Origin of the sequence: Hyphomicrobium sp. (assembly GCF_047600905.1) — a bacterium.
GTDB lineage: Bacteria > Pseudomonadota > Alphaproteobacteria > Rhizobiales > Hyphomicrobiaceae > Hyphomicrobium_B.
In genome coordinates, this window is record NZ_JASGKD010000001.1 from 447,850 (window position 1) to 902,031 (window position 454,182).

444 protein-coding genes, 8 tRNA genes, 4 pseudogenes and 1 riboswitch (2 of these 457 cut by a window edge) are annotated in these 454,182 nt (G+C 59.9%); of the genes and pseudogenes, 239 read left to right on the forward strand and 217 right to left on the reverse strand.

Annotation, left to right across the window (positions count from 1 at the left end; genetic code table 11):
- From dprA to ruvX, 5 genes are all read right to left on the reverse strand, one after another.
- Positions 1-568, reverse strand: the beginning of a protein-coding gene (dprA, locus tag QM780_RS02265) for a DNA-processing protein DprA (protein WP_415068860.1). Its footprint begins 617 nt before the window's first position; only the first 568 of its 1,185 coding nucleotides appear in the window; the start codon lies at positions 566-568; the stop codon falls past the left edge of the window.
- The gene (gene plsY, locus QM780_RS02270; RefSeq protein WP_415068861.1) at positions 552-1,184 is read right to left on the reverse strand and encodes a glycerol-3-phosphate 1-O-acyltransferase PlsY; all 633 of its coding nucleotides are present in this window, start codon (positions 1,182-1,184) and stop codon (positions 552-554) included. The genes dprA and plsY overlap by 17 nt, the downstream gene beginning before the upstream one ends.
- A 48-nt stretch (positions 1,185-1,232) precedes the next feature.
- Positions 1,233-2,564 (reverse strand): dihydroorotase, encoded by a 1,332-nt coding sequence (locus QM780_RS02275; protein WP_415068862.1) that lies wholly within the window; start codon positions 2,562-2,564, stop codon positions 1,233-1,235.
- Positions 2,561-3,535 carry an aspartate carbamoyltransferase catalytic subunit gene (locus QM780_RS02280; RefSeq protein ID WP_415068863.1) on the reverse strand — a complete coding sequence of 325 codons (975 nt, stop codon included), beginning with the start codon at positions 3,533-3,535 and terminating at the stop codon, positions 2,561-2,563. The genes QM780_RS02275 and QM780_RS02280 overlap by 4 nt, the downstream gene beginning before the upstream one ends.
- Before the next feature lie 278 nt (positions 3,536-3,813).
- Complete coding sequence (gene ruvX / locus QM780_RS02285; RefSeq protein WP_415068864.1) at positions 3,814-4,314, reverse strand: Holliday junction resolvase RuvX; 501 nt, start codon at positions 4,312-4,314, stop codon at positions 3,814-3,816.
- A 206-nt stretch (positions 4,315-4,520) separates the two neighbouring features.
- Here ruvX and gatC point away from each other — a divergent pair, with 206 nt between their 5' ends.
- From gatC to gatB, 5 genes are read left to right on the forward strand one after another with little or no spacing between them, the layout of a single operon-like run.
- Positions 4,521-4,808 (forward strand): Asp-tRNA(Asn)/Glu-tRNA(Gln) amidotransferase subunit GatC, encoded by a 288-nt coding sequence (gatC, locus tag QM780_RS02290; RefSeq protein WP_415068865.1) that lies wholly within the window; start codon positions 4,521-4,523, stop codon positions 4,806-4,808.
- A gap of 3 nt (positions 4,809-4,811) precedes the next feature.
- Complete coding sequence (gene gatA, locus QM780_RS02295; RefSeq protein ID WP_415068866.1) at positions 4,812-6,311, forward strand: Asp-tRNA(Asn)/Glu-tRNA(Gln) amidotransferase subunit GatA; 1,500 nt, start codon at positions 4,812-4,814, stop codon at positions 6,309-6,311.
- A gap of 37 nt (positions 6,312-6,348) precedes the next feature.
- Complete coding sequence (locus QM780_RS02300) at positions 6,349-6,666, forward strand: chorismate mutase (RefSeq protein ID WP_415068867.1); 318 nt, start codon at positions 6,349-6,351, stop codon at positions 6,664-6,666.
- Entirely contained in the window at positions 6,656-6,967 is a 312-nt protein-coding gene (locus tag QM780_RS02305) for a hypothetical protein (protein ID WP_415068868.1), read from the forward strand. The genes QM780_RS02300 and QM780_RS02305 overlap by 11 nt, the downstream gene beginning before the upstream one ends.
- The gene (gene gatB, locus QM780_RS02310) at positions 6,964-8,445 is read left to right on the forward strand and encodes an Asp-tRNA(Asn)/Glu-tRNA(Gln) amidotransferase subunit GatB (RefSeq protein ID WP_415068869.1); all 1,482 of its coding nucleotides are present in this window, start codon (positions 6,964-6,966) and stop codon (positions 8,443-8,445) included. Before QM780_RS02305 ends, gatB begins: the two co-directional genes overlap by 4 nt.
- A 319-nt stretch (positions 8,446-8,764) precedes the next feature.
- On the opposite strand, the gene QM780_RS02315 is transcribed toward gatB, so the two are convergent.
- The 4 genes from QM780_RS02315 to QM780_RS02330 form a co-directional block, all read right to left on the reverse strand.
- The gene (locus QM780_RS02315) at positions 8,765-10,129 is read right to left on the reverse strand and encodes a cytochrome P450 (protein ID WP_415068870.1); all 1,365 of its coding nucleotides are present in this window, start codon (positions 10,127-10,129) and stop codon (positions 8,765-8,767) included.
- Between the two features lie 72 nt (positions 10,130-10,201).
- Positions 10,202-10,363 (reverse strand): hypothetical protein, encoded by a 162-nt coding sequence (locus QM780_RS02320; RefSeq protein ID WP_415068871.1) that lies wholly within the window; start codon positions 10,361-10,363, stop codon positions 10,202-10,204.
- Between the two features lie 118 nt (positions 10,364-10,481).
- Positions 10,482-11,027, reverse strand: coding sequence for a DedA family protein (locus QM780_RS02325; RefSeq protein WP_415068872.1), 546 nt, complete (start codon positions 11,025-11,027; stop codon positions 10,482-10,484).
- Positions 11,028-11,126: 99 nt separating this feature from the next.
- Positions 11,127-11,582, reverse strand: coding sequence for a hypothetical protein (locus tag QM780_RS02330; RefSeq protein ID WP_415068873.1), 456 nt, complete (start codon positions 11,580-11,582; stop codon positions 11,127-11,129).
- Between the two features lie 158 nt (positions 11,583-11,740).
- Between QM780_RS02330 and QM780_RS02335 the strand changes: the two genes are divergently transcribed.
- Positions 11,741-12,709 carry a quinone oxidoreductase family protein gene (locus QM780_RS02335; RefSeq protein ID WP_415068874.1) on the forward strand — a complete coding sequence of 323 codons (969 nt, stop codon included), beginning with the start codon at positions 11,741-11,743 and terminating at the stop codon, positions 12,707-12,709.
- 8 nt (positions 12,710-12,717) lie between these two features.
- The gene (locus QM780_RS02340) at positions 12,718-13,380 is read left to right on the forward strand and encodes a glutathione S-transferase N-terminal domain-containing protein (protein WP_415068875.1); all 663 of its coding nucleotides are present in this window, start codon (positions 12,718-12,720) and stop codon (positions 13,378-13,380) included.
- Positions 13,381-13,385: 5 nt separating this feature from the next.
- Here QM780_RS02340 and QM780_RS02345 read toward each other — a convergent pair whose 3' ends face one another.
- On the reverse strand, positions 13,386-13,661 hold the full coding sequence (locus QM780_RS02345) for a hypothetical protein (RefSeq protein WP_415068876.1): 276 nt from the start codon (positions 13,659-13,661) through the stop codon (positions 13,386-13,388).
- A gap of 422 nt (positions 13,662-14,083) precedes the next feature.
- Between QM780_RS02345 and QM780_RS02350 the strand changes: the two genes are divergently transcribed.
- A complete protein-coding gene (locus QM780_RS02350) occupies positions 14,084-14,356 on the forward strand; it encodes a sel1 repeat family protein (RefSeq protein ID WP_415068877.1) in 273 nt (90 codons plus the stop codon).
- Positions 14,357-14,400: 44 nt separating this feature from the next.
- Here the strand turns inward: QM780_RS02350 and QM780_RS02355 are convergent, their stop codons facing one another.
- Entirely contained in the window at positions 14,401-15,015 is a 615-nt protein-coding gene (locus QM780_RS02355) for a hypothetical protein (RefSeq protein ID WP_415068878.1), read from the reverse strand.
- 169 nt (positions 15,016-15,184) lie between these two features.
- Here QM780_RS02355 and QM780_RS02360 point away from each other — a divergent pair.
- A tRNA-Ser gene (locus tag QM780_RS02360) sits at positions 15,185-15,277 on the forward strand.
- 73 nt (positions 15,278-15,350) lie between these two features.
- On the opposite strand, the gene QM780_RS02365 is transcribed toward QM780_RS02360, so the two are convergent.
- The 4 genes from QM780_RS02365 to QM780_RS02380 form a co-directional block, all read right to left on the reverse strand.
- A complete protein-coding gene (locus tag QM780_RS02365; RefSeq protein ID WP_415068879.1) occupies positions 15,351-16,007 on the reverse strand; it encodes a response regulator transcription factor in 657 nt (218 codons plus the stop codon).
- Entirely contained in the window at positions 16,004-17,443 is a 1,440-nt protein-coding gene (locus QM780_RS02370) for a two-component system sensor histidine kinase NtrB (RefSeq protein ID WP_415068880.1), read from the reverse strand. The genes QM780_RS02365 and QM780_RS02370 overlap by 4 nt, the downstream gene beginning before the upstream one ends.
- Before the next feature lie 210 nt (positions 17,444-17,653).
- Positions 17,654-19,114, reverse strand: coding sequence for a phenylacetate--CoA ligase family protein (locus QM780_RS02375; protein WP_415068881.1), 1,461 nt, complete (start codon positions 19,112-19,114; stop codon positions 17,654-17,656).
- A gap of 235 nt (positions 19,115-19,349) precedes the next feature.
- A complete protein-coding gene (locus tag QM780_RS02380; protein ID WP_415068882.1) occupies positions 19,350-20,000 on the reverse strand; it encodes a DedA family protein in 651 nt (216 codons plus the stop codon).
- A gap of 257 nt (positions 20,001-20,257) precedes the next feature.
- On the opposite strand from QM780_RS02380, the gene QM780_RS02385 reads away from it, so the two are divergent.
- The 7 genes and pseudogenes from QM780_RS02385 to QM780_RS02415 all read left to right on the forward strand — a co-directional run bounded on the left by QM780_RS02385 (position 20,258) and on the right by QM780_RS02415 (position 30,860).
- Positions 20,258-21,145 (forward strand): alpha/beta hydrolase, encoded by an 888-nt coding sequence (locus tag QM780_RS02385; protein ID WP_415068883.1) that lies wholly within the window; start codon positions 20,258-20,260, stop codon positions 21,143-21,145.
- A gap of 186 nt (positions 21,146-21,331) precedes the next feature.
- On the forward strand, positions 21,332-21,784 hold the full coding sequence (locus tag QM780_RS02390; RefSeq protein ID WP_415068884.1) for a (2Fe-2S)-binding protein: 453 nt from the start codon (positions 21,332-21,334) through the stop codon (positions 21,782-21,784).
- Between the two features lie 11 nt (positions 21,785-21,795).
- A pseudogene (locus QM780_RS02395) lies at positions 21,796-23,947 on the forward strand (molybdopterin cofactor-binding domain-containing protein).
- Between the two features lie 188 nt (positions 23,948-24,135).
- A pseudogene (locus QM780_RS02400) lies at positions 24,136-25,281 on the forward strand (cytochrome c); the annotation flags it as partial.
- A 90-nt stretch (positions 25,282-25,371) separates the two neighbouring features.
- Complete coding sequence (locus QM780_RS02405) at positions 25,372-26,412, forward strand: siroheme synthase (protein WP_415068885.1); 1,041 nt, start codon at positions 25,372-25,374, stop codon at positions 26,410-26,412.
- 390 nt (positions 26,413-26,802) lie between these two features.
- Positions 26,803-28,899, forward strand: a complete 2,097-nt coding sequence (locus tag QM780_RS02410) for an OmpA family protein (protein ID WP_415068886.1) — start codon at positions 26,803-26,805, stop codon at positions 28,897-28,899.
- Positions 28,900-29,069: 170 nt separating this feature from the next.
- The gene (locus tag QM780_RS02415; protein ID WP_415068887.1) at positions 29,070-30,860 is read left to right on the forward strand and encodes a hypothetical protein; all 1,791 of its coding nucleotides are present in this window, start codon (positions 29,070-29,072) and stop codon (positions 30,858-30,860) included.
- Here QM780_RS02415 and QM780_RS02420 read toward each other — a convergent pair.
- Together QM780_RS02420 and QM780_RS02425 are read right to left on the reverse strand one after the other, a co-directional pair.
- Positions 30,800-31,765, reverse strand: coding sequence for an alpha/beta fold hydrolase (locus QM780_RS02420; RefSeq protein ID WP_415068888.1), 966 nt, complete (start codon positions 31,763-31,765; stop codon positions 30,800-30,802). The two genes, QM780_RS02415 and QM780_RS02420, sit on opposite strands and share 61 nt — an antisense overlap.
- A 23-nt stretch (positions 31,766-31,788) precedes the next feature.
- Positions 31,789-33,921: a lytic transglycosylase domain-containing protein gene (locus QM780_RS02425; RefSeq protein ID WP_415068889.1), complete on the reverse strand. Its 2,133-nt coding sequence runs from the start codon at positions 33,919-33,921 to the stop codon at positions 31,789-31,791.
- Between the two features lie 367 nt (positions 33,922-34,288).
- Between QM780_RS02425 and dapA the strand changes: the two genes are divergently transcribed.
- Genes dapA through QM780_RS02440 form a run of 3 tightly spaced genes read left to right on the forward strand, consistent with a single transcriptional unit; the run spans position 34,289 to position 36,270 of the window.
- Positions 34,289-35,179 carry a 4-hydroxy-tetrahydrodipicolinate synthase gene (dapA, locus tag QM780_RS02430; protein WP_415068890.1) on the forward strand — a complete coding sequence of 297 codons (891 nt, stop codon included), beginning with the start codon at positions 34,289-34,291 and terminating at the stop codon, positions 35,177-35,179.
- A gap of 23 nt (positions 35,180-35,202) precedes the next feature.
- Positions 35,203-35,676 carry an SsrA-binding protein SmpB gene (gene smpB, locus QM780_RS02435; protein WP_415068891.1) on the forward strand — a complete coding sequence of 158 codons (474 nt, stop codon included), beginning with the start codon at positions 35,203-35,205 and terminating at the stop codon, positions 35,674-35,676.
- 42 nt (positions 35,677-35,718) lie between these two features.
- Positions 35,719-36,270, forward strand: a complete 552-nt coding sequence (locus QM780_RS02440) for a peroxiredoxin (protein WP_415068892.1) — start codon at positions 35,719-35,721, stop codon at positions 36,268-36,270.
- Here the strand turns inward: QM780_RS02440 and QM780_RS02445 are convergent.
- Together QM780_RS02445 and QM780_RS02450 are read right to left on the reverse strand one after the other, a co-directional pair.
- Positions 36,251-36,910, reverse strand: coding sequence for a uracil-DNA glycosylase (locus tag QM780_RS02445; protein ID WP_415068893.1), 660 nt, complete (start codon positions 36,908-36,910; stop codon positions 36,251-36,253). The genes QM780_RS02440 and QM780_RS02445 overlap by 20 nt on opposite strands.
- A 23-nt stretch (positions 36,911-36,933) precedes the next feature.
- On the reverse strand, positions 36,934-37,590 hold the full coding sequence (locus QM780_RS02450; RefSeq protein WP_415068894.1) for an NYN domain-containing protein: 657 nt from the start codon (positions 37,588-37,590) through the stop codon (positions 36,934-36,936).
- Positions 37,591-37,979: 389 nt separating this feature from the next.
- On the opposite strand from QM780_RS02450, the gene rpoZ reads away from it, so the two are divergent.
- The 11 genes from rpoZ to QM780_RS02505 all read left to right on the forward strand — a co-directional run bounded on the left by rpoZ (position 37,980) and on the right by QM780_RS02505 (position 49,829).
- On the forward strand, positions 37,980-38,438 hold the full coding sequence (gene rpoZ, locus QM780_RS02455; protein WP_415068895.1) for a DNA-directed RNA polymerase subunit omega: 459 nt from the start codon (positions 37,980-37,982) through the stop codon (positions 38,436-38,438).
- Positions 38,439-38,542: 104 nt separating this feature from the next.
- Positions 38,543-40,765 (forward strand): RelA/SpoT family protein, encoded by a 2,223-nt coding sequence (locus QM780_RS02460; protein WP_415068896.1) that lies wholly within the window; start codon positions 38,543-38,545, stop codon positions 40,763-40,765.
- Between the two features lie 63 nt (positions 40,766-40,828).
- The gene (locus tag QM780_RS02465) at positions 40,829-41,383 is read left to right on the forward strand and encodes a DUF2062 domain-containing protein (RefSeq protein ID WP_415068897.1); all 555 of its coding nucleotides are present in this window, start codon (positions 40,829-40,831) and stop codon (positions 41,381-41,383) included.
- A gap of 106 nt (positions 41,384-41,489) precedes the next feature.
- Positions 41,490-42,266, forward strand: a complete 777-nt coding sequence (locus QM780_RS02470) for a pyridoxine 5'-phosphate synthase (RefSeq protein ID WP_415071960.1) — start codon at positions 41,490-41,492, stop codon at positions 42,264-42,266.
- Positions 42,263-42,679, forward strand: coding sequence for a holo-ACP synthase (acpS, locus tag QM780_RS02475; RefSeq protein WP_415068898.1), 417 nt, complete (start codon positions 42,263-42,265; stop codon positions 42,677-42,679). The genes QM780_RS02470 and acpS overlap by 4 nt, the downstream gene beginning before the upstream one ends.
- A gap of 191 nt (positions 42,680-42,870) precedes the next feature.
- Positions 42,871-43,629: a signal peptidase I gene (gene lepB / locus QM780_RS02480; RefSeq protein WP_415068899.1), complete on the forward strand. Its 759-nt coding sequence runs from the start codon at positions 42,871-42,873 to the stop codon at positions 43,627-43,629.
- A 21-nt stretch (positions 43,630-43,650) separates the two neighbouring features.
- On the forward strand, positions 43,651-44,358 hold the full coding sequence (gene rnc / locus QM780_RS02485) for a ribonuclease III (RefSeq protein ID WP_415068900.1): 708 nt from the start codon (positions 43,651-43,653) through the stop codon (positions 44,356-44,358).
- Positions 44,351-45,289, forward strand: coding sequence for a GTPase Era (gene era, locus QM780_RS02490; protein ID WP_415068901.1), 939 nt, complete (start codon positions 44,351-44,353; stop codon positions 45,287-45,289). The genes rnc and era overlap by 8 nt, the downstream gene beginning before the upstream one ends.
- 21 nt (positions 45,290-45,310) lie before the next feature.
- Entirely contained in the window at positions 45,311-46,030 is a 720-nt protein-coding gene (gene recO / locus QM780_RS02495) for a DNA repair protein RecO (RefSeq protein WP_415068902.1), read from the forward strand.
- Between the two features lie 561 nt (positions 46,031-46,591).
- A complete protein-coding gene (locus tag QM780_RS02500) occupies positions 46,592-47,605 on the forward strand; it encodes a hypothetical protein (RefSeq protein ID WP_415068903.1) in 1,014 nt (337 codons plus the stop codon).
- Between the two features lie 205 nt (positions 47,606-47,810).
- Positions 47,811-49,829, forward strand: coding sequence for an acetyl-CoA carboxylase biotin carboxylase subunit (locus QM780_RS02505; protein ID WP_415068904.1), 2,019 nt, complete (start codon positions 47,811-47,813; stop codon positions 49,827-49,829).
- Between the two features lie 52 nt (positions 49,830-49,881).
- Here QM780_RS02505 and QM780_RS02510 read toward each other — a convergent pair whose 3' ends face one another.
- Positions 49,882-50,730 carry a LysR family transcriptional regulator gene (locus QM780_RS02510; protein WP_415068905.1) on the reverse strand — a complete coding sequence of 283 codons (849 nt, stop codon included), beginning with the start codon at positions 50,728-50,730 and terminating at the stop codon, positions 49,882-49,884.
- Positions 50,731-50,973: 243 nt separating this feature from the next.
- On the opposite strand from QM780_RS02510, the gene QM780_RS02515 reads away from it, so the two are divergent.
- Positions 50,974-51,345, forward strand: a complete 372-nt coding sequence (locus QM780_RS02515; RefSeq protein ID WP_415068906.1) for a hypothetical protein — start codon at positions 50,974-50,976, stop codon at positions 51,343-51,345.
- Between the two features lie 81 nt (positions 51,346-51,426).
- On the opposite strand, the gene lipB is transcribed toward QM780_RS02515, so the two are convergent.
- The gene (gene lipB, locus QM780_RS02520) at positions 51,427-52,161 is read right to left on the reverse strand and encodes a lipoyl(octanoyl) transferase LipB (protein ID WP_415068907.1); all 735 of its coding nucleotides are present in this window, start codon (positions 52,159-52,161) and stop codon (positions 51,427-51,429) included.
- A gap of 243 nt (positions 52,162-52,404) precedes the next feature.
- Between lipB and QM780_RS02525 the strand changes: the two genes are divergently transcribed.
- Positions 52,405-52,491 (forward strand) — tRNA-Leu (locus tag QM780_RS02525).
- A gap of 168 nt (positions 52,492-52,659) precedes the next feature.
- Here QM780_RS02525 and QM780_RS02530 read toward each other — a convergent pair.
- Positions 52,660-53,259 (reverse strand): helix-turn-helix domain-containing protein, encoded by a 600-nt coding sequence (locus QM780_RS02530; protein ID WP_415068908.1) that lies wholly within the window; start codon positions 53,257-53,259, stop codon positions 52,660-52,662.
- Positions 53,260-53,572: 313 nt separating this feature from the next.
- Here QM780_RS02530 and QM780_RS02535 point away from each other — a divergent pair, with 313 nt between their 5' ends.
- Positions 53,573-53,962 carry a response regulator transcription factor gene (locus QM780_RS02535; protein ID WP_415068909.1) on the forward strand — a complete coding sequence of 130 codons (390 nt, stop codon included), beginning with the start codon at positions 53,573-53,575 and terminating at the stop codon, positions 53,960-53,962.
- A gap of 97 nt (positions 53,963-54,059) precedes the next feature.
- On the opposite strand, the gene QM780_RS02540 is transcribed toward QM780_RS02535, so the two are convergent.
- A complete protein-coding gene (locus QM780_RS02540; RefSeq protein WP_415068910.1) occupies positions 54,060-55,583 on the reverse strand; it encodes a Do family serine endopeptidase in 1,524 nt (507 codons plus the stop codon).
- A 290-nt stretch (positions 55,584-55,873) separates the two neighbouring features.
- On the opposite strand from QM780_RS02540, the gene QM780_RS02545 reads away from it, so the two are divergent.
- Both QM780_RS02545 and QM780_RS02550 read left to right on the forward strand, forming a co-directional pair.
- On the forward strand, positions 55,874-56,164 hold the full coding sequence (locus QM780_RS02545; RefSeq protein WP_415068911.1) for a hypothetical protein: 291 nt from the start codon (positions 55,874-55,876) through the stop codon (positions 56,162-56,164).
- A gap of 150 nt (positions 56,165-56,314) precedes the next feature.
- Entirely contained in the window at positions 56,315-56,833 is a 519-nt protein-coding gene (locus QM780_RS02550; protein ID WP_415068912.1) for a DUF1269 domain-containing protein, read from the forward strand.
- A 78-nt stretch (positions 56,834-56,911) separates the two neighbouring features.
- Here the strand turns inward: QM780_RS02550 and QM780_RS02555 are convergent, their stop codons facing one another.
- Positions 56,912-58,012 (reverse strand): polysaccharide deacetylase family protein, encoded by a 1,101-nt coding sequence (locus QM780_RS02555; protein ID WP_415068913.1) that lies wholly within the window; start codon positions 58,010-58,012, stop codon positions 56,912-56,914.
- A 276-nt stretch (positions 58,013-58,288) separates the two neighbouring features.
- Between QM780_RS02555 and QM780_RS02560 the strand changes: the two genes are divergently transcribed.
- Complete coding sequence (locus QM780_RS02560; protein ID WP_415068914.1) at positions 58,289-58,726, forward strand: GNAT family N-acetyltransferase; 438 nt, start codon at positions 58,289-58,291, stop codon at positions 58,724-58,726.
- A gap of 7 nt (positions 58,727-58,733) precedes the next feature.
- Here QM780_RS02560 and QM780_RS02565 read toward each other — a convergent pair whose 3' ends face one another.
- The 5 genes from QM780_RS02565 to QM780_RS02585 all read right to left on the reverse strand — a co-directional run bounded on the left by QM780_RS02565 (position 58,734) and on the right by QM780_RS02585 (position 62,934).
- A complete protein-coding gene (locus QM780_RS02565) occupies positions 58,734-59,705 on the reverse strand; it encodes a DUF6232 family protein (protein WP_415068915.1) in 972 nt (323 codons plus the stop codon).
- Positions 59,706-59,802: 97 nt separating this feature from the next.
- Positions 59,803-61,149, reverse strand: coding sequence for a hypothetical protein (locus QM780_RS02570; RefSeq protein ID WP_415068916.1), 1,347 nt, complete (start codon positions 61,147-61,149; stop codon positions 59,803-59,805).
- A 102-nt stretch (positions 61,150-61,251) separates the two neighbouring features.
- Entirely contained in the window at positions 61,252-61,929 is a 678-nt protein-coding gene (locus QM780_RS02575) for a hypothetical protein (RefSeq protein ID WP_415068917.1), read from the reverse strand.
- 12 nt (positions 61,930-61,941) lie between these two features.
- Positions 61,942-62,406, reverse strand: coding sequence for a methyltransferase family protein (locus QM780_RS02580; protein WP_415068918.1), 465 nt, complete (start codon positions 62,404-62,406; stop codon positions 61,942-61,944).
- Positions 62,407-62,502: 96 nt separating this feature from the next.
- Positions 62,503-62,934, reverse strand: a complete 432-nt coding sequence (locus QM780_RS02585; protein WP_415068919.1) for a hypothetical protein — start codon at positions 62,932-62,934, stop codon at positions 62,503-62,505.
- A 174-nt stretch (positions 62,935-63,108) separates the two neighbouring features.
- On the opposite strand from QM780_RS02585, the gene QM780_RS02590 reads away from it, so the two are divergent.
- From QM780_RS02590 to QM780_RS02600, 3 genes are read left to right on the forward strand one after another with little or no spacing between them, the layout of a single operon-like run.
- A complete protein-coding gene (locus QM780_RS02590; RefSeq protein WP_415068920.1) occupies positions 63,109-63,540 on the forward strand; it encodes a hypothetical protein in 432 nt (143 codons plus the stop codon).
- A gap of 52 nt (positions 63,541-63,592) precedes the next feature.
- Positions 63,593-64,030, forward strand: coding sequence for a DUF1489 family protein (locus QM780_RS02595; RefSeq protein WP_415068921.1), 438 nt, complete (start codon positions 63,593-63,595; stop codon positions 64,028-64,030).
- A gap of 24 nt (positions 64,031-64,054) precedes the next feature.
- Entirely contained in the window at positions 64,055-65,161 is a 1,107-nt protein-coding gene (locus QM780_RS02600; RefSeq protein WP_415068922.1) for a pyridoxal phosphate-dependent aminotransferase, read from the forward strand.
- A gap of 21 nt (positions 65,162-65,182) precedes the next feature.
- On the opposite strand, the gene QM780_RS02605 is transcribed toward QM780_RS02600, so the two are convergent.
- Positions 65,183-65,896: a TetR/AcrR family transcriptional regulator gene (locus tag QM780_RS02605; protein ID WP_415068923.1), complete on the reverse strand. Its 714-nt coding sequence runs from the start codon at positions 65,894-65,896 to the stop codon at positions 65,183-65,185.
- 35 nt (positions 65,897-65,931) lie between these two features.
- On the opposite strand from QM780_RS02605, the gene QM780_RS02610 reads away from it, so the two are divergent.
- Positions 65,932-67,119: an MFS transporter gene (locus QM780_RS02610; protein WP_415068924.1), complete on the forward strand. Its 1,188-nt coding sequence runs from the start codon at positions 65,932-65,934 to the stop codon at positions 67,117-67,119.
- Positions 67,120-67,212: 93 nt separating this feature from the next.
- The gene (locus QM780_RS02615) at positions 67,213-67,521 is read left to right on the forward strand and encodes a hypothetical protein (protein ID WP_415068925.1); all 309 of its coding nucleotides are present in this window, start codon (positions 67,213-67,215) and stop codon (positions 67,519-67,521) included.
- A gap of 62 nt (positions 67,522-67,583) precedes the next feature.
- Here the strand turns inward: QM780_RS02615 and glnA are convergent, their stop codons facing one another.
- Together glnA and QM780_RS02625 are read right to left on the reverse strand one after the other, a co-directional pair.
- Positions 67,584-68,993, reverse strand: coding sequence for a type I glutamate--ammonia ligase (gene glnA, locus QM780_RS02620; RefSeq protein ID WP_415068926.1), 1,410 nt, complete (start codon positions 68,991-68,993; stop codon positions 67,584-67,586).
- A gap of 100 nt (positions 68,994-69,093) precedes the next feature.
- Positions 69,094-69,432, reverse strand: a complete 339-nt coding sequence (locus QM780_RS02625) for a P-II family nitrogen regulator (RefSeq protein WP_290978897.1) — start codon at positions 69,430-69,432, stop codon at positions 69,094-69,096.
- A 302-nt stretch (positions 69,433-69,734) separates the two neighbouring features.
- Here QM780_RS02625 and QM780_RS02630 point away from each other — a divergent pair, with 302 nt between their 5' ends.
- Entirely contained in the window at positions 69,735-71,285 is a 1,551-nt protein-coding gene (locus tag QM780_RS02630) for an NAD(P)H-hydrate dehydratase (RefSeq protein ID WP_415068927.1), read from the forward strand.
- A 10-nt stretch (positions 71,286-71,295) separates the two neighbouring features.
- Here the strand turns inward: QM780_RS02630 and QM780_RS02635 are convergent, their stop codons facing one another.
- Positions 71,296-71,865 (reverse strand): thioesterase family protein, encoded by a 570-nt coding sequence (locus QM780_RS02635; protein ID WP_415068928.1) that lies wholly within the window; start codon positions 71,863-71,865, stop codon positions 71,296-71,298.
- A gap of 148 nt (positions 71,866-72,013) precedes the next feature.
- Here QM780_RS02635 and QM780_RS02640 point away from each other — a divergent pair, with 148 nt between their 5' ends.
- From QM780_RS02640 to QM780_RS02655, 4 genes are all read left to right on the forward strand, one after another.
- Positions 72,014-73,093, forward strand: a complete 1,080-nt coding sequence (locus QM780_RS02640; RefSeq protein WP_415068929.1) for a tetratricopeptide repeat protein — start codon at positions 72,014-72,016, stop codon at positions 73,091-73,093.
- Entirely contained in the window at positions 73,053-73,721 is a 669-nt protein-coding gene (locus QM780_RS02645; RefSeq protein WP_415068930.1) for a tetratricopeptide repeat protein, read from the forward strand. The genes QM780_RS02640 and QM780_RS02645 overlap by 41 nt, the downstream gene beginning before the upstream one ends.
- 48 nt (positions 73,722-73,769) lie before the next feature.
- Positions 73,770-75,221, forward strand: coding sequence for a cryptochrome/photolyase family protein (locus QM780_RS02650; protein WP_415068931.1), 1,452 nt, complete (start codon positions 73,770-73,772; stop codon positions 75,219-75,221).
- Positions 75,222-75,443: 222 nt separating this feature from the next.
- Positions 75,444-76,268, forward strand: a complete 825-nt coding sequence (locus tag QM780_RS02655) for a L,D-transpeptidase (RefSeq protein ID WP_415068932.1) — start codon at positions 75,444-75,446, stop codon at positions 76,266-76,268.
- Positions 76,269-76,327: 59 nt separating this feature from the next.
- Here QM780_RS02655 and QM780_RS02660 read toward each other — a convergent pair whose 3' ends face one another.
- Positions 76,328-77,494 carry a DUF1134 domain-containing protein gene (locus tag QM780_RS02660; RefSeq protein ID WP_415068933.1) on the reverse strand — a complete coding sequence of 389 codons (1,167 nt, stop codon included), beginning with the start codon at positions 77,492-77,494 and terminating at the stop codon, positions 76,328-76,330.
- Positions 77,495-77,570: 76 nt separating this feature from the next.
- The gene (locus QM780_RS02665) at positions 77,571-77,981 is read right to left on the reverse strand and encodes a thioesterase family protein (RefSeq protein WP_415068934.1); all 411 of its coding nucleotides are present in this window, start codon (positions 77,979-77,981) and stop codon (positions 77,571-77,573) included.
- A 186-nt stretch (positions 77,982-78,167) separates the two neighbouring features.
- Here QM780_RS02665 and QM780_RS02670 point away from each other — a divergent pair, with 186 nt between their 5' ends.
- Positions 78,168-78,473, forward strand: a complete 306-nt coding sequence (locus QM780_RS02670; RefSeq protein ID WP_415068935.1) for a hypothetical protein — start codon at positions 78,168-78,170, stop codon at positions 78,471-78,473.
- A 1-nt stretch (position 78,474) separates the two neighbouring features.
- Here the strand turns inward: QM780_RS02670 and QM780_RS02675 are convergent, their stop codons facing one another.
- Positions 78,475-78,924 (reverse strand): hypothetical protein, encoded by a 450-nt coding sequence (locus QM780_RS02675; RefSeq protein WP_415068936.1) that lies wholly within the window; start codon positions 78,922-78,924, stop codon positions 78,475-78,477.
- A 298-nt stretch (positions 78,925-79,222) separates the two neighbouring features.
- Between QM780_RS02675 and QM780_RS02680 the strand changes: the two genes are divergently transcribed.
- On the forward strand, positions 79,223-79,642 hold the full coding sequence (locus tag QM780_RS02680) for a hypothetical protein (RefSeq protein ID WP_415068937.1): 420 nt from the start codon (positions 79,223-79,225) through the stop codon (positions 79,640-79,642).
- 81 nt (positions 79,643-79,723) lie between these two features.
- Here QM780_RS02680 and QM780_RS02685 read toward each other — a convergent pair whose 3' ends face one another.
- Positions 79,724-80,008: a hypothetical protein gene (locus QM780_RS02685; protein ID WP_415068938.1), complete on the reverse strand. Its 285-nt coding sequence runs from the start codon at positions 80,006-80,008 to the stop codon at positions 79,724-79,726.
- A gap of 325 nt (positions 80,009-80,333) precedes the next feature.
- Here QM780_RS02685 and QM780_RS02690 point away from each other — a divergent pair, with 325 nt between their 5' ends.
- The 3 genes from QM780_RS02690 (at position 80,334) to msrB (ending at position 81,538) form a co-directional block, all read left to right on the forward strand.
- A complete protein-coding gene (locus QM780_RS02690; RefSeq protein WP_415068939.1) occupies positions 80,334-80,738 on the forward strand; it encodes a hypothetical protein in 405 nt (134 codons plus the stop codon).
- A 69-nt stretch (positions 80,739-80,807) separates the two neighbouring features.
- Positions 80,808-81,074 (forward strand): hypothetical protein, encoded by a 267-nt coding sequence (locus QM780_RS02695; RefSeq protein ID WP_415068940.1) that lies wholly within the window; start codon positions 80,808-80,810, stop codon positions 81,072-81,074.
- Between the two features lie 59 nt (positions 81,075-81,133).
- Positions 81,134-81,538 carry a peptide-methionine (R)-S-oxide reductase MsrB gene (msrB, locus tag QM780_RS02700; RefSeq protein WP_415068941.1) on the forward strand — a complete coding sequence of 135 codons (405 nt, stop codon included), beginning with the start codon at positions 81,134-81,136 and terminating at the stop codon, positions 81,536-81,538.
- A gap of 37 nt (positions 81,539-81,575) precedes the next feature.
- Here msrB and QM780_RS02705 read toward each other — a convergent pair whose 3' ends face one another.
- On the reverse strand, positions 81,576-82,412 hold the full coding sequence (locus tag QM780_RS02705) for a DUF72 domain-containing protein (RefSeq protein WP_415068942.1): 837 nt from the start codon (positions 82,410-82,412) through the stop codon (positions 81,576-81,578).
- A 212-nt stretch (positions 82,413-82,624) separates the two neighbouring features.
- Between QM780_RS02705 and QM780_RS02710 the strand changes: the two genes are divergently transcribed.
- On the forward strand, positions 82,625-83,689 hold the full coding sequence (locus QM780_RS02710) for an energy transducer TonB family protein (RefSeq protein ID WP_415068943.1): 1,065 nt from the start codon (positions 82,625-82,627) through the stop codon (positions 83,687-83,689).
- A gap of 22 nt (positions 83,690-83,711) precedes the next feature.
- Here QM780_RS02710 and QM780_RS02715 read toward each other — a convergent pair whose 3' ends face one another.
- Complete coding sequence (locus QM780_RS02715; protein WP_415068944.1) at positions 83,712-83,834, reverse strand: hypothetical protein; 123 nt, start codon at positions 83,832-83,834, stop codon at positions 83,712-83,714.
- A 287-nt stretch (positions 83,835-84,121) separates the two neighbouring features.
- On the opposite strand from QM780_RS02715, the gene QM780_RS02720 reads away from it, so the two are divergent.
- The 3 genes from QM780_RS02720 to QM780_RS02730 all read left to right on the forward strand — a co-directional run bounded on the left by QM780_RS02720 (position 84,122) and on the right by QM780_RS02730 (position 87,411).
- Positions 84,122-85,354 (forward strand): MFS transporter, encoded by a 1,233-nt coding sequence (locus QM780_RS02720; protein WP_415068945.1) that lies wholly within the window; start codon positions 84,122-84,124, stop codon positions 85,352-85,354.
- A gap of 335 nt (positions 85,355-85,689) precedes the next feature.
- The gene (locus QM780_RS02725; protein WP_415068946.1) at positions 85,690-86,931 is read left to right on the forward strand and encodes a diguanylate cyclase; all 1,242 of its coding nucleotides are present in this window, start codon (positions 85,690-85,692) and stop codon (positions 86,929-86,931) included.
- Positions 86,932-87,147: 216 nt separating this feature from the next.
- Positions 87,148-87,411, forward strand: a complete 264-nt coding sequence (locus QM780_RS02730) for a hypothetical protein (protein ID WP_415068947.1) — start codon at positions 87,148-87,150, stop codon at positions 87,409-87,411.
- Positions 87,412-87,507: 96 nt separating this feature from the next.
- Here QM780_RS02730 and QM780_RS02735 read toward each other — a convergent pair whose 3' ends face one another.
- The 3 genes from QM780_RS02735 to QM780_RS02745 form a co-directional block, all read right to left on the reverse strand.
- The gene (locus tag QM780_RS02735) at positions 87,508-88,353 is read right to left on the reverse strand and encodes an SDR family NAD(P)-dependent oxidoreductase (protein WP_415068948.1); all 846 of its coding nucleotides are present in this window, start codon (positions 88,351-88,353) and stop codon (positions 87,508-87,510) included.
- A gap of 234 nt (positions 88,354-88,587) precedes the next feature.
- A complete protein-coding gene (locus QM780_RS02740) occupies positions 88,588-89,319 on the reverse strand; it encodes a carbonic anhydrase family protein (protein ID WP_415068949.1) in 732 nt (243 codons plus the stop codon).
- 60 nt (positions 89,320-89,379) lie between these two features.
- Positions 89,380-89,736: a bactofilin family protein gene (locus tag QM780_RS02745; RefSeq protein WP_415068950.1), complete on the reverse strand. Its 357-nt coding sequence runs from the start codon at positions 89,734-89,736 to the stop codon at positions 89,380-89,382.
- A 203-nt stretch (positions 89,737-89,939) separates the two neighbouring features.
- On the opposite strand from QM780_RS02745, the gene QM780_RS02750 reads away from it, so the two are divergent.
- A complete protein-coding gene (locus QM780_RS02750) occupies positions 89,940-90,227 on the forward strand; it encodes a hypothetical protein (RefSeq protein WP_415068951.1) in 288 nt (95 codons plus the stop codon).
- 25 nt (positions 90,228-90,252) lie between these two features.
- Here the strand turns inward: QM780_RS02750 and QM780_RS02755 are convergent, their stop codons facing one another.
- Together QM780_RS02755 and QM780_RS02760 are read right to left on the reverse strand one after the other, a co-directional pair.
- Positions 90,253-90,444: a hypothetical protein gene (locus QM780_RS02755; protein WP_415068952.1), complete on the reverse strand. Its 192-nt coding sequence runs from the start codon at positions 90,442-90,444 to the stop codon at positions 90,253-90,255.
- Between the two features lie 24 nt (positions 90,445-90,468).
- Complete coding sequence (locus QM780_RS02760; RefSeq protein WP_415068953.1) at positions 90,469-91,629, reverse strand: serine hydrolase domain-containing protein; 1,161 nt, start codon at positions 91,627-91,629, stop codon at positions 90,469-90,471.
- A gap of 174 nt (positions 91,630-91,803) precedes the next feature.
- Here QM780_RS02760 and QM780_RS02765 point away from each other — a divergent pair, with 174 nt between their 5' ends.
- Positions 91,804-92,151: a hypothetical protein gene (locus tag QM780_RS02765; RefSeq protein WP_415068954.1), complete on the forward strand. Its 348-nt coding sequence runs from the start codon at positions 91,804-91,806 to the stop codon at positions 92,149-92,151.
- A 21-nt stretch (positions 92,152-92,172) separates the two neighbouring features.
- Here the strand turns inward: QM780_RS02765 and QM780_RS02770 are convergent, their stop codons facing one another.
- Both QM780_RS02770 and QM780_RS02775 read right to left on the reverse strand, forming a co-directional pair.
- Positions 92,173-92,526 (reverse strand): c-type cytochrome, encoded by a 354-nt coding sequence (locus tag QM780_RS02770; protein ID WP_415068955.1) that lies wholly within the window; start codon positions 92,524-92,526, stop codon positions 92,173-92,175.
- Positions 92,527-92,546: 20 nt separating this feature from the next.
- Positions 92,547-92,975 carry a hypothetical protein gene (locus tag QM780_RS02775; protein WP_415068956.1) on the reverse strand — a complete coding sequence of 143 codons (429 nt, stop codon included), beginning with the start codon at positions 92,973-92,975 and terminating at the stop codon, positions 92,547-92,549.
- A 102-nt stretch (positions 92,976-93,077) separates the two neighbouring features.
- Here QM780_RS02775 and QM780_RS02780 point away from each other — a divergent pair, with 102 nt between their 5' ends.
- From QM780_RS02780 to QM780_RS02790, 3 genes are all read left to right on the forward strand, one after another.
- Positions 93,078-93,434: a c-type cytochrome gene (locus QM780_RS02780; RefSeq protein WP_415068957.1), complete on the forward strand. Its 357-nt coding sequence runs from the start codon at positions 93,078-93,080 to the stop codon at positions 93,432-93,434.
- Positions 93,435-93,568: 134 nt separating this feature from the next.
- On the forward strand, positions 93,569-93,874 hold the full coding sequence (locus QM780_RS02785; RefSeq protein WP_415068958.1) for a hypothetical protein: 306 nt from the start codon (positions 93,569-93,571) through the stop codon (positions 93,872-93,874).
- A 242-nt stretch (positions 93,875-94,116) separates the two neighbouring features.
- Entirely contained in the window at positions 94,117-94,422 is a 306-nt protein-coding gene (locus QM780_RS02790; protein WP_415068959.1) for a hypothetical protein, read from the forward strand.
- 130 nt (positions 94,423-94,552) lie between these two features.
- Here the strand turns inward: QM780_RS02790 and QM780_RS02795 are convergent, their stop codons facing one another.
- From QM780_RS02795 to ybaL, 8 genes are all read right to left on the reverse strand, one after another.
- Complete coding sequence (locus QM780_RS02795; RefSeq protein ID WP_415068960.1) at positions 94,553-95,275, reverse strand: hypothetical protein; 723 nt, start codon at positions 95,273-95,275, stop codon at positions 94,553-94,555.
- A gap of 35 nt (positions 95,276-95,310) precedes the next feature.
- On the reverse strand, positions 95,311-95,784 hold the full coding sequence (locus QM780_RS02800) for a VOC family protein (protein WP_415068961.1): 474 nt from the start codon (positions 95,782-95,784) through the stop codon (positions 95,311-95,313).
- A 1,302-nt stretch (positions 95,785-97,086) separates the two neighbouring features.
- Positions 97,087-97,383, reverse strand: coding sequence for a hypothetical protein (locus tag QM780_RS02805; RefSeq protein WP_415068962.1), 297 nt, complete (start codon positions 97,381-97,383; stop codon positions 97,087-97,089).
- Between the two features lie 326 nt (positions 97,384-97,709).
- A complete protein-coding gene (locus tag QM780_RS02810; RefSeq protein WP_415068963.1) occupies positions 97,710-98,501 on the reverse strand; it encodes a hypothetical protein in 792 nt (263 codons plus the stop codon).
- Positions 98,467-98,991, reverse strand: a complete 525-nt coding sequence (locus QM780_RS02815) for a hypothetical protein (RefSeq protein WP_415068964.1) — start codon at positions 98,989-98,991, stop codon at positions 98,467-98,469. The genes QM780_RS02810 and QM780_RS02815 overlap by 35 nt, the downstream gene beginning before the upstream one ends.
- Before the next feature lie 16 nt (positions 98,992-99,007).
- Entirely contained in the window at positions 99,008-99,478 is a 471-nt protein-coding gene (locus QM780_RS02820; protein WP_415068965.1) for a hypothetical protein, read from the reverse strand.
- 540 nt (positions 99,479-100,018) lie between these two features.
- On the reverse strand, positions 100,019-103,075 hold the full coding sequence (gene uvrA / locus QM780_RS02825; protein ID WP_415068966.1) for an excinuclease ABC subunit UvrA: 3,057 nt from the start codon (positions 103,073-103,075) through the stop codon (positions 100,019-100,021).
- Positions 103,076-103,190: 115 nt separating this feature from the next.
- Positions 103,191-104,906, reverse strand: a complete 1,716-nt coding sequence (gene ybaL, locus QM780_RS02830) for a YbaL family putative K(+) efflux transporter (protein ID WP_415068967.1) — start codon at positions 104,904-104,906, stop codon at positions 103,191-103,193.
- Positions 104,907-105,302: 396 nt separating this feature from the next.
- Between ybaL and QM780_RS02835 the strand changes: the two genes are divergently transcribed.
- Complete coding sequence (locus tag QM780_RS02835; RefSeq protein ID WP_415068968.1) at positions 105,303-105,914, forward strand: hypothetical protein; 612 nt, start codon at positions 105,303-105,305, stop codon at positions 105,912-105,914.
- Positions 105,915-106,095: 181 nt separating this feature from the next.
- Here QM780_RS02835 and QM780_RS02840 read toward each other — a convergent pair whose 3' ends face one another.
- The 3 genes from QM780_RS02840 to QM780_RS02850 form a co-directional block, all read right to left on the reverse strand.
- Positions 106,096-106,488: a GFA family protein gene (locus QM780_RS02840; protein WP_415068969.1), complete on the reverse strand. Its 393-nt coding sequence runs from the start codon at positions 106,486-106,488 to the stop codon at positions 106,096-106,098.
- Positions 106,489-107,175: 687 nt separating this feature from the next.
- On the reverse strand, positions 107,176-107,613 hold the full coding sequence (locus QM780_RS02845; RefSeq protein ID WP_415068970.1) for a tautomerase family protein: 438 nt from the start codon (positions 107,611-107,613) through the stop codon (positions 107,176-107,178).
- 62 nt (positions 107,614-107,675) lie between these two features.
- Positions 107,676-108,044, reverse strand: a complete 369-nt coding sequence (locus tag QM780_RS02850) for a YkgJ family cysteine cluster protein (RefSeq protein WP_415068971.1) — start codon at positions 108,042-108,044, stop codon at positions 107,676-107,678.
- A gap of 399 nt (positions 108,045-108,443) precedes the next feature.
- On the opposite strand from QM780_RS02850, the gene QM780_RS02855 reads away from it, so the two are divergent.
- Complete coding sequence (locus QM780_RS02855) at positions 108,444-108,956, forward strand: single-stranded DNA-binding protein (RefSeq protein WP_415068972.1); 513 nt, start codon at positions 108,444-108,446, stop codon at positions 108,954-108,956.
- Between the two features lie 375 nt (positions 108,957-109,331).
- Here the strand turns inward: QM780_RS02855 and QM780_RS02860 are convergent, their stop codons facing one another.
- Together QM780_RS02860 and QM780_RS02865 are read right to left on the reverse strand one after the other, a co-directional pair.
- The gene (locus QM780_RS02860; RefSeq protein ID WP_415068973.1) at positions 109,332-110,321 is read right to left on the reverse strand and encodes a cation diffusion facilitator family transporter; all 990 of its coding nucleotides are present in this window, start codon (positions 110,319-110,321) and stop codon (positions 109,332-109,334) included.
- A gap of 168 nt (positions 110,322-110,489) precedes the next feature.
- A complete protein-coding gene (locus tag QM780_RS02865; RefSeq protein ID WP_415068974.1) occupies positions 110,490-111,179 on the reverse strand; it encodes an OmpW/AlkL family protein in 690 nt (229 codons plus the stop codon).
- Between the two features lie 273 nt (positions 111,180-111,452).
- Between QM780_RS02865 and QM780_RS02870 the strand changes: the two genes are divergently transcribed.
- On the forward strand, positions 111,453-112,202 hold the full coding sequence (locus QM780_RS02870) for a Crp/Fnr family transcriptional regulator (protein ID WP_415068975.1): 750 nt from the start codon (positions 111,453-111,455) through the stop codon (positions 112,200-112,202).
- A 302-nt stretch (positions 112,203-112,504) separates the two neighbouring features.
- On the opposite strand, the gene gyrA is transcribed toward QM780_RS02870, so the two are convergent.
- Positions 112,505-115,249: a DNA gyrase subunit A gene (gene gyrA / locus QM780_RS02875; protein ID WP_415068976.1), complete on the reverse strand. Its 2,745-nt coding sequence runs from the start codon at positions 115,247-115,249 to the stop codon at positions 112,505-112,507.
- A 397-nt stretch (positions 115,250-115,646) separates the two neighbouring features.
- Between gyrA and QM780_RS02880 the strand changes: the two genes are divergently transcribed.
- Complete coding sequence (locus QM780_RS02880; protein WP_415068977.1) at positions 115,647-116,024, forward strand: c-type cytochrome; 378 nt, start codon at positions 115,647-115,649, stop codon at positions 116,022-116,024.
- Positions 116,025-116,384: 360 nt separating this feature from the next.
- The gene (coaD, locus tag QM780_RS02885; protein WP_415068978.1) at positions 116,385-116,888 is read left to right on the forward strand and encodes a pantetheine-phosphate adenylyltransferase; all 504 of its coding nucleotides are present in this window, start codon (positions 116,385-116,387) and stop codon (positions 116,886-116,888) included.
- A 45-nt stretch (positions 116,889-116,933) separates the two neighbouring features.
- Here the strand turns inward: coaD and QM780_RS02890 are convergent, their stop codons facing one another.
- Positions 116,934-117,404 (reverse strand): hypothetical protein, encoded by a 471-nt coding sequence (locus tag QM780_RS02890; RefSeq protein ID WP_415068979.1) that lies wholly within the window; start codon positions 117,402-117,404, stop codon positions 116,934-116,936.
- 235 nt (positions 117,405-117,639) lie between these two features.
- On the opposite strand from QM780_RS02890, the gene QM780_RS02895 reads away from it, so the two are divergent.
- The 7 genes from QM780_RS02895 to tgt all read left to right on the forward strand — a co-directional run bounded on the left by QM780_RS02895 (position 117,640) and on the right by tgt (position 124,933).
- Entirely contained in the window at positions 117,640-119,448 is a 1,809-nt protein-coding gene (locus tag QM780_RS02895) for a tetratricopeptide repeat protein (protein WP_415068980.1), read from the forward strand.
- Between the two features lie 164 nt (positions 119,449-119,612).
- On the forward strand, positions 119,613-120,152 hold the full coding sequence (locus tag QM780_RS02900) for a peptidylprolyl isomerase (RefSeq protein WP_415068981.1): 540 nt from the start codon (positions 119,613-119,615) through the stop codon (positions 120,150-120,152).
- A gap of 134 nt (positions 120,153-120,286) precedes the next feature.
- On the forward strand, positions 120,287-120,763 hold the full coding sequence (locus QM780_RS02905) for a peptidylprolyl isomerase (protein ID WP_415068982.1): 477 nt from the start codon (positions 120,287-120,289) through the stop codon (positions 120,761-120,763).
- Positions 120,763-121,167, forward strand: coding sequence for a DUF423 domain-containing protein (locus QM780_RS02910; protein ID WP_415068983.1), 405 nt, complete (start codon positions 120,763-120,765; stop codon positions 121,165-121,167). Before QM780_RS02905 ends, QM780_RS02910 begins: the two co-directional genes overlap by 1 nt.
- A 124-nt stretch (positions 121,168-121,291) precedes the next feature.
- On the forward strand, positions 121,292-122,407 hold the full coding sequence (queA, locus tag QM780_RS02915) for a tRNA preQ1(34) S-adenosylmethionine ribosyltransferase-isomerase QueA (protein ID WP_415071961.1): 1,116 nt from the start codon (positions 121,292-121,294) through the stop codon (positions 122,405-122,407).
- A complete protein-coding gene (locus tag QM780_RS02920; RefSeq protein ID WP_415068984.1) occupies positions 122,404-123,678 on the forward strand; it encodes an alpha/beta fold hydrolase in 1,275 nt (424 codons plus the stop codon). The genes queA and QM780_RS02920 overlap by 4 nt, the downstream gene beginning before the upstream one ends.
- Before the next feature lie 61 nt (positions 123,679-123,739).
- Positions 123,740-124,933, forward strand: coding sequence for a tRNA guanosine(34) transglycosylase Tgt (gene tgt, locus QM780_RS02925; protein ID WP_415068985.1), 1,194 nt, complete (start codon positions 123,740-123,742; stop codon positions 124,931-124,933).
- Here the strand turns inward: tgt and QM780_RS02930 are convergent.
- Together QM780_RS02930 and QM780_RS02935 are read right to left on the reverse strand one after the other, a co-directional pair.
- Entirely contained in the window at positions 124,899-125,804 is a 906-nt protein-coding gene (locus QM780_RS02930) for a DMT family transporter (RefSeq protein WP_415068986.1), read from the reverse strand. The genes tgt and QM780_RS02930 overlap by 35 nt on opposite strands.
- Positions 125,805-125,935: 131 nt before the next feature.
- Complete coding sequence (locus QM780_RS02935) at positions 125,936-126,130, reverse strand: hypothetical protein (RefSeq protein ID WP_415068987.1); 195 nt, start codon at positions 126,128-126,130, stop codon at positions 125,936-125,938.
- A gap of 284 nt (positions 126,131-126,414) precedes the next feature.
- On the opposite strand from QM780_RS02935, the gene QM780_RS02940 reads away from it, so the two are divergent.
- Together QM780_RS02940 and QM780_RS02945 are read left to right on the forward strand one after the other, a co-directional pair.
- Positions 126,415-126,489: transfer RNA gene (locus QM780_RS02940), tRNA-Lys, on the forward strand.
- A gap of 1,024 nt (positions 126,490-127,513) precedes the next feature.
- Entirely contained in the window at positions 127,514-127,915 is a 402-nt protein-coding gene (locus tag QM780_RS02945) for a DoxX family protein (protein ID WP_415068988.1), read from the forward strand.
- A gap of 94 nt (positions 127,916-128,009) precedes the next feature.
- Here QM780_RS02945 and QM780_RS02950 read toward each other — a convergent pair whose 3' ends face one another.
- Positions 128,010-129,797, reverse strand: coding sequence for an esterase/lipase family protein (locus tag QM780_RS02950; RefSeq protein ID WP_415068989.1), 1,788 nt, complete (start codon positions 129,795-129,797; stop codon positions 128,010-128,012).
- Between the two features lie 269 nt (positions 129,798-130,066).
- Between QM780_RS02950 and QM780_RS02955 the strand changes: the two genes are divergently transcribed.
- The gene (locus QM780_RS02955) at positions 130,067-130,612 is read left to right on the forward strand and encodes a hypothetical protein (protein WP_415068990.1); all 546 of its coding nucleotides are present in this window, start codon (positions 130,067-130,069) and stop codon (positions 130,610-130,612) included.
- 25 nt (positions 130,613-130,637) lie between these two features.
- Here QM780_RS02955 and QM780_RS02960 read toward each other — a convergent pair whose 3' ends face one another.
- A complete protein-coding gene (locus QM780_RS02960; RefSeq protein WP_415068991.1) occupies positions 130,638-131,129 on the reverse strand; it encodes a hypothetical protein in 492 nt (163 codons plus the stop codon).
- Positions 131,130-131,353: 224 nt separating this feature from the next.
- Between QM780_RS02960 and QM780_RS02965 the strand changes: the two genes are divergently transcribed.
- Positions 131,354-131,560: a ChaB family protein gene (locus QM780_RS02965; RefSeq protein WP_415068992.1), complete on the forward strand. Its 207-nt coding sequence runs from the start codon at positions 131,354-131,356 to the stop codon at positions 131,558-131,560.
- A gap of 15 nt (positions 131,561-131,575) precedes the next feature.
- Here the strand turns inward: QM780_RS02965 and QM780_RS02970 are convergent, their stop codons facing one another.
- The 9 genes from QM780_RS02970 to ccoN are packed head-to-tail and all read right to left on the reverse strand — an operon-like array spanning position 131,576 to position 140,148.
- Positions 131,576-132,268 carry a sulfite exporter TauE/SafE family protein gene (locus QM780_RS02970; RefSeq protein WP_415068993.1) on the reverse strand — a complete coding sequence of 231 codons (693 nt, stop codon included), beginning with the start codon at positions 132,266-132,268 and terminating at the stop codon, positions 131,576-131,578.
- 5 nt (positions 132,269-132,273) lie between these two features.
- Positions 132,274-132,444 carry a cbb3-type cytochrome oxidase assembly protein CcoS gene (ccoS, locus tag QM780_RS02975; protein WP_415068994.1) on the reverse strand — a complete coding sequence of 57 codons (171 nt, stop codon included), beginning with the start codon at positions 132,442-132,444 and terminating at the stop codon, positions 132,274-132,276.
- Complete coding sequence (locus tag QM780_RS02980) at positions 132,441-134,672, reverse strand: heavy metal translocating P-type ATPase (protein WP_415068995.1); 2,232 nt, start codon at positions 134,670-134,672, stop codon at positions 132,441-132,443. The genes ccoS and QM780_RS02980 overlap by 4 nt, the downstream gene beginning before the upstream one ends.
- Complete coding sequence (locus tag QM780_RS02985; protein ID WP_415068996.1) at positions 134,657-135,160, reverse strand: FixH family protein; 504 nt, start codon at positions 135,158-135,160, stop codon at positions 134,657-134,659. The genes QM780_RS02980 and QM780_RS02985 overlap by 16 nt, the downstream gene beginning before the upstream one ends.
- Complete coding sequence (ccoG, locus tag QM780_RS02990) at positions 135,157-136,635, reverse strand: cytochrome c oxidase accessory protein CcoG (RefSeq protein WP_415068997.1); 1,479 nt, start codon at positions 136,633-136,635, stop codon at positions 135,157-135,159. The genes QM780_RS02985 and ccoG overlap by 4 nt, the downstream gene beginning before the upstream one ends.
- The gene (gene ccoP, locus QM780_RS02995; protein WP_415068998.1) at positions 136,632-137,585 is read right to left on the reverse strand and encodes a cytochrome-c oxidase, cbb3-type subunit III; all 954 of its coding nucleotides are present in this window, start codon (positions 137,583-137,585) and stop codon (positions 136,632-136,634) included. The genes ccoG and ccoP overlap by 4 nt, the downstream gene beginning before the upstream one ends.
- A gap of 5 nt (positions 137,586-137,590) precedes the next feature.
- Positions 137,591-137,758, reverse strand: coding sequence for a cbb3-type cytochrome c oxidase subunit 3 (locus QM780_RS03000; protein ID WP_415068999.1), 168 nt, complete (start codon positions 137,756-137,758; stop codon positions 137,591-137,593).
- Positions 137,759-137,767: 9 nt separating this feature from the next.
- A complete protein-coding gene (gene ccoO / locus QM780_RS03005) occupies positions 137,768-138,502 on the reverse strand; it encodes a cytochrome-c oxidase, cbb3-type subunit II (protein WP_415069000.1) in 735 nt (244 codons plus the stop codon).
- Positions 138,503-138,513: 11 nt separating this feature from the next.
- On the reverse strand, positions 138,514-140,148 hold the full coding sequence (gene ccoN, locus QM780_RS03010) for a cytochrome-c oxidase, cbb3-type subunit I (RefSeq protein WP_415069001.1): 1,635 nt from the start codon (positions 140,146-140,148) through the stop codon (positions 138,514-138,516).
- 336 nt (positions 140,149-140,484) lie between these two features.
- On the opposite strand from ccoN, the gene QM780_RS03015 reads away from it, so the two are divergent.
- The 3 genes from QM780_RS03015 to QM780_RS03025 all read left to right on the forward strand — a co-directional run bounded on the left by QM780_RS03015 (position 140,485) and on the right by QM780_RS03025 (position 141,862).
- Positions 140,485-140,910 (forward strand): GFA family protein, encoded by a 426-nt coding sequence (locus QM780_RS03015; protein WP_415069002.1) that lies wholly within the window; start codon positions 140,485-140,487, stop codon positions 140,908-140,910.
- Positions 140,911-141,020: 110 nt separating this feature from the next.
- Complete coding sequence (locus QM780_RS03020) at positions 141,021-141,296, forward strand: hypothetical protein (protein ID WP_415069003.1); 276 nt, start codon at positions 141,021-141,023, stop codon at positions 141,294-141,296.
- A gap of 203 nt (positions 141,297-141,499) precedes the next feature.
- Positions 141,500-141,862 carry a hypothetical protein gene (locus tag QM780_RS03025; protein WP_415069004.1) on the forward strand — a complete coding sequence of 121 codons (363 nt, stop codon included), beginning with the start codon at positions 141,500-141,502 and terminating at the stop codon, positions 141,860-141,862.
- A gap of 37 nt (positions 141,863-141,899) precedes the next feature.
- On the opposite strand, the gene QM780_RS03030 is transcribed toward QM780_RS03025, so the two are convergent.
- Together QM780_RS03030 and QM780_RS03035 are read right to left on the reverse strand one after the other, a co-directional pair.
- Positions 141,900-142,952: a hypothetical protein gene (locus QM780_RS03030; protein ID WP_415069005.1), complete on the reverse strand. Its 1,053-nt coding sequence runs from the start codon at positions 142,950-142,952 to the stop codon at positions 141,900-141,902.
- A gap of 230 nt (positions 142,953-143,182) precedes the next feature.
- A complete protein-coding gene (locus QM780_RS03035) occupies positions 143,183-146,227 on the reverse strand; it encodes an EAL domain-containing protein (RefSeq protein WP_415069006.1) in 3,045 nt (1,014 codons plus the stop codon).
- A 431-nt stretch (positions 146,228-146,658) separates the two neighbouring features.
- Here QM780_RS03035 and QM780_RS03040 point away from each other — a divergent pair, with 431 nt between their 5' ends.
- Positions 146,659-147,930: an MFS transporter gene (locus tag QM780_RS03040; protein WP_415069007.1), complete on the forward strand. Its 1,272-nt coding sequence runs from the start codon at positions 146,659-146,661 to the stop codon at positions 147,928-147,930.
- A gap of 165 nt (positions 147,931-148,095) precedes the next feature.
- On the opposite strand, the gene QM780_RS03045 is transcribed toward QM780_RS03040, so the two are convergent.
- From QM780_RS03045 to QM780_RS03065, 5 genes are all read right to left on the reverse strand, one after another.
- On the reverse strand, positions 148,096-148,872 hold the full coding sequence (locus QM780_RS03045; RefSeq protein ID WP_415069008.1) for a 3-hydroxybutyrate dehydrogenase: 777 nt from the start codon (positions 148,870-148,872) through the stop codon (positions 148,096-148,098).
- A gap of 14 nt (positions 148,873-148,886) precedes the next feature.
- Complete coding sequence (locus QM780_RS03050) at positions 148,887-149,630, reverse strand: acetoacetate decarboxylase (protein ID WP_415069009.1); 744 nt, start codon at positions 149,628-149,630, stop codon at positions 148,887-148,889.
- Positions 149,627-150,787: a DUF3734 domain-containing protein gene (locus QM780_RS03055; RefSeq protein WP_415069010.1), complete on the reverse strand. Its 1,161-nt coding sequence runs from the start codon at positions 150,785-150,787 to the stop codon at positions 149,627-149,629. The genes QM780_RS03050 and QM780_RS03055 overlap by 4 nt, the downstream gene beginning before the upstream one ends.
- A gap of 171 nt (positions 150,788-150,958) precedes the next feature.
- On the reverse strand, positions 150,959-152,545 hold the full coding sequence (locus QM780_RS03060) for a DHA2 family efflux MFS transporter permease subunit (RefSeq protein ID WP_415069011.1): 1,587 nt from the start codon (positions 152,543-152,545) through the stop codon (positions 150,959-150,961).
- A 44-nt stretch (positions 152,546-152,589) separates the two neighbouring features.
- A complete protein-coding gene (locus QM780_RS03065; RefSeq protein ID WP_415069012.1) occupies positions 152,590-153,816 on the reverse strand; it encodes an HlyD family secretion protein in 1,227 nt (408 codons plus the stop codon).
- Positions 153,817-154,079: 263 nt separating this feature from the next.
- Here QM780_RS03065 and QM780_RS03070 point away from each other — a divergent pair, with 263 nt between their 5' ends.
- A complete protein-coding gene (locus tag QM780_RS03070; RefSeq protein ID WP_415069013.1) occupies positions 154,080-154,751 on the forward strand; it encodes a TetR/AcrR family transcriptional regulator in 672 nt (223 codons plus the stop codon).
- A 60-nt stretch (positions 154,752-154,811) separates the two neighbouring features.
- On the opposite strand, the gene asnB is transcribed toward QM780_RS03070, so the two are convergent.
- Complete coding sequence (gene asnB / locus QM780_RS03075; RefSeq protein WP_415069014.1) at positions 154,812-156,854, reverse strand: asparagine synthase (glutamine-hydrolyzing); 2,043 nt, start codon at positions 156,852-156,854, stop codon at positions 154,812-154,814.
- A 360-nt stretch (positions 156,855-157,214) separates the two neighbouring features.
- The gene (locus QM780_RS03080) at positions 157,215-158,060 is read right to left on the reverse strand and encodes an AAA family ATPase (protein WP_415069015.1); all 846 of its coding nucleotides are present in this window, start codon (positions 158,058-158,060) and stop codon (positions 157,215-157,217) included.
- A 289-nt stretch (positions 158,061-158,349) separates the two neighbouring features.
- On the opposite strand from QM780_RS03080, the gene dksA reads away from it, so the two are divergent.
- Positions 158,350-159,105, forward strand: coding sequence for an RNA polymerase-binding protein DksA (gene dksA, locus QM780_RS03085; RefSeq protein ID WP_415069016.1), 756 nt, complete (start codon positions 158,350-158,352; stop codon positions 159,103-159,105).
- A gap of 117 nt (positions 159,106-159,222) precedes the next feature.
- On the forward strand, positions 159,223-159,483 hold the full coding sequence (locus tag QM780_RS03090; protein ID WP_415069017.1) for a hypothetical protein: 261 nt from the start codon (positions 159,223-159,225) through the stop codon (positions 159,481-159,483).
- A 12-nt stretch (positions 159,484-159,495) separates the two neighbouring features.
- Here the strand turns inward: QM780_RS03090 and QM780_RS03095 are convergent, their stop codons facing one another.
- Positions 159,496-159,891, reverse strand: a complete 396-nt coding sequence (locus tag QM780_RS03095; protein ID WP_415069018.1) for a hypothetical protein — start codon at positions 159,889-159,891, stop codon at positions 159,496-159,498.
- A gap of 223 nt (positions 159,892-160,114) precedes the next feature.
- On the opposite strand from QM780_RS03095, the gene QM780_RS03100 reads away from it, so the two are divergent.
- Positions 160,115-162,673: a response regulator gene (locus tag QM780_RS03100; RefSeq protein ID WP_415069019.1), complete on the forward strand. Its 2,559-nt coding sequence runs from the start codon at positions 160,115-160,117 to the stop codon at positions 162,671-162,673.
- A gap of 333 nt (positions 162,674-163,006) precedes the next feature.
- Here QM780_RS03100 and QM780_RS03105 read toward each other — a convergent pair whose 3' ends face one another.
- The 4 genes from QM780_RS03105 to QM780_RS03120 form a co-directional block, all read right to left on the reverse strand.
- Positions 163,007-163,549, reverse strand: a complete 543-nt coding sequence (locus QM780_RS03105) for a hypothetical protein (RefSeq protein ID WP_415069020.1) — start codon at positions 163,547-163,549, stop codon at positions 163,007-163,009.
- A gap of 167 nt (positions 163,550-163,716) precedes the next feature.
- The gene (locus QM780_RS03110) at positions 163,717-164,283 is read right to left on the reverse strand and encodes a formaldehyde-activating enzyme (protein WP_415069021.1); all 567 of its coding nucleotides are present in this window, start codon (positions 164,281-164,283) and stop codon (positions 163,717-163,719) included.
- A 128-nt stretch (positions 164,284-164,411) separates the two neighbouring features.
- On the reverse strand, positions 164,412-164,993 hold the full coding sequence (locus tag QM780_RS03115) for a hypothetical protein (RefSeq protein WP_415069022.1): 582 nt from the start codon (positions 164,991-164,993) through the stop codon (positions 164,412-164,414).
- Between the two features lie 172 nt (positions 164,994-165,165).
- On the reverse strand, positions 165,166-165,723 hold the full coding sequence (locus tag QM780_RS03120) for a hypothetical protein (protein ID WP_415069023.1): 558 nt from the start codon (positions 165,721-165,723) through the stop codon (positions 165,166-165,168).
- A 228-nt stretch (positions 165,724-165,951) separates the two neighbouring features.
- Here QM780_RS03120 and recA point away from each other — a divergent pair.
- From recA to QM780_RS03140, 4 genes and pseudogenes are all read left to right on the forward strand, one after another.
- Positions 165,952-167,086: pseudogene (recA, locus tag QM780_RS03125) on the forward strand (recombinase RecA).
- A gap of 257 nt (positions 167,087-167,343) precedes the next feature.
- A complete protein-coding gene (gene alaS, locus QM780_RS03130; RefSeq protein WP_415069024.1) occupies positions 167,344-170,049 on the forward strand; it encodes an alanine--tRNA ligase in 2,706 nt (901 codons plus the stop codon).
- Positions 170,050-170,103: 54 nt separating this feature from the next.
- The gene (locus tag QM780_RS03135; protein ID WP_415069025.1) at positions 170,104-170,487 is read left to right on the forward strand and encodes a hypothetical protein; all 384 of its coding nucleotides are present in this window, start codon (positions 170,104-170,106) and stop codon (positions 170,485-170,487) included.
- A gap of 408 nt (positions 170,488-170,895) precedes the next feature.
- Positions 170,896-171,369, forward strand: coding sequence for a hypothetical protein (locus QM780_RS03140; protein WP_415069026.1), 474 nt, complete (start codon positions 170,896-170,898; stop codon positions 171,367-171,369).
- A gap of 163 nt (positions 171,370-171,532) precedes the next feature.
- On the opposite strand, the gene QM780_RS03145 is transcribed toward QM780_RS03140, so the two are convergent.
- Together QM780_RS03145 and QM780_RS03150 are read right to left on the reverse strand one after the other, a co-directional pair.
- A complete protein-coding gene (locus QM780_RS03145) occupies positions 171,533-172,753 on the reverse strand; it encodes an NADP-dependent isocitrate dehydrogenase (RefSeq protein WP_415069027.1) in 1,221 nt (406 codons plus the stop codon).
- Between the two features lie 59 nt (positions 172,754-172,812).
- Positions 172,813-174,126: a glycosyltransferase family 87 protein gene (locus QM780_RS03150; RefSeq protein ID WP_415069028.1), complete on the reverse strand. Its 1,314-nt coding sequence runs from the start codon at positions 174,124-174,126 to the stop codon at positions 172,813-172,815.
- A 164-nt stretch (positions 174,127-174,290) separates the two neighbouring features.
- Between QM780_RS03150 and QM780_RS03155 the strand changes: the two genes are divergently transcribed.
- The 3 genes from QM780_RS03155 (at position 174,291) to rpsD (ending at position 177,198) form a co-directional block, all read left to right on the forward strand.
- Positions 174,291-175,571: an RNA methyltransferase gene (locus QM780_RS03155; protein ID WP_415069029.1), complete on the forward strand. Its 1,281-nt coding sequence runs from the start codon at positions 174,291-174,293 to the stop codon at positions 175,569-175,571.
- 152 nt (positions 175,572-175,723) lie between these two features.
- Positions 175,724-176,368: a hypothetical protein gene (locus tag QM780_RS03160; RefSeq protein WP_415069030.1), complete on the forward strand. Its 645-nt coding sequence runs from the start codon at positions 175,724-175,726 to the stop codon at positions 176,366-176,368.
- A 212-nt stretch (positions 176,369-176,580) separates the two neighbouring features.
- Positions 176,581-177,198 carry a 30S ribosomal protein S4 gene (gene rpsD / locus QM780_RS03165; protein ID WP_415069031.1) on the forward strand — a complete coding sequence of 206 codons (618 nt, stop codon included), beginning with the start codon at positions 176,581-176,583 and terminating at the stop codon, positions 177,196-177,198.
- Between the two features lie 201 nt (positions 177,199-177,399).
- Here rpsD and QM780_RS03170 read toward each other — a convergent pair whose 3' ends face one another.
- Positions 177,400-178,509, reverse strand: coding sequence for a paraquat-inducible protein A (locus QM780_RS03170; protein WP_415069032.1), 1,110 nt, complete (start codon positions 178,507-178,509; stop codon positions 177,400-177,402).
- 145 nt (positions 178,510-178,654) lie between these two features.
- On the opposite strand from QM780_RS03170, the gene QM780_RS03175 reads away from it, so the two are divergent.
- Positions 178,655-179,752, forward strand: coding sequence for a P1 family peptidase (locus tag QM780_RS03175; RefSeq protein ID WP_415069033.1), 1,098 nt, complete (start codon positions 178,655-178,657; stop codon positions 179,750-179,752).
- Positions 179,749-180,201: an MEKHLA domain-containing protein gene (locus QM780_RS03180; RefSeq protein ID WP_415069034.1), complete on the forward strand. Its 453-nt coding sequence runs from the start codon at positions 179,749-179,751 to the stop codon at positions 180,199-180,201. Before QM780_RS03175 ends, QM780_RS03180 begins: the two co-directional genes overlap by 4 nt.
- 246 nt (positions 180,202-180,447) lie before the next feature.
- On the opposite strand, the gene grxD is transcribed toward QM780_RS03180, so the two are convergent.
- Together grxD and QM780_RS03190 are read right to left on the reverse strand one after the other, a co-directional pair.
- The gene (gene grxD / locus QM780_RS03185) at positions 180,448-180,798 is read right to left on the reverse strand and encodes a Grx4 family monothiol glutaredoxin (RefSeq protein WP_415069035.1); all 351 of its coding nucleotides are present in this window, start codon (positions 180,796-180,798) and stop codon (positions 180,448-180,450) included.
- A 78-nt stretch (positions 180,799-180,876) separates the two neighbouring features.
- Positions 180,877-181,113 (reverse strand): BolA/IbaG family iron-sulfur metabolism protein, encoded by a 237-nt coding sequence (locus QM780_RS03190; protein WP_415069036.1) that lies wholly within the window; start codon positions 181,111-181,113, stop codon positions 180,877-180,879.
- Between the two features lie 199 nt (positions 181,114-181,312).
- On the opposite strand from QM780_RS03190, the gene pqqA (QM780_RS03195) reads away from it, so the two are divergent.
- On the forward strand, positions 181,313-181,402 hold the full coding sequence (pqqA, locus tag QM780_RS03195) for a pyrroloquinoline quinone precursor peptide PqqA (RefSeq protein ID WP_013947273.1): 90 nt from the start codon (positions 181,313-181,315) through the stop codon (positions 181,400-181,402).
- A 157-nt stretch (positions 181,403-181,559) separates the two neighbouring features.
- On the opposite strand, the gene QM780_RS03200 is transcribed toward pqqA (QM780_RS03195), so the two are convergent.
- Positions 181,560-182,492 carry a DUF2147 domain-containing protein gene (locus QM780_RS03200; protein WP_415069037.1) on the reverse strand — a complete coding sequence of 311 codons (933 nt, stop codon included), beginning with the start codon at positions 182,490-182,492 and terminating at the stop codon, positions 181,560-181,562.
- A 191-nt stretch (positions 182,493-182,683) separates the two neighbouring features.
- Here QM780_RS03200 and QM780_RS03205 point away from each other — a divergent pair, with 191 nt between their 5' ends.
- The 5 genes from QM780_RS03205 to QM780_RS03225 all read left to right on the forward strand — a co-directional run bounded on the left by QM780_RS03205 (position 182,684) and on the right by QM780_RS03225 (position 185,680).
- Complete coding sequence (locus QM780_RS03205) at positions 182,684-182,983, forward strand: hypothetical protein (RefSeq protein WP_415069038.1); 300 nt, start codon at positions 182,684-182,686, stop codon at positions 182,981-182,983.
- A 195-nt stretch (positions 182,984-183,178) separates the two neighbouring features.
- Entirely contained in the window at positions 183,179-184,096 is a 918-nt protein-coding gene (locus QM780_RS03210; RefSeq protein WP_415069039.1) for a hypothetical protein, read from the forward strand.
- Between the two features lie 118 nt (positions 184,097-184,214).
- On the forward strand, positions 184,215-184,427 hold the full coding sequence (locus tag QM780_RS03215) for a hypothetical protein (protein ID WP_415069040.1): 213 nt from the start codon (positions 184,215-184,217) through the stop codon (positions 184,425-184,427).
- Between the two features lie 20 nt (positions 184,428-184,447).
- The gene (locus QM780_RS03220) at positions 184,448-184,723 is read left to right on the forward strand and encodes a hypothetical protein (RefSeq protein ID WP_415069041.1); all 276 of its coding nucleotides are present in this window, start codon (positions 184,448-184,450) and stop codon (positions 184,721-184,723) included.
- Between the two features lie 153 nt (positions 184,724-184,876).
- The gene (locus QM780_RS03225) at positions 184,877-185,680 is read left to right on the forward strand and encodes a glycosyltransferase family 2 protein (protein ID WP_415069042.1); all 804 of its coding nucleotides are present in this window, start codon (positions 184,877-184,879) and stop codon (positions 185,678-185,680) included.
- Positions 185,681-185,684: 4 nt separating this feature from the next.
- Here the strand turns inward: QM780_RS03225 and QM780_RS03230 are convergent, their stop codons facing one another.
- From QM780_RS03230 to QM780_RS03250, 5 genes are all read right to left on the reverse strand, one after another.
- Positions 185,685-186,143 (reverse strand): FKBP-type peptidyl-prolyl cis-trans isomerase, encoded by a 459-nt coding sequence (locus QM780_RS03230; RefSeq protein ID WP_415069043.1) that lies wholly within the window; start codon positions 186,141-186,143, stop codon positions 185,685-185,687.
- Positions 186,144-186,338: 195 nt separating this feature from the next.
- Entirely contained in the window at positions 186,339-186,554 is a 216-nt protein-coding gene (locus QM780_RS03235) for a hypothetical protein (RefSeq protein WP_415069044.1), read from the reverse strand.
- Positions 186,555-186,619: 65 nt separating this feature from the next.
- Entirely contained in the window at positions 186,620-187,345 is a 726-nt protein-coding gene (locus tag QM780_RS03240) for a hypothetical protein (RefSeq protein WP_415069045.1), read from the reverse strand.
- Between the two features lie 6 nt (positions 187,346-187,351).
- Positions 187,352-189,598, reverse strand: a complete 2,247-nt coding sequence (purL, locus tag QM780_RS03245; RefSeq protein ID WP_415069046.1) for a phosphoribosylformylglycinamidine synthase subunit PurL — start codon at positions 189,596-189,598, stop codon at positions 187,352-187,354.
- A gap of 259 nt (positions 189,599-189,857) precedes the next feature.
- Positions 189,858-190,247 carry a DUF305 domain-containing protein gene (locus QM780_RS03250; protein ID WP_415069047.1) on the reverse strand — a complete coding sequence of 130 codons (390 nt, stop codon included), beginning with the start codon at positions 190,245-190,247 and terminating at the stop codon, positions 189,858-189,860.
- 309 nt (positions 190,248-190,556) lie between these two features.
- Between QM780_RS03250 and QM780_RS03255 the strand changes: the two genes are divergently transcribed.
- Positions 190,557-190,790 carry a hypothetical protein gene (locus tag QM780_RS03255; protein ID WP_415069048.1) on the forward strand — a complete coding sequence of 78 codons (234 nt, stop codon included), beginning with the start codon at positions 190,557-190,559 and terminating at the stop codon, positions 190,788-190,790.
- A gap of 761 nt (positions 190,791-191,551) precedes the next feature.
- Here QM780_RS03255 and QM780_RS03260 read toward each other — a convergent pair.
- The gene (locus QM780_RS03260) at positions 191,552-191,803 is read right to left on the reverse strand and encodes a hypothetical protein (RefSeq protein WP_415069049.1); all 252 of its coding nucleotides are present in this window, start codon (positions 191,801-191,803) and stop codon (positions 191,552-191,554) included.
- A gap of 306 nt (positions 191,804-192,109) precedes the next feature.
- Between QM780_RS03260 and QM780_RS03265 the strand changes: the two genes are divergently transcribed.
- Together QM780_RS03265 and QM780_RS03270 are read left to right on the forward strand one after the other, a co-directional pair.
- Positions 192,110-193,057 (forward strand): AEC family transporter, encoded by a 948-nt coding sequence (locus QM780_RS03265; RefSeq protein ID WP_415069050.1) that lies wholly within the window; start codon positions 192,110-192,112, stop codon positions 193,055-193,057.
- Between the two features lie 139 nt (positions 193,058-193,196).
- On the forward strand, positions 193,197-193,490 hold the full coding sequence (locus tag QM780_RS03270; RefSeq protein ID WP_415069051.1) for a hypothetical protein: 294 nt from the start codon (positions 193,197-193,199) through the stop codon (positions 193,488-193,490).
- Between the two features lie 210 nt (positions 193,491-193,700).
- Here QM780_RS03270 and purQ read toward each other — a convergent pair whose 3' ends face one another.
- Positions 193,701-194,402 (reverse strand): phosphoribosylformylglycinamidine synthase subunit PurQ, encoded by a 702-nt coding sequence (purQ, locus tag QM780_RS03275; RefSeq protein WP_415069052.1) that lies wholly within the window; start codon positions 194,400-194,402, stop codon positions 193,701-193,703.
- Between the two features lie 65 nt (positions 194,403-194,467).
- Here purQ and QM780_RS03280 point away from each other — a divergent pair, with 65 nt between their 5' ends.
- A complete protein-coding gene (locus QM780_RS03280; RefSeq protein WP_415069053.1) occupies positions 194,468-194,689 on the forward strand; it encodes a hypothetical protein in 222 nt (73 codons plus the stop codon).
- A gap of 7 nt (positions 194,690-194,696) precedes the next feature.
- Here the strand turns inward: QM780_RS03280 and QM780_RS03285 are convergent, their stop codons facing one another.
- The 3 genes from QM780_RS03285 to purC form a co-directional block, all read right to left on the reverse strand.
- Entirely contained in the window at positions 194,697-195,137 is a 441-nt protein-coding gene (locus QM780_RS03285; RefSeq protein WP_415069055.1) for a hypothetical protein, read from the reverse strand.
- Between the two features lie 3 nt (positions 195,138-195,140).
- Positions 195,141-195,380: a phosphoribosylformylglycinamidine synthase subunit PurS gene (gene purS / locus QM780_RS03290; protein WP_415069056.1), complete on the reverse strand. Its 240-nt coding sequence runs from the start codon at positions 195,378-195,380 to the stop codon at positions 195,141-195,143.
- Positions 195,381-195,520: 140 nt separating this feature from the next.
- Positions 195,521-196,336 (reverse strand): phosphoribosylaminoimidazolesuccinocarboxamide synthase, encoded by an 816-nt coding sequence (gene purC, locus QM780_RS03295; RefSeq protein WP_415069057.1) that lies wholly within the window; start codon positions 196,334-196,336, stop codon positions 195,521-195,523.
- 386 nt (positions 196,337-196,722) lie between these two features.
- On the opposite strand from purC, the gene QM780_RS03300 reads away from it, so the two are divergent.
- The gene (locus QM780_RS03300; RefSeq protein WP_415069058.1) at positions 196,723-197,049 is read left to right on the forward strand and encodes a DUF1476 domain-containing protein; all 327 of its coding nucleotides are present in this window, start codon (positions 196,723-196,725) and stop codon (positions 197,047-197,049) included.
- A gap of 209 nt (positions 197,050-197,258) precedes the next feature.
- Positions 197,259-198,233, forward strand: a complete 975-nt coding sequence (locus tag QM780_RS03305) for an NAD(P)H-binding protein (protein WP_415069059.1) — start codon at positions 197,259-197,261, stop codon at positions 198,231-198,233.
- Positions 198,234-198,295: 62 nt separating this feature from the next.
- Here the strand turns inward: QM780_RS03305 and QM780_RS03310 are convergent, their stop codons facing one another.
- Positions 198,296-198,880, reverse strand: coding sequence for an RBBP9/YdeN family alpha/beta hydrolase (locus tag QM780_RS03310; RefSeq protein WP_415069060.1), 585 nt, complete (start codon positions 198,878-198,880; stop codon positions 198,296-198,298).
- Between the two features lie 151 nt (positions 198,881-199,031).
- On the opposite strand from QM780_RS03310, the gene QM780_RS03315 reads away from it, so the two are divergent.
- Positions 199,032-199,520, forward strand: a complete 489-nt coding sequence (locus QM780_RS03315; RefSeq protein WP_415069061.1) for a ferritin-like domain-containing protein — start codon at positions 199,032-199,034, stop codon at positions 199,518-199,520.
- Positions 199,521-199,703: 183 nt separating this feature from the next.
- The gene (locus QM780_RS03320) at positions 199,704-200,210 is read left to right on the forward strand and encodes a hypothetical protein (protein WP_415069062.1); all 507 of its coding nucleotides are present in this window, start codon (positions 199,704-199,706) and stop codon (positions 200,208-200,210) included.
- A 4-nt stretch (positions 200,211-200,214) separates the two neighbouring features.
- Here QM780_RS03320 and QM780_RS03325 read toward each other — a convergent pair whose 3' ends face one another.
- The 4 genes from QM780_RS03325 to purB form a co-directional block, all read right to left on the reverse strand.
- Entirely contained in the window at positions 200,215-201,741 is a 1,527-nt protein-coding gene (locus QM780_RS03325; RefSeq protein ID WP_415069063.1) for a glycosyltransferase family 39 protein, read from the reverse strand.
- A complete protein-coding gene (locus QM780_RS03330) occupies positions 201,741-202,532 on the reverse strand; it encodes a phosphatase PAP2 family protein (protein ID WP_415069064.1) in 792 nt (263 codons plus the stop codon). The genes QM780_RS03325 and QM780_RS03330 overlap by 1 nt, the downstream gene beginning before the upstream one ends.
- A gap of 81 nt (positions 202,533-202,613) precedes the next feature.
- On the reverse strand, positions 202,614-203,387 hold the full coding sequence (locus tag QM780_RS03335; RefSeq protein WP_415069065.1) for a phosphatase PAP2 family protein: 774 nt from the start codon (positions 203,385-203,387) through the stop codon (positions 202,614-202,616).
- Positions 203,388-203,569: 182 nt separating this feature from the next.
- The gene (gene purB, locus QM780_RS03340) at positions 203,570-204,877 is read right to left on the reverse strand and encodes an adenylosuccinate lyase (protein WP_415069066.1); all 1,308 of its coding nucleotides are present in this window, start codon (positions 204,875-204,877) and stop codon (positions 203,570-203,572) included.
- 425 nt (positions 204,878-205,302) lie between these two features.
- On the opposite strand from purB, the gene QM780_RS03345 reads away from it, so the two are divergent.
- Entirely contained in the window at positions 205,303-205,506 is a 204-nt protein-coding gene (locus QM780_RS03345; protein ID WP_415069067.1) for a hypothetical protein, read from the forward strand.
- A gap of 180 nt (positions 205,507-205,686) precedes the next feature.
- Here QM780_RS03345 and QM780_RS03350 read toward each other — a convergent pair whose 3' ends face one another.
- Positions 205,687-205,935: a CDGSH iron-sulfur domain-containing protein gene (locus tag QM780_RS03350; protein ID WP_415069069.1), complete on the reverse strand. Its 249-nt coding sequence runs from the start codon at positions 205,933-205,935 to the stop codon at positions 205,687-205,689.
- 315 nt (positions 205,936-206,250) lie between these two features.
- Between QM780_RS03350 and QM780_RS03355 the strand changes: the two genes are divergently transcribed.
- Both QM780_RS03355 and corA read left to right on the forward strand, forming a co-directional pair.
- On the forward strand, positions 206,251-207,651 hold the full coding sequence (locus tag QM780_RS03355) for an APC family permease (protein WP_415069070.1): 1,401 nt from the start codon (positions 206,251-206,253) through the stop codon (positions 207,649-207,651).
- A 244-nt stretch (positions 207,652-207,895) separates the two neighbouring features.
- A complete protein-coding gene (gene corA, locus QM780_RS03360) occupies positions 207,896-208,894 on the forward strand; it encodes a magnesium/cobalt transporter CorA (protein ID WP_415069071.1) in 999 nt (332 codons plus the stop codon).
- On the opposite strand, the gene QM780_RS03365 is transcribed toward corA, so the two are convergent.
- From QM780_RS03365 to QM780_RS03380, 4 genes are all read right to left on the reverse strand, one after another.
- Positions 208,872-209,012 (reverse strand): hypothetical protein, encoded by a 141-nt coding sequence (locus QM780_RS03365; protein ID WP_415069072.1) that lies wholly within the window; start codon positions 209,010-209,012, stop codon positions 208,872-208,874. The genes corA and QM780_RS03365 overlap by 23 nt on opposite strands.
- Before the next feature lie 93 nt (positions 209,013-209,105).
- Positions 209,106-210,083 (reverse strand): methylmalonyl Co-A mutase-associated GTPase MeaB, encoded by a 978-nt coding sequence (gene meaB / locus QM780_RS03370; RefSeq protein WP_415069073.1) that lies wholly within the window; start codon positions 210,081-210,083, stop codon positions 209,106-209,108.
- 92 nt (positions 210,084-210,175) lie between these two features.
- On the reverse strand, positions 210,176-210,841 hold the full coding sequence (locus QM780_RS03375) for a hypothetical protein (RefSeq protein WP_415069074.1): 666 nt from the start codon (positions 210,839-210,841) through the stop codon (positions 210,176-210,178).
- 29 nt (positions 210,842-210,870) lie between these two features.
- Complete coding sequence (locus tag QM780_RS03380) at positions 210,871-211,542, reverse strand: TIGR00730 family Rossman fold protein (protein WP_415069076.1); 672 nt, start codon at positions 211,540-211,542, stop codon at positions 210,871-210,873.
- A 211-nt stretch (positions 211,543-211,753) separates the two neighbouring features.
- Between QM780_RS03380 and QM780_RS03385 the strand changes: the two genes are divergently transcribed.
- Positions 211,754-213,445 (forward strand): LysM peptidoglycan-binding domain-containing protein, encoded by a 1,692-nt coding sequence (locus QM780_RS03385; protein WP_415069077.1) that lies wholly within the window; start codon positions 211,754-211,756, stop codon positions 213,443-213,445.
- 4 nt (positions 213,446-213,449) lie between these two features.
- On the opposite strand, the gene QM780_RS03390 is transcribed toward QM780_RS03385, so the two are convergent.
- Complete coding sequence (locus QM780_RS03390; protein WP_415069078.1) at positions 213,450-215,099, reverse strand: hypothetical protein; 1,650 nt, start codon at positions 215,097-215,099, stop codon at positions 213,450-213,452.
- A 124-nt stretch (positions 215,100-215,223) separates the two neighbouring features.
- Between QM780_RS03390 and QM780_RS03395 the strand changes: the two genes are divergently transcribed.
- Complete coding sequence (locus QM780_RS03395) at positions 215,224-217,170, forward strand: ABCB family ABC transporter ATP-binding protein/permease (RefSeq protein WP_415069079.1); 1,947 nt, start codon at positions 215,224-215,226, stop codon at positions 217,168-217,170.
- A gap of 39 nt (positions 217,171-217,209) precedes the next feature.
- Here QM780_RS03395 and QM780_RS03400 read toward each other — a convergent pair whose 3' ends face one another.
- Together QM780_RS03400 and QM780_RS03405 are read right to left on the reverse strand one after the other, a co-directional pair.
- The gene (locus QM780_RS03400; RefSeq protein ID WP_415069080.1) at positions 217,210-217,395 is read right to left on the reverse strand and encodes a hypothetical protein; all 186 of its coding nucleotides are present in this window, start codon (positions 217,393-217,395) and stop codon (positions 217,210-217,212) included.
- Positions 217,396-217,600: 205 nt separating this feature from the next.
- Entirely contained in the window at positions 217,601-218,053 is a 453-nt protein-coding gene (locus QM780_RS03405; RefSeq protein ID WP_415069081.1) for a pseudoazurin, read from the reverse strand.
- 205 nt (positions 218,054-218,258) lie between these two features.
- On the opposite strand from QM780_RS03405, the gene QM780_RS03410 reads away from it, so the two are divergent.
- From QM780_RS03410 to ilvC, 9 genes are all read left to right on the forward strand, one after another.
- Entirely contained in the window at positions 218,259-218,948 is a 690-nt protein-coding gene (locus tag QM780_RS03410; RefSeq protein WP_415069082.1) for a hypothetical protein, read from the forward strand.
- A gap of 315 nt (positions 218,949-219,263) precedes the next feature.
- Positions 219,264-220,532, forward strand: a complete 1,269-nt coding sequence (locus tag QM780_RS03415) for a carbohydrate porin (protein ID WP_415069084.1) — start codon at positions 219,264-219,266, stop codon at positions 220,530-220,532.
- A gap of 74 nt (positions 220,533-220,606) precedes the next feature.
- Positions 220,607-221,545, forward strand: coding sequence for a tRNA (adenosine(37)-N6)-dimethylallyltransferase MiaA (gene miaA / locus QM780_RS03420; RefSeq protein ID WP_415069086.1), 939 nt, complete (start codon positions 220,607-220,609; stop codon positions 221,543-221,545).
- 84 nt (positions 221,546-221,629) lie between these two features.
- Positions 221,630-223,396 (forward strand): acetolactate synthase 3 large subunit, encoded by a 1,767-nt coding sequence (locus QM780_RS03425; protein ID WP_415069087.1) that lies wholly within the window; start codon positions 221,630-221,632, stop codon positions 223,394-223,396.
- Complete coding sequence (locus QM780_RS03430) at positions 223,393-223,959, forward strand: hypothetical protein (protein ID WP_415069089.1); 567 nt, start codon at positions 223,393-223,395, stop codon at positions 223,957-223,959. The genes QM780_RS03425 and QM780_RS03430 overlap by 4 nt, the downstream gene beginning before the upstream one ends.
- A gap of 2 nt (positions 223,960-223,961) precedes the next feature.
- Positions 223,962-224,636 carry a glutathione S-transferase family protein gene (locus QM780_RS03435; protein WP_415069090.1) on the forward strand — a complete coding sequence of 225 codons (675 nt, stop codon included), beginning with the start codon at positions 223,962-223,964 and terminating at the stop codon, positions 224,634-224,636.
- Between the two features lie 16 nt (positions 224,637-224,652).
- Positions 224,653-225,198: an acetolactate synthase small subunit gene (ilvN, locus tag QM780_RS03440; RefSeq protein ID WP_415069091.1), complete on the forward strand. Its 546-nt coding sequence runs from the start codon at positions 224,653-224,655 to the stop codon at positions 225,196-225,198.
- 70 nt (positions 225,199-225,268) lie between these two features.
- Positions 225,269-225,874, forward strand: coding sequence for a LysE family translocator (locus QM780_RS03445; protein WP_415069092.1), 606 nt, complete (start codon positions 225,269-225,271; stop codon positions 225,872-225,874).
- A gap of 230 nt (positions 225,875-226,104) precedes the next feature.
- A complete protein-coding gene (gene ilvC, locus QM780_RS03450; RefSeq protein ID WP_415069093.1) occupies positions 226,105-227,124 on the forward strand; it encodes a ketol-acid reductoisomerase in 1,020 nt (339 codons plus the stop codon).
- Between the two features lie 218 nt (positions 227,125-227,342).
- On the opposite strand, the gene QM780_RS03455 is transcribed toward ilvC, so the two are convergent.
- Positions 227,343-227,660, reverse strand: a complete 318-nt coding sequence (locus QM780_RS03455) for a GIY-YIG nuclease family protein (protein WP_415069094.1) — start codon at positions 227,658-227,660, stop codon at positions 227,343-227,345.
- 796 nt (positions 227,661-228,456) lie between these two features.
- Between QM780_RS03455 and QM780_RS03460 the strand changes: the two genes are divergently transcribed.
- The gene (locus QM780_RS03460; RefSeq protein WP_415069095.1) at positions 228,457-229,194 is read left to right on the forward strand and encodes an NUDIX hydrolase; all 738 of its coding nucleotides are present in this window, start codon (positions 228,457-228,459) and stop codon (positions 229,192-229,194) included.
- 108 nt (positions 229,195-229,302) lie between these two features.
- The gene (locus QM780_RS03465) at positions 229,303-230,214 is read left to right on the forward strand and encodes a PhzF family phenazine biosynthesis protein (protein WP_415069096.1); all 912 of its coding nucleotides are present in this window, start codon (positions 229,303-229,305) and stop codon (positions 230,212-230,214) included.
- 55 nt (positions 230,215-230,269) lie between these two features.
- On the opposite strand, the gene QM780_RS03470 is transcribed toward QM780_RS03465, so the two are convergent.
- On the reverse strand, positions 230,270-230,836 hold the full coding sequence (locus QM780_RS03470) for a cytochrome b (RefSeq protein ID WP_415069097.1): 567 nt from the start codon (positions 230,834-230,836) through the stop codon (positions 230,270-230,272).
- Between the two features lie 468 nt (positions 230,837-231,304).
- Here QM780_RS03470 and QM780_RS03475 point away from each other — a divergent pair, with 468 nt between their 5' ends.
- From QM780_RS03475 to QM780_RS03505, 7 genes are all read left to right on the forward strand, one after another.
- Complete coding sequence (locus QM780_RS03475) at positions 231,305-232,885, forward strand: 2-isopropylmalate synthase (protein ID WP_415069098.1); 1,581 nt, start codon at positions 231,305-231,307, stop codon at positions 232,883-232,885.
- Positions 232,886-233,086: 201 nt separating this feature from the next.
- Positions 233,087-234,127 (forward strand): rod shape-determining protein, encoded by a 1,041-nt coding sequence (locus tag QM780_RS03480; RefSeq protein WP_415069099.1) that lies wholly within the window; start codon positions 233,087-233,089, stop codon positions 234,125-234,127.
- A gap of 40 nt (positions 234,128-234,167) precedes the next feature.
- A complete protein-coding gene (gene mreC / locus QM780_RS03485) occupies positions 234,168-235,088 on the forward strand; it encodes a rod shape-determining protein MreC (RefSeq protein ID WP_415069100.1) in 921 nt (306 codons plus the stop codon).
- The gene (mreD, locus tag QM780_RS03490) at positions 235,085-235,588 is read left to right on the forward strand and encodes a rod shape-determining protein MreD (RefSeq protein WP_415069101.1); all 504 of its coding nucleotides are present in this window, start codon (positions 235,085-235,087) and stop codon (positions 235,586-235,588) included. The genes mreC and mreD overlap by 4 nt, the downstream gene beginning before the upstream one ends.
- Positions 235,588-237,462: a penicillin-binding protein 2 gene (mrdA, locus tag QM780_RS03495; protein ID WP_415069102.1), complete on the forward strand. Its 1,875-nt coding sequence runs from the start codon at positions 235,588-235,590 to the stop codon at positions 237,460-237,462. The genes mreD and mrdA overlap by 1 nt, the downstream gene beginning before the upstream one ends.
- Before the next feature lie 5 nt (positions 237,463-237,467).
- Positions 237,468-238,595 (forward strand): rod shape-determining protein RodA, encoded by a 1,128-nt coding sequence (gene rodA / locus QM780_RS03500; RefSeq protein WP_415069103.1) that lies wholly within the window; start codon positions 237,468-237,470, stop codon positions 238,593-238,595.
- 192 nt (positions 238,596-238,787) lie between these two features.
- Positions 238,788-238,863: transfer RNA gene (locus QM780_RS03505), tRNA-Lys, on the forward strand.
- Between the two features lie 407 nt (positions 238,864-239,270).
- On the opposite strand, the gene fabI is transcribed toward QM780_RS03505, so the two are convergent.
- From fabI to QM780_RS03530, 5 genes are read right to left on the reverse strand one after another with little or no spacing between them, the layout of a single operon-like run.
- Positions 239,271-240,053: an enoyl-ACP reductase FabI gene (gene fabI, locus QM780_RS03510; protein WP_415069104.1), complete on the reverse strand. Its 783-nt coding sequence runs from the start codon at positions 240,051-240,053 to the stop codon at positions 239,271-239,273.
- Positions 240,050-241,264 (reverse strand): acetate/propionate family kinase, encoded by a 1,215-nt coding sequence (locus QM780_RS03515; protein WP_415069106.1) that lies wholly within the window; start codon positions 241,262-241,264, stop codon positions 240,050-240,052. Before QM780_RS03515 ends, fabI begins: the two co-directional genes overlap by 4 nt.
- A gap of 3 nt (positions 241,265-241,267) precedes the next feature.
- Positions 241,268-242,227, reverse strand: coding sequence for a phosphate acetyltransferase (locus QM780_RS03520; protein WP_415069107.1), 960 nt, complete (start codon positions 242,225-242,227; stop codon positions 241,268-241,270).
- 21 nt (positions 242,228-242,248) lie between these two features.
- Positions 242,249-242,683 carry a hypothetical protein gene (locus QM780_RS03525; protein WP_415069108.1) on the reverse strand — a complete coding sequence of 145 codons (435 nt, stop codon included), beginning with the start codon at positions 242,681-242,683 and terminating at the stop codon, positions 242,249-242,251.
- Between the two features lie 37 nt (positions 242,684-242,720).
- Entirely contained in the window at positions 242,721-244,979 is a 2,259-nt protein-coding gene (locus QM780_RS03530) for a DUF3141 domain-containing protein (RefSeq protein ID WP_415069109.1), read from the reverse strand.
- A 240-nt stretch (positions 244,980-245,219) separates the two neighbouring features.
- Here QM780_RS03530 and QM780_RS03535 point away from each other — a divergent pair, with 240 nt between their 5' ends.
- From QM780_RS03535 to QM780_RS03560, 6 genes are all read left to right on the forward strand, one after another.
- The gene (locus QM780_RS03535; protein WP_415069110.1) at positions 245,220-247,007 is read left to right on the forward strand and encodes a SulP family inorganic anion transporter; all 1,788 of its coding nucleotides are present in this window, start codon (positions 245,220-245,222) and stop codon (positions 247,005-247,007) included.
- 24 nt (positions 247,008-247,031) lie between these two features.
- Complete coding sequence (gene cax, locus QM780_RS03540) at positions 247,032-248,093, forward strand: calcium/proton exchanger (RefSeq protein ID WP_415069111.1); 1,062 nt, start codon at positions 247,032-247,034, stop codon at positions 248,091-248,093.
- A gap of 134 nt (positions 248,094-248,227) precedes the next feature.
- A complete protein-coding gene (gene ppk2, locus QM780_RS03545; RefSeq protein WP_415069112.1) occupies positions 248,228-249,061 on the forward strand; it encodes a polyphosphate kinase 2 in 834 nt (277 codons plus the stop codon).
- A 4-nt stretch (positions 249,062-249,065) separates the two neighbouring features.
- Complete coding sequence (locus QM780_RS03550; protein WP_415069113.1) at positions 249,066-250,130, forward strand: AI-2E family transporter; 1,065 nt, start codon at positions 249,066-249,068, stop codon at positions 250,128-250,130.
- Between the two features lie 174 nt (positions 250,131-250,304).
- Positions 250,305-251,411 (forward strand): efflux RND transporter periplasmic adaptor subunit, encoded by a 1,107-nt coding sequence (locus QM780_RS03555; protein WP_415069114.1) that lies wholly within the window; start codon positions 250,305-250,307, stop codon positions 251,409-251,411.
- A gap of 3 nt (positions 251,412-251,414) precedes the next feature.
- The gene (locus QM780_RS03560) at positions 251,415-254,582 is read left to right on the forward strand and encodes an efflux RND transporter permease subunit (RefSeq protein WP_415069115.1); all 3,168 of its coding nucleotides are present in this window, start codon (positions 251,415-251,417) and stop codon (positions 254,580-254,582) included.
- 333 nt (positions 254,583-254,915) lie between these two features.
- Here the strand turns inward: QM780_RS03560 and QM780_RS03565 are convergent, their stop codons facing one another.
- Positions 254,916-255,980 (reverse strand): AI-2E family transporter, encoded by a 1,065-nt coding sequence (locus QM780_RS03565; RefSeq protein WP_415069116.1) that lies wholly within the window; start codon positions 255,978-255,980, stop codon positions 254,916-254,918.
- A gap of 620 nt (positions 255,981-256,600) precedes the next feature.
- Between QM780_RS03565 and QM780_RS03570 the strand changes: the two genes are divergently transcribed.
- The 3 genes from QM780_RS03570 (at position 256,601) to QM780_RS03580 (ending at position 261,237) form a co-directional block, all read left to right on the forward strand.
- Complete coding sequence (locus tag QM780_RS03570) at positions 256,601-256,897, forward strand: hypothetical protein (protein ID WP_415069117.1); 297 nt, start codon at positions 256,601-256,603, stop codon at positions 256,895-256,897.
- 198 nt (positions 256,898-257,095) lie between these two features.
- Positions 257,096-258,187: an efflux RND transporter periplasmic adaptor subunit gene (locus QM780_RS03575; RefSeq protein WP_415071962.1), complete on the forward strand. Its 1,092-nt coding sequence runs from the start codon at positions 257,096-257,098 to the stop codon at positions 258,185-258,187.
- Complete coding sequence (locus tag QM780_RS03580) at positions 258,184-261,237, forward strand: efflux RND transporter permease subunit (protein WP_415069118.1); 3,054 nt, start codon at positions 258,184-258,186, stop codon at positions 261,235-261,237. Before QM780_RS03575 ends, QM780_RS03580 begins: the two co-directional genes overlap by 4 nt.
- Here the strand turns inward: QM780_RS03580 and QM780_RS03585 are convergent.
- The 11 genes from QM780_RS03585 to QM780_RS03635 form a co-directional block, all read right to left on the reverse strand.
- Positions 261,234-262,685, reverse strand: a complete 1,452-nt coding sequence (locus QM780_RS03585) for a GntP family permease (RefSeq protein WP_415069119.1) — start codon at positions 262,683-262,685, stop codon at positions 261,234-261,236. The two genes, QM780_RS03580 and QM780_RS03585, sit on opposite strands and share 4 nt — an antisense overlap.
- 3 nt (positions 262,686-262,688) lie before the next feature.
- Complete coding sequence (locus tag QM780_RS03590) at positions 262,689-263,726, reverse strand: patatin-like phospholipase family protein (RefSeq protein ID WP_415069120.1); 1,038 nt, start codon at positions 263,724-263,726, stop codon at positions 262,689-262,691.
- Positions 263,727-263,792: 66 nt separating this feature from the next.
- Complete coding sequence (locus QM780_RS03595; RefSeq protein ID WP_415069121.1) at positions 263,793-265,436, reverse strand: complex I subunit 5 family protein; 1,644 nt, start codon at positions 265,434-265,436, stop codon at positions 263,793-263,795.
- A complete protein-coding gene (locus QM780_RS03600; protein ID WP_415069122.1) occupies positions 265,433-266,947 on the reverse strand; it encodes a complex I subunit 5 family protein in 1,515 nt (504 codons plus the stop codon). The genes QM780_RS03595 and QM780_RS03600 overlap by 4 nt, the downstream gene beginning before the upstream one ends.
- Positions 266,947-267,288 (reverse strand): NADH-quinone oxidoreductase subunit K, encoded by a 342-nt coding sequence (locus QM780_RS03605; RefSeq protein ID WP_415069123.1) that lies wholly within the window; start codon positions 267,286-267,288, stop codon positions 266,947-266,949. The genes QM780_RS03600 and QM780_RS03605 overlap by 1 nt, the downstream gene beginning before the upstream one ends.
- Positions 267,285-268,232, reverse strand: coding sequence for a hydrogenase subunit MbhD domain-containing protein (locus QM780_RS03610; protein WP_415069124.1), 948 nt, complete (start codon positions 268,230-268,232; stop codon positions 267,285-267,287). Before QM780_RS03610 ends, QM780_RS03605 begins: the two co-directional genes overlap by 4 nt.
- The gene (locus tag QM780_RS03615; protein WP_415069125.1) at positions 268,229-268,522 is read right to left on the reverse strand and encodes a monovalent cation/H(+) antiporter subunit G; all 294 of its coding nucleotides are present in this window, start codon (positions 268,520-268,522) and stop codon (positions 268,229-268,231) included. Before QM780_RS03615 ends, QM780_RS03610 begins: the two co-directional genes overlap by 4 nt.
- Positions 268,519-268,812 (reverse strand): multiple resistance and pH regulation protein F, encoded by a 294-nt coding sequence (locus tag QM780_RS03620; RefSeq protein WP_415069126.1) that lies wholly within the window; start codon positions 268,810-268,812, stop codon positions 268,519-268,521. The genes QM780_RS03615 and QM780_RS03620 overlap by 4 nt, the downstream gene beginning before the upstream one ends.
- Entirely contained in the window at positions 268,805-269,308 is a 504-nt protein-coding gene (locus QM780_RS03625) for a Na+/H+ antiporter subunit E (protein ID WP_415069127.1), read from the reverse strand. The genes QM780_RS03620 and QM780_RS03625 overlap by 8 nt, the downstream gene beginning before the upstream one ends.
- 353 nt (positions 269,309-269,661) lie before the next feature.
- Positions 269,662-270,258 (reverse strand): hypothetical protein, encoded by a 597-nt coding sequence (locus tag QM780_RS03630; protein WP_415069128.1) that lies wholly within the window; start codon positions 270,256-270,258, stop codon positions 269,662-269,664.
- 233 nt (positions 270,259-270,491) lie between these two features.
- The gene (locus tag QM780_RS03635; protein WP_415069129.1) at positions 270,492-271,373 is read right to left on the reverse strand and encodes a transglutaminase family protein; all 882 of its coding nucleotides are present in this window, start codon (positions 271,371-271,373) and stop codon (positions 270,492-270,494) included.
- Positions 271,374-271,468: 95 nt separating this feature from the next.
- Between QM780_RS03635 and QM780_RS03640 the strand changes: the two genes are divergently transcribed.
- Positions 271,469-273,304: an SLC13 family permease gene (locus tag QM780_RS03640; RefSeq protein ID WP_415069130.1), complete on the forward strand. Its 1,836-nt coding sequence runs from the start codon at positions 271,469-271,471 to the stop codon at positions 273,302-273,304.
- 227 nt (positions 273,305-273,531) lie between these two features.
- Here QM780_RS03640 and QM780_RS03645 read toward each other — a convergent pair whose 3' ends face one another.
- Complete coding sequence (locus QM780_RS03645) at positions 273,532-274,464, reverse strand: CysB family HTH-type transcriptional regulator (RefSeq protein WP_415069131.1); 933 nt, start codon at positions 274,462-274,464, stop codon at positions 273,532-273,534.
- A gap of 228 nt (positions 274,465-274,692) precedes the next feature.
- Here QM780_RS03645 and QM780_RS03650 point away from each other — a divergent pair, with 228 nt between their 5' ends.
- The 4 genes from QM780_RS03650 to QM780_RS03665 all read left to right on the forward strand — a co-directional run bounded on the left by QM780_RS03650 (position 274,693) and on the right by QM780_RS03665 (position 279,915).
- Entirely contained in the window at positions 274,693-275,697 is a 1,005-nt protein-coding gene (locus QM780_RS03650; RefSeq protein WP_415069132.1) for a sulfate ABC transporter substrate-binding protein, read from the forward strand.
- A 59-nt stretch (positions 275,698-275,756) separates the two neighbouring features.
- The gene (epsC, locus tag QM780_RS03655; RefSeq protein ID WP_415071963.1) at positions 275,757-276,701 is read left to right on the forward strand and encodes a serine O-acetyltransferase EpsC; all 945 of its coding nucleotides are present in this window, start codon (positions 275,757-275,759) and stop codon (positions 276,699-276,701) included.
- Positions 276,702-276,794: 93 nt separating this feature from the next.
- A complete protein-coding gene (locus tag QM780_RS03660; protein ID WP_415069133.1) occupies positions 276,795-277,706 on the forward strand; it encodes a family 2A encapsulin nanocompartment shell protein in 912 nt (303 codons plus the stop codon).
- On the forward strand, positions 277,693-279,915 hold the full coding sequence (locus QM780_RS03665) for a family 2A encapsulin nanocompartment cargo protein cysteine desulfurase (RefSeq protein WP_415069134.1): 2,223 nt from the start codon (positions 277,693-277,695) through the stop codon (positions 279,913-279,915). Before QM780_RS03660 ends, QM780_RS03665 begins: the two co-directional genes overlap by 14 nt.
- A 182-nt stretch (positions 279,916-280,097) precedes the next feature.
- On the opposite strand, the gene QM780_RS03670 is transcribed toward QM780_RS03665, so the two are convergent.
- Both QM780_RS03670 and mprF read right to left on the reverse strand, forming a co-directional pair.
- Entirely contained in the window at positions 280,098-281,396 is a 1,299-nt protein-coding gene (locus tag QM780_RS03670) for a virulence factor family protein (RefSeq protein WP_415069135.1), read from the reverse strand.
- 89 nt (positions 281,397-281,485) lie between these two features.
- The gene (mprF, locus tag QM780_RS03675) at positions 281,486-284,104 is read right to left on the reverse strand and encodes a bifunctional lysylphosphatidylglycerol flippase/synthetase MprF (RefSeq protein WP_415069136.1); all 2,619 of its coding nucleotides are present in this window, start codon (positions 284,102-284,104) and stop codon (positions 281,486-281,488) included.
- 426 nt (positions 284,105-284,530) lie between these two features.
- On the opposite strand from mprF, the gene QM780_RS03680 reads away from it, so the two are divergent.
- From QM780_RS03680 to QM780_RS03725, 10 genes are read left to right on the forward strand one after another with little or no spacing between them, the layout of a single operon-like run.
- Complete coding sequence (locus tag QM780_RS03680; RefSeq protein WP_415069137.1) at positions 284,531-285,610, forward strand: alpha/beta fold hydrolase; 1,080 nt, start codon at positions 284,531-284,533, stop codon at positions 285,608-285,610.
- Positions 285,611-285,622: 12 nt separating this feature from the next.
- Positions 285,623-287,032, forward strand: coding sequence for a F0F1 ATP synthase subunit beta (gene atpD / locus QM780_RS03685; protein ID WP_415069138.1), 1,410 nt, complete (start codon positions 285,623-285,625; stop codon positions 287,030-287,032).
- A complete protein-coding gene (locus tag QM780_RS03690; protein WP_415069139.1) occupies positions 287,029-287,442 on the forward strand; it encodes a F0F1 ATP synthase subunit epsilon in 414 nt (137 codons plus the stop codon). Before atpD ends, QM780_RS03690 begins: the two co-directional genes overlap by 4 nt.
- Positions 287,439-287,726 carry an AtpZ/AtpI family protein gene (locus tag QM780_RS03695; protein WP_415069140.1) on the forward strand — a complete coding sequence of 96 codons (288 nt, stop codon included), beginning with the start codon at positions 287,439-287,441 and terminating at the stop codon, positions 287,724-287,726. The genes QM780_RS03690 and QM780_RS03695 overlap by 4 nt, the downstream gene beginning before the upstream one ends.
- The gene (locus tag QM780_RS03700; RefSeq protein ID WP_415069141.1) at positions 287,702-288,004 is read left to right on the forward strand and encodes an ATP synthase subunit I; all 303 of its coding nucleotides are present in this window, start codon (positions 287,702-287,704) and stop codon (positions 288,002-288,004) included. The genes QM780_RS03695 and QM780_RS03700 overlap by 25 nt, the downstream gene beginning before the upstream one ends.
- Positions 288,001-288,696: a F0F1 ATP synthase subunit A gene (locus QM780_RS03705; protein WP_415069142.1), complete on the forward strand. Its 696-nt coding sequence runs from the start codon at positions 288,001-288,003 to the stop codon at positions 288,694-288,696. The genes QM780_RS03700 and QM780_RS03705 overlap by 4 nt, the downstream gene beginning before the upstream one ends.
- Entirely contained in the window at positions 288,693-288,938 is a 246-nt protein-coding gene (locus tag QM780_RS03710) for a F0F1 ATP synthase subunit C (RefSeq protein WP_013948059.1), read from the forward strand. Before QM780_RS03705 ends, QM780_RS03710 begins: the two co-directional genes overlap by 4 nt.
- On the forward strand, positions 288,935-289,663 hold the full coding sequence (locus tag QM780_RS03715; protein WP_415069143.1) for a F0F1 ATP synthase subunit delta: 729 nt from the start codon (positions 288,935-288,937) through the stop codon (positions 289,661-289,663). Before QM780_RS03710 ends, QM780_RS03715 begins: the two co-directional genes overlap by 4 nt.
- Positions 289,656-291,149 (forward strand): F0F1 ATP synthase subunit alpha, encoded by a 1,494-nt coding sequence (locus QM780_RS03720; RefSeq protein WP_415069144.1) that lies wholly within the window; start codon positions 289,656-289,658, stop codon positions 291,147-291,149. Before QM780_RS03715 ends, QM780_RS03720 begins: the two co-directional genes overlap by 8 nt.
- Positions 291,146-291,982, forward strand: a complete 837-nt coding sequence (locus tag QM780_RS03725) for a F0F1 ATP synthase subunit gamma (protein WP_415069145.1) — start codon at positions 291,146-291,148, stop codon at positions 291,980-291,982. The genes QM780_RS03720 and QM780_RS03725 overlap by 4 nt, the downstream gene beginning before the upstream one ends.
- Before the next feature lie 72 nt (positions 291,983-292,054).
- Here QM780_RS03725 and QM780_RS03730 read toward each other — a convergent pair whose 3' ends face one another.
- The 4 genes from QM780_RS03730 to QM780_RS03745 form a co-directional block, all read right to left on the reverse strand.
- Positions 292,055-292,978 carry an acetamidase/formamidase family protein gene (locus QM780_RS03730; RefSeq protein WP_415069146.1) on the reverse strand — a complete coding sequence of 308 codons (924 nt, stop codon included), beginning with the start codon at positions 292,976-292,978 and terminating at the stop codon, positions 292,055-292,057.
- Positions 292,979-293,015: 37 nt separating this feature from the next.
- Positions 293,016-293,996, reverse strand: coding sequence for an ABC transporter substrate-binding protein (locus QM780_RS03735; protein ID WP_415069148.1), 981 nt, complete (start codon positions 293,994-293,996; stop codon positions 293,016-293,018).
- A gap of 155 nt (positions 293,997-294,151) precedes the next feature.
- Positions 294,152-295,012 carry a helix-turn-helix domain-containing protein gene (locus QM780_RS03740; RefSeq protein WP_415069150.1) on the reverse strand — a complete coding sequence of 287 codons (861 nt, stop codon included), beginning with the start codon at positions 295,010-295,012 and terminating at the stop codon, positions 294,152-294,154.
- 120 nt (positions 295,013-295,132) lie between these two features.
- A complete protein-coding gene (locus QM780_RS03745) occupies positions 295,133-296,527 on the reverse strand; it encodes a PLP-dependent aminotransferase family protein (RefSeq protein WP_415069151.1) in 1,395 nt (464 codons plus the stop codon).
- A gap of 262 nt (positions 296,528-296,789) precedes the next feature.
- On the opposite strand from QM780_RS03745, the gene QM780_RS03750 reads away from it, so the two are divergent.
- The 9 genes from QM780_RS03750 to QM780_RS03790 all read left to right on the forward strand — a co-directional run bounded on the left by QM780_RS03750 (position 296,790) and on the right by QM780_RS03790 (position 308,121).
- Entirely contained in the window at positions 296,790-297,221 is a 432-nt protein-coding gene (locus tag QM780_RS03750; protein WP_415069152.1) for a RidA family protein, read from the forward strand.
- A 7-nt stretch (positions 297,222-297,228) separates the two neighbouring features.
- Positions 297,229-298,035 carry an ABC transporter permease gene (locus tag QM780_RS03755; RefSeq protein ID WP_415069153.1) on the forward strand — a complete coding sequence of 269 codons (807 nt, stop codon included), beginning with the start codon at positions 297,229-297,231 and terminating at the stop codon, positions 298,033-298,035.
- The gene (locus QM780_RS03760; protein ID WP_415069154.1) at positions 298,032-298,901 is read left to right on the forward strand and encodes an ABC transporter ATP-binding protein; all 870 of its coding nucleotides are present in this window, start codon (positions 298,032-298,034) and stop codon (positions 298,899-298,901) included. Before QM780_RS03755 ends, QM780_RS03760 begins: the two co-directional genes overlap by 4 nt.
- Entirely contained in the window at positions 298,898-299,866 is a 969-nt protein-coding gene (locus QM780_RS03765; RefSeq protein WP_415069155.1) for an aliphatic sulfonate ABC transporter substrate-binding protein, read from the forward strand. The genes QM780_RS03760 and QM780_RS03765 overlap by 4 nt, the downstream gene beginning before the upstream one ends.
- Before the next feature lie 3 nt (positions 299,867-299,869).
- A complete protein-coding gene (locus QM780_RS03770) occupies positions 299,870-300,526 on the forward strand; it encodes a cysteine hydrolase family protein (RefSeq protein WP_415069156.1) in 657 nt (218 codons plus the stop codon).
- Positions 300,513-302,138, forward strand: a complete 1,626-nt coding sequence (locus QM780_RS03775; RefSeq protein ID WP_415069157.1) for a gamma-glutamyltransferase family protein — start codon at positions 300,513-300,515, stop codon at positions 302,136-302,138. The genes QM780_RS03770 and QM780_RS03775 overlap by 14 nt, the downstream gene beginning before the upstream one ends.
- A 61-nt stretch (positions 302,139-302,199) precedes the next feature.
- The gene (locus QM780_RS03780) at positions 302,200-302,886 is read left to right on the forward strand and encodes a cysteine hydrolase family protein (RefSeq protein ID WP_415069158.1); all 687 of its coding nucleotides are present in this window, start codon (positions 302,200-302,202) and stop codon (positions 302,884-302,886) included.
- 415 nt (positions 302,887-303,301) lie between these two features.
- On the forward strand, positions 303,302-304,687 hold the full coding sequence (locus QM780_RS03785) for an aminotransferase class I/II-fold pyridoxal phosphate-dependent enzyme (protein ID WP_415069159.1): 1,386 nt from the start codon (positions 303,302-303,304) through the stop codon (positions 304,685-304,687).
- A gap of 569 nt (positions 304,688-305,256) precedes the next feature.
- Positions 305,257-308,121, forward strand: coding sequence for an autotransporter domain-containing protein (locus QM780_RS03790; RefSeq protein WP_415069160.1), 2,865 nt, complete (start codon positions 305,257-305,259; stop codon positions 308,119-308,121).
- 96 nt (positions 308,122-308,217) lie between these two features.
- Here QM780_RS03790 and QM780_RS03795 read toward each other — a convergent pair whose 3' ends face one another.
- Positions 308,218-308,424 (reverse strand): hypothetical protein, encoded by a 207-nt coding sequence (locus QM780_RS03795; protein WP_415069161.1) that lies wholly within the window; start codon positions 308,422-308,424, stop codon positions 308,218-308,220.
- Positions 308,425-308,769: 345 nt separating this feature from the next.
- Here QM780_RS03795 and QM780_RS03800 point away from each other — a divergent pair, with 345 nt between their 5' ends.
- A complete protein-coding gene (locus QM780_RS03800; protein ID WP_415069162.1) occupies positions 308,770-310,206 on the forward strand; it encodes a hypothetical protein in 1,437 nt (478 codons plus the stop codon).
- 13 nt (positions 310,207-310,219) lie between these two features.
- Here QM780_RS03800 and QM780_RS03805 read toward each other — a convergent pair whose 3' ends face one another.
- Complete coding sequence (locus tag QM780_RS03805; protein ID WP_415069163.1) at positions 310,220-312,958, reverse strand: CHAT domain-containing tetratricopeptide repeat protein; 2,739 nt, start codon at positions 312,956-312,958, stop codon at positions 310,220-310,222.
- Positions 312,959-313,162: 204 nt separating this feature from the next.
- Between QM780_RS03805 and QM780_RS03810 the strand changes: the two genes are divergently transcribed.
- A complete protein-coding gene (locus tag QM780_RS03810; protein WP_415069164.1) occupies positions 313,163-313,783 on the forward strand; it encodes an OmpA family protein in 621 nt (206 codons plus the stop codon).
- An 18-nt stretch (positions 313,784-313,801) separates the two neighbouring features.
- Here QM780_RS03810 and QM780_RS03815 read toward each other — a convergent pair whose 3' ends face one another.
- Positions 313,802-315,256: a tetratricopeptide repeat protein gene (locus QM780_RS03815; protein WP_415069165.1), complete on the reverse strand. Its 1,455-nt coding sequence runs from the start codon at positions 315,254-315,256 to the stop codon at positions 313,802-313,804.
- A 114-nt stretch (positions 315,257-315,370) separates the two neighbouring features.
- Here QM780_RS03815 and QM780_RS03820 point away from each other — a divergent pair, with 114 nt between their 5' ends.
- The 3 genes from QM780_RS03820 (at position 315,371) to crcB (ending at position 317,347) form a co-directional block, all read left to right on the forward strand.
- Positions 315,371-315,574, forward strand: coding sequence for a hypothetical protein (locus QM780_RS03820; protein ID WP_415069166.1), 204 nt, complete (start codon positions 315,371-315,373; stop codon positions 315,572-315,574).
- Between the two features lie 514 nt (positions 315,575-316,088).
- Complete coding sequence (locus QM780_RS03825) at positions 316,089-316,304, forward strand: hypothetical protein (RefSeq protein ID WP_415069167.1); 216 nt, start codon at positions 316,089-316,091, stop codon at positions 316,302-316,304.
- A gap of 498 nt (positions 316,305-316,802) precedes the next feature.
- A riboswitch (Fluoride riboswitch) is annotated at positions 316,803-316,865 on the forward strand.
- Between the two features lie 50 nt (positions 316,866-316,915).
- Positions 316,916-317,347 carry a fluoride efflux transporter CrcB gene (gene crcB / locus QM780_RS03830; RefSeq protein ID WP_415069168.1) on the forward strand — a complete coding sequence of 144 codons (432 nt, stop codon included), beginning with the start codon at positions 316,916-316,918 and terminating at the stop codon, positions 317,345-317,347.
- A gap of 30 nt (positions 317,348-317,377) precedes the next feature.
- Here crcB and QM780_RS03835 read toward each other — a convergent pair whose 3' ends face one another.
- Together QM780_RS03835 and QM780_RS03840 are read right to left on the reverse strand one after the other, a co-directional pair.
- The gene (locus QM780_RS03835; RefSeq protein ID WP_415069169.1) at positions 317,378-319,348 is read right to left on the reverse strand and encodes a glycosyltransferase; all 1,971 of its coding nucleotides are present in this window, start codon (positions 319,346-319,348) and stop codon (positions 317,378-317,380) included.
- Positions 319,349-319,358: 10 nt separating this feature from the next.
- On the reverse strand, positions 319,359-320,768 hold the full coding sequence (locus QM780_RS03840) for an HlyD family secretion protein (RefSeq protein WP_415069170.1): 1,410 nt from the start codon (positions 320,766-320,768) through the stop codon (positions 319,359-319,361).
- A 262-nt stretch (positions 320,769-321,030) separates the two neighbouring features.
- Here QM780_RS03840 and QM780_RS03845 point away from each other — a divergent pair, with 262 nt between their 5' ends.
- The 7 genes from QM780_RS03845 (at position 321,031) to QM780_RS03875 (ending at position 328,479) form a co-directional block, all read left to right on the forward strand.
- Positions 321,031-321,528, forward strand: a complete 498-nt coding sequence (locus QM780_RS03845; RefSeq protein ID WP_415069171.1) for a DUF2165 family protein — start codon at positions 321,031-321,033, stop codon at positions 321,526-321,528.
- 163 nt (positions 321,529-321,691) lie between these two features.
- Entirely contained in the window at positions 321,692-322,741 is a 1,050-nt protein-coding gene (locus tag QM780_RS03850) for a catalase family peroxidase (protein ID WP_415069172.1), read from the forward strand.
- A complete protein-coding gene (locus QM780_RS03855; protein ID WP_415069173.1) occupies positions 322,738-323,301 on the forward strand; it encodes a cytochrome b in 564 nt (187 codons plus the stop codon). Before QM780_RS03850 ends, QM780_RS03855 begins: the two co-directional genes overlap by 4 nt.
- 116 nt (positions 323,302-323,417) lie before the next feature.
- Positions 323,418-323,780 (forward strand): hypothetical protein, encoded by a 363-nt coding sequence (locus tag QM780_RS03860; protein ID WP_415069174.1) that lies wholly within the window; start codon positions 323,418-323,420, stop codon positions 323,778-323,780.
- A 319-nt stretch (positions 323,781-324,099) separates the two neighbouring features.
- Positions 324,100-326,706 carry a TonB-dependent receptor gene (locus tag QM780_RS03865; protein WP_415069175.1) on the forward strand — a complete coding sequence of 869 codons (2,607 nt, stop codon included), beginning with the start codon at positions 324,100-324,102 and terminating at the stop codon, positions 326,704-326,706.
- A gap of 542 nt (positions 326,707-327,248) precedes the next feature.
- Positions 327,249-327,929: a DUF2076 domain-containing protein gene (locus tag QM780_RS03870; RefSeq protein ID WP_415069176.1), complete on the forward strand. Its 681-nt coding sequence runs from the start codon at positions 327,249-327,251 to the stop codon at positions 327,927-327,929.
- A gap of 316 nt (positions 327,930-328,245) precedes the next feature.
- A complete protein-coding gene (locus QM780_RS03875) occupies positions 328,246-328,479 on the forward strand; it encodes a KGG domain-containing protein (RefSeq protein WP_415071964.1) in 234 nt (77 codons plus the stop codon).
- A 28-nt stretch (positions 328,480-328,507) separates the two neighbouring features.
- Here the strand turns inward: QM780_RS03875 and QM780_RS03880 are convergent, their stop codons facing one another.
- Both QM780_RS03880 and QM780_RS03885 read right to left on the reverse strand, forming a co-directional pair.
- On the reverse strand, positions 328,508-328,921 hold the full coding sequence (locus QM780_RS03880) for a diacylglycerol kinase (protein WP_415069177.1): 414 nt from the start codon (positions 328,919-328,921) through the stop codon (positions 328,508-328,510).
- A 119-nt stretch (positions 328,922-329,040) separates the two neighbouring features.
- A complete protein-coding gene (locus tag QM780_RS03885) occupies positions 329,041-330,459 on the reverse strand; it encodes a coniferyl aldehyde dehydrogenase (protein WP_415069178.1) in 1,419 nt (472 codons plus the stop codon).
- Between the two features lie 169 nt (positions 330,460-330,628).
- Between QM780_RS03885 and QM780_RS03890 the strand changes: the two are divergent.
- Positions 330,629-330,736, forward strand: a pseudogene (locus QM780_RS03890) (TetR/AcrR family transcriptional regulator); the annotation flags it as partial.
- A 45-nt stretch (positions 330,737-330,781) separates the two neighbouring features.
- The gene (locus QM780_RS03895) at positions 330,782-331,159 is read left to right on the forward strand and encodes a TetR-like C-terminal domain-containing protein (RefSeq protein ID WP_415071965.1); all 378 of its coding nucleotides are present in this window, start codon (positions 330,782-330,784) and stop codon (positions 331,157-331,159) included.
- Between the two features lie 21 nt (positions 331,160-331,180).
- Here QM780_RS03895 and QM780_RS03900 read toward each other — a convergent pair whose 3' ends face one another.
- The 6 genes from QM780_RS03900 to QM780_RS03925 all read right to left on the reverse strand — a co-directional run bounded on the left by QM780_RS03900 (position 331,181) and on the right by QM780_RS03925 (position 339,546).
- On the reverse strand, positions 331,181-331,705 hold the full coding sequence (locus QM780_RS03900; RefSeq protein WP_415069179.1) for a hypothetical protein: 525 nt from the start codon (positions 331,703-331,705) through the stop codon (positions 331,181-331,183).
- Positions 331,677-332,435: a response regulator gene (locus QM780_RS03905; RefSeq protein WP_415069180.1), complete on the reverse strand. Its 759-nt coding sequence runs from the start codon at positions 332,433-332,435 to the stop codon at positions 331,677-331,679. The genes QM780_RS03900 and QM780_RS03905 overlap by 29 nt, the downstream gene beginning before the upstream one ends.
- Positions 332,416-335,067, reverse strand: a complete 2,652-nt coding sequence (locus tag QM780_RS03910) for an ATP-binding protein (RefSeq protein WP_415069181.1) — start codon at positions 335,065-335,067, stop codon at positions 332,416-332,418. The genes QM780_RS03905 and QM780_RS03910 overlap by 20 nt, the downstream gene beginning before the upstream one ends.
- A 4-nt stretch (positions 335,068-335,071) precedes the next feature.
- Positions 335,072-336,469 carry a class I SAM-dependent methyltransferase gene (locus QM780_RS03915; protein WP_415069182.1) on the reverse strand — a complete coding sequence of 466 codons (1,398 nt, stop codon included), beginning with the start codon at positions 336,467-336,469 and terminating at the stop codon, positions 335,072-335,074.
- Positions 336,470-336,613: 144 nt separating this feature from the next.
- On the reverse strand, positions 336,614-337,747 hold the full coding sequence (locus QM780_RS03920) for a response regulator (RefSeq protein WP_415069183.1): 1,134 nt from the start codon (positions 337,745-337,747) through the stop codon (positions 336,614-336,616).
- A gap of 398 nt (positions 337,748-338,145) precedes the next feature.
- Positions 338,146-339,546 carry a glutamine synthetase family protein gene (locus QM780_RS03925; RefSeq protein WP_415069184.1) on the reverse strand — a complete coding sequence of 467 codons (1,401 nt, stop codon included), beginning with the start codon at positions 339,544-339,546 and terminating at the stop codon, positions 338,146-338,148.
- A 474-nt stretch (positions 339,547-340,020) separates the two neighbouring features.
- On the opposite strand from QM780_RS03925, the gene QM780_RS03930 reads away from it, so the two are divergent.
- The 5 genes from QM780_RS03930 to QM780_RS03950 all read left to right on the forward strand — a co-directional run bounded on the left by QM780_RS03930 (position 340,021) and on the right by QM780_RS03950 (position 345,494).
- On the forward strand, positions 340,021-341,139 hold the full coding sequence (locus QM780_RS03930) for a polyamine ABC transporter substrate-binding protein (protein WP_415069185.1): 1,119 nt from the start codon (positions 340,021-340,023) through the stop codon (positions 341,137-341,139).
- A gap of 96 nt (positions 341,140-341,235) precedes the next feature.
- Positions 341,236-342,429 (forward strand): ABC transporter ATP-binding protein, encoded by a 1,194-nt coding sequence (locus tag QM780_RS03935; RefSeq protein WP_415069186.1) that lies wholly within the window; start codon positions 341,236-341,238, stop codon positions 342,427-342,429.
- An 8-nt stretch (positions 342,430-342,437) separates the two neighbouring features.
- Positions 342,438-343,340 carry an ABC transporter permease gene (locus QM780_RS03940; protein ID WP_415069187.1) on the forward strand — a complete coding sequence of 301 codons (903 nt, stop codon included), beginning with the start codon at positions 342,438-342,440 and terminating at the stop codon, positions 343,338-343,340.
- The gene (locus tag QM780_RS03945; protein ID WP_415069188.1) at positions 343,337-344,161 is read left to right on the forward strand and encodes an ABC transporter permease subunit; all 825 of its coding nucleotides are present in this window, start codon (positions 343,337-343,339) and stop codon (positions 344,159-344,161) included. Before QM780_RS03940 ends, QM780_RS03945 begins: the two co-directional genes overlap by 4 nt.
- Before the next feature lie 55 nt (positions 344,162-344,216).
- Positions 344,217-345,494, forward strand: coding sequence for an NAD(P)/FAD-dependent oxidoreductase (locus tag QM780_RS03950; protein ID WP_415069189.1), 1,278 nt, complete (start codon positions 344,217-344,219; stop codon positions 345,492-345,494).
- 7 nt (positions 345,495-345,501) lie between these two features.
- On the opposite strand, the gene QM780_RS03955 is transcribed toward QM780_RS03950, so the two are convergent.
- The 4 genes from QM780_RS03955 to QM780_RS03970 all read right to left on the reverse strand — a co-directional run bounded on the left by QM780_RS03955 (position 345,502) and on the right by QM780_RS03970 (position 349,560).
- Positions 345,502-346,143 (reverse strand): NrsF family protein, encoded by a 642-nt coding sequence (locus QM780_RS03955; protein ID WP_415069190.1) that lies wholly within the window; start codon positions 346,141-346,143, stop codon positions 345,502-345,504.
- On the reverse strand, positions 346,140-346,697 hold the full coding sequence (locus QM780_RS03960; RefSeq protein WP_415069191.1) for a sigma-70 family RNA polymerase sigma factor: 558 nt from the start codon (positions 346,695-346,697) through the stop codon (positions 346,140-346,142). Before QM780_RS03960 ends, QM780_RS03955 begins: the two co-directional genes overlap by 4 nt.
- 160 nt (positions 346,698-346,857) lie before the next feature.
- Positions 346,858-347,244: a DUF3307 domain-containing protein gene (locus QM780_RS03965; protein ID WP_415069192.1), complete on the reverse strand. Its 387-nt coding sequence runs from the start codon at positions 347,242-347,244 to the stop codon at positions 346,858-346,860.
- A gap of 183 nt (positions 347,245-347,427) precedes the next feature.
- On the reverse strand, positions 347,428-349,560 hold the full coding sequence (locus QM780_RS03970; RefSeq protein ID WP_415069193.1) for a molybdopterin-containing oxidoreductase family protein: 2,133 nt from the start codon (positions 349,558-349,560) through the stop codon (positions 347,428-347,430).
- Positions 349,561-349,818: 258 nt separating this feature from the next.
- Between QM780_RS03970 and QM780_RS03975 the strand changes: the two genes are divergently transcribed.
- The gene (locus tag QM780_RS03975; RefSeq protein ID WP_415069194.1) at positions 349,819-350,193 is read left to right on the forward strand and encodes a DUF6980 family protein; all 375 of its coding nucleotides are present in this window, start codon (positions 349,819-349,821) and stop codon (positions 350,191-350,193) included.
- Here QM780_RS03975 and QM780_RS03980 read toward each other — a convergent pair whose 3' ends face one another.
- From QM780_RS03980 to epmA, 3 genes are all read right to left on the reverse strand, one after another.
- Positions 350,194-351,264, reverse strand: coding sequence for a lysine-2,3-aminomutase-like protein (locus QM780_RS03980; RefSeq protein WP_415069195.1), 1,071 nt, complete (start codon positions 351,262-351,264; stop codon positions 350,194-350,196). It lies immediately after the preceding gene.
- Positions 351,261-351,734 (reverse strand): GFA family protein, encoded by a 474-nt coding sequence (locus tag QM780_RS03985; RefSeq protein WP_415069196.1) that lies wholly within the window; start codon positions 351,732-351,734, stop codon positions 351,261-351,263. Before QM780_RS03985 ends, QM780_RS03980 begins: the two co-directional genes overlap by 4 nt.
- Positions 351,735-351,881: 147 nt before the next feature.
- Positions 351,882-352,931 carry an EF-P lysine aminoacylase EpmA gene (epmA, locus tag QM780_RS03990; RefSeq protein WP_415069197.1) on the reverse strand — a complete coding sequence of 350 codons (1,050 nt, stop codon included), beginning with the start codon at positions 352,929-352,931 and terminating at the stop codon, positions 351,882-351,884.
- A 153-nt stretch (positions 352,932-353,084) separates the two neighbouring features.
- Between epmA and efp the strand changes: the two genes are divergently transcribed.
- A complete protein-coding gene (efp, locus tag QM780_RS03995) occupies positions 353,085-353,654 on the forward strand; it encodes an elongation factor P (RefSeq protein ID WP_290986594.1) in 570 nt (189 codons plus the stop codon).
- A gap of 58 nt (positions 353,655-353,712) precedes the next feature.
- On the opposite strand, the gene QM780_RS04000 is transcribed toward efp, so the two are convergent.
- The 7 genes from QM780_RS04000 to QM780_RS04030 all read right to left on the reverse strand — a co-directional run bounded on the left by QM780_RS04000 (position 353,713) and on the right by QM780_RS04030 (position 359,549).
- Positions 353,713-354,552, reverse strand: a complete 840-nt coding sequence (locus QM780_RS04000; RefSeq protein WP_415069198.1) for a transglutaminase-like domain-containing protein — start codon at positions 354,550-354,552, stop codon at positions 353,713-353,715.
- Between the two features lie 199 nt (positions 354,553-354,751).
- Positions 354,752-355,963: a gephyrin-like molybdotransferase Glp gene (gene glp, locus QM780_RS04005; RefSeq protein ID WP_415069199.1), complete on the reverse strand. Its 1,212-nt coding sequence runs from the start codon at positions 355,961-355,963 to the stop codon at positions 354,752-354,754.
- Positions 355,964-355,966: 3 nt separating this feature from the next.
- Positions 355,967-356,461, reverse strand: a complete 495-nt coding sequence (gene moaC, locus QM780_RS04010; RefSeq protein WP_415069200.1) for a cyclic pyranopterin monophosphate synthase MoaC — start codon at positions 356,459-356,461, stop codon at positions 355,967-355,969.
- Positions 356,458-357,255: an indole-3-glycerol phosphate synthase TrpC gene (gene trpC, locus QM780_RS04015; RefSeq protein WP_415069201.1), complete on the reverse strand. Its 798-nt coding sequence runs from the start codon at positions 357,253-357,255 to the stop codon at positions 356,458-356,460. The genes moaC and trpC overlap by 4 nt, the downstream gene beginning before the upstream one ends.
- A 3-nt stretch (positions 357,256-357,258) precedes the next feature.
- Positions 357,259-358,257: an anthranilate phosphoribosyltransferase gene (gene trpD / locus QM780_RS04020; RefSeq protein ID WP_415071966.1), complete on the reverse strand. Its 999-nt coding sequence runs from the start codon at positions 358,255-358,257 to the stop codon at positions 357,259-357,261.
- A gap of 54 nt (positions 358,258-358,311) precedes the next feature.
- Positions 358,312-358,908 carry an anthranilate synthase component II gene (locus QM780_RS04025; RefSeq protein WP_415071967.1) on the reverse strand — a complete coding sequence of 199 codons (597 nt, stop codon included), beginning with the start codon at positions 358,906-358,908 and terminating at the stop codon, positions 358,312-358,314.
- A 128-nt stretch (positions 358,909-359,036) separates the two neighbouring features.
- The gene (locus tag QM780_RS04030; protein WP_415069202.1) at positions 359,037-359,549 is read right to left on the reverse strand and encodes a SixA phosphatase family protein; all 513 of its coding nucleotides are present in this window, start codon (positions 359,547-359,549) and stop codon (positions 359,037-359,039) included.
- Between the two features lie 110 nt (positions 359,550-359,659).
- Here QM780_RS04030 and QM780_RS04035 point away from each other — a divergent pair, with 110 nt between their 5' ends.
- A complete protein-coding gene (locus QM780_RS04035) occupies positions 359,660-360,052 on the forward strand; it encodes a hypothetical protein (RefSeq protein WP_415069203.1) in 393 nt (130 codons plus the stop codon).
- 18 nt (positions 360,053-360,070) lie between these two features.
- Here the strand turns inward: QM780_RS04035 and trpE are convergent, their stop codons facing one another.
- Both trpE and QM780_RS04045 read right to left on the reverse strand, forming a co-directional pair.
- Complete coding sequence (trpE, locus tag QM780_RS04040; RefSeq protein ID WP_415069204.1) at positions 360,071-361,612, reverse strand: anthranilate synthase component I; 1,542 nt, start codon at positions 361,610-361,612, stop codon at positions 360,071-360,073.
- 25 nt (positions 361,613-361,637) lie between these two features.
- Positions 361,638-363,527 (reverse strand): SurA N-terminal domain-containing protein, encoded by a 1,890-nt coding sequence (locus tag QM780_RS04045; RefSeq protein ID WP_415069205.1) that lies wholly within the window; start codon positions 363,525-363,527, stop codon positions 361,638-361,640.
- A 218-nt stretch (positions 363,528-363,745) separates the two neighbouring features.
- Here QM780_RS04045 and tpiA point away from each other — a divergent pair, with 218 nt between their 5' ends.
- From tpiA to QM780_RS04070, 5 genes are all read left to right on the forward strand, one after another.
- Positions 363,746-364,522, forward strand: a complete 777-nt coding sequence (gene tpiA / locus QM780_RS04050) for a triose-phosphate isomerase (protein ID WP_415069206.1) — start codon at positions 363,746-363,748, stop codon at positions 364,520-364,522.
- Positions 364,522-365,154, forward strand: a complete 633-nt coding sequence (locus QM780_RS04055) for a hypothetical protein (protein WP_415071968.1) — start codon at positions 364,522-364,524, stop codon at positions 365,152-365,154. The genes tpiA and QM780_RS04055 overlap by 1 nt, the downstream gene beginning before the upstream one ends.
- A gap of 140 nt (positions 365,155-365,294) precedes the next feature.
- Entirely contained in the window at positions 365,295-365,684 is a 390-nt protein-coding gene (gene secG, locus QM780_RS04060) for a preprotein translocase subunit SecG (RefSeq protein WP_415069207.1), read from the forward strand.
- A gap of 110 nt (positions 365,685-365,794) precedes the next feature.
- Positions 365,795-366,364, forward strand: a complete 570-nt coding sequence (locus QM780_RS04065; protein WP_415069208.1) for a hypothetical protein — start codon at positions 365,795-365,797, stop codon at positions 366,362-366,364.
- Between the two features lie 100 nt (positions 366,365-366,464).
- Positions 366,465-368,093, forward strand: a complete 1,629-nt coding sequence (locus QM780_RS04070; RefSeq protein WP_415069209.1) for a CTP synthase — start codon at positions 366,465-366,467, stop codon at positions 368,091-368,093.
- A 152-nt stretch (positions 368,094-368,245) separates the two neighbouring features.
- Here QM780_RS04070 and QM780_RS04075 read toward each other — a convergent pair whose 3' ends face one another.
- A complete protein-coding gene (locus QM780_RS04075) occupies positions 368,246-369,418 on the reverse strand; it encodes a hypothetical protein (RefSeq protein WP_415069210.1) in 1,173 nt (390 codons plus the stop codon).
- A gap of 213 nt (positions 369,419-369,631) precedes the next feature.
- Here QM780_RS04075 and QM780_RS04080 point away from each other — a divergent pair, with 213 nt between their 5' ends.
- A complete protein-coding gene (locus QM780_RS04080) occupies positions 369,632-370,033 on the forward strand; it encodes a bactofilin family protein (RefSeq protein ID WP_415069211.1) in 402 nt (133 codons plus the stop codon).
- An 89-nt stretch (positions 370,034-370,122) separates the two neighbouring features.
- On the opposite strand, the gene QM780_RS04085 is transcribed toward QM780_RS04080, so the two are convergent.
- A complete protein-coding gene (locus QM780_RS04085) occupies positions 370,123-370,371 on the reverse strand; it encodes a hypothetical protein (RefSeq protein WP_415069212.1) in 249 nt (82 codons plus the stop codon).
- Between the two features lie 417 nt (positions 370,372-370,788).
- Here QM780_RS04085 and pqqA (QM780_RS04090) point away from each other — a divergent pair, with 417 nt between their 5' ends.
- Both pqqA (QM780_RS04090) and kdsA read left to right on the forward strand, forming a co-directional pair.
- A complete protein-coding gene (gene pqqA / locus QM780_RS04090) occupies positions 370,789-370,878 on the forward strand; it encodes a pyrroloquinoline quinone precursor peptide PqqA (protein ID WP_415069213.1) in 90 nt (29 codons plus the stop codon).
- A 106-nt stretch (positions 370,879-370,984) separates the two neighbouring features.
- Positions 370,985-371,851 carry a 3-deoxy-8-phosphooctulonate synthase gene (kdsA, locus tag QM780_RS04095; protein ID WP_415069214.1) on the forward strand — a complete coding sequence of 289 codons (867 nt, stop codon included), beginning with the start codon at positions 370,985-370,987 and terminating at the stop codon, positions 371,849-371,851.
- 258 nt (positions 371,852-372,109) lie between these two features.
- On the opposite strand, the gene QM780_RS04100 is transcribed toward kdsA, so the two are convergent.
- The 6 genes from QM780_RS04100 to QM780_RS04125 all read right to left on the reverse strand — a co-directional run bounded on the left by QM780_RS04100 (position 372,110) and on the right by QM780_RS04125 (position 377,401).
- Entirely contained in the window at positions 372,110-372,346 is a 237-nt protein-coding gene (locus QM780_RS04100) for a hypothetical protein (RefSeq protein WP_415069215.1), read from the reverse strand.
- Between the two features lie 210 nt (positions 372,347-372,556).
- The gene (locus tag QM780_RS04105; protein WP_415069216.1) at positions 372,557-373,234 is read right to left on the reverse strand and encodes a hypothetical protein; all 678 of its coding nucleotides are present in this window, start codon (positions 373,232-373,234) and stop codon (positions 372,557-372,559) included.
- Between the two features lie 9 nt (positions 373,235-373,243).
- The gene (locus QM780_RS04110) at positions 373,244-374,263 is read right to left on the reverse strand and encodes an ABC transporter permease (RefSeq protein ID WP_415069217.1); all 1,020 of its coding nucleotides are present in this window, start codon (positions 374,261-374,263) and stop codon (positions 373,244-373,246) included.
- A complete protein-coding gene (locus QM780_RS04115; protein WP_415069218.1) occupies positions 374,263-375,042 on the reverse strand; it encodes an ABC transporter ATP-binding protein in 780 nt (259 codons plus the stop codon). Before QM780_RS04115 ends, QM780_RS04110 begins: the two co-directional genes overlap by 1 nt.
- 23 nt (positions 375,043-375,065) lie before the next feature.
- Positions 375,066-376,049: a YVTN family beta-propeller repeat protein gene (locus tag QM780_RS04120; protein ID WP_415069219.1), complete on the reverse strand. Its 984-nt coding sequence runs from the start codon at positions 376,047-376,049 to the stop codon at positions 375,066-375,068.
- 56 nt (positions 376,050-376,105) lie between these two features.
- Complete coding sequence (locus QM780_RS04125) at positions 376,106-377,401, reverse strand: ABC transporter substrate-binding protein (protein WP_415069220.1); 1,296 nt, start codon at positions 377,399-377,401, stop codon at positions 376,106-376,108.
- 266 nt (positions 377,402-377,667) lie between these two features.
- Here QM780_RS04125 and QM780_RS04130 point away from each other — a divergent pair, with 266 nt between their 5' ends.
- From QM780_RS04130 to QM780_RS04175, 10 genes are all read left to right on the forward strand, one after another.
- A complete protein-coding gene (locus tag QM780_RS04130; protein ID WP_415069221.1) occupies positions 377,668-378,180 on the forward strand; it encodes a DUF3280 domain-containing protein in 513 nt (170 codons plus the stop codon).
- Entirely contained in the window at positions 378,177-379,157 is a 981-nt protein-coding gene (locus QM780_RS04135; protein WP_415069222.1) for an ABC transporter substrate-binding protein, read from the forward strand. Before QM780_RS04130 ends, QM780_RS04135 begins: the two co-directional genes overlap by 4 nt.
- Positions 379,120-379,932, forward strand: a complete 813-nt coding sequence (locus QM780_RS04140; RefSeq protein WP_415069223.1) for an ABC transporter permease — start codon at positions 379,120-379,122, stop codon at positions 379,930-379,932. Before QM780_RS04135 ends, QM780_RS04140 begins: the two co-directional genes overlap by 38 nt.
- A complete protein-coding gene (locus QM780_RS04145) occupies positions 379,920-380,660 on the forward strand; it encodes an ABC transporter ATP-binding protein (protein ID WP_415069224.1) in 741 nt (246 codons plus the stop codon). Before QM780_RS04140 ends, QM780_RS04145 begins: the two co-directional genes overlap by 13 nt.
- A 33-nt stretch (positions 380,661-380,693) precedes the next feature.
- Entirely contained in the window at positions 380,694-381,428 is a 735-nt protein-coding gene (locus tag QM780_RS04150) for a (5-formylfuran-3-yl)methyl phosphate synthase (protein WP_415069225.1), read from the forward strand.
- Positions 381,425-381,889, forward strand: coding sequence for a dihydroneopterin aldolase (locus QM780_RS04155; protein ID WP_415069226.1), 465 nt, complete (start codon positions 381,425-381,427; stop codon positions 381,887-381,889). Before QM780_RS04150 ends, QM780_RS04155 begins: the two co-directional genes overlap by 4 nt.
- Positions 381,882-382,493 carry a uridylate kinase gene (locus QM780_RS04160; RefSeq protein WP_415069227.1) on the forward strand — a complete coding sequence of 204 codons (612 nt, stop codon included), beginning with the start codon at positions 381,882-381,884 and terminating at the stop codon, positions 382,491-382,493. The genes QM780_RS04155 and QM780_RS04160 overlap by 8 nt, the downstream gene beginning before the upstream one ends.
- A complete protein-coding gene (locus QM780_RS04165) occupies positions 382,493-383,071 on the forward strand; it encodes a DUF447 domain-containing protein (protein WP_415069228.1) in 579 nt (192 codons plus the stop codon). Before QM780_RS04160 ends, QM780_RS04165 begins: the two co-directional genes overlap by 1 nt.
- Complete coding sequence (locus tag QM780_RS04170; protein ID WP_415069229.1) at positions 383,071-384,258, forward strand: class I SAM-dependent methyltransferase; 1,188 nt, start codon at positions 383,071-383,073, stop codon at positions 384,256-384,258. The genes QM780_RS04165 and QM780_RS04170 overlap by 1 nt, the downstream gene beginning before the upstream one ends.
- 129 nt (positions 384,259-384,387) lie before the next feature.
- On the forward strand, positions 384,388-384,669 hold the full coding sequence (locus QM780_RS04175; RefSeq protein ID WP_415069230.1) for a hypothetical protein: 282 nt from the start codon (positions 384,388-384,390) through the stop codon (positions 384,667-384,669).
- Between the two features lie 62 nt (positions 384,670-384,731).
- Here the strand turns inward: QM780_RS04175 and QM780_RS04180 are convergent, their stop codons facing one another.
- On the reverse strand, positions 384,732-385,742 hold the full coding sequence (locus QM780_RS04180) for a hydantoinase/oxoprolinase family protein (protein WP_415069231.1): 1,011 nt from the start codon (positions 385,740-385,742) through the stop codon (positions 384,732-384,734).
- 47 nt (positions 385,743-385,789) lie between these two features.
- Here QM780_RS04180 and QM780_RS04185 point away from each other — a divergent pair, with 47 nt between their 5' ends.
- A complete protein-coding gene (locus QM780_RS04185) occupies positions 385,790-386,509 on the forward strand; it encodes a HisA/HisF-related TIM barrel protein (protein ID WP_415069232.1) in 720 nt (239 codons plus the stop codon).
- Positions 386,510-386,698: 189 nt separating this feature from the next.
- Here the strand turns inward: QM780_RS04185 and fae are convergent, their stop codons facing one another.
- From fae to QM780_RS04220, 7 genes are all read right to left on the reverse strand, one after another.
- A complete protein-coding gene (fae, locus tag QM780_RS04190; RefSeq protein WP_013215501.1) occupies positions 386,699-387,211 on the reverse strand; it encodes a formaldehyde-activating enzyme in 513 nt (170 codons plus the stop codon).
- 229 nt (positions 387,212-387,440) lie between these two features.
- Positions 387,441-388,304 (reverse strand): triphosphoribosyl-dephospho-CoA synthase, encoded by an 864-nt coding sequence (locus QM780_RS04195; RefSeq protein WP_415069233.1) that lies wholly within the window; start codon positions 388,302-388,304, stop codon positions 387,441-387,443.
- A complete protein-coding gene (locus QM780_RS04200) occupies positions 388,301-389,269 on the reverse strand; it encodes an ATP-grasp domain-containing protein (protein WP_415069234.1) in 969 nt (322 codons plus the stop codon). Before QM780_RS04200 ends, QM780_RS04195 begins: the two co-directional genes overlap by 4 nt.
- Positions 389,253-390,212, reverse strand: coding sequence for a methenyltetrahydromethanopterin cyclohydrolase (gene mch / locus QM780_RS04205; protein WP_415069235.1), 960 nt, complete (start codon positions 390,210-390,212; stop codon positions 389,253-389,255). Before mch ends, QM780_RS04200 begins: the two co-directional genes overlap by 17 nt.
- A gap of 19 nt (positions 390,213-390,231) precedes the next feature.
- Entirely contained in the window at positions 390,232-391,371 is a 1,140-nt protein-coding gene (locus QM780_RS04210) for an ATP-grasp domain-containing protein (protein WP_415069236.1), read from the reverse strand.
- Between the two features lie 2 nt (positions 391,372-391,373).
- A complete protein-coding gene (locus tag QM780_RS04215) occupies positions 391,374-392,279 on the reverse strand; it encodes an NAD(P)-dependent methylenetetrahydromethanopterin dehydrogenase (protein WP_415069237.1) in 906 nt (301 codons plus the stop codon).
- 20 nt (positions 392,280-392,299) lie between these two features.
- Positions 392,300-393,277, reverse strand: a complete 978-nt coding sequence (locus QM780_RS04220) for a beta-ribofuranosylaminobenzene 5'-phosphate synthase family protein (RefSeq protein ID WP_415069238.1) — start codon at positions 393,275-393,277, stop codon at positions 392,300-392,302.
- Positions 393,278-393,390: 113 nt separating this feature from the next.
- Between QM780_RS04220 and QM780_RS04225 the strand changes: the two genes are divergently transcribed.
- Together QM780_RS04225 and folK are read left to right on the forward strand one after the other, a co-directional pair.
- Positions 393,391-393,768 carry a 4a-hydroxytetrahydrobiopterin dehydratase gene (locus QM780_RS04225; RefSeq protein WP_415069239.1) on the forward strand — a complete coding sequence of 126 codons (378 nt, stop codon included), beginning with the start codon at positions 393,391-393,393 and terminating at the stop codon, positions 393,766-393,768.
- A 23-nt stretch (positions 393,769-393,791) separates the two neighbouring features.
- A complete protein-coding gene (gene folK, locus QM780_RS04230) occupies positions 393,792-394,313 on the forward strand; it encodes a 2-amino-4-hydroxy-6-hydroxymethyldihydropteridine diphosphokinase (RefSeq protein WP_415069240.1) in 522 nt (173 codons plus the stop codon).
- Between the two features lie 65 nt (positions 394,314-394,378).
- Here folK and QM780_RS04235 read toward each other — a convergent pair whose 3' ends face one another.
- The 6 genes from QM780_RS04235 to pqqA (QM780_RS04260) all read right to left on the reverse strand — a co-directional run bounded on the left by QM780_RS04235 (position 394,379) and on the right by pqqA (QM780_RS04260) (position 398,369).
- Positions 394,379-394,735: a c-type cytochrome gene (locus tag QM780_RS04235; RefSeq protein WP_415069241.1), complete on the reverse strand. Its 357-nt coding sequence runs from the start codon at positions 394,733-394,735 to the stop codon at positions 394,379-394,381.
- Positions 394,736-394,929: 194 nt separating this feature from the next.
- Complete coding sequence (gene pqqE / locus QM780_RS04240) at positions 394,930-396,090, reverse strand: pyrroloquinoline quinone biosynthesis protein PqqE (RefSeq protein ID WP_415069242.1); 1,161 nt, start codon at positions 396,088-396,090, stop codon at positions 394,930-394,932.
- A gap of 30 nt (positions 396,091-396,120) precedes the next feature.
- The gene (gene pqqD, locus QM780_RS04245) at positions 396,121-396,426 is read right to left on the reverse strand and encodes a pyrroloquinoline quinone biosynthesis peptide chaperone PqqD (RefSeq protein WP_415069243.1); all 306 of its coding nucleotides are present in this window, start codon (positions 396,424-396,426) and stop codon (positions 396,121-396,123) included.
- Between the two features lie 3 nt (positions 396,427-396,429).
- Positions 396,430-397,206 (reverse strand): pyrroloquinoline-quinone synthase PqqC, encoded by a 777-nt coding sequence (gene pqqC / locus QM780_RS04250; protein ID WP_415069244.1) that lies wholly within the window; start codon positions 397,204-397,206, stop codon positions 396,430-396,432.
- A complete protein-coding gene (pqqB, locus tag QM780_RS04255; protein WP_415069245.1) occupies positions 397,203-398,135 on the reverse strand; it encodes a pyrroloquinoline quinone biosynthesis protein PqqB in 933 nt (310 codons plus the stop codon). The genes pqqC and pqqB overlap by 4 nt, the downstream gene beginning before the upstream one ends.
- 144 nt (positions 398,136-398,279) lie before the next feature.
- Complete coding sequence (gene pqqA / locus QM780_RS04260; RefSeq protein WP_013947273.1) at positions 398,280-398,369, reverse strand: pyrroloquinoline quinone precursor peptide PqqA; 90 nt, start codon at positions 398,367-398,369, stop codon at positions 398,280-398,282.
- A 585-nt stretch (positions 398,370-398,954) separates the two neighbouring features.
- Between pqqA (QM780_RS04260) and QM780_RS04265 the strand changes: the two genes are divergently transcribed.
- Positions 398,955-400,736 (forward strand): sulfite reductase flavoprotein subunit alpha, encoded by a 1,782-nt coding sequence (locus QM780_RS04265; protein ID WP_415069246.1) that lies wholly within the window; start codon positions 398,955-398,957, stop codon positions 400,734-400,736.
- A gap of 67 nt (positions 400,737-400,803) precedes the next feature.
- A complete protein-coding gene (locus QM780_RS04270; RefSeq protein ID WP_415069247.1) occupies positions 400,804-402,537 on the forward strand; it encodes an NADPH-dependent assimilatory sulfite reductase hemoprotein subunit in 1,734 nt (577 codons plus the stop codon).
- A 15-nt stretch (positions 402,538-402,552) separates the two neighbouring features.
- Here QM780_RS04270 and QM780_RS04275 read toward each other — a convergent pair whose 3' ends face one another.
- The 6 genes from QM780_RS04275 to QM780_RS04300 form a co-directional block, all read right to left on the reverse strand.
- Complete coding sequence (locus QM780_RS04275) at positions 402,553-403,353, reverse strand: sulfite exporter TauE/SafE family protein (RefSeq protein WP_415069248.1); 801 nt, start codon at positions 403,351-403,353, stop codon at positions 402,553-402,555.
- 132 nt (positions 403,354-403,485) lie between these two features.
- A complete protein-coding gene (locus tag QM780_RS04280) occupies positions 403,486-405,021 on the reverse strand; it encodes a GTP-binding protein (protein WP_415069249.1) in 1,536 nt (511 codons plus the stop codon).
- The gene (gene cysD / locus QM780_RS04285) at positions 405,021-405,926 is read right to left on the reverse strand and encodes a sulfate adenylyltransferase subunit CysD (RefSeq protein WP_415069250.1); all 906 of its coding nucleotides are present in this window, start codon (positions 405,924-405,926) and stop codon (positions 405,021-405,023) included. The genes QM780_RS04280 and cysD overlap by 1 nt, the downstream gene beginning before the upstream one ends.
- Positions 405,923-406,732 carry a phosphoadenylyl-sulfate reductase gene (locus QM780_RS04290; RefSeq protein WP_415069251.1) on the reverse strand — a complete coding sequence of 270 codons (810 nt, stop codon included), beginning with the start codon at positions 406,730-406,732 and terminating at the stop codon, positions 405,923-405,925. The genes cysD and QM780_RS04290 overlap by 4 nt, the downstream gene beginning before the upstream one ends.
- A gap of 174 nt (positions 406,733-406,906) precedes the next feature.
- Complete coding sequence (locus tag QM780_RS04295) at positions 406,907-408,127, reverse strand: TIGR03862 family flavoprotein (protein WP_415069252.1); 1,221 nt, start codon at positions 408,125-408,127, stop codon at positions 406,907-406,909.
- Entirely contained in the window at positions 408,121-408,561 is a 441-nt protein-coding gene (locus QM780_RS04300) for a VOC family protein (protein WP_415069253.1), read from the reverse strand. The genes QM780_RS04295 and QM780_RS04300 overlap by 7 nt, the downstream gene beginning before the upstream one ends.
- A gap of 592 nt (positions 408,562-409,153) precedes the next feature.
- Here QM780_RS04300 and QM780_RS04305 point away from each other — a divergent pair.
- From QM780_RS04305 to QM780_RS04330, 6 genes are all read left to right on the forward strand, one after another.
- Positions 409,154-409,753: a cold-shock protein gene (locus tag QM780_RS04305; RefSeq protein ID WP_415069254.1), complete on the forward strand. Its 600-nt coding sequence runs from the start codon at positions 409,154-409,156 to the stop codon at positions 409,751-409,753.
- Between the two features lie 22 nt (positions 409,754-409,775).
- The gene (locus tag QM780_RS04310; RefSeq protein WP_415069255.1) at positions 409,776-409,943 is read left to right on the forward strand and encodes a hypothetical protein; all 168 of its coding nucleotides are present in this window, start codon (positions 409,776-409,778) and stop codon (positions 409,941-409,943) included.
- Positions 409,915-410,286, forward strand: a complete 372-nt coding sequence (locus tag QM780_RS04315; protein WP_415069256.1) for a DUF192 domain-containing protein — start codon at positions 409,915-409,917, stop codon at positions 410,284-410,286. Before QM780_RS04310 ends, QM780_RS04315 begins: the two co-directional genes overlap by 29 nt.
- Positions 410,287-410,368: 82 nt before the next feature.
- Positions 410,369-410,445 (forward strand) — tRNA-Pro (locus tag QM780_RS04320).
- A gap of 35 nt (positions 410,446-410,480) precedes the next feature.
- Positions 410,481-410,786 (forward strand): ETC complex I subunit, encoded by a 306-nt coding sequence (locus QM780_RS04325; protein ID WP_415069257.1) that lies wholly within the window; start codon positions 410,481-410,483, stop codon positions 410,784-410,786.
- 72 nt (positions 410,787-410,858) lie between these two features.
- Positions 410,859-411,521: a peptidase gene (locus QM780_RS04330; protein ID WP_415069258.1), complete on the forward strand. Its 663-nt coding sequence runs from the start codon at positions 410,859-410,861 to the stop codon at positions 411,519-411,521.
- A gap of 84 nt (positions 411,522-411,605) precedes the next feature.
- Here QM780_RS04330 and QM780_RS04335 read toward each other — a convergent pair whose 3' ends face one another.
- Positions 411,606-413,252 (reverse strand): OFA family MFS transporter, encoded by a 1,647-nt coding sequence (locus QM780_RS04335; RefSeq protein ID WP_415069259.1) that lies wholly within the window; start codon positions 413,250-413,252, stop codon positions 411,606-411,608.
- A 240-nt stretch (positions 413,253-413,492) separates the two neighbouring features.
- On the opposite strand from QM780_RS04335, the gene QM780_RS04340 reads away from it, so the two are divergent.
- Positions 413,493-413,566 (forward strand) — tRNA-Gly (locus QM780_RS04340).
- A 29-nt stretch (positions 413,567-413,595) separates the two neighbouring features.
- Here QM780_RS04340 and QM780_RS04345 read toward each other — a convergent pair.
- Positions 413,596-414,231: an NrsF family protein gene (locus QM780_RS04345; RefSeq protein WP_415069260.1), complete on the reverse strand. Its 636-nt coding sequence runs from the start codon at positions 414,229-414,231 to the stop codon at positions 413,596-413,598.
- 475 nt (positions 414,232-414,706) lie between these two features.
- On the opposite strand from QM780_RS04345, the gene QM780_RS04350 reads away from it, so the two are divergent.
- The 3 genes from QM780_RS04350 to QM780_RS04360 all read left to right on the forward strand — a co-directional run bounded on the left by QM780_RS04350 (position 414,707) and on the right by QM780_RS04360 (position 419,486).
- Positions 414,707-415,834: an efflux RND transporter periplasmic adaptor subunit gene (locus QM780_RS04350; RefSeq protein ID WP_415069261.1), complete on the forward strand. Its 1,128-nt coding sequence runs from the start codon at positions 414,707-414,709 to the stop codon at positions 415,832-415,834.
- Positions 415,831-418,989, forward strand: a complete 3,159-nt coding sequence (locus tag QM780_RS04355; protein WP_415069262.1) for an efflux RND transporter permease subunit — start codon at positions 415,831-415,833, stop codon at positions 418,987-418,989. The genes QM780_RS04350 and QM780_RS04355 overlap by 4 nt, the downstream gene beginning before the upstream one ends.
- Before the next feature lie 194 nt (positions 418,990-419,183).
- A complete protein-coding gene (locus QM780_RS04360; RefSeq protein ID WP_415069263.1) occupies positions 419,184-419,486 on the forward strand; it encodes a hypothetical protein in 303 nt (100 codons plus the stop codon).
- Positions 419,487-419,514: 28 nt separating this feature from the next.
- On the opposite strand, the gene QM780_RS04365 is transcribed toward QM780_RS04360, so the two are convergent.
- A complete protein-coding gene (locus QM780_RS04365) occupies positions 419,515-419,679 on the reverse strand; it encodes a hypothetical protein (RefSeq protein ID WP_415069264.1) in 165 nt (54 codons plus the stop codon).
- A gap of 418 nt (positions 419,680-420,097) precedes the next feature.
- On the opposite strand from QM780_RS04365, the gene QM780_RS04370 reads away from it, so the two are divergent.
- The 7 genes from QM780_RS04370 to QM780_RS04400 all read left to right on the forward strand — a co-directional run bounded on the left by QM780_RS04370 (position 420,098) and on the right by QM780_RS04400 (position 426,445).
- On the forward strand, positions 420,098-421,003 hold the full coding sequence (locus tag QM780_RS04370; RefSeq protein WP_415069265.1) for an MBL fold metallo-hydrolase: 906 nt from the start codon (positions 420,098-420,100) through the stop codon (positions 421,001-421,003).
- Between the two features lie 321 nt (positions 421,004-421,324).
- Positions 421,325-422,626 (forward strand): ergothioneine biosynthesis protein EgtB, encoded by a 1,302-nt coding sequence (egtB, locus tag QM780_RS04375; RefSeq protein WP_415069266.1) that lies wholly within the window; start codon positions 421,325-421,327, stop codon positions 422,624-422,626.
- On the forward strand, positions 422,626-423,591 hold the full coding sequence (gene egtD, locus QM780_RS04380; protein WP_415069267.1) for an L-histidine N(alpha)-methyltransferase: 966 nt from the start codon (positions 422,626-422,628) through the stop codon (positions 423,589-423,591). The genes egtB and egtD overlap by 1 nt, the downstream gene beginning before the upstream one ends.
- 102 nt (positions 423,592-423,693) lie before the next feature.
- A complete protein-coding gene (locus QM780_RS04385; protein WP_415069268.1) occupies positions 423,694-424,365 on the forward strand; it encodes a hypothetical protein in 672 nt (223 codons plus the stop codon).
- Between the two features lie 109 nt (positions 424,366-424,474).
- Complete coding sequence (locus QM780_RS04390) at positions 424,475-424,834, forward strand: hypothetical protein (protein WP_415069269.1); 360 nt, start codon at positions 424,475-424,477, stop codon at positions 424,832-424,834.
- 145 nt (positions 424,835-424,979) lie between these two features.
- Positions 424,980-425,498 carry a copper chaperone PCu(A)C gene (locus QM780_RS04395; protein ID WP_415069270.1) on the forward strand — a complete coding sequence of 173 codons (519 nt, stop codon included), beginning with the start codon at positions 424,980-424,982 and terminating at the stop codon, positions 425,496-425,498.
- A 206-nt stretch (positions 425,499-425,704) separates the two neighbouring features.
- Positions 425,705-426,445 carry a superoxide dismutase gene (locus tag QM780_RS04400; RefSeq protein ID WP_415069271.1) on the forward strand — a complete coding sequence of 247 codons (741 nt, stop codon included), beginning with the start codon at positions 425,705-425,707 and terminating at the stop codon, positions 426,443-426,445.
- A 33-nt stretch (positions 426,446-426,478) separates the two neighbouring features.
- On the opposite strand, the gene QM780_RS04405 is transcribed toward QM780_RS04400, so the two are convergent.
- Positions 426,479-426,553 (reverse strand) — tRNA-Thr (locus QM780_RS04405).
- Between the two features lie 344 nt (positions 426,554-426,897).
- Here QM780_RS04405 and QM780_RS04410 point away from each other — a divergent pair.
- Positions 426,898-427,230, forward strand: a complete 333-nt coding sequence (locus QM780_RS04410) for a hypothetical protein (RefSeq protein WP_415069272.1) — start codon at positions 426,898-426,900, stop codon at positions 427,228-427,230.
- A gap of 70 nt (positions 427,231-427,300) precedes the next feature.
- Here QM780_RS04410 and rlmB read toward each other — a convergent pair whose 3' ends face one another.
- Positions 427,301-428,242 carry a 23S rRNA (guanosine(2251)-2'-O)-methyltransferase RlmB gene (rlmB, locus tag QM780_RS04415; RefSeq protein WP_415069273.1) on the reverse strand — a complete coding sequence of 314 codons (942 nt, stop codon included), beginning with the start codon at positions 428,240-428,242 and terminating at the stop codon, positions 427,301-427,303.
- A gap of 109 nt (positions 428,243-428,351) precedes the next feature.
- On the opposite strand from rlmB, the gene QM780_RS04420 reads away from it, so the two are divergent.
- A tRNA-Tyr gene (locus tag QM780_RS04420) sits at positions 428,352-428,436 on the forward strand.
- 293 nt (positions 428,437-428,729) lie between these two features.
- On the opposite strand, the gene QM780_RS04425 is transcribed toward QM780_RS04420, so the two are convergent.
- From QM780_RS04425 to QM780_RS04470, 10 genes are all read right to left on the reverse strand, one after another.
- Positions 428,730-429,461 carry a type 1 glutamine amidotransferase gene (locus QM780_RS04425; protein ID WP_415069274.1) on the reverse strand — a complete coding sequence of 244 codons (732 nt, stop codon included), beginning with the start codon at positions 429,459-429,461 and terminating at the stop codon, positions 428,730-428,732.
- A 52-nt stretch (positions 429,462-429,513) separates the two neighbouring features.
- The gene (locus QM780_RS04430; protein ID WP_415069275.1) at positions 429,514-430,287 is read right to left on the reverse strand and encodes a FadR/GntR family transcriptional regulator; all 774 of its coding nucleotides are present in this window, start codon (positions 430,285-430,287) and stop codon (positions 429,514-429,516) included.
- A 117-nt stretch (positions 430,288-430,404) separates the two neighbouring features.
- Positions 430,405-431,349 (reverse strand): alpha/beta hydrolase, encoded by a 945-nt coding sequence (locus QM780_RS04435; protein ID WP_415069276.1) that lies wholly within the window; start codon positions 431,347-431,349, stop codon positions 430,405-430,407.
- A 36-nt stretch (positions 431,350-431,385) separates the two neighbouring features.
- Complete coding sequence (locus QM780_RS04440; RefSeq protein WP_415069277.1) at positions 431,386-432,747, reverse strand: glutamine synthetase family protein; 1,362 nt, start codon at positions 432,745-432,747, stop codon at positions 431,386-431,388.
- A 14-nt stretch (positions 432,748-432,761) separates the two neighbouring features.
- Positions 432,762-433,853: a hypothetical protein gene (locus QM780_RS04445; protein WP_415069278.1), complete on the reverse strand. Its 1,092-nt coding sequence runs from the start codon at positions 433,851-433,853 to the stop codon at positions 432,762-432,764.
- Complete coding sequence (locus QM780_RS04450; protein WP_415069279.1) at positions 433,850-434,917, reverse strand: branched-chain amino acid ABC transporter permease; 1,068 nt, start codon at positions 434,915-434,917, stop codon at positions 433,850-433,852. The genes QM780_RS04445 and QM780_RS04450 overlap by 4 nt, the downstream gene beginning before the upstream one ends.
- The gene (locus tag QM780_RS04455) at positions 434,914-435,813 is read right to left on the reverse strand and encodes a branched-chain amino acid ABC transporter permease (RefSeq protein WP_415069280.1); all 900 of its coding nucleotides are present in this window, start codon (positions 435,811-435,813) and stop codon (positions 434,914-434,916) included. The genes QM780_RS04450 and QM780_RS04455 overlap by 4 nt, the downstream gene beginning before the upstream one ends.
- A 2-nt stretch (positions 435,814-435,815) precedes the next feature.
- Complete coding sequence (locus tag QM780_RS04460) at positions 435,816-436,529, reverse strand: ABC transporter ATP-binding protein (protein ID WP_415069281.1); 714 nt, start codon at positions 436,527-436,529, stop codon at positions 435,816-435,818.
- Positions 436,529-437,677: an ABC transporter substrate-binding protein gene (locus QM780_RS04465; protein WP_415069282.1), complete on the reverse strand. Its 1,149-nt coding sequence runs from the start codon at positions 437,675-437,677 to the stop codon at positions 436,529-436,531. The genes QM780_RS04460 and QM780_RS04465 overlap by 1 nt, the downstream gene beginning before the upstream one ends.
- Before the next feature lie 10 nt (positions 437,678-437,687).
- Positions 437,688-438,482, reverse strand: coding sequence for an ABC transporter ATP-binding protein (locus QM780_RS04470; RefSeq protein WP_415069283.1), 795 nt, complete (start codon positions 438,480-438,482; stop codon positions 437,688-437,690).
- Positions 438,483-438,659: 177 nt separating this feature from the next.
- Here QM780_RS04470 and QM780_RS04475 point away from each other — a divergent pair, with 177 nt between their 5' ends.
- The 5 genes from QM780_RS04475 (at position 438,660) to QM780_RS04495 (ending at position 443,274) form a co-directional block, all read left to right on the forward strand.
- The gene (locus QM780_RS04475) at positions 438,660-439,427 is read left to right on the forward strand and encodes an SDR family NAD(P)-dependent oxidoreductase (protein WP_415069284.1); all 768 of its coding nucleotides are present in this window, start codon (positions 438,660-438,662) and stop codon (positions 439,425-439,427) included.
- Positions 439,428-439,493: 66 nt separating this feature from the next.
- Positions 439,494-440,279 (forward strand): SDR family NAD(P)-dependent oxidoreductase, encoded by a 786-nt coding sequence (locus QM780_RS04480; RefSeq protein WP_415069285.1) that lies wholly within the window; start codon positions 439,494-439,496, stop codon positions 440,277-440,279.
- A 52-nt stretch (positions 440,280-440,331) separates the two neighbouring features.
- Positions 440,332-441,708, forward strand: a complete 1,377-nt coding sequence (locus QM780_RS04485; RefSeq protein ID WP_415069286.1) for a glutamine synthetase family protein — start codon at positions 440,332-440,334, stop codon at positions 441,706-441,708.
- A 45-nt stretch (positions 441,709-441,753) separates the two neighbouring features.
- The gene (locus QM780_RS04490) at positions 441,754-442,515 is read left to right on the forward strand and encodes an SDR family NAD(P)-dependent oxidoreductase (RefSeq protein ID WP_415069287.1); all 762 of its coding nucleotides are present in this window, start codon (positions 441,754-441,756) and stop codon (positions 442,513-442,515) included.
- Positions 442,516-442,527: 12 nt separating this feature from the next.
- Positions 442,528-443,274: a creatininase family protein gene (locus QM780_RS04495; RefSeq protein WP_415069288.1), complete on the forward strand. Its 747-nt coding sequence runs from the start codon at positions 442,528-442,530 to the stop codon at positions 443,272-443,274.
- Between the two features lie 3 nt (positions 443,275-443,277).
- Here the strand turns inward: QM780_RS04495 and QM780_RS04500 are convergent, their stop codons facing one another.
- The gene (locus tag QM780_RS04500) at positions 443,278-444,750 is read right to left on the reverse strand and encodes a flavin-containing monooxygenase (RefSeq protein ID WP_415069289.1); all 1,473 of its coding nucleotides are present in this window, start codon (positions 444,748-444,750) and stop codon (positions 443,278-443,280) included.
- Positions 444,751-445,030: 280 nt separating this feature from the next.
- Here QM780_RS04500 and QM780_RS04505 point away from each other — a divergent pair, with 280 nt between their 5' ends.
- The 4 genes from QM780_RS04505 (at position 445,031) to ada (ending at position 449,627) form a co-directional block, all read left to right on the forward strand.
- On the forward strand, positions 445,031-446,410 hold the full coding sequence (locus tag QM780_RS04505) for an ATP-binding protein (RefSeq protein WP_415069290.1): 1,380 nt from the start codon (positions 445,031-445,033) through the stop codon (positions 446,408-446,410).
- Positions 446,407-447,069, forward strand: a complete 663-nt coding sequence (locus QM780_RS04510; protein WP_415069291.1) for a response regulator — start codon at positions 446,407-446,409, stop codon at positions 447,067-447,069. The genes QM780_RS04505 and QM780_RS04510 overlap by 4 nt, the downstream gene beginning before the upstream one ends.
- Positions 447,070-447,469: 400 nt before the next feature.
- Positions 447,470-448,345, forward strand: coding sequence for a phenylacetaldoxime dehydratase family protein (locus QM780_RS04515; RefSeq protein ID WP_415069292.1), 876 nt, complete (start codon positions 447,470-447,472; stop codon positions 448,343-448,345).
- Positions 448,346-448,547: 202 nt separating this feature from the next.
- The gene (gene ada, locus QM780_RS04520; protein ID WP_415069293.1) at positions 448,548-449,627 is read left to right on the forward strand and encodes a bifunctional DNA-binding transcriptional regulator/O6-methylguanine-DNA methyltransferase Ada; all 1,080 of its coding nucleotides are present in this window, start codon (positions 448,548-448,550) and stop codon (positions 449,625-449,627) included.
- A 34-nt stretch (positions 449,628-449,661) separates the two neighbouring features.
- On the opposite strand, the gene QM780_RS04525 is transcribed toward ada, so the two are convergent.
- A complete protein-coding gene (locus tag QM780_RS04525) occupies positions 449,662-451,548 on the reverse strand; it encodes a putative bifunctional diguanylate cyclase/phosphodiesterase (protein ID WP_415069294.1) in 1,887 nt (628 codons plus the stop codon).
- A 477-nt stretch (positions 451,549-452,025) separates the two neighbouring features.
- Between QM780_RS04525 and QM780_RS04530 the strand changes: the two genes are divergently transcribed.
- The 3 genes from QM780_RS04530 to QM780_RS04540 form a co-directional block, all read left to right on the forward strand.
- The gene (locus tag QM780_RS04530; protein ID WP_415069295.1) at positions 452,026-452,508 is read left to right on the forward strand and encodes a hypothetical protein; all 483 of its coding nucleotides are present in this window, start codon (positions 452,026-452,028) and stop codon (positions 452,506-452,508) included.
- Positions 452,509-452,713: 205 nt separating this feature from the next.
- Positions 452,714-453,967, forward strand: coding sequence for a sarcosine oxidase subunit beta family protein (locus tag QM780_RS04535; protein WP_415069296.1), 1,254 nt, complete (start codon positions 452,714-452,716; stop codon positions 453,965-453,967).
- A gap of 14 nt (positions 453,968-453,981) precedes the next feature.
- A protein-coding gene (locus tag QM780_RS04540) for a sarcosine oxidase subunit delta (RefSeq protein ID WP_415069297.1) crosses the window boundary here: on the forward strand, positions 453,982-454,182 show its 5' portion. The gene runs 99 nt beyond the window's last position; the window shows 201 of its 300 coding nt (coding positions 1-201); the start codon lies at positions 453,982-453,984; its stop codon lies beyond the right edge, outside the window.

The following is a 454,182-nucleotide window of genomic DNA, read 5'->3' on the forward strand; positions in this document are numbered from 1 at the left end:
TGCCGCCGCCCAGGACGGCGACTGTGCCGCCTCTGATCGAGGCCTCGTGTGCGGCCCGGTCGATGCCGCGGGCGAGACCCGATACGACCACGAAGCCCGTGTCGGAGAGTTCGCTTGCAAACTGTTTCGTCAATTGCGTGCCGGCGGCCGAGCACTGGCGGGAGCCGACGATCGCAATTGCGGGCTCGTTCAGAAGGTCTCGGCGGCCTTTGAGGTAGAGCATCGGCGGTGGCGCATCGATACGCGCCAAAACGGGCGGGTAGTCGCGTTCGACTGCGAAAACCGGAACGGCGCCGATGCGTTCGGCGGTAGCGAGTTCGCGCTCGGCGTCTGATTTGGGGCAGATGCGGATCGGTCGGCCAGCGCCGCCACGGCGGGAAAGGGTCGGCAGGATTTCGAGCGCCTTTGTGGCGCCGCCGTAATAGGAGATGAGATCTCGAAACGTCACCGGCCCGACGTTTTCGGATCGGATCAGCCGCAGACAGGCGAGACGCTCTTCCTGGGAGAGTTTGGCAATTGGTCCGGGCGACGTGCCGAATAGCTCGGCTTGATCAGGTTTTGGAGCCAATGGTGGGCTCCTCTCCGGAGATCAGGCGTCCGATATTGGCGCGGTGCTTCACGACGATGATCGCGCTCATGATGCTCGTTACGAGTGCCAGATCTCGGTCGCCCCAGAGCCAGGAAGCAACGACGACGCCGATGGTTGCAACGAGGGCTGCGAGTGATGAAATCCGGCTGAGCTTGGCGACGATGAGCCAGAGCACGGCAAAAACAAGTGCCAACTGCCACGCAAGCGCGATCAGTACGCCAAGATACGTTGCGACGCCCTTACCGCCCTTAAAGCCCAGCCAGACCGGATAAATGTGCCCGAGGAAGGCGGCGAGGCCGGCCAGCATTGCAGGCCCTTCGCCCAGGGCGTACCTGGCGATTACCACAGCGACGGCCCCCTTGGTCGCATCGAGCAGAAGTGTCGCCGCGGCCAGCTTTTTATTGCCGGTTCGCAGAACATTGGTGGCGCCGATGTTGCCCGATCCAATGCTGCGGATGTCGCCGAGGCCGGCAGCCTGCGTTAGCAGCAAGCCGAATGGGATCGAGCCAAGGAGATAGCCGAGAACGAGGCTCGCGACGACCGTCAGCCACGAGCCGTCGTCCGTCAGCAAAGCCAAGGGTGGCAACGAACTCATGAAGGGATCTCTCGCGAGGCCGGTTGGAGCGTCGACGAGAGGTAAAGCCTAGGTGCGCTCGACGCCAGCGTATTCATAAACCGTTTCGCCGGCGACGACGGTTCTGAGAACACGGCCTTGCATCTTGGCTTCATCGAACGGCGTGTTCTTGGAGCGTGACCGCAACAGGTCCTTGTTGACGACCCACGGCTCGCCCGGGTCGAAGAGGACGAGATCGGCGATGGCGCCTTTCGCCAAGCGTCCGGAATGGAGCCCCAAGAGGCGGGCGGGGTTGATTGTCAGGGCCCTGAGAACGCCGGGCAAGGTGATGTCGCCGGAATGGACGAGCCGAAGAGCCGCGGACAGGAGCGTTTCGAGCCCGACGGCGCCGTCGGCGGCTTCCGCGAAGGGGCGGCGCTTGGTATCTGCGTCCTGCGGGTCGTGGCTCGAAACGATGATGTCGATATCGCCGTTGGCGACGGCCTGAACCATGGCGACGCGATCTTCCTCGCGCCGAAGCGGTGGTCTCACCTTGAAGAAGGTGCGATAGGAGCCGATGTCGTTCTCGTTGAGCGTCAGGTGATTGATCGAGACGCCGCAGCTGACGGGTAGCTTTTTGGCTTTGGCGCCTTTGACGACATCGAGGCTGTCCTGGCAGCTTATCGTTGCGGCGTGATAACGACCGCCGGTCAATTCGACGAGACGGACGTCGCGTTCGAGCACGATCGTTTCGGCGATTTTGGAAACACCCGAAAGGCCGAGCCGGGCCGCGACCTCGCCGGAGTTCATCGCGCCGCTCGAGAGATATGGATCTTCCGTGTGGTGGACGACGAGAGCTCCGAAATCCTTGGCGTAGCTCAGCACGTTGCGCATGACGCGCGTGTTGACGACGCTTGCCTTGCCGTTCGAGAAGGCAACGGCGCCAGCGCGCTTCAGGAGACCGATTTCGGTCATCTCCTCGCCCTGCAGACCTTTCGTCATTGCGGCCATGGTGTGGACGTGGACAAGGGCGTTGTCGCGGGCGCGGCGCTGGATGAAATCGACGAGCGCGACCTGGTCGATCACCGGGTTGGTGTCCGGCATCACGACGATGGTGGTGACGCCGCCGGCGGCAGCAGCGTGACTTGCGGTTTTGAGCGTTTCGCGGTGCTCGTATCCCGGTTCGCCGGTGAAGACCTGTGCATCGATCAGGCCTGGGGCAAGCACGTTGCCTTTGCAGTCGATAACCGTTGCGCCCTCCGGCGCATTTCGGCGGAGGTGGCCGCCGAGATCGGCTATCAGGCCGTCTTTGACGAGCAAGCCGCCGGGTTCGTCCCTGTTCGATGCAGGGTCAATGATGCGGGCGTTGATGAAGACGGTCGCATTGCCGACGGTCTTGGGCTTTTCGATCGGCTTCCTCATGGCGCGTCCTCGGCGAAGCCCGGCAGGTGGGCCGACAGGGCTTCGAGAACGGCCATTCGTACTGCAACGCCCATTTCTACCTGTTCGCGGATCACGCTTCGGGAGTGGTCAGCGACGGTCGAGGCGATCTCGACGCCGCGGTTCATCGGGCCTGGATGCATCACGAGCGCATCGGGCTTGGCGCGGGCGAGCTTTTCCTGATCGAGGCCGAAGAAATGGAAGAACTCGCGGCTTGACGGCACATAGGAGGCGTCCATGCGCTCGCGCTGCAGACGCAGCATCATGACGATGTCGACGCCTTCGATGCCTTTCCACATATCGGTGAAGACTTCACAACCAAGCCGCTCCGGTGACGACGGTAGAAGCGTTGTCGGCGCGATGATGCGGACGCGAGCGCCAAGGGCGTTCAAAACATTGATATTGGACCGGGCGACGCGCGAATGAAGAACGTCTCCGCAGATCGCGACAGTGAGACCCGCGATGCGGCCTTTGGCACGCCGGATCGTCAATGCGTCAAGCAGGGCTTGGGTCGGATGCTGATGGGCGCCGTCGCCGGCATTGATGACTGAGCAATCGACCTTCTGCGAGAGGAGCTCGACGGCACCGGCTGCATGGTGGCGCACGACGATGATGTCGGGCCGCATGGCGTTCAGCGTCACGGCGGTGTCGATTAGGGTTTCGCCCTTGGTGACCGACGAAGTCGCGACGTTCATGTTCATGACGTCGGCGCTGAGGCGCTTGCCCGCCATCTCGAACGACGATTGCGTGCGCGTGGATGATTCAAAGAAGAGATTGATCAGCGTTCGGCCAGCGAGAACTTGGCGTTTTCGGCCGTTATTTCTGATGTGATCGGCATTGCGATCGGCGAGGTCGAGAAGAAAATTGATCTCATTCGCCGACAGACCTTCGCAAGTCAGCAAATGGCGGCGCGGAAAGACTTTCAGCGCGTTGGAATTCGATTTCGTTGTCATTAAAGGCGCTTCTATAGGGGGAGTCTGGCGGGGCTGCAAGCTCGGGGCGCGACATCAATCGCAAAGCCCTTAACGGAGCCTGAAATGCAACGGTCTGTACGGCGTCGGCGCGAAATTATTTCAAAGATGCAAGGTTTGGCTTAGCCCGGTCGCGCCAATGTCGGCACAGATCCAGTCATCCTCGAGCTTGTCCTGAGGATCCACCGGACCGGAGTGCCTGTAGGGCGATGGTTCCTCGGCATAAAGCCGAGGATAACACGGGTGAGGGAAGAACCGTGTCAGTTTCCTTGTTTCAAGCGGTCAAGGGCGCTTTGCAGAATGATCGTGGCGGCGAGTTTGTCGATCACCTCGGCGCGGCGCTTGCGGGTCTGATCGGCGTCGATGAGCATGCGTTCGGCTTCGACGGTCGTCAGGCGCTCGTCCCACAGCAAGATCGGCAGCGGCGACAATTTATTAAGATTGCGGGCAAGCGCACGCGTCGCCTGGGCACGCGGTCCTTCGGTTCCGTCCAGGTTTCGCGGCAGGCCGAGCACCAACCCCGCGACGCCGTGCTCGGCGGTAAGAGCGAACAGCCTTTCGGCGTCGGCGGTGAACTTCGTCCTGCGGATCGTCTCGAGGGCTGAGGCGATCGTGCGGCGCACATCGGACAGCGCAAGGCCCAGTGTCTTGGTGCCGGCATCGATGCCGATCAGGCGGCCGGAGCCTGCGGCGGCGGCTGTGAATTGGGCAGGATCCTCGGTGGTCACTCCGAGAGGCGCTGGGTTGAGTGGTCGGGTCACGAAGAAGCCTATTCGAAGCCGGGAAGCGTTTTCGCCCTGGCTCTAGCAGCTTCGGCGACAAATTGGCATCGGAAGTGGGGCGGTTTCGGCTCTCGCGGCCATTTGCAGGACTTAACCGCGTGAGGACTGCCGCCGCTGGTTGCATTGGGGGCGCTTGCCCGGTTATGAGTGCGGCGCAATCCCCCGATTTCTTGAAGGGAATTTTCATGCAGGTCGACGAAGCGACCGTTCGCCGTATCGCGCGCCTCGCCCGGCTCAAGGTGAGCGACGAAGAGGCAAAGGGTCTCGAAAAGGAGCTTTCGGGCATTCTCGACTGGGTCAAGCAACTCGACGAAGTCGATACGTCGGCGGTCGAGCCGATGACGCGCGTCGTCGATCAGAAGCTCAAGATGCGCGACGACGTCGTGACTGACGGCGAGATTGCCGATCAGGTGACGGCGAACGCGCCGATGTCGGAAGACAATTTCTTCGTCGTGCCGAAAGTCGTGGAGTAAGCGGTGACCGATCTTACCAAACTCACCCTGGCCGAAGCGCGCGATGGACTGTCGAAGAAATCCTTCACGTCGACCGAGTTGACGGACGCGTTTCTCTCCGCGATCGAGAAGGGCAACGGGGCTCTCAACGCGTATGTCCTGCCGACGCCGGAGCACGCGCGCGCGCAAGCGAAGGAAAGCGACAAGAGGATTGCCGAGGGCAACGCCCGTCCGCTCGAAGGCCTGCCGATCGGCAACAAGGATCTGTTTTGCACCAACGGCATTCGCACGACTGCCTGCTCGAAAATTCTCGATGACTTCAAGCCGACCTATGAATCGACGGTCGGGCAGAACTTGTGGGACGCCGGGGCGGTGATGCTCGGCAAGCTCAACAACGACGAATTCGCAATGGGTTCCTCGAACGAGACGAGCGCATTCGGGAATGTCGTGAGCCCATGGCGGCGAAAGGGCAAGGACGGCAAGGCTTCGACGGACAAGCTCGTGCCGGGCGGGTCTTCGGGCGGCTCATCCTCGGCGGTTGCCGCCAACCTCTGCCTGGCCGCGACGGCAACGGACACCGGCGGTTCGATCCGCCAGCCTGCGGCGCTAACGGGCACTGTCGGCATCAAGCCGACGTACGGGCGCTGCTCGCGCTGGGGCATCGTGGCGTTTGCGTCGTCGCTCGATCAGGCGGGGCCGATCGCCAAGACGGTGCGCGACAGCGCGATCATGCTGAAGGCGATGGCAAGCCACGATCCGAAGGATACGACGTCGGTCGACGCGCCGGTGCCAGATTACGAGGCGACGCTCGGCAAAGGTATCAAAGGCCTGCGCGTCGGAATACCAAAAGAATATCGCGTCGACGGCATGTCGCCGGAAATCCAGAAGCTGTGGGATGACGGCATCGCGTGGCTGAAATCGGCCGGCGCGACGATCCACGAAATCTCGCTGCCGCATACGAAATATGCGCTGCCTGCCTATTATATCGTGGCACCCGCCGAGTGCTCATCGAACCTCGCACGTTACGACGGCATGCGTTATGGCCTGCGCGTCAACGGCGATAATCTGATCGATACGTATGAGAAAACGCGTGCGGCCGGTTTCGGCAAGGAAGTGCGCCGCCGGATTTTGATCGGTACGTATGTGCTTTCTGCGGGCTATTACGACGCCTATTATCTCAAAGCGCAGAAAGTCCGCACGCTTATAAAGAAGGATTTCGATGAGGCGTGGAGCAAGGTCGATGTGGTTCTCACACCGACGACGCCGTCACCGGCCTTTGCGTTCGGCGAAAAGTCCGGCGATCCTCTGGCCATGTATCTGGAGGACATCTTTACCGTGACGGTGAACATGGCGGGGCTTCCGGGCATGTCCATTCCGGGTGGGCTGTCTTCGCAGGGAACGCCGCTCGGTCTGCAGTTGATCGGCAAGCCGTTCGACGAGGAAACGCTGTTTCGGACTGCTCAGGTGATTGAAGATTCCGCCGGCCGTTTTCCTGTGCCGGACGCGTGGTGGATGAAGGGCTGAAGTCATGGACCCAAAACGTCCGTGGGAATGCGCAGACATGTCCCAGGTGCGAAGCGAGATCGATCGGATCGACGCGGCGTTGGTTGATCTGATTGCAGAGCGCTATGGTTATGTCGATCGAGCCTGGCAGCTTAAAATGACGACGCGGGAAGGCGCCGTCGTGCAATGGCGCATTCAGCAGGTCATCGACCGGGTGAAGGGGCGCGCGTCGGAAAAAGGTATGCCGGCTGAGATGGTCGAGATGGTCGGCGCACAGTGGCGCAATATGATCGGCTGGTTCGTGCAGTACGAAGAAGAAAAGCTGCGCCAGGCGCAAGAGGCTCACGAGAAGCCGGGAGCGAACGGTGGGACCTGATTTTCAGCCGGATGTACCGTTGGGCGAAGTGCTGCTCTACGGCATCTTCAATCCGGCGACGATTATCGTCGCATATTTGCTCGGTCAGCGCGCCGACGACAAAGCCAAGATCCTGATCGCGGGGTTTGGCGGCGCGGTCGCAGGGGCCGCGCTCCTTTATATCGTGACGTTGCTGCGGATCTGGGATGCGCCGACGCTGGGGCGGGCGGTCGCCGGCGTGTTCATCGTGTCGCTGATTGCGGGCTTCATCTACGCGGCTATCGGGTTTGCCATGAAGGGTCGGGCCGGAGGCAGAAAATGAGTTCTCAGAAAATCGCTGAAAAGCCGAAATCAAAGAACCTCATCTCGGGGGCGACGGGCGATTGGGAGATCGTGATCGGCATGGAGGTGCATGCCCAGGTCGCCTCGAAGTCGAAACTCTTTTCCGGCGCATCGACCGGATTCGGCGCGGAACCCAACAGCCATGTATCGCTGGTCGATGCGGCGATGCCCGGCATGCTGCCGGTCATCAATCGCGAGTGCGTGGCGCAGGCGATCCGCACCGGGCTTGGACTCAAGGCGGAAATCAATCTGAAGAGCGTCTTCGACCGGAAGAACTATTTCTATCCGGACCTGCCACAGGGCTATCAGATCTCGCAGTACAAGCAGCCGATCGTCGGCGAGGGCGAAATCGAGATCGAGGTCGATGGCGAAACGCTGAAGATCGGCGTCGAGCGGCTTCACCTGGAACAGGACGCGGGGAAGTCGCTGCACGACCAGCACCCCGACTATTCATACGTCGACCTCAATCGCTCCGGCGTGGCGCTGATGGAGATCGTGTCGCGGCCGGACCTTAGGTCGTCGAAGCAGGCGCAGGCCTATATCACCAAGCTGCGCACGATCCTGCGTTATCTCGGGACCTCCGACGGCGATATGGAGAAGGGGAACCTTCGTGCCGACGTCAACGTCTCGGTGCGCAAACCCGGAGACAAGTTCGGCACACGTTGCGAAATCAAGAACGTCAATTCGATCCGATTCATCGGCCAAGCCATCGAGTATGAGGCGCGCCGGCAGATCGATATCATCGAGGGCGGCGGCACCATCGATCAGGAAACGCGGTTGTTCGATTCCGGCAAGGGCGAGACGCGTTCGATGCGGTCGAAGGAAGAAGCGCACGATTATCGCTATTTCCCTGATCCGGATCTTCTGCCGCTGGAATTCTCGCAGCGCTACGTCGAGGAACTGAAGTCCGATTTGCCCGAGCTTCCGGATGAAAAGCGCGCGCGCTTCATGAAGAGCTTCGGCTTGTCGGGCTACGACGCGGACGTGCTCGTCGCCGAGCGGTCCTCAGCCGATTACTTCGAGACGGTTGCCAAGGGCCGCGATGGCAAACTTGCCGCCAACTGGGTCATCAACGAATTGTTTGGTCGGTTGAACAAGGAAGGCCAATCGATCGAGGACAGCCCCGTTTCCGCTGCACAACTCGGCGGCATCGTGGATCTCATCGGATCGAATGCCATCTCGGGCAAGATCGCCAAGGATCTTTTCGAGATCTTGTGGACCGAGGGCGGCGACCCGGCGGACATCGTCGAAAAGCGCGGCATGAAGCAGGTGACGGACACCGGCGCCATCGAAAAGGCCGTCGATGCCATCATTGCCGCCAATCCGGAAAAGGTCGAGCAGGCGAAGGCGAAGCCATCGATGCTCGGCTGGTTCGTCGGTCAGGTGATGAAATCGACCGGCGGCAAGGCGAACCCGGCCGCCGTGAACGATATCCTGAAAGCTAAGCTCGGGCTCTAACGGGCTGCTTTGCCGGCACTGTCTGGAGGGCCAGTTGTCTGGCCCTTCTGTCTTTGAGGCCCGTCAGTGCAACGTGGGCGATGCCGATGCATGCGAGCAGGACCAAGCCTCCCGGCGCGATCGCTGCAATCAGGTAGATGATTTTTGTCGTTGTCATTGGCCTCTCCTTTGGAGGCGTTTTTTCTATTGCGACAAATCATAGCACCGACAGTTTGCAGCCACGCTCACGCGCCGCGTAAAAATGCGAAAGCGAAGTTTGGACTTCGCTAACCTCCGTTAATGATTTGCTAGCTTAGCGCCACCAACGGCGAAGACCGCTTCACAACGGCCGGACGATGAGTGGCATCCCGCCTTTCGGCCGGAGAGTGACGCGGCTGACGGGCTCCGGCGCGAGCTTGCCGTCCCATTCGAAGCGCGCATTCCGGAGGAGAGTTGCCAGAATGGCGGTGGCTTCCAGGATCGCGAACGAGGAACCGATGCAGATCCGCTGACCGTAGCCGAACGGCATGAATTGCGTGCGCGGATAGCGTGCTTCCTTCTCCGGCAGGAAGCGATCCGGATCGAAGCGGTTGGGATCTTCCCACAGGGCACGATGGCGATGGATGATGAAGATCGGCATGACGATCAGCGTCGAATTCTGAAGCTCCTTGCCGCCGATCTCGATGCCATCGGCGTTGACGCGCGTCATGACGGGCGCCGGAGGATAGAGGCGCATAACCTCTTTCAGCACGCGCGACAAAGTCGGGAGCTTGTTGATCGTCTCGGCCGTGATTGGGCCATTTCCGACCGTTGCCGTGATTTCGTCGCGAAGACGTTCCTGCCATTCCGGCGCACGCGCAAGAATGTAGAGCGCCCAGGTCAGCGCTTTGGCGGTGGTCTCATGCCCGGCGAATAAGAACGTCGCGAGATTGTCGGCGATGATTTCATCGGACATCGGTTGCCCGGTCTCGGGGTCCTTGGCTGCGAGCATTCGCGCGACGAGGTCGTTGCTTTCGGATTGATCGCGATGGCGTCTGGCGACCAGTCCTTTGACGATGGCCCGCAGTTCGGCGGCGGACCGCTTCATCCGAGTTTTGCCAGGATGCCAGTAGGTCTCGGGGTATTGCAGTAGAGCGGCCGCGACTTCCCACGATATCGGATCGAGATAAGCGCGGCCCGAGCGTTTAATGGTATCGCCATCGGCTTCGCTGATTCCGGCCAAGATCGTTCGCGCGACGACGTTGAACGTCGCTTCGGTCATGTCGGCTTCGACATCGGTCGTGAACGCTGCGCCGGGGCGTCGCCGCCATTGCATGACACATCGGTCGGCAGCGTCGACCATGGCGGGAACGTAAGAGAGCAGCTCGGAATGCCTGAACGGCGGGCTTGCGATTTTCCGCTGCCAGCGCCAGCTGTCGCCTTGGGCCGTTAAAAGTCCGTCGCCGACGACGGGCCGAAGCACGCGCCGGTCGAGGCGCGTTTTCGGAAATCGGTCTGCGTTCTTGACTAGGATGTTTTCGACCAGCGCAGGATCGGTCACCCAGGCGACAAGCGTGCGCTTCTTGCCATAGGTGACGATTGGCTCGTCATAGACCGCTTGCGGGATTGCCCGCAGCGGATTGCGAACGAACCGGCCCAGAAACGGCAGCAGCGGCAGCGGACGCGATGCTGGCGTGACTGTCGGCGGATAGAGCGCGGATGTCATCGGTCTTGTTGCTCACGTCGTCACGATGCGCCGGCGCTTGACGGAGTTTGGCAATGAAAGCGTCCGCGCCCCTTAGGCGGACGCCTTTTTTGCGCGTGCGAGGCCGGAAAGCTTCTTGAGGCGCTTGCGAGCCGCGGCCGTGTTGCCCTGAATGCGGGTCTGAGTCGGGCGGTCGATGGTGCGACGGGCCTTCTTCTTCTGCTTCTGAATATTCTTCAACGACGTCTTAGACATGGGAAAACAGCCTCGATAAGTGGAATTTCAATGCGATGCCCGGGCACTCGGCGCGGTATTGGAGCGTTCATCTACGGGATCAGGCCCATTCGCGCAAGCTCAGGCTTGCCGGAGCGCGTCAGGGGGCGGCGCTTGAACCGAGAAGATAGCCAAAACCGAAGTAGGACGGGGCTATTATGCCTGCCGCCCAAATGAAGGCCGATGCGATATTGGCGAGCTGAAACTGCCACTGTGGCAAAGCGTACATGCCAGCGACAACCGGAATGACGGCGCGGATCGGACCGAAGAAATGGCCGAAGAAAACGCTGAGGGCGCCCCATTTATCAAAGAAGGCCTGTCCGCTATCGACCATCTGAGGGTTGCGGTTGAAAGGCCAAAGCTCGCGAATGCCGTTCTTGTAATAGAGGCCGATCCAGTACGACAGCGCGTAGCCGACCGAACCGCCGACGCCGGCCGCAACGATCGCGGGCCACAAGACGCTCAGCTCGACACCGCTCTTGGCAAGAAGTGCGGAAATGCCGACCAGAATAGCGGTGCCCGGCCACAGGATCGAGAGAAAGCAGAAGCTTTCGAGAAAGGCGACAAGGAACGCGACGGGGACGGCCCAATTTTCGTTCGCTCTGACGAAAGTTACGATCGCGTCGACGAATTCCTGCACGCTCATTCTGATGCTTTCGGATTAGACGTTTTTATTTGCATTTCCGGCGTGCGCGGAGAAAAAGCCATCTGCGCAAAATAGGAAGTCCGCGTTTCGCTTCAAGTCTTACCGGCACCTGCGCGCGATTTCCTGCGCAAGCTCACGCGAGACTTCGCGCGAAAGCATGGCGCCGCGGGCAACTTGAGCCGATGTGAGTCCGACATAGGCGCCGCCGGTCAGCACTGCTGGACCGCGATCGGCTTCTTCTTTGCCGTGCGCCAACTCCGCACACGTCAGTTCCTTGCGCTTTTTGCTCAGTGCCATCAGGCGCACGCCCGACGCATATTCGTGAGGTCCAGCCGGTTGTTTCACCCAGGCGCGGGATGAATCCGCCATATAGGAATCGTAGACCATCTTGCGCTGGCTAATGCAGACATGACTGTCGTCGACGCATTTGAGACCGTGGGCGGGATCGCCGAGCGCTGCCTGGTTGCCCGAGCAGCCACCGACGGCGAACAGCACGAAGGCCAGCGACGCGACGGCTTTCGGCTTTGCTCGGGGCGTGATCCTGGGGCTATGCAAGACGGGTTCCGTTATTGTTTCACACTGGCGGTAGAAAGCCAGCGTGGCGGGCTCGTGGCAGAGTGCGGCCCAAGATGTGACGCTTGCCTTAGCCACTAGCGAGATTCGCGGCGAAACGGCATCTTTGGTCCACAAGATCGTTCAAGAAGAGAATTCCAATGGCTTATTCCATTCGCGTGCACGTTCCCGGCGGTCCCGAAGCCCTGGTTCTGGAGGAAGTGCCAATGCCTGTTCCAGGGCAAGGCGAGGTCCTTCTTCGCCAGCATGCGATTGGGGTCAACTATATCGATATCTATCACCGGTCTGGGCTTTATAAGCTGCCCGGCTATCCCGCCACGATCGGGTCGGAAGGTGCGGGAGAGATCATCGCCGTCGGACCGGGCGTCGAACGATTGAAGGTCGGCGACCGCGTCGCTTATGCTGGGCCGCTCGGTGCCTACGCCGATATCCGAACGGTCTCGGAAAATCGTCTGGTGAAGCTGCCGGATGGGATCGACTACGAGCTTGCGGCGTCGATGCTGCTCAGGGGCATGACCGTCCGGAGTCTGCTGCGAGAAGTTTATCGCGTCGATAAAGGCACGACATTGCTGTTTCACGCAGCGGCTGGAGGTGTGGGCCTCATTGCCTGCCAGTGGGTGCGCGCGCTCGGCGCAACGATGATCGGGACCGTGAGTTCCGATGCGAAAGCCAACCTCGCGCGCGAAAATGGCTGCACACACGTCATTAACACAACGCGTGAGGATTTCGTCGAACGCACGCGCGCGCTGACTGGAGGGAAGGGGTGTGACGTCGTCTACGACTCGGTCGGCAAGGACACGTTTCCAAAATCGCTCGATTGTCTGAAGCCGAAGGGGCTCTGGGTTTCGTTCGGCAATTCTTCCGGGCCGGTTCCGCCTTTCGAGCTAACGGCGCTCAAAGGCTCACTTTTCGCCACGCGCCCGTCGATTTTAGCTTATACGGCCACAACCCAGGAGCTCGAAGAGAATGCGGCAGACCTCTTCGAGATGGTGTTGAGCAAGAAAATTCGGATCACGAGCAACCATCGATATCCGTTGGCCAGGGCGGCCGATGCGCATCGTGATCTGGAGACCCGTAGAACGACGGGTTCGGTTATTCTCGTTCCCTGAGGAGCCAAATGCTGGACGACTTGGAAGAGGAGCCGATCACCCTCTATTTCTGGACGACGCCGAACGGGTTCAAGATTTCCATCATGCTCGAAGAGCTTGGTGTTCCCTACGAGGTGAAGTTCGTGGATCTTGGAAAGGGTGAGCAATTTGCGCCGGAATTCCTCGCCATCTCGCCAAATAACAAAATCCCGGCGATCGTCGATCCTGACGGTCCGGACGGGCGGCCGCTTGCGATCTTCGAGTCAGGAGCGATCCTGCTTTACTTGGCGCGCAAATATGGAGCGTTCTATCCGACCAATGAACGTCTCAAAGCCGATGTCGACCAGTGGCTTTTCTGGCAGGCCGGTGGGCTCGGACCGATCGCCGGGCAGCGCAATCATTTCGTCAATTCGGCACCAGAAAAGATTCCTTACGCGATCGATCGCTACAGCAAGGAAATCGAGCGTCTGTTCGGCGTTTTGGAGAAGCGCTTGAGCGCGCGGCCCTATCTCGGGGGCGCCTATTCGATTGCCGATATCGCCAGCTTCCCGTGGGTTCGAACCTGGAAAACGCTTGGGCAGGACATAGCGAAGTATCCGAATATCGCACGATGGCTTGGCGATATCGGCGCGCGACCCGCGGTGGCGAAGGGGCTCGCGCTGAAGAGACCGCAGGCGACAGTGCAGGATTAGCCCGGCTATTCGTTGTCGTGGCCAACCAGGCTGTCGGGATCGACCGTCTGGCCTGTCGTCCTTTGGAATGCCATCGCGCCGAGGACTTTATTCGATTGAATGTGACGAAGGACGTCCGGCGTGTCGTCGGTCTCGGCGGCTTGCGCGGATGCTGCCGGATTGATGTCGCCCAGATCCGACAGACCGATGTAAGCGGGATGAGTGCCGCCTTCCTGGGCACAACCTGCAAGCGCCAGAATTCCCGCAGCCGCAAGCGAGCGGCAGACCGTCGCGTGAACCATCGTCCCTCATCAAGCCACGTTGGCGGCTTGAACCCTTCTCGCAATCGAGGCATTCCTCGACCGACAATGTTATGGTTACCAGCGCTTGGCTGAACCTTGGCTGAACACCGTTGAGCCCTGTCGCTCCGGCGAGCTGCCAGCACGCATTTTTGAAGCATGGTTAGCAAACCCTGACAACCCGAGTTAAGAGGCTGTCACCAAGCGTTTTGTTGTGGAAAAAGCTGATCGATCCTGGGCGGCCGGAAATCCAAAATAAAGCAAGTTTGCTCGGAAATTACCGCAATTTTGCTCGGGTTTTTACGAGATTTCATCCAAGGACTGAGATTGTTCGGGTGTGCTTCTCGTCACCATGAGAAGCGCATGGCAGGGCCGCCGCCCGACAACGCGCACGCAGCGGCAGCTCAATATCGGAGTATGCAGAAATGGCACGTGTGGACGTGTTGTCCCGTCAAACGCTCGAGTACGCCGCGCAGGGAGAGCAATCGGATGCCCTCTTCGAACTCGGCCTCAGCTATTGCACCGGACGTGATGGAACGGTCGATCTCGTTCAGGCTCACAAGTGGTTCAACATCGCAGCGATGAGGGGCAACTGCGAGGCGAAGCGCTATCGTTCAGAACTCGCGAACGACATGAGCAAGGCCGAAATCGTTCAGGCGCAACGTCTGGCGCGCGAATGGCTGGCGTCGGTTCACTGAATTCACAGTGCTGATCGCAATCGACTCTGCACGAGCCGATCGTTTCAGCAGTTCGAAAAGAATGACGACAGACATTTCCATGAGCTCTTGGCCGCACCGCCGACGGCAGAACCGGCTTTCTCAAGCGCTGTGCTCGCCGATTTGGCTGCATCACCCGCTGACTTTTGCGTCTGGCTGAGACCGGCCCCCGCCGATTTGGCGCTTTTCTCTACCATTTCCTCGACTGTTTTCGGAGGCGGCTCGCTCGCGGGCGGCTCTACCGCTGCGTTTTGAGGCGGAGCGGGCGGGCCTGGTTGAGGTGGAAGCTCAGTCGGTGGCCCCGCGTCATTTCCGTGCGGCTTCGGTTCGGAGGGAGCCTCATTCGGTTGGCCATCGCCAGCCGGATTGTTGAGGAACGCCGGTATCGGCAGTTCGCGGCGTTCGCCGGGACAGGGTGGATTGAAGCTTCGATCGATAGAGCAGCTGGCGTGCTGTCCGGCTTTGGCCAGTGTCGTGATGCAGTAGAACTTGGAGACGGTGTCGAGCGTAGAGTTCGAGCCGCTTCCGACGACGCAGGCATAGCTGGCGTCAGGCCCGGTGCATTTCACGCATAATTCGGTCGCGCAGGCCGGCGCTGCGGCAAGAAGCGCCAAGCCACCGGCACCAAACAAAAATTGCATGCGATGAGCCAAGTTTCGACCCGTTTCCATGGTGGGTTATCGCTTTCCGGACACTAGGGCGACTTTGAGGCGCCCGCCATACAGTAGCGGCAGGTTGCGCGGTGTTTTCCATGGCGTCTTGCATTGCCCGGGGCTGCCCTCTATAGGGGGCCACTGCCTAGTGATTTGGGGAGACGTGGCCGAGTGGCTGAAGGCAACGGTTTGCTAAATCGTCATACGCTTTAAAGGCGTATCGAGGGTTCGAATCCCTCCGTCTCCGCCAGCGCCTCTCATAACACATTGAAATCATTGAATAATTTCCGATCCGTATACGGTTCCGGTATAAGATCGGCAGACTAGGCGCCGATGCCGGAGAGCCCTAGCTTTTCGGCGGCGCGGACGAGGTCCGCCAGCGAACGGACCTCCATTTTGCGCATGACGTGGCCGCGATGAATTTTGACGGTGATTTCGCTGAGGCCCAGCTCACCGGCAATCTGTTTGTTCATCAGCCCCTTCGTCACGTAGGCCATGACTTCTTTTTCGCGCGCGGTCAGGCTTTCGTAGTGCGCGACCAGCTCGGCGATGCCGTGGTCCGATTCCAGCTGTTTGCGGTCGGTCTCGATGGCGGAGAAGACGGCATCGAGCATGTCCTGATCGCGGAACGGCTTGGTCAGAAAATCGACGGCGCCGGCTTTCATGGCGCGGACCGACATCGGGATATCTCCATGTCCGGTCATGAAAATAACCGGCATGCGGATTCCAGCCTTCGCAAGCTGGGTCTGGAAGTCGAGCCCGCTTACGCCGGGAAGGCGAATGTCGAGGACAAGGCAGCTTGGAATGTGGGGCAGTTTCTTTTGCAGGAACTCCGCAGCGGAGCCGAAGACGTTCACTTGCAGCCCCACTGATCTGAAGAGACTGCTGAGAGCGTCGCGGATGGCGGTGTCGTCGTCGACGACATACACACACGATGAGCGCGCCTCGTTGGAACGATCAGCGGCGGGATTGGTCTTCACGCTGCTTCCTCCCTGGCAGGCAAGTGAACGGTGAACGTAGCACCCTGGCCCAGCTCGGACGAGGCGATGATCCTGCCGCCATGGCTTTCGACAATGGAACGGCAAATGGATAGACCCATCCCCATCCCTTCCGACTTGGTCGTATAGAATGCCGTGAACAGTTTGTTAATGACAGAAGGTTCGATGCCCGGACCGTTATCGCTGATCTCGATGACGACGAGAGGTGCTTCGGTCTGCTCGCTTCGGGTGGCGATCCGCAACGTCCGCCTGCGATCGGCAATCGCAGACATGGCCTGAATTGCGTTTACGGCGAGATTGATGACGGCCTGCTGCAGCTGGACCCGATCGCCAAGCAACGGCAGCGGGGCGTTTGCGAGGTTGAGGTTCAGCGCCACGTCGCGGGCTATCAGCTCGCGCTCGATGAGGAGCAAAACATCGTCCAACAACTCGTTGGCATCGAGCGGGGTGCGAATGAGATCGGTTTTCCGTGTCAGTGCGCGCAACCTTGCGATGACGTCGCTCGCCCTGCGGCCGTTGCTGATCATGCGCTCGAGCGAGCTATGGACTTCGTTGAGATCCGGAACATCGCGCTGAAGCCAGCGTAAGGCGGCCTCGCCATTCGTCACGACGGCCGCGAGCGGCTGATTGACCTCATGCGCGATCGAGGCCATCAGTTCTCCGAGCGTCGTCAATCGCGTGACATGGGCGAGTTCCGCCTGGGCCGTATGTAAGGCGTCTTCGGCGCGCTGCTGCTCGGTGATGTCGTTGTTCGTTATCATAGTAGCGACGGGCCGGCCCTTGTCATCCCGCTGTAATGACCACCGGCTGGCGACGATCACCTCCGTACCGTCGCGCTTGGTGTGCGTGATCTCGCCCTGCCAACGGCCGACTTCGCTAAGTTCCGCCGCGATTTCTTCAATGGGTTTTGGAAACTTGCATTTCAACAGATCGACGGTGCTGCGGCCAACCGCTTCTTCGCGCCGCCATCCGTAGAGTTGTTCGGCGCCGGTGTTCCAATAGGTGATCACGTCCTTGTCGTTGCGGACGTAAATCGCGTCGTGCGTCAGGTCGAGCAGCGCGGCCTGATCCCGCAGGTCGTGGGTCGCCCGGTTGTTTTTGAGTGCCAAGAGCGTTGTGACGGCGATGGCGCTGAGGCTTACCAGGCAACGGATGGCCGCACTGCTTTCAACATCGTTCCAATGTACGGTCACGAAACTCGCGAACGTGAGAAACGCGCAGATTGCTGCGATTGCCAGCAGACCCGCGCGGCTCAGGAATGACGCCGACAAAACGATGACGGCGACGTAGAGGACGGCAATGGCGCTTTCGAGCGGGGTAAACGTGTCGATCAAGAAAATTGCGACGGCGCCGAGCAGCGCAAGCGCGGGGTAGGAATAGGTATTCGATTTCGAACTTGGAAGCGCTTCTTCCAACATCCCATTCGCACCTTGTTTGGGGCGTCAAAGCGGGTCTCGTTCAACGCCGCGCCGGGGTTCGGCGTCTTATAGTGAGGCCCGGAGTTGCGAGTGGCAAGCACGCGCTCGAGCGCGTGCACGATAGTTCGTCGGCACGCAAATTGATTTCGTAAAATAATGAAATAGCGAGAATAGGCTTAATTCGCGTTCGGTCTCGACGTGAATCGTCCGTCAGCCTCCGTCGGCGAGGGCGTGCGATTGGCCGGAGGAGACCGCGGGGGGAGGTCCGAAGACGTTCTTTGCGCGGCGGATTTTTCCCGACTCTTCAGGCAGAATCTGATCGACGATTTCGATCTCGACGCGAATGACTTTGGCGAAGCCTTCCGATTTGATGGATTGGTCGATGAGTTGGCGGAGCTTGTCAGCGTCCAATGCACGTCCGGGCAAAGCGGAGGCCCTGAGGACGAACTGGTTGACGCCCGTCTGCAGGAACTGATGCTCGGCGAGATTGGTCTCGGTATGGAGTGCGAGCAGGAAGACATAGTAGGGCAGATCGCGAATCTGGCCGTCGACATCGACCCAGAACTGATCTTTCGTCCGGCCTTCGACGGCTTTCACGAGAGGCAGAAGGCTGCCGCATTGGCAGGGTTCTGGGCTTATGGTGACGATGTCGTCGATCTCGTAGCGGATGATCGGTTGCGCCAGATTGTAAAGATTGGTCAGCAAGACCTTGCTTCCTGCCGTGCCGTTGGGAACGGGGCGGTTGTTTGAATCGACCACCTCCAGATATGCGAGTTCGTCGTTCAAGTGGCTGCCGTGTGTCGCCTGGCAGCCGCATGTCAGCGCCATGCATTCGGCCATGCTGTAAATGTTGGTGATATGCACGCCGAACGCCTTCTCGACGCGCTGTGCGATCGCTTCGGGCAAGGGCTCGCTGATATTCGTCATTTGCTCGAGATCGCCGTTGAGTTTCAGGCGACCGGCCTGAAGCTCACGAGTGATCGTTTCCAGCGCGCTCGTATAGCCGGTGATGAAGTTCGGCTGGAAGCTATTCAGCTTCTCGACGAGCACGTCGGGCGGGTCGAAGACCGAAAGACGCTGCAGCTTGAGGAAGCGGCGGGCGCGCTCCGGGAAATAATTGAAGAAGGTGCTGCTCGGATAAAATCCCGGCTTCTGGGTGATGATCGAAAAGCGCGCCGGCTTGAAAAGCCGTTGAAGGTGAGGAAGGAACCGGCGGGAAAGCGGCTTGCCGCGAGCGAACTGGGCTGCAAAGGTCGTCAGGATGGCGGGCTTATCCTGAACAATGATTGCGGGCTGGCCCTGGCTGCCGGATGTATGGCAGACGGCGTAGTTGTCTTTGTAATAGAGCCCGATGTTGGACGGATCGGACATGAACCGTTCGAGGTCGTCACGACGAAGAGCGCGGTCGGTGAGAATATCGTCGAGGTTCGCCATCATCTCGGATTTGTTTTGCGTCGGGAGATCGGTGATGGCGCACGTCGCGAGGTCAATGCCCTGAAAGCGCTTGCGGTAGTACGGAGAATTTTCGTTGGCGTAGCGCAGGAGATTGCGGAAGCGCGCATCGCGGGCTTCAGCGCGTGCCTTCATATCTTCCGGGCGAGGCGGCAGCAGCGAGCGGATTGCAAGCGCAAGCTTCAGTTGATCCGAGACTGCCCGGAGTAATCCTCTCATCTAATATAAACCTTTGAGAAGCGATGATGATTTTCGACGGGAGGGCTAAACGTTCCGGCCGCTTTTTGCATGACGGCGCTCCACGCGGCCTAAATATGGCAACGGTCGATAAATGTCAGCGAAAACTGTGCTCGGGAAAGTTTTCCATCGCTTGAATCCCTCCTGCGAGAGCATTGTTTAGTGGTGAGATGCGTCGCCACTATCGGCCCGGCGTTCGCGTAGCACGAAGTCCGGTTCAATCATGACGTTCGAAGCCCGGCAAAGGCCCTGGTAGAGAAGCCTCGGCGCGAGCCTGAAGTTCCGCCTCGTGGCGTCGCAGGTAGATAGTGATGGCGACGATAGTCCCCAAGGCCACGGCCACCCCCACAGTGGCGATCGGCCCCCTCAGCTCATGGATCCCACGCCCGAGCGTATAAGCGGATATTCCGACGATGCTCGCCCAGACCAGGGCCCCTAGGGCGTTCGCAACGAGAAACCGGCGCCATGCCAATTGGTTGACGCCGGCAAGGAACGCCGCAAGAAAACGCAGGAGCGCGAAAAAGCGTCCGAAGAATACGACGGCGCTGCCGTACTGCTGGAAAAGATATTGGCCGAGTTTGATCCGGCCTTCGGTCAATCCGAGATAAGAGCCGAATTTGAGAACGAGCCGGTATCCGAATTCGCGGCCGATCAGGTAACCGAAATTGTCGCCGACGATCGCGCCGATGGTGGCGGCAGCGATGACCATCGCGATATTTCCATCGTGCGTGGAGGCGTAGATGGAGGCGGCGACGAGAACGGCTTCGCCTGGCAAAGGGATGCCCAGGCTTTCGAGCCCAACGATCAAAGCGACGGTCCAGATTCCATACGTTTGGAACAGATGATGCAGTTGTTCGGGTGCAATCAAAAGGAGTTCCTCTTTGTATAGGATCGGGCGAAGCCGAGCGTGAAGAGTTGCTGTAATAGGCTGGCGAATTTCGTGTCAATCACATGAAGCGATGGAAGCCTCACGAATTTGATCGCTTGGGGCATCAGTGAACGCGCGGTTTAGCGAACGATGTCCTGCAACGCGCGATGTCCGATCGCAATGGAAATTGTCAACCATTTCCCCAACTCGAACAAAACGCGCCTTGCGAATTGAAAGTCGAAAACCAAAAATGCGACATGATTTGGATTCCGAAAACCGTCTGGGCTGATCAAAGCCTGTCGGGATTGCCCGTCGGCATTGCCGGCGACACGGCATTGAGAATTTTTTGCACTCCGGAATTATCGCAATATCGAGCCCCCAATCATCGACTGCTTGTAGAGCGAGCACGATTTCACTTGCGCAATGCAAATTGGAAGCGAATTCCGACTCCCGTTGGCGAGATACAGACATATACGTTTGAGCCCGACCGCGGCGAAGTTTTGGGCACGATTTTGGTGTCGCATGGTTGGACGGGCGAGGCGTCTTTTATGACGGCCATCGCTGAGCCGATCCGCCGGGCCGGATTTCGTGTCGTGCTGTTCGATTTTCCAGCACACGGATTGAGCAGCGAGAACTCTACCAATCTGATCGATTGTGCGCGGGCTACTGCTTTCGTCGGGCATGAATACGGGCCTCTTTACGCTATTGTCGCGCATTCGTTCGGCGGCTTGGTGTCGCTTGTCGCTTCGGAAGGAGCCGCGCCGATATCCCGAGGCCTCAATGTGCGGCGGGCGGTCTTCGTTGCGAGCCCAAATCGCCTCTCACAGGTTACCGCGGATTTTTCCAGGCACTGGGGGCTCTCGGCTGCTGGTCAGCAAGCGTTCGAGCAGCGGTTGGAGCGGGTCGGCGGACGGCCGATCGAGTGCTTCAGTATCGCGAGGCTTCTCAACGCTACCGGCTGCGAGGCGCTCGTCATCCATGACCGCGATGACAGTGATGTGTCATTTCGAAGCGCAGAAGAGATCGTGGAGGACGTCGAAGCTGCAGAGCTGATCGCTTTCCAAGGATTTGGTCATCGCAACATTCTTTTCGCGCCGCCGGTGATGCGGATGATCGTTTCATATCTCGTTCGCGCGCATGCATGACGCTGCGCGAAGTCGTTTCACGCAATTCGATATCGTCATTCAACTATATCGAATGTCGGAAATAGCGGAATTATGGACCTTCCCGCGACGTTGAATAAAGAGATGATAGCAGTAATATAAGAGACATCGAAGACTGCGATCCATGTGTCGTCGGTCGGGCTGATCATTTCGTGCCGGGAGCTCTCGATGATCACTCTCCAAGTCAACGGTCAATCTCATAGTGTCGACGTCTCGCCCGAGACGCCGCTACTGTGGGCGCTGCGCGATGTGCTCGGCATGACTGGAACAAAATTCGGATGCGGTATCGCCCAGTGCGGTGCCTGCACGGTGCATCTTGACGGACAAGCGGTTCGTTCATGCCAGCTATCCGTCGGCGCGGTCGGCAATCGCCCGATCACGACGATCGAGGGCGTGGGCGCGACCGATGCCGGCGCAAAAGTGCAGAAGGCGTGGCTCGATCTCGAAGTTATTCAGTGCGGCTACTGCCAATCCGGGCAGATCATGTCCGCTGCCGCTCTTTTAGCGCACACTCCAAACCCGAGCGATGATGACATCGATGCGGCTATGGCGGGCAATATCTGCCGCTGCGGCACGTACGTTCGCATCCGGGCGGCGATCAAAAAAGCCGCCGCTGCGTAATGGAGGCAAGAATGCGAGCAAATTCTATTGCCGAATCGCGCGGCCTTTCGCGGCGTGATCTTTTGAAGGCCGGCGCGGCGGGTGTTCTGCTTTACAGCTTCAGACTGCCGGTCGCGCGTGCCGCAAGCGATACGTTCGCGCCCAACGCGTTCATTCGCGTCGGCGACGACGATGTCATTACGCTGGTCATGCCGCAGGTCGAGATGGGGCAAGGCATTTACACGACCATCGGAATGATCCTGGCCGACGAACTTGATGCGGATTTTGCCAAGGTTGTGCTGCAGCACGCGCCGCCGGGCAAGGAGTATATCAATCCGATCTTCGGCGTGCAGGCGACCGGAGGTTCGACGTCAGTCCGGGCATTCTGGGATCCTCTGCGCAAGGCGGGGGCGTCGGCACGTGCGATGCTCGTCGAGGCTGCCGCTCAGCAATGGAGCGTCGAGCCGTCGACTTGCCGAACATCGAACAGCGAAGTGATCCACGATGCGAGTGGTCGCAAGGTCGGATACGGTGCGATCGCGTCGCTTGCGGCAACGATGAAGCCCGTCGCCAATCCGAAGCTCAAGGAGGCGAAGGATTACACGCTCATCGGCAAGCCGGTGAAGCGCAAGGATACGCCGGACAAGACAAACGGGAAATCACAGTACGGCATCGACGCCATGCCGACGGGCGTGAAGTTCGCTGCGATTGCGCAGTGTCCGGTATTCGGCGGCAAGGTCGGACACGTCGATGACACCAATGCGAAGACCATCAAAGGGTATGAGAAATTCGTCGCACATGACGATTTCGTCGCAGTGATCGGCGACACGACGTGGACCGCGATGCGCGGCCTCGCCGCGCTCAATATCACCTGGGATGAAGGTCCGAATGCCAGCGTCAATTCAGCCCAGATTTGGGATGAGTTGCGCGCCGCGAGCAAGGGACAGGCTGCGGTCGCAAAGCAGGTGGGAGACGTCAAAGCCGCGTTCGCGGATGGCACGCGGTACGAGGGCGTTTATGAGCTTCCACTGCTTGCACACGCGACGATGGAGCCGCTGAATTGCACGGTTCACTACACCAAAGACGCGTGTGAAGTCTGGATCGGGACGCAGGTCGTCGGGCGCGTGCAAGAGGATGTGGCGAAGACCGTCGGTTTGCCGGTCGAGAAGGTAACAGTTCACAATTTCTACATCGGCGGCGGCTTCGGACGTCGTCTCGACCAGGATATGGCGGTCAGGGCGGCGCTGGTTGCAATGCAGGTCGACGCGCCCGTCAAAGTGACATGGCGGCGAGAAGAAGACACGCAGCACGATGTCTATCGTCCCGTGTATCACAACACCGTCTCGGCCAGCGTGAAGGATGGCAAGATCGTCGGCTGGTCGCATCGCATTACCGGATCGGCCGTCATCGCCCGGTGGCTGCCTCCAGCTTACAAGAACAACATCGACATCGATGCCGTCGATGCGGCCATCGATCAGCCGTACGGCTTTGCGAACCAGGAAATCGATTATGTTCGCGCCGAGCCGCCCGCGGTCCCAACCGGCTTTTGGCGGGGTGTAGGTCCGAACAACAACGTCTTTACGATCGAGAATTTCATCGACGATATCGCGCATCGCGAGAAGGTCGATCCGGTTGCGTTCCGGTTGAAGCATCTCGATGGCAATCCGCGCCTCAAGGCCGCGATTCAGCTGGCTGCTGAAAAAGGTAACTGGGGTGCACCGCTTTCGCCCCGCATGGGGCGCGGAATCTCGGCGCAAAATGCCTGGGGAACCTTCCTTTCGACGGTATGCGAGGCAGAGGTCGACGAAAGCGGAGAGATCCGCATTCATCGTTTGGTGACGGCGCTCGATACCGGAATTCCTGTCAATCCCGACACGATCGTCGCGCAAGTTCAGGGGGCGCTGATCTTCGGTTTAACCGCCGCGCTGTTCGGCGAAATCACCATCGAAAAAGGCCGGGTGCAGCAAGGCAACTTCAATGACTATCGCATGCTGCGCATCAATGAAGCGCCGAAGATCGAGGTGCATCTGATACCGAGCACTGAGCATCCGGGCGGAATTGGCGAGGTCGGAACGGCGTCAGCGCCTCCCGCCCTTACAAATGCACTTTTCGCGGCGACAGGAGTCCGCTTGAACTCGGCTTCCTATCGATCGCAACTCGCTCGCCGGGAGAAAGCCGGCATGAAGCGCGCTGTCTGGATTCTTGTGGCGCTCGCTGCCGTCGCCTGCGTTATCGCGGGCTGGATCATCTACGTACCTGGTGCGACGGCGTTCGTCGGCGGAGGGACGGTCGCGCTTGCTGATTACAAGGAGGGCAGTCCGACCGGCGTGCCGGCAAGTCTCGCCAGTGCGGATGTGGTCACTCGTGGCGAGTATCTGACTCGGGCGGCAGACTGCGAAGCCTGTCATACGGCGAAAGGCGGGGTGCCTTATGCTGGAGGGTTGGCGTTCAAGCTGCCGTTCGGCACGATGTATTCTCCCAACATCACGCCCGACAAGGAAACCGGCATCGGGAACTGGACGGATGCCGATTTTCTCAATGCAATTCACAAAGGGATCGCGCCGGATGGGTCCAGGTTTTATCCGGCGTTTCCGTATCCATCCTATACGCTGCTGACGGACGATGATGCGCTCGCGATCAAAGCATACCTGTTCAGCCTGAAGCCGGTGCGCCAGGAAACGCCGGTGAATACGCTGGCATTCCCCTTCAATCAGCGTTGGCTGATGGCATTCTGGTCGTTCTTCTACAATAGCAACGAACGATATCGCCCCAATCCGAACCAGAGTGCCGAGTGGAACCGCGGCGCCTACCTTGCCGAAGCGCTAGGCCACTGCGGTGAATGCCACACGCCGCGCAATCTGCTGCAAGCGGTGAACAACAAAAAGAAATTTGCTGGTGCAGTGACTGCGGGATGGCGTTCCTACAACATAACTCAGGACGGCGTGTCCGGCATCGGCAGCTGGGATGCGGAGACCACAGCCAAGTTCCTCGCCCATGGACACGTCGAGGGCTTGGGAACCGCTTCGGGTCCGATGGGCGAAGCGATCGATATGAGTCTTCGTCATATGACGTCCGACGATATCAATGCGCTGGTCAGCTATCTGAAGACGATCCCGGCGATCGCCGATACGTCTCTACCTTTGCCGAAGACGATGCTGGCATCGTCGTTCCCGAGCGGCCATGAGATCGACGAGAATGCCCGCGGCGCCAAGATCTTCGCGGGGGCGTGCGCGGCGTGTCATGGCTGGTCCGGCAAAAGCCCTATCCTTACGTATGCCGATTTTGTCGGGGGCCGGACGGTTAACGATCCAACCGCGCGCAACGTTGCCCAGGCGATCATTTGGGGCGTGACGCGGCACACCCCGAACGGCGTCGTGACCATGCCCGGGTTCGGGGGCGCATACTCGGACGAAGAGATCGCGGCTGTCGCCAATTACGTCACCGCGAGATTTGGTGCCGCGAAGTCCAACATCACCGCGGGCGAGATCAAGACCATCGGCAAGCAGGCATCGCAGTAGGCCGACGAATAATCTTGTTCTGCCGGGATTTGGTGGCTAGGAACCTCGAAGCATTGCAGCTTGACGCTGCGGGTAAAGCTTTGAGTTTCCATGTCGGACAGTGAGCAAACGGCAGCGCCGCAGAGTTTGGGTTCGCGCATCGGGCCGCTTGCCAATCTGCCCGTCTTCTTCAAGCTCGATGGCAAGCGGGTGGTCCTCGTTGGGGGGAGCGAGCCGGCGCTTTGGAAGGCGGATCTTCTGTCGGCAGCCGGGGCATTGGTCGAGGTCTTCGCCGAGACTTTCGCGCAAGAATTCTTTCAATTGTCGGGGATACCCGCGAACGGCGAGATCGTCCTCTCCAATCGGTGTTGGCAGCCGGAAGATCTGCGGAACGCGGCGCTTGCGGTGGGCTCATTCGCGGACGAAAGGGAAGCGGCGGCATTCGCGGATGCGGCGCGGGCTGCGGGCGTGCCGGTGAACGTCGTCGACCGGCCGGCATTGTGCGATTTCCAGTTTGGCGCGATCGTCAATCGCTCGCCCCTGATCGTCGGCATATCGACCGATGGCGCCGCGCCGGTCTTTGGGCAGGCCATTCGATCGTCGATTGAAAGTTTGCTGCCCGAGACTTTCCGACTTTGGGCGGTGGCGGCTCGCGATTTGAGGAGGCGGGGGAGTTCGTCCGTTGAGGCGCCGGGCGAGAAACGGCGCTTCTGGCAGCGTTTCAGCGAACTTGCGCTTCGTAACGCCGAACGGAGCCCCTCCGAGCGCGATATAGAAGCGTTGTTCGTCAATAGTCCTGCCAACGGTGCGGTGGAACCAGTCGTGATCATCGACATCGGCGACGATGCCGACGCTCTGACTCTCGGGGCCGTACGAGCGCTGCGCTCAGCCGACGATATCTTTTTTGATGAGGGCGTGTCGGCCGAAGTGATGGATTTCGCTCGCCGGGAAGCGCGACGGCATCCTGTTTCTCGCGGCGAGGAAGGTTTGTCGGCTGCCATCCTTCATTTGATCGAGGCGCAGACCGGAGGGCGCCGCTGCGTGCGCCTCAGGCTTTTGGTGGACGGCGTCATGCAACCGGACAGGGAAGCGGATGCCTTGCGTTCTGCGGGCGTTTCGGTCGCCGTTCGTTCGTCGCGTCCCAATAGCTGACCGGTCCGGAAGCGTGATCCCGAGCACAATTCGCATTATCCGCCATCGCCTTGCCGTGAAGAGATGCGAGCAACCGCTTTGCGCGGCCCTGAAGCCACACGGTGTGGTCGGTTCGACTAAGATCGAATAAAACAGTTTCTTATCAGCAACTTATATGGATATGCCGGCGCTCTCCTTGGCTTGGAATGGCCAGTCCTCTTGTCTATACTTGAAGTTCGGGGGTCCGCTCGGATCAGAGTTTTGCCATGCTGGGCGGGTTAGCGCATTGCTTCCCCAAAGGTTGAGTTTTGGTCGTTCCGCGGCAGCGAGACGTCGGTAGGAATTCGGAGTTGCGTGCGTATGCGCTGCAATCCATCATATTGGCTTTTGGGACTCGTCCCGATTGCAATTTTGAGCTGGGTTGCGGTTCAGTTCGAGCAAGGTCCGATCGAGTTCGACCTGACGAACAGGGCCAGGGATGCGCTTCACCGATCCGGGCTCGGATGGGCTAATCTGCATTTCGTCGGTCGCGACGCGGTCGTGACGGGCCGGGCGCCGGAAGAACGCGATCCGGCGGCGGCATTGGCGCGCATTGAGAAGGTCTGGGGCGTCCGCGTCGTCGGCGACCGGTCGGAGCTTCTGGAAAGTGTCGCCAACTACCGATGGTCAGTGATGGCCGACAGCGGCCGGGTGCAGTTGGCTGGCGACGTGCCCTCCGAGGATGCACGGCGAGCGCTTCTTGCGGCCACCCAAAATGCATTTCGCGGAGCGAGCATCTCCGACGGCATGAGCCTGGCGCGCGGTTCGATCGATCGCAACGCCTGGCTCGCGAGTGCGATCTTCAGCGTGCAAAACCTGTCGGAACTCAAACGCGGGCGGGCTGACCTCGCCATGCTCGATCTGTCGATTTCGGGAGAGGCAAAGACGCCGGATGCCTATCGCGATGTGCGGGAAGCGCTGTCTGAACGGCGGCCGGCAGGTCTTCGCTTGGTGCGCTCGGATATTACGCCGCCGTTGGTCAAGCCGTTCGTTTGGGGCGTAAAAAAGAGCGGAGCGGGAATCGCGATTACGGGCTTTTCCCCGGCGGATGACGATCGCGAACGCACGCACGCGCGTGCGAAAGCGCTGTTTCGCGGCATGACGATCACCGACAATTCCGACATTGGAGCCGGGGCACCGGAAGGTTGGCTCAAGGCCACGTCCGTGGCGCTTGATCAACTGGCGCAACTGCGGTCCGGCGATGTGGCGATTACGGATCGCGACATGGCGTTCTCGGGTGAGGCGCCCGACGAACAGACGGCAGCGACCGTCAAAAGGACGCTGAAGCTCGAGGTGCCGCAGAATTTCCGTATCAGCGAGCGTATCAGCTTTCCGAGACCGGACCTTTCGCTTCCGAGCGGCGGTTACGTTATGGGTATCGTGAACGATGGGACGTCTCTCGACCTCGTCGGCATGGTACCGAGCGAAGCGGTGCGGGGTGCGCTTATCGATGCGATCGGCGCGCGCTTTCCCGGGCGCCGCGTCAACGACAAAACGCAGGTCGCGCCGGGTGCGCCCGACGGCTGGCAGCAATGCGTCGTCGCCGGTCTTTCGTCTCTACCTCGCCTCAAGAAAGGCAAGTCGATCTTGACCGATCGGGTCTTGGAGGTATTGGGCAGCACGGATGATTATGCAGCGTCGCAATCGGTTCCCGGCGACGTCAAGGCGGCCGCGGGCCAGACGTGCGAAACGCGAACAAACATTACCTTCACCGGGCAGATGAAAACCGATCTCGATTGGAAGGCGATGCGTGAACCGAACGGTATGGTGACGATCGGCGGCGAAGCACCGGATGATGCCTCTCGTCTGCGCCTGGTCGAAATTGCGCAACAGATCTTCGCCGGCTCGAGCGTAACGGACAACATGAAGATCGTCGGGGCTTCCTCGGAACCGTGGTCGTCGGCGGCACATCTCGGCTTGCAGGAGATGGCTCGGCTGAAAAACGGCGAAGTGTCGATCGCCGGCAAGGAATTGGTGATCAAGGGGGCGGCCGAGAGCGATCGGGTCGCGAACGATATCCGCAGCGTTCTTTCGACCGACCTGCCACCGGGATTCAAGAGCCGCGATGAGATCACGGTGATGTCGGCCGAGGAAAAGGCCGCCGATTCCTGTCAGACGCTCATGCGTCAGGCGTCGGCGAAAGGGACGATCAACTTCGACCGCGCCAAAGCCGACCTGACGTCGGACAGCACGCAGACGCTTCGGGATCTTGCTCAGATTGCGAACGAATGCCCGAGCTTTAAAATCGAGATCGAGGGCCACACCGATTCCGAGGGAACGGATGAGCGCAACCAGCGGCTCTCCGATCGGCGTGCGCGAGCGGTCGCCGATTTCCTGGCGCAGAACGGTGTCGACCCGAGACGGCTGTCGGCAATCGGATACGGCGCCACGCGGCCGATTGCCGATAACTCGACACAGGAAGGCCGGGCAAAGAACCGGCGTATTGAATTCACCGTCAGGGTCAATTGAGGAGCGGGGATCAAACGATGGACTATCTGTTCGTGAAGTTGATCTGGTGGATCGCGCTCGCGTTCGCGCTCGGGCTTGCGACCGGCTGGATATCGTGCAGGGAAAATTAGGGATTTCTCGCGGCCTGCTGCTTTCGAGGTCGTGACACGTGGAATTTCATTAGGGCCGATATGACGTATCTGTTGCTGCAAACATTCCTGTTGTTGCTTGCGTCGTATTTTTTGGGCGCGTTTGTCGCTTGCGTCGTGAAACGTGCATTCTTCGGCACGCATGACGAGGTGCCGGCGCACGCGATGGCCCCGGGCCAAGTCGATGTTCCTCCGGTCGTCGTTCCGCCGCAACCTATTCATCCGCGCGTGATGCAGCCTTCCCTTCAACAGGTCGCGCCGCGGGCAATCGATCCCGTGCAGCCGAAGATCGAAGTGTTGCGCCGTCCGGAACCGCGCCCGCTGCCGGCCGTGCTCGATCCGTCGCGGTTCGAGCGGGCTCTGCTTGGGCCCAGTCCGAACGAAGGCGTACCCAGGATCGCGATCGCAGAAATCCGGCCTTCAGTTCTGCCTCCCGTGACCGATATCTACGTGCCGCCGCCGCCTGAGCCGCCGCCTCCGGTCGAGGAAATTCAGGAAGAACCTGCTGCTGCGGCAGACATTCCAGATTTGGAAGAGCCTGAAGTCGAGCCCGCGCCGGAGCCGGAACCACGCAAAGGCGGCTTGGCGGCAAGATTGCGCGATGCGACGACGGCTGCGGCGGCAGGTGCGGTCGCGGCAGCCAAAGCTGCTGCTGCGGCGTCGGTCGGCATGCCCGGAATTGGATCGCTGCGGCGCTCGCCTGTCAAAGAGAGCGACGAGGAAACGCCGACGAGCGAGCCAGAAGACATTCCGTCGGAAGGTTCAGCCCATGCCGACGAGCCCAAGTTCCTCGATGAGACGACCGAGGATGTTTTCGGACATGCGACGGACGATACACCGGAGGAACCTGCCCAGTCCGAGCCCCCGCAGGTGATCGAGCCGGAACCCGCGCGCGAATCCAAGCCCGTGGTCCAAGCGCCTGTTGTCCCGGCGGCATTGATCGAAGGCGGCGACGACTTTCAACGCATCCGCGCCATCGATAGTGACATAGAGCAGAAGCTCAAGGCGCGCGGCGTGACGTACTTCGAGCACATCGCCGGTTGGGGCGCGTCAGACATCAAGCGCATCGGTCAGGAACTCGAGATTCCCGGACGGATCGACAGGGAACAATGGGTCGAGCAAGCGCAGATTTTGGCGAAAGGCGGCGAAACCTACTATTCGCGGAACCGCAAGGCGATGCTCAGTACACGCGCGGCACCGTTGGATGCGGAGAAGAGCGCAAGCGCCGATCAGACGAAACCGTCCGTCGCCCAGGAAAGCAAAGCGCAACCGTCGTCCGCGCCCGCAACGGGAACAGCGCTTCAGACGGAGGAACCGTCCGGTGTCGCGGCTGCCAGCCAAGGCAGGTCAGTCGCGGAAATGGCGGCGGCGGCCGCTGCTGCAATCGCGGCGGCATCGGCGAGCGTCACACGCGGATTAAAGCCGATCGAGCCGATTTCGCCGCTTTCGAAGGTCGATCCGAAAATCTCGATGCCGGCGCGGATCACCGATGCCATCCGAGAAAAGGAAATGGCAACCGCGACGGTTGAGATTGCGAAGGAAAATCCTGCCCCGGAGACGGGCGGAGACGGCCCGTCCGACGACTTGAAGCGCATCCGCGGGATCGGCGTGCTCATCGAGAAACGCCTCAATGCCATGGGCATTCGCCGTTACGAGCAAATCGCAAATTGGACCAGCGGCGACATCGATCGCGTCAGCCGGATGCTGGAATTCAAAGGCCGCATCGAACGCGAGAGCTGGGTGGAGCAAGCGCGAATTCTCGCGAGCGGCGGTCAGACCGAGTTTTCCCGGCGCGTCGACAGAGGCGAAGTCGATACGAGCCGAGAAAGTTGAGCGGGCACGCTGCGAAATCCGTCGGTCGGCTCATCCGTTTCGGCGAAGAATGAAGTAACCGCCGAGATTGTCGGTTCGTCACGCAATAGCGGCGCGTGGCCTTCCGCCGGAACCGTATGCGACGATAGCCTGGGATGGCGCTGGCGCATTTCTTCGACGGTTTTGTCGGACAGAAGATCAGAGTTTGCACCATGCAGAACGAGAACGGGGATGCGTTTCATCGCCTCGAACTGAGGCCATAGCTTCGGTATCGGGCCATCGAGCGCGGAGAGACATTTTGCAAGCTTCGGGTCGTAGCCGCTGACGGGTTTGCCATCTTTGTCATTGAAGAGTTGGCGCGCGATCGCCTCGCAATCGGCATCGGATACGTCGGGAAAATCGCGGCGAAAAAGATCGCCGACGATGCGCGCGGCATCGGCCCAGTTCTTCGGAAGGGGAATGCGGCCGACGTACCCGGCGATGCGCGCGAGCCCCTCGGGATCGATGACGGGGCCGATGTCATTCAGGACGACCGCGCCGACGAGTGAAGGCTGAGCCGCAGCGAGCACCATGGTGATAAGGCCGCCGCGCGAGGTTCCGATGATGCCGGCGTTACGAAGGCCGAGCATCATCATGAAATCGATGACGTCCTGCATTTCGATCGGAACTGCGTAGTTTTTCCAATCGCGGTCATATTCCGAATGGCCTCGCCCGCGTGTATCGAGGGTGAAGACGTCACGCGGCTTGGGCCCCTTGGTCAGCGCCAAGGCGATATCGTGGAAATCGCGACTGTTGCGGGTCAACCCGGCGAGGCAGACGACGGGCCGGGCGCCGGATGCGACCTCTGGTCGGTAATGGCGGCCATAAAGGCGCAAACCGTCGAAGCCCGTGAAGTAGATATCTTCGAATTCCTGCACTGTCGCCATGATGCCGTGCCTCGCTTCTCGGATCAGCCGTCGCTATTGGATTCGGCGACGCCTTCGCCCTGATCGTTATCGTTTGGAACTTTGGAATCGCCGCGATCGCGCACAATGTCCTGCTGCAGGCGAAGAGGATTCTTCATGCCGAGGCGCGCGCGATAGATCTGAATGTTGGCCAGAACCTTGGTGACGTACTCGCGCGTTTCGGTGATCGGAATGCGTTCGATCCAGTCGATCGGATCGACGTTCGCATCGCGCGGGTCTCCGAACTCCCTGATCCATTGGCGCGCCCGGCCGGGCCCTGCGTTATAACCTGCAAGCCCCAGCACGTAGGATCCGCCGAATTCATCCATCCGATCACCGATATAGGCCGACGAAATCATGACGTTATATTGGGTGTCCGACAGAAGCCGTGGGATCTGGCATTTGATTTTGTAATCCTTGCAGACGTGACGTGCCGTCATCGGCATGACCTGCAGGAGGCCGCGGGCACCGGCGCCGGAGACGATCTGGGAATTGAATTCGGTTTCCTGGCGCGCGATGCCGAGAAGGAACGGCAATTCCGGAGGTGCGCGCAGAGGCGCATAGCCGGGGAAGGATTTAAGCGGATAACCGTAGGTCAGCAGGTTCTGGCCTTTTCCGATGGCGATCTTTGCGATCCGAAGCGACATCTGCTGATCGCCGAGTTCTTGCGCGAGATAGGCCACCATGCCGACCTCGGCTTCGGTCGGCGATGCATTGCGCAATCCGGCGAGGAACGTGCGGGTGATTTCGCGCGAGAGACCGGCCTTCTGCGCGAGCACAAGGGCTTTGGCGATATCGGATGAGGTCAGCGCGCGAATTTGGGCGGCGGTCGGATAAGCGGGCGGTGTGATTTCTAAGCGTGTTCGTCCCGGATCGAGCATCTGCATTGCGAGCAGGCCGTGGAACGTATCGGGGTTCTTGGCTGCGATGCGATACTGTTCGGAGGCGGCGGCCTTGTTGCCTAGCGCGGCTTCGACACGGCCAAGCCAATAGGCAGCCTTGGCGCGGCTCAAGGGCCCGTCAGCGGCGGCGGACATGTCCTTGAAATGCCGGGCGCCAAGCGCGGGCTTCTTCAGATAGCGAAATGCGATCCATCCGGCCAGGAAGGTTTGCTCTTTGCGCGGATTGACCGTCAGCGGGCCGGCGTCCTTGACGAGATCATAGGCAAGTTTTGGATTGCCCAGCTTCAATGCGCCGTAGGCGAGTTCGCGCCGCTCAGCCCACCATTCGTCGAGGGCGGCAATCTTCTTTGGGTTGGGGGGAATGGAAAGGATGATGTCGGCGGCTTCCTCGATCTTTCCGGCTTTGCGCAGCAACTGCTCTTTATGGAAAGCAAGGCCGGCATCGTCCCGGCTTCCCGCCGGCAACGCGTTCATCAAAGCCTGGGCATTCGGTGCTTTGTTGAAGACGGCGAGACGCGCGGCCGCCTTTTTCTGCTCGCCGGTGGGAAGCAGAGGGATCAGGCGCTTTGCAAGTGCGGCGCGATCCTTGCGGTTTCCGGCATAGCGCACATCATCGGTCACGAGGCGATCGAAGCGCCATTTGTGGTCGGCGGGGGAGAGAAGGCTTCCGAAGCGATCGAGAAAACCGTTTTCCAGTTCCGGCGGAAGGTCCATTTCCCGCCAAGCCGTGGATGCGAGCCTACGCGCTTCCTGGGTGTTTCCGTCAGCCAGATTTGCGGAGGCGAGAGCGGCATATCCGGCGCCCGTGTCGGGTTTTCCGTTTGCAAAATACGATTTGATTTTTGCGGCGTTGCCGCCGCGCCGGAATACGGCTTCCTCGAAGCCTTCGGTGATGGTCGAGCGATCGGGCCAGGACGGGTGGTCGCGGAGGAATGCGCGGAACTCGTCAGGCTCGCCGAGGCCCGCGCGCAGACGCATCCAGTCGGCGAGGATACGGCCGACGGGATCGCCGATCTTCTTCTTTGCATCGGCGAAAGCGTCGAGATCCTTGGAGCGGACAGCCGAGGCGGCGTCACGGAGCGCTGCGAGGTCGCCCGGGTCGGCCGAAAGAGAGAGCAGCGGCCCGAGTGCCGAATTCGAGCTTGGCGGCCTGATCTCTCTCGGCGGCTTGGGGCTGGGGAGCCGGGACGCGCCCCATCGCAGATTCGGCTTCGCAAGGGGTCGTGACGAGGGCACAGCCGATCAGGGCGAGCAGCGCGGCCAATCGGCAGCGGGCGCTGGGAAGAGAGCGAATTCGCGTTCTGGAATTGAGGCTTAGTCGCATTGCTCCCCATTGGGTAAAACGCCCTACTCGCCCCGACCTTGCGGCAAGCTTTACGAGCGCCTAATGTTATGGCGCTTGCGTCGCTCGCAACGATACCCTGCATTAAGCGGAATTATGCATGTTGAGGCAAGCGGTTCGGGCCGGACGATTGGCAGATGCGTGCGGCAAGACCGTGGCCCATCGCCCTTTGGCGTGAGCCCTTCGACGTTGATTTCCCGATCGAGCAGGGGTGCCGCATCCAGTGATGCTGTCCCGGCCGATTCAGTTTAAGGCGAACGCATGTTCAGAGGTTCAATTACGGCACTTGTTACGCCGTTCCGCAATGGCAAGGTCGATGAAGCGGCTTTCACGCGCTTTGTCGAATGGCAGATTTCCGAGGGTACGCACGGGCTGGTGCCTGTGGGGACGACAGGAGAAAGCCCGACGCTCGACCATGACGAGCACAAGCGGGTGATAGAACTCGCCGTCAGCACGGCGAAAAAGCGTGTCCCAGTCCTGGCGGGAACCGGTTCAAACTCGACCGATGAAGCCGTCGAGCTGTCGCAATATGCCGAAAAGATCGGCGCCGACGCGGTTCTGATCGTTACGCCCTACTACAACAAGCCGAGCCAGGAAGGGCTTTATCAGCACTTCAAGGCCATCAACGATGCGATCAACATTCCGATCATCATCTACAACATTCCAGGTCGCTCGGTCGTCGACATGTCGGTCGCCACGATGGCGCGCTGCTACGAATTGAAGAACATCGTCGGCGTCAAGGATGCGACGGCCAATCTCGCGCGGCCGGCGCAGACGCGGGCGCTGCTGGGCACCGAGTTCTGCCAGCTTTCGGGTGAAGATGCGACGGCACTGGGCTTCATGGCGCACGGCGGTGCCGGATGCATCTCGGTTGCCTCGAATGTGGCGCCACGTCTGTGCTCCGATTTCCAGAATGCCTGCATGGCAGGGGATTTCAAAAAGGCGCTGGCCCTCCACGACCGGCTCATGCCGCTCTTTGAGGTGATGTTCATTGAGACCAATCCGGCCCCTGCGAAATATGCCGTTTCGCGACTGGGATTTGGAACGGCAGACATGCGCCTGCCGATGGTGCCACTCACCGAGGCGTCGCGACGCGCGATCGACAAGGTTTTGAGCGACCTCGACCTCGTGAGCGCCAAAGCGGCCGAGTGACGATTGGCGGAAAGCACTGAGTCATGGCCTCCAAACGCGACGACGGCAGTACGCTTGTCGCCGAGAACCGCAAGGCGCGGCATGAATACTTCATCAAGGACAGCTGGGAAGCGGGGATAGAACTTCTCGGGTCCGAGGTGAAGTCGCTGCGCCGCGGCCAGTCGAACATCGCGGAGAGCTATGCTTCGGTCGAGGATGGGGGTGTCTGGCTGATCAACAGCTACATCGCTGAGTATCCCGGCGCCGCGATGTTTCCGCACGAGCCCCGCCGCAAGCGACGGCTTTTGATGCACGCGAGCGAGATCCACAAAATCGGTATCGCGGTCGAGCGTAAGGGCATGACGCTGGTGCCATTGGAGCTCTATTTCAACGCGAAGGGCCGCGCCAAGGTCAAGCTCGGCCTCGCCGAAGGCAAGAGCCACGGCGACAAGCGGCAGGACGCGGCTAAGCGCGATTGGAACCGGCAAAAGGCGCGTCTCATGCGCGAGAAAGGTTGAAGCGCCTGAAGCGCCGCTTCAACGACGACAGGAGGCTTCGGCATGGTTGCGACTTCCACTTGGCCGTCTCAGGTGAATGATGGCGCCGCGGAGCATTTGATCTCGGGTACGCGGCTGCCGGATGTGGCCCTTCCCGCTACTCGCGGTGCGCCGGTGAACCTTTCCCGCTATCAGGAACGGGCGGTTGTTTTCGTCTATCCGATGACTGGAACACCGGGTGTTCCCAATCCACCGGGTTGGGACGACATCCCAGGCGCGCATGGATCTACGCCGGAAGCCGAAGGCTTTCGCGATGCCTATGCCGAGTTCGAGGTGATGGGCTACGAAGTATTCGGACTGAGCGGGCAATCACCAGAAGCCCAGCATGCTTTTGCACTGCGCGCCGGCATTCCGTATTTGCTTTTGAGCGATGAAACGTTGGCGTTCGCCGATGCGCTGAAGCTGCCGCGATTTGAAACGGGCGGCGTCGGTTATCTGTCTCGTCTCACGATGATTATCCGGAACGGCATCATTTATCGGGTCATCTATCCGGTCGATGCGCCGGGCGGGCACGCGCGCGCGTTGCTGGAATCTCTCAGGGCAACTCGTTCTTGATCGCCTCGAAGACGGACCGGAACATCTCCGTCGTCAGCCGTCCGGTATTGGTATTGTAGCGCGAGCAGTGGAAGCTATCGAAAAGCACGAGGCCAGGTGAGAGTTCGTGCCGGGCTCCGTGCGCGAAAGGGAACAGGACTTTCCGTTTTGCCAGCGCCGCGAGCGTCTGGTCATGTGCGATTTTGCCGAGGGCGAGAATGATCTTCAGCTTCGGAAGGTTTGCGAGCCGCGCTTCGAAGAACGGCCTGCAGTTGGCGATTTCTTTCGGTTCGGGCTTGTTTTCCGGTGGCACGCAGCGCACGGCATTGGTGATCATGCAATTGCGCAGCCGCAGCCCATCATCAGGGCGGGCGTGATATTCACCGGTGGCGAAGCCATACCGGATGAGCGTGCCGTAAAGCAGTTCGCCGGCGTAGTCGCCTGTGAACGGCCGTCCGGTACGGTTGGCACCGTTGCGACCGGGGGCGAGGCCTACGATCAAAAAGTTTGTTGTTGGATCCCCGAATGACGGTACGGCGCCGTTGAACCATTTTGGCTCGATGCGCTCGTTCTCAGCACGGTAGGCAACAAGCCTCGGACAGCGCGTACATTTCGGCGGGGCTTCGGGGCCGAATGCCAACTCGCCTATGGCCGTAGCCATGCGCCAACGCTCTTCTCGGCGGTTCAGATTTCCTCTTCGACGAAATCATCGTCGCCGAGGTAATTGGTGTCACGTGCGCCAGCCGGCTGACGGGCGGAGACATTGCGTCCGCCTTCGCGTGGGGTCCGGCCGCCATTGGTGCTGCCACCGCCCTGCGTACGTCCGACCTGATCTTCGAGGTCGGCCAGATCAATGAACTGGTCCGCCTGGCGGCGGAGTTCATCGGCGACCATGGGAGGCTGAGTTTGAAGGGTTGAAACGACGCTGACGCGTTTGCCCTTCTGCTGGAGCGCGGCGACGAGACTGCGGAAATCACCGTCGCCCGAGAAGATGACGATGTGGTCCAGGTTGTCGGAAAGGCGCATCGCATCGACGGCGAGTTCGATGTCCATGTTGCCTTTGACTTTGCGACGGCCTGTTGCGTCGGTGAATTCTTTGGTCGGCTTTGTCACCATCGAGAAGCCGTTATAGTCCAGCCAATCGATGAGGGGACGGATGGACGAATACTCCTGCTCCTCGGCCAGAGCCGTATAATAAAGTGCACGTACAAGCTGGCCTTTTTGCCGGAACAATCCGAGTAGACGCTTGTAATCGATGTCGAACCCCAAAGATTTCGCTGTGGCGTACAGATTGGCGCCATCGATGAAGAGGGCGATGCGTTCCGTGGGGTAAAAATGCATTGGCGTTCCCTAAGTAGAATTCTCGCTAAACAGCGTCCAAAAACCTTGCCGCGAAGATCGTCGAGAAACCTACTTTGCTAATGGCCACATGGACTTAGGTAAATCGGAGATCGTCTACAGATAATCTACAGCGTAGAACACTGTGTTTGCAACAAATAATAAAATTTGAGTGCTAGTCAAGAATTGTGACAATTAGTCTGTCGATAATAGTCCCTTGGTGGGCGATGATCCAGGATCTGCCGGATATTTCGTGACTTGACGGCTTGATTAATCCGGGCCGGCGTGGCACTGAAACGGCAGCGTGGCGCCGGACGGCCGTCTCGAACGGTAGTGTGCGCCCTTAAACGGCGAACAATTAGCGCCTAGTTCCTCCAAGAGAAGGTCCACTCATGGCTCGCGTAACTGTCGAAGATTGCGTCGACAAGATTCCGAATCGATTTGAGCTGGTATTGCTTGCTGCTCACCGGGCGCGCGCGATCACGAACGGCAGCGCCATTACCATCACACCGGACGATGACAAGAACCCGGTCATCGCGCTCCGCGAGATCGCAGAACGCACGCTTTCGCCGGACGACATGCGCGAAACGCTTATTTCATCCATTCAGAAGAACACGGAAGTCGACGAGCCGGAGGCCGTTGCAGCGCCGCTGCTGCCGCCGGAGCGCCGCGCTCCGATGCTCGGACGCGACGATCTTTCTTCGGACACGCAAGTCGATGTCATGACGGAAGAGCAGCTTCTGCGCGGGCTCGAGAGCATGACGCCGTTGGAGCCTTCGGCGAACATCGGTTCGGGTTCCGGTTCAGGCCCGCGTGAGCGGGATCGCGACCCTCGCGACAGGTCCCGCTAAGACAACCGGGGAATACCTGTTCGCGACATCAGGCTCAGTCCGTTCCGCTTTAACCTGACCTGCCTCTTCGGTTACGCTTGCGCCCAGAAGGAGTGCGGCGGGTCATGATGCGGCAATACGAACTCGTGGAGCGAGTTCTCAAATACGATCCCAAGGCTGACGAGGCGCTGCTCAATCGCGCCTACGTCTATGCCATGAAGGCGCATGGCAATCAGAAGCGCGCGTCGGGCGCTCCGTATTTCTCGCATCCCCTCGAAGTCGCCGCCATCCTGACGGATCTCAAGCTCGACGATGCGACGATCGCGACGGCGCTTCTGCATGACGTGATCGAGGACACGGACGCCACCCGCTCGGAAATCGATCAGATGTTCGGGCCCGAGATCGGTGGGCTTGTCGATGGTCTGACCAAGATCAAGCGGCTCGACCTCGTTTCGAAAAAGGCCGAGCAGGCAGAAAACTTCCGCAAGCTGCTCATCGCGATTTCGAGCGATATTCGCGTTCTGCTCGTGAAGCTCGCTGATCGCCTGCACAATATGCGTACGCTTGAGCACATGAAGCCCGAGAGCCGACGGCGGAACTCGGAAGAGACCCTCGATATTTACGCGCCGCTCGCCGGCATGATGGGCATGCAGGCGCTTCGTGAGGAACTGGAAGATCACGCGTTTCGTTGGCTGCACCCCGAAGCTTACGAGGCTCTGCGGGAACGGCTCGCGGATATGCGCGAGCGTAACGGCGGCCTCGTCGAGGAAATTCGGTTGGCCATCGCACGCAAGTGTGTAGAAGCCGGCATAAAGGCTGAAGCGTATGGGCGCGAGAAGAAGCCCTACTCCGTCTGGAGCAAGATGGAGCATAAGCAGATCAGTCTCGAACAGCTTTCCGACATCTATGCGTTTCGGGTGATCGTCGATTCCATCGAGGACTGCTATCGGGTTCTCGGCATCGTTCATACGACGTGGAGCACCGTTCCCGGCCGTTTCAAGGACTACATCTCGGCGCCCAAGCGGAACAACTATCAGTCAATTCACACGACGGTTTATGGCCCTCGGCATCAGCGGGTCGAGCTCCAGATACGCACGCGCCAGATGCAGCACATCGCCGAATACGGCATCGCCGCGCATGCTCTTTATAAGGATCAGCAGCAGGGGCTGACGAACGGCCATGATGCTGAAGCGGAGGAGGAGGGCGACGATAGTCCATACGGTCGTCTCCGCACGATGATCGCATCGCTTCTCGAAGCAGCGAATCCGGAAGAGTTCCTTGAGCACACGAAGCTTGAGCTGTTCCACGACCAAGTGTTCTGCTTCACACCCAAAGGTCGTCTTATTGCGCTACCTCGAGGCGCGACGCCGCTCGATTTTGCCTATGCGGTTCATACCGACATCGGCAACGAAGCCATCGCGGCCTACATCAATGGGCGGCACGTTCCGATCGATACCCACCTGCGCAACGGCGACGAGGTGGTCATTGAAACTTCGAAGGGCCATGTCCGGCCGGCCGCGTGGGAAGCGTTCGCCGTTACGGGTCGTGCGCGTGCGGCGATCCGGCGGGCAGCACGTGAAGCGGAGCGCAAGCGTTTCATCGAGCTGGGGCGGCAGCTGCTGCAATCAACGCTCGCGGGGATCGAGGTCGATTATTCGGAAGAGAAAGTCAGGGCTGCGGCGCCGAAAATCGGGTTCAAGACGGCCGACGATCTTCTGGCGGCGGTCGGCCGCAACGATGTGCAGCTTGCAGACGTGCTCGGCGCAATCCTTCCGCACGGCCAAGCCATCGACGAAGCCTATAAGCCGACCCGCCGGTTCGGGCGAGCGCGCGAGCAGGACGGCTGGTTCAATATCGACAAGGTCAACAGCCTGAAGTTTCGGACATCCGAGATCGACAGCATGACGGCTGTGTCGATCGGCGGTCCGAAACAAGATTTGCCGGTAGCGTTCGAGCCCGGAGGGGCGGTGCCGGGCGATCGGATCGTCGGCGTGATGGCTCCGGGAGAGGGTATCCGGGTGTTCCAGATCCATTCGCCGCGTCTCAAGGAATACGAAGAGGAACATTGGATCGACGTGACGTGGGACGTCGACCCCGAAAGACCGCAGCGTTTTCCGGCCAGAATCAGCGTTACGGCGGTCAATGCTCCTGGGTCACTTGCCGAGATTGCCAAGGTGATCGGTGAGACGGGCGGCAATATCGACAATATTAAAATGGCCCGGCGTGCGGCAGATTTCACAATAATGCATATTGAGCTCGAGGTTTTTGACTTGGTGCATTTGAACCACATCATCGCCGGACTCCGAGCAAAGTCGTCGGTTGCGAAGGTGGAACGTTTATTTGAGTAGGCTATGGTGCGCCGGCGTGCCGGCCGCGAGGCTGGCCGTTTAGTGCTGTCGGGATTGTTGTCGTTGGACGAGAAGCATTCAGCGCTGGTCGATTTTTCACTTGGCTGGCCAGTCAATATGGCCCGCGTGCGGGCTCGGCTGCGCTATTTCTGGCGGCAGGTTCTGCGCGTGCGCGCTACACCGCATGCGGTGGCATTCGGTTTTGCGATCGGCGTATTCACCGCCTGCACGCCATTTCTCGGTGTCCAAACCATTCTCGCGTTCGCTTTGGCGTTCCTGTTCAGGGTCAGCATGCCGGCTGCGCTGCTTGGCACATTCGTCGGCAATCCCCTGAGTTGGCCGGCGATTTGGAGCGCATCCTATGTGTCGGGCGCGCTTCTCCTGGGTCAGGACCCGACATATGCGACCGATCATCTGGGTGAGACGGCTAACGTGCTTGGTGCCACTCTCTCGGCGCCTTCACCCGAAACGTTAGGCGCTGCCGTCGATAATCTTTCTCCGATTGCCGAGCCTATGTTGGTTGGAGGTCTTCTCGTCGGCTTGATAGCGGCTATCTTCGCCTATTATCCTACGCGAAGGGCGGTACGGGTATTCCAACGTCACCGTAAACTCATATAGCGTCGCAATCGGGTCCCCCTCGCGGAACTCAGTTAAAAATTCCAACGATCGGTAACAGCAGAACGTGGCCAACATCCGCAAGCCGTCTGAAGGCAACCCGGCAGCGATGCCTGTTCGCGCATTGCGGCTCGGCGTCAACATCGACCATGTGGCGACGCTCAGAAATGCGCGTGGGGGAATGCATCCCGATCCGCTTCGCGCCGCCCATCTTGCGATCGAGGGCGGTGCGGATGGCATTACCGCGCACTTGCGCGAGGATCGCCGGCACATTTCCGACGCTGATATCACGCGTCTCAAGAACGAGTTGACGCGGCCGCTCAATCTCGAGATGGCGACGACGAAGGAGATGCAGCAGATCGCGCTCCGGCATGTGCCGAACGCGTGCTGCCTAGTGCCGGAACGACGGCAAGAACGCACGACCGAGGGCGGTCTCGATGTCCTCGCCGCCGTGAAAACATTGAAGCCGTTTGTCGCCAAGTTGAAAGACGCCGGCATTCGGGTTTCGCTTTTCATCGAACCCGATCTGAAGACGATCGATGCGGCAGCGGCCGTCGGTGCGGACATCGTCGAACTTCATACCGGCCGCTACTGTAATCTTGCACTCGAACATGACGCGGCCGGGGTAGCGCGTGAATTGGAACGCCATAAGAAAGCGGCGTCGGCGGCGGCAGCGGCAGGCCTCGAGGTGCATGCCGGACATGGCCTGACCTACAACACCGTGAAGCCGATCGCGGCAATCCCGGAGATTGTCGAACTCAATATCGGACACTTCCTGATCGGCGAAGCGATTTTCGGCGGACTTTCAATGGCGGTCCGGCGTATGCGTGTGCTCATGGATGAAGCGCGCGACAGCATTCCGGCGGCAGCGCGATCAGCAAAATGATCCTCGGCATCGGCAACGATCTTTGCGATATCCGGCGGATCGAAAAAACGATGGCGCGTTTCGGAGATCGCTTCCTGGAGCGCGTGTTCACTGCCGAGGAGCGGCGCAAGGCATTCTCAAGGGCCCATGCCGCACGCACGTTCGCGAAGCGTTTCGCGGCGAAAGAAGCGGCCAGCAAAGCTCTTGGCACCGGATTCAGGGCTGGCGTATATCTCAAGGATATCGGAGTCGTGAATGCGCCGTCGGGCCGTCCGACCCTGGCATTGACTGGCGGAGCGGCGCGCCGGCTCGACCGGTTGGTGCCTGCAGGCTTCAAGGCTCGAATTGATGTCACAATTACCGACGAATATCCAATCGCTGCAGCCTTCGTGATCATATCGGCGGTGCCGGAAGAGACCGTAGCTTCCGGCTGAATTTTTAGTGCGGCAAATCTTTCATCGGTTTCGGAGTGCAGGGCGGCCAATGCCGCTGAGTCCCTGTTTTCCTTACCTTTTAGTCAGGTTCATAGCCGTCATTGCGGCCTTAGGCCAAACTCGCTATAGCGGACCGCTGAATGAAGCGAGCCCGGCCAATGCCGTTTGGCGGCGCAGAGGAGCCCCCTTGAATGAGCGTTGGGATTAAGGCGTCGAGATCGAGTTGGTCTGAGACCCTCATCATCGTCGTCGAAGCACTCGCTATTGCGATGTTCGTGCGGGTCTTCTTTTACCAGCCCTTCAACATCCCGTCGGGATCGATGAAGGAAACTCTGCTGATCGGGGATTATCTGTTCGTCTCGAAGCTATCTTATGGCTATAGCCGGTTTTCGTTTCCCTTCAGTCCAAATTTGTTCTCCGGACGCCTTTTCGGCGCGGAGCCTAAGCGCGGCGATGTCGCGGTATTCAAGCTTCCGCGCGATAACTCGGTTGATTACATCAAGCGCGTCATCGGACTTCCCGGCGACGAAATCCAAATGAAGAACGGCCAGCTGTTCATCAACGGGCAGGGCGTGCCGAAGGTGTCGGCGGGCGAATTTACGACCTGGGAAGACGGCCGCGAACGCACGATTCCCGTGTTCGAGGAGACGCTCCCGAACGGCGTGAAATACAAGGTTCTCGATAGTGATCCCAACGGACCCTACGATAACACGGGCATCTACAAGGTTCCGCCGGGCCATTTCTTCATGATGGGCGATAACCGCGACAACTCGACGGACAGCCGGGTCCAGAGTGTCGTCGGCTACGTTCCTTATGAGAATTTCATCGGGCGCGCGGAGATCATCTTCTTTTCCGCAAAGGTCGACGGCCCTGACGCCACCCATTGGTATACCCCTTGGACTTGGCCGTTTGACATTCGATGGAACAGGTTCTTCACTCTGGTGAGGTGACCGTAAAGCGGCCTCTGCGCCATGTTGAGACCACGCAAATTCAAAGAGCTTGAGACGAAGCTGGGTTATAAGTTCAAGAACCCCAGCCTTCTTGAGCGTGCGCTGACGCACGCCAGCGTTCGCGGCGGCAAGGTCGTCCGGTCCGACAACGAGAGATTAGAATTCATCGGCGATCGGGTGCTCGGCCTGGCGATAGCGGAAGCTTTGAACAAGCAATATCCCGAAGCAAACGAAGGCGAACTCGCGAGGCGCTATAACCGGCTCGTGCGGGGAGAGGCCTGCGCGAAGGTCGCTCGCAACATCGGGCTCGGCGACCATCTCATTCTTTCCGAAAGCGAGGCCGATAGCGGCGGGCGCAATAAGACAACCATCCTGGCGGATGCAGCGGAAGCACTCCTGGGCGCCGTCTTTATCGATGGCGGATTCGAAAAGGCGCGCGCTGTCGTTAACAGGCTATGGCAGGATCAATCCGAGCCGGTGCCCGAAGTGACGGTCGACGCGAAGTCCGCGTTGCAGGAGTGGGCGCAGGGACAAGGGCTCGCCCTTCCGCGCTACACGGTCGTCGCGCGCAACGGGCCGGATCATGCGCCTCGGTTCACGGCCGAGGTTTTGATTGCGGGCCGTCCGCCGGCTCAGGGGGAAGGGGCCTCAAAGCGTATTGCCGAGCAAGCGGCAGCAAGTGCCCTTCTCACGCGAGAAGGCGTTGGAGCACGACACGCCAATGGCTGACACAGACGTCAAACCCGAGATTGGCCCTGACGCCGAGCGGCGGTGCGGGTTTGTCGCCGTCATTGGCCCGACCAATGCCGGCAAATCGACGCTCGTCAACGCATTGGTCGGCGCCAAGGTCGCGATCGTTTCGCATAAGGTGCAGACGACCCGGGCGCCGATCCGCGGCATTGCGATCGAGGGCAACAGCCAGATCGTTTTCATCGATACCGCGGGCATCTTCAATCCGAAGCGCCGGCTCGACCGTGCCATGGTCGATGCCGCCTGGGGCGGGCTCGAGGATGCCGATGCGGTCCTTCTGGTGCTCGATGCCGCGGCAAACATTGGCGAGGACGTTGCCGGCATCATCGAGCGGCTCAAGGGGGCTCGAATGCCCAAGATCGCGGTTCTGAATAAGATCGATCGCGTCGAAGACAAGCCAAAGCTTCTGGAGTTCGCCAAAACGATCGACCAAAGCCTACGACCCGACCGCATTTTCATGATCTCGGCGCTCGAAGGACAAGGCATCAGGGATCTGCTGACGTATCTCGCCGCTCTCGTTCCTAAAGGGCCCTGGCACTACGGCGAAGACGATGTGACGGATGTGCCGATGCGGGCACAAGCGGCGGAGCTGACGCGCGAGAGCATCTATCGCTTTCTGCATCAGGAACTGCCGTACACGACAACTGTTGAAACCACGGACTGGAAAACCTTGAAGGACGGTTCGGCGCGGGTCGAGCAGACGATCTACGTCGAGCGGGACGGACAGAAGAAGATCGTGCTCGGCAAAGGCGGCGAGACGATCAAGAAGATTTCGAGTTCCGCGCGGCATGCGATCGAGGAAATGGCGGGCCATCGGATCCACCTGTTCCTGTTCGTCAAAGTGCGGGAGAACTGGGAAAGCGACCCCGAGCGGTATCGGGAAATGGGCCTGCCTTTTCCGAAATCCTGAATTGCCTGCTATTAAATCCCCATGCAGTGGACGGATGAAGGAATCGTTCTTTCGGTGAGGCCGCACGGCGAGACGGCGGCGGTCGTCGACCTGTGGACACGTGCCCATGGCCGGCACATGGGGCTCGTCCATGGCGGCCGATCGCGACGGTTGCGTCCGATCCTTCAGGCCGGAAACCATGTCGATGCGGTCTGGAAGGCGAGGCTTGCCGACCAGCTCGGCTCAATGAGCGTCGAGATGCGGCGCGCCTTCGCAGCCGAGACGCTGGACGATCCGCAGGCGCTGATGGCGCTATCCTCCGTAACCACTTTGACCGGACTGCTTCCCGAGCGCGACCCCCATCCCAATCTCTATGAGATCACGCTTTTCGTGCTTGGATTTCTGAACGACGTCACCGTTTGGCCGGCGCTTCTGGTCAGGTGGGAACTTGCCCTGCTCGACGAACTCGGCTTCGGGCTCGATCTCAGCCAGTGCGCGGCGACAGGGGCGAACGATCAGCTCATATATGTTTCGCCGAAATCGGGCCGCGCCGTTTCGGCATCGGCTGGAGAGCCCTATCGGGACAAGCTTTTGGCGCTCCCGCCATTTCTGACCAAACAAAGGTCGGCAACCGTGACGACCGAGGACATCAATCGCGGCTTTGCCCTGACCGGACATTTCATCGAGAAGCATCTGCTGACGCCACGCGGGCAGACCCTGCCGGCGTCGCGGATGCGGCTGGTGTCGCAGCTCGCAGCGTAGCTTTGCCGAAGCCTTCCATTTTTTAATGCTGATTTTTGTAAGCCGGCGACGGATTTGCGACCGGTCCGGCGTTCTCTCTTACGACTATGGGCAATCGGCGTTCTTGCGTTCGGCTCATGGCCAATGAATGCGTTGCCGGATCTCCTTCTCCCTTTGTCGGTCCGGCGGCTTGAAACTGACCTCGCGCAGCGACCCACACCGCCCCGCCGGGTCAGTAAATCGCCCGTTCGGATCCCCCCTCCGAACGGGCTTTTCCTTAATCGATGCGGAAAAGTTTCTGTTTTCGCGCTTTCGGGAGGAAGCAGCTCTCCCTTCAGCAACCGTTCATGCTGATGCGCACACAACTACCGTGGTGATTATTCTATTCCGTCCATGCATGCGGGAGCATGGCGGGACAACGGGGTCGTGGCGATGAGCTGCGACCCCGCAATATTGTGGCACCTCGTGGCCACCTCCTGGAAAACAAAGGCTTTCCACTTCATTTTCCGACAGCCTTTAAGAGCCGATTAAGCATCGGCGCTTACCCTCTACGGGCATTCTATTGTGGCGTGGGGGCTATCGATGAGTGGGTTTGCGTCACTGCCGATTGAGCACATTTTCGAGCGGCAAACGATCGAGTTCGACGACGTTCTTTTCTTCAAACGTGCGTTTTATGAAGATGGTCTGGCGTCTTTGGATGAAGCAGATCTCCTGATCTCGATTCATCAGGCGTGCTCAATCCGTCATGCCGATTGGCCCGAATTCTTCGTCGAGACGATTACCGATTATCTGGTGTTCCAGGAGCCGCCCCGCGGCTATCTGACGGCGGCGAACGCGAACTGGCTGATCGAGCGCCTTTCGAGAGAGGGCAAGATCAAGTCGAAAGCGGAAATCGATCTCGTTCTGAATGTGCTCGATAAAGCGCGCTGGGCGCCCGCGAGCCTGTCGAAATTCGCGCTCGAACAGGTGAAGCAGGCGGTAGTCTCCGGCCAAGGTCCGCTGCGACAAGGCAAGCTCCTGCCGGCTGGGCGCATCAGTGACGCCGAGGTCGATCTCTTGCGGCGCATCCTCTATGCCTTCGGCGGCGACGGGCAGGTGCCCATGACACGCAGCGAAGCCGACGTTCTGTTCGACATCGACGAAGCCGTGGCAGGATCGCCGCCCAATGCGGTCTGGACCGACCTCTTCGTCAAGGCCATCGCCAATGTGATGATGTCGGCCTCGGGCTATTCCGTGCCGTCGCGGGAAGAGGCTCTCCGGCAGGAGGCCGATCTGGATAAGGACGATGACGAGCAGACGTCGATCCTGTTCTCTCTTCTATCCATGGTGCACGCCAACCTGTCGTCCATGCAGGACGCCTACCACGATCAGACCGTAGAGGAGCGGGCGCTCGCCCGGCTCGAGCACCAGCGGATCGAGATCATCACCAATGAGAACATCGCCGATGCCGATCCGTCCTGGCTGGTCAGCCGGCTGGGACGCGGCGGCCGGTTGACGGCAAGCGAGAGGGCGCTCGTCTCCTACCTCAATCACGAGAGCCCGCGCATCCATCCGACGCTGACCGAAGCGGTCTGCCGGCTGGGTCAGGCGGCCTAGCCCCCCAATTCGATGGTTACTTTCGAGCCGCCGGCGAGCCCCACTCGCCGGCGGCTCTCGTTATGCGGCAGCTGATCGCAGAGGCCCCGGTGCGCGTGGTGCCAACGGCGTGTTTACGCGGCCCTACGCACGCTCTAGAACGGCGTGTTGCCTTGCGACAAGCTGAGGCAGAAAGAACATTTACGGGAAGGACCGGGACGCGCCGATGTTCAAAAAAATACTCATTGCCAACCGCGGAGAAATCGCGTGCCGCGTCATGAAGACCGCCCGGAAGATGGGCATCAAGACGGTTGCGGTCTATTCGGACGCTGATCGGGACGCGCTCCATGTCGAGATGGCGGATGAGGCCGTCTACATCGGACCGTCGCCCGCGGCTGAATCTTACCTTGTGATGGATAAGATCATCGAGGCCTGCAAGGCGACCGGAGCCGAGGCGGTTCATCCGGGTTACGGCTTTCTGTCCGAGCGCGAGGCTTTTCCACTGGCGCTGCAGAAGAACGGCATCGTCTTCATCGGACCGAACGCCAAGGCAATCGCCGCCATGGGCGATAAGATCGAAAGCAAAAAGGCGGCGGCGGCGGCCAAGGTCTCGACCGTTCCGGGATACATGGGCGAAATCAGCGACGCCAAGCATGCGGTCAAGATCGCCGACGAGATCGGCTACCCCGTCATGATCAAGGCGTCGGCCGGCGGCGGCGGCAAGGGCATGCGCATCGCCTACAACGCCAAAGAGGCGGCTGAAGGTTTCGAGCTTGCCCGTTCCGAAGCCAAGTCATCGTTCGGTGACGATCGTTGTTTCGTCGAAAAGTTCATCGAGAATCCCCGGCATATCGAAATCCAAGTTTTGGGCGATAAGCACGGCAACGTCGTTTATCTCGGCGAGCGCGAGTGCTCCATTCAGCGCCGTAACCAGAAAGTCCTCGAGGAAGCGCCGTCGCCCCTGCTCGACGAAAAGACCCGCAAAGCCATGGGCGAGCAGTCCGTCGCACTGGCAAAGGCCGTCGGTTATGACAGCGCAGGCACGGTCGAGTTCGTCGCTGGTCAGGATCGCTCTTTCTATTTCCTCGAAATGAACACCCGCCTACAGGTCGAACACCCGGTGACGGAGCTCGTGACGGGAATCGACCTCGTCGAGCAGATGATCCGCGTCGCGGCCGGCGAGAAGCTGCCGTTCAAGCAGTCCGACATAAAGCTCAAGGGGTGGGCGGTCGAAAGCCGCGTCTACGCCGAAGATCCGTTCCGGAACTTCCTGCCGTCGATCGGCCGGTTGGTAAAATACCGGCCGCCGGCCGAGGGCACCAAGGATGGTGTGACCGTTCGCAACGATACGGGCGTGTTCGAGGGCGGCGAGATCTCGATGTATTACGATCCGATGATCGCCAAGCTCGTCACCCATGCGCCGAGTCGGTTGGAAGCGATCGACGCGCAGTCGATTGCGCTCGATGCCTTTTATATCGATGGCATTCAGCACAATGTGCCCTTCGTTTCGGCTGTCATGCAGCATCCCCGCTGGCGCGAGGGCAATCTTTCGACCGGCTTCATCAAAGAAGAGTTCCCCGACGGGTTCGTTCCACGGGAGCCACAAGGCGAGCATTTGATCACTTTGGCGGCGGTGGCAGGCGCCATCGACCATCTCAGCAATTCGCGCCGGCGTGATATTACGCATCAGATGTCGGGGCATGGCGTCAGCTTTGCCAAGCGCCGTGTGGTCAAGATCGGCTCGGCGACCGTCGAGATCGAAGCTCTCGGCGCCATCCCAGGGCCGTATTACGTGTCGATTCTCGATAAGGACGGCCATCCGAGCAAGACGATGGAGATCACCTCGGAGTGGTGGCCGGGCGAGCCGGTTTGGATCGGAACCGTCGATGCCGCCGACGTCGCCGTCCAAGTTCGCCCGATTCCGAATGGAATGACGCTGTCTTACCGCGGCATTCAGGCGCCGACCTACGTTTATACGCAGCGCGAGGCTGAACTTGCGGCGCTTATGCCCGTGAAAGTCCCCGCAGATATGTCGAAATTCCTGCTTTGCCCCATGCCCGGGCTCGTCAAGGCGGTAAACGTCAGCGAGGGTCAGGACGTCAAGGCGGGTGACAACCTGGCCGTAGTCGAAGCCATGAAGATGGAAAATATCCTGAAGGCGGAGCGCGACGGCAAGGTAAAGAAGGTTGCCGCGAAACCTGGCGACAGCCTCGCCGTCGACGCCGTGATCATCGAATTCGCTTGAGAAGAAGGCTGCGAGCGGCGCTTGAATAAGGCGCCCCGGTTTTGAATCGGCTTCAGCCGAGCTTCGCCGCCGCTCGCATCAGACCTCGAAGAATCGGTTCATAAGCCTCTTCGTTCCGGGTCTCCGGATAGACCATATAGACCGGATACACGAATTTCCGGGCGCGTTTTGGCTCTCTCACCCGCCCTCTGCTGATCAATCCCCGAACCATGCGCGCTGGAAAATATCCGGAGCATTCGTTCGCGAGAAGATAATCGAGCCCCATTGGACCAAGATCGAGACTGAGCGCGGGGTTTGCGTGCTCGGGAAATGCGGCAGCGTGGTCCTGGATGAAATCGGCTCCCCAATCGACCAAGAGATAATCGTTAACTCCGCGTCGTGCCGTCGGCTTCGCCGAGGAGACAAGCACGAACTCTTCATCAAAAAGGTGCTCGATCGTGAGGCCGGGCGGCGGTGAAGGACGATACATTATGGCGAGATCGAGCGTTCCTTCGATGAGTCGCTGGTTCAATACATTCGAGCTTCCGGCGGTCGCAGACACGGCGATTCCCGGGATCTGCAGCCTCAATCCGGCCGCCCATTTCAGCAAAAATCCGCTCCACATGCTCAGCGGCGCGCCGACCGAGATGTGCTCGGGGTGCTGATCGGCGAGGGAAACCTGCAGCTGGGCTTGCTGCCAGACGCGAACCATCGCGAGAGCATGCTTTTGAAAGAGCTCGCCGGCACCGGTCAACTCGGCGCCCGCCTTCGATCGCGTAAAGAGCGGGCGTCCCAGGAGATCTTCGAGGCCCTTGATGCGTGCCGAAACGGTCGATTGGGTGATGTTGAGCTTGCGAGCGGTGTCGACGAAGCTACCCGTCTCAGCGACGACGAGGAATGTCCGAGCGAGATTGACGTCCATCCGTTGAGATCCTCATCGACGACGTGAATACTCATCTATCGAAATTTTCGATATCACCAAACATCAAATTTCGTTTGTGCATCGACTTGAATTTCATCAATGTCGCAAATGACCCGACTTCGAGTCAGGTCGACAGACGTGTTCTGTCAACGATCAAACGGAAGGACGATCTAAAATGGCTAAAGCTGCAAAGAAAGCCGCCAAGAAGGCTCCTGCCAAGAAGGCAGCGAAGAAGAAGAAGTAATGACTTTCTGCCGCGATCGCAGGAGCGGCCGTTTCGACCTTCGGGTTATGGCGGCTGGCGCGATCGCAGTTCTTCTTACGACCTCGGCGGCTTCGGCTGCCACGATTACCAACCGCGGTGACAAAGAGGTCAAGCTCACCATCACCGAGGACACGTCCGTCCAGGATGAGGTTCTCCCAGTAGGTAAGGTGATTGGCGGGGTCTGTCAGAAGAGCTGTATCATCCGCCTCAGCGACAATGCGAGTGACGAGTACGAACTTGATGGTTCGGACAGCGTCTCTGTCGAAGGGGGTTTTCTCTACTACGATTCGCCCGTGAATGGGGGTGCGCCGCCGGTTGGCAGCACCTCAGAAGAGCGGGAAAGACATTGAGGTAGAGAGAAGATTGCGGCATCGGTAATCAGGCGTCTGCATCCCAACAGGATGCGGGCGCCTTTTCTTTTTGGCGTGCTTTCAGCGCTGGTCGGTCCCTGCCTCGAGGCCCAGGGACTGGGCATCGATCTGTCTTGTGGGTCCGAAAATCTGTTGAAAACTAGAGCGGAGCGCGACGTCGACGTCATACATCGACACCGGCAAGCCCAAGTCGGCCAAGCTCGTCACCCCGTGATCCCGAATCCCACAGGGCACGATGCCCTGGAACTGAGAAAGGTCCGGATCGACGTTGAGGGCAACGCCGTGACTGGACACCCAGCGACTGACGCGGAGGCCGATGGCCGCGATCTTGTCCTCGACGTCGTTGCCTCTCGACGAGCGTCGAACCCAGATGCCCACGCGATCTTTGCGGATTTCGCCTTTGACGTTGAATTCCGAGAGAGCCTTGATCAGCCACAATTCGAGCCGGGTGATGAAGTCGCGAATGTCCCGGCCGCGCGCTTCCAAATCGAGCATCACATAGGCAACGCGCTGCCCGGGCCCATGAAAGGTAAACTGGCCGCCGCGTGCGGTGCGAAACACGGGCAGGCCATTCGGATTGAAAAGGTCCTCATTTTTAGCGCTCGTACCGGCGGTATAGAGCGGAGGGTGCTCCAACAGCCAGACGAGCTCGCGGGCGCTTCCCTCGCGAATCGCGAGGGTGCGGCGCTTCATGACTTCCAGCGCCAGGTCGTAATCTACGTATTCGTTACTGATGGCCCAATCGACAGGGGTCTGCGCGGCGACGATCGGTGTTTTGGATGGCTGCGCTGTCACTTTTGATCATCTTCGAATTGAGAATGGCGCATCTATCGGCGGGTCGGCCGGAGGTATCCGTGACCTTGCGACATCTTATGCGCCCTGGGCCATATATAGAGCGAGTCCCGCCGTTTGCGGCTCGCAACGAGGACCGGCCAAACTGCCGCTTGCGTTCGGGGAAGGGCTCTGATACGTCGGCGTCTTCGCGGATTTGGGCAGCGCCAAGCGCCCCCGTGATCTCCAGATCTTAGGGTCTGAACTGCGGTTGTGGCGGAATTGGTAGACGCACTACCTTGAGGTGGTAGCGCTGGAAACGGCGTGGAGGTTCGAGTCCTCTCAACCGCACCACTCGAAATCGCTCGCTGAGCGTCTCCATTGCTTTGGAGGCCGGCGCGGCTGACGAGACAAGCCATCGTTTCGGACCGAGCGCGTACGGACGGATATCATCCTCCGGCGCCCCGGTCGTCGAACGGAGCGCAGTCGCAAGGGAACGCGACCGGCCTAGTTGGACGTGGCTCAGGTTCGCTGTTCCTGCCGCCAGCGAAGCGGCGTGTTCCCAGAGATCTTTTTGAAGATAGTCGTGAAATGCGCCTGCGTCTGGAAGCCGACGCTGAGCGCGATTTCAACCAGCGGCTCCGCCGTCGTCAGCAGCAGGTGCTGGGCATGTTCGATGCGTTTATGTAGCACGTATTCGTGCGGGCGCATGGATGTCGCCACCTTGAACTGGCTCGCAAAATACATCCGGCTCATGCCCGCGGCGGCGGCGAGGTCGGACAGGGTCAGAGGTTCCGCGATGTTGGCGTCAACATATTCTACGACGCGCTTCAGACGCCATTTCGGAAGCGCCGAGGGCGGTTTGCGCTCGGTCTGCTTGGGCTTTGCCTCGGCGGTGACCGGCAGTCCGAAGAGGTTCGCCACGATTGCGAGCCGCCTTTCACCCTCCGCATGGCGATCCAGTTTCTCCGGGTTGACGCCCGCTTCGACGAGCGCTTTGGCCAGACGCTCCAACACGCCCGATTGAGCGGCTCGACGGCTGCCGACATGTTCGAGAGACACATCGACGTGCGGATAGGACGCCGTGCTGGTCTGGACGTTTTCGGCCAATTGGAGCGACATCGCGGAGACCTTCCCAGTTCTTGGAGCCTAAGACCGCGCCGGTGATTTCGATCAATGCGATCGGTGGCTGTCGGCGTTGATTGGGAAGGTATGGAAGCGAGCCGCGGTGCTCCATTCTACGAGCGGTTTCGGAGCTACTGCATCAGATTGGTCAGGACATACTTTAGTATGGTCGCACCGGGGGGCGGGCTTCGCAGCGCGCAAAGCGGCGCATTACAAACCAGCGTATAATTTAAAACTGCGGTGAGAAGCGGCAATTGTACTTCGGGCTTCGGGTTCAATCGGAGCTGAAATCCGGGAAGGACCGCCGAAGGTGTCGCGAAATCTGACCATCAGCATCATCGATGACGATGAGCCGGTTCGAGCGGCGATCGAAAATCTCGTCAGGTCTCTCGGATTTGGGGCGACGACCTTTGCTTCAGCGGAGGAGTTTTTGAACTCTTCGGGAATGAAAGAAACGTCGTGCGTCATTACGGACGTCAACATGCCGGGCATGACCGGGATCGAATTGCAATCGCATTTGATAGCGCACGGTTTCGATCTGCCGATGATTTTCATTACAGCATATCCAGAAGAGCGGACCCGTCAGCGGGTCGATGCTGCCGGTGCGGTCGGCTTTCTGAGCAAACCGTTCGATGGAGGGGCCATGGTCCGATGCATCGATAAAGCCCTTCGACGATCGGATGATCCGGCTGAGCGCTAACCGGTTTCGCTGCCATCTCAAACCACCGTGAAATGTAAAAAACGGCAGCAGATCCTTGCGATCCGCTGCCGTTCGCGCATTGCGCCCTGAATTCCGATCAGCCTTGGCTGGTCGGAACGGCGACGAAACGATCGCCCTGGGCGGTCTTCAGCTGCATCAAGACTGCGCGTTTGCTGGCCTTCTTCGCATCCTTCAGAGCCTGCTTCACGTCGGCCGGGCCGGAGACGGACTTGCCGCCGACCGAGAGGATGACGTCGCCCTGCTGAATGCCCTTCTCGGCCGCGGCGCCTTCGGGGTCGACATTCATGACGACGGCGCCGTGCGTGCCCGCGCCTTCAACCTGATCGGCGGGTGCCAACGTCATTCCAAGCTTGAAATCGCTCTCGGCGTTGTCGTTGTTCGACGCCATCTTGCCGTCAGGGTAGCGTCCGACGTCGAGATCAAGACTGCGCCGTTCGCCATTTCGGATATAGGCGATCTTGATCTGCTGACCCGGAGCGATTGCGGCAATCGTGCGGGCGAGATCGCGGCCGTCTTTGATCTCATGATCATTGACGGAGACAATCACGTCTTGCGACTTCAGACCTGCCGCTGCGGCTGGCCCGCCGTCCTGCGGCTCGTCGACGAGGGCACCCTTTGCCTCCTTGAGGCCGAGGCTATCGGCGATATCGGCGGTCACGGGCTGGATCGAAACGCCAATCCAGCCGCGGGTGACGTGACCCGAATCCCGAAGCTGATTAGAGACGTAACGCACCGTTTCGGCTGGAATATCGAAGGCAATGCCGACGGATCCACCCGACGGCGAGAAGATCGCGGTGTTCACGCCGACGACTTCGCCGTTCTGGTTGAAGGTCGGGCCGCCGGAGTTGCCCTTGTTGATGGGCGCGTCGATCTGGATGAAGTCGTCATAGGGGCCTGAGCCGATATCGCGGCCGTTCGCCGAAACGATACCCGCAGTGACGGTGCCGCCGAGGCCGAACGGATTGCCCATCGCCACGACCCAGTCGCCGATGCGAGGCGATTTCTCGGCCAGGCGGACGAACGGGAAATCGCTCGAACCTTCGACCTTCAGGAGGGCCAGATCGGTTTTTGGGTCGGTGCCGGCGACCTTTGCCTTATAGCGCTTGCCGTCGGTGGTCATGATCTCGACGCTCTTGGCGTGATCGACGACGTGATTGTTCGTGATCAGGTAGCCGTCGGCCGAAATAAAGAAGCCCGAACCCTGCGCTTGCATCAGATGCGGCTGTTGGTGACCACCCTGATCCTGCGACTGCGGTCCGAATTGGAAGGGCAGGCCTTGGAACGGATTTGCGCCCTGCTCCTGGGAATCGGCGACCTCGTCGACCTGCTCGGCCTTCACGAACACAGACACAACTGCCGGCTTCACGCGCTCCACCAGACCGGCGAAGCTCGGTACCGCCTGCTGCGGTGCGTCGGACGTGCTAAGGTCGGCCACCCGATTCATTAGAGAGTTGGCCGTGGGTTTGTCGTTTGCCAAAACCGCGCCGGCGCTAAGGACAGCGATAATTGCGGCGTAGGCGGCCAATTTGGCCTTGTGGTTAGCAATCACGCGTCCGCCACTCGAATATTGCAGCGCGTTCATCTTGGTCTCGTCCATCATTTTGTTCCTGAGTCTTCGGTGCAGGACAGTGCATTGCACAGCGCCACACCCGGCTGGGGGTGATGGCAATTTGCCGAAGCCAAGCTTTCCGGAATCCGTCCAACGGCTTAAAAAATAGAAAGCAAAAGTCCTAATTCATTTGTCGCGATTGTCCGCCCCGGATGCACTGTCTATCGTGCGATTGGAAAATTCGGGTATCGTTTGAGAAAGAAAACGATCCACGAAGGCCACTAGCCTCAGACGAATATAGGCACTGTCCGGCACAAGCGGACGCTTCAGGAGTGATGGCCATGGGACAACGTTTCTATTCGCGAAATGCGTCCGACGCCGAGATCACCCGACCGGCGTATATGGATGTCGACGACGCAGCCGCGGTCTATCCGGACCACGACATCGTTACGCGACACTTCGAAGGGGCGTTGACGATCGGCGATTTCGTCAGCGCCTTGGCGGAGGGCGCCGAAGGCCACGGCGGCTTGCCCACGTATCTACGGATTACAATGCGCGGAGATGCGACCAAGCTGAGGAAGTTGATGGCCGACAAAATCTCGCGGCGGCAATCGAAACAGACGGCGCATTGAATGGCCGGTTGCAGCCGGAACGGGGTCTAAGCGGACGTTTACCGCGTTCCTGCATCGGCTGGCGGTTTATTCGCCAATTTGATCTATTTCATCGGCGCAGATGTTGCGGAGCCCGATAAAGGGCATGATCAACCCGGTGGAGTGAGCCCAATGTCCGATCTCGTTGTCATCGTTTATCCGAGTGAGGCGAAAGCCGAGGAAATGCGCACGAAGCTGTTTCAGCTTCAAAAAGAGTATCTGATCGAAATCGGCGATGCCGTGATCGCGGTCAAGCACGAAGACGGCAAGGTGAAGCTTAATCAGCTCCTCAACACGACGGCGGCCGGTGCGATCTCCGGAGGGTTCTGGGGCACGCTCGTCGGCATGATATTCCTGATGCCGCTTCTGGGAGCGGCGGTCGGTGCCGCCTCGGGTGCGCTCGGAGGCGCGCTGGCAGACTACGGCATCAACGACGATTTCATGAAGGATCTGTCGTCGAGCCTGCAGCCAGGAAGCGCGGCACTGTTCGTCGAAATCAAAAAGATGACGGAAGACAAGGTGCTCGAAGCGATCAAGGGGACGGGTGGCGTCGTCCTCAAAACATCTCTCGATCATACGAAAGAGCAGGCACTCCGCGATGCGATTGCTATCCATGCGCCATCTGTGACAGCGCCGACGCCGGCCTCTTGAATTTCTTCTTGAATGCAAAAGCGCCGTCGGGAGGATTTCCGACGGCGCTGTTTTTTCCGTTGAGCGATGGACGCGCGCCTAGTTGAAGATGCTCCAGGGCGATGTGTCTTGTTTCGCCTTCGTGCCTTTCCGTGCCTTCGTTTCAGGAACTTTCACCGGCGCACCATCATCGGAAACACCATCGACTATCGTCGGCTTCGTCGCGACCTTCCTGTAGTGAACGCCGGTCTTGCGGCGGGTTCCGGTCGGAGACGTGGAAGCAAGTTCAGGGCCTGGAGCGGACGCCATGGGCCAAACGATTGAGCGCGACACTATCGGGTTTGCCGCTTTGGCCGCAGCCTTGGCGGCAAGCGCCTTCTCTGCCGCTGCATCGTAAGAGGCCAGCGTTTCGACAGACGTCTTGGGCACGAAGTGGACGACCTTGTAGTTGCGGTCGTGAAGTTCCTTCAGCAGGTCGGCGAGCTGCGCTGCGGTCCAGGAGTGAATGTCGTGCATCAGGATGATGCCCTTCTTCTGCCTGGAGAGCTGGGAGAGAATGTTCTGCTCGACCACTTTGGGGCTGCGTGTCCGGTAATCCTTGGAGTCGATATCGATCCAGATCGCGCCGATGTTGCGGGATTTCAGATACGCTTCCGTCTGCTTGGTCGCGTTGAGGTAGGGAAAGCGGAAAAAAGGTGCGACGGGCGTGCCTTTGGCTTTCGAGACCGTCGAAACCGCGGCTTCGATTTCCTGCTGCGCTTTCTGCAGCGAGATGGCATGAATGTTCTTGTGCGACCATGTGTGCGTTCCGACGGTGTGACCGGCGGCCGCGACTTCTTTCACGAGATCGGGATCGGCGAGCGCCATCTGACCGACCATGAAGAACGTCGCCTTCGTGCATTGGTCGGCGAGGGCCTTGAGAATAGGTCTTGTAACCGATTTCATCGGGCCGTCGTCGAAGGTCAAAACGACTTCGCCATCGTTGAGCAAGTGTTTGGCGCTGGCACCTTCGCCGCCAACTTCGACGCCGCCGGTGGTGTCGATTTCGACGACACGCGATACGCCGAGCTTTGTGCTGTCGCCATCGCAGGCGTCCGCTTTAACGGCGGCGCCGGGCTCGATTTCGGCGACAACCGGATCACGCGATGCGAGCGCCAGAAGCGACGCAACAGCCAGGATATAAACGGAAACGTGCCGCATCTTTCTCACTTCGTGCCGGGAGCCGAGCCGGACTTTTACGGACGCGAACATGAATGATCAAGCAACGGCGATTTTGGCCGACAGATCCTTTCCGCGCTGTTACTGAAGTGCCGCGTTCCGCTTACCCTTTCGTAAGATGAAATATGAAGCAATGATTACAGATGCGACGACCGGGAGTCCGCTATTGCTCGGCATGAGTTCGTTTTCGCGATCGCGGGTGCGGCGAGTTGTGCATCGGGCGGCGGTCGAAGCGTGAAATTCGGAGGTCTATGATCGATGGTTAGCGTCAGGCCGGTCGCGGCGGACGACAAGGAAGCATGGCTGAAGCTCTTCCGGGATTATGTCGCCTTCTATAAGGCGAGCGTTCCGGAAGAGGTCATCGGGCAGACGTGGCATCGCCTTCTCAACGGAGATGACAATATGCGGGCGCTGATCGCCGTTGACGATAGCGGAAAGGCTGTCGGGATCGCAGCACTCGTGTTCCATCGCTCAACGTGGTCGCCGACTTGGTATTGCTATCTCGAGGATCTGTTCGTTGCGGGCGAGGCGCGGGGGCATGGCGTCGGCAAGGCGCTGATCGAGGCGACATATGCGGAGGCCGATCGGCGTGGCGCGACCCGGACATACTGGGCAACGCAAGAGAGCAACGCGACGGCGCGCGAACTCTATGATCGGATCGGGACGCTGACGGATTTCCTACAGTATCGCCGCTGACACCTCGTCAGGCGAGATTGGTGATGTGGTCGAAAAGCTCGACCGCTTGCGGGTAGGCTCCCAAGATCTGAGACATCTCACCCGACAATTCGCGAAGGCGCGTCTTTTGAGAAATCGTCGGAGTTCCCGCGCGCATCAACAACTCAAGCTCCGAGAGTCGTTGTTCGAGATGCTGCGTGCCCGTTTGGCGCGCATAGAAACGGTGCATCTCGACAATGGCTGGCAGCACGCCGCTGTAATCGACAAAGCTTTCAGGCTGCGCCGGGTTAGGGGCGGCATTGCCATTCAGAGACGAGGACAACGTCGGCTGAACGCGTTGTCCCGGACGTGAGGGCGGATTGGTACTTTCTCCGGCCATCGGCCGCGGCCGGCCCGCGGACATTTGGCCTCCACGTTCGGAGGCCCCGGTTCCTGGACGGTTCGTTTGGTTCGGGAGTTGCTGGCCATGATCGGGACCGGGGGAAGGAAGCGCTGCCGGAGGTCCGGAGCCGGCGAGATTTTCGATCTGACCGCGATCAAAGTTGATGTTGAAGGTCATCGAGTCGTCGCCGCGGTTGATTTTCTCCGTCAGCAGCGTGCGAACTTCTTCGAGGATCGTGCGATCCGGCGCAGTGAAGCGTGACAGCACGCCATCGGAAGATGAGATCAAAAGGTAATGGGTTTTATCGTCTGGCCGCAGCGCGAGACCGGCGAAAACGACAGCGAGAAAGCCAAGCACGACGGTGGCGCCCGTCGGGGCCAACGGGCCCCAGGTAAAGTCGGGCCGCATCGATCCAAGAGCCATCAGAACAAAGAGAAGCGTCAGGAGCCAATAGATCGCGGTCGGCCTGTGAGCGACGTGCGTGCCGGTGCTGACGGTTGCTATGTTAGCAATCGCAATCGTGCGTGTCGGCGTCGAAAGTACCCGCCGATCGATGCGAAGCGAACCGAAGGTTTTGGTGGCCGCCGCGCTTTCTTTGATCCGTCCTGAAAACACCATCTAGAACCCGCTTGTAGGACTACGGAAATAGTCCGAGCGGAAACATAATGGATGCAGCAAGGAAACAGAAGCCTTGCGCGAAAGTCACACACGCCTATCAGCTGGCGGGGACATCAAGCTTTTTTGTCAAATCTTCGAATTCCCTACGCAACTCGTCATTTTTGAAGAGCTGGTCGAAGCTCGGCGCTTCGAGCTTCTGGATGGCCTCGAACGAGGTCGAGCTTTCGCGAATCAAATTGCGGAGCTGCACGCTGGCTTCGACGGTTTCGTAGGTGTTGTCGGCGATCTTCAGGTCATGCGTCGCCTTGAGGCGCGCGTTGGCGATCTGCTCGCGCTGCTGCTGCAGATACCGGCGATACGCCTTCGCGGCTTCGTCGGCGACTTTCTGACTGTCGCGATTGGATTCAAGGGCGCGCTGTTGGTCAGGGCGATTGTTGGCCTTGAGCAGATCGGCAGTGCGTCCGCGTGCGGCGGCGATATCGGCGATGATGGCATCGAGCTTCGGGAGATATTGCGTATCGATCTTGGCGATGGTCGCGTCCTGAGCCTGGACCAGCATCGCGAACAGCGCGGCGTGCATCGCGAAGTAACGACGAGCGGCTTCCATGTTGTCGCCGGTCGCGCCGATCAGCTTGGCAAGCTGGCCATCGATCAGCTTCGCGGCATTGAAAACGGCGACGAGGCGGACGAGATCGCCGGAAAGCACGCTGTCGAGCAGGAGATCGACCTGCTCCTGGGAAAGTTCGACGCCCGCCGCTTTCAACGACGCGGCAATCTCGGCTTTCGAGCTTTTGATTTCCGCCTGGTTGGCCGCGATGCGCTTGTTGTTTTCGTTAATCTGATCCTGAAGCGATGAGATCGTATCAGTCAAAATGCCCGGGAACGTCGCGTCCTTCGGCGCAAGGAGTTGTTTCTCCTTCAGCTTGACGTTGGCGTCATCGAGGTCGTGGATGTTGTGGCGAAGAAGTTCGACCCGCTTCTGGACTTCCACGACGGGAGAGTTCGTGACGATGCCGAGGGCGGCGTCGAGAAGGTTGCGCACCTTGACGTTGCGATCTTCGCGCGTCTCCTTCCAGAAAGGAGGGATGATGTAATCGTCGCGACTCGGCAGCTTTTCCGAGCCGGCGCGCGTGTCGGCTGCGTCGCGCAAGATCGTATCGATAGCGGCCATCAGCGATTTGGCCTGCTCGTATTGAGGGTCGCCGTCGCGCGGATCGGCGATCGCCGCCTTGGCCGCTTTCTCCTCGGGGGTCGGCTCGGCAGGCTTCTTGGTCGGGTCGAGCGCATTCGCGTTGCCTGTTTCGGCTGTCTTGCCCTCGACCGATTTCAGCCAATCGGCGATGGCGTCGCGCTTCGAGGCTTGCGCATGGGCGCCGCCGGAAAATCCGATCAGTATAAGAAGTGCAAGGTACAGGGCCGCTGTGGGCCGCCGCTCAACCGACATGGGCGCCTCCGGCGCGACAATGGCGATGAAAAATCCGGCAAATCAATGGTGCGATCGTGTCGTGGCCTATGCAATCTATGGCCAGGACAGGTTATCGTGAGGTTAGCGAGCGGCTGCGGCGCGGATCAGGCGGCGAAAGTCTTCGTCGATGCTTCGGACGTCATCGAGGACGAGCATTTCCGCGAACGGCGGCGCGTTTTTGTTGACGGCTTCGGCCGGTAGGCTCCGCTTGGAGCCGGCGAGTCCGAAGTTGGCGAAAAGTCGTAGTTTTTTAGGTCCCGGATGGAGTGCTGCGAACGGCTTCGGCGCCGACATCGTCACGAGTGCGCCGGTGGCCGCAAACTCGGTTGCCGGGACGGCACGGCCGACTTCGCGCAGGATGTGCTCGGCCAAGGGTCGCAAACCTTTGGCTTCGGTCAGAAGAGTTTGGATATCGCCGCTCGTCTGCGGTTTGGCGCTCTGTGAAGCTTTAATGAGTGGCCGCATACGAGCGGGTGGCTCTTCGTCGATGTCTGCCGGTCTTCTTGGACGGTTCGGTGCACGTGGATCGCTGCGGGTGTCGTCGGCGTAGATGAGACGACCGCCATTATGGTGGATGCGCTCGAGCCAGGACGCCCAGGCGAACTGAAAGCCCTGATGGCGCAGCCAGTCGATGATGTCGTTGCGCTCCGTATGGCCGCTGTCAGCGATCGCCGTCATCCATTGTGCGAGGTCGCGGCCGGTGTCTTCGGCGAGACCGGCAACAAATTCGCGTTCTTTTTCGGCATAAGCGGAGTTCATGGCGATCTGATATCAGATCCAGCGCCGCGAGCGAGCCTTGTAAGCCAGATATTCCTCGCCGAATGCCGCTTCGAGATGGCGTTCTTCGGGAATGATCTGCAGGACCGAGACGAGGATGCCAAAGAGAAGGGCGGCCGCCACGAACCAAACCGATTTGGTGATCTCTGCTCCGAAGAGGAGCAAAAGCGCCTCGCCCAGATAAATTGGATTTCTGAAACGGATGTACGGCCCGGTCGTGACCAGCTTCGTTGACGCCCTGTGCGGCAGGTAGGTTGTTCGATTGCCGACGAGCGTGGCGAAACCGGAGACGATCAACGCAAGTCCGAGAATGCCGAATGCGATGCCAATCCAATGGGCCGGACCGTCGTCGAGGCCGGGCCATGGAAGCGGGAGGAAGACGGTCAGTCCCCACGCAATCGCGAGGGTTGAAACAAACAGGACCGGCGGCCAGGGAAAGGAGGCTGCTGGTGGGGTCAAGGGTTCGGAAGTCTCGTCGGTCATCGGGCGATATTATAGCCAAACGCTCCAATGGTCAGCCGCGAGGCCTAGGCCGTGGCGATCTGCGCGCCAAGTTTAGTGGGCTGGCGAGGTGGCCGAAACTTTGGGCTTTTTGGGTGCCGGCACGGTCGGAGCCGGTGTGTCGTCGACGCCCTTCTTCTGGAGTTCAGCGTCGAGATCGTAGCTTTTGCAGCCTTTGGCGACGAGCATTTGATTGTAATCATGAAGCTTCTTGATATCGGCTTCGTAATCACCTTGCGGGTCGACGCCGTGCGACAGATTCCCGAATGTCGCTGCGAGGCCGGTCTGAAGTCCTCGTGACAATAGGGTTGATTGGCCGCGCTCGTTGAATCCGCGAAGTTCCATGATACTGATCTGCATGCGGCCCGAGATCTGCTTGCAGGACAGTTTGTTATCGGGGGTGTCCGGCTTCTTTTTCTTGGCTTCTGCGGCCGACGGCAGCGCGACCGTCAGACAAACAAGAAAAGATAGTACAGCAGTTCGCATGACAACTCGCTAAACGGGTTGAGCTTGAACCCGATATCATTTCCGGGGCGGTCTCAAGGCAAACTCCAGGTACTTGGGGGTTGCGCCTTGGCGTTGACGAACTTTCACTTGTCGTGTTGCTTCGCAGCCCGATTTTCGCTCTTCTTGCCGCTTCATCAAAGACGGGTCGCTCAGATGTCATATTTGCTAAGGGGACTTGCGTTTCTCGCTGCCTTGATCGCGAGCGGGGCGGCATCGGCGCAAGAGGACTTTCCAAAGCACTTTGTCTGCGATTTCAACCAGGGCTATGCGTGGACCTATGACGCCGGGAAATATAAAGCGGCGCCGCCTGCTGATCTTGCGTTCGAAATTTCGGCCATTGATCTCGACCGGCAAACGGCATCTCTCATTCTGGAGGGAAAGCCTGCCAATGGCCTCAAGATCGTGCGAGCCATCAATGCCAACCACTTTATCGAAGTGGTCAACGAGGGATTTTTGAACCTCACCACGATCTATGATCGGGATCCGGCGACCGGCAAATATCCCGCTGTGCATTCGCGGCATTTCGGACTCTTCGGACAGCCGGTTTTTGCGCAATATGCCGGAACGTGCGTTCCTAAATCCTGAGGTGTGGATGGCCGAGTTGCGCGCGCTGCGGCGCTGAGGCAAAACGCTCATTATGACATTGCATCTCGTCAAGCTCTGTGTCGGTGTGTCGGCGGTCGATGAACTCGCGGCCTGGCAAACAGAGCACCGACGGCGCAAGAGCCGAGACGGCATCGATTGTGCCTATCACCGGACCTTTCAAACGCCAAAACGACAGGCCGAGCTTCTGGACGGAGGCTCGATCTATTGGGTCATCCGCGGCGTCATCCTCGTTCGGCAGAAGCTTATCGGATTTGAAGAGGGTGCAAGGGACGATGGTTCGGCCTGTTGTAACCTTATGTTCGATCCCGCTTTGGTCTTGGTTCGGCCGACACCGAGGCGCGCGTTCCAGGGGTGGCGGTATCTCGACGCGGCCGATGCGCCACCGGATCTAAAATCGGGTAAGAAGGGCCAGGTCGCCGCGATGCCTGCCGCGATGCGCAAAAAGCTCGCCGACCTTGGATTGATTTGAACGCGAACTCGCCCGAGCGCCTGCATGTCCCGCCCACCCTTTACGCCAACGATCGCGGCTTTGCCGAAAATCGTACCTTTTGTCGGTCCTGAAGCCATGGAGCGGGCGCGGGGTCGGCCGTTTCGTGCCCGCCTCGGGGCCAATGAAAGTGTTTTCGGAGCGTCGCCTAAAGCCGTCGCCGTGATGCGTGATGCGGCGGCGGAAAACTGGAAATACTCGGACCCCGAAAATCACGATCTGCGCGAGGCAATTGCCGCGCACCATGGCGTACCGGCCGACTGCGTCGTCGTCGGCGAAGGGATCGATGGATTGCTCGGTCTGACGTGCACGCTGTTTCTCACACCAGGCAGCGAGGTTGTGACGACCGACGGCGCTTATCCAACCTTCAACTTTCACGTCATGGCGCATGGTGGCCGACTGCATGCTATCCCTATGCGCGATTTCCGCGAAGACATTCCGCGCCTGATTGATACTGCTGCCGCGACCTCAGCGAGGCTCGTCTACGTTTCAAATCCGAACAGCCCGATGGGAACGTGGTGGACGGGAGAGCAGATCAACGAATTCATAGCGGCGCTGCCATCCGAAACGTTGCTGATCCTCGATGAAGCCTATTGCGAAACTGCTCCCGCCGGGACGGCTCCCGCAATCGATGTTTCCAATCCGCAGGTCGTCCGGTATCGGACTTTTTCGAAAGCCTATGGTCTTGCCGGAGCCCGCATCGGTTATGCGATCGGCGAACGCGGTACGATCGAGGCGTTCGATAAGATCCGCAATCACTACGGGATCAATCGAGTCGGCCAGCTCGGGGCCCGGGCGGCTCTCCTCGATCGAGACTATCTGAGACAAGCCGTTTCGCAAATTTCGGCATCGAGGCATCGAATTGCAGCGATCGCAGCGGAAAATGGCCTTAAACCCCTACCGTCGGCTGCAAGTTTCGTTGCCATCGATTGCGGTGCCGACGGGGCCTTTGCCTCGAACGTTCTGCAAGGCTTACTCGAGCGAGATGTTTTCGTGCGCAAACCGGTTGCAAAGGGCTTGGAGCAATTTATTCGGGTATCATGCGGACGAGATCAGGATCTCGATATTTTCGCCGAAGCGCTGGCGGACGTGCTGGCGCGCGTCCAGGCATGACGAGTTCCAGCACAGCTTAAGTCAGCTTCCGTTGCGAGGACTTTTCTTCGCCGGCTTAGGCTTCTTGGCGGCCTCTGCCTGGATTCCTGAGACGATGTTCGTGATGGCGGCGTCGAACACGTCCTCATCGCGGAGGCGCGTCAAAATCGGCAGAAGCTTTTTGGTGAGAGGCAAACCTTCCTGCCGTTCGATATTGCCGATATCGTCAGCAGTTGGCTTGCTCAGTAAACCGCCGATTTCTCCCGAGCACACGCCGAGGATGGCAGCGTAGGTCGCAAAACCCAATGCCGGGATGTCGTTTTCCGGTACGCCTGCATCGTAGAGCGCCTGATGCCATTCCTCGGCCACCTGCAGGTCCCTTGGTCCGGTCGTCCAGAAACGCAACAGCAGCGCGAATGCGTTTGGATAGCGCTTCGCGATTTTTCGGTAGCTGTTCGCCATCGCGATGAAGCGATCCTGCCAAGGAAGGCTTCGCTTCGGAGCCTCAACCTCGTCTTGGAGGCGATCCGCGATTGCGCGCTCCAGACCCTCCTTCGAGCCGAAACGATAGCTCAGGGTGGCGACATCGCAGCCGATCGCCCGTGCGGCACAACGAAGACTGAAGCCCTCCAAGCCAGCGCGCTCGATTTCAAAGAGCGCCGCCTGAACGAGTTCGGCCGGGATGAGGCCTCTTTGTCCTCGAGTGTGTCGTGTTTCCATCAGTGTTGAAATGTCGCTTGCGGCTGGCGAAGTCAAGCGATATTCCAACGGTGTTGAAATAAGGGAAACACATGGCCGCCGTTGCAGAACGAGAGTTCAGCGCCCGCGATAGGTTCTTAAGCCTCGCCGCGATCATGTCGACGGCGTTCGGTGTCGGCATTTCATTCGGCATCGGCTTTCCGCTGACGGCGCTGACCTTCGAAATGTGGGACCAGCCGAAGTGGATGATCGGTTTGGCCGGAGCGGTTCCGGGCCTAGCAGTTCTGTTGACGTTGCCGATCGCGCCGCGTGTGATTGCTTGGTGCGGGCCGGTCGCGGCGATCATGTCGGGCTGTATGATCGGGTCGCTTGGCTTTCTGGCGCTTGGAATTTTTCAGTCGCCGTGGGCGTGGATTGCCATTCGGCTTTTGATGAGCGCCGGATTTGCAGTTCCCTGGCTGGCGGGTGAAACCTGGATCAACTCGGTTTCGTTGCACGAGACGCGCGGCAGAGTCATTGCAATTTATGCCATTTCGTTTTTTTCCGGCTATGCGATCGGTCCAGTCTTTCTTCAAGTTCTCGGGCTTGTGGGGTCGGCGCCGTTCCTTGCCGGCGCCTTGCTGACCGCAGCGTCTGGATTGCCGATCATCTTCGGCCGCCGGCTTGCGCCCCCCTTTACTCATACCGGAGGGGCAGACCGGATCCTGTCGGCATTCGCTATCGTGCCATCGGCAATGGTTTCGGCGTTTATCGGCGGCTTTTCCGAAATCACGATCCTATCGCTCATTCCCAACGTGGCTCTTGCGGCAGGCTGGTCGGAGACGCCGGCACTTGGACTTCTGACGATCACGACCATCGGCGGCGTCGTGCTCCAGTTTCCGCTCGGCTGGCTGTCCGACAAAATGTCCAGGTTTGTTTTGACGACCAGTTCGATAGGCCTGTTCATGCTGCTCGCCCTGGCATTGCCGTGGGTCTTGGAAAGCACGGTCGCGTCGGTGGTGACGTGTTTTCTCATTGGCGGCGTTATTTTGGGATTTTATTCGTTGGGGCTTGCGGACGTCGGGCAGCGCGTCAAGGCGGGCGATCTGGCAGCCGTTAACGCCGCCTATATCATCATGTACCAGGGGGGATCTCTGGTGGGTCCGGCCTGCGCCGGGATCGCGATGACCGACCGCCCGGTGCAAGGCTTCGTGGCAATCGTCATCATCACGATGGCACTTGCGGCACTGGCCCTAGCTTGGATCGAAATCCGGGCCCGCCGGCGCGCTATGGGGGATTGAGGGCGGCGCTCCCGAGCATGGTTAATCGTTTATTTGCGTCCCGGCGCTAGCCTCATGCAAGCTTCGGTGCTGTTGCCATGCGGGTTCGCTTCGATGTTCGTGCGATCAGTTCTGTCCTTTTTCTCCGTTCTTGCTTTTGGGATCATGGCTGCGGCCGCGGCTTTCGCGCTGACGCCATGGCTATCGCAGCACGTTCCCGACAGCGTTCGCTCGTTGACCGAAGGCCTGCAATTTGAATCCTTGGCGATCGGCCTGGGGCTCGGCCTGACGCTCGGCGCCGTCGGCCGCTGCAACTGGTCGGACATTCCGCGCCGGATCGTGACGTGGTTCCTCGTTCGCGAGCAGAAGTTCTTCTATTACTCGCTGATCGCGGTGTGCGCTGGCGTATTGGTCTTCTATTGATGCCCAAATAAATAGAGGCGGCCATGGGCCGCCTCCGATCATCGTCAAGCCGAGCTTCGCCCTTAGACCGAGTAGTACATGTCATACTCGATCGGGTGCGGGGTCATCTCGTAGCGCATGTTTTCTTCCATGCGCAGCGCGATGTAGGCGTCGATCATGTCGTCATTCATGACGCCGCCGGCCTTCAGGAAGTCGCGGTCCTTGTCGAGGCTGTCGAGGGCCTCGCGGAGAGAGCCGGAAACCGTCGGGATCTGCGCCAACTCGGCCGGCGGCAGATCATAAAGGTTCTTGTCCATGGCAGGGCCGGGATCGATCTTGTTCTGAATGCCGTCGAGGCCCGCCATCAGCATCGCGGTGAAGGCGAAGTAAGGATTGGCGCCGGGATCCGGGAAGCGGATCTCGATGCGCTTGGCCTTGGGGCTCGTCACGTGCGGGATACGGCACGAGGCGGAGCGGTTGCGCGCCGAGTAGGCGAGCAGCACGGGCGCCTCAAAGCCCGGCACCAAGCGCTTGTAGGAGTTCGTCAGCGGATTGGTGAAGGCATTGATGGCTTTCGCGTGCTTGAGAATTCCGCCGATGTAGTTGAGGCACATCTGCGAAAGGTCGGCATACTTGTCACCCGCGAACATCGGCTGGCCACCCTTCCAGATCGACTGGTGGACGTGCATGCCCGAGCCGTTATCGCCGAAGATCGGTTTCGGCATGAACGTCGCCGTTTTGCCGTACGCCTGCGCCACGTTGTGCACCACATACTTATAGATCTGCATGTGGTCGGCCATCGTGATCATCGGGCCGAATTTGACGCCGAGTTCGTGCTGGGCTGCGGCGACTTCGTGATGGTGCTTTTCGACGGTGACGCCCATTTCCGAGAGAACGGACAGCATCTCCGATCGAATATCCTGCGCGCTGTCGACCGGCGGCACAGGAAAGTAGCCGCCCTTGACGCGCGGCCGGTGGCCGAGGTTGCCCGATTCCACGATCGAGCCCGAGTTCGAGGGCAACTCGCTCGAATCGACCTGATAGCCGACCGAGTACATGTCGGCCGTGAAGCGGACGTCATCGAAAATGAAGAATTCGGCTTCCGGTCCGAAGTAGACTTTGTCGCCGATGCCGAGTGACATCATGTAGGCTTCGGCCTTCTTGGCGATCGAGCGGGGATCGCGCTCGTAGGGCTGGCCGGTCGATGGCTCGAGAACATCGCAGAAAATGGCGACGGTCGTCTGTGCGAAGAACGGATCGACATGGGCCGTCGACGGATCCGGCATCAGTGTCATGTCGGAAGCTTCGATCGATTTCCACCCGGCGATCGAAGAACCGTCGAAGGCATAGCCATCAGCGAATACGCCTTCGTCAACGCAGCTGACGTCGGCCGTCACATGCTGCATCTTGCCTTTCGTGTCCGTGAAACGGAAATCCACGAACTTGGCTTCCTTGTCCTTGATGAACTTCAGGACGTCATGTGCATTTTTCATAGACACTCCCATGTCTAGGCATTGTTGGATTTCACGCGTGCCGGTTCGTTGAGCTCAAAGGCCCGGATTGGCGTGTTTGTGTTTTTAGTTCGTTTTTTTGTCAGATAGCATCGCGCCCGGATTCACCGGTGCGGATCCGAATAGCGTCTTCGATCGACGAGATAAAGATCTTGCCGTCACCGATCCGACCGGTTTTCGCGGCCTTTTGGATGGACTCGATTGCTTTGTCGAGCATGTCGTCGCTCAAAACGACTTCAATCTTCACCTTGGGCAGGAAGTCGACCACGTACTCCGCCCCCCGATAAAGCTCGGTGTGGCCTTTCTGGCGGCCGAAACCCTTGGCCTCGATAACAGTGATGCCTTGCAAGCCGATTTCTTGTAGCGCTTCTTTTACTTCATCGAGCTTGAAGGGCTTTATAATCGCTTCAATCTTTTTCATTTTCGCCCCTTGAATCTTGGACAGCATGACGGTCGTTAGTTCACGCGTGCCCAGTGGCCCAAAGGCTAGCAGAGGCCGTGCCACCTGCGGCATTTGGGAGAAACACACGGTATGTCATTGGCTTAGCGTGTTGCGCCGGATTTTTGAACAGCCATGAGCCGACATTTAAGCCCTAAAAATATGCGACATGCATATTTTTTATGCCGATTTCCTCGGTGTTGGTGAACAGCTTTTGGGCGATGAATTTCTAGGCAGTCGAGGCTCCGATAAATCACGTGGAAGGGACGGCATAGGTCACGATCATGAATGAACTGCTTACGACCGCAGAAGCTGGCGAGGCGGATCGCCTCGCTGCTCAGGCCGGGGTGCCTTCTCTCGAACTAATGGAGAAGGCCGGTAAGGCGGTCGCTGCGGCGGCCGTCGATATGGTTTGGGGGCCGGACCGCCGTGTCGTGGTGCTGTGCGGACCGGGGAATAATGGCGGCGACGGATTTGTTGCGGCACGCCATCTGCGCGACAAGGGTTATGACGTTCGTCTTTTTCTGCTCGGAGACAAGGCGGCGCTCAAGGGCGATGCCGCCGAGATGGCGCGGCGATGGCCGCTGCCGATACGGCACGCGAGCCCCGATGCTCTCCAGAGCATGCACCTGGTGATCGATGCGCTCTTTGGTGCCGGGCTGTCGCGTCCGCTCGAAGGCGACGCGGCGGAGTTGGTGCAGGCGGTCAACGACAGCGGTTTGCCGGTTTTAGCGATCGACGTTCCAAGCGGTCTCGACGGCACGAGCGGTGAGGTTCGCGGCGTTGCGATCAAGGCGCGCAAGACAGTCACGTTTTTTCGAAAGAAGCCAGGGCATGTGTTGATGCCGGGCAGGCATCTATGCGGCGAGGTCGTCGTTGCCGATATCGGAATTCCGGAACGGGTCCTCGAGACATTGAAGCCGTCGCTGCATGAGAACGGCTTGCCGCTTTGGCGCGACCACTTCAACTGGCCGGAGGACGGCGGTCATAAGTATGACCGCGGTCACGCGGTCGTGGTGTCCGGACCGGCACTGCAAACGGGGGCGGCGCGGCTCGGAGCGCGCGGCGCTCTGCGCGTTGGAGCAGGGCTGGTGACGCTCGTCGGCAACGCGGCGGCGACCGCAATTATTGCGACGCAGGTCACGTCGATCATGGTGCGCTCGGTTTCGGGGGCGGCGGCACTGTCCATGTTTCTTCGCGATACGCGGCGGAATGCGGTGCTGATAGGGCCAGGTGCGTCCGTTGGCCCGGAAACGGCCGACGACGTATTGGCGATTCTCAAATCGTCGGCGGCCGTCGTGCTCGACGCGGATGCGCTGACATCGTTTTCTGACGCGGGCGACAAGCCGCGTGGTGATGCCGGGATGGGCTTTCTCGCGCGCAACGGGGACGGTCCGCATCGGCGCGAGACGCTGTTTGCGGCGATAAGGGATCGGAAAGCGCCTGTCGTTCTCACGCCTCACGAGGGAGAATTCAAACGCTTATTCGGCGAACTCGCGGGTTCGAAGGTCGATCGGACCCGCGAAGCCGCGAAGATGTCGGGTGCAATCGTCATCCTGAAAGGCACCGATACGGTGATTGCTGCGCCAGACGGACGCGCCGCGATCAATTCAAACGCGCCGCCTTGGCTGGCGACGGCCGGATCCGGCGACGTTCTCGGTGGTCTCGTCACAGGACTTCTGGCTCAACACATGCTGCCCTTCGAGGCTGCTGCGGCGGCCGTCTGGCTACATGGCGAAGCGGCGAACACGTTCGGCGTCGGCCTTATCGCCGAGGATCTTCCGGATGTCCTACCGACGGTGCTTCAGCGGCTTTTTTCGGAGAAGTTTCGATAAGGAGCAGCGGTCAGGCGCCGAGAGGATTGCCTCTTCCGGCCTGCTTCAGCCGATCGTCGGTGTGCAGAAATGCTTCGACTTCCGGCGTCGCCGGTGGACTGATTTCCGACACGCCGATGAGGGACATCAGCCGGGCGATTTCCACGAATTTCTTTTCCTTGCGATCGTAGAGGCCGCCCTTGAAGAGCGCGCGCGCCGCAGCCTGCCCATCGCGCGGTCCGCCGTCGAGGACGAAAATCTGTTCCATGACGACCAGGGTTTCGTCCCAACAGAGCAGACGGGTCTCGAGCCGAAATCTCTGCAACAGACGCAGCTCGCGCTGAAAGCGGACAGTGATGGCGCTGGCTATCGGCGTCCAGTGATGGCGGAAAACCTCGCGCCACAGGCCTGAGCGAACCATGACGTCGAGGCGGCCGAGATCCATCAGCGTCAGATAGCGGCCGTTGTTCATATGGACTGAGAGGTCAAGATCATGGGGCCAGACGCGAAACGCCAGCCTCGAGACATCGGTTGGCAACGCGAGAGCACCGCGGCGACGCGCCGTCAGGAGCACCCAAAGCAATCTGAACCAAAGGTTCATGTGCAATTTCCCGGTCGAGTTGGGCCAGCCGTATGGCAGGTTTACGTATAGGTCAACTCTATCCTCGGTTGCTACCGGATTTGTCGGTTGCTCCACCAGTGCCCACAATGGCACCGTATTACTGCGAGGATATCGAATCGCGTCTCGAATGACGTCCGGGCGAACGGAAGAGGATTTGGCGGAAGTTATGAGAGGCTTTCGGGCAAAGCTGGTTTGTGTGGTCGTCGGGTTGCTCGGGGCCATGCCAGTCCATGCTGCGGACGCTATTTCTACGCCCTCGCCGGCGGAAGAGGGAGCGGCCCATCTCATCCGCGGAGACGTTACGAAAGCGGTCGAGATTTATTCCGCGGCTTTGAAGGACACGGGACTTCCCAATGACCGGCGCGCGACAATCCTGAACGATCGCGCCGTCGCCAATGTTCGTCTTGGGGAAACCAAAGCCGCACTTGAAGACTACAACCACGCCGTCGAGCTTTTTCCGGAATATCCCGTTGCTTACAACAACCGGGGCAATCTGCTTCTGGCGCTGGGGCAGCTTGGTGAGGCAACCAAGGATTTCGATCGAGCGCTCATGCTGGCGCCTGGATACGCCGCTGCCTATTCGAACCGCGGCAACGCCGAGATGAAGCTCGGCAAACCAGAGGCGGCGGTCGCCGATTTCACCAAAGCGATCGAACTTCTGCCTGCGAGTGCGCCTCCACTTTCAGGGCGCGGCCTCGCCTATCTCGCGATCGGAAAGCCGCACGCGGCCATTCGCGATTTTTCCCGGGCAGTGAGCGCGGATGCTCGTTTCGCGTCTGCCTATCGCAATCGGGCTGAGGCGAGGGTTGCGATCGGTCAGGGCGATGACGCCATCGAAGATCTTTCCAGAGCGATCGCCTTCGATGCCGATAATGGCGAGCTCTATGTCGTTCGCGGCTATGCCTATCTGCTGAATGGAAATACGGCGTCGGCAATCAAAGACTTTTCGCGTGCCATTGAACTCGATCCCAAATCGAGAGAGGGCTACGAAGGTCGCGGCATCGCCAACGGCGTCGCAGAAGCGTTCGATGATGCCTACGCAGACCTCAACCGGGCGATCGAACTGGATCCTCGTTCTCCCGTTGCGTTTGCGTTCCGAGCGTTCATCTACAAGCAAAACGGGCAGTCGGACATCGGCGCCAAGGACGTCGAGACGGCGATCAAGCTTGATCCCGAACTCGCCGGAAGCGTTGTGGGCGCGCGGTGAGATCGAGGAAGCCAACGGCCAGGCGGACAGTGCGATTGGCGACCTCAGGCGCGCATTGCAGCTGCGGCCGAGCTGGAAGTTTGCGAGCGATGCCCTTCAGCGTCTCGGGGCGGCAGCTGACGACGTCGAGGACAAACCGATGCCGTCGCTCGATATTGCGAAGTGGAATGTCGTCCTGCATGGAAAAGACTATTTCGCAAAAAGCAGCGACTATCCTCAGGTTCGTGTCCCGCTGGAAATGATGGGCGAGGGCGTGCCTAAACTGCTGGCGTGGGACATCCAGAACTCGCCCTATGCGGGCTATGGCATTTTGCGATTTTCCGGAGGCAGCATTCGCGGCAAGAACGGCCCGGAAGATACCGAGCTTGCAGCGATTATCGATATCAGCGGAGGAAAGGTGCTCGCGATCGAGCCGCATCGCCAGGGCGCGCGCGTTGCTCAATGGACGTGGGATGGCGATCGCCTGCAGATCGCGAGCGTCGATGGAGTGACGGACGAGTATCAACTGCATCCGGTCAATGTCGCGGTCGTCGGCAATCGTGATCAGGCCTACAGCGCGGATCGATCCGACCGGCAGCAACGGCGATATAAGCCCAAGTCATTTTTCGAATTCCTGTTCGGTAACTGAAGTCGGCGGAGATGCCGCGTCGGCCAGGTGTGCGTTTCGGGCGGGTTCATGAGCGGCGGGCCTATCATCGTCTGGTTTCGAAACGATCTGCGGCTGCATGATCATCCGGCGCTGACGGCGGCCGTGAAATCGGGGGCGAAGATCATCCCCCTCTATATTCTCGACGAGACCTCGCGAGATCATTGGACGCTCGGCGCGGCTTCGAAATGGTGGTTGGCGAAAAGCCTGGCGTCGCTGGCGCGTGATATCAAGCGCCGCGGGAATGAGCTGATTTTACGTCGAGGAGATCCGGCGCACGAACTCATGCGTCTTGTCGCGGAGACAGATGCGGTTGCTGTGCACGTCACGCGCGGGTACGAGCCCCGCTCGGTCATGCTCGAAGAAAAGCTTCATGCATCGTTGGGCAAATCGGGTGTCGCCTTCAAACGGTTCGGCGGCCGCTTGCTGAGAGAGCCGGAAGACGTGAGGACGTCATCGGGCGGTTCCTATCAGGTCTTCACGCCATTCTGGCGGGCATTTCGCAAAGACTTCAACCTGCCAAAGGCATTGCCTGCGCCGCAACGCATCGACGCGATCCGCAAGGCTGTCGCGTCCGACAATATTTCGCTCTGGGCATTGTCGCCGACTTCGCCGGACTGGTCGGGCGGAATGTCTGCAACGTGGCAACCTGGAGAAGATGGCGCGCGACAGCGTCTCGATCATTTCATTGCGAAGGACCTTGCGGGCTATTCCGAGCGACGCGACCGACTTGCCGATCTTGGAACATCGCGGCTTTCACCGCATCTTGCGTTCGGTGAAATTTCGCCGTCGGCGTGCTGGCGTGCGGCAGCAAACGCGTCGGGCAAAACCGGCACGAGCGATCAGTCGATCGAGATTTTTCTGAAAGAGCTGGTCTGGCGCGAGTTCAGTCACTCGCTTCTCTTGCATTTTCCGAATATGCCCGATGAGCCGCTGCGCAAAGAATTCTCGGCATTCGCTTGGAATAAATCGTCGGCGGATCTCAAGGCTTGGCAGAAGGGTCTTACTGGCTATCCGATCGTCGATGCGGGCATGCGTGAACTCTGGGCCACCGGCTATATGCACAACCGGGCTCGCATGATCACAGCGTCATTCTTGACGAAGCATCTCTTGCATCCGTGGACGACCGGAGAGGCATGGTTCTGGGATACTCTTGTCGATGCCGATCTTGCGAACAATGCTGCGAATTGGCAGTGGGTTGCTGGCTGCGGCGCCGATGCAGCGCCATATTTCCGCATCTTCAATCCGATCTTGCAGGGACAGAAGTTCGACCCGGACGGAGACTATGTGCGGTGCTGGATCCCTGAGCTTGCGCGCTTGTCACCGCCCGATATCCATTCTCCATGGGCCGCATCTGCCGGAGAGTTGAAGCGCGCCAATGTTGTCATCGGGAAGGACTATCCATTTCCGATTGTGGATCATAAAACGGCGCGCGGCCGGGCTCTGGCGGCGTATGAAAATTTGAAATCGTTCAAACGGTGAGCATTGCAACCATTGGCCGCGTCGGTTCACACGTGAAAAAGGTATGTTTTGCAAAGAGCTTGATATGAAGCCACTGTTCTGATTGAGCGAGATGCGAAACCGTTTCGTAAGCTAGTTGAGCTGTTCAACTGTACCTTCGACGATTTATCGGTAATTTCCATTAACGTTCCGACTGCGGAAGCCGTAAGATACGGGCCAAGAAGTATTGCGTAGGGAGTAGCCATGTTGCGTACCACATTGTTAGCGGCGATTTTTCTCGCCGCTGCTCCGTCATTCTCGGCTTTTGCCGATCCGAGCGGGGCGCCCACCACCACAGAAACGCAATCTGGCACGACGACCTTCTTTGGGAAGGCACCTGAATCGAAGGAACCCGCGACGGCTGCTGCCGCAGAGGGCAAGCCGGTCGTAAAGCCGCGGCCTCTTCCTCCGACGTTGACTGCGTCCATCGACCTTTCGCGGCAGACCATGACGGTTTCAGTCAATGGTGAGCCGCGCTATCGCTGGGCCATTTCATCGGGAACGCAGCAATATGCGACGCCGACGGGCAACTTCCGCCCGCAGTGGACGTCGGCCATGTGGTATTCGAAGAAATACGACAACGCGCCGATGCCGAACGCTGTTTTCATCAACGGCGGTGTCGCGGTTCACGGCACCTATCATCAGAAGTCACTGGGCATGCCGGCTTCGCACGGTTGCATCCGGCTGTCGCTCGCAAATGCAAAGACCTTCTACAATCTCGTGCAGCGACACGGTATGGACCGAACGCGTGTGAGCGTGCATGGACGGCCGAATTGGCGCGATACGCAGATGGCGCGCCGCGATTCAAACCGCGACGAGTATGCGAGCGGCGGAGGCGGCTGGTTCTGGGGCGGCAGCTCAAACAATGATGACGAGCGTATCGCGCGCAAAAAGGACCGCAAGGATCGCTACGTCTATATCGACGGCGTTCGCGTCAAATTGAAAAAGGGAAAAAACGGCGAGTACGTTTATAAGAACAGACCAAAGCGCCTTCGTTATTCGGGCAGCTACGCTTATGAAGCGAACTGAGACAGACCCTCCAGAATGCTATCGAGAAAAGCCCGGGTTGCCGGGCTTTTTTATTGAGATCAGAACGGATTCCAGGTCGGCCGTTCGGTGAAGCGCACATAGCCGATATTTGCGCCGAGGCGCATGCCGACGCCCGATCGAATGGGAGCCATGATGACGGGGCCGCCCTTGAGCAGCGTTACGCCGACGCCGCCGACGAAATAGGCTGAACCATCAATGCCGGTGAAGTTGCGGTAAAGATCCTCGGGCTTGTTCATGCGGTAGATGAGAAACAGCGTACGCGATCCGGAGGCGCCGAGGTCGGTTCCGACGGACGGTCCGTGCCAGTAAACGTCGCGTGTGCCCGGTTGCGAGCGCATGAACAGCGTGCCTTTGCCGAAACGAAGCCCAGCGAGAAAGGCGCCTCCGCCCTCGACGCCGAGGACGTAGGCGGTCGGGCGTCCGGACTGCTTGAACGCGTGTTCGATGACGGCTGCCAAGTTCGTCGAGATGGTGCCAAAGAAGCCGCGTGTGACGTCGCGGATTTCTTCAATCGTATAGCCGTCCTGCTCCGGCGGCGGCAGCGCTGGCATAGGTTCCGGCTCTTTCATCGCGACCACAGGAGGCGGGCTCGTCTCGTCGGGCTTGGTATGCGTTGCCCAGCCTTTCGTTGAATCGGAGGCAGGTTTGGACGCCGGCTTTTTGGTGGCGATCTCGGCTGGCTTTTTCGCCGGCTGAGCTGTGTCCTCGCCGGACTTTGACGGAGGAGCAGGAACTGCGGCAGCCGCCGAGGGCCGATTGCGTTCCGCTTCGGCGATTTTTTCGTCGAGGCGCTTCAGCATGTAATCGGATTTCGCCTTGATTACGGTGTTGAGCTGCGCGGCGGCGGCTTTCAGTTGTTCGAGCTTGGCACAGTCTGGTTCCGTGCCGTCCGGCACGCGGCCAAGGGAATCGACGGTCAGCAATAGCTCGCCGCTTTTTTTATCGAAGTCGTCCAGCGTCGCGTCCTGAGTGGCATCCAATACGGAACCTTCATAGTCGGCGGCGGGAAGCTTTAACGCTTCCTTGTAGCGTTTGAGGCGCTCCTGCAATTTGGGCTGGACTTCAATGGTCATCGCTCGAAGGCTTGCACCGGATTGGTCGACGGCCGCCGCGAAATCGTTAGCTGTGCACGGTGCAGCCACCGCGGCAGGCACGGTCCAGAAAAGCGCGATCGCCAAGGCGAGAAGGGCAGCTGTCGATCGCATGGCAGTTAAGCTCCAATGTGAGTAGCCGGCGATCTTGGACTCGATCTCCAGGGACGCCAATGGTCTAAGCCTTTGCCTAATGCCGTGGCAGAGATTTGGCGGCAATGCGCGCCATGAAGCGCGGCGTGTCGACGATGATTCTGGTGTGTACGCCGGATCCGATGCGGTCGATGCCATCTGTCGCCGAGACGTCGAAGGTAATTTTCCGCCCGTCGACTGCTTTGACGGTGGCCGTGGCAGTTACCGTCAGGCCAATCGGCGTGGGTGCGGAATGGGTCACGTCCAGATGGACGCCGAGGCTCTGGTGTTCGGCCGGCATATAGCCGTCGAGACAATCGACGGCCGCCGCTTCCATCACCGCAATCAGCATGGGACTCGCGAAGACCGGTACATTGCCACTTCCGACATGCGTGGCGAGGCGCTCTTCGGTGACGAGCATGCTCGCCGTTCCCACGAGGCCTATGCGCAGTTGTGAAAGGTCGGCCATTCGCCAGTGCTCCTTTTGGCAGAGAGGCCCATAAGGCGCGCTGCCGCATTGATCAACAGGATTTAGACGAGGGGCATAGAGGTCGGCGTTAACCTACTTCGCGCAGCGCTCTGCCCAAAACGATGTTCGCGGGTCTAGTTGGCGGCTTCCATTACGCGTAACGCGACAGATGTTGCAGGAGGTTGCGTGCTGTACCGCTTCCGCTGGTTCATGATCGCCTTCTCGACGGTACTCGCTCTCGCGCCATTTTCGGGTATTGCTGCTGCGGCGCTCTTGGCGGCCGCGCTTGGGTGCACGATCAACGACGCGGCGGCAGAACCGTGTCGCATGCGTGGCATCGATTTGGGTCCGGTGTTGTCCGATCTCACGGTGACAGCCGGTCTTGGCGAAGTCGTGTTCGTTGTTCTCGCTGTGGTGCTGGTCACGTGGATGGCGGCCGAAGGCGTCGCGTTCGTGCTGAGGCGGTGGCGGCGAGACGGGGCGGCTTCTTGAATTAGGGCCGCGAGATTTCGAGCAGACCCGGCAACGCCGTGCCGGAAGGGCCGATTTCGGACAGGGCCGCCGCGCAACTTTCGTCGATGATGAGTTTGCATTGGTTTTGCGGCTCATCCGGAACGCAATGTTTCACGCGCATCCACGCATCGTAGATTTTTTTCTGTTGCGCGGCGAAAGTTTCAAGATTGGTTCCCGTGTAGAGCAGGGCGAGAATGGAGCCCTTGGCGGTTATTGTTCCGCCGGGACACGTCTCGGAGGCACCAAGGGCCTGGGCGTATCGGGAGCCGATATCGTAGGGCGTCAGGTTGGTGGCGGCGATGGCGGCCCTTGTCGATGCCAGAAGATCCTTAGGCGGATCGGCAGCCCACGCTGCTCCGCAGCAGGTCGCTGACATGGCCGCGATCAGAAATGGCAGAACAGAATGGATTCCCGGCGCCCGGAAAATCATCCGCGGCCTATTTCGGCCCGTTGATTGCATGAACAACACTATCCCGACGCAGCCTACTGACGATCATTCGGAAGCACCCCTCGCTGTCTGCGCGCAGGGCAGCAAATCCTGTCTAAAGCTTATACTTTTTTGTAAGTAGAAACGATTTGCATTTCGGCAAATCCGGCAACCTCATATACCGTACCAGCGCAATTGGCGATCGAAGACATCAGTCTGTCTTTGAGCTTGCCCGCGGGCGACGGTATCATTCCTGCTATGGGCTGAACCGGCGCGTGCGCCGTCCTAGGAGAGATCTCACATGACCTCACGCATTGCTTTCTGTGCGGCGGCGTTCGCCGCTTTTGCAGTAATGGGCGCCGGCCCAAGTTTTGCTCTTTCGACCAAGGAATGCAGCGTCAAGTATCAAGCTGCTAAATCGGCCGGGACCCTCAATGGCGAGACCTGGAACGAATTCCGCAAGAAGGAATGTGCCGGAGCCGAAGCTGCGCCGGAAGAAAAGCCGGCCGCGAAGGTCGAGACGACGAAATCTACAGGCGCAGCCGTTTTCCCGAACGCAATCGATTCCAAATACTCCAAGGAAAGTGCGGGCCGGGCCCGGATGCACACCTGCCTCGATCAATACCGGGCAAACAAAGCGAACGGCGGCAACGGCAGCCTCAAATGGATTCAGAAGGGCGGCGGCTATTACAGCCAGTGCAACGCGGCCTTAAAGAAGTAATCTCCGGTCGAAGCATACCCCGACGTGGCGACGGCGAGATTTTCATCTCGCCGTTTTTGCTTGGCGCCGTCCTCGGCAAGCTCAGCGCTTGATTTCGCGATCACGCTGCCAGGATAGGAAAATCACGGTAACGAGTGACGTCAACAGCATCGTTCCAAGGATGGCAGGCTGGCGCATCAACGACTGCCACACGTAAAATCCTTCGATCCATCCGCCCCGGTTTGTCAGCACGTTATTCAGGGCGAGGATGACGAATGCGACGAGCGACGTCAGCGCCGTGGCAATCACAGCCTCGACCAAGCGTTTTGTCAGCCGCGGCACCGATATCGAATTTCGGCCAATGGCGAGTTGCGTCCGGTCCGACATGATGCGCTCCATCAAGGTTTGGTCGAGGGCGCAATCGATAAGGTGCGCCCCGGGATTTATTCTCCGTGTTTACCAGATTCGCACGGTCATCGTGGCGAACGCGAGGCACTCTTTCCGGTCGGAACCGGGAGCCGGCTTATGCAATTCCAGAGCTTTTCGGCCCGATCCGAGCGCTTTCAAAGGAAGTTGATCACTATGTTTTCAGGTCCGGTAACACGGTTCAATCAAGGCGGGATATAAGTGTTCAAGCCCTCGGAGCCGGCGCTTTCGTTGGCGAGGAGAGGGGTTGGTCGTTTCCGGCGCGGCTTCAGATCGGAGAGTATCCATGTTCCGCTTGGGTCGTCTGTTCGTCGGCGGGTTATTGCTTGCCTGGATGGGAATTTGCGAGCCGTCCAACGCGGCCCCGGCAGGCTTGGGCAGCGCTGCTTCTCGGGCTCCAGGGCCTATCGTCCTTACCCATGGCCACTGGGGTGGCGGCGGCCATTGGGGCGGTGGAGGGCATTGGGGCGGCGGTGGTCGATGGGGTGGAGGCGGTTACTGGGGCGGACGGCCTTGGGGCGGTCCCGGCTATGGATACCGCCATTTCCGACGCGGGTATTTCTATGGCGGATATCCATATTTCTACGGATACCCGTACTTCGACGACTACTATTACGACGGCTACTATCCGGCATACCCTTACTGCTATTACAGCCACAGGTACCGGGCCCGCATCTGCCCAGATTACTAGGTGATCGGCGGTCATCGGAAAGTGTCGGCGGCAGGCTTGCCGCTGACGGCGACAACGGACGGACGTGATATGAAACTTGCTGCGCTTGCTATCGCTATTGCCTTGCCATCTTTTGCTTTTCTCGCAACGGACAGCAACGCTCAGTCGATTTTCGACGTTGAGCACGCTCGTGCGATGTATCGGGCGGGCGTTGCGAGCCGGTACGACATCGACCAGCTGAGGCGATATGGGCGCCCGAGCGGCTATTATCCTCAGTACGGACCGCCGCCGCCGCGTCGCATCGATCTCAGGCGGTTGTGGTGGCGCGAGCGCTACGGAGACCGCTACTACGATTGAGCTCCGCTCTTGAATGGCGGATGTTCTTGGCCGATATATGCGCCATGGACAAAAAATCGATGCCTAGCGATGAGGCTGGCTGGCGAAAACTCCTCACGCCGGAGCAGTATCGGATCCTTCGCGAAAAGGGTACCGAACCGCCGTTTACCGGCGAATTCCTGCACGCCGAGAGCGATGGCACGTTTACGTGTGCCGCATGCGGAAATCCGCTCTTCTCTTCCGATGCAAAGTTTGATTCCGGGACGGGCTGGCCATCCTTCGATGAAGCCCTCCCTGGTGCCGTCGAATATCACGCCGACACCTCGCACGGCATGGTTCGGACCGAAATCACCTGCGCGCGGTGCGGATCGCACCTTGGTCATGTGTTTGATGATGGACCGACGGCAAGCGGCAAGCGCTATTGCATCAACTCGGTCTGCCTCAATCTCGAGGACGAGGCGGATAAGGCAACGTCGAAGACGTAATTTCGGCCGCCTCGGACAGGCGCGGCGTCCGATAGTTTCATGGTTTAGAATTGGGTGTCACGCGCTTTTGAAACGCCATCGCGGCCGCGGGCGCGCGGATCTTTCCTTCGTGAATGAAATAGACGAACACGTCGCGCGGCGTGTACCGCGGTTTTCGGTCGGCATCGACAATCGGCAGATCGTCCGGAACGCTTCCCGTCGCCCAGATTTTCGCGCGCTCGGCCCATTGGTCGAGCGCTTGCGGTTTGTATGCCGTCGGAATGGAGTCCTGCCCGGTCTGTAGCCGGGCATAGACAAAATCGGATGTCACGTCGGCAATCGCGGGATAGGTCGCATGGTCGGCGAAGACGACGGCAACCGACTTCTCACGCGCAAGCGCGATGAATGCGGGTGTGCAGAACGATGCGTTGCGGACTTCGACGGCATGCTTCAACGGACGCTTGCCGATTTTCCTAGGCAGCAAGTCGAGGAAAGCACCAAAGTCAGCTTCGTCGAATTTTTTGGTGGGTGCGAACTGCCATAGAAGCGGGCCAAGCTTATCGCCGAGTTCGGCCATACCGGAATCGATGAAGCGCGAGATCGAATCTCCTGCCTCGGCGAGTATGCGGCGGTTGGTGGCATAGCGGGGGCCTTTCAGCGCAAAGATGAAAGCCGATGGCGTTTCCTTCGCCCACTTGGCAAAGGTCGCCGGTTTCTGCGTGCTGTAGTAGGTGCCGTTGACCTCGATCGTCGTGAGTTGGCTGCTTGCGAACTCGAGTTCTTTGGTATGAGGCAAACCGTCTGGGTAAAAAGTGCCGCGCCAGGGCTCGAACGTCCAGCCGCCGATCCCCGCGCGAATAGCGCCTTTCTGGCCTTTTTCCGACTTAGCGACCATGAGAAGTCCCGGGCATCTGAGAGCGAACAATGCTTGGGTTCAGCGAATCGCCATAATTCTGGGCAAGTTCATGTTTTTCCCGCGACCTCGGGGCGCATGCAGGGGAAACGCGGGTTACGGCATCTCGGCCTTTTTTTGCCGGTCAATTATCATTTGTGGCAGCGCTTGGGGCAAGCGTTGTAAACTTATGCCGTTGGGGTCAAGCAAGGCACATGACTGCCGAAAACGTGGGGCAAACGGCCGGTCTTTCCATTGCAGGCTTCGCGCCTTGGGGCGCGGGCACGTCGAAGCGCGAGCGTAATTTCTACATTGCATTGGCGTGCGCTTTCATTCTTCACGCGTCGTTTCTGGTCAGCGCCGCGCAGAACGGCGGCGCAAAAAGGCTCGGCGCCGAGAACGGTGCGGACGATGCGATCAGCGTATCGCTGGTGACAGAACAGGATTTGCAGAGCCGCGCCACCGTCGCGGACGAGGTTTCGCCGCCGCCGGGCCCAATCGCGCCGACACAGGAACAACAGCAAGCAAAGCCACAGCCTCAGCAGCCGAAGGAGCAGCAGCCCACGCCGCCGCAGCCCGAGCAGGCGAAGCAAGAGCCTCAACCGCCCGAGCCTCAACAGCCACCGCCGGAACCGCAAGCGCAGGAAACGCCGCAACCTCAAGACACCGCGCAGCCCGACGTTCCGCAGGACAGCGATCCGGCGAAGCCGGAGCCTGAAAAGGTTGCCAAGCAAGAGGATACGTCACCGGATAGCCAGGCGCCCGATCTCTTCTCTCTCGACGATCTCGATCCGTCGAAGATGCAAAGCGAGAAAGAGCCGAAAGCGAAGCCGAAATCTGAGCCCAAACCGGAAGCCAAAAAGCCAACGACAAGCAAGTCAGCGAAGAAGTCATCTTCGAAGGCTCAGAAGAAAGTGGCCGCGCTCGATTTATCAACTCAGGCACTGGCGCCGAGCTTAAGCGGAGGCGGTGGCGCGGCGGCGTTTCAACGGCCGCCTGGTATTACGCGCTCGGGCCTCAACGATGCGTTCGCGCGGGCGGTGATCCGGGCGCTGCAGCAGACGATGCCGCAGCTGACGAATACACTCGGACGGGTGACAGTTAGAATCTTTCTGTCCGAGAACGGCAACGTCGTCGATGTGAAGCTGCTTGCGGGTTCCAAGGACCCGTCGCTCAATCAGGATGTCGTATTTGCCGCCAAGCAGACGAGTTATCCGATCCCGCCTGCCGGGTCCAATGAGGCCGATCGTACGTTCATGGTGACGTACATCTACGATTGATCGGCGGCGATAAGGGCGTTATTCACCGCATCGATAGCATCGAAGCAAGCATCTCTTCGGCGTGGCTTGCCGAGGATGCGACCAAGCCGACGATCGTGACGATGAGAAGGGCGAGGAAAAACGTAAGATCTGTCTTTTCGCTCATAGTCGCTCCAAAACGGTTCACTCAGCGGCGGAACGTCCACCGTGCGGTCGTCTTGGGCGCGTGATCCCGAAAAGTTTCTTGTCTACGTTGGCCAGAGCGTAAATTCAACTCGGGGTCAGTCACAATAGCCAAAATGAAGCAGCGGCGTTGATGCTCGTGAGGGCGTGGCAGCGGCGCTGCAGAGCAGCAATCGACCGTTCAGAAAATGGCGTGCGATCGAGAATTGCTAACCGTGTCATACCCAGCTACTTCCGCTCAGCCGGGTGGGAGAGGCAGGGGCAGAGGATATGACGGCTAGCGCGACACGCGCCGCGTGGACCATCGTCGGCCTGCTGTGGGTGGTTGCCCTCATCAATTATCTCGACCGGCAGCTCGTCGTTACGATGCCGGGTCCGATCAAAGCCGATCTCAACCTTGGAGACGAAAAGTTCGGGCTGCTTTCGTCGGTATTTCTCTGGATTTACGGTTTTTGCTCGCCGATCGCGGGATATGTCGCGGATCGCATCGGCAAACGACGCGTGATCTTGTCGAGCCTGTTGATCTGGTCGGCTGCGACGTTCGCCAGCGGTCTCGTGACGACGTTCGGTGGCATGCTGGCGGCGCGCGCGGCGCTGGGGGTGAGCGAAGCTTTTTATATGCCGGCAGCCGTGGCGTTGATCGTCGATTACCACCGCGGACCAACGCGAAGCCGGGCAACAGGGCTACATTTGAGTGGCGTCTATGCGGGCTCCGTCATCGGGGGGCTCGGCGGTTTTTTGGCTGAAGCCTTTGGCTGGCGGAACGTATTTCTCATGATCGGCGGCATCGGGGTCGCATACGCCGTGGTGCTCGCGGCGCTATTTCCGGCCCCTCCCGAAAATGGCTACACAGCCACGCAGGAAGATGTGGTGATCGACACGCAAGGGCGGCCCGCTTTCCTGTCGTTGCTGTCGAGCCGAGGGTTTCTGTTGCTCCTCGCAATGAACATGCTCGACGGCGCCGCCTATTGGCCGGTGCGCAATTGGCTCGCCGAGTTTTTTCGCGGCGAGCTCGGCGTTTCGTCGGCCTGGGCTGGAGTGTACGGTCCCATGGCGTTCAATGGAGCGGCATTCGTCGGGATGCTGATCGCCAGCAACCTGTCGGATTGGTGGGCGGTACGGACGCCCAGAGCGCGCGCCCTGGTTCCCGCTATCGGCTTCATGATGGCGGCCCCTTGTCTGGTGTTGATGGGCGCGGTCGACGAGATTCCGATTGTGCTTTCCTGCGTATTCGTGGCGGGGATGTCCCAGGGCTTTCTCGACGCCAATCTGATGCCGGCGGCGTGCACGGTCGTGGACCTTCGACATCGCGCGACGGCCTACGGGCTGCTGAATTTCGCGGGTACCACTGCTGGCGGCGCGATGACCTATATCGGCGGATACCTCAAGGAGCAGCAGGTACCGTTCGGAGCCCTCTTTCAGCTGGCCGGCGGAATGATCTTCTTGGCTGCCGTGCTTCTGGTCTTCGTTCGTCCGATTGTGGCGAAACCCGCCGAAGTCTGACGCACGCCTGGTGGGACGCCGGCATCTTGCAAATCTTTAATCTTCCGGGACAGGATTTTTTCGATCGTCAGAAAGTATGACGTCGGCAAATTCGAGCCATTGATTTTTTTGAGCTGAGCGGAAAGAGATTTCGCGTAAGGTTCGGAAAATGTTCGATGATTCTGATCTTCTCTTGTCTTTAAACTGATCGCCCGGCGCCGCTGCACGGCGTTCATGTTTTCCGGCCGGGAACAATTGTTTCGATCTTCCCGAATTCTGTGTACCTCGCATTAACGAGCCATCGATACCGTCTTCGTCGTCACCTGCGCTCATGATGAGCGGGGAAAGTGCTTGTGATGGAACGAGTGACGGGCGAATCGATTCCTGCCGGTATCGATCTTTCGGTAATCGAAAAAGCGATTGCTTCCGGCTTTCCGCTGCTGAAATTTCCTCGGCAGCTTGAAACTGCATTCGAAGAAGAGGTGGAGGCGGGCCGTTGTCGGCAGCTCGCGCTCGGGGGCCTGTTCGGAATTCTGCTGTACGATCTTTTTCTCATTCCAGACTGGATGACGTCGCCGGAGACGTTCGTCACGGCGGTGTGGGTTCGGCTCGGCATCGTTACGCCCATCGGGCTGCTGATGATCGCATCGCTGTATCTGAGGCCGCCGGTGGCGTTGCGGGAGTTCATGGTCGCGACCGGCGGGGCTGTGCTCGGCGCTGGCAGCATTCTTTATCTGATGCTCGTGAGCCGGAGCATGGATCAGGATGCGCTGCATCAATCCATTATTCTCATTATCCTGTTCGTGACCATGGTCCAGCGCGTTCGCTTTTGGTGGGCGGTGGCGGCCTGCCTTGCCTGCCTCATCATGCATGCAGTGGGATTGAGGATGTTACCTTCGTATGCGTTCGAGTTTCAGGTCTCGGCCAATACCGTGTTTGCCTGCGCCGTCGTTCTGACGCTCTTTGCGTCTTACGTGCTCGAGCGCGAAACCCGCATGAACTATCTTTTGGCGCTGAAGGGCCGTCTGCAGCGGCGGGACCTCGATGCCAAGACCCGTCGGGATCCCCTTACGGGACTGCGGAACCGCCGCTCGCTCGACGAAGCGATCGAGATGTGCGACCGGGCCGAGTTGATCGGCAGCGAGCTTGCGGTCATTTTGCTCGACATCGATCATTTCAAGGCATTCAACGATACGGCGGGGCATCAAGCCGGCGATGTCTGCCTGAAACGGGTTGCGGGAATCATTCAAAGCGAGTTGCGCGACTATGCCGACGACGTGTTCCGCTTCGGAGGCGAAGAATTCATTGTTTTATTGCGTGGAATTGGTCTGCCGACGGCGATCCGCATCGCCGAGCGCATTCGTCGAGCCGTTGAAGATGCGTCCATTCCGCACCCGGCGCTGAGGCGAGACGAAGTCGTCACCGTGAGCATGGGCGTGGCGTCGGCGGTCATCGGCCGGGAGATTCGAGTCGGGCTGGTGATCTCGGCTGCGGATGCGGCGCTTTACTCGGCGAAGGGCAACGGACGAAATCAGGTCGCGCCGCGGCTGGGGCCCACCGAAATCATCGAGACGATGGAACGAAAACTTCTGGCGTGACGGCATGCTTCTCGGAGCGTGCTTTGCGACCTCAAGGAAGCAGCCTCTTTCCTTATCTCTGCTCATGCGCGAGCTGCATGCCGATATGCAGGTTTGACGACCTCCATTTGCAACATCGCTCTTGCCATGTTGCGTTTTAGTTTGACGCTCTTGACCTCGGAACATTGCCGCTGCATTTGCGTTGAGCTGTGGGACTTGCCGAGAAGGAACGAAACTATGAAACGGGTCGCGATTTTGGGGGCAGTTGTGCTTGCCCTTTCATCGGGTGGAGCGTTTGCAGTCAGTCAGGCCGTAAAGGATGCCTGTAGCGCGGATTACGCGGCCTATTGCAGCCAGCACAAGGTCGGTACGGAAGCCGCAAGGGCATGCATGCGCGAACATCGCAAGATGCTCACCGACTCATGTGTTAAGGCGCTGGGACATTCGAACGAGGTTACGCAGGCCGACATCGAACAGTACAAGCGCGAGCACAACAAGTAATTCGCGGGCGCAACGCTCGCGCCGTCGCACATTTTTCGAGCCCCCTGCTGCCATTTCCGCGGCGGGGGCTTTGCTTTTTGCAGCCCCCAGCCTGGGCTACCAGCGAACGCGTTGAAGGGCGAGATAGCGGCCGATCATCTTGCGGACAAGCGTGCTCGGCACTTTCCCGCGGGCGAAGTGGTTGAATTTGGCCGTCGGCCCGACCGGATAACGGAAGCGAGGACGGCGGGCGCCCAGGGCTTTCGCCACTGCCTTACCGACATCCGCCGGGTCGCCAGCGGTTTTGGCGACGAGGGCATCCACGGTTGCATCGAGATGCCTCAGAAGCGGCAGATAAGCGCTGTCTTTCGGGAGGATGCGGGGTGAGTTGTCCCAGATGCTCGTGCGGTAAGGACCAGGCTCGACCAGGATGATTTCAATGCCAAAGTGCTCGACTTCATAGGCAAGCGCTTCGGCCCAACCCTCGACCGCCCATTTCGAGGCACAGTACGGCGAGTTTGCCGGCTGCCCGGCAAAGGCGGATTCGCTCGATATGATCACGATGCGACCGCGGCGCTGGGCGCGGAAGGTCGGCAACAGACGCTTCGTCAGCGCCAGGACTCCGAAGTAATTGACCTCCATGATGCGGCGGACATTGGCTTCATCGAGGTCTTCGAAGGCCCCTCCTGCTGCCACGCCGGCATTGTGGACGACAGCGCCGAGGGAACGGTTGGCCAAGTCGAGGTCGGCGACGGCGCGATCGATCGACTGTGGGTCGGTCACATCGAGCTGGCTTATGCTCACATTTTTGCTCACCCCCGCCGCTTTCACGGCTCGGTCGAGTTCGGCGCGCTTTGTCAGATCCCGCATCGTCGCAACAACGTCCCAGCCGTGCTTGGCGAGTTCGACGGTTATGCTCAGCCCGAAGCCGGACGATGTCCCGGTAATTAGAACTCTCGGCATGGGTTGGATGCACCTCCACGGACTGTGATTCCAGGAGTTCTACGCCACAACCCTTTGGAGAGCGAGGCCGTGCTGTTCCCCAGGGAACAGCACAAGGCTCATGATCCGAATAACGTGTATTTTGCGGCGATGCCTCGCGGTGTCGGCTGCGAAGCGTCTAATGTGTGTCCCCGCCGGCTCACACGCGCGGCGCGTTGCAGCCGACTCCACGGGACGCCGCGCTATTTAAGCGGGCTATTGGAAGGTGACCTGACCGGTGGTGATGTCGTGCATCGCCGAAACAATTTTCAGTTGCTTTGTTTCTACCAGTTCGCGAAGCACGCTGCTCAACGCCGTCAGCTTCTGGGCTCCGAGTTCGGCATTCACGGTCGCGACTTTCTGAACGAAATCCTTATTCTTTGAGGTGCGTTCTCCGGACCAGTCCTTGCTGGCTTCCTCGACGGCGGGTTTGATTCTGGCCAGCAAGCCAGTCAGCATGCCGAATTCGACGTCGTCTACAGCTCCCTTGATGGCGCCGCACTCGCTGTGGCCCAGCACCACGATGAGCTTGGCACCCGACAGTTTCGTTGCGAATTCGCTGCTGCCGACGATGTCGTCGTTGATGATGTTGCCGGCGATGCGGGCGCTGAAAATGTCACCGATGCGTTGGTCGAACACAAGCTCGGGCGGAACACGGGAGTCGATGCACCCGATGATCATTGCCGAGGGAAATTGTCCGCTTGCCGTCGCGCGGACCTGGGCGAGGAGATCGCAGTTTCGCATGGTCTTGGAGACGAAGCGTTCGTTGCCGGCCTTGAGCTTGGCAAGGGCGTCTTCAGGGGTGAGCGCCGCCTGCCCCTCCGGGGTGAGCACGGTACATTGATCGGCCGACGCCCGGCCAATGGTGAGCAAACTCGCCATCAAGGCTCCGCTGCAGCAAAAATGTCGTCTTGAAAGCATGGGGAGTCCTCCGCGGTACGCGATCAAATCCCCAAAGCTTTAATGAAGCCTGGCAATAAGCAAGAAAATTGATTGGGTTTGCGGGATTCAGGCGAGCTGCAGCGGCGTCGCGTGGCGACGCGACTTGCCCTCGAAAAACGAGCCGGTTTCGAGTGATAGCTTCTTGTGCACGATATCGGCGTTGACCAGACAGTCGGCCTTCAATGTCAGCTCTTCGGCGAATATTTCGCCGGTCACCTCGCCGATAACGGTCACGCTTTCGGATTTGATCGTGCCTTCGACCACGCCATGTTGGGCGACGACGAGCGACAGGCAGTTGACGTCGCCCAGAACGGTGCCCTCGATGACGAGGGGGCCTGGGTAGTCGATCCCGCCTTCAATGGTTGCTGTGCGCGGAATTGATAGAGTGCGGCCGATACTCGACGCCGACTTCAGCTCACGCATGAAACGCCTTACCCTCGACTGCCGTCACCAGAACTCCCGCGCCTTGGGACAGTGGCATGTGTTTTCGGCGAATTTCGGGCTTTGCGCCCCAGGCGCTGTGGAAAGGGTGTCGCATCGACACGGCCGTGCGAGGTCCCTTGCGCTCGCGGCGGCGGGGTATTAGCAAACGGCCCTAAGCACGTCGCTGGAAGGGAGATTTAGGCATGGCGGACACGACCGACACGAACGCGGCAATCGCCGAGCTGAAACGAGAAATCGCCGAACTTTCGGGTTTGTCGCTGGCCACCGGCGTCATTCTCACACAGTTGCTGCAGAAGATCGTCAGCCGGGAGATGAGCCCGCAGAATTCCGCTACGCAGATCGTCAACAATGCGCGCGATGCAATCGAGGCTTTTACGTCGCAAGTGAAGGTCGATCCGGTCATGAAGGCGCGCGCGCTGACGGCGGTAAAGCAGTACGAAGATCAAATCCGGTCCGTTCTGCCCATCTGACCCGGCCGACGGCGCGGCAGCTCCGTCAGCTTCCGCTTGGCCGGATTCGCTTCAAAAGGTCCCAAAGCGGAAGAGCCGCCAATCCTCCTACGACGCCGCCGACATAGCTCGGCAACGGGAAATTGAAGATCGCGTGCCAAATGACGCCCGCGATCCAACTTGCCGCGAACATGACGGCGACGGTGATGAGCAGGCGTTGCCAGAATGGGAGGAACATGTGCGTTTGCCAGCTGGACCGGGGTTATTTTACATAAGTCTCATACAGCGTTTTCATGACTTCAAGTGAGGCCTTGTCGGCATTGGGGCCCGCGATATTGATCAAGACCACCAGTGCCAAGTCGTGATCGGGATCGACCTCGACGGACGCGAAGTTCATGCCGTTCGAGCCATTGTGAGTGAGAATGGGCTTTTCCGTCCAGTCGAATTTCGATAGTCCCCAACCGAGGGCATAGGCTCCAGATTTGGGCGTGCCGGGCTTGGGGTCCTTGATCTGCATTTCGACGACCGGCGTGTGGAGCAGCTTCAGCGTTTCGGGTCGCACGAGTGCGGGACCACGTTTGCCTTCGCCGGCATTCCAGGCGGCCCAGGCCGCGAAATCCTTGACGCTCATGTGCGCCAATCCTGCCGGACCGAGAGAGGCAGGAAGGTCGGCCGGCTCGCCCCAGGGCTGCGGCGTTACCTTACCTTTGTCGTCTGTACGGTGTCCGACGGGCGCGTCGTAGAGGCCGAATGTCGCCTGAGCGCCGATGCCTGCGGTCGACAGGCCGAGAGGGGCATAGATGCGCTCATAAATTAATCGCTCCCACGGCTTTCCCGAGACCTTCTCGATCATGGCGCCGGCGGTGATGTAGCCGAGGTTCGCGTATTGGAACTTGCCTGCCGCAGGGAAGCTCGGATCGTGCTTGGAGCCCCAAGCTCCGATCATCCGAAGTCGCCATTGCGTCAAGGAATACTCGTAGGCGTCGGCGCTGAAATAGAGCTTTCCGATCTCGTCGTTGTCAGGCGAGATGCCGCTGGTGTGGGAGAGAAGTTGCGCGAGCGTGATCGCTGCAAATTTTGGCCGGAGGGCGGGGAGATCTTGGCCAAGAACCTCTCCGATGGTCGAATTCCAGCGCAGCTTGCCTTCTTCTACCATCATGCCGGCGAGAGTTGCGGTCATCGCCTTGGTATCGGAGCCGAGGTGGAAACGGTCTTCGATGGTGGCGGCGATGTCGGTGTCGACGACGCGAACCCCGACGACGCCCACGGCCAAGAGTTTTCCTTCCTTGACGACGGCTGCTGCAATGGCGGGAAGCGCGTATTTCGCACGGACGGGATCGAGCACGCCATCCAGTGAAGCCTGGGCGTTAGCGGCGCCGGTCAGCAAAAGGAATGCAACGACAGAAAACAGCGACGCTCGCATCAAACACCCGTATCTCGCCGGGAAGTTTAGCGCGGATCATGGTGCGTGTCTCAAGGCGCCGCGCGGTGATCGCATATTTGGTTTCGTCGACGTTAAAGATCGGCTTCGGATGTGCGAGGAAACGCGAGAAGGCCTCACGCCGAAGACGCGATCGGCCTTGGAACGGATATCAGATTGTTCGATCGCTTATATTTGAACAGGCATTTTCTTAAAAATCAGCGCGGGGAAATCGTCTTCTATCCTTTCGGGCGCAGGCGGCGCGGATATTTTCTGCCTGCGGACAAAGAAAGCGATATGAAGCAGGCGATGCGCTTGCAGGTCATTGCGTTCATCATCGCGATCCTGGCGCTGACTTTTCTCAGCATCCGGTTGGCCGTCAAAGGCTTTGGCGTCTCCTGGTTAGATGAATTTGGGCTTGGCGCGTGGTTTGCGCTCATCCTGTGCCTAGTCGCCTATTCGCGTATCCGGCTCGTCCACGGCCTCATACCGGCTTCGACGGATACGGCGCGTGAGGAACAGTAATATCGTGTTCCTCGCTCGGTCTCATTTGGGCGCGGGAACGTCCTTGAGCGACATGATATAGGCCACGACGTCGTCCCGGTCCGAAGTGCGCAGCACGAAATTGGGCATGGTCGGATGCGTGCTGTCGAGCCAAACGGCAAGCGCGCGCCCTGTCATTCCTGAACTCTTGGCGACCGAGGTGAAGCTCGGCGCTTTTGGATTGGGCGAATTCAAATTGTTCGGATCGATAGCGTGGCATTCGGTGCAATGCGCCGAGGCGAACACATAACCATGGCGCGGGTCGCCGATCTCCTGGCTGCTTGCATGCAGTGGGGCCCCGCAAATCATGAGCGCAAAAGCGGCGGTGCGCGCCAGTTTGCCGATTAATCCACGCATGCTTCAGTTCCTCGCCATCGTTATTCTTTGCGCAGTGACAGGATATAGCCGGTCAAATCGCGGATCTCCATGCGCGTCAGATTGAGATTGGGCATCGGAGGGTGTGGACGCGTCAGCCATGTTGCGATGTGATCGCTGGTCTGGCCGGGGCGATTGGCGATGCTTGCAAACGTCGGAACATCGCTCGGCACCGGAGTCGTTGCGGGCTCGCCGATGAGATGGCACGATGTGCAAAGTGTCCGCGCGATTTTTTGTCCGTTGTCGATATCGGGCTTTTTCGATTCAGCCTTGCCGGGCTCGTCCTTGATCGTGGGCGGCGCATCCATCTGCTGAGCGAAAGCCAATCCGGACGATGCAGCAAGAAGGAAGGCCGCGAGGGCTTGAAATACCAGCGTGTTGGCGTTTGTGGCCGAAGCCTTTCTCAAGCCCTTCCAATGAACCATCATCATTTCCGCCCCCGCACGACCGTTGTTCGAAGTCAACGCTTCTGTGACATGGCCATGCGAAGTGAAAATTGATGAAGCGCAACTTTCGGACATGGACGGGCAGGCATGAACGTGCCGACAACAATTCTCTACTTTCTTTTTCTTTTCCTTGTTGCCGGGGTCGCGCCGAACCGCGCCGATGCGATGACGGATGAGGAAAGGGCTGCGCAAGGTTTCGCCCTTCTCAAGAAAAATTGTTCGCGTTGTCATGCGATTGAACTGACCGGCGCGAGCCCTCATCCGCAGGCCCCGCCGTTTCGGGATGTGGTCAAGCGCTATCCGGTCGAAGATCTCGAAGAGTCGTTGGCGGAGGGAATCATGTCGGGGCATCCCGATATGCCGGAGTTTACGTTCGAAGCGGATCAGATCGATGCGATCGTTGCTTACCTGAACAGCCTCAAGGCCAGCGAAAACGCCAAGTAGCGCAGGCAAAATCTTGGTGTGTCCTTGCGCCGCCCTCGGATCGGGAACAGGGGGCGGGTGGGGGCGTTGCCCTCCCAGATGATGCGCTCGCGGATGATATCACATCTGTGGCGCGGAACCTATGGAGGACAGCGATGAAAAGGACGTTAGCCGCTATGATCGGCGCGGTTTCGATCGCGGCGTTCGCGATTCCGGTCGTCGTTCCGGTGGCGTATGCGGATTCGATCAGCGGCGTCGAGGGTGCACGCGCGAAGGAGCGGCAGGGCCGCTATCTCAATCGGGGCGACCGAGAGCATCTGCGCCGCTACGGCGGCAACGACGATTATGGGTGGCGCGGCCGCTACCGCGGATATGACTACGACGACGGCTATTACGATGATGGGCCCGGCGGTGTGAGCGTTTACGTCGGTCCGGGTGGTGTCGGCGTTTACGGCTATTAGCCAATGCCGCGAATGCCCCGAAAAGCGATAAGATGACCGCAGCCGCGCAATAAGCCCGGCTGCGGTTTTCTTTTGCGCAGCGCACACAGCAACCGCACTTGCCAACTCTCCCAGCCAGAATTGCCAGCCGTGCCATTGCCCGCGTGGATTGGTCGCGTGTTGCTTATGTCCGCCGTCGGCCGCGTTCAAGCCGCCGAGCAACATGAGCTCATAGAGCCGATAAATATTGGGAGAAAACCAAAATGCTCAAGAGATTAGCGGTCCTCACGGCCGCATTCGTCGTCGCCGGTTCGGCCTACGCGCTGGCGGACGAATGGGCCGAGAAGTTCACTCTCATCGACGCGGACGGCAGCGGCACGGTCGGACGCGCGGAGTGGGATGCGAACTGGCAGAAGCTGAAGCTCGACCCGGCGCCGGAATTCACGGCAATCGACACGGACAATAATAACAGCATCGACAAGGACGAATGGGCAGCGGCACAGAAGGTGACGCAGAACTATTCGGTGTCGTGCAAGTCGTCGACCGAGTCGTGGTGCCCTAAGAAGTAAGCTCGTTATCGCTTTGCACACGGCGACGGGCGTTCGCGCGCCGGCTGCCGTGTGCTCTCGTTCGTTCGGACGTGCAGCGTGGGTGCGTAGCCGGCCGGCCCAGCGAGGGGCGGCCGGTGAGCGTGCGCGTTCATTTGGTGACGAGCCATGCCCGGCTCCAGATGCGATAGACGCCGAGATAGCCGTTCTCGACCATGAAGCCGAAGCAGAGATCCTCCTTCGCCCAGTCGCCGTCGCCGCCGAACATGCCGTACATCGCGGGGGAGAAGGCGCCGCCGCCATCCCACTTGTCACGCTGCTCGGCGAGAAATTGCTGGATGTAATCGCCGACGGTTGCGGTCTGCGGCTGCAGCGCACCGACCTCGTCGCGCACGCCGTAAAGATGCGCCAGCGTCGAGCGGCGAATGATGCGCGCCTGGTCGGCGTAGCGCTGCTCTTCCGGTTCAGCCGCGCTGGCGAAGAAGACAGCGAAATCTTTCTCGAGCAGATGCACGCCCATCAGCATCAGTGCGGCCGACAGCGTCTGCCATTCGTCGCCGGCGTCGAAATAGATGACGCCGCCGCGCGCGTCGTAGTGCGGCGCTGCACGGACGGGATCGGTCTCGCGGGCGGCGAGGCCGTAGTGGCCCTGGGCGCGGACGGCGCCTTCGAGGCTGTCCCACGGCCGCACGACAAGGGGGACGCTGAGGCCCATGCCGTCGGGAGCGTAGTGGGAGAAGTCGCCGGGCATCACCGGCAGCGGACGGCCGGGCCAGTCCGGGCCAAGGGGAGTGACCTTCTCGGGCATGCGCGGCGCGACCTCCGTGTCGAAGCTCTCCACACGGATATTAGCTTTTTCGGCGCTTTGCGACATGCGTTCCGCGAGCCGGCCGCAAGGCGCGGATGGGGTCAGCCCCGTCTCGCTTTTTCGATCGCGGCGACGTCGATCTTGCGCATCGTCATCATCGCTTCGAAGGCGCGACGGCCTTCATCGCCGCCGGCTGCGAGCGCTTCCATCAGCACGCGCGGCGTGATCTGCCAGTTGATGCCCCATTTGTCCTTGCACCAACCGCACTCGCTTTCCCGGCCGCCGTTGCCGACGATGGCATTCCAGTAGCGGTCGGTTTCCACCTGATCGTCGGTCGCGATCTGGAATGAGAAGGCTTCGCTGTGCTTGATCGCCGGTCCGCCGTTGAGGCCGATGCAGGGGATGCCCGCGACGGTGAAGTTGACCACCAGCGCGTCGCCCTTTTTGCCCGACGGGAAGTCGCTCGGCGCGTAGTGGACGGGGCCGACGGTGCTGTCGGGGAACGTCTCGGCGTAGAAGCGGGCGGCGGCTTCGGCGTCCTTGTCGTACCAGATGCAGACCGTGTTCTTGGGCATCGACTGTCCTTCCCTGAGTGCTGGTTGTCTTTTTTGCGTGGGGCGTCGATTTGAAGACGATTGCGGCGGCCGCATTCCGACAGGGGGAATTTGGTTTTTGTTTGCGGGCGAAGCACGCAGCACATGCTCCTACGGCCGGCTCCCGGAACGGGAGCGAAGAACGATGACACAAGCGTGCGCAACCGGCCGGCTCTCCGAACGAGAGTCGGTTGCGCCAACCAAAAAGCACGAAGCGGACGGGTTCCGCGGCGTCGGGTCTTCGCTTTTGAGCAGTCTCGGAACCGGTCCGCTCCGTGACAGCCAAAGAACAGGGTTCTAGGCAGGTCACTTAATGAAGCGGGATGTTCCGCACACGGGTTTCTCACCCCGTGCGGGCCTGCCTTCCGCCTTGTCCGCATCGCGCGCGTGAGGCGAGCGGGTGAGGCTGCCCCATCCGAGCGCCGCGCGACGCCTCGCGCGATGCCCTTGCCGGATGGGTATCACGGATTATGCGGGAGGCTTGGAGGGCGGGGATAAGTTTTTTTGGGGGGCGCTTCAGAGACAACGTCCCCGTCGCGGGCATCCCCTGAAATGCTGCACCGTTTCCCTGATGTGCGGTTTCGTTATAGATATTGAAGGCCTTCATTGGCTCGGCCTCCATGGTTGGGCGCATACACGCAAGGGCAGCTGCACCGCTCATGGCCGCTGCTTTTCAAGATGGAGTTGTGGCCGTGTTGAAATATATCGCTGCCGTTTCGCTCACTGTTGCCGCGTGGACGCCGGCAGCTTTTGCAGGCGATCTTGAAGACACAATATCCGCCCGAGCCAATGCCCGGGCAGGCGGCGCCGTCAGCGAAAGAGACAAAGAATTGCTGGAACGTTATGGATGCGAGAGCGGCACGCCAAGCTGCCAAAACGGGCAGCGGGCGAAGCACAAAGCGCAGCCGCGTAGCTATGAAACTGAACGGGCACTAAGGGAAAAAGCGGGAGAAAGAGCACGAGCGCAAGCGCAGGCGGCTGCCGCAGCGAGGGCGAAGTTGCAGGCTACGCAGCCGAACAATTCGGGCGGCGGACCAATCAAGCCGGCAATCGCAACCGGACCGGCGGCGGCGGCGCCGAAAGAAGACCTCCAACAAACAACAGTCGTCACAAAATCTCCGAGCGCGCCCGCGCAAGACGCTCCGGCGGCGGCGACGTGCCGTAAATACTCGCCAGTGGTCGGAGGTATGGTCGACGTGCCCTGCTAAATGCGCCTTTAGCGTACCGGCGAGCTTCGCGCGCGCCAAGACCAGCTTCGAAACGAGGGCACGTCTCGGCCTGAGTTCAGAAGCAGAGCCAGGGGCCCAAGCAGGCCGCGGGCGTCCCGCCCTCGCAGGCCGTTTGCGAGGAGTAACACTCGATCATGCCCTCGCCTTTGCAGGTGGTTTTCACTGGGCCCTTCGGTATAAGCCCTTTCCCGGCGATCGTATTCTTGAGCGCGTTGTGGGAGAACAGCACCGCCAAATCGTGGGTGAAATTATCGCCAATGGCTGCGACTTTCTCACATTTGGCCGCCTGAGCCGTCGCCGAAAGTGCGCACACCATCATCGCGGCCACGAAGCCTGACTTGAAAACCTGCATTGCAACCCCCCGGTGCGGACAAAGCTAAGCGAACGCTAGTCGAGTGCTTGGCCGTTGCCAAGTAAAGGACCGTTGCTGTCACAGATATTTTCCGCGATGCGATTTTTGAGGCGCACCCCGCACGGCGTGGCCATCGATGTGGGTCGGAGAAGGGGCAGAAGCGGACAAGGAAGGGTTTGCGCGCGGGTGAGGCTGCGTCACCCGAGCGCCGCGCAAGCGCGGATGGGTGAGGGGATTATGGGGTGTGCTGAGGGCGGGGATAAGTTTTTTTGGGGCATCACTAGGAAGTTGAAGCTCATTGCCGAACAAACGTACTGCCGCAACTTTCAGAATCTTGAAAACACGTTTTTGATTAGCTTTTCAATGTGGGCGGCCACGCTATTCTCTGCGATGGACACAGAGTTTGGATGTCCGCATGCGTTGCGAAGCATTAGACATTCGTTCTGCAAAATCTGTTTAACGTTTTTTCCTAAAACTCCGATGGCCTCGCAGACATCAAGAAAATCGTGCTCCTTCATTCTTCCTAGATCGTCTTGCTGCTTTGCGCCTCGCCATTTTGCATCTCTGCGAACCGCCTCAGCATTGAACTCTACCAGCTTGTTTGAGAAGACATGACGATGAAGCAGCGCCACGGCCCCAGCCCAGGAGAAGACGACAGCAGCTCGATGCTGCTGCGCCTCAAAGCACGTTATAGCCTCCATGACGAACGATTGTGTCAAAGTGTCTGCGATTGATTCTGCATGGCCGCGGAGTGATTGGCTGGAGTGCGTAATTACTAAGTTTACATTAGCAGCTTGCGCAATTTCCCGAACTCGCAGCATTCCTGGCTGTTGAAGTTCCCAGCCTTGCGGCGTCCGCGCGACAGCGCCAGTCGCTGAACTCAAAATATCTGAAACATTCATTTTCGTTAGGCGTGGAAGGCCCACCGCCGCGCATCGCTCCTTAATCTTCTGAACGGCTAGGGCCTCAAGCGGCTTGATTGAGAGAACGACAAAGAGTTGATCTTTGGTCCCCAGCTTTGGTCCGTGCAGAATTCGCTTTGCGTCGTCGAGCGTTAGCATACCGCTGCCATCAGCTTTGAGATTAAGGAGCTTTTGCCTTCTTACCCGGACGAACACCCCATCTTTCGCCAAACTCCAAACCGCCAGCTGCGGTGGGCTTAAGCGAGCCCTTGCCAGTGCTTTGGAATAGTTTTTTGCCCTTTTTTGTTGCTTGGGAGAAAGTCATGTCGAGCCGATCGGGGATGACGACACCGGCGTCTGCCGCGATAGCGCGTATCTCTATGAAAGAAAAAGGTACCCCTCCGAATTGGGAGAAGTGATAGGCGGCGCACAAGTATGCGTAGTCAGCAGGCTTCATTTCGCCGTCACGGTTAAAAAAGGATGCTAAGTCGTGACTGTCGCCACTGCCATCTTCTTTTGTGTAATGAGGTGGTCCAACGTTTGGTTGGACAGGAGCGTCGCCAAGAAGCGTCATCGCTGCTTGCACTGCCCGTTGGCGGGTAATCAAATCCTCATTTATCAGTATACTGACTATCTGTTGAGCCAGTTTGCCAGCCTTGGCGGGATCCGGAGAAGTGTCGACCGTATCATGCGCGTTTGTGCTCATGTATTGACCTCGTACATTATAATTTTGCTTCGATGTTTCTTAGTTCCTCGTCCTGGACGCTAAAGACGTCCTTGGCAGTCTCATTTACGAATCCTGCATTGAGCATCCGGCCGATTGCTGTCGCGGTTTGCACCGAATAATCCACCTTCCACTGCTTCGCGTCTTTTGCGCAGGCTACCCAATCCGCGCGAGAAAACTTCTCCTTCCCTTGGTAAAGGCTGAGGTGGGTGGCGGCTGCAACTAACAGATCGCGGCACGACTTGACGTTCAATCGCGCAGCAACAGTTGTGATAGTGCCTTCCCGAGCCGATCCTTTGGACTCTCTTCCTTGAACCGCTATTGCGGGAAGCGTTGTTGCGCCGACACCAAGCCTGGCTGCTACCCACGCAAGGACTCTTGCCTGCATTTCCTTGTCTTCAAGTGCACTCAACTTTGCCAGGACAGATGACATCGCATCCAATTCTGGGTCCGTGTCCGTTTCATCCATTGACGCCTCGATAAAATCGGAATTAAGTCATAACGCTTTGTATACCACAGAAGTTGGCGCAAAACCAGAACATGAAGGCAGTATCTACCCAAGAACATAACAAAAACGTTGGTTTTGATAATTGATTTAGCTTGTGTTGACCCGGAACTCTCATTTAATATGTTGATATATATTGTGTTTTTTAAAACAGTCGGACGCCTGTTGATAACGGAAATAATTCACTGCGCTTTCGTGTTTTATCGCCTATTGCGGGCATTTTATCCACAAAATAAACAATGCTGCTTCTTCTGTGATTTTCAGTGGATGACTCGCGCCTTTGCGAACGCAAGTCCGGAATCGGATGCGGTGTCATCTGTCCTGACAAAGTTCGGATTGGGAAAAGTCTAGGCCCTGCCGGCGGGAGCGTTTGCAAGGAGAGTGCTGGGAGGTGGGTTTGGGGAGGACCGCGCTGCGCGCTGTTCTTCGCCGCGGGCAGGCGGAGGGGAATCGCGGGAATGCTTCCCTCATCCAACCCTCTCCCCGAGGGGAGAGGGAGAGAGGTTACTCTGCTGCGGCTTTCTTAGATGTGGGTTTGGGCTTTCTCGCCAGCACCGGCTTCAGGTACTGCCCCGTATAACTCTCTTTCACCTTCACCACGTCCTCGGGCGTGCCGGCGGCTACGATCGTGCCGCCGCCGTCGCCGCCTTCGGGGCCGAGGTCGATGATCCAGTCGGCGGTCTTGATGACTTCGAGATTGTGCTCGATGACGACGACGGTGTTGCCCGCGTCCGCCAGCTCGTGCAGCACCTCCAAGAGCTTGGCAACGTCGTGGAAGTGCAGACCCGTCGTCGGCTCATCCAGGATGTAGAGCGTGCGGCCCGTCGCGCGGCGTGACAATTCCTTCGACAGCTTGATGCGCTGCGCCTCGCCGCCCGAGAGCGTCGTCGCCTGCTGGCCGATATGAATGTAGCCCAAGCCGACGCGCGCCAGCGTTTCGAGCTTGTCGCGGATCGACGGCACGGCCTTGAAGAACTCGGCGCCTTCCTCGACCGTCATGTCGAGCACGTCGGCGATCGACTTCTCCTTGAAGGTGACGGCGAGCGTCTCGCGATTGTAGCGCTTGCCCTTGCATTCCTCGCAGGTGACGTAGACGTCGGGCAGGAAGTGCATCTCGATCTTGATGACGCCGTCGCCCTGGCAGACCTCGCAGCGGCCGCCCTTGACGTTGAACGAGAAGCGGCCCGGCTCGTAGCCGCGCGTTTTGGCTTCCGGCAGGCCTGCGAACCATTCGCGGATCGGCGTGAAGGCGCCGGTGTAGGTCGCGGGGTTGGAGCGCGGCGTGCGGCCGATCGGCGACTGGTCGATGTCGATGATCTTGTCGAAGTGCTCGATGCCGGTGATCTTGTCGTGCTCGCCGGGGTGGTCTTTGGCGTTGTTGAGCTTGCGGGCGACGGCCTTGAAGAGCGTGTCGATCAGCAGCGTCGATTTTCCGCCGCCCGAGACGCCGGTGATGCAGGTGAAGAGGCCGACGGGGACGGACGCGGTGACGTTCTTCAGGTTGTTCTCGCGCGCGCCGGTGACGGTGAGCATGCGTTTCGGGTCGGGTGGCCGCCGTGTTTTGGGCGTGGGCACGAAGCGGACGCCGGAGAGGTATTCGCCGGTGATGCTTTGCGGGCTGTCCATGATGTCCTGCGGCGTGCCTTGCGCGATGACCTTGCCGCCGTGGACGCCCGCGCCGGGGCCGATGTCGACGACGTGGTCGGCGGTCATGATCGCGTCCTCGTCGTGCTCGACGACGATGACGGTGTTGCCGATGTCGCGCAGGTGCTTGAGCGTGTCGAGCAGGCGGTCGTTGTCTTTCTGGTGCAGGCCGATGGAGGGCTCGTCGAGGACGTAGAGCACGCCGGTCAGACCCGAGCCGATTTGCGAGGCTAAGCGGATGCGTTGCGATTCACCGCCGCTCAGCGTGCCGGACGAGCGCGAGAGCGTGAGGTAGGTCAGGCCGACGTCGTTGAGGAACTTCAGGCGGTCGCGGATTTCCTTCAGGATGCGGGTTGCGATTTCGGACTGCTGCTTGGTGAAGGTTTTCGGGATGTCCTCGAACCAGGTGTTGGCGGCCTTGATCGACAGGTCGCAGACCTCGCCGATGTGCTTGCCGCCGATTTTCACGGCGAGGGCTTGCGGTTTGAGGCGGTAGCCGCCGCAGGCTTCGCACGGGTGGGCTGCCTGATAGCGCGAGAGTTCCTCGCGGACCCAGTCCGAATCCGTTTCCTTGAAGCGGCGGGCGATGTTGCCGATGACGCCTTCGAACGGTTTTTCGGTGGTGTAGTTGCGCGTGCCGTCCCAGTAGGTGAACGTCACGTCCTCATCGCCCGAGCCGTAGAGGATCGCGAGCTGGACGTGTTTCGGCAGCTTCTCCCACGGGGTTTTTATCGATACTTTGTAGTGTTTCGCCAGGCTTTCCTGGGTTTGCTCGTAGTAGGGCGAGGTGGCGCCGGTCTTGGACCAGGCAAAGATCGCGCCTTTTTCGAGTGAGAGAGACGGATCGGGGACGACGAGGTCGGGTTCGAAGCGGAGCTCGGAGCCGAGGCCGTCGCAGACCGGGCAGGCGCCCGCAGGGGCGTTGAACGAAAAGAGGCGCGGCTCGATTTCGTCGATGGTGAAGCCGGAGACCGGGCAGGCGAAGCGCGCGGAGAACGTGATGCGTTCGTGGGTTTCGTTTTTGTTTTTGAGGATTTCCCTCTCCCCGCTTGCGGGGAGAGGGTTAGGGTGAGGGGCTGCCTCTTGTTCGGCTTTCTGCCGCCCCTCACTCCGACCCTCTCCCCGTGAAGGACGGGGCGAGGGAGAGTTGAGAGGCTTGTCGACGTATTCGGCGATGGCGAGACCGTCGGAGAGCTTCAGCGCCTGCTCGAATGAATCCGCGAGGCGGGTGCCGAGGTCCTTCTTCACGACGATGCGGTCGATGACGACGTCGATGTCGTGCTTGTATTTCTTGTCGAGCTTCGGTGCGTCACCGATGTCGTAGACGGTGCCGTTGATCTTGACGCGCTGGTAGCCCTTCTTCTGCCACTCGGCGATTTCTTTTTTGTATTCGCCTTTGCGGCCGCGCACGACGGGCGCGAGCAGGAGAAGCCGCGTGCCTTCGGGCAGTGCCAGCACGCGGTCGACCATTTGGCTGACGGTCTGGCTTTCGATCGGCAGGCCGGTTGCGGGCGAATAGGGAACGCCGACGCGGGCAAAGAGCAGGCGCAGATAGTCGTAGATCTCCGTCACCGTGCCGACCGTCGAGCGCGGGTTCTTGCTCGTCGTCTTCTGCTCGATGGAGATGGCGGGCGACAGACCGTCGATGTGATCGACGTCCGGCTTCTGCATCATCTCGAGGAACTGGCGGGCATAGGCCGAGAGGCTTTCGACGTAGCGGCGCTGGCCCTCCGCGTAGATCGTATCGAAGGCGAGCGAGGATTTGCCCGAGCCCGACAGCCCGGTGAAGACGACGAGTGCGTCGCGCGGGATTTCGAGATCGACGTTTTTCAGGTTGTGTTCGCGCGCACCCCGGACGTGGATGGTCTTCATCAGTTCGGAGGCGGGGCGGGAATTCGGTTTTGTCGATTTGGCCATGGCATCCGTCTAGCCGAGGGGCTGCCGGACTGGCAATGCAACCAGGCGGCGCGGGCGCACAATATGGGCGGCTGGGAGGGGATAAACCAGGGCCGAGCGGGGGTTGCGGGCCGTGTCAGGTTGCCCCGGAAGCGCTCCCTGCGGGGTCCGCATCGAGCGCGGCGATCATGGCGGCGGCCGTCTCACGGGAGCCCTGGACGACGTCGGAGGCCCCATAGTCCTTGAGGTACTTGGCCTCGGCGTCGGAATGGGCACGGGCGACGATTTTCAGGCCAGGGTTCGCTACCCGAGCCTGGGCGACGATCTGGCCAGCTTCGAAGCAATCCGGGATCGCGACGACGAGGCGCTTGGCCGCCTTGATGTTGGCGGACGCGAGGTCGGTGACGGCGTTGGCGCCAACGGCATCGACGCCACGGGATTTGAGCGCGGCGGCGGTCTCGTCGCGATCGTCCATGACGAAAAGGGGCGTGCCCTCGGCGATCAGGCGTTCGCCGACGATGCCGCCGACCCGGCCGAAGCCGATCAGGACGGTGTGATCGGTCTTGGGGGTGACGTAGGCGATTTCCGAGCGAGACTTGGCCGTCGCTAACGGAGGGTTCGTGCCGGCGGCCGCATCGGGCGCGGCGGCCACCTTGTCGTTGTATTTTTCGACCAGCAGGAACAGCAGCGGATTGAGCATGATCGAGATCAGCGCGCCCGCGAGGATCAACTCGCGCCCTTCAACGGGCAGCAGCTTCAGCGTGACGCCGAGCCCTGCGAGGATGAACGAGAACTCGCCGATCTGGGCGAGGCTTGCGGCAATCAGGAGCGCGGTGCGCATGCCGTGGCCGAACGCGAGGACGATCAGCCACGCGGCAAGCGACTTGCCGAGAATGATGATCGCGACAGTGGCCAGCACGCGTAGCGGGTTTTCGACGACAATGTAGGGATAGAACAGCATCCCGACAGAGACGAAGAACAGCACGGCGAAGGCGTCGCGCAGCGGCAGGGATTCGTTGGCGGCCTGTTGGCTCAACGGGGATTCGCTCAGGATCATGCCTGCGAAGAAGGCGCCGAGCGCGAACGAGACGCCGAACAGCTTGGCGGCGATGAACGCGACGCCAAGTGCGATCGTCAGCACGCCGAGGCGGAAGAGTTCACGCGAACCGGTGTGAGCGATGTGGTGCAGGATCGCCGGAATGAGCTTGCGGCCGAACAGCAGCATCACGGCGATGAAGGCGACGACCTTCAGCAGCGTGATGGCGAGGGCGAGCGCGAGGCCGCCGGGTTGGGCGCTTGCCGCCGCTGCTTCGGAGCTTTGCGATCCGAGCAACGGCGCGATCGCCGGAAGGATCACCAGCGTCAGGACCATGACGAGGTCTTCGACGATCAGCCAGCCGACGGCGATGCGGCCCTGATCGGATTTGACGAGACGACGCTCCTGCAAGGCGCGCAACAGCACGACGGTGCTCGCGACGGAAAGCGCCAATCCGAAGACGACACCGGCGCCGACTGACCAGCCGAAGCCTGCGGCGAGCACGAGGCCCATCACGGTGGCAGACGCGATCTGCACGATGGCGCCCGGCACGGCAATCGTGCGGACGGCGAGAAGCTCGGACATCGAGAAATGCAGGCCGACGCCGAACATCAGCAGAATGATGCCGATTTCGGCGAGTTCGTTGGCGAGGCCCTGATCGGCAACGAAGCCGGGTGTGAAGGGGCCGATCGCGACGCCTGCGAGCAGATAGCCGACGATGGGCGAGATGCGAAGCCTCTGGGCGATCGTGCCAAAGAGGAAGGCCAATGACAGGCCGACGACGATCGTAGCAATCAGTGGGGTATCGTGCGCCATACCTGATGCGGCACCTCCGGAGGCCGTGAGAGCAGTCTGCATTGTGCACGGCGAAACAATCAAGCTCGGGATGAGGTTTGGGGATCAGGGCTTTGGGATGACGGGTGTCGTGGTGGCATTGTTCAAGCTTCGTCATGCCGACGCAGGCCGGCACCCAGACAGGCATTGATTTTGGAGGTGCTGCGCTCTGACTGGATCCCCGGCCTGCGCCGGGATGACGGTGGTTTGTCGATTGGCCGCCGCTAAAGCGAAGAGGAAAAGTTTTTTGCGGGGAGAAACGGCGTTCAGACGTGGCGTTCACGCGAGAGTCAGCAACTGGTCCGCATTCGGCCTTGACGGTTCGGTATCCGTCACGGAAATGAACCGGAGATCATCTTAAAGATGAGGGCAACAACCATGAGCGACGCTCCGTCCCTGCTCAATATCTCGCATCCGGCGCATCCGGTGAACCGAACGATGTCGGTGATCAAGCTCCTGGTGCTTGCGGTGTCGGTCGCGGCGGCGGTGCCGACGGCGCGCAATCTCTATTTCTCGTGGAAGAACGACGTGCCGTTCAATCAGGTCGATCACCGGTTGGCGCAGGCGGATCTGTTCGAGAAGAATTTCGACTGCAAGATCGATTACCGGTCGCTCGCGATCACGGGTGCCGAAAAGATCGACGTCGGCACGTGCAAGAAAACCGGCGACATCTCCATTCGCGTCAGCGGCAACGGCCAGACCAATTACGAGTGGATCGCGTTTGATCGGTTGCCGAAGCCGAAGACGAAGACGGCGGGGCTTATCGATTTCATCGTGTCGCGGGCGTTGGCGGACGAAGCGGTTCGCACTGATGTGCCGTTCGAAGTGGCGCAGGATTCGACCGTCCTTTGCCAGGCCAAGTCGGGCGACAACATCATCCGCGTCGTGCAAACGGGCGGACAATGCGTGCAGGAGACGGTGTCGATGTTTCGCGGTTCTGTCGATAAGAGCCAGCCGGTGCCGTGCGACAAGGCATGTCCTATAAGGTAGAAGTCTTCAGGTGGGCGAAGGCGACTTGCTTTCGTACAGGCTTTCGACTCCGCGTCGCGATGGATCCTCGGGATGAGCCCGAGGACGACATTTGTGGGATGGAGCGTGGTCGTGGATCGCCGCCTTCGTGGCCATGACGAAGGGTGGCGATGGCAGTTGGATTTGCAATGACCGGCGCGTTTCACCACTCTTGTTTTTGCGGCAGGCCGTCAGTGATGTCGTAGTAGTCCGACTTGGAGCCGACGAAGATGTGTTCGGCGATCTTGACGCCGGTCGGCTTATCGAGCGTTCCGGCGGTGATGTAGATGTCGGCCGCGCCCTCTTGTTTCCAGAACAGATTTCCTCCGCAACGCGCGCAGAATCCGCGCCGGCCAAGCTCGGATGATCGATACCAGCGCAACGTTTCGTCGTTGAGGATTTTGAGATCCGCGGCGGCGCAGCGCGTCATGGCCGCGAAGTTGCCGCTCGTCTTGGCGCATTGCGAGCAATGGCAAGCGAGGATGGGATGAAGCTCGCCGGTGACTTCGAAGGTCACACCCTGGCACAGGCAGCTTCCGGTCGCGTGAACGGTCATAAGTTTTGAATTTCCCTGCGATGTGCGCGCCGCTTTGCAAGTGGCGGTCTGTAAATATATTGCGCGGATTTTGATAAATCGCAGGAATAATTGTGATCGCTTCCGCCGAGATGACGTCTTGACGACATGGGATTTGAGGCACACATTTCCTTTTGTGACGGTGCCGCTCTCGCTAGCTGTTCCGGTAAGTGCATCTCGGCCGAGGGGTCGATGAGCTGCGGAATGGAAACGCGAGGCGCCAGAGTTTCATGCGGCGTGTAGGGTCCATGGGATTTGGCGAACGACGGCAGGCGTGACGACGCAACTTTCGAGGAGAGGAGATGACTCCACCGGGTTATCGCACAGGACCTCGAGAACTCGATCGCGGGGTCAACAGCTTGACAGGCATTCTCGAGATAGTGGCCACGGTCTGTTCGGCTGGTATCGCTACAATTTGGATATCTCATACGAGGGCGGCGGTCCGTGTGGCTGCCAGAGCCTCGCGTTCAAAGGCCCGGTTTTAGTCTGGGCATTCCATCGAAGGTAAAACGACCCCGCGCGCATCCGAGGATGCGGCGGGGTTTCGCTTTTGAAGGGTGCGTGCACGATTCCGCCGTTGCGATCCGTCCGCATCCGCAGCAATCGTCGAAGCTCTCGGCGACGAGTGCCGACTTGCTTTCGAGCGCGGGCGATCTCATTCCAGCGACTTCAGGCCAGCGACTTCAGGCGATCACGAAGCTCGGCGGGAAGTTTGCTGAACCAATCCTCCTCGCCACCCGGCGGCGGGAGGACGTGGCCAAATTCGAGGACGCTTGGCCCTGGAATGTCGGAGATATAAATCCAGACCTTGTCTTTCGATACTCCCGCAATCTGCGCCGTCTCATCCGCGATGCGGTTGAGCAGTTGCTCTTTTTGCTCTTGCGTCCGCCCTCCTCGGATGTCTGCGCGAATCCAGATGTGTCCAGATGGGGCGTCACGGCCTCCGATGAAGTGAGATCCAGGCGCGATGTCGGCGAATATCACTTGCACGAAGTATCGCGGCGCGCGTCCCACCTCGTGATGCGCATCCGTGATGCTGCGGGCAATTGCGGTGCGTTGGCCGGCCGACAATTGCCCCGTCTGCGTCCAGCACAAATACGTCGGCATGTCGCGTTTCCTTCAGTGAAAGCGGGTAGCAACTTCAGCCGGCGGGGGCCGTCGCCTGAACGTCAATCCTTATGATTGGTTATGGCGACGAAGGTGTCGTCGTTCTGGCAGCGGCGCTCGTGCATCAGGAAGTCGTAGTAGCCGCAGCGGCCCGAGCCCGGATAGTCGCGGCAGGCGAAGGGGCGCGCCTTGTAGATCGTGCAGCGGCGCAGCTTGGTATCGAAGAACTGGCAGATGCGGCCGTAGTGCTTGTCGCCCTTGCGGCGCATCAGATACTTGTGGCCGTGGCCCTCACGCGTGAAGCGGCGCTTGGCGGTCTCGTATTTCAGGTTGAAGTGCTTGGCGAGGCGTTCGACGTCGCGCTTGTTCAACGCGATGACCGGATACGAGCAGCAGTATCCCGGGCAATTCAAACAATTGTACTGAGCCATCGAGGCTTTGGTGCTCCCGCCTACGCACGCCATTCCCGACAACGGCCATAGATCATGCGTTGCGTCAGTCAAGGAGACATTGTCGGTGCGTGCGGCAGCGGAGCTTTCGGGGTCACAGTGCGGAAACTCCTTGCATGGCCGGGCGGCCTCGCTATATATAGAACAATTAGAGAACATTTGGTTTGCCGTCCGGGATCGAAAGGTCGTGGACAACGGCAAATCTGAGGAAGAAGGCGCGACCGCCAGCCTTTAAGGTCAGGGTGAGATTCCGCTCTTTCCCGAGTGGCGTGTCGATGCAACTCTATAGGTCCGGCTGGCAGTCGCCGCCGGTTTCGCGAGGCGGATGCCATGGCGTGAGAGCCGTGGTCGCGCTCGCGGTCAGTCAAGGAGACGAGCGAAATGGCAGGATCGGTCAACAAGGTCATTCTGGTGGGCAATGTCGGCAAGGATCCGGAGATCCGCCGCACGCAGGATGGCCGTCCGATCGCGAACCTCTCGATCGCGACGAGCGATACGTGGCGTGACAAGCAGACGGGCGAGCGCAAGGAAAAGACCGAGTGGCATCGCGTCGTCGTGTTTAGCGAGCCGCTGTGCAAAATCATCGAACAGTACGTGAAGAAGGGCGCGAAGCTCTACATTGAGGGCGCCTTGCAGACGCGCAAGTGGACGGATCAGAGCGGCGCCGAGAAGTATTCGACCGAAGTCGTGATCCAGGGCTACAACGGCACGCTGACGATGCTTGATGGCGCGGGCGGCGGGCGCGGTGCTTCGGTCGGCATGCAGGAGAGCGGTCCGGATTACGCGTCCGACGGCGGCTTCGGTTCGAGTGCCGGCGAGACGCGGCGCGTGGCCAAAAGCGGCGGCTCGAAGGGCGGCTTCGACAAGGCCATCGACGACGAGATTCCTTTCTGATTGCGCGGGCGAGTCGCGTTCCGCGAGCCGACTCCCAGGCACGATGTGTTCGGCGCGCTCACCGCGCGATGGAATAGAGGGACCGGTCGTTGGCGGTAACGCCGGTGTTCCGCGTTTTTTATGAGCGGGGCTGCCAACGACGCGGAGCGTAAACCTCCGATGTCACCTTTCGGTTTTATGCCGAGGACCTATCGGGCAGCATTCTCCGCTAACACTGATGAATGGGATTCTCGCGATGAGCCCGAGCATGAAATTGGGGGCAAAGCGGTCGCCGTGGATGACCGCCTTCGCGGCCATGACGGAAGCGATGGTCCGGTCGCGTTTGTGCTTCGCTGAGCTCGTCCGAGGATGACGAGGACGCGGGGCCGACGGAGCTTAATGTACTGAAGCGGCGCTCGTTGCGGCGCGAGCGGAAGCCGCGGCCTTATTGGCCTGGAAAGCCTTGTCGGATTGCACTTCGATGAAAAGGTGCTGCACTTCCGGATAGCGGGCCTTGATGGCGCGCTGCAGGCGGGCAGTCACCTCTTCGACGGTCCGTGCGCTCACCCAATCCTCGAAATCGACGCTGGCGGTGACCAGAATATCCTGCGGCGCGAGATGCATGGTGCGGATCTCGTTGATGACGCGGATCGGCTTCTCGGGCCCGACATCGGCTGAAATGATGTCGCGAATGCCGTCCTGAACCGAGCGCGACGCGGCCTCGCCGACAATCAGCGAGCGGATTTCGACCGACATGAAGATCGCCACGAAGGCGAGAACGCAGCCAATGAGGATCGAAGCGTAGCCGTCGGCCTGCTCGTAGCCGCCTAAGTCGGCGATCATGGTGCCAACGAAGGCAATGACGAGGCCAGCGAGCGCCGCGGCGTCCTCGAGCACGATCGCAAACAGCGAGGGATCCTTGGACGCGCGCAGCGCCGCGACGAAACTCAGCCCGGACGGCCGGCGCCGGACATTGAATTCGCCGAGCGCCTTCAGCATCGAATAGCCTTCGAGCGCCAGCGCGACGCCAAGGACGATATAGAGCACGTAAGTGTCGCGGAGCGGATGCGGGTTCAGGACCTTCTCGATGCCTTCATAAATCGCGACGCCTGCGCCGAGCGAAAACAGCACCATCGCGACGATGAAGCTCCAGAAGTACATCTCCTTGCCGTATCCGAACGGATGCTGGGCATCCGCTGGTCGGGCGGCGCGGTGGATGCCGAAGAGAAGAAGAAGCTGGTTGGAAGTATCGACGAGCGAGTGGATCGCTTCCGACAGCATGGCCGACGATTGGGTCCAACCCGCCGCCACGAACTTCGTCAGGGCGATGCCGAGATTGCAGGCAAAGGCCACGATGATTACGGATTTCGATCCGCCGGTATCCACGTTCGCGAGCCTCCTGTGCAGCCGCATCAATCCGTAGCCGATGCGCTAGGAAGGCGTCCAGGGCGGAGTACGTCGCGGGGTACGGCGCGCCGGAGCACATCCTTAAAACAGAAGAGGCCAGGAGCGAACTCCTGGCCTCGGGAAGTGGTCGGCGGGTTTGGGTAGAATTTATTTCAGTGGCACGGGCGCCGACCGGCCGGCGAGCAGGTCGGAGAGATTGAAGCGATAGCCGATGCCGGCCGAGACGATCAGCGGATCGACATCGACTTTGGCGGTGACGCCGCTGCCCTTCCAGTTGGCATCGGTATCGAGCCAGACCTTCTTGATGTCGGCGTTGAGATACCAGCCGTTGCCGATTTCGTAATCGAGGCCGCCCTGCAGCGCGAAGCCCCAGGAATCGTCCAGGCTGATCCGCGGGCCGAGATCGCTGTGGCTGCCGGCAAAATAATGGATGTATTGCACGCCGGCGCCGACGTAGGGCTTGAAGCCGCCGACGGTGTCGAAGTGGTACTGCAGCGTCAAGATCGGCGGGAATGCCCAGAAGTTTCCGAGGTCGAGGCCGTTGATGTCTTTCTTGCCGGTGGCGTCGAAGTTCGCGAAGCAGCAGAAGAGTTCGGCGGCAATGTTCTTCGTGAAGAAGTGCGTGATCGTCAGCGTCGGGATGGCTTCGGTGCTGACTTCGGCATCGTAGCCGGGGACACGGGTGCCCGAGGAATAGACCTTGGCGCTCGAGTCCGGGACCACCGCCGTTCCCTGAAGGCGGATCAGCGTGTCGCCGCTGTAATCACCAGCGTATGCCGGCGCCGTCGCAGGCACCAACGCAAGTGCCCATAGCGTTGCAAGTGCAGCCAAACGCATCGTCTCAAATCCCCCTGCTTTCAATCCAATGTTCAAAGCCGCGCGCGGCGACTCAATTGGAAGTCCTGGACATCGTTATCGGTGCGTTGCGAGTGGACGCCCAGGATGCTGTGGCGCTTGCTTCTGACGGGGGTCAGAGCCGCGCGGTGATCTCTGCGCCTGTGACACGGGCGACACGGCATTTATTGATTCACGTCAAATGCTCGGGCTCCCGACGGTCGGATAACTTTTGGCAACCGGCCGAACGTTCCGGCGCAGGGAGCCATTACGTCCATGACGACAATCGAAGCAGCAGCCGCACACCTCAGCGCACGGAACGAAGAGCGTGTTCCGTCGGATCCGGGCCTCGTCGGTTTTTCCCGGCTTCGAGCACGCGCGCAGTTCATTCGCCTGGGCAATCGATATGCGCTTTCCTCGCTCGGGTGCGGGCATGTCTTCATCGCGGTCAAGGGCGTGGTCGGATTGGAGTCGGGTGTGCCGGGTTCCGATATCCGCGTCGTCACCAATCTTCTTTATCCGGGCGACATTCTGGTGCCCGAGCTGCAGGCGCCGCTGCCGAGCTTGTCGCTGATCTCGCAGAGGCCAGCGGAATTCTGGAAGCTGCAGGCATCCGCCGTCGCCGAAGAGGTTTCGCGCGACAGTCATCTCTGGCACGCGATGTTCACGCGGCTCAACGATCAGAACGCGCGCTCGCAACTGCATGCGGCAGAGATGTCGATTCTGAATTCGGAAGAGCGGGTGGCGGCCTTCCTGATCGAAGCGGGAACGCGGCTCGGCATCGCTTCTGGTGGGTTGGTCGCGTTCGAATTGCCACTGTCGCGCTACAGCATCGCCGATTATCTGTCGCTCAACGCCGATACGATCTCGCGGACGTTTTCGGCGTTCGGTTCGTCGCGGATTATCGAGCGGCGGGGGCGGTTCCAGATCGTGGTGCGCGACTGGCCGGCGCTGCTTGAGAAATGCCCGATGAGCGACGCCATCGTCGCCGCACACGGGGCAGGGCGTCCGCAGCTCGTCCGCTGAAAAAAGCTGTCATGGCCGCGGAGACGGCCATCTTTGACAAGGCTTCAGCATCTCGAGTGGAGCGGATGTAGATGCTTGCGTGGATCCCGGCCTTCGCCGGGATGACGGGAAGCGATCATCCGGCTCACTCTCCCAACGCCGTCATGCAACGAAGGTCGGCACCCAGACAATCCTAGGCAGATGCGATGCGTTTGGTCGGATCCCGGCCTTCGCCGGGATGACGTTTTGGGGGATGGGCTGACTCGCGGTCGCCCTGTCATGCTCGGGACAAGCCCGAGCATGACAGATGGGGTGTGAAGCGATTATTCGCTGACGGCTTCCTGGGACTCGTCGGCTTCTTCCTCGGTGATGCGCTCGACCGAGACGACCTTTTCTTCCGCGTCGGTCTTGAAGATGCGCACCCCTTGGGTGTTGCGGCCGGCGATGCGGATGTCGTGCACGGGGCAACGGATGAGCTGACCGCCGTCGGTCACCAGCATGATCTGGTCGTTCTCGCCGATCGGGAACGACGCGAGAAGGCGGCCGTTCCGGTCGTTGGCAACCATCGCGACGATGCCTTTGCCGCCGCGGCCCGAGGTGCGGAACTCATAAGACGACGAACGTTTGCCGAAACCCTTGCTTGAAACGGTCAGCACGAACTGCTCGGCGGCCTGCATCTCGGCGAAGCGTTCGGCGCTGATGCTGACGTCGCCTGAGACTTCCTCAGCATCGGCTTCGGCGGTGGCTTCGCCTTCTTCCGCATCCTCCGAGCGGCGAAGGGCGCCAGCCTGCTTCAGGTAGGCGGCGCGCTCATCGGCTTCGGCCGCGAAGTGATCGAGGATCGCCATCGAGATCACCTCGTCGTTGTCGTCGAGGCGGATGCCGCGCACGCCGGTCGAGTCGCGGCCCTTGAAGAGACGGATCTCGTCGCCGATCAGGAAGCGGATGCACTGGCCTTCGGCGCTCGTCAGCAGCACGTCCTGATTGGGCGTCGCGATCGCGACCTGGACGATGCGGTCGCCTTCGTCGAGCTTCATCGCAATCTTGCCGTTGCGGTTGATGCTTTCAAAGTCGGCCAGCGCGTTGCGGCGGACATTGCCGGAGCGGGTGGCGAAGATCAGCTCGAGATCGCCCCAGGTGGAGGAATCTTCTGGCAGCGGCAGGATCGAGGTGATGACCTCGCCTTCTTCCAGCGGCAACAGGTTGACGAGGGCCTTGCCGGGCGACTGCGGCGATGCCGATGGCAGGCGCCAGACCTTCATGCGGTAGCACATCCCGCGCGAGGAAAAGAACAGCACGGGCGTGTGCGTCGAGGTCACGAACAACTGCGTGACGAAGTCTTCATCTCGCGTCGACATGCCGGAACGGCCCTTGCCGCCGCGCTTTTGCGCGCGATAGGCGGCCAGCGGCACGCGTTTGATGTAGCCCTTGTGGCTGACGGTGACGACGCAGTCCTCGCGCTGGATGAGGTCTTCGTCCTCGACCTCGCCTTCGATATCGACGATTTCGGTTTTGCGCGGGGTTGCGAACTCGTTCTTGATCGCCTGCAGCTCGCCCTTGACGATATCGACGACGCGGGCGCGCGAGGCGAGGATGGCGAGATATTCTTTGATCTCCGTCGCGATCTTGTTCAACTCGTCGGAAATTTCATCGCGGCCGAGAGCGGTGAGACGGGCCAAGCGCAGTTCGAGGATGGCTTTTGCCTGCTCTTCGGACAGGCGATAGGTGCCGGCTTCGGAAACCTTGTGTCGTGGATCGGCGATGAGCTCGATCAGCGGCGTCATGTCCTTGGCGGGCCAGTCGCGCGCCATCAGCTGCTCTTTGGCTTCGGCGGGCGAGGCCGAGGTGCGAATGAGCTTGATGACTTCATCGATGTTGGCAACGGCGATTGCCAAGCCGACGAGGACGTGAGCGCGGTCACGGGCCTTGTTCAACAGGTGCTTGATGCGCCGGGTGACGACTTCCTGGCGGAAGCTGGTGAAGGCCGAGATGAAGTCCTTGAGGTTCAGGCTTTCCGGGCGGCCGCCGTTGATCGCCAGCATATTGGCGCCGAACGTCGTCTGTAGGTCGGAGTATTTGTAGAGGTTGTTCAAGACCACATCGGCGACGGCGTCGCGCTTCAATTCGATGACGATGCGGATGCCTTCGCGGTTCGATTCATCCCACAGGTCCGAGATGCCTTCGATCTTCTTGTCACGCACAAGGTCGGCGATCTTTTCGATCAGCGTGCGCTTGTTCACCTGATAGGGGATCTCGGTGACGATCAGCGCTTCGCGATCCTTGCGGATGTTCTCGACCTTGACGCGGGCGCGCATGATGATCGAGCCGCGGCCCTTGTGATAGGCGGAGAGAATGCCGCCGCGGCCGAGGATGATGCCGGCCGTCGGGAAGTCGGGTCCTTGGATGATTTGCGTCAGATCGTCGATGCCGATTTCGGGATTGTCGAGGTCGGCGATGCAGGCGTCGATGACTTCGCCGAGGTTGTGCGGCGGAATGTTGGTCGCCATGCCGACTGCGATGCCGCCGGCGCCATTGACGAGCAGATTCGGGAATTTCGCGGGCAGGACCGACGGCTCTTGAATGGTGCCATCATAGTTTTCGCGAAAATCGACGGTGTCGTTGTCGAGATCGTCGAGCAGGAAGCTCGCGACCTTGGCGAGACGCGATTCCGTGTAGCGCTCGGCAGCGGGCGGATCGCCGTCGATCGAGCCGAAGTTGCCCTGGCCATCGACGAGCGGCACGCGCATGGAAAAATCCTGCGCGAGGCGGACGAGGGCATCGTAGATCGCGAGGTTGCCGTGCGGGTGATACTTGCCCATCACCTCGCCGACGATGCGCGCCGACTTGACGTATTTTTTGTTCCAGTCGAGCCCAAGCTCGTTCATCGCGAAGAGGATGCGGCGGTGCACGGGCTTCAAACCGTCGCGCACGTCGGGCAGCGCGCGCGAAATGATGACGCTCATCGCGTAGTCGAGGTATGAGCGTTTCATCTCGTCCGAGATCGAGATCGGGCGAATGTCGCTCGGCTCGCGGCCAGCCGGTTTGTCGTCGTCGTTATTGTCGGTCAAAGGCAGCTCTTTCCGGGATGAGGAGCGGCGGGCGCAAAGCACCGGCAGCCGCTCGGAAAAGGGAAGCTATAGACTAGCAGAAATGAATTCTGAAAGCCACTTGCGCGGCTTCGTGACACGGCTCCACAACCTTCAATAAAATCGTTTGATATCATTGGTTTGCGGGAGCGCATCCGTGCGGGATTACAGCATGAGGATGAGTTCGGGGGATCGGCGCGGGAAATCCGGCGATCGGATGGCGAGGACGCCATAGATTCGCGGCCGGATCGGGCGTTGAGCGATATCTCGAGGACCTCGGCATGACAGGGGGAACAGCACCCCGTTCATGGCGTTCGCAAGCCAGGAACATTTAGCAAAAGCCAATGTCCGGCGCGGGTTCGCCGGGCGGGAGGAAGTTATGCGCGCTGCTGCTGCCGTTGCGACGGCGATCGTCCTTCACGTGCTCCTTCCGGGACCGCTTCTCGCGGCCGATGAGAAGGGCCAGGAGGCATTCAACAACAACTGTCGGACCTGCCATTCGTGGAAGGAGGGCGACAACCGGCTCGGCCCGAGCCTGCATGGCGTTGTCGGCCGCAAAGCCGGGACGGCGCCCGGGTTCGGCTTTTCGGGAGCGATGAAATCATCGGGCATCACGTGGGATGATGCATCGCTCGATAAGTTCGTCACCAATCCGAATGGGCTTGTTCCCAACAACAACATGAAGCCGTTCGGCGGCATCGCCGATGCGGCGACGCGCAAGCAGATTATCGACTTTCTGAAGTCCAATCCCGGTTGAGTGTTGCCTCGCGTCACTCTCTACTTCACCGTCATGCCGACGAAGGTCGGCACCCAGGCAAGTATCATCATCTGTCAGTCGAGATTTGAGTGGATCCGGCCTCCGCCGGGATGACGTTCTGTGTTCGATTGTCATCCCGGCCGAAGCGAAGCGGAGAGCCGGGACCCAGGGCGACGAGCGGGATGCGGACGACAGATCTGGGTCCCGGGTCTCGCAAAAGGGGCTCGCCCGGGATGACAGTTAGGCGAAGCAGAGAATTTTCATCGTATTTGGCGATGTGTGGTCTCGCCCTCTGGGCAAGGGGAGGGGCAGCGGCTATTCAGATGTTCGCTAAATCCCGAAGGAATCACGAAGGCGCCCATGACCCGCATCGGCTTTTATTCTGGCTCTTTCGATCCCGTGACGCTCGGACATACTGACGTGATCCGGCGGGCGACCGGGCTTCTCGACAAGCTGGTGATCGGCATCGGCGTCAATCCCGGCAAGGCGCCGCTGTTCGATGATGCCGAGCGGGTGGCGATGCTGAAGGAGGAAGTCCTGGCCATCACCGCGGCGACGAAGACCAAGATCGAGGTCGTGACGTTCTCGGGGCTCGCGGTCGATGCGGCGCGCGCCAACAAGGCGTCGATCATCATTCGCGGGCTGCGGGACGGAACCGACTTCGACTACGAAATGCAGATGGCCGGCATGAACGGCGAGATGGCGCCCGAGATTCAAACGGTCTACGTCGCGGCATCGCCGGCGGTGCGCCATATTGCGGCCAATCTCGTGCGCGCGGTGGCGATGATGGGCGGCGATCCTTCGCCCTTCGTTTCGGCGAGCGTGCTGAAGCGACTGAAGGCGAAGGCCCGCAAACAATCGTGAGGCGCGGCCGGAGAACCGCCCGCGCCATTTACCCCGCTGCAGTGCCTATTCGGACTTGTCTTTATATGTGCCGGAGAAAACCGTTTCGGTGATCGGGACGTAGAAGTATGTGCCGCCGCCCTTGGCATTCTGGAATTTTCCTGTGCCGCCCGTGTTCGTGTAGCGATATTCCTTCAAGTCGGAGCCTTCGTCCCAGGTGAAGGTTCGCGTATCGCCGCTCTTGAAGTGGTCAGTGCCGGTACCGACACCCTTCCAGGTGCCGTCTGGCATATACTCGTATTTGCCGATGCAGTCGGAGACGATGGTTTCGCGCGCCGTGTCATGGGGAACGGTGATGCAGCGGCCGGTGTAGTCGGCGATCTTGTGCCCCTTGGCGACTTCTTTCTCGTCCCACTTATCCGTCATGCAGACGATGACGCCCGTTTCCTGCCCAGTTGCGGCCGTCGTCGGGGACGCCAGCGCGGATATAAGGACTGAAGAGAGGACGAAAGATAGCTTCATCAGAACACTGTTCATATTTGATCCTCCGCTTTCGTTTTGCAAAATTATTCAGCAGGCGCCGTGCGTGCGTTCAGCGCGTCCGGCGTTCGGAATACTCATTATTGATTTCATGTCGTGAGGGCCGCAGAACCCGCGCTCCCTCGACGCCGAGACTGGCCGATCGCGGGTGTTCGGCGAAGTGTGTTACCGTGTCAAACAGCCGGCCTGAGCAGCAGGATTGTGCTGTTCACGCGCTTTCTGGAGCGTATGCGTGACGGAAATTCAGCCTCGTTGCTGGAGCGAATCCGAGCGGGCCGCGATCCGCGAGCAGCTGGCGCGCATCGTCACAAGTCAGATATTCCAGCAATCCCGCCGGCGGGTACGGTTTCTCGAATACATCGTCGATGAGACGCTTGCCGGTCGGGGCGACAGGATCAAGGGGTATACGATTGCGCGCGAGGTTTTCGACCGCGGCGACGGGTTCGACCCCAATGTCGATCCGGTCGTGCGCATCGAGGCGGGAAGGGTTCGCGACCGGCTGCGCGAATATTATGAGACCGTCGCCGGAGGCGATCCGATCCGGATCGAGCTGCCGAAGGGGACTTATACCCCGACGATCGAATTCCGGAATGCTGTCGCACCGCGCGACACCGAGGCAAAAGTATCCGATCAGTCGTCGCTGCAATCGGAGAAGGCTTTGGAAAGGGCGTTTAAAGGTTTGCTAGCGCCGACCATGCGGCCGCAGTTGGTGCTTTTGGCGTTTGCGGCTGCCGCCGCCTTGGTGATCGCCGGTGCACTCGTCTATCGCTCGTTGGATGTGTCCGCGCCCCGAACGACGGACGCGCATGTAACGGCCGACTTTGAAAGCGTTCCGGCGATTGCGGTTCTGCCGTTCACAAATCTGTCGGGCGATCCAAAGGAGGATTATTTCAGCGACGGATTGACGGAAGATATCCTGACGGCATTGGCCCGCTCACGAGATCTTCGCGTCGTCGCCCGCAACACGACATTCCAATACAAGGGCCAGCCCGTCGACGTCCAGAAACTCGGACGGGACCTGAAAGTCCGCTACGTGCTGCAAGGCAGTGCGCGGCGCGTCGATAATCGCGTCCGCATCACGGCGCAGCTGCTTGATGCGGAAACGAGTTCGCATGTCTGGGCGGAAAAGTACGATCGCGAAATGGCGGACGTTCTGCTCGTGCAGGATGAGGTCGTCAATCAGATCGTCGGCAAAGTCGCCGGCAGCTACGGCGCAATCGAGAGCACGGAAACAAAGTCGGCGCTTCGCAAGAGCCCCGAACAGGTTCAGTCCTATGATCTCGTTCTGCGGGCACGGGAAATTTTGCAGTGGAATTGGACACCGGAGATTTTTCACGCGGCGCGAGACTTCCTTAACAAGGCTGTGGCACTTGATCCGTCGAATTCGCGAGCACGGCGGGAGCTTGCATGGATTGCGGTGATGGGCTGGGTCTTCCGTCTCGATGAAAAGCCGGTGCCCCCGGCTGAGATCGTCGAGCTGGCGACGAATGCGGTCGTGCTCGACCCCGCGGATGCCCGCGCACGCATGACCGCGGCGTCCGCCTATTTCTTCACCAAGCAACTCGACCGCTTCGGACACGAGGCGGATCAGGCGCTCAACCTTGCGCCTTACGATGCCGAGATCATGGCCACACTTGGATGCATGATCTCAGCCGCCGGAGATCATCAGCGCGGGGTCGCGCTCGCGAAAAGAGGAAATGCGATCAACAGCGACGCCGCGATCGGCTGGTATCATTCGACCGTCTATACGGCGCTTTATCTCGCAGGCGATTACTCCCAGGCTCTCGAGATCGCCAAGCAAGGTATTCAGGAGATGTTTTACGTCTATCTCGAAATCATTCCGATCTATGGGCAGCTTGGAATGAAGCGAGAGGCCGCCGAAGCCTGGCGCAGCATGCAGAAGCTTTATCCGGGAGCGACCGCGCAGAGTTTCGCGGATTGGTGGCGGCTATGGAACATCCACGAGGATGAGGTCGGGCGACTGATGGACGGGGTCTATAAGTCCGGCATTTTCGGGCCCGCCGCCAAGGCCGGGCAATGACCCTGGGGCGCGGTGTCGCCCCGTCGGCCGCGGGGGGGCCTTCGAGCCTTGCGGTCAGGCCGTCAAATCGCCATAAGGGCGGCAACACTGCCCGCCGCAACGCCAAGGGGCGGGGCCGGAGCGCACAAAACGCCGGCGAAATGATCAATCCACGAGGAAGCGCCATGGTTCGATTTCTATCGTTCGTCTTTGCATCGCTGCTGGCGATGGGCATGTTTCTGGGTCAGCCGGCGCGTGCCGACGGCGACAAGCTCGTCATCGAATTGAAGAACGGCAAGGTCGTCATTCAGCTGCGGCCCGATCTGGCGCCGAAGACCGTCGCGCAGATCAAGGCGCTCGCCAGTCAGGGCTTCTATAACGGCATCAAGTTCCATCGCGTGATCGACGACTTCATGGCGCAAACAGGTGATCCGACAGGCACGGGCATGGGCGGCTCGAAGCTGCCGGATCTTCCGGCGGAATTCTCGGATGTGGAATTCAAGCGCGGCACTGTGGCGATGGCGCGGACGTCGGACCCGAATTCGGCAAACAGTCAGTTCTTCATCTGCTTCAACAGCATCGGCTGCGCCGGTCTCAAGGGCCAATACACCGTCTTCGGAGAGGTGATCGACGGCATGCAGTACGTCGACATGATCAAGCGCGGCGAGCCGGGCTCGGGAACGGTTACGAACCCGGACGTGATGCAAAAGGTCTACGTGCAGTAATTGAAACTCCATCTTCCTATCGCCAAGTGGCGCTGGGAAAACATGCTGCGGCTCGACCGTCTTGCGGCCGCCCCTCACCCTCGCCCTCTCCCCGCAAGCGGGGCGAGGGGAAGACCCTAGAAAGGACTTTTGGAATGGCCGACTACAAAGATCCCGAGAACACGCTGCTGATCGAGACGAGCAAGGGGCCCGTAGTGATCGAGTTGCGCCCCGATCTCGCGCCGAAGCATGTCGAGCGCATCAAGCAGCTGGCGCGCGAAGGCTTTTACGACGGCATCGTCTTTCACCGCGTAATCGACGGCTTCATGGCGCAGACGGGATGTCCGCAAGGTCGCGGCACCGGCGGTTCGTCCCATGGCAACTTGCCTGCCGAATTCAACGCCGAGCCGCATGTGCGCGGCGTCTGCTCGATGGCGCGGGCGTCCAATCCGAACTCGGCCAACAGCCAGTTCTTCATTGTGTTCGATGACGCGCGCTTTCTCGACAAGCAGTACACGGTCTGGGGCAAGGTGATCGAGGGGATGGACAACGTCGACAAGATCAACAAGGGCGAGCCGCCGAAGAGCCCGGACAAGATGATCAAGGTCCGCGTCGCGGCGGACGCTGCGTGATGGCGGCGCCGGGCAACACTTGCGAAGGCGCGCGGTGCAGCGCGCCTTTTCTCATTCTGGTCTGGGCCGGTCTTGCGGGTGCGGCGGGTGTCGCACTGTCAGCGGCGACCGCGCATAAGGTCGACAGTCCGGCGCTGGCGACGGCCGCGAACATCCTGACGCTGCACGCCGCGGCTGCAGTCGGCATTTTCGCCGTGGCGTTGCGCAGCATGCGGCCGAAGCTCTGGGGTTTGGCGGCGGTGCTGATGCTTTTCGCCGCCTCGCTGTTCTCGGGCGAGATTGCTTTTCACACTTTCACCGGCAATGCGTCGTTGCGATTCCTGGCGCCGGTCGGCGGCTCGGGCATGATCCTGAGCTGGCTGCTGGTTGCGGTGGCAGGACTCTTCAGCGCGCGGGGCAAGTGAGCTGGAGCTCCGAACGCGCTTGCGATGCTCGCTGCGTTCGGGGATAACGGAGTGTGTGAGCTGGCGTTAAGGGTCGCGGTCTTCCGGTCTTCCTTTGACGCGGATCATCGTTTATGCCGCGCCGATGCGTACCGATCTCTTCGATTTCGAACTGCCCGACAGCGCGATCTCGCTTTATCCGGCCGAGCCGCGGGATAGCGCGCGGCTTCTGGTCGTGTATCCGGTCAAGGGCGGTTGCGCGCGCGATGACGCCGACCTTGAAGACAAGATCGTGCGCGATCTGCCGAGCCTGCTCCGTCCCGGCGATGCGCTGGTGTTCAACGACACCAAAGTCATTCCCGCAGCGCTGGCAGGCGTTCGCGTGCGCGGCGAGACGCTAGCGAACGTCGATTTCAATCTGACGAAGCGGGTGAGCGATAACACCTGGCGTGCGTTTGCGCGGCCGGCTAAGCGGCTCGAAGCGGGCGATCGCGTGCGCTTTGGTCATTCGGGCGAAGTCTGTCTGCAGGGCAGGCTCGATGCGACGGTCGCGGCAAAGGGCGAGGCAGGCGAGGTCGAATTGGCGTTCGATCTGTCGGGTCCGGCACTCGATGAAGCCGTGGCGTCAATCGGGTTGATGCCGCTGCCGCCCTACATCGCGCTGAAGCGTGTGCCCGATGCGCGCGATCGCGAAACATATCAGACGATTTATGCCGAGAAGGACGGCGCGGTGGCGGCGCCGACGGCGGGTCTGCACTTCACGCCCGAGCTGTTCGCGGCTTTGGACGCACGTGGCGTCTCGCGCCACTTCGTGACGCTTCACGTCGGGCCGGGGACATTCCTGCCGGTGAAAGCCGAGGACACCGACGAGCACAAGATGCATTCCGAGTGGGGCGAGGTTTCAGCCGAGACCGCGGCGGCGCTGTATGAGGTCAAGGCGCGTGGCGGGCGTATCGTGGCTGTCGGCACGACGTCGCTGCGATTGCTCGAAAGTGCGGCGCGAGACGACGGCACCATCATGCCATGGTCGGGCGAAACAGCGATCTTCATCACGCCGGGATATAGGTTCAAAGCCATCGATGTGCTGATGACAAACTTCCATCTGCCGCGTTCGACGCTTTTCATGCTGGTCGCGGCGTTTTCAGGTCTCGGCACGATGCGGGCGGCTTATGGTCATGCGATCCGGTCCGGCTACCGTTTCTATTCCTATGGCGACGCCAGCTTACTCATGCGCGCCGACGACGGCAGCGAACGATCATGAAAAACGGCCCGGCTTCTCTTTCGCAGGGTCGATTGGTATGGTCGCCCGATGATCGCATTCACGTCAGTGTCCGCATCCAGTCCGGTGAAAGTTCCATGACATTGAGCAATCTGATCGCTTCCCTTCGGCCGAGCGCACTTGCGCTGATGACGGCCGCATTCGTCTTTGGCGCCAGCGCGCCGGCGTCCGCCGAGGCGGCGTGCACGTCGGTCGATACACCGCGGTGCATGGTGAAACTGCCGACCGGCATCGACATGGCCTACATCGAAGTCGGCCCGGCAGACGGCAAGCCGGTGCTTTTGATCCATGGGCTGACCGACAGCGTGCGGTCGTGGTCTTTGGCGATGGATGCGCTGCATAAGATCGATCCGAGCCTGCACATTCTCGCCGTCGATTTGCGCGGGCACGGCCAGAGCAGCATGCCGGATGCCAAGGCGTGTGCCTCAGCGCCCGAGACCTGCTACCGCATCTCGGATCTTGCCGGCGACGTCGTCGCGTTCATGCAGGCGAAGGGGATTTCGAAAGCCGATCTCGCCGGGCATTCGATGGGATCGTTCGTCGTGCAGGAGATCGCGATTACGCATCCGGAGATGGTCGGGCATGCCGTTCTCGACGCAACAGGTGCGAAGAGTGTCGGCAACGCGGCGCTCGGCGATTTCGTTTTGAAGCAGACGATAGAAGGCGCGTGGAAACCGGCGCTGGAGGCCAAGGGCCTGGCTTATCCGTCGGGCGTTTATGAGCTGACGCCGCTCGATGCCGATCCGAAGGCGATGGAATGGATCGCGGCCAACTGGACGCTCGATCCGGCCGCCGAGCCGTCGTTTCTCACGCCATACACGCCGGAGACGGCGAAGGTTCGGCTCGGCACCTGGATCGGGGCGACGAAAGGGCTATTGGCGCAGGACAACACCGAGCGCCTTAAAACTCTGAAGGTTCCGGCGCTGGTGATGTGGGCGACGCAGGACAGCATTTACCTTGCGAAGGATCAGGACGAGATCAAAGCGTCGCTGAAGGAAGCGGCTGCGAAAGCGGGAACGACGTTCTATTGGAAGGAATACGGCAAGAAGCCGCTTCCTGCTTCCGGTGCGCAGGAAAGCGACATCGGCCATAACATCCAATGGTCGGCGGCGGAGACGGTCGCGAAGGACATTCACTCATTCATCACGACCGGCGCGCCAACGCTCGATCTCGTCTACAGCGATGAAGCACCGAACGTCACCAAGCTGATCGTCGAGCCCGGCAAAGCCGTGGTCGAGAAGATCTCGAACTGAAGACTGAAACGGCGCTGTCTGTCCAATTCGCGGACGGCGCCATTACGATTGACCGCAAGGCATGAACATCGAGATACCGGCTTCCGCCGCTCCGACGGCCAACCCCGCATTCGCCTACCGGCTTCTGAAACAGGACGGCAAGGCGCGTCTCGGTGAGATCGTGACGCCGCGCGGGATCATCCGCACGCCCGCTTTCATGCCGGTCGGCACGGTCGCGACCGTCAAGGCGCTCTATCCCGAACAGGTGCGCGACGCGGGCGCCGACATTCTGCTCGGCAATACCTATCATCTGATGCTGAGGCCCGGTGCAGAACGCATCGCAAAGCTCGGCGGCCTGCACAAGTTCATGCGTTGGGACAAGCCGATCCTGACGGACTCGGGCGGTTTTCAGGTGATGAGCCTCGGCAAGATCCGCAAGATCACGGAAGAGGGCGTCACGTTCCAGTCGCATCTCGACGGCTCGCGGCACATGCTGTCGCCGGAGCGCTCGATCGAGATTCAATGCCTGCTCGGTGCGGATATCCAGATGCAGTTCGACGAATGCATCGAGCTGCCGGCCGAGCGCAAGGAGGTCGAGCGGGCGATGGAATTGTCGTTGCGCTGGGCCGAACGGTCGAAACGGGCGTTCGAGATGCAACTTTCGTCAGGCGGTGCGCAGCCAGGGCAGGCGCTGTTCGCGATCGTGCAGGGCGGGACCGATATCGAGCTTCGCCATCGCTCGGCCGACGCGCTCGTGCAGATGGATTTTCCGGGTTACGCGGTCGGCGGCCTAGCGGTCGGCGAGGGGCACGAGGCGATGATCGCGACGCTCGGCGAGACCTTGCCGCATCTGCCGTCGGACAAGCCGCGCTATCTGATGGGCGTCGGCACGCCGCTCGACCTGATCGAGAGCGTGCGCCTCGGCGTCGATATGTTCGATTGCGTGATGCCGACACGGAACGGCAGGCACGGTTACGCTTTCACATGGAGCGGGCCGCTCAACATGCGGAACGCAAAGTATGCCGAGGACAGCGCGCCGCTCGATGTGGAGAGTTCGTGTCCGGCGGCGCGGGATTATTCGCGCGCCTATATCCATCATCTGATCAAGTCGGGCGAGTATCTCGGCGCGATGATCCTGTCGTGGGTCAACACCGTGTTCTATCAGGATCTGATGGCGGCGATGCGGGCGGCGATCGCCGAGGGCCGCTTCGACGATTGGGCCACGGAAACGAAGGCGCGAATTACTCCTTCTCCTCAATCGGCTCCATCGCCATGAGGCTTTCGCGGTGGGCGACGCGCTCGCGATGGATCAGATAGAGGCCGGACGCGACGATCACGAGCGAGCCGATGAAGCTCCAATGGTCCGGCCGGTCGCCGAACACGGCATAGCTTAGCGCGAGCATGCTGATCAGCTCGATGTAGATGAAGGGCGTGACGGTCGATACCGGTGCGATGCCATAGGCCTTGATGATGAGGAAATGGCCGCCGCCGCCGAGGGCGCCGAGCAGAAGCAGCAGCGCCCAGGCCTTGGGGTCGGAGAACCAAACCCACTCGGGAATTGCAAACGGGGCGGCGCCGACCGCGCCGATGAAGGCGCCGTAGCTCAGCGTGACAAGCGGTGCGTCGAAAACCGACAGCTTACGCGTGACGATCATCATCAGCGAGTAGGCGAGCATCGAGCCGAATGCGAATACGAACGCGGGGTCCAACGCGGTAAATCCCGGACGCACGACGACGAGGACGCCGATGAAGCCGACGATAATCGCAGAGATGCGGTGCCAGCCGACGTGCTCGCCAAGGAACGGCACAGCGAGAGCAGCGACGACGAGCGGCGTCAGGAAAGTGATCGACAGGGTCTGGTCGAGGCGCAGATATTTCACGGCGAGGAAATTCAGGATCGTGGTCGAGACGAGCAACGCCGAACGCACGAGTTGAAGTTTCAGGTTGTGCGTTATCAGAAGCTTCGGCATCGCCGCCGGTCCGACGACCACGGCGGTCCAGAAGATCTGGCCGAGAAACCGGATCCAGACGATTTGCGCGATCGGCGCGTTGAGCCGCGTTTCGAGATACTTCGCCGTCGTGTCGAGCGCCGCGAACAGCGTGACGGCGATGCACGTCAGGAGGATAGCCTTCAGGCGATCGGGCATTTCGCAACGCTTTCGCGAAGGGACATGAGGCTCGCCGCACGGGCGCGCAGCGAGCTTGGCCAATCGGCGTATCGGGTAATTGGTCGGCCGGCCGGTTCGTCGGAAGCGCCAGCCGGAAAGGATCTGCTTTGTTACTTCTTGAGGAGTGCGTCGCGCTCTTTCACCAGGGCGTCAAGTTTGGCTTGCTGGTCGGCGATGCGGTCGGCGTTGCGTTCCTCGTCCTCGGCGCCTGAATAGCCAGCGGCCTGTTCGACGAGCTGGCGAAGATTGTCGCGAAGGATGGCGATGCGCTGTTCGATCTCGGCGAGAGCTTCAGTGTCGGCCATAATCATTCCTATTCGTTTCGGGGCGCGCGCGCTCTCGAGCCGGAGGCGGCGCGTTCGGGCGTCATATAGCGCGCCAAAAGATCGGGGACCACCGGCGTTTGTAGCGGGGCTGCGACCATCGGTCAGAAGGGCAGACGGAATGAGGGTTGCGGGTTCCATGCCCCGTTTCTATAAGCACGCTTCGGCGCGCGGCGTGCCCAGTCCCTCGGATCGAGGCGGCGGCGGTCTGGGCCGGGATCGTGATTGGCGGCATGTCCGCCTAAGTCATTGATTTGGTGTGATAAGGGCCCGTAGCTCAGCGGTAGAGCATCTGACTTTTAATCAGAGGGTCGTTGGTTCGATCCCAACCGGGCTCACCACCAGATCAGTGTGTTGCGACAGGCATCAACGTTCCGTACGGCGCGGCCAATTCGAAATTCTCGAGCAGCGACGGGGTGCCAAAGCTGCGAAATTTTGGGTGAGCGCGCGTCCCCGCGTCGCCGCCATTATGGTTGTTGACGCAATTCGACAACTCGCGTGATCGAACATCCGTATAGGGACCGTCAGCAGCGCGTCCCTTTCCCTCGGACGCGAAGACTGGTTTGCATTCCCCCCATGCACCAGTTCTCAGGGCGTCGGTCATCACCCCCCCCCAAGAAAAGCCGACGCCCCCACTTTCCCTTAACTTGTGCAAGTCAACTGATTACCGCGAGCGCTACAGGGCGCTGGGCGGTTTCCCGACCTGGTAGCTGCGAGGTTGAGCAATTCCTTTGACAGCATCAGACGATTGGAAGATCGTTATGAAGCGCTGGACGGGGCCGGACGATGTCTGGAGTGTCCCATGCGTACAGGAACTTTTGCACCGACCTTGTTTGCTTTTGCGCTTTGCTCTTTCGTGAATTCAGCTTCCGTTGGTTCGGCGGACGCAGCGAACTTCGCGGCGCCAATGCTGAAGCACCAGAGCGCTGTGGTGAAAGTTCATCATCATCGCTACTGGTATCCCGGATACTACGCACCATACCCGGCCTATGGTCCATATTACTATGGGCCGCCAGCAGTCGTGTATGCGCCCCCACCGCCTGTCGTGTACTACCCCGGCCCTCGCTACTACCCCGGACCCGCCGTATATGCTCCATACAGCGACTTCGTGGTTGAACGTCCGTACGGTTCTTACTACGTGGGCTGGTAAAGCAGTTGAGGCTCCGCCTTCGCCCAGTCATACTGAAAGTCGTCTGGGGCCGTGGTTGAGCAAATGTGCGGAAGTTCACACAAGTGGCATCATGGCGAGACGTGCATGCGTTCTCGCAGCGTTTGGTCGTGACCTATAACGAAGTCATTTCCACGAATAGACGTGCCTGCAGCGATATGTGCCGACAAACGCGGATACAATTTAGGTGAACTGCAATGAATTCAGAATTCCTCGATCGGTGGGCTCCTTACGTTCTGAGCATTTTGCGGATTGTTGCCGCGATACTGTTCTTCGAACACGGACTGCAAAAACTTTTCGGCATCCCAGAACGCATGGGCGGCGCATCCGGGCCTGAGCTGTTCTCGCTGATGGGCGCGGCGGGCGTGCTGGAACTTGCCGGTGGCGCTCTGTTGGCTGTCGGGTTCTTCACTCGGCCGATCGCGTTTCTACTTTCAGGTGAAATGGCCTTCGCCTATTGGATGGCGCATGCTCCCAAGAGTTTCATTCCGCTGTTGAATGGAGGCGACGCGGCGATCCTTTATTGCTTCGTGTTCCTTTATCTTGTCTTCGCGGGGCCAGGGCCGTGGAGCATCGACGCAAAGACGCATCGCGATTGAGCGCGGCGAAGCGCGGCTGATCGAGGCAAGACGTCATCGTTATTTCGGGCGGCGTTGCGATTGGCGATGACGCGTCTGTGCACTGCTGCGCGGATTAGCGCGTTTGGGGCATTGCTTCCGTATCGGTTGGAGCTTTGGCGATCCAATCGGCGATGCGGGCGATGACGTCGTCGTCGGTGTAGTAGACGCCGTGGACGAGCTGGGCGTCGGTCTCGATCATGCGCTGCAGGAAGGAAATGTCGGAAGCGGTCAGCACCATCTTCGACAGGGTCTCCGTAAGGTCGCCGAAATTGCGCACGAACCAGTTCGAGCGATTGTTGAGCGCGCGCTCGGTGGCGTCGGAGTCCAGTTCCTCAAATCGCATGAACTCGGCGGGCACGCGTGTCGGCATCTGCTCCGGCGGCGGAATGCGATAGGCATAGCCTTCCAGGCCGAATGCCAATTGCTGGATGACGTTCCAGCCTCGTTCACGAACGATGTAGTTGGCTGCGAGGCTCGGAAGGGTGAAGAGCGAACGCAGGGTCCTCAAGACAGCGCGAACCGGCGAAAACAGTGCGGAGAAATAGGCGCCTCCGCCAATGGGCGCGAGAAGCGCCGCGAACAGATACATCAGCCCGATGAAAAAGATACTGGTTGTCAGCAGCGTGGAGGCGAGAGCGGATCGTGATGTCGCGACATAGGCCTGGAAGAGTTTCTGACCTTCGGGACTTTCGACCCAAGCGCGGAAAGAAGGATCGACGGGGCCCTGGGGGGTGGGGAATAAAATGGAATCGAAAGATTGGTTGACGCAAAGTTCGGGAGGCATTGGCGGCAAATTCGTTTTTTGCGGTGCGCAGAAGGCGGCCGCGCGAGAAGCGGCAAAGCGGGCAATCATTTCGTCCTTGTCGCCCAGCCGATGCAGAGTCGTGAATCCCATATAGGTGCTGCTGGCAAACAGCCATGTCGTGAGCGCGTAGATGATCGCGACCATGATTTTTCCGCGCCGGGGAAGCATTCCGAAGGTGGCTTTGCCGTGAAGTTTTTCGACGGTCTTGAGTCGCGAAATGAAGCGCTTGCGGCCGTCGTCGAGAAAACCGGTCCAGCCGCTTTTCGGCTTCAGAGGGTTGGCGGTCGCGTGGAGGTGGTGCAGGAGCTGCCAAGCTTCATCGAATTTGCTGGTGAGGACGAGAAAGAAGGGTGAGCGAACCTTGGTGGCTTCCCAGAAGCCGGGCCGACGCCGCGTGAAGAATGCCCGGTATATCGTCCATCCTGTAAGGGGCAGCAGGATAAGAGCGGAGACGTCGATGGGGAGCGCCATGACGTTGGCTGGCTCTCCGTTAGGCCGCGGCATGAAGACGAGATCTTTCCAAATGCCCTTGTCATTGTCGACGGCGCCAAAAAAGAGCAGAGCCCATACGGCCCAAACGAGGAACAGGGCGAAGATGGTGCGGCCGGCGCCGATGAGCGAACGGCGCCGTCTCTTGCGCTCGAAGGGTGAAAGTGTGTCGAGGAACGGTGTTCCTAACGTTGTGACGGTGCCGTTGATGCCGCCGGGATGACCTGTCTGGCGGTAAATCGTTGGAAGGGCGTCGGTGACGATATTGCCGCCGTGGCTGTGGGCGACGACATGACAGGTCCAGCCGGCGTGCTGCAGATCACTGACATATTGGGCAAAGTCGGTGGCGCTTTCGACGCGATCGGCCCACTGGTTTCTGCCGCTCCAGCTGAAAGGCCCCGCGGTGGGATCGGCGTGCGCCCAGCAGCGGGCCGATGATCCGCGCGCTTCGAGGGCGGCGTTCAGTTTGGTGCAGAACGTTTCACCGCGGTCGTACCATTGGGCAATGCCATCGCGCGGACCGGAAAACGTTCCGTGCACAAGAACGACCGTTTCTCGATCGGCCATGACCGCCCCGCACCCACACGATCCTCTGTATAGCGATCATAGTTTCGCGCGTCGATGACGAACCGCGGCGGCTGGTTCCCCGAAAGACCGATTTCAATTCGCCTTCAATAATTGAATGTTGCGAAAGAATTTTGAGAAATTAATCGAAATGCTCTGTCCGGTCATTCTTTTGTCCCAAATTCTGAATTACTGAAGCAATCGCGGGAATTCGAAAATGCTTCACGTCGGTGTTCCAATCACACCGCGTTCGAGCGCATCCGGGGCCCGCCATGCCATTGCGTACAAACTCGCAAACTCCCTTCCTTGATCTCGAATATGACGCCGAGCAGACGCTGTGGCGAAAGGCCGACAGCGATCGGGGCACTGAGCTGCTTCGGATCCTGAGCGGCGAATTCAAAAGCGCGCTGCGCGAGATGCATCGTCACGTCATGCTGCGTAACGTGCTGCGACGGTCGCAGAATCTCGCGCAGATTCAGCTTTTTGTCGGGTTCGGAGGCGGGTATTCGGAGATTCTTCCGATCGACGACATCCTGGCCGAAATCGTCAAGGAGGGGGCGGCGGGTGACGGCGATCTGCAAATTCTCTGTCGGTGGAGCGTCGATCGAAACGGAAAGCCGGTCTTTCCGCATCAGCCCGGCCGGACGATGGAAGCGCGGCGGACCATCAAACTGGAAGAGCTCAGGATGCAGTCGGAGAACCTGATCGCCTGGGCGGACGACTGTGCTGCCGAGGCCGATATGAAAGGCGGCACCTGGCTCAAACGGCGATCCGAAGATCCGGCATGGAGCCAGCAGCTGCTGAAAGCGTACCGCTGAGCGCGGACGCTTTGCGTCGCTGTGATCAGTTGCAGTTGATATTGTAAGCGGCGATGCCTGCCTGATTTTCCGGATCGTTCGGCTTGATCAGGTAGACCATCTCTTTGTCGCCGACGAATTTCATCTCGCCGGCATAGCCGCCATAGGAATTGGTGCCGTTGATATAGCCACAGACGGCGCGCGTTTTGCGGTCGATCGTTACTTCTCTGAAACGTGCGGATTCGGGATTTTTCAACATTCCCGCTGCGGTCTCCTTCACGGAAGCAATCCTGGCCTGTAACGCCAACTCTTGGAGGCGCGAGGCCTCGGCGATTGCGGCCTGGATTTTGAGACGGCTGTTTTCTTCGGCACGCCGCGCGATGTAGTTGGAGACGGGGAAATAGAGAGCGCCGATGATCAAGGGTGCCAGAAGAAGCAAAAGGATCATCCAGGTGTTGGAACCGGTGATCGCGGGCTTTGCGGCTGGGACTGCTTCTTCGCTGCCTTTCCAGCGGCGACGGCCAAATTCATTCGACATGTGCGAGAGACGATTTGAAAGTTAATCGGCTGATCGGATCGTATTGTTTCGCCCCAATAAAATATGAGGAACGGGGCATAGCTCTTTTGGCATAGGCCCTCTTAACGGGCGGCTAAAAGGTTCGATACAACCTGCCGACGGCAGCGGGCCGTGCATTGTCATCCGCTGCCATTTTTGGAAAAAGCTTGCCATCCGTTCGAGATTGAAACGCCAGGGGATTTGCCATGCCTTACGTTTCGAATGCCGATTTGCCGCCGTCGGTTCGCAACCATCTGCCGCCGCACGCGCAGGACATTTATCGGGCGGCTTTCAACAATGCTTACGACGAACACGAAGGCGATCCGCGCCAGGAGGAAGCCTCGCATCGGATTGCGTGGGCCGCAGTCAAGCGGTCTTACCGCAAAGAAGGCGACGCGTGGGTGCCGCGATAGCGAAGCACCCGGCAGCTAGCGTGTGAGGCAGAGGCCGGGGATTACCGCGCCGGTGAGATAGACGCTTGCAAACCCGGTGAGCGCGATGGCGGATCCGGTCGCCCATCGGAGCGATGGTCTGGCGTTGATCGTTCGCAGGAAGGTCAAGCCATTGGCGGCGGCGAAGACGGCGGGGACGGTGCCCACGCCAAAGCCCGCCATGAACAGAAAGCCGTTCAACGCTGAGCCGGTCAGCGAAGAGAAAAACACCGCGCCATAGAGCATCGGGCAGGCGTTGAGCCCCCAGGCGACGCCAAGCGCCAATGGTCCCACCGTCGGCCTTTTGCGAAGCGGCAGCGCCGCGGTTTCGAGGGCGCCGCCGACATAGGAAATACCACGGTCGAGAAACGCAAGACGCGGCATCGCGCCGGCGATGACAAGGCCCATCCAGATCAACGTGGCGGCCGCGGCCCATTGCATGATCTGAAAACTGATGCCGCCGTGGGCCGCCGCGAAGCTGCCACCGATCGCACCGGCGACCGCGCCCATCGTCGCGTAGGTCGCCACGCGGCCCGCCTGCATCAAGGCGAGCTGCCGGTTGCGCTGTCGCGGAGTCGATGGATCGAGCAGCAATAGAGCACCGCAGGCAATGCCGCCGCACATCGCGGCACAATGGAGTGCGCTCGCGAGCCCGAAACCCAACCCGGAGAGGGCAACAGAAAACGGCATGGCGCTCACCGCTCGCTCTTACGGTCCGGCGTTGGCGGATCACCGTCCTCGATCGCGCGCCAGCTTGCACCTTCCAGATCTTCGAATTGATTGTTTCTCAGCGCCCACAAGAAACCGGCGAGGCCCATGAGGCCGAGCGCCAGGGCGGCGGGAATGAGCCATGCGAGAGAGGTCATGCGTGTCTCCCGACCGGATGAAGCCGAAGCTTTTTCGTCCTGAGGCGGATGGCGTTCGCCGTCACCACGATCGACGAGGTCGACATCGCAATCGCGGCGACGAGCGGCGTGACGTGTCCCATCATCGCGAGCGGGACGAAAATAACATTATAGGCGATGGCAATGGAGAAATTCTGCAGCGCCATGCGGTGGGCCGCCTGCGCGACTTTTATGGCTTCGACCACTGATCCGAGACGATCGCCTTGGAAGACGGCATCGGCGGCGGCTTGGCTGATGTCGGCGGCGGAGGCGGGCGATATCGAGGCGTGACCGGCGGCGAGGGCCGGGGCATCGTTCAGGCCGTCGCCGACCATCAAGGTATGCAAGCCGCGCGCTTTCAACTCGCCGAGGTGGTGCAGTTTCTCGGAGGGGCGGAGCGCGGCATGCCAATGCGATATTCCGGCGGCGGCTGCAGCCTGCGCCACGGCTTTCGGCCGGTCTCCGGACAGCACCTCGATTTGAAAACCGGCGCGCACCAATTCATCGACTGTTGCGCGCGCGTCGGGGCGAAGTCGGTCGATGAAGCGGAAGCCTGTTATCTCGCCGTCGGGGGAGCGATACCAGAGAGAGCCATCGGTATGACGGTCCGGCGACACGCCGACCCATTGCGCCGATCCGAGCCGCTCTTCGCGTCCGTCGTGGGCAAAGGATAGTCCGGAGCCTGGAACTTCTTGCACGGCATCCAGCGCGTTGATCGGCAGCGTGCGATTGCGGGCGGCCCGAACGATGGCTTGCGCATAGGGATGGCGGCTTCCGGCCGCAAGCGAGGCGACGCGCGTCAGCAGGGCATCGGAAATCATCTCGTCGTCGGCAAGCTCGATGCGTTCGAGGGTCAGCGTGCCGGTTTTGTCGAAAACGATGCTGTCGAGTTCGGCCATGCGCTCGAGGCCGTCGGCGGATTTGACAATGACGCCGCGATCGAACAGGCGGCTGATGGCGGCAACCTGGACGGCGGGAACGGCGAGAGCGAGGGCGCACGGGCAGGTGATGATCAGCACCGAAATCGCGTGCGTGAGCGACAGTTCCCAGCCGCTGCCTGCGAGCATCCAGCCGATGAACGTCAGCAGTCCGGCGATATGGACGGCGGGCGCGTAGATCTGTGCCGCCCGATCCGCGAGGCGGACATAGCGGCCGCGGCTTTGCTCGGCGGCGATCATCAGCCGCCCGATCTCGGCGAGAAGCGTGTTTTCGTCGGATGAGGTGATGGCGACGTGCAGCACGCCGCCGCCATTGACGGTTCCGGCGCTGACGTGATCGCCGGGATTAACAGAGCGCGGCACGGTCTCGCCGGTGATCAGGCTTTCGTCGATGTCGCTCGTGCCGGAGACGACGGTGCCGTCGCCGGGAATGCGTTCGCCGGCGGTGACGACGACACGCATTCCGGGGGCAAGATCGCGGGCGGCAATCGCGCGGACGGAGCCGTCGGCGTTGACGACAGTCGCGGCGAGTGCGCGCAGGCTGAGAAGATTTTCGGCGGCGCCTTTGGCGCGAACGCGAACGTTTTCATCGAGCACGCGGCCGATGAGAAGAAAGAAGACAAGCGTGACAGCGGCGTCGAAATAGACCTGGTCGGAACCCCTGATGGTCTGGAAGACGCTCATGCCCGCCGCGAGCAGGATGCCGAGCGAAATCGGCACGTCCATGTTGAGGCGCCGGGCGGAAAGGGCTGCAATGGCGGACCGGAAAAACGGCTGCCCGGCGTACGCGATCGCGGGCAGTGCGATCAGCGCCGAAAGCCAATGGAAGAGATCGCGGATTGAGCCGTCCATGTCGGAGGCTTCGCCCGACCACACCGATACCGACAGCAGCATGATGTTAGCTGCGGCGAAGCCGGCGACGCCGAGGCGTGGAATAAGATCGCCGGCGCGGCTGCGCGAGGCGGCCGTTTCCGGGCCTTCGACGAGTTCGGCGGCGCAATAGCCGACGGCGCTCAGTGCGGCTACGAGTTCTTTGGGGCCGATGCCGTTATCGTTGGCGGTCTGGTCGAGGGTGACGGTGATCCGGCGGGCGGAGAGATTGGCGCGCGCGGCGACGACGCCTCGGACCTCGCACAAGGCGTTTTCCACGGTGCGAATGCAGCGCCCGCAGACGATGTCCGGCGCCGAAAGCGTGATCGTCGAAAGGTTCGTGCGATCGTTCAGGTCCGCTTCGCGTTCAAGCCTGGCGGAAGCATTCAGGGCTGCTTCCATAGGTGGACCTTCGAGCGGTAAAGGATTTCGCTTTTGGGATCGCTGGTGCGGGCGGCTTGCAACGAAATTTCCCAATTGCCTTCCGCGAGGCCGGCAACGGCAAGCGAATAGGTGCCTTGCCCGATGTCGGTCAAAGTGACGGCGCGGTCGGCGATGTCGGTTGCGGGACGGCCGAGCGTTCCAATAATTTTCAGGCCTTCGACGCCATTGCCCTGGCGATCGGTGAGGGTGAATTTAAAATTGCCGGATGAGCTGTCGAATTTCGTCGTTTCCGTCCAGCCCAACTCATCCTGGCGGCGTTCCTCGGCGATCCGATCGTTATAGTCGAGGCCTTCGCGGTAGGCATCGGGTGTATCGCCGGCGAAGGTCGAAAGGGCCTTGTAGATCATCAAACTATCGACGGCGGTGACGGCGATGAAAAATCCGACCATGCCAAACAGCACGTGCCATCCGTTGATGCCGCCGCGTGTGCCGACTGCTTGCTTCATGGCGATGGTCCGCTGAAGGTTGTGACGCGCGAGGCGGTTTTTTCGTTCTTGGTGTCGGTGACCGTGATGGTCAGTGGCATGGCATCGCTTTTCAATTCTTTTCGTGCCGACGGGGGCAAGGAAACGAATAGCTTCACGGCACGAACTTCTGCAGGCGCAACGACGATCGTCGGATCGGAGCCGTCGAATTCGACGAAACTTACCTTGGCTTCCGGCAGTCCCGAGACGGTGATCTTGAATTGCTCGGCGTTCTGCAGCTTGTTCGTTATTTTGACGGTATAGCCGTTGCGAAGGCCGCCGTCGCTCAACACGACGTAGAGGGGGTTGCGGTCCGGAAGGACGTTGACCTGCAACTCGGCTCGATTCATCAGCGACCACGTCATCAGGCCGCCGATCGCGGAAATGAGAATGCTGTAGAGAATGGTGCGCGGCCGTATGATGCGCCATCCCTCGCGCGGTCCCTTGGTGGCGCTCTCAAGATTGCGCACGGTCGTATAGGCGATCAATTCCCGCGGGCGACCGACCCGATCCATGATTTCGTTGCAGGCATCGATGCAGAGCGCGCACTGAATGCATGCGAGCTGGGCGCCGTCGCGGATGTCGATTCCCATCGGGCAGACGGTCACGCATGCCTTGCAATCGATGCAATCGCCGCGACCTTCCCAGCTTTGGTCGCGTTTGTGCGCGCCGCGCGGCTCGCCGCGAATGTCGCGGTACGAAATGAAGAGGGAGTCTTTGTCCAACATCGCGCCTTGGATGCGCGGCCATGGGCACATGTAGATACAGACCTGCTCGCGGGCGAGGCCGCCGAGCAGATAGGTCGTCATCGTGAAGATGCCGAGGAACGCATAAGCGACATAGGGCGCGGTTCCGGTGGCCAGTTCGCCCGCAAGCGTTGGGGCATCGCGGAAATAGAAGATCAACGCGCCGCCGGTGAGCACCGAGATCAGCAGCCACGACACGTGCGTGGCGAACTTTTTCCAGAGCTTTTCAAGCGACCAGGGCTGTTGATCGAGGCGCAGACGGGCATTGCGATCGCCTTGCCAGAAACGCTCGACCGCAATCATCAGATCGGTCCAAACGGTCTGCGGGCAGGCATAGCCGCACCACATGCGGCCGGCGACTGCGGTCACGAGAAACAACGCCAGCGCCGAGACGACCAGCGCGCCGGTGACGTAATAGAATTCCTGCGCCCAGATCTGGATCGGTCCGAGCAGCAAGCGCTGGTTGGCAAAATCGAGAAGAAACGCCTGATTGGGAAGGCCGGGCCCGCGGTCCCACCGCAGCCAGGGCAGGATGTAATAGATGCCGAGCGTGACGACGAGCACCGTCCACTTGACGTTGCGGAACGTGCCGTGCGCTTCCTTCGGATAGATCTTCTGGTGAGACACGTAGGTGGGCGGCGGCTTGCCCTCTCCCGATTGCGCGGGAGATGACTCGGTGATGAACTTGTTGTGGCCGCCCATCATGGTCATTTAGGTGCCTCGGACTTCTCGTCTTTATGGTCTTGCGGTTCTTTTTCTTGAGCCTTGCCGTCTTCGGCATTGCTCGGCTCGGGTTTGCCGCCGCCGAGCGAATGAACGTAGACAGCGACCATCTCGATCGAAACGGGATCGAGGCGGCCGGTCCAGGCCGGCATGACGCCGCCGCGTCCGGTTTCGATGCTGCGCATCACGGCTTGCTGGCTGCTGCCGTAAAGCCAGATGGCATCCGTCAAATTCGGTGCGCCGATGTCGGGATTGCCCTTGGCGTCGTCGCCGTGACACGCGGCGCAGTTGTCAGCGAAAATCTGCTTGCCGCGAGCCGCTGCGGCCGCGTCGACGTCGAGATGAGACAGCGAGCGGACGTAATTGGCAACATCCTTGATTTGCGCCGGCTCCAGGATCTTGTCGAGGCCGAAGCGCGGCATCGCAGTATCGTGCGTGTCGGGGTTTCCGGCGCGCGCACCGTAGGTGATCGTCTTCTGGATCTGCTCGAGATCGCCGCCCCAGAGCCAATCGTCATCGTTAAGGTTGGGATAGCCGACCGCGCCTTGCGCGCCACGGCCATGACATGGCGCGCAGTTGTCGCCGAAGACGGCGGCTCCGCCGTCACGGGCAAATTCAAAAAGCTCCGGGTTCTTCTTTATCTCAGCGATCGGCGTGGCGGCAATTTCGGCGCGATATTTTTCCTGCTCGGCGGTCGCGGCTGCGACGTCGCTTGTCGCTTCGGCGCGCTGGCTGTGGCCGATGACGCCTTGGGTATAGCCCGTGAGCATCGGCCATGCCGGATAGACGATCCAATACCCGAATGCCCACACGATGCAGGCGTAGAACGTATAGAGCCACCACTTCGGAAGCGGTTTGTTGAGCTCCATGATGTCGCCGTCCCAGACGTGTCCCGTCGTCTCGGCTCCGGTCGTTTTGTCGATATGCTTGTCGCCCATGAGCCTCACCGCTTCTCGGTATCGTCGTTCAGGCCGATCGCCGACTTGGCCACGTGATCGAACGCTTTCTTGTTGGAAGAGCGGAAGGCATAAATGAATGCCCCGATCATCAGGCCCATGAAGATTGCCATCGAGGCAAGCTGCGTAACGACTTGGATTTCGTCATAGGTCATCGCTGCACCTCACCGGAGATTGGGGCCGCTGGCGTCGAACTTTGTAAAGTCGACGAGCGTGCCGAGCATTTGCAGATAGGCGACCACTGCATCGAGTTCGGTGGGCTGCAGGTTGTCGCCCTGCTCGCCGTCGAATTTGCGGATCTGCGCTTTCGGATAGCGTTTCGACAGTGCCTTTGCCTCGGGCGAGTCGGGCCTGATTTGCGCCAAGACGTCCGTCTTTGCGTCGGTGATCATCTCGTTCGTGTAGGGAACGCCGATGTCCTGCATCGTTTTCATTTTTTCGGCGATGTTGCCGTAGTCGAGCGGCGTCTTCTCGAGGAACGGATAGCCGGGCATGATCGACGTCGGGACGACCGAGCGCGGATCACGCAGATGCTCGACATGCCAAGCGTCGGAATATTTGCCGCCGACGCGCGCCAGGTCGGGGCCGGTGCGCTTCGATCCCCATTGGAACGGATGGTCGTACATGCTCTCGGCAGCGAGCGAATAATGGCCGTAGCGCTCGATCTCGTCGCGCAGCGAACGGATCATCTGGCTGTGGCAATTGTAGCAGCCTTCGCGGACGTAGATATCGCGCCCGGCAAGCTCAAGCGGCGAATAGGGCCGCATGCCTTCGACTTTCTCGATCGTCGATTTCAGCCAGAACAGGGGTGCGATCTCGATGATGCCGCCGATGGAGACGACGATCAGCACGGCGATCAACAGGATGAGCGAGTTCTTTTCAAAGACTTCGTGTTTCATGGCCCGTCCTCTTATTCTGCCGGAGCGGCAAGAGCGCCGGGACGGAATTCAGGTGCTGCAGCGACGCCGGGCTGATCCTTCAGATCGACGGGCTGATCGCCTCTGATCGTACGCCAGACGTTGTAGGCCATGATGATGCCGCCGAGCAGGAACAGCACGCCGCCGGTGGCGCGGATGACGTATGGCCAATGAAGCGCCTCGACCGTTTCGATGAAGGAGTATTTGAGGAAGCCGAGGTGGTCGTAGGCGCGCCACATCAGGCCCTGCGTGATGCCGGCGACCCACATCGAGGTGATGTAGAGAACGATGCCGATGGTCGCGAGCCAGAAATGCCATTCGACGAGGCGCATGGAATAGAGCCCTTGCCGCTTCCACAGCCACGGCACCATGCAATAGATGGCGCCAAACGAGATCATGCCGACCCACCCGAGCGCGCCGGAATGAACGTGGCCGATGGTCCAGTCCGTATAATGCGACAGCGAGTTGACGGCCTTGATCGACATCAGCGGGCCTTCGAACGTCGACATGCCGTAGAACGCGACGGAGACGACGAGGAGACGGATAACGGGGTCGGTTCTGAGGCGGTCCCAGGCGCCCGACAGTGTCATCAGGCCATTGATCATTCCGCCCCATGACGGCATCCACAGCATGATCGAGAACGTCATGCCGAGCGTCTGGGCCCACTCGGGCAGCGCCGTATAATGAAGGTGATGCGGTCCGGCCCAGATATAGAGGAAGATCAGCGACCAGAAGTGCACGATCGACAGGCGGTAGGAATAGATCGGCCGCTCGGCGCGCTTGGGGATGAAGTAATACATGATGCCGAGGAAGCCCGCGGTCAGCAGGAAGCCGACAGCGTTATGTCCGTACCACCATTGCGTCATCGCGCCTTGGACGCCGGGGAAAAGCGGGTAGCTCTCGGTTCCCAGCCACGATACCGGCAGCGCAAGATTGTTGACGATGTGAAGCATCGCAATCGTCACGATGAAGGCGAGGTAAAACCAGTTCGCGACGTAGATGTGCGGCTCGTCGCGCCTGGCGAGCGTGCCCAGAAAAATCAAAAGATATGCGACCCAGACGATCGTCAGCCAAAGGTCGGCGTACCACTCGGGCTCGGCGTATTCCTTGCCTTGGGTTATTCCAAGAACATAGCCCGACGCTGCGATGACGATGAAAAGCTGATAGCCCCAGACGACGAACAACGGCACCCAACGGCCGGGAAGGCGGGCCCGGCAGGTTCGCTGCACGACGTAAAGCGAGGTTGCGATCAGGGCATTGCCGCCGAACGCGAAAATGACGGCCGAGGTGTGAACGGGCCGCAGGCGTCCGAAATTGGTCCAGGGCAGATCGAAGTTCAGCGCTGGGAAGGCCAACTGCCAAGCAATGATATCGCCGACGAGAAAACCGACGACACCCCAGAATACGCAAGCGATCGTGGCGACGCGGACGGGGGCATCGAAATAGCCTTCTGCCTTCTGCGCCTGCGGGTTGGTCGGATGCGAGAGAATATAGAAGAGGGAGGCGACACTGGCCGCGAGAAGGAACAGACCGTGCAGCCGCATGCCGCCGTCCGTGCCGGCGAAGGACAGGATCAGGCCGATGATGGCGAATAACAGCGCACTGCCCATCGCCAGCATATCATTCATGCCGGCCCATTCTGCGGACGTGTCTCGCACCGTTTCCTCCCCGAGGCTGCGTCATTGCGACGTCATTGTTGCTTCGGTCTGGATCGGTCGATTGCAAATGAGCGGCCTTGACCTTCATCAAAGAGGAGGCGCGAGTGACGCTGTTGCGCAGGCAGCGGGCCCATCCGGGGTGGCGTGAGGCCGGGCAGCGAGGCCGGGCGCGGCGGGGATCATTGCGAAAATCCTTGGTTCGCTAAGATCCGATCGGAAGCGGATATTCCCGGCGGCTCGGCTCGTTACCTGGGAGGAATATCTATATAAAAGCTCGTTGTTCAGAAATCCCAACGAGGTGAGGAAATGCCGACCTATAAAGGCGAATGCTTCTGCGGAACGGTCAAGCTCGAAGCGACGGGCGCGCCCGAAGCGAGCGGATATTGTCATTGTAACTCATGCCGTTCGTGGTCGGCATCGCCCGTCAATGCCTTTACGCTCTGGAAGCCTGAAGCGGTGCGCGTGACGGGCGGCGCCGAATTCATCGCGACATATCAAAAGACGCCAGTCAGCGAGCGGAAGTACTGCACGAAGTGCGGCGGCCACGTCATGACGAACCATCCGCCGCTTGGAATGGTTGACGTCTTTTCGGCGATGCTGCCGACGTTGCCGTTCCAGCCGACCGTGCACGTCAACTATGCCGAGACCGTGCTGCCGATGAAGGACGGCCTGCCGAAGCTCAAGGATTTTCCGGCGGAGTTCGGCGGCTCGGGCGAATTTGTTCCGGAGTAACTCGAGAAATTCCGGGATGCGGTCAGGCGGCGCGCATGAAACAAAGCCGGGGCTTCCTGCGTTCTATCCGACATCGATGCGGTGGGCCTCGTCCCGCCAAGGAGGATAGAATGAGAAAATACATCGGCCTCGCGGCCGCAGTTGCCGCTGCTCTGCCGCTCGCGACATTTGCGACGACCGCGGATGCACGACATTTCCGGGGTGGGCATGCCTGGCATGGCCATCATTATAGCCATGGGTACGGGCACGGCTGGCACCGTGGTCGCGGGTATTGGCATAACGGGCGCTGGATCGCGCTCGGCGTGGGCGCCGCAATTGTTGGCGCTGCCGCTGCCAATAGCTATCGCGATTGCTATTGGCGTAACGGCTATCGCTATTGCGACTAACGAACTAGCGGCGCTCAGCCCAGAGTTATACCAAGTCCCGGTCTTAGCGGACCGGGGCTTTTTTGCGCGAACGCGCGGGGACCATGCCACTTTTTGCACAACAGCCTGTGCATTACTCGTTTTGTGTGGACTTCGTTCTCGCTTGGGATTGGCCCATCAGAATCACTCGTGTTGACTGAATTTCGGTAGCGAGGGGTTGCGTCATGTTCAGCACAACAGTTCCGAAGTTGGCTGCTTCTGCCTTTGTCGTTCTTGCATCGGCGAGCGGGGTGGCAGGCATCGCGAAGACGACATCGGTCTCAGGCGATGCGCAAGGCATATCCATCGGTCTCGATGACAATTCGTTGCTGGTTGCGACCTTAGCCAACGGCGAGGTCGAGACGCATTGGATGACGCGCGCGGGCTGCGAGCGTGTGGCGTCGGCGGTCGGGGCGGGACAAACGGTTTCCGGTGTGCGTGCCGACGGCGTCCGGATATCGATTACCGAAGCCAATTGCAGCACGCGGCGCGTCCAGATCATCAATCCGGACCGGACCTTGCTGAGTTCGGCGCAGGCGAGAAACTAAAGCCAACCCACATTCATCGAAGGCTGCGGTCAGGCGCTCAGGTGCGTTGCAATGCGGCCGGGCGAGATTTGCTTGGGGCAAAGGCTGCGCCATAGTCGACCGCCGCGAGCCGCCGATATTCCGAGGCTGTCAGCGGTCCGCCGCGCGCCGCCGCTTCCGTGCATGATAAGCATTCGGCGGCCGGGCCGGACGCGCGAGCGATGACTGCAACCCGGGCCGATGGCGGTGCGGAGATCGGCAACTGAATTCGCTTGTCGATGCGGACGATCCATAGTGCCAGCGATCTGGCGCCAGCCCCTTTCACGAAGATCGGTCCGGTGACGCGCGAGGCGGCGCTCGCCGACGTTTTCCCTGCGTTGGCGATCGCTCTGCGCAGCCGATCATGGCAATCGGAATCGCGGGCGGCGAGTTCGTCCTCGAGGCAGAGAAGGGCGCAGCCGTCGAGTATCCGTTCGCCCGCTGCGTTGGCGTGCAGAATTTTACCGGCGGCGTCGGTGAGTATGATGCCGACTTCGCTGCCGTCGAAGCTTGCTGCACTGCCGTTGCGCGCAAGGGGCACCGCTCCGAGGAGTTTCGACGTCGTCGCGGCGGTATGGAAGTAGGGCGACAGAGCGGACAGCTTGGCAGTGTCCTCGGGCAGGAACATGCCGGTGTCGGCGGATCGCATGATCATAACGGCCGAGAATGTGTCGGCGGATTTCATCAGCGGGATTACTGCCATATCCTTCAGTCCTTGGGGCTGCAACGTGCGCCGGTACCAGAAAGAGTTGGACAGCTCGGACTCGTTGAAAAGCGATCCGGTCGTGAAGGTCTTGTCGATGCCGAGCAACCAGATCGCGGGAACGGTCGGACTGTAAGGTGCCGTCTCGACGAGAGCCCGCTCGAACTTGGAGTTGATGTTCCAGCTTGCTTCGATGCGAGCGACGTCTTCACCCGGAGTTTGAGCGATGATTGCGGCAGCGCATCCCTTGATCAGGTTTGCGGTGCCGCGAAGGACCGACTTCCAGCGGCCGGGGTCGACGGCGCAATCGCAAAGATCGGCGATCAAATTGAACGGGGCACAACGCGCAGCGTGGTCGACCTCTGCCAATGACGCCTCTCCGCACACAACATAACTTTATAAAATCATCGGTTAGGTGAGCTATTTCTCGGCGGTCGGCAAGCCCGTCAGCATCATCCGTTTGGGGTAGGCGAGCGAAAGCTTGTCGTACCGTTGCGGCGAAACTGCGGATTTGATCCGTATGCATCCCTCTTTGGATTAGGGGCTGCCGAGATTTTAATCGGTGTTCAGATCATTCCACTGCGCCGATCCAGCCTGCGTCAGGCGGCGTCGCGGCCGGCTTCATCTCCGGCGTGCAGGATTTTGCGAATGACGTCAGCCGGTTCGGGGCGGTTGAAGAGGAAGCCCTGTACTAAAGTGCAACCGTATTCCTTGACGGTATTGAGCTGCTCGATCGTTTCGACGCCTTCGGCCGTAGTGCGCATTCCGAGGGTGCGGGCAAGATCGACGATGGTTGCCAGAATGGCGCGCGCTTCCATCGAAACGGCAAGGTCCCGCACGAACGAGCGATCTATCTTGATCTTCTGGAACGGCACCTTCGTCAGCGAACTCAAAGACGAATAGCCGGTGCCGAAATCATCCATTGCGATCTCGACGCCGAGTTCGCAGATCTGGTTGAGCGTATTGGTCGCCAGCTGGATGTCCTTCATGATCATCAACTCGGTGACTTCGATCGTCAGACGGTGGCTCGGCAGTCCGGATTCGGCGAGAGCCGCCTTGACGGTATCGACGAAGCTTTCCGTCTCGAGTTCGATGGCGCTGATGTTGACGGAAACGCTAGTGTGCTCGGGCCATGACATGGCTTCCAGGCAGGCCGCGCGGATGACTTTGGCGCCAAGATCGGCGATCATGCCGATCTCCTCGGCGATCGGGATGAAGTCGGCGGGTGATGCAAGTCCGAGGCGCGGGTGCCGCCAGCGCAGCAGGGCTTCAGCGCCGACCGGCGTCATGGTCTTCAGGCTGAAGATCGGCTGGTAGTGCAGTTCGAAATCGTTGTTGTTGATGGCTTCACGCACTTCGGATTCGAGCAGATTGCGGGCCTTGACCTTGGCATCGAGCTCGCGCTCGAAAAGCCGGAAGGTTCCGCGCTGATCCTCCTTGGCGGCGTAGAGCGCAAGGTCGGCGAGGCGGAAAAGCTCGTTTGGATCGCAGCTGTCGTCGGGCGCCATGGCGATGCCGATGCTGCCGCCGCAGACGACATCCTTCTGGCCGATGCGGATCGGTTCGTTGAGGATGCCGATGAGGCGCTGGGCGAGCTCGGCTGCGTTCGAGGGGTGATCGAGGTCGATGATCAGCACGGCGAACTCGTCGCCGCCGAGGCGGGCGACGGTATCGGTTTCGCGCAGCGACGACCTCAGCCGGTCGGCGACGATCTGCAAGAGTTCGTCTCCGGCGGCGTGGCCGAGGGTGTCGTTGACGACCTTGAAGTCGTCGAGATCGAGCAGCAGGAGGGCCATGCGGTCGCCGCGTTTGGCGCGCGCCATCGCAAGCTGCATTCGCTCGGCCAGCAGATGCCGGTTTGGCAGCGACGTCAGCGCGTCGTGACGCGCCATGTAGGCGGCCTTGCGATCGGCCTTGCGCCGCTCGGTGACGTCGATGGCGGCGATCAGCAACGCGTTCTGGCCCTCATGCACCAGCGGGCGAACGTAGACTTCGACTTCGATCGAGCGGCCGTCGCGGCGATAATGTTTGAAGAGCTGCGCTTCCTCGGTCGGCAGCAGCCGGTTCGTGCTGCTGTCGAACGGCAGAATGAGTTCGCCGGTTTGAATGTCGCGCAGCGAAAGACGCGAGAAATCCTTGCGCGAGTAGCCGTAGTGAGAGACGGCTGCGGTGTTGACGGCGAGGATGTTCAGACGTTCGCGGCCGACGACGAACATCGGCAGCGGGTTGTTCTCGAACAGCAGCCGGATCGAGGCCTCGCGCTGCTTCATCTCGGTGATGTCGATGCGCAAACTGATCAAGCCGCCTTCGCTGGTGCGGCACTCTTCGATCAGGTAACAGCGGCCGTTGTCGAGAAGCTGCTCGTGGGGAGCGGCGGGGGTGCGCAAGGTCTTGATGCGTTCGGCGAGCCAGGCTTCCTCTCTGCCGAATGCTTCGGGATACATCTGCCGCTCTAGGCCGATGCGAACGGCGTCTTCGAGGCTGCCGCCGACGTAGATGGTGTCGAGGGCGCGGTGGTAGATCTGAGCGTAGCGCTTGTTCCAGGCGACGTAGCGATTGTCGGCGTCGAGAATGACGATGCCTTCGGGGAGGATCTCGATGGCTTCCTTCAGGCGGCTATGGGCCTTTTCGAGTTCGGCCTTCTGTTCCGACATCGCCTGTTCTTGGGCTTTGAGATGTTCGTTCAACTCATCGCGCAACGCGATTTCGGATGACAGCCGCTCCTGCAGGCGGCCCTGGGAGTCCGTCGTTTCGGCCAGCAGCATGACGATGAGAAAGACGGTCAGAAACCGCAGCTGCATCAGCTGGATATCGGTCAGCCACGATATGGCGGAGGACTCGAAATCGGTGTGAAATCCGGCGGCGGTGAAAGTCAGGAAGATGGCCGACATCATCAACGTGGCGGCCGAGGTTGCGTTCGGTCCAAGCCTGCATGCGATCAGGACGAGGATCGGCAGGACGATGAAGCCGAGCGGCGTCTGCGGGACGCTGACCACGAGCGTCATCGCCAGCGTGAGCGCTGCAAACAGTGCGTAGGTTTCCCACGGGGCTGCGGAAGCCGCGTGAAACCGTCGTTCCTGGCGCAGCCGGACGAGCGCCGGCGTGACCGTCAGCAGTCCGAGCAGATCGGCGAACAGCCAGGAGGAAAATACGCGCCAGGTGACAGATTCCAAGGTCAGCGCCGCGACCACGGCAGCAGCGATGGAGGCAATGGCGCAGCCCACGACGGCGGCGATCAGGAACGACGTCACAAAGTGGAGGCTGCGAAATTCGAACGGCTGCAGTTCCCGCATCTTGAGAATGCGGAAGGCGATGTAGACTTCAAGGCCGTTCGTGAGGGCGAAGCCGACGTTGGCCAGCGGCACGCGATGGGCGAACACGTTCGCAATGACATTGGCGATGAACGCGAGCGCGAAGATCTGATGACGTCGCCACGGGCGGTTGGCCAACATGACCGCGGCCAGCAAAATGCCGTTCGCAGGCCAGATCGTTGCGATGCCGTCGGCATCCTGGGTGAATGCGCCGCAGACATAGGCGGTCAATCCGAAAGCCGCAGCGACGAAGATGGCGTTGGTCAGGCCTTCCGTGTCTTCAGCGTACACAGTGCGCGGTCGAGCGAGATTGCGGACCCTCGTAACTGCCATGACTTACGCTTTCGTCCCCGATCGGGCGGCGGCCCGACTACTCCCGTTTCAGCCTTCAATTCCGGGACGTGCGAGACCGGGAATTGCTAAGAAAATCAGCTACCTTTCGGATTTCCATCGGACCAAGCTGAAGCGTTTTCATTAATTTTGGGTCAAAAGTCGGGGGCGGAAACATCTCGCCCGGAGCATTTTGATTGCGTCAAAACACGCAAGGCCGTTTTTCGGTGTGCTGGCCTGGACGCGAAGCGCAAATCTAAAGGGTTTATTGACGAACCGTACCGATCGGGGGCTGGAAGCGCGAAGCCATGAGCGTGCGACAGTTCGCAGTTGCAAAATCGGGCAGCTCGCGGCCTCGACTTGGAACCGCTTCTATAACATATGCAGTTGTTTAGACAGCCGAAGTTCGCTTGCGCGGTGCAGCGAAACTCAGCATGGGGCAAGCGAGCATGGACGCGCGAACCGAGCATTTCGACACCGCCGTCGCGGCGTCGTCGAAGGCATTGAGCCCGGGCCAGATCCGTCTCGTCCTGATCGCGCTGGCGATGGGCGGGTTCGCTATCGGAACTTCCGAGTTCGCGGCCATGAGCCTGTTGCCGTACTTCGCGGCGACGTTCGGGATCACGGAGCCCACCGCGGGACACGCGATCAGCGCCTACGCCTTGGGCGTGGTCGTCGGTGCGCCGGTGATTGCGGTGCTCGCCGCCAAGTGGCCGCGGCGAAAACTGCTTCTGGCGCTGATGGCCTGCTTTGCGGTCGCCAACGTGCTGACGGCGTGCTCGCCGACGTACGGGATGATGGTCGCGTTTCGCTTCTTGAGTGGCCTGCCGCATGGCGCCTACTTCGGCGTGGCGATGCTGGTCGCGGCCTCGCTGGTGCCGCCCAATGCGCGCGCGCAGGCGGCTTCGCGCGTATTGATCGGCCTTACGATCGCGACGATCATCGGTGTGCCCGCGGCGACGTGGATGGGACAGGTGCTCGGCTGGCGCGTCGGCTTCGGGATCGTCGGGCTGCTGGCATCGCTGACGATATTCCTGGTCTGGACGTTCGTGCCGGCAGACCGGCCCGTCGAAGGCGCCAGCATGATGCGGGAACTCGGCGCGCTCAAACGTCCGCAGGTGTGGCTGACACTTGCCATCGGCGCGATCGGTTTCGGCGGAATGTTTGCCGTCTATTCGTATCTGGCATCGACGCTGATGGAAGTGACGCACGTCGAGCCTTATGTCGTGCCGATCGTGCTGGTGTTCTTCGGGCTCGGCATGACGATCGGGACATTCGTCTGCGCCTGGCTGGCGGACCGAGCGCTGATGGCGACGGCGGGCGGGCTTTTAGTCTGGAGCGCGATCTGGCTGACCGTCTATCCGTTTGCGACCGGAAACATCTATGCGGTAACTGCGGTCGTATTCATGATCGGATGCGGCGGCGGGCTCGGTGTGGCGCTGCAGACGCGGCTGATGGATGTCGCCGAAGACGCGCAGACGCTCGCGGCATCGCTCAATCACAGTGCCTTCAATACGGCAAACGCCATCGGCCCGTGGCTCGGTGGGCTTGCAATCGCGCACGGCTTTGGCTGGAGTTCGACGGGTTTCGTCGGCGCCGCACTGGCAATCGGAGGCTTGCTGTTCTGGGCAATCTCGCTGGCGACGGACTCAAACACGCGAGAGGCTGCCTCGGAGCTCCGTTCGCAACCTGCGCCGGGCGAATAATTTTTTCCGTCATGCCGACGAAGAGCCTGCCCCGGCGAAGGCCGGGGTCGGCACCCAGACAATCCTCAACGCTACGAATGGCCAAACGTGACTGGATCCCGGCCTTCGCCGGGATGACGGAATGTGAAGCGCCGTTCGCCACAGGTCGGTGATCGGCGCTTTCAATCAGTTCATATGCCAGCCGTGGCTGACGATGATGCTTTCGCCGGTCAGCGCGGTGGTCGGGAACGCGGCGAGGAAGAGGGCGACCTCGGCGATATCGGTCACCATCGTGAATTGCTTGTCGACGGTCTCGCCGAGCATCACTTCCTTGATGACGCGCTCTTCGGTGATGCCGAGTTCGTGCGCCTGCTCGGGGATTTGCTTGTCGACGAGCGGCGTGCGCACGAAGCCGGGGCAGATGACGTTGGAGCGGACGCCGTATTTCGCGCCTTCCTTCGACATCACGCGGCCAAGGCCGAGGATTGCGTGCTTGGCGGCGACGTAGGCCGACTTCAGGGGCGAGGCTTCGTGGCTGTGCACGGAGCCCATGTAGATCAAAGCGCCGGACTTCTGCGGATACATATATTTGACGCACGCCTTGGTGGTGAGAAAGGCGCCGTCGACGTGGATCGCCATGATCTTCTTCCAATCGGAATAGGGAAAATCCTCGATCGGATGGACGATCTGGATGCCGGCGTTAGAGACGAGAATATCGATCGTGCCGAAAGCCTTGGCTGTCGCGTCGGCGCCGGCGTTGACCTGTTCTTCATTCGAGACGTCCATGGCGACGGCGATGGCTTCCTTCTCGCCGCCGAGTTCCTTGGCGGCCGCCTTTGCGGCGTCGAGGTTCAGGTCGGCGATGGCAACGCGTCCGCCAGCTTCGACGTAGCGGCGCGCGATCTGGTGGCCGATGCCGCTTGCCGCGCCCGTGATCAGTGCAACCTTGCCGTCGAGTTTCATGGGGCGTCTCCTTGCTATTTCGTATCGAGATAATCGTAGACGACCTTGCCGAGGCCCAAAGTGAGATCAGCAAGAATATGCGTGGCCGAGATGATTTCACGGACGGGGAGATCCGCGACAGGCGCAAGCGCATGGGGCCGCAAATCGAGCGCGCCGGGACCGGTCCATGCACCCTTGATGTTGACGTCTTCGAGCCTGTAGTCGACGAGTTCCAGAATGCGCGGGCTGCCGTCGACGTGCGGGATGATCTTCAGGAGGTAGTTCGGCACCGCGAGCGATTTGGCGACGGCGGCGGTATCAATGGCCTTGTGCTTGAAGCCCATCGTGCCGGTCGCGATGCGGACGCTGCCGTAATCGAGCGTGCCGACGAGCGTATCGATGTCGGGGCCGAGCTTGGGCGTCGCGTATTTCTTAGGGAAACCCCAAAGCTCGCGGCCACCGAAGATCGGCGGCCCGTCGTTCAAAAACATCGCATGCGTATAGCCGCCCTCGATGCCGTTGAACTTGACGGGAATGACCTGGCCGGATTCGGTGTAATCGCCAAAGCCGGTTGAATCCGGCATGCGGATGAATTCGTATTTGACGATCGGGTCGTCGAAGGTGAGCGGTTCGGGAACGACCTTTTCGAGGGCTTCGCGGTCGGTGCGGTAGGCGATGATGAGATATTCGCGATTGACGAAACGATAGGGACCAGGAGGGAAGGCGGGACTCGTGAGCGGCATCGCGAAGGCGCGTTTCTTGACGTCCGCAATTTTCATGGGTGTTTCTCCGGGGGTGTGTGCGGCATCAGCTCTTTCGTCAGGTCGAGCACCAGCAGTCCGTCTTCCGGCGTTTGGCGATTGATCCAGGCGGGGTTGCTTAGGGAGCGTTCAACGTCATCGCTGCCCGCGCGCCAATGTTCGTTGATGGTGTAGCGGGAGAACTCGTAATCGTTCGACTGCGTGGAATAGACGGCGCGACGATGGATCAGATGAACGATCGTGATCGCCGCGTTGCAGCTGTGCGATGCCAGCAGCTTCCAGTCGAACGTCGATTTGATCTCTTCGGACAGGATGGTGTCGAGGCGCCGGACAGCGCGGCGCAACGACTGGATGAGCTTGGAGTAATCGGTGTTGAGCCGCGTCCGGCTGGAATAGCGGATTTCCTTTTCGCGCGTCTGCACGTCGAAAAGCGTTTCAGGGATTGTGCCCATCGCGCTGAAAAGATCGACCTGGAAAATGACCATGTCGGTGCGCGGGATGCCGCCATCGAGGACATATTGCAGTGGCGTGTTCGAGACGATGCCGCCATCCCAGTAGAGATTGCCGCCGATTTCGACGGGCGGAAAGCCGGGCGGCAGGGCGCCGCTCGCCATGATGTGTTCCGGGATGATCCGTTCATTGCCGCTGTCGAAATAGACCTGGTTTCCGGTGGCGACTTCGACGGCGCCGACGCTGAAGCGCATTTTTCCCGAATTGAGCAGGTCGAAATCGACAAGCTCGAGAAGGGTCTTCTTCAGAGGGCTGGTGTCGTAGATGCTGATGGCTTGCATCGTTCCCGGCGGCATGATGACGGCGGGCGGATAGCGCGGGTCGAAGAAGCCGGGCGCTCCGGTCGAGGCGACGAGAGCGGCGCTCGCCTCATTGAAGATTTTGCGCGAGGCATTGTCCGTCGCAATTGGCGGCAGAAGCAAATGGCTCGAGACGCGATCCCAGAATTCACGCAGGCGCTTCACGCGCCGCTCGGGCGGATTGCCGGCAATGAGCGCGGAATTGATGGCGCCGATCGAAATGCCCGCGATCCATTCCGGTTCGTGGCCGGCGGCAGCGAGCGCTTCATAGGCTCCGGCCTGATAGGCACCGAGCGCGCCGCCGCCTTGCAGGACGAGAACGGTTTTCTCGCTGCTCTTTGCCGCGCTGCCGTTTGGCTGGGCCATTGTCTATCTACCAAGCTGGGGGTGGCTATGGTGACGTGGAGGCACCGGGGCCTCGTGTGTTTGCAGGCACTGCTGCAATGCAGCAGATCGCGATCGAGCGCAAGAGGGCGAATTTCCGGCTTTGCTAAACGTCTCGTAACCGAGTGCACGAAATTTGATGAAAGAATTGCGTCAGTGGCCGCCGGCACCGGCGGGAACGGCTGCCGGTTTGCGCATCAGCAGCGTGCAGAATCCGGCGACGGCAAAGAGCACTGTCAGCGCCAGAAAGAGATCGGCGAACGAAAGCACGTTCGCCTGATTGCGAACGATCATCGCGAGCTTCTTCAGCGCCGCCATATCGCCATCGGCCTGCATGGCTTGGGTGAAGCTCTGCTGCATCGTGGCGAGACGTTCTTCGGCAATGGGATGGCCCCACGAGACCTGCTCGTGCAAGCGTGCGAGATGCAAGTCGAGCCGCTTGTTCAGAAGCGTGTTGATGATTGCGAGGCCGACGGCGCCGCCGAGGTTTCGTGTGAGATTGAAAAGTCCCGAGGCGTTCTTGATCTGCTCGGGTGGCAGCGTGCCGAGCGACAGGTTCGTGATCGGGACCATGCACAGCATCAGCGACGATCCGCGCAGGATTTGAGGGATCAGAAGCTCCCAGAAATCCCAATCGGATGTGATGAACGACGCGATGTAAGTGCCAAGCGCGAAGCCGATGAAGCCGATGAACATCATGATGCGTGGATCGACTTTGCCCGCGAGGCGGCCGCTGATCGGGGCGGTGAGGAACATGGCGGCGCCGGTGACGAACATCGTCTGGCCGATCATCAGCGAGTCGTAGCCGCGCACCTGTCCGAGAAAGACGGGGTAGACGTAGGTCAGGCCGTAAAGGCCGATACCCATCGTGAAGCTGAACGCCGAGCCGAAGGCGAAGTTGCGATCTTTGAATGCACGGAGCTGGACGATCGGCTCTGCTGCGGTGAAGGCCCGCCAGAAGAAAACGACGGCGCCGACGACGGTCAGCACGGCGAACGTGGCGATCGTCTGATCGTCGAGCCAGTCGTAGCGGGGGCCTTCCTCAAGCACGTATTCGAGCGAACCCAAAAACATCGCCATGCCGATCAGGCCGACATAGTCGAAGCGGTCGAGCAGGGCGTAATTCGGCTTGTCGAAATCGACCAGGATGAAAACAGCGGCGGCGACGAGAATTCCCGGCACGACGTTGATGAGAAAGAGCCAGTGCCAGGAGTAGGTGTCGGTCAGATAGCCGCCGACGGTCGGCCCGATGGTCGGGGCGAGCGTCGCGACGAGTCCGATGATAGGGGAGACGATGTTCTGCTTGGAGCGGGGAAACAGCGTGAAGGCGACCGCAAAGACGCTCGGGATCATGCCGCCGCCGATGAATCCCTGAATGGCGCGGTAGATGATCATCTCGTTGATGGAGGTCGCGGTGGCGCAAAGCGCGCTCGCTGCGGTGAAGCCTATCGCGGCGGTGGTGAAGAGAGCGCGAGTCGAGAATACGCGTGAGAGGAACCCGGACAGCGGAATCATCACGACTTCGGCGATGAGGTAGGAGGTCTGAACCCACGCAATTTCGTCGGCGCTGGCGGAAATGCCGGCTTGGATTTCCTGCAGCGATGCCGACACGATCTGGATGTCGAGGATCGCCATGAACATGCCGAAGACCATGGCGAGGAAGCCCGCGAGCTGGCGCGGCGTGACGCCGATCCATTCGAGCTTCCTCGGTTCATCCGAAAATGTCGTCGTAATCGTCATGGCGGTTCGCCAGGATTTTCCCGAATGCAGGTTGTTCTGCCGAGCTAGTCTTTCGCGGCTTGGCCGGAGGCGGCGTGGGTCTCAGGCGTCGTGCGCGTGTCGATGCTGACGACGACCGAAAGGCCCGGACGCAGACTGCCGTTCGATTGCGAGGCCGGGATGGCGATGCGGACCGGCACGCGCTGCACGATCTTGGTGAAGTTGCCCGTCGCGTTCTCCGGGGGGAGCAGCGAGAATTGCGAGCCTGATGCGGGTGAAACGCTTTCGACGGTGCCTTGCAACGTTTTGCCATCGAGGGCGTCGACCTTCACAGTCGCGGTCTGGCCGGCGGCGATCGGCGGAAGCTGCGTTTCCTTGAAGTTCGCGTCGACGAAGACCTTGTCGAGCGGCACGACAGCCATCAGACGCTTGCCGGGCGTGACATAGTCTCCGACCTGAACGCCGCCGCGGTTGCCGACGACGCCGTCGAAGGGCGCACGGATGGTGGTGAAGGACAAATCACGCTCGGCCTGACTGACAGCGACGCGCAATTCGTTGGCAAGCTTCTCGGCCTGATCACGCTGGGCGTGGAGCATCGCGATGTTGGCGTCGGCAGACTGAATGGCTGCTTCGTTTGCTCTCACCTGGGCGGTGGCCGAGTCGCGGGCGGCAATGGCGGCGTCGAGCGTGGATTTCGACGCGTAGTCCTTGGCGGTCAAGGCGTCCGTACGCTCGAAGTCGGCCTGCGTCTTGACGACGTTCGCCTTCGCGGCATCGAGCTGGGCGCGTGCCTGCGCAGCGGCGGCTTCGGCCGATTTGATCTGCGCATCAAAAGTCTTGATGACGGCCATCTGCGTCGCAAGCTTCGACTGCGCCTGATCGAGCGCGAGCTGGTAGTCACCCTTGTCGAGCTGAACGAGAACCTGATCCTGCTTGACGGCCTGGTTGTCGACGACGGGGACGTCGGTGACGATGGCCGAAACCTTCGGCGAAATGATCGACATGTATGCGCCGACATAGGCGTCGTCGGTCGAGACCATGAAGCGGCCAACGGTGATATAATTGTAAGCAAAGTACGCGGCGGCCATCAGTGCCAGCGCGCCGATGCCCATGAAGATCGATTTACGGCGTGAACCGATCTGCGCCGGAGTCGTCTTGGCGGGCGCTTCTGAGCCGCGCTCGCGTGCCGTTGCGGGAGAAGCAGCAGGCTTGAACTCCGGCGACTCGGCTTTCGGCGTCGCGTCACCCGTCGTTCCCGGCTGCTTTTCCAGAACGGTTCTGACGGCAGACATCGGCGCGCGCCTGTCGTCGCTGATGGAGGGATCAACATCAGCCGCAGTATTCGGCCGGAATTTAGGAACGGTGTTCAAATTATTTTTGCCCATCACGCCCACCTCGTACAGGAGTTAACAGCGCTGAACTGAACCGTATAGTTCAATTTAAGCTTGACATACAGCGTTCAAAAGGGGATATCAAGTGGAAACTGAACTGTTCGGTTCATTTTTACAAGGTATTAAGCTGAACCCGGGGTTTGAATCGGGTAAGGATGGACGTCATGGAAGGTTCTCAATTCACGCGCCCAAAGCGGAAAGAGGATCGGCGCGGCGGTCGGCCGGCAGCCGGGACCGATCCCGCCAAGCGGCGGCAGATTCTGGAAGGCGCAGGGCGCATCTTCTCCGAGCTCGGCTTCGATGCCACGAGCATGAGCGATGTGGCGCGCACGGCGCAGGTGTCGAAAGCGACGCTTTACGTCTACTTCCAGGATAAAGAGCATCTTTTCACGGCGATCTGCGCTGAGCAGCGCGACCGAAAAGTTGCCGAGAAGATCGCGTTGCTCGATATCAATCTACCCATTGCGGACGTATTGATGCGCTTTGGCGCGGAAATGATGACCACGATGTCTCAGCCGTTCGTCGTGTCGGCGCATCGCATCGTCATCGGCGTTGCCGAGCGAATGCCGGAAATCGGATCGGAGTTCTACGAGGCCGGACCGGTCCGCGTGATCGGGGCGGTCGCGAATTTTCTCGACCATCATGTTCAGGCGGGACGACTGAACATTCCCGATACGCGTCTGGCGGCGGCGCAGTTCCTGGAAGTGATCCAGGGCGGCAGCTTCAAAGCGCGCCTCTATGGCGTCCTGAAAGAACCGCTGTCGCCGGAGGAGATCGAAAAGATCGTGGGCTCCGGCGTGAGGCTGTTCATGAAGGGATATGCGACCGCGGGCTGATACCGCGGCGACGTCCTTGCTCGTCCTCGGGACAAGCCCGAGAATGACATTCGCCACCGATCAGGCGACGCTTTCTTCCGCTCCCCTCTCGGCGAAATCGAGATCGCTCCACTCGGTCGGGACACCGGCGATGGCGCGCCAGTCCGGCAAGTTGGCGAGTGTCGGATCGATATAGGTGTGGTGCCAGAGCTGGGTTGCGAGCACCGCGACAAGGCCAAGCTCACCCGATTGGCGCTGATACCCCCACCACGAGAGATCCTTATATTCGGCGCGCCACTTGGCAACCGCCTTGGCGTCGAAGTAGCCCGCCTTCTTGATCAACTCTTCGCTCAAGAGTTCGTCGACGTAAGGCAGGCGCTGGTCGAGGAAGAAGCCGTCGAGCGGCGCGCGGAACATGCCCTTGGGCCGCCAGGCGACGGACTTCGGCAGCCACTTCTCGGCGACGCGACGGAGCAGATACTTTTCCGTCAATCCATGCAGCTTCCACTTCGGGTCGATGCCGGCGAGGAAGTCGAAGACGTTGTTGTCGAGGAACGGATAGCGCATCTCGACCGACTGGCTCATCGCGATGCGATCGCCTTTGAGGCTCAAGAGCTGGCCGGGCAGGTGAATCTTTCCAGCCCAGAACACGGCGCGGTTCACCGGGTGCCATTTGGCCGCCCTGGTGCAGTCGGGATCGATTGCGAGATAGGGCGAATATTCGCTGCCGAAGCTCGCGCGCATCGCAGGGCTATAGAAGCGGGAACGCGAGGCGCCGAGAAGATCGTAGAACCGCTGGAACGCGTGCATTCCGCCTGAAGTTTTGGCGCAATTGTCGAGATAGGCATCGGCCTCGTCGTCGCAACCGAGCCAGTGATGGAAGAAGCGCGTCATCTTCGGAGGCAGCGTGCCGGCCGAACCTTTGCCGATCCACTCGATCAAGCGTTGGAATTTGTACCAGGGGTAGCCCGCGAGCCATTCGTCGGAGCCTTCGCCCGTCAGCGCGACCTTAAAGCCTTTTTCGTGCACCTTACCGGCGAGCATCATCAAGGCGGTGCAGGAGGTGTCCGTCACCGGGGCTTCGGTCGCCACGAGGAGGCGCTGATAGTTCGAGACGATCTCTTCCGATCCGCAGGCGACGACATAGGGGTCGGCGGACAGGTGTTTTGAAATGACTGCCGCCTGCTCGGTTTCGTCGAGCTTGGGATCGCGGATCTTGACGGTGAAAGTCGCGGGGGCGGCGCCGAGAATATCTTTCGCCATGGCGACGACAGTGCTGGAATCCACGCCGCCGGAAAGATAGGAGGCGACCGGCACGTCGGCACGCAGACGGCGCTTTACGGAATCGTAGAGAACGCGTTCGAAATCGTTGACGAGCTTTTCCTCATCGGCAAAGCGCGTTTCCTTCCCCATGTCGGGGAAATCCATCTGCCAATAGGTGCGCTCGTCGATGGTCGCGTCTTCGCCGATGCGGCCACGCGAAATCGTCAGGAACTTGCCGGGCGGCAGACTATTGATGCCTTCAAAACAGCTCGCCGGACCCGGGATGGCGAGGAAGTTGAAGAGCGCATCGATACCGCGGCGGTCGGGCTTTGGCTCGACGAGGCCGGTGGCGAGAATGGTCTTGATCTCGGAACCGAAGATCAGCCAATCGGTGCCGAAGCGGGTGGTGCGCGTCCAGTACAGCGGACAGATGCCGAAGCGGTCGCGTGCAAGCACGAATTTCTGGCTGCGCTCATCGAAGAGGGCAACGGCGAACTGGCCGTTGAACTTCTCGAACATGTCGTTGCCGTACTGCTCCCACATGTGCGGGAAGAGTTCGGTGTCGCAATGGGTCGTCAGCGTGTGGCCGAGGCCGCGAAGGTGCTCGCGCCAATCCCCGTGGTCGAAGATCTCGCCGTTGAAGATGGCGGTGATGGATTTGTCTTCGTTGAACACCGGCTGCTGACCGTCGGCGAGACCGACGATGCTCAAGCGGCGCGAAGCGAACCCGAAGCCGGGGCGCTGAAGATAGCCGTCTTCATCCGGGCCGCGATGCAGCATCGCGTCGGCGGCGCGCTTCAAAACAGACAACGGAACCGCGCGCCGGCCCTTGAGATCGATAATTCCGAAAATGCCACACATACGTTCGTCCAATAGCTCGGCGGATGGTCAGCGGCTCTTGGCCGTCAGCCAGATATAGGGAACCAAGCGACAACTCAAACCGCCGGACGGGAGAGCTTGCCTTGATCCCGGTCGTGCGTACGACCTCAATCAGTTGCCGTGGATGATCCTATATTGCCAGTCCGGTCCGCATTGGTGGTTACCATTCGCGACAAAATCGCACGGCGCTAAAAACGGCTTTAGGCCAAGCAGCCTAAGAGAAATTCCAACTGTCGGCCGTTCAGCCGAGCCCGATGATCGCGATTCACTTTTTCGCCCGCCAAGGCCGGAAAGATGCCCCGGCACGGGGGAGAAAATTTCTTATTATTTTTTTGCGACCGCTCATTCACCACGACGCCTCGACATGAACGCGAGGCGTTCAAGAAGATGGGCGTCCTGCTCGTTCTTGATCAAAGCACCGGCAAGCGGCGGCACCAGCTTTCTGGGATCGCTTTCGCGCAGAAGCGCAGGGTCTATGTCTTCGTGCAAAAGCAACTTCAGCCAATCGAGAAGTTCGGATGTCGACGGCTTTTTCTTCAGCCCCGGAACGTCGCGGAGTTCGTAGAAGACGCGCAGCGCGTCGCTGACGAGGCGATTTTTCAAGCCGGGGAAATGCACCTCGACGATCTGGCGCATCGTTTCGGCATCGGGAAACTTGATGAAATGGAAGAAGCAGCGGCGCAGGAAGGCGTCGGGTAGCTCCTTTTCGTTGTTCGACGTGATGAGAACGATCGGGCGGGTTTCGGCTTTGATCGTCTGGCCCGTCTCGTAGACGAAGAATTCCATGCGATCGAGTTCCTGCAGCAGATCATTCGGGAACTCGATGTCGGCCTTGTCGATTTCATCGATCAGCAGCACGGAGCGTTTCGGGGCGACGAAGGCGTCCCAGAGCTTGCCGCGCTTGATGTAATTGGCGATGTCCTTGACGCGCTCGTCGCCGAGCTGGCCGTCGCGAAGGCGCGAGACGGCGTCATATTCGTAAAGACCCTGCTGCGCCTTGGTCGTCGATTTGATGTGCCATTCGATCAGCGGCGCATCGAGGGCTCTTGCAACTTCGGCCGCGAGCACCGATTTGCCGGTGCCCGGTTCTCCCTTGATCAGGAGCGGGCGCTCGAGGCGGATGGCGGCGTTGACCGCGACCTTGAGGTCGGGCGTTGCGACGTATGCCGAGGTTCCTTCGAAGTTCATGGCGTGTGTCTTGGAAGGCTTCGGGCGGGCGAGCAAGGTGACCTAAGCGCACCCCCGGCTGGCGGAGTGTCGGAGCGGGAGGCAGGCGCCGGTGATCGATTGTTCGTGTATGTGATTGTTTTCAATATGAAAAACGACATGATGTGGAATTTAACATGGCTTCGTCTCGCGCTTGACTCGGAGGCCGTCGCGCATAGATAAGGGGCGGCCGAATGAGGGCCGACTTGCGGTAGGATTTTCGGCGGAGGATGACCGGATCTAGCGAACTCAGCCTCTGGAGAGGCGGACGATGAGCAAGGCGACCGAAACGAAGGCTGCGAAATCAAAAGCGGCTTCTAAAAAGCCCGCTCCGAAAGCCGGCGGCCCCAAGAACGGGGTCAAGGTCGGTGCGTCGTCGGCCGGGGCGGCCAAGACCGGCAAAGCCACAAAGGTGGCGGCAGCGAACATCAAGGTGGCGAAGACCGCCGTAAAGACAGCGACGGGGAAGAGCGCTTCGGGCGTTAGCAAGGCACCTGTTGCCAGCGCAAGTCCGGCGAAGGCCGCGGCGCGAACACTTGCTGTCGCCAAGCCGACAGCTTCGAAAAAGTCAGAGGGTACGAATAAGAAGATGGCAGCTCGCGTAAAGATTGCCGATATCGTTCTTCCGCCGGGCTACAAGCCCTCGGAAGGCGAGCCGTTCATGAACGACATGCACAAGGCTTACTTCCGCAAGCGTCTTCTGGAGTGGAAGGACGAGATTCTGCGCCAGACGCGCGAGACGCTGGCCATTCTGCACGAAGATTCCGCGCAGCATGCCGATCTTGCAGACCGCGCGACGTCGGAAACGGATCGGGCGACGGAACTCAGGACGCGGGACCGGCAACGCAAGCTGATCGCCAAGATCGATGCGGCGCTCGGCCGGATCGAGGACGGCTCTTACGGCTATTGCGAAGATACCGGCGAGCCGATCGGCCTCAAGCGTCTCGATGCGCGTCCGATAGCGACGCTGTCGGTGGAAGCGCAGGAGCGGCACGAGCGCCGCGAACGCGTCTATCGCGAAGAGTAGCAATCTCCGGGGCCACGTCCGTGTCCCGGTCCGGAACGTGTTTTCACGGCTCGTTAATGGATTTGCCCGACACTCGTCGGCGCTCCTGTTAGAGGGGTGCGCAGATGGGGCGTTGTCATGGTTCGTAAGCAGATGCTGGCGGCCTTATTGGCCGGGATCGCAGCCGTCACGGCGCAGGAAGCTTGCGCTGAACAGCTTGGCGCGAAGACCAGTGTCGTTTCCGGACCCAAGGTCGATCGCGCGGGCATGATGAAATCGGCAACTGCCCGTTTTTCCGATCTACAAGGCGGCCGGGCGCAGGTTGCGAGCGCGACACGCCGGCTCGATCTCAGCAAGCTGACGATGGCCGATTTCGGCGACGTCGAGCCGGGGCGCTGACGGTCTATCGGATCAGCGTTCGCGCGTGCCGATCAACGGCGCGGGCTCACTGACATTGCCACTTACATTGCTGAACAGCGGGGCGCGACGCACCGGCGGAACATCATTCGGCGTAACGGCTGCCGGTACGGGGCGCGCCATTGTAGCTATGCCGGTTTCGACGACGACGTCGACGGGACCACCCGTCAGCAGCAGATGTTCGACATCATCACGGCGGATCAGGATCAGTTTGCGCCGTCCGTCGATATTGGCGTGATCGATGACTTCCAGGCGACGTTCGCCTTTGGGCCGGAAGAAAAGCGCGGCCGGTGACGTTCCCGTCAGATAGGCGCGCGCGAATACCGTTCCGCCGGCGACGAGCACCGCCAGAACTCCGAGCAGGGCCGTCCAGAAAAAATAGTTTTCCATTTGCTTTGCCTCGCCGCGCTGGGTTCGCCGGGATGTGCCGATATCGTTCGCCCGTCAATGGTTCGATAGCGCCTAGTTGACCCCATGTTAACCCTCTTGAGTGAAGTGTTAGCCAATCGAGTCCCGCCGCACCGTTGCGGCACAGTTGCAGTTGCGTTTGAGTTCCATATCCATGCCCCAATCCGACGCTTCGATTTTCGAGAATCAGCTAGATTCTCGGCCCATGAAGGATCGCGAGGCGTTGAGGATCGATACCGCCCCGATCGATCCGCTGAACTCAGCGGAAGGGTTCGGCGGTCTCCTCCCCATGATCATTATCGCGGCTGCGGGCGGCGCAGTTTTGTTCGGGCTGCTGGCCAGCGGTTCCGGCGAACCGCTGCTTTTGACGGTCATCGCGCTGCTGGCGATGTTCGGCACCTTTATGCTCTTTGCGATTGCTGCCGGGCACGTCCGCTTCGGCGCTCGCGTGGTGGCGGGCGATCTGCTCAAGGCGGCGACGGATGCCGGCGAAGAGCCGCAGATCATCGCGGAAGCCGACGGCACCGTTCTTTACGTCAACGACGCGGCGGAAAAAGTTCTCGGGCGGCACGAGGCGGGGCCGTTCTCGGCACTCGAAGCTGCGCTTTCAGGTGATGCAGAGGGCATGCAGGCCTTCTTCCGGCTGACGCGTGCCGCCGGTCGCGGCGAGGCGCTGCGCGAAGACGTGCGCTTGCGGCTCGGCACCGGGCGCGAACTGACGTGGGCGCGCATCACGGTTCAGCCGTTCTCGCCGCCTGACGAAATTTCGGATTTCGGGTCCCGCCGCCAACGCCTCGTGTCGTGGCAGATCAACGACGTGACGGCGGAGAAGAGCGGCGAAGCCGAACGCATCGACAAGCTCGAATCCGATATCGCCGCGTTCGACGCCATGCCCGCCGGATTCATGTGGGTTGCCGCCGATGGTGCGATCGTCCACGTCAACGCCGCATTCGAGCGGTGGCTGGGCTATCCGACCGGAGGCCTGCGCTCGCGCGCTCTCGGTCTTGCTTCGCTCGCGGGAGTGGAAGGGCTTCGCTTGCTCAAGCACATGGCGACCATTCCGGAGGCCGATCAGCGCATCATCGATCTCGATCTGACGCGTCACGACAGCCGCATCGTCGCTTTGACGTTGCTCGTCGAGCCGATCGGGGCGCAGGCGGACCAAGGCTTCACGATCACGGCGATCAACCGGCAGACGACAGGGCTTGTCGATCGCGGCCAGCAGGACGTGCGTGCTTCGCAATTCTTCCAGTCGGCGCCGTTCGGGATCGCGGCGCTCGATGCCGAGGGCCGCATCGCCAACTGCAACACCGCGTTCATGCAGATGGTGCTCGACGGCAAACCGGCCCAAGACGTGCTCGCCGCCGAGGCGCTGAGCCGGACAGCGGAGCCCGAAGAGCGCGTGCAGATCGATGCCGGACTGGCCGAAGTTTTGGCGGGGCGCGGCAACATCCAGCCAATCGAAATCACGGCAGGCGAAAACAGGCAGTTCACGCGCCGGATCTACATGTCGCCGCTCGCCGCCGTTCAGGGCGGGGCCGCCGCGGCGCTCTACGTCATGGACGCGACCGAGCAGAAGACGCTCGAGAGCCGCGTGGCGCAGGCGCAAAAAATGGAAGCGGTCGGTAATCTTGCGGGCGGCATAGCGCACGACTTCAACAACGTGCTGACGGCCATCATCGGCTTCTCCGATCTCTTGCTGCAGACGCACCGTCCGAGCGACCCGGCCTATCGCGACATCAAGAACATCCAGTCGGCGGCCAATCGGGCGGCGGCGCTGGTGAAGGGCCTTCTGGGCTTTTCGCGTAAGCAGACGCAGCAGGTGTCGGTATTCAATCTCGGCGACCTGACGTCCGACATGCTGCCGGTGCTGAAGACGCAATGCGGCGAGAAGATCGAGCTCAAGATCCATTCCGAGCGCGACCTCTGGTACGTGAAGGCCGACAGCGATCAGCTGTATCAGGTGATCCTCAATCTGGTTCGCAATGCCCGCGACGCGATGCCGGGCGGCGGCAAGCTTTCGATCCAGACCCGCAACGTGACCGAGCGCGAGAGCCAGAAGATGCGCGACGTCGTTGGCTTCACGCCGGGCGAATACGTGCTGGTCGAGGTCGCCGATACCGGAACGGGCATGAGCCCGGACGTGATGGCGAAGATCTTCGAGCCGTTCTTCACCACCAAGGGCGTCGGCAAGGGAACGGGTCTCGGTCTCGCGTCGGTCTACGGCATCATCAAGCAGTCGGGCGGTTTCATCCTGCCGGAGAGTGAGATCGGCAAGGGCACGAGTTTCAAGATCTTCCTGCCGCGCCATTACATCGAGGAGGGCGCCGAGGTCGATACGGCGCTGCCGCAGACGATCGCTGCCGCAAAGAAGCAGCTGACGGCAACCGATCTCACCGGCACCGGTCGCGTGCTGCTGGTCGAGGACGAAGTCGAGGTTCGGCAGTTCGCGGTTCGGGCGCTGAAGAGGCAGGGCTATCAGGTACTGGAAGCGGCCGACGGCGTCGAAGCGCTCGAGATCATGGCCGAGAATGAAGGCGAGATCGATATCGTCGTGTCGGACGTCGTCATGCCGGAGATGGATGGGCCGTCGCTGTTCAAGGAATTGCGGAAGCGCAATCCGTCGCTGAAAGTGATTTTCGTGTCGGGCTATCCGAACGAAGCTTTCCGCGAGTCGATGGGCTCGGACGATTTCGCGTTCCTGCCGAAGCCGTTCTCGCTGCCGCAGCTCGCCGCGAAGGTGAAGGAAGAGCTGGCGAAGTAGGGCTTTTTTGATGGCGCTAGGCGGCTCCTCCGAGCCCGGGCCGCTGGCTTGATCGTTTCGTCATCCCCGGCCTTCGACACAGCTCCGCCGCGCTCGGCCGGGGATGACGGTTCCGCCTTTCGCTCCGTCATGCCGACGAAGGTCGGCACCCAGACCACGAGCCGCAATCTCAATGTCGAGGCTTGGCTGGATCCCGGTCTGCGCCGGGACGACGGTGGGTCGAGACAGCACCAACTCGGTTGGAAGAGCGGAGACGCGCCATAGTTCTGGGTATGGCGCGTCTCACAGACGCGAGCCTGCCGGGGGCTTGGCCGCTCGCGATTCCATCAGCGGTTATTGGCAGGGGACGTCGATCAGGCCGTCGGCGGCGGCAGAAAATTTGTGGCAAAGCTCCGGTTGCGAAGCGACCGTGACGGTCTTCGCAGCTGTGGCGGCCGGCGGGCTGGACGTGGCCTTGGCGGGCGACGAAGCGTTTGTCGTCGGCAGCAGATCGGCTTTCTTTGCGACGTGTGCGGCTTCGGCCGATGCAGCCTGTCGCGCAGCGGCAGCCCGCTTGGCCGCTGCGGCCTTCGCTTCCGCCTGAGCTTCGGCAGCCTGCTGACGCCGTAAAGCCACCGCGCGTGCACGCTTCGCGGCTGCTGCCTTTTGTGCCGCTAGTGCGGCTTGCTCGGCCTGCGCTTCGGCAAGCTCGCGCTGCTGTTCGATTTCGAAAGCGCGTTCTCCGTGATCGCAATGATGATGATACGGCGGCTCCATCGGGCCCATGTCGTGAAAGTCATTGCGGAAGAAAGGGGAGTGGTCGTGCGCTTCGGCGGCCGAGGCAAAACCGGCGGCGACGAGCACGACGGCGGCGAAAAGTGCGGGCATCTTGGACACGGGCGTTTTCTCCAACTGCGAGGTCGGGGAAAACATCGATGAAAAGCGGCGGCGGCGCTGTAACGGGCGTGACATTCCTTGCGGTCGCCGTCGTCATTTGCGCCAAGCCGCTCGTTACCCTAACCCACCCCCCCCATCCTTCAATGGGGAGAGGGAAACGGCGGAATTTACACTTCGCCCTTGAGGCCCTTCTCGAAATACTTGTGAATGATCTTGTCCTGGTTCTCGAGCAGCCAGTCGATCGAGGGCTCGAAGTTCATCGCCTTATGGATGGCCTGCGCCGTCGCCTTGCGATGGATGTCGAACAGGATCTTGTGATCGAGCTTGTCGATGGTCGAGACGACCGGGTTCAGCCACACCGAAACAATGATGCCGAGGTCGTTGACTTTGTCTTTCGGCAGGTCGCCGGCGCGGACCGCATCGAGCACGCCCATCGCGGTTGCGTACTGAACCGTTCCCATCAGGATATTGGTGTAGCGCTCGTTGTCAACGGTCACCTTGCTGACGCAGATCGTCGGCGGCCTGACCATGACGTCGGTGTTCAAGAGCGACAGAACGCGGCTGTGGCCTTTGACCTGATCGCCAAGGAGCGTCGCGAAAGCGGTGCCGAAAGGTCCGTCCATTTCGCCGATTGCGACTTCGGGCTCCGCTGCCGTTCCCGGCGGGCCGCCCGCGACGAGGGCTTCGCCGACGCGGATGCCGAAACGCCCTGACGGGCGCGATGTACTGCTCATGTCTTTCCACCTTGCGCTCTGGTTGTCGTTCGGACGCCGAAGCCGGCGCACGACGATGCGATAAACCAGGGCAAAGGAAAACGCGCCATAAGTTCTGGTTATGGCGCGTCTCAGGGTCGCGAGGGGTGTTATTTGCAGGGCACTTCGACGAGGCCGTCGGCGACCGGCGAATATTTGCGGCAGACGTTAGGCGTGTCGGTAGCGGCCGTCTTCGTGGCGGTGACCGGCGGCTGATCGGCATCGGCGGTTTTGGTCGGCGTTGACGTGGTTGTCGTGGCCGGCGCCGTCGAGGATGCGACGGGAAGCAGATCGCCTTTGGGGGCGGCTGCAGTCGTCTTCGCAGCTTGTGCCTCGGCCGCGGCGTGAGCATCAGCTTCAGCCTGCGCAGCGGCAATCAATTTTGCGGCCGCCGCCTTCTTCTGCATAGCGAGAAGCCGCGCGCGCTTGGCTGCTGCTGCTTCTTCCGCCGCTTCCGCAGCAGCCTCGGCGGCTTGTCTGGCGCGCAAGGCTTCGAGCCTGCGGTCGCGCGAGGGTCTGGCGTAGCTTTCAACGCGGGGTGCGTTCCATTGTTCGGTGGGTGCTGCCGGCTTTCGGCCCTGGTTGCGGAAGAATGGGCTTGTATAGAAAGTACTCATCCCGGCTGCTTCGGCGTTCGAAGCGAAGGCGCTGGCTGCGATGAGAGCGGCGATAAGCGTTGTAATCTTGAGCACGGCTGCCTCCTTGGCTTGGCGATGCGAGGATCATGCGCGAAGGAAGCGGCTGGCGCTGTTTCGGGCGGAACAGGCCAGCGGTCGGTACGATATTGAGAGAAAAAAACATTGCGGCCCGCCTGTTCGAGTTGCTCGATAGCGGGCCGGGGAGCCGTTCAGTTATTTGCCATGCTTACTGGCAGGGGACGTCGATGAGGCCGTCGGCGGCGGCGGAATATCGGCGGCAGGTTTCAGTCGAGGCGGTGTCCGTGGCCGGGGTCGTCGACGAGGTTTCGATTTTGGACGTGTCGGCCGGCGCCTTTTCGACGGTCGTGGTCTGGGTCGCATCGGCCGGGGCCGAGGATGCATCCTGAGCCGACGGCAGACGGTCGCCCTTCTTCAGGACCAGCGCATCGTTGGCCTGGGTGGTAGTGGTGGCCGACTGCTGCGCGGCTTCGGCGGCGGCGATCTCCGCGGCCTTACGCTGCTGAATGGCGATCTGGCGAGCCCGTTCACGCCTTGCTGCTGCTGCGGCGGCGGCCCTCTGCTTGGCGATCATCATCTGGCGGGCCCGCTCTCTCTCGTAGGCTTCCTGGCGGCGGCGCTCTTCGGCGGCGTGAGCCATCATCGACATGGCCGCCATGCCGCCGAGGAAAAATCCCATGCGGCGGCCGGGGAATGCTTCGGCTGCGGACGTGAATGAGGTGGCGATGACGGCGATGGATATCAGAACGGCGAGGAACTTGGACACTGGAGCCTCCTTCGGCTTGGGTTGTCCGAAGATTGCCGTTTCGAGCACAAGCGCGCTGTCCCCGAGGAAACAGGCGTTGATAAGAGCATCCAGGGTCTGTTCGGATGCGTTTTCTGTGATAGGGCAAATGAAGAACAAAACGTGATTGACAGATTCGGAACAAATGGAGTACGCTTATCCTTAATTGATGGCGCGAGGCGCTTGCCATAAGGGATTGAGGGTGACGACATGGAACGGCCGGACTTGACTGTGCTCGAAGGGGGCAAAATGGATAAGAAGCAGGCGCTGGAGCAGGCACTCGCGCAGATCGACAAGACCTTCGGCAAGGGGTCGATCATGCGGCTTGGCGCCAACGAGAAGCTCGATATCGAAGCGATCTCGACCGGCTCGCTGGGGCTCGATATCGCGCTTGGCATTGGTGGTCTGCCGAAGGGGCGCATCATCGAAATCTATGGACCTGAATCGTCGGGCAAGACGACATTGGCGCTGCAAGTCGTGGCCGAAGCTCAGAAGAAGGGCGGCATCTGTGCATTCGTCGATGCCGAGCATGCGATCGATCCGGGCTACGCCAAGAAGCTCGGCGTCAGGGTCGAAGACCTGCTGATCTCGCAGCCGGATACAGGCGAGCAGGCTTTGGAAATTGCCGATACGCTGGTGCGCTCGGGCGCCGTCGATGTGCTGGTCGTCGAATTCGGTCGCGGCGCTGACGCCGAAGGCCGAACTCGAAGGCGAGATGGGCGACAGCCTGCCGGGACTGCAGGCGCGTCTGATGAGCCAGGCGCTCAGGAAGCTCACGGGTTCGATCTCGAAGTCGAACACGATGGTGATTTTCATCAACCAGATCCGCATGAAGATCGGCATCATGTTCGGCAATCCGGAGACGACGACGGGCGGCAATGCGCTGAAATTCTACGCCTCGGTGCGGCTCGACATCCGGCGCATCGGGCAGATCAAGGAGCGCGAGGAAACCGTCGGCAACCAGACGCGCGTCAAGGTCGTCAAGAACAAGGTGGCGCCGCCGTTCAAGCAGGTCGAATTCGACATCATGTACGGTGAAGGCATCTCGAAGGTCGGCGAGCTGATCGATCTCGGCGTCAAGGCCGGGCTGGTCGAGAAGTCGGGCGCGTGGCTGTCGTACAATGGCGACCGCATCGGCCAGGGCCGCGAAAACGCCAAGGCGTATTTGAAGGAAAATCCGAAGGTCGCGAACGAGCTCGAACGTGCCATCCGGGCCAACGCCGGGCTCATCGTCGAGAAGATGTTGGCGAACCCGGAATCGGGCGAAGACGACGGCGAAGAGCCCGATGAGGACGGCGTGCTGCCGGACGATTCGAGCAAGAAGGTCGCCAAGGCGAAGCGGTAAGATGGATGTCGTCCTCGGGCTGGTTCCGAGGATCCATTTTCCAACCGATGGACCCGGCCCAATGGATCCCCGGCATAAAGCCGAGGATGACATTTCGGGGCAGTTTGAGGCTGCGCTTCCGCCGCAGCCTGGGTGCCCGCGGAGCATACCGCCATTCCTGGACACATTCAGAGGCCGCCGCTACAACGGCGGCCTCAAGCCGTTCCGGGATTTCGTCCCGGGGCAGACGAACCTCAAGATCAGGCCCGAAAGCACCTATGGCTGGCGTCAGCGAAATCCGCGCTTCGTTTCTCGACTTCTTCGGCAAGAACGGCCACGAGATCGTGCCGTCGTCGCCGCTCGTTCCGCGCAACGACCCGACGCTGATGTTCACGAATGCGGGCATGGTGCAATTCAAGAACGTCTTCACGGGCCAGGAGACGCGCGCCATCCCGCGGGCGACGACGTCGCAGAAGTGCGTGCGCGCGGGCGGCAAGCACAACGACCTCGACAACGTCGGCTATACGGCGCGGCATCACACGTTCTTCGAGATGCTCGGCAACTTCTCGTTCGGCGACTACTTCAAGGAACGCGCCATCGAGCTTGCGTGGACCCTGCTGACGAAAGACTTCGGACTCAAAAAAGATAAGCTGCTCGTCACTGTCTATCACACCGACGATGAAGCGTTCGGAATCTGGAAGAAAGTCGCCGGGCTGCCGGACAGCCGCATCATTCGGATCGCGACCAACGACAACTTCTGGCAGATGGGCGATACGGGACCGTGCGGTCCGTGCTCGGAAATCTTCTTCGATCATGGCGACAAGATTCCCGGTGGGCCTCCGGGTTCGGCTGACGAGGACGGCGATCGTTTCATCGAGATCTGGAACCTCGTGTTCATGCAATTTGAGCAGATCGCTCCGGGCAATCGCATCGATCTTCCGCGGCCGTCGATCGATACCGGCATGGGGCTCGAGCGCATCGCGGCGGTGCTGCAGGGCAAGCACGACAACTACGACATCGACCTCTTTCAGCATCTGATCCAGGCGATCCGCCAGGAATCGGCAAAGGTCGGCGCCAAGGACAGCAAGGCTTCCGCCGACTTCGATCATGTCGCGCAGCGTGTTATCGCCGATCATTTGCGTTCAACGAGCTTCCTGATCGCCGACGGCGTGCTGCCGTCGAACGAGGGGCGCGGCTATGTGCTTCGCCGCATCATGCGCCGCGCGATGCGTTATGCGCACCAGATGGGTTGCAGCGAGCCGCTGATGTATCATCTGGTTCCCGCGCTCGTGCGCGAGATGGGCGATGCTTACCCGGAACTCGTGCGCGCACAGCCGCTCATCAGCGAGACGCTGAAGCTCGAAGAGACGAAGTTCAAGCGCACGCTCGACAACGGTCTGAAGCTTTTGGGCGAGAGTTCCGCCAACCTGAAAAAGGGCGCGGTGTTTTCGGGCGACGTGGCGTTCAAGCTCTACGACACCTACGGCTTTCCGCTCGATCTCACCGAGGACGCGCTGAAGCCGCGCGGCATCACGGTCGACACCAAGGCGTTCGATGCCGCGATGTCGAAACAGAAGGACGCCGCGCGGGCCGCATGGAAAGGCTCGGGCGAGGCGGCGACCGAAAGCCTGTGGTTCGAGATCAAGGACCGGACCGGCGCGACCGAGTTCATCGGCTACGATACGACGTCGGCGGAAGGGACCATTCTCGCCATCGTCGCCGACGGCAAAGAGACGAATGAAGCGGGCAAGCCCGGGCAATATGCGGTCATCGTCAATCAGACGCCCTTCTATGGGGAATCGGGCGGCCAGGTCGGCGATATTGGCATCATCGAGGGCCTCGAGGGCTCCGGCGCGCCGTTCCATTTCGAAGTCAAGGATACGCAGAAGAAGCTCGGCAATCTGTTCGTACACACCGGCGAACTGACGAAGGGCGCGATGGCGGTCGGACGTCATGTCCGGCTTCAGGTCGATGACGCCAAACGCGACAGGACGCGCGCCAACCATTCGGCGACGCACCTCCTGCATGAAGCGCTGCGGCAGGTGCTCGGCACGCACGTGGCGCAGAAGGGTTCGCTCGTTTCGCCGGAGCGTCTGCGCTTCGACTTCTCGCATACGAAGCCGATGTCGGCGGAAGAGATCAGCCAAGTCGAAGACATGGCGAACGCCGTGCTGCTCGAAAACACACCAGTCGTGACGCGGCTGATGGCGCTCGATGATGCGCGCGCCACCGGCGCGATGGCGCTGTTCGGCGAGAAATACGGCGAAGAGGTGCGCGTCGTATCGATGGGCTCGACGCGGCCCGGCGCCAACAAGGCGTGGTCGGTCGAGCTGTGCGGCGGCACGCATGTGTCGCGCACGGGCGATATCGGCTTGATCCGGGTCGTTGCGGAAAGCGGCAGCTCTGCGGGCGTCCGGCGCATCGAGGCGCTGACCGGCGAAGGCGCGCGCGCCTATCTCGACGAACAGGATACGCGCGTGAAGGAGGCGGCGAGCCTGCTCAAGACGCGGCCTGAGGATCTCATCGAGCGGCTGAAGCATTTGGTCGAGGAACGCAGGAACCTCGAAAAGCAATTGGCAGATGCCAAGCGGCAGATTGCGCTCGGCGGTGGCAGTGCAGGAGCGGGCGCGGCGTCGAACGGCGAAGCGATCCGCAGCGTCGGCAATGTGAAGCTGCTGGCGCGTACGGTGCAGGGCCTCAATCCGAAGGATCTGCGCGGACTGATCGACGACGGCAAGAAGCAGGTTGGTTCGGGCATCGTCGCAGTGGTCGGCGTAACGGAAGATGGCAAGGCCGGTCTCGCCGTCGGCGTGACGGATGATCTCGTCAAGACGTGGAGCGCCGTCGATCTGGTCAAGGCCGGCGCGGAGGCGCTGGGCGGCAAGGGCGGCGGCGGCCGTCCCGACATGGCGCAAGCGGGCGGACCGGATGGCGCGAAAGCCGGCGATGCGCTGAAGGCGATCGAAGCGCGGCTGGCGAGTTGAACGCGCACTTGAGTAAATTCAATCTTGATGGCGGCGGGAGCAGGAGAAGCCAATTTGGCCAATTCCCAAATCTTCTCGGCCGCTCTTCGAATTAGCGATACCGCGGTCGCTCGGCCAGCATTAGAGGCGGCGCTCGGCACTACACTGGCGCGGTATGAGCCAGCCCGCACGGGCTCGTTATATTACGCTCAGGTCGACTTACCGATAGAAGAGGAAGTTTGGGGCGCGATCGCCCGATGGGTCAAACGATTGGGGCCTCAGCTATCGAAGCTGCGGCAGGAACGTCTCATCGGATCGACAAGCCTTGATCTGGCCGCCTCCTTTGTCGACGGCCAAATGAGCCTCTCGGTCGTGGTGCCAAGTTTTGCTGCCGAGATCATTAGCAGCTACGGTGTGGACATCGCATTCTCTGTCTATGCGGTGAGCGATTTCGAATAGCGTATCGGCTCTGACGTCATTGAGAAGCCTGAAGCGCGGCTCGCGAGCTGAGGTCTTCAACTTCATCGTCGGCTTGAGTCTGGCTGAGCCTTGTCGTGGATGGCCGCCTCCGCGGCCATGACGTTGGTCCGGAAGCACTTTGCAAACAGCACCGTCATCCCGGCGCAGGCCGGGATCCAGGCAATATCGACAGGTACATGCCGATCGTTGTCTGGGTGCCGACCCGGGCCTTCGCCGGGGCAGGCTCTTCGTCGGCATGACGGAGTTGGGGTTCAACGCGAGCGAGCAATACAATCATCAATGCTGCGTTGCGGAAGGCTTTTCTCGTTACCTTGCAGGCATTTCACTAATGACCCTCGGGAAAAACCGGTATATAGGCGCCGCTTTCGTTTACCCGAGGAAATCGCAATGTCCCGCAAGCGCCTGTTGAGTTTCGCCGCCCTCGTTTTCGCCGCGTCGCCGGCGCTGGCTGACGACGCCATCGTCAAGCTTCCGAAAACGCCGATGCCGACGGCCGGTCCGACGACAGCGGCGGCAGAAGAGTTTTGCGGGGCGCCTGTCGGCAAGGCCGAAGACCTTATCGCGACCTATTCGTCGAAGGCCGGGCTGCAGAAGGTCTACGAGAGTGACAAGTACATCGCCTATTCGGATGATCCGAAGAACGCGACGGTGATGTACACGTTCACGACCAAGAAAAATCCGGCGCATCCGGCAGCGGTGTGCCGCAAGGTCGTGCGCAAGGGCGACGTGCTGACGATCGATATGAAGGTCGTTTGCGACGGCGAGCAGGTGGCGTGCGCAAGCCTGCAGAACGACTTCAACGTCATGAACGCGCAGATGCAGGCGCAGGTCAATCAGCAGATCGCCGGGCAGAAGAAGTAGTTGGCGTATGCGGATGGCCGCCTTCGCGGCCATGACGGGCACGGGTTCGACGTCCGCAACGATGTGTTGTTTTCGGCTTATGCGATTTAAGGTGCTTACCGCCAAATAGATCCTCGGGCCAAGCCCGAGGATCACATATCGGAATAAGCGAGGTTGACGAGGATTACGCCGGCTTCGCCATCGCCTTCTTGAGGTTCTCGTCGATCTTTTCGAGGAAGCCGGTCGACGACAGCCAGTTCTGGCCGGGGCCGACGAGCAGCGCCAGGTCTTTCGTCATAAAGCCCGACTCGACCGTTGCGACGCAGACTTTCTCAAGCGTCTTGGCAAACTTCATCAGTTCGTCGTTGCCGTCGAGCTTGGCGCGGTGCGCGAGCCCGCTGGTCCAGGCGAAGATCGAGGCGATCGGATTGGTCGACGTCACGTTGCCCTTCTGATGCTCGCGGTAATGGCGGGTGACGGTGCCGTGCGCGGCCTCGGTCTCGACCGTCTTGCCGTCGGGCGTCATCAGCACGCTCGTCATCAGGCCGAGCGAGCCGAAGCCCTGGGCGACGATGTCCGACTGCACGTCGCCGTCGTAGTTCTTGCAGGCCCAGACATAGCCGCCTGACCAGCGCAGCGCACAGGCGACCATGTCGTCGATGAGACGGTGTTCGTAGGTCAGCTTGCGTTTGGCAAATTCTTCCTTGAACTCGGCATCGAAGATTTCCTGGAAGATATCCTTGAAGCGGCCGTCGTAGGCTTTGAGAATCGTATTCTTGGTCGAGAGAAAGACCGGATAATTGCGCGCGAGGCCGTAGTTCAGCGACGCGCGGGCGAAATCGCGTATCGAGTCATCGAGATTGTGCATGCCGAGCGTTACGCCGGCGCTCGGGGCATTGATGACGTCCTTCTCAATGACGGTGCCATCTTCGCCGACAAACTTGAGCGTGATCTTGCCCTTGCCGGGGAAGCGGAAATCGGTGGCGCGGTAGACGTCGCCGTAGGCGTGGCGGCCGACGACGATCGGTTGCGTCCAGCCCGGAACGAGGCGCGGCACGTTCTTGCAGATGATCGGCTCGCGGAAAATGACGCCGCCGAGGATGTTGCGGATCGTGCCGTTCGGCGACTTCCACATCTCCTTCAGATTGAATTCTTTGACGCGCGCCTCATCGGGGGTGATGGTAGCGCATTTGATGCCGACGCCATATTTCTTGATGGCGTTGCCGGCGTCGATCGTGATCTGGTCGTTGGTCTTGTCGCGGTTCTCGATGCTCAGATCGTAATACTCAAGATTGACGTCGAGGTAGGGGTGGATGAGCTTGTCCTTGATCATCTTCCAGATGATGCGGGTCATCTCGTCGCCGTCGATCTCAACGACGGTGCCTTCAACCTTGATTTTCTGCATGGGGGTCTCGCGCGATAATTTGGAAGCGGATCATGGCCCGGGACACGGGCGCGCAAAGCTTAACGGCTCATAACGCAGTTGCGAAGAGAACCATCGACGTAGTCGTGCTTCAGATCGTGAAAGGTTTCAAGCCTTGCCGGCGCCAAGTGCGGACGCCAGGGCTGCGCCGGGCATTTTTTCGGTTGTGGAAGGGACTTGCGGGCTCGGCGCTGCTCTATCAGGACACGCCGTAAAATGACGCCCAGGACGATTGCGCTGCCGCATACGGCGAGCGGAACGGGTGGGAAGCTCGCAAATGCCAGGACGAGGACGTTCGCCAGGACAAGGGCATAGACCTCGCCTTTCGTAGCCGTTCCTTCGTTGAGCTGAAGATGACGCAGGAAAAAGGCCTGTGCGATGGTCAGTACGGGAAGGTCGTAGGCGAACAGGTAGGGGCTCGCGAGGGTCGTCGCTGCGGCCAGCGCCGCACATTTCAAGGGAAGGCCGACGTCGCGACGCCGCCAAAGCCAGGCTATGACTGCGGCGATCGACAGCGTCAGGATCGCCTGGAGGGTCATGGCGCCTGCGGATGGAATGCCGAGGCTTCGCGCGAAGCCGAACAGGCTCTGGATCTTTTCGGTCTCGGAGGCCATGCCGACAAGCGGCCCGACGCGGCTCATCTGTGCCGGCCACGCGATCCACGGCACCGTGCCGAAGGCCGCAAGGGTCGCGAGGGCAAACGCGATCGTGGTCACGGCGGCGGAGAAAAAGGCGCGATAATATCGTCCGGCGAGCAACGCCACCGGGATGAGCAGACCGAGGTGCGGTTTGATCGAGAGAAGCCCGAACGCGAGGCCCGCCAATATCGGACGCTCGGCAAGAAGCAGGAGGCCGGACCCCATCAAGGCTCCGGTCAGCGCACCGTTTTGGCCGATGTAGAAATTGAGCCATGGCGCCGGGGTCGCGAGCATCAGCAGCAGATCGCGGCGTGACGTCGTTACGCGTGAAAGCACCGCCGCGAATGCCGCGAGTGTGCCGATCGTCCACACCGCCATCGAGGCGCAAAACGGCAGCAGGGCCAGAACTGCCGCGATCGGCAGGAACGTCGGCGGATAAACCCAGGGGAAGTTGCCGACCTGCCGATTGTCGGTCAGCGTCTGCAGGGTCGCATATTGGATCGTGGGGTCATAAGCGGACGCCGGTTCGCCGGAAGCGGCGAGCGTGCCGGCGGCGTAAATACCTAGGAAATCTCCCTGGGCGGGAAGTCCGCGTGCCGTCGTGATCCAGCCGTTCGGATTGCTCAAGCCGGTCGCCAGCGCCAGAATCCAAATCGCGATCAAAGCCAGAGCCAGGGCCGATGGTTTGTCGATCCTGCTGGTAAACGATCTGATCACAGGCTGAAATCCGGGGCGGGCCGGCCGCTGTCGGCGCTTATCGAGCATGGCTCTTGACGGGCCCTGGAGATTGACACCCTGTCGTTACCAAAGGATTAGGCTTTCCGGGCCGGGTATCGGCGACGAGGAAGCTGCCTGATCCTGCAGGCCGTACGGAGGCATGGTTGAACGTCGAGACTGACGGTGCGCAAGGCGAAACAGCGCTGGCAATCCGCGTCGGCGGAGGCGAGCCGATGCTTGGACCGCAGGATACGCGCGTGTCTGAGATCGTTCACGCCTGCCATTCGGCGTCGATCGATCAGGGGCTCGAGAAGCTCGCCATTCCAGGACTGACGCGCGACACGCTGGAGCCGGTGCTGCAATACTGCGCCAGCCTCAAATGCGTATCCGACGAGGTGACGTGTCCGGGATGCAAGCGGCGCACGGAAGTCCAGGGCATCGAGACGCTCGATCAATTCATTCTGAGCAAGAAGGAAGTGATCGTCGGTGACGGACGGGTGCGGCTTCGCGGCGAGGGGACGGAGACGGTCACGACGCCCTGTCTCGAGACGCTGGCAAAGCAGTGGTCAGGTGAAAATTACTGGTTCTGGGCGCGTCGCGTCATCCGCAAGCTGCGGCATGGTCTGAGGCGCGCACATATGCGCGGCGAGCCGGTGGCGGGCGAAGGCGAGACGCCGTCGATCATCCTGATGGAGCCTCAACTCGCGGACAATATCGGGATGGTGGCGCGGGCGTGCGCGAATTTCGGTCTCGACGATCTGAGGCTCGTCAGCCCGCGCGACGGCTGGCCGAACGAGAAGGCGCGGATTGCGGCGTCGGGGGCGAATTATATCATCGACGATGCGCGCGCGTTCGGGACGCTGGAGGACAGCATCGGCGATCTCAACTGGGTTGCGGCGACGACGGCGCGGCAACGGGATTTGCGCAAGCCGGTGCTGACGCCGGAGCAGGCGATCGCCGAAATTAGGGTCCGGATCAGCCGGGGCGAGCGCTGCGGAGTGTTATTTGGGCGGGAGCGGAACGGTCTGGAGACGAGCGAGGTGGCGCAAGCGGACGCCCTGATCATGATACCGGTGAATTCCCGCTTCGCCTCTCTTAACCTTGCCCAGGCAGTGCTGCTAACGGGTTACGAGTGGATGCGGGGGGATTCGGGGCGCAGTCTCGGCCGGGTCACAACCTACGAGAAGCCCTTGAGCGAGGGTCTTTATCTGGGCCGAGACCGGCCCGCGACCAAAGAGGAACTCATTGGACTGTTTGAACATTTAGAACGAGAGCTGGAGCAGAAGGGGTTTTTCAATCCGGCCCATCGCAAAGCCGTGGTGTCGCAAAATCTTCGCACACTGCTGACCAGGATGAACGCGACGGAGCAGGAAGTCCGCACCCTGCGTGGCATAGTTGCAACGCTCGCACAGGGCAAAGGGAAGGGCGGAAAAGGGCGGGAATAAGTGCCTTCATATGGCCAAGTTTTGGGCCGAGCGATGCCAAGTCGAGAGGCATACTGGGCGATATGCAACGCGGCTGGTGGAGGGCCGCGCCCGAAAATTTTTTCGCATTCGATAACGAGACAAAAAACGCAGAGGCGCAACTGGAGATGTGGATGAACACGAGGGCGGGGGTTGTGTTGGCGGGCGCGATGGCGCTGACGCTGTGGGGAACCGCGGCGCCTGCCAGTGCGCAGGAGTTGAGTGAGCATGCAGTCCGATCGTTCATGGAATATGCGTGGTCTCTGACGCCGCAGCAGTTCTCGAAGCCCGATGGCTCCGTCATCGTCATCGATAAAACCAAGAAAGCACAGGTCGAAGTGCCGCTCGACGTGGCGCGCCGCGTGATCATGGCTGGCCGTCTTTCGGCCCACGCGCAGATTTGCGATCTCCGCGACGAGCAGGTTTTGAACCATCGCGCTCTGATGCGCCGTGAAGAGGCGACGAAGCGGTGGACGCAGCAGCAACTCGTCTACATCAGCCAGCTGCATCTGACGACGCTGATGCTGATGACGGGGCGCATTCGCCTCGTCGAGCAGGAAGGCGACAAGCAGGTTGTGGTCGACGAGAAGAAAGAGCCGCCGCAGACCTGCACGGAAGAGCAGCGGAGCAAGGTTAAGGAATTGATCGCGAACTACGTCGCAGCCAGCCCGCCGCCGCAAAATGTGACCGCAGGCGCCGCACCGGCGCCCGCGCCGGCCGGGGCACCGGTTTCGACGGGTTCGACGTCGGTCAGCGAAACGACGGTCCAAAAGAAATAGGCGATCCGGGTCGTCTTGGCCGGTTGACGCCGCCGCCCGACATCGCTATCAACCACAACCTTCGCGGGCCTTCGGGCCCGCGTTTGATTTCTGCGCACCCGTGGCGGGACTGTCGAAGGTCCATGCCTGTCGGCCTCCGAAAGGAGGCAGAGGAGGGGGCGCTCCACGGCTCCGGCCATTCGGCCGGGCCATAACTCATGGAGTGCTAGAAGATGACTAAGCGCGTTCGCGCCAAGCATAAGATCGATCGCCGCCTGGGCGAGAACATCTGGGGCCGGCCCAAGAGCCCGCTCAACCGCCGCGAGAGCCGTCCCGGCCAGCATGGCGAGCGCCGTTCCGGCAAGCTTTCCGACTTCGGTCAGCAGCTCAAGGCCAAGCAGAAGCTGAAGGGCTATTACGCATCAATTTCCGAGCGTCAGTTCCGGTCGCTTTACGATGAAGCCTCGCGTCTCAAAGGTTCGACGTCGGAGCACATCATCGGCCTTCTCGAGCGCCGCCTCGACGCGCTCGTCTATCGCGCCAAGTTCGTGCCGACGGTGTTTGCCGCCCGTCAGTTCGTCAGCCACGGCCACGTCTCGGTTAACGGCAAGCGAGTCACCGTTCCGAGCTATCGCCTTAAAGTCGGCGATGTGATCGAGGTTCGTGAGAAGGCGAAGCAGCTGGCGCTGGTGCTGGAAGCGATCAAGAGCGCCGAGCGCGACGTTCCCGATTACGTCAACGCCGACCACAACAAGATGTCGGCTTCGCTGACGCGGATCCCGGCGCTTTCGGATGTGCCCTATCCGGTTCAGATGGAACCGAACCTCGTGGTCGAGTTCTACTCTCGTTAAAGCGCTCACGCCGGCTATTCCGCGCTTGTCGCGCGGGCCGGCTCCGCGGGGGCGGCGCTCGCGCCGTCGCCCGGTCGGGCTCGCGGCCTTCGGCCGAAGTGGATCGAGTTTCAAAAAGGCTGCGCTCGCGCGGCCTTTTTTGTTTGGCGGGGCGTTGCTTCACCCTCCGTCATGCCGACGAAGGCCGGCACCCAGACTTCGTCAAGCCGCGCGGCGTCGACGGGGCCGTGGCGGGGGCGCGATGGAAATGCCGGGGTTCGGAGAGATTGCCGGGCCGCCGCCGATCGGGCGTTTGCGCTGGCGGTAGGTCGGCGACTGGGCATTGGCCCACGCATAGGCGAGCATCGTCATCAGTGCGGATGCGGCGAAGAAGTAGACGCCAGGCAGCACGCGGGCTTCCGTGTAGCCCGACGAATTGACGTAGAAGATCATCAGCGCCAGCACCATGACATCGGTCATCGAATAGCGGCCGATCCATTCCATCGTCGCGAACGACTTTCGACGGAAGTCTTGCGGCATGTCGTGCGAGGTGATGAGCGTCAGCAGGTAAAACAGCTTCAGGAACGGGAAGAACACCGACACGGCGAAAACAACGGTGCAGAGAAAGTATTCCTGGTTCTCGAACAGCGCATAGATGATCGTCAGGATCGAGTGCTCGTTGGTCCAGACGTAGACGGTCGTGAAGCGGATCGACGGCATGATGATGCCGAGCGCGAAGAACACTGTCGCGAGGATGATGAGGAAGCTCAGCGCGAAGTTCCGCCAGGCGGGCGTTGACTGCTTCGCTCCGATATCGGGCTGCGGAAGCACGGGAACGAGCTCAGGAGCGGCGGCCATGCCGTCGGTTCGGATCCAGGCATAAGAGAGGATCATCAGCACGACGGCGGCGGTGAAGAAATAGACGCCGTTGAGGCTCGAGGCGTCATACACTTCCTGGCTCTTGATGAAGAAGATGGTCAGCGCCAGCACGAGCACGTCGTGCATCGACCATTTGCCGAGCCATTCGAGCGCGCGCAGGCGGGTCTGGTGGCGGACGATCTCGGCGGGCGGCAAGGTCGAGACGAGCAGCAGGTAAAGCAGCTTGGTAACGGGAAGCAGGATCGAGAAGACGAGCACGATCAGTCCAAGGAAGGTCTGGTTGTCCTTCAGCAGCACGCCGACGGTGGACAGCAGCGAATGCTCGGTCGTCCAGAAACCGAAGCTCGTCAGTTTCAGGATCGGCAATGTGATGCCGAGCGCGAGACAAACGCTGGCGGTGAGAATGGTGAGCGAAAGAAAGAAGCGCCTGCCGCTCAGCCACATGACCTTCATTTCGCCGGTTCCTTCCTCAGCGAGGTGAGCGAGCCTACCGTGGTTTCGAGGCACCATCCGCTTGGGGCAAAATTGAGACCTGCCAAGTCAAGACTATAGCAACTTGCGGGGCTACGCAGGTATTGGTGCAAACGAGCGAGCGATCATGAGCGATACAGGTGGAACGCACGATCCGGTGAAAATCAGCCCGTCGGGAAAAGCGAGAGCGCGCGGGCTTGGCCTGCCGATGCCGGGCGTCACCGGGCCGTTGAATGCGATAACCGACGTCGGCGGTGTGACGGTCGGGTTCACGACACTGCGCAACGACGGCGGCTCGATCCATACCGGCGTCACGGCGATCCTGCCGCGGGCGCCGGAAAATCTCGCTCATCCCCTATGGGCGGGGGTGTTCTCGATGAACGGCAACGGCGAGATGACGGGGGCGCACTGGATTCGCGATGCGGGCTGGTTTACGGGGCCGATCACGATCACCAACACGTTCTCGGTCGGGCTCGCGCATCACGCGACGCTCAAATGGATGGCGAAGCATTTTCCGGCGCTGGGCGAGGATCTGTGGGCGCTGCCGGTCGCGGCCGAGACGTATGACGGTTTTCTCAGCGACATCGCGGGCTTTCACGTCAGCGAAGAGCATGTGTGGGCGGCGATCGACGGTGCGCGCTCCGGGCCGGTGGCGGAAGGTTGCGTCGGCGGCGGCACTGGCATGATCGCCTACGAATTCAAAGGCGGCACGGGGACGTCGTCGCGGATCGCGAAAACGCGGCTTGGTGCGCACACCGTCGGTGTGCTGGTGCAGGCGAACCATGGCATCAAGCCGTGGCTGACGGTGTGCGGCAAGCCGGTGGGCGAACTGCTGCCGGGCGAGCGGGTTTATGAGAATGAGCGCGGCTCGATCATCGTCATCATCGCGACGGATGCGCCGCTGCTGCCGGGGCAACTCGAGCGGCTGGCGCGGCGGGCGTCGATCGGCATCGGCCGCGGCGGTACACCTTCCGGTAACAGTTCGGGCGACATCTTCATGGCGTTTTCGACGGCGAACGATCCGGGCGAGCTGCCGGAGCCCGCGGCCTTGACGTTCACGGCGGTCAGCAACGACGATCTCGATGCGATCTATCTGGCGGTCGTGGAGAGCGTGGAGGAAGCGGTGGTGAATGCGATGCTCGCGGCCGAGACGACGACGGGTAAGCACGGCCGCGTGGTCAAAGCGATCGACGCCGACAAGCTCAAGGCGCTCGTCGTCGGATGAGTGCGAGCGATTTGCGCTACGATGCGGCGTTCTTCGATCTGCTGACCGGCAGCTATGACCGTCTCGTTGGTGTGCGGCTCGTGCCCGCTGGCGCCGACGCGCGATGGCTTTACGAGGATGCGCCGTTCGTCGTCGTCGCGCACAACACCGATGCGGACCCGCGCTTCGTTTATGCCAACAGGACGGCGCAGGCGTGTTTCGAATATGCGTGGGACGAGTTCGTGACGTTGCCGTCGCGGCTGTCGGCGGAGGCCCCCAATCGGGAGGAGCGGGCGCGGATTTTGGAGGCGGTTGCGCGCAACGGTTTCGTGCGCGGCTATCGCGGCGTTCGCATTTCCAAGTCGGGGCGGCGGTTCGCAATCGACGGCGGTGTCGTCTGGCAGTTGATCGATGCCGACGGCATCAACCGCGGGCAGGCGGCGACGTTTTCGTCGTGGGTGAATGTTTGAAGCTTTGCGATTGCGGCTTTTGCCTCACCTTGCTGCGGACGCGGCAAAGCACATTGGTCCGCGGCCATGACGATATCTTTTGGATGCTCCCTCATCGTCATCCCGACGAAGGTCGGGATCTAGTCAATCGGCAACTGAGAGTTTGCGGCGCGGTTTTGCGGCTGCCTCGGCGCATCGGACGACGACCGATAAAAAAAAGCGGAGCTGAAACAGCTCCGCTTGGAATTTGCAAAAAAGATCGCGCGATCAGCCGTGGTGGTGGCTATGGGGGATGCCCTTGTCGCAGATGAGATCGTGAAGCTCGCCGGCGGAATACATTTCGCGCATGATATCGCAGCCGCCGACAAATTCGCCTTTGACGTAGAGCTGCGGGATGGTCGGCCAGTTCGAGAAGGTCTTGATGCCTTCGCGCAGGCCCTGATCGTCAAGGACGTTGACGTCCTTGAACGGCACGCCGAGGTGCTCAAGAATTTTCACGGCGGTCGCGGAAAAACCGCACTGCGGGAACTGCTTGGTTCCCTTCATGAACAGAACGACGTCATTGTCGGCGATCGTCTTGGCGATCGCGTCGTTGACGGTGGTGGTGTCAGAGGCCATTCCGAGGCTCCTATCGTGCGGTCGCCCAAACGGCGGACCGGCAGTTCAACCGAGATTTGGGTCAGAGCATCGCGTTAGTCAATCGGGCGGGAGCGCGGTCGTAAGCTGCAGGGCGTGCAAAACGCCGCCCATGCGGCCGCCGAGCGCGTCATAGACCATCTGGTGCTGCTGCACGCGGCTTTTGCCCTTGAAGGCCGAGGAGACGACGTGGGCCGCCCAGTGGTCGTTATCGCCGGCGAGGTCCTTGAGGACGATTTCGGCGTCGGGGAAGCGGGCTTTGATCATCCGTTCGATATCGGCCGCGGCCATCGGCATTGCTGGTAAACTCCCGGTTTTGTATGCGGCTGCGAGACTTTCGCCGGATGTATGGCGCTTCCGATCAGCTCCGGCAAGCCATCCGATCAGGCATTCTTATCAAAATCTCACGCGATTGCGATTGGACGTTATCGAGGGGGGACGCTATGTATTAGGGCACGAGGAGTTTGAAGCTCCCTGAAGTCTAATGGAGGACACCATGAAGACCTGGACGAAACCCGAAGTTCGCGAGCAGGAAGTCGGCCTTGAAGTTACCTCGTACCTTCCGGCCGAGATCGACCTCATCTAAGTCGGTCGGCTCGATCTGAATTCAAGCGCGGTGGCAGGATAATCCTGCCACCGCGTTTTTTTGTGCGATTTCGGAAATGGAGACGCCCGCTGCGGCAGTACCAGCGGGCGTCTCTGAAACGCCGAGTACGGGGGGAGGTCTCGGCGTCTGCGAGCGCCTATTGCTGCTCGCAATCGATCGTCACCTTGAACCACGGCAGGTCGAGCTTGCATTTGCCGGACTTGGTGCGCGTCAAAACCTTGTCGAGCTTCAGGTCGCCGAGCTTGAGATTGCCGAGGGCGCCGGCGATGCCGTCGTCCTTGCCGTCGGCGGCGTCGCCATCGGCGGGCGCGTCGGCGCTTGCGGTTTCATCCTTCGGCGCGGGCTTGGCCTGATCGGGCGTTGCCGCCGGAGCCGGTGTCGCGGCTGGGGCTGCATCGGCGGGCTTCACTTCCGCAGCTTTTGCTGGGGTGTTGCTCGCTTCCTTCGCCGGAGCCGGTGCCGGAATGCTCGCCGTCGTTGCCGGAGCCGGAACTGCAGGCGCGGCCTTCGCGGTTGTCTCGGGCTGGTTGCAAAGCTGAAGATCCTTCGGCGCCGGCTTCCAGATCATGGTCTTCGACAGGAACTTCATTCCCGCGTAGCCAAGAACCTTGAGATTGCCGTTGGCAAGCGGCGTCAGCTCGACGTCGTACTTGCGACCCTTCTCCGGCGAATAGATCCAGCCGTTGTCCCAGCGGCCGCCGCCCACAGGCGTGACGTCGCCGATGATCTGCTTGCCGCAGCCGCTGGCGTCGGTGGTGGATTTTACCCACACGACATTGCCGCACATGGCACTGCCGCACGGCTTGATTTCGATGGCACCGCGGCCGGTGTCGTTCATCCAGATGCCCGTCGGATCGGATCCGGCGAACGCGGCCTCGACTGTGACTGGGGCCAGCGACATAACGACCGCGACCGGCGCAATAAATTTCAATACCCGCATGACAAGATCCTTCTTCACGAGATCAGGATTGTTTCGGACGACCAATGTTGCGGTCTTTGTGCCGTAAACCGTTCGCCCAGGATGTTCCGATCGGAACAGGTGGGCGCCTTCGATTACGGGACCGCGCATTTCCTTCTTCAGCCGTCGGCGCAATTTCCCGAAACGTGCATGAAACGAAACTCAGAACCGTATCGTATCGATCCGTGCAAGAGCAAGAAACAGTCGCAACATCCTGCTGCGGTGACCGATCACATCGTAGCGCGCCTCTTTCCCGCTCGGGTCTGAAAAATAATTAACGTTCTCAAATAGGAGAAAATCCCATGATGAAGCCATTTCTGGCAGCGATGGCGCTTGCCTTGTCGGCCTCGGTCGCATTCGCGGCTGAAGACAGCAATATCACGACGAAAGCGATGAAGGATCTCCCCGGCAACAACGGCGCCGGATCGACGAGCAATCCGACGGCGAAGCCCAATTCCGGCAGCCTTTCGGAGAAGCAGATGCAGGGCCAGCCCGGCGTCAACGGCGACAGGACGGGTTCCACCGCGACGCCCAATGCAAAGCCCGAGGATGGCTCTCTCGCGGGCAAGGAAATGGAACAGAATTCCGGCGCGCAGAAGTAATAACGCTTGCCGTGCGCGTGACGCGCATGCCGGCGGTTATTCTGAAGGGGGGAGGAAGACGATCCAGGTCGCCTCCTCCTTTCCTTATTGAGCGGCGACGGCATTGGTCTGCTATGGTTGCTCATCATGATTGGGCGAACGGGCAGATTTGGGATTGAAGCGTTTTGTGCCGCGATCGTGTTCGTGGCGTTTGCCATGTTCCTCGCCTCGGCCGTGCAGGCCGGAAGCGGCAACGGCGATCGATGTCCGGGCGAGCGCTTTGCAATCGAAACGATCGCAGGCGGAACATCTCCTTATGTGATGCTCGATGCCGGTGAAAAGCGCGGATATTTTCTGCTCGACTACGGCACGACGCGAAGCTCGCTTTCGCGAGACATTTTCAAATCATACGGCCGCGAAGATCAGGCCAGCTTACAGACGCCTCTATCGCTTCCAAGTTTTTCGTCCGGCCGTTTCGATCTTGCGACGTATCGGCTGCTGGAGCAGCCGCCCGGGGGCCAGCTCGGAATCATCGGCACGGATTTTCTGTCGCTGCTGACTGCGGATTTTTCATTTCGTGGCGGCAAAAGTGATGTCGTGCTCGACGCGCGTCCCTGCGATCACGATGTGTTGAAAGCGCGCGGATTGATCCCGGTTCGTCAAGGCGGTTTTTTCGCAAGCGATCCGCGCAGCCTCGATCCGTCGATGCCGAACGTGCCGGTGCTGTTCGTCAGCGCCGCCGGGATTTCGGCCGCAGCGCAAATGGATACCGGCTATGACGATCGCGGACTGCCGCCGTCGGTCGATATCAACGATGCATTCTTTGCAAAGCTCGTCGCGGCGGGCGTTTCTCTCCATGCGATCGGGAAGGTGACGGTCACGACCTGCCGCGGGGTTGCGACACACGACGTTTTTGCAGCGCCGCAAACGCAACTTTCTTTGGAAACCGATGAGCGGCGAGAGATCAAAATTTTGCGAGGCGTTGCGCTGATCCGCAAATCGGCCAACGGGTGCGGCGGCATCGCCGATATGTCCTCGCCGGCAGCGCAGCTTGGCATGTCGGTTATTGCGGGGCTCGGAACCGTCGTTTTCGATGCGCCTTCCGGCCTCGTCTGGGTGCGGCCTGAGAAGTGAACGGCGTCCGTTATGGGATCCTTATCTTTTTGCACCCGATCCCGGGTCGAATCTTTATGCGCCGATCCCTATCTATCGAGCATGCGCCATCAGGATGGCGCAGAAACGGTAGACGATCATGTCAAGCAATTTGTGGCTACGCAAACATGCGATCGCGCGCGGCGGCACGCTTCAGGAAAAGCGAAAGCGTGAACAGAACGATGCGGCGCTGATCTACGTTCTTATCATCGGCATCTGTGCGGCGCTGGGAATCGTGCTCCTGGCAAACGTCGAGCCCGGCGCAACGCTTTCGAGCGTCACTCCGGCCGCGCATTCAGACAGCGCGCGCTGAGGCCGAAAGGGAATGGCGTCATGCTGGTGAATTCACGCCGCGCACAATTCATCGAATATTCGATCCTACATAATGCCAAGCATGAAGGACCCATCATCGGGCGGCTCGACGACTACGAATTCTCGGAATTCGTGCAGGATGAGTTCGGACGGCTTTTTGCCTATTCCGGCGTTGCGCCAAGATTGCCGAATGGCCAATTCGACGACGCTGCGCTGAGGGACGGGGAGTTCATCGTGCAGCCGGGGCTGATCTACATCTATCGCGGCAAAGCCGAAAAACGCCGGCGCATGGCCTGATCGGCGCCGCGCCGAAAGTGCGTTCCCGTGCGGCTAGCCGCTTCGCTGTTTTAGCGAATCGAAGCATATTTCGAGCGATTTGAAAGCCTGGACATTAGCGGGTGCGAGCGTCCGCATTGGCGAGGGCTCTATATTCCATCCCAAGGTGCAAGAATGCGCACAGTGGTCTGTCATTTCTTCAATGAAGAGTATCTGCTGCCGTGGTGGCTCGCGCATCATCGGCGGATTTTCGATCACGGCATCATGATCGACTACAACTCGACAGATAAAAGCCGTGAGCTGATCAATAAGTTCTGTCCGACCTGGGAAATCCACGCCACGCGCAACGCCTATTTCGACAGCGCCTGCATCGATCGCGAAGTCGAAGATTATGAGCGAACGTGCGACGGCTGGCGCATGGCCCTCAACGTCACCGAGTTTCTCTACGGCAATGTCGCGCAACTCGATCAGGTGACGGCGCCGACGCAGCACTTCATCGGCAATTATGTGTTCGTGGCGGCGAAAGATGCCAAACCGCTCGTTTACTCGCGGCCGCTGCACGAGCAGGTGACGCTCGGCTACCACGAGGACAATCCGGCAACGGCGCTGTCGCGGCTGCATCGGGGCTGCCGCGCGAGCCGCAGCCTACACAATTATCCGATCGATTATGCGCCGCAAGGCGGCCGGCACTGGGCCCAGCGGCCGACGTTAAAAGACGTGATGATCTTTTATTATGGCTATGCGGTCGTCGACGAAGCGAGCATCGCGCGCAAGCTGCAAATCAAAACCAAGATGAGTCCCGAGGAACAGGAAGCCCGAGGCGCGCAGCATCCCAACATGGTCACGCGCGACCGCTTTCTCACCAACATCGAGCGGTTTCATCGGCCGCGCAGCTGGGACATGAAGGACGAGCTGGCGGACTTCATCGAGCATCAATACGCGGCGGAGCCTGGGCCACTCGCCGTCACCGCCGCGTAAGACGTCATTTCACGCCGAGCAACTCGACGTCGAAGATCAGCGTGGCATTGGGCGGGATGACGCCGCCGGCGCCGCGCGCGCCATAACCCAGTTGCGGCGGAATGATCAGCGTGCGCTTGCCACCGATCTTCATCGAGGCGACGCCTTCGTCCCATCCCTTGATGACGCGTCCGGTGCCGAGCGGAAATTCGAATGGCTGGCCGCGATCGACCGATGAATCGAATTTCGCGCCCTTCTTGCCGTCCTGATAAAGCCAGCCGGTGTAATGCATGACGCAGATCTGTCCGGTCTCGGGCGTGGCGCCGGTGCCGACGACGGTGTCTTCGTATTGGAGGCCGGAGGGTGTGGTCGTCATTGTTGTTCCTTGCGGGTCTGCGATTGCGGGGTTGATAGGAAGTGCTGCCGCGATGAGCGCGAGTGCGGCTGAGAGGGCCATCATAACGGGCAAGCGAAAGCGGTGCATTTGAGTTCCTATCTTCCGAGTGGTACCGCTGGACGGGCACTCATATTCTTATTCTTACGTCGTCCCGGCGCAGGCCGGGATCCAGCCGAGCTTCAATATCTAAAATGCAGCTTCTTGTCTGGGTGCCGGCCTTCGCCGCATGATGATGATTTTTACTCTCGTATCGGGGGCGCATGCGACGGTGCGCTGGTGCGATCAGGACGGTGCTTCGGATTTCTTCTGCAGTTCAGCGAGGCGGCGCTGGTATTCTTCCTCCATCGCCAGGACGTGCTGATAGACGTTGTCGAGCTCTTCTTTTCGCTCACCGTCTTGGGCTTCCTCGACCCAGGTCGCGAATTCCTCGCGCAGCGTGAAGAGGACGTCGAGCGCGCCTTTGAGTTCGCTCATCTCGGGAGTTGGATCGGACGCCATCGTACATGCCTCGTTGGTGTGACCCGCGCGCCTGATAGAATTTCACGCAGGGATAGCGTGTCAACCTAATCAGCGCAACCAATGCTCTCTAAAACCATTCGACCGAGGGTTGTCACGGTATGAATTCCTCGCTCTTTGCCCCAAGTGTCCAATTCGATGATGTTCACTTTTTCACTGCGTTCACCGCGACTTCCATTCGGCATTGAAATCTGCTTCACGTGCGGCCTGAAGGAAATGAGTTCTAGTACTTTGAGCTTGCCCCACATGGCGTCCCACATAGCATTTCGCTCTCGAACTTCTTCGGAAGCTCCTATGTAGTTTGGAGGAGGGCGCAGTTGGTTCAATGCAGATTGATCATTTGTGTGAAGTGCTTCGAGTAGGCTCACCTCTTCGGCGTCTAATTGGGCGACCAAAGCGAGCAGTCGTGATTTGTGGAGCTGATTGCGATTGTCTTCGGTAATTCCGTGCGCGACGCAGTACGCAATGTTCCTGACGCGTTGTATTTCTGTTGTTTCTCGCGCTTGACGCCAGCCTTCTTCGACCAATCCCGCGTTTTGATGTTCAGATAAATGTTTATGTGAAGCTTCTAATTCGTCCAATCGGCGCGCTAACGTCGAAAGATACATTTCGAAGCGCTCAGCCTGTTGGTTGGGTATTATCGCGGTGAAAACCTCGGCAAGGCCGCCACCAATAAGGGGTACTGCACTCGATATTGCGCGAAGAACGGCGGCGGCACGATCAGAAGGCCCGGGCGATATGTTTGGGAGGTTATTCTCACTTTCCTCGGACATTTTAGTTCACAACTCACCCCGCATGAGCTTTGGCAGGAAGCCTTCATGGGCGGTGCGAAGCTCGGAGAGCGGTAAAGCGGTTTCGCCCTTGAGCGCGATGGCGCTGCCTGTGACACGACCGATGATGCGGGCGGGGAGCTCGAGCAAGCGCGCGCGTTCGAGCACCTCCTCCGCCTTCTGTGGCGTCACCTCGACGACGTAGCGGCCCTGGTCCTCGCCGAACCAGACGGCGTGCGGCGGCAGCTTACCTTCGTAGGCGAACAACTCGACGCCGAGGCCAGAGGCTTCGCGCGACAGCCCGTTCTTGCCGCCGGCGAGCGCCATTTCGGCAATGGCAACGAGCAGTCCGCCGTCGGCGCAGTCATGCACCGCAAGCGCGCGGCCTTCGCGGATCAGCGAGCGGATCAATCGGCCGGCTTTGATTTCGGCTTCGAGGTCGACGGGCGGCGGCGCGCCTTCGAACTTGCCCGACGCGTATTGCTGATAAAGGGACTGGCCGAGATGGCCTTCCTCACGGCCAATAACGATCAGCACATCGCCTTCGTCTTTGAGACGAATGTCGGCGAGCTTCGATGAATCCGGCACCAGGCCGACACCGCCGATCGCGGGGGTGGGCGGAATGCCGACGCCGTTCGTCTCGTTGTAAAGCGAGACGTTGCCGGAGACGACGGGATAGCCGAGTGCGGTGCAGGCTTCCGCCATGCCGCGGCAGCTTGCAACGAACTGGCCCATGATCTCGGGCCTCTCGGGGTTGGCGAAGTTCATGTTGTCGGTGATGGCGAGCGGGTCGGCGCCAACAGCTGTCAAGTTGCGCCAGGTTTCGACGACAGCCTGCTTGGTGCCTTCTTCCGGATCAGCGGTGACGTAGCGGGGCGTCACATCGCAGGCGACCGCGATGGCTTTCTTCGTGCCGTGCACGCGGACGACGCCGGCATCGCCGCCCGGACGGCCGACGGTGTCGCCCATCACCATGTGATCGTACTGTTCCCAGATCCAGCGGCGCGACGAAAGGTGATGGCCTGCCATCAGATCCTTCAGCGTGCCGACGATCGAGTTCGGGGCGGGCACCCATTCGGGCAGGATTTTCGCGGGCTTCTTCGGCTCGACATGCGGGCGCGTATACATCGGCGCGGAGTTCGCGAGTACCGGCACCGGCAGGTCGGCTTCGACGTTGCCCTTGTGCTTGATGATCATGCGCTGGGTGTCGGTGGTGTGGCCGATGACGGCGAAGTCGAGGCCCCATTTCTCGAAAATGGCTTTGGCGTCAGCCTCGCGCTCGGGCTTCAGGATCATCAGCATGCGTTCTTGCGATTCCGAGAGCATCATCTCGTAGGCGGTCATGCCGGTTTCGCGCTGGGGAACGAGGTCGAGGTTCAGCTCGATGCCGACGCCGCCCTTGTCCGCCATTTCCGACGTTGATGACGTGAGGCCCGCTGCGCCCATGTCCTGGATGGCGATGATCGAATCCGTCGCCATCAGTTCGAGGCAGGCTTCGATCAGAAGCTTTTCGGTGAATGGGTCGCCGACCTGCACGGTCGGGCGTTTCTCGTCCGACTTCTCGTCGAATTCGGCGGATGCCATCGTGGCACCGTGGATGCCGTCGCGGCCGGTCTTTGAGCCGACGTAAACGACGGGGAGGCCGACGCCCTTAGCGGCGGAATAGAAAATCTTGTCGGTCTTGGCGAGGCCGACGCACATGGCGTTGACGAGGATGTTGTTGTTGTAGCCCTCGTCGAAGTTCGTTTCGCCGCCGATGGTCGGAACGCCGGTGCAGTTGCCGTAATGCGCGATGCCCGCGACGACGCCCGATACGAGGTGGCGGGTCTTGGCGTGATCCGGGGCGCCGAAGCGGAGTGCGTTCATGTTGGCGACGGGGCGTGCGCCCATCGTGAAGACGTCGCGCATGATGCCGCCGACGCCGGTCGCCGCGCCCTGGAACGGCTCGATGTAGGAGGGGTGGTTGTGGCTCTCCATCTTGAAGACGACGGCGTCACCGTCGCCCAGATCGACGACGCCCGCGTTCTCGCCGGGGCCTTGGATCACCTGCGGGCCGGTGGTCGGCAGCGTCTTCAACCAGACGCGCGATGATTTGTAGGAGCAGTGCTCGCTCCACATGACCGAGAAGATGCCGAGTTCGCAGATCGACGGCTCACGGCCGAGGATTTCGAGCAGGCGCGCGTATTCGTCGGGCTTCAGGCCATGTTCGGCGACGATTTCGGGGGTGATCTTGCGGGCTGTGGTCGTCTCGGTCATTCAGGGTCTCTGGCAGAGTCTCTGGCGGGCGTGTCGATTGCGACCGCTTATATGGGGTCGAGGCGGGTTTGTCGCCCCAGGGACTGGCGGCACTCCACGGCCAATGGTCGCGACGCTCTTTGCTGCGGAGCAGATGCCAGCTCTCGCCGTCATCCCGGCGAAGGGCCGGGATCCAGCCATCATTTTCCATAGTGGGTGTTGACGGCTGTCTGGGTGCCGGCCTGCGCCGGCATGACGAAGCTGAGAGCTGAAGTCGGGCTTACTTGCCGTGCTTGGCGAGCCAGGCGTTCATGAAAGCGATCTCGCTTTCCTGCGCGTTGACGATGTCTTCCGCCAGCTTTCGTAGCTCGGGGTCCTTGCCGTACTGCAGCTCGACCTTCGCCATGTCGATCGCGCCCTGATGGTGCGGAATCATGCCTTTGACGAAATCGACGTCGGCGTTGCCGGTGTATCCGACCATCATGGCCTCATGCATCTTCTGCATGGCCGCTTCGTAGGCTTTAGACGATGGCGCGGCTTCGGCTGAGGTCGCGCCCATGTCCATATGATCCATGTTCATGTGGTCCATGGATTTCATGTCCATGTCTTCCGCGCGGGCGGCCGTGGCGGCGACGAGGCTGAGGCACAGAAGGCCGACGATGGCTTTCATGGTTGCGTGTCCTTTCGGGCGTTCGGTGTGGTTCCGGCGGCGCTTATAGTGGCTCGATAGGTGATTGTCGCGGCGCCACGCGGAAATGGCTGGTGCACAGAGTTTTTGTGCCGTCGCTGAACTTGAAATGAATGGCCGCGCGCGCGGCCTGCGACGGCTTGGCGCTGTGAACGGCGCATCTCAGAGTTGCGATGAAATGCCATTTTATTTAGCAGAATCTGAACCCTATATGCCGACTAATAGGGCAATGCCGGCGAGCTGAGTTTGGCAACCAGCGGCGCTGTTCGAGGGATAGAAGGTACGATCATCATGTCGGCAAATAAGTTCGCAGGACACACTTCGCTGTTCGCGGACGTTTCGTTCGCGGATCTCTGGCGCGCGGCGCGCTATCGTCGGCACGGAGGCCATCAGGAGCTGCCGTCGGTGCTGGACGCTGCCTATGCGTCGCGCTTTGCGGCCCCGTCACAGCCTTTCGGAACCGAGGCGGAGGGCTCCAGGACGACGCCTGCCATTGACGTGTGGCAGTATCGTCAGGCCGCCTGACCTTTGCCGTTGTCGCCTTTCTGATCGCCGGGAGCTGGCATTCGTGCCGGCTGTGCGTCGCGCGTCGGTGCTCGAAGACCAGGCATTCTGGCTCATTCCGTCCTACCCGTTCGGACTGTGACCGTTCCGCGCTGCAAAAGGCGCATTACGGAATTGCGGCCGCAGGAGATTTTCTCTTTGGGGCCAGCCGGTTATCTGAGGACCTGAAGTCCGTGATCCGACACTCGGTCCCGGACTCGATTTTGCGGATGCGAAATTTCGGCAGCGGGTTGCGTCAGCGCTTCCAAGTCCACGCTTGCAAGTTGTCTGAACAAGGGAGGGAGTTACAACTCTCTCCCTTTTTTTCTTTACCACTTACTTACTGATTTCATTTGGTTTTTCGGCCGTCCCCCGCGACCAAGCGGCGCTGCAAGGCGCGCATGATAGAGCTGCTTGACCCCCCCTTGGCGAACAGGGGTCGGATCGCTTATCTACAGTGTAGAAGAAAGCGACCCGGGGGCTTATCCCGGGAGCCAGGCCGGGCCGGAAGCCCCGCCGGTTAGCTCAAAAACAGGTGCTACTATGAAGGCCATCGTGTTCGCTGTGTTCAACTCGCTGTCGCTCGGCTCGTCCGCCGCCAGCAAGAGCCGGCGGCGCGGGAACAGCCGCTAATCGAGCGGACTGTTTGACTGCACGAAGAAGGAGCCGCGAGGCTCCTTTTTTGTTGGTCGCTGGCGACTCTGCTTCGCGGAGCCGGCCGCCAGCGACGAAGTGGGGGTTCCTTACCAGCGCCCTGAAAAGACAGGGCCCGAATGGGCGCTGGGGAAGGCGATGCGCGGCGTGAAGCTCGGCGCCGAGGCCATCGCCACAAGCCGCTTTTCCGTCATTTTGCGCAGACTGGACGACAAACTCAGATACAGCTGCTTCATGCGCATGAGCCGCAGGACGTTGGGCGCAGCGGACCGTTGCTCGCGGTCGATCAGCTCGCGGATGCGGGTTGCACGTTCGAGAAGGATCAGGAAACGACGGGACATAGATTTTCCTCCGGTTCGGAACTTTGGAGGTATGTCCGGTGAAAAAAGTCGAGGCACCGGGCATACCCGATGCGGTCCGACATCGCAGCGCTATCGCAGCACTGCCAGAGGGGCCCGGCCCCGCAACACACTGGACATAGGAGCGAGGCGACACCGTGCAAGGTGCCCGCTGCAAATGCCTTCGAAAGATCACAATCGGAGGCGGGGCGCGCCATGCCGAAAGGCATGCCTGGGATTTCTACTCAGCATTAGACGGCTACCGCGTTGCAGCATACTTGAACGGCCATCACCGGGCTTTGGTCTTCCATGCTTTCGACCCTTCTGATCGTTCTTCCTATTTTTGCGCTCGTGCTCGCGGGATGGCTGGCGCGGCGCATCGGCGTGCTTGGGCCGAACGCGACAACAGAGCTCAACCGTTTTGTCGTCTATCTGGCGTTGCCCGCGCTCCTTTTCGACATCACGAGCCATGCGCACTGGAGCGACCTCTGGCAGCCCGGTTTTATCGCGGTGTTCGGCATCAGCACGATGCTGATCTTCGTGGTGACCGTCGCGGTGCGGTTGCGCGGGACGCGGCATCTGGCCGATGCGGCGATCGATGGCCTCAACGCAGGATATGCGAACACGGCCTATATGGGGTTTCCGATCACACTCGCCGTGCTCGGACACGAGGCGCTGGCGCCGACGACGATCGCATCGATCATTACGGTGTGCGTGATTTTCGGGTTTGCGATCATTCTGATCGAGGTCGGGCTGCAAAGCGAGGCGCGGACGCTGCATCTCATCCGGAAGGTCGGCGTGTCGCTTGCGTGCAATCCGCTTCTGGTCGCGCCCGCGCTGGGGGCGTTGTTTCCGATCTCCGGTTTCGACGTGCCTGCGCCGGCGGAATCGTTTCTCAAGCTGCTCGGCGGGACGGCGTCTCCGTGCGCGCTGGTGGCGCTCGGGCTGTTTCTGGCGGCGAAGCCCGAGACCGAGGCCAAGACCGCGCCTGCGGTATCCAATTCCACGGCGCTTCTCGTCGGCGCGAAGCTCGTGCTGCATCCCATCATTGCGTGGGTATTGGCGAGCACCGTGTTCGATCTGACGCCGACGCTGACGCGGACGGCGGTGTTGCTGGCGGCGCTGCCCACGGGAACGGGGCCTTTTATGCTCGCCGAGTTTTACGCGCGAGAGGCCGCCGTCACGTCGCGCGTCATTCTCGTTTCGACCATAATCTCGATACTGACGGTATCGGCTTATCTCGCTGTTTCGGCTTGAGGCGCGCAACCTCTTAACAGAAACGCAATTTTTTTCCGATCACAGAATAACCCCGAAGCGGTTTTATCAGCCATTCAAGCTTGGTTCATGGGGGCTGGTTCAAAAACGCGTTTGAAGGGATTCCGAGGGGAGTTCGGTCATGAAACGTCTTTTGCAGGTCGCGCTTGCCGCGGCGAGCGTCAGCGCGATGGCGGTTCCGGCACATGCCGGTGGTGGTGATTTCGCTGCCGGCGTTTTCGGCGGTCTTGCAGCCGGTGCGATCATCGGTTCGGCATCGCGGCCCTATTACTACGATCCGCCGCCGCCTCCGCCGCCCGCGTACTATTATGGTGGCGCCGGTTATGGCGGCCCGTGCCATTGGGAACGCGGCCGTCGTTACTGGGATGACTACGAAGGCGTCTGGCGCTATTCGCGTATTCGCGTTTGCGATTAAGCCATCCGTCATGCCGGCGCAGGCCGGCACCCAGGCAAATCTATACAGATCGCCCGTCGAGGGCGGTCTGGATCCCGGCCTTCGCCGGGATGACGTGTGGTTGGAGAGCGCCTTGCTCTCTCTTGTCATCCTCGCGTTCAGGCTGAGGGCTTCCCGCTCGGTTACTGCATGATGGATGCTCGGGACAAACTCGAGCATGCCATCTAAAAATTACGCGGCTTCGAGGGTGGACAGCAGGATGCTTTCGAAGACACGGCGGCCGTCGGTGCCGCCGAGCGCATTTTCATAAAGACGCTCGGGGTGGGGCATCATGCCGAGCACGCGGCCGGTTTCGCTTGTGATGCCGGCGATGTTGCGCTGGGCGCCGTTCGGACAGGTCTTGGCGTCGACATTTCCTTCAGCGTCCGAATAGCGGAACGCGACGCGGCCTTCGCCTTCGAGGCGATCGAGCGTTTCGCTGTCGGCGAAGTAGTTGCCTTCGCCGTGTGCGATCGGAACCTTGATCACCTCACCCTTGCGATAGCACTTCGTAAAGAACGACTGATCGTTCTCGACCTTCAGGAATACGTCGCGGCAGATGAAGTGGAGCGAGGCGTTGCGCAGCAGCGCGCCCGGCAGCAGGCCCGACTCGCAAAGGATCTGAAAGCCGTTGCAGATGCCGATGACCGGTGTGCCCGCTTTCGCCTTGGCGACGACGTCTTTCATGATCGGCGAATGCGCGGCCATGGCGCCGCAGCGGAGATAATCGCCGTAGGAGAAGCCGCCCGGCAGCACGATCACATCGGACGAAGGGACGCTGGCGTCGCCGTGCCAGACCATCTTCGGCGCAAAGCCCGTGACGCGTTCGATCGCGGTTTGCACATCGCGGTCGCAGTTCGAGCCGGGGAAGACGATGACGGAAGCGCGGAGCATTTCAGTGTGCACCTCATAAAGCGCATTTATTTGCTCTTGTGAGCCCTGAATATAGGGACTCGGACGTGAAGTCACGACTCGCGGTCGGCGCGCAACGTCACGCGGCGAAGGGCGACTTGCCGTGGATGGCCGCCTCCGCGGCCACGACGTTTGAGGGCGCCGGTCAATCCAACAACAACGTCATCCCGGCGAAGGCCGGGGATACAGGCAACGATCCACCCTGCGTGTTGAAGCCTGACTGGGTGCCGACCCCGGCCTTCGCCGGGGCAGGCTCTTCGTCGGCATGACGGTGGATTATTGACCGAGCGGCGACTGTTCGCGCTTTAGGCGTTCGACCTCATCGCGCGAGGCGTTGGTGAGGCGGCTATCCTCGGCCTTCATCGCATCGACAAGAGCTATGTACTCGGCCTGATTGCCGTAGCCGCACTCTTTGCTTTGAGCCGTCCAAACGCCCGTGACCTGCTTTACGAATTTGCGCAAGACGATGGCAGGGTGTGCCGGTTGGCCTGGCTCCGTGAACGTGATCTCGACACGCCAGACGTCCGGATCTTCAAGCGTGACGACGTTTGGATTGGCGGTCTTCTGTTTGGCGCCAGGCAGCCATGCAGACCAGTTTCGCAGCGCATCGAAGCCCAGTTTGCAATCGAGGTCAGGCGGAACCGCTGCGGGCTCGGCGAGTGCCGCCCACGGCCCGACAAGGAGCGCAACGAGCGTCACCGCAAACCTTGGCAGCATCGGTCAGCCGAGTTCGTAGCTGTAGTTTTCGATGACCGTATTGGCGAGGAGGTCCTTGCACATCTGTTCGACGATGGCCTTCGCCTTGGTCGGATCAGTCTCGGACAGGTCAACCTCGATGTATTTGCCCTGGCGGACGTCGCCGACGCCTGAAATGCCGAGGCCCTTGATGGCGCCTTCGATGGCCTTGCCCTGCGGATCGAGCACGCCGTTTTTCAGAGTGATTTTGATTTTGGCTTTCATGCGTGTCCCCTGCTCCCTCGCCCCGCTTAAGCGGGGAGAGGGCTGGGGTGAGGGGCGGCAGCAGGCCGGAACCCAGGGCTGCCCCTCACCCTAACCCTCTCCCCATGACGCGTGCAGGGTCATGGGGAGAGGGAAGTGCTTTAGTTCGGTTTGCCGTTGACCGGCGCGACCGGGCCGTTCGACGTCGAGTTCGAAGCGACGAGTACGGGACCGGCGCCGCGCGGACGCGGCGTTTCCGTCAGGACGCCCAATCGGCGCGCGACTTCCTGATAGGCTTCGAGCACGCCGCCCAAGTCACGGCGGAAGCGATCCTTGTCGAGCTTGTCGCCCGACTGCGCATCCCACAGGCGGCAGCAATCGGGGCTGATCTCGTCGGCAAGCACGATGCGGACCTGATCGTTGTCGTAGAAGCGGCCGAACTCGACCTTGAAGTCGACGAGGCGGATGCCAATGCCGAGGAACAGGCCGACGAGGAAATCATTGACGCGCAGCGCCAACTGCATGACCTCGTCGATTTCCTGCGGCGTCGCCCACCCGAACGCGGTGATGTGTTCTTCCGAGACCATCGGATCGTTAAGCTCGTCCTTCTTGTAGTAGAACTCGATGATCGAGCGCGGCAGCTGCGCGCCTTCCTCGAGACCGAGGCGCGTTGCCAGCGAGCCGGCCGCGACGTTGCGCACGACGACCTCGAGCGGAATGATCTCGACTTCGCGGATCAACTGCTCGCGCATGTTGATGCGCTTAATGAAATGCGTCGGAACGCCGATCTCGCCGAGCTTGACGAAGATGTATTCGGAGATGCGATTGTTAAGAACGCCTTTGCCTTCAATCAACGCGTGCTTCTTCGCGTTGAAGGCGGTTGCGTCGTCCTTGAAATGCTGAATGAGGGTGCCGGGCTCGGGACCTTCGTAAAGGACCTTTGCCTTACCCTCGTAAATGCGCCGACGCTTGTTCATTCCTGGACCTCTGAGGATCAACAGATTGCTCTCACTCATTGCGATACACGGGTCTTCTTCACGAGTTCGTACACGGACGCTGACGCCTTGATTTTCCAAACAGTTTTCTTCATGTCGGGAAAGGAGCGGCGCTACCTTTTCGCGCTCGGATGTCTTGGCCGGACACTAGCCGAACGAGGGGGGCGACACAATGTAGACCATGAGCCGCAGCGGCCCTTATGGTGACTAAAAGCCAAGCCGTTGATTTAGCTCAGGGCACGCGGTAACGCTGCGATAGATATGCGCTTGATGGGCATGTGCAATACGCGCACTGCGTGTTGTATTATAGCAACTACAACTGAAAGTCGGCGCCCTATAAGCGCGGTGGAGCAGGGAGAAAAACGGACATGACGACCTTCAACGAGCGCGAAAAGGGCTTCGAGAACAAGTTCGTCTACGACCAAGAGGTCAAGTTCAAAGCCGAGGCCCGTCGCAACAGGGCAGTCGCGGAATGGGCGGGCGCCAAGCTCGGACTGACGGGTGATGCGCTCGAGGCTTACATCAAAGAGGTTCGCAAGGCGGACCTCGCGGAAGCGGGCGATGAAGACGTTTTCCGGAAACTGAAAGCCGATTTTGCCGCGAAGGGCATCGCGGTCGACGACGCCGACATTCGCAAGATGATGTCAGAGTCGTTTGCGAAGGCCATTTCGGACATCGAATCCGCGAAGGGCTGAAGATTTTGAGAGGTGTCATCCTCGGCTTCATGCCGAGGATCCATCGCGAAGTTCAGTCGTTGCCGAACGGATGCTCGGGACAAGCCCGAGCATGACATTCTCAGCCGAGTTTCTTTAAAAGCCCCATGAACTGCAGGGGACCTTCCGGCCGGGAGACATGGCCGGAACGTTGGCAGTGATCGCTTTCTCAGTCAGCCGGGGAGACGCGAATGAGGTCTGCACTCGTGCTGGGAGCGACCGGCGGCATCGGGGGCGCAGTTGCCGCGAATTTTCTTCGGAGAGGCTGGGACGTCAAAGCGCTCGCCCGCGATCCTGCTTCGGCCCGAAGGCGCTGGCAGCAAGATCCGTCGCCCATCTGGCTGAAAGGGGACGCGATGTCCCGTGCCGATGTCATCGGCGCGGCACAGGGTGTTTCCGTCATCGCGCATGCGGTCAATCCACCCGGCTACAAAGACTGGGACAAATTTCTTCTGCCCATGCTCGACAACACGATCGAAGCGGCAAAAACGGCTGGCGCGAGGATCGTGCTGCCGGGAAACGTCTACAATTTCGGGCCGGACGCCTTCGATTCACCTGATGAAAACGCGCCGCAAAATCCACTGACGCGGAAGGGGAAAATTCGCGTCGAAATGGAGCGCCGGCTAAAAGAGGCGTCCGACACGGGCGCAAAGACGCTCATCGTGCGCGCCGGAGATTTTTTCGGTCCGCATGCGGGAGGCAGCTGGTTTTCGCAGGGCCTCATCCAACCGGGAAAGCCGGTCAAGGTCGTTCGCAATCCCGGCAAAGCCGGTGTCGGGCATCAGTGGGCATACTTGCCTGATCTCGCCGAGACCATGGCCGTGCTGCTGGAACGCGAAGACAGGCTCGCCGATTTCGCGGTCTTTCATTTCGATGGATTTTGGGATGCCGACGGGCAGCAGATGGGCGAAGCGATCCGTATTGCCACCGGCGATCCGTCGATCCCGATCAAGCCCTTTCCCTGGTGGCTGATCCGGCTGGCTTCGCCGTTCGTCACGACATTCCGCGAGCTCATCGAGATGCGCTATCTTTGGGATGTTCCCCTTCGGATCAGCAACAAGCGGCTGGTGAGCGAGCTGGGATACGAGCCGAGGACGAACATCGTCGAGGCTGTGCGGGAAACGTTGCGCGGCCTCAAATGCCTGCCTGCGGAAGGCCGCTTCTGATCGCAAGTTCAGTCGTTGCCGAACGGGCGCTCGGGACAAGCCGAGCATGACACAGCGCCCCGTTATCCGAGCTTCTTCAAAAACTGGCCGAACTGGAGCAGCCCTTCGGGCCAGGGGCCGTGCCCGGAATCGATGTTGATGTGTCCGCTCTCGCCGGCGTCGCTGATGGTGGCGCCCCATTTGCCCGCGAGATGCTCGGCGCGGGCGTAGCTGCAATAGAGATCGTTGTTGGCGACGACGACGTGGGCGGGAAAGGGTAGCCGCCGTTCGGGCATCGTTTCGAAGCCGCGCGGGCCTTTTTCCGGTGGCCAGCGCCTGCCGCCGGTATCGGGCCAGAAATCGGCGTGATCGACGTCGGCGGGTGCGACCAGGAACGCGCCAATAACGCCGTTCTTCTTCAGTTTGTCGGCGGCAAAGACCACCGCGGGGACGCCGACGGAATGCGCGACGACGACCACAGGCTGCGTCGCCCCGCCGGCGAATTTCGCCATGCGGTCGCCCCAGGTCTCGACGTCGGGATTATCCCAATCCTGCTGGATGACGCGGCGCGCGGTCTTGAGGTTCCGCTCCCAGCGGCTTTGCCAATGGTCGGGGCCGGAATCCTGCCAGCCGGGAACGATGAGAATGTCGATTTCGGATGTTTTCATGGACGGCCTTGATTAACCGACCGCGCGAGCCGAGGGAAGAGTGTTGGCGTCACCCCGGCCCCTTCCGGCAAAGGGGCTTTCTGCTGGGAACCGCAAGGCGCGCGCGACGTTGCCCGGGGAAGCATCAGTTATCGTTGCAGGAGACGCGTCCATGAAAGTCGAAAATCTCGAAGACCTGTTCAATCACACGCTTGAAGACATTTATTTCGCCGAGATGAAGCTCGTGAAGGCGCTGCCGAAAATGGCGAAGGCGTCGGATTCAGCGGCTCTCGGCAAAGCCTTTATGGGACACCTGGAAGAGACGAAGGAGCACGTCGAGCGGCTCGAAGAGGTGTTCAAAATGCTCGGCCGCAAGCCCAAGGCGACGGAATGCCCTGCCATCAAGGGCATCCTGGAGGAAGGCGAAGAGCTGATGACGGAGATCAAGGACGCCGATACGCGTGACGCTGCGATGATCGCGGCTGGACAGGCAGCCGAGCATTACGAGATCACCCGCTACGGCACGCTGGTGTCGTGGGCGAAGCTGCTCGGCCACAAGGATCTGGCGGCGATCCTCGAGAAGACTTTGAAGGAAGAATATGCGGCCGACGACAAGCTGACCAAACTCGCCGAAAGCAAGCTCAACAAGGAAGCTGCGTAGGCTTCACAACCGACGCGAATTCCCAGTGAGCACGCCGCTGCGCCATCTGCGCAGCGGCGTTTGTTTTGCGGTGGCGAAGTCAGCCTCGTCAGCAGACTGAATACAATTGCGGTCAAGATCTCAATCTTCTGGAAGGCGCGAGGCAGGTAAGGGAGGCTCGGTTTTTTCTTCAAGGATTTTGACATGAGCGCTGTTACGCGTTTTGCCCTCGTGACGGTTTTTGCCGGCGCGTGTTCGTTCACTCCGGCGCTCGCCGATGTCAGCAAGGTGGTGCAGGCGTGGCGTACAGACGATGGGTGGTTGACGGAGCTTCGCAAGCACTCCGATGGGGCTCAGGTCTGCTCGACCGGCAAAGCGTTTCGAGATGCGCATCCGTTCGGGCTGTCGATCGTGCAGAGCGGGCCGACGATGCTGATAACGCTGGTCGATGAAGCGTCGCCGCCGTCGAGCGGCGGCCCGATGAAATTTTCGGCCGGTCCTCAAGAGTTCGGCGCGCTATCCTCGGTGGCCGAGGGACCGGCGTTTGCGACTGCGGAGCAAGAGAGCGGCAAGACGCGGCAATTGGTTTCGGATCTGCCAGAGCAACTCGTCACCATCGACGTGGCGGGTCGGCAGTATAAGCTCGATCTCTCCGGTCTGGCGAAAGCTCGCGAGCAGCTGAAGGTCTGCGAAGCCGAGGCGATGCGATAGCCCGTCAGAGCTTGCCGTCGATCGTAAGGAGCGGCGCGATGGGCTGGGAGACAAGATACAGCACGTAGGTCGCGCCGTCGGGGCTGCCGTTGACGCGCTTCAGCGTGCCGACCTTTTCGATCTTGGCGAATTTCTTCGACAGCAGCGGAAGATCGACGCGGCGTTCGAGTTCGACGTAAAGCGCCGGCTTGTTCAGCAGGTCGTCGCGCGGCGGCGGCAGAAAGATGTAGCGAAGACGCTCATCGAGCTGGACCACTTCGCTGCGGCCTTTAATGGCGAACATGAGTTGGCCGGTGGTGGCGTAGCTCGACGTTGCGAGCCAGGCAGCGGCGGTTTCCTGGCGCTTCCTTTCGATCTCGTCGGCGAGAGCGGGCCAGCCTCGCATCTGTTCGGTCGGGTCTTTCGCCGATTGAAGCAGCGGATGAAAGGCGTGGGCGTAAATGATCGCGGTCGAGGCAAAGCCAAGGGCGAGAGCGGAAACGAACGTTGCGCGACGCCACGTGTGCGGAATTTTCTGAAGGCCGAGCGCTGCGCAAATGGCAAATGCTGGATAGAGCGGGGCCGGCCAATTGCCCTGAACGCGGTCGTGAAGGGCATGGACGGTAAAATAGAGCAGCATCGGTGCGATCGCTGCCGTCAGCAGGACGTCGTTCGGGCGGCGCTCTGAAACGGCGCCGCGCACCGCGCCGATGAAGCCCACGAGTGCAAGCAGCGCGATCAGCGGACTTTCCAGCAGGCCAAACCCGCCGATGAATTCCACTAGATAGTTGAGCCCGGCCTTGCCGCCGTGACCGACGCGGCCGAACTGCTTGATGAAAGACGCCCAGCCATGTTCGGCATTCCAAATGGCGACCGGGCTTGCGACGAGCACGGCGATGACGCCGCCGAGCCAAAGCATCGGCGAGCGGAGCCACCGGCGATTTTCGGGTGTCGCCAGCAGCCAGAGCAGGATCGAGGCGCCGAGGAATAGGTTGGTATATTTCGAAAGCAGTCCGAGCCCCGAGAAGAGCCCGATCGCGATCCACCATTTGGGATTACGGCTGCGGTCGAGTTCGGCCAATGCCCAGATGACGAGGCCGGCGGAAAGCACGGAAGGTAAGTCCGGCGTGACGATGATGCCGCCGATCGCCAGCAATGGCATTGCGAGCATGATCCAGACGGCGCGTCGGGCGACATCGGGGCCGTAAAGAAGGTGGGCCGTCCGCCACAGGATGCCGGTGCCAGCGAGCATCAGGATCGGCGCGAGCAGGCGGACGCCAAGTGTGGTGTCGCCGGCGATGGCGCGCCCGGCGCCGATGATCCAGGCGACCATCGGTGGGTGATCGAGATAGGAAAGCGACGCGCCGAGTGACCAGATGCGGTAATAGGCTTCGTCGTCGACGAGGCCGGTATGGCTTGCAACCGCGAGGCGTACGGCGGTGAACGCGAGCACGGCCGCGAGAAGAAGTGCATTTGCGGCGCGGTCGTCGCGTTGCTCGCTCGCCGGCTCGGCGCGCGGTGAGGACATGGCAGCGGCGGCGGGTTCCGACACTACGGGCTCCGAGCGATCAACGGGTCGCCGTCGGGGCCTTCGGTTCGAACAAATATCCGAAAGATCGTATGGATGGCGGCGACGGTCAGAGCCATCGCGACGCCGGCGAAAATCACGTCGGACAAAAAGTGCGCCCCCTGCGAGACGCGTATCAGGCCGGAGAGGAATCCGACGACGGCGCCGGTGAGAATGAGTTTACGGCCGATGGCAGGAAAGAGAAATGCCGCGGCAAAGAACGTCGCGTACATCATGGCGGCTTCACCGGCGATGAAAGAGCAGTTGCGGCGGCATTGATCGGACGGCACCAGCGCCGGAGAGTAGGCTTTCTTGCCGCCGAACTCGGTGACGTGGACGGGACGGGCCCGACCCCAATGATCTTTCAGCACGACATTGCTGATGAATCCGGGTCCGATCAGGAGACAGGCGCCGAGAAAGAGCCATTTCAGAAATCCGAGGCCGAAGACGTCGCGCTTCAGGACAGCGGAGGCAACAATGCCTGCGACGGTGATGATGCAAATGACAACGAACGCGGAATAAAGAGCCAGGCGGACGACGCCCGCAAATGTCGCGTCGGCGCCTTCGAGCAGAAGGTTGCCGCCCTTGCCGACGAAGACACCGTCGCCTCGATAGAATAATTCGGACGTTTTGAGGTCGATCTGCGGAAAGAGGAAAAATACGAGAGCGGCGATCGCGCCGACAATCACGCCGCCCCACACAAGCAACGACACATTGCTGCTCGCGTCTCGGCTCCGATGCTCGTATTGCGACTTTACCGCCGTCATGATCCCCATCGGACTCTTCTTTTCCGGTCCGACGTTCGCTTAGACTTTCGGATTTAAGATGTCACACGGAGATTTTTTCCGCCATTCGGCCTATGCCATCGCGGGTTTGACCGGGCGCGTATGCTCCGCTTCCAAAATCTCGAAAACGATCTGCATACAGGCGGCGGTGACGGCCATAAGAACACCGGCAAAAATGACATCGGATAGAAAATGGCCGCCCTGTGTCATCCGCGTCAGACCGGCGAGACCGCCCAAAATGATGCCGAGTGCGACAAAGTTTCGCGAATAAGCCTTGAATAACAACGCTGCCGCAAACAGCACGATGAAGACGGACGAGGCTTCGCCCGAGACGAACGAGCAGTTGTAATCGCATTGACCGGCGGGCGGGAATGGTGCGGTGAACAGCTTGTGGCCGCTGAATTCAATGACGTCCTTCGGGCGCGCGCGGCCCCAATGGTCCTTGAAGCCGATGTTGGCGACGACGAGGGGACCGGTGATCAGGCACAAGGCCATGAACAGCCATTTTCCCTTTGTCAGGTCGAGCCAAGGACCTGCCTTTCGCACCGACATCGCGAGCCCGAGCAGTGTAACGGTGCAGGTCAGATAAAAGAAAACGATGAAGGTCCAGCGGATCAGCGGGAAGAGAACACCCTCGTTGCCCATGAAGTGACGGTTGCCGAGATAGAACAGGCGGGCGCAGGCGAGATCGAGGTCGGGGGCCCAGGCAAAGACCGCAACTGCAACGACGCCGACAGCGATGGCGGCGCGCAACATGGCGATGGCCGTTACGGGCGGACGGGCGATTCGATCCTCTTCATCCTCGTCCCGTTGCCGCCAATCGAACGCGAAATTCGGCGTCCACATTCCCGCTGCCTCGACGTTGCCCCACCCCCGCACCGTCGTCGGCGCTTATGTCAGCGGCGTGTCGGTTTTATTACAGATCGGTGATGCGCAGTTTGGGAGAAGACGCCTCGAAGTGGCGGGTGAAAGGTGTGTGCTGAATGGATCCTCGGGACGAGCCCGAGGATGACAGGAGGGTGGTTTGCTCAGGCGCTACCGAACACACGGCGGAAAATCGTATCGACGTGGGCGGTGTGGTAGTCGAGGTCGAACATGGCGTCGAGCTCGGCGGGCGGTATCTTCGCGGTCACGTCCTTGTCCGACTTCAGTTCCGACAGGAAGTCCTTGCCCTGTTCCCACGTCTTCATGGCGTTGCGCTGGACCAGGGCATAGGAGTCCTCGCGGCTGACACCGGCTTGCGTCAGCGCCAGCAACACGCGCTGGGAATTGTGCAGGCCGCCGAGCTTGTCGAGATTCTTCTTCATGTTCTCGGGATAGACGACGAGCTTTTCGATGATGCCGGCAAGGCGGGCCAGCGCGAAGTCGAGGGTGACGGTCGCGTCGGGGCCGATCATACGTTCGACGCTCGAGTGCGAGATATCGCGTTCGTGCCAGAGGGCGACGTTCTCCATCGCGGGGATGGCGTAGGCGCGGACCATGCGGGCGAGGCCTGTCAGATTTTCCGACAGAACGGGATTGCGCTTGTGGGGCATCGCGGACGAGCCCTTCTGGCCCGGAGAGAAATACTCTTCGGCTTCGAGCACCTCGGTGCGCTGCAGATGGCGGATCTCGATGGCGAGGCGTTCCATGCTGGACGCGATCACGCCAAGCGTCGCGAAGTACATGGCGTGGCGGTCGCGCGGAATGATTTGTGTGGAGACGGGTTCGGGGACGAGGCCCATCTGCTCGGCGACGTATTCCTCGATGCGCGGATCGATATTGGCGAAGGTGCCGACGGCGCCCGAGATGGCACAGGTCGCGACTTCCTTCCTGGCGGCGACGAGACGCTCGCGGGCGCGCTGGAACTCGGCATAGGCGAAGGCGAGCTTGATGCCGAAGGTGGTCGGCTCGGCGTGGATGCCGTGGCTGCGGCCGATCGTGACCGTGTTCTTGTGTTCGAAGGCGCGGGTTTTCAGTGCTGCGAGCAGACGGTCGAGATCGGCGAGCAGGAGATCGGCGGCGCGCACCAATTGCACGTTGAGACAGGTGTCGAGAACGTCGGAGGATGTCATGCCCTGGTGGACGAAACGGGCCTCAGGACCGACGTGCTCGGCGAGATGGGTAAGAAATGCGATGACGTCGTGTTTGGTAACCGCCTCGATTTCGTCGATCCGCTTAACGTCGAAGGTCGCAGCGGACCCTTTTTCCCAGATCTTTTTTGCCGCAGCCTCCGGAATTATGCCGAGCTTGGCGCTTGCGGTGGCGGCGTGAGCCTCGATTTCGAACCAGATGCGGAAACGGGTTTCGGGCTCCCAGATGCGGGTCATTTCGGGTCGGGAGTAGCGGGGTATCATAGAGCTAAATCCTTGATGCGACGCGGGAGGGGTAGCAGACGAGCCACCGCGCATCAATCGCAGGAGTGCGAGTTCTCTAGGCGCCGCGCGATTTCGAACAGTCTCAACTGAATGCTGCTTCGCAGCTAATGCTCCGCAACAATTCGTGATGCGTTGTCCAGATTATCGTCAGTCTCTCGCCACGAATAACTGGGCTAATTCGCAAGATATGAGGGTGCTAATTCTTGCTTCGCGTTCAGGTTATATTCAGGGCAGTTTAGCCACACTCATAAAAATCGTCAGTCGTCGGTCGAAACTCGCATTTTATTCGATGACGGTTGAGCCTACATAGAAAGACCCAAGGAAGTAACGAGTCGAAGCGCTCTTGGCTGAAAGGTGGAAGTCTTCAGCGCTTCAATAAAACCAAAGCGGGAGATTAGAAGCACATGTCGCAACAGATGGGCAGCGGGGAATTCGCTGATTTGGTCCATCAAATGGAACAATCAGAAGACGATCCGCGCCAATGCTATGCACTGGTAAAAGAACGAATCAGCGAATTTCGGCATTCGGGCCGGGATATTCCCGACGAATTGGCGAAGCTTGAAAAACAGTTAATGACGGAATGCATGCTGGCCTCGCAAGGCCGCTGATTTCCGCCAATACCGCAGGCGAGAGAAAGCCTGCAACACGACCCCCTCCTTTCATTCGATCAGTTCCCATATGATCGAAGCCGGCCGGTGCGAGCGATCGCGCGAGGCGGGCTTTTTTTTATGGGCTGTGGAAAACATTCGCCGGCGTCAAAGCCGAAAGCCGCCGGAGCGGGGGCCGCCTCACAGGACGTTGTGCGTGCCGTCGCAATAGGGCTCGTCGTCGGTTGCCTTGCAGCCGCAGAGGTTGAACGTGCCTGTCCGATCGGGGACGAAGGGCATGGGCTCGAATGATGTGCCTTCGTGCGAGCCATCGCAGAATGGCTGAGATTTCGACCGGCCACAGCGGCAATACCAGTATTCCTGACCCTCGGTGAGTTCGACCTGATACGGGCCCTTCTGTGCGACGACTGCCTCGTCGGGGTCGGCCATGTGCATGCTCCATCTTTGGCTTGGGGCTGGAAACCCCTGGCTCGCGTGAAAAAAGTCCGGAATTCGCTATCGGGTTTGGGGCGTCGGGGCAAGGGAGAGCGGTGCCGACGTCCTGCGCCAGCTCGGAAAGCTGCCTAACTTATGGGCTGGCTAAATTATTCGGCAAACTGGTCATAGACATCGGCATGGGTCTGGGCGAAGCTCCCGGCCGGCGTGGAGCGTTCGGCGCGCGCGGCGGTGGGGTTATCGGCCGGCTCGATACGTTCTGTGCGCCGTGGGGACCTGGCACAGACCTTAATGAGGGGATCCGTTCGCATGCCCAATCTCTTTCGCAAGAAAGCCGTTGCCTACGACGATAACGATTTCGGCATGAGAAAAGTGCTGAGCGCCTTCGACCTGACGCTGCTCGGCATCGGCGCGATCATCGGCACCGGCATTTTCGTGCTCTCGGGACATGCGGCTGCGACGCAATCGGGGCCGGCGGTGGTGCTGTCCTTCCTCGTTGCCGGCATCGCATGTGCGTTTGCCGCGCTGTCCTACGCCGAGCTTGCTTCGTCGGTCGGCGGTTGCGGAAGCGCGTACGGCTATAGCTACGCGGCGTTCGGCGAGCTGATCGCCTGGATCATCGCCTGGGACCTCATCCTCGAGTACGGCGTATCGGTTGCGGCAGTCGCCAACGGCTGGTCGGGCTATTTCAACAATGCGCTGACCGCAGTCGGGATTGGGTTGCCGGAGGCTTACACCAAAGGGCCGTTCGCGGGCGGCGTCATCAACGTTCCGGCGATCGTCATCATTCTCATTCTGATGGTGCTGCTGATCATTGGGGTCAAGGAAACGGCGCGGATCAACGCTGCCGCGGTGATGATCAAGCTTCTGGCGGTCGCGATTTTCATTGCCGTCGCTGCCTTCAACGTCAATCCGGCGAACTGGTCGCCCTTCATGCCGTTCGGCTGGTTCGCGCATAACGCCGACGGACAGCCGATCGGCGTTCTGGCGGGCGCATCGCTGGTCTTCTTTGCCTACGTCGGATTCGATGCGGTATCGACCGCGGTCGAGGAAGCACGTAACCCGCAACGCGACGTCCCGATTGGCATTCTGGCCGCGCTCGGGTTTTGTACGATCATCTACATCATCGTGTCGGCCCTGATGACGGGGATCGTGCCGTACACGGCGTTGAACGTGTCTTCGCCGGCGTCGGAAGCGCTGCTCCGCATCGGCCACAACGCGGCTGCGGGGCTGGTCGCGGCGGGCGTCATCTTCGGGCTGACGACCGTGATGCTCGTGCTTTATTACGGTCTGACGCGCATCATCACCGGCGTTTCGCGCGACGGGCTGTTGCCGCCCTATTTCGGTGTCGTCAACGAACGGACGAAGACGCCGGTGCGGACGACGGTTCTGACCGGCGTGATCATGGCGATCATGGCCGGGCTCATTCCACTTGGCGTTCTGGCCGAACTCGTGAATATCGGCACGCTGGCCGCCTTCGTTCTGGTGTGCGGCGGCATTATCGTGCTGCGGCGCTCGCATCCCGACATGCCACGTCCGTTCAAGATGCCGTTCGGGATTCTTTTCGCGACGCTCGGGATCATCTCGTGCGGGGCGCTCATCGCGTTCTTACCGTATGAAACGCATTTGCGGTTCATCCTTTGGCTGGCCGCGGGGCTCGTGATCTACTTCGGCTATTCGATCAAGCACAGCCGGCTGGCGACCGCGTAAGCGGTCAACGGACCGTCACACAAAAACATTTCTGCCGCAGGCGGCGCCGACTGGAAAAAGGCCGGCGCCGGAGGTAGGTTCGCGCCGGCTTGGCCTTGCGGCCGGGCGCACACGAGGACGATCAACAATGGACTGCGACAGTCGCAGTGACGTTTCGCTTTCGCCAATAGCCCTCCAGCACACCTGACCGCGGGCCGCTCGTTCGGTTGCGCGGCAGCCGATAACGAGAAAGGGCCCCATACCGATGATGCGCAGCTACCGGCGCGATAATTCGCATCTCGTCCTGGCCTCCGAAGGCCCCCCCGAGCAGGGCGCGGCTGGCCTCGCGCAGGCCGTGTGGATCGACCTCTACAATCCGGCTCCGCAGGACAACCGGACGGTCGAGCAGTTGCTCGCGATCTCGCTGCCGACGCGCGAGGAGATGCAGGAGATCGAAGTTTCGGCGCGACTTTATCAGGAAGACGGCGCCGAGTTCATGACGTTGACGGCTGCCTCGCAGCTTGAGACCGACGAGCCGTTCACGTCACCGATCACGTTCGTCCTCAAGGGCAGCACGCTGGTGACGATGCGATATGCCGAGCCCAAGGCGTTCGCGAATTTCGTCGCCCGGGCGCAGCGGGCCAATGCCGTGCCAGTGGGAAACGGCGAGCAGATCATGATGGGGCTGATCGAAGCGCTGCTCGACCGGATGGCGGATGCGCTGGAACGCGTCGGCGCGGGCATCGATCACGTGTCGCGGCAGGTGTTCCGCAAGGGTAAGGAGCGAGCGGCGCCGTCGAGCGACGAACTGCAGGCTGCGATCGAGCGCATCGGCCAGGACGGCGATCTGTTGACGAAGGTTCGCGAAAGTCTCGTCAGCATCAATCGCGTGCTGACGTACCATACCACGCTCGATCAGCAGGCGGACAAGAAAGGCACCAAGGAAGCCAAGGCGCGCATCAAGGTGCTTTACCGCGACGTCGTGGCGTTGACGGACCAGGCGACGTTCCTGTCGAGCAAGGTGAACTTTCTGCTCGATGCGACGCTGGGGCTGATCAACCTGCAGCAGAACCAGATCATCAAGATTTTCTCGGTGGCGGCGGTCGTGTTCCTGCCGCCGACGCTGGTGGCGTCGATCTACGGCATGAACTTCGAGGATATTCCGGAACTCAAATGGTTCTTCGGTTATCCGTGGGCGCTGGGCCTGATGGTCGTCTCGGCGATCTTGCCGTATCTCTACTTCAAGCGCCGACGGTGGCTTTGATGTCGGCATCGGCGCCGCGCATGCCGCGCTCCGGCCGCCAATGCGATGACGGTGGTTTGCATACGAACGCATCTGTCAGCAGCGTCATGCCGACGAAGGTCGGCACCCAGGCAAACATCCACAGCTACGGTTTTGATCATTGACTGGATCCCGGCCTTCGCCGGGCTGACGAAATGTGGAGAGCGATGCTCACCGCATCGAGGATGACGGATCAGGATTCGAGCAGGCGGCGGGCGGCGTTGTCCGGCGTCATGGTGCCGGACAGCACGGCGTCGGCCAACGGATCGAGGCCGTCCTTGCCGCCGGATTTGATGCGGGCGGCGACGATATCGGCGGCGGCACGGGCGATGAGATAGCGGGCGCGGCGGCGACGGCGGTCGATCGCTCCCTTGGCGGCGACGCGCTTACCGATGGCATCGAAGGCTCCGACCAGTTCCGGGACGCCGTCGCCATTGATGGCGCTGGTTTTCAGCACAGGGACTTTCGCAGCCTGCATGGCGCGGATCGAGAGCGCGCCGATCAATTGCTGCATCGTCTGCTCGGCGCCGGGGCGGTCGGCCTTGTTGACGACGATGATGTCGGCGATCTCGAGCAGCCCGGATTTCATGGCCTGGATGTCGTCACCCAGTCCCGGCGCGGCGATGACGACGCGGATATCGGCAACTTCGGCGACGTCGATCTCGTTCTGGCCGGTGCCCACGGTTTCGAGCAGCACGATGTCGAAGCCGGCGCCGTCAAGCGCATCGACGATACGGACGGCGGCAGGTGAAAGTCCGCCGAGATATCCGCGCGACGCCAGCGAGCGGACGAACACGCTGTCGTCGTCGAGAGCCGAGGTCATGCGGATGCGGTCGCCGAGAATGGCACCGCCGGAAATGGGGCTCGACGGGTCGACGGCAATCACGCCGACCGTCCGGCCATGTTCGCGCAGGTGGGCGATGACGGCGTTGACCAGGGTCGATTTGCCGGCGCCGGGCGGCCCCGTGAAGCCGACGACGAGGGCGTGGCCGAGGTGGGGCTGGAGGGCGCGCAACAATCCCGGAGCGGCTGCAGAAAGGCGTTCCAATTCCGTTATGACGGCCGCAATGGCACGGCGTTCGCCGGACCGCATGCGGGCGATGTAACCCGGGATGTCGGCGTCGCTGATGCGGGCGGGGGGAGCAGGCGATTCTGTGGTCGTTTTGGCCATACGCGCTGATAAGAGGGATAGGCCCGGAACGCAACGGAGGAGCGTGGTTTTGGTGAGGATGCCGCGAGATGGCGTGGCGCCAAGGCGCGCGACTAGTTCGGTCCGAACTGGAGATCGTGGGCGTAGTATTCGATCTCGTTGTTGCGCCAGGCGGCTGGATGGCCCGCGAAACCCTTTTTCGCGCTGACGACATTGTAGTTGTGGCCCCCGGCCTGGATCATGTCGGGGCCTTCCTCGGCGATGGCCGCCGCGCTCTTCCTGCTTGGCCTGACGATGGCGATATGGCCGGGCTTGTCGTCGTGGTGGTTGTGATAGGAGGCGACGACGAGATTGCCTTGATTGGCGGCGTTCTGAGCTTCCGATCCATCCTTGAGGTGCCGCCAGCCGTGGCTTGCGCCTTCGCTCGCGAGCCAATCGCTTTGAGCGTTCGCCAGGAGGACCTGACCGTGCTCGGGCGGGCGAAGGATATAGACTCCGAGCTGCTTGGCGGCAGAGGCGACGAAGGCGCTGCAATGGGTATGCACGCCGGTTCCATGCTCGGGCTTGCCGTCGGGGACGCCCGTTTCCCAATTGACGTGGAGATGCGCGGGCCACAGATCCTCGACGTGAAAGCTGTCGAGCTTTTGCGAGAGCTTCTGACCCGCGGCCGAGATGGTGATGACGGTGTCGGCGGACGTGATTGCCGTTTCCGCGACGAAGCCAGAGGCCAGCGCCAGCAGCCAAAGTGCGATCGCGAAAATCCGACGGTTCGGCCGCAAGTCAGATTTCCTTTGCCCGGAGGCGCAGATCAGAAGCGCCTGCTTATGCTGTCATCCGACGTCCTCTCCGTCTCAGCATGGGGCTTGATCGCGGGCAATATGTCTTCGGCATTATTGACGACCGTGAAGCGCACATCGAGGCCGGCGCGAATGAAGGTTTCCGCCTTCATGTGATCCAGCAAGTTCAGGAACGGATCCCAGAAGCCGTTGATGTTGGCGACGACGATCGGTTTTGAGTGGCGGCCGAGCTGGGACCAGGTCAGTTGCTCGACCAGCTCTTCGAGCGTGCCGATGCCGCCGGGAAGCGCAACGAACGCGTCGGCGCGGTCGAACATCAGCTGCTTTCTGACGTGCATGTTCTCGACGACGATCAACTCGTCGACGTCTTTCAGCATGTGCTCGCGGCTGCCGAGAAACTCGGGGATGATGCCCGTCACCTTGCCGCCGGCGCCAAGCGCCGCGCGCGCGACTTCACCCATCAGCCCGAGGCTGCCGCCGCCGTAGATCAGGCGGATGCCGTTGTCGGCGAGAGTCTTGCCGAGTTTTCGCGCTGCGATGGCGTAGGCGCTGTCGACGCCCTTGCCGGAACCGCAGTAGACGCAGACGCTTTCGATCTGGTTTGCCTTTGCTGGGTTTGCCTCGGCTTTGGCGTTTTTATCGTTGGCCGGCCTGTCGACCGGCATTTTGGTCATTTCGTTCATTCGATTTCGTTCTCAGACTATCAAAGCTGATATTTAGTGCCGCGACCGCGCGCTGCCCAGGTGTGCATCCGACCATCGTTAGTGCCGCCGACCCGCCGCTTGTGAGCAACAGGTCACGCCTCATGCCCAATCGCATTTGCCAGCCCTGGCGGGGCTTGGCTCCGCGTGGAGACGTGTGCTTAGGTTCGTATAGCGGCTACAAGGCGATGTTATGAAGGACGGGGAACCGACGGTTTCGGCAGGGAAAACCGCGCTTCGTTGCGCGCAGGCCGGGGCGGCTGCGGGCATTTTGGTCGCGGCGGGGCTTTTGTCGTTGCCGCTCGATGCGGCAATCGAACGCCGAAGCACCGAACCGGCCGCGGGCGAGGCGGTTATCGACAGGAATTTTCGGACCGTCGTCGCGCTCAACGACGACGACACGCTGGAAGCGGCGCGGCAACCGTCTTTCGCCGTAGCGCAGGATGCTCCGAAAGAGCAGCCGCCGGCCGAAAGCGGCGGCAGCCAGGAGCCGACGCCGTGGGCGACCAAGGAACTCGGCATCCTGGACCGGCTGCAGGACTGGCTGGCGCGCGCCAATCGCGAATTCCAGGCGGTCATCATCCGGCGGTTGTCGGTTGCGCCGCCGGGCGGAGGCGGGGACGACATTTCCCGCAAGCTCGAAGAGGTGAAGGAAGAAGACGCCGAGGCTGCTGCCAAGCGCGCGGACGAAGCGATCAAGGCGGCGCAGGCGAAGCTCGCGGCGGAAGCCAAGCATCGTCAGGAGCTGGCCGACGAAGTGAAGCAGAAGGCCGAAGACGACGCGGCCAAGGCTGCCGCTCTTGCCGAAGAACAGCGCAAGGAGCGCGAGCGCCTCGAAGCCGAGGCCAAGCGGATCGAGGAGCAGCAGCGTCTGGCTGAAGAACAGCGCAAGGCCGATGAAGCCAAGCGCATCGAAGAGGCCAAGCGGGCGGTCGAGGCGCAGAAAGAAGCCGAAGCGAAGAAGGCCGCGGAGGATGCCGCCGCGCGCGAAGCCCAGGCGAAGGCTGAGGCCGAGAAAGAAGCTCAGGCCGCGAAAGAGCGGGAATTTGCAGAGAAGGCGGCTGCCGAAAAGCGTCGCCGTGAGGAAGAAGAGCATCAGCGTGCGTTGGCGGATGCGGCGGCGAAAGCGGCCGAAGATGCAAAGCGCGTTGCTGCCGAACAGGAAGCCGCGCGGCTCGCGGCTGCCAAGGCTGCCGAGGAACAAGCGGCCGCTGAAAAGGCCGCGCAAGAGAAAGCCGCTGAGGAAAAAGCGAAACAGGAAGCCGAAGCGCGCGAAGCGGCAGAGAAGCAACGTATCGCCGACGAAGAAGCGGCGAAGGCCGCGGCAGCCAAAGCGGCGGAAGAAAAAGCCAACGCCGAAGCCGCTGCACAGGCCGAAGCGGAAAAGCAGCGGCTTGCCCAGGAAGAAGCCGAAAAAGCCGCCGCCGCGAAAGCCGCCGAAGAAAAGGCCGCGCAAGAAGCTGAGGCAAAGGAAGCTGCCGACAAACAGCGCATCGCCGAGGAAGAAGCAGCGAAGTCTGCCGCGGCCAAGGCAGCGGCCTCGGCTGAAGCTGCTCCTCCCAAGACGCCGGAGGCGCCGTCGCAGCCGCACGAGGCGCAGCTCGTTCGTCACGCGAGCAATACCCGGCACGTCGCGCATGGGCCGGTCGTTCAGCGCTGGGTGCGGCGGGCGCGACAGGGGCAATGCCGGTTCGCGGGGCGCAAAATCTTCCTGCCGGGCCGGTATGTGGTGGCGCGCGGCGACACGCTCTGGAGGATCGCCCTTCGCCATTACCGAAGCGGGCTTTATTTCATGCGGATTTATCGCGCCAATCGCGACGTTCTCAGCAGTCCGAACCGGATTTATCCGTGTCAGAAGCTCTATCTGCCGCGGCGGCGTGGGTGACAGTTCAGCCTTTGATGCTGGCATCCTTGGGAAAGAGCCGGAACGTGTCGCAAATGCTGACGGGGCTGTCCGGTGTGACCGTGGCGAGCCAGTTTTTATAGTCGCGGTTGCGATATTCGGAATCGGCGTGAGGGTCTTGCTCCGCGAGATCACGGCGTCCGATGCGAAGCAACGCGACGAAGGCCGGTTCGTGCGAATTATCGCCTCGGTACGTCGTCGTCAGGATATGATTGATGCGGTCGGCGAGCGGTGCCGCCACTGGTCCCGCGCGGCATAGCCCGACGAGCGCTGCGCGGCGACGAAAGGCATCGACCTCGAATGCAAGATGCTGCAGTACCGGAATTGCATCCGCACCGAAATCGCCTAATCGGGCAACAAACATTTCAGACGCCATATTGTAATCGACCCTACGCCTCTGTTTCAGGTCCGCCAGGAGGGTACGGGCCACCGGGTCGAATTGATCGGATGGGAGAATTGCGAGAAGGTCTTCAAGAACATTCGCCGTTTCTAAAAAGCCATTGTCGAGCGCGCCGCGGACTGCTTCGCCCATCTTTTCGGCGCGCGGTGCGATGATGTCGGGGCGCTTATCCAAGCCGCGGACATCCGAGCGCATGATGCGCTGGGCGGGGTTGGCGATGACGCTGTCGATCGTTGCGGTCGCGCGCTGAATGCTATCGTCGACGACATTGTCGACATTCGGCAGTCTCGCAGCGTCAATGGCCGTTATCCGTTCGGCGACGGGCGAATATTTGAGACCAAGCGCGGTCGCGACGGTCGACACCGACGTCGATGCCGTTCCGTCCGGGTGCGGAATCTCAACAGACGAGCGCCAGAACTGAACAACGCAGTCCCAACTCGACGAGCTATCGATGAGGGCACATCCCATCACCGGAATAGGGAACCAAGTGAGTGGACTTGCACGTCCGGACAAGAGCGTAATGCTTTCGGTGCCGTGCTCGATCGTAGTCTTCACAAGCCGATATGGTAAAATGAAGCTGCGCACGTCTTCGCTTGTTTCGGAGAGGAAGAGAGGTTCGAGCTGCGGTTCCTCGGGCAGTCGGAGGACGCAAACGCCTTCGACTCGCTTTCGTTGCCGTTCGCCGAAGGGGCGATCATGGATACCCCAAGCTGAAATTCCCGCTTCACGATAGGCGCTGTTGGCGCGGACCTTGTCGCAGAGATCATTCGGAGCCAGCCGATAGGCGAGGTAGCCCGAAATCTTGTTGCCCTGAGATTCCTGGTACGCGGACGAGACGTCGTAGTTTTGGACCAGTTCCGATGCGCCGTTCTGCAAGTTGAAGCCGCGTGAAGGAAATACGACGGTCTGGTTGTGACCATCGAATGCAAGATGCTGGCTGGCGTTGTAGGCGGCGAATTGCTTTTCGAGTTTCCAAACCTCGGCGTGACTGAAGAGCGTCAGCAGCGCATATCCAGCGAACCAGGCGACGGGCGCGATGAGCCAGATACGGTTGATGCGGCGGGTGAGCGCTTCGAGCGCCAACGACAGGAAGCCGACGTTGATCGTCAAAACCGACCAGAACGGAGCGGCAAACATCATCAGGAAAATTCCCGGGATCGGGAATACCTGAAGTGCATAAACTGCGGCGGTGATGACAAACCACCAGAGGGAAGCGGGGAGCCCGAGGCGCTGCATGGAAAAGCCAGAAAATGCCGGTTCTAGTAAAACCGGGTTAAGGCCGGTTCAGCATCGGGCGGTTCCGGCGAACGCGGTTAACTTCACGTAGACAATCGCGCCCGGGACCCCTATTTCACAGCGGATGCAACTTTCCTCCGCTATTCCGCGCGCATTTTTGGCGCGCTTCGTTCCTTCCACCGAAACATCACGGGTTCTGAGGGCGCTGTGGCCCTACGTCTGGCCCGATGATCGTCCGGATCTGAAGTGGACGGTCATCTGGTCGTTCGTCATTGTCGTTATCGCCAAGGCGGTGACCGTCAGTGTGCCGTTCACGCTCAAGTGGGCGACGGATGCGCTGGTGGCGGCGTCGGGCGGGCATGTGGCGTCGAGCCAGACGCTGCCGTGGTTGATCGGCGCGCCGGTGCTGGCCGTGATTTTTTACGGCATCGCCCGGATCGTGATGTCGCTCCTGGTGCAGGTGCGCGAAGGCATGTTCGCGCGCGTCGCGATGCATGCGGTGCGCAAGCTTGCGCTTTCGACTTTCGAGCACATGCATCGGCTGTCGCTGCGGTTCCATCTCGAACGCAAGACCGGCGGCTTGACGCGCGTACTGGAACGCGGCCGCACGGGCATCGAGAACATCAGCCGCATGGCGCTGATGACGCTGATCCCGACGATCGTCGAGTTCCTGATGATCATCGCGGTGTGCGCCTACGAGTTCGACTGGCGTTATATCGTGACGATCGTCGGCATGATCGCCGCTTATCTATGGTTCACGATCCGCGCCACCAATTGGCGGCTGTCGATCCGGCGCGCCATGAACGAGAGCGACACCGACGCCAACACCAAGGCGATCGACAGTCTGCTGAACTATGAGACTGTCAAATACTTCGGGGCGGAAGAGCGAGAGGCGGCACGCTACGACAAGTCGATGGCGGGCTATGAGAAGGCGAGCATCAAGACCTATACGTCGCTTGCAGTGCTCAACTCCGGGCAGGCGGTCATCTTCACGATCGCGCTGACGATCTGCCTCGTCATGGCGGCAAACGACGTCGTCGCGGGCAAGGATACGGTCGGCCACTTCGCGATGGTCAATCTGCTTATGCTGCAGCTCTTCATGCCGCTGAATTTCATGGGCATGGTTTATCGCGAGATCAAACAGGGCATCACCGACATCGAGCGCATGATGGAAGTGCTCGAACAGAATCCGGAAGTCGCAGACAGGCCCGGGGCAAAGCAGCTCGCGGTTTCCGGCGGCGCGATCCGTTTCGACAAGGTGCGGTTCGGCTATGAGCCGGGACGGGTCATTCTGAAGGACGTCTCATTCGATGTCCCGGCCGGTCACATGGTTGCGATCGTCGGGCCTTCGGGCGCGGGCAAGTCGACGATCGGCCGGCTGTTGCTGCGCTTCTACGATGTGACGGCCGGGCGGATTTTGATCGACGGACAGGATATCCGCGACGTGACGCAATCATCGCTCAGGGCGGCGATCGGCGTCGTGCCGCAGGATACCGTGCTGTTCAACGATACGATCTTCTACAACATCAAATATGGCCGTGCGGACGCCACGGATGACGAGGTTTACGCGGCGGCGAAGCTGGCGCAGATCGACGGTTTCGTCAGGGCTTTGCCGGACGGCTACAATACGATGGTCGGCGAACGCGGCTTGAAACTTTCGGGCGGCGAGAAGCAGCGGGTTGCGATCGCGCGAACGATTTTGAAGTCGCCGCCGATCCTGCTGCTCGATGAAGCGACGAGCGCGCTCGACAGCCACACGGAAAAAGAGATCCAGGACGCGCTCGACCGCGTTTCGAAGGACCGCACGACGGTCGTCATCGCGCACAGGCTGTCGACGATCGTCCATGCGGACAAAATCCTGGTGTTCGAGGCCGGGCGGGTGGCGGAGCAGGGAACGCACGCGGAGCTCATCGCCAAGAACGGGCTTTACGCAAGCCTGTGGGCGCGTCAGCGGCAGGCGGAGAAGGCGCGCGAGGATCTGGCGCAGGCGCTTGAAGCAGCCGGCGAGCCTCTGTCGCGGTTCGATCCGTCGGATGATGATATCGCGTTCGAGAGAACGGGGACGGATTGAACGCGCTGGAGATCGTCGGCCTAACGCGGAGGATGACAGCTAGGCTTCGACGATGATCCAGTTGTCGGGGTTGGGCAGTTTGGCGCGTTTGGTTTCGGCTTCGTCGCGCGTTGCGAAGCGGATGGCGAGGGCGCGGCCGACGAAGACGTCGCCATTGCCGAGATAGGTGTGCTTCGTGTCGACGGCCAGCGGCATCGGGCGATGTTCTTCGAGAAGATAGGCCATCGGGATCGTCCTCGGGGTTTCATTGCCGAGGATAGCTCGATCGACGCCGGGAGTTGCTTCGGATTCCGTGGATGACCGCCTGCGCGGCGATGACGTGACGCTAGATAAAGCTAACCCCGAGATCTGGGGCCGGGAGACCCATCTCGGGGTTAGCACGAGCTTTGCCGAAGCTCTTCCAGGAAAACTTCGGCTCAACTCGATTCCGTTACGGCGTCACTTTCGCGATCTCGCCGTCGAGGCGCTTCTTGGCCATGCCGGTCGCCACGAATTTCTTTACCGCGTCGAGATTGACCGGTTTGCCGACTTGCACCAGCGCGACCATGCCCATGCCGTAGTGCGGCAGGCATTTGAAAATATACAGGCCGTCCTTGTCAGCCTTGAACACGACCTCTCGGCTGAATTCGCCTTTCACCTCCGGCACGCCTTCCGGCCAAATGTTCGGAACGCTCTGGGCGTTGTGGCCCTTGTCGGTCGGCACGAATTTCACGGTGTCGCCGACTTCGACTTTTACGAAGCCCGGTTCGAACGCCATGCGGTTCCCGGCATTGTCCTGGTTGCGCATTTCGATGATGTGCTCGGTGGCACCTGCGCTATGGGGAATGGCGACGGCGGCCAGGGTGATGGCGCCTGCCATCAAAACCTGATGGATCAGCTTCATTTCGTTTCCTCGCCCCGGCCTTTTTTTGTTTACAAAAAATGTATAGAATAAGTTCGGCGTGGTCTCAAGCGCCGTTTTGACGCGTCTGCCGTTGTCCAAAAGTTGGTGCAACAGATTGTGCAGGCGAAACTTATCCCCGGTTCAGAACTGAGTGTTACACTTCTCAAAACGCCGCGATTTGCGGCCTTGAGCAGGTGCCGACGGATTGACTACGGACGATTTGAAAGAGACGGCAAAGGCGGTTCTTGCCGCCGTCTGGCGCGGTACGGTGATCGCGATCTGGACCGCCCGAGAGCTGATCAGGACGGCATGGCGCATCGTGCGCGGACCGCTGATCGCGGCGCTCAATATCATCGCCGCGCTCATCATCCTGTTCGAGGAATGGGGCTGGCGGCCGCTTTCGAACCTGATCGGGCGACTGGCGGCCTTCGCGCCGATCGCAGCGCTGGAGCGGCTGCTGGCGCGCCTGCCGCCCTACGCGGCGCTGGTGGCGCTGGCGCTACCCGCTTCGCTGCTTTTTCCACTCAAGCTGCTGGCAATCTGGCTGCTCGCCAACGAACATTTCTTTTCGGCGACGTTGCTGTTCGTCGGCGCCAAGATCGCCTCGACGGCGCTGATCGCTCGCATCTTCATTCTGGTGAAGCCGGCGCTGATGCAGATCGGCTGGTTCGCGGCAGCTTACAACCGGTTCGTGCCGTGGAAGGATGCGCTCTACGCCCAGATCCGCGCATCGTGGGCATGGCGTTACGGGCGCATCGTCAAGGCGCGCGTGCAGGGGGAAATCCGGAAAGGCTGGGCAAGCCTCCGGCCACGCGTTGCCGAAGTATGGCGGCGATGGACGGGGCGCGAGCTGCCGTTTTCCGGCGGTCCTCGAAACGAGGCGGACATCAGCTGACGCTATAACTGACGCAATTCGGAGAGCGCTCCGACACCGGCGGGAATCAGAAAAAGATTGCCTGACCATTCTTGCAAACTCTTCCCGGTTACTCGGGCGTCGCAGGGTTTTTACTCTGAAGAGGACGGGCTGGAAGTGCAATTGGGCAACAGCTTTCCGCGTAAGACGAGGCAATTAATACAATTTCGTCACTCTAATGTTGACTAGGTCTGTCAAGTATCTTCTGTTCAATGCATTGGGCCGGGAGGCAGGTTCAATGGTCCGAGAGCTGCTCGACCTTGGTCGTAGCGGTCCGGAGGGAATTGGGGGACTGAAATGGGATCGAAACTACGCGCCGGCGCTTTGCCGGTTTTGGTGTTGGGGGCGCTGACTACGGCGACCGCGGCCCGAGCCGAGGACAAGCCCGATAACGGCGTTCCGGAATTTTCCATCGCGCAGGATATGCCGTTCGATGCGGCCCGTGCTTCGCTTGCGGCCTCCGGCATCAAATATGGCCTCAACTACACCGGCGAATATTACGACGTGACGTCGGGCGGCCTGTCGCGCGGCTCGACCTACAACGGCTTGATCGAGGTCTACACCGATCTCGATCTCGAAAAGCTGCTGGGCTGGAAGGGCGCGACCATCCACGCCAACGCCTTCTACGTTCACGGCGATGGTCCGACGAACAAGACGGGAAGCATCTTCGCGGTGAGCAACCTCGAAGGCTTCGAGACGGTGCGACTCGACGAGCTGTGGCTCGAGCAATCGCTGCTCGATGACAAGTTGAAGGTTAAGTTAGGCTCGATTGCCGCCGACACGATCTTCTTCATCAGCGATACGGCGGCCGTTTTCCTCAACGGTACGTTCGGTTGGCCGGGCATTCTGGCGTCAAATACGATCCAGGGCGGTCCGGGCTATCCGCTGACCTCGATGGGCGCGGTCGTGACGTACACGCCGAACGACAGTCTGACCCTTATCGGCGCCGTCTTTAACGGCAGCCCGGCAGATCCGTTCGCGGAAGATGCGCAGAAATCTAACCGGCACGGTACCGACTTCCGCTTCGGTGATGGCGAGCTGATGCTGCTCGAAGGCGCCTATAAGTACAACATCGGTTATGAAGGCACGGTCAAAGTCGGCGGCTGGAAGCAGTTCAACGCGCCGGACGGCTATTACGTCGACTTCAAATCCGGCAATGGCGTCAACAGCGACTACGGCATTTACGGCATCATCGACCAGACGATCTTCAAATCCGGCGAAGACAAATCCGTCAGCGTGTTCGGCCGCATCTCGGGAAGTCCGACGGCGCAAAGCCCGATGGATTTCTATTTCGATACCGGCATCCTGTTTAGCGGCTTCGTGCCGGGACGCGCCAAGGATACGTTCGGCGCGGCATTCGGATACGGCCAAATTTCGGACGACCTCGTGAATACCGATCCTTCGGAACTGAAGACTTATGAATCGGTCGTCGAACTCAACTACGTCGCCGAGATCCGCAATGGCATCTCGCTGTCGCCGGACTTCCAGTACTTCTGGAACCCGGGTGCGGTTACCGACGTCAATCACGCGGCCGTCTGGGGCGCGCGTCTGAAGGTCAGCTACTGAGCGGCCTGAGGCAGAAAGCAAGTTCTACCGTCTGACTTGCGCCTCCTAGTGCCTGAGCGCTAGGAGGCGTTTTTATGAGCAGCGTCGACAAGCATCTTTGGCCCATTCTGATCGCGGGACCGACCGCCAGCGGTAAGTCGGCGCTGGCGCTCGCAATCGCGGAGCGGGCCGGCGGCACCGTCATCAATGCCGACAGCATGCAGGTCTATAGCGAGTTGCGGGTTTTGACGGCGCGGCCGTCGGCGGAGGATGAAGCCCGCGCGCCGCATGCGCTCTACGGGTTTGTGCCGGCGAGAGAAGCCTATTCGGCAGGACGTTTCGTTCGCGACGCGGCGGAGGCGATCGCGCAGGCGCGGAGGGCAGGCCGCCGTCCGATCATCGTCGGTGGCACGGGGCTCTATTTCAAAGCATTGCTCGAAGGTCTGTCGCCAATTCCCGAAGTGCGCGAAGACGTGCGCGCCTATTGGCGAAACGAGGCGGCTGGCTATGGAGCCGAAGCGCTGCACCAGGAGCTTTCGCGGCGCGACCCGGTCATGGCGGCCCGTCTCCAGCCGTCCGATGTGCAGCGGATCGTGCGGGCGCTCGAGGTCTTGGAATCGTCGGGACGCTCGCTCGCGGAATGGCAGGCGCTGAAGGGGGGGCCGGTCCTGCGTGAGGCCGAGACTTTTCGGTTCGTCGTAAGTGTCGAGCGTGCGGAGCTTCATGCCCGTGCGGACCAGCGATTTGCCCGAATGATCGACGAAGGGGCGATGGCGGAGGTTCGCGCTCTATCGGATATGCAACTCGATGAGGGGCTGCCGGCGATGCGGGCGATCGGGGTGAAGCCGTTGATTCGATATTCGAGGGGTGAAGTCGATCTCGGCGGCGCCGTGGAGGCGGCACAAGCAGAGACGCGCCAGTACATCAAAAGGCAGGAAACTTGGCTTAAAAGTCACATGATTTCTTGGATGCCGGTTAAAACGAAAGAAATGGAAAGATCTATGCGAGATATTTTCGCATTTATTCAGCGTTAGCGTTGACCAATTAAGCTCTCGCGCCTAGGTTCCCGGCACTTTCGAGATGGTTCGCGGGCTTCGTGCCCGCAGAGGAGTTTTTCGATGGCACGTACGATGACCGGTGCGGAAATTGTGATGACTGCGCTGGCCGACCAAGGTGTCGAGACAATATTCGGCTATCCAGGTGGCGCCGTTCTGCCGATCTATGATGAGCTTTTCCAGCAGGAGAAGGTCCGCCATATCCTGGTCCGCCAGGAAGGCGGTGCGTTGCACGCCGCCGAAGGCTATGCGCGCTCGACGGGCAAAGTCGGCGTCTGCCTGGTGACGTCGGGTCCCGGCGCGACAAACGCGGTGACGGGCCTTGCCGATGCGCTGATGGATTCGATCCCGCTCGTCTGCATCACGGGTCAGGTGCCGACGCACCTCATCGGCAACGATGCGTTTCAGGAGTGCGATACGGTCGGGATCACGCGCCCGTGCACGAAGCACAATATTCTGGTGAAGAACGTCAACGATCTCGCGCGGGTGCTGCACGAGGCGTTTCATATCGCGCGCACGGGCCGCCCGGGACCGGTCGTGGTCGATATCCCGAAGGACGTGCAGTTCGCGACCGGCAACTACGTCGGTCCGTCGAACATCCAGCATAAGACCTACCGGCCGAAGCTTAAGCCGGACCAGACGGCCATTCGCGAAGCCGTCGATCTGATCGCGAGCGCGAAGCGGCCGGTGTTCTATACCGGCGGCGGCGTCATCAATTCTGGACCGAAAGCGAGCCAGCTGTTGCGCGAGTTCGTGCGGCTGACAGGCTATCCGATCACGTCGACGCTGATGGGTCTCGGCGCTTATCCGGCATCCGACAAGCAGTGGCTCGGCATGCTCGGCATGCACGGCACCTACGAAGCCAACCTCGCGATGCACGACTGCGACGTGATGATCAACATCGGCGCGCGCTTTGACGATCGCATCACCGGGCGCGTCGATGCGTTCTCGCCGAATTCCAAAAAGATCCATGTCGATATCGATCCCTCATCGATCAACAAGAACATCATGGTCGACATTCCGATCATCGGCGATTGCGCCTACGTGCTCGAAGACATGCTGCGGGTGTGGAAGGCGAAGGCGCCGATCCTCGACAAGCCGGCACACAAGGCGTGGTGGAAGCAGATCGACGGCTGGCGGGCGAAGAAATCGCTGTCGTACAAAAATTCCAAAGACCACATCATGCCGCAATATGCATGTCAGCGGCTTTATGAACTGACGAAAAATCGCGACACATACATCACGACCGAGGTCGGCCAGCATCAGATGTGGGCCGCGCAGTTTTTGCACTTCGAAGAGCCCAATCATTGGATGACGTCGGGCGGATTGGGTACGATGGGCTATGGATTGCCGGCCGCGATCGGCGTACAGCTTGCGCATCCGAAGTCGCTGGTGATCGATGTGGCGGGCGATGCGTCGATCCTGATGAATATTCAGGAGTGCTCGACAGCGGTGCAGTACCGTCTGCCGGTCAAGGTCTTCATCATGAACAACGAGTACATGGGCATGGTGCGTCAGTGGCAGCAGCTCTTGCACGGCAACCGGCTGTCGGAGAGCTATACTGAGGCGCTGCCGGACTTCGTGAAGCTTGCCGATGCCTATGGCTGGACAGGCATGCGTTGCGAGCATCCCGCCGATCTCGACGATGCGATAAACGAGATGATCAATACCAAGGGTCCGGTGATGTTCGATTGCCGGGTCGCCAAGCTCGCGAACTGCTTCCCGATGATTCCGTCGGGCAAGGCCCACAACGAGATGCTTCTCGGCGAGGACGTTAGCGACGACGAAGTCGAGAACGCGATCGGAGACGAAGGAAAGGTTCTGGTTTGAGAACGCACGGGGGAACAGGTTCCGGCATCCTCGGCATCGTCATCGCGATTTGCGCGCTGGCGATTGTCGGCGTGCCTCATGCGTCGGCCGCCAAGGAAACCTGGAACCACGTCGCCAACATCAAGGACGCCGCCAAGCGCCTCGGTGATCTGCACCGGCGTGAGGGCTCGGCTGGCGTCTTGAAGTTCCTCGACGCGTGCTACCGGACACAGATGCTCGCCAGCGAATATTCGCAAGGTCTCGAGTCATGCATGGCTCAGGACTACATGCATAGCCAGGTGCTGGCGCAGATTTACGCGCGCATTCCGCAAGCGGACCGCGTCCGCATGGGGACGCCGGCCCCGGAAGATATCGCGCGCGGCATGGGCGCTCGTTTCGTTGCGGCTTTTTCTCAATACAAAATTTCGGTGAAGCAGGCCGAAGCCTTCAAGAAGATGGTCGACAAGAACGGCATGCCGATCTTCCTGAAGGCCGTGTTCCCGCCGAAGAAGCCGGGTGATGCCGACAACAATAGCGATAACGATAACAATAGCGACGACGGCGCGACGGGTGGCAGTAAATAGCAATGCTGAAGCTCGTCATCGGGAATAAGCTTTATTCGTCGTGGTCGTTGAGGCCTTGGCTGGTCCTCACCGCATTCGGAATTCCGTTCGAAGAGATCCTCATTCCGCTGAGGACGGCCGAAAGCCGAAATCAGATGTTGGAGTATTCGCCGTCGGGCAAGGTTCCGACGCTCATCGACGGCGACGTGACCGTGTGGGAGAGTCTCGCCATCATCGAGTATCTGGCTGAGACGTTTCCGAATCTCGAAATCTGGCCGCGCGACCGCAAAGCGCGCGCGCACGCCAGAGCCATTTCGAACGAAATGCATTCCGGGTTTCAGGCGTTGCGGCAGGCCTGTCCGATGCATCTGGGGGCGCGGTTCGCGACGCCGCCGATCACGGAAGCCCTGCAGGCAAGCATCGATCGGGTGGAAGACATCTGGTCGGAAGCGCACAATCGGTTCGCCGGCGCACAGACATTCCTGTATGGCGCGTTCTCGGCGGCGGACGCGATGTATGCGCCGGTCGTGATGCGCTTCGACGGCTACCAGATCCCCGTTCGTGAATCGACGCGAGCCTATATGGATGCCGTCCTATCCCATCCAGGGTTCGTTGCGTGGCGCGAGGCCGCGCTTGCCGAGCCGTGGAGCATCCCCGATTATGCGAGCGGCCACACCCTCGTTGAAAGTTTTGTTTGAGCCCAAGAGACCGACGATGTCCGAATCCCTGAAGCAGTCGCATTATCCGAGCCCATCACGTTCGCAAGAAATCGTATCGCGGACCTTGTCGGTCATCGTCGATAACGAGCCGGGCGTGCTGGCGCGCGTCATCGGCTTGTTTTCCGGCCGTGGTTATAACATCGACTCGCTGACGGTGACGGAAGTTGAGCACGAGCGGCATCTGTCGCGCATCACTATCATCACGAGCGGGACGCCGGCGGTCATTCATCAAATCAAGACGCAGCTGGAGCGCCTCGTTCCGGTGCATCGCGTGCGCGATCTGACGGAAGAGGGCGGATCGATCGAGCGCGAGCTCGCGCTGGTGAAAGTCGCTGGCAAAGGCGACAAACGCATCGAGGCGCTGAGACTGTCTGAGATCTTCCGGGCGAAAGTCGTCGATACGTCGATTGAGCATTTCGTTTTTGAGGTGACGGGCAAGCCGTCGAAGATCGAGACGTTCATTCAGCTGATGTCGGAACTCGGCCTGGTCGAAGTCTCGCGCACGGGCATCGCCGCGATCGGGCGCGGCGCAATCGGCTGAGCGCCGCTGCAATCGGCGTCAATTCGGATTTTTTTGATCAACGCGGCATTCGCCGCGCGGGCAATCACAGATGTCCCACGAACTTTTTCTTTCGCTCATCACGTTCGCGTTCGTGTCGGCGATCACGCCCGGGCCGAACAACACGATGCTGCTAGCATCGGGCGTCAATTTCGGATTCGTCAGAACGCGTCCGCATATTCTCGGTGTGGTGATCGGGTTCACGATCATGGTGCTGGCAGTGGCGTTCGGCGTCGGGAAAGTGTTTTCGCTGTTTCCGCAGCTTTATAATTTGTTGCGGGCGATTAGCATCGCCTACCTGCTCTGGCTGGCATGGCGGATAGGCACGGCGGGTGCGACCGATCCGATCGTCGGCGAGGAAGCGCAGCCGATGACCTTCCTGGAGGCGGCGCTTTTCCAGTGGGTCAATCCGAAAGGCTGGATGGTTTGCCTGAGCGTCGCCGCGAACTATGTGGCGCCGGAGGATCCTTGGGGCGACGTTGCGATTTTGTCGGCCGTTTTTCTGATCGTGTCGGTGATTTCCGCCAGTTCCTGGGCGATGTTCGGTACGTCGCTTCGGCCGCTACTTAGGGATGAGAGGTCGATGCGAATATTCAACGCGGTCATGGCGGTTGCGCTCGTCGCATCGCTCTGGCCGGTCGTGAAGGAGATGATTTGAGGGATTGCAGAGGATTGGGTTAATGCCGCTTTGCAGCATGCGCCAAAGGCTGCGGTGAAATATCCGCGTTTCGGGCCGCCGGCAGCAGCCCGGAGCCGTTGAATCCTTGATCCGATAGCTATAGGTTCCGCCCAGATTTCAAGGCGGCCGGTTCGAGATGCATCCGGGCCGCCATTGTTTTCAACCCAGCCCGACTGTCGATTTCGACCGGGGAACCCGAGAGGCCGCCCATGCGCGTCTATTACGATCGTGATGCCGACATCAATCTCATCAAATCAAAAAAGGTCGCCATCGTCGGCTACGGCAGCCAGGGCCATGCGCATGCGTTGAACCTGAAGGATTCGGGCGTCAAGGATATCGCCATCGCGCTGCGCAAGGGTTCGCCCTCGGCGAAGAAAGCCGAGCAGGCCGGTCTCAAGGTGATGGAAGTCGCGGACGCCGCGAAGTGGGCCGACGTCATCATGATGCTGACGCCCGACGAATTGCAGGCGGATATCTACAAAGAGCATCTGGCGCCCAACATGAAGAAGGGTGCCGCGCTGTTGTTCGCGCACGGTCTCAACGTGCACTTCAATCTGATCGAGCCTCGCGATGATCTCGATGTCGGCATGGTTGCGCCGAAGGGTCCGGGTCACACGGTGCGCGGCGAATATCAGAAGGGCGGCGGCGTGCCGTGCCTCATCGCCGTCCATCAGGACAAGAGCGGCAATGCGCACGATCTCTTCCTGTCGTATGCGTCGGCAATCGGCGGCGGCCGCTCGGGCGTGATCGAGACGACGTTCCGCGAGGAATGCGAGACGGATCTGTTCGGCGAACAGGCCGTACTATGCGGCGGTCTCGTCGAGATGATCCGCGCCGGTTTCGAGACGCTGGTCGAAGCGGGCTATGCGCCGGAGATGGCGTATTTCGAATGCCTGCACGAAGTGAAGCTGATCGTCGACCTGATCTACGAGGGCGGCATCGCCAACATGAACTACTCGATCTCGAACACGGCCGAGTACGGAGAGTACAAGACGGGGCCGCGCGTCATCACGCCGGAGACGAAGGCCGAGATGAAGCGGGTGCTGGCCGACATTCAGACGGGCCGATTCGTGCGCGACTGGATGCTCGAGTGCAAGGCGGGTCAGCCGAACTTCAAGGCGACACGACGCTTGAACGATGCGCACCAGATCGAGGAAGTCGGCGCGAAGCTGCGCGCGATGATGCCATGGATCTCGAAGAACAAGCTTGTGGATAAGGGCAAGAACTGAGCGTTCGCGGTTCGGCTCGGACGATTTGAAAGCGCGGCGGCCAGAGCGGCTGCCGCGTTTTTTTTTAGGTGACACGCGTGGATGGCCGCCTTCGCGGCCATGACGTTTTGGGTTGGCTTTGGAAGATACGATGGAAATATCGGACGTGAGAATTTCTTGCACGCATTCCCGTCATGGCTGCGCAGGCGGCCATCCAAGATAAAATCAGTATTTTCTGGTCATGATCGCTCCCGCTCTATATCGGCGGGTCCGAACAGGACTTCTCCCGTTGCTTCATCGAACAAATCTTTCCATTCCGGGTTCATTTGCTCGATGAGGCGGACTTTCCAGGATCGCTTCCACTTTTTGATTCGCGTCTCTCGAAGGATCGCCTGTTCCATCGTCTCGTGCATTTCGTAATAGACGAGTTGCGAGACGCCATAGCGCGACGTGAAACCTTCGATCAGTTTCTGTTTATGCAACGAGACGCGTTTCGCGAGATCGCTCGTTACGCCCGCGTAGATGACGCCGTTCGGGCGGCTCGCCAGCAAATACATGCAGGGTTGTTTGGGTTGGTGGAGGCGCATCGATCGAATCGCGTGGATGGCCGCCTGCGCGGCCATGACGGAGGAAAATGTAATCCATCATACGCTGAGAAATAACCGTCGGAGCCGCCCGCCGAGCGATCGGTGCGTGGCCAATCGCGTGAAAGCCGCCTTTGGCCATGACGGGACTAATTGTGTGTTGGCAGGGATCGGCAAAGAAGGGAACCAACCCGCACTGCCGCGCTCTTGGGGAGGGTTTACGTGCGGCAGCGCGGGCGGTCCACGTCATATCCAGCCGTCGCCCTTGCGGGACGGATGGCCGGGACTAACGCGGGCGGCAGAGGAGCGGGGACCTCTGCCGCCCGTTTCCGAATATTGCCGCTTACGCGGCATTCTTCGGATTTGAAGGGGCTTCAACGTTGCAGCGCGGCCGCTGCATCGTGAGCCCGATGGTGTTTCCATCGGGCGGCAGATGATCCCATCAGGGCACCTCGACGTTTTCGTTCCTGGTGCAACACCAGGATGTGAAACCGGCTCAGAGGTGCTGGGAGATCTTGACTGTCGCCCCCCAGCGACGCTGTCGTTAAGCACATATGGCTGTCGAATCTTGGCCGCGTCATGACCAAACTTCGATCAACGCGTGGCTGAAGCGATTTTGTGCGAGAAAGAGCGACGGGCGAATTGCTTTCTGATATCGGCAATTTGAGCATTTAAATCTTATTAACTATTCGGTTTTGGAGTTCTAATCAGACCGAGACTTATTTGTGTCCGAAGCCGCGAATTTTCCTCCCCCACTCAGAAGGTGAAAATGCAAAGCACGCAGCAAGCCGGTTTTCCTTTTGAAAACGGGGTGAAAGTGATTTCGCGATGCGTGCTGACGATCGTCGGCGACGGCTGGCCTTTTGCCGATCAATTCGCGGCCGATATCGAGGCGCATTGGCAAAATGCGAAGGCATCGAACCCGGGATATTTCAACGGCGTCGTTTATCTGACGAAAGATATCCGGTCGGAGGAGAGCGAAATTCACGGTTCGCTGATCAAGACCGATTTCAAAAGCTATCTCTATTGGAGGTCGCGCGGATTTCCCGAGGCGGGCGTGATCGACGGATTCGGGTCGGCGCTCATTCGGTCGTCGGATGGGGAATTCATGCTGATCCTGCAGCGGCCGGGAAATGTGAACCACGGTTTTGCGTACCTGCCGTCGGGCTTCATCGATCAATATGACGTGCTGCCCGACGGAACGGTCGATATCGGCCGCAGCGTCGAACGCGAAGTTCAGGAGGAAATCGGCGAGGTCGGAAACAGTCTCGTGCGCGAGGATGGGTTCGTCACCACACGCGCCGGCGTTCACCTGTGCTTTGCGGTGCCGTTTTATGTGCCGATGACGTCCGAGGAGTTCGTCGCCAGGGTCGCCCAGCACAATGCAACGTCGGATGATCCGGAGATCGAAGCGGTCGTTCCGGTCGGCAGGCTCGAAGATCTCGAGGGGCTGAAGGTGCTGCCTCATGCGCGCGCGCTGCTCGAAGCCCTTTTGGTCGCGCGCTGAAGTTTCAATTCGAAGGAAAAAGAGCTTGGCGCGGGCGGAGGCTTGCCGCATGGTGCCGCCGCTCGCGCGGACTTTCATCGCGAGCCATAGCGGGGAGACAGGGGCGCGATGGCGCTGACGTATCATATCCTGGATGTTTTCACGGAACGGCCGTTCGGCGGCAACCCGGTCGCGGTCGTGCTCGGGGCTGATCGTCTTTCGACCGCCGAAATGCAGACGGTGGCGCGCGAGTTCAATCTGTCGGAGACGGTCTTCGTGCTGGCCTCGACCAGTCCGGGTCATACGGCGCGGATCCGGATATTCACGCCGACCCGCGAGCTGCCGTTTGCGGGGCATCCGACGATCGGTGTGGCGGTGCTGCTAGCGGAACTGCGTTCGCCTCTCGGCAATGGCCACGGCGACGCGATCATCGCGCTCGAAGAGGAAATAGGCAGCGTCCGGGTCGGGGTGCGAACGCGAGCGGGCGCGGCGTCGTTCGGCGAATTCGACGCTCCGAAAGTCGCCAACCCGGTTGAAGCGCTATCGGAGCCGGAACAGATCGCAGCCTCTGTCGGGCTCATTCCGGCAGAGATCGGATTTGAAAATCACAAACCGACTCTGATCCGCGGTGTCCCGGTGTTTGCCTATGTTCCCGTCGCCAATCTCGAGGCGATGGCGAAAGTGCGGGTGGCGCCGCAGCATTGGGCGCGGGCGTTCGCGGATCGGGGAATCCTCGGCGTTTATCTCTATACCCGGCAATGCGTGCGCGTGCAGTCGGCGTTTCATGCGCGGATGTTTGCGCCCGAAATAGGCGTCCCGGAAGATCCGGCGACCGGTTCGGCGGCGGCGACGTTCGCTTATGTCGTGCAGGAGTTCGATGCGTTGCCCGACGGCATGCACAAGCGCGCCATCGAGCAGGGTTTTGAGATGGGGCGCCCGAGCGCCATCGCGCTGACGATGTCGGTTTCGCGCGGCAAGCTCGACGGCGTCCGCATCGGCGGCTATGCGGTGCGCGTCGCCGAGGGCGTCCTTCAGGTTTAGGCGTTCCTCATGCCATCCTCAGGTCAGGCCCGAGGATGGCAGGTACCGATTTGAATCAACGGCTCGGACGCACCATGCGAAGCAGCGTGTTGTCCTTCATCACGTAGTGATGGAACAGCGCCGCTGCGGCGTGCAGGCCGATGACGAAATAAAGCGCGTTGCCGAAGAACTCGTGAATTTCTTCGAGCTGATGTGCGAGTTCCTTGTCGGGGGACAGGATCGGCGGCAGCGAGAGGCCGAAAAAGGGAATCGGACGATCGGCGGCGCTGGTCATCGCCCAGCCGAGGAGCGGCATCGCGATCATGGCGGCGTAAAGCGTGAGATGGACCAGGCGCGACAGCCACTGCTGCCATGCCGGAGGCGCAGGCACGATCGGTGGTCTCGTGTTTCTGTTGGCGATCACGAGGCGGACGAGCACGAGCAGCAGGATCAGCAGGCCGCCGGTTTTGTGAGTCGACGTCAGGAAATCGCGGGTCGCGCTTCCGCGCGGGAAGTCGCCTCTGAATTCGATCGCCGCAAAGACAACCACGAAGGCGATCACGGTGATCCAATGGATTGCGATCAAGGCCGATCCGTAGCTCGTGGGCTGAGATCGGATCGAAGCATGCACTGCGGCAGTCACGAATTGTCCTCCGTTTCGGCTTGGAGCGGTCTTGGGGCTCCAGCCGGTCAACTGGCCTAGGCCGTAAATCCGTTGCTCAGTGCTGATGGCGATAAGATTTTGGAAAGGAAAGGGCGGTTTCGCCGCAGATTTGTAGTTCGCGGGAAGGATATCTGACGACAACAGCTTGATTTTGGTGCGCCAGATCGGTTATTGACCGCGATCTGGACCTCTGGTCGGTTTTTCTTGGATCATCGCCGTTATGGCCCGTGCGACCGATATTGCCGTTTTGCCAGCGCCTCGTCAGAGTATGCGCGGTCGGTTTTTCGCGTCCAAGCTTCTCAAGTCGCTCCTCCTTAGCGGCCCCTGGGCCGTGTGACGCCCGGCTGTCCGCCGGGTCCGTGCCCAGGGGATCGGATAGCCAGACATTCGAGCTTGAGAGCGATAAGCGGCGAACCTCAAAGGGCGCCCGGCAAGGGATAAAGTGCAATGACGTCTCGAACCAAAGATGCGGCGGTTGAGCCGAAGCGCGACGACGATAAAATCATCATTTTTGATACAACTCTGCGCGACGGCGAGCAGTGCCCCGGCGCGACGATGACTTTCGAAGAAAAGCTGCAGGTGGCGGAACTGCTCGATGCCATGGGCGTCGACGTCATCGAAGCAGGCTTTCCGATTGCGTCGGAAGGCGATTTCGAGGCGGTGACCGAGATTGCCAAGCTCGCCAAGCAGTCGGTGATCTGCGGTCTGGCACGGGCCAACTTCAATGACATCGACCGGGCCGGCGAAGCCATCAAGTCGGCGAAGCGCGGCCGAATCCATACCTTCATCGGAACATCGCCGCTGCATCGGCAGCATCAGCTTCAGCTGACGCAGGATCAGGTCCATGAGCGTGTCGTCGCTTCGGTGACGCGTGCGCGCGGCTACACCGACGACGTCGAATGGAGTGCGATGGACGCGACGCGGACCGAGCACGATTATCTGTGCCGCGTCGTCGAGGCCGCGATCAAGGCTGGCGCCACGACGATCAACATTCCCGATACCGTCGGATACGCGCTGCCGGAAGAATATTTCGATCTCATCACGATGCTGAAGACGCGCGTTCCGGGCATGGACAAGGTTGTGATCTCGACCCATTGCCATGACGACCTGGGCCTCGCGGCGGCGAACTCGCTGGCAGGCGTACGCGCGGGTGCGCGGCAGATCGAATGCACGATCAACGGGCTCGGCGAGCGGGCCGGCAACGCGCCGCTGGAAGAGATCGTCATGGCGATCCGCACGCGCCATGATCTCCTGTCGTTCCATACGGGCATCAAAACCGAGATGCTGTCGCGGGCGTCGAAACTCGTGTCGGCCGTGACCAACTTTCCGGTGCAGTACAACAAGGCGATCGTCGGTCGGAATGCGTTTGCGCACGAAAGCGGCATTCATCAGGACGGCGTGCTGAAGAACACCGAGACGTACGAGATCATGACGCCGGAGTCGGTCGGCGTCAGCAAGTCATCGCTGGTTATGGGCAAGCACTCCGGCCGCGCCGCGTTCAAGTCGAAGCTGAAGGAACTGGGCTACGAGCTCGGCGACAACGCGATGGAAGATGCCTTCAATCGCTTCAAGGCGCTGGCCGATCGTAAGAAGCATGTCTACGACGAGGACATCGAGGCTCTCGTCGACGACGGCGTCGCGCATATGAACGACAATGTGAAAGTCGTGGCGCTGACGGTCATCGCGGGAACGATGGGGCCGCAGTCGGCGACGCTGACGCTCGATGTCGACGGGCAGACGAAGACGGTGCAAAGTCTCGGCAACGGGCCGGTCGATGCGACCTTCAATGCCATAAAGCAGCTGCTGCCGCACAACGCGCGTCTCGAACTCTACCAGGTGCACGCGGTGACGGAAGGAACTGACGCCCAGGCCGAGGTTTCGGTGCGGCTCGAGGAAGACGGACGCGCGGTCACCGGCCGGGCTGCCGATCCCGATACGCTCGTCGCCTCAGCGCGCGCTTACGTTGCGGCATTGAACAAGCTCGTCGTGAAACGGCAAAAGACCGCCCAGGCGCAGCAGGCGGTTTGAACGCAAGTCGATAAGGTGTAGAACTTTGGTCGGAGAGGCTCGCTTCGGTGAAGCGCGCCCTCCGGTCAGCGAGACATGGCGATTGTTTGCGCTCAAAGCGGTAACCATTCGGACACTCGTTACTCTCCAAACGTCCGGTGACCTTGAATAACGCCGTGCGTCCCATAAGCTGGACGCGCAGTAACGGGTCAGGTTGGTGGGATGTTTGGTTTAGGCATCAAAAGTGCGTTCTCCGATAACATTGCCATCGATCTCGGCACGGCCAACACTCTCGTCTATGTCGCCGGACGCGGCGTCATTCTGAACGAGCCGTCGGTCGTCGCGATCCGCTCGAAGGGGGGCGTGCGCGAAGTGCTCGCGGTCGGCGACAAGGCCAAGCAGATGCTCGGCCGCACGCCTGAAAGCATCGAAACGATCCGGCCGCTGCGCGATGGCGTCATCGCCGATTTCGTCGCGACGGAAGAGATGCTTCGGCAGTTCATCGGCAGAACAAAATCGCTTGTCGAGTTCGTCCGGCCGCGCATTCTGATTTGCGTGCCGGCGGGTGCTACGCCTGTCGAGCGGCGCGCGGTCTACGAGACTGCGATGTCGGCTGGGGCGCGGAAAGTCTATCTGGTCGAAGAGCCGGTGGCGGCTGCGATCGGCGCGGGTTTGCCGATTGACGAGCCGAAGGGCTCGATGGTCGTCGATATCGGGGGCGGCACGACGGACGTTGCGGTGCTGTCGCTCGGCGGCGTCGTGCAGGCGAGTTCGATCCGCTGCGGCGGCAACGCGATGGACGAAGCGATTATCCGATACGTTCGACGACGGCATCAACTTCTTATCGGTGAGTCCAACGCCGAGCGGATCAAGATCGAGGCGGGGTCGGCGTCGCGCGCCGTCAATGGCGAGGCGGCGGAAATCGTCATCCGCGGACGCGAGATCCGGGAAGGGAAGCCCAAGACCGTCGTTCTCGGCCCGCAGGACATCGCCGAAGCGCTGGAAGGACCGATCGAGAAGATTGCCGAGTTCATCCAGCACACGATCGAGGATCTTCCGCCTGAAATTTCCAGCGATATCTGCGAGCGCGGCATCCACCTGTCGGGCGGCGGCGCGAAGCTCGCAAAGCTCGATCAAGAGCTGGAGCGCCGAATCGGCATCGAAATTCATTTACCAGGACAGCCGGAACAATGTGTTATCGCAGGCTCGGCGGCGATCTTGCAGTCGCTCAAAGAGCGCGAGCATCTTTTGATCAAGCCCTGACTTGATCATCGTTTGTATTTGAGAGCAGCGGATATTCGGCATGACGCGCCTCAAGGAAGGTCACCTCATTTTCCGGCGCGGAGATGACGCTCCGGCCGGGCGACGTTTGCGGCCGGTACTTCTTTTGCTGATTTTCGTTTCGGCGGCGCTGATGCTGCTCAGCCGCTTCGATCACAGCATTCTAGGGGACGTGCGCTGGCAGGTCGCCTCGTGGATGACGCCGGTTATCAAAACGGCGATGGTGCCGGTCGAGCCGCTGCGTGAAATCGGGCGGACGATTTCGCGACAGGCTGATCTGCAGGATGAAGTCGAACGCCTCAAGAAGGAAAATCAGAAGCTCGAAAGCTGGCAATGGCGTGCGCGGCAGCTCGAAGCGAAGCTGTCGGCGCTCGAAGCTTTTGCCAAGGTCGTACCGGAGCAGAAGCTCGACTTCATCACGAGCCGGGTCATCGCGGATTCGGGGGGAGCGTTCGTGCATAATGTCACGATCGATGCGGGACGAAACCACAAGGTGAAAAGCGGCTATCCGGTGATCAACGACGACGGTCTCATCGGACGTGTGGTCGACGTCGGTCCGACGGCGGCGCGTGTGCTTTTGGCCACGGATCTCAACAGCCGCATTCCCGTTGTTGTCGGGCCGCACGCCGTCAAAGCCATTCTGGCCGGCGACAACAGCGCGAACCCGCGTCTGATTTATATTCCGGACGGCGAGAAAGTCTCTTCCGGCGATGACGTTTCGTCATCGGGCACCGGCGGTCTTTTTCCGGCGGGGCTACGGCTTGGCACGGTGACCGACGACAACGCTGAGGCGCCTCGTGTCGCGCTGCGCGCTAACCTCGATCGGCTCACCTATGTCGGCGTTCTTTTCTACAATGATCCATCCGCTGACATGACGGATGATCTGTTGAGCCGAAAAGCTGCGATGGAAGTGAAGCATAGCGACGAGCGGGCGGGGCCATGAGGCTGCTGACGCCGATCCTGTCCGTCGCGGCGTTGACGATCGTTGCGGTCCTACCGTGGGGCTTGCCGACGGATGATCGCTTCGTGCTGCCGCTTTTGCCGATTGTTGCGATCATCTACTGGACGCTCGATCGCGATGCATGGCTGCCTGAATGGGCCATCTTCCTCGCCGGTCTCATGCTCGATGCGTTGACGCAAGGACCGCTCGGCTACTGGGCGCTTGTGTATCTCATTGCTTATGTCGTGGCGGTCTACTGCTCGAACATCAGGGTCGAGACGACGGCTGGACAGCTTGGATTATTCGCGGGCGCGATCGTGGCGGTGACGGTCTTCGCCTGGCTTGCCGCATCGATCTATTTCCTCGAGCTGCTGGCGTGGGAGCCGTACGCACTCGGCGCTGCTTTCGCTCTATTCGGTGCAACGGCGCTGGCGCTTGTTCGAGGATTCTTCAAGTCGTCGGGCTCGCCCGTGCGTCCTGCCCGGCTGACGCGAGGGGATTGATGGCGGACCCCGACGACGACGACTGGATGACGGCGAGCCCTTTCACGCGGCGAAGCTTGCTGCTCGGCGGAGCGCAGGTTGCCGGGTTCGCGCTGATTGGCTGGAAGCTGTTTGATCTGCAGGTCGTCAATGCTCACCGCTACGCGCCTCAGGCCGACGACAACCGCATCAATATTCAGCCTTTGGCGCCGAAGCGCGGGCGCATTCTCGATACATTCGGCCGCGTGCTCGCTGACAACGACCGGCTGTTCCGGGCGACCATTACGCCGGCTTTGAGCGGAAACGCCAGTGAAAGCCTGCGGCGCGTCAGCCATATCGTGGCGCTGACGGATGACGATATCGCGAGAATTCTGGCGCGAACGCGCAAGCAGAACCGCAACCTGCCGACGACGATCGCGTCCGATCTATCGTTCGAGCAAGTCGCAAAGCTCAATCTCTATGCGCCAAGCCTTCCCGGCATTAAAACCGATTTCGTCTGGCGCAGGCGCTATCATGACGGCACCGCATTGAGCCACGCCGTCGGTGTCGTCGGCAGCGTCGAGCGGTTCGGCATAGCCGATGACGCGGTGACCCGCATTCCCGATATTCGCCTCGGCAAGAGCGGCGCGGAGCTGGCCTTCGACAGCGATCTTCGCGGTGCTGCGGGAACGCAGAAATCGGAAGTCGATGCGCGTGGGCGAACGGTTCGCACGCTTGAAACGATTGATCCTGTTCCCGGCCGTGATGTTATGCTGAGCATCGACGCGGAGCTGCAAAGGCGGGTGGTCGAACGCATGGGGAGCGAGCGGCGCGCCGCGGCCGTCGTGCTTGATATTGCCAGCGGCAATATCGAAGTTTTGGCATCGGTTCCTGGATACGATCCGGCGGCAGTCGCGGGCGGGATCTCGGACGTCGATTGGAAAACTCTGTCGGAATTGGAAGACAATCCGCTGCTTAATCGTGCCGTCGCCGGACTTTACGCGCCGGGTTCGACTTTTCTTGTCGTGACCGCGCTCGCTGCGCTCAAAGCAGGCGTCGTTACAGTCGATGAACACATCACCTGCAACGGCAAATATGAGCTTGGCGGCCAAGTCTACAGATGTTCGAAGCCGTCGGGGCACGGCAACGTGACCGTGGAAGAGGCGATCCGGTCGTCGTGCGAAGTGTTTTTCTGCGAGATGTCGACCCGTCTTGGCATCAGCCGGATCGCGTCTGCGGCGCGCGCCATGGGCATGGGAGCTGCGAGCAATTGCGGTCTCATGGAAGAAAAGCCGGGGATCGTTCCGGATCCCGACTGGAAGCGGGGCAATCTCAATGCCGGCTGGGTCGGTGGCGAAACCGTGCTGACCGGCATAGGTCAAGGCTACATGCAGGCTACTCCGTTACAGCTCGCGATCGTTGCGGCTCGGCTGGCAAGCGGTCGCACGGTCGCGCCCGTGCTGCGCAAGACCGATCAGTCGACGGCGATTGATCCAACAACGTTTGCCGAGCTTGCGTTCAATGCTTCACACATCGAGACGGTGCGAAAGGCGATGCGTGAAGCGGTCAACGATGCCGACGGTTCGGCACGAGCTGCGGCGTCCGGTGACGGCAAGCCGCTTATCGCGGGCAAGAGCGGCGTGTCGGAGATCGGCGGCCGCGCCGCGGCGCGGGCAGGGGAGATGGTCGACTGGGCCAAGCGCAATCATTCGGTGTTCGTCGGCTATGAATCGGTGGCGACACCGCGCTACGCGATCGCAAGTGTCATCGAGCATGGCGGCGGTCCCGATGCCGCCGCGATTCTGGCACGCGACATCTTCCGGCTGATCGGCGGGCGCGAAAGCTTAGAACACGGGAAATCCGGCGCCGACGGCGAAGGGCTGCGGCAGCTCGATGCGCTTCATGGAGCCGGATGATGGCGATGAATTATTCTTCGTGGAGCCTCCGACCGCCTATTCATGCCGGAGCCAAGCTGTGGCGGGTGAACTGGCTCGTTATCGCCATCGTTTGCCTGCTGGCGGGCGTCGGCGCGGCGACGCTTTATTCGGTATCGGGCGGCTCTTTCGTGCCGTGGGCGGAACGGCATACGCTGCGTTTCCTGGTCATGCTCGTGGTCGTTGTCGTCATGGCAACGGTTCGTCTCGATGTCTGGATCAAACTCGCCTATCCGGCTTATGCGGTGGCGCTGGCGTCGCTGGCGCTCGTGCCGCTGATCGGGGTCGAAGCTCTCGGCGCGAAGCGCTGGATCGGTGCCGGCGCAATATCGTTTCAGCCGTCCGAGCTGATGAAGCTCGCGCTGGTTGCGGCGCTGGCGCGCTATTACATGTGGCTGCCGAAGGACGAGGTGGGGCGCGTGCGCTACGTGCTCATTCCTTTGGCGATGATCGGCATCCCGGTGGTGCTGACGCTCGGGCAGCCGGATCTCGGTTCGGCAGCGCTATTCCTGGCGCTCGGGCTTTCGCTGATGTTTCTTGCCGGCGTGCCTGTGCGCTACTTCGTCCTTGGTGCGGTGGTCGTCGTCGCAGCGCTGCCGGCGATCTGGTCCGGGCTGCACGGCTATCAGAAACGAAGGATCGAGGTCTTCTTCAATCCCGGAATGGATCCGCTCGGCGCGGGCTATCACATCACGCAATCGAAAATCGCGCTCGGAGACGGCGGCCTTGCGGGCGCCGGGTTCATGCAAGGAACGCAAAGCCAGCTCGATTTTGTCCCTGAGAAGCACACCGACTTCATCGCGAGCGTGATTGGCGAGGAATGGGGCTTTACCGGCATGATGCTGCTGGTCGCGATCTATGCGGCGCTCATCCTGATGATGCTGCTGATGGCGCGGCGGTGCGACAACCGCTTCGCGCAATTGGCGATCGCCGGCTCGGCGATGACGTTCTTCATCTATGTCTTCATCAATCTTGCCATGGTGACGGGCCTCGTGCCGGTGGTCGGCATTCCGTTGCCGCTCGTTTCCTACGGGGGAACGTCGATGACGACGTTGATGATCGGGCTGGGGGTCGCCATGTCGGCCTATGTGCACGGCCGAGATGGGTCGCGATGAGCCCGCGAGGCGCCGCCGCTGCCGGTTTTGGGGGCTTGTAAACGGCAAATTCCTCAATTGGTTGGCCGTCGCGGAGAGGGGGGTGGACAGAGTCGCGGAGCGGTGCTATGCGCTCCGGTCTCGGGGCCCGTTCGGGCCCTTTCGCCGTCCTTGGGGGCTAGGCTCCCGCTCGTTGCAGGACGGTGTTGGTACGGGTGATTAGCTCAGTTGGTAGAGCAGCTGACTCTTAATCAGCGGGTCGAAGGTTCGAGTCCTTCATCACCCACCATTTGGTTCAGGCGTTTAGTGAAAACTGTCGTTTCCATTCCGACTCTTGTCAGCGGATTGTTCTCGATTCTGTTTGCTTTCGATCCACGTGCGGCGGTGACGCGCTCGGTCTCAGTGCGCTTCACGTAAAGCCTCGCTGCCTCTGGAGTTCGATGGCCGGATAGAGCCATAACGCGCTGTCCGGTGAGTTCAGCATCCCCGAGTTCCGCGAGACCGCCATGCCTGCAGGCTGCCAAGGTGAGATCGCTAGTTAATTTGGCTTTCGTTGCAGCATTGCGCGCCCGTGCTCGGGCACCGCGCATTTTGAATGGGTGACCTGCCACTGGTGTTTCATCCAGCGGCGTTTCTGTTACTCCGTGTGGCGTGTGGTGAACAGGCAAAGTCGTGCGCGTCAATGGTCAATGAGCGTCAGTCAATGATGTGATATCCGCCGTCGATATAGAGCGTTTCGCCTGTGATCAGTTTCGCCCCATCCATGCCGAGAAACGCCACGGCGATGCCGACGTCATCGATCGAAACGAGGCTGCGGGCGGGTGCTTTTGCCTGCGCTTTCTGCAGCAACTTATCGAATTCGCCGATGCCGGACGCCGCTCGCGTCTTTAGCGGGCCTGGCGATATGGCGTGGACCCTGATCCCTTTGGGACCGAGTTCGGCCGCCATGTAGCGAGTGGCAGATTCAAGAGCCGCCTTAACGGGACCCATGATGTTGTAATGTTCGACGACCATCTGAGAACCGTAATAGGTCATCGTGAACAGTGCGCCGCCATTGGGCATCAGCGGCTCGGCGAGCTTGGCCATTCTGATGAACGACCAGCACGAAATTTCCATCGCGCGGAGGAATCCGTCGTTCGAGCAATCGACGACGCGGCCTTGCAAATCGTTCTTGGGCGCGAATGCAATAGAATGCAGGCAAATGTCGAGCTTGCCCCACCTCTTCGCAACTTCGTCAAAGACGGCCTCAAGCTGTCCTTCATGTTGAAGGTCGAGGGGCATTAAAAGCGATGCGTCAATCTCTTTGGCGAGCGGTTCGACATAGGACTTGGCCTTTTCGTTGAGATACGTCATCGCGACGTCGGCACCGAGCGCTTTAAAAGCTTTTGCACATCCCCACGCGATCGATTGATCATTGGCAACGCCGGTAACGAGCGCTTTCTTTCCTTTGAGCAGGCTAAGAGAGGGAGCATCGCTCATGCGCGCTTCTCCTTAAACTCAACGGAATGGTTCTCTCTTAAAATTTGAAGCGTATGGCGAGCAATCATCAGTTCCTCGTCGGTCGGGATGACGTAGCACGCGACGCGGGATCGCTCGGGCGAGATGCGCGTCTGGCTTTTCTCGTTGGCTTCGTCGGAGAGTTCGATGCCGAGCCAGGCCAAACGTTCCACGACGGCCCGCCTGATTAACGGTGCGTTCTCGCCGATGCCGGCGGTGAATACCAAACTGTCTATTCCGCCCAATGCGGCCGTCAGCATGCCGGCGAAGAGGGCGATGCGGTATGTGAAGACGTCCAGCGCAAGCTTGGCGCGCGGGTCGGAGCTTGCCAGAAGCTCGCGCACATCATTGCTGATTCCGGAAAGACCCTTGAGACCACAGTCGTGATAAAGAAAATGCTCCGTCTCCTTTGCACTCATGCCTTTTTCGCTCATGAGGTAAAGGACCACACCGGCGTCGAGCTGACCCGGCCGCGTACCCATCGGCAATCCGTCGAGCGCGGTAAAACCCATGCTGCTCTCGATGCTTTTTCCTGCCGCCAGGGCACACATCGAAGCGCCGCTGCCGAGGTGGGCGACGACCACGCGACCGCCGGCGATTTCCGGGGCAATTTCGCGTAGTTTCTCTGCGATGTATTCGTAAGATAGACCGTGAAAGCCGTAACGGCGTACGCCTTCGGCATAAAGCGTTTCGGGGATCGCGTAGCGGTCCGCGACATCGGGATGGCCTCGATGAAATGCGGTGTCGAAACAGGCCACTTGCAGTAATTGCGGTTGGCGTTCGAGAACGATTCTTATCGGCGCCAGGTTGTTTGGCTGGTGCAGAGGCGCAAGCGGAATGAAGCGCTCCAACTGCTGAACGACGCTCGATGTGACGACAGTTGGTGCAGAAAAGCCCGAGCCGCCGTGGACGACCCTGTGGCCAATGGCGACCGGCAGCCTGCCGACATAGTTGCGCAAAAACAGAACGAGTTGGTTGAGTGCATCCGGCAACTCGGCGACGTCGCTCGTGCTCCATGATTGATCGACGACGCACGCGCCTTTGGCATCCTTTGCTACCAGGCGCGGTCGCGTCCCGATGCCGTCGATTTGGCCTTTAAGTCGCCGCGCGAGCCGATTGGAGGACTCGACTGCAAACAGCTGAAACTTGATGCTTGAGCTACCGGCGTTCACCACCAGGATCGTTTCCGACATCGGTCAAGCTCTGATTGGTGCGTTGGCTCTTCTGTTATGGGCGAGCAGCATGGCAACGGCGCAGGACGCCATGCGCGTGCGGACGTTATCGGCCCGGGATGTCAGAATAACCGGTACTCGCGCACCGAGAACGATGCCGGCCGCATCCGCGTTCGAGATGAATGTAAGATTCTTGGCCAGCATGTTGCCGGCTTCGAGATCGGGCACGACAAGAATCTGCGCCTGTCCCGCGACCGATGATTTGATGCCTTTGATGCGAGCGGCATCAGGGCTGATCGCGTTGTCGAAAGCGAGCGGCCCGTCGAGTTCGCCGCCGGTGATCTGGCCGCGGTCCGCCATCTTGCACAACGCTGCCGCTTCGATCGTGGAAGGAATGGCGGGCGTGACCGTTTCCACGGCGGAGAGAATGGCGACCTTCGGTCTTCCGAGGCCCAATCCGACGAAAAGATCTATGGCATTCTGCACGATATCGCGCTTTGCGACCAAGTCGGGCGCGATATTCACGGCAGCGTCGGTGATGAATAACGTCTGCGGATGCGTCGGCACGTCCATAACGAAGACGTGACTAATCCGCCGCCCTGTGCGCAGGCCCGTATCCTTCTTGGTTACGGCTCCTAAAAGTTCGTCGGAGTGGAGACTGCCCTTCATCAGCAATTCAGCTCGGCCCGCCCGAACCACTTCGACCGCCTTGTCGGCTGCCGCCCGGCTGTGAGGAACGTCGATCAGCTCGAAACGAGAGATGTCGAGCCTTTGTGCTTTTGCTACGGCCTCTATCCTGTCTCGAGGGCCGATAAGAATCGGAGCAATGAGGCCGGCTTCAGCGGCTTCGACGGCGCCCCTGAGAGAAGTCTCGTCGCACGGATGAGCAACGGCCGTCGGAAGCGCTTCCAGGCTCTGAGCCGCTGCGATAAGCCGCTCATATTTTTGATGCGTGTGGAGTTCGGAGACGGCCGCCGTTGCCATAACGTCTCTCCTGCCGGGCACCTACCACGCCAAAAACATCGCCACCTCTCCCGGCATGCCGCCGGGGAAATTTATAATTTCCGCATGCAACTTGTATCCGAGAGGTCGCAACTCGCTATTGTAGAAATCGTATGCATCCTTCGCAAAGCCGGTAAGGGTCGTCGGCCATTCAGGATCGGCGATATTGATGCGCCGTCCGCCGTCGCTGCAATAGCTCGACGGGAACGTTATGATTTGAAGCTGGCGTTGGCCGTTTTTGGCGGCATTTCGGACCGCGTTGTTGACACGCTCGATCGCCGTTGCTTTCTCTGCAACTTTGCGTGACATGAAAGCTTCGCGCAATTCGAGTTCCTGCTGCGCCTTCTTTTTCTTGAAATCTCGCTCGCGGTCGATTTCTTCCATTTCCGCGTCGGACGAGATCATCTTCAAGTCTTCGGGTCGCAACAGCCCAGGCATTACTTTTCTCCTTCGATCCTTAGATTTTCATCCCCCTTCAATGATGTTTCGGACTCCTGACCGACTGTCCCTCGGTGCTCACTCCCATTCCCTTTTCGGGAGGCATGTGTATCTCGCTGCTTTCGAACAAGGCCTCGATTTCCGCCAAGCGCGCCCTCGCGTCCTTGCTGTAAACGCCGACGAGCTCAATCATGCGATCGAGCTTTCCCTTCATGCGCGAGGCAAGATCCGGGTTTCGTGCGAGCATCGCCGGAATGGCGTTGACAGCCGAACGCTCGTCGATGAGCAGCATCAAAAACTGCTCGCGAAGTATCTTTTTAAATGCAGAGAGCTTGACGCCCCGGCCCGTCTCTTCGCGCATTCTCCTCAGAAGATTGAAGCCGCGTTCGTCGACCACACCGTCCGGCATGCGAATATAAAGAAGCGCGCGAATGACGGCCTCGCGAGGATCTCCGTCAGGAATTCTCGATTTGAGCTCTGAGATTTTCTGCTCGACGAGCGTGCGGTGCATGGCATCGTCACCGGGACGAGGAGAGGAAGCGATGTCCGATGCCCGCAATCCGACGAGCGCTTGCAAAAGCGGTGAACCATAGACAGCGTGAAACCAAGCCGCGATCGCATTGTCGCGGCTGTCGCGATAAGCATCGAGCGAAGCGGTGATCCAATCGCTCCATTGTTGCTGCAATTTCCAGAAGGTGTTGTCCGTGGAGATCGGCTGACGGAAGCTATGCGACCACTCTGTGCTGGACAAAAAGGGTTGAAGGAACGGGTTTGCGCTGGAGAAGAGCTCATACTGCATCCTGAGCGGATGAAGCTTGCGCAATGCCTCAGCTGTACTCTCGTTCGTCCAAGCGCGGACCCACGGCTGCATGAACGTGCGATAAAGGCCGAGATTGATCTCCGAAATCCGCGCAACGGTTGCGAACTCGCGGTCATCGGCTTCGCTATTGGCACCGAGAGCGCGAATGTCATCCAAATTTCGCTGTTCAAACCGCAGTAGGTAATTGCCGGTGACGAATTCGGCGGCAGGATCAGTCGGATCTTTTGGCGTTAATACGGCTTCGTATAGCCCTGGCGGCAACACATCGATGAGGTCGATGTTGCTGGCGAATTGATCGTGTTCCTTTTTGGCGACCGACCCAGAGACAAAGATGCCGAGGTGCCCGATAGATTCGTGCACCGAATATACAATCGTTTGTCCGTGGGCCCTGATGTCATCGACAGTGCTGTAGAGATCCAGGACCCAATCGAGAGCTTGCTGCGGCGGCGTAATGTTATCTGCCTTGGAGCAGAAGACGACAATGGGTGTACGTATATTTCTAAGATCGAGCCGCGCGCCGTCCAAAAAGGTCATTTGCGCCGAGGAGAGTTTGTTTCCTACGAAAAGCTGGTCGGCGATGTATTGCATCTCTTCGGCGTTAAGAAGCACATGGCCACCCCACCAGTCTTCGAATTCAAGATAGCGCGGAGCTTCGGTGTCGATCTTGGCATAGAGATTATAATGCTTGCTCCACAGTGTATTCGAAGGATTGAGGTTTTCGAAGTTCGAGACGAGCCAGGCGCCATCGAACTTGCCGTTTCCGGCATCACCGAGCAGCGCCGTGAGCCAAGTGCCACCCAGCACGCCACCAGTGTAGCGCATGGGATTTTGTTTCGGTGCACCGGCCCAATAGGATAGCGGCGAGCCCGCGATGATGATCGGACCAAAGAGTTCCGGCCGTGCGGCCGCCAGCATCATGACAGCCCAGCCCGCCTGGCAGTTTCCAATAACGGCCGGCTTGCCTTCCGCCTCCGGGTGAAGATCGATGACGTGCTGCAGAAAGACCGCTTCTGCGCGAGCAACGTCCTCAATGGTTTGACCTGGAACAGGCTGAGGCAAGAATCCGATGAAGTAACAGGGATGCCCGGCCTTCATGGCCACGCCAATCTCGCTCATCGGCTTGAAGCCGCCGATGCCCGGCCCGTGCCCTGCGCGCGGATCAACGACGACGAAAGGTCGTTTGTATTTGTCTGGCCGCTGACCGTCTGGAGGTACAATGCGCACGAGCGCATAATTTACCGGTTTGGACAGCTTGCGGCCGTCAACCTCGAGCTCCCATCCAAATTTTAAAACGTTCGGCGCGGTCTTGGATTGATGCTCGTGATAATGAGTACTTCTTTGATTAAGGACGTCCAGAAATAAGATACTCCGCTGCCAGGCATCGATCGAATATTCCCATGCATCGTGGGCCAAATCGAACGGCGTCAAGACGCGCGCTTGGCTTGTCGCAACAGCTGCAGACGAATTGTCGGACATTAGCGGCAACTCACGAAAACGTTCCGCCTGTTTACCAGCAGGGTCACGATATTCCGATAATGAAGAAAATCAAGGTTAGAAAACTATGATGCGTGCGGAGCTTCCTGCCGACAACTGAGCGGCACATAATTGGACGAAGATCAAAAGGGTTCGCAACAGCACAGCCCGCCTATTGCAGTAGAATGCTGTCAGCGTACCATGTTTTGAGGCGCATGGCCGGTCCACATTTTGGGGCCTTGGATGACCGTTGATCCCACAGCAGGAGACACACACGAGCGCCAGGTCTTGCGCCCGAAATTGTCGGCCGATCAAGGGATCTTAGCACGTTGGCTTCCGGGGTTGGACGCGTGGAAGGATTATCAGCGTAGCTGGGCCCAGCATGATGTCGTGGCGGGCTTGGTTTTAGCGACGATGCTTGTGCCGGTTGGCATTGCCTATGCCGTTGCATCCGGTTTGCCAGGAATTTACGGACTTTACGCGACGATTGTACCGCTGATCGTCTATGCCATTTTTGGTCCGAGCCGCATTCTCGTGCTTGGCCCGGATTCTTCCCTCGCCGCCGTGATCCTTGCTGTCGTGTTGCCGTTATCGGGCGGTGATCCGATGCGGGCCGTGACGCTCGCGGGAGCAATGGCGGTCGTGTCCGGTGCCGTCTGCGTCGCGGCAGGTTTGGCGCGATTGGGCTTCGTCACCGAGCTTCTGTCGAAACCTATCCGCTACGGCTATATGAACGGCATCGCCCTGACAGTATTGCTCAGCCAAGTGCCAAAACTTCTTGGGTTTTCTATTGAAAGCCAGGGCCCACTGCGGGACATCGTTGCTATCGCTAGAGGTGTCGCGAGTGGCAAAACGAATTGGACAGCGTTTGCAATCGGAGCAGCAACGCTGGCTGTCATCTTGCTTCTCAAGCGCAGCAAGGCTGTTCCCGGAATCTTGATTGCGGTGATAGGGGCGACCGCAGTCGTTGGCACGCTAGGATTGGCGGAGAGCGCCGGAGTTTCTGTCCTTGGACCGTTACCACACGGATTGCCGTCGTTTCGGATCCCTTGGATTTCTACTGCCGAACTCACGACGGTTCTGTCGGGCGGTCTGGCTGTTGCTTTGATCTCCTTCGCGGACACGAGCGTTCTTTCGCGCGCGTACGCTGCACGAACAAGGACATACGTCGATCCCAATCAGGAACTCGTTGGCCTAGGAGCGGCCAATCTCGCAGCCGGGTTCTTTCAAGGCTTCCCGATCAGCAGCAGCTCGTCGCGCACGCCGGTCGCGGAAGCCGCCGGCGCGAAAACCCAAATGACGGGCGTCGTCGGCGCACTGACAGTTGCTTTGCTCATCGTCGCCGCGCCCAACCTGCTGCAAAACTTGCCCACGAGTGCGCTTGCCGCCGTTGTTATCGCGTCGGCTATCGATCTGTTTGAAATCCAGGATCTTATGCGCATCTACCGCGTGCAAAAGTGGGAATTCTGGCTTTCCGTCGTATGCTTTGCGGGCGTCGCCGTGTTTGGCGCAATTCAAGGGATCGCGCTCGCGGTTATTATCGCCCTGGTGCAATTCCTTTGGGACGCCTGGCGACCGCATTATGCCGTTCTCGGACGTGCGGAAGGCGTCAAGGGATATCACGACATCAGCCGATACCCGGATGCACGTCGTATTCCTGGGCTTGTGCTATTCCGCTGGGACGCACCGCTCTTTTTCGCGAACGCTGAGTTGTTCCAGGAGTGTGTGATTACTGCGGTGGAAAATGCGCCGACTCGGGTGCGATGGGTCGTCGTCGCCTCAGAACCCATAACGAATGTCGACGTTACCGCCGCCGACGTGGCCGTCGAACTGATCCATGCACTTAGGCAATCAGGCATTGTACTGTGCTTTGCCGAGCTGAAAGACCCAGTCAAAGACAAGTTCAAACGCTTCGGGCTCGAGGAGCAACTTGGCCGACACGCCTTTTTCCCGACGATTGGTGCGGCGGTCGGAGCCTATCTTGAAGAAAACCCTGTCGATTGGGTCGATTGGGAAGACAGAACCCCATAGCGAGCGCAGCCTCAGGAGCAGGAAATGTTGAACTGGCTGCTGTGCTTCGCCCCCATCGCCGTGGCGCTCGAGTATCTTGCCCCCGGCCACCACACACTCATATTTCTTGCGTCAGCTCTCGGCATTCTGCCGCTGGCTGCGTGGCTCGGCCGGGCGACCGAACAACTCGCCGATCGCGCCGGCGAAGGCGTGGGCGGCCTCCTGAATGCAACGTTCGGCAATGCGGCGGAACTCATCATCGCCCTCGCTGCCTTGCGTGCCGGATTGCACGATATCGTAAAAGCCACCATCGTCGGTTCGATCGTTGGAAATATCCTTCTCGTGCTGGGCGCTGCTATGTTGGCCGGAGGTCTGCGCCACCGCGAACAGAACTTCAACGCTGCGGGGGCGCGCGCGCAGGCAACCATGCTGACGCTAGCGGCCGTAGCGCTCATCATTCCCGCTGCTTACGGCGCGCTCGTCGGCGAACGCTACAGCGGAGGCGAAAGCACGCTTAGCGTTGCTATTTCGATCGTGCTTCTCGTCCTCTATGGACTGTTTCTCGTATTTTCCCTGCGGACTCATCCTAACTTCTTTCTGGCTTCGACCGCACAAAACACCGACCAACACAGCCAAAGCTGGCCGCTTGGCCAAGCAGTTGGCGTGCTTGCGGCATGTACGGCGGCGATTGCGTGGCTGAGTGAAATCCTGGTCGGGGCCATCGAGCCGACGGCACATGCTTTCGGTTTCAGCGATCTTTTCGTGGGTGTGTTCGTCGTTGCCATTCTTGGCAATGCCGCAGAGCACGCGACTGCAGTCACAGCCGCCCTGAAAAACCGTATGGATCTCAGCTTGTCGATCGCCACCGGATCGAGTGTTCAAGTCGCATTGTTCGTCGCACCCGTTCTCGTGCTGGCGAGCTTTTTTATCGGACCCAATCCCATGGACCTGTTGTTCGGTAGGGGACTGGTGCTCGCGGTGTTCTTGGCGGTGGTCATAACGGGACAAGTCGCGGGTGACGGCCGGTCGGATTGGTTGAAGGGCGTCCAACTTTTAACCGTCTATCTGATACTCGGGATTGCTTTCTTCCTGACACCACAAGTCTAGTTCACGCCGCGCCGCAATACCGAATTTAACCGATAGTCCGTATTCTGATCTTCCTAACGCAGGAAATATCGGCGAAACTAATAGCTCGGTTGCGAGTGGTGACGTCGGGGCGCGCAGTCAGTTGAGGTGGTGAAATGGAAGATAGCAAGAGTGCTCCCGCTTCCGTGATCAAAGACGAGCGCCCCCCAGCCAAGCTCAAACTGAAGCGCAAGGATTACGAGCGCGAACTTAAACGGCTGCATACAGAACTCGTTAAATTGCAAGAATGGGTTCGCCACGAACAAAAAAAGATTTGTGTCGTATTCGAAGGCCGGGATGGCGCCGGGAAGGGCGGCACGATTAAAGCCATAACGGCAAGGGTCAGTCCGCGCGTCTTTCGCGTTGTTGCGCTCCCCGCACCGACTGAGCGCGAAAAGTCTCAAATGTATATTCAGCGGTATCTTCCGCACCTTCCGGCAGGTGGCGAGATCGTGATCTTTGATCGCAGCTGGTACAATCGTGCGGGCGTTGAGCGCGTCATGGGCTTTTGCTCGGAAAAACAGGTCGAACGCTTTCTAAGAATTGTGCCTTCGGTCGAAAAAGCCATCATCGATTCCGGCATTATTTTGATCAAGTATTGGCTCGAGGTCAGCCCGGACGAGCAAACGCGCCGGCTTGAAGCGCGCATCGATGATGGCCGCAAGATCTGGAAGCTGTCGAACATGGATTTGAAGTCCTACACTCGCTGGGACGACTATACGCACGCGCGTGACGAAATGTTTGCGACGACGGATACGGCGTGGGCGCCCTGGCACGTGGCGCGCTCCGATGACAAGAGGAAAGCACGGCTCAATATTATCGAGCACTTCCTCAGTCTCATTCCATACGAGGAGATCAAGCGCGACAAGGTCAAACTGCCGAAGAGGGACGTCAGCAAACCCAAGAAGCACGAATCTTCATCGTTCAAAGTGGTTCCCGAACGACATTGATGAAATGAGTCGAATTTCGGATCAGCAGAGTAGCATCCATGCATCGGGCATCGCGCTCCCAATCATCGCATTCGGCATCATTGTAATTGGATTGATCTATGGCCGGCCGTTCTTATTGCCTTTGGCTTTGGCGATATTTCTGTGCAACATCATGGAGGCGATGGTTCAAGGTTTCTCGAGCGTCAAGCTATGGGATTTTCGAGTGCCGCGATGGCTTGCCACCCTGCTGGGATTGGCGACCGTCGGCTTAGGCGTCTATCTGATATTCACCGTTTTACTCGGCCAAGTTGATGCAATAAACGCGACGTTGCCTCGTTATTTGAGCCGTTTTCAGACGATTGCCGGCAATCTCACCGAATGGCTTGGTCCGGACCGATCTGCAAGAGTGAGATCAGCTATCGCAGGGATCGACGTCATGGGAAGGCTGCCGACGCTCATTGCCTCGACCCAGTCAATGATCATCACTGTGCTTCTCATCATCGCGTACGTTGCGTTCTTATTCGTCGAACGCGAGCACGTAGGAACGAAGATTGCGGCTATGTTTTCGGACCCGCGTCAGGCGGCCAATGTGAGCAAGCTTCTCGAGGAGATCTCCCATAGTGTTCGGCGCTATATTTGGTTCAAGACAATCGTCAGTGTTTTAACCGGCGTTGCGTGCTACGCGGTATTACGGTTCGAGGGCGTCGACTTCGCCGAGACCTGGGCACTCCTCATCTTTATTTTAAATTACATACCCAACATCGGCTCGATCATCGCCGTTGCATTCCCCTGTCTATTAGCTCTGGTGCAATTTGATTCTCTGAAGCCGTTCCTTGTCCTCGTCATCAGCCTCACCGCTATTCAAGTCGCAATCGGCAGCGTTCTCGAACCCATGCTGATGGGTAAGGGCCTTAATATGAGCCCGTTCGCGATCATTCTTTCCCTCTCCTTTTGGGGCCTGATTTGGGGAATCGTCGGAATGTTTCTGAGCGTTCCCATTCTTGTAATTATCATGATTGTTTGCGCCCACGTTCCGAGCTGGCGCTGGATCGCCGTTGCATTATCACGGGATGGCAGTGTGACAGCTTGAGCATCGTGCACTGCAATCGAACTCATCGCGTGTGACTGGACGAACGTCAACATTTTAATCCGATAACGGAGTGACCGAAAACTTTCTTGCGACTATTATTCGACTTTGCGTTCGACCCGCGATGGTTAGCGGCAGCCGGCATTCGGCGGCGTCAAACTGTGTTTGGAGTCCGAAATGCGCATTTCTACATTCATTCTCACTGCGCTCTTCATAGCGCCTACCCCAGGATTTTCCGAACCGACAGATACGCCAAAAATTTCGGTGGGCGTTGTTCGTGCTGAACTTAAGCCGGTTTCCAATGCTCTCGATTTCGTTGGCCGGGTCGAGGCAATCGAACGGGTTGACGTGCGCGCGCGCGTAACGGGCTTTTTAGACGCGATCGACTTCAAGGAAGGGGAGACGGTAGCCGCTGGCGCGCCTCTCTTTCGAATTGAAGACGGTCTTTTCAAAGCGGCGGTCGGCGAGGCCGAAGGCGCACTAGAGCGCAGCAAATCCGCGAAAGTTCTGGCCGAGGTCCAGCTCGATCGCGCAAAGGACCTGTTCGAGCGAAATGTCGGGACTGCGGTCGCTCGCGATCAAGCTATTGCCGCAGATGAACAAGCCAAAGGCACGATACTGGTCAACGAAGCCAGCCTGCAGACGGCAAAGATCAATCTCGGATACACTGTCATCACAGCACCGATCGCCGGAAAGATCGGGCGGTCGGCCGTTACGAAGGGAAATGTCGTTGGACCGGACACGGGGCCGCTGACCGTTATCGTCAGCCAGGATCCGATGTATGTGACGTTTCCTGTAAGCCAGCGCGAATTCCTGCGGTTCCAGAAAAGTGGTCAAGCTTTGGATGTAACGAAGCTCAAGGCGACGCTTCGATTTGCCGATCTCAGCACCTACGACCAGACTGGCACCATCAACTTCGTCGATGTAACCGTCAATAAATCGACCGATACCGTCCTTGTGCGCGCGAGTTTCCCCAATCCCAATGGCGCTCTTATCGATGGACAATTCGTGCGCGTAGGCGTCGAGACGGGGACACCGCAAGATAAAGTTATTGTTCCGCAGGCGGCGCTCATCGCCGATCAGGAAGGCGTCTACGTCTTTGTTGTTGATGATGGGAAGGCCGCAATTCGAAGAATCAAGACCGGAGGAGATTTCGGAAACGGCGTCGTCGTCAAAGATGGACTTTCCGGAGGTGAACAGGTCATCGTCGAAGGACTGCAGGGCGTTCGGCCCGGAGTTCCGGTGATCGCAACGCCGGTGCCCTCCACAACCGATCGGAGCTGAGAGATGCTCTCAGCCATTTTTGTCGACCGGCCGAGACTCGCAATTGTCATCGCAATCGTCACTACAATTGCGGGCGCTCTTGCGCTCTATGCGATACCCCTCGCGCAGTATCCTGACATCGTACCGCCCCAGGTTCAGGTGACGACAACCTATCCGGGCGCGAATTCGGGCGTCGTCGATGCGACGGTGGCGCAGCCGATCGAGGCGCAGGTCGTCGGCGTCGACAAGATGATCTACATGAAGAGCGTCAGCGGCGACGACGGCAGCTATACGCTCATTTGCTCGTTCGAACTCGGCACTAACCCGGACATCAATACCGTCAACGTCAACAACAGAGTACAGGTTGCGCTGTCGAGCCTGCCGCCCGAAGTGCAGCGGCAGGGCGTGTCGGTGAAGAAAAAATCCTCGGCGTTGTTGGGCGTCATCGCGCTGTACTCGCCGAAACATACTTACGATCCGCTCTTCCTCTCCAATTACGTGACGATCAACCTTCTCGATCAGATCAAGAGCACGCCGGGCGTTGGCGACGCGACGTTATGGGGCCCCCAAGATTACGCAATGCGCGCCTGGATCCGAACGGACCGGCTGATGGGTCTCAATTTGACGACCGGGGACATCATCAACGCGATCCAAGCACAAAATATTCAAGCAGCAGTCGGACGCATCGGCGCACGCCCGATATCGAACGAGCAGCAGCTCCAGCTCAATCTTCAAACCAAGGGGCGCCTCAACACAGTCGCCGATTTCGAAAAGATTATCCTCCGAACAAATCCTGACGGATCCGTACTCCGTCTCGGAGATGTTGCCCGTCTCGAGCTCGGTGCGGCCAATCTGGACCGAGAGACGCTTTTCAATGGCGGCCCGGCAGCGGTCATCGCCATCTATCAGGCTCCTGGTGCGAACGCCATTGCGACGTTGAAAGAGGTCAAGGCCAAGCTCGAGGCAGCAGAAAAGCGATTTCCGGCAGATCTTGCTTGGAAGGTAACCTACGATCCGACGGAGTTCGTCACCGACACGATTCACGAAGTCCAGAAGACGCTTATCGAAGCATTCGTTCTCGTCGTTCTTGTCGTCTATCTCTTCCTTGGTAGCGTTCGCGCGACGCTGATCCCAACTCTCGCCGTGCCGGTCAGCCTTATCGGCACCTTCATCGTCCTGTTGGCTATAGGTTATTCGGCGAATACCGTTTCGTTGCTTGCGATCGTCTTGGCGATCGGCATCGTGGTCGACGATGCCATTGTCGTGGTGGAGAATGTCGAACGCGTCATGGAGGAACGGCCCGAGCTGTCGCCAGCCGAGGCGACCAAACTCGCCATGCAAGAGATTACCGCGCCGATCATCGCCATTACGCTCGTTCTTCTTTCCGTCTTTGTACCCGTGGCGTTCATTCCCGGAATTTCAGGAGAACTGTTTCGCCAATTCGCGGTGACGATTGCAGTTTCGATGTTCCTTTCCGCGATCAACGCGCTGACGCTTTCGCCGGCCTTGTGTGGCATTTTCCTGAAATCGCATCATGGACCGCGCCGAGGTCTTATCGGCGTGGTTATGAGGAGCATCGATTACATCCGAGACGCCTATGGCGCCGCAGTCGCACGCATGCTGCGCTTCTCGCTCATTGGCCTGGCGCTGGTGGCGATTTCCGGTGTCGGAATCTATGCGCTATCAAAGGTCACGCCGACCGGCTTCCTGCCCGAAGACGATCAGGGCGCGCTGTTCGTCATCGCGCAGCTTCCCGGAGGCGCATCCGTCGTACGCACCACAAACGTTGTGAAGCAGGCCGAGGAAATTCTGAAGGCTGAGTTTGCCGTTCAGGATGTTACCTCAGTCATCGGCCTCAATTTCATCGACAACTATTCGCAGGCCAATGGCGCTTTCATGGTCGTGACGCTCAAGCCGTTCGCAGAGCGAAAGGATCGTTCGCAAGGTGTCAATGCACTCATCGCTCGGCTCGGACCAAAGTTTCGCGCGATCTCAGGAGGAACCGTCGTACCGTTGGCGCCTCCGCCGATCATCGGTCTCGGATCGGGCGGCGGCTTCGCGTACGTCCTCAAAGATCTACGCGGTGGCGATCCAAAAGCCTTGGCACAGGTGCTGCGCGGCCTTCTCGTCGCTGCCAACGAGGATCCGAAGCTGTCGCGCGTCTTCAGCACATATTCCGCGACGAACCCTTCAATCTATCTCGATATCGATCGCGATAAGGTGCAGGTTCTTGGTGTGAAGCTCAGCGACGTCTTTCAAGCTTTGCAGGCGTCGCTCGGCGGATATTTTGTCAACAATATGAATCTTTTTGGTCGGACGTGGCAGGTGCAGGTTCAGGCCGATGCCGCCGATCGCACAAGAGTGGACGATATTTTCCGGATCAATGTGCGAAACGAGAAAGGCGAGATGATTGCGTTGCGCAGCTTGGTGGAGGTGCGTCCGGTCATCGGGCCTTCTGCGATCATTCGCTATAACAATCTTAGAGCCGTGACGGTTCAAGGCAGTCCGGCGACTGGCGTATCCTCAGGTCAAGCTCTGAATGCGATGGAAGCCGTCGCCGCGCGCACGCTGCCCGACGGGTACGCAGGCGAATGGACGGACACTGCTTTTCAGGAAAAGCGCGCCGAGGGCAAAACGGCGATCATCTTGGGATTTGCGCTGCTCTTTGCCTATCTCTTCCTCGTCGCGCTCTATGAAAGCTGGACCATCCCTGTCCCCGTCCTGCTGTCGGTCAGCGTCGGCGTGTTCGGGGCATTCGCAGCCATCGTGATGGGCGGCCTCACGCTCGATCTCTACGGCCAAATCGGCATGGTCGTGCTGATCGGTCTTGCTGCTAAGAACGGCATTCTCATCGTCGAGTTCGCCAAGGAGCAGCGTGAGCGCGGAGTGGAATTGCACGAGGCCGCGACTGAAGGCAGCCGGTTGCGATTCCGACCGGTGATGATGACATCGTTTGCCTTCATCCTCGGTTTGCTTCCGCTTGTCGTCGCGGTCGGCGCTGCCGAGCTTGCGCGTCGAAATGTCGGTACGCCGGTGTTCGGCGGAATGATTTTTGCGTCATTCATCGGGATTTTCGCAATTCCGCCGCTTTACGTAACGTTCCAGGCTCTCCGAGAACGACTGCGACCGTCCGTCCGGCCGAGCGCCAAAGTGATGCCGACGCACCAGCGGCCTGAAGTGTCCGAAGGTTAGAAATGAGAGGCGATGTGGCGCGACGAGTGGGCTTCCGCGGCAGGCGTACACTTTTCAGAGCCTGTTTTCGTCCAACGAGCGGACATTTTTGAAAGGTTCTTCTCGGCTCCCACAGAAGATCGACCAACGTCGACTTATGATGCTGTGGACGGCATCCATCACTTGGCCCAAAGACCGGTATGGTTTTTTGAGATCTGAGATGGAGGAAGTCAGATGCTGCAGCCAGTCACAGTCGGCCTCGATATCGCTAAGACGTTTTCCACGCCTATGGCGTCGATGCCCATGGCGAAAAGATAAGCAGGTTCGTTTGGCGGGAAGCTGGAGCCGTTCGACCTAGGCTTGGGGGGGCGCATTCGGAGGGGCGCCGAAAAGATCGACAATCCACTGCGTCGACGGATTGGCCTCGCATAGAGCGAGAAAGGCTATGACGATCGGAACGCCGATAAAGGCTCCGGGGATGCCCCAGAGAAACGTCCAGAAGAAGACTGAAAATAAAACGATGATCGGCGAAATCGATAGCGCATTGCCGACGAAGCGCGGCTCGAGATAACTTCCGACCACGAATTGAATGACGTTGAGACAAGCGAAAATCGCAATCGCCATTGGCCACAATTCGAATTGTGCCACGGCGAACACGGTAGGAAATACGGTCGCGATGAAGGGCCCGATGAACGGGATGAAGTTCAACGCAAACGCTATGACGCCCCATTCGAAGGCGAGCGGAAGTCCGGCGAGCCATGCAAATCCCCAGACCAGTAGGCCGGTTATGGCGCTCATCTGGGTTCGCACAAGCATATACCGCTGAAGCCTTGCGGCGCCGTTCGAGCCGCCGACTAGCAGAACCTTACCCAGGTTTCCGTGCCGCCACGCGCGGAGTTTGGCTCTGACGTCGTCGACCTCAAGCAGGCCGAGCAGCACATAAACAAAGACTACAATCAGAAAGCTGATGGCTGTGTTGAGGCGAGACGTGACCTCCTGCGCGAGGCGGAGCAACTGATCGACGTTGAAATAACTGGACCAGATTCCGGCAATCTCGATTCCGTGACTCTGCAGCCACGCGGCCATCGAACCATAAAGCGCTTGCAAGCGGGCGACGTCGCTGACGACGAAGCGGCCCACGCGACCAGCAGCCCAAGCCAACAGTAGCGCGAAGGTAGATATGACAACGACTATGGCCGTGGTCGTCAGAGCCAGCGCGATCAGCCTCGGCATTCGGTTCTGCAGGAAGTTCTGCAGGGGCCATGTGACTGCAATGATAAAGAGTGCGAAAGCGAGAGGCGCGAAAACGCGTTCTGCTTGGAAAAGTGCCACGCCCAAAAGAACGGCGGTACAGGCCGCCAACATGGCAGTCATCACGCGAAGCATGTTGGTCGGAGGAAAGCGTTGAGGGGCGTCCACTTTGAAAACTTTCAGCCTAGCGGCGGCTCCGGTCAAGCTCCGGCCGGGCGATTTCGCGCTTTGCGTTCCGTTAGTTGGTAAAGGAGCGGTTTGGAAGGGCGTCTGACCGCGTTATTGATTAGCGCATTCGAAAGGATGAAGTCGATACCGATCTCGTCTTGCGCGTTCGGCATTTTATTCGAATGGTGTTAGGTTGGATGCGGCCTTCCGGCATTCGCCTGATCGTACCGCCGTTTCAAATAGCGGGCGATCTCGTCGATCCTGAAATTTCTTCGCAACCTTATCGTCGACTGAACAAAGATCACGCTTGCCCGGAAAGTCCGCCGACGGATTGGGCGCGAAAAGGCCTATGAACTCTGGCTTAGATCAAGCTCAATCGTTGAACCGGTCATTGATGCGCTAAGTCGCGCTCGCAATTCCAAGAAATCCGTTTCTGCGTCAGCAGTGGATGCTGTGAAGCTCGGTTAAAGCAGAGAGAAATCGACGGCTTGTCACTGACATTCCGAAAAATTCAGCTACCATCTTGCGGGGCTATCGGCCGTTGTTTGCGGCCGTCGGCCTCTAGATGACCGGCTCGGGGACACTTGGGGGAAACAGCCTGTAACCAAGGAGTCAGAAAAATGAGAACCATAATCGGAACGGTCTTCGCAGGTTTTCTACTTAGTGCGGCGCTGACACCAGCAATTGCCGACGATCAGTCTCCTTCGGATCCCACGCGTCACACGATGGGTGACGAGGGCAAGCTTCCTGCAACAAATAGTGTAACGACACGTGTTCCAGAGATGGGCGCCGGAACGGGAGCAAGCAGTGGCACCACCGGCTCGCATACGATGGGCGATGAAGGCAAGCTTCCGGCAACCGGCAACGTAGGTACACGTGTCCAGGAGCAAGGCGCCGGAACGCAAAACCAGCAGTAGTCCCCTCTCGGGCTGAATGAAATCGATCGGCCATCGGTGATCACCCGTCACCGATGGCATCGCAACTTATTCACGCCTTATCGATTGGATTCTGAAGATGTTTCGGATAAATATTTAGGGAGCATATTATTTGAATATCAAAAGGCGCTGAGCAGAGTTTCCGTCCGCAGAAGGAAGCAGGAATTGGCTCCCGTCATGATGCTAAGAAACACGAGGGTCAGTTTACCCCTGGTATCGTGTTTGTTATTGGCTGCATTGATCGCTGGGTGCGGGGAGCAAGCGAAAGTCGAGCCCCAGCAACCGCGGCCCGTTCGAACGGTCACAGCGGAAAAGAGCGAGCTCGGTGAGCTCGTCGTGTTAACCGGACAGGTTCAGGCCGAAAACGAGGCCGCTCTCGCGTTCCGCATTGGCGGACGGATCATCGAAAGATCGGCCGGCGTCGGCGATCACGTCCTTCCCGATCAGATATTGGCGAAGCTCGATCCGCAGGACGAACTGAACGCCTTGCGCTCGGCAAGGGCCGCGCTGTCGGCCGCCGAAGGCCAGCTTGTCGAGGCGCGCAACAACTACGATCGTCAAACCCAGCTTTTGAGCCGGGGACACACGACGCGGGTTCTATTCGATCAGGCACAGCAGAATTTGCGCTCGGCGCAGTCCCGGGAGGATGATGCGCAGGCGCAACTCGAGATCGCCAAGGACCGGGTAAGCTTCACCGAGCTCAAAGCGAATGTTACCGGTACGATTACCGGCAGATCTGCCGAGGCTGGAGAAGTCGTGCAGCCCGGTCAGGCGGTCTTTCAAGTTGCCCGCATTGAGGGCCGGGATGCCGTTTTTGATGTGCCGGCCCAGGTCATTCACTCGGCGCCGCCGAATCCGGAAATAACCGTGACGCTGACCGATGACACATCCGTCAAAGCCATGGGACGCGTGCGCCAGGTCGATCCGCAGGCCGATCCCATTACGCGCACATTCCGTGTCAGGGTTAGTCTTATCGATCCGCCGGCGACGATGCGGCTTGGCGCGACGGTAACGGGAAGCATGCGCCAGTCGGCGACGCCCGGCATGTCGATTCCTGCCAGTGCACTGACCACAAGTGACAGTCAGCCTGCGGTCTGGATCGTCGATCCCGCGAATTTGACGGTGGCACTGCGAAATGTCGAAGTTCAACGCTTCGACCCGGCAACTGTGATCATATCGAACGGACTGCAGGAGGGGGACATCGTTGTGACTGCCGGTGTTCAAGCGCTCCACCCCGGCCAGAAAGTCCGGTTGCTCGGAGCATCTTCGTGAGTGGCATCAATTTGTCCGAATGGGCACTGCAGCATCGCTCTTTCACCATTTTCATCATGATCGCCGTGACGGTCGCGGGCCTCGTTTCCTATCTGGGCCTTGGTCGCGCCGAGGATCCGCCTTTTACGTTCAGAGCGATGGTTGTGCAGGCCTCGTGGCCTGGCGCTACAATGGAAGATACACTGAAACAAGTCACGGAGCGTCTGGAGCGCAAGCTCCAGGAGACGCGCGGCCTGGATTTTCTGCGCAGCTATACGAAACCTGGACAGACAACGATCTTCGTTACCTTGAAGGGTTCGACGAAGCCGTCCGAGGTGCCCGACATCTGGTACCAGGTGCGAAAAAACATCGGCGACATCCGCCACACGCTTCCGGCCGGGATCGTCGGTCCGGGCTTTAACGACGATTTTGGCGATACCTTCGGACTGATTTACGGCTTCACGGCCGACGGTTTCACCCACCGTGAGCTACGCGACTATGTCGAGGATATCAGGTCGCGTCTGCTTCAGGTTCGGGACGTTTCGAAAATAGATGTCATCGGCGCACAAGATGAGCAGATCTTTGTCGAGTTTTCGACACAGCAGCTCGCTGGTCTCGGCGTCGATCGATCGGCATTGATCGCGGCATTGCAGGCGCAGAATTCGGTCAATCCGGCAGGCACGCTGCAGCTCGGCGACGAAAAGCTGATACTGCGGGTATCGGGCTCCTTCCGGTCGGAGAAGGATATTCTCGACGTTAATTTCCTATCCAATGGCAGGCTGATCCGGTTGCGGGACATCGCCGAGGTGAGGCGCGCCTATTCCGACCCGCCGCAACCGATGTTTCGTGTCAATGGAAAGCCAGCGATTGGCCTCGCTATCGCCATGCGCGATGGCGGGGACATTCTCGCGCTCGGTCAGAATGCGAAGAAAGCGGTCGATGAAAGTGTCGCCGATCTGCCGATCGGCATAGATGCAAGTCTCGTGTCCGACCAGCCCGTTGTCGTCAAGACGGCGATCAGCGAATTTACAGAGTTGCTTTGGCAGGCAATCGCCATCATCATGGCGGTCAGTATCATCAGTCTGGGGTTCCGCCCTGGCGCGGTCGTGGCGCTGTCGATTCCGCTGACCATGGCGATCGTTTTCCCGATCATGCAGTGGCTCAGCATCGACCTGCAGCGGATTTCGCTCGGCGCGCTCATCATCGCTTTGGGGCTTCTCGTCGATGATGCCATGACGACCGTCGACGTGATGACGTCTCGATTGGCGGCCGGAGACAGCAAGGAACAATCCGCGACTTTTGCCTATCGGACATTGGCTTTTCCGATGTTGACGGGATCGTTCGTCACGGCCGCAGGTTTCGTACCGATCGGCTTTGCTAAAAGCGCGGCCGGAGAATACACCTTCTCGATATTCGCGGTGGTGACGATTGCGCTCATCGTGTCCTGGTTCGTGGCCGTTTTGTTCGCGCCGTTGCTCGGCGTCTGGCTTTTGAAGAAGCCCGATGCGTCCGCAGCCAAGAAGGAGAGTGCGATCGTTCGCATTTTCCATGAGATCCTGATCGGCGCGATGCGCAAGCGCTGGCTCACCATCGGATTGACGCTCGGATTTTTCGTTCTTTCCCTTTTGGCGCTGCCCCTGGTGCCCCGGCAATTCTTTCCTGCTTCGGACCGGCCAGAACTCGTCGTTGATTTGGTCTTGCCGCAAAACGCTTCGATCTATGCGAGTGAGCAGGCCTCGACGAAACTTGAATCGCTTCTCAAGGATAATCCCGACGTTGCAAGCTGGAGTCTCTATATCGGGCGCGGCGCCGTCAGGTTCTATCTTCCGCTCGATGTGCAACTCGCCAACGACTTCTTTTCCCAGGCGGTCGTCGTCGCCAAGGACGTCGCGGCGCGCGAGCGGCTGCACGCCATGCTGGAAGAAAAGCTTCCTGAACTGTTGCCGAGTGCCGTTACACGCGTATCGCCGCTGGAACTCGGTCCGCCCGTCGGCTGGCCGGTTCAGTACAGGGTGACCGGACCTGATATCGACAAGGTGCGGGACATCGCGTTGCAGCTCGGTCAGGTCATGGGGGCGGACACGAACGTCCGCCACGTCAATTTCGATTGGATGGAGCCTGCTCGAAAGGTCCGAATCCAGATCGACCAGGATCAGGCTCGCATTCTGGGCTTAAGCTCGGCGACGTTGGCTGAGGTCCTGAACACGGTGACGAGCGGAACGCCGATCACGCAGGTGCGCGACAACATATATCTGGTGAATGTCGTCACTCGTGCCTTGGACGAGCAGCGCGTTTCGTTGGCGACATTGCGCGCGTTGCAGCTTCCCGTGGCCGGTGGCCGGACGGTGCCGCTGAGTCAGGTCGCGACATTCGATTTCGAGCAGGAATATCCCTTGATCTGGCGGCGACAGCGTTTGCCGACCCTGACGGTACAGGCGGATGTTGCTTCCGACGTCACGCCCGAAGCCGCGGTCGAGTCGCTTGCGCCGGAAATTGCGAAACTCAGCGAGTCGCTACCTAACGGCTATCGTATCGACGTCGGTGGCACGGTCGAAGAAAGCGCACAATCGCAGGCATCCGTCTTCGAGAAAGTGCCCTTGATGCTGTTTCTGATGCTGTTGTTCCTGATGGCCCAATTACACAGTTTCAGCCGTCTGGCCCTTGTCTTGAGCGTCGTGCCTATGGGCCTGATCGGGATTGTCGCCGCACTCCTGATATCCGGGCGGCCGCTCGGATTCGTGGCGATCCTCGGCATTCTGGCGCTGATGGGTATGATCGCTCGCAATGCGGTGATCCTGATCGAGCAGATCGAAACCGAGCGTGCTGAAGGCAAGAAGACATGGGACGCGGTCGTGCAAGGTACGCTCTCGCGTTTCCGACCGATCATGTTGACGGCGATTTCAACCGTCCTTGGCTTCATTCCGATCGCACCGACCGTATTCTGGGGGCCGATGGCGTTCGCCATCATGGGTGGGCTATTCGTCGCGACGATGCTGACGTTGATCGTCTTGCCGGTGCTCTATGTCACGATGTTCGGCGTCAAGGAGCCCGAACCGCAGGCGGCCGTTTAGAAAGACCCAAACGTTGAGCCAAGGCCGATGACTGCTATCAGCGCGATGACGGCGCCGACGATCGCAACCATGACGATGTCGAGGTAGCTCTCCTTATGGGTCGATCCGCAAACGGCAAGAAGCGTCACCACGGCGCCATTGTGCGGCAGGCTGTCGAGAGTTCCGGCACCGATAACCGCAACGCGATGCAAAAGATCTGGATTGATTCCCTGCTCGCCGGCGATTTTGAGATACGTCGAACCCAATGCGTCGAGCGCGATGGTCAATCCGCCTGATGCCGACCCGGTCAACGACGCCAAAACGTTCGTCGCAACCGCGAGCGAGACAAGCGGTCCGCCGCCGATGCCGAGTACCCAGTCGCGCACCAGTCCAAACGCCGGGAGTGCCGCGACGACCGCGCCGAAGCCGACGAGGCTGGCAACGTTCAGTACGGGCAGCGCGGCAGCGTTCGCGCCGGCATCCATGGTTTCGCGCAGCTTCGGGAGCCGGTCGAGATTGAGCGCGATAAGCACTGCAATCGCCACCGCAAGAGCCGTGACGACCGCCCAGATTCCGCCGACAGCCGAAAGCGACGTCGATCCCCATTCGGGTGTTGCGAGGTAAGCGGTGTCGAGCCGGGGCATCACGATGAGCGACATCAGAAGATTGACGCCAACAACAACGACCAGCGGCAGCACGGCGATAACGATCGGAGGCGTGGTCGCGCTCTGCGCTCCATGCGCAGCTTCGGCGGGATCGAACGCACCAGAGGTGGTTGCGCGTTCACGGATTTTTTCATCTTGGGCCGCCGATGCGGCAGTTTCGGCATTTCCATCATAACCTTCGCCGTTTTTGCGGGCGCGTGCCTCTACGAAGGCGAGCCACCACAGGCCGAAGCCGAGAGTAATCGCTGAGGCAATGATGCCGAGGCCCGGTGCAGCAAACGGCGTCGTGCCGAAGAAAGGCATGGGGATAGCGTTCTGGATCGCGGGCGTTCCCGGCAGCATCGACATCGTGAATGTCGAGGTGCCAAGAGCGATCGCAGCCGGCATGAGGCGCTTCGGAATGGCAGCGGCGCGGAACAGCGCGTGCGCCATTGGGGCCAGTACGAAGAAGGCGACAAACAGGCTGACGCCTCCATAGGTGACGAGGGCGCCGGCGAGCACGACAGCAAGCACAGCGCGTCCGGTTCCCAATCGTTCGGTCATGAATGTGGCGATGGCCGAAACCGAACCGCTGTCCTCCATCAGCTTGCCGAACAATGCGCCGAGCAGAAAAATCGGAAAGAACTGCATGACGAACTGCGCGGCGCTGCGCATGAAGGTCTGTGTCCAATGCGCCAGCAGCGGTTCGCCTGAAAGGGCCGCCGCGATAATTGCGGCCGCGGGCGCGAGCAACAGAATGCTCCAGCCGCGATAGGCGAGATAGATCAGGAGCGCTAGCGCGACGAGAATACCGAAAAGTCCCATCGTTCAAATGCCTTCTAGCAGCACGTCGAGATTGAGCGTCGAGCGGCGGCCGATGTCTTGCGCATTCGCCTCGAGAAACGTTTGCGCCGCCTTGCGTCCCTCGTCGCGGAGATATTCGAAGAAGGCCCATTCGGCGTTGAGTTTCGACGACGCACCGAGATCGGCCATGATGTCGTTGCGAACCATATGCAGGCGCATGCGCGCCCATCGCTGTCCCTCGCCGTGGCCGGGATCGGCGACCTTGCGCAACATCGCCATCATCTTCAGCTCTTTCAGAACTGCCGAATTGAACGATATTTCGTTCAGCCGGTTGAGGATATCGCTGGCGGAGCGAGGCACGCCTGGGCGCTCGATCGGGTTGATGGGGATCAGGATCGTGTCTTCGGAATCGCACTCCTGAATCAACGACGAGAGCGTCGGATTGCCCGAATAGCCGCCGTCCCAATAGGGCTCGCCATCGATTTCGATTGCTTGGAACAGGGTCGGCAGACAAGCCGAGGCGAGCAGGACGTCTGGCGTGACGGCATCGTTTTTGAACACCTTGCCGCGGCCGGTCCGGACATTCGTTGCCGTGACGAAAAGATGGATCGGAGCTTCTGCCAGGAAACCGAAATCGATCTGCGCAGCAAGGATGTCGCGAAGCGGATTGGCGCCGTACGGATTGACGTCATAGGGCGATATCAGTCGCGACATCAGATCCATGGCAATGTACATCGGCGAGGAATCGAGCGTCCACCGGCCAAGCAGAACGTCCATAGGTCCGCGCTGAAACGGACTGAAGCGTGCCGCGTCGGATACGGCCCGCCAGAACGCTTCGAGCGCTTCGCGCGCACCTCGCGCGCCGCCTTTATGGTGCCCGTGTACGAGAATGGCGGCGTTCATCGCCCCCGCCGATGTGCCGGAAACACCATCGATCCGAAGCCAGGGCTCTTCCAGCAGACGATCGAGAACGCCCCACGTGAAAGCACCGTGAGATCCTCCGCCTTGGAGCGCGAGATCGATCAGAACGGGGTCGCGCACAGAAGCTGACTTTTTAGCCATCCCACCTCGCAATGATCGACTTGAGTACTGAACTCATGACATAAATCTCATGCGCTGCCCGGTGTTTCAGGGCATCAAAGTGAATGAGTTGCTAGCCCTCGTCGCTACCGTGAGCAGGAGAGCGATTGCCAAAAGCGAAAGGCTAGCGACCGGCCACTGCCGCAGACGCAAATCCAGATACTCGAAGAACGAACTGACAGCGAAGCTCGCGCGGAAGGCCGCTATTTGGCCTTGGAGAATATCTCCTGCGGGTATTGAAGGCAGGCGGGGTCCTGAAGTCCATAGCCAAGCGGCACCGGCCGCGCCGAGCGCAACCGGCCAGAGTGCTTTCCAAAATGCAGTAAAGCTTAGGAAATCGGCGGCGCGACCGCCTGCCGCCGGATAGAACAGCCAAGGGACAACGAGCGACGCGACCGTCAGCGCCAACCATGGGCGGTCCAATCCCGAGTCGGCTACTGCGTTCGCGCCACCTGGGAACGAGCGTGAAAGACAGGCCAGAAAATGCAACATGAGAAGGGCCGTCGCGGCGGATGAGAGCGCGGCGAGTGAGCCGGCAATACCATCGCCTAAGGGAGCTTTCACGGCAATCTTTGCCAACGCCCCGCCGGTGAACGGCAATCCCGCCAGACTTAGCGCCATGATCGCGGCGAGCACGAACACGAGCTGTCTATGGCGAGAGGGAGCCACGGCGATCGCACCGATGGTGAGAAACAATGCGCCTTTCACGAGGACATGATGTGCAGCGTAAAAAGCGATGTCGAGAGGCGCGCCTTGATCGGCCGTCGACAGGCTCATTCCTAGAACGGCGGCGATCACTCCCATCTGACTGATGCTGGAATAGGCCAGAATCGTTTTGGGATTGTGTTGCGTGAGGCCAATCGCGACGCCGTAAAATGCCGAGAAGAAGCCGAGCGCTACCAACACGGCGCCCCAGCCCGGGAACGCGACATCGAAGGGGAGAAAACGGATTAGGCCTATGACGCCGGCCTTCACCGCGGCGCCGCTCAGAACTGCGGCGGCCGGTATCGGCGCAGCCGTGTAGGTGAGCGGCATCCAGCCGTGACCCGGCACCAGTGCAATTTTCAATCCAAATGCCGCGATCGTCAGCGCCAACGCTGCGTCGCGCCACGGAGACGTCGGCAGGGCCGCCATGACGTCGTGAATCATGATGCTGCCGGCGGGATCACCCGCTGCGAGCGCGGCGAAGGCCAGCAATAAGAGCGCCTCGCCCAAAATCGTGAAGGCCATGTAGACGCCGGCTGCACGCCGGGACTCAGCATGGTCGTCGGTTGCGATCAAGCCGTAGGCGGGAATGCTGACAAGTGCGTATACGAGATAGAACGTCAACAGGTCGGCGGCGATGAAGACGCCGAAACTGCCCGCCATTGTCAGCAGCCAGCAGACCGAAAATCGCGTGCCGCCTTGCGCGATGCGCGCCGCAGCCACCTCGGCGCCAACCCAAAGGAGTGCCGCGGCGAGGAGAAGGATTGCGGCCGGCTTATCGAGGAGGAAGGTCATCCCGAACGCAGGTACGTCCAATTTCAACGACCCGCTGCCGAGAGCTACGAGCGACGCTCCTAGCGCCGGCAACGGACCAAGCCACAGAAACCTCGTCACATGGGCGCGCAACAGCGGTGACGCGAACATCGCCAGCATCGCGAAGGGAAGCGCCATCGTCAGAGCAAGCAGAATTGTGCCGATTTCGTTCATAGCGGGCCGCCCTCAATGCCAGCTCGCCCGATCTGCAGGAACCCGAAGAATGATGGCGGCGCAAAGCCAAGCAGGATTGCCAGCACTGCCAACATAAGAACGACAGCTTCACGGCTTTGCTGCGGAGAGGCATTCAATCGCACGACGTCGCTCGACAGAGCAGGAGCCAGCACGCGGTAAATGTAACCGCCTGCGAGTAACCCGCCCGCGAGCATGACCACCGCCCACACCCATTGCCCGGCCTCGACTGAGGATTTGATCAAGAGCCATTTCGCGACGAATCCACCGCTCGGCGGCAGTCCCATCAGCGATAGTCCGCCCAAACCGAAGGCCAATAGCGTCACCGGCATCGCCGCGCCGATACCGCGAAGATCGACAATGCGGTCATGTCCGAGAGATTCCGCGATCAGTCCGGCGGCGAGGAACATGGATGCTTTCGCGAATGCGTGCGAGAGCGTTTGCATAATGCCACCGCTCCATGCATCCGCGGCCCATGGGTGCACGCCGCCGGCGAGCGGAAACATCAGGAACAGATAGCCAATCTGCGCCACGGTCGAATATGCGATCAAGAGTTTCAAACGCGTCTGCATCAATGCCAGCACGCTGCCAAACACGATGGCCGCCGAACCGAGCGTCGCGAGAAGTAGGTTGGCTGGCTCATGCGGTAAATTCGGAAGAACGCTGAACCAAATTCGCACGATCAGAAAAAAAGAACCTTTGACGACAAGCGACGAGAGCACTGCGCTGCATGCTGCCGGCGCGTTGGCGTGTGCTGGCGGCAACCAGAGGTGCAGTGGAAAGAGCGCGGTCTTGGCAAGCAATCCTGCCGTCATCAGGCCAGCAGCGGTCCAGACCGCCGGTTCCGAATGAACGCGCTGGGCGAGAAGCGCTATGTCCAGCGTGCCGTAGGCGCCATAAAGCAGTGCAGCGCCAAGCAAGTAAAATACCGACCCGCAGAGCGCGAACATAAGGTAGCGCAGTGCGGCAACAACAGTTTCCGCGCGGCCGTCGAGACAAACGAGCGGCACGGCGGCGAAGGTCAAAAGCTCAAGCGCGACATAGAGATTAAATAGGTCGCCGCCGACGAAGATGATATTCAGCGATGCCCAGATCGCCAGAAGGAGGATCCAGAACGTGAAGGGTGCGCGCGTTTCCGTCACTCCATCCGCGGTTGCGAAATTGACGCGCGCGTAGAATCCCGCAGACGAAATTATGAGGGCCGTCGTCACCAGCATGACGGCCGAGAAGCCGTCCGCTCGCAGTGTAATTCCCAGAGGCGGTGCGTAGCCACCAAGCACATAGACCAACGGTTCGCCAGCGCGGCAGATGTGAATCGCGATGGCGACGGCAATGACAAGCCCGATGGGCATAAAGACGAGTGCTGTGCGTTCGGCATAACGGCCGCCGAGGGCGAACGCAGCCAAGATCGCTGCGACAGGCAAAAGGATTGCCAAGACGAGCAGATACCCGCCGGTCGTCGTTGCGGCCGTGGCGACGGCGTTCACATCCATCAGCTATCAGTTTCGTTGGCGGTGGATCCAGTCGAGGCGTCGGGTTGAAGCGAAACGCGGCCGGCGACCTCGTACAGTCGCAGCATCAAGGCGACCGCGAGTGCGCTGGCCGAGAAGGCGACAACGATGCCGGTGATAACCATTGCCTGCGGCACAGGATCGGCAACGAACCCGGCAGCTGCTCCGCGACGGGCGATGATGCCGAATGTCAGAAAAACGCCGCTGCCGACGAGATTGAATGCAAGGATTTTTCGCATCGGCTGCGAATTGGTGATTAGGCCGTAGAGACCAAGACCAATCAGAGCCGCACCGATCAATCCTGCGAGTGTTGCCGCTGTCATTGATGTGGTATCCGCCGCGGCGGCCCGCCAACCAGGATTGGAAGTGTGGCGGCGATCGAGAGCGTCATGAAAGCCTCGATAAAGAGGATCAACGGTTTGGCGAAACCTACGGGATACGCGAAAAATCCTTCGGCGATCGCGACGCCTGAGGTGCCGATGACAATGAACACGGCCGGCCCCGCGATGAGTGCACCACGAAGCCAAACGGAGCTGATGGGAGGCATCTCGGTCAGGCGCGCCATCATCGTGATCATCCACATGGCCGCGAGAATAGCGCCGCCTTGAAATGCGCCGCCTGGCTCGTCGGCGCCGACCCAGACGATGTGAACGCCGATGAGTACACCGAGTGGCGGCAACACCTGGGCTAGGAGAGCACGCGTGCCTTCGGGCTGCGTGGCGCGCGGCAGTCCGGATGCGCCACCCCAATAGCGGTCCGCGGCGAGCGACCATACGCCGACGACGGCGAGGACGAGGACGACTTTCTCCAGCATTGTATCGAATGAACGAAAGGCGATGAGGACAGCAGTGACGGCGTTTCCTACGCCAGTTCCGGCAAGATTTTGCGCAGCTTCAGGCGCGAGCGACGGGGCAGGATCGGGCAGCGACAGCACCACGGCCGCGAGAGACAAAGTGACAAGGGTGCACAGAACCGCCGCAGAGATGCGCGTCGCCCAGCCGGATTGCTCGGCAGCCGCAGATTTCTCCGCCTGCCGCAGCCGTCCGGCGGCGCCGATGAGTAGCACACCGGTTACGCCGCTCCCGATTGCGGCCTCGGTCAACGCAACGTCGACCGCGAATAGGCGAACCCAGACGATTGAGAGAAGCAGTCCATACGCAACAAAGGCGACGACCGCCGTGAATGCCTCTTTTGCAAAAATCGACCAGGAGGCGACCGCAAGGACTAGGGCCGCGAGCGCGATGTCTAGAATCTGGAGGACGGTCATGGTGATCCCCCGCCATGACGCAGCGCGCGAGCAATGAGCTGAGAGGCCGTGGCGCTCGCCAACTGAACAAGCGCCCAGATGGCAATCAATTTCAGTGCTGAGAGGACTGTTCCTGCGAGGGGCAACAATCCCAGGACGATGAGTCCCAGTCCGAGGTTGTCGGCTTTCGTGAGCGCATGCAGACGCGATAGAGAATCTGGGAAGCGCAGCAATCCAACGGTGCCGGCGAGAAAGAAGAAGGTGCCGGCGCAGATTGCGATGATACTGAACATATCCAGCATGCGGGTCATTGATCTGATGCCTTCTCGGTGTCGCTCGTATCGGGTTCCGGCGAGGCCGCGTTGTCGACAAAGGCGATAGCGGCAAAGGCAGCGAGGACGGCCAATCCAAGAGCGACGTCATCAACGCCGCGAACCCCCGTGGCCGAGGCGACCAATAGAAGTGTCGCTATGCCGCCAGTGCTGAGAAGCTGTGTGGCCATGACGCGATCGGCATTTGTGGGACCGCGCAGAATACGAACAAGACCGACTGCAACCGTAAACAGAATGAAGCCGGCGGCCGCTAGCAGGAAGTCATACATGTATGAGAACGCCTGTAAATAAAGCTTCCTCAGTCGCTAGATTAGCCGCGACGGGCTGCTCGACATCGAGACAATGCACGAGCAGCGTGTCGTTTCCATCAGTACCGGTCGGCAAGGTTCCTGGCAGCAGACTGGAGAGCGCGCAAAAGGCGCTCCGCGTGATGCCCGGCTGCAAATGGCAATGATATGCGATGAAACCCGGATGCAATTGCAGCTGTGGCCGCAATGCCTGTCGAGCCACATCGACGCCGGAAATTATGGACTGACGCGCAAAATTCTGGATCAGCGCTGCGAATTGTCTGGCGTGGAGGCGTGATCCGCCTGCAGGCAAAAGATATAGGCTGATCCATGCGGCGGCCGCCGCCGTAACCAGGCCGACAGGAAAATCGGCAGGGGCCCATCCTGAAATCATCAGCCAAAAGACAAAGAACAGAGATATGCGTAGCGTCGCGCTTCTGGTCGACTGATTTGGGCTTCTCTCTACGGGCGTGCTCAAGGGCGTGCTCCGAGAATGAAGTCACAGTCTCGTGCAACGGCGGACCCGCGATCGCGAAGCCGCCGTCTGCGCAGGCGAAACTGCCAAGCGTTATTATTCGCGGCTATCTGTGTCAGCTTACTATATCTAACAGGTCGAGCCAATGGGGTGCCGACTCGGAAATATCGAGGGCTGCACTTTTCATGCTGAAATGGTTTCGGAATTGAGAGGAACAAAGGTAGCAGTTTTATCGGGCTGTTTCGTCCGATCGGGTTGCGGGACCTTTGTCGATCGGAATCCAAATTAAGCCGATTCAAATCAGAATTCTAATTGACCTCGCTTTTGAAGAATGTTCGGCGCAACGGGAACAGTTCTTAGGTGTTTTCAAGCCGCGGACGATTCTGAATCCACTTGGCGATATTGCTCATCTGCCAGATGATGCCAGCTACCGCGAGCGCGAGCGTCAAGAAAGTCGGAACGATCGCGCCCTGTGAGCGATCGAAAATGCCGACTCCGGGAAACAGTGCATTGGCGCCGGCCATCACCAAGGCCGCCCCCGCGAACGCCGACGAGACAATGATGAATTGGTCGAAATATCTCGGCACCACGCTCGCGCCCATGACGCCGAAGACGATCGCGAGGGCTGTGCCCAGGAATCCGCCACTAGGAGCATCCAAGCCCAGTGCAGATGCGAGCGAAACGCCTATCAGCATACCCGCGGAAATGCCGATCAAAATACGTCGATAGGGCTCGAGCACGTATGCCAGACCGGCGAGAATAGCGGCGCCCGCAATGCCCAATACAATTGCGAAAAATCCGATGTCGCCGGTCAACGACCTGCCGAGGAGCAGACCGAGATCCAGTCCGACGAGACCGTAGAAGACGGGCAACCACGCATAAAACAGCAGCAGGCCGAAGCCTAAGATCATGACGCCGGTAGCGATTGAAAGGACTGCACCCAATATCGACATGCGCTGAACTCTGTTAAGTCTTCGGACTCTCGATTTCGCGCTAAAAGTACCACACCGTATCGTTTGGTTTTCCGTCGGAGGGAATTCTAGAACCGCGGTGCTTCCTATTCGAATGCGTTTTTGATCTGGGAAGCGGGATTAACTATGCAAATTGCGACGACGTCGATCGATCACGATCATGGACGTTACCTACTTCAGTAAGGACACAGTACGCTTATCGCAGATGCTCCGCATCATGAAATTGGATTGCCGCTTACTGAGACGTCGACGTCCATACCGATCGTGTCATCGGGATTGCCGAAATATCCGCCGGAAATAGGAACGGCTTGTGCAGCTTCGCGCGTCACGCCAACGCGGATAAGATTTGCGCCCGCAACTAATCCATTTGTGGGATCGTATTCGATCCAGCCCGCTCCCGGCAGATAAACGCTGCACCATGCGTGCGTGCTGCCTCCTCCTCGGGTGACACCGGACGTGTCGTCATAGAGGTAGCCGGTGACGAAGCGAGTGGCGATGCCATAGGTCCGCAGTGCCTCCATCATCAGCACGGCAAAATCGCGACAAGTGCCTTGACCGAGTTCGACGGTTCTTGCAGCGGTCTGAGTGCCTTCCTCGTGACGAGCTTCATAACGAAACTCTTGCTTGATGGCATGTGTAATTGCTTCGACGACCTTGAGCGCTTCGGTGCATCCGGCCTCGGCGACAATGCGCCGAACCCAGGCTTGGACCCTTTCCGTCGCGACCCCCGGTTGGGGAGTGCGCAGGTGCCCCAAGTCGCTGACATCGTCGTTCGAGTATGAAAATGGGAAGGATTTTGCGTCCAACGTGTATTTCGGAAGCGGTTGGCCGTCAGGATGATGGGTAAGATCTAAACTGGAAACGATGCTCAGCCGGTCTGTCCGCAAGCTCTCTGGCCATTCAAGGAAGCAGATGGAATTATCGAAAACGTCGTGCTTCCAGAAAGTGGAAGCCGGTGGCGGATCGACGTCGAGCTTTGCACTGTGCAATCGGAGATCGTGGCTATCATCCGGCCGGACCATCAATCGATGTCGCGTGAGACCAACCGGATTGCGGTAAGTATAATCCGTCGAATGTACGATCCTGATCCGCGCCATTGGCTTCCCGATCATATCCCGCTGAGGACGAAACCAAACCAATACCGCTTCCACTCAGCCAAACAAACCATCTTATTCCTCTGCAGGAACCACAGATGAAATTCGACCTCGCCATCGTCCTACTGATGCTCATGGCCGCGGTGACCATGTTCGTGATCAACCGGCCACGGATGGATGCCGTCGCGCTTCTCGCACTCGTCACGATGCCTCTTACCGGGGTCATCACCATGAACGAGGCGTTGGCAGGGTTCAGCGATCCGTCCATCGTTCTCATCGCGGCTCTGTTCGTGATCGGCGATGGCCTGGTGCGGACCGGCGTCGCACGTCGGCTGGGCGATTGGCTCGATGCTCGCGCCGGCGAAAGCGAGACACGCCTCGTGGTTCTGCTGATGGCGGCCGTCGGCGGGCTCGGCTCGCTGATGAGTTCAACCGCTGTCGTTGCGATCTTCATTCCCGTCGTGCTCCGTATTTCGCGAAATCGCGGAATGTCGCCCGCAAGTCTGATGATGCCGTTGAGCTTCGCCGCGCTCATCAGCGGGATGCTGACTCTTGTCGCGACTGCTCCAAATCTGGTCGTCAATGCGGAATTGAGCCGTCAGGGCGGTGAGGAGTTCAAGTTCTTCAGCTTCACACCGTTCGGGCTGCCTATTCTCGTTCTCGGTATCCTCTACATGTTGTTCGCGCGACGGTTCCTGACGCCAAAATCTCAGGATGCCATTGTTTCCAATCGTGAGCCGACCTGGCGCGAGTGGAGCGATCGCTATGCCCTTAAAGACCGGGAATGGCAGCTCATCGTAATGGATCGTTCTCCTCTTATTGACGGCCCGCTCGATGATTTAGCCTCGCCGGCGAATGGTGTGAACCTGATCGCAATCGAAAAGCGCAACGGACGTTCCAGAGAGCTGCTGCGCCCTACGGCGCAAACCCAAGTTGCGGTCGGCGATATATTGCTGATCGACATCGATGCGCCGTTCGCAACAGTTGAGACGCTGTGCCGAACCTATGGGCTGGAACAGCGGCGCTTCGACGGGAACAAGGATTACTTTAGCGATAGATCGCAAGAGCTCGGTATGGTCGAGGTGATGCTTCCGGCGGAATCACTATTGATCGGGCAGACCGTCTTTGACGCGGGCATTCCCGATGAATTCCGATTGACGCCCATAGGGCTCCGACATGGCAGCGGCGTCGCGATGGGAAGCCTGTCGGCCGAATGGCTAAAGCTCGGTGACACGCTTCTTCTCGTCGGCTTCTGGTCGGATATTCGCAATCTTCAAGACAAGACCGCCGACATGGTCGTCCTCAACATGCCGGCCGAGTTTCGCGACGTTCTGCCCGCGGCCGACAGGGCGCATTACGCTGTCATGATACTTGGTCTCGTCGTTGCTCTGATGGTGAGTGGCGTCGTGCCGAATGTCCAGGCGGCTCTGATCGGGTGTCTGCTCATGGGACTTTTCCGCTGCGTTGACTTCAACAGCGCCTATGGCTCGATAAGCTGGAAGACGCTGCTGTTGATCGTCGGAATGTTGCCATTTTCACTTGCGTTGCAGCGGACCGGCGGCGTCGATCTTGCGGCGGATGGTGTCGTCCATCTGGTCGGGAGCGCATCCCCACATGTCGTGCTTGCAGTGATCTTTGTGATTACCGCTGGTCTCGGCCTTTTCATTTCAAATACCGCGACGGCGGTGTTGATGGCGCCGGTTGCGATCGCAATCGCCAAGGATCTCGGCGCGTCTCCCTATCCTTTTGCGATGATCGTTGCGTTGGCAGCATCAACCGCTTTCATGACACCAATCTCGTCGCCGGTGAACACTCTCGTCGTCGGGCCGGGGGGATACAGCTTCGGCGATTTTGTCAAAATCGGCACGCCGTTTTCCTTCGTCGTCTTGATCGTGAGCGTGCTGCTTGTTCCGATCATTTTTCCGTTCAAGTAGATGCGACTTAGCGACAGGGCACGCCGCTACCAGAAACACCGCGCGACGACGAACGGCGCCTTTTATTCGTGAGACAGCATGGGCATTATTATTCTTACGGCGGCGAAGCAACAGTTTTGACGGCTCGGGCAGCCAACGCGACGACGCTATGGAGGGAAGTTCTGTTGCCGGTGACCAATACCAGCTCCGCCGTAGTAACGATCATCATCAGGTGCGGCAGGCCCGTTTCAGTCGGTCGGAAGCGCGACCTCTGCAGATCTTATTGCGTCTTCGGTGATCTCCGGATTGCAATGCTCGATGAAGCGGTAAGCATACCTTCGCAGCAGCCGCCCGCGTCGAATCGCGATGCTCGATGTGCTCGAGGCGAATAATCCTGGAGCTTCAAGCCTCACGAGTTTTCGATCGTAGTCGCTATCATATGCAATGGACGCAATGATCCCAACTCCCATCCCCAGTTCAGCATAAGCCTTGATCACGTCGGCATCGAGCGCTGTTATCGAAATATCTGGCGTAACTCCGGCGGCATCGAAAGCTTGATCGATGCGACGCCGTCCGGTCAGGCCTTCGTCGTACGTGATGATCGGCCATTCCGCGATCGAAGCGAGCGAGAGCGTCTTTTCCTTGGTCAGCGGATGGTCGCGTGGCACGACCACGGCGTGATCCCAGGTGTGATAGGGAAACGCGACGATGCCGGGATGATCGTCGAGCGTATCGGTTGCGATCGCGATATCGGCGTAACCTTCCAACAGAATGGTGGGAAGATCTTTCGGGCTTGCTTGCTGCAGGTTGAGTCGAACATCCGGAAACGCTTCTTTGAATCGCGCGATGACGGGCGGTAGCGTGTAGCGCGCTTGTGTATGCGTCGTCGCAACGCGCAGCAAGCCGTCGTTGCCCTGGGAAAAGTCCGCGACCACACGCGTTAGATTTTCAGCGTCGACGAGCATGCGCTCGACGATTTTGAAGACTTCCTTTCCGGGCTCCGTCAATCCCAGAAGACGCTTTCCGTGCCGTACGAATATTTCGACGCCAAGCTCCTCCTCGAGATCGCGGATATGCTTGCTCACCCCGGATTGTGAGGTGAAAAGCACATTGGCGGCCTCGGTGAGATTGTACCGATGCCGTACCGTCTCCCGAATGATCCTGAGTTGCTGAAAGTTCATGAACGAGGGCCTCTGATCCGCCGGGCCGACGAGGTCGGACGTCTGGGATGTTTGCAAGCTATCCGTGTTTGCAGAATCGAGAATGAAACAAATTCTTCTTTGCTTATGAATGTTTCTGATTAGGCCCCAGCGACTGGGGACTAAGCTTGTGATTTTTTATTCGTTTGCTTGCAGGCGCTGCTTTGGAAAAACCGTCTTTGAGGAAAATTTCGAGACAGGAAAACTGGCATGATCAGCCGACGAGCAGCGACCGGCCTTGGCATTGCACTGGCATTTGCATTCACGAACCCCGTTACGGCCTTCGCCGGCACAACCATTCTCAACGCGTCCTACGACGTCTCAAGAGAACTCTATAAAGATATCGATCCCGCTTTCTCCGCTTCGTGGAAAAAGGCCACCGGAGAGGATGTCGAGGTGAAGCAATCGCACGGCGGATCGACCAAGCAGGCTCAGGCAGTCGCCGAAGGTCTCGAAGCCGACGTCGTCACCCTCAATCAGCCGACCGATCTCGATTTTCTGGCGAAAAAGGGCGTGATCGGCAGCGACTGGAGAGGCCAGTTTCCTCATGCCGCCGCGCCCTACACCACAACCAGCATCTTCCTTGTGAGAAAAGGCAATCCGAAGGGGATCAAAGATTGGGATGACTTAGTGAAGTCGGGCGTTTCGGTCGTCATTCCGAACCCGAAGACCTCGGGCAACGGCCGCTACACTTATTTGGCCGCATGGGGCTATGCCAAGGAGAAGTTCGGTTCTGAAGAGAAAGCCCGCGATTTCGTCGGCAAGCTTTTCGCCAATGTTCCCGTCTTCGACGGCGGCGGCCGCGGCGCCACGACGACTTTCACGCAACGCGGCATTGGCGACGTCCTCGTCTCGTTCGAGAACGAGGCAGCCCTCATCAAGGCCGAGGTTGCGGGCGGCGATTTCGATATCGTTTACCCATCGGTGAGCATCGAAGCGGCGCCTCCCGTCGCGATCGTTCAGCCGGTCGTCGAGAAGCGCAAGTCCGAGAAGATCGCCAAGGCTTATCTTGATTTTCTCTATTCCGACGAAGGCCAGAAGATCATAGCCAAGCATCATTTCCGTCCGCAAAACGCGGAAATCTTGAAGGATGCGCACCTGCCCGAAATCCGCACCTTCTCTGTCGAAGACAAGATCGGTCCGTGGGCTGAGGTGCAGAAGATTCATTTCGCCGACGGCGGCATCTACGATCAGATCACCGCAAAGCAAAATTAATCTGAGTAATGCATGTGCCAGCGGGAAATAAATCTGTGGCCAACGATCTGACGCCCGGCATCAAAGTCGAAACGGAGTCCGGCGATCGCCTCGACCCCTTATGGAACATCGACGCGATCGTCTCCGAACTGCGCGATGCCCGTCGCCGAAGCACTCGTGTCGTTTCGGCCGGAAATCGCCGCGCACCCATACCCTCGCCAGAACTGCTGCAACAGGTTGTGAGCAGGATTTATGCGTCTCTCTTCCCGCGGCACGCCGGCGCCGTCGATCACAGTGAAGAAGGGCTCACCTTCTTTGTCGGCAGCACCCTGAACGAAGCGCTTCATCTCCTGGCCGAGCAGATCCGGCGCGAGCACGGCTTTGTTGACAATGGGCGGACTAGTGGCTCACGGCCACCGCACGCCGCCGAGAAGATCGTGGAACTGTTCGCGCAATCTCTTCCCGACACCTACGAACTTTTGGAGAGCGATATTCGCGCTGCGTACGATGGCGATCCGTCAGCGCGAAGCACCGAAGAAGTACTTCTCAGTTTCCCAGGCGTGAAGGCCATCATCTATCATCGCATCGCGCACACTTTGCACACGTTGGGCGCCCCAGTGGTGGCTCGCATCATCGCGGAACTCGCGCATTCACAAACTGGTATAGACATCCATCCCGGCGCGCAAATCGGCGGCAGCTTCTTCATAGATCACGGCACCGGAGTCGTCATCGGCGAGACCGTAGTCATCGGCGAGCGCGTGCGCATCTATCAGGCCGTGACGCTCGGCGCCAAACGCTTTTCCATCGATGAACAGGGCGCTCTCGTCAAAGGAGAGCCGCGCCATCCGATCGTCGAAGATGACGTGGTGATCTACGCCGGTGCGACAATCCTCGGACGGATCACCATCGGGCGCGGATCCTCGATCGGCGGCAACGTCTGGCTTACGCGTGGCGTGCCGGCCGGCAGCACGATCGTGCAAGCGCAGCCACGCAGCGAGACCTTCGATCACGGCGCAGGTATTTAGTTCCAATATAACGTCGTTGACGCCCTTATTCGTTCTGCGGATAAGCATATACGCAGAATTTAATTCTCCAATATAGCAGAGAATAGGTTGACCATGGCAGATGAAGTCCAGACAGCGTTAGGTGATATTGCCGCTCGGCAATTGGCCAATGCGACGAAGACCGTCCCACAGATGTCGAGCATCACGCCGCGCTGGCTGGTGCATTTTCTGAGCTGGGTTCCGGTCGAAGCCGGCATCTATCGCGTGAACAAGGTCAAAGATGCCGACAGCGTCGAGGTCGCCTGCTCGGTCCGCGACGAGCGCATCCTGCCCCAGACATTTGTCGATTACGTCGATAACCCGCGCGAATATCTTCTGAGCGCGGTCCAGACCGTTCTCGATATCCATACGCGCGTCTCCGATCTCTACAGCGTTCCGCACAACCAAATCAAAGAGCAGCTTCGCCTGACGATTGAGACGGTCAAGGAACGTCAGGAAAGCGAACTCCTGAACAACAAGGAATACGGAATTATTCCGAACATCGCGTCGTCGCAGAAAATCAAGACGCGCACCGGCGCGCCGACGCCGGACGATCTCGACGAACTGATCACGAGAGTCTGGAAAGAGCCGGCATTCTTCCTCGCCCATCCGCAGGCGATCGCCGCGTTCGGCCGCGAGTGCACGCGCCGCGGCGTTCCCCCGCCGACAATCACGCTCTTCGGTTCGCCCTTCCTGACCTGGCGTGGAATTCCGCTGGTCCCGTCCGACAAGCTCGACGTGAAGGCTGGCAAGACCAACATCCTCTTGATCCGTACTGGCGAAGCCAAGCAGGGCATCGTCGGCCTGTTCCAGCCCGGCTTGCCCGGCGAGTTGTCGAAAGGCCTGTCCGTCCGCTTCATGGGCATCAACGATCAGGCCATCGCATCCTACCTTGTGTCTCTCTACTGCTCGCTTGCCATTCTGACGGACGATGCCGTTGGTGTTCTCGAGAACGTGGATGTGACCAAGTACCATGCCTACAGCTGATCTCGGACGAAGCGCGGGCCTCGACGCACTTGCTGCCGCGGCACTCGGTCAGGACGCCGGCGTTCGTCCGCCGGCAGGCCTGCCCGACGTCGGCACATTGACGAAGCTCGCCAACGAACTGTTCGCGGCGTTGCCCGGACAATCGCTTGCCTATCCGGCTGGTCCGTCCCAGTCGGGCTTGGGCGCATCTCCGACCGACGTCGGCGGCAGCGCTGCTCCGCATCTTGCGGCAGCGGCCGTTTCACCGGCGCCGGTGCCGGGCGCGACGTCGGTCGTTGGGCCCGCTGGAGCTTCACCCTTCGAGACGTCTGCGATTGATCAAGGCGTGCTTTTCGGTCTGATTGGCGGAGGAGTACCGTCGCTTCCGGCCGGCGCGCCTTCCGGACCTTCGCTTCCAGGCTTTGGCTCCTCGCCTTATATCGACGCCGGATATGTGACTTCGTCCTCGCTTCCCGCCGAACCGACGGCACCAGGCATCGCAATCCCTGCGGCACCAGCTGATCCGATCCCTGCGCGCGATGTTTCGGCCATCGATTTGAAGAACGTCAACGCCTTGATCGGAACTCCGACCGGGTCGCTTCCGACCAGCGTCGATGCGGGTCCGTCACTTTCCGGATACGGAGCATCGAAAGGCATTCCAGCGCGTCCCGAAAGTTCTCATTCGGCGGATGCTCTCCCGGGCGTCGACCGAACGGCGCCGCCGGAAGCGCCGGCTGCTACCCCGCCAGCACAAATTCTGAACGATCATACCGGCATCGAAACGCCTCGATCGGGCGGATCGACGTCTGGCTACGATCTGATCGGCATTCCTTTCGAGGCTGAACTGAAATCGTTGCTCGCGCCTCTCGCGGCCGATCCGATCAGCGCGCTCCTAGGCGACGCCGGGTCCAACTTCTACTTTCTCAACACCACCGCGCCTTTCACGGAGACGACTGCGGGCGCATCGCCGGCGTCGGCACCATCTCTCACCGGCGGCCGCGGTTTCGATGTGTACGCCGTCCGGCGCGATTTCCCGATCTTGAACGAAACCGTCAACGGCCGCCCGTTGATCTGGTTCGATAACGCTGCGACAACCCAAAAACCGCGAGCGGTGATCGAGCGTCTGAAATATTTCTACGAGCACGAAAACTCGAACATCCACCGCGCCGCGCACGAATTGGCGGCCCGTGCGACAGACGCCTATGAGGGCGCACGTAACAAGGTCGCGCGTTTCATCAATGCCGGATCCGCAGAAGAAATCATCTTCACGCGTGGCGCGACGGAAGCCATCAATCTCGTTGCTGCAACCTTCGGGCGCCAGCATATCGGACCGGGCGACGAGATCGTCGTTACCAATCTCGAGCATCACGCCAATATCGTTCCATGGCAGCAGCTCTGTCTCGAAAAAGGCGCCAAGCTACGCGTCGCTCCCGTCGATGATTGCGGTGCGCTTCTTCTCGACGAATTCGGAAAGCTTCTGAATTCCCGCACAAAGCTCGTCGCTTTCACGCAAGTTTCGAACGCGCTCGGAACGATCACGCCGGCAAAAACGATCGTCGAAATGGCGCATCGCGTCGGCGCCCGCGTGCTCGTCGATGGCGCCCAATCGGTCTCGCACATGAAAGTCGACGTGCAGGATCTCGGAGCCGACTTCTTCGTGTTCTCCGGACACAAGATCTTCGCGCCGACCGGCATCGGCGTGGTCTACGGCAAGAAAGATCTGATGGACACGCTGCCGCCCTATCAGACCGGTGGCAACATGATCCGCGACGTGACGTTCGAACGGACCGAATTCCATAAATCGCCACAACGGTTCGAGGCTGGCACCGGCAACATCGCCGATGCCGTCGGTCTCGGTGCCGCGCTCGATTACGTCGACCGTATTGGCATCCACAACATCGCCGACTATGAGCACAAGCTGCTTGTCTATGCGACCGACCGGTTGAAGGAAATCCCGGGTCTTCGCATCATCGGCACCGCGCCCGAAAAGGCGAGCGTCATTTCACTGACGCTCAAGGGCATCCCGAGCGAAGAGATCGGCGCGCGTCTCAACAAGTACGGAATAGCGGTTCGTTCTGGCCACCATTGCGCGCAACCGATCCTTCGCCGCTTCGGGCAGGAGACGACAGTCCGTCCTTCGTTCGCGTTCTACAACACCTGCGACGAGATTGACGTCCTCGTCGACGCGCTCAAAGACATCCAAGCCGAAAGGGCGATTGCCTATCTGTGAAGATTGCAAACGGTGCTTGCAGCCCGTTCGACGCCATGGCGATCAGGGAATGAGATCCCCGAATGAGGACCTGTTGAATTCTAAGGTTGAGTTCTGAACACCGGTCGTCGCCCTGAAGACCTGCGATTTTCCCGCCGCTGCCATGTCAAGCGCCGTCTTGCCATATTCAGCGAGGCGGCGCGTTAGTGGCGGCTTTGGCTGGCTTTCCAGCGATCGAGGATCAGCTTTGCGATGTCGAGGTATTCGCCGCCGAAATGGTGACCGCCGGTTCTTTCGATCAGCGTTGCACTTTTGAGTTCGGGCAGCGTGCATCCAGTATCGCCATCATTCTTTTCTTCGGCGCTGAAGATGCATGTGACTTTGTCCTTCGGCAGCTCCGCCAGGAAAGGCCGCAAGCTGATGTCGTCGGACGAGTGAATGCCGAGCCAGCCCGACATCGACATTTCAAATCGTCCGACCGGCTCGGGCGCCATCATGACGATCATCTTGATCCTGCGCTGGAGATCCGGATCGAGCTTCGCCCACACCATCGGGATGGTGGCGGCACCGAACGAATAACCGATCAAAGAGACATCTTGGATGTGCCAGGCATCGCCGTAGTGCCGCGCGATGCGTTCAAGATCGTCGGCGATCGTTTGCGGATCTTTCTTGCCCCAGAAATAACGAAGCGAATCGAGACCAATGACGGAAATGTTGTGCTCCGAAAGCGCTTCGCCGATTTGCTTGTCGATATCCCGCCATCCGCCGTCGCCCGAGAGGAAAATGGCAAGGCCGGTCGGGTTCTTCGCGGGCAGCTCGGTCAGCGGCAAATCGTTGATCGAAACATTGCGGACATCGGCCATCTCGAAGACGGCTTTGATGACGGATGGCAACGTCGACTTGTCGGCGGCATTGCCATGTTCGATCTCGGTGCCGGGGTTCATGTCGACGAATGGTTTGAAAACAGGATCGTTCGGAGCTTCGGCGAAAATAGTCCATCGACCGTTGAGCTTGGCCGGGCCGTACACGAACGTTCCGTCTTTGGCGCTCACTAGCGGTGCTCCGCTGCAGAACGCGGCATCGGCCGCGAGAGAAGGCGAGAAGTTTGAACTCACGGCGCCAGTGACACTGTTGGGCGGCGCTTGTGCCAGCGCCAGATAAGCGATAGTCGCCGCGCGACCGAAACCGAAGAAGACCGGCGATTCCCATTGTTTCATGTTCAGGGCGCGTTCGGAAAGGCGAACGAGGTCTTCGAGGTTGCCGAACAGCCGATCGCATTGACCTGCCGGCAGCGACGTCGAAAGAATTCCGCGCACGACGTTGGGGTCCAGAATGGCGACGGCTGCGCCTTGACGTACCAGTTCATCGGCGACGGGCTTGAAGGAGGCGGAAGCATCGTCGGGATCGGCCATTAGCACGACGAAAGCCTTTGGATCGCTCCCTGACCAAAGGACGGGAACATTGCCGAACCGCTTTTCCGTGATGATTTTTTGCTGACTCAATGTCGGCTCAGCGCGCCCCCCGATGGCGCATACTATTTCAAATGTAATGGCGAGAAAGCAGACAGCGGCGATCGAACGCAATTTCCGGATCATTCGTGGTGACCATTGGATGATGAGCGGCGAGCGCTCGCGCTGATGAGGGAGGCAATGTCGAAAAGTGTCTGGGGGAGGCGCAGGCCATGTTCGTACGCGAGGTATTTCGTTCGCCACTCGGGCTTGAACTTGCTTTTGAAAATCCTGACGCCTTCAAAATTATAGAGGCGATCGCCGTAGCGAAAGAAAAGCCCGGCTACGCGCGCCCAACGCGATGCAAGGCGGTGATCGGGAAGACCAGAGAGCGGTGCCATTCCAAGATTAAGCCAGCGATAGCCCTCCGACTTCGCTTGCTCCAATAATTTGAGGACAAGATATTCCATTGCGCCTTCGGGCGATTGGGGCACCTGGCGCATGAGATCGAGTGTCCATGCAGAGGCAACCGAATTCCGCCAGAAGTTGGCGAATGCGACAATGCGGTTGTCGTGGCGAAGCACGGCCACGTCATGGCGCTTGAGATACTCCCGATTATAAAAGCCGAGGGAGAAGCCTTTCTCGCGATGGCCGCGCTGTGCGAGCCACGCATCCGAGACACGTTTCAAGGGCTGGTAGAATCTCGGAACAAGGGTTGCCGGAAGAATTTCGAATTCAATATTGGCGCGTTCGGCGCGCGTCTTGGTCTGCCGCAGACGCTTGCCGGCCTTGCCGTCGAGCGTAAAAGCTTCGAGATCGACCCAGGCTTCTTCGCCAAGTTTTATCAACGAAAACCCGGCGTCGAGATAGATGGGGAGGTGGTCTGCCGTCACCTGATAGAAGACCGGCGTGCCCCGTTGCGCATCGGCGCTTTCCTTGAATTGCCAGACGAGGTCGATGAGGTCGGTGCTCTTTTCCGCTATCGGATCGCCCATGGCGACCCAAGTGGCGCCGCGAACGCCGAACATGACAAAGCCGTCGCCGCTTTGCGAGAACAGGAAACGCTTGTCTCCGGTAAAGGCGAGCTCGGCGGTGACCTGTGACGATGTCTGCGCGATTTCGAAGGCGTGCTGCAACTCAGCGGCCGACGCCTTATGGACAATATTCGGCGCGCGATGCAGAATTTGATAGGCAGCGATGATCATCACGATGATCGAAGCGCCGAGGGTCGCGCGAAGAAAGCGCGAAGCGTCCTGGTGATACGCAAATTCCCACCACAGCGAATTGTCATAGGGTACGCCACGGTAGATTGCGAGGCCGATTAGGATTGATGCGCCGATCGCGATCAGGACGGCGAGAACAGCGGAGGCCGACAGGCTACCGGCGAGCACTCCACCTTTACGATAGAACTCCCGCCGTCCGGCATACAGGATGACCGCTGCCGCGAGGCAGGCGAGCGCCTCGATGAAATCGAACCCCTTTGTAATCGAGAAAACAGATCCACTCAGCAGCAGGATGATGGCAAGCTGCCACGCTGACCGCAGCCGATGCGCCAAACCGTTGGCGATCAGCAGCAGGACTGTTCCAACGAGGCTTGCGATGAAGTGCGATGCCTCGACGAAGGGCAGAGGCAGGAAATCTCGGATGAGCCACAGCCGATGGGCGGGAAGTGTGCCGGAAATCACCAGGATCAAGCCGCCGGAGAACGTGGCGATGGCCGCAAGCGGTGGAATGATAGGTTCGATGATGGTGGCGGAGGTGCTGTCGTCCTCGTGCGCTGACAGCTTTCGGCTGCGCATTTCATGGACAAGAAGCATGGTCAGAGCGACGACCACGGGTGCGATGTAGTAGATCAGCCGGAAAAGCAGCAGCGATCCGACGAGTTCACCGTTGGGATGCGGCGCGATGCCGAGCAGAATGACTGCATCGAATACTCCGAGGCCGCCGGGAACGTGACTGACGACTCCGAGCACGGTCGCCAATGCGAAGACGACGAAAAAGCCGGGCATGGTGATGTGCAGGTCTGGCGGCAGCAGTACCCATAGGGCGGACGCAGCCGCAGCGACGTCGAGCATGCCGACGATGATTGCAGCGATCGTAGCGCCGGTTCCGGGCAGAGGCAGCCGCCAATTGCCGACTTCAATCCGGATCGGGCGGATGGCGACGTAAATAAGCCAGACGACGATGACGGCAAGAATGCCCGTTCCTGCCAGCCGGCACACGGGTACGCTCAGATGCACTAAAGTGGCGACAAGCTGAGGATCGAGCGCCAGACAGATGCCGGCAATCGTCGCCAGGCCGGTCCAGAAGCTCAAGGCGCAGAGCATGACGATGCCGAGAATCCGGTCGGTATCGACGCCCCAGACGCGGTAGAGCCGCAAACGCACCGCGCCGCCGGTCAGCACGCCGAAGCCGAACGTGAACGTCACTGCGTGGCTGATGAAGGACGTGATCGCGGTGATCCGTAGCGGCACCCGACCGGCTCCGACCACGCGCAACGCGATGAAGTCGTAGCCGACGAGCGCGGCATACGAGAGGATCGTAAAAAATACGGCCAGCAAGAGATGCGAGATCGGGAACGTCGCGATCGTATGCCTGACTTGAGGCCACGAGATATCTTCGAGGTTTCGATAGAGGATCGTCGCGGCATAGGAAAAGGTGGCAAGCGCCACGATTGCGCCGACCACAGACCAATCGATCCGTTCGAGCAGACCTCGGCCGGGCGCCGTCGGCTGCGGAGCCTCGTTCTGCTTCTCAGCCATTGTAGCGTACCGTCCGCCGGGGAATGTTCGTCTGCGCCCGTGCTAGCGCGACCCAAAGGCCGAAGAAAGTTAGGTATTGGTAATCTTGTGAGAAAACTTTGGGAGAGGATGTTCGATCTATGAACGGATCTTGCCGTCTTGCGGCCCGTTCGTATGCTGAAACTTTCGAGCAAAGCTCTGTCAAATTTTCTGCCGGGCAGACACGAAAGCCCTGCGACTTTCGGCGTGATCGAGACCGCGCCAAAGCAGGATAATTATACAAGGGAAATTTTGTCTGACTTTGATCTCGCCCAAAGGCCTGAAGGAATTGCGCGCATAATATAAGCTGAATTTTTGAAGCCTTAGACGAGGCGCGACATGTCCAGCTCACAAAGTCAACCAAAAGAGTGTGCGGCTCTTGGCAAGCGTGCGAGCCAAAAGTGTTCAATGCCGCTGTCCAGCGTGCCCGCTTTTTGGCCGATGGCGTTGGCGGAGCAGCTGGCCGAAGACGGCGCGGAAATTTACGCGAAGAATCTGAAGTTCATCGATGAAGCGGTCAAGCTCGATACCGGGTTGAAGCCGGCGCTGGCGACGCCAAACAAAGTTCGCCTCGATCTGCGCGAGATGACGTTGCGCGACTATGGCACTCAGGCCGGTATGCCCGCGCTGGCTATCGCTCCTTACGCGGGCCATACCGCGATGATCGCCGATTTCAATAAAGGTCAAAGTCTCGTCGAAACGCTCATGGCCGGCGGTATCGAGCATGTTGTGCTGACCGATTGGAAATCGGCGACGCTCGACATGAAAGACCTCGAGGTCGACGACTATCTTGCCGCTCTCGTCGTGGCGATCGACGACCTCGGCGGCAAAGTCGATCTCATCGGTCTGTGCCAGGGCGGCTGGTTCGCCGCGATGATCGCCGCCCGTTTTCCCGAAAAAGTGAACAAGCTCGTGCTCGCGGGCGCGCCGATTGATACTGACGCCGGCGACGGCCCGATCAAACGAATGGCCCACACGTATCCAATATCGTTCTACGAGGAGCTTGTAAGTCTCGGTGGTGGTCTGATGCGGGGCCGCTTTATGCTTCAGGGTTGGAAGAACATGCATCCCGAGGAGCACTATTTTAAGAATTACGTCGATCTTTACGAGCACATCGACGATCAGGCCTATCTCGCCAAGGAAGAAAAGTTCGAGAGCTGGTACGAAAACCCGCTCGACCTTCCGGGCCGCTGGTATCTCCAGGTGATCACGCAGATCTTCAAGGAGAACCGTCTGGCCAAGGGTCGATTCATCGCGCTGGGCAGAAAACTGGATTTACGTTCGATCACGTGTCCAACCTATCTTCTGGCAGGCGAGGCTGATGATATCACCACGCCGGAGCAGGTTCTCGACGCCAGCAAATATATTGGGACGCCGCCGGCGCAGATTGCCAAGCAAACCGTTCCCGGCGGACATATCGGGCTGTTCATGGGCTCGCATACCCTGAAAGAAAAATGGCCGGGTATCGTAAAGTGGATTCGAATGTAGCTAGCCGCTGATATGTCGCCTCAACTGAATGGAACAGTGGTCGCCGTTCGCGGAGCCGTCGTCGATATTCGCTTCACCGGTGGCCTTCCCGGTATTGAGACCGCACTCGATGTGGCATGGGACAGGCCGGGGCGGCTAGTATTGGAAGTTCACAGCCATCTCGATCCCGAGACGGTGCGTGCAGTTGCGATGCAGTCAACATCCGGTCTGAAGCGCGGCACAATCGTGCAGGCGACCGGACATGCCATCTCGGTTCCCGTGGGTCAGGCCGTTTTGGGCCGTCTTCTCGATGTCGTCGGCACGATCGGTGATGACGGCGCGCCATTGCCGATCGACGTGCCCACGCGCGGTATCCATGCGGTGCCTCCGCGTCTCAGAGACGAGACCGGCGCTTCGACATTGTTTGAAACCGGCATCAAGGTCATCGATCTGCTCGCGCCTCTGCCGCGAGGCGGGAAGGGCGCTATGTTTGGTGGCGCAGGCGTCGGCAAGACCGTTCTGGTCATGGAACTCATTCACGCCACCGCCGAGAAATATCGCGGTATCTCGGTCTTCGCTGGCGTTGGTGAGCGGTCCCGCGAGGGCCACGAATTGTTGATGGACATGCGCAGTTCCGGCGTTCTACCTCACACGGTGCTCGTTTACGGCCAAATGAACGAGCCGCCAGGGGCGCGCTGGCGCGTGCCAATGACGGCGCTGGCGATTGCGGAGGAATTTCGCGATACACGCCATCAGAACGTTCTGCTGCTGATGGATAATGTCTTCCGGTTCGTGCAGGCGGGAAGCGAAATATCGAGCCTGCTCGGACGTCTGCCATCGCGTGTCGGCTATCAGCCGACATTGGCTAGCGAGGTCGCCGCGCTGGAAGAGCGCATCGCTTCCGTCGCCGGTGCTGCGGTGACGGCGATTCAGGCGGTCTACGTCCCTGCCGATGATTTCACCGATCCGGCTGTTACCGCGATCTCCGCCCACATGGACAGCATGATCATGCTGTCTCGCAGTCTTGCCGCTCAAGGCTTTTATCCCGCGATCGATCCGCTAGCGTCGTCGTCGGTTCTGCTTGATCCGCTGATCGTCGGGCGCGAGCACTATGAAATAGCAGAGCGTGTTCGCGAAATGCTCGCGCGCTTCAAGGATCTAGAGGATATCATCGCCTTGCTCGGCGTGGACGAACTCGGCTCGAAGGATCGTTTGATCGTCAAGCGCGCGCGCCGTCTGCAGCGCTTTCTCAGTCAACCGTTCTCGGTCACGGAGGCATTTACGGGGCTGCCGGGAAAGAGTGTCTCGCGGAAAGATACGCTTGCGGGATGTCGCGCCATTCTCGATGGCGAAACGGATGATTGGTCCGAAAGTTCGCTATATATGTGCGGTACGCTGGATGACGCACGCGCCAAGGAAAAGCAGCCGGGAGCAGCTGGATGAAACTACGCATCATCACGCCGCTGACGGTCGCCGTCGACGAGGGTGCGATTGTTTCAGTTCGAACCGAAGACGATAGCGGAAGCTTTGGGATACTCGCTGGACATGCGGACTTCCTGACGGCGCTTACGCTTTCGGTCGTCGAATGGCAACGCGCCGACGGCACACGGCATTATTGCGCCGTGCGGGGCGGACTGTTGAGTGTCAGCCGAGGCGGCGTCATTTCGGTGACCACCCGTGAAGCCGTTCCAGGCGATGATCTTGCAACGCTTCATGATGTCGTGCTTTCCAAATTTCGAGATGATCTCGACTCCGAGCGCGACGAGCGCGTTGGCGGGACGCAGCTCGAACTCGCAGCCATTCGCAGGATCATGCAGCGGCTTCGGCCGGATGGTCGGGGCGGTGCGCCATGAGCGACGAGCGCGGACCCAATGAGGATCCCCTTGCCGAGAGCACCCGATTGCGAAGCGAACGTCATAGCCGCTGGCTGCGCGAAGGCGAGCAGACGGTGGCAAAGCGTCTCGCCCAAATCGGCTTTTTGGGTTGGATCGTCGTTACGCCGATGCTGCTCGGATTGTTCGCGGGTCGCTGGCTTGACCGCGAATTCGCCAGCGGTCTGTTCTGGACGGCGCCGCTTTTGCTCTTGGGCCTCGCGCTCGGATGCTGGTCGGCATGGAGATGGATGAACAACGCATGAGCTTTGCTGAACTGCCGGGCGCGCTACAAGCGGCGCTATTTTTGCTTCATTCGGTCGTGGGTTTTGGCATCGGCCGGCTCTATTTTTATGGCGTGTGGAAAAGTGCGCATCTTTTTCAAGAGAGCGCGTTGGCGGCGCTAAGCTGGACGGGATTGCGCTTTGCCCTTCTTGTATCGGCGTTGGCCTTTGTCGCCATCTTCGAGGGGGCATTGCCGCTGCTGCTGACAATGATCGGCTTTCTTGCGGCCCGGCATTTTGTGCTGAGGGCCGCATCGTGAAATCACCGCTTTCACTCGACGTTCTTTTTCACATCGGCCCGGTCCCGATTACGGCGCCGGTGTTGGTGACGTGGGCGATCATGGCATTTCTTGCTGGCGGAGCGTTGGTCGCGACCCGGCGACTGTCTTTGCAGCCATCGCGATTTCAAGCATTCCTCGAACTGATCGTGCAGACGGTCGATGGGCAGATCCAGGACACGATGCAGGCCGAGCCCGGACCTTATCGGGCTTTCATCGGCACGCTGTTTGTTTTCATCTTTGTGGCGAACTGGTCGGAGCTGATTCCGGGCATCGAGCCGCCGACTGCACATCTAGAGACGGATGCAGCGCTTGCGTTGCTCGTTTTTCTTGCCGTCATTTACTTTGGCATACGTGCTAGCGGCGTGAAAGGCTATCTGTCGACATTCGCGTCGCCGACGCCATTGATGATCCCGCTGAATTTTGCGGAGAGCCTGACGCGGACGTTTTCGCTTTTGGTGCGTCTGTTCGGAAATGTGATGAGCGGTGTCTTCGTGATCGGCATCGTTCTATCTCTGGCGGGTTTACTGGTGCCGATACCATTGATGGCGCTCGATCTGCTGACCGGAGCCGTGCAGGCTTACATCTTTGCCGTCCTCGCCATGGTGTTCATCGCCGGCGCCATCAGCGAAGGATCTCCCATGAAAAATCCGGATGAAAGGATGACGAAATGAATTGGCTTTCCTTTGCCAGCATCATTGCGGCCGCAATGGCGGTCTCGTTCGGAGCGATCGGTCCGGCACTTGCCGAGGGCCGCGCCGTTGCTGCCGCCATGGATGCGATCGCCCGTCAGCCTGAAGCAGCGAACACGATTTCACGCACTTTGTTCGTCGGCCTGGCGATGATCGAGACGATGGCCATTTATTGCCTCGTCATTGCGCTCCTGCTGCTCTTTGCCAATCCGCTTTTGAAATGACGATCGACTGGTGGACCCTCGGCCTCGAGGCGATCAATGTCGCTGTTCTGGTTTGGCTGCTTCAGCGCTTTTTCTGGAAGCCGGTCTCGGCGATGCTCGACGCGCGACGCGCCGAGGCGATGGATGATCTGAACCGGGCAGCGGCCAAGCGTGTCGAGGCCGACAAGGTTCTGGCGTCGGTCAATCAAGAGCGTTCTGGCATTGAAAGAGAGCGCGAATCGATATTGGCGAAAGCTGCCGTAGAAGCCGAGCGTGAGCGCTCACGTCGAATCGAGGGCGTAGCAAAAGAGATCGACGTCTTGCGGTCGGCGCATCAGGAAGCGGCCGCGAAGGAGAAGGCGGAAGCGACGAAGGTCATGCAAGACCAGGCGGCGTCGCTCGCGGTCGACATCGCGGCGCGGCTGCTGGCGAGAATCGACACCGACTCCATCGAATCCGGGTTTCTGGATGCTCTGCGCAAGCAGATCATGTCGTTGCCTTCAACGCGGCGACAAGCGCTCGCCGGACAACCGATGAAGCTTATCAGTGCGTCGGCACTGACCAATCCGGAGCAATCGCAATGTCGACGGATACTCGGTTCCGCATTTGAGACTGAGGTCGATCTTACCTTTGCAATCGATCCAAAACTTATCGCCGGATTTCTCCTCGATACGCCGAATGTGGTGATTGCGAACAACTGGCGTGATGATCTTAATCGCATCCGCGCGGAGTTGAAGAATGACTGACGCGGAGGCTTGGCTCGCCAAATCCCGGCAGAAGGCAGCGTCGGCGCCCATTGGGCCCTATACCGAGGAAGTGGGCAGGGTCGAAAGCACCGCGGATGGCATAGCGCTTGTGTCGGGATTGTTCGGTGTTCGGCTCGATGAACTCGTTCGCTTCGAAAACGGTCAGCTTGGATTTGCGCAGACGCTCGATAGCGATCGCATCGCTTGCGTTCTTCTTGACGACGCCGTCGGTCTCGAGGCGGGACAACGAGTCTTCGGAACAGGAGACGTGGTCCGCGTGCCGGTCGGCGAAACACTGCTTGGGCGCGTCGTCGATCCGCTCGGGCGGCCACTTGATGGCTTGGATGCCCTCGCAGCCAAGACAACATTGCCTGTCGAAAGACCGGCGCCAAGCATCATCGACCGCGATCTTGTCACCGAGCCGGTCCAGACGGGTACATTGGTCATCGATACCCTGTTTGCGCTGGGACGCGGACAACGTGAACTCATTATCGGCGATCGCGCAATCGGAAAGACCGCTATCGCGGTCGATACGATCATTAGCCAACAATCAAGCGACGTGGTTTGCATCTACGTGGCAATCGGGCAGAAAAGCGCAAGCGTCGCCCGGGTCATCGATGCACTGCGATCGCACAGCGCGCTTGCGCGAACGATCGTCGTCGTCGCTGAAGCGGCTGCTGTGCCGGGTTTACAGTGGATCGCGCCTTTCGCCGGCTTCAGCATGGCGGAATATTTCCGTGACCGAGGTCAGCACGCATTGATCGTCATCGACGATTTGAGCAAGCACGCGGCATGTCATCGGGAAATTGCGCTGCTCACACATCAGTCGCCGGGACGGGAAGCCTATCCGGGCGATATCTTTTACGTTCATGCGAGACTGTTGGAGCGGGCGGCGAAACTCTCGAAAGCGAAGGGAGGCGGGTCTCTGACGGCGCTACCCATTGCCGAAACGGACGCAGGAAACCTCAGCGCCTATATTCCGACAAACCTCATCTCGATCACCGATGGGCAAATCGTGTTGGATGCGAAGCTCTTCTACGAAGGGCAAAAGCCCGCCGTCGATGTGGGCTTAAGCGTCAGCCGCGTCGGCGGCAAGACGCAGGCGCGTGCCTTGCGCGATGCCGCCGCAACGCTGAGACTCGATTATGCGCAATTTCTCGAGCTCGAGATGTTCACGCGGTTCGGCGGCGTGCCGGACGCGCGAGTGAAGCAACAACTGACGCGCGGTGCGAGAATCCGGGCGATCCTTGCTCAGTCGCAGTTGGCTCCCTTATCGTTGAGCGAGGAAGTCGCGCTCGTCACTGCCGTACAGAACGGCCTGTTTGACGATACGCCGATCGAAAAAATGGGAGAGGCGCGCGCCAAGATCAAAGATATATTCAGCAATGGCGCCGAGGATGCCCTCCGGCAGATCGAAACGACGGGTGCTCTCGACGAACTCGGTAAAGGTCAGCTGCGCTCGGCGCTGAAAGCCATCGCGCCATGAGCGAGCGTCTTTCGGACATCAATGCGCACATCACGAGCATCCGAGAACTTGGGTCTGTCGTAAACGCCATGCGCGGTATTGCAGGAGCGCGCGCACAACAAGCGCGGGGCGGCGTCAGTGCGGTCAAGATCTATGCTGAAAGCCTTGCCTTCGCCATCGGACGTATGCTGGCGTTGCTGCCGGCGCGCGATCGCTCGGAGACTGGCCACCGCCGCATCGTGGTGCTGTTTCTCGCCGAGCAGGGCTTTGCGGGTTCTTTCAGCCGCCGGTTGCTCGACGCAGCCGTGGACGACTTGCGTCAGGCCGAAGTTTTTATTGTCGGCACGCGAGGCGCAATGCTCTCGGCCGAGCGCGGTCTGAAACCTGTCTGGCAGGGCGCATTGCCTGTGCATCCGGCGTCTATTCCGCGTTTTGCGGACCGGCTGGTGGAAGAACTCTACAGACGGATCGCGAGCGGCGGCGTGAGGCGTCTGGAAGCCTGGTTCTCTCACGATGGTCTCGAAAAGCGTCGGCTCTTTCCGCTCGGCGCCGAGTCATTTTCTTCTGCCGCCGCGGGCGATCCGCCATTGCTGAACCTCGAGCCTGCCAAGATTCTTGCAAGCCTGACCGCCGACTACATCCATGCTCAACTCTGCGATGCCGCGTTGAACGCGTTTGCTGCGGAGAACGAAGCGCGCATGGAAGCGATGGCGTCGGCTTATCGCGAAATTCAAAAGCAGCTCGCAGGTCTGCAGGCTCGAAGTCAAATCGTTCGCCAGGAAGAAATCACGGCGGAAATTATAGAGTTGGGGGCAAGTCGTGTTGGAGATCGAAAGCGAGGGGAGAGCCGGTAGTGCTTGGAGGAAAGGAGAGCCGTCGGAAAAACTCGTCAGACCTGGCGCGCTTAATTTAGACGGCTGAAGGCATCAAAAAAGCCGCCTTGGGAGCATGCAGCCGACGACCCAGTTCGGCTTGTCGACGATTTCGTGAATCCGCAATTCTCCTACCAGACCGAGCATGGCATAAGCTTCCAATTCGCTGACATTTTGCGAACGGGCAAGAACTGGGATTGCGCGGCGCACGGCCTCTCGCGTGGCCGCCATCAAATCCGGCCCAATCCCGGTGAAGATGCGGTAGCCTTCCTCGGCCGCGAAAGTATCGACAGTCAAGATCTCAGGAGCCTCGATCCCCGCGCCTTTGATCAAGTTGATCCGGAGTGACATCTCCATCGGGCATTCGATGGCCGTTCCGTTGATTTCGCCGTCGCCTTGAATAGCGTGTCCGTCGGCGGCCGAGAGCAACGCGCCGTCATTGAAGATCGGCACGTAAAGCTTTGCGCCCACTCCGAGATAGCGAACATCGATATTGCCTGCGGCATTGGTCGGCGTGATGGAGGCGTAATCGCCGTCCTCTCCCGGCGCTACGCCGATACAACCGATCATGGGGCGAAGTTTGAATTTGGCTCCATTGGGCATTTCGATGTGATCACGATCAAGCTCCCAGATTTTCAGATAGGGATCGGTGATTTCGTCTGACAAGAGCCCGAAATCGGGGAGGCAGGCATTCCATCCCCAACTCAGGATCTTCAAGTCCAGTACTTCTATTTCAAGCGCATCGCCGGGCGACGCGCCTTCGACATAGACCGGGCCAACCAACGGATCGAGACGGCGATAGTCGATTTTCGAGATGTCTGCCGTCGTGGAAGCTCGCGTAATCTCGCCATTGGACGCGTCGGGCGACGTGATCGTGACTTCATCGCCCGGTTTGATGAAGAGGAGGGGCTTTTGCTTTCTGTTCCAAGTCTTGTGAATGCATTTTTCGGACAGGCAGTGGCAGGAGCTTGAACCCATTGTGACGAGCATCCGGTCGCAATTGAAATCGAAATCATCAGGTCAGTAGACTGCCATCGATCATCGACGAGGGGGCGACATCGTGGGGGATAAGTTTCGATTTGACCATGAAGCTCGACATCGCCTTGACCGCGTCGGCGTAAGGGCCGGGTTTTTCCGCGGTGCCGATCAGTTCGATGTTCTCTGGACGGGAATACATTTTCACGCCGGCCCACATGCCGGCGAATTCGTCGACCTTCACATCGGAGTGCTTCGCCATAATCGCGAAAGCCTCATCCTTGTTCGTATCAACGAAAGAGAGGGCATCGTACCAGGCATCGAGAAGACGTTTGACGTCATCCTTCCGCGCTTTCAGAACGTCGTTGCGGGCGGAAATGATGTCGATGATGAGATTAGGCGTATCCTTGCTCGTGATGAGCGCAGTGCCGCCCGATGCGATACCTTGCGAGGCGAACGGTTCCCAAGTCACCGACACGTCGATAGCTTTTGCAACGAAGGCTGAGCCGGCGTCCTGGGCCGACATGTTGATGATATTGACGTCGTCTTCGGTCAGTCCGGCTTTTTCAAGCACCTTGCTGAAGAAGAAATGGCTGACGGATCCGATCTCGAGGGCGACCTTCTTGCCTTTGAGATCCGCGAGCTTGTTTAGGCCGCGGGCAATGACGATATCGGCACCTGCCGACGCGTTGGTCAGCGTTATCACGCTTGCCACGGGCGACACCGCATCGATGGCGAGCACATCGGCGGTGTTGAGGGCGCAAACATCGAGGCTTCCAGCGGCGAGCGCTTGCCGGGCATCGGTCTGAACGGTGAATTGAGTGAGAACCGCGTTGAGCTTATGTTTATCGCCGATCTTCTTTTCATCCATGATCCAGAACGGCATCCAGCCGACCCAGATCGGAATCCCGACTTTCAGCGGTGCATCGGCAGCGGAGAGTTTCGAGCCGAATGCCAAGACAGAGGTCGCTCCGGCAAAGATGCCAAGCGCCGAGCGGCGGGATACATTTCCGACGACCATCGACAGTCTCCTGTTGCTATTCGCGTGCCGCAACGAAGCCGGAAACCTTCTTGCCCGGCGGTGGCGACTGATTTTCGCAAAAGATGATCGACGCGGTGCCTCGGCGTCTTGGAAGAAAGCGCAAACTTTCAAGATGGTGCAAATTTCTGAGTGCGTCAGAATTTCAGGCTCGCGCGATATTTCGCGGGCGGCAGTCCCATATGGCGGCGGAACACTGACGTCAGATGCGCTTGATCGACAAATCCGGTGGCGTCGGCGATCTCCCACAGCGTCATCTTGCTGTTGGCGAGATAATCCTTCGCTCGTTCGACGCGCATCCGGATGAGGTATTGGTAGGGCGTCTGGCCGGTGGCCGATTTAAAGGCGCTTACAAAGGAGCGCTCTTTCATTTGCACGTGCGTCGCCAAATCTGCGAGGCAAACATCGTCATCGAGGCGATCGGACAGAAAGTCTTGAAGTGATGCCAGTTCCGAACGGGAAAGGCGGCGGGTGCGTTGGTGCTGGGCTGTTCCGTCGTTGGCGCGGCGGATAAGGGCCGCCGCAAGTGCCATACGCAATGAATCGGCATAGAGCATGCCGTTGCCGTTGTTTTCTTTGGCCTCGCGCCAGAAGGCCCGCACGATTTCCGAAAGAAGTGCGTCTTCGAAGCCGTCCTCATGGGGCATGCTTTGACAGGGATTGGCATCGCTGCTTTTCCAAGGCGCGAAAGTCGCTTCCGGAACGGTCAACATCAGGTGGCGCATCGGCGCGCTCATCCAGAAATCGGCGGAGACGTCGGGAGGTGTAACCGGCACAAACATTCCGGCGCGGAAATATTGATTGCGGGGCTTCAATCCGTTGAACGAGGACCGAATGTCTCCGCATCCTCGTAGAACAAAGCAGAGGACGAAATGATTACCGGGCGCGTCGCCGCTATTGCCTTCTGAAAAATCGACAATATCGATGCGCAATGGCACGGCGCCTGCCGTCTGCCAGGATTCCCGGACGTGAACGGTTGCGGGGATTAGACTTGCCATTGCTTCGCGATCTCGACCGTCTGCGAACTCCAGAAGATTATGGACAGATGGCGCGACCGCCAACTGCAAAAACGCGTCACTGTGTTCAACGATTAGGCATTTGCGTGCGGCGTCTGCGCTTTAGCCAAGCCCGGAGTTGGCGGCCCATGGATTACCGCCAGCGACCAAATCGGCCAGAATTTTTGCGGCTTGGATAAGAGCGCTGTTGGACTCCGCTGCGGAGAGACATACCCTTACAGCGTCAGGGCCAATCTTCGGATCGAGATTGAAAAACGCGGCCGGGCTGACGCCGACGCCGCGGAGTTTGGCTTCAGCTGCGAAGACTTCGCTTTGCCATCCGGCAGGCATGTAGAGCCAAGCGTGGAACGCATTCGGCTTCGAAGAATAGTCCAGACCGCGGAAGATTGGCTCGACGATGCGTTGCCGTTCGATGTTGCGCGCGCGCTGCGCGTCCTCAAGCTTGACAATGAGACCGCTGCGCACGAGGCGAGCCACGATCTCTGCTTCGATCGGCGCCGCCATCAAAGTCGTGGCGCGAAGTGCTGCACCAATGGGTCGTCGCCATTGCTCGGGAACACGCATGTAGCCGATGCGCAAGCCGGGGCCGCAGTTCTTGGAAAAGCTTGTGATATAAATCGCTTGCGACGGAAGCCGCGCCGATAATGGATCGCGTCGCGGCGATAGCAGAAATCCGTAAACATCGTCTTCGATCACCGCAATCTTGTGCCGCTCGCAGATCTTCGCGATCGCTTTCCGGCGGACGGAAGACATGATCGTGGTCGTCGGGTTGTGCAGGTTCGGCGTGCAATAGAGCACGCGAGCCTCGCTGGCGCGGATAGCCAGTTCCAAAGCATCGGGTCGCAAGCCGTCGTCGTCCATGGCGACACCGATGACATTACGGCCGAGCAGACGGGCGGCGGCGCGTGCGCCATAGAATGTCGTCGCCTCCGTGAGAATGCTTTCGCCGGGTTGTGTCAGGGCGGCGATGGCAATCGCGATGCCGTGCTGTGCTCCGGCGCAAACGATGACGTCGTCGCTCCCGGCCTTGATTCCCAGTGTTTCCAGGTACGTGGCCCCGGCGGCCCGATGCGAAACGATGCCGATGTCCGTTTGCCGGCCGATAAGCGCGCCGTAGTCGATGTCGCGTGCAACTTCGTTTGCCAACTCGCGCAAGTTCGGAAGCGGTGGCGCGCCGGCCGGAAAATTATGTGAGAGATCGATGAACGGTGCATTTTGCGGCGGCATCGCGGACGGCGAAGCGGGAGAATCTGGAAGCCGCGCAAGAACAAACGTGCCCTGGCCGACGCGTGCTTCGGCCAGACCGCGGCGCTGTATTTCAGAATAGGCGCGCGTCACCGTCGTAACGTCGAGTTCCAGTTCATCGGCGAGGGCGCGATGGGTCGGAAGTCTCGTGCCGTTCAACAACTCGCCATCGTCGATTGCGCGCGTGACGGCATCGGCAATTGCGATGTAGCGCGGCCCTCTCAGGCGCTTGATTTCGGCAATCCATTTCATGGCATTTGCAAATGCTGCGTGAGATCATTGTATGGATTTTCAGGCTGCCGTGAAGATGCTTTGTCTGCATATATTAGATGCAGCTAGCTCTTCTGTTGGGCAGGCGAGCGGATATTTTACGTCGCTCGAGCATCTCGTTTCGAAAGAAAATCCAGCATTTCTTCATTATTCTTTGCTGGCGGCCAGGGGTCGTTCACAGTCAAGTCGATGGCACATGCCTTGCAAATTCGGTGTCGGACATTTCGGCTGTATGGATCTTTCTATGTCTGCAAATAACGCGACATCGGCGCTGCAATTCTTCATGGTGCCGAACGCACCTGAACCGGTTGCCACCTTCTCGCACGCTGTCGAAGCGGGAAACTTCGTTCATGTGACGGGGCAAATGCCGACTTATCCGGGCGAGCCCGAGCGTCCGATTCCGACGGGCATCGAGCAGCAGACGCATCGCGTGATGACCAATCTGCAAGTCGTGCTGACGGGGCTTGGCCTCGACTGGTCAAGCGTCGTGCGGGCTGGCGCCTACTTGACTCACTTCGAGGAAGATTACGCGCGCTTCAACGAAATCTATTCGAGCTATTTTCCCGCCGATCGGCTGCCGGCGCGGACGTGCATCGGCGTGACCGCACTTGCCCGAGGTGCTCGGGTTGAGGTCGATCTCGTTGCCTTTCGATCCATTCGCTCGGCAGAGAGGTGAATGTTCGATGAGCGCGAACGGGACGGATGCGGCATTCCAGCTACGACGCAGTATTCCGGCGCGGCGGTATCGTCTGTTGGCAATCGTCGGGTTTGGTCTGTGTCTTATCATCTGGGGGATCGTCAGCGCCTCGAACGTCGTCGATCCTATTTTCCTGCCATCGCCGCTCACCGTCGCGCACACGATGGCGGAGATCTTCAGCGATCAAACAATTTGGTCGGATCTGTGGATCAGTTTCGAGCGCGTTACGATCGGTTTTTTGCTGTCGGCCATCGCCGCGCTTCCGATCGGCATTTTGATCGGTTCGTTCAAGCCAGTCGAAGCACTGATGCAGCCGGTCACGGAATTCGTTCGCTATGTTCCGGTTCCGGCCTTGATTCCGATCCTGATGGTGACGCTTGGGATCGGCGAGGAGTCGAAATGGGCGCTGATCTTCATCGGCACCTACTTCCAACTCGTGCTCATGGTCGCAGACGAGGTTCGTCGTGTGCCCTATGACTTGCTGCAAGTCGCTCAGACGCTTGGGGCGACGCAGGGCGAGATCATCCGCAAGGTTCTCTGGCGCTCGGCGATGCCAGGAATTTTCGATGCGCTGCGACTTTGCAATGGTTGGGCCTGGACGTATCTGATTGTTGCTGAACTTGTCGCTGCCAACGAAGGGCTCGGGTTTCGCATTCTGAAATTCTCGCGATTTCTGCAAACGCCGAAAATCTGGGTTTATCTGCTCTTGCTTGGTGCAATCGGATTGCTGCTCGATCTGATGTTTCGCGCACTCAACCGCAGGCTCTTCAAATGGGCGGAGAGCGGGAAATGAGTCCGATCCTGGAGGTTCAGAGCGTCTCGAAAGTCTATCGTACCGATAAAGGCAGTGTCGAAGCGCTGCAGCCGACGTCGTTCAAGGTCGATCGCGGCGAGTTTGTGACGCTGATTGGTCCCTCGGGATGCGGCAAGACGACGATGCTGTTTATCCTGGCCGGGCTCGAAGAGCCGTCTGGCGGTTATATGTTTATCAACGGCCGTCAGGCCGTCGGCCCGGGCGCCGACCGCGGCATGGTTTTCCAGAATTACACGCTCTATCCGTGGCTCACGGTCACTCAGAACATTCTTTTCAGCGCAACGCTGAAAGCCTTTCGGGAAAGCGGAGGAAGCCTGCAATCAGCGAAAGAGCGATGCGACGCGCTTCTCTATTTGATGGGGCTGGAAGCGTTTGCGGATGCTTATCCGCGCGAACTGTCCGGGGGGATGAAGCAGCGCGTTGCCATTGCGCGCGCGCTGCTTCCGCGCCCGGCGATACTTTTAATGGATGAGCCGTTCGGTGCTCTCGACGCTCAGACGCGCGAGGAAATTCAACAGTTGACAGCACTTCTCACGCGCCACGAAGGCACCACGGTGCTGATGGTGACGCATGACGTCGACGAAGCGCTTTTTCTGTCGACGCGCACGCTGGTGTTCTCGCCGCGCCCTGGACGGATCATCGACGATATCTCCGTGCCGTTCGGTGAGGTCCGCACGCTCGATCTCAAACTCGCACCAGAGTTCATCTCACTCAAGCGTCACATGCTGGGGCTTTTGAGGCACGAGTCCGACGCTCACCGCGACGATTACATGCAACGGTTGCTGCAGGCGCAGCAGCCTAACGTCTCCGATCAACTGCACAATGCACGAAAGGAAAGACAATGAAACCAGCATTCAGAGCTTTTGCTGCCGGACTTGTTCTTATGCTCTCGGTAGCCGCGTGGTCTCCAGCGCACGCCGACGCGCTGAAACCGTACAAGGTGGGCTACAACAGTTGGATCGGATACATTTCGCTTTTCATCGCGAAGGAGAAAGGCTTTTTCAAAGACGAGGGCCTGGATCTTCAGATGCAATCGTTCAGCTCGCCGGGTGACGGTCTCGCGCCCTTGCTCGCTGGTCAGCTCGATGCCCATTTCACGACCGCCGATAGCGTCATCACTGCGCTCGACAAGGCGCCCGGCCGGCTGGAGATCGTCTACATGACGGATACCTCCGCCGGCGCCGACGCCATTCTGGCTAAATCCGATATTGCGACGCCAGCGGATCTCAAGGGTAAGACGGTGGCTGCAACAGCAGGCCAATGCAACGAATTGTTGCTGCGTAAAGCGCTGACCAAATACGGACTGACGCCGAGCGATATCAAGCTGACGAACATGAACCCAGATGACGCCGGTGCGGCCTTTGCAGCCGGAAAACTCGACGCAGCCGTCACGTGGGAGCCCTGGATCACTAAAGTCCAAGGCGAGAAGAAAGGCCACGTCATTTTCTCGTCGAAAGAGGCGCCGAACCTCATTCTCGATGTCGTCGCCATCAGCGATACAACGGCGAAGGACAAATCTGACGAGACGAAGGCGTTTCTCAGAGCTCTGAACAAGGCCAATGAACTCGCCATCAGCGATCCGAAAGCAGCTTCGGAAATCGCAGCAAAATCCCTGGAACTCAAGCCCGAGGAAGTGCTCGACATGCTGCCGAAGGTGAAGCTCTATGATGCGTCCGAGAACGTCACTCAGATGAAAGGGCCGGCCATCGAGGTCGGAAAGGAGCTTGCTGCCTTCTTCAAAGAGGTGAAAGTCAACGATGGCGTCGTCGATACGTCGAACATCTTCAATCCCTCGTTCATAGGCAAATAGGCTATGGAGCCATTCTATAGACCGATACCGGCGGGCAAGGTCGGAACACAGAACACGGCTTTGCTCGTCATCGACATGGAACGCGATTTTGTCGATGGCGGTGCCGTTCAGGAGACGCCGGGCGGGCGGGCCATTGTGCCCGCCATCAACCGGCTCATCGGCTGGGCCCGTCAACATGCACTGCCGGTGATCTTCACGCACGAGATGCACAGGGCAGACCACAGCGACTACGGCATCGAGCTGGAGTTCGATCCGGTCCATTGCCTCGAAGGAACGCCGGGGTGCGAGCTGACGGACGGCTTGGATGTTCGACCGGAGGACTGGCGTATTCGCAATAAGCGGCGATACGACTGCTTTGTCGGCACCGATCTCGATCTTCTTTTGCGCTCGCGCGGCATCAAGAATTTGGTCTGTTGCGGAGTGACGACGCACTGCTGTGTCATGAGCACCGTCTATTCGGCGCGCAACCTCGACTATCGCGTAATCGTGCCCACAGACGCGGTCGCTGCCGTTTCGCCGGCACATCAGGCGGCGGCTCTGCTGTGCATGAGCGATGTGTTCGCTTATCTTTCGTCGACGGCGGCCATCGCATCATGGCCGATCGCGGCGGGAACGTTCGAGACAGGGACCGCGGTTCAAAGCCGGCATGCCGTTGCCTGAGAATGCGATGAGCGTGCAGACGACCGTTCCGGGGCTTTATGCAGTGGGCTCGCAAGGGTGCGTTTCGGCTCCGCACCGTGTGGCCGCCGAAACCGGAAAAGCGATCCTTGAGGAAGGTGGCACAGCCATCGAGGCGATGATTGCGGCGGCAGCCACGATTGCGGTCGTTTATCCGCATATGAACGGCTTGGGTGGGGATGCGTTCTGGCTCATCAAGCAGAAGGGACGCGATCCGATCGTCGTTTCGGGTTGCGGTCGAGCAGCTGAACTCGCATCCTCCGAGCGTTATTGCGATCGCGGATATTCATCCGTGCCGGTCCGCGGTCCCGATGCAGCGCTGTTGGTTCCCGGCGCTATTGCCAGCTGGCGGTCTGCGCTTGACCTTGTTCCGGAGGCGCGACGGTTGCCCTTGGGCCGCCTGCTGCGAGACGCAATAGACTATGCAGTGAATGGCTGCGACGTATCCCGCAGTCTCGCCGCTACTCTTGAGACTTTTTCGTCCGGCCTCCGCGCGATCAGCGGATTTGAGCAGGTGTTTCTGCCAAGCGGCGAAGTTCCGCGCGTCGGCGAGTGTTATCGCCAGCCTGCGCTCGGCGCGACGCTTTTGAAACTCGCAGACGAAGGACTGGACAGCTTCTATCGAGGGGCGCTGGCGCAGATCCATGCGCAGTTTCTCGAAGCAACCGGAAGCCCTCTGCGCCTTGCCGACTTCCAGTCCTACAATGCGGAGTATACCAAGCCGATCTCGACCGTTATTTCCGCGGGAACGCTTTATAATTCTCCGCCGCCGACGCAGGGGCTGGCGTCCTTGCTCATTCTCGCGATCTTCGACCGATTGGGTGTGGGATCTTCGGACGGCAGTCTCTATATCCACTGTCTGGTGGAGGCGACCAAGCGTGCATTCACCGTCAGGAATGCCAGCCTTTGTGATCCGGATTTCATGGTCGCGGCCCCGTCACAGCTTCTTGCGCCCGATGTCGTTTCGACAATGGCCGAGGCGATCGACCGCGAAAAGGCATCTCCTTGGCCCGGTCCGTCGCAGCTGGGCGGGACGATCTGGATGGGAGCGGCCGATCGGGACGGCACCGTCGTCAGCTTCATCCAGAGTCTGTTTTGGGAATTCGGCTCGGGCTTAACGTGTCCCGATACGGGTGTCGTCTTCGAGAACAGGGGCGCGGGTTTTTCTTTGGGCGATGGTCCCAACAAACTGGCTCCGCACAAGCGGCCGTTCCACACGCTCAATCCGGCGTTTGCCGAGCTCAACGACGGCCGGATGCTGGCTTATGGAACGATGGGCGGCGATGGGCAGCCGCAAACACAGGCCGCGGTTTTCAGCCGCTACGCCATATTCGGTCACGGCCTCGAACGCGCAATTGCGGAACCGCGCTGGCTGCTCGGCAAGACATGGGGCAACGATACGGTATCGTTGAAGCTTGAAGGCCGCATTCCGGTAGAAATTGAAGCTGAGCTGAAGAAAATGGGCCATAGCACGGAACGGGTTGCCGACTATTCTGAAACCATGGGCCACGCGGGAGCGGTCGTCGTGCATCCTTCGGGACCGATCGAAGGAGCGAGCGATCCGCGCTCCGACGGCGCTGCCGTGGCATTTTGATAAGCCTTATGCGTTGCTTCTGGGCGTCGGGCGAACTGGACTTTCGAAAAGGGACGCAAGCGTGACAACACTCTTTTTACGGGCCGACCCTTATCCATGGCCGCATGATGGGGATTTGCGCCCAGAGACGACGGCGCTGCTCATTATCGACATGCAACGAGATTTCTGTGATCCGAAGGGGTATCTCAGCGCATCGGGTTACGACATAGCCGCAACGCGCGCGATCGTGCCTGCGGTTGTTTCCGTCTATCAGGAAGTTCGGGCCTGGGGAGGTCTCGTGATCTTCACGCGGGAGGGGCATCGGCCCGATCTCAGCGACCTGCCGCCGCTTAAAGCTTGGCGTTCACGGCAAGCTGGAGGCGAGATCGGGACGCCGGGCCCGATGGGTCGATTGCTCGTCCGTGGCGAAAACGGCTGGGACATCATTGACGAACTGAAGCCGCAATCGGGCGATGTCGTCGTCGATAAGCCAGGCTACAGCGCGTTTTATGGAACGGACCTTGAACGCATCCTGAGTACGCGAGGGATCAGACATCTCGTCCTGACAGGTGTCACGACCGACGTGTGCGTGCATTCGACGTTGCGGGACGCCGTCGATCGAAATTATGAGTGCCTGGTGGTTGGGGATGCGTGTGCCGCAAGCATTCCGGAGAACCACGCAGCCGCGTTGCGTACGATTGCGACTGAAGGCGGTATATTCGGTGCCGTGGCCAGTTCCGCCGACGTTCGGCTCGGGTCAACACATTAAAGATTATAAGGTTGCGCGGCGGCAATCCGGGGCTTCACACGCTGCTCATCGGCTGTCCGTTTGCAATTGCCGATGGTTCTTTCAGCCATTTCTTATCGGTGAGAGTGAATGTCTGCAGTTCTGCGTTGGCGCATCGGTCGTCAATAAACAAATTACAGCTCACCTTGACGACCTAACACATTCATAGGCCGTTCAGCCTAGTCCGGCAACATGCGCGGCGCCGCGGGCGTTGTGGGGACAATGGCGTTCTCCAAAATCTGACCCACAACAGCACATTTTACGCGCCTCCTCCTAGACGTGGGATTGCGCTTTAGATCGAGCGCGTCTTCGTGCGCAGTGGAATTTTGGTCGACGATGAACAATTCCTACGGCGGACCTCCCACGGCCGCAATCAAAGCATGAATCCAGGAACGTCATGACGGACATACGCAACGCGAATAACAATCTGCCGCCCATCGCCGAGAAAGTCCAAGCTGCGCTGGCGCGCGCTGCGATCCGAACAACGATAAACTCCAAGGCCGCGTATGATGCCGCAGCAGCAAAACTCAAGGGCCTAGCGCAGCGTGGCGATGTTCCGGACGCGGATGCATCTTATGCGCGCTCGCAAGACTTCTCCGATCTGGCGTCTTATAGATCCGTGATCAAGACGCGGCAGCTGACCGACAGGTTCGGCTTTTCCGATCCCTTCTATCGCAGCTTTGACAAGTGCTCCGGCGCCTATGTCGAAGCGGAGGGTAAGACGTATGTCAATTTCGCGTCCTACGACTATCTCGGATTGAGCAGCCATCCGCATGTGGTGGCGTCGGCGAAGGCGGCCATCGATCAATATGGTACGTCCGTTTCGGCAAGTCGGATCGTCGCCGGAAACCGTCCAATCCATTGTCATTTAGAGTCGGAACTCGCGGCACTTTACGGTACCGAGGCGGCGCTTACGTTCGTGAGTGGCCATGCGACGAACGTCACGACGATCGGGACGGTTCTCGACGGCGATGACGCGATCTTCTGCGATGAGCTCGTGCACAATAGCGTTCATGTCGGCGCGACGCTGTCCAAAGCACAGATCTTCACGTTCCGTCACAATGACCTTGGCTCTCTGGAATTTCTTCTGCGGCAGCACAGGAGCAATTTCAGGAACGTGCTGATCGCAGTAGAGGGACTTTACTCGATGGACGGCGATGTTCCGGATCTGCCATCGCTGATTGCCCTTAAGCAGCGTTACGGTTGTTGGTTGATGGTGGATGAAGCGCACGCGCTGGGCGTTCTTGGAGATCGTGGATGCGGGAGTGCCGAATATCATGCGATCGATACCAAAGACGTCGATATCTGGATGGGAACTCTGAGCAAGACGCTGGCTGGCTGCGGCGGGTATATCGCGGGCAGCGAGGCTCTGATCACCATTTTGAAGTACAGGGCGGCTGGTCAAGTTTATTCCGTCGGTATGGCACCGGCCGTCGCCGGAGCGGCGCTCGCTGCACTCGACGTTTTCAAAGCGGAGCCTGAGCGCGTCAAACGCGTCCGGGAGAACGGGCAGCTTTTTCTCGAGGAGGCGCGGCGCCACGGCCTCGATACTTGCACGAGCGAAGGATTTTCGATTGTCCCGGTCATGGTCGGTGACACGATCGCAGCCGGAAAATTGACCGATCGCATGTTCGCATCCGGCATCAATGTGATGCCCATCATCTATCCGGCCGTGCCGCTCAAAGCAGCACGGTTGCGGTTCTTCATTACCGTCAATCATTCGAGTGACGATATCCGGCGTGCGGTTTCGATCACTGCGGAGCAACTTCGGAAAATTAGATAGTTCGATTGGCGCGCGTCTCGGCAGTCATCTCGCCGCCGAGACGCCGCGGCAATATCCATTGTTGTCAATAGGCGATTTCAGATGCGGCGTGGCCACTCCTTATTTGAGCAGTGTGCGGATAAATTCCCGCGTGTTATTCCGACTTTCGATTTCAAGAGTGAATTGTCGGACTTTCTCCGTTTTTGGGAGATGTTCAGTGTGCTGTCGTAAAGTTGCAACGGCGTGGGATATTTGCGCTGGAATTCATTGTCCAGGAATTAGTCCTATTTCCTCTCCTTGCTACCAGCCGATAGCAATGGAGCGTCTGAAGTATGTCATCGGGTCAAGCAAAATAACCGACGCTAACGAACGTCGAAGCTAAACGACCGGGATCGGCGAGCGCCTTTACCGGAACTATCAAAAAAAAGCAGAGCGGTGTCTGGCGCAGGGTCCCTGCGCTGGGAGGGGGAAATCATGTCCTTAGCGAACGTCAAACCCTAGCTCCCGACGCCGGTTCATCGCCGGGGTTGGATCCATAAAGAAGAACGACAACATCCGGCCAGAATGTCTGCGCCGGAAGGGGAGAGGTCATGTCTATTTCGGTTCACCGCATTCGCAGCTCGTCTTCGCGATTTTTATTGGGATCGCTCGCGGCCGCTTTGAGCATGGGCGTTTCGCACCAGGCGTTGGCGGCTTGCACGGCAAGTCCGACCTCGGGGATCACCGTTGATTGCGAAGGTGTCAGCACGAATTCGAGCCCGTTGGTCAATACCGGTACAAACCCTTCGACATCAGGCGACGGGGGCAACGCTGCGGTGAACCTTGCTCCCGGATCGGTCTTCACGAATTTGAGCACCATCGATGTCTATATGGCGGATGGACCCAACAACACCGCGGGCACATCTGGTTTCCAGAGAACACGCCTTTATGGCGTTTCGGGCTCCGATGAAGGCGATTATGAAGTCTTCAACTCAGGCACAATCACCGTTACGCATTCGGGCGTCGGTAGGCTCTGGGGTGTCGCTGCCAACGGCGATACTGAGAGTATGGAAACGACGAACAGCGGAACGATTCAGATCGTTCGCGGTCCGATAACGCTCGGTACGGTTTCCGCAATTTCTCTCACGGCACATGCCGCAGCGCTTGGCAATCAGAGTCTCGATGTGGCTGCCTCCGTCTATAGCGAGGAGGAAGTCGAGTCTGACACGATCACCAACAAATCTAGCGGCATAATCAAGGCGACTGGCTTACTCACCGCAGGCATCTACAGCCGGGCGGGGGATGCAACGATCGTCAATGACGGACAAATCATCCAGACGACACCCGCGCAGGGCTTCGCGATCGCCAAGGTCTCGGATTCGGGCGAGGTCCGGACGCTCGATCTGACGAACAGCGGGACGATCACGGGCGATATTCTGGCGGTCGGAGGGCAGGCGCAAAGGTGGTGGGCTCTTTCGAATGGCCTCGGCGGGACGATCGATTCTCGGCTGAGCATCAACAGTCAGTTCGGTGCGGTAGATTCCACGATCGACAATACGGGAACGATCACAGGCAAGATCTACTACGGCAACGGTGAGCACGTCCTGACTAACGCTAAAGGCGCGACGATAACCGGTGACATCGACGTCGATCAGCGCATTCAAGTGCTCACGGGGCGGACGTGCACCGTCGGAAACGATGGGTGCTTCGCCACGGCGACGACCACGGGCACGACGGTTGTCGGCAATCCCACCGCCGAGGAACTGAACGAGAATTCGGCTTCCACGATTACAACCGGTGCGGCGAGCGGCTCGACCACAACGTATACGCTCAGCATGTGGGGGGCAAAATCGTTCACCTTCGACAATGCCGGCACCTATGTCGGCAATCTGACGGTGGAAACGCAAGGATCCGGAACTGTTGGGGCGATCGGTATACAGGATAGCGAAGTCAACATTCTTCCGCATATTTTCGGCGGCGGCGGCGCGAGTGCCAATACGGCGAGCGGCGCCGGGACGATCGCTCTGATCGACGGCACCTTGAAGATCGCCGACGGCATCGTCAACGGCACCGGCGGCACGTCGTCAATTGCGCGCACGACGACAATAGCGCCGGTTCTGGACGGGACCGTTAAAAGCGGGGAGTGGTATACGGTTGCGAGCCAGCTTTACGGCTCGGATCTGCCGACTGTGGAAAACACGGCGCTCGTTACATGGGACGCGCAGAAAAACGCAAGCGGCGCACTGGTGATCGGGTCGGACGTTGCTGACGCGTCCAGTATTTCTGGAATCTCCCGCCCTGGAGCCGCTGCCATCAACACGCTTATTGCAAGCGGTGGTGCTGGATCGGATCCGACACTCAATGCGCTGGGCGGCGCGGTCGAAGGGCTTACGGAGCAATCCGACGTCGCCAAGGCCGGGGCCCAGCTTGCTCCCGAGACGACGTATGCGACGCAGCAGTCGGCGATTACGTTGAACAATGTCATCGGCCAGCACATCGATACCCGATTGAACGGTGTCGGCGCGACGGGCGTTTCTCAGGGATATAGCAACGGCCCCTATGGGCTCGGCATGAAGCCCTCGCAGGACGATCCCAACCGCATGAGCCTCGGCGGCAGCCTCAAGGACGACGACGGCGTCGTCATCGCTCCGCGGAGCGCCGCACTCTGGGGACAGGCGTTCGGTGCCGGCCTCAATCAAGACGGCCGGGAGCAAGTGGACGGTTATGATGCGCGCATCTACGGCTTCATCGCCGGCTACGATAACTGGATTTCTCCGAACGTGCGCTTGGGCGTCGCGGGCGGCTACGCCAATACCAACATCGACGGAGACGGCAACACGACAGCAAACAACACCGGCATCGACAGCTATCTGATCGAAGCGTATGGCGCCTTCAAGGGCGATGGCTGGTACGCGACGGGTCGCACAGGCTTCACTTGGCACGACTATGAGACCACGCGTTACCTGACAGTTCCCTATGGCGACCGGGCCAGTGGAAACCACGACGGCGATCAGTTCAATGCTGCCATCGAATTCGGGGTTCCGCTCGCGCATGCCGGGACCGTGATTACGCCGGTTGCGGGCTTGACCTATTCGAGACTGCATCAGGATGGCTATTCCGAAACGAGCGACGGCGGCATGGCTCTCGCGGTCGACAGCCAGAACAACAACTCACTGGTGTCGAGTCTCGGTCTCAAGGGTCTCGTTCCGATCGCGGACGGCACAGTCGTCGAAGGTCGCGCGCTGTGGCTGCACGAATTCCAGGACGACGCGCAAGTCGTCAACGCCAGCTTCGCGGCGGGCGGGGGCACCTTTACGGCTGCAGGTCCCGGCGTCGGGCGCGACACGGCTGATCTCGGCATCGGGATGCTCGCTCAGATCGGCGGGGGTACCACCTTTGAGATCAACTACGATGCCAACGTTCGCGAGGATTATCTCGCCCACGTCGGCTCTGCCCGGCTCGACGTCCACTTCTGAAGTTGCATTCATCCCGTCGTTGCCTTGGGGATCGCGAGACTTCGCGATCCCTTTTTCGTTTGGGATGCGAACGGTGAGGGCGTTTTGCGATTTCAGCTAGGTGCGTTGCTTCAGCCATTGGAATGCGCCGATTGCGATCAGTATCGTCGCCGGCGGGGTCATGGCGGCAAAGAGGAGCCCGAGTCCGATCGGGTTCGGGTCCGGGTCGCCCCACAGTCCGATTTTGGCCGCGAGGATAACCGCCAGGAGCGGCGTAGCACCGATGACCAGCATCGCTAGGCCGAGTTTCAATAGGCGAGGCAAAGTTCGGAACTCCATCTGCTATCGATGGCGCGACTCGATGAGGTCGCGGGCATTCTAGTCTTTAAGAGCAATTTTGGCAGTCTACTGAGGACGGCGGGCAAACTTTCCCGCGCTTCGGGGTTCAGAGACGCAGCGCTGCTCTAAACGCGGTTCATTTCTCGGATTTGTGTGTCTGCTCAGGCACTCCGATCTCGTTACGTGAAGGAATACCTCTGATCTTTACACTGAGAATCTCGACCCATAAGGGCGGCGCTGATAAAGCATTGGCGGGAGTGCTGTTTCCGCGTCGTAGTCTGTCGCATCGCGTATCTGAAGTCGTTGCCATCGGCGCGGGGATATTCATTTATGCGCAAGCACCTTCCACATATCGGAAAAGTCGGAATTTTCTCCGCCGGTCTGGCGGCGGCGTGCTCGCCTGTCGCGATGGCGCAGACGCTTCCGTGCGGCATGCCCTCGACAGCAGGTGGTTCGGGGCCGCCTTCGATATCGGAAACGGAAACCTCGACAACGCAGGTTCTTGAACAGATTCGCAGGCGCGTGCAGGCCACGCAGCAGCAGCCTGTTTTAGCGTCAAATACAACTGAAGCGGCGCCGGGCAGTTCGTCGGCGACGGCTGTCGAGCAGCAGGCTACGACGTCGGGAGTGCAGGCTCAGTCTACTGGTAACGCTGCGACGCTGAAATCCAAGAAGGCCACTTCCGGATCGACGTACGAGGAGCCGTCGGGCTATCCGAGATACGCGAGCCTGAAGGATTACGGCTCGGCGACAGATGCGATTTATGACGGACAAAACATCCGTAGCACGGCCGTATGGGCGCAAGGCTTCGGCGGCTACGAGCATCATAGCAACCTCGCTCCGGGCGAGCAGGAGAACCCGAGCCGTAACCAGGTCACCGGCGGCGGCATGGGCGGCATGGACTGGACCGTGGTCAAACGCGGAGAAACGCTGCAGGCGTTTCAGGTCGGTGTTTTTTCGGGTTTCAGCGAGACGAACAACAATTTTTCCGACACCAGCTTCACCGGTTCGGTGAATTCGTTGGGGACGACAAACAACGTTGATTTCACGCGCAGCAATAACAGCCAAGACGTAAACGGGCCATTCGTCGGCGCTTATCTGGCCTACGCTTACGGCGCCTGGACTTTCGATGCCGCATTTAAAGCCGATTTCTTCGACCTGTCGCAGCGCAGCTCGCTGACGGCTGCGGTCGATCCGACATGCGGAATCCCGGGCAATGTGCTCAACGGTTTCCAGCACGGCAGCGCTTCGGTTAACGATTACATCATCGCGGGCGAGGCGTCGCATCGCACGCCACTCAGCACCACCAGCTGGATCGAGCCGACGTTTGCAATTCGATTTACCGCCACCAATTTCAGCGGCGACACGAACTCTGCGACCTTCGGGGAGGCCAACAACACCAGCTTGGGCATAACCAACGGCACGCTGGGCCTGGACGACGGCACGTCGCTGCGGTTGCAAGGCGGCGTTCGCTATGGCGAAGTTTGGAAATCGCCGCAGGGCTATCTGCTGACGACGACGGTCGGAGCATTCATTTATAGCGACGTGCTAATCACCGGCTTCGAGAGCAAGTCAGGGATTGTCGCCCCTGGCGGTGCATTGACGACGGTCGGGCCCGTGGACGAAGGAAAGATCCGGGGTCTCGGCCAGTTCACCAGTCAACTCGACGTCGGCAATGGATTATCATACCTCGTCATGACGGAGGTTTATGGCGGGGAAGATGTCGTCGGCGTCGATGGCGAGCTTGGCGTGCGCTATCACTGGTAGCCGTGAGGCTTTATCAACCTCCCTCGCCGACGACAGAGAACGGCGCCCAGAAAGCCGGATAGGCATTCCATAAATCGGCGGTGGCAACTGGTTTACGGTCGATCTCGGCGAGCATCGCCTCGCGCAGGGCCTCGGCGCGTCCCATCGACTTGTTCTTGCTTTTGATTGCGAAGGTCGCCGTCGTAAGCCGCGCTGCGGATTCCGATTCAACGCGCCAATGCGACACCAAAAGGGCCCGTGCGCCGGCGTGGAAAAAAGCCTTGGCGAGGCCCGAGAGAGCTTCTGCGCCGGGCTTTGAATCTGCGGAGGCGGTATTGCATGCTGCGAGCACGACCCAATCGGCATTCAGCTTCAAATCCTCGGAGATTTCGGAAGCGGTGAGGAAGCCGTCGTCGTAGGCGTCGGGATGTTCCGGTCTCGACAACACGAGGGCGGGCTCGTCCAGGGTTCCCTTGAGGTCGTCGGCGACGAGGCCGTGGGTTGCGAAATAAACGACATTGTAGATCGCGAGATTGGATTGCTTAACGCGCGTCTCGGTGGCGTTCGGGCCGAGTTCGAGGTCATCATTCGCGGCGCCTAAGTCTTTTGCGACGGCGCGAAGTTCGGTCTCCGTTGTCGGAAGCTCTTCGAGGCGGTCAAAAATCTCGTTCTCGGCAAGGATCTCGCGCGGGCTCCGGCTCAATCCGCGTGTCTGCAATTCCGCGAGTTGCAGTGAAGCCGCCGAATTCGCGTTGGAGGCGACGCGCTTTTTGAGGGCTGGGTTTCCGAAGCCGATCATCGGTTTCGTCGTCGCCGCGGCGAGGCCTAGTTGGCGCAACGAACGCAGGCTGTTGACCGACGGAAGCACCGACAGGGAATGGTCGCGAATGAGCCAGTCGGCGTCGTGATAAACGCCGAGCTGCTCGAGCTTGGGCTGTGGCGTTCCTGGTTTTTTGGTGATCAGCACCTGAAACGGCAGGCTGGTCAATGCGCCGGACGGCACGATGATGAGGTGCGATTTATCCTTGAACACGCTTTCGAGCGGCTGGAGGAGCTTGGCATAAAGCTCGTAGGACAAGCCGAGATCGAACAGCGCTCCGCCGTTGCCAATTCCGGCCTTCAGATCCTCGGTGTCGAGCGAGGGTCGCAGCGATTTGACTGACGACGATAGCCAGTCGCGGGAGGTTTCGACCTTTTGCCACGCTGCGTGATCGCGCGATATCGCCCAGACGAACGTGAAGTCGGGTCCCGAGGCGATGCTGATCAGGGCTTCGTTGGGCTTCAAAAGTTGGCGCGCGGCGTCCACGCCGACGGCGTCCGGCTTCACGAGTTCGAAGTATTTCGGAAAGCCCTTTTTCAGAGCGGCATCGATTTCGACGCGGCGTGCCTGCAGCTTTTGCATGTCGCGGCGCGTGTCAGGATTTCGCTTTTCCGGCGGGCGGCCGAGGTCGTCGCTAAACTGGCGTTCGAGCGCCGAAAGCATAGCGTCCTGTTCGTCGCGTTCGCGCACCAGATCCTGGAGCGCCGGATCGTGCGTCGCGAACCTCGCTGCCATCTTCGCGACTGCGGAGGCGGCTTCGCTTTGTTCGGCGTTTTGTCCGAGCAGGAAGCTCTCGGACAAAAGCTTGTCGGCCTGCGCCTTGTCCGAGACGGCCTCGGCCAGCAGGTCGAGATGATGATAAAAGTATTCCTGATCGCTCGCCGTTATGTCCCCGCCCTGAAGCCGGATCTTGGTCGCTCTCCGCATCGCGTCGAGCGCTTCGGCAAGGCGGCCTTGGCCGTCGAGTGCGCCCGCCAGAAGGCTAAGCGTATCTGCGATTTTGGAAGATGCGGGCGCCAATGCCGCTTCGCGGATTGCGAGGGCTTCGCGGAATTCGGCTTCGGCTGCCGAATATCGCTTGAGTTCTAGATCGGTCATGCCTAGGCCGAGGAGGGTGCTGGCGATGTCGGGATGATTGGCGGGCTGGGATTTTCGGCGCATTTGCAGTGCCTCCTCGAACCGCGTTTCGGCTGCCGAGAACTTTCCTTGATTAAAGAGATTGGTGGCGAGCTTGCTGATCACCCCGGCGATTTCGGGGTGGTTGGCGGTTTGCGAATTGCGCCTGATCTCGAGCGCTTTTTCGAGAAGATGCTGGGCGGCGACGAACTTGTCGCCGGCGGGATCGAGTTCCATGGCGCCGGCGAGATTTTGCAGACTGGAAGCGATCAGCGGATCGTTCGGCGGCAGGCTGCGCGTACGGATTTCCAACGCGCGGTTGAGAAGCGGCAGAGCGTCTTCGAGATGACCCTCGCCCTTATATAATTGCGCAAGATTGTTGAGTGTATCGGCGATCGCGGGCGAATTCGGCGGCAGGTTTCGTTCGCGAAGGTCGAGGGCCTTCAGATAGAGCTGTTCGGCTTCGGTCGTGCGACCGGTTTCGGCGCGGTTATAACCGAGGTTGTTCAGGCTGGTGGCGTAGTCGGCGGGGCGCGCCGGGGTAACTTTGGAATAAATGTCGACGGCCTGCTCATAGAAGGGCGTCGCGCCGGCGCGGTCGCCCAAGACGCTTTTCAGAAAGGCGATCCAGGAAACGGCGACGGCGTGATCTGGGGAAATTCCGTTGTTCGCGGCGCTTGTCTGCTTTTCGAGGGCGATGGCGGCGGTAAGCGCGTCGTCATACTTGGCGGCGGCCGCGAGTGCGGAAATGGTGGCGGACGTGTTTTCGGTCGCGCGCGCAACGGTCGCGACGGTTGCCATGAGGGCGATGATCAGAAAACGGATAAGACCGTGCATCGTTCGATCGGGCCAAAATTTCTGGAGCAGACTGTCACAGATTTATGCGGCTTGATATGTTGTTCGACTGTAACGTCGGGTACAGCCATTATTTCTGGATCGGTTAGAATTAACCTATGCTGGCTGGCGTATGCGCGAACACTTATCTTCGTGCCAATGTGCCTGCCGTGAAATCGTGCCTCTGAGCGATTGCAGGAGAAATTCATGAAAGGCCGTGGTTTTCGTCATTTCGCTTCGGCGCGGGTGGCCGTCGCTTCGGTATGTGCCATTTTTCTGCTGAACAATGCGGTCGCTTTCGGCGACCAGGCGTCGGTTCCGAGCGCCGACAGTCTTATTTCCGCGCTGAAAGCCAAGGGACCTTCTCGCAGCCTCACGACCGGCGCCGACAGCGCGCTGATCAAAGCCTTGAAAGAGAAGACGTCGCGAGGAATTGCCATTTCATCGGAAGAGCGCGATCGGTTGGCGGAGGTCGCGAAGTCGTTGCCGACCTACGACATGGAAATTCCGTTCGATCTCGATTCAGCGGAGATCACAGCGCGTGCGCGTCCCAATATCGAGGCGCTGGGGAAAGCTTTGCAGGACAATCAGCTGAAGGGCGCGAGCTTCCTGCTGGCGGGGCACACCGATGCCTCCGGCACGGTTCCCTATAATCAGGCGCTGTCGGAACGTCGGGCGGCTGCGGTGCGGAAAGCACTGATGAGCGAGTTCCATCTGACCGATGAACAGTTGATCGCGGTTGGATATGGCCCGCAGCACCTCAAGAACCCAAAAGAGCCGGACGCCCCGGAAAACAGGCGGGTTCAGATCGTCAATCTCGGCGAGTGAGGCAGCGGCTTTCGCCGGTCAATTCGTCGCCAGTCGCTTGAGCCCTGCCTCACTTGATTCCAGCTTGGGATTGATCGACAGCGCTTTCTTGAAATCGCTGATAGCCGCATTTTTATTTGCGAGCCGTTCCTCGATATGGCCGTGGGTGTCCCAGGCATCGGCTTTTCCGGGGATGAGCGTTATTGCCTTGTCGGCGTCCGCCAGGGCGTCGTTTGTGCGACCGGTCGTGTAGTAGGCCCACGCCCGGTTGTTGAAGGCATCGCCGTTGTTGCCGTCCTGCGCGATCGCCTCGGTGTAGTCGGTAATCGCTTCAGGGACCTGCCCCTTGATGAAGTAAGCGGTGCCGCGGTCGTTATAGGCTTCGGACGTTTTGGCGATTTCAATGGATTTTGTCAGCGCTGCAATCGCTTCGTCGAGCTTGCCCTGTTTGCGCAGCGCGTAACCTAGCTTGGCGTTGGCCAGCGCTAGATCAGGCCCCTGGATGTCGGTCGCCGAAGTCAAACGCTGGCAGGCGTTGAGCGCGGTTGCGGTGTCTTCGCTCCGGCACGCCGCCCATTGTGCCGATCGAAGGCGAAGAAGCTGCGCAACGTCCTGGTCGTCGGATGCAGTGACCGGCGGCGGCGCAGTGGCCGGCTTCGCATCTTCGGGCGGCACGGTGGCGACTTTCGGATTCGGCGTGGTAGATGGCGGTGCAGCCGCTTCAGCCGGCGGTGTTGGGCTCGCCGCTGCGGGTTCTGATTGAGCCTTGGCCGATTGGACTGGCGGTGGTTCAGCGGCAGTCTGAGGTTTCGGCGGTGTGGCAACGGCGGCGGTGTTCAACGGTGTCATTGCACCGGAAAGATATGCGATGCCCGCGCCCGCGGCGACGGCTAGAACCAATCCCACGATGGCGGCCCAATAGCCTGGAAGGAAATTTTTATAAGGAGCGCTCGCGCTGCTGTTGGGAAGCGGTTCGGCGGCGCCCGCGAGGCCGACACCCAAAACATGGATCGGATTTGGAATGTTCTTGACCGTATGCCAGCCCATGTCGGCGTAGTTCGCGGAGAGTTTGTTCGACACGGACTCGTGAAGGCTTTTGGAAATGCAAATGCCGCCGGGCTTCGCCAGCGTTTGCAGGCGCGCGGCGACGTTGACGCCGTCGCCCAGAAGATCGCCGCCGTCTTCGACGACATCACCGATCGTCATACCCATCCGGAAGAGCATCTGGCGGCTTGGCGGATAGGCAAGGTTCCGCGTTCGCAGGCTTTCTTGGATATCGATCGCACATCTCAAGGCCTCCACGGCGCTGGGGAATTCGGCCAGGATGGCGTCGCCGGCGGTATTGAAGATGCGCCCCTTCGATTGCGCGACGAGATCCTGGAAGACGCTGCGGCAGACGGCGAGGCGTCTCAGCGTTTCCTCCTCGTCTTCGGAGATGAGCCGGCTATATCCGGCGATGTCGGCAGCAAGAATGACTGCGATCTTGCGATTCAAGTTCAATCTCCGGCGAGACAACTCAGGAAAGGCATATGCAATTCTGTTTAGGGCGCAGGCGCCTTTTCCCGAGCATACAGGCTGGGTGCGAAAGAGAGAAGGCGGAGCGAGGGAATGGTAAGGCTGCCGCAGCCGGAACTTCTTGGCGGATTCGCGCGTTTCAGGGCCGAGCTACCGAAGGAGTTTGTTATGGACGGGAAATCGTTTCTGATCGGTGCGTTGATCGTGGCGCTCTTGGCGGGCGGCTATTTCTATTACGACAGCACGCGTTCGCAGGTAAAAATCAACGCCGACGGCATCAAGGTTCAGGCGGAATAGAACGATATTGAAACGTGCACTGTTGATTGTAAATGCGGCGGGCTTTCGGTCCGCCCTTTTTATTGCCCTCGCGTGAAACAAATTGACGGGCAGGCGGCACTAATGAATTCCGAGTTGTGTGCCGATCCAATTCAACATCGCGCTATTATTGAAGGCGACGTCGAACGCAAGAATAGCGAAGATCACCACGATGGCTGTGAGCAGTCGAATGTCATCCATGCTGGGCAAAACGCGTTTTCCAGCGGGATCGTTCCAATCCGGCCGGCTCGAAACTTCATTCGGTAAGCTTGTTGGAAAGCGATCCGATATTGGATCGACCGGCGGTCGTGGAAAACCTAATGCTCGCCGATTTCATTTCTTTTGCCGTCCATTTAAATGTCCAGCAATATTGGCCATTTACCGATTTTGGCGAATTTCACTTCATTCCCGGCTAACCACGGCGCAATACCGTTGTCGCGACTTTCCCAATTCGGCGTAGATTCCGGGAACACTGAAGCAAACAGGAGTTCCCCGCATGTCGAAACGTATTGCCCTTGGCGCCGCAATGGGAATTGCTGCGCTCGTGTCCGTTCCAGCTGCGTCTCAAGCGCACTGCTTCGGATACAAGCATGTGAGATCGGAAGTAACTGCCGCCGTTGACGGCACGACGACGTTCGTCAGACGCGTCGCGGATCGGACTGAAAAGTTCGGTCATCGTCTTTTCGGCTGGCTGGATTGCAAGAAGATCTAAAGTCGTCGAACCAGGCGGTCTTTCAGCGGGCCGCCTGACCGCCCTAATAGCGCGATCGTTCGGTTCACCGGACGAAGCACCTTCCTGAATAGTAGGTGTTTGACGCGGAAAGAGCAGCGGGCGAGGCGACCATCGCCTCGCCGCCCGGCACTGGTTACGCAGCGGGGAGCAGTCAACCAGCACCGTACCGGGACCGACAGTTGTGTGTCGGTCTCGGGTTCCGTCTGTGGTGCATGGATGAGCCGTTATCCCGCCCGGATCAGCCCTGGCGAGAGGATGCACGGGGGATGGTTTCCAAGTTTTAAACTTAAGGAAGTTTTGCGAGCATTTGCTCGAATCGCCGAAATTTTCGTAGTGCTTTCTGATTAATGCTCAATACGGGCCTTTAGTCCAAGTGGAGCATGGCCATGTGGGGCCTCGCGAACAGGAAATCGCGGGCAGCCGTTCGCGTGAGGCATTCGGAGGCTGTTCAGGTGCGCTGCGAATTCATGTATCAAGACTGGTGATGGGGATGGGGTTCCCCCGATAACCGCCATGGTGGCTGATGACTTCTGATGCAACGCTTCTCTCAAGGAAGCGGTCGGCGTTCGAATGCTGAAAGGATGTCACCGATGGATTTTGCTACTTGCCTGGTCGTCATGCTCGGAGGCGCTATCGGAACATTCTTCCGATATGCCATCTCGCTTCTTGCTCTCCCCATCAGCAGCGAGTTGCCCTGGGGCACGATCATCATCAATATCCTCGGGTCTTTTATCATCGGCTTTTTCGGCACTCTGACGCTCGCGCACGGCCGATACCCAGTGAGTGAAGAACTGCGCATGTTCGTTATGGTCGGAATCTGCGGAGGATTTACGACGTTCTCCTCGTTCAGCCTGCAGACGCTGGATCTGTTCAGAGCGGGGGCGATCGGCAGGGGGATGCTCAATGTCGGGCTTTCGGTCGTGCTTTGCGTCGTCGCGGTGGCGGCGGGGCACGCGATCGCGGCCTACTTCAACGGCGGCGAAACGGCGATTGCGCAGACGACCATGGAAGAAGACGCCTGACGAAGACTGGCGAGCGTGCAGCGAAGGCCGCTAGCGGAGTACGCGCGCCGCCAGCGCCTTGGCGACGAGATGCGGCTTGATTTGATGCACGGCCGTCGTCGCTTTGCCCGAGAAGATGAATTGCAAGACGAGAGATTTGGTCTCGTCTGTCAGTTCGAATTCCAGGCCGAAACCGTTCTGAGTTGTCCGGCGGATGCGCGCATCGACATCGATGCCGGCGAAGCGGACATTGACGGTGCTTCCGATCGGTAGCGGAGCGCGGCCGAGCAACTGCATGCCACTCACGGATATATCGGATGCCTCGTACTTGCGCGTCGCTCCCTCAGTCGTGAGCTCGACAGGGACGCGGATATCGAACCGTTGCCCTGCGCGGCGCTGTTGTTGTTCGCTGCAGACGTAGCAGCAAAGGGTCAGAACGACGATGTTATACCAGCTCCAGAACAGGGCGATCGTGGCCGATTCCGAGGGTTGCTCATGTTGGTCGACGAGGAATGTGGTGACGATGCCGAGCATCGTCAAAAGGAGCAGGGTGCAGAAAATCCGTAGCAACGGCCATTGCAGAAATTGCTTGCTGCGGTCGCCGCCTTTAGCTGTGACCTTGAATTTTTGCCCCTTCGGCTTGAGAAGCCCGGATACCACGGCCTTCAGGACGTCGGTGGAGCACAGCATCTGGTAGAGATCTGACATCAACGGAAGTACGCGGCCTTCCGTCAGCCACGTGAAGATCGCCCACTGCGCGATAAGGAATGGCGCCAGATACCAGATCGCGTCGATGACGTTGGCATGGACGGCTTCAATTCCGAACAGAAGATAGAGCGCAGGCACGATCACGCCCAACACTCGAAACAGGTGTGTCGCAGACCAATGCAAGAAGGTTTCGCAGAGCATGATGCGGTCGACGAGGGGTAAGCCGTTGTGAAAGCGGAGGGGACCGCTTGGGCCGCGGCAAATCTGGACGAAGCCGAGCGCCCAGCGGCTGCGCTGGCCGCTATATTCCGCCAATCCCTCGGGGGCGAGGCCGAGTGAGAGAACTTCATTGAGATAGACGGTCTGGAAGCCTTTCTCGCGAAGGCGAAGCGAGACGAGGTAATCTTCGGTGACGGAGTCGGTCGGGAAACCACCGATGCTTTGCAGCGCGTTGAAGCGAATGACTGACGAAGTGCCACAGCAGAATGCGGCGTTCCAGGCATCCTTGGATGCCATAACGATATCGAAGAAGAAGCGCTGCTCGTCCGGCCAGACGCGGGTGAGCGCCAAATTGCTTTGGACGGGATCGGGATTGAAGAAGTGCTGCGGCGTCTGGACGACGCCGACGTCGGCGTCGAGTGCCAGCGATACGGCGCGCGTCAGGAATTGAGGGCGCGGGACGAAATCGGCGTCGAGGATCGAGATGAAATCGGGCTTGTCATCGAGCGCCGCGAGCTTTTTCAAGGCAGCGTTGATGTTCCCGGCCTTGGCGTGAGCATTGTCGCTGCGGGTGAGGTAGCCGACGCCGTGGTGGTCGCAGAGTTCCTTTAGCCAAGCTCGGCGGCCATCGTCGCAGACCCAGATCCGGAAATTGGGATAGTCGAGCGCGCGCGTTCCGATGATCGTGCGTTCGAGAATGGTCTCGTCTTCGTTATATGTGCAGATCAGGACATCGACTTTTGGCAATGTCGGCATTGCGCGCAAACGTTCGACATTGCGGTTGGCGTCTGCCGTGCGATTGCGGGTTCGGGTCAGGAAGAGCTGGGAGGCGGTGGCGCCAACCATCGTCAGCGCTTCGACTGCGGTAAAGATCGTGCCGGTGATGAAGTTGATCGGGTGGTCGATCGAGGGAATGGTCTCGAAGAGGCGCCAGGACATATACCGCCAGCCGAGCGCTATGCCGATGAGGATGGCGACGGCGCGAACGATCGTGTTGTTGCGGTTGACCCAGGGCAGCACTGCGGAGGCCAGCAGCGCGATGATGAGTCCCGGCAGCAGCGCGTCGAGATAGCCAATTCCCGCGACTGAAGTCATGGCGGCGCCGTCAGTTCAGGCTGTCGGCAAGGCTGCTGCCGCCGGCGAATTTCACGAGGCCTGCGCGTCCCACCCTGCAATCGAGTGTTTTCGTCAGCTCGGGAAATTTGAGGCTGACGTGGTAGGGTTCGCGTGACAGAGCGCTCTGGTGAATTGCCGCGTTGGATTCAATGGCGGCGAGACCATTGAGGCCGACGACGTAGCCATGCAACTCCGGACCGCCGTCGCGCGGTGTAAACGTAGCCGGTTGCCCGATCGCCAGGCGTTCATAGGCCGTTTCGGTGACGCTTGCGGTGACGATCGCGCTGCCGCAATCGAGGAGCTTCATCAGATCCTGGCCGGCATTGACGTGCTCGCCCGGGGCGGTAAGCATTTCCCAGACGCGGCCGTTCACGGTCGAATGAATGTCGGCCTCTGACAGCTCACTTTGACGGGCCTTCTCGATGGCGATCGCGGAATCCATTTCTGCCAGTTGCGACTTGCTGCCGGTCAGGCGCGCATCGACATCCGAGAGTTCGAGCGACACTTCCATCTTGCGCTGGGCCGACTGCGGCGTATCGTTGTAGCTATCGCCGACGAACGTGCCTTCCTTGGCGGCGTTGAGTTCGACGAGAATGCCTTTCTTGTATTCGTTCTTCGCCTGGATGGCTTGCTTGGCAACGCGTTCGTCGCCTTCGGCCTTATCGAGCGTGGCTTGGCTGCCGGCATCGGTCTGGCGCAGGGAAGTAGCCCGTTTCAACGATTTAGAGGCGACCGAATACTGTGCTTCGGCGGCCGCGATATCGGCGTCGGCCTCGCGAACACGTTGGTCGAGCTGCTCGATACGGCCGAGCCGAAATCTCTCCTGCTGCCTGGTGAGTTCTTGCAGGCTGCTCTCCAAAATCTGCTTTTTGGACTGAAGAGCACCGACGGAGGTCTGCAACTGATTGCGCTCTCTGATCAGATCGGTGAGGTGAACGGAGTTGGCGCGCGGATTGCGGATCGTCAGGATGTTCTGATCGGCGCGGAACAGGCTTCCGATATCCGTTCCGGCCTGATTCATCGAGACTTCACCTTCGATCGGTGCCCTGATCGTAATGATCCGGGCGTTGACGACCGCTTCGGCACTCGTTGTGGCGAGAAGGCGCTGGGCCGGAAGCCAGCCCAGTGCAACGGCAATCGCAATCGCGGCGAGGGACTTCAAGACTGTCTTCAGTTTGACGCCCGAACGCGGCACAACAATCGGCGCTGGGTTGGGCTCGGCGGCGACTTCCGGTTCTAGGGTCGGCGGCGTGTGTTTTGCCGGATCGGGCGTTTGCCATTCGGTAACCGCCGCCTCCAGATATGCGAGCTGGGCGGGGGCGGTGAAATCGGTCTTGGGACTGGCGGGAGCGCCATCGCCGGGCCCGGTCGGGATCGACGGTTCAGAGTCGGCGCGCATCTTCGCGCCACGGGCCAGCGGAGATCGGCGTTCAACTGTATTGGACAAAGCGGCACCCGCGCTAACGACACTACGGTAAGCGCGATGCTAACTTGGAGATATAAATTAAAGCTGCTCGAATGTGTAAATTCGGTATTAAAACTGGTTCGAATAAAGACGATTTGGACTTTTGTAGACTGCGGCGGCCGGACGCAGATTATCGATCAAAAGCGGGGGCCGTTACGTCCTGGCTCAAATGCGGGTTTGAAGGGGAATTAGGCGGATGCTCGTCACGCGCCTCAGCAAGATTATCATGTGTTTCGCGCTCGGGCTTTTTTGCCTGTTGGTGGCGTTCGACAATATTGCGGACTACGGAACCAATTATGCGTTCGTGCAGCACGTATTGAGCATGGACACGACGTTCCCCGGAAATGATCTCAAATATAGGGCGATTTCCAATCCATTGCTTTGGCAAATTGCATACGCGGCCATCATTCTCGCCGAGGCGCTGACGGGAATACTTTTCGTCACCGGATCGGCTGCTCTCTGGCGTGTGCGGCGAGGTTCGGGGCAGGCTTTCAATCGCGCGAAGAGCTATGCGATCGCGGCGGCGACGCTCGGATTTCTAGTCTGGTTTTTCGGCTTCATGGTCGTTGGCGGCGAATGGTTCGCGATGTGGGAATCGCAATCCTGGAACGGCCAGCAGCCGGCATTCCGATTTTACGTGTCCATGCTGGCAGTGCTGATATTTCTGAACCAACCCGATCAGGATCTAGCATAGTTGGGTTGAGAAAAACGGAATTTCGCCTCCGGATACGGGTTGGACGATATGTCGTGCGAATTCGCAAGACCAACAGCGATATCGGAAAGATTATCCGGGCTGTCGGCGTATATTCCATTGCAGATGACCGCCGGTCTTATTGCTCCTTGCCAGTGAGGCTTCCATGCCAGATTCTCATAGGCTGCCGCCCTCCGTCTCGTTCGTGTTGATCGCGCTCATCGTCGGCGCCGGCGCTGCGGCGTTCGCGTATACCGCCGGATGGTTGTCGCCGAAACGGCTTACTCCGACGAAACTGGTGGATGCTTTTGCGCCGCCTGGCGGCCCGGCTCTGGGACACCGCCGCAACCACGCCAAGGGCATCTGTTTCACCGGCTCGTTCGCGGCCAATGGTGCGGGAAGCGAAATCTCGAAGGCGAGCGTTTTTCTCAAGGGCGAATATCCGGTCGTCGGCCGCTTCAATCTCGGAACGCCGAACCCTGATGCGCCTGATGCAACCGTTCGCGTTCGCGGTCTTGGCGTGCAATTCACGACGCCTGACGGACAGGTCTGGCGCAGCGCGATGATCGATCCGCCGTTCTTCCCGGTTTCCAATCCGCAAGCATTCTACGGGCTGCTGATGGCGTCCAAGAGCAAGGATGCCGACGCGATGAAAACGTTCGTCGCGAAAAATCCGGAGTTCGCGAAGTTCGGCGAATGGGCGAAGTCCGCCCCTTGGACGGGAAGTTATGCGGAAGAGCCGTATAACAGTCTCAACAGTTTCGTCATGACCAACAAGGACGGCGCTCAACACGTCGTGCGCTGGTCGCTGTCGCCGACAGCCAAAGCGGTTCCTATTTCGCAAGAAGAGCTTACCAAACGCGGGCCCGATACTCTGGAGCAAGAGATTACGCAGCGCGTCGCTGCGGCTCCGCAGATGTGGACACTCGTTCTGACGCTTGCCGATCCAGGAGATCCGACCGCCGACCCGAGCAAGGAATGGCCGGCTGATCGCAGGAAAATCGAGGTCGGGACGCTGACCGTCGAAAAGATCGAGCAGGAGCGGGACGGCCCCTGTCGCGACATTAATTTCGATCCAACCGTTTTGCCGACAGGCATCGCGGTGTCGGATGATCCGTTCCCAGCCGCGAGGTCGGCCGCTTATGCAAAATCCTACGATCTTCGAACAGCGGAGGCGAAGGATTATCCGCGCACTCTGACTGGAGAGAAGCAATGATCGGAACCAACCAGCGTTTCAATCCATTGCAGCGACTTCTGCACTGGGTCATGGCTATCTGCATTCTCGCGATGCTCTTCATCGGGGTCGGCATGGTCTCGACTGTGATGCCGAAATATCTGACGCTCGTTTCAATTCACAAATCGCTCGGCATCGCGATTCTCGTGCTTGCGCTTGTCCGATTGGTGGTGCGGCTGCGATATGGTACGCCAGCACTTCCGCGCGATTTACCGGAACCGATGAAGCTTGCCGCCGAGCTTTCGCATTATGTGCTCTACGCGTTGATGATCGGCATGCCGCTGATCGGATGGGCGATGATGTCGGCCGAGGCGTATCCGATCGTCATTTTTGGCGGATTGCGGTTGCCGCCAATTCTGCCGCAGAGCGACAGCCTCCATACTTGGCTTTGGGAGGCACATTATTACCTTGCATTCGCGTTCTTCGCCGTTGTTCTGGTGCATATCGCGGCGGCGCTTTATCACGCGCTCGTCAGGCAGGACGGGGTGTTCGAAGCGATGGCGCCGGTATCGACGCACCGGGGTGCAGCGCCGGCGGAGTGAGAATTCCGGCGCGAGACGGCCGCGAGGAAGCAACTCGTCACGCCTTTATGTTTTCCAGTCCGAAAGCGTATCGAATCCTTATGCGATAGTTCCCAATTTTCCTGGCAGGTCTCTGATTGATGGAGGCGGCCATGGATATGGATCAATTGAGCGCGCAGGCCGCGAAGGATGGGTATGAAGAACCGCGAGTGATGCGTCATCGCAGAGGGAATGAGGAAAGCAGTTTCGCGGCGATCGACGTACGCAAGGCGGTAACGATCTTTGTGCTGATTATTTGCGCATGCGTGCTGGTCGGGATTTCACTTTCCGGCGTCATGCAAGTCAATGAAGCTTCCGGCTTTCTGCAGTGCGCGCACATCCGCGCGAATGCCGATCGATTAGCGTGCTACGACAAGATGGCGACGCGAGCGGAAACGCCGTTCAAGGGCGCTTCGCCATTTGCTACTTATTCCCGTTCGGATTTCTGGAAATCCAGCTGAGATCGGTCGGCGTTCCGCGAATATGCCCGCGGAATTGCTCCCGATCGCTGTGGTTGCCCGATTCGTCCCGCCCGTATGGCGTTTCATTTCCCGAAATAATCGGGAAATATTCCCGAGTGAACAAGGTTTTGTTGCCGCAATGTCACGCGCGGGTTGGAAGGCGACAGCTGGGAAAAAGTCAGCGGCTGCATCGGATTGACCCATCTGTGGGAACTCCACTTTGTTAGCGGTGGGGAAATTGGCCCGAATCGAGGCCATGTAAAAGTTGTTCTGCGCTCCTCCGGGTTAGCGGAGGACACATGAGATGGGGACTTGGGGGATGACGCGTCGGATACTGACGTCGGCGGCGATGGCCGCGCTTTTAGCGGCCAGCGGGACGAATTCGGGTTACGCGCAAGACGCCGGCGGGACGGGCACGGGGCAGACGCCTCCTCCAGCGCCCGCGCAAACGCAAACTCCGGCGCAAAAGCTTCCCGAGGTGGAAGTCATTCAGGGGCAGCAGAAGACTCCGCCGAAGCCGGTAAAGAAGGCGAGCAAGCCGAAGCCGAAGCCGGCGACAGCCGTTGCGGCCACTCCGGCGCCGGTGGCACCCCAGTCGTCCGAGGCAACGGCGGAGGGGCTGCAATTTGCGGCGCCGCCTGAGTCCAGCACCGTCAAGATGTCTCCGGTCGGCGGCACACTGCCGGTCGATAAGGTGCCCGGAAGCGTTTATCAGATGGATTCGGCGGCGCTGAAGCGCGGCGATCAAGTCATCCTTCAGGACGCGCTCGTGAGCCAGATCCCTGGCCTCATCGTCAACGATCTCCAGGGCAACCAATTCCAGACTAATATTCAGTTCCGCGGTTTCGAGGCGTCGCCCGTCAATGGCGTCCCGCAGGGACTTGCCGTCTATCAGAACGGCGTCCGCATCAACGAGTTGTTCGGCGATATCGTCAACTGGGACTTCCTGCCGTCGAATGCGATCAACAATGTCGCGGTCGTCGTCGGCAATCCCGTATTCGGACTCAACGCCCTCGGGGGCGCTGTCGTCATCGACATGAAGGACGGCTTCAACTACCAGGGTTGGGACGTCGACACGATGTTCGGCTCGTACGGGCGCAAGCAAGTGTCAACGGAAGCTGGATATCGCAGCGGGAACTGGGCGGCCTATGGGGCGTTCGAGGCCATCGACGACGATGGGTTCCGCGACTTCTCCGATGCCGAGGTTCGCCGCGGCTACTTCGATGTGGGTGTCAAAGGCGATAACGCTGAGTTCCACTTCAACTTCACGGGCGCGGACAACCATGTCGGCGTTACGGCCGCGGCGCCGACACAACTGCTCGATATTGACCGGAGCCTGACATTCACCTCGCCGCAAACGACCGACAACACGATGCAGATGTACTCGGTCAACGGTAAGGTGCGCGCGACCGACACGCTGACTTTATCGGGCGTCACCTACTATCGGCACTTCAACCAGAAGCACCTTGACGGCAACCTGTTCGACGATCCGGGTGATTGCGGCGGAGCGGAAGCCGGGACGCTGTGCTCGGGAGACGATCAGGTTCTCAATGCGGCCAATAACAGTCCGATCCCGTTTACGGACAATGTTTATGGCTCGATCGACCAGACGTCACAAAATGCTGATACGGCCGGCTTGACGCTGCAGGCCCAAGAGAACGCCAAGCTCTTCGGGCACACCAACCAGTTCATCGTCGGCGTCAGCTATGATCACGGCCACGTCGCCTATACGGCGAAAAGCGAACTTGGATTCATGGAGCCGAAATTCGTGGTCGACGGTCAAGGCATCATCCTGACCGGTACGGAAGATTTCAACCCGCGCTCGCTCACGACGACGAACGACTATTTCGGCGCTTACTTTACGAACACCTTCGACATTACAGATCAGTTGGCTTTGACCGTCGGCGGCCGTTACAACTTTGCTCGCATTGAGATCGAGAACACCGGCAGCCCGGAAAACGACGAACTCAATGGCGTCAACAAGTACAACCGCTTTAACCCGTCTGCCGGCCTGACGTACAAATTCTCGCCGTCTCTCAATTGGTATGGCGGATACTCGGAAGCCAACCGCGCGCCGACGGCAGCGGAACTTGCCTGCGCCGATCCTAATAACCCGTGCTTGATCGAAAGCTTCCTGACGGCGGATCCGCATTTGAAGCAGGTCGTGTCTCATACCTGGGAGACTGGCTTCCGCGGGACCATCAAGAACTGGCAGCAGAAGTCGCAATGGGATTGGGGCGTCGGCCTGTTCCGCACACTCAATACCGACGACATCTTCGATGCTGCTTCGACCGACATCGGCCATGGATACTTCCAGAACGTGGGCAAGACGCTTCGGCAGGGAGTCGAAGCAAACGTTGCGTATCGCACGGAGCGGTTGTTCGCCTACGCCAACTACACCTATACCGACGCGACTTTCGACTCCGACGCGATTTTCCCGTCGCCCAATCACCCTGGTGCAGGAACGGCTGAGTGCGGCGATGATGACGGCGGTGGAGGCGACGACGATGATGACGTCAAGTGCTATGCCGTCCACAAGGGTGATCGTCTACCGGGGATTCCCGCGCACACGTTCAAAGCCGGGTTCGATTACTGGCTGACCTCGAAGTGGAAACTCGGTGCCGATCTCGTGGCGGCAAGCAACCAGATTTTCTTCGGCGACGAAGCCAACCTCGACAAGCCGCTCGGCGGCTACGCCAAGGTCAATCTGCACACGTCTTACGACGTCACCGACCACGTGCAGATCTATGGTTTGTTCGAAAACCTGTTCGACAAGGATTATTCGATCTACGGTACCTACTTCAGCGTCGACGATGCCAATGCACTCACGCCAGCAACCGGCGTGCACTTCAACGAGGACAACTCGCGGACCGTGGTGCCTGCGATACCGTTCGCGGCTTACGGCGGCGTGAAAGTGAAATTCTGAGTTTCTTACTCTCGACTACTACCGATCCCGAAAACTTCGAGCGGCGGGCCGACAAGGTCCGCCGCTTCTTTATGGGCGCGGTCGGCCGGTTCAGAATTTACCGTCCGCCATGTGAAAGACGGTCAGACAGATGGCGGCGGTGACAGTGAAAAGCAGTACGATGGCGATTTTATCCATGTGCGTTTCTCCCGATTAGCTCCATCAGTACCAATTTTTGTATCGCATTGGCGGGTCGCGACAAAGGAAAGGCGTGGGGTCGCGCCGAGGGGAGGTTGAGCCAAGGCTGAGGCTCGAGTTCTCGGGCGTTGGCGGTGCGGCCTAATCCAAGTGGCCGAGTGCGAAGCCGTGCGAGCGCGGGTGTCCGTTCATCTTCGTGCCATTTCCCGTCGAATAAGGTTTCGCCGGCTGGCAGCCTTCGACGCACGCAAAATGTGAAGGAAATGTAATCGGTCGCCCATGTCACTGACGCGGTGCGCTTCCTACATCTTCCGCGTCGCACAATGCACAGCCATTGGCCGTGAACTCTAGCGGAGGCTATTCCCATGGATAGGGAAGAACAGCAGCTCATCGAAGACTTGTTTGACCGCCTGCGCAGCTATCGGAGCGCGGACGCCAAGGATCCCGACGCCGAGGCGCTTATCAACGATCTCATTCGCAGATCGCCAGACGCTCCCTATTATCTTGCCCAGACGGTCATCATCCAACAGCAGGCGCTGGAGCGCGCCGAAGCCCGGATGAGGGACCTCGAGCAGGCAGCGTCGCGCCCGCAACAATATGCAACGGGGCGGGGCAGCTTTCTTTCGGGAGGTTCGGTGCCGCAATCCGGAGGCAGGTTCGGCAGCGCGGCACCCCAACAGCAACGCGCAGCGGAAACGGGCGGCCCTTGGGCCTCTTCGCCTCAGTCCGGCGGTGGTTCAGGGAGTTTTCTGTCTTCGGCGCTGTCGACGGCCGCCGGCGTCGCCGGGGGTGTTTTTCTTGCCGAGGGTATTCGCAGTCTCTTCGGCGGCGGCAGCACCGCATATGCTTCCGGAAGTTCAGGCGCGAGCGATCAAGCAACAATCGATCGCTTGCAGGACGACGCGCAGGACGCGCGCGATGATGCCGACCAGGCGCAAAAAGATCTTGCGGCGGACGATGCCGAACTCGATCGCATGCAGGACGCGCAAGACGATCAAGACGATTACGAAGACACCTGGACCGACGACGACAGTCTGGATGTTTAACTAAACACGCCTGACGCTTTTGCCGATCATCGAGCAACCGTGCCGATGATCGGTGACTGCGATCCGCTATAGCCGTTCGCTATGGCTACGCATTTGCTTTGCGCTTCTTCTTTCCAGTTTTGCCTTCAGATTTAGAGCGCGCTTTGGCCTGTCGGGCCGAGCAGATGTTCCTTTGCCTTGTCGCGACGTATCGGGGAACCGGTTCGCTGCGGGCCAGTTCCCATATCGAAGCCACCGAAGCGGAAGCAATGCATTGGGAACCACGTTGCTGCCGGATTCGATATGAGCAAAAGCGTATGAGCAGAAGGTTGAAATGATGACGGAAGAGGTCAAGACATCGAAACGCGGATTTGCTTCAATGGATAAGGAGAAGCAGCGTGAAATTGCGCGCAAGGGCGGTGCAAGCGTTCCTAATCATGCACGAAGTTTCGCCCGCGACCATGATCTCGCTGCAGCGGCCGGCCGGAAAGGCGGTCATGAAAGCGGCGGCAATTTCCGCAACGATCCGAAGCGTGCCGCCGAGGCTGGCCGGAAAGGCGGCCAGCACTGATGCCTTCAACGTTTGTCCTGAGGCCGGTCTAGGCGCCGAGGCTCGAGGCCGTCAGCCATTTCGGATTGAACCAGCGATCAGCGGGGCCGTCGTACGGCAGGCGCGTCACATCCCAGTGGCTGACGTATTTGGCATAGACGTCCCAGACTGGCGGGCCGCCGCCGATATAGACGACACGGCCGGCATACTGCTTCAACGTTTCTTCGGGATCCATGTGAGAGCGTATCACAACGAGAGTGCGGTCCCGGCGGGCGAATTCAGGCACAGCGCCGATGGTTTTCGGTCCCGCCATCAACACATGGCCACGCGTGATATCGAAAAAGCGGGCGACGTCGGCAACGTATTCCGGGTCGGTGTTTCCTTCCCAGGGCAATTGGCCGTGAAGGCCGAGCTGGCCGGATTGGCCGATCGCGCAGATGACCCTCACAACCGTTTGCTGCATTGGAATTCCTTTAGGTGGTTTCTGGCCGACAGGCGGGGTCACGCAGGCTCACGCACGCGCATAGCGAGATCGTTGTCTCGGAAATTCCAGCGATGATGTAAAGAGGCGACGTATCGCGATCAGCGCAGGAGGTAGCGGATCACCCAGTCCGTGGCGCGATTGAACGGCGGCCGCAGCAATCCACCAAGATTCCAGCGGCTCTGCTCGAACACGCCCTTGGCATGGCTGAGCGACTTGAAACCTTCGATGCCGTGATAGGCGCCCATGCCGGACATCCCTATGCCACCGAACGGCAGCGCGTTCTGCACGTAATGCATCAAGGTGTCGTTGACGGTTACGTTCCCTGAGATCGTGCGCGTCAAAATCTTCTGACGATCTTCGCCGCTGCTGCCGAAATAATAAAGTGCGAGCGGGCGCGGCCTGCGATTGATGTAGGAGATGGCATCGTCGAGCGAGCGATAAGTCACGATCGGCAGAATGGGGCCGAAGATTTCTTCGCGCATGAGCATCATGTCGTCGGTGACGTTCAGTACGATCGCGGGAGCGAGCTTGTGGCCGCCGGACGCGCCGTCCTTTCCGCAGCCGATGATACGCGCACCCTTTTTTTCGGCATCTTCGAGGAGCGTTCGCTGGCGCGCATAGTGGCGGGCGCTGGCGATCGAGGTGTAGTTCTGGTCATCAGCGCCGCCAGGATAAAACGTTGTCGCCGTCTCGCCGTAGGACGCAACGAAAGCCGCCGCATCTTTTTCATGGATCAGGACGTAATCGGGTGCGATGCAGGTCTGTCCGGCGTTGGCGAGCTTGCCGTACGCGACGCTTGCAGCGGCGGTCGGGATGTCGGCATCGGGACCGATGACGGTCGGAGATTTTCCGCCGAGCTCCAACGTGACGGGCACGAGGTTTTCGGCCGCCTCTTTGAGGACCATGCGGCCGACATTCGTGCTGCCGGTGAAAACCAGATGATCGAACGGAAGGCGAGAGAAGGCCGCGCCGAGTTCAGGGCCGCCAGTCACGACGGCCACCTGATCTTCGGAAAAGATATCGCGGAGCATCGCTTTCAGAAGATCGCTGGTCGCGGGCGTCAGCTCGGAGGGCTTTATAATGACGCGGTTGCCCGCGGCGATGGCCGAGAGAAGCGGCATCACCGCCAACGATAGAGGATAGTTCCAAGGGGCGACGATGCCGACGACGCCGACGGGCTGATAGATGACGCTGGCGCGGCCGGGCAGGAAGTGGAGGGATACGCGGCGCCTCTCTGGGCGCATCCATTTTCTGACATTGCGACGAAGATAGTTGATCGCCTGGATGATGGGGATGATTTCCATGATCCGCGTCTCGTAGGCGGACCGGTAGCCGAAATCCTTGCTGATCGCAGCTTCGAACCGTGGACGTCGCGCCAGCAGGGCGCGCTTCAACTTCAGGAGATCGGACCGCCGCTGGGCGGCAGACGGGTGCGCGTCGCGGAGAAAGGCGGCCCGCTGCCTAGAAAGGAGGGCGCTCAGGAGGAAGTCATCCTTGACCGGAACGTGAGCAGTCATTAAACGATCTCCAATGTAGACAGTGGAAACATAGTGCGATTTAGGTTACGATGTTTCGCGTGTCAACATCTATGGCCTGTTAATTCTGGTGTCGTCCGTGTGCGATCAACCCGAACGACCATACCATCATGGCGATCTCAAGCGCGCTTTGGTCGAAACCGCGCTGGGGATGCTTCGCGAAGGCCCGGGTTGGCAATTTACCTTGCGCGAGGTTGCCAGACGGGCGGGCGTCAGTCACACGGCGCCATACAAGCATTTCACTGATAAGAGCGCTCTCCTTGTAGAAGTTGCAGCCCAGGGTTTTCGACAGCTGCGGGAGGACTTGCTAGCCGCGACAAACCCGCTCGGGATGCCGCCGAAGGACGAAATTCTGGCCGTCGCGAAGGCATATATGTGCTTCGCGCTGACCAATACGGCGCTCTATCGCCTTATGTTCAGTTCAGAGATTAGGCAGGGATCAAGCGAAGCTCTTGAAGAGGCGTCGTCGTCCACTTTCACGGTGCTTCTGGATATTTTGACGCGCGGGCAGCAAAGCGGCGTTTTCAAAGCCGGAGCGCTTCAGGGTCAGGCAGCAGCGTGCTGGGCGCTCGTTCATGGGCTGACGATGCTGGAACTGGATCGGCTTCTCATGCCGGAAAAAGTCGGTGAGCAGCCGGTGGCTGCCGCTCTTGCGGTCCTGCTCGAAGGACTTGTGGCGTGAAGGCGTCGAAGGTGGCGGCGATCAGGCCGCCATGTCGAGCGTGCCGAGAACCCACTTCTCGTATTCGTCGCTCAGATCCTGCAGCCACTGTTTCGGCATGGCGCCAATTCTCTTTTCGCCTGCCGTCGCGCGGACGGGCAGCGTGACGTGGATCTGCTTGTAGCCGTTCTGCATCGGGGGCGAGACGACCGTGCCGCCGATATGGCCGATCGCGAGCGTTGCGCGAAGATAATCGCTGGCGCGCTTCGGAGCCGCCTGAAGGGGAGGCGTGAACAGAGCACAGTCGAGCATGGCTTTTTGCGGTTCGCAGTTGCGCATCTCGAAGTGAACGCCAACGACGGGTTCGTCGCCATGGGCCACTTCGTTCCGGACGTTGACCTGAACGGCGCTACCCTGCGCAGGCCACGAGCTCATCGGCTCCATCAGCTGAAGCAGGATGTCGCGCATTGCCGTCGGATCGGCGGCGATGACCATGCTCGGCTTTTCAGTAATGACGTTGATCTGCGGAACGCCGAAGTCACGATTGACCGTTTCTGCGCATGACATTGCGATCAATGCGATATCGGCTTCCGTGCCGGGGGCAGCGTCGGCGAAGGGCGCATTGCGCGTCAATTCTTCCGACAGGTCGATACTGCGCTGAGTTTCCTCGACGGGAATGCGCCAGTGATCGCGGACGCGAAGCTGAGACCAGACTTTCTGCACCGCCGGGCGCCAAGCCGTCTCGGCAATCGAAATCTTTGAGGTAGTGATAGATCGTCAGCGGCGCGTTGTTGTAGGGCAGCAGGCCGGACTGCATGGCGAGATTGTTCATGCGGTCGCGCAAAAGCGTCCGGTGCAGGGCGCTGAGCTTGTCGCGCAGCAGCATGTCGTATTCATTCTTCAAGAGATAGAAGGTGATCGCCTGCTCGATTTCGGCTTCGAGAACGCGCAGATCCCAGGGCTTGGAAATGTAGCGAAGGATTTCGCCCTTGTTGACGGCGTCGATGGCGCTGTCGAGATCGGCGTAGGCCGTCGTCAACATCCGGATGATGTCGGGACGCTCGTTGCGAATGCGATTGAGAAGGCTGACGCCGCTGCGGCCAGGCATGCGCTGGTCCGAGATGACGAGCCCGATATTGTGGTTGCCAGAGAGGATCAGCGATTCAGCTTCGTCGGCGCTCGTCGCGGTCAGTACGTCGTACTTCGCGCCAAACGCCTTCTTGAAGTATTTGACCGCTTGAGGCTCGTCGTCGACGATCAGAATCTCGACGGGCTGGTCAATACGCAGCGACTCCATAAGAAACCTGGTGTCCTTTGTCCGATGCGATCGGCAAGTTGAAACGGAACTCCGTCCACTCTCCAAGACTACTCTTAACACTCAGTGAACCACCATGATTGGCGATGATGCGGTGGCTGACCGCCAATCCCAATCCCATGCCTTCGCCGACGTCCTTCGTCGAGAAGAAGGGATCGAATATCTGTGTCTGGATTTTCGGGTCGATGCCTGTGCCGTTATCACGCACCGAAACAATGATTTCATCGCCTTCGACGTAGGAGGTGATGGCGATCTCGGGCGTGCGCTGTTCCTCGACGGTGCGCACCGCCGCGACGGCGTTGACGATCAGATTGACGAGCACCTGGGCGATCGTCGACTGTGATCCGACGACCTCGCCCTGCGCGGTGATATTCTTCGTTATGGTTATCCCTTTCTGAACATGAGCCGTGAACCGGAGGGCATGGTCGATGGCGGACTCGATGTGGAAGGGCCGGGGATGTTCGGGGCGGTGCGGCGCGGTGAAGCCGCGCAGATCGGTGACGACGCGGTGGATGCGTTCGTAGCCGGCCTGGATGTCATTCAAGGTATCGGCGGTGTCCGGATCCGCCTGAATGGTCGGATCGCGGGCCGCCAGCTGGAGCGCCGTCCCCATGAAGTTCAACGGATTGCCGATTTCATGCAGCAGGCCGGCGGCCATCGTGCCGAGGGCGCTGAGGCGCGCGTTCTGGACCAGTGCGGCCTCGGTTTCGCGCAGTTGCTGCAGGCTCTGTTTCAACTCGCCGTTGGTTCGTTGCAGGTCGCTTTCGAGCTGTGCCGCCCGGATCAGGTTGGCGATGCGCGAGCGAACCTCCAAACCGCTGAATGGCTTGATGAGGAAGTCGTCGGCGCCGTGCTTCAGCGCGATGATCTTGGCTTCTTCGTCGACCCTCGCCGTCAAGACTATGATCTTGATGCCGCGCGTATCGGCGCGCTCTTTCAGCGAACGGCAGACCTCCAGACCGCTGACGCCCGGCAGCATGACGTCGAGCAGCATGAGATCGGGTTTCTGCTCCTTGGCTTTTTCCAGCGCGGTGATGCCGTCCGGTGCTTCGATGACGCGATAGCTTTCGCGCAGCATCGAAACGAGATAGCGGCGCATGTCTGGTTCGTCGTCCACGACGAGAAGCAGAGGGAGATCGGCCGAGGCATTTGCTGGCGGTTGCTCGATCTTCTCCGTCGGCGTCGCTGAAGCCGGAACATCCGCTATTTCATTGATTATGAGGGCGCGGGCGGATGCGGCGCGATCGAAAGTACGCAAGGGATCGTCGGCGAGATTATCCGGCTTTGCTTCAGTGCTATCCATATCGAAGTATGTTGTCGTCAATGCATGCGGAAAACGTAAAACGAATGTCGTGCCTTGACCGGCGGCGCTGGAGGCCGTCACGTCGCCGCCGTGGCGCGTCATCAGTTCTCGCACCAAGGCGAGGCCGAGACCCAGGCCCTGGTGCCGCCGGGTGGCGGAACCATCGACCTGATAGAAGCGATCAAAGATGTGCGGCAGCTGCTCCGCCGGAATACCGATGCCGGTATCGGAGATCTTTACGGTAACGAATTTGCCGTCGTCGATCGCCGACATATCGATGCGCCCGCCGGGCGGGGTGAACTTGATGGCATTGGCGATGACGTTGCTGACGATTTTTTCCAGCGCGTCCTGGTCGGCGCTGATGAGGAGATCGCCGTCCGGCTCCTGAAGCTCCAGTTGCACGCCCTTAAGGGCGGCGAGGTGCTTCATCGATGCTGCGGTGTGCTTCAGGAAGCTGGCAAGGTCGATCTGCTTCTTGGCAAGCGCGGCGCGACCTTCTTCGAGCCGGATGAGGCTCAGGATGTCGTTCACGAGTCGAAGCAGGCGAAGCGCGTTGTTTTCTATGACGTCGAGAAGCTGTTGGGCCGACGGGTCGAGTTGAGCGGCATCGGACTTCAATTTTTCGACCGGCGCCAGGATAAGCGTCAGCGGCGTTCTGAGTTCATGGCTGACATTGGCGAAGAACTGCGACTTCAAGCGGTCGAGCGCGGACAATTCCTGATGCTGCGCGGCGAGCTTGTATTTCAGGCGAAACTCGTTGAAGCGCCGGCGGTAGTTGAAATGCACGGCGGTGACCGAGATGATGCAGGTCAGGACGAGGAAGTAGAGCTTGTTCATCAGCGCGTTCGTCATTTCGGCGGCGCCGGGGACGTGCCAACACGCGATTATGTAGATGCCGAGCGTCGAAACGGAGAGGAGCGCGGCCTCGAACGGCTGCATCGGCGCCAGCACGCCGACGATGAACAAAATGAGAAAGAGGCCATTGTAATAGGTCGAATTGGCGCCGTCGGTGATGCCGATCATAACGGCCATCGAGGCGACGGCGACAAGCAGGCCGGCCATCGTCACGTAGCGGACGTGGACGGCAGTTCTTTCCCAGAAGAGAAGGGCGAAGAGAACGGCGATCACGCCGGCGGTCGCCAGCCGGATGAAGGTCAGAGTGCCGAGCTGATCGGCGTAGGTGATGTAATCGAGGAAAATCCCTACCGGAACCAGGGCGATACCGAGGATACCAGCAACTTTCGTCTGCCTAAGCCGAAGCTCATGCTCTTCAGCCTCGAAGGCCTGCCTCAGGTCGTTGCTGTCGTCCATGATGTCAGGTCTGGGGTTTTTCGGTCTCCAAGAAGACGTTGATACCGGTCTCGTCTCTATAAATCTTTAGCGGCCCGACATCGAGCCCAAGTCTTTCCATGTCGGCTTCGTTGCGCAAAACCAGGTGCCATTCCAAGACATGTTCCATCAAACCCTTAACAGGATTTGAAGAATGGACATTTGTGACGATCACCCGGCCGCCGGGTTTGCACCACTGATAGAAGAGACGTACCAATTTGGCGCAAACGCGATCGGACAGGTAATCAAATAGGCCGGCGCAATAGATGACGTCGTAGGTTTTGGTGGCTTCGGGCAATTCGATCGCTTGCCGGAGCAGCTCTTGCACCGTCTTCAGGATGTAGGTGACCTTCGGCGGATTTTCCTGCTTATCGGTAATCACCTCGATCTGTTGCTTCGCATACTCGAGCGTCTCGGCGTTGAAATCGAGCAGATCGAATGAAAAGCGGTGCGCATCCTCGTTTTTCGAGAAGAACAGCTGCAGTTCCTGGACGGGGCCGCATCCGACGTTGAGGACGCTGACTTCCTTATTTGCCGCCGCGGCGGCTTCGGCCGTCTCGTTCAACATATTCTCGAGCATGAAAATCCGGTTACGGTGCGCTTCCGCCGGGCAGGTGCTCAATAGCCAGTCGTTGATGATTTGGCCGTAGGTCGTCTTGCCGTCCCGCTCCCTGCGGAACATCATGTTGACCATCTCGTAATCGCCGGCGTAGCCGAGCGGCTTCGAGTAGACCCGATTGAAAAAGGGTGACGCCATCATAAGAGGCAGCAAATCGCGTTGCGCCGCCTGCTTGTGGTTTTCAACCTCATCGACTTCGAGCTGGCGACATGCCTCTTCCAGTTCCATGTAGAGGTCGTTGAGCCGGGGCACGATGCGGGCTTTGATCTCTTCAAACCGGGCGTTGTCCAATGCAGCGTTGCTGGAACCCGATTCATTCTCGACGGCGAGGTCGACTTGGTCGAGCCAGAAGCTCAGGTCGCTGAGGAAGGATCGTAGGTCGGAGATCTTGAGCTGATAATTTGGATCGAGCTTGTTGGTCCGTTCCCACTCTTCGACGAAGCGCCCGACCTCGGCGCCGAGGTCATGCGGATCGGAGATAATGGTATCGATTGCCGACCACTGGTTGACGAGGGTGGCGGAGACAACCACCAGGATACTTGTTGTAACAACTCCGGTGACGACGGCATCGCCCTGATAAACTAAGTTCTTGCCACGACGTACTTTTAGGTCGCTTAAGACCTCGCTCGTCTGGACAGGTGAAAACGGATTGTAGATCTCAAAGACGATGTTGTGTCGTGAAAGCTTGCTGAGGGTTCCGCGAATAATGGTGCCCTGGCTGCTTCTGAATGAGACCGTGCGATCAATGTCACGCTCGATACGCAAGGGATCCGCTCCTGACTGAACGTTGTGGACATGGCAAACGCAAGGTTACCACAGTCGCTCAGTTTTGCGCCGCGTGATTTAGAAACAGTTGATATAGAATTTAGTTATCAATGACTTGATGATACATCCTTGCTTTGGGGCAGATTAAAGGGGTTTCGGGAGGCAAACGATGAACGAGGTTCTGCCCGAAACATTGGCAGGGGACACCAAAAGCTCGCCTCCGAACGCCCAAAGCGCGCTGCGGATCGTCCTCCAAGCCTGATTTTCATCGAGGGACATCGAGGATTGCCCAAGCTCGAGGTCAAGCCGCAGCTCGTTATGCGAGGTGCCGTTCGTTAGCGTTATGCGGGCGGGCGGGGGCGGTTGCGATCGCCGCGCGGTGGCGCCACCTCGCAGCAGGCTCGAGAGGACGAACTTCATGATTTCGCGCGGCATGCCATAAGAGAAGTCGTTCGACGTATCGAGGGTCAACTCTCCCGTCGTGCCGTTCGTCCCTTGCTCGATCACTTCAAGAACGGTGTCCGCCATCGACGAGGCCGGAGTGGCGGCTGGACTTAAGAGCCCGCGCGCGAGCTTGCCGATCGAGTTTGCCAGCGCGCGGCAGTGCTCGATGTCTTTCTGAATTTGCGCGGTCGAGGCCGTGATCTTCGATTGCCGCAGCCGCGACGACCACGTCTCCATATAAGACGTTGCCGAAGCAGGTGCTTCGAGCGATCCCTGGTTCATAAGCTGGTTGAGATGCGCGGATTCGGCGTCGAGAGATTTGAGCGGTCGCTCCAGGCCGTTCGCAAGAACCGAAAGCAGCGCCAGATTAGCGTCCTTTGCGTCGCCGTCGGGCGCGTGGCCCAGGATCGGCTCGGAAACGGCGGCGGCGTCCTGTTCAACCTGTAGTGCCTCTTGCATCGCCGTGCAGAGTTCGTCGAGGTTCCAGGGCTTCGGAACGAAACGAAAGATGGCTGCATCATTGATCGCATGCTGCAGGTTTTCGATGTCGGCATAAGCGCTCGTCAGCACACGCACGGCCGAGGGCCATGACTTGCGAACGTCGCTGAGGAACGACACGCCACTGTCGCGCGGCATGCGTTCGTCGCTGACGACGACAGAAATTTCATCGCCTTCCGTTTCCAGGATCTCAAGAGCGGCCTCGGGACTGTTTGCCGTTCTTACGTTGGCATACTTGCCGATCGATGCCTTGAAATACTTCAGGGACAAAGGTTCGTCGTCGACGAACAGGATCGTCGTATTTTTCTTTTCGCTCAGAGCTGTCGTATTTGACATTTTTGGAAACCTTGCTCGCCGTAAGGCGAAGCCTTTAATTCGGGCGGCTTATTCCACGTGCATGCATGCCGTTCAATACTATTCAATTGGACCAGGAATATTTGGAAACAATGCTACATTGGTCGAAAATTGAAATTGATCCGCAGGCATTCTTAAAAATCTCTGACCGCGATTTTCACAACGAAACAAAAGTCTCGTTATAGCCGCAGAAGCGGCCGTTTTGATCGCACGGACACCGGCAAACACGGTATGGGCAGAAAAAATGAATGCGTGCTTTGACTGCGGCCGCCTTTGAGAACTCGCACGCTGCGGCTATTTGCGCAGGTAAATAACGGCCCGCAATCGGGCCGCTATTGTGAATTGATCGGCGGTTATGTCGCCGATCCGACTTTGGGCGATCAAACGCTCAATAATAGATGTTCGCGCTCCCACGGGCTGATGACCCGCATGAATTCCTCGAATTCGCTCCGCTTCAGAGCAAGATAAACGTGGCAAAAGCGCTTGCCCAGAATGTCGTGAAGCGCGGTGCTTTCCTCGAAATCCGTCAGTGCTTCGAGCAGTCCGCGCGGCAGCTGGTGATCGTTCCTGTACGCATTTCCGACGACCGCCTGACGCGGCTCGAGAGCGTTTTTCATTCCGAGGTAGCCGCATGCGAGGCTCGCCGCGAGCGCGAGGTAGGGATTTGAATCTGCGCCTGCGAGACGGTTCTCGACGCGGCGCGCGGCGGTATTGGCAATCGGCACGCGCAATCCGGCGGAGCGATTGTCGTAACCCCATTCGACATTGATCGGGGCCGCGCCATTGGGAACGAGCCGACGATAGGAATTCACATAAGGTGCGAGAAGACACATGGCGGCGGGCAGATAGGTTTGCTGCCCGGCGAGAAAATTGAAGAACAGCTTGCTCGGCTCGCCGGTTGGCAGCGAGAAAATGTTCTTGCCCGTCTTGGCATCGACGATGCTTTGATGAACGTGCATGGCGCTGCCCGGTTCATTGGCGAGCGGCTTGGCCATGAATGTCGCGTAGCAGTTCTGTGCGAACGCTGCCTCGCGTATCGTTCGCTTGAACAGGAAGACCTGGTCGGCGAGGTCGACCGGGTCGCCGTGCAGCAGATTGATTTCAAGCTGCGCCGCGCCGCCTTCCTGAATGATCGTATCGATTTTCAAATACTGGCGTTCGGCGAAGTCATAGATGTCGTCGACGATCTTGTCGTATTCGTCGACGGCGCCGAGGCTATAGGCCTGCCGTCCTGCGCCCGGTCGGCCCGAACGGCCGGTCGGCGGCTCGAGAGGATAATCGGGATCAGGATTCGTCTTCGTGAGGTAGAATTCGAGTTCGGGCGCGACGACGGGCACCCAGCCTTCCTTTGCATAAAGATCGACGACCCGCTTCAACACGTTGCGCGGTGCGATTTCGACGGGCGCTCCGCTCTGCCATTGCGCATCGTGAATGACTTGTGCGGTTGGGCTCGAAGCCCAGGGTGCGGGCCGGATGGTCGAAAGGTCCGGGACCATCATCAAATCGTTTTCGGCGTAAAGCTCCTGGCCGTCTTCTTCGAAGCCGACGTAATCGCCGGTGATCGTCTGATGGAAGATCGAGATGGGAAGATGCACGGCGTCGAGCTTGACGAATTTTTCGGCCGGCATCGTCTTGCCGCGAGCCACACCTGCAATGTCGGGGACGGCGCAATCAATCTCTTCGATGCGATGCTCGCGCAGCCAATCCCGAAGTCGTTCCGGTGTCGAACCTACGCCAAAATCAGTTTCCTCATTCAAGGGCCGTGCAGGAGGGGCATTCATGAAGCACCTGGGTATCGGTTTCGCTTATGTTGTCGACGCGACGCGTGCGGGCGGCGTCTCAATGCGCGTACCAGAGAGAAACGAAGGCAAGGGATGAGCGGGGACCCTTGTAATTTACCTTGGTCCGGGGCCGCGTCCGACGCATTGGCTTGTCGTACGGTAACGGGCAACAGATAACCCGTTCGCCGGGAGAACCTCAATAGCCGGCGCAATGTCCCAGTGATACCGCAGGTTTTGTCGTTATCGCCCAATAGGGCAGCGCTCTGACTTGAGATCGGGCAATCGACCGTATCAAGGTTGTTTTTGATCGGTGCACCGCATCGAAAGCATTTTTATGCAGTCGGCCCCGTTGTGCTTCGCAATTTAAATGAGCAGTATGGTCGGCGTTTAGCAAAACGTTGCGTAAGCGGCGTGGTGCGTGGGACCGGCTACCAACGTGTGGCGGGTATGGGACTGATCCGTGGAGGATTTCTGATGTTGTGGCTCGGGAAGGCGGCGCGTCGCGTCGCGTATTCTATTGTTGCTGCGGCTGCCGTCGTCACGTTTGTCGGGCAGAGCACGCAGGCTGCAGAGAAGGTCGTAAAGGTTTACAATTGGTCTGATTACATCGATCCTTCGATACTCACCGACTTTACCAAGGAAACCGGGATCAAGGTCGTCTACGACGTCTTCGACAGCAACGAAGTGCTTGAGACAAAATTGCTGGCCGGGGGTAGCGGCTACGACGTGGTGGTGCCGACGGCGTCGTTCCTGTCGCGACAGATCAAGGCCGGCGTTTTCCAGAAGCTCGACAAGTCCAAGCTCCCGAACCTCCAATACGCCTGGCCGGAAGTCTACAATCGCATCGCCCAGTATGATCCCGGCAACGATTATGCCGCGAACTGGATGTGGGGTACCACCGGCGTCGGCTACAACGAGGCCAAAATCAAAGAGCGGATGGCGGATGCGCCGGTCAACTCTCTCGACATGATCTTCAAGCCGGAAATTGCCGCGAAATTCAAGGATTGCGGCATCTATATGCTGGATTCTCCGGAAGACATCATTCCGGTCGCGCTCAATTATCTAGGTCTCGATCCCAACACGAAAAATCCGGAAGACTTGCAGAAAGTCGAGGACATGCTGTTGAAGATCCGGCCGTACATCAAGAAGTTCCACTCATCCGAATACATCAATGCGCTCGCCAACGGCGATATCTGCATGGCGCTCGGGTGGTCAGGTGACATCCTGCAGGCCGCCTCGCGTGCAACGGACGCGAAGAACGGTCAGATCATCAAATACAATATCCCGAAGGAAGGAACCCAGATGTGGTTCGACATGATGGCGATCCCGGCGGACGCCAAGGATGTCGACGAGGCACTGACGTTCATCAACTATCTGAACCGTCCCGAGGTCATGGCGAAGGCTTCGAACTTCGTGCAGTATGCCAACGGCAATCTCGGATCGCAGAAGTTCATCGACGAAAGCATCTTGAAAAATCCGGCGGTCTACCCCGATGCCGATACGATGAAGAAGCTTTTCGTGCATCTGACCTGGGACAACAAAACCCAAAGGCTCGCCACTCGAATGTGGACGAAAATCACGACAGGCCAGTAATTCCAGAGCCGCGCCAGTTCACACTGGCGCGGTTTTTTCTTTCTCCGCTGCCGGTGGCCCGGCGCGCAAATGACAACGGTTTAAGGGACTTCGATCATGGCTGTCGCGACTGCACAACCCCAAGCGAATACTGCAACCGCTCAACGCGCGGGTCCGCGTACGGCCGCACCGCAGTCGGGGTTTGCGCCGTGGAAAAATCCTGACCTGCCGCCGATCGTCCGCTTCGAGGGCATCGTGAAGCGCTTCGATGACTTCGTCGCGGTCAACAACGTGACGCTCGATATCTATGAGAAAGAGTTCTTCGCGCTGCTCGGGCCATCGGGCTGCGGAAAGAGCACGCTTCTGCGGATGCTCGCGGGCTTCGAGCGGCCGACGGAGGGCAAGCTTATTGTGGCAGGACAGGATATCACCGAGCTGCCGCCCTATGAGCGGCCGGTGAACATGATGTTCCAGTCCTACGCTCTGTTCCCGCACATGACGGTCGAGCAGAACATCGGATTCGGACTTCGGCAGGAGGGAATGCCGAAAGACAAAATCGCCGAGCGCGTCGACGAAGCGATGGGCATGCTCGAGCTCCGGCAGTTCGCGAAACGCAAACCCAATCAGCTTTCGGGCGGCCAACAGCAGCGCGTGGCGCTGGCGCGCGCGATCGCGAAGAAACCGCGGATTGTGCTGCTCGACGAACCGTTGGGCGCGCTCGACAAGAAGCTCCGGCAGCAGGCGCAATTCGAGCTGATGCGCATTCAGGAGACCACGGGAACGACCTTCATCATCGTCACGCACGATCAGGAAGAAGCGATGACTGTAGCGAGCCGGATCGCCGTCATGGAGAAAGGTGTTCTGGTGCAGGTGGCGACGCCTGGCGATATCTACGAAAATCCGAGGACGCGCTACATCGCGGGCTTCATCGGCGATGTGAATGTTTTCGATGGGACGGTGTCGAAAGTCGCGGACGGTTGCATCGAGGTCGATACGGCAGAGGGCCACAAATTCAAGACGAAGAGTGCTGAAAGCGTCTCGGTCGGTCAGAAGGTCGGGCTTGCGTTGCGGCCTGAGAAAATCCGTATCGCGATCGACAAGCCGGCGAGCGACATCAATGCCATTCCCGGCAAGGTCGAGGACATCGGTTATCTCGGCTCCATTTCACATTATCACGTCCGCACCGCCAATGGTCAGCGCGTGACGGCGCTTCGCGCCAATGCAGCCCACACGGTCGAGTGCGCGATCACCTGGGAAGACAACGTCTGGCTCGATTGGCCGGTCGACGCAGGCGTGGTTCTAGCGGGCTGAGGGTTTCCATGAGTGCAAAAACATCCGATTTCCGGCGCTGGTACGTCATCGGGCCGCCGTTCGTTTGGCTGCTCGTTTTCTTCCTCATTCCGTTCTTCATCGTCTTCAAGCTGTCGCTCTCGGATATGGCAACGGCGATTCCGCCGTACACTCCAACCTTCAGTTGGGCGACGGGCATTTCTGCGTTCGTTTCGCAACTCGATTTCGAGAACTACTCCTTCATTTTCGGCGACTCCCTTTACATCAATGCCTATCTCTCCAGTCTCAAGATTGCGTTCATTGCAACGCTTCTGACGCTGCTCGTCGCCTATCCGATGGCCTACGGCATGGCGAGGGCGCCAAAGTCGTGGCAGCCGACGTTGATGATGCTCGTCATCCTGCCGTTCTGGACATCCTTCCTGATCCGCATTTATGCGTGGATCGCAATTCTGAAGCCCGAGGGGTTTCTGTCTCTGTTCCTGATAAAGCTCGGCATCATCAGTGAGCCGCTGCAAATCATGAATACGACGACGGCGGTCTATATCGGCATCGTCTACTCGTATCTGCCATTCATGATCCTGCCGCTCTATGCGAGCCTAGAGAAAATCAATCCGTCGCTGCTCGAAGCTGCACAGGATTTGGGTTCGCAGCCTTGGCGGGCGTTTTGGCAAGTGACGTTCCCGCTGTCGCTGCCGGGGGTTTTTGCCGGCTGCCTTCTCGTTTTCATCCCGGCGGTTGGTGAATTCGTGATCCCGGATCTGCTCGGCGGATCGGACACGTTGATGATCGGCAAAACGCTGTGGACCGAATTCTTCAATAACCGCGACTGGCCGCTGGCTTCGGCGGTGGCGGTGTTGCTGCTGCTCGTGCTGATCATTCCGATCGTGTTGTTCCAACGGCAGCAGGAAATGCAGCGGGAGGCCGGACGATGAGCGGACGATTTTCGTGGTTCAACGCGACATCCGTGACACTCGGATTTGCATTCCTCTACATCCCGATCCTGCTGCTGGTGATCTTCAGCTTCAACGAGTTGAAGCTCGTCACGGTTTGGGCGGGCTGGTCGACGAAGTGGTACGGATCGCTACTGCAGAACCAGGCTTTGAAGGATGCCGCGGTGGTGACTTTGCGCGTTGCAGTCGTCTCGGCGACGGTTGCGACGGTGCTCGGAACTCTTGCAGCGATCACGCTGGTTCGGATGGGCTGGTTTCGTGGCCGGACGCTCTTTTCGGGAATGATCTTCGCACCGCTGGTCATGCCCGACGTCATTACCGGCCTGTCGCTGCTGCTGGTATTCGTGGCGCTGGGAATCGATCGCGGTATCGGGACCATCACGCTCGCCCACATCACCTTCACGATGTGCTATGCGGCGGTGGTGGTGCAGGCGCGACTGCAGGACTTCGATAAATCGGTCGAGGAAGCTGCCATGGACCTCGGCGCGACGCCGCTTCGCACCTTCTTCCAGGTAACGCTGCCGATTATCGCGCCGTCGGTCATCTCGGCGTGGCTGCTGGCGTTCACGCTCTCGCTTGACGACCTCGTTATCGCGAGCTTCACGACCGGCCCGGGCGCAACGACGCTGCCGATGAAGATCTACAGCCAGGTCCGGCTCGGGGTGACGCCCGAGATCAATGCCATCTCGACCATCCTGATCGGCATTGTGACGGTCGGCGTGCTGTCGGCGGCGTACTTCACCAAGCGCCAGACGGAACGTGCGGAGCGAGAGCGGCGGAAGGCGTTCGGCGCGGCAGGCTGATCATGGCACGAGGCATTTGTCTTTCGCGCCGGCTCGCGCTAAGCAGCGGGCCATCGTGACGGCACAAGATTACATACGCTCCTATTACGCGGCGACGGTGAACGACCAGACACGCTATCCGGCGCTGGAGGGAACCGTGAAGGCCGACGTGTGCATTGTCGGCGGCGGGTTCTCCGGCGTCGCGGCCGCTTTGACACTGGCCGAGCGCGGCCGATCCGTCGTGCTGCTCGAGGCCAATCGCATTGGCTGGGGCGCGTCCGGTCGCAACGGCGGCCAGATGATCGGCGGCATCAGCGGCGAGGAGACGATCAAGCAACAGCTCGGCGCGGCTGGCGCCAAGTTTGTCCGCGATATCCGCTATCGCGGGCATCAGATCATAGAAGAGCGGGTCGCGAAGTACGGAATTGCATGCGACCTGGCTTACGGCTGGATGGAAGTCGCGGCGCGGCCCCGCCACATGGACAACATGCGCGCTTATGTCGAGCAGCGCATGAAAGACGGCGACGGCGACCAGATTGAGATCGTCGAAAAGTCGCGGATGCCGGAGGTTCTCGGCACACAATCCTACTACGGCGGCTATATCGATCGGCGCAGCGGCCATCTGCATCCGCTCAACCTTTGCCGGGGCGAGGCGGCAGCCGCGGTTTCGCTTGGCGCAAAAATTTTCGAAGACAGCCGTGTCGTCAAACTCTCCGGCGGGGCCAAGCCGTGGGTCGAGACCGCACGGGGCCGTGTCGAAGCCCAGACAGTCATCATCGGCGGCGAGGTCTTCGACAAGTTCGGGCAATCCGGCCTCAAAGGACTGATGCTGCCGGCCGGAAGCTACATCATCGCCACCGAACCGTTGAGCGGATCCGAGACAGCGAGTGTCGATCCGCAAAATCTAGCCGTGGCCGACAGCAATGTCGTTCTCGACTACTTCCGCATGTCGGCCGACCGGCGGATGCTGTTCGGCGGCCGTTGCAACTATACCAACCGCGATCCGAAAGACATTGCTGCGGTCATGCAGCCGCGCATGGTAAAGGTCTTTCCGCGGCTCAAGAATGCACGGGTGGACTTCAAGTGGGGCGGCACGATCGCGATCGTGGTCACGCGTGTGCCCGCCGTCGGTCGGCTATCGCCCAACCTCTATTATTTCCAGGGCTATTCCGGCCACGGCGTCAACGCCACGCACATTGCCGCTGAAATCGTGGTGGATGCCATTTGCGGGACGACCGAAAAGTTCGATCTCTTTGCGCGGATAAAGCAAATCCAACTGCCGCTCAGCGATCAGTTCGGCAATTACATGCTGGGGCTTGGGATGCTCTATTATCGCTTGCGCGATCTTCTGTAGGTTCGCATCACCAGCGCAGAATACGCGAGCCGAGCAGCGCTCCGACAGCCGTCATCACGAGGACGCCGATGGTGTACCAGGCCGCGAGGAAGAGCGGGCTGTCGTCGGGGCAGTGGGCCGCATAGAGCGTTGCCGCGATGCCGGCGGACAACAATCCGCCGACGGCACCGGCTACGACCGGATGCGTCGGCGCGCCGCGACGAAGCGCATAGAGGACGGCGGCCAGCGGTGCGAGCGACAGTATCGGAATGATAATCAGGCAGTAAACGGAATTCTGACCCACCATATGCGCGTGCCACGCGTCACGCGGGAGGGCGAAAAGTTCGGCGATGACGCCGACGGCCAGTACAACTGGCGCGAGCGCAAGCCACCACAGATTTTTCCCCGGCGCGAAATCGGGGCGTGCGAGGCTGCGAACGAGAACGAATGCCGGTATGGCGACGCTGAGCGTCAGAATGAACTTGAACGCAAAGCGCATCGACGTCGTTATATCGACGAGAAAATTCTCGCGAATGCCGATCGTCCCCAGCATCAGAAGCGCCGAGATCAGCGTGCCGGCACCGACCGCCACTGCCAGCGTCTGGGCAATGGGCGGCGCGACGCTTTTGGCGTCGGCGGCGATGGCTTTGATCAGATCTTCGGTCTTCATAGTTTCTTCTCTTGGTATGTCTCCGCCAGCGCCTTCAGGCTTCTATGGAGCGCGACGCGGACGGCAACTTCGGTCATGCCCAGGCGTTCGGCGACGTCCCGGGCCGAGTGTCCGTCGATGCTGATCGAGCGGACGATGTCCCGGTTCTTTTCTGAAAGCCCGGTGAGAATGCGGTCGACGTCGTGAGCGTCGATCGATGCCTGCTGATCGTCGCCTTCGATATCGAATTCGGTGAGGTCAACGGGCACCTCGGGACGGCGGCCGCGACGGCGCAGGTCGTCGATCATCTTGTTGCGCGCAATTGCGGACACCCAGGGCCCGAGAGGCATCGACTGATCCCAGGTATGCCGCTTCAAATGAATTGCAAGCAGGACATCTTGCACCACATCCTCCACGTCGTCGCGGGGCACGCCAACGCCTGCGAAACCCCGGCGGACAACGCCTCTCAGAACCTGCGACAGTTCCGAAAGGAGCTTATGATAAGCGGATTCGTCGCCCGCGATCGCCGCGCGCATCAAACCCGACCACTGCGCGTCTCGAGCCTTTCGGTCCAAAATCCGCCTACTTAGTTGAATTCGTCGCCACTTCGGCGAATGTTACATGCGGCAGCCACACCCCAAAGTCGGGCTTTGCGGCCAGTGTCGATACGCGGCGATATGGCAGAGATACCGTTAAAAGCGCAAGGCCGCCGGGCGAGCAAAAACGGCAAGCGGTTCAACCGGACGGCAGCCAAAACCAGAGAATGGCGACGTAAGTCAGCCCATGAAGCAGCTGATCGATGCCGAGCGCCCACCAGAAAAACTTATCCTTCGGTGACCAGCCTTCCCGTTTGACGATCTGCTCCTTCAGCCAGTCGATGTGATAGTGCAACACGAATTCGGCCGCGAGAAGCAGCGCGGCGAGCCCCGGACCGCCTCCCGGAAACAGCAAAAAAACGGGCGCCGTCAGCAGGATATGGATGAGCGCATGCCACAGGCCGCCGGGCGCTCCATAATGCCCCTTCTGGCGGAAAATCCGATCCGTCTGAAGGATGAAGTCAGCCAAAGCGTGCTTGACGAGAAGGTATGAGATCGCGGCCAGCGCCGCGTGAACGGGTGACATATGGTTCCATCGCTGCCTGGTCGGCGGTCTCGCGTTCCGGCCTGCTCCGGAGCATGCGATACCGTCCACCCAACTTCCCCATGCGCTGTTTAGCTTATCGGAGGCCAAACAGATGTCACCTGGGGAACAAATGGCCCGCACAGGCAGCGCCCGTGCAGGCCGGCAAGTCTCCCGCGCCGTCGATCAGTTGACGCGCTGGACCTCGACGAGGTTGTCCGAAAAGGTCGGCGCTCGTCCGAGGCCGCTCCAGGCATCCGACGAGATGCAATTTACCGACCCGTCGGAGCGGTTAAGCGAGCGCCAGTAGCCGAGCGTTGCGACGACGACGCCCGGAGGGACGTCATCGGTCACGCGGGCGACGCCTTCGAAGTCGCCACGGTCATTATAAACGCGGACAGGGTCGCCATCGCGAACCGAGCGCTGCTGGGCGTCCTGCGGGGAGATCATCACGAACTGATCGCCTTGGGCTTTGATCTTGTGCGGCTCGTTGGCGTAGCACGAGTTCAAGAACGCGTGGCTCTTCGGCGAGATGATGTTGAGGGTATAGAGCTTGGCCCGCGACGGGTTGGTTTCCGGTGTTTCGCGCGGGGGAACGTAACCTGGCAGCGGATCAATCGGCTCGCCGGACTGTTCTCCCTCGTACATGGCGCGGAAGGGACCGGCGACGAAGTTCTTTGCGTCATGCAAAAGAAATTCGACCTTGCCGGACGGCGTCGGAAACTTGCCTTCGGCGTGGGGTGCGCGCGTATCTGCAGAGCCTACAGCGATCTTGAAGTATCCGTTGGCCTTGAAATACTCCATGTCGATGCCGCCCATCTTGGGATCGGCCCACAGGACGTATTCAGAGCAAAGCTCGCTGTCGGTCATTTTGAAGACCGGATCGTCGAAGCCCATTTCCTTCGCGAGCAAACGCCAAAGGTCACTTGTCGGCTTGCATTCGCCCGGCGGATCGACGGCTTTCTGATTATAGGTCAGATAAAAATGGCCCCATGACCACATCATATCCTCGGCTTCGCCCGCCATCGCCGACGGCAGGACGATGTCGGCGTATTTCGCGGTATCGGTGAGGAAGTGTTCGGCGACGACGGTGAAAAGATCTTCGCGTTTCAGGCCATCGACAATCTTGTTGGTCTCGGGAGCCTGGCTCACCGGGTTGGTGCAGAAGACGAACAAGCTCTTGATCGGAGGATCGAGCTTCATTTCGCCGGTCAGCGCAGCACCAAGCCGCAGATTGTTGACGACGCGGGTGCCGGGTTTGATCCAGTCGGGCCGGGCAGCTTTGACCCAGTCGATCGGAAAGTCCCAGAGTGGCATCTGCAGAAGGCCGCCGCCGACGTGACGCCAGGAGCCCACAAGTGCGGGCAAGCTGCATACCGCGCGGATCGCCTGTCCGCCGCCGGCGCTGCGTTCGAGAGCGACGCCGAGACGGATAACGGAGGGTTGCGCGGTTGCGAATTCGCGCGCGAACTTCGCGATGTCCGCAGCCTGCACGCCGGTCGTGCGTTCCACGTATTCGGGCGTAAAATCAGCCGCGCGCTGCTTCAGCTCGGGGAAGCCGTGGGTGTGTTTGTCGACATAATCCTGATCGACAAGCCCTTGTTCGATGATCGAATTGATGATGCCCATTGCGAGCGCGCCATCGGTTCCGGGCTTCGGGCAGATGTGCCAGTCGGCGGCCTTCGCCGTACGCGAGCGATAGGCGTCGATGACGACAACCTTGGCGCCGCGCTTCTGCGCTTCCAGAACGAACGGCCAGTGATGAAGATTGGTCGAGATCGAATTGCACGCCCAGATGACGATGTACTTGGCATGCACGAAGCTCTCGGGATCGACTGCCCCCGTAGGCCCGACCGTCAGCAGCCACGCCGTCGATGACCCGGACGCACAGAACGTTTTTTCATTCACCGTCGAACCAAGACGATTGAAGAACGGATCGCCGGAATTGATGCCCTGCACGAGCCCCATATTGCCGAGGTAGCTGTAGGGCATGATGGCCTGCGAACCATGCGTCGCGATGATGTCGCGCCAGCGCGCGCCGATCTCGGAAATCGCTTCGTCCCAGGTTATGCGCTTGAATTCTTTCGAGCCCTTGGGGCCGGTCCGCTTCAGCGGATAAAGCAGGCGGTCGGGATTGTGGTGGTGATCGGCGAAATCCTTGAGCTTCACGCAAAGGCCGCCGCGGGTCATCGGGTGATCTTTGTTACCGCGAACCTCGACCAGGCGGTCGTTCTGGACCTCGTAGATCATCGCGCAGGTGTCGGGGCAATCGTGAGGACAGGCGCCGAAGAATTTCTCGCGTTTGGGTTGTTCGTTCATAATGCTCCTCCCGGTCGCAAAATTGCCGCCCGTTTGCCGGACGTTGTCTGATGTAGGACAGTTTGGCACCGAACTTCGGTTGCGTCCAACACTGCCGGGGATCCGCGAAGAATCTCCGGACGTTGGATGAAGGGATTAGAGAAGCCTGATCAAAAGTCTTATGGCGGACCTGCTGCAAGCGACTGATTTAGAAATTAATTTAGGAATTTCTCGAGGAATTCGACGGCGAATTCCTCCGATTGGGATGGAGAAGGGGTCGTGTCGCGAGCGCTGTTTCCGGGTCGTCGGGTGCTCTGGATGCCGTTGGAAGCGCAATGGCGGCCGCCGACTTGCGAGTTGCAACATTGCTGCGCCAGCATGGTCGATGCCCTGCGTTTCGAATGCAAGGAGCACGCGGATCCGTTCGCGTGTGGTGACTCGTTGGTGATCTACAATGACATCATGTGTGAGTACGGACTGATCATCCATGACGGCACAGCGTCCTATGTGCTGATCGACCGTTGCCCATGGTGCGGATCGCGTCTGCCGGCGAGCGCGCGAGATTTCTGGTTCGATCAGGTCGATGCGCTTGATCTGGAAACCGGTGCGGCGCCGCCTGAGCGATTTTTATCGTCTGCTTGGCGCCGGAATTGATCAGGGGGCGTCGGGGGCGGCGCAGGCGTCCTCGTAGGAATGCGTTGCGCCGTCGCGATCGGTAAAGACATGAGCGCCATTCTCTGAAAACACTGCCGCGTGCTCGACCGGAACCTTGCCGTGAGCGCCCGGCAAATCGAGAACGTAGGTCGGTAAGGCAATGCCGGAGAGGCGGCGGCGCAGTTCTGCCATCAGGCGCCGTCCCTCGGCCGTGGTGGTGCGGAAATGTGCGGTGCCGGGGGCGAGATCGCCATGATGAAGATAGTAGGGCTTAATGCGAAGCTCGACGAGGCGGCGCATCAGGTCTTCGAGCGTGTCGGCGCTGTCGTTGATACCTTTGAGCAGCACCGTCTGGCTCAAGAGTGGGATGCCCGCGTCTACGAGGCGGGCAATCGCGGCGCGGGCTGCGGATGTCAGTTCATTGGAGTGGTTCGTATGCAGACCGACAAAGACGGTCTGTCCGGTCGCCCTCAGCGCGTCGATGAGTTCGGGTGTCACCCGCGCGGGATCGACTACGGGTACGCGTGTATGCCAACGCAGCACTTTCACGTGCTCAATGCGGGAAAGAGCTTCGGTCACATCGCGGATCCGGCGCGGGGATAGAACGAAAGGATCGCCGCCGGTGAGGATAACCTCCCAAATCGCCGGCGTAGTCGAGATGTAATCGAGTGCAGCGGCGAGATCGGCGGCGGAAAGCGATTCTCCATTCGCCGGTCCCACCATCTCGCGGCGAAAGCAGAAGCGGCAATAGACCGGGCAAACGCTCGCGATTTTGAGCAACACGCGGTCGGCGTAACGGTGAACGATGCCGGGGACGGGACTTTTGACGCCGTCGCCGATCGGATCGGCGAGTTCGCGGGGATGCAACTCAAGTTCGCGCGCGCTCGGAACGAATTGACGGGCGATGGGATCGGAACTCACCGCGCGATCGATGGCGTTCGCGATGGCAGGCGTCAGAGCGATGGCATAACGATCGCCAACCTGACGTAAGGCGTCGGCGTCTTCGATGCGGACGAGGCCGGCATCGATGAGGTCGTCGACCGATGTCAGCTTGCGTTCGATCAGCGTCATTTGAGCGGCCAAACGTCGGTGTCGTGATCGGGATGCTGGTATGAGACGAGCGTCTTCAGAAAAGGCGCGGCATTGGGGTCATGGAGAGTTCCCTTGCGCGGCAGGTCGGGGATGGAGCGGGCGTAGGGGAGTTCGGCCTCGACGCCCCATTGTATGATCGGGACAATCGTCGAAGGATCGTCGAACGCGCCGATAGAGATGGCGACGCCGTCGGGGGCTTCATATGTCAAAGGCGTTCCGCAGTCGGCGCAGAAGCCGCGCGCCGCCGCATTCGACGACTGGAATTTCTTCCGCTCGCCGCGTGTCCAGGTCAGCTTCGCGTCGCGCACGCTGACGAGCGGCGCATAGAAGTTGCCGAATGCCTTCTGGCACATGCGGCAATGGCAAACGGAAGCGTCGCCAAGCGTGCCCTCGACGCGAAAGCGAACCGCGCCGCATTGGCATCCGCCGGTTTGAATTTCTTCGGTCATCTCATGCTCTCCCTCTCCCCATTCTCCTGCACTTTGAATGGGGAGAGGGTCGGGGTGAGGGGCCGTCGTAAGCCAGAGCAAATGGTTGCCCCTCACCCTAACCCTCTCCCCGCAAAGAACGGGGAGAGGGAATTTTGGTCATTCGGGTTACTTGCCCACTTCAGGAAATGGTGTCCATAGCACTTGATCTATGCGTTCGGCACCGGTGGCAAGCATAACGAGGCGATCGAAGCCAAGCGCGCAGCCCGACGCTTGCGGCATGAGGGCGAGCGCGGCGAGGAAATCCTCATCGACCGGATAACGCTCGCCGTAGATACGTTCCTTTTCCGTCATCCACGTTTCGAAGCGCCGGCGTTGCTCTGCGGCGTTCGTCAACTCTCCGAAGCCGTTCGCAAGCTCGACGCCGCAGACGTAAAGCTCGAAGCGCTCGGCTAAGGCGGGGTCGTGGGCGGTCGGCCGGGCGAGAGCAGCCTCCTTGATCGGGTACTCGCACAGGACCTCCGGCCGGTAGACGCCAAGGCCCGGCTCGATCTTTTCAACGAGCACCTTGCTGAAGATGTCCGACCACGTGTCGTCGGCCGCTATGCGGATGCCCTGCGCTGCGGCGAGTTCCGCGAGCTTGTCGCGATCGACCGAATTTGCATTCACCGTCTCGTGCAGCGAGATCTCCGCGAATTGCGCGAAGGCTTGATAGAGCGTCGTCCAATCGTAGCCCTTGGCGATATCGCACGGCTTGCCGCGATAGGACCATTGCGTCCTGCCGCAAGTGTCGGCGGCAATTTTGAGGATCGTCCCGCAATCTTCCCAGAGCACTTCATACGGCTCATTGGCGCGATACCATTCGAGCATCGTGAATTCAGGGCTGTGCAGACGGCCGCGTTCGCGATTGCGAAACACGGGAGCGAACGCGAAAATTTTCGTCTCGCCTGCCGCCAGCAACTTTTTCATCGCGAATTCGGGCGACGTGTGCAGGTAGAGCTCATGCCGGGAAAGGTCGGTGTCGATCAGTTCGGTGCGGAAGGCATGCAGGTGCGTTTCGTTTCCGGGCGAGACCTGCAGCAGGCCGGGCTCGACCTCGATAAAGCCTTCGGAAAGAAACCATGACCGTATCGCCGCCTTGATTTGGCCGCGGGCGATGAGAAACGGGCGGCGGTCGGCGTGGCGTTCTGGGCTCCACCAGGGAGAAAGCTGGGACATGCTCGCAATTTGGGCGTTTGGGACAGGCTTGCCGCACTTGGCGGCAGGAAACTAAGCGGGTAAGAGACGCGACAGATTCCCTGAAGGCTTCCGCCGGCCGGGCCGCCCTTTGAGGCGGGCGGCTCGCGCTTGGATTAGAACGGAGACGTACCGGTGGTAAAGGTTATTGCAAGCTCGGTCCGCAAAGGCAACGTGCTCGACCTCGACGGCAAGCTTGCCGTCGTGATGCACGCGGAAAATATCCATCCCGGCAAGGGCACGCCGGTCACGCATCTCGAAATGCGGCGGATCGCCGATGGCGTGAAGGTTACCGAGCGGTATCGGACGACCGATCAGGTCGAGCGCGCCTATCTCGACGAAAAGGACTTCAACTACCTTTACGAAGACGACATGGGCTACAACTTCATGCAGCCCGAGACCTTCGACCAGATCTCGATCTCGAAGGATGTCGTCGGCGACCAGGGCCAGTGGCTGCAAGAAGGCATGACGTGCCTCGTGTCGCTGCACGAAGGCAATCCGATCTCGATCGAGCTTCCGCAGCGCGTGACGCTCGAAATCGTCGAGGCCGACCCCGTGGTAAAGGGACAGACGGCGTCGTCGTCCTACAAGCCTGCCAAGCTGTCGAATGGAGCCCGCGTAATGGTGCCGCCGCACATCGGCGCCGGCACGCGCGTCGTCGTGATGACAGCGGACGGCTCGTACGTCGAACGCGCAAAGGATTAATTATTCTGGTTTGCGCCGGGCGGCTGCCTTACTAGCATCCGTCCGCCCGGCGCGATGCTCAAGCTGCCCGAGATGTCAGCTGCGTCGCCATTTGCGGCGCGACTTCCTCGCAAATAACTTTGAATTCGCTCAGATAGTGCGGGCCGAATGACGTGATCATCGCGACATCGGCGGCGTCGCGTCCGCGTGCGATGACGACACGGCCTATGCGCGGCTTATTGTGACGGGCGTCGAACGTCACCCAGCGATGGTCGATATAGGCTTCGAACCAGGCGCTAAAGTCCATCGCGGCGGGGTCCGGCGGGACACCGATGTCGCCCAGATAGCCGTTGACGTAGGCGGCGGGGATATTCAGGCAGCGGCAGAATGCGATCGCGAGATGCGCGTAGTCGCGGCAGACGCCAGTCTGCTCGTTGTAGGCCTCGAATGCCGTGCGTGTCGATCGCGCCGCCTGATAATCGAACTTGATGCAGTCGTGCACGAAATCGCAAATGGCTTTGACGCGGGCATAGCCCGGCGGCACCCCGCCAAACAGCTGCCACGCAATTTCCGTGAGCTGATCGGTTTCGCAATAGCGGCTGCCGCTCAAGAAGTGCATTGCGTAGTTGGGCAAATCAGCGATCGGTACTTCGCGCGCGCCGATTGGTGTTTCTTCAGGCTCGCCAGAGTCGCGAACGATCGCGCGATAGCTGACTTTCAGAGTTCCGGCAGGTGCAATGAGGCGTTGCGTGCGGTTGCCGTAGAGGTCGAGCCCGCGTTCGATCGGAATATCCGGCGTGATCATCGCATCTTCATGGATGAGATCGCGACGCCTGCTCGCGTGAACGTCAAGAAGCAACAAAAGCGGCGTCGGCGTAGCTACGTCGATGCCGATATCATATCCGATGTGAATGAGCATATGCGTACGCCCTCGCGACCAGGAAACGACTTCTGAACGTCACTCGATGCTGCAATGTTCCCGAAAAAACGGGCGTCGAAATGCACAAATATCTGGCAATCAATGAGTATTGGCGAAGTCTAGCCGATGGCTGCGAAGCAGGAACCCGACTTTAGTTCTGTCGGCTCATGCAGGCGATGCTGAAAATATGCTTACGCGCTCAGATATCCAATCTCAATACTTTGACGGTCGTGCCTGCCGCAAGCGCGGGCGCGTCTGCGGGAACAACGACAAGACAGTCGGCACGCTGCAGAGATTTGACGAGGCCGCTGCCCTGGTTCTTGAAGGGTGCTACGCGAGGAGGCGTGACGCTTAGATCGAGCAAGCCTCGCATGTAGTGCTCGCGCGGGCCGTTAGCCGGAACGGATTGCGACAGCACGGCTTCAAGTTCATCGAACGGCGTTTCGCGGCCGAGCAGTCGGCCGATGAGCGGCACAAGAAAGACGCGCGCACAAATCATTGCGGAAACGGGATTGCCCGGTAGCCCGAGGCAGTATTGCCGCTTTTGATCGGGAGTGCGCGTTCCAAAGAACAGCGGCTTTCCCGGACGCATCGCGATTTTATAGAAATCGAGCTTGGCACCGGCGCTTTCGAGAGCCGGGCGGACGAGATCGTGATCACCGACAGAAGCGCCGCCGCTGGTGACGAGGATGTCGGCCCCGTCGGACGCCGCAATGAATTCTTGCAGCGAGGCGAGCGAATCCCGCGCAATGCCGAGGAAACGCGCTTCGGCCCCAGCGGCCTCGATGACGCCGGAAAGTCCGTATGCGTTCGATCCGGAAATCTGGCCCTCGCCCAGCGGCAGCCCCGGCGTTACCAGTTCATCACCGGTCGAGAGGATCGCAACAACGGGCTTGCGAACGACGGCGAGTTCGCCGTAGCCGGCTGAAGCCGAAATGAGAACGTCGCGGGCGGTGAGGATGCGGCCCGGTTCGACGAGACGTTCGCCTTTGACGAAATCCTGGCCCTTGGTGCGGATGTTTGCACCGCGTGCTGCATTTTCGAGGACAGTTACGGTCTGGTCCAACGCCGTAACGTTTTCCTGGATAACGATGGCATCGGCGCCGTCGGGGAGACGTCCACCGGTAAAAATGCGAACGGCTTCTCCCTGGCCAAGTGTGCCTGAGAAAGGCCGTCCCGCGCCGGATTCGCCGATGACTGTCAGGGTAGCGGGCACACTCGCGATATCCTCAGCGCGGAGGGCATAGCCGTCCATGGCAGAGGCATCGAAGGGCGGATTATCGACTTTCGACGTCACGGGCTCGGCGAGCGTACGGCTGCGCGCATGAAGCAAGCCGACCCGTTCGGGCGGAAGTGTTGTGGCGCTTTCCAGGATGTGTTGGAGCGCGACCGGGACGGGCAAAAGGGCCATGCTTTAGCCGCCTGCCGGGCGCGCACCGGCTTTGTAAGCGCCCGACTTGCCGCCTTCCTTTTCGAGGAGACGCACGCCGGCGATGGTCATGCCTTTGTCGGCGGCTTTCAGCATGTCGTAGAGCGTGAGGCAGGCGATGGAGACAGCGGTCAAGGCTTCCATTTCGACGCCCGTCTGGCCGGAGACCTTCACTTGTGACGTCACGCGTATGCCCGTCGGCTGATGGGAAAGTTCAAAATCGACAGTCGCCTTGGTGATCGCGAGCGGGTGGCAAAGCGGGATCAGTTCATGCGTGCGTTTTGCGGCCATGATGCCGGCGATGCGGGCTGCGGCGAGGACGTCGCCCTTTTTCGCTTCGCCTTTTTCAACGAGGGCAAGCGTTTCGGGCTGCATCGAGATGAAGCCTTCGGCAATGGCGTGGCGCGACGTGACCGCCTTGTCGGACACGTCGACCATGCGCGCATCGCCCTTGGCGTCGATGTGGGAAAGTTTGCTCATGGCGCAGGCGCGAGCAGGGTCTGGGTGGCGATGGTTACGTCGGGCTGGCGCATCAGGCTCTCACCGACGAGGAAGGTGTTGACGCCGACTTTGGCGAGGCGCGCAAGGTCCGCGGGCGTGAAAATTCCGCTTTCGCCGACGACGATGCGGTCGGAGGGAACCTTGGGCGCGAGCTTCTCCGTCGTCTCGAGCGTTACCTCGAATGTCTTCAGATTGCGGTTGTTGATGCCAATGAGGCGGCAGTCGAGCTTCAACGCGCGATCCAGTTCCTCGGCGTCGTGAACCTCGGCGATGGCGTCCATGCCCCAGTCCTTCGCTGCGCTGGCGAGATCATGGGCGGTCGTGTTGTCGACTTCGGCGAGAATGATGAGGATGCAATCGGCGCCCCAGGCGCGGGCTTCGGCGACCTGATAGGTGTCGATCATGAAGTCCTTGCGGAGCACGGGAAGCGACGTCGCTTCGCGGGCAGCGGGCAGGAACTCCGGCGCGCCCTGGAAGGAGGGCCGGTCGGTCAGCACGGAAAGACAGGCGGCGCCGCCGGCTTCATAGGCCTTGGCGAGCGCGGGCGGATCGAAGTCGGCGCGGATCAATCCCTTCGACGGCGACGCCTTCTTGATCTCGGCGATGAGTGCCGGTTTTTTCTGTGCGTGCTTGGCTTCGATGGCGCCGGCGAAAGAGCGCACGTGCGGCGCCGAGCGGGCATATTCCGCAATCACGCGTAGCGGCTTGATGGTTTTGGCGCGGGCGATTTCCTCGCGCTTATAAGCGGTGATCTTGTCGAGAATGTCGGCCATGGCTCACACCCGCTCGTTGGTGACGGCGACGAGCCGGTCAAGCGCACGCGAGGCGCGGCCGCTGTCGATCGAGGCCTCTGCCTTCTCTATGCCTTCCGCCAAGCTCTCGGCCTTGTCGGCAACGACCAACGCGGCAGCCGTGTTTAAAAGCACGATATCGCGATAGGGGCCAGGCTCGCCTTGAAGGAGCGCGTGAATGGCTGCGGCGTTCGTCGCGGCGTCACCGCCTTTCAGCTCGTCGATGCTGCTGCGGGCGAGGCCCGCGTCTTCGGGGGAGAGGTCGAAGGCGTAGATGTCGCCGTCCTTCAATTCAGCGACATGGGTGATGCCGGTCGTCGTCAGTTCGTCCATGCCATCGGCGCCGTGCACGACCCAGGCATGCACGGATCCGAGCTTGCGAAGCACTTCGGCGATCGGCTCGACCAGCTTACGATCGTAAACGCCGAGAACTTGCCGTGTGACCTGCGCCGGATTGCAGAGCGGTCCGAGCAGATTGAGGATCGTGCGGAGACCAAGATCGGCGCGGATCGGGGCCCATGTCTTGAATGAGGGGTGATAGAGCGGCGCCCAAAGAAAGCCGACGCCGGCATCGGCGATCGCGCGTGAGACGATGACGGGCGGGACGTCGAGCTTGACGCCGAGCGCGGTCAGAACGTCGGAGGCGCCGGACAGTGATGTTACGGCGCGATTGCCGTGCTTGGCGACGATGGCTCCGGCGCCGGCGGCGACAAACGTTGCGGCAGTCGAAATGTTATATGTGCCTCGGCTATCGCCGCCCGTTCCGACGATGTCGATGGCACCCGGCGGCGCGTCGACGGTCGTCATGCGGCCGCGCATGAATTTCGCAGCACCGGTGATTTCTTCTGTCGTCTCGCCGCGGACGCGAACGCCCATCAGAAAGGCGCCCATCGCAACCGGCGGAGCAATGCCCGACATCAGGAGATCGAGGGCCTGCTGCATACCCTCGTCACCGAGCGTTTCGCCATCGGCGATCCGGTTCATGAGGCGCTTCAGCTCGCGTGCCGGATTGGCGAGGGTTGAGGTTTCGGTCACGGCTCAGGCCGCCTTGCGGCTTTTGGGGGTCAATCCCGCAAGCTCGAGGAAGTTTGCGAGAAGCGCGTGGCCTTGCTCGGACGCGATGCTTTCGGGATGGAACTGCACGCCGTGGACCGGGTGCGATTTATGCTGCAAACCCATGATCAAGCCGTCGTCGGTCTCGGCCGTCACCTCCAGGCAATCGGGAAGAGTGGCGCGGTCAACGATCAGCGAGTGGTAGCGGGTGATTTCGAAGCGCTTCGGCAGGCCCTTGAAGATGCCTTTACCGGTGTTGGTGATCGTCGACAGCTTGCCGTGCATCGGCGTCGGCGCACGCACGACGTTGCCGCCGTAGGCCTGGCCGATGGCCTGGTGCCCGAGGCAGACGCCGAGGAGCGGAATGGTCGGTCCGGCTTTTTTGATCAGTTCGAGGCAGACACCAGCCTCGTTGGGGGTGCAGGGGCCAGGCGAAAGCACGATGGCGTCGGGCTTGCGGGCCAACACCTCGTCGGCCGTGACCTTGTCGTTGCGGATGACGACGCTCTCGGTTCCAAGCTCGCCCAGATAGTGGACGAGATTGTAGGTAAAGCTGTCGTAGTTATCGATCAGGATCAGCATATTGGCCCTTGTCTGCCGAAATCCGCTCTTCACGCTGCCCTTCTAGCAGACGATGATCGGGGCGCGACACGGAAAAATATGGCGATCGGGGCCGGTGATTCAACGTAAAGAGCGGGCTGGCGGTCGCTTCAGGCGCGTTCGCGCGGCGTCAGGAAGGCTTCGAGACGGCCGGAGCTTGGAGCGAGGTCCCGCCAGGAAGCCTGCTCGAACGAGAAAACCGCCAGAGCGGCGGTCGGAAATTTGTCTTCCAGGCGTGAAATCGATTTGGCGTCGCCGGTACCGGTCAGAAACAGCGCGAGGCTGTGCATGCCGGGATTGTGGCCGATCATCAGCACTCGCTTAACGCCGGTGGGAATGTCTTTCAGCGATCCGAACAGGGTTTCCTGGCTTTTGAGATACAACTGATCGTCGAACTTCACCTCGGCGCCCTTAACGAACGGTGCGATGAGATCGAGCGTCTGACGGGTGCGCTTGGCGGACGAGCAAAGGATCAGATCGGGGACGAAGTTCAGTTCCTTGAGGGCGGCTCCCATCAGGGGGGCCGCTGCCCGGCCTCGATCGTTCAACGGCCGATCGAAGTCATCCATGTTGGCATCGTCCCAGCTCGATTTGGCGTGGCGGAGGAGGGCGAGTGACAGCATTGCGGCCTTGGGCTGGCGTTGCGGGATGATCGGACCTTATAGCAGGCCAATCGTACCGTTAAGCTGTAGGCCATAGATTCGCGCTGGCGTGATGACAAGCTCCATCGTCCATGGATTACCTTTTAGCGCCGGTTTTTTGGGTTTTTGGTCTTCTCGCCAGCATCGTCTGGTGGATATTCGTGCAGATTCTCTGGATCGTGCTGTGGCTGCTTTTGCCGCTGGCGATCCTGGGATTTGTTGCGCTGCGCGTGGCCGAACGCGTGCTGGGCCAAGAGAAAGTCAGAGCCTGGGTCAAGGTCCGTACGCAGAAGTACGGATCGTCGGCCTCGAAGCGGTTGCAGCGTCTGGTCTTCGCTCTCGGTGTCCTGCCGATCCGCGTGCTGTTCTGGTTTCCGATCTATGCAGTGTGGCACAGCATCGTCAGCCTGCTGTGGCGACCGAAGTGGTCGCCGTGGCAACGAGCGTGGGCGAAACGCTGGAAGGCTGCACCGAAGCCGCGGTGACGTGCAAGAGCGACGACGTCAGCGACCTGAACGCGGAACGTTCGATGAGCGTGAGGCGAAGCGCACGGCCTCTTCGGCGGCGCGGACAACGGCCATCGCCTTATTGATGCACTCCTGCTGCTCGTTTTGCGGAATGCTGTCGTAAACGATACCGGCGCCCGACTGGACGTGGATCATTCCGTCTTTGAGGATCGCGGTTCGAAGGACGATGCAGGTGTCCATTTCTCCGTTGGCGGAAAAATAGCCGACACAGCCGGCGTATGGTCCGCGCTTTGCCTTTTCGAGTTCAGCGATGACTTCCATGGCGCGGACTTTCGGCGCTCCGGAAACGGTGCCGGCGGGAAAGCCCGCCATCAGCGCATCGATAGCGTCGTGGTTCTTCTCGTCCAGCCTGCCGACCACGTTCGAGACGATGTGCATGACGTGGCTGTAGCGCTCGATGATGAATTTGTCGGTGACGGTGACGGAGCCTGGCTCGGAGACGCGGCCGACGTCGTTGCGGCCGAGGTCGAGCAGCATCAGATGTTCCGAGCGCTCCTTCGGATCGGCGAGCAAAGCCGACGCGAGCGCTTTGTCTTCGGCGTCCGTCGCGCCGCGGCGCGCGGTGCCCGCGATCGGGCGAATGGTGACGACGCCATCGCGGGCGCGAACGAGAATTTCGGGCGATGATCCGACGAGTTGGAAATCGCCGAAGTCGAGATGGAAAAGAAACGGCGACGGATTGAGACGTCGCAGGGCGCGATAGAGCGCGAACGACGGCAGCTCGAAGGGTGCTGAGAAGCGCTGGGACAGCACGACCTGAAAGATGTCGCCGGCTTTGATGTATTCCTTGGCTTTATCGACCATCGCCATGTAGTCGGCGGGCGTTGTGTTCGAGCGCGGTTCCTGAAGCGCAAGATTGGCGGACGCGGCGCCGGGAACGTGCGCGAGGGGTGCTTCGAGCTGAGCGATGGTCGAAGCGATGCGCGCGAGCGCCGCGGCGTAGGCGTCTTCAGCCGGAATATCCGGGTGCGGCCGGACAGGCGTCACCAGGATCATCTCGTCCTTGACGTTGTCGAAGATCAGCATCAGCGTCGGCCGGATGAGGATTGCGTCCGGGACGCCGAGCGTGTCGGGCTTCATTTCCGGCAGGTTCTCGATCAACCGCACGGTGTCGTAGCCCATGTAGCCGAAAATCCCGGCGGCCATCGGCGGCAGGGATTCCGGCAAGGCGATCGCGCTCTCCTGCAGCAGGTTGCGCAGCGATTGGAGCGCGGGCCTGTCATCGCGCTGATAGGCAGCGGGGTTTGCTTCCGGAGAGTCGTTGATCTCGGCGGTGTCGCCGTTCGCCTTCCAGATCAAGTCCGGTGCGAAGCCGATGACGGAATAGCGTCCCCGGGCGGAGCCGCCTTCGATCGATTCAAGCAGGAAGCTCATCGGGCGGCGATCGCCGAGCTTCAGGAATGCTGAAACCGGCGTTTCAAGATCGGCGATGAGGCGCGTCCAGACGACCTGGGGTTTTCCCGCATCATAGACGCGCGCGAACGCGTCGGCCGCCGGATGAATTTCGGTCGTGGACATGGCCGGATTGGCGTTCACATCAGCCTCACTCGTCGCTAACACCAACGACCGATTTGAGCTCGGCTTCGTTAACGGACGTCCCGAGGCGCTTCTTAAGGGCTTCGGTATATTCGGTGATCGTCTGGTTGGTCAGCTCCTGCGCAAGCTGCTTATCGAGTTCATCGGTTTCGGTCAGAGACGGCGCGGGCGCAGGGATGACTTCAGCGACTTGGAAGACGGTCTCGGTCGTGCGGTCGGGCGACTCGCCATAGCCGGCCCTGCCTTTGGCCAACGCGAAGGCTTCCGTCACGACAGCCTGCGAAAGGCTTGGCGGAATGGTCTTGCGCGTGATGGGATCGGTCTTCTCAACCTTGTTTTTCGCTTCTGCCTCGATGGCGGTCATCGGCTCGCCGGCGTTGACGCGGGCCGCAAGCTTTTTTGCAAGCTCGTCGATGAGGCGATGGCGTTCGGCGGTCACATAGTCGGTCTTCACCTGCTCCTTGACCTGCTCGAAGGGCTTCTGCTTCGGCGGCTCGGTGGAGAGCACGTTCACCCAAGCGAAGCCGTCGTCGCCGAGTTCGATGCCGGCGTCGTCATTGTTGCTGTCGGGTGCGAAGGCGCGCGAAATGATCTTGCGGAGGTTGGGCGTCTCCATCACCGGCTTGCCGTCCGGCGCAAGGCCGGTTGCGTCAGTCGCGGGGATCTCCTGGAATGAAATCTTCATGCTGTCGGCAATTTCGTTCAGGGATTTGCCGGCGATGCGATTGTCTTCGATTTCGTCGTGCTTGTTCTGAAGAGCGGACTTGGCTTTTTCGGTCGCGAGCTTGTCGCGAACTTGATCCTTCACGTCGGCGAGCGTGTGGGTCACTCCGGGCACGATCTGGGTGACGCGCAGAATGACGGTTGCAAAACGGCCTTCGACGACGTCGGAAAATTTGTCCTTCTCAAGCGAGAAGGCGACGTCGGCGACTTTCGGATCAATCAAAGCCTTCTTGGTGATGAGGCCGAGGTCGACGTCGGTGTCCTTGGCGCCGGCTTCCTTCGCCACATCGGCAAACGTCTTTGTGCCGTCTCGAAGGGCTTTCAGGGCGGCTTCGGCGGTCGCCTTGTCCTTGAAGGCGATCTGCTGAATGCGTCGCTCTTCCGGAGTGTCGTAAGTCGCCTTCGTGGCTTCGTACGCCTTGGCGATCTCGTCGTCGGTGACGTCGATCTGCTTCTTGAGATCGTCGACGCTCAGCGTCAGCACCTGGATCTTGCGATACTCAGGCGTCATGTATTTGATTTTGTCCTTGTCGTAGGTTTCCTTCAGCTGCGCGTCCGTCGGGTCGACGACAGTGACCGCGTCCGGATCGATCTTCACCCATTCGATGACGCGCTTTTCCTGGTTGTAGGCGTGCATCAAATCGAAGAGCGGCTTCGGGATGGTTTGGCCCGAGACGAGCGAGCGGATAATCGCTCCGCGCAGTTCGTCCTTGCGACGCAGGGCAAGGAAGCCACGCTCGGTCAAGCCGATCTGCTGCAGCAATGCATCGAAGTTCGGTTTGGAGAATTTGCCGTCGGTCTGGAAATCGGGGTCCGACTGCACGCCTTCGACCAGGGTCTTGTCGGAGAGTGCCAGTCCGAGCTTATCGGCGTGGGCCTCCACGGCAGCTCCCGCCATCAACTGGCCGAGAACGCGACGGTCGAGGCCAAAGGCATGGCCCTGCTCGGCGGTGATGCGCTGGCGCGCCTGCTGCGAGAAGCGGTCGAGTTCCTGCTGATAGGTGCGGCGGAATTCTTCATCCGTAATCGGGGTGCCCCCAACCTTGGCGATGGCTCCGCGCCCCCAGCCGTTGAAGACGTCGTGCACACCCCAAATGCCGAAGCTCAGAACAAGCAATCCGAACAGCAGCTTGGCCACCCGGGTCTGGGCGCCGCGTCTGAGAGCTTCAAGCATGGATAATCGCGTCCCGATTGTGGAAGCGTGACGCTGGCGCGGGAATGCGTAGGGTCAACGAGCTTCAGATGATAAATGCCCGCGCGGGGCGGGCCGGATGGCGGTGATATGAAGCGCAGCCCGTTTCGGATTGCAAGGGTGCCCGGGTTGAGGTTACGGAGTGTTCACCGGGGAATGCCTCTTGGGGGAGGCGCGGCGTCCGCAACACGAGGCACGGCATGGGGAACGCAGGTCGCGAAATTCGGCCTCTGGTGGCAGGCAACTGGAAGATGAACGGCCTCAGGGCGAGCCTCGCTGAAGCAGTGGCCGTCCGGGACGCGCTCCTGGGCCCGCTGGCGGCGATTCCGGCCGACGTGATGATCGCCCCGCCCGCCACCCTTATCGCCCCCTTTGCACAGTCTCTGGGGCCGCAACCGGTGCTTCTGGCGGGTCAGGACTGCCATGCCAAGCCGTCGGGCGCCCATACGGGGGATATTGCCGCCGAAATGCTTAAGGATGCCGGCGCGTCGGCCGTTATCGTCGGACATTCCGAACGGCGTGCCGACCATGGAGAGACGAACGCGCAAGTCAGAGCCAAAGCAGAGGCCGCCCATCGCGCCGGGCTCATTGCCATCGTTTGCGTCGGGGAAACCAAAGACGAGCGACTCGCTGGTTCGACGCTCGATGTGGTGTGCGGGCAACTCAAGGGGTCGCTGCCAAAGTCATCGGCTGCCGCGAATACGGTTGTTGCCTATGAGCCGGTCTGGGCGATCGGAACCGGCCTGACGCCGACTGCCGACGACGTGAAGGAGGTTCACGGTGCCGTTCGCGCCGTGCTCATCGAGCAATTCGGTGCGGAAGGCGCGAACATGCGCATTCTCTACGGTGGGTCGGTCAAACCGGACAACGCGGTGACGTTGATGGCTGTGGAGAACGTCGACGGTGCGCTGGTCGGTGGTGCAAGCCTCAAAGCGAGCGATTTTCTCGCCATAGTTCGAACGTATGGTGGCGCGTGATGCTATTTGCCCGCCGCGCCATACTTGCTGCCGCCTTCTGCTTCGCGTCGGCCCATGCGTGGGCAACCAAAGCGAAGCTCGATTCCGAGACCTGCGATTCCCTGCGGCTTGAGCAGATCAAGTTTCGCCAATCAGGCATTCTCGATGATTTAAACAAAGGCGCCGCTTGGGCAAAGGCGAACCTGTCCGCGGAGCGGCTGCGCGATATCCAGCATTACTTGGAACTCGACGAGCAGGTTCAATTCGGCTGTCGCGACGCCAAGATCACGGTTGAGGCGAAGCGTGCCAGCGAGGCGGCGGCCCGGATCGAGATCAATTCCGATGCCGATCCGACGGCGCCGATCGCGAAGGATCCTCCGAAGCCCGGAGCGGCGGCCGCCAAAAAAGATGGTCCTCAGAAGGCGACCAAAAAGGCCGCTCATAAGGGTAAATCGGCCAAGGCTTCCAGCGGGAAAGATTCGAAGGCCGATCGCGTGCCTGAGCCGTCGGCGAGCCCCGCTCCAGCTGTTGCCGCTTCCGGTGGAGGATCCGGGGAGGCGTCAGCTTCCGGCGGGGCTGCGGACGCGCAAACGCCGTCTCTGCCGGCGTTCGGGTTCGGCGACACGACGGTTTTTCCTCAATCATCGCCTTGAATTGGCTGAGGAACCGTCCGATCTGACAGTATGAGTTAGGCGCTTGACGCGCCGTCACGATGGGGGCTGGAACCTCGGCCAAGGGTGGTGTATAGGCCGACCCCTGCCGGGCTTTCCGCCCGCCTTTGGAACCGGATTTTATGGCTACCGTCCTTCTCGTCATTCACTTGATGATCGCTACCACTCTCGTGGGCGTTGTTCTGCTTCAGAAATCAGAGGGCGGCGCGCTTGGCATTGGTGGAGGCGGTGGCGGTGGTTTTCTAACTGGACGCGGAACGGCCAACCTGCTGACGCGGACGACGGCGGGCTTGGCAGCGGCCTTCTTCACAACAAGCATCCTTTTGACATTGCTTGCTAATCATTCGGTCCAGCGCGGTTCGGTGTTCGATAGTACGCCAGCGGCGACGGCGCCGGGCCCGGGCGCGACCAAGCCGGCAGAGGGTGACGCCAGCAAGCCCGAAGCAGGCCGTGGTGGTATCCTGGACAAGCTTGAGACGCCGCGCGCGCCGCTCGTCCCGCAAAACCAGTAGTGTGACAGCAACGCGCATTTTTTGTGCGTTGTCTGCGCTTCCATACCGTGAGGTCTGGACCGCCCAATTTTTCCTTGCAAATGTGCGCGGGGGTTGGGGGGATCGACGTCATGGCAAACATCGGCTTTGGTGAAGTGCGGCGCGCGGCGCGGCTTATGGCAATCCTCGGGATGACGTTGGTCGCGGCTCTGTGGCTCGCGGGCTGCGGAGCAACGGTCGGCGATCTCGCGACGGCTTCGGTGACCGACTATACGCAGGCGAATGTTTTCGCCCCGGCCGGGTACAATATTTCCAATAATGCCGACGGCAGCATTCATGTCACGGCGGCGGGTTCGCCGAGCACGCCCTCGGATAGATTGACGAAAATCGCCCTGGCGGCTGCCGCCGATTACGGCAACGAGCAGCACCAGAAGACCTTCACGGCAACGCCGCCTCAGACCACGTTCAAGTGCGGTAAGACCAAGACGACCGACAAAGGCAATGTCATCGCCATCAAGCCTATCGATCTGCGTGTGGTCTCAATCGACGTCACCTACGGTCGCGACGGGATTGCCCCTGCTGCGCGGAATTCCAAGGAGACGGCCGAGCAGCTGAAGTCAGAGCTTCAGACCGACACCGTTCCGCCCGATGTTCAGGCCGCCTCGACCCAGGAAGTCGCGCAGCAGTGCGGGCGGACCTGAGCCGTTTGCCTAGGTTCTGAGGGTTGCGACCTTTTCTATTGGTGAAGGTGCAAAAAAACCGCTTCCGAATCCGGGGGCTGCTGTGCCAGAACCAAGGCCCATGCAGCGGTATATCTTCATCACCGGCGGCGTGGTCTCCTCTCTCGGCAAAGGCCTCGCGTCCGCCGCTCTCGGCGCGCTCCTACAGGCTCGTGGCTATTCGGTTCGGCTCAAGAAACTTGATCCCTATCTGAACGTCGATCCGGGGACCATGAGCCCGTATCAGCACGGCGAGGTGTTCGTCACGGACGATGGTGCCGAGACGGACCTCGACCTCGGCCATTATGAGCGGTTCACGGGCGTTCCGGCGAAGAAGTCGGACAACGTCACGACAGGGCGCATCTATCAGGACATCCTCGCGAAAGAGCGGCGGGGCGATTACCTGGGCGGCACAGTGCAGGTCATTCCGCACGTCACCGATGCGATCAAGAATTTCGTGCTGTCCGGCAACGAGGACGTCGATTTCGTCCTGGTCGAGATCGGTGGCACCGTCGGCGACATCGAGGGCTTGCCGTTCTTCGAGGCGATCCGTCAGCTCGGCAACGAACTGCCGCGCGGTGCGTCCGTCTTCATTCATCTGACGCTGATGCCCTACATTCCGTCGGCTGGCGAACTCAAGACGAAGCCGACGCAGCATTCGGTCAAGGAACTGCGGTCGATCGGCATTCAGCCCGATATCCTGCTGTGCCGCTCGGATCGCGATATCCCGGTCGGAGAGCGGAAGAAGATTGCGCTGTTCTGCAACGTTCGGCCGGAAGCCGTCATTCAGGCTCTCGACGTGGCGTCGATCTACGACGTTCCACTGGCGTATCACCGCGAGGGGCTCGACCGCGAGGTGCTGGCGGCGTTCGGCATCACGGGAGCGCCGAAGCCCGACCTTCAGCGCTGGGAGACGATCTCGCGCGCGGTCGCGCACCCCGAAGGCCAGGTCACGATTGCGATCGTCGGCAAGTACACGGGCCTCAAGGACGCGTACAAATCGCTCAACGAGGCGCTGGTGCACGGCGGCATCGCGAACCGCGTCAAGGTCAAGCTCGAGTGGATCGAAAGCGAAATTTTCGAGCGCGAGGACCCTGCTCCTTATCTCGAAGGTGTCAACGGCATCCTGGTGCCCGGCGGCTTCGGCGAGCGCGGTTCGGAAGGCAAGATCCTGGCGGCGAAGTTCGCGCGCGAGCGGAGGGTTCCGTATTTCGGAATTTGCTTCGGCATGCAGATGGCGTGCCTCGAAGCAGCTCGCAATCTCGCTGGCATCAAAGAAGCGAGTTCGACGGAGTTCGGCGAAACGAAAGAGCCGGTCGTGGCGATGATGACCGAGTGGATGCGCGGCAACGAACTCGAGCAGCGGCGCCAGGGTGGCGAACTCGGCGGCACGATGCGGCTTGGAGCCTATGAAGCGCTACTGGCGGAAGGCAGCAAGATCGCAAGTATTTACAGATCGAACGACATCTCGGAGCGCCATCGGCACCGCTACGAAGTCAATATGCGGTATCGCGCCGATCTGGAGCGGGCGGGATTGCGCGTCGCCGGGACGTCGCCGGACGGCTTGTTGCCGGAGACGGTCGAATATCCCGACCATCCATGGTTCATCGGCGTGCAGTATCATCCGGAGCTGAAATCGCGGCCGTTCGATCCGCATCCGCTGTTCGCGAGCTTCATTGGCGCGGCTGTGGAGCAGAGCCGGTTGGTTTAGTTTTCAGTCGTCATTCTCGGCGGGGCGTATGCGAACGCCGGGAAGCCAGCAAAAATTCCATCGCGATATTGAGCCTTCGGCGCGTCTTGCGCTCGATCCCAAGCCTTCGATGCAGCTTTGCTGCGCTCGGCTGAGGATGACGGTTCTCCAATCTATTCCGTCTGGGCAAACGCGGCTGCGAGTGCCTTTGCCCCGGCCAATTGAGCTTCCGTTTCCATCTTTGCATCCGTCGCAGCCAATAGTTTCGCGACGGTGTTGTTGCGGATGGCGACGGGGTTGCGCTCGTAGCCGCCTTGCTGGAAGAAATTGGATGTCGGCACTTTCTTGCGCAGTGCGCTTGGCATCGTGACCATGTCGAAGCCGTTGCCGTCGCCTGTCAGGTTCATCATTTCGAGTTCGGCGGCGCTGAGCGGGGCCGTGTAACCTTTGCGTTTGGCGAATTCGACCGAGGTCAAAAGCTTGTAGACCTGCAGCAGCGGGCCGACGTCGATATCGAGAATGAGCGCGTGAATACCCAATCCCTTGTCCGTAGAGGCCAGACGGCTATGGGAAGACCAAGTGTCGGGGACGCTGCGGCTGAACGCGATCATTTTTTTCAGGATCGCGATTTTATCATTCAATCGATCGAGACGGGGGCCTTCGGCGTCGCCCGCTTTGTTGCGGAGTGATGCCAGGATCGCGCCACCCTGCTCGGCGAGAAGCTCAATGCTGTTTGTCGTCAGGAGCTGATTGTAGCCGAGTGCGGTGCTGATGGCGTGGGCCCCTGGCCGATCATATTCGAGTTCGGCCTGCACGGCGTAGCCGCCGTCGCCGCCGGATTCGAACGCGTAGACCTTCACGCACTGCTCGGGTGTCAGTCCCGCCGCGAGCGCTTGTCGTGCGTACGCCCGGCGAAACGCGTCATCGCTCTCGGGACGGTCGGGCACGAAACCGAAATGCTTCTCGGCCTGTTCGAGGAAATCCGAGACGACGGGAACATATTCGCCTTCGGCGCGAGGTTTTTCTGGATTTTCCGGCTTGGGCGGGCCGCTATAAAGCGGCGGTTGTTCCATGACGTAATCGTTCGCGGTCAGCCGGCCGCCAGTTCGCAAAATCGCGATGCGCCGCTTTCGCTTGTTGCCGATCGTCGCCCAATAAGGTCCGGCGACTTCGTCGTAGGCGGCACGCGCTTCTTTATAGGCGGCGAGCTTCTGGCGATATTCGGCGATCTGCTGATCGAGATCGCCGGCGTTTCCTATGGCGATCGGTGAGAACGGAAGGAAAGCCAATACCGCTGCAGCGATACTGCGCCGGGCGCAATTCATCAGCAGGCAGCTGTTCGCCATGCGCGAGACGCGTGAATTTCTCAAGCTCGTGCCCTCTTGCCGCTGCAATCGCGTGCCCTTCTTCGATGAGCGGGAGATGCCCTTTTCTTATGTTCAGAGTGGATCAATCCCGAGGGGGTTCCTATGTTCAGTCGCGATTCACGAGCAGAGACACGTGCGGAAAACCAGAGGCAGACAGCGACGCCGGTGGCTCCGCCGAGATTTTCCGGACCGATGGGAATAGTGTCGAACAATCCGACGCCCGGCTACTCATCCGCTTCTCCCGATCGGCCGACGTCGATCCTCGGGCCCGATATTTCGATCTTCGGCGAGCAGCTTATCCTAAAAACCAAAGGTTCGCTGCTGATCCAGGGCCACATCGAAGGCGACGTTCACGGCGAGGCTGTGACGGTGGATAACGGCGCACATGTGAAAGGCGTCATCACGGCGCGGACGATTGCCATTCAGGGGGGCGTCAAGGGCGAGCTCAAGGGCTCCAACGTTATCCTTCATGAGCATTCGGTGGTCGAAGCAAACATCGTGCAGGAAAAACTGACCATCGCGGAAGGCGCGCATTTCGAGGGAAGCGTCAAGAAGGCGAAGGACGCGAGCGAAGTGACGCCAGATCTTTCCTGATCGGCGATCGCGCTTAAAAATTTAAATCCCGGCGCCGCAATGCGCCGGGATCCGAAGATTTCCAGATTGTGCTTATTCGCGTAGCGCCGTCAGGGCGCCGGGGTCGCGGGGGTGGCCGGTTCAGTGGCCGCCGGAGTTTCCGTCGTGACCGTTTTCACATCGAGCGTCAGCACGCCGGTGTAGAGCAGACCGCCGAATACGATGGCGAACACGATCGCGGTTGCCAAGGCATTCAGGACCCGGTTCGAGAACGAGATCAGGTTGCCGATCAGATCGAGGATGAACACGATCACCGCGCCGAGCAGCACCGGTTCAAGCCAGGGATATTTGTCGAGCATTAGAGTGGTCCTCACCTTTTTGGTTGCGCCGCCTCCCGAGTCGCGGCTTGCCCTGTTGCCTTAGCACGTTCGACCCGCTGATGAGGTGGCAACCGTCCCTGCAAACGGCCAACGGGTAACGAGGTGCCACTTGAATGGCACAGAGGCATCGCTCGATTGAGCAATTTCAGGGAAGGGAAGCGCGTTGGGCATGCCGTTTCGCACCTGCGTTCGCCTGTAAAATTGTGTCGCGATCGTGAGCGAGAAATCGGCTGAAGATTTAAATGGCAGGTTGTTGAAATGATATAACACTTCACCATTTCGTGATCACGAAAAGTTTGAGCGGCGTTAGTGAAAAGAGATTGGAATTTTGACAGTTATCTAAGTAAGTGATTGCCCAACAGGAACAAACCTGTCGGAATACGAGGAGGACACACCATGAAAGTCTGGACGAAGCCCGAAGTTCGCGAGCAGGAAGTTGGTCTCGAAGTCACGAGCTACCTGCCGGCTGAGATCGACCTGATCTAACGAATTCGAACTCTATGTTCCTGAACGGCGGCCTCTGGCCGCCGTTTTTGTTTATGGACGGCTGCGAGGGGTCGCCGCAGCGCTTCACGGCGGCTATAACCCCACCATGACTCAGCATGAAACCTTGAAGCCTGCCGCGCACGTGCGCGTCCGCGACGTTCTTTTCGCCAACGAGGCCCCGATTTCTGTCCTGGCAGGACCTTGCCAGATGGAGAGCCGCGCCCATGCGCTCGAAATGGCGGCGGCTCTGAGCGAGATTTCGAAAAAGCTCGGGTTCGGGCTCGTCTACAAATCATCCTTCGACAAGGCCAACCGGACGTCGCTGTCGGGTCGACGCGGAATTGGGCTCGAAGCGGCGTTGCCGGTCTTTGCCGAAATCCGCGAGACATTCGGGCTGCCGGTCGTCACCGACGTGCATGAGGCAGCGCAGTGCGCGCGGGTGGCGGAAGCCGTCGATGTGCTGCAGATCCCGGCGTTTCTTTGCCGGCAGACCGATCTGCTGATCGCGGCGGCGCAGACCGGGCGGGTCGTCAAAATCAAGAAAGGCCAGTTTCTGGCGCCCTGGGACATGAAGAACGTCGTCGCGAAGGTGACGGGTTCGGGCAATCCCAATGTGCTCGTGACGGAACGCGGATCGAGCTTCGGCTACAACACGCTGGTGGTCGACATGCGGGCTCTGCCACAGATGGCCGAAACCGGCGCGCCGGTCATTTTCGATGCGACGCATGCCGTCCAGCAGCCGGGCGGCCAGGGAACATCATCGGGCGGGGATAGGCGTTTCGTGCCGGTGCTGGCGCGCGCCGCCGTCGCCGTGGGGGTGGCCGGGCTTTTCATAGAGACGCATCAGGATCCCGACAGGGCACCCTCGGACGGCCCGAACATGGTGGCGCTCAAGGATTTCGCTGCGCTCATATCCGAGCTGCAAGAGATCGACGCTGTCGTCAAAGCGCGAAAGGCCACGAGCCAGATCTGAAGCTCGCGCCCTTCCGCAGACGTGTGGAATTTTTTCTGAAAGCTTGCCCCGGCCGGTTTCAGGGCAAACCGAATTTCATGTGGTCTTTGAGTGTATCGCAGTGAATTCCGTCCGTGCGCCCGGACGGCATGCTTTTTATTTCGATCGTGAACGTCTTCAGTGCAGTGATATTTCCAGTGACGTGGCAGTTTCTGGTCGCCGTTCGTTTCGCATCGACCGCCGCGACCGGTCGTGCGTCGTTCCGGGGACAGGATTTTTTCAGGCTTTAGCGGACCAGAGCTTTGCAGCCAGCGCATCGATTTGAGCCGGGCTTTCAAGGGCGCCGTATTGTCCATCCTTGCCGATCACGATGCCGGCAACGCAGGCATGTGGAGCGCAAAGGGACGGCGTCCTTCCGACATTGATGGCGGCAATCGCCATCGACGTCATAAGCAGGCTGGCAGTCGAAAAGCAGGAGACGTAGGCAAGGGCACGCGAAACAAGTTCATGGTGCATGGTCAACCTCACAACGCGAGACTAAGGGGTGACGACACTTCGACTTGCAATGTTGGCTTTCGGAGCGGAGTGGCCGGGGCGAAAGCCGATGCGTTGAGAGTGCGTCAACCTTGGTTAAGGACGCGTTAAGGCTAACGAAGCGTGAAGAAAAAAACCGAGGTGCAACAAACGTTGCGCCTCGGGCAGACGGAATTTCGAGAACGGAACGCCTTAGCTCTTCATCTCGGCGCGGATGGCACGGGCGAGAGCGCCGGCGCGTTCATCGATCAGCTGAGGGATCTCGCAAGCGATCGGAATGTTGGCCTGCTTCTCCTGGAAGGTGCGCACCTCCCATTTGTATTTTTCTTCCTTGCTGGAGAGTTGCGAGATTTCGCCAGCGGGACCGTTTGAATCGTCGGTAACGCCCATTTCGTTCTCGGGCGGCAGATCAATGCCTTCCTTCTCGATCTCCTTGGCGCGTTCCAACTGACGTTTATGGAAGCGCTCGATGCCAGACATGACGAGCTTACGATCTTCGTTCGTGCGCGTCAGGACAGCGGCGAAGAGTTCCGTCAGCTTCGCATCGTGCTGATCGGCGGGCAGGCCTGCCGCGTATTTCTTGATGGCCGCCTCAGCATCGTCTTCCTTGATCCGTCGGGAAATCACGAATTGCGAGAGCTTTCGAATGGCTTCGTCCTTGCGCCAGCTCGACGTGTCGGTGATGGCAGGACCGTCCCAAATAGTCGCCGCGGTGAGTACGGGGACCTTACGGTAAACGCAGGGCCATTCGTTGGTATCCTTGGCGGGCTCATCTGCGAGCGAAGGCAATGTTGCCCAAGCGATCGGGGCCAAAGCGAGAATTGCAGCTTGCAGGGCGGCGCGACGATGAATGTTTTTGATCATTTTCATTTTCAGTCCTCAGGCAGATCCTCCGGGGCCGCCGCGCCGAGCGATCAACCCCTTCGATGGATTGTAGGCATATACTGCTCCAGCGAGGAAGGCGACCGTGCAGCCGACAACTATGCCGAGTGAGACGGTATCGACCTGTCCATATAAGCCAAAGCGGATGAGCTCTACCGCATAAGTAAACGGGTTGAGGCGGCAGATCTCAAAAAGCAGCGGGCTCGCCTCCCGGATTCGCCACAGCGGATAGAGAGCGGAGGACGCAAAGAACATCGGGAAGATGACGAAATTCATCACGCCCGCGAAGTTCTCCAGCTGCTTGATGACCGACGACATCAGGAGCGCCAGCGAGCCAAGCATCAAGCCGGCCAGGATGATTGCCGGGATAACGGTGACATAGCCACCAAAGGTCTGCAGGAAGCCCGGCACGGCAAACAGCGGCGTGATGATCGGATCGGTCATTGCCGGAATTGCGCCGCCTGCCCAGTTCGGCGGATCGTAGAATGTGAAGAGCTTCACTTCCGTGATCGGAGGGGGCTGAATGCCCCAGAACCAGGCGACGAGCATGAACGCATAGGCCTGCAGCAGCGCCACCGAGACGCCGCCGAGGAGCTTCGACAGAAGCAGGAACGAGCGCGGGAACGGGCTGACGAGCAACGTCCGCATCGTGCCGGTTTCACGGTCGTAGACCATCGACAGCGACGATTGCATTGCGTTGAAGAGAAGGATCATCGCAATCAGGCCGGGCGCGATGAATTCCTCGTAGAGAACGTAGGTTTCATATGGGGGAATGATCGACACGCCGAGCGTCTGCCGAAAGCCCGCGGCGAAGATGAAAAGCCAGATCAGCGGACGGACGAGCGCAGATAGAAACCGCTCGCGCTGATGCAGATAGCGCAGGATCTCGCGCCAGACGATGCCCTTGAAGCAGGCGAAGTAACCCGCGGCACCGAGACGGCGCCGAGCATCGGCATCGCTCTCGTGATAAACCACCGGAACGTTGTCCGGTGTGGTGGTCGCCGCTTGCGGGGCCATCAGGCGGCCTCCTCGATCGTGCTTTGCGTGCCCGTTACCGTGCGAAACGCCTCGCGAACGCTCGACGTTCCGGTCAGTGCCAGAAGCTGCGGAACGGGACCATTATAAAGAACGACTCCTTTGTGAAGGATGACGACCTGATCGGTGCGAACCACTTCGTCCATCAGATGGGTCGCCCACAGGACGCCAAGACGTTCTCTGGCGACGAGGTCGCGGACGATCTTGATCACGCTTTCGCGCGAGCCGAGATCGAGACCTACGGTCGCCTCGTCGAGCAACAGCAGATCGGGATGATGCATCATCGAGCGGGCAATCTCGACCCGTCGCAGCTGTCCGCCCGAAAGCGCGCGAACCTTCTCGTTGCCACGGTCGGCGAGGCCGACGAGTTCGAGCGCTTGCTGTGCGCGCTCGGTCGCCGCGCGGCCGGCGAAGCCATGCAGGGCGGCATGATATTTGAGGTTCTGCATCAGCGTCAGATCGATATCGAGCGTGCGGCTTTGGAAGACCACGCCAAGACGCTGCAGGGCTTGGGAAGGGCGACGGCGGACATCGAAGCCACGAATGAAGATCTCGCCGGTGACGTTGTCGTAGAGGCGGGTAACAAGTGAAAACAGCGTCGATTTTCCGGCGCCGTTGAGACCCAGCAGGACAACGAACTGACCTTGTTCGACTGTCAGCGAGACGCGGTCCAGCACTTTTCGGTCGCCGAAGCTATGGCTCACGCCGCTGACGACGAGTGCCGGCGTCCGTTCGACTTCGATCGGGGCTGTCGATGCCATTATCGTATCCGCCTCTTCGTCAATTAATTCGGGGAGACCACAACACCCCAGGGATAGCGTCCCACCTTGATCGATTTGATGGCCTTCTGATTGGCAACGTCGATGACCGATACATCGTTCGAAGCGCCGTTGGTCGTCAGCAGATATTTGCCGTCGGGCGTGAAATACATCTGCCAGACGCGCTGGCCAACAAGAATGTATTTCAGCACCTTGAAGGTCGACGTGTCGATGACGGCAACGCGGTTGGCAGGTCCGAGGGCGACGAATGCGATCTTGTCATCCTTCGTAATGCGGATGCCGACGGGCTGGATCGATTCCTTTTCGACGCCAGGAATTTCGAAGTTGATCTTCGTGATGATTTTCCGGTCGGCCGGGTTGATGACGGCAACGGTGCCGCCGACCTCGGAAGATACCCAGAGCTGAGTTTGTGCCGAGTTGAACATGGCAACGCGCGGCCGGCTGTCGACGAGGACGTTGTCGAACGTCTTGTGCGTGGTCGTATCGATGAAGTGCGCCATGTTCGTCGTTTCCGACGTGTTGACGAGCACCTTGCCGTCGGGGCTCATGCCCATGCCTTCGGGCTCGACGCCGACCGGGATTTCGGTGATGACTTTCGAAGTTTCGATGTCGACGACGGTGACGAGATTGTCGTCCTCGTTGGCGATGTAGAGGCGCTTGCCGTCGGGATGGAGAGTGAGCAATTCGGGGTCCGGGCCCGACGGCAGCGACTTGATGTATTCGAGCGTCTTGGCGTCGTAGACCTTCACGTCGTTGTCGTCGCTCGTGCAGATGATGAGCCATTTGCCGTCATTCGACATGACGATGCCGCGCGGCCGCTGACCGATCTTCACGGTCTTGATAAGCTCGAGCTTGTCGGTATCGATGACCGAGAGGCTGTTGTCCTTCTCGTTGGTGACGTAGGCCGTGTATGCATGGGCCGGCGTTACGCAGAGCGGTGCGATCGCGGCGGAAAACAGCACAGGCACAAGCGTCGAAAGTCGCGACATTCTAAACTCCGATTGAAAATAACTCGGGCAAAAGCGGGCTCGCCGCGCTGCGCCGATCATTGGGTGTAGGCATTGCACTTGGTTTCCGGTTTATCGATGCCAAGCGTATCGAGCACGCTGAATTGATGCAGAAAGCCCTGCTGCGGTGACACGCTGACGAACAACTTCTGACTGCCGACGATGAGCGGTTCGCGGAGCTGGCCGTTCCAGCCGCGGAAGCTGGTCGCGACGCCCTTGAACGCCGCGACTTCGAAATTCGGCGAATGGATGAAGTCTCTCAGCGTCTTGAAATCGCTGGTTTGCTTGCGCGATGCTGCTTCGCCGATTGCGCGTGTCGCGACCCAAGCGTCGTAATCGATGTTACGCATGATCCGGCCCGTCAGCTTCTTGAAGCGGTTTTGGAACTGGGTGCCACCCCAGAGCTCGAGCGAGGGGTGCCAGCTTGACGGGACCAGACCGGACGAGCCGACGATCGGCCTGGGTATCCAGGTGCGGTAGAGGAAATAGTCGGCAAAGACCTGATCCTCGTCGACCACAAGGACGACGTCATGGTCCGGGACGTTCTGCAGGAATTGCGGGATCTGCTGCTGGATCTGTTCGTAACCGCCGTCCGCGCGACGATTGCCGGTATCGATCTTGAACGGCAACTCCTGAACGATCTTGGCGCCGAACTTCTTGGCGGCCCGGCGATAGGCATCCGCCAGGAGCTGATCCTTTGGGCTTGGCCCAACAACCATCACCCACTTCGGCCAGCGTTTCCAGACGAGGTATTGAGTGAGGGCATCGGCGAGCATCGTTCGCGTCGGGGCCGTGTGCATGACGTTCGCCCGACAATCTTCTTCGCGAAGGCGGTCATCGGGATTGCCGACATTGAAAATCTGGGCGGGCTTATCCTTCAACGCGTCGGCGAACTTCAGAAGAGAGTCAGGCTCCATATCTGCGATGATGAAGGCGTCGCCGGCGGCAACCTTTTCGGTTGCCCCTTTGATGAGATCATCGACGTTGCCTTCCAGAACATCGAGCTTGAACGACTGATTGAGAAAGCGGCCGGTGGTGTTGTCGTCGGCGATGCCAAGCTTGGCGCCGGCGATGCCGTCATCAGGGCTCGGCTGATCGAGCAGCGATAGGGGCAGCTCTTTTTCCCGATCTTCCTTTACGTAGAGGACCTGGATCGTCACACCTTGTGGTTGCGCTGACGGGACGGGTATGGGGATCGGCGCAGGCGCGGGCTGGTCGGCCGCCTGCGCAGCCGCAGGAGCCAGGGCGAGCAGCGATAAAAGCGCTCCGCATATGGATTTTCTACATGTCATGAGAGCAGAGCGGGCAATGGGACCGATGCTAAAAATAGGCAATGCTGCAACTCCGGTTGAGCCCGCGCGCCGAACGCGAACTCACGGCCTCTAATGTTACTGTGTTGCTAAAAGGGGGCCTAGACCTGCCTTGTCAAGCGACACGCTCGGGCCTCGCGCGTTTGTGACCGGTCATTGTTTGCAAACTGATCGTGAACCTCTTGCAATGGCGGGGGGTTCGCGGGCACGTACAGTCTGAAGCGCTTCGGCCGGGCGCAGTACTCAAGCCTAATGTCTGAGTTCGTCCAGTGACTTGGAAACAGATGCCCATGCCCTCGCTTCAGCGCGTAATGCCACTGCTTTTGCTGTCTTTTTTTGCGTTTCCCGCCCACGCCGCCACGAAGGCCGCTGTTTTTCCGTTCGATCTTCACGATGCGCAGCAGGACGGCGAAATCGTTCCGCAATACAACCCGGAAGACCTACGGCGGCTGAAGCTCGTCGCCGACGAACTCAAGACGCTGATGGAAAAAGACGGCAAGTACGCCGTCGTCGACCTTTCTTCGCGAGAAAAGGAAGTCGAGGCGGCGGCGCCGTTCAACCAGTGCAACGGCTGCGAAGTCCCCATCGCGAAGGAGGCGGGAGCCGATATCGCCGTGACCGGGTTTGTCGATAAGGTTTCCGATGCCTTGATCAATCTCGCGATCGTTGCGCGCGATACGAAGACTGGCGAACTGACGAAGACGATGTCGGCCTCGATCAACGGCAACACCGACGATCTTTGGCTGCACGGCGTCCGGTACCTTTGGAGAAATCGCTTCAACGTCGAGGCTCCGCCGAAATGACGATCATCACGCGCCGCAGTGTTCTCGTTGCGGGAACGGCTGTTTCTGCAGCCGCCCTGATGCCGCGTTGGGCGATGGCGTCGGCGCCGGTGCGCTTGACGTCGGTGAAATTCGGCTCGGTCAGCTGGGTCATCGAGACGATGCGTGCGGAAGGCATCGACAAAAAGCACGATCTCGATCTCAAGGTCGTCGAGGTTGCCAACAATCCGGCGGCGCCTGTCGCGCTGCTTTCCGGTGCAGCCGACGTCATCGTCAGCGACTGGACCTGGGCGTTGCGCCAGCGTGCACGCGGCGATGATCTGAAGTTCGCACCGTATTCGTCGGCGCTCGGCAGCGTCATGGTGCCGAAAGACAGTCCGGTGAAGTCGCTCGCCGACCTTGAAGGCAAAAAGATCGGCGTGGCGGGGACCGGTATCGACAAAAGCTGGATCCTGCTGCGCGCCTACGCGCGCAAGACGCTCGGCAAGGACATCACCGCTTTCGCCGAACCGGTGTTCGGAGCCGCGCCGCTCGTGACGGAGGAATTCCGCAACGGCCGCCTCGATGCGGTTTTGAATTTCTGGACTTATGCGGCCCGCCTCAGTGCCGAAGGTGCTCGGGAACTTTTGACCATGGCCGATGTGATCAAAGGCATGGACGTATCGCCGACGCCGGCTCTTGTCGGATTCATCTGGTCTGAAAAGGAAGTCCGCGATAAGTCGGTTCCGGTCGACAGGCTTCTGGCTGCGGTTGCGGACACCAACAGCGTGCTTGCGTCGTCGGATTCGGCATGGCAGCGGTTGCGACCGCTGATCAAGCCAGCGTCCGACGCGGAGCTGATCGCGATCAGAGACTATTACCGGTCGGGCATTACGGGATCGTGGGGCGCGGCGGATACGGCGGCGGCGGAGAAGCTGACGAACCTGCTCATTGAACTCGGCGATACGGAACTCGTTGGTGATGGCACCCACTTCGACCAGAATCTCTTCCACACCTAGGCTGGTCGCGGCCTCGTCAGGCTTTACGGCATCGCTCGAACGGCTGGCGTGGATGGCCGGTTCGCTGCTGGCGCTTGCCGTCGTCTGGCAGATCATCGCGGTTTATGCTGACAATAAATATCTTCCGACGCCGCTCGCGGTGTTTGACGTGCTGTGGCGGGAGGGCGCCAATGGCAACCTGTGGAAGGATACCTCGGCGACACTGGCGCGCGTCGCAGTCGCGTTCGTCGTCTCGATGTTCATCGGCACTGCGATAGGGCTTGTGCTCGGACGCCATCAGACTGCGGATAAATTCTTCGACGCGTGGTTGATCCTCTTTCTCAATCTGCCGGCGCTCGTCACGATAACGCTTTGCTACATCTGGTTCGGATTGACGGATGCGGCCGCCATCACCGCCGTTGCGCTCAACAAAATTCCGAACGTTGCGGTCAATATGCGGGAAGGTGCGCGCAGCCTGTCCAAAGATCTCGATGAGATGGCGCGGATCTACAAGTTCGGCTGGTGGAAGACGCTGCGTCACGTAACGCTGCCGCAACTGGCGCCGTTCTTTGCGGCAGCGGCGCGGTCCGGCCTGGCGCTGGTATGGAAGATCGTTCTGGTGGTCGAGGCGTTCGGGCGGTCGAGTGGCGTCGGCTACCGGTTGAGCATCGCGTTCCAGGAATTCGACGTCAGCACCATTCTGGCTTACGCACTTGCGTTCATTCTCGTCGTTCAGATCATCGAGTTCACGGTGCTGCAGCCTCTTCAAGCGCGGGTGACTGCATGGCGGCGTTGAACGGAGTGAAAGACGGGGCGCCGATCCGCGTTTCGGTGAAGAGCAAGATCTTTCCTGCGGTCGGCGACCGCGAGGCGCAGCTCGTCTTGAAGGACGTGTCGTTCGAAGTGGCGCCACGATCGTTTCTCGTCATCACCGGTCCATCGGGATGCGGGAAGTCGACGCTGCTCAACATCATCGCGGGATTGGATACCGATTACGACGGCAAGGTCGATCTCGGTCCTGCGAAGAACCATCTGGCCTTCATCTTTCAGACGCCGCGACTTCTGCCTTGGCGAACTGTGTATGAGAACATCGCGCTGGTTTTGCCCGATGGCGATCCGCGGCACGCCAAAATTCCAGCGATGCTCGAGAGGGTCGGGCTTGGCCAGGCGATGAATGCCTATCCGGAACGGTTGTCGCTCGGGATGCAGCGGCGCGCGGCGCTGGCTCGCGGCTTCATCCTCGAGCCCGAAATTCTGCTGATGGACGAGCCGTTCGTTTCGCTGGACGATCCGACGGCGGCAAGCCTTCGCGAGCTGTTGACGGAGCTGTGGCACACCCACCCGACCACGGTTATCTTTGTAACCCACGACAGAGCCGAGGCAATTCAGCTCGGAACGCGGATCTTGCGCTTGGCGCCGGGAAAGGCGAGTGTGGCGCAGGATGTAAACATCAACCTGACAGAGGCGCAGCGCCAGGATCGCGCTGCCGTGCTCGCGGAGCAAAATCGCATCTTCGCGGCCTGAGCGCCGTCGGCGGACCAATCTCGGAACGATGGAATGATTGACGGATTGAGACGAGGCAAGCCCGCCTTTCTCGCCAGCGTCACGAACGCGGGCGAGGCGGAGATCGCACTGGCGGGCGGTGCGGATATCGTCGATTGCAAAGACCCGGCATCGGGCGCGCTTGGAGCGTTATCGGCGGACACGGTTCGCGAGATCGTCGAGCGAGTGGCGGGCCGTGTGCCTGTCAGTGCGACGGTCGGGGACCTGCCGGCCGATCCCTACACGCTTGTCAATGCGAGCGCTGAGATGGCGAAAACAGGTGTCGATATCGTCAAAATCGGCTTCTTCGGCGAGGGCGATGCGCGGCCTGCCATTGCGGCGCTGGGGGCGGCCTTGGCGGCATCCACCCGACTGGTCGCTGTTTTAATGGCCGATAAGTCGCCAGATTTCCGGCTTTTGTCCGCGCTCTCTGCTGCGGGCTTTGAGGGGGCCATGCTCGATACCGCCGACAAATCGGCTGGTCGCTTGACGTCTGTCCTCGCCCTTTCGCGGTTAACGGAATTCGTACGCCTCGCGCGCGACAATGATCTGTTCGTCGGGCTTGCCGGATCGCTCAAGGAAAGCGATATCGGCGTCCTGGCCGGTCTCGGGCCGGACATGCTCGGCTTCCGAGGCGCGCTTTGCGCGGCCGGGCGCGTGAGCGGGATCGAACTCAATCGCGTGGCCGCAATCCGACGTGGCCTCGATGCTGCGAAGCTCGCCAAGGAGCGGGAGACGTCCGTCGCATGAAGGATAAGAAAAAGCCCGCCAAGCCAAAGGCAAACGGCGATACGTCTCTAAAGGTCAAAAAATCCGCAGCGAAGACTCGAGAGATCGGGGACACCATTTTTGTCCGGGATTTCGTCGTTGACTGCAACGTCGGCGTCTATGCCGAAGAGCAGGGCGTGACGCAGAAAGTGCGTTTCACGGTCGAGGCGCGGCTGGCAAACGACGTTTTCAGCATGTCGGACGAGATGGCAGAGGTGCCGTCTTACGCCGACATCATCGATTTCATCGTCGAGCTGGCTCGCGGCGGGCACATCAATCTCGTCGAGACGTTCGCCGAGCGGATCGCAGCGCACATTCTTTCGGACAAGCGGATCACTGCGGTTCGGGTTGCTCTTGAAAAGCTCGAACGCGGCCCGCAGCGTGGGGTCGAGATCATTCGTCCGGCGACGCGTGCCGCGGCCCGTGAGTTCGGCCGTGACTGAGCGCGGCCCAACGGGGTCAGCGCCGCTTGTCATCAAGGTCGGCGGGAGTCTTGCCGAGACGGGGCGGCTTTCGACGGTTCTCAGAATGATCGCGCGCGCGCGCATTCCACTCGTCATCGTTCCCGGCGGTGGACCGTTCGCCGATGCGGTTCGCGATCTGCAGAGCAAGATGCAATTCGATGATGCCGTGGCGCATCGGCTCGCGATGCTTGCGATGGAGCAGATGGCCGAAGTGATCGCCGATCGGCAACCGGGCATGAAGCTCGCGCGGACCGTTGACGATATTTCGGACACGGTGATGGACGGACAAATCCCGGTCTGGGCACCGCTGCAGATGCTCGGGAGCGACAGGACGATCGCGGAGAGCTGGGACTCGACGTCGGATACGCTGGCGGCGCGGCTCGCCGAACTTCTCGGGGCGCGGCTTGTGCTTTTGAAGTCGGTCAGCGTTAAAGATACCGCGGCGGACGAACTTGCGAAAAAAGGCGTCCTCGATCAGGAATTTCCGCGGATCGCGGCGCGCGCCGGTTTAACATGGTCGATCTACGGACCAGAGGACGACGCGGCGCTGTCGTCGCTTCTCATGGATGAAGGAACGGCCTGATGCCCCGCATCGTCGAAACCATCGTGACGACCTTCAATGCGAAGGGTGAAGCGCACATCGCGCCGCTCGGGCTGATCGACGACGGCGAGCATTGGGTCATCGCACCGTTCAGGCCGTCGACGACGCTTGAGAATTTGCGGATCAACCCTTTTGCGGCCGCGAGCCATACCGACGATGTCCGGATTTTTGCGGGTGCGGTGACGGGGCGCAAGATCTGGCCGTTGCTGCCGACGCGGACGATCAAAGGCGAGCGGCTTGCGGATTGCGTGTCGCATTGGGAGCTGAGAGTCGAGGAGGTGATCGAGGACGAGCAACGTCCGCGCTTTCTTTGCGCCATCGTGGACGAGGAAATGCATAAGGCGTGGGAAGGCTTCAATCGCGCCCAGGCGGCCGTGCTCGAGCTTGCCGTCTTGACGACGCGTCTCCATATGCTGCCTTCAGAGAAAGTCGAGAACGAACTGAAGTATCTCGAAATCGCGATCCAGAAGACGGCGGGCCCGCGCGAAGAGGAGGCGTGGGAATGGCTGATGGAAAAAATCGCGGCTTGGCGACAGGCCCGCTTCGATCAGACAACATAATGAAGCCCGACGCAAATCCCAGAGCCCAGTTCATCGAAGCCTTGCGAACGGCGCTCGATGAGCAATCATTCGCGAAGCTGTCGCTTGGAAAATTTCGCGGCGAGGGCGAGGCGCGAAAGGCGGTGGCGACGCTCATCGCCGTCAAGGACAAGCTGCATCTAAAGTTGGTCACGAGCTTTCAACGCAAGGACGAAACGAAGACATTCAAGATCGACGAGGGCATCGCTTTCATTTCGGGCCTCATCGGAGAGCCGTACATGAGCGCAACCTTGTTTACGAATACGAATGATGTCCGTCTCGACTATAGCCGGAAGGGCGTGCCGCATATCGCAATGGGAAAGCCGACGTTGCAAGCGTCGGTTCCTGCGCCGCACGATCGGCAGAAGTCCTATCTCGTGCCGCCCGATCGGCCGTATCTCAAGGCGCTCGAGGTTGCTGATCGCGACGGTCGCATCAAGCCGACGATGCAGGGCAAATACCGGCAGATCTGCCGGTTTATCGAGATCGCGGCAGATCTGATTTCGGAATGCGAATTCAAAGAGGGCTCGGCCATTCGCGCCGTCGATATCGGCTCGGGCAAAGGCTATCTGACGTTTGCCTTTTACGACTATATGACGACGGAACTCGGGCTTTCGTGCCTGATGACCGGCGTCGAAGTGCGTTCCGATCTCGTGTCGCTTTGCAATGGGCTGGCGCGCGACCTCAAATTCGATGGTCTCGAATTTATTGCCGACGAAGCGTCACGTGCGTCTTTGCCACGAGCGGATATCGTGATCGCGCTGCATGCCTGCGATACCGCAACAGATGATGCGATGGCATTCGGAATTCGGTCCGGCGCGCAACTCATTCTGTCGGCGCCGTGCTGTCAGCATGAAATTGCGCCGCAGATCAAAGATACCGATGCGGGCTTGCAGGGCTTGCTGAAATTTCCGCTTTTGAAGCAGCGTCAGGCGGATTTGATAACAGATGCGGCGCGCGCGCTTTTGCTCGAGGCATCCGGCTACAAGGTTAGGTTGATCGAATTCGTTTCCAGCGAGCATACCTCGAAGAATATTCTGATCGCCGCCGTAAAATCTTCCGCAGTCGATCGTTCTGCTGCGCATCGGCAATTTCTCGAATTGCGAGAGGCGACAGGATTTTCGACGCATCATCTGGCGTCACAACTCAAGGATGCCGAGCCTTTATGATGAGACGTTTTATTCCGCCTCATTTGTTGCTCACTGACGTGAAATGCATGTAAGGGGAACCTAACCGGATCGCCTGTGTTTGCATCCGGTCACCCCCAGGATGAATATTACTGAAGAAGGCAGAGTTCGATGATTGAAGTCTCCCGTATCGTACGCCTCGCATGCGTCGCGACCACTCTCGCGTTCGCATCGGCGGTGCCAGCCAGCGCCCATCACGACGAGGTCAAGGATGATCCGGCGATCGTCACTGAGAGACTGCATCGCATGGGCTTCGTCGAATGGCGCAAGCTCCGCTGGGATCATGGCATTTGGAAAGTCGACGATGCCCGTCGCGAGAACGGCCACGTTTATGATTTGCAGCTTGAGGCTGGCTCGTTCGATCTCGTTCGGTTGACGCGCGAGCGCAGCTGAGATCTTTCGGCTTTCGCTTGAGAGAATTAGATCGGTCGCGGCTTACATGCTGCGGCCGATTTTTATGCCGGTGAGAGTAAGGCGACGGCGACGGCCGGCGCACAGCGGGTCGCCCAAAGTTGCTGCCCGTCTTCAGCGGCGATGAGTTCGCCGAACGTGACCGACGGCAAGCCGAGGCGGACGGCAACTCTTGCTGCGGCGGACGCACCTATGCCGGCCGTTACGACGCCGTCGATGGCGGTGCCCGGGCGCGACAAAACCTGAAGTGCCCCGTCGTCGATGGATCGTATCTGTCGCTCCTCGACGTAAGCTGCCGAGGCGCGCCATGTCGAAAGATGGCGCATGTCGCCGTCGCGGCCGAAGCCGCGCGCGAAGCGGTCGAGACTTTCCTGTTGGGTTTTGCCGCGGCCGTCGGCGGTCTCGTGCTGATCGACATCATCAGGCAACGAGCCAAGAATGCGGCGAACGTCCGCCATCGTCGCGAACGTATCGCGGGCAAGGCCTTGCCATTGACCGGCAAGCGGCGCGCGAGTGGCGACGGAGGGCACGGGCGTTCGCGTGAGACCGGTATAGACGAGTTCTCCGGTTTGCATGCGTTCCGCGTCGGTAAGTCCGAGGGGACGGTCGCAGGCAATAATATCGGTCGTCGTCGATCCCATATCGATGAGCAACTGTCGCGGCCGTATCTGCGAAACGAGAGCGCTTGTTGCGAGAAAGTTCGCCGACGCAACCGACATCGGATCTCCGGCTGCCGCCTCAGGCGAGCCGAAGCCTTTGAGCCCCATGTAGACGTGAAGCTCTCCAGTTAAGCGTTCACGCAGACGCTGGAGAAGGGCAACGACGCCTGCCTCGCGGCTTTCAAAGATTTCCGTCAGTTCCGCGGTCATCGTCACGGCGAACGTGTCGACGCCAGCGATGATCGATCGGCCGTCATCGAGAGCCGCGTCGAGCCGATCGATACCTCGCCAGAGCGGACAGGCGATCTGGCGCACGGCTACGAGTTGTTTGTTCTCGACGCGCGCGATCTTCAGGTGCGCGCCGCCGACGTCCAGACCGATTGCAGCTCTGCTCATTTGTGGGTTCGCCTCGATGTCGCGATTTGTGATACACTTCAAATCCGATGAGGCAAGTGTTGGACGTCATTCCGGTTATCGATGTCGCGCGCGGAGAAGTGGTGCGCGCGTTGAAGGGCGAGCGGTCAGGTTACAAGCCGATTGAAACGCCGCTTTCAGCAACTTCAAGTCCCGCCGACGTGGCACGCGGCCTCGCGCAGATATTTCCGTTTCGGAAACTTTACCTTGCTGATCTCGACGGAATCGAAGGGCGAGGGCGGAATACGCATGTCGTCCCCATGCTGAGCCAGGCGCTGCCGCGCGCCGAGATATGGATCGACGCCGGCACTGGATCGCGCAGTGCGGCTCGCGCCGTTCTCGCGGCGCCGGTCGCGACGCTGGTCGTCGGCACCGAAAGCATCGAGACAGTTCGTGTCTGGGAGGAGATCGTCGCGGAAGCGCCGGGGCGAACCGTTCTGTCGCTCGACTTCCGGCATGGGGAATTCATGGGGCCGGAAGCGATGCTTGCCGATCCTTCGCTATGGCCATCGCGGGTGATCGTCATGACGCTCGATCGCGTCGGTGCGAACGAAGGTCCGGACATCGAAAGATTGCAGAGCATCGTGGCGCGGGCGCACGGGCGGCGCGTTTATGCGGCGGGCGGCGTACGCGATCGCCGCGATCTTGACGACATACGCGCCATCGGTGTTTCCGGCGCGTTGATTGCTTCAGCGCTTCATTCGGGAAAAATTTCGGCCGACGATCTGAAGGAGATCGCCGGCCGTTGAATGTCCGGGTCAGTGAATTGGCAGGAGCCACTCCAGCCGAGAACGAAGCCCAGTTGCGGCCGAGGCTTCTTCTCGAATTTAACCGCTGTAACGGCCCGAGAGCAGTCTTCCCAATCGCTGCAGCAGACCCCCCTTCATGGGAGGGGCAGTTTCATTTTTGTTTTCAACCTGCTGAGGACGGTTTCCGCTTCAAGTCTTCGCACCGAACGGATGCTGGACCGAGTTGCGCTGAGCGGTGGCTTCGGCAGCGGTGGGCTTGCCGGCGACAGCGCGAGCGATCGATTCCTTGACGGCGCGGTAGTTGTAGTCCTGGATCTTGGCGTCGTCGGCGGCTTCCCAGTGGATGAACACGCCAACGGCGATGTAGAGGTCGTCGGCTTCAGCAGCCGGGATCACGCCTTCAGCAACCGAGTCCTGAACGGCCTTGGCAACGCCGTACTGAGCCGGTCCGAACATCTGAACAGCCTGGCGGGCGTCCTTGATGGTGACCTTGTTGTAAAGGATCGTGTTGGGCTTGCAGGGGAGGTTCGGCGCGATGACGGCGAGAAGCGTCGTGAAGCCGTCCTTGTTGTTCGTCAGGGCGTTGCAGAACGCCGTCTCAGCAGCCGAACCGCGGGGTCCGATGATGAGGTCGATGTGAGCGACTTCGTTGCCGTCGCCGACGAGCGACTCGCCGACCATGACTTTATTGATTTTGGCCATAAGGGGGGTTCCTCCCACGAATGAAACTATAAGAGCGACAACGATCTCCGTCAGAAGACGGACTCCGCCGAACTGCTCTAGCGATGAATATCCACGCGCTTAGCGCCCAGGTTGTCGCGAGTACCAGCATAGGCACAGTGGATCGGTCCGCGGGACCCCGCGGACTCGGGGCCTGTATTGCCCTAGGTCACCGGGCGAGACAAGCCCTTAAGTGCGGGCGAATTGCCGTTCACGTCGGTTTCCGTTCGATCAGCGCATCCGCGAAAAGGGTGGTGACTACAAAATCGGCAGTCGTTCCCGGATTGAGGCCTCTATGTTTCAATTTTGCGTCGAATTCCTGGAGCGCCGGAAGCGATTTCGCAGTTGCGATAGGTGACCACTGCGGCCTTAGAACGCGAGCTTCGTCCTGGACCATCCGGGCGGTTTCGGCACCGAACTTGCGTCCGATATGCGTGTCGGCGAATTCGGCAAGCAGCGCCATGTGCAAAGTGGTTACCGCGAAGGTTCGATCGGCATGAGCGAGTAATTTTGCCTCCTGAAAAACAGGAAGGGCGAAATCGAATATGTCCGCATACACACTAACGTAGGCGTTCGCGATGCGGTCGCGTTCGGATGCGAGCTGCATGGCTTCGAGCAACGTCATTTGCTGCGCTCCGGCATGAACGTCGCCGCGCTCGACTTTGCCCATGCCGGCCGGATTGGCGATGCGGATGGCGGCAAATGCATCTTCGGCATCCTGCTCGTCGAGCGATGCAAGAACGATCCCGAGGCGGCGGCGAAGACCGACGTCGAATGTCGTTTCGCCTGCCGCTTTCGCGAGCGGGGCGCACAGAAGCACGATGCCGAGATTGGTATTGAGGCCAGCGGCGGCAACGCTTGCTTCGGTCGCTCGCAAGATGCGTTTGCCGACGCTTGCGCCGGGTTCTGCGATCGGGCCGGCGGCGGCCGTGGCGGCCTGTTCGAAGTGCAACACCTCCATGCCGTGTCCGGGCGCGTGGCGGTGAACGTTTCCGGGTTTCAGGGCGTCGAGTTCAGCGTTGCAAGCGTAGAGGAACGCTGAGCGGATTTCGTCGGCGCTGCGCGGGCCTTTCATGGCACAGGCGCGGGGTCGGCGATGCCGAGGGCCGCGCGGTGGGCGACGACCGTTTTCAGAAAATCTTCGGCGATCGCCCAGGCAATGTTGACGTCCGCCACACCCTGAAGGCCGCGCCAGGCTGGATTGGAATTCACTTCCAGGACCTGAAGCTGGCCGGACGATGTCCGGATGAGATCAATGCCGGCGTAATCGGCGTCGACTGCGCGCATCGCAGCCATCGAAACGCGCGTCATCTCATCGTCGGGCAGATGGACGCGCGCCTTGCCGCCCTGGTGAATGTTCGTGACCCAGGTCGTTCCGCGTCGCGTCATGGCGGCGATGACGCGATGGCGGGTCGCGAGCACGCGCCAGTCTTCGTAGCGACCGTCTTTCGGCGGCACGTAGTCCTGCATGTAGTACATCTGATCGACGAGTTCTGGCGCAGGAAGCTCGCTCTGCTGCGTGATCTTGCCGATGCCCTTGCCCTGGCTGCCGAACAACGGTTTCAGAACGAGCGGGCGATCCAGACCTTCGGTGTATTCGAGGGCGTGCGGGAGTGTTTCGCAAACGCGCGTGCGCGGCGTCGGGATACCGTTCTTGTGCAGAAGGAACGTGGTCTGGGATTTATCGACGCAACGTTCGATGGCGCGAGCATCATTCCAGACGCGCACGCCGCTTTCGCGCAGTGCGTGCAATAGCCCTAAGCGAAACGTGATCTGTTCGAGCGTGCCGGCGGAGATCGAACGAACGAAAACGCCGTCTGGGAGGCGGCCTTTGAACCCCGGAATATCAATGCCGCTTTCAAGGCCGGTGTCGAAGGCGCAATGGGGAAGTGACGAAACGGTGACGCGGGCGCCCATCGCTTCGAGCGAGCGGACGATGCGTCGTGCATGCCATTCGCCGCGGCCTTCTTCGATGAGAAGCGCGAGGTGCAGGCCGTCGCCCATTCCCGGCTCCGGCAGCTTGTTAGCGGAAGCTCGCATCGACGACTCCCGGCGCCAATTCGCCCGCGCGGAAGGTATTGCCTGTTTCGACGTTCGACACCATCACCTGAGCGGGCGAGAAAAGCATCGGATCGATTTTGTAGAAGTCGCCTTTGACGTCGGCAAAAATCTCGGCGAACGGCTTGCCGTAGGCGGAGCTGTTGCTGGCGGGAAGGTTCTCGGCGAGGCGCTGGGCGTCGCTGTCGGGACCTTTGACGAAAAGATGGATGCGGCCGCCGTAGATGATGGCGTCGTTCGTGCGGCCCATCGCCTTGACGAAATCGGGTACCGGCGGCGCGATCGGTGTGGTGCCCATGCCGTCGAGAATATTCTCGAGGGGGAAGTGCAGCTCATGCGCCTTGTGGATTGCGACTTCGAGCACGCGCGACGCGATCTGCACGGTTCCCGCGAAGCTCCACGTCGTCGCGTAGATGATCGTCAATCGCGTCGGATTGATACCGCAGTTTTCGGAGATCTTCTTGATCGCGGCAGCAGGCGGCGCCTTGTCGCCTTCGATCACAAGCGTCGTCTCGGGATAGTGGTCGACGTAGCCGAGATCCTTGTACAATGCCTCGACGCGCGAGACGGCGCGTGCGGGACCGGAGCCTAGCGCGAAGAAGCCGCTCGCTTCATCGGAGATCGACCAGCCGGCGTACTGGCTGCCGAGGCACGCGATGACGGGATCGTTCGATGTGACGACAACGCCGAGGGGCCAGTTCGGAAGACCCGACGACTGGGTGAAAGCGACCTGGCCGAGGCCGCCCATGCAGACCTCGCCGAGACGGCGCCCAGCCTCGAGGCCACCGATGACTTTGGCGCCCATATCGATCAGGCGTTCGCCTTCGCTGCCCGTCGACACTTCGATCCGGAGCGCGTCGGCATCGGCGACGATGCTTTCGACGAGCTTGGTGGCGCGTGCCGAGACGCTGGGCTGCTTAACCATTCTTTGAACTCCAGTCCGATCAGGATTTTGCGTGTCCGTATATCAGGTCTTCAAGCTCAGCCAAGCGGCTGCGGGCGAGGGCTTCTGCCGCATCGGCGGTCGCGGCTTCGGCGAAAACACTGGCCAGAGGTGCGCCTTCGGGAACGACGGTCCCCGAGGCGCCGCGATCGGCGCTCCATTCGGGCCAAGGGGTGTTGCCGAGGATGACCGGACCACGATCGGCGTGAAGGATGGCCATGGCTTTTGGCGCCGTGCGCTCACCGGGCCAATATTCGCCATTCGCCCATGCGGCCATCTGGGCACGAAAGAAATTGCCGGTGGGATCGTCGAGGACGTCAGCTGATGCGCCCGGGCGTGGGTTGACCTCAAGGAGATAGGGCACGCCATCCGACACGATGAAGTCAAACGACGCCATGCCTTTGAGGCTTAACTCGTCGCCAACGCGGCTCGCGATGTTCACGAGGTCGCGTAGAAGGTTCGGGTCACATACCGGTTGAGAGACGCAGCCGCCGAAACGATAGGGATGCTTCAGTGACGGGGACGTCCACTGCTTCGTCGCGAAATAGGAATCCGACCGTCCGCCATCGGAAGTCGGAATGTCGATGAGGCCGCCGACGGAATAGCGGTCGCCGGAGAGGCGCTGCTGAAAGTAGCGGCGCGGTTTTGAATGGGACGGCCCGGAGCAATCGCGAATGTGGCGGCCGCCGCTGCCGCCGACACGTTTTGAAATCCAATCCTCGGGAGAGGATGGTCGTTCGATCTGCGTCTCGGGATGTCGGACGCCGAGCTTGCCAAGCATGCCGAAGAACTTCTTGGGGTCTTTGCAGGTGGCGATCGTTTCGGCGCCCGAGCAGAGCAGTCGAAAGCGCGCTGCGAGTGCGCCGACGAGGCGAGGCTTGTCTTCGAAGCCCGAGCCTAAGACCAGTCCGATCGGCGCGGAGCCTGAGGCGCGCGACAGGTCTTCGAGCGCGGCAACGATCTGCTTGGTGTGAAAGCCCGTCTGCATGGCGCCGTCGATGACACGAATGTCATCAGCGGCTTCTTTCGTGTCGATGTCGCCGAAGGCGTCGGCGACGAACGGCCGATAGCCGGCACGCCGGGCAGATTGCGCGAGGCTCCGCCCGGAGAATGCCGCTATGAGGACCGTTTCGCCGCTCAATCTCAGACCAATCCAACGAGTTCTTTGGCGAGTGCGTAGGCGTGGCGGAAATCGAGAGAAAGCGGCTTGTCGGACGCGATCATCTGCTTGAAGAGGCCAGACTCGCACTTGTACTTGATATCGCCAATGGCTAGAGGACCAACGCCGAGCGCATCGGAACCGGGCAGCTTCTCGCCGTTCATGAACAGCTCCATGCCTTCGACGCCCGGAGGTGGAACGGCGTTGACGTCGGCCATGACGAGCAGGTTCTTGGCCTTCTGCATCTGCTCTTTCGAGACGACGCGGACGCCGGCGGCGGCAGCCGCGAAGATCACTTCCGCGTTTTCGATGATCTCGTTCTTCTGCTCGTCGGTTTCGCCGGGCGCCGGGGTCAGATCAACGCCGAAGCGGTCTTTCGAAATCTTGGCGTTCTTGATGACGCGATCGACGCCACGATGGGCGACGAGTTTGACGTCGGCGCCTTCAAGCGCAGAGATGATCGAGGATGCGAAACCGACGACGCCGGTGGCGCCGAAGACGGCGACTTTCGTTCCCTTCCAGGTCTTGCCGAATTTTTCTTTCAGCACTTTCTCGACGCAGGCGACCATGGCGGCGGCCGTCGTGAAGGAACCTGCGGGATCGGCGAAGACGGAGCATTCGAACGGAGGCACCATCGCCTTCTTGGCGGCTTCCAGCATGTCGAGCGCGAGGATTGCATCCTTGCCGCCCATGAAGAATCCGGTGCGGACGCCGTAGTTCGGCGGACGGGAGAAGATGGCGTCTTGAATGAGGCCCGTGACCTCGGTCAGCTCAACATTGATGTAGGGAACGATCACCTTGAAACCGGCGTCGGCTGCCATGTTCACGTCGAAGGGGCTCATATGCTTCTGCGGCGCGAGCATGTGCAGGATCGGGGTTGCGTCGCTCATTTTCGTTAATGCTCCGTTCGTTATGAATTGCGCAGCGTTTCGACGCTTGCGCCGGTGTTTCGGCCATGTGCGATGAGAATTTCGAGCCCGTCGCGTTTAGCGTCTTCGTTTAAAGAATGATAGAGGCGTTCTGCCGCTTGAGGGCTATCGACAAAGGCGAAGCCCGTCGGTCCCCAAGAGCTTTGGCCGATGCCCGTAGCGCCCTCATCTCGCATCCGCGAAGCGAGCTCGCCGACCGCACGGCTGGTCCAGGCACTCCCTCCCTGCTTCGATGCAAAATGGGCTCCGACGATCTCCTGAATTTCGGTGACTGCCGAGCCGAAAGCCTCGATGTCCTCCTCCTTAAGACCCGGGACGAGCTTCATCAGAACCAGATGACAAATATGTGCAGCTTGGCTTTCGGGGAATGCGGGAAGGCCGGCGAATGCGGTAACTTCGGCTTCTCCCGAAACACCCGCAAAGCTCGGATCGAGGATCAGGAGGATGCGCCAACGGTCGGGGAAATCGGTGCGGAGCGTCAAAGGCGGCGGGCGGTTGGCCCTGCCTTTTCCGCCATCGATGATGAAGCCGCCGGAAACAAAGGCTTCGAGGCCGATGCCGGAACGAGCGCCGCGTTCACCAAGGGTTGCGAGATCGGCGGCCGAAAGCTCGCGGCCCTGCATGCGCGCGATGGCTATGCCGACGGCGAGCGCAAGTTGCGTCCCGGAGCCCAGACCGGCATGGGCGGGGATGGCTTCGGCGACGTCGATGGCATAGGCGCCGGATTTGCCGTCATCGGTAAATTTGCGAAGGAGCTTCTGCACGCGCCGGCTTTCGGCGCCGGTCGCCACGTTCTCCGCGGCTTTGGTTATCGTCAGTTCGGTGCTCGGGCGATCGATGGCGATGCCGATGCTGCCGTAGCGCCGGCCGATGTCGCCGTTCAAATCGAGGAAGCCCAGGTGCAGGCGCGCCGGAGCCGTGACACGAAGCGCGGCTGAAGTCGCCGGAAAAGGCTTCACGAAAAGCTATCCTTTCACTTGAAAGACCGCGCGGGCAGCCGTTTGCTTTTCCGGATGCGGCGGCGGTAGGATTTCAGGACCGAGTTGTCCGATAATTGGAGGTCGAGGGCAAGATGAGTGCAGAACGCGAAAAACCTATGGCAGAGGCAGAAGTTAAGGCGTGGCTCGCTGCCAACCTCCCGAGCTGGAAGCTGGAAGACGGATGGATCAAGCGCACATACAAGACGGCGAGCTGGAAGGGGACGCTGATGGTCGTCAACACGGTTGGCCATCTCGCCGAAGCTGCCTGGCACCATCCCGACATCACCTGTTCCTATGCGTGGGTGGAAGTGCGGCTGATGACGCATTCGGCGAAGGGCATCACCTCGAAGGATCTCGAACTTGCCAAAAAGATCGAAGAGGTCGTGCATTGGCAGCCGGGCAAGGAGGGTAAGGGCCTGGAGGGTACGCCGCACGGCGACATGCGCTTTGCGTACATCAAGTACGACTGATGGGAGACGCGCCGCCAAAGGCCATGACTTCGTGTTCGGGAGCCGAGGTTCGGGGCGTTCCGGCGAAGTTCGATGCCGTTCTGGCGCTCGGCACGAACATCGGCGATCGCGTCGCGAATATCGAGGACGCGATCGATCGGCTAGGCGCCGACGGCGTGGTCAAGGTCGTGGCGCGTTCGCGCCTTTACAGAACAGCGCCGTGGGGCGTTACGGATCAGGACTGGTTCGTCAACGCCTGCGTCGGCGTGCAAACGGCGCTTTCGCCGCATGAGCTCTTGAGGCGTTGCCAGGCGGTCGAAAACGACATGGGGCGTGTCCGCGTGCAGCACTGGGGGCCGCGGATCATCGATGTCGATATACTGACATTCGGCAAGCGGCAGATCTGCGAGCCGGATCTCGTCGTGCCGCATCCGCTGATCGCTGAGCGCGCGTTCGTGCTGGTGCCGCTGCGCGATATCGCTCCGGATTTTTCCATCGGCGGTCAGACGCTCGATGCGATGCTCAGCGAACTGAATGCTGAAGACGTCGTTCCGGTCGGGTCTTGAAAAAGAAAGCACCGCGAAGAACCCCATCTTCGCGGTGCTTCAAATTTGCCGTCGCTGCGCGGAAATTACTTCAGCGTCGCGAGGTAGGCGATCAGGTTGGCGCGGTCGGTCGGATCCTTGACGCCGGCGAAGATCATCTTCGTGCCGGGGACGTCCTTCGACGGGCCCTGCAGCCACTTGTCGAGAGCGGCTTCATCCCAGGTGATGCCCGACTTCTTCAGCGCGTCGGAATAGTTGTAATCGGCGACCGAAGCTGCCTTGCGGCCGACGATGCCACCCAGATGCGGGCCGACGGCGTTCTTATCGACTTGGTGGCAGGCCTTGCACTTGTTGAAAATCGTCTTGCCTGCTTCGGCGTCCGCGGCATGGCCAACTGCCGGTACAGCGGCGATCATCGCGATCGCCAGAACCCACTTGCGCATTCTAAATCTTCCTTCCCGTTTCGCCTGAGCGGCACTTTAGAAACGTTGCAACTCATAGCCCAGTCGCGGGAAATTGGCATTTAATTTCTGAACCTGAGCCGAACAGAATGCCGCAGTGTGAAGACCGCGCGCAGCGTGCGCATCTTGCGGCGCACATACACGCAGAGCGCGCGAAATTTTACATTTAGTTCAACTTATTCCGCCGCCGGCGCCTTTGCAGGTGCCATGCGGCGATAGACGAACGGCGGCGGCGTTTGCTCGGCGCTCTCCATCTCGGCGACTTGTACGAAAGCCTGATGGTGGGGTGATAGCTTGCAGGCCGGATCGGTGTTGGCGGCGTCGCCGGTGAATGCCATCGCCTGGCACCGGCAGCCGCCGAAGTCCAGTTCGGCGCGCGGGCAACTGCGGCAGGGCTCTTTCATCCAGCTCGTGCCGCGATACTTCTGGAACGCTTGGCCGTTGAGCCAGATGTCGGCGAGCGGGCGGTCCTTGACGTTGTCGAAGATGAGGCCCGGCACGGTTTCGGAAGCATGGCACGGAAGCACGCGGCCTTGCGGCGTAACATTCATGACGCCGCGGCCCCAGCCGCCCATGCAGGGCTTCGGCGTCTTGGCGTAGTAATCGGGAACGACGAAGTCGAAGACCATGACGCCCTTCAGGCGCTCCTTCGCTTCCTCGACAATCTCGGCGCTTTTCAGGACCTGGGCGCGGGTCGGCATCAGGGCGGCGCGATTCTTTAGAGCCCAGGCGTAATACTGAATGTTGGCGACCTCGATGCGGCCGGCGCCCAGTTCGACGGCGAACTCGATGATGTTCGGGAGGTTCTCGATGTTGAGGCGATGGATCGGCGCGTTGACCGTGAGCGGCATATCAAGCTCGCGCACCCATTTGCCGACTTCGCGCTTCTTAGCGAGGCCGTTCTTGTAGGCGGAAATCTTTTCGGCGTTGGCTTCGTCGACGTCCTGGATCGACAACTGGACATGATCGAGCCCAAGCTCTTTCAGCCGCTTCAGGCGGTCGCGGGTGAGCGTTACGCCGGCGGTGATGAGATTGGTATAAAGCCCTGCCTTCGCCGCGACCTCGACGATGTCTTCGAGATCCTTGCGGACCGTCGGCTCGCCGCCCGAGAGATGGATCTGGAGGATGCCGAGATCGGCCGCCTGACGCATGACGTGCTGCCACTGCTCGGTCGTCAACTCGCTGTTGACTCGATCAAGCTCGAGCGGGTTTGAGCAGTAGGGACACTGAAGCGGGCAGCGATGTGTCAGCTCGGCCAGCAGCCCGACAGGGGCTCTGGCGCATGCTTCGACGACGGGCTTGTCGGAGAACTGCTCCATCGGCGCGATTTCATTCATGACATCTGCTCCGTTTTGTCCCGGGTTTCGTTAAGCAGCCTTGACCACGCCTTTGTCCGAAAGCTCCTGAAGCATGGAAATCGTGTCGTTCAGAATTTCCTGCACAGGTGCGTTATAGTCCTTGGCGAGATCGTTCGCGATCTGCTCCACCGAGGTGATGCCGTCACAACGCTTCAGGATTTCGATGGCGATCGGATCTGGCTCGAATACGCGTTCCGGCGCCAGCACATGCCAGCGGCCGCGTCCCGGATCGTGTCTGAGTTTAATGTGGGGAGGCAGGGCCGGTTTTGAAGCCGGCCCTACGATCACACGTGTGCGAGTTGCGTTGCCGCTCATTCGTCAAGCCTCTGGGCGGAATGCGCCGGGCGGAACGTGCCCATCGATATAAGCATGATAAAGCGCATCGAGCTGCACCCATAGCACGTTGCATTTGAAGCGGACGGCATCGATGCAGGCTTCTTGTTCCTCGCGCGTCTTGGCGTTCTTCAGAACGTATTGGAGCGCGAAGTCGGCGTCGCGCGGGGCCTGCGTCAGGCGGCGCTTGAAGTAGGCCATGACCTTGTCGTCGATGAAATCATAGTTTTCGAGCATGCCGGCGATCCGCTCCTTGTGGATCTTCGGCGCGAAGAGTTCCGTCAGCGACGAGGCGACGGCGATGGTGAGCGGCTGCTCGCGAACGAACGTCACGTAGGATTCGACGGCGAAGACAGTGGCGGGAAGGGCGCCGCGGCGGGAGATGACGTATTCGCGGTCGAGGCCGAGGCCGTCGGTCAGGACGAGCCAGCGTTCGATGCCGCCCTGCTCGTCTGGGAGAAGTCCGTCGTGATCGAGAATGCGGTGCGTCCACTCACGGCGAAGCTCGCGATCATAGACGCGACTGATCAGGGCGGCGTCTTTTCTCGGGACGGCCGACTGATAGCAGTAGCGGTTCAAAGCCCAGGCCTGAACCTGGCCTTTGTTGAGCTTGCCGCCGTGCAGCATGTGATGGAAGGGATGCAGATCGTGATAGCGCTCCGGGCCAACGGCGCGAAGCTGAGCTTCGAATTCGGACGTCGACATCGGTGGTTCGTTACCGCGGCGTTCGGCAGTTTTCTTTTCGAGACTGACCGGGTTCATAGGCGTACCTCCATGCCATCGAAGCCGACTTCCCAACCGGATACTTCGACGACTTTACGAGCTTCTGAGTTTTCGTCTAGGATTGGGTTGGAGTTGTTGATGTGGACGTAAATCCGGCGTTTCACGTTGAGCTTGCTCAAGGCCGCAATGGAACCATCAGGGCCCGAGACCGAGATATGGCCCATGCGCTTGCCGGTTTTGTTGAGCAGGCCCTGGGTCAGCATCTCGTCATCGGTAAACAGCGTACCGTCGAGAAAGATCAACTCGGCACCGCGAATTTTGTCAGCGAGCGGCGGATCGATCTCGGCGACGCCCGGAATGTAGAAGAACGACTTGCCCGTTTTGGCGTCGGTGACCTTAAGGCCGATGGTATCGCCGTCACGGCTGCCGAAATTGTCGGATGCATCGCCTTTTTCTAGAAAGAGGGCAACTTTGCCGGGCACAGCGAAAGGCTCGACGACGAGGCCCAGATCGACGCCTGCGCCTTCGAGGCGGATCGGCTTATCGAGTTCGAATGCAACGCGCTTGACCTTGTCGGCGGCCAGCACGTCGAAGATAGAATTGGCGTTGAGCGTCGCGAGCACGCGGTCGGAGGTATAGATTGTAAAGGGCTGGCCTTCGCGCAGGCTCAGAAGTCCGGTGATGTGATCGACGTCGGCATTGGTGACGACGACCGCCTTGATCGGCGAAGCGCGCAGCGGACCGGAGCGCGAGGGCTGCAATTGCGGTGTTTCGTTGATCTGCTGGCGAATATCGGGGGAGGCGTTGAGCAATAGCCAATTGACGCCGTCCGAACTGACGGCGAGCGAGGATTGCAGCCTTGCCCTATATCCCGCTTCGCCGGCCCTCACGCGCGATGAGTGATGGCCATTGCAATTCCATTGCGGGAATCCGCCCCCAGCGGCGGATCCAAGCACTTTTATGATCATCGAGCTGTATATGGTTACGCCGACGGGTCGCCGAAGCCGGCAGCGCTCTCAGTTTCTAGAGAGCGTACGGTTGCGGCGGCCGAATGCCAATCGACCGCCGCTCCGATGTCTCACAAGTTTTGCAAGACCGAGGATTTCATCGAATTAGATGAGATCGATCTCGGCCGGAAGGTAGCTCGTAACTTCGAGGCCGACTTCCTGCTCGCGAACTTCGGGCTTCGTCCAGGTCTTCATGGTGTTTCCTCCAAGCGGTAAACTGCTTTCCCTACCCAGCAGACCCCGCCGAGGGCCCACCTGTTTGGTGCAGACACTTTTCTAGTGCCGGCCCAATCTGCGGATCAGCCTCTCAAAGTCAAGGCTCGATGCCGCCGTTGGCTGCTAAAGATCACGTTCTCAGTCTTCTTTTCAAATCAAGGCGCTTCACGTCTGCGTGTGGGTCTGATCCAGCGCGTCCGGCGTGCGAGGCGGGGCTTTTTCGACGCTGGCTCAGAGGGGGTGGCAGATAGACTGGCCGGGCTTCCCGGCCAGGTGGGACGGACTGGGGCGACCTGTCTACAATATTAGAATATTATTCTTATATTTGGGGTGGAATGCCGCAGGTGAGTAGAAAATTGTTCCAAAGTGGCGTATGCGAAAGGCAAAAGGACGGACAAGAGTGCCTTGGCCGGGCGGCCGATGCGCGGCCCGTTAGGAATTGACGGTTAAAAGTGGCAGACGCCGGCCGTAGGACAACTGATTTTGGGTTATTCCCAGGCGTCAAGGCACGCTAGACCGGCGCCAGAATTATGGGTTTCAGGGCCCTGACGAGGAGAGTTTTTCGTGACCGTGACCCCATTGCTTCCGCGCAATGCTCCGTTTTTGCCGGAAGACATCGAGATGTTGAACAAGGTGGTTGCGCGGACAACTCCGCAGCAGCGTTCCTGGCTCGCGGGTTTCTTTGCTGGCTTTGAGGCGGCGCAGGGTGGGGGCGCGGCGCAGCCTGCTCCGGTATCCAAGCCGCGTGTTCCCCTGACGATCCTTTATGCAAGCGAAAGCGGCAATTCCGAAACGCTCGCCAACAAGGCGAAGAAAGCCGCTCAGAAGCACGGTCTCGATGCCAAGGTGTTCGACATGGCCGACGCCGATATGGCGCTGCTCGCCAAGGCCAAGAACATCGTTGTGTTTGCGGCGACGTGGGGCGAAGGCGATCCGCCGTCGCGTGCGGTCGATTTTTATCAGACGCTGATGAGCGATGGGGCTCCGCGGATCGACGGCGTTCGCTTCGCGGTCCTGGCGCTCGGCGACACCGCTTATGCGCAATTCTGCGCTGTCGGCCGGGCGATTGATGCGCGGCTCGAAGAACTCGGCGGCGTGCGTGCATTCGATCGCGTCGATCTCGATCTCGATTATGCCAAGCAGGCCACCGACTGGACCGAGAACGCGCTTGCCAAGCTTGCGCCGAAGGACGAGCAGGCGGGCGGCACCGTCGTGCACGTCGATTTCGGCGGCGCCGTTGCTCAACTCGATGACGACGAACCCAAGTACACGGCGGAACATCCGCTGGAGGCGGAAATTTCGGCGCTCGTCAATCTGAATGGCACGGGCTCGACGCGCGAGACGTGGCACGCGGAATTCACGTTCGACGATCCGGCATTCACCTATCAGCCGGGCGATGCGGTCGGGATGTATCCCGAAAACGATCCGGCGCTTGTCGATGAATTGCTGCAAACGGTTGGGCTCGGGTCCGACGCAGCGCTGCTGCTCAAGCTTCAGAAGTCGTATGACGTCACGACGCTGTCGCGCTCTTTCGTCGAGAACTACGCAAAGCTGACGGGCCGTTCGGATATCAAGGCGCTGCTCGAAGGTGAGGGCTATCCGAAGTTCGCGGCGGATCGGCAGCTTATCGATCTCTTCCTCGCATATCCGGAGAAGCTCACCGCGGAGCAGCTGACAAGCCTCCTGCGGCCGCTGCCTGGACGGCTTTACTCGGTAGCCTCCAGCCTCAAGGCGCATCCGGGTGAGGCGCATCTTCTGGTTGGTGCGGTGCGCTGGGAATCGCATGGCCGCGTCCGCAAGGGCGTGTCATCGACGTTCCTCGGCGAGCGGCGTAAGGTCGGGCAGACGGCGCGGCTCTACGTCAAGGCGAACCGGCATTATCGTCTGCCGCCCGACGGGCATACGCCGATCATCATGATCGGTGCGGGAACGGGCATCGCACCCTATCGCGCCTTTGTCGAAGAGCGCGTCGCCGACGGGGCAAAGGGCAAGAGCTGGCTGTTCTTCGGTGAGCGGAACTTCACCAATGACTTCCTGTATCAGCTTGAATGGCAGGATTATCTGGCATCCGGCGATCTGACACGGATCGATGTTGCGTTCTCGCGCGATCAGCCGGAAAAGATCTACGTGCAGCATCGCCTCTGGGAGCAGCGCGCCGATATCAATGCGTGGCTGCAGGAGGGGGCGCATATCTATGTCTGCGGTGACGAGAAAGGCATGGCGAAGGATGTCGACGTGATGCTCGGCAAAATTCTGGCTGAGACGTTCAAGGGCGACGAAGAAGCTGGCCGCGCCAAGCTCAAGGAATTGACGAAAGCCGGGCGCTATCAGCGCGACGTTTATTGATTTGGATTCCCTCTCCCCGTCTTGACGGGGATGGAGGAGAGGGGGAAATGCCGGGACCCATCGAAAAATGACCGACAAGCGTTCGAAGAACGAATTCATCAAAGAGCAAAGCCATCAGCTGCGCGGAACGCTGGCCGAGGGTTTGAGAAAAGTCGAAACCGGTGCGATCGCCGAAGACGATCAGCAGCTGATCAAGTTTCACGGCTCTTATATTCAGGACGATCGCGACGTTCGCGGCGAGCGCAGCAAGAAGAGGCTCGAGAAGGCTTATTCCTTCATGATCCGCCTGCGGATCCCGGGTGGTTTTCTCAATGCGAAGCAGTGGATCGGCCTCGACAACATCGCGAGCACCTACGCCAACGGTTCGATGCGGCTGACGACGCGCGAGACGTTCCAGTATCACGGCGTCATCAAATCGAACCTGAAGCGCACGATGCAGGCGTTTCACGATATCTGCCTCGATACGCTCGCCGCGTGCGGAGACGTCAACCGCAACGTGATGACGGCGGCCAATCCCGATCTGTCGAAAGCGCACCGGCAGGCGTATGATCTGGGCAAGGCGATCAGCGAGCATCTTCTGCCGCGGACGGGCGCCTATCACGAAATATGGCTCGATGGCGAAAAGGTCGAAGACAAGTCGAGGCCGGCGAAGAAGGATGAAGAGCCGATCTACGGCGTCCACTATTTGCCACGCAAATTCAAAGTCGTCGTCGCGGTGCCACCGGACAACGACGTCGACATCTACGCGCACGATCTGGGCTACATCGCCATCATCGAGAAGGGCGAGCTTGTCGGCTGGAACGTGACCGTCGGCGGCGGCATGGGCATGACGCATGGCGATCCGAACACCTTCCCGCGCACCGCCGATCTTCTTGGCTTCGTCACGCCCGAGCAGGCGATCGTGCTCGCGGAGAAGATCGTCACGGTTCAGCGCGACTGGGGCAATCGGGAAAATCGCGCGCGGGCGCGGCTGAAGTACACGATCGAAGATCGAGGGCTCGATAACTTCCGCGCCGAGGTCGAAAAGCGCGTCGGGTTCAAGCTCGGCAAGCCGAAGCCATTCAAGTTCACGAGCACAGGCGACAAGATCGGCTGGCGGCAAACCATCGACGGCAAGAAGGGCGGCGATAAGCCCTGGCATCTGACACTCTTCGTCGAGAACGGACGGATCAAGGATCGGCCCGGCAATGCGCTGCGAACGTCGCTGCGGGAGATCGCCGATCTCGGCATCTGCGATTTCGTGTGCACGGCGAACCAGAATGTCATTCTGGCGAACGTGCCCGGCAAATCGAAGTCGAAGATCGAAGAGATCCTGAAGTCACACGGCGTCGTGCTTGGGGTTTCGTCTGGATTGCGCCGAAATGCGATGGCGTGCGTGGCATTGCCGACCTGCGGGCTGGCGCTGTCCGAAAGCGAGCGCTTCCTGCCCGATCTCGTCACGGCGCTCGAGGACAGTCTCGACCGGGCCGGCCTCAAGGACGACGACATTGTCATCCGCATGACGGGCTGCCCGAACGGATGCGCGCGGCCGTATCTGGCGGAGATTGGCTTGGTCGGGCGGAATCCCGGGCTTTATAATCTCTATCTCGGCGCGGCTTTCAATGGTTCGCGGCTGTCTAAGCTCTACGCTCAGGATGTCGACAAGCAGCGCATCGTTTCGCTGCTCGAGCCGATCTTCATCAAGTATGCCAAGACGCGGAAAGACGGTGAGCATTTTGGCGACTTCGCGATCCGCTCGGGCTACGTGAAGGAGACGCCCACAGGCAATCAGTTCCATGCGGACGTGAAGTTGGTGCAGTAGATCACGGCACCCCCGTCAAAGTTTCCGCGCGAGCTGGTAGGCCGCGAAGCTCAAGATCAGCGCGAGAAAAACGCGCAAAAGCCAATCCGGCAAAATGCCGGTCAGGCGCGTTCCGATGGCGATGCCGGGGATCGAGCCTAAGAGCAAAAGCCCTAAGAGCCCGAAGCTGGTATTTCCGATCGAAAGATGGCCGAGGCCGGAAATAAGCGTCAGCGGCACGGCATGCACGACGTCGGTTCCGATCAGCCGGCGCGTGCGAAGCGTCGGATAGAGCAGCGTCAGGATGACGACGCCGATTGCACCGGCGCCGACCGAGGTCACCGTCACGATGGCGCCGAGCGTCAAGCCGAGGAGGAGGGTCGGAACGTAACGGATCTTGACGTCTGCGGGTTCTCCAACGCGCGCGTGCCCGCGCACCACAATCGGATAAATGAGGATCGCTATCGAACTGAGGATGAGTGCGCCGACGAGCGCCTCCCTGATGAACAGCGAGAGGGCTGCCGTATCCGGGTTGAGGACGCGCAGCAACGTGAGCATCGCGATTGATCCCGGCACACTGCCCGCGGCGAGCCAACCGACAAGACGCCAGTTGACGTTGCCGAAGTTATGGTGCGGCCACGCAGCCGACGCCTTGGTGATCGAGGCGAAGAGAAGGTCGGTGCCGACAGCGAGAGTCGGCGGAACGCCGATCTGAGTGATGAGGAAGGGTGTCATTAGCGAGCCCGCTCCGACACCCGTCATGCCGACGAGAAATCCGACGACGAAGCCGCCCATGACAATCATGGGCCAAAGAGCGCTGAAATCGAATTCCGACATGAGATTCCGCGGGAACGTGACAGTCAGACCTACGCGAGATCGCGTCCGTCTGCAATCTCGGAGTTTCCGCTGTTTTGCTGGAAGAAAAAGCGCGCCGTCGCAACTTCGTGCTTCGCGGCGCGCCTTGGATTTTTAAAGCCCGGGATCCATGCCGTCGTCGACGGGTGGCGGCGCTTCGATGGCGACTGCGACGCCTGCTGCGCGCAGGATGATCGCGACTTCATTGGCGCGCCGCATGAACTCTTCGCGATCTTTCGAGCTCATCGAGAGATCGCGATTGAGGCCGTTGGCGAGCATGTCGCGCTTCAGAACGAAGTGGCCCTCGACCGTCGATTCCGATTGCGCGCTCACCGACGTCGCAACGCCGCCGGCAATGGTGGCGCCTGTCACGGAATCGACAATGAGCAGTGTTCCGGTTCCTGGAATTTCGGTGAATACGTCGAGCGCCGCCGCCCGCCCAAGCGAGATCTTGGCGACAGCGATGTCGTTTGCCGTGCAAGCGCGTGCCGGGCGCGATGCCATGGTCTCGAGATCGAGAAGGCTTTTGATTTCGAGATCCGAAATCGGCACGAGATCGGTCGCGGTGCGCAGCAGATAGCCGGCCGTCAGACTAAAATCTTCCTGCGACAGCCAGACGAGGCGTGCTTCGATCGTCTTTGCGGCAACGGGTGCCGCCTGCGGAGTAGAGAGAACTGCTCCGCGCGATACATCGATGTCGACGCTGAGCTGCAAGGCGACGGCCTGTCCCGTCGAGGCGCTCTGAAGGTCGCCATCGAACGTCGAAATGCGCACCACCTTTGCGGCGGCGTTGCTCAAGGTATCGACGACGGCGTCGCCGACCTTGATCGATCCCGAGCTAACGGTTCCGGCGAGGCCACGAAAATCCTTGCCGTCGCGCAGCACGGTCTGGACCGGGAAACGGAATACCGATCCGGCCTCGCTGGCGCGGCTTGGCGTCTTTTCGAGATGCTGGATCAGCGTGGGGCCCGAATACCAAGCCATGTTGGTCGAGGAAGTGGTGACGTTGTCGCCGAAAACCGCAGAGAGCGGAATGGCGGTGGCGTCCCAGAAATTGAACTTCCAGCACAGCGTACGGAAATCCGCTTCGATCTTGCGGAACACGTCTTCCGACCAGTCGACGAGGTCCATCTTGTTGACGGCGAGCACGACGTGCTTCACGCCGACCAGATCAAGGATGGCGGCATGACGCTTGGTCTGCTTCTTGACGCCGGAGCGGGCATCGACGAGCACGATGGCAACATCGGCGTGAGATGCGCCGGACGCCATGTTGCGCGTATACTGCTCGTGGCCCGGTGAATCGATGATGACGAAGCGGCGCGTCGGTGTATCGAAATATTTCCAGGCAATGTCGATGGTGATGCCTTGTTCGCGCTCGGCGACGAGGCCATCGAGCAGCATCGAGAAGTCGGGCATGTCGGTGCCCGCAGCCTTGCGTCCGGACTTGCGGACGTTTTCGCGCTGGTCCTCGTAGAGGTCGGAAGCATCCCAGAGAAGGCGTCCGATCAGCGTTGATTTGCCGTCATCGACGGAACCGCAGGTGAGAAGATGCGTGATGCCGCCAAGTTCGCGTACCAGGTTCGGCACGACTTCGAGCTTGGGCGATGCTGCGGTCGCGTGTTGAATCTTATGCAGGGCGTGGACCGACATCAGAAATAGCCTTCCTGCTTCTTCTTTTCCATTGCCCCGGCCTGGTCATGGTCGATGAGGCGGCCCTGGCGTTCAGAGGTTTGCGCGTTGAGCGTCTCGGCGACGACGGCTTCGATCGTTTCGGCGTCGGACTCGACGGCTGCGGTGAGGGGATAGTCGCCAAGCGTGCGGAAGCGGATCTTTCGCATCTCGATCTTCTCGCCCGGGCGGGGTTGGAGGCGAGCGTCATCCTGCATGAGGATTTGGCCGTCACGCACGATCGTCGGCCGCTCGGCGGCGAAATAGAGTGGGACGACTTCCAGCTTTTCGCGGAGGATGTAGCGCCAGACGTCTTTCTCGGTCCAATTCGACATCGGGAAAACGCGAACGGTTTCGCCGGTGCCGAGACGGCCATTCAATAGATTCCACATCTCGGGGCGCTGTTTGCGCGGGTCCCAGCGATGGCCGGCGGCCCGGAAGGAGAAGACACGTTCTTTGGCGCGGCTCGCTTCCTCATCGCGGCGGGCGCCGCCGAACGCTGCATCGAAGCCGTACTTGTCGAGCGCCTGTTTCAGCGCCTGTGTCTTCAGAACGTCGGTGTGAATGGAAGGGGCATGATCGATCGGGTTGATGCCGCGCTTGATGCCTTCCTGGTTGGTGTAGACGATGAGGTCGAGTCCAAGCTCGCTGGCGGTGCGATCGCGGAAGGCGATCATGTCCTTGAACTTCCACGTCGTGTCGATGTGGAGAAGCGGGAACGGCACGTTCTGCGGATAAAACGCCTTGCGCGCGAGATGAAGCAGGACGGTCGAGTCCTTGCCGATCGAATACATCAGCACGGGCTTGCGAAACTGGGCCGCAGCCTCACGGAAGATGTGAATGCTCTCAGCTTCGAGCAGATCAAGATGCGATGGCGAGGCCGTCATGCCGCGCGGTCCTTTGGTTCAAATCCTGGATCGTCGGACTGGGTGTGCAGCCCGCATTCCTTGCCGTTTTCATTCTCCCACCACCAGCGGCCGGCGCGAATGTCTTCGCCCGGCTTGATCGCTCGGGTGCACGGCTGGCACCCGATCGAGGGAAAGCCCTTCGCATGCAAAGCATTGACGGGAATTTTGTTCGCTGCAACGTAGTCTTCGAGCTTTTCAAGAGACCAATCGGCGATTGGGTTCAGTTTGATGAGTTTTTGCACCGGATCGTAGCTTGCGAAGGGGACATGCGAGCGGCCGGCCGATTGTTCGCGCCGGAGGCCTGTGAGCCAGCCGGTAGCACCTTTCAGCGCTCGGTTCAGCGGTCGCACCTTGCGGACTTCGCAGCAGGCTTTGCGGGATTCAACGGAATAGCGGAAGCCGTAGATGCCGTCGCTATCGACAAGCTCTTCGACTTCGGCGGAATCTGGAAACATCACGCGGATCTTGATGCCGTATTTGCCTTCGGTTTCGAACAACGTGTCGAGCGTTTCGGGAAAATGGCGGCCGGTGTCGAGCGTGAAAATGTCGATATCTGCGTTACTTGCAGCAATGGCGTGGGTGATGGCCTGATCTTCGATTCCGAGACTGGTCGAAAACGCGATGGTGCCGTTGATGGCGTCACGAATGGCACCAAGCCGTTCCTCAAGCGTCTCCAGGACCTCAAGTTTACGGTCGAGTTCGGCCGCAAGCGCATGCTGCGCTGCAGAATTGACATCGGACGGCTGGCCGCCCGGGGCGGACGCCGGTGCTTCGAACAACGTCATTGGGAACCTCCGGCGCGTTACATAGGGGAAAATCATTCCTCTGAGAAGCCAATCTTGTAAATAAGAATAGGATATTATTTCTCAATCTATCGGGAGATGACTATGTTCCGTTCTCGTCGGCGTGGAGAATGGTGTTCGCAGGCGGTCCGCCCGCGGCGGACAAAATTAACCGTTCTAGGCCAGCCATTTGAGTAGCCCATTCGCAGCCGCTGCTGCGGTCGCGAATGTCGCTTGCAGCAAATAGCCGCCGGTCGGGGCTTCCCAGTCGAGCATTTCGCCTGCGACGAAGGTGCCGGGGCGGCTTTTCAGCATGAAACCGGTGTCCAGCTCCTGCCAGGCGATGCCGCCGGCGGTCGAAATGGCGCGGTCGAGGCCAGTCAGGCCGACAACCCGGATTGGAACGGCCTTGATGCGTGCGGCAAGCGCATCCGGGCTTTCGGGCAGGGGCGTACCGGATTCGCGTAGGAGCGCGATTGCTGCTGCATCGAGATGCGCCGCCTTGCGCAGGAAGTTCGTCAGCGTTTCCTTTGGTCGCCGGTGCGAAAGGCGCTCGGTGAGATCGATCTCGTTCTGATCGGGCTTGAGATCGATGGTGAGGGGAGCGCAGTCGCGGGTCGCAAGCGCCGTTCGCAGCAGCGGCACGAGCGCGTAAATGCCGCCACCCTCTAGGCCATGCGCGGTGATGATGGCCTCTCCTCGGGTGCTGGAGGCGCCGATTGACAGCGCGATGCGCTTCAATGCTGTTCCTTCGAAGCGCGACCTGAAGATGTCCGACCAAGGTATGAGCACGCCGCAGTTGGCGGGTGCCAGAGGCGTTGCAGCGACGCCGACGCGCCGAAAGAGATTTACCCACGAACCATCGGAACCGAGCTTCGGCCAGCTGGCGCCGCCAAGTGCGAAAAGGGTTGCGCGGGGCTCGACCACGATCCGGCCTTCTGGCGTATCGAATGACAATCCGCCGGAGTCGGTAAAACCTGTCCAGTGGTGCCGGGTTTTGATTTCGACGCCGAGTTCCGCGAGCCGGCGCAGCCACGCGCGCAGAAGAGGCGAGGCTTTCATCGCCTTCGGAAAGATGCGACCGCTGGTGCCGACGAATGTGCCAGCGTCGAGTCCGTTGGCCCACTCGACGAGGCGTGCCGGCGGGAAAGCTTCGACCGCGCCGCGCACTTCGGCGGCGGCGTCGCCGTAGCGCTTCAGGAACGATTTAAAAGATTCGCTGTGTGTCAGGTTCAAGCCGCCGCGCCCGGCAAGCAAGAATTTGCGCGCAGGCGAAGGCATCCGTTCATAGACCGTTACGTGATGTCCGGCGCGGGCAATGATTTCGGCGGCGAACAAGCCGGCCGGACCCGCACCGACGACCGCGATCGTCTTCGCTGTGTTCTCTGTCGTCACCATGTGCCCGTGTTCGGCATCGATGACCAAGGCTCCTGGGGCGGAAGTGCGTCGCCTTTTTGTAAGAGCTCGATGGAGATGAGGTCGGGTGAGCGTACGAATGCCATATGGCCGTCGCGGGGCGGGCGGTTGATCGTAACGCCTGCAGCGTGAAGTTTTGCGCAGGTTGCGTAGATGTCGTCGACGGCGAAGGCGAGATGGCCGAAGTTGCGCGCCGAGCCGTAGTCCTCGGCGTCCCAATTATAAGTCAGTTCAAGCATCGGAGCTTTTTCTGTGAGTGCGCGAGCCTCATCTTCGGGTGCAGCGAGAAAAATGAGAGTGAATCGGCCTTTCTCGTTTTCGACGCGGCGAATCTCCCTGAGACCGAGTGCGTCGCAATAAAATGCGAGGCTGGAGGAGATGTCCCTGATACGAACCATAGTGTGCAAATAGCGCATCAGTCACCTTTTGCCCGTTATCCGTCTGGCTTTATCGTTGCAACTTCCAGTGCGGGAATGCCTCGTGCATGTGCGAACGCTGCATATCTGCCACACCGTATCTTGAAACGTCTCGCGGCGTTCAGTCACCGCGAATCGCTCAAATCGGTGATGCTGTGGATGAGCACTGAAGATCGTTGTGTTTGCCGATCGGCAGAAGCGAACAAGAGATCGAGAATCAAAAGTAGAAAAACGAATCACTTGGTTTGCGATTTGCGTCGCATCTCGTCATCCACGCATGTGGAAGAAACTTCGAAAGAGGTTCTCGCACAATCGAAACTGGGGAAGAATCACGATAATGTTTCTTCGCAATTTATCATGCTGTTAGACGTCGAAACAGGATGTGGATTCAAACACTACAACCGACGGTCAAGAGGGAGGTGCCAAAATATTGCCCCTAGTTCCTTGCAGAGCCGGTGATATGGTTTCCGCCGTTTCGCAGTGGCGTTCGACGTTTCGTTTCTGAAGAGGGCTCTTCCAGAACGAAACACTCGGCGGCGCGGCGAGGCTTGGAGTTATCGTTTGACGCACAGTACATGCGGGGTAAGCAAGTATGGGGGATAATAAACGTCCCGAGCTATCCGACTTTATGGATGTAGGCCCTATCGGCCCAGAGGCGCTCGACGACGCTGCGACTGAGGTTTTCGAAGTCGCTGGAACGATCAAGTGGTTCGACGCCTCGAAGGGCTATGGCTTTATCGTGCCGGATAATGGACTACCGGATATTTTGCTGCATGTGACCTGCCTGCGGGCAGGTGGATTTCAGACTGCTTATGAAGGCGCGCGCGTTCATTGCGAAGTCATGCGCCGCCCCAAGGGCATGCAGGCATTCCGCATTCTCAGCATGGATGAGAGTTCGGCGATTCACCCGTCGCAGCTTCCTCAGCGCACACATGTGATCGTGCAGCCGGAAAGCGATTGGTGTCGTGCCTACGTCAAGTGGTTCAACCGCGTTCGCGGCTTTGGCTTCCTGACGCGTGGTGAAGGTACGCCCGATATCTTCTGTCACATGGAAACACTGCGTCGCTTCGGCTTCACTGAGCTTCGGCCAGGGCAGATCGTTCAGGTCCGTTGGGGCTACGGATCGAAAGGCTGCATGGCCGCGGAACTCAGGCCGGATGGCGTGCCGACGGGGCTGCCGTCCCGTAACTGATACGGGCAAAATGGCGACAGTCATGTCGAGTTCAACGAAGGGGGCCGCGATCTGCGTGGCCCTTTTTATTTTTCCGCCGATGTTCGTGGCGGCTTGGCCGTTCGCCAACGCACTGATCGATCTCGTTCCGCCTGCCAGCGCCAAGATGCGGCAGGAACTCATTGAAGATCGTTTCCGCTGGTGGGAGTGAACATTCCTTCGTCATCGAAGTGGCGTCGACGGAGAAAGAGAAGGCGCTGGGGTTGATGTTCCGGACGGAGCTCGACGACAACCAGGGGATGCTGTTTCCTTACGCCGCCGAGCGCGGTCTGCAGATGTGGATGCACAACACATATATTCCGCTCGACATGCTGTTCATCCGCAGCGACGGTACGATTGCGCGGATCGAGGAGCAGGCCGCGCCGCTTTCCGATCGCGTCATCTCTTCGGAGGTGCCGGTTCTGGCCGTGCTCGAAATCCCGGGCGGAGCGGCGGCCCGGCTGGGCATCAAGCCCGGCGACAAGGTGCGTTATCCAATTTTCTCGGGATCCTGACGCCCGCTGAGCGCAAGTTGCCACGGGGTTTCGCGCGGCGACTTGACCTTAATGGACGAAAGCGGCAGATGAGAACTCAAGTCGGGGCGTAGCTCAGCCTGGTAGAGCATCTGCTTTGGGAGCAGAGGGTCGCGTGTTCGAATCATGTCGCCCCGACCAGTTCATTCGATCTCTCTCGTCATTGCGGAGCCACCATGACGGCACGGATCTTCAAGCCCGCGAAAACTGCCATGCAGTCGGGTGAAGCGCGTACCAAGGAATGGATCCTCGAGTTCGAGCCGTCGAGCCGGCGCGACATCGATCCGCTGATGGGGTGGACGAGTTCGCGAGACATGCAGTCTCAGGTGCGGCTCGAGTTCGATACCAAGGAAGAGGCCATCGCCTATGCGACGCGGGCTGGTCTTGCCTATACGCTGAGCGAGCCGAAGCCGCGCAAGGCGATCAAGAAATCGTACGCCGACAATTTCAAGTTTGGCCGGACGACGAACTGGACGCATTGATGCTTGGCGCTGGCGCCTCCGCGACGCGGAGCCAGCGGACCGCGCGCATCGGCGCTGGGCTCGGAGACGCCGATGCCCTCTAAGTCGCTCAACCGCCTGATCTGGGTTGTGATGGCGGCGCTTCTCGTTGTGCTGGCAATCAAAACGCGCGATCGCCTCGCCGAATATTTCGCGAGTGTGGGCACACTCGATGTCAGAGCTGATGCCGACAACAAGACCGTCTATCTGCGCTGGCGCGGCAAAGTCGAGGCGCCAATGGCCAACCGCATCGCCGAGGCATTTGATCGTTACAAGTCAGATGCGGGAACCTTCGTGCTTTCGCTGTCTTCGCCCGGCGGTTCGCTGGATCAAGGTGCGGACGTCGTGCGCCTGCTGCGTCGCATACGCGAAACGAAGACACTGGTGACGAATGTGGAAGAGGGAGCGATCTGCGCGTCGATGTGCGTGCCCGTCTATCTCCAAGGCGAGCGGCGGATTGCTGCGCCCGATGCTGAATTCATGTTTCATGAAGTCAACTTCCGCGACTTCTTTTCGAACAAGGCGGATGCAAGCGTGCCAGATGCTGCAATCAGCAGGGAAACCGATCGCTTCTTCGACAAATATTTCGAAGCGGCAGGGGTGTCGCCGGTGTGGCTCGGCAACGTGCGCGCGGCGATTGCGCGGGGCAATGAAGTGTGGGTGACAGGACGGCAATTGGTCGATGAGAAGTCGGGCGTCGTCCAGCAACTGATGTGAGCTTGGTTTCGCCGCCCGGATTTTCTGTTCGTCTCGGTGATCCTCCTCTCCCATTACGGGAGAGGAGAGATCTTGCTGCGGCGGCTAACGGAACAATACCGCGGCTTTGCCGAGCGTATTCCAAACACCCCAGAAGAACGGGATGCCGACGAGCAGCCACGCGACGATCGCCGCGGGGCTGATGCCGCCGAAGCCGATGCCGTGCGATCCGGTACTGACGTTGGCGGTCGATTTCGACGCTTGAAGCTTGGCGACGTCGGCATCGCTCATCAGCCATTTGTCGGCCACGGGCCGTATGAGGGCGTTGGCGATGAAGCCGACCAGGAGGAAGCCTGCGAGGATATACATCGTGCGGTCGTAGACGAGCGCGCGGGGTACACCGGCGGCAATCTGCGCGTCGCGCAAATAGCCGATGACAAGCGGCCCGAGAACGCCTGCCGTCGACCAAGCCGTGAGAAGGCGTCCATGGATGGCGCCGACGAACTGCGTACCGAAGATGTCAGCAAGATAGGCTGGTACCGTGGCGAAGCCGCCGCCGTACATCGTGAGGATTACGCAGAAAGCTGCAACGAAAAGGGCGATCGAACCGGCATGCGCGAGTGTCGGCGCGAGAGAATAAAGCGCCATGCCGAGCACGAAGAAGCAGAAGTATGTCGCTTTGCGACCGATGAAGTCCGAGAGTGATGCCCAGGCGAAACGTCCGCCGCTGTTGAAGAGCGAAAGCAAGCTGACGAAGCCGCCTGCGATGCCTGCGATCGCTGTCGCCTGGACCGGCGTCAGGTCGCTGAAGCGGACGTCGGGCAAGCCGATCAGCTTACCGGCGAAAATCTCCTGCAGCATCGGCGACGCCATGGCGAGAACGCCGATGCCCGCCGACACGTTCATGCAGAGAACGGTCCAGATCAGCCAGAACTGCGGTGTCTTGTGCGCGTCATTGAGATGGACATTGCCGTGGGTGATGAGGGCTTTGCCTTGTGCGCTTGGTGCCGTCCAGCCATCGGGTTTCCAGCCGTCGGGAGGAACGCGATATCCGAAGGCGCCGCAGAGCATCGCGATCAGATAGAGCACTCCCATGACAGCCATCGCTTCCTTCACGCCGACGGAGTCCGCCGACTTGAAGTGGTTCATCAGCAGGATGGCGATGGGCGAGCCGATCATGGCGCCGCCGCCGAAGCCCATGATGGCCATGCCGGTCGCCATGCCGCGACGGTCGGGAAACCATTTGATGAGGGTCGAAACCGGAGAGATGTATCCAAGGCCGAGGCCGATCCCGCCGATCACGCCAAGACCGAGCCAGAGAAGCCAGAGCTGATGAATGTGGACCGCGGCTGCGGACAGAAGAAACCCGCCGCCCCAGCACAGCGCCGCGACGACGCCAGCTTTGCGCGGTCCTGCGCGTTCGAGCCAACCGCCGAAGACGGCGGCCGACAGTCCGAGAAAGACGATACCGAGCGTGAACGTGACGAGCAGGTCGCTTACCCGCCAATCGCATGTGGTCGTGAAGAGAGCCTGAGCAACCGTCATGTCGGGGCAGGTTGTCGGCTTGGTGATGCCGAGCGCCTGCGAGAGCGGGAGCCAAAAGACGCTCAAGCCGTAGCTCATGCCGATACAGAGATGGATGGCGAGCGCGGCCGGAGGTACCAGCCAGCGATTGAAACCAGCTTTGGCAATGATGCGTTCGCGATCAAGCAAACCGGGCACGGCGCCATCCGCCGAACTCGCTACCGACATGCGTTTCTTCCCCCAAGGTTATTGCCGCTTTGGCGCGGCTGATTTTCCGTGTTTTGTGCACCCAGCCTGCGACACAATCAACATTGATGCGCTTTAAATTATCGTCGTCGCCGGGAAATGGCGGGTGGAGGGTGACGAGCCGGGCCGCCATTATCACGGAATCCGTCGTCCCGGACCGGTTTGTAAAGGCGTTTGCGCTGGCGAAAAAATTCGCTACAAAGCGCCTTCTTCGGAGGGGACGCGGGTGTAGCTCAATGGTAGAGCAGCAGCCTTCCAAGCTGAATACGTGGGTTCGATTCCCATCACCCGCTCCAATCGCCTGCCGGTCAGTTCAGGGCGACTTTCACCAGCGCAACAGGCCGGAGAGCAGCGCGCCCGCGCAGCCGACAGCGAGCATCCCGAGCGTGTACCAGGTCGCGAGAAACGGCAGACCATATTCGGTGCAATGCAACGAGTAGATAAGCGCCCCGTAGCCGCCTGCCATCAACCCGGCGGCCATTCCGGCAGCCGCGTAGCGCGTTGGCGCGAGCTGGTGCAGCGCAAGGAACGCGCCGACCAGCAGCGGGCTTGAGAACAGAACGATCGCCCAAGGGCAGATCCCCGCCGAAGCTCCCAGCCACAGCTGGCTACGATCCACGGAAGGCGACGTCATGAACTGGCCGACGGCCGAGGCTGCGGTCGCTGCAACCGACAAGACGATGATCGCGAAAGCCGTGTCGGCCGTAGCGTCGGGACGGCTCAGTCGTTCGAGCGCGAACAGGCCGGCGGTTCCGATCGTAAACGTGTAGGCCGCCTTCATCCAGAATGGGACAGTTCCCATCGCTGCCGCGATCTCGGGACGCGGCCCAAGCCAGAGCAGCATGGTGATCAGCGAGACGGCTGCGGACAACGAAATGCTCGTCGCAATGGCCTTCGACACAGAGCCTGAGGGTGTCGGCAGGTCAGCGACGAGGCAGCGGATAAGCTGTTCTGTTCTCAATTTCTTATCTGCTCCGCTTAGACGGCGCCTCGATCCGCATCGCCTTGGATGGGCAACATTTGGAAAGAGCGTCTTTAAGCAATTCGCGGGAAGTGGGCTGTGAGTTACATCGGCTGAGCGTTTTTGTGGCGCGGCCGATGCCGACGCATTGGGCTTCCAATCTCAAGTCGGCATGAGATCCGGCTGCATTTGGATTTGCGATACATCCCAAGGTCGAAAAAGATGTCGGGCGCGGGCGGGAACGCGCTGTCGCCGTCCGGAAAGCTTCACGCCGATTGAGTGCAGCGAGCTTATACGGTATCGGAGAGGTCTCTTAGTATGCTCACCACGCTGTTATTGCCTTAGCATCTGCATCATCGGGAAGACCGTCTGGATGGGTGACAATCACGGACTTCGGCCGTCCATGCGCCAGCGCGCGGCCTCCTCGCAAAGCCTCCCCTCCGGGCGGAGATCATCTCTCAGAGCGTATCCAGTCTTGGCCGTTGTGGCCGCAATCGGACTGTCATCCTGTGGTGAGCGAAATGCGTTCGTTCCGCCTCCCCCGCCGAAGGTCGAGGTCGCGACGCCGTTGAAGCAGAATGTGAAGCGCTATTTATTGGCGACGGGCAGCACCGCCGCCGTCAACACCACGACGCTGGTCGCGCGCGTGCAGGGTTTCCTGCAAGGCATAAAATATAACGACGGTGACACCGTAAAAGCGGGCCAGACCCTCTTTGTGATCGAGCCCGAGCCGTACCAGCTTGCGCTCGAACAGGCGCAAGCGGGAATGGCAAGCTCTGAGGCGCAGACTAAAAAGTCGAAAGCCGATTACGACCGTCAGGTCGACCTCGCGGCCAAGAATATTTCGAGCCAGGCGACTTTAGATGCCGCCACGGCGACTTATGACGCCGCGGTCGCTGCGCAGAAGCAGTCGCAGGTCAACATCGATCAGGCCAAACTGAATTTGAGCTATACGGACGTCAAGGCGCCGTTCGACGGGATCGTGACGGCACGTCAGGTTTCGCTCGGGCAGCTCGTCGGGGCGGGAAGCCCGACGACGCTTGCAACGATCGTGCAGCTCGAGCCGATCTACGTGAATTTCTATGTCAGCGAAGCGGACGTGCAGAGCATTCGGGCGAACATGCGCGCACGGGGGATGACCGCTGAAGAGCTGAAGAAAATCCCGGTCGAAGTCGGGCTGCAAACGGAGACGGGATATCCGCACAAAGGAACGCTCGATTACGTGGCGCCCAGTCTCACACAAGCGACTGGCACGTTACAGGTCCGGGGAATCCTTCCGAATACCGAACGGGGCTTGCTGCCGGGTTATTTCGTCCGGGTCCGTGTTCCGCGCGGCGAGGAGCCGAACGCGCTTCTTGTGCCGGACCGCATCATCGGCAGCGATCAGAGCGGCCGATATGTGCTCGTCGTCAATAAGGACGACGTGCTGGAGCAGCGCAAAGTCGTGCTTGGCCAGCAAGTCGGAGATTTGCGCGTCGTCGAGAAGGGCCTCAGCCCTGACGATCGCGTCGTCATCTCCAGCCTGATGTCGGTGGTGGCCGGTCAGAAGATCGAGCCTGTCGCACAGACGATCGAAGCGCCGGCTTCGGACGCCGCGCCATGATCTCAAAATTCTTTATCGAGCGGCCGGTTCTAGCCAACGTCATCGCTATTCTGATGGTCGTGATCGGCGCGGTCTGCGTATTCGAGCTGCCGGTCGCACAATATCCGAACGTGGTGCCGCCGACCGTTTCGGTCACCACGCGTTATCCGGGCGCCAGCGCGCGGACGGTCATCGATACCGTGGCGCTGCCGATCGAGCAGCAGGTCAACGGCGTCGAGCGCATGATCTACATGCAATCGTACTCGGCATCGGACGGCACCTATTCGCTGACGGTGACGTTCGAGATCGGAACCGATCTCAACGCGGCGCAGATCCTGGTTCAGAACCGGGTGTCGGCCGCCATGGCATCTCTGCCGCAGTCGGTGCAGGTGCAGGGCGTCGTCGTTCAGAAAAAATCGACCTCGATTCTGCAGATCGTCACGCTGACCTCGCCGGACGGCAGCTTCGACAGCCTCTATCTCAGCAACTACGCGACGATCCGGCTGAAAGACGAGATTTCGCGCTTGCCGGGTGTCGGCAACGTCAACGTGTTCGGCGCCGGCCAATATGCGATGCGGATCTGGCTCGATCCAGACAAGATGCAGGCGCTCAGTCTCGATGCGCAAGACGTGGTTCAAGCGCTTCAGCAACAGAGCGAGCAGGTGACGGCCGGACAGGTCGGCGCGCCGCCTGTCGCCGGTTCCCCCGCCTTCCAATACACGCTTGATGTCATAAGCCGCTTCAATGATCCGGAGCAGTTTGCCAATGTGGTCGTCAAGACCGGAAGCAATGGCGACCTGACACGATTGAAGGATGTCGGACACGTCGAGCTTGGGGCGCAGACGTATTCGCAGTACTTCAATCTCGACGGCAAACAGGCAGCGGGCCTTGCGATTTTTCTGACGCCGGGTGCGAACGCGCTCGCGGTCGCGAAGGAAGTGTCCGACAAGATGAAGGTCCTGGTGAAGGACTTTCCGCCGGGGATGGTCTACGCGATCCCGTTCGATACGACTCTGTTCGTCCAGCAGGCGATCGACGAGGTCTACAGGACGCTGATCGAAGCGGCCATCCTGGTGTTGATCGTCATTCTCGTCTTCCTGCAGGATTGGCGGGCGACGCTCGTTCCGGCCACGACCGTGCCGGTGACGATCATCGGCGCCTTCGCGGCCATGGCGGCGATGGGATTTTCGATCAATCTGTCGACGCTGTTCGCCATCGTGCTCGCGATCGGCATCGTCGTCGACGATGCGATCGTCGTCGTCGAAGGTGCTGCGCATAATATCGAGAAGGGCATGTCCGGCCACGATGCCGCGATTGCCGCCATGAACGCGCTCATGGGGCCCATCATCGGTATCACGCTCGTGCTGATGGCGGTGTTTCTGCCTGCATCCTTCCTGCCGGGGCTGACAGGACAAATGTACGCGCAGTTTGCACTAGTCATCGCAGCGACTGCATTCATCAGCGCCATCAACGCGGCAACGCTGAAGCCGACGCAATGTGCGCTATGGCTTCGCCGACCGGTTCCGCCGGAACAGCGGAATTGGTTCTATCGCGGATTCAATGCCGTCTATCAAAAGCTCGAGAACGGCTACACCCGCCTGATCGATGGAATGGTGCATCACAGCATCCTGATGTTCATGATCGCGATGACCATCATTGCGGGCGCCATCTACGGCATGACGCGGGTTGCGACCGGATTTCTGCCGATCGAAGACCAGGGCTATCTGATCGCGTCAGTGCTGCTTCCCGACGGCGCCTCGCTCGGGCGCACGCAAAAATCGCTCGAGGAAGTCGAGCAGATCGCCAGAAAAGTGCCAGGGGTCGAGCGCGTCATTACGATTGCCGGCATCTCGCCGCTCGATAACAGTGCCTCTCTCGCAAACGCGGGCGTGGCCTATATCATGCTGAAGGATTGGAGCCAGCGCGGCAAAGGCGAGGATCTGGCGTCGCTCTATAAAACGCTCAACGCCGATATGGCAGCGATTCAAGACGGCTTCGTCATGGTGCTGCCGCCGCCTCCCATCCAGGGTATCGGCAACGCGGGCGGCTTTACGATGCAGATCGAGTTGCGGGACAGCAGCTTCGATCTGCTGAAGCTCGAAAGCGCAACCGACGCGATGGTGCGCGCCGCCAACACGCAATCGGGCATTCAGCGGGCGTCGACCACGTTCCGCGCGACATCGCCGCAATATAAGGTGACGATCGACCGGGCCAAGATCCAAACGCTGCTGCTGACGACGGACCAAGTGTTCTCGACGCTCGCGACGTATCTCGGATCGAGCTATGTCGACCAGTTCAACAAGTTCGGCCGCGTGTTCCAGATTTACGTCCAGGCCGACGCGCGTTTCCGCATGGAGCGAGACGACATCCTCCGGCTCAAGGTACGCAATCAGAACGGCGACATGATCCCGCTCGGTACGGTCATGGACATTACGCCGGAGGTCGGTCCGTCGCTCATCAGCCTCTATAATCTCTATCCGTCGGCAAGCATCGTCGGCGTGCCGGCGAAGGGTTTTTCGTCGGGCGATACGATTGCGCTCATGGAGCAGATCGCGGCGAAGACGCTGCCGCCCGGCGTAGGCTATTCGTGGACGGCGCTTTCGTATCAGGAGAAGATTGTCGGCGGGCAGATCTATTACGTGTTCGCGCTTGCCATGCTGCTCGTCTATCTCGTGCTCGCCGGACAATATGAGAGTTGGTACACGCCGCTGTCGGTTCTGTTCGCGGTGCCGCTGTCGCTCGTCGGCCCCGTGTCGGTGATGCTGGGCCTCGGCATCGATAACAACCTTTATGTCCAGATCGGCCTTGTGCTGCTGATCGCACTTTCGGCGAAGAATGCCATTCTGATCGTGGAGGTCGCGCGAGAGCTGCGTGCCGAGGGCAAGTCGATTGGCGAAGCGGCGCTTGAGGCATCTCGCGCCCGTTTCCGCCCGATCCTGATGACGTCTTTTGCGTTCATCCTGGGCGTGGCACCGCTGGTCTTTGCCACGGGCGCCGGCGCATCGGCGCGTAAATCGATCGGCATCACCGTCTTCAGCGGCATGCTGGCATCGACGTTGCTGGCGGTGCTTTTCGTGCCGGCGATGTTCGTCGTCATCCAGCGGTTCGAGGAGTGGCGGCGGTCGCGTAAGGGTACGCCGACGAAGGCTGCCGAGGGAGTGTCTCCGCCGGCGTGACGCGTAGCAGCTCCGCGGAACTATCTAGCTGCAATTGAATGGCGTTCTGGCCGGATCGGACCTATCGCAAGCCGGTCGCCGTAAATCCGTTGGAATTATAGGCCTTCTGTCACGGTCAGACGCCGAATGAGTGGCTTTCACGATCACGAAACTCAGCGTAAAAGGGGCGTGGGGTACGGAGTTCAGAGGGTATTATGGCCAAGTGGCGTCGTCGTAGCCAACCGAGTGATACTGCCGAACAGCGTCCGGCGAACTTCGATCTCCCGCGGTTTCTCAAGCTTTGCGCCATGCTGGCTTCGCCAAGCGAAGGCGAACGCGCGTCGGCTGCTGTGAAGGCATCCGAGATGCTGAAGGCTGCCAATCTGTCGTGGCAGGACGTGGTGAAGGATTCCAAGACCCTCAATGAGCACATCGCGCTCGGGAATGCCCGGGAAGAGGAAGTGCGCGCGCATCGCTTTTGGAAGACGAGCGGTTCGTCTGAGAGGGCAAGGGCGTAAGCGAGCCGGTGGCGGCGCCGGAGCGCGATTATCTTTCGACTTCGAAGCCTTTGATCGCCCAGGCCGCCGCATGCCCGAACAGCCAAAGGGCGATGGGGGGCGCAAAAAGCAAGATTGGCACTTCGACGAAATCTCCACGCGTGGTCAGGTTGCCTTGGGCGCCTTCGAGGAGAAGGTAGATCGTCCAGCCCATGATCCAACCGGCGGAGGCGAGGATCCAGACCCGAAACAGGCCGCGTCTCCAATTCAGCGGGGAGGGCGACGAGTTCCGCTCTCAAGTCGTTTGCCGCAGCCCGGCGCGGAATTCCGAAATTCGGCATTTCATCCTCCAATTGCGGATGTCGAGCCCGACGGTTGACCGTGGACCTCGCTCCGCCCCGTTCCTTGGGCGGCGTTCTGCCAGCGGCCCCTGGTTTCGGACTGCGATGGTAGCACGCCCACTTCCTTCGTTGCACGCCTCAACGCCGCGGCTTCGGCGGCAAGCATGGCCAGGGTGATTATGTCGCCGCAATGGCAACGGTCCACCGGGGGTGCGGGTGCTACACTTTTCTATTGAGAACGTTTGGCGAAAGGCGAGGGTGCCTCTCGACCGTTTAACATGAGCTGCAATTATGGGGCAGGAGACGACGCTTTCGGTCTTGGACCTCGGCAGGCATTTGCTGGGCTTTTACGACGGCCGGATTCCTGGCGTCAGATGCTATTCCAACGAGCCGAACTGGCTCGATGACGGAGGCTTTGCACTTGGTATCTGCAGTTACGCGGTGATCGATGGTGTTTCGGCCATCGTCTACGACACACACCTTTCGAGTGCGCATGCGCGTGACATTCGACGTGAGCTGGAAGCGCGGGGAATCCGCGATATCCGCGTCGTGCTCAGCCATTGGCATCTCGACCACGTCGCCGGAAATTCGGTCTTCGCCGATTGTGAGATCATAGCGTGTGCGGAAACGGCGCGGCTCCTTTCGGAGAATAAGTCTGCGATCGAGTCCGGCACGTGCGACGGGCCTCCAACGATCTCGCCGCTGGTGATGCCGACCACGACTTTCGAAGGCGAGCATGAGCTCATTTGCGGAAATGTCGCGATCGAACTCAAGCCGCTCGACATCCATAGTCGCGACGGTGTCGCGATGTATCTTCCGATCGATGGGACGCTGCTCGCGGGAGACACGCTGGAAGATACCGTCACTTATGTCGTCGAGCCGGAAAGGCTAGAGCTTCATCTTCGCGATCTCGCACGCATGCGGGAATGGACGTTCTCGCGTATTCTTCCCAATCACGGATCAAAGGAACGGATCAGCGGGCGCGGCTACGACCGCGGACTGATCGAAGCGACGCAGAATTATGTCGAGCGCCTTTTGCGCATGCGCGAGAACGAAGAATTGGCATCGCTTTCGCTTTCCGAGTTTATTTCCGCCGCTCTTGAAGACGGTTCCGCGACGATGTTTTCGCCCTACGAGGATGTGCATCGGGGCAATGTCGCAAAGGTTCTAGCCGTCCGGCGGGCTGCGACCGTGTAGGCGGCTGCGGTACGGGCTTTCGAGCTGTTCGACGATTGGCGGCTCGTAAACCAACATCAAGGCCATTCGCAATAAGCGCTGTAACGTCAAGCGCTGTAACGTCGGCCGCCCCGCTTTCGTAAACGCAGAAGGTTAGGTTGCGACCCATTGCTCGGCAATCGAACGGGATGATGGTCTCGATTTAATCGCCAGCGAATATGGAACCAAACAGGACCTGACTGCGTTCTTAACGGCTAATGTCCGGCGGTCCTTGGTGCTTCGACGGGAGATGAGATGCCGCAAACGTTGGATCAGTCGTCCCCCGCGCACTCCGGGGCCGAGATGGCCGTAAGCTCACCGGAGCGAAATCGCGAAATTCCCGAAGGTTCGGATTTAACAACGCTGGCCGTGCGGCTGTTCTCGACGCGGGCGCATTCGCTGAGGCTCGCGGAACCGCTTTCGGCGGAAGATATGGTCGTCCAAGCTTCCGATGAAGCCAGCCCGACGAAATGGCATCTGGCGCATGTCACCTGGTTTTTTGAGAACTTCGTTCTCGCGCCTCATCTTCGGGGCTATCGCATCTTCGATGACGATTTCAATTACTGCTTCAACTCCTATTATGAAGCGCTGGGTCCGCGTCATCCGCGTGGACGGCGCGGGCTTCTGACTCGGCCATCAATCGAGCGCGTTTTCGATTATCGGGAGCATGTGGACGAGGCGCTTCAACGTCTGTTCGAACAGGACCGGGCGACCGAAAAGATCGCAAGGCTTATCGAGATCGGCATCAATCACGAGCAGCAGCACCAGGAACTTCTTCTGACCGATATTCTTGCGCTGTTTGCCGCCAATCCATTGCGGCCGGCATATCAGGCCGCTCGGTCTCGCCGTCGAGGGGAAGAAAATATTGCTCCGCTCGGCTGGATCGAATTTGACGGCGGCATCGTCAGCGCCGGCCATTCCGACAACGGCTTTTGCTGGGACAATGAGCTGCCGGCGCATCATGCGCTCGTGCATCCGTTCAAGATTGCGGACCGGCTCGTGACCAACGGCGAATGGCTGGAGTTCATGGAAGACGGTGGCTATGCGACGGCTGCGTTGTGGCTCTCGGATGGTTGGACAAACGTCAACCGAGAAGGCTGGAACAGTCCCCTCTACTGGGAGAAAACCGGCGACGGCTGGGCGCAAATGTCGTTGCAAGGTTTGCAGCCGGTCAATCGCTCGGAGCCCGTCGCGCATGTCTCATACTATGAGGCCGATGCATTTGCCCGTTGGGCCGGAAAGCGTTTGCCGACAGAGTTCGAATGGGAGGCCGTCGCGCGCGCCAATCCAACGCCATCGCCATGCGAGCGAGAAGTGTTCCGTCCACATGCAGCGGAAAGTGATAATCCCGGCCAAGCGCCGAAGCAGCTTTTCGGCGACGTCTGGCAATGGACGGCGAGCGCGTATCTTGCTTATCCGGGTTATCGCGCGCCGGCCGGCGCGATCGGCGAGTACAACGGCAAGTTCATGGTAGGCCAGCACGTGCTTCGCGGATCCTCCTGCGCCACGCCACCGGGACATTCGAGGCTCAGCTATCGAAACTTTTTCTATCCTCACCAGCGTTGGCAGTTCCTTGGCCTTCGCCTAGCAGCGGAGGCAAACTGATGGATTTCGCTGCGACGCTCGAGGGTTTCAAAAACAATACCGCGGAAGTCGACGACCGCTTTTGCCGCGACGTCGTCAAAGGATTGTCGCGCACGCAGAAGGAGCTGCCGTGCCGGTATTTCTATGATGCGCGCGGAAGTGCGCTATTCGAAGCCATAACGCGGCTTCCGGAATATTACCCGACGCGCACGGAAACCGAGATTTTGAGGTCGTGCGCGGAGGATCTTGTCGCCGACATTGCCGACGGCGATCTTTTCGTCGAATTCGGCTCCGGTTCGAGTTTGAAGACCGAGCTGCTGTTGGATCGCGTTTGCGGACGGGTCGTGTACGTCCCTATCGATGTTTCAGAGGCTGCTTTGGCGGACGCAATCGTGCGGCTTGCCGTGCGATATCCGGAACTCGAGATCAGGCCTCTGGTCGCTGATTTTTCGGATTTGGCCGCGTTGCCGGGTGATCTTGCAGGTCAGCGTGCCGTCGGATTTTTTCCGGGTTCTACGATCGGCAATCTAGCGCCCGAGGATGCCGGTCGACTGCTTTCGCGATTTAAGCGCGTGTTGGGGAAAGAAGGCCAGCTGATCATCGGCGTCGACCTCAAGAAAAGCCCGGTGACGCTCGTCCGCGCATACGATGACGCCGCCGGCGTGACCGCCGCATTCAACCTCAACTTGCTGACGCGTATCAATCGGGAGCTTGGCGGTACGTTCGATCTCGCGTCGTTCCAACACGAGGCCATCTATAATTCGGAGGCCGGCCGCATCGAAATGCATCTGGTGAGCCGGCGTGCGCAGGACGTGAAGGTTTGCGGACGGCCGTTTCACTTCCGTGAGGGCGAGACAATCCACACGGAAAATTCGTATAAGTATGCGGCTGCTGAATTCCGCGCGCTCGCGGCGAAGGCGGGTTGGACGGTCAAACGTGTCTGGACCGACGACAACGATCTTTTTGGCGTTTTTGCTCTTGGCTGATCGTCGAGCATGCATTGGTATCAATGCGCTGAACCCCTTGCGTTGATTTTTCGTTCTGTGCGTGCTCTGTGGCTCATCGTCGGATGAATTAGGGAGCCGTTCGTGGGGTGGGTGATCTGTTGGCTGGGCAGTGCTCGCCTATGCGTCAGGGCTGCGGTCGCTCAAGGCTTTTCAATCATTTTCTTATTTTTCGGCATCGCAATTGCGTCGGCGCCGTCGGCCGAGGCGCATCATCAGCGCAAGAGCGGCGAGCAGAAATCCGGTGTTGCAATCGGCAATCTATCGCACGGGCAACTGCGCATCATGGCCCGGTACAAGTCCGCCATACTGGATCTCGCCAATCGGCAAATTCAATTGGGTCGCGACGCGCGGACGCTGCTGAATTTTGTCAATCTGCAATCGACGTACTGCTTATGGGGTGCGGTGCCGGGAAGCCTGTCGGATGAGGATAATCCGTTCAACGAATGCACTCATGCTTATCTTGCCGCCAGCAAGGCTCTGCTCGATCAATTGAGGTGGATGAAGGACGCGGCAGACGACGCCGAGGCATTGGCCAATCGGATCGATACCGAAATGATTGCAGAGGGCGCGGCGCTCGACATCTGCCGCAATAGTCTTGAACCCTTCAATACCGCGCAAATCGTAATGCCGGCGTGGGGAGAGGTTTCGTTTAATCCTCTTGGCTGGCTGTTGGGCGGCTTTATTCTTATGGCGTCGGCCGCGGGGCTCATCGGCGCTCGAAGCAACCGGCGGACGGTGCAAATCGGTTCCTGATTGCGCCGGGATTGATGGGGCTTTTTGATACGATTGGCCATTGATTAATCCGCGCGCAAGTGCTGCAAGTAGCGCCATGCGAACCCTAAGATCGCCGCGTCGGAGAGCAGTGATCGGTGCCCTTGCGATTTTGGGCGCCATCCTCAACGCGTGGGTCTTTTCAGTCCATGTCGCATCGACGGCATTGACGTCGCTGGGCGCGGATCACGGGTTTGTCGTCGTCTGCGGTCAGGGCGGCACGGTCACGCTGGCCGATCTTGGGATCGCCGGGGAAAAGCCCCTTTCAAAGAAGCATTGCCCGATCTGTTCCGGCCTTGCGTCACTGCATGTCGGCATTCTGAGCGAGCCAGGATTTGAAATTGCGCGCTTCCTTGCGCCAGCTCTGATCCGCTCGGATGCGATCGTCATGCGCGTCATCGATCGCCGTCCGCGCGAGCTTTTCAATCGCGGGCCGCCGGACCGGGCATAATCCGTAGATTTTTTTGACGGAGGGGCATCGCCGAATTGCGTTTCGGTGTCGCCTTTGCGTTTGAGAACGAGCCTTCCAGCTTCGCGTGGACTTGGCTCATCCGGTCCACCTGCATTCCATGAAGAACAACCGAGGAAATTTCCCGATGAAACGTTTGCTCATAGCCTTGGCGTTCGCCGCGGCCTTCGCCGCGCCGAGCTTCGCGCATAAATTTGAAAAGAACGGCATTACGGTACACCATCCGTGGACGCGGATAACGGCTGAAGGTGCGGCGGTCGGTGTCGGCTATCTTTCGATTACCAATAACAGCAAGGACTCCGACAAGCTGATAGGCGGCACATTCGAGGGTGCAGATCACGTCGAAATCCATGAAATGAAAATGGACGGCGACAAGATGATCATGCGTCAGCTCAAGGATGGGCTTGAGATCAAGCCGGGCGAAACGGTGAAGTTCGCGCCTGGATCCAATCACCTCATGTTCGTTGGCCTTAAGGCACCGATCGTCAAAGGGCCCAACGTCAAGGGATCGCTATCATTTGAAAAGGCCGGCACAATCGATGTCTCGTTCAAGGTCGAATCCATCGGCGCGACGAGCAGCTCGGACGGCGATCATGGCTCGATGCCAATGAACGGTGACGAGATGAAGCACGATCACGCGCAATAAATCGTATCCGAGATTTTCGGTCCGGTTCGATCGTTAGCGGTCGAGCATAAATGGTGGCGGTCGTCGCAATGACGATCGCCATTTTTTTCATCACCGGCGGAGCGAGAATGGATTGAACGCTATTCTATCAGGCATTCCCTGGAGATTTTCAGTTTCATTTCTACATTGTGTGGAGATGCCGGCCGCGAGAATAAAGGAGTTTTCCCATGATGGACCTTGACCGACGATCGTTCCTCAAGGCGGCACAGGCCGTGTCGCTGACTGCGGCGGTGACGTCCGTAGGTTCGGCGCGCGTCTTGGCGGATGCTGCTGCCGAGGGACCGTTCAAATTGCCGCCGCTTCCGTACGCGTTTGGCGCGTTGGAGCCTGACATCGACGCGCGAACGATGGAGCTGCATCACGACAAACACCACGCAGCCTACGTCAAGAACCTCAACACCGCTCTGAAAGATCATTCGAAGCTTTCGGATCTGCCGCTCGAAGAGTTGCTCGCGAAGCTCGACGAAGTGCCGGACGATATCCGCACGACGGTTCGCAACAACGGAGGCGGGCACGCTAATCACAGCATGTTCTGGCAGATCATGGGAGCACCGGGTGGCGCCGGGCCGGATGGCGACCTCAAGGCGGCGATCGATCGCGATTTCGGAAGTCTCGAACAATTGCAGACGAAGTTCAATGCCGCCGGAGGAAAGGTCTTCGGCTCAGGCTGGGTGTTCGTGACCGTCGACAAGGATGGCAAGCTCGCCCTTGTTTCGAAGCCTAATCAAGACACGCCGCTGATGGAGGGCGGTCGCGTGCTGATTGGCAACGACGTCTGGGAACATGCGTATTATCTGAAGTACCAGAACAAGCGGGCGGATTATCTCAAGGCGTGGTGGAACGTCGTGAATTGGAAAGCGGTCGGCGATCGCTATGCGGCGGCCAAGGCCGGGAAGCTTGCGATTTAGAACTTGCCGATACCGATGCCGGGTCTGGGAAGTTGGTGCCGGCTGTAGGATTTGAACCTACGACCCCCTGATTACAAATCAGGTGCACTACCACTGTGCTAAGCCGGCAATTCTTTATAAATCAATGTGTTACGTCTGCGCGGATGGTCGGTTATGCCGGCCAGACCGCGTCGGCGCGAACCCTCGGGCCGCCGCGAAGCCGCTTGATACAGGACGCCGGCGCTCAAGCCAAGAACCACAGGGTCGCCCTTCCCAGCTTTATGCGTGACGTCTCTCGGCGGGTGCATGGCACGCGGGCGTCGGCAGAGAAGTAACGGCCGGAAAGAATTTGGCAAACGTCGGGATATCGCGAGATGCCCTTCAAGCGATCTTAAGATACTCTCGGGCATCGATTCTTGAGCTGTCGAGGGCTTGATCACGCCCTATCGGGACATTTCGCAGGAGTTCAGCCGATGCGCTTCAGATCTTTGTTGGCGCTTGCCGCCCTGGCAGGGGCCGTCGTGTCGGGCGGACATTCCGCGTCTGCGTTCGATCTGCGCAGTCCGGATCTGCGCTATCACGAATATGAGCGCAACGATGCGCTCGAGCAGTACTATTCCTATTATTATTCGCCGCGGGGCTATTATCCCTACTACAACTCAGGTGAGTGGGGTGGTCCGATCATCCGGCGATCCAGAGTGCAGTTGCCGCCCTATTACGGGGCATGGGGCGCGCCGAACCGCCGCTACTATCACGTCGAATGGCACCGTCGCCATTACGGCGGGCATCGTCGCGGCGATTGGTAAGTTCGCGATGCGGGCGACCAAGAGACTGATAGCGCCCTGACGCAAGCCGTCGGGGCGCTTTTCGTTTCAGTTAGCTCTGAGACCGCTTCCGCGCCAGCAGCGCCGAGTGGAGGGCGACCGCGGCCGCGTTTGAGACGTTGAGGCTGGCGAGCGTGTCATCGGTTGTGATACGGGCGAGAAAATCGCAAGTCTTGCGGGTCAGGTCGCGCAATCCCTTGCCTTCCGATCCCATCACCAGCGCCGTGGGCCGCGACCAATCGAGATCTTCGATTGCCTGCTCGCCCTCACCGTCGAGTCCGATAATCGTGAAGCCTGCGGCTTTGAGTTCATCGAGTGCGCGCGCGAGGTTGGCGACCAGAGCGACGGGGATCAGTTCAAGAGCGCCGGATGCCGATTTGGCGAGAACGCCGTTGAGGGGTGGACTATGGCGGCGGGTCATCACCAACCCGCTGGCGCCAAACACGACTGAGGACCTCAGGATCGCTCCGACGTTGTGAGGGTCGGTCACCTGGTCCAAAACGATCAGCGGGCGCCCGCCTGCGGAAGCGGCGAGATCGCGCCAGTCGGGTTCGGGCAGGGGCTCCGTTTCAAGCGCCGCACCTTGATGAACAGCATCGGCGCCCAGCAGGCGATCGAGGTCGCGCGGGGACACTGTCTCGATCGGCGGCTCGATGGTGCCAAGGGACTCGCGCAGCCGTCGCTCGGCATTTTCAGTCAGGAGGAGGCGGTGTATCAGACGTGCGGGGTTCCGCAGTGCGGCTTCTACCGGGTGGAGACCGTAAAGCCGGAGCGGCCCATTTTCGCCGTCATGACCTGTTTCGCTCCGTTCGTGAGGGGCTGATGCGCGGTGGCCCACATTTCCCGGGCTCGAGGAAGAGCTGCCGGGGCGCTTCCTGTCGCGCCACGACTTGTTGAAACGTGGTTTCTGTGAAGGCGGCTTCAACGGCGTATGCTTCCCGAAATTTGGAAATCCGGTGTTTGCCCGGTCCCTGCCGGGGGCGCAAGGGCGCATCGGCGCTTTTCCGATTGACAGGGCAGGGTTCGGTGAAGATAACCCGTCCGAAGGCCCTGCCCCGTCGGCAGGGCGCTTTCATTTCTGGGCCGCCCCGTGCGCGGCCTTTGGAGAGGTGCCCGAGTGGCTAAAGGGGACGGACTGTAAATCCGTTGGCTTCGCCTACGCTGGTTCGAATCCAGCCCTCTCCACCAATGACCTGTCCGTTGCCCCGCCGTTTGTGTTTCAAATTCCTTAAAGATCGACGCGTATTTGAGTTTTTACTTAAAGGTTAAAACGCCCTCTCCCGGCAGCACGTTGTTACGGCTGGTTTCAGTACTGGAGAGCGAGGGCAAAAAACATAGGCGGAAAAAACGCTCGTAATGGATTGTGAAAATCCGGCTTAGATTTTCGCATGTGTTGCGCGCGCCACGTCTTGTTAGCGGCGATCGCTGCTTGCCGTTCGGAGGCGGGAGGTCTTCTCGTCTAAAGCCGACAACTGGTCGATCTAAAATAAATCCATCCAGCGATTCATGACTTGGACGCCAAACGACTTCTGCGGCTCGGCAAATTTTTGAAACTGAGAATCCAGTTCTGCCATTTGCTTTCTAATGGCAAGCGCGCCGACAGGATCGGCTATGTCCATCCGCTGCTTCCAAGTCTGCACGATTTCAGGTGTTGCTTCGAAATGGCACTGGAAGCCGTAAGTCTTGCGTCCGATTCGAAAGGTCTGATTGACGACCTTCTCGCCGGTCATCAAACGCTCAGCGCCGTCAGGTAAAGTGAACGTGTCGTAGTGCATCTCGAAAAGCGAAATGGTCTGAGGCGCGTCGGTGAGTAGTTGGTCAGCTTGGGCCGCTCTCTCCTTGTGCAGATCGACGAATCCGAATTCGATAAATCCCTGAGGCTTTGCTTCGCCGCCGAACGCGCTCGCGATGCACTGAGCGCCGAGACATGAACCAAAGATTGGTTTTTGCTCGTCATGAAAGGACCGTATCAATCGATAGAGATCGTTGAAGTATGAAGCGAACTGAGGGTTATGCGCGCCGATCTCGCCACCAAAAACGATCAATCCGTCGAAGGAAGCTGACGCTTGCGGGAGCGGCTGCTCCCGGACGCGAAACACCCATTCGAGATTGCCACCACGCTGGGTTACGACTTCGCCGATAACTCCCGTCTCTTCGATGCCGCGCATGAAGCCCGGCATGACGGCTAAAATATTTCGGCTAACGGCATTCACACTTAGACTTCCGATTGACTACAGCCGAGCGTGCGCACTCGCAGGGAAAGCTTTATTTCTTTGACCTAATCGTCTTTGGCATCAGGTCATAAAGGCTCGCGCGCGTTGCTTCTATGTGCATTTTCATCCTTTGAGCGGCGAGATCGGGGTTCTGTTGCTCGATTGCCTGATAGATGCCTTGGTGATGATCGTTGGCGCGGTCTTCGAGCCGGTTAAACACCTTGCCAACGGGCAAGAACATGCCGGCCCGTGATTGCTCCACCGCATTCAATAGAAAATGATTGTTTGCGGCTTCCGCAATGACGACGTGGAATTCGGAGTCGCAGCTGAAGAAGCGCGCTATGTTGGCCGTGTTGGCCCGGCTCTCGCGGTTTGCGCATAGAGCGTCCATTTCGGTGAGCGCCTTGCGGAGACGCACAAGATGCTTCTTTTCACGGCGCTTGGCGGCGAGAGCGGTCGCGGCACATTCGTTGGCTAACCGATATTCGAAGAGGGTGTCGAGGAGTTCCTTTTGCGTTTCCATATAGGCTTCGATTTGGGACGGGCTTAGGCGGTCCTGTTGCAGGACCACGAGCCCTCCGGCGGCGCCTCGCTTGACGGCGACGAGACCTTCGCCTTCCAGAACCCGAATTGCTTCTCTGATGGTGGTGCGCGAAACCAGCATCTGCTTTGTCAGATCGCGCTCGGGCGGAAGTTTGTCCCCCGGCATGAAGCGGCCGAGAAAAATAGCTTTGCGAAGTTGCTCCACGACGAGTTCGTAGGTTGCGGTAGCCCTGATCGAACCAATCGCCGACTCGGTTTGAGGTTCAGATGATATTTGTTTCACTTTGGTGGTTCTCATCGTCATGCACTTTAAATGTGCGCTTGCACAACGCTATAGCACCAAAAGGATCAATGGTCTAATAAATGATGGTTTCGCTGAGTCCGATGTATCCTCCGCACGCTAGGACGTCGGTGACAGTTCTGCGGCGACCGTCCGTGCCGCGTCACGAAGGGCGAGATCGGCTTCGGGCAGCAGACCTCGAAGCGAGATGAAACCATGGATCATGTCGGGATAGTGGGCACGCTGAACGTTTACGCCCGCATCGGTTAGTCGTTGTGCGAACGCCTGGCCTTCATCACGGAGCGGATCAAAACCTGCAGTGATGACTATGGCAGGGGGGATGTTCGACAGGTCGTCCGCGAGCAGGGGGGACGCCAAAGGATTGGTTCCATCTCCGTTGGAGCCGAGATAGCTCGAGATATAGAATGGCATGCTGTTCAACAGATAGCCCTTTGAATAGAGCCTCTTGGATTCGTTGGCGCTGGTCAGGTCCGTCACCGGATAGATAAGGAGCTGGTAGCGCGCTTTAGGGCCGCCCTTGTCGCGGGCGATGAGGCAGGCCGCGATCGCGACATTCCCACCTGCGCTGTCCCCGGCGACCGCAATACGCTGTGGATCAATCGCGAGATCATTTGTCCCGCTACCGAGGAACTGGAGCGCGGCGTAAGCATCCTCCGCTCCGGCGGGAAATGGATGTTCGGGCGCAAGCCGATACGCGATCGAAACAACGAGGCATTTCGATTCATCCGCCAAGACCCGGCAAACGGAATCGTGGGTGTCGATATCGCCGCGGATGAAGCCGCCGCCGTGATAGTAAATGATCAGCGGGCGATTGTTTGGGGGCAAGCCGTGAGGAAAATAGGCGCGGGCGGCGAGTGGGCCGGCAGCCGAGGGAATTGAGAAGTCTAGAATGCCGCTCATCTCGGGGGCCGGTGCATCGACCGCGGCCATGTCGGCCTTCCACTCGCGCCGCGCCTCATCCGGATCTTGAATTTCAACCGGAGTAGCGTTCGGGTTTTCGGGCTGGGCGAGAATGTCCTTCAGGACTGGATGTAGTTCGCTCACGATGGGCTCCACCAGGATCACACAGTTTTTTGGTTTTCAGACGGTCCGAAAATAGCGCTTCAATTCGAATGAGGAGACTTGCGCATTCTGCCATGCGGTCCAATGCTCCCATTCGATATCGCGCGAGGCGGCGTAGTGCTCGACGAACGCAGCGCCGAAATAATCTTTGGCGATTTCAGAATTGCGAAAGCGAGCGGTGGCATCGGGCAGCGTAGCCGGCAAGCGCTCCCAGGCCGGATCCATTGCGGCGTTGCCCGTTGCGCTTCCAGGTGTCGTGAGACCATTGACGAGCCCGTAGTGTCCACCTGCCAACATTGCTGCCAGCGTCAGATACATGTTGCTGTCAGCTCCCGGGACGCGATGCTCGTAGCGAAACGCCTTGGAACTGGGCTGGCGAATTGCGCGCAAGGCGGCGCTGCGGTTGTCGTATCCCCACGACGCATTTTCCGGTGACCACGAACGGTGATCGAAGCGCCGGTACGAGTTGACATTTGGGCGGAAGATAACCGCGAAATCGGGCATGGTTTTAATGAGCCCGACGCCATACTGGAGCGCGACGTCAGAAAGGCAATTGCCGGTAGGTTCGAAGAATGCGTTCTCGCCGTTCTTCCAGATGCTCTGATGGACATGGCCGCCGGAGCCCGATTCTCCGACCTTCCATTTGGCCATGAAAGTAGCGACGAGGCCGCGTTCGGCGCAAAGCTGCCGGAAGTAGGTTTTGGCGCGGGCGGCGTTATCGGCGGCCGCGACGGGGCCGGCAGGAGCGAGAGCGAACTCGATGGCGCCAAAGCCAAGCTCGGTGTGAAACGCTTCGACGTCGACACCGATGCCATGCATTCGCTTCATGAATTCCGCGCCAAGCTCGCGGGCGTCGGCGGCATCGTTGAGACGATAGGCGTTGTGCATTCCTGCCAGCGGTTTCATCTCATGATGTCGGCCCTGCGCCATCAGCTCTTCGTCGGCGTGCATGACGAAAGTCTCGAACTCGATGCCGAATTTCGGCTCAAAACCTGTCTCGGCGAAGCGCTTGGCGATGGTCTTGAGGATCGATCGCGGAGCGAGGTGGTGCAGCGAGCCATCGAGATCATACATATCGTAAATGACTGAAGCGGTGCCTTCGCGCCAGTTCCAGCGCACGACCGTCTCGGGGTCGGGACGCGAAATCAGATCCGGGAAACCATTGTCGAAGGAGCTGTGCTGCGACACCCAGACATCGTCCACCGGCGTCAGCTGAAATACGATGGTGCAAAAGGCGCCCTGAGAGTCCGGCTTGACTTTGCCGACAGGCAAAAATTTTCCGCGAAGCGCGCCGTCGAGATCGACGATCTCCATCTGCACGAGATCGATACCAAACTCGGACAAAGACTCTAGTTTGAGGACGTCTGGGGAGGTGGTCATCGATGCACGTGCCCTTAGCGCTCTGATTGTTTCTTTGTTTGCGCGGAACTTCCGATCGCCTTCGGCTTGGTCATGCCGACGCGCGTATAGATTTCCTCCGGAACGAGTTGGGGGTCCTTATAGACATACCAGGTGCACTTGCCGCCTTCGCGAGCAGCGGGCCAGGTCGGCGGCTCGACGACGCGTGTGGGGTATCCGAACCGCCGCATGGGCATGCGCTCGTTCAGTGCGCAGCAGTGTACACAGTAATGGCAGATGCCTTTTTTGTTCCAAGCCCAATCGTATTCTTTGGTCGTTACTCCGAACTCGAAGGGTTTTTCCATGCGCGGAGGCAGGCCCGTGTCCGGGTCGTCACGATATGTGCGCCCTCCCGAACCGCAGGGATCGAAGCGCATTCCCCATCGGTCGCTTTCCTCGAATACCTCGATGGTGCCTAACCGTCCGGGGCCGCTGAGATGTCCGCGAAGCCCCTCGAGCGCGTAGTGCATCAGAAGATCGAACGACCTTGGCCAGGGATTGTTGTCGACGTCATAACGTACGTAGTAGGCGTACATCGGAGCCATCAGGACATCCCATAGCTCGCCGATGCAACCTTCGCCAAGTCGCCTCGCAACGATATCTATGAGGCCGTAAACCCAATCGCATTTGCGATCATGCGTGTCGCGCCAGATTTGGCGCGCTCTCTCGAGGAACAGGAGCGCATCGGTTTTTCGACCGGCGTCGCAAGCGCTGGCGAAGGCTTCGATGGCGGCATTGTAGCTCTTCCATCCGGCTTCCGGATCGAAATCGATATCGGCATCGAGTTTGATGAGGTCACGGATACGTTTTTCGTCTGCGTCTATGGTTTTACGATCGACGCCGCGCTGATCGAGAAATGCGCGGATTTCAATGATCCAATCGCGATAGAGTTCGTGCGCTTCGACAGCTTCTCGAACCGTATATCTTCCGAGTTCGGCCGCGTCGTGAAACCGGCCGTCACGAACGGCATTCTCCGCCAGAGTGTAGGTCGATGCGGAGTGATCGAGATAGCTTCCGCGCCTGATCTGGTAGCCGATCGCCTCATGATAAACGAGAGGCGAGTCGGAATCGTCGTCGTTCACGCTCATGCCGGCGAGCCCTTGTTCGCGTTGCCATCACTCGCTTGAGCAAGGTCTTTATGCCGTCGCGCCAGAATTTCATCGAGTTCGTCGTCGCCGACCAGGCCGTGCGGTCTCAGTATCATGCAAAGCACGATCGTTATGCCGAGGAAGACGCCAGTCAGCCCGAACATGACAGGCAATTTAAGCCCTATTATCGTCGGGCCGTTTTCGAGATAGCGGGTGATTTCAAATCCGAACGTCACGACGATTGCGCCAATCACAGCGCCGCTGACACTGTAGACACCGCCCAACACCAGCATTGCCAGAGTTAGAAATGTGAGGTCGAAATAGAAGCTGTTGGGACTGATCGTACCCACAAAGAGCGCGAAGAGAACGCCGGCCATTCCGAGTATGGCTGCGCTAATGACCCAGGCCAGGAGTCTCAGCCGCTTGATCGGCACGCCCATGGCGCCCGCGGCGGCAATATTCTCGCTGGCCGCGCGGAGCTGCAGGCCCCATTTCGAATCGCGGAATACGCGTGCGATCACGATCGCGAGCACGGCGCAGGCTGCGGCCCAGCCGAGTGTCGCTCGGATCGGGATGCCGTAGATGGCTCTTGGCCCGCGGGTGAGATCCACCCAATTCATTATTACGACGTGAATAATGACGAGGAGAGCCAGCGTCGCGATCGATGCTGGTGTTCCGCTTTGGCGAACCAGCATCGTCCCGACAATAAACGCGATAGCGACTGTGAGAACCAGCGCGACGAGAATGCTCGGCACGATGCCCAACTGTATTTGAGCCAACCCGAACGGTGCCGAAGCCAGAGCCGTTTTCTTGATTGCAACAGGCGTCGCCAGGATTGCGATGGCGTAGGCGGCAATGCCCATGAAGCCGATATGGCCGTAGTTGGTGACGTCGGCATTGCCCATAAAGACCTGCAGTCCGACCACGGCGATCAAGTTCACCAGGAAGATGAACACGATACGCTGATAGAACGGTTCAGCGAACAGTATTGCGATCACGGCGATGGCGACGACGCCGACGCCGAGCAAAAGCGCGCCCTTGACCGATTGCATGACGTTGCTCAAGACTTTTCTCCGAAGTCCGGGCGCTCGCCGAGGATACCCTGAGGCCGGAAGACCAGAACAAGACCGATCAAGAGGAAGACGAAGGCGTCCCGAAAGCCGGCGACGTCCTGCGGAAGCAAGATCTGCAGCGCGACTTCGGCAATCCCGAGCGCGAAGCCGCCGATAACGGCACCCGGCAAGCTTCCAAATCCGCCAAGCACAGCTGCGATGAAGGCTTTCAGAACCGGCGCAAAACCCATGAAGGGATCGACGGCGCCGCGGCGCGCCAGGATGAAAATGCCGGCAAGGCCCGCAAGAAATCCGGAGATGGCAAAAGCTACGAGAATGACTCTGTCGGCCTTGATGCCCATCAGCCTCACGATCGGTACGTCTTTCGCGGCCGCGCGCATCGCGAGACCTACGGTTGTGTATCGCAGCAGCGCAACAAGCCCGATAATTGCGATGAGTGTGACGATGGTCTCGAGCACTTGGATGACCGGGATTTGAACGCCCTGAAAATGCAGCGTCGACGTCATCCAATCAGCGGTCGGCACAGCCTTTGGGCGGCTGCCACCAAAGATAAGCGCAATGTTTTGGATGAGAATGCTTACACCGAATGCAGTCAGCATACCCGTCGTCGGCGAGGCGTTGCGTACCGGTTTGAAGGCGATGCGCTCCATGAGGATTGCCGTCACGACCGTGGTCAGTACGCCGATCGGCAGCACGATGAGCGGATCAGAGATGTTGAAGAGCGCGAGCAGGAACATGGCGTATCCGCCAACGGTGATCATGTCGCCATGGGCGAAGTTCACCAGGTGCATCACGCTGAAGACGATCGCGAGGCCGAGAGCGAGCAGAGCATACTCTCCGCCGACGCTCAGAGCATTGAACGTCTGTTGAAGAATGTAGGTGGACATGGTCAGCCGCCCTCCAGGCCGAGATACATTTCCATAACATCTCCGGACGATTTCAACTCTGCCGCCGTTCCGTTGAAAACAAGCGAGCCGCTGGCAAGCACGCATGCCTTATCGGCAAGCCCCAATGCTTCGTTGGCGTTCTGCTCGACCAGAAGCATTGTGAGGCCCTGAGATCGAAGACTTGCCAGCAATTCGAAAATGCGATCGACGATGCGCGGCGCGAGCCCAAGCGAGGGCTCATCCAGCATGAGCAATTTCGGCCGGGCCATCAGAGATCTCGCGATGGCAAGCATTTGCTGCTCGCCTCCCGATAGCATCCGCGCACGAGACGCATAGCGGGTTCTGAGAATTGGAAAGAGGTCGAGATACTTTTCAATGTCTTCCTTGACGCCGGCGGCATCGCGTCGGCTCGCCGCTCCGAGCCGAAGATTCTCGCCGACGGTCAGATCCGCAAAAACGCGCCTTCCTTCGGGCGTAAGCGTGATGCCGCGCGAGACAATGCGCTCCGTCTGCTCGCTCGAAATGACGGAACCATCGAAACTGACCTTGCCGGACGTGCGCGGCGCAAGGCCCACGATCGAGGAGATCAAGCTTGTCTTGCCGGCTCCGTTTGGACCGAGGAGGGCGAGGATCTCGCCCTCCCGGACTTCGAGCGATACGCCACGAACCGCCTTGATTGGTCCGTAGCTGACGTGAACATTGTCAATGCGTAGCATCAGGGGCTCGGAACCCACTTCGGGATGATCTTCTGGACGGGCGTGACCTTGCCATCCTTCACTTGCATAACGGTGAGTTCCTTGAGCGGAACGCCGCCGCGATCCTTGTAGGTGATCGATCCCGTGGTGATGCCTTTGAGGTCCTTGATTTCCTTGATGGCGGAATTGATGGCCGGTGGGTCGAACGATTTGGCGCTCTCGACCGCAGCCTTGACGACTTCCACTGCTTCACCACCGAGGCCGAAGAAGATATTCGCCGGCTTGTGTCCGCGTTTGGTGCAATCGTCATAGTATGCTTTGAGGGCCGAGCCATCGCTGGGATATCCGTGCGTGACGAATGTCGCCAGGCTTGCGCCGGGACCTGCAACGGAAACGAACGACGGATCATCGAATCCATCGGTACCGTAGACAGGAATATTCGCCCCTGTGGTCTTGATGGTGCGGACAAGCACACCGGCGTCGGGAACAAGGATCGCCGCAAAAATCATGTCCGGCTTTTCCGGGTTAGCCGTGATCTCGGCGACCTGAGCGTTGTAGTCAGCCAGACCGTGGTGGTAGTTGACCCGCCCGACGATCTTGCCGCCGAGGCGTTCGAATGCCTTGCCGAAATATTCCGGAGTGACCGAGGAATAGGCGCCGACGTCGTTGGCGATCATCAATACGACCTTGCGATGTCCGGCGGCATAGGCCACTTCGGCGGCGGACGCGGCCGATGCATTGTCGCCAAAAGGAACAAGATAGCCGTTTTCAGGAGAGGCGACAGGAAAGGCCGGCTGGGTCGCTCCGACGGAAAGCACCGGAATGCCCTTCGGCAAAGCGAGCTGCGCGATCGGAATGAGACCGTCGTCCGTCGGCGGTCCGAGAATGACGTTGGCGCCCGCGTCTATAAGTTCTTGCCCGACGTTGCTCGCTGTGACCGCATCGCTCTTGGTATCTCGAATAATGAGCTTCACGGGCTTGCCGAGAATACCGCCTTGCTCGTTGATCTGTTCGACACGGCAGGTGACGCCATCGGGACTATCGTAGGGAGCCAAGGCTCCGGTCACCGCCGCGGCATAGCCGATCACCAGTTGATCTTCCGCATTGGCGGGACCACACCACATGGCCGCCATCGAAAGGGCGGCAAAGACGATATTTCTCTGTCTCATAACAAGCTCCTTAGACGCCAGAATGGTCCTTTGATCTCTGCTGCCCGATGTAGACCTCGATCACTCGGGGATTTTGTCGAATTTCCTCGGGGTTTCCGCAGGCGACGATTTCGCCGGCGTCAAGCACGAAGATCCGGTGGCAGAGAGTCATGATGAAGCGCAGGTCATGATCGATCACGATCACGCCGCAACCAAAGCGATCGCGAATTCCTTGAACCGCAGAGATGAGGTCAGTGGTTTCGGCGGCATTCATGCCGGCCGCGGGTTCATCGAGAAGTAGGATTGCGGGACCGAGCGCGATGGCGCGCGCAATCTCAAGCCGACGCTGATTTCCATAGGACAGCGCCGATGCCTTCCAATGCGCGATGCGATCGAGGCCGAACCATTTCAGGAGCTCATCGACGTCGATAGATTTGGTTGCTTGCGGGCGCTCGCGTTGTCCGCTGGTAAAAGCAACTTCCACATTTTGACGAACGGTGAGGCGAGAGAAAAGCTTTATGTTTTGGAAGGTTCGCGCCAGCCCAACAGCCATGCAGAACTGAGGCGTTGTGTTGCTCACGCGTTGCGAATTGATGGAAACCTCGCCTGCATCAATCGCCATGAGCGAGGTAATGGCGTTGATGAGCGTCGATTTTCCGGCACCATTCGGTCCGATCAAGCCGACGATTTCGCCCGGGGCACAGTCGAGAGTTACATTTCGCAGAACTTTGAGGCCACCGAAACTCTTGCTGACGCCTTTGACGACGAGCCCATTTGATGACGCGTCTTGGGCCAGACTATCACTGCTCCCCAGCACCTGCTGCATCAAACCGTCCCGCAATCGACCTGCCCCGAAATGGCATGACTTGCCTTTGGTCTACATTTCAGTCCATAGTTTGATCCAAGTCAATAACAAATCGCGATCTTGCGCGGTCGCTGCTCGATGCGATCCTGAGTTCGAGCTTGCGATTTCAACACATCTGCTGAACCACAGAGCCATGAGATGAGCGGGACATTCGAGGACAAGATTGCAGTTGTGACGGGCGCCGGGGGCGGCATCGGACTCGCTATCGCAAGCGATTTATTGAACGAAGGCGCGTTCGTTTTCGGATTCGATATCAAGCCTCGTCCCGTCGAGCTTGCCGATTCTTCGCGTCTAACTTTTGTGCAAGGTGACTTGCGAGATGCTTCACAAGTGAAAAGCCTGCTCGGAAAAGTTGAGGCGGTGCACGGCAAGCTCGACTACATCGTGAATGCGGCGGGGCTTTGCTTTTTCGATCGTGATGGCTCAGTCGAGAAGGCCGATGATGCGGTGTTTACAGCAACGATGGATGTCAATCTCAATGGCGCGATCCGTATCGTACGGGAAGGCCTGCCTCTGCTGCGTAAGGCGGGCGGCGGCGCGATGGTTCATATCGCAAGCGTTGTCGGTCTGAGAAATATGGAGAACATCATCGACGGTGGCCCCGCAGATGCTTATCAAATCTCCAAAGCCGGGCTCGTGTCGTTTTCACGCTCGCTGGCGATGCAATATGCGCGCGAAAAGATCAGGTCCAATACCGTTTGTCCTGGGTCGATCGCCACGCCGATGACCGCAGACATCTACGCCAGCACCAGTCGGATTGCCGCAATGGAAGCGCGAACGCCGCTCGGGGCGATTGGGGAGCCTCGTGATGTGTCCGCAGCGGCGCTGTTTCTGCTTTCCGACGACGCCAAGTTCATCACCGGCATCGATCTGCCAGTCGATGGCGGCCTTCTTGCCAAGCTCTAATCCGTCGCGAAAGGCATATGAGCGCGGAACGTCGAACTTAGTCTTCATAACAGCAAAGCTCTGCTCATGATACTCAAAGGCAAATGCGCGATCGTAACAGGAGCGGCAAGCGGCATCGGCGCTGCGATCGCCGATCGACTGGCGATGGATGGCGCCATGGTCGTCGTCGCCGATAAGAATCACACTGGAGCGTCGGAGTTCGCAGCATCGCTTATTGCACGTGGCTGTGTGGCGATGCCTTGTGAGGTGGACGTGGCATCGGCTGCATCGGTGAAATCGATGATTGAGCGCGCCGAGCATGAGTTCGGTGGTCTTGATGTTCTCATCAACAACGCCGGCATCGTGCATCGCGAGGACGCCGATGTCGAGGAGACGACTGAGGAAGCGTGGGACGTGACGCTCGACGTCAATCTCAAAAGCGTTTTTCTCTGTTCGAAATTTGCGGTGCCGGCGCTCGAACGAAGGGGAGGAGGCTCCATCGTCAATATCGCCTCGATCGTTGCGCTTATGGGATCATACCCGGCTCAGATAGCTTACACCGCAAGCAAGGGCGGGATCGTTGCCATGAGCAGAGAGCTTGCGGTGACGCTTGCGAGACGCAACATCAGAGTCAATGCGATTTGCCCCGGTTTGACGGCGACGCCGATGGCGTCCCAACTCGTCGCGGATGACGAGGCTTATCAGCTCCGCCGGCTTCACATCCCTATGGGCAGAATGGCGCGGCCGGACGAAGTCGCGGCGGCGGTGTCGTTTCTAGCGTCCGACGCATCCTCTTATATCACCGGTCAAACGCTGTCTGTCGATGGCGGGATGACCGGTGCCTATCTCACACCGCCGGATCCAGAAAAATAAGCTGCAGACACATTGATCGAACATCCTCGAGCCAAGAAACAGGGAAACGCGAATGGGCACAATGTCGCTCGATGAGCTTAAGAAAAAAATCGACGATGGATCGATCAAAACCGTCATATGCGGGCTCGCCGATATCTGGGGGCGACTTGTCGGCAAGCGGATGACGGCCAAGAACTTTCTGAGATGCGCTTCAGGCATCGAGGCGATCCACGCGTCGGTCTATTTGTTCTGCACCGACATGGATATGGATCCACGACCGGGTTACGCCATCACCGGCTGGGACAAGGGGTTCCAGGACTTCGTGATGCAGCCTGATCCATCGACAATTCGCATCCTTCCCTGGGTGCCGCATACCGCTTTTGTTTTGTGTGATGCGATCGATGAGGCGACGGGGCGGCTGTTGCCGATCGCGCCGCGCGCAATTTTGAAGCGGCAGATCGAGCGCGCCGAGCGCGATTGGGGACTGTCGTTTAAATGCGCTACGGAACTAGAGTTTTTTACATTCCGCGATACCTATGACGACGCTTGGCAAAAGCGATACCGGGGCCTCAATCCGACATCGCGCTACCGCGCGGACTACCACATTCTGCAGTCGACGCGGGACGAGGAGATGGTCGGCGAGATTCGCGATGCTATGGAGGCGGCGGCGATCGAAATCGAAAACGCCAAGACCGAGTGGGGACTTGGGCAGCAAGAAATCGCGCTGCGATACACCGATGCGCTCGAGATGGCGGATCGGCACATTCTCTACAAATGCTGGGTGAAAGAGCTGCTCAGTTTGCGCGGGATGTCTGCGACCTTCATGGCGAAGCCATTTATCGATGAGATAGGTTCGTCGTGTCACATCCATGTCAGTCTGTGGGACAAGAGCACGGGAAGCCCTGTGAGCTATGACGCGGCCACGCCGAGCCATATGTCGGCGCGGTTCGGTTCATTTGTTGCGGGTCTCATCGATCACGGCCGCGACTTCGCGTATCTCTCGGCTCCGACGATCAACTCCTACAAACGCTTCCGCAAGACGTCCTTCGCGCCGGTTCAGCTTGTCGTTGGGGACGACAACCGAACCTGCGGATTCCGCCTGGTCGGTCATGGCAAGAGTTTTCGGGTGGAGTCGCGCATTCCGGGTGCCGACGCCAATCCATACCTCGCCTTGGCGGGCCTGATAGCGGCAGGTATCAAGGGGCTCGAGAGTTCGAGCCCCACGCCTGCACTTTACATGGATAACGCTTACGAAAACCCGACGCTGCCGCGCGTTCCGGCGACGATGAGGGAAGCGGTCACTCTGTTTTCAAGCAGCGCCGCGGTCCGTGAGGCGCTCGGCGATGAAGTGCGCGATCATCTCAAAAATTTCGCCGAAAACGAGCTCGATGCCTTCGAGCAGGAAACAGTCACGGACTGGGAATTGATGCGGTACTTCGAGCGGATCTGAAACGTCACGACAACATTACTGTTTGCGAGAAAGCCGAGGAATTTAATGACGGGTGATAAGAAAGTCGCGCTTGTAACGGGCGGCACCGGAGGGATTGGTCGAGAAATCAATCGGCGTTTTGTCGATGCGGGCTATGTGGTGGTTGCTGCGGACATGAATGTACCGCCGGAACTCTCGGCAAAGCCGGCGGAAGATCAGCCAAAGGGTGTGTGGCTCTACGCGATGGACGTGCGCGATGGCGGCCAAGTCGATTCCTGCGTGGATTTTTGCGCATCTCTCGGAAGCCTGCACGTCGTCGTCAACTGTGCGGGACTTCTGCGACACGGTCTTATCGAGGACGTCACCGACGACGCTTTGAAAACCGTTTGGGACGTTAATATCGCGGGTGCCGCGCGCGTCTGCCGTGCCGCCAGTCCGCATCTGAAGGCGGGCGCTTCGATCATCAATATATCGAGCGTGACAGCTACTATCGGGCGCATGCGCGGCGGATCTATGTATGGCTCGTCCAAAGCTGCGCTCGAAGCGCTCACGCGTTATTTGGCGATCGAGCTTGCGCCGAGGGGCATCCGCGTCAACGCGATCGCGCCAGGTTTCATTGCCGTCCTGCCCATGAGCGCATCGATGCGGTTCATCGCACACGCCGACAACGATCAGGACGCATTGGCTTGGTGCATCGAGCAGACGCCGATGGCGCGCCCGGGCCGCGCGGACGAAATTGCGGGCCCCGTCCTCTTTCTCGCATCTGACGATGCGTCTTATATCACCGGCCACGTGATGATGGTCGACGGCGGCGTGACCGCGGCCTGACGGGAGGATCTAATGGCGCGTTGGGACAAACTCACCAGCCCGGAGATCGGAGATCTTATCGCCAAGGGCATGGATCTCGCGGTTCTTCCGGTCGGGGCGACGGAGCAGCATGCCGCGCACCTCGCAACGGGAACGGATACGATTTCGGCCGATACCATTGCGACACGCGCAGCGGAAATTGCCGGCGTGCTGGTGCTGCCAGCCATTCCGTATGGGTGTTCCCATGGGCATGCGCATCAATGGCCAGGGACGATCTCGCTCGATCCGGTGACATTGACGAGCGTCATCTATGATGTCTCGATCTGGGCGATCCGCTCCGGCGTTCGACGCATCATATATCTGTCGGGACACGCGACGAATGGTCCATCGCTCGGGAGTGCCATTCTCAGGCTTCGTTATGAGGAACCCGAGGCGAGGTTTCGGCAGCTTGGCCTTTGGGATATCTCGCCGCGTGTCGGCAAGCTTTACTCGGAGGATGCCGAGGACTTCCACGCCAATCGCGGTGAGACGTCATTGCTGCTTCACGCCTACCCCGACATGGTCCGCATGGACAAAGTCGTCGATATTCCCGATGTGACGCCTGGCAAGGTTTTTCAGTATCCGCCGCCGCGCACGACTCCGACCGGTGCAGTGGGCAAGCCGAGCCAAGCGACCGCGGACTTTGGCCGTCAGATGCTCGATCTGCTAACTGAAGACTTCGCCGCGCTGCTCAAGAATGCGCTTGCCGAAGCGTGGCCGGATATTCCACCGGCACGCTAGGGCTCATTGGATGTCGACAGCGAGGCGCCGAGCCAGCTTGGTCGCCATGATATATGCCGAGGCGCTGAACGGCCATTGAGACACGACTTTTCCGGTGCGTGTTTGGAAATAGTTCGTCGTCGATCCCCAGACTGTTTTCGCAAGCTTTGCCTGAAGCCAGGCATTGAAGCGGCGAAACATTTGCGGCTTCACAGAGATGGTCTTGGCGCCGCTTCGCTTCATTTTCGAGATGAGAGTCGTCGCAAAGTCCGCCTGGGCTTCGTAAAACGAGACGAGCGGCACGCTGTTGGTGTTCGGGCCATACATCATGAAAAAGTTCGGGAAGCCTGGCACCATCAAACCAAGCAAGGCTTCGGGTTCGCCGTTCCAGGTCGCATGGAGGTCGGCGCCGCCTTCGCCCTTGACCTTGTAGTTGCCGAGATAGTTGGCGGCATCGAAGCCGGTGGCATAGACGATGAGGTCAAGTTCATGCTCCTTACCGCTCGCATCAACCGCGCCTTTCTCTGTCAGCGATGTGACCGCAAACGGGATAAGCTCAACCTTTGGAGATTTGAGGTTGTCATAATACGTGTCGCTGATGACCGTGCGCCGTGCTTCGAATGGGAACGCTGGCGTCGATAGCTTCAAAAGATCGGGGCGGTCTGCAAGCGATGCTTGGAGATAGGCAAGGGATCTTTTCGTTCGTGAACGGTTCGAATGACCTTCCTTTCGCGCGTGGGCGGAGCCGTAGGAGCGCATATCGTATCCCGCATACAGCTTGAAGCGCTTCCACCACTGGACCGGTTTGAATCTGTGCTGGAGACGCTCGGCCTGGGTGAAGTCTCGCGCGCCTTTCGGGAGAAGCCAGTTGGGTTCGATCTGAAAAATTTTGACGCTTGCGGCGTCTCGCACCGCTTCGTCGATGACTTGGACTGCAGACGATCCGGTGCCCAGAATGCCCACGCGCTTTGCGTTGAGGGTCAGTCCCTCCGGCCAGCGCGATGTATGGCATTGATCGCCGAGAAACGGGGTGTTACCGCGAGCGAATGGGGGCAGCAAAGGCAGATTGAGGAACCCGACGGCACTGATGACCGCGCAAAAAGGGCCGTGACCGGCGCCCGACGCTGTCGTGATACGGTATGACTTCTCCGCATCGGACCAAGTGACCGTGTCCACTTTCTCGTTGAACTTGATGTGAGAGTTGACGTCCCACTTGCGCGCAACGTGATTGAGATACTCGAGCAATTCCTGCTGGGTCGCGTAGTTGCGTGTCCAGTCGTAGGGTTCGAACGAGAACGAGTAGATATGGGACTCGAGATCGACTTCCGCGCCTGGGTAGCGGTTGTTAAACCACGTTCCGCCGAGACCAGCCTCCTGCTCGAAGATCGTAAAATTTTGGATGCCCTTTTTTTTCAGGGAGATTGCGGCAGCCAAGCCGCTGAAACCGGAACCGATGATCGCGACGGGAAGGTCTGAATTCTTATTCTGCGGATACATCGAACTCTCGAATCTGGACAGATCTATTATGGTCTATTATTTAGACCTATTGACCATTGTCAAGTTGGTTCGAGATCACTCCAGGCACGATCGGCAGATTTGGGGATTTGCGTTGGCGGTCGAGCCGGGTTGGCTGTTCATATGAAAGCGAGTGCGCGCAAACCGATAGCTGCGGTTGGAAATGGGCGAAGCGGAATTCAGGCATTTTGCCCGCGTATCGCCGGCCCCCTTCAATTCTCGAAAAGAAGGATGCAAACTCCGCAAAAAAAGGGGAGGGAACATGCGCCTTCTGACGCTGCTGCTCATCCGGCTCATGGCGGTCGTGCTGCTTTGCCTAGCTGCCGCTATCGGCTGTCTGGTCTGGGACGCCCATCGCTCGATCGAAAGCGACGTCACGTCCACCGCGTCGCGCGTGAATGCGCGTCTGCAGGCGCTTTATTGGCAGCAACTCCTATGGCGCAACGGTACGCAGCGCGGAACACTGATGCCGCTCCCGGACTGGGACACGGTCGAGACGCAAAGCATCATTTCACCGGGCGTCTGCGTAACCTTCGGGCTTCCGGGCGCCGATCGTCGTAAGCTGTGCAGTCAGGTCGAGGCGCTTGGGCCACGTGCCCCTCTATGGTTCGCTACGGCTTACCTCGCGCTTTTGGGAGCGTATCAACCCGTCCAGCAACCTCTTTCGATCCACGATCAAAGCGCCGGGCTTCTCGTGACAAATGCCGATCCCGAAGCAGCGCTGCGGCGTGCGTGGCGCGAAATATCGACCGTTGTTGACGTCGCGATCATGTTGGCGGCCGGAATTGCCGTTCTGGCTGCGCTGATGATCGGCCACGCGATCATGCCGGCTCGGGCCATCATTAATGCGCTGAAGAAGCTTGAGGAAGGGCAGCTTGGGCTGCAACTCGGCAAGTTCAAGAGCACCGAATTCAACCACATTGCCAACGCCGTCAACCGGCTCGCGGCGACGCTCCGACAAACGAACTGCGAGCGTGCGGCGCTCACGGCGCGGCTTTTCCAAGTTCAGGAAGAGGAGCGAAGATCGATCGCGCGCGACCTTCACGACGAATTCGGCCAGGCTCTCACCGCCACCACCGCGCTTGCGACAATCATTGAAAGCAGCGCGTTACCTCATAGGCCGGACATCGCTCAGGATGCGCGGGCTATCGCAAAAATGCAGGAGCGCATGATGGGCGCGTTGCGGACGACATTGGTCCGGCTGCGCTCGCAAAGCATTGAGGAGCTGGGCCTGGAGGCGAGTCTGCGGCAGCTTATCACCGATTTCAATGCGCAATCGAAAACGGGCACTGTGTTCCGTCTGCAAATGCCCGGGCGATTGGCCGAACTGCAAAAACGGGTTGCGGTCGATCTCTATCGTATCGTGCAGGAATGCCTGACGAATGCGAGCAAGCATGGCCGCCCAACCGAGGTCAGCGTGCGCCTCGAGCAGCGAACGACACGGGAACCGCATATTGCGCTGACGATCGAAGATGACGGCGGTGGAGATGTCAGCTGTGTGCACACATCTTTCGGGCATGGGATCCTCGGCATGCGCGAGAGACTGGCAGGCCTTGGGGGATCGTTGTCGATCGCCAATGCGCCACGCGGAGTTCGAATTTTCGCCACGGTGCCGCTCGGCCATGACGTGGTTTACGCATGAGCCGCGTTTCTATCCTACTGGTCGATGACCATCCGATCGTTCGAGAGGGATATCGGCGGCTTCTGGAAATGCGGCCGCAATTTTCCGTCTGCGCGGAGGCCGAGGACGTTACGCAGGCTTACGTGGCCTATAAGGCCCATGGCCCGGATGTCGTCATCATGGACCTGACCCTGCTCGGTGCGAGCGGGATAGAGGCCGTGCGGCGCATACGGGAATTCGATAAAGACGCGAAGATTCTGATCTTCACGATGCACTCGGGTTCGGCGTTTGCGCTGAAAGCCTTCGAGGCTGGAGCCCGGGGCTATATTACGAAAAGCAGCCCGCCCAGCGAACTCGTTCGAGCTGTCGAAATCATCGCCGACGGCGGCCGGGCGATGAGCGAAGATATTTCTCGCGCGCTCGCGGCCGATCGCCTGAGCGGCGGCCGTCCGGCGATCGATGAGTTATCTCCCCGTGAGATGGAAGTTTTGAGGCTCGTTGCGACCGGGCTCGGCAGCGAGGCCATCGCGGGGCTCCTCAATCTCAGCCTCAAGACCGTGCGTAACATCCACTATGCGGTCAAGGCGAAGATCGGCGCGGAAAACGACGCGCACCTTGTTTGGCTTGCGCTAGCTGCGGGACTCATTCGCGCCGATCAGCTCACCTCGAACAGGGCGTGACGCGGGCATTTTGCCCGGTGCATGCGGGCACCGTGCTCTAGTGCCGTCGCGAGCCCTTAGCCAATTTTCTCCCGAGGACATCGACGGACGGGGCAATTCAACTGCGCCCCTGAAAAATAAGTGTCCCTATGATCGTGCCGGCAGGCTGACAGCATGCGATATTGTCATTAGGCTATATCGCTGCCCAATCCGAGGCCAAAAAAGAAAAGGGAGGACGATTTTATGTCTTTGGACTCTTCAATTCCGAGCCATCTTCGCTGTCCGCGGACAAGAACGCGGCAAGTGAGCGATAAATGGAATCCCGCTTATCCGGCCTTCTCGTCTCGCCCAACTCAATCGATCGAAAGCATCGTCATGTCGTATTTCGGCGTCCAGTCGAAAGGCGACGAGAATAAGGGCCGTGCATGCGGCGCGTTTCAGAAGATTTCTGGAGAGTTTCAAACAGTCCGACGGGCCGGCGCGACACGATCTCGTTCAATTCGTCGATGGCGAGGGATTTCTCAACCTGATTGCGGTCGGATATTGGATTGATCCGGTTGCATTTGAGAAATGGAATGAGAGTCCGGCTATAAAGGACTGGTGGGCATCCGATGAGCGGCTGAAAGAGGGCGTCGGCTACTTCCGCGAAATCCTGCGTCCACGCATGGAGCAGTTCGAGACCATTTTCACGCACGCGCATGGGCCGTTCGAAGGCGTGAGCATTCTCTTTCCCGAGATGAGCGAGCCGATTATCGAACACGGATACTGGGGCTCGATGCGAGACCGTCTGCCGCTGTCGCAAACGAGCGTCATGGATCCGGAAGGCAACTTGACCGTGAAGTCAGGAACGCCAGTCCAGGGCGGCCGGGTGATCGTCGGCGGCCACGATAATCTGACCCTCATCCGGTCCGGGGAAGATTGGAGTTTCACCGAAGGAGATGAGCGTCGAGCTTGGTTTGAAGACATTGAGCCGGTGCTGCACGAGGGCATGAATTACCTGCGCGATGATGGCCTCGAAGTCGGCTGCTATTGCAACCGCTATGTCCATCACATGGACGAGAACGGCAACGCTCTTGAGAAAGGTTTTGGCTATAGCCTTTGGAGATCTTTATCTGCACTTGAAACCTGGGGCGCATCGCATCATACGCACCTGCAGATTTTTGTGACCTTCAATCGTCTCGCCAAGAAGTTCCAGAACCTGACGCTTTACCACGAGGTGTCGGTCTTCGACGCGGCGAACCAGTATTTCGAATACATCAACTGTCATCCGAAGACTGGACTTCTGCGGGCCGTCTAAGGCGTTCGCCCGAGCACCGGCTGGTGGTGCCCCCGTGCAAGTCATGGGGTCGCCATCGCCGGAGGCGGATAGGAGCCGGCGCGAAAAGGCTTCGGACGGCGATCTGGATTTCGGAATTTGAAAGCAAGGACCGGAGTGTCCGGGGTCCGGGTTTCATGCATCATTGGCGCGGTGATTGACGGCGTGTATGATGATGAAAGCGATGCCAAGAGCTACAAAAGCAATGCCTGCGACGATGGCAGATGACGCCCGATGGGCGCAGGTCGTCGCGCGCGATAAGTCGGCCGACGGGTGCTTCTGGTACGCCGTATCGAGCACCGGCGTTTATTGCCGACCCTCCTGTCCGTCACGGACTGCAAACCGCGAAAACGTTAGCATCTATGAAACTTTGGAGAGTGCTCGGGCGGCCGGATTTCGACCGTGCAGGCGCTGCAATCCGGACGGGCATTCGATCACGGACGAAAATGCGATCCTGATCGAGAAAGCATGCCGACTGATCGATGAGAGTGAAGATGAGCCATCATTGGAGTCACTGGCCGCAGCCGTTGATCTCAGTCCGAGCTATTTCCATCGCGTCTTCAAAGCGCTGACGGGTGTTACTCCGAAGGATTATGCTGCCGTTCGCCGCGCCAGAAAGGTTCGCGAAGGCCTTACGTCAGGTCGGACGATCACCGAAACGATCTTCGACGCGGGCTTCAATTCGAGCGGACGCTTTTATGAGAAATCGAAGAACATGCTCGGGATGACGCCGTCCCGATATCGTGACGGCGGCAGGAATGAGACGATAAGGTTCGCGGTTGGTCAAACGTCATTTGGAGCATTGCTTGTCGCTTCGAGCGAGAAGGGCATCGCCGCGATCCTTCTCGGCGATGATCCCGATCGTCTTGTGCGCGAACTAGAGGATCGCTTTCCCAAAGCGCATCTGATCGGCGCCGATCGCGACTATGAAGCGCTGGTGGCGCGCGTCGTCGGGTTCGTCGAGGCGCCGGTCGCGCGTTTTGATCTTCCTCTCGACATTCGGGGTACTGCCTTTCAACAACGCGTCTGGCGCGCTCTTCAGGACATTCGCCCGGGGGCAACAGTATCGTACGCGGAAATCGCCAAGCGTATCGGATTACCCAAGGCTGTACGCGCGGTGGCAGGAGCGTGCGCCGCGAACAAGCACGCTATCGCCATTCCCTGTCATCGCGTTGTGCGCAACGATGGTTCGCTGTCCGGCTATGCCTGGGGGATCGAGCGAAAGCGGGCGCTTATCGCACGCGAAGCGAAGCGGAAAGCGTAAGGGCGCTGGTGTTGAAGTACGGGCGCCTCGCGCCTCAGGCGATCATCGACGCCGATGGTGTGCGGCCATTCGCTTGCAGAAATTCCAGAACGTCTTCTTTATCGAGCGGCGGCGCGAACAGATAGCCCTGGACGGTTGTGCAGCCGATGGCCTTCAGCGCTTCGAGTTCGTCGATTTTTTCGACACCTTCGACGACACAGCCGAGGCCCATGTCGCGACTGAGGGCGAGAAGGGATTTCACGATCTTGTGGTTCGCAGGACTGATGTGGAGGTCGGTAACGAAGGTTCGGTCGATCTTAATCTTTGTCAGCGGCAGAGAATTCAACTGAGTCAGGCTCGAATAGCCGGTGCCGAAATCGTCCAGAGAGATGCCGCAGCCGAGAGAGCGGAAGATTTCAATCGTTTCGCACGCCTCTTTGAAATCCTGCATGATCGCCGTTTCGGTGATTTCGAAGTCGAGCCGTTTCGGATCGAAGCCACTTTTCAAAACGGTCGATACGAGGCGCACGACGCTTTCAGTGGCGCAAATGTCGTAGGCGGATAAATTGAAGGACATCCGCATGTGTTGTGGCCACTGGCTGGCTGCGGCAAGGGCTTTATCGAACAACACGTAGGTCAATTTGCTTACGAAGCCCAACCGCTCGGCGATCGGAATGAAAAGAGCGGGCGAGAGCGGACCGAGCGTCGGACTGTTCCATCTTGCCAAGGCTTCGAATGCGACGGGTTCGTTGGTGTCGATATCGACGATCGGCTGAAAGACGACAGTCAATTCCTTGTCGAGTTCCGCGGCGTGAAGAGCCTGCTCAATATCGGCTTCGCGCTGCAGTTCGGCGCGATCTTCGACCGAAAACAGCGTCGCCTGACCGCGCTGTTCGCGTTTGCTTTTGAAAAGCGCGTAATCTGCTCTCTCGAAAAGTGCCGTCGCGCTGGCCGCGAGGTCGGGATAGATAGCAAAGCCGATCGAGCCTGACACCTGTACGGTCGCATCGTCGAGGAAAATTGGCGAGCGCAAGGCTTCACAGAGTCGAATGCCTGATGCGAGCAGTTCGTGCTCGGTTTTGAAGTCGGTTGCGATGACGGCGAACTCATCGCCGCCGATGCGGGCCAAATGCAGCTTGTTTCCGCAGGCCTCTTTGAGGCGTCTTCCGACTTCGATCAGCAATGCGTCGCCAACGGCATGGCCGTAGCGATCATTGACCGGCTTGAAGCCGTCGAGATCCATGACGCCGACGGCAAGTTTTTTGTCCTCCGCCTTCACGCGAGAAAATTCGCGGTCGAGGTGGCCAAAGAATTGACGCCGGTTCGGCAGTTCTGTCAGCGGATCGAGGTTGGCGAGCTTGAAATTGGCGCTCATCAGCTTTTGTGCGTCGTCGCGTGCGATAACGAGCTGCGTCAACTGCTTATAGTTGACGGAAAGACTGACCATCATCGACATGGTCACGAGAACCATATTGATCGTTATGGCGACAAAATTCGGATTGCCCGAAAAGCCGAAAAACGCGATGAAAATGCCGTTGACGATGATGGTCGTGCTGAATGCGGCGGAGCGCAGGGACATCAAGCAGAAGATGCATGCGATCACCGTGATCGCCATGTAGAAGGCGATCTGCGCCCTATCGATGGCATCTCCATAGGGGAAGAGTGAGATCGCCCAGGTCGCAAAGCCAATCGATAATATGGCGGCAAGTTTGTTCGCGCGTGATAGCCTAAGGAAAGCAATTTCTTTCGTCGGCGAGCGTCCGATGGACAAAGTCCACGCCGCTATGCGGACGGCGCAGACTATCGTCAGAAAGATCGGGATATATAGTGCGAGAACCCGAGGTGCCGTGTCGATGAACGTAAACGCGAGCAGCCAGGTATTTGCGATCAGCACAATATAAAGAAGCGGCATCTGCTTGGAAAAAGCAGAATATTGCGCCAACAAAAGATTTTCGTCGTCCCGCGGGACGGCCGTCAAATTTCGGAAGCTAGAGAAAAATGTTTTGGCCTGCATACGGGGCAACCTGGAGGAAGCGGTGGCCAAATCATTCGGCGGCAAAATGAGCGCATCATGCGCCGGCGCCAATATCGCCAGCCGTCATTAACAATCTGCTGACATGAAACGTCCGGATGAATAACGGATTATTAAAGTGCGAACCGCCGGTTTTTTTTGAACGTGATATTGTGCAGCGAAACCATCGAATTATGTTTTCTATCACGCGCGATCATGCCGTCTCGAAAAGAATTAACGGCAACAACATTTATTCCTATTCGCTTTAGGAATGGGATGCCGAGTGCGCGGGCCTGGAAGATTTTTACGGCCTTCCGGGGCAGCCTACGGACATCTTGAGCGCAGCTTTTCTCCGCTCTAATTTGGACAGCTTCGTGGGGCATCGCCACGCAGGGGGAGGAGTTTGTTATGACAACTCAGGAAAATCATGACTTTCTCCGTAGGGTCGAGCGAGCCTACCAGGGCGAGGTCTACGGAGAGGCGCTCTACCGGGGGATCGCCGATCACCTCGACGATCCCGAAAGGTCGGAGAAATGGCGGATCCTTGCGGAGCTCGAGGTCGTCACGAAAGCGCTGATGCGGGATCTGGTTGCCAAGCTCGGCGGGGACACGACTGAGAGCGAGGTTTTCCGTCAGAAGGGCATCGATAACGTCGAAAAGTATGCCGCCCTTCCTTGGGATGCGTTCATGGCGCGCTACAGCAAGGAACTGGAGCCAGTCATCGAGCGCTATGCCGAGCTTGAGAAACTCTGTGCGCCTGAGGATTTGGCGACGCTGCGTTTCCTCACCGAGCATGAGGTCGTGACGAAGGCGTTCTGCGATCTCGAATTGGCGGGGCGGCCCGAGATTTCCATTGCTCCGACGCGTGCTCTATTGGCGTCGTTGAGCTAGCTAGACGCGCGCCTCTAAGCCAATTTCATCAATATGTTACGCGCTTTGTCGCTCACGGCACGAAGGTGCCATCCGGCATGTCGCAATTAGCAAAATTCGCGTCTTCCTTGGCAGGACGATGGGGGCGTCACCGGCTAGTTTCCACGCCTAGCCCGACCTGAGATGCATCGTGGGTTGCGGCGGGCGATGCCAGCGGGGACTTTTGATGAAGAAAGACTATTCGCTCTGGTCGCTTTTCACCAAGGGACTCAAACACAATGAAGGCTGGGACCCGGCTTGGCGAAGTGCCGATCTGAAGCCGTCCTATAATGTCGTCATCGTCGGAGCGGGCGGGCATGGTCTCGCGACGGCTTACTATCTCGCGAAGGAGCATGGCGTCCGGGACATCGCGGTCATCGAGAAGGGCTATCTCGGCGGCGGCAATACGGCCCGCAACACGACGATCGTCCGCTCGAACTATCTCTGGGACGAGGCGGCGCTGCTTTATGAGCATTCGTTGAAGCTGTGGGAAGGCCTCACGGAAGACCTGAACTTCAACGTTATGTTCAGTCAGCGGGGTGTGTTCAATCTTGGTCACACTTTGCAGGATATGCGCGACATCGAGCGGCGGGTCAACGCGAACAACCTGGACGGCATCGACGCCGTGATGCTCGACGCCGCAGGCGTCAAACGGATGATCCCGATCCTCAACACCTCCAGCAATGCGCGCTATCCGGTATTGGGGGCGAGCTATCAACCGCGTGGCGGCATCGCGCGGCACGACGCGGTGGCGTGGGGATTTGCGCGCGCGGCAAGCAAATACGGCGTCGATATCATTGAAAATTGCGAAGTCACCGGCATGGACATTGCCAATGGCCGGATTCAGGGTTTGCAGACGACGCGGGGCCAGGTTCGCGCCGAGCGCATCGGCTGTGTTGCGGCGGGTCACTCATCCATTATAGCAAAAATGGCCGGCATTCGCATGCCGATCGAGAGCCATCCGCTGCAAGCATTCGTGTCGGAATCGATGAAGCCGGTGCTCGACACTGTGGTCATGTCGAATGCCGTCCACGGCTATGCAAGCCAGTCGGACAAGGGCGAACTCGTCATCGGCGCGGGCATCGATCATTATACAAGCTATACGCAACGCGGCAGTCCGCACATCATCGAGCACACGGCTGCGGCGATCATCGAGCTTTTTCCGATCTTTTCGCGAGTTCGGATGAACCGGCAATGGGGTGGCATCGTTGATACGACGCCGGATGCCTGTCCGATCATCAGCAAAACTAAAGTGAAAGGCCTCTACTTCAACTGCGGTTGGGGCACTGGTGGTTTCAAGGCGACACCAGGGTCGGGAAACGTCTTCGCGTACACGATTGCGAACGATGCGCCGCATCCACTCAATAAAGCGTTCAGTCTCGATCGGTTCTCAACGGGGCATCTGATCGACGAGCACGGCGCCGCGGGCGTCGCCCACTAATCCGAGGCTATTCGATGTTCGTACTGTTCTGTCCGCACTGCCGGGAAAAGCGTGAAGAAGAAGAGTTCGGGTACGGCGGGGAGGCGTTTCGAGTTCGTCCTTCCGCGCCGGAAACCGTCGATGACGAAACCTGGGGTGACTATCTGTTCATGCGCAAAAATCCGAAGGGCTGGCATTGGGAGCTGTGGTCGCATGCGACGGGGTGCCGGAAGTTT

Coding starts and splice junctions, on each gene's coding strand:
- QM780_RS04355 (WP_415069262.1), top strand. CDS start 415,831: ATGATCTCAAAATTCTTTATCGAGCGGCCGGTTCTAGCCAACGTCATC.
- ccoN (WP_415069001.1), bottom strand. CDS start 140,148: ATGAATGATATGCTGGCGATGGGCAGTGCGCTGTTATTCGCCATCATC.
- egtD (WP_415069267.1), top strand. CDS start 422,626: ATGGATTTCGCTGCGACGCTCGAGGGTTTCAAAAACAATACCGCGGAA.
- QM780_RS04140 (WP_415069223.1), top strand. CDS start 379,120: ATGGCACCCACTTCGACCAGAATCTCTTCCACACCTAGGCTGGTCGCG.
- QM780_RS02795 (WP_415068960.1), bottom strand. CDS start 95,275: ATGTCGCAAAGCGCCGAAAAAGCTAATATCCGTGTGGAGAGCTTCGAC.
- QM780_RS04370 (WP_415069265.1), top strand. CDS start 420,098: ATGGGGCAGGAGACGACGCTTTCGGTCTTGGACCTCGGCAGGCATTTG.
- QM780_RS03905 (WP_415069180.1), bottom strand. CDS start 332,435: ATGGAGTCGCTGCGTATTGACCAGCCCGTCGAGATTCTGATCGTCGAC.
- mprF (WP_415069136.1), bottom strand. CDS start 284,104: ATGGCTGAGAAGCAGAACGAGGCTCCGCAGCCGACGGCGCCCGGCCGA.
- QM780_RS03455 (WP_415069094.1), bottom strand. CDS start 227,660: ATGTATTTGCTGGCGAGCCGCCCGAACGGCGTCATCTACGCGGGCGTA.
- QM780_RS03515 (WP_415069106.1), bottom strand. CDS start 241,264: ATGTCGGAAACGATCCTGGTGGTGAACGCCGGTAGCTCAAGCATCAAG.
- QM780_RS04085 (WP_415069212.1), bottom strand. CDS start 370,371: ATGCTCGACAAATATCCCTGGCTTGAACCGGTGCTGCTCGGCGCGGTG.
- QM780_RS02530 (WP_415068908.1), bottom strand. CDS start 53,259: ATGTCGCTCCAATTGGCCGAAAACGTCCAGACCAGCACGGCGTCCTAT.
- QM780_RS03270 (WP_415069051.1), top strand. CDS start 193,197: ATGAAACGTCTTTTGCAGGTCGCGCTTGCCGCGGCGAGCGTCAGCGCG.
- QM780_RS02905 (WP_415068982.1), top strand. CDS start 120,287: ATGGCCGACTACAAAGATCCCGAGAACACGCTGCTGATCGAGACGAGC.
- pqqA (WP_013947273.1), top strand. CDS start 181,313: ATGAAGACCTGGACGAAACCCGAAGTTCGCGAGCAGGAAGTCGGCCTT.
- QM780_RS02300 (WP_415068867.1), top strand. CDS start 6,349: ATGTCCCAGGTGCGAAGCGAGATCGATCGGATCGACGCGGCGTTGGTT.
- QM780_RS04270 (WP_415069247.1), top strand. CDS start 400,804: ATGACCGACAAGCGTTCGAAGAACGAATTCATCAAAGAGCAAAGCCAT.
- QM780_RS04175 (WP_415069230.1), top strand. CDS start 384,388: ATGATTGAAGTCTCCCGTATCGTACGCCTCGCATGCGTCGCGACCACT.
- QM780_RS03230 (WP_415069043.1), bottom strand. CDS start 186,143: ATGCACCGCTTTCGCTTGCCCGTTATGATGGCCCTCTCAGCCGCACTC.
- QM780_RS02870 (WP_415068975.1), top strand. CDS start 111,453: ATGACGACAATCGAAGCAGCAGCCGCACACCTCAGCGCACGGAACGAA.
- QM780_RS04070 (WP_415069209.1), top strand. CDS start 366,465: ATGCAGCGGTATATCTTCATCACCGGCGGCGTGGTCTCCTCTCTCGGC.
- QM780_RS03870 (WP_415069176.1), top strand. CDS start 327,249: ATGGATAGGGAAGAACAGCAGCTCATCGAAGACTTGTTTGACCGCCTG.
- QM780_RS04325 (WP_415069257.1), top strand. CDS start 410,481: ATGACGGCACGGATCTTCAAGCCCGCGAAAACTGCCATGCAGTCGGGT.
- rodA (WP_415069103.1), top strand. CDS start 237,468: ATGAATTATTCTTCGTGGAGCCTCCGACCGCCTATTCATGCCGGAGCC.
- QM780_RS02370 (WP_415068880.1), bottom strand. CDS start 17,443: ATGTTGGAAGAAGCGCTTCCAAGTTCGAAATCGAATACCTATTCCTAC.
- lepB (WP_415068899.1), top strand. CDS start 42,871: ATGAGCGTTGGGATTAAGGCGTCGAGATCGAGTTGGTCTGAGACCCTC.
- QM780_RS02760 (WP_415068953.1), bottom strand. CDS start 91,629: ATGCGAGCGTCGCTGTTTTCTGTCGTTGCATTCCTTTTGCTGACCGGC.
- QM780_RS02960 (WP_415068991.1), bottom strand. CDS start 131,129: ATGTCGAATGAATTTGGCCGTCGCCGCTGGAAAGGCAGCGAAGAAGCA.
- QM780_RS03970 (WP_415069193.1), bottom strand. CDS start 349,560: ATGAACGAACAACCCAAACGCGAGAAATTCTTCGGCGCCTGTCCTCAC.
- QM780_RS04410 (WP_415069272.1), top strand. CDS start 426,898: ATGCGCTTCAGATCTTTGTTGGCGCTTGCCGCCCTGGCAGGGGCCGTC.
- purC (WP_415069057.1), bottom strand. CDS start 196,336: ATGAACAAGCGTCGGCGCATTTACGAGGGTAAGGCAAAGGTCCTTTAC.
- QM780_RS04330 (WP_415069258.1), top strand. CDS start 410,859: ATGCCCTCTAAGTCGCTCAACCGCCTGATCTGGGTTGTGATGGCGGCG.
- QM780_RS04280 (WP_415069249.1), bottom strand. CDS start 405,021: ATGTCGGTCCACGCCCTGCATAAGATTCAACACGCGACCGCAGCATCG.
- QM780_RS03940 (WP_415069187.1), top strand. CDS start 342,438: ATGAGTGCAAAAACATCCGATTTCCGGCGCTGGTACGTCATCGGGCCG.
- QM780_RS04445 (WP_415069278.1), bottom strand. CDS start 433,853: ATGAGCGTGAACGACGACGATTCCGACTCGCCTCTCGTTTATCATGAG.
- QM780_RS04135 (WP_415069222.1), top strand. CDS start 378,177: ATGACGATCATCACGCGCCGCAGTGTTCTCGTTGCGGGAACGGCTGTT.
- QM780_RS02450 (WP_415068894.1), bottom strand. CDS start 37,590: ATGCATTTTTACCCCACGGAACGCATCGCCCTCTTCATCGATGGCGCC.
- recO (WP_415068902.1), top strand. CDS start 45,311: ATGCAGTGGACGGATGAAGGAATCGTTCTTTCGGTGAGGCCGCACGGC.
- QM780_RS04065 (WP_415069208.1), top strand. CDS start 365,795: ATGGCAAACATCGGCTTTGGTGAAGTGCGGCGCGCGGCGCGGCTTATG.
- QM780_RS02625 (WP_290978897.1), bottom strand. CDS start 69,432: ATGAAAAAGATTGAAGCGATTATAAAGCCCTTCAAGCTCGATGAAGTA.
- QM780_RS04530 (WP_415069295.1), top strand. CDS start 452,026: ATGACAACTCAGGAAAATCATGACTTTCTCCGTAGGGTCGAGCGAGCC.
- QM780_RS02510 (WP_415068905.1), bottom strand. CDS start 50,730: ATGGACGTCAATCTCGCTCGGACATTCCTCGTCGTCGCTGAGACGGGT.
- ccoG (WP_415068997.1), bottom strand. CDS start 136,635: ATGACCATGATGGGCGGCCACAACAAGTTCATCACCGAGTCATCTCCC.
- QM780_RS02325 (WP_415068872.1), bottom strand. CDS start 11,027: ATGAGCGTGCAGGAATTCGTCGACGCGATCGTAACTTTCGTCAGAGCG.
- purS (WP_415069056.1), bottom strand. CDS start 195,380: ATGAAAGCCAAAATCAAAATCACTCTGAAAAACGGCGTGCTCGATCCG.
- QM780_RS03190 (WP_415069036.1), bottom strand. CDS start 181,113: ATGCCGATGGCCGCGGCCGATATCGAACGGATGATCAAAGCCCGCTTC.
- QM780_RS03300 (WP_415069058.1), top strand. CDS start 196,723: ATGACGACCTTCAACGAGCGCGAAAAGGGCTTCGAGAACAAGTTCGTC.
- pqqA (WP_415069213.1), top strand. CDS start 370,789: ATGAAAGTCTGGACGAAGCCCGAAGTTCGCGAGCAGGAAGTTGGTCTC.
- QM780_RS03535 (WP_415069110.1), top strand. CDS start 245,220: ATGACCGTTGATCCCACAGCAGGAGACACACACGAGCGCCAGGTCTTG.
- QM780_RS03315 (WP_415069061.1), top strand. CDS start 199,032: ATGAAAGTCGAAAATCTCGAAGACCTGTTCAATCACACGCTTGAAGAC.
- QM780_RS03730 (WP_415069146.1), bottom strand. CDS start 292,978: ATGGGTTCAAGCTCCTGCCACTGCCTGTCCGAAAAATGCATTCACAAG.
- QM780_RS03885 (WP_415069178.1), bottom strand. CDS start 330,459: ATGACTGCTCACGTTCCGGTCAAGGATGACTTCCTCCTGAGCGCCCTC.
- rnc (WP_415068900.1), top strand. CDS start 43,651: ATGTTGAGACCACGCAAATTCAAAGAGCTTGAGACGAAGCTGGGTTAT.
- QM780_RS04100 (WP_415069215.1), bottom strand. CDS start 372,346: ATGCACCATGAACTTGTTTCGCGTGCCCTTGCCTACGTCTCCTGCTTT.
- QM780_RS04155 (WP_415069226.1), top strand. CDS start 381,425: ATGAAGGATAAGAAAAAGCCCGCCAAGCCAAAGGCAAACGGCGATACG.
- QM780_RS03445 (WP_415069092.1), top strand. CDS start 225,269: ATGTCCCACGAACTTTTTCTTTCGCTCATCACGTTCGCGTTCGTGTCG.
- QM780_RS03765 (WP_415069155.1), top strand. CDS start 298,898: ATGAAACCAGCATTCAGAGCTTTTGCTGCCGGACTTGTTCTTATGCTC.
- QM780_RS02715 (WP_415068944.1), bottom strand. CDS start 83,834: ATGAGCGAAAAGACAGATCTTACGTTTTTCCTCGCCCTTCTCATCGTC.
- QM780_RS03225 (WP_415069042.1), top strand. CDS start 184,877: ATGCGCACAGTGGTCTGTCATTTCTTCAATGAAGAGTATCTGCTGCCG.
- QM780_RS04465 (WP_415069282.1), bottom strand. CDS start 437,677: ATGAGACAGAGAAATATCGTCTTTGCCGCCCTTTCGATGGCGGCCATG.
- QM780_RS04535 (WP_415069296.1), top strand. CDS start 452,714: ATGAAGAAAGACTATTCGCTCTGGTCGCTTTTCACCAAGGGACTCAAA.
- QM780_RS03845 (WP_415069171.1), top strand. CDS start 321,031: ATGCTCGTCACGCGCCTCAGCAAGATTATCATGTGTTTCGCGCTCGGG.
- QM780_RS03980 (WP_415069195.1), bottom strand. CDS start 351,264: ATGACGCTGATCGAACGCAAGCTGACATCGGTCGACGACCTCATCGAT.
- QM780_RS03475 (WP_415069098.1), top strand. CDS start 231,305: ATGACGTCTCGAACCAAAGATGCGGCGGTTGAGCCGAAGCGCGACGAC.
- QM780_RS03595 (WP_415069121.1), bottom strand. CDS start 265,436: ATGAACGAAATCGGCACAATTCTGCTTGCTCTGACGATGGCGCTTCCC.
- QM780_RS02630 (WP_415068927.1), top strand. CDS start 69,735: ATGAATGAACTGCTTACGACCGCAGAAGCTGGCGAGGCGGATCGCCTC.
- QM780_RS04165 (WP_415069228.1), top strand. CDS start 382,493: ATGCCCCGCATCGTCGAAACCATCGTGACGACCTTCAATGCGAAGGGT.
- QM780_RS03525 (WP_415069108.1), bottom strand. CDS start 242,683: ATGCCTGGGCTGTTGCGACCCGAAGACTTGAAGATGATCTCGTCCGAC.
- QM780_RS04305 (WP_415069254.1), top strand. CDS start 409,154: ATGGGGGATAATAAACGTCCCGAGCTATCCGACTTTATGGATGTAGGC.
- QM780_RS02865 (WP_415068974.1), bottom strand. CDS start 111,179: ATGCGTTTGGCTGCACTTGCAACGCTATGGGCACTTGCGTTGGTGCCT.
- QM780_RS03570 (WP_415069117.1), top strand. CDS start 256,601: ATGAGAACCATAATCGGAACGGTCTTCGCAGGTTTTCTACTTAGTGCG.
- QM780_RS02930 (WP_415068986.1), bottom strand. CDS start 125,804: ATGCCCGATCGCCTGAAGGCTATCCTCCTGACGTGCATCGCCGTCACG.
- QM780_RS03385 (WP_415069077.1), top strand. CDS start 211,754: ATGAAGGACGGGGAACCGACGGTTTCGGCAGGGAAAACCGCGCTTCGT.
- QM780_RS04475 (WP_415069284.1), top strand. CDS start 438,660: ATGAGCGGGACATTCGAGGACAAGATTGCAGTTGTGACGGGCGCCGGG.
- QM780_RS02815 (WP_415068964.1), bottom strand. CDS start 98,991: ATGAGCACAAACGCGCATGATACGGTCGACACTTCTCCGGATCCCGCC.
- QM780_RS03985 (WP_415069196.1), bottom strand. CDS start 351,734: ATGACCGAAGAAATTCAAACCGGCGGATGCCAATGCGGCGCGGTTCGC.
- QM780_RS02570 (WP_415068916.1), bottom strand. CDS start 61,149: ATGTCGGTTGAGCGGCGGCCCACAGCGGCCCTGTACCTTGCACTTCTT.
- pqqB (WP_415069245.1), bottom strand. CDS start 398,135: ATGATCATAAAAGTGCTTGGATCCGCCGCTGGGGGCGGATTCCCGCAA.
- dapA (WP_415068890.1), top strand. CDS start 34,289: ATGTTCAGAGGTTCAATTACGGCACTTGTTACGCCGTTCCGCAATGGC.
- fae (WP_013215501.1), bottom strand. CDS start 387,211: ATGGCCAAAATCAATAAAGTCATGGTCGGCGAGTCGCTCGTCGGCGAC.
- QM780_RS03785 (WP_415069159.1), top strand. CDS start 303,302: ATGACGGACATACGCAACGCGAATAACAATCTGCCGCCCATCGCCGAG.
- QM780_RS03640 (WP_415069130.1), top strand. CDS start 271,469: ATGAAATTCGACCTCGCCATCGTCCTACTGATGCTCATGGCCGCGGTG.
- QM780_RS03855 (WP_415069173.1), top strand. CDS start 322,738: ATGATCGGAACCAACCAGCGTTTCAATCCATTGCAGCGACTTCTGCAC.
- QM780_RS02660 (WP_415068933.1), bottom strand. CDS start 77,494: ATGCGATCGACAGCTGCCCTTCTCGCCTTGGCGATCGCGCTTTTCTGG.
- QM780_RS04215 (WP_415069237.1), bottom strand. CDS start 392,279: ATGAGCGACGCAACCCCGATCCTGCACATGCTCGCGCCGCAGAAGCAT.
- QM780_RS03945 (WP_415069188.1), top strand. CDS start 343,337: ATGAGCGGACGATTTTCGTGGTTCAACGCGACATCCGTGACACTCGGA.
- QM780_RS02920 (WP_415068984.1), top strand. CDS start 122,404: ATGAAAAACGGCCCGGCTTCTCTTTCGCAGGGTCGATTGGTATGGTCG.
- QM780_RS03660 (WP_415069133.1), top strand. CDS start 276,795: ATGGCAGATGAAGTCCAGACAGCGTTAGGTGATATTGCCGCTCGGCAA.
- ada (WP_415069293.1), top strand. CDS start 448,548: ATGCCAAGAGCTACAAAAGCAATGCCTGCGACGATGGCAGATGACGCC.
- QM780_RS02955 (WP_415068990.1), top strand. CDS start 130,067: ATGCCATTGCGTACAAACTCGCAAACTCCCTTCCTTGATCTCGAATAT.
- QM780_RS03560 (WP_415069115.1), top strand. CDS start 251,415: ATGCTCTCAGCCATTTTTGTCGACCGGCCGAGACTCGCAATTGTCATC.
- QM780_RS03760 (WP_415069154.1), top strand. CDS start 298,032: ATGAGTCCGATCCTGGAGGTTCAGAGCGTCTCGAAAGTCTATCGTACC.
- ccoP (WP_415068998.1), bottom strand. CDS start 137,585: ATGGGCGACAAGCATATCGACAAAACGACCGGAGCCGAGACGACGGGA.
- QM780_RS03715 (WP_415069143.1), top strand. CDS start 288,935: ATGACGATCGACTGGTGGACCCTCGGCCTCGAGGCGATCAATGTCGCT.
- QM780_RS02405 (WP_415068885.1), top strand. CDS start 25,372: ATGTCGGACAGTGAGCAAACGGCAGCGCCGCAGAGTTTGGGTTCGCGC.
- QM780_RS03175 (WP_415069033.1), top strand. CDS start 178,655: ATGAGCGATACAGGTGGAACGCACGATCCGGTGAAAATCAGCCCGTCG.
- QM780_RS02755 (WP_415068952.1), bottom strand. CDS start 90,444: ATGTTCCTCCCATTCTGGCAACGCCTGCTCATCACCGTCGCCGTCATG.
- QM780_RS03810 (WP_415069164.1), top strand. CDS start 313,163: ATGAAAGGCCGTGGTTTTCGTCATTTCGCTTCGGCGCGGGTGGCCGTC.
- mreD (WP_415069101.1), top strand. CDS start 235,085: ATGAGGCTGCTGACGCCGATCCTGTCCGTCGCGGCGTTGACGATCGTT.
- gatB (WP_415068869.1), top strand. CDS start 6,964: ATGAGTTCTCAGAAAATCGCTGAAAAGCCGAAATCAAAGAACCTCATC.
- QM780_RS04480 (WP_415069285.1), top strand. CDS start 439,494: ATGATACTCAAAGGCAAATGCGCGATCGTAACAGGAGCGGCAAGCGGC.
- QM780_RS02965 (WP_415068992.1), top strand. CDS start 131,354: ATGCCTTACGTTTCGAATGCCGATTTGCCGCCGTCGGTTCGCAACCAT.
- trpC (WP_415069201.1), bottom strand. CDS start 357,255: ATGGCCGACATTCTCGACAAGATCACCGCTTATAAGCGCGAGGAAATC.
- QM780_RS02845 (WP_415068970.1), bottom strand. CDS start 107,613: ATGCCGACGTATTTGTGCTGGACGCAGACGGGGCAATTGTCGGCCGGC.
- QM780_RS04495 (WP_415069288.1), top strand. CDS start 442,528: ATGGCGCGTTGGGACAAACTCACCAGCCCGGAGATCGGAGATCTTATC.
- QM780_RS03650 (WP_415069132.1), top strand. CDS start 274,693: ATGATCAGCCGACGAGCAGCGACCGGCCTTGGCATTGCACTGGCATTT.
- QM780_RS04120 (WP_415069219.1), bottom strand. CDS start 376,049: ATGTCGCGACTTTCGACGCTTGTGCCTGTGCTGTTTTCCGCCGCGATC.
- QM780_RS03740 (WP_415069150.1), bottom strand. CDS start 295,012: ATGGCAAGTCTAATCCCCGCAACCGTTCACGTCCGGGAATCCTGGCAG.
- QM780_RS02275 (WP_415068862.1), bottom strand. CDS start 2,564: ATGAGGAAGCCGATCGAAAAGCCCAAGACCGTCGGCAATGCGACCGTC.
- QM780_RS02600 (WP_415068922.1), top strand. CDS start 64,055: ATGTCCCGCCCACCCTTTACGCCAACGATCGCGGCTTTGCCGAAAATC.
- QM780_RS02675 (WP_415068936.1), bottom strand. CDS start 78,924: ATGATTTTCCGGGCGCCGGGAATCCATTCTGTTCTGCCATTTCTGATC.
- QM780_RS04275 (WP_415069248.1), bottom strand. CDS start 403,353: ATGTCGGAATTCGATTTCAGCGCTCTTTGGCCCATGATTGTCATGGGC.
- QM780_RS03965 (WP_415069192.1), bottom strand. CDS start 347,244: ATGTCACCCGTTCACGCGGCGCTGGCCGCGATCTCATACCTTCTCGTC.
- rpsD (WP_415069031.1), top strand. CDS start 176,581: ATGACTAAGCGCGTTCGCGCCAAGCATAAGATCGATCGCCGCCTGGGC.
- QM780_RS03390 (WP_415069078.1), bottom strand. CDS start 215,099: ATGCAGCGCCTCGGGCTCCCCGCTTCCCTCTGGTGGTTTGTCATCACC.
- QM780_RS02565 (WP_415068915.1), bottom strand. CDS start 59,705: ATGGTGTTTTCAGGACGGATCAAAGAAAGCGCGGCGGCCACCAAAACC.
- QM780_RS02280 (WP_415068863.1), bottom strand. CDS start 3,535: ATGACAACGAAATCGAATTCCAACGCGCTGAAAGTCTTTCCGCGCCGC.
- QM780_RS03530 (WP_415069109.1), bottom strand. CDS start 244,979: ATGTCCGACAATTCGTCTGCAGCTGTTGCGACAAGCCAAGCGCGCGTC.
- QM780_RS03330 (WP_415069064.1), bottom strand. CDS start 202,532: ATGGGGATCATGACGGCGGTAAAGTCGCAATACGAGCATCGGAGCCGA.
- QM780_RS02890 (WP_415068979.1), bottom strand. CDS start 117,404: ATGAACAGTGTTCTGATGAAGCTATCTTTCGTCCTCTCTTCAGTCCTT.
- QM780_RS02470 (WP_415071960.1), top strand. CDS start 41,490: ATGCCTGTTCGCGCATTGCGGCTCGGCGTCAACATCGACCATGTGGCG.
- QM780_RS04045 (WP_415069205.1), bottom strand. CDS start 363,527: ATGCTTGAAGCTCTCAGACGCGGCGCCCAGACCCGGGTGGCCAAGCTG.
- QM780_RS02780 (WP_415068957.1), top strand. CDS start 93,078: ATGAACGTGCCGACAACAATTCTCTACTTTCTTTTTCTTTTCCTTGTT.
- folK (WP_415069240.1), top strand. CDS start 393,792: ATGACTTCGTGTTCGGGAGCCGAGGTTCGGGGCGTTCCGGCGAAGTTC.
- QM780_RS03335 (WP_415069065.1), bottom strand. CDS start 203,387: ATGTGGACGCCGAATTTCGCGTTCGATTGGCGGCAACGGGACGAGGAT.
- egtB (WP_415069266.1), top strand. CDS start 421,325: ATGGCCGTAAGCTCACCGGAGCGAAATCGCGAAATTCCCGAAGGTTCG.
- QM780_RS03665 (WP_415069134.1), top strand. CDS start 277,693: ATGCCTACAGCTGATCTCGGACGAAGCGCGGGCCTCGACGCACTTGCT.
- QM780_RS03920 (WP_415069183.1), bottom strand. CDS start 337,747: ATGTCAAATACGACAGCTCTGAGCGAAAAGAAAAATACGACGATCCTG.
- QM780_RS02595 (WP_415068921.1), top strand. CDS start 63,593: ATGACATTGCATCTCGTCAAGCTCTGTGTCGGTGTGTCGGCGGTCGAT.
- QM780_RS03145 (WP_415069027.1), bottom strand. CDS start 172,753: ATGCAGAAAATCAAGGTTGAAGGCACCGTCGTTGAGATCGACGGCGAC.
- QM780_RS03925 (WP_415069184.1), bottom strand. CDS start 339,546: ATGAATGCCCCTCCTGCACGGCCCTTGAATGAGGAAACTGATTTTGGC.
- QM780_RS03820 (WP_415069166.1), top strand. CDS start 315,371: ATGGTAAGGCTGCCGCAGCCGGAACTTCTTGGCGGATTCGCGCGTTTC.
- QM780_RS03170 (WP_415069032.1), bottom strand. CDS start 178,509: ATGAAGGTCATGTGGCTGAGCGGCAGGCGCTTCTTTCTTTCGCTCACC.
- QM780_RS03065 (WP_415069012.1), bottom strand. CDS start 153,816: ATGTCTGCCGTCAGAACCGTTCTGGAAAAGCAGCCGGGAACGACGGGT.
- QM780_RS03460 (WP_415069095.1), top strand. CDS start 228,457: ATGCAAAGCACGCAGCAAGCCGGTTTTCCTTTTGAAAACGGGGTGAAA.
- msrB (WP_415068941.1), top strand. CDS start 81,134: ATGCCTAGCGATGAGGCTGGCTGGCGAAAACTCCTCACGCCGGAGCAG.
- QM780_RS04335 (WP_415069259.1), bottom strand. CDS start 413,252: ATGTCGGTAGCGAGTTCGGCGGATGGCGCCGTGCCCGGTTTGCTTGAT.
- QM780_RS03080 (WP_415069015.1), bottom strand. CDS start 158,060: ATGAACTTCGAAGGAACCTCGGCATACGTCGCAACGCCCGACCTCAAG.
- QM780_RS02710 (WP_415068943.1), top strand. CDS start 82,625: ATGACTGCCGAAAACGTGGGGCAAACGGCCGGTCTTTCCATTGCAGGC.
- alaS (WP_415069024.1), top strand. CDS start 167,344: ATGGCTGGCGTCAGCGAAATCCGCGCTTCGTTTCTCGACTTCTTCGGC.
- QM780_RS03465 (WP_415069096.1), top strand. CDS start 229,303: ATGGCGCTGACGTATCATATCCTGGATGTTTTCACGGAACGGCCGTTC.
- QM780_RS04105 (WP_415069216.1), bottom strand. CDS start 373,234: ATGAAAATGATCAAAAACATTCATCGTCGCGCCGCCCTGCAAGCTGCA.
- QM780_RS03035 (WP_415069006.1), bottom strand. CDS start 146,227: ATGGCAGTTACGAGGGTCCGCAATCTCGCTCGACCGCGCACTGTGTAC.
- QM780_RS02690 (WP_415068939.1), top strand. CDS start 80,334: ATGTTCCGCTTGGGTCGTCTGTTCGTCGGCGGGTTATTGCTTGCCTGG.
- epmA (WP_415069197.1), bottom strand. CDS start 352,931: ATGTCCCAGCTTTCTCCCTGGTGGAGCCCAGAACGCCACGCCGACCGC.
- QM780_RS04505 (WP_415069290.1), top strand. CDS start 445,031: ATGCGCCTTCTGACGCTGCTGCTCATCCGGCTCATGGCGGTCGTGCTG.
- QM780_RS03910 (WP_415069181.1), bottom strand. CDS start 335,067: ATGGACGACAGCAACGACCTGAGGCAGGCCTTCGAGGCTGAAGAGCAT.
- QM780_RS02985 (WP_415068996.1), bottom strand. CDS start 135,160: ATGAAGCAAGCAGTCGGCACACGCGGCGGCATCAACGGATGGCACGTG.
- QM780_RS03735 (WP_415069148.1), bottom strand. CDS start 293,996: ATGGTCGTCGGAAATGTATCCCGCCGCTCGGCGCTTGGCATCTTTGCC.
- QM780_RS03305 (WP_415069059.1), top strand. CDS start 197,259: ATGAGGTCTGCACTCGTGCTGGGAGCGACCGGCGGCATCGGGGGCGCA.
- QM780_RS02735 (WP_415068948.1), bottom strand. CDS start 88,353: ATGCCGAGAGTTCTAATTACCGGGACATCGTCCGGCTTCGGGCTGAGC.
- QM780_RS02745 (WP_415068950.1), bottom strand. CDS start 89,736: ATGCGTGAGCTGAAGTCGGCGTCGAGTATCGGCCGCACTCTATCAATT.
- fabI (WP_415069104.1), bottom strand. CDS start 240,053: ATGAGCGATGCTCCCTCTCTTAGCCTGCTCAAAGGAAAGAAAGCGCTC.
- QM780_RS03790 (WP_415069160.1), top strand. CDS start 305,257: ATGTCTATTTCGGTTCACCGCATTCGCAGCTCGTCTTCGCGATTTTTA.
- QM780_RS04115 (WP_415069218.1), bottom strand. CDS start 375,042: ATGGCATCGACAGCCCCGATCGAAGTCGAACGGACGCCGGCACTCGTC.
- QM780_RS04440 (WP_415069277.1), bottom strand. CDS start 432,747: ATGACCACCTCCCCAGACGTCCTCAAACTAGAGTCTTTGTCCGAGTTT.
- QM780_RS03720 (WP_415069144.1), top strand. CDS start 289,656: ATGACTGACGCGGAGGCTTGGCTCGCCAAATCCCGGCAGAAGGCAGCG.
- QM780_RS03355 (WP_415069070.1), top strand. CDS start 206,251: ATGCCCAATCTCTTTCGCAAGAAAGCCGTTGCCTACGACGATAACGAT.
- QM780_RS03020 (WP_415069003.1), top strand. CDS start 141,021: ATGAGAAAATACATCGGCCTCGCGGCCGCAGTTGCCGCTGCTCTGCCG.
- QM780_RS03805 (WP_415069163.1), bottom strand. CDS start 312,958: ATGCACGGTCTTATCCGTTTTCTGATCATCGCCCTCATGGCAACCGTC.
- cysD (WP_415069250.1), bottom strand. CDS start 405,926: ATGACGGCCTCGCCATCGCATCTTGATCTGCTCGAAGCTGAGAGCATT.
- tgt (WP_415068985.1), top strand. CDS start 123,740: ATGAACATCGAGATACCGGCTTCCGCCGCTCCGACGGCCAACCCCGCA.
- QM780_RS03255 (WP_415069048.1), top strand. CDS start 190,557: ATGTCGGCAAATAAGTTCGCAGGACACACTTCGCTGTTCGCGGACGTT.
- QM780_RS03680 (WP_415069137.1), top strand. CDS start 284,531: ATGCCGCTGTCCAGCGTGCCCGCTTTTTGGCCGATGGCGTTGGCGGAG.
- QM780_RS04035 (WP_415069203.1), top strand. CDS start 359,660: ATGGATTACCTTTTAGCGCCGGTTTTTTGGGTTTTTGGTCTTCTCGCC.
- kdsA (WP_415069214.1), top strand. CDS start 370,985: ATGACTCAGCATGAAACCTTGAAGCCTGCCGCGCACGTGCGCGTCCGC.
- QM780_RS04290 (WP_415069251.1), bottom strand. CDS start 406,732: ATGACGTTGTTCGAAGCACCGGCGTCCGCCCCGGGCGGCCAGCCGTCC.
- QM780_RS04455 (WP_415069280.1), bottom strand. CDS start 435,813: ATGTCCACCTACATTCTTCAACAGACGTTCAATGCTCTGAGCGTCGGC.
- QM780_RS03055 (WP_415069010.1), bottom strand. CDS start 150,787: ATGGCCCAGCCAAACGGCAGCGCGGCAAAGAGCAGCGAGAAAACCGTT.
- QM780_RS03310 (WP_415069060.1), bottom strand. CDS start 198,880: ATGAAAACATCCGAAATCGACATTCTCATCGTTCCCGGCTGGCAGGAT.
- QM780_RS03850 (WP_415069172.1), top strand. CDS start 321,692: ATGCCAGATTCTCATAGGCTGCCGCCCTCCGTCTCGTTCGTGTTGATC.
- QM780_RS03935 (WP_415069186.1), top strand. CDS start 341,236: ATGGCTGTCGCGACTGCACAACCCCAAGCGAATACTGCAACCGCTCAA.
- QM780_RS04000 (WP_415069198.1), bottom strand. CDS start 354,552: ATGCTCATTCACATCGGATATGATATCGGCATCGACGTAGCTACGCCG.
- QM780_RS02345 (WP_415068876.1), bottom strand. CDS start 13,661: ATGGTTCACGCGACGGTCTGCCGCTCGCTTGCGGCTGCGGGAATTCTG.
- QM780_RS02390 (WP_415068884.1), top strand. CDS start 21,332: ATGATCACTCTCCAAGTCAACGGTCAATCTCATAGTGTCGACGTCTCG.
- QM780_RS02800 (WP_415068961.1), bottom strand. CDS start 95,784: ATGCCCAAGAACACGGTCTGCATCTGGTACGACAAGGACGCCGAAGCC.
- QM780_RS02730 (WP_415068947.1), top strand. CDS start 87,148: ATGAAACGGGTCGCGATTTTGGGGGCAGTTGTGCTTGCCCTTTCATCG.
- QM780_RS02695 (WP_415068940.1), top strand. CDS start 80,808: ATGAAACTTGCTGCGCTTGCTATCGCTATTGCCTTGCCATCTTTTGCT.
- QM780_RS02590 (WP_415068920.1), top strand. CDS start 63,109: ATGTCATATTTGCTAAGGGGACTTGCGTTTCTCGCTGCCTTGATCGCG.
- QM780_RS02335 (WP_415068874.1), top strand. CDS start 11,741: ATGGCTTATTCCATTCGCGTGCACGTTCCCGGCGGTCCCGAAGCCCTG.
- QM780_RS02555 (WP_415068913.1), bottom strand. CDS start 58,012: ATGCGGCACGTTTCCGTTTATATCCTGGCTGTTGCGTCGCTTCTGGCG.
- mch (WP_415069235.1), bottom strand. CDS start 390,212: ATGGTTAAGCAGCCCAGCGTCTCGGCACGCGCCACCAAGCTCGTCGAA.
- QM780_RS03205 (WP_415069038.1), top strand. CDS start 182,684: ATGATGAAGCCATTTCTGGCAGCGATGGCGCTTGCCTTGTCGGCCTCG.
- QM780_RS02945 (WP_415068988.1), top strand. CDS start 127,514: ATGAATTCAGAATTCCTCGATCGGTGGGCTCCTTACGTTCTGAGCATT.
- rlmB (WP_415069273.1), bottom strand. CDS start 428,242: ATGCGCCCTTGCGCCCCCGGCAGGGACCGGGCAAACACCGGATTTCCA.
- QM780_RS02515 (WP_415068906.1), top strand. CDS start 50,974: ATGACTTTCTGCCGCGATCGCAGGAGCGGCCGTTTCGACCTTCGGGTT.
- QM780_RS02770 (WP_415068955.1), bottom strand. CDS start 92,526: ATGCGTGGATTAATCGGCAAACTGGCGCGCACCGCCGCTTTTGCGCTC.
- QM780_RS03210 (WP_415069039.1), top strand. CDS start 183,179: ATGTTCCTCGCCTCGGCCGTGCAGGCCGGAAGCGGCAACGGCGATCGA.
- QM780_RS02615 (WP_415068925.1), top strand. CDS start 67,213: ATGTTCGTGCGATCAGTTCTGTCCTTTTTCTCCGTTCTTGCTTTTGGG.
- QM780_RS03865 (WP_415069175.1), top strand. CDS start 324,100: ATGACGCGTCGGATACTGACGTCGGCGGCGATGGCCGCGCTTTTAGCG.
- ccoS (WP_415068994.1), bottom strand. CDS start 132,444: ATGACCTCTCTCGCATGGCTCATTCCCGCCGCCCTGGCGCTCGGCCTC.
- QM780_RS04460 (WP_415069281.1), bottom strand. CDS start 436,529: ATGCTACGCATTGACAATGTTCACGTCAGCTACGGACCAATCAAGGCG.
- QM780_RS04310 (WP_415069255.1), top strand. CDS start 409,776: ATGTCGAGTTCAACGAAGGGGGCCGCGATCTGCGTGGCCCTTTTTATT.
- glp (WP_415069199.1), bottom strand. CDS start 355,963: ATGGCCCTTTTGCCCGTCCCGGTCGCGCTCCAACACATCCTGGAAAGC.
- QM780_RS02835 (WP_415068968.1), top strand. CDS start 105,303: ATGAGCGACGCTCCGTCCCTGCTCAATATCTCGCATCCGGCGCATCCG.
- QM780_RS03070 (WP_415069013.1), top strand. CDS start 154,080: ATGGAAGGTTCTCAATTCACGCGCCCAAAGCGGAAAGAGGATCGGCGC.
- QM780_RS04490 (WP_415069287.1), top strand. CDS start 441,754: ATGACGGGTGATAAGAAAGTCGCGCTTGTAACGGGCGGCACCGGAGGG.
- QM780_RS03250 (WP_415069047.1), bottom strand. CDS start 190,247: ATGAAAGCCATCGTCGGCCTTCTGTGCCTCAGCCTCGTCGCCGCCACG.
- QM780_RS03260 (WP_415069049.1), bottom strand. CDS start 191,803: ATGTCCCGTCGTTTCCTGATCCTTCTCGAACGTGCAACCCGCATCCGC.
- QM780_RS03110 (WP_415069021.1), bottom strand. CDS start 164,283: ATGAGCAGTACATCGCGCCCGTCAGGGCGTTTCGGCATCCGCGTCGGC.
- QM780_RS03695 (WP_415069140.1), top strand. CDS start 287,439: ATGAGCGACGAGCGCGGACCCAATGAGGATCCCCTTGCCGAGAGCACC.
- QM780_RS03235 (WP_415069044.1), bottom strand. CDS start 186,554: ATGGCGTCCGATCCAACTCCCGAGATGAGCGAACTCAAAGGCGCGCTC.
- QM780_RS03800 (WP_415069162.1), top strand. CDS start 308,770: ATGCGCAAGCACCTTCCACATATCGGAAAAGTCGGAATTTTCTCCGCC.
- trpE (WP_415069204.1), bottom strand. CDS start 361,612: ATGTCCACGACCGAAATTCATCCGGCGGCCGACGCGTTCGCGCGCGTC.
- QM780_RS03345 (WP_415069067.1), top strand. CDS start 205,303: ATGTCGCAACAGATGGGCAGCGGGGAATTCGCTGATTTGGTCCATCAA.
- QM780_RS03630 (WP_415069128.1), bottom strand. CDS start 270,258: ATGTCGATATTGGGTGCAGTCCTTTCAATCGCTACCGGCGTCATGATC.
- QM780_RS03880 (WP_415069177.1), bottom strand. CDS start 328,921: ATGCAGCAAACGGTTGTGAGGGTCATCTGCGCGATCGGCCAATCCGGC.
- QM780_RS02505 (WP_415068904.1), top strand. CDS start 47,811: ATGTTCAAAAAAATACTCATTGCCAACCGCGGAGAAATCGCGTGCCGC.
- QM780_RS03425 (WP_415069087.1), top strand. CDS start 221,630: ATGGCACGTACGATGACCGGTGCGGAAATTGTGATGACTGCGCTGGCC.
- QM780_RS02805 (WP_415068962.1), bottom strand. CDS start 97,383: ATGCAGGTTTTCAAGTCAGGCTTCGTGGCCGCGATGATGGTGTGCGCA.
- acpS (WP_415068898.1), top strand. CDS start 42,263: ATGATCCTCGGCATCGGCAACGATCTTTGCGATATCCGGCGGATCGAA.
- queA (WP_415071961.1), top strand. CDS start 121,292: ATGCGTACCGATCTCTTCGATTTCGAACTGCCCGACAGCGCGATCTCG.
- QM780_RS03180 (WP_415069034.1), top strand. CDS start 179,749: ATGAGTGCGAGCGATTTGCGCTACGATGCGGCGTTCTTCGATCTGCTG.
- QM780_RS04400 (WP_415069271.1), top strand. CDS start 425,705: ATGATGGACCTTGACCGACGATCGTTCCTCAAGGCGGCACAGGCCGTG.
- QM780_RS02900 (WP_415068981.1), top strand. CDS start 119,613: ATGGTTCGATTTCTATCGTTCGTCTTTGCATCGCTGCTGGCGATGGGC.
- QM780_RS04200 (WP_415069234.1), bottom strand. CDS start 389,269: ATGCGAGCTTCCGCTAACAAGCTGCCGGAGCCGGGAATGGGCGACGGC.
- QM780_RS03060 (WP_415069011.1), bottom strand. CDS start 152,545: ATGACGATTACGACGACATTTTCGGATGAACCGAGGAAGCTCGAATGG.
- QM780_RS02315 (WP_415068870.1), bottom strand. CDS start 10,129: ATGACATCCGCGCTCTATCCGCCGACAGTCACGCCAGCATCGCGTCCG.
- era (WP_415068901.1), top strand. CDS start 44,351: ATGGCTGACACAGACGTCAAACCCGAGATTGGCCCTGACGCCGAGCGG.
- QM780_RS04195 (WP_415069233.1), bottom strand. CDS start 388,304: ATGAAAGGCCCGCGCAGCGCCGACGAAATCCGCTCAGCGTTCCTCTAC.
- QM780_RS04485 (WP_415069286.1), top strand. CDS start 440,332: ATGGGCACAATGTCGCTCGATGAGCTTAAGAAAAAAATCGACGATGGA.
- QM780_RS02850 (WP_415068971.1), bottom strand. CDS start 108,044: ATGGCTCAGTACAATTGTTTGAATTGCCCGGGATACTGCTGCTCGTAT.
- QM780_RS03015 (WP_415069002.1), top strand. CDS start 140,485: ATGCCGACCTATAAAGGCGAATGCTTCTGCGGAACGGTCAAGCTCGAA.
- QM780_RS03835 (WP_415069169.1), bottom strand. CDS start 319,348: ATGACTTCAGTCGCGGGAATTGGCTATCTCGACGCGCTGCTGCCGGGA.
- QM780_RS02665 (WP_415068934.1), bottom strand. CDS start 77,981: ATGGCCGACCTTTCACAACTGCGCATAGGCCTCGTGGGAACGGCGAGC.
- QM780_RS03480 (WP_415069099.1), top strand. CDS start 233,087: ATGTTTGGTTTAGGCATCAAAAGTGCGTTCTCCGATAACATTGCCATC.
- QM780_RS03400 (WP_415069080.1), bottom strand. CDS start 217,395: ATGGCCTATCTTCTCGAAGAACATCGCCCGATGCCGCTGGCCGTCGAC.
- trpD (WP_415071966.1), bottom strand. CDS start 358,257: ATGAACCGGATCGCCGATGGCGAAACGCTCGGTGACGAGGGTATGCAG.
- QM780_RS03590 (WP_415069120.1), bottom strand. CDS start 263,726: ATGGCTAAAAAGTCAGCTTCTGTGCGCGACCCCGTTCTGATCGATCTC.
- QM780_RS03610 (WP_415069124.1), bottom strand. CDS start 268,232: ATGACCGTCCTCCAGATTCTAGACATCGCGCTCGCGGCCCTAGTCCTT.
- asnB (WP_415069014.1), bottom strand. CDS start 156,854: ATGTGTGGCATTTTCGGAATTATCGATCTCAAGGGCCGGCGCGCGGTT.
- QM780_RS02320 (WP_415068871.1), bottom strand. CDS start 10,363: ATGTCTAAGACGTCGTTGAAGAATATTCAGAAGCAGAAGAAGAAGGCC.
- QM780_RS02340 (WP_415068875.1), top strand. CDS start 12,718: ATGCTGGACGACTTGGAAGAGGAGCCGATCACCCTCTATTTCTGGACG.
- QM780_RS03900 (WP_415069179.1), bottom strand. CDS start 331,705: ATGTCATGCGCAGAAACGGTCAATCGTGACTTCGGCGTTCCGCAGATC.
- rpoZ (WP_415068895.1), top strand. CDS start 37,980: ATGGCTCGCGTAACTGTCGAAGATTGCGTCGACAAGATTCCGAATCGA.
- QM780_RS03575 (WP_415071962.1), top strand. CDS start 257,096: ATGCTAAGAAACACGAGGGTCAGTTTACCCCTGGTATCGTGTTTGTTA.
- QM780_RS03395 (WP_415069079.1), top strand. CDS start 215,224: ATGCAACTTTCCTCCGCTATTCCGCGCGCATTTTTGGCGCGCTTCGTT.
- QM780_RS03050 (WP_415069009.1), bottom strand. CDS start 149,630: ATGAAAATTGCGGACGTCAAGAAACGCGCCTTCGCGATGCCGCTCACG.
- QM780_RS02610 (WP_415068924.1), top strand. CDS start 65,932: ATGGCCGCCGTTGCAGAACGAGAGTTCAGCGCCCGCGATAGGTTCTTA.
- QM780_RS02820 (WP_415068965.1), bottom strand. CDS start 99,478: ATGGATGAAACGGACACGGACCCAGAATTGGATGCGATGTCATCTGTC.
- QM780_RS03930 (WP_415069185.1), top strand. CDS start 340,021: ATGTTGTGGCTCGGGAAGGCGGCGCGTCGCGTCGCGTATTCTATTGTT.
- QM780_RS02500 (WP_415068903.1), top strand. CDS start 46,592: ATGAGTGGGTTTGCGTCACTGCCGATTGAGCACATTTTCGAGCGGCAA.
- QM780_RS03200 (WP_415069037.1), bottom strand. CDS start 182,492: ATGCGCGGTCCCGTAATCGAAGGCGCCCACCTGTTCCGATCGGAACAT.
- QM780_RS04300 (WP_415069253.1), bottom strand. CDS start 408,561: ATGCGCTATTTGCACACTATGGTTCGTATCAGGGACATCTCCTCCAGC.
- QM780_RS03100 (WP_415069019.1), top strand. CDS start 160,115: ATGAAGGATCGCGAGGCGTTGAGGATCGATACCGCCCCGATCGATCCG.
- QM780_RS03725 (WP_415069145.1), top strand. CDS start 291,146: ATGAGCGAGCGTCTTTCGGACATCAATGCGCACATCACGAGCATCCGA.
- mreC (WP_415069100.1), top strand. CDS start 234,168: ATGACGCGCCTCAAGGAAGGTCACCTCATTTTCCGGCGCGGAGATGAC.
- QM780_RS02685 (WP_415068938.1), bottom strand. CDS start 80,008: ATGTCGGACCGGACGCAACTCGCCATTGGCCGAAATTCGATATCGGTG.
- ccoO (WP_415069000.1), bottom strand. CDS start 138,502: ATGAAACACGAAGTCTTTGAAAAGAACTCGCTCATCCTGTTGATCGCC.
- QM780_RS04110 (WP_415069217.1), bottom strand. CDS start 374,263: ATGGCCCCGCAAGCGGCGACCACCACACCGGACAACGTTCCGGTGGTT.
- smpB (WP_415068891.1), top strand. CDS start 35,203: ATGGCCTCCAAACGCGACGACGGCAGTACGCTTGTCGCCGAGAACCGC.
- QM780_RS04225 (WP_415069239.1), top strand. CDS start 393,391: ATGAGTGCAGAACGCGAAAAACCTATGGCAGAGGCAGAAGTTAAGGCG.
- QM780_RS03620 (WP_415069126.1), bottom strand. CDS start 268,812: ATGTATGACTTCCTGCTAGCGGCCGCCGGCTTCATTCTGTTTACGGTT.
- QM780_RS04055 (WP_415071968.1), top strand. CDS start 364,522: ATGCTATTTGCCCGCCGCGCCATACTTGCTGCCGCCTTCTGCTTCGCG.
- ilvN (WP_415069091.1), top strand. CDS start 224,653: ATGTCCGAATCCCTGAAGCAGTCGCATTATCCGAGCCCATCACGTTCG.
- miaA (WP_415069086.1), top strand. CDS start 220,607: ATGAGCAGCGTCGACAAGCATCTTTGGCCCATTCTGATCGCGGGACCG.
- QM780_RS02640 (WP_415068929.1), top strand. CDS start 72,014: ATGACGTCCGGGCGAACGGAAGAGGATTTGGCGGAAGTTATGAGAGGC.
- purQ (WP_415069052.1), bottom strand. CDS start 194,402: ATGCTCCGCGCTTCCGTCATCGTCTTCCCCGGCTCGAACTGCGACCGC.
- QM780_RS03265 (WP_415069050.1), top strand. CDS start 192,110: ATGCTTTCGACCCTTCTGATCGTTCTTCCTATTTTTGCGCTCGTGCTC.
- QM780_RS02790 (WP_415068959.1), top strand. CDS start 94,117: ATGCTCAAGAGATTAGCGGTCCTCACGGCCGCATTCGTCGTCGCCGGT.
- crcB (WP_415069168.1), top strand. CDS start 316,916: ATGGATTTTGCTACTTGCCTGGTCGTCATGCTCGGAGGCGCTATCGGA.
- QM780_RS03690 (WP_415069139.1), top strand. CDS start 287,029: ATGAAACTACGCATCATCACGCCGCTGACGGTCGCCGTCGACGAGGGT.
- QM780_RS03635 (WP_415069129.1), bottom strand. CDS start 271,373: ATGGCGCGGATCAGGATCGTACATTCGACGGATTATACTTACCGCAAT.
- ilvC (WP_415069093.1), top strand. CDS start 226,105: ATGCGCGTCTATTACGATCGTGATGCCGACATCAATCTCATCAAATCA.
- QM780_RS02375 (WP_415068881.1), bottom strand. CDS start 19,114: ATGAGAGGATTACTCCGGGCAGTCTCGGATCAACTGAAGCTTGCGCTT.
- QM780_RS04395 (WP_415069270.1), top strand. CDS start 424,980: ATGAAACGTTTGCTCATAGCCTTGGCGTTCGCCGCGGCCTTCGCCGCG.
- QM780_RS02720 (WP_415068945.1), top strand. CDS start 84,122: ATGACGGCTAGCGCGACACGCGCCGCGTGGACCATCGTCGGCCTGCTG.
- QM780_RS03435 (WP_415069090.1), top strand. CDS start 223,962: ATGCTGAAGCTCGTCATCGGGAATAAGCTTTATTCGTCGTGGTCGTTG.
- pqqE (WP_415069242.1), bottom strand. CDS start 396,090: ATGAATGAAATCGCGCCGATGGAGCAGTTCTCCGACAAGCCCGTCGTC.
- QM780_RS03825 (WP_415069167.1), top strand. CDS start 316,089: ATGTCGAAACGTATTGCCCTTGGCGCCGCAATGGGAATTGCTGCGCTC.
- QM780_RS03405 (WP_415069081.1), bottom strand. CDS start 218,053: ATGAAGCTGATCCATCAGGTTTTGATGGCAGGCGCCATCACCCTGGCC.
- pqqC (WP_415069244.1), bottom strand. CDS start 397,206: ATGAACCCGGTCAGTCTCGAAAAGAAAACTGCCGAACGCCGCGGTAAC.
- secG (WP_415069207.1), top strand. CDS start 365,295: ATGGCTACCGTCCTTCTCGTCATTCACTTGATGATCGCTACCACTCTC.
- QM780_RS03520 (WP_415069107.1), bottom strand. CDS start 242,227: ATGGCAACGGCGGCCGTCTCCGAACTCCACACGCATCAAAAATATGAG.
- QM780_RS03770 (WP_415069156.1), top strand. CDS start 299,870: ATGGAGCCATTCTATAGACCGATACCGGCGGGCAAGGTCGGAACACAG.
- QM780_RS03095 (WP_415069018.1), bottom strand. CDS start 159,891: ATGGAAAACTATTTTTTCTGGACGGCCCTGCTCGGAGTTCTGGCGGTG.
- QM780_RS02655 (WP_415068932.1), top strand. CDS start 75,444: ATGTTGCGTACCACATTGTTAGCGGCGATTTTTCTCGCCGCTGCTCCG.
- QM780_RS02910 (WP_415068983.1), top strand. CDS start 120,763: ATGGCGGCGCCGGGCAACACTTGCGAAGGCGCGCGGTGCAGCGCGCCT.
- QM780_RS02545 (WP_415068911.1), top strand. CDS start 55,874: ATGGGACAACGTTTCTATTCGCGAAATGCGTCCGACGCCGAGATCACC.
- QM780_RS03840 (WP_415069170.1), bottom strand. CDS start 320,768: ATGCGCGCCGACTCTGAACCGTCGATCCCGACCGGGCCCGGCGATGGC.
- QM780_RS02950 (WP_415068989.1), bottom strand. CDS start 129,797: ATGGCCGATCGAGAAACGGTCGTTCTTGTGCACGGAACGTTTTCCGGT.
- QM780_RS04075 (WP_415069210.1), bottom strand. CDS start 369,418: ATGGCGAACAGCTGCCTGCTGATGAATTGCGCCCGGCGCAGTATCGCT.
- QM780_RS04180 (WP_415069231.1), bottom strand. CDS start 385,742: ATGAGCAGAGCTGCAATCGGTCTGGACGTCGGCGGCGCGCACCTGAAG.
- gatC (WP_415068865.1), top strand. CDS start 4,521: ATGCAGGTCGACGAAGCGACCGTTCGCCGTATCGCGCGCCTCGCCCGG.
- QM780_RS03240 (WP_415069045.1), bottom strand. CDS start 187,345: ATGTCCGAGGAAAGTGAGAATAACCTCCCAAACATATCGCCCGGGCCT.
- purB (WP_415069066.1), bottom strand. CDS start 204,877: ATGATACCCCGCTACTCCCGACCCGAAATGACCCGCATCTGGGAGCCC.
- QM780_RS02355 (WP_415068878.1), bottom strand. CDS start 15,015: ATGCAATTTTTGTTTGGTGCCGGTGGCTTGGCGCTTCTTGCCGCAGCG.
- QM780_RS02385 (WP_415068883.1), top strand. CDS start 20,258: ATGATTTGGATTCCGAAAACCGTCTGGGCTGATCAAAGCCTGTCGGGA.
- QM780_RS04360 (WP_415069263.1), top strand. CDS start 419,184: ATGGCCAAGTGGCGTCGTCGTAGCCAACCGAGTGATACTGCCGAACAG.
- QM780_RS02970 (WP_415068993.1), bottom strand. CDS start 132,268: ATGCCGTTTTCTGTTGCCCTCTCCGGGTTGGGTTTCGGGCTCGCGAGC.
- QM780_RS04500 (WP_415069289.1), bottom strand. CDS start 444,750: ATGTATCCGCAGAATAAGAATTCAGACCTTCCCGTCGCGATCATCGGT.
- pqqD (WP_415069243.1), bottom strand. CDS start 396,426: ATGAGCGGCAACGCAACTCGCACACGTGTGATCGTAGGGCCGGCTTCA.
- atpD (WP_415069138.1), top strand. CDS start 285,623: ATGTCGCCTCAACTGAATGGAACAGTGGTCGCCGTTCGCGGAGCCGTC.
- QM780_RS02880 (WP_415068977.1), top strand. CDS start 115,647: ATGCGCGCTGCTGCTGCCGTTGCGACGGCGATCGTCCTTCACGTGCTC.
- QM780_RS02550 (WP_415068912.1), top strand. CDS start 56,315: ATGTCCGATCTCGTTGTCATCGTTTATCCGAGTGAGGCGAAAGCCGAG.
- QM780_RS04025 (WP_415071967.1), bottom strand. CDS start 358,908: ATGCTGATCCTGATCGATAACTACGACAGCTTTACCTACAATCTCGTC.
- QM780_RS03025 (WP_415069004.1), top strand. CDS start 141,500: ATGTTCAGCACAACAGTTCCGAAGTTGGCTGCTTCTGCCTTTGTCGTT.
- QM780_RS02775 (WP_415068956.1), bottom strand. CDS start 92,975: ATGATGATGGTTCATTGGAAGGGCTTGAGAAAGGCTTCGGCCACAAAC.
- QM780_RS04235 (WP_415069241.1), bottom strand. CDS start 394,735: ATGCGCAAGTGGGTTCTGGCGATCGCGATGATCGCCGCTGTACCGGCA.
- QM780_RS04030 (WP_415069202.1), bottom strand. CDS start 359,549: ATGCTGTCACTCGCCCTCCTCCGCCACGCCAAATCGAGCTGGGACGAT.
- QM780_RS03140 (WP_415069026.1), top strand. CDS start 170,896: ATGTCCCGCAAGCGCCTGTTGAGTTTCGCCGCCCTCGTTTTCGCCGCG.
- QM780_RS02415 (WP_415068887.1), top strand. CDS start 29,070: ATGACGTATCTGTTGCTGCAAACATTCCTGTTGTTGCTTGCGTCGTAT.
- QM780_RS02540 (WP_415068910.1), bottom strand. CDS start 55,583: ATGATGGACGAGACCAAGATGAACGCGCTGCAATATTCGAGTGGCGGA.
- purL (WP_415069046.1), bottom strand. CDS start 189,598: ATGACCGAGACGACCACAGCCCGCAAGATCACCCCCGAAATCGTCGCC.
- QM780_RS03215 (WP_415069040.1), top strand. CDS start 184,215: ATGTCAAGCAATTTGTGGCTACGCAAACATGCGATCGCGCGCGGCGGC.
- QM780_RS03365 (WP_415069072.1), bottom strand. CDS start 209,012: ATGTTTGCCTGGGTGCCGACCTTCGTCGGCATGACGCTGCTGACAGAT.
- QM780_RS04080 (WP_415069211.1), top strand. CDS start 369,632: ATGGGAATAGTGTCGAACAATCCGACGCCCGGCTACTCATCCGCTTCT.
- cax (WP_415069111.1), top strand. CDS start 247,032: ATGTTGAACTGGCTGCTGTGCTTCGCCCCCATCGCCGTGGCGCTCGAG.
- grxD (WP_415069035.1), bottom strand. CDS start 180,798: ATGGCCTCTGACACCACCACCGTCAACGACGCGATCGCCAAGACGATC.
- QM780_RS03875 (WP_415071964.1), top strand. CDS start 328,246: ATGACGGAAGAGGTCAAGACATCGAAACGCGGATTTGCTTCAATGGAT.
- QM780_RS02855 (WP_415068972.1), top strand. CDS start 108,444: ATGGCAGGATCGGTCAACAAGGTCATTCTGGTGGGCAATGTCGGCAAG.
- QM780_RS02575 (WP_415068917.1), bottom strand. CDS start 61,929: ATGAACTCCGCTTATGCCGAAAAAGAACGCGAATTTGTTGCCGGTCTC.
- QM780_RS02440 (WP_415068892.1), top strand. CDS start 35,719: ATGGTTGCGACTTCCACTTGGCCGTCTCAGGTGAATGATGGCGCCGCG.
- QM780_RS03750 (WP_415069152.1), top strand. CDS start 296,790: ATGTCTGCAAATAACGCGACATCGGCGCTGCAATTCTTCATGGTGCCG.
- QM780_RS04470 (WP_415069283.1), bottom strand. CDS start 438,482: ATGCAGCAGGTGCTGGGGAGCAGTGATAGTCTGGCCCAAGACGCGTCA.
- meaB (WP_415069073.1), bottom strand. CDS start 210,083: ATGGCCAAAACGACCACAGAATCGCCTGCTCCCCCCGCCCGCATCAGC.
- QM780_RS04130 (WP_415069221.1), top strand. CDS start 377,668: ATGCCCTCGCTTCAGCGCGTAATGCCACTGCTTTTGCTGTCTTTTTTT.
- QM780_RS04170 (WP_415069229.1), top strand. CDS start 383,071: ATGAAGCCCGACGCAAATCCCAGAGCCCAGTTCATCGAAGCCTTGCGA.
- QM780_RS03045 (WP_415069008.1), bottom strand. CDS start 148,872: ATGAAACTCGACGGCAAGGTTGCACTGATCACGGGCGCGGCAAGCGGC.
- QM780_RS04295 (WP_415069252.1), bottom strand. CDS start 408,127: ATGGTGACGACAGAGAACACAGCGAAGACGATCGCGGTCGTCGGTGCG.
- QM780_RS03555 (WP_415069114.1), top strand. CDS start 250,305: ATGCGCATTTCTACATTCATTCTCACTGCGCTCTTCATAGCGCCTACC.
- ppk2 (WP_415069112.1), top strand. CDS start 248,228: ATGGAAGATAGCAAGAGTGCTCCCGCTTCCGTGATCAAAGACGAGCGC.
- plsY (WP_415068861.1), bottom strand. CDS start 1,184: ATGAGTTCGTTGCCACCCTTGGCTTTGCTGACGGACGACGGCTCGTGG.
- QM780_RS03320 (WP_415069062.1), top strand. CDS start 199,704: ATGAGCGCTGTTACGCGTTTTGCCCTCGTGACGGTTTTTGCCGGCGCG.
- QM780_RS02585 (WP_415068919.1), bottom strand. CDS start 62,934: ATGCGAACTGCTGTACTATCTTTTCTTGTTTGTCTGACGGTCGCGCTG.
- QM780_RS03285 (WP_415069055.1), bottom strand. CDS start 195,137: ATGCTGCCAAGGTTTGCGGTGACGCTCGTTGCGCTCCTTGTCGGGCCG.
- QM780_RS02935 (WP_415068987.1), bottom strand. CDS start 126,130: ATGGCCGACACTGAAGCTCTCGCCGAGATCGAACAGCGCATCGCCATC.
- pqqA (WP_013947273.1), bottom strand. CDS start 398,369: ATGAAGACCTGGACGAAGCCCGAAGTTCGCGAGCAGGAAGTCGGCCTC.
- tpiA (WP_415069206.1), top strand. CDS start 363,746: ATGGGGAACGCAGGTCGCGAAATTCGGCCTCTGGTGGCAGGCAACTGG.
- QM780_RS03585 (WP_415069119.1), bottom strand. CDS start 262,685: ATGGGACTTTTCGGTATTCTCGTCGCGCTAGCGCTCCTGATCTATCTC.
- moaC (WP_415069200.1), bottom strand. CDS start 356,461: ATGAGCAAACTTTCCCACATCGACGCCAAGGGCGATGCGCGCATGGTC.
- QM780_RS03550 (WP_415069113.1), top strand. CDS start 249,066: ATGAGTCGAATTTCGGATCAGCAGAGTAGCATCCATGCATCGGGCATC.
- dksA (WP_415069016.1), top strand. CDS start 158,350: ATGAGCAAGGCGACCGAAACGAAGGCTGCGAAATCAAAAGCGGCTTCT.
- QM780_RS03350 (WP_415069069.1), bottom strand. CDS start 205,935: ATGGCCGACCCCGACGAGGCAGTCGTCGCACAGAAGGGCCCGTATCAG.
- QM780_RS04150 (WP_415069225.1), top strand. CDS start 380,694: ATGATTGACGGATTGAGACGAGGCAAGCCCGCCTTTCTCGCCAGCGTC.
- QM780_RS02635 (WP_415068928.1), bottom strand. CDS start 71,865: ATGAACCTTTGGTTCAGATTGCTTTGGGTGCTCCTGACGGCGCGTCGC.
- QM780_RS04510 (WP_415069291.1), top strand. CDS start 446,407: ATGAGCCGCGTTTCTATCCTACTGGTCGATGACCATCCGATCGTTCGA.
- QM780_RS03380 (WP_415069076.1), bottom strand. CDS start 211,542: ATGAACGAAATGACCAAAATGCCGGTCGACAGGCCGGCCAACGATAAA.
- QM780_RS03615 (WP_415069125.1), bottom strand. CDS start 268,522: ATGACCCGCATGCTGGATATGTTCAGTATCATCGCAATCTGCGCCGGC.
- QM780_RS02445 (WP_415068893.1), bottom strand. CDS start 36,910: ATGGCTACGGCCATAGGCGAGTTGGCATTCGGCCCCGAAGCCCCGCCG.
- coaD (WP_415068978.1), top strand. CDS start 116,385: ATGACCCGCATCGGCTTTTATTCTGGCTCTTTCGATCCCGTGACGCTC.
- QM780_RS02350 (WP_415068877.1), top strand. CDS start 14,084: ATGGCACGTGTGGACGTGTTGTCCCGTCAAACGCTCGAGTACGCCGCG.
- uvrA (WP_415068966.1), bottom strand. CDS start 103,075: ATGGCCAAATCGACAAAACCGAATTCCCGCCCCGCCTCCGAACTGATG.
- corA (WP_415069071.1), top strand. CDS start 207,896: ATGATGCGCAGCTACCGGCGCGATAATTCGCATCTCGTCCTGGCCTCC.
- ybaL (WP_415068967.1), bottom strand. CDS start 104,906: ATGGCGCACGATACCCCACTGATTGCTACGATCGTCGTCGGCCTGTCA.
- QM780_RS04145 (WP_415069224.1), top strand. CDS start 379,920: ATGGCGGCGTTGAACGGAGTGAAAGACGGGGCGCCGATCCGCGTTTCG.
- QM780_RS02460 (WP_415068896.1), top strand. CDS start 38,543: ATGATGCGGCAATACGAACTCGTGGAGCGAGTTCTCAAATACGATCCC.
- QM780_RS03775 (WP_415069157.1), top strand. CDS start 300,513: ATGCCGTTGCCTGAGAATGCGATGAGCGTGCAGACGACCGTTCCGGGG.
- QM780_RS03755 (WP_415069153.1), top strand. CDS start 297,229: ATGAGCGCGAACGGGACGGATGCGGCATTCCAGCTACGACGCAGTATT.
- QM780_RS03955 (WP_415069190.1), bottom strand. CDS start 346,143: ATGAAGACCGAAGATCTGATCAAAGCCATCGCCGCCGACGCCAAAAGC.
- QM780_RS02840 (WP_415068969.1), bottom strand. CDS start 106,488: ATGACCGTTCACGCGACCGGAAGCTGCCTGTGCCAGGGTGTGACCTTC.
- QM780_RS02785 (WP_415068958.1), top strand. CDS start 93,569: ATGAAAAGGACGTTAGCCGCTATGATCGGCGCGGTTTCGATCGCGGCG.
- QM780_RS02750 (WP_415068951.1), top strand. CDS start 89,940: ATGGCGGACACGACCGACACGAACGCGGCAATCGCCGAGCTGAAACGA.
- QM780_RS03160 (WP_415069030.1), top strand. CDS start 175,724: ATGAACACGAGGGCGGGGGTTGTGTTGGCGGGCGCGATGGCGCTGACG.
- QM780_RS02560 (WP_415068914.1), top strand. CDS start 58,289: ATGGTTAGCGTCAGGCCGGTCGCGGCGGACGACAAGGAAGCATGGCTG.
- QM780_RS03090 (WP_415069017.1), top strand. CDS start 159,223: ATGGTTCGTAAGCAGATGCTGGCGGCCTTATTGGCCGGGATCGCAGCC.
- QM780_RS02980 (WP_415068995.1), bottom strand. CDS start 134,672: ATGGAAGCAGCCCTGAATGCTTCCGCCAGGCTTGAACGCGAAGCGGAC.
- QM780_RS04365 (WP_415069264.1), bottom strand. CDS start 419,679: ATGGGCTGGACGATCTACCTTCTCCTCGAAGGCGCCCAAGGCAACCTG.
- QM780_RS02650 (WP_415068931.1), top strand. CDS start 73,770: ATGAGCGGCGGGCCTATCATCGTCTGGTTTCGAAACGATCTGCGGCTG.
- QM780_RS03645 (WP_415069131.1), bottom strand. CDS start 274,464: ATGAACTTTCAGCAACTCAGGATCATTCGGGAGACGGTACGGCATCGG.
- glnA (WP_415068926.1), bottom strand. CDS start 68,993: ATGAAAAATGCACATGACGTCCTGAAGTTCATCAAGGACAAGGAAGCC.
- QM780_RS03220 (WP_415069041.1), top strand. CDS start 184,448: ATGCTGGTGAATTCACGCCGCGCACAATTCATCGAATATTCGATCCTA.
- QM780_RS04185 (WP_415069232.1), top strand. CDS start 385,790: ATGAGGCAAGTGTTGGACGTCATTCCGGTTATCGATGTCGCGCGCGGA.
- QM780_RS03040 (WP_415069007.1), top strand. CDS start 146,659: ATGGGGCAAGCGAGCATGGACGCGCGAACCGAGCATTTCGACACCGCC.
- QM780_RS02680 (WP_415068937.1), top strand. CDS start 79,223: ATGACCTCACGCATTGCTTTCTGTGCGGCGGCGTTCGCCGCTTTTGCA.
- QM780_RS02725 (WP_415068946.1), top strand. CDS start 85,690: ATGGAACGAGTGACGGGCGAATCGATTCCTGCCGGTATCGATCTTTCG.
- QM780_RS02705 (WP_415068942.1), bottom strand. CDS start 82,412: ATGGTCGCTAAGTCGGAAAAAGGCCAGAAAGGCGCTATTCGCGCGGGG.
- QM780_RS03605 (WP_415069123.1), bottom strand. CDS start 267,288: ATGACAGCGGCAACACTCGCAGGATTGATCGGTGCGGCTCTGATTGGT.
- QM780_RS03415 (WP_415069084.1), top strand. CDS start 219,264: ATGGGATCGAAACTACGCGCCGGCGCTTTGCCGGTTTTGGTGTTGGGG.
- QM780_RS03600 (WP_415069122.1), bottom strand. CDS start 266,947: ATGGATGTGAACGCCGTCGCCACGGCCGCAACGACGACCGGCGGGTAT.
- QM780_RS03000 (WP_415068999.1), bottom strand. CDS start 137,758: ATGACCTATGACGAAATCCAAGTCGTTACGCAGCTTGCCTCGATGGCA.
- QM780_RS03700 (WP_415069141.1), top strand. CDS start 287,702: ATGGAGATGGATGAACAACGCATGAGCTTTGCTGAACTGCCGGGCGCG.
- QM780_RS03745 (WP_415069151.1), bottom strand. CDS start 296,527: ATGAAATGGATTGCCGAAATCAAGCGCCTGAGAGGGCCGCGCTACATC.
- QM780_RS03710 (WP_013948059.1), top strand. CDS start 288,693: ATGAATTGGCTTTCCTTTGCCAGCATCATTGCGGCCGCAATGGCGGTC.
- QM780_RS02420 (WP_415068888.1), bottom strand. CDS start 31,765: ATGGCGACAGTGCAGGAATTCGAAGATATCTACTTCACGGGCTTCGAC.
- mrdA (WP_415069102.1), top strand. CDS start 235,588: ATGGCGGACCCCGACGACGACGACTGGATGACGGCGAGCCCTTTCACG.